General features: G+C 37.9%; 381 protein-coding genes, 1 tRNA gene and 7 pseudogenes. 168 read left to right on the forward strand and 221 right to left on the reverse strand.

The features are described from left to right. Window positions 1–780 precede the first annotated feature (780 nt). The 6 genes from KTI79_RS08040 to KTI79_RS08065 all read left to right on the forward strand — a co-directional run bounded on the left by KTI79_RS08040 (window position 781) and on the right by KTI79_RS08065 (window position 7634). A complete protein-coding gene (locus KTI79_RS08040) occupies window positions 781–1071 on the forward strand; it encodes a hypothetical protein (RefSeq protein WP_032055810.1) in 291 nt (96 codons plus the stop codon). 479 nt (window positions 1072–1550) lie between these two features. After that, on the forward strand, window positions 1551–2084 hold the full coding sequence (locus tag KTI79_RS08045) for a fimbrial protein (protein WP_000731819.1): 534 nt from the start codon (window positions 1551–1553) through the stop codon (window positions 2082–2084). A gap of 87 nt (window positions 2085–2171) precedes the next feature. Beyond that, a complete protein-coding gene (locus KTI79_RS08050; RefSeq protein ID WP_017725750.1) occupies window positions 2172–2906 on the forward strand; it encodes a molecular chaperone in 735 nt (244 codons plus the stop codon). Between the two features lie 55 nt (window positions 2907–2961). Next, a complete protein-coding gene (locus KTI79_RS08055) occupies window positions 2962–5523 on the forward strand; it encodes a fimbria/pilus outer membrane usher protein (protein WP_086375796.1) in 2562 nt (853 codons plus the stop codon). Beyond that, window positions 5520–6551, forward strand: coding sequence for a fimbrial protein (locus KTI79_RS08060; RefSeq protein ID WP_017725695.1), 1032 nt, complete (start codon window positions 5520–5522; stop codon window positions 6549–6551). The genes KTI79_RS08055 and KTI79_RS08060 overlap by 4 nt, the downstream gene beginning before the upstream one ends. A gap of 162 nt (window positions 6552–6713) precedes the next feature. Next, window positions 6714–7634: a DUF4882 family protein gene (locus tag KTI79_RS08065; protein WP_050679145.1), complete on the forward strand. Its 921-nt coding sequence runs from the start codon at window positions 6714–6716 to the stop codon at window positions 7632–7634. Window positions 7635–7690: 56 nt separating this feature from the next. On the opposite strand, the gene KTI79_RS08070 is transcribed toward KTI79_RS08065, so the two are convergent. Both KTI79_RS08070 and KTI79_RS08075 read right to left on the reverse strand, forming a co-directional pair. Then, window positions 7691–8800: an S-(hydroxymethyl)glutathione dehydrogenase/class III alcohol dehydrogenase gene (locus KTI79_RS08070; protein ID WP_004792384.1), complete on the reverse strand. Its 1110-nt coding sequence runs from the start codon at window positions 8798–8800 to the stop codon at window positions 7691–7693. Between the two features lie 228 nt (window positions 8801–9028). Continuing rightward, complete coding sequence (locus tag KTI79_RS08075; RefSeq protein WP_032056360.1) at window positions 9029–10900, reverse strand: hypothetical protein; 1872 nt, start codon at window positions 10898–10900, stop codon at window positions 9029–9031. 183 nt (window positions 10901–11083) lie between these two features. On the opposite strand from KTI79_RS08075, the gene KTI79_RS08080 reads away from it, so the two are divergent. Beyond that, window positions 11084–12241, forward strand: a complete 1158-nt coding sequence (locus tag KTI79_RS08080; protein WP_086375795.1) for a catalase family protein — start codon at window positions 11084–11086, stop codon at window positions 12239–12241. Window positions 12242–12246: 5 nt separating this feature from the next. Here the strand turns inward: KTI79_RS08080 and KTI79_RS08085 are convergent, their stop codons facing one another. The 3 genes from KTI79_RS08085 to KTI79_RS08095 all read right to left on the reverse strand — a co-directional run bounded on the left by KTI79_RS08085 (window position 12247) and on the right by KTI79_RS08095 (window position 14472). Next, on the reverse strand, window positions 12247–12555 hold the full coding sequence (locus KTI79_RS08085; RefSeq protein WP_032056364.1) for a hypothetical protein: 309 nt from the start codon (window positions 12553–12555) through the stop codon (window positions 12247–12249). Between the two features lie 827 nt (window positions 12556–13382). Beyond that, on the reverse strand, window positions 13383–13844 hold the full coding sequence (locus KTI79_RS08090) for a hypothetical protein (RefSeq protein ID WP_032056366.1): 462 nt from the start codon (window positions 13842–13844) through the stop codon (window positions 13383–13385). 193 nt (window positions 13845–14037) lie between these two features. Then, window positions 14038–14472: a GFA family protein gene (locus KTI79_RS08095; protein ID WP_079284443.1), complete on the reverse strand. Its 435-nt coding sequence runs from the start codon at window positions 14470–14472 to the stop codon at window positions 14038–14040. Between the two features lie 202 nt (window positions 14473–14674). Between KTI79_RS08095 and KTI79_RS08100 the strand changes: the two genes are divergently transcribed. After that, complete coding sequence (locus tag KTI79_RS08100; RefSeq protein WP_079284444.1) at window positions 14675–16264, forward strand: phospholipase D family protein; 1590 nt, start codon at window positions 14675–14677, stop codon at window positions 16262–16264. 17 nt (window positions 16265–16281) lie between these two features. Here KTI79_RS08100 and KTI79_RS08105 read toward each other — a convergent pair whose 3' ends face one another. From KTI79_RS08105 to pqqA, 9 genes are all read right to left on the reverse strand, one after another. After that, window positions 16282–16869: a uracil-DNA glycosylase family protein gene (locus KTI79_RS08105; RefSeq protein WP_032056371.1), complete on the reverse strand. Its 588-nt coding sequence runs from the start codon at window positions 16867–16869 to the stop codon at window positions 16282–16284. Between the two features lie 241 nt (window positions 16870–17110). After that, a complete protein-coding gene (locus KTI79_RS08110; protein WP_032056373.1) occupies window positions 17111–17347 on the reverse strand; it encodes a hypothetical protein in 237 nt (78 codons plus the stop codon). A 251-nt stretch (window positions 17348–17598) separates the two neighbouring features. Next, window positions 17599–17775, reverse strand: a complete 177-nt coding sequence (locus tag KTI79_RS08115) for a hypothetical protein (protein ID WP_032056374.1) — start codon at window positions 17773–17775, stop codon at window positions 17599–17601. Window positions 17776–18353: 578 nt separating this feature from the next. Then, the gene (locus tag KTI79_RS08120) at window positions 18354–19406 is read right to left on the reverse strand and encodes a dipeptidase (protein WP_032056376.1); all 1053 of its coding nucleotides are present in this window, start codon (window positions 19404–19406) and stop codon (window positions 18354–18356) included. A gap of 18 nt (window positions 19407–19424) precedes the next feature. Continuing rightward, a complete protein-coding gene (pqqE, locus tag KTI79_RS08125) occupies window positions 19425–20579 on the reverse strand; it encodes a pyrroloquinoline quinone biosynthesis protein PqqE (protein WP_032056378.1) in 1155 nt (384 codons plus the stop codon). Next, window positions 20576–20860 (reverse strand): pyrroloquinoline quinone biosynthesis peptide chaperone PqqD, encoded by a 285-nt coding sequence (pqqD, locus tag KTI79_RS08130; protein ID WP_032056379.1) that lies wholly within the window; start codon window positions 20858–20860, stop codon window positions 20576–20578. Before pqqD ends, pqqE begins: the two co-directional genes overlap by 4 nt. After that, window positions 20857–21615, reverse strand: a complete 759-nt coding sequence (gene pqqC, locus KTI79_RS08135) for a pyrroloquinoline-quinone synthase PqqC (RefSeq protein ID WP_032056381.1) — start codon at window positions 21613–21615, stop codon at window positions 20857–20859. Before pqqC ends, pqqD begins: the two co-directional genes overlap by 4 nt. Window positions 21616–21623: 8 nt before the next feature. Then, window positions 21624–22535, reverse strand: a complete 912-nt coding sequence (gene pqqB / locus KTI79_RS08140; RefSeq protein WP_032056383.1) for a pyrroloquinoline quinone biosynthesis protein PqqB — start codon at window positions 22533–22535, stop codon at window positions 21624–21626. 75 nt (window positions 22536–22610) lie between these two features. Further along, complete coding sequence (pqqA, locus tag KTI79_RS08145; protein WP_001982218.1) at window positions 22611–22685, reverse strand: pyrroloquinoline quinone precursor peptide PqqA; 75 nt, start codon at window positions 22683–22685, stop codon at window positions 22611–22613. Between the two features lie 249 nt (window positions 22686–22934). On the opposite strand from pqqA, the gene KTI79_RS08150 reads away from it, so the two are divergent. Further along, complete coding sequence (locus KTI79_RS08150) at window positions 22935–24722, forward strand: bifunctional metallophosphatase/5'-nucleotidase (protein WP_032056385.1); 1788 nt, start codon at window positions 22935–22937, stop codon at window positions 24720–24722. 54 nt (window positions 24723–24776) lie between these two features. On the opposite strand, the gene KTI79_RS08155 is transcribed toward KTI79_RS08150, so the two are convergent. Beyond that, window positions 24777–25178: a transcriptional repressor gene (locus KTI79_RS08155; RefSeq protein WP_032056386.1), complete on the reverse strand. Its 402-nt coding sequence runs from the start codon at window positions 25176–25178 to the stop codon at window positions 24777–24779. A gap of 141 nt (window positions 25179–25319) precedes the next feature. Further along, the gene (locus KTI79_RS08160) at window positions 25320–27281 is read right to left on the reverse strand and encodes a TonB-dependent receptor plug domain-containing protein (RefSeq protein WP_086375794.1); all 1962 of its coding nucleotides are present in this window, start codon (window positions 27279–27281) and stop codon (window positions 25320–25322) included. A gap of 217 nt (window positions 27282–27498) precedes the next feature. Between KTI79_RS08160 and KTI79_RS08165 the strand changes: the two genes are divergently transcribed. Further along, the gene (locus tag KTI79_RS08165; RefSeq protein WP_032054922.1) at window positions 27499–30660 is read left to right on the forward strand and encodes a multidrug efflux RND transporter permease subunit; all 3162 of its coding nucleotides are present in this window, start codon (window positions 27499–27501) and stop codon (window positions 30658–30660) included. Window positions 30661–30712: 52 nt separating this feature from the next. Here KTI79_RS08165 and KTI79_RS08170 read toward each other — a convergent pair whose 3' ends face one another. The 5 genes and pseudogenes from KTI79_RS08170 to KTI79_RS08190 all read right to left on the reverse strand — a co-directional run bounded on the left by KTI79_RS08170 (window position 30713) and on the right by KTI79_RS08190 (window position 35318). Continuing rightward, a complete protein-coding gene (locus KTI79_RS08170; protein ID WP_400198623.1) occupies window positions 30713–30901 on the reverse strand; it encodes a phosphopantetheine-binding protein in 189 nt (62 codons plus the stop codon). Between the two features lie 30 nt (window positions 30902–30931). Beyond that, a pseudogene (locus KTI79_RS08175) lies at window positions 30932–31582 on the reverse strand (isochorismatase family protein); the annotation flags it as partial. A 21-nt stretch (window positions 31583–31603) separates the two neighbouring features. Further along, entirely contained in the window at window positions 31604–33268 is a 1665-nt protein-coding gene (locus KTI79_RS08180; protein ID WP_032054924.1) for a (2,3-dihydroxybenzoyl)adenylate synthase, read from the reverse strand. After that, window positions 33265–34503, reverse strand: coding sequence for an isochorismate synthase MenF (locus KTI79_RS08185; RefSeq protein ID WP_032054925.1), 1239 nt, complete (start codon window positions 34501–34503; stop codon window positions 33265–33267). The genes KTI79_RS08180 and KTI79_RS08185 overlap by 4 nt, the downstream gene beginning before the upstream one ends. Before the next feature lie 44 nt (window positions 34504–34547). Next, window positions 34548–35318, reverse strand: a complete 771-nt coding sequence (locus tag KTI79_RS08190; protein ID WP_086375793.1) for an SDR family oxidoreductase — start codon at window positions 35316–35318, stop codon at window positions 34548–34550. Window positions 35319–35584: 266 nt separating this feature from the next. On the opposite strand from KTI79_RS08190, the gene fes reads away from it, so the two are divergent. From fes to entS, 4 genes are read left to right on the forward strand one after another with little or no spacing between them, the layout of a single operon-like run. Then, window positions 35585–36784, forward strand: a complete 1200-nt coding sequence (gene fes, locus KTI79_RS08195) for an enterochelin esterase (protein ID WP_032054927.1) — start codon at window positions 35585–35587, stop codon at window positions 36782–36784. Between the two features lie 29 nt (window positions 36785–36813). Beyond that, window positions 36814–37029, forward strand: coding sequence for an MbtH family protein (locus KTI79_RS08200; protein WP_003651732.1), 216 nt, complete (start codon window positions 36814–36816; stop codon window positions 37027–37029). 12 nt (window positions 37030–37041) lie between these two features. After that, the gene (locus KTI79_RS08205) at window positions 37042–44193 is read left to right on the forward strand and encodes a non-ribosomal peptide synthetase (RefSeq protein WP_086375792.1); all 7152 of its coding nucleotides are present in this window, start codon (window positions 37042–37044) and stop codon (window positions 44191–44193) included. Next, entirely contained in the window at window positions 44190–45440 is a 1251-nt protein-coding gene (gene entS, locus KTI79_RS08210) for an enterobactin transporter EntS (protein WP_032054929.1), read from the forward strand. The genes KTI79_RS08205 and entS overlap by 4 nt, the downstream gene beginning before the upstream one ends. Window positions 45441–45480: 40 nt before the next feature. Here the strand turns inward: entS and KTI79_RS08215 are convergent, their stop codons facing one another. Continuing rightward, complete coding sequence (locus KTI79_RS08215; RefSeq protein WP_032054930.1) at window positions 45481–46212, reverse strand: 4'-phosphopantetheinyl transferase; 732 nt, start codon at window positions 46210–46212, stop codon at window positions 45481–45483. 412 nt (window positions 46213–46624) lie between these two features. Between KTI79_RS08215 and KTI79_RS08220 the strand changes: the two genes are divergently transcribed. Next, window positions 46625–46915, forward strand: coding sequence for a hypothetical protein (locus tag KTI79_RS08220; RefSeq protein WP_032054932.1), 291 nt, complete (start codon window positions 46625–46627; stop codon window positions 46913–46915). Window positions 46916–46917: 2 nt separating this feature from the next. Beyond that, window positions 46918–48522 (forward strand): PepSY-associated TM helix domain-containing protein, encoded by a 1605-nt coding sequence (locus KTI79_RS08225; RefSeq protein WP_086375790.1) that lies wholly within the window; start codon window positions 46918–46920, stop codon window positions 48520–48522. A gap of 46 nt (window positions 48523–48568) precedes the next feature. On the opposite strand, the gene KTI79_RS08230 is transcribed toward KTI79_RS08225, so the two are convergent. The 4 genes from KTI79_RS08230 to KTI79_RS08245 form a co-directional block, all read right to left on the reverse strand. Continuing rightward, window positions 48569–49189, reverse strand: a complete 621-nt coding sequence (locus KTI79_RS08230) for an ATP-binding cassette domain-containing protein (RefSeq protein ID WP_032054934.1) — start codon at window positions 49187–49189, stop codon at window positions 48569–48571. Between the two features lie 4 nt (window positions 49190–49193). Further along, the gene (gene modB, locus KTI79_RS08235; RefSeq protein WP_032054935.1) at window positions 49194–49886 is read right to left on the reverse strand and encodes a molybdate ABC transporter permease subunit; all 693 of its coding nucleotides are present in this window, start codon (window positions 49884–49886) and stop codon (window positions 49194–49196) included. After that, the gene (modA, locus tag KTI79_RS08240; RefSeq protein WP_032054937.1) at window positions 49883–50668 is read right to left on the reverse strand and encodes a molybdate ABC transporter substrate-binding protein; all 786 of its coding nucleotides are present in this window, start codon (window positions 50666–50668) and stop codon (window positions 49883–49885) included. Before modA ends, modB begins: the two co-directional genes overlap by 4 nt. Before the next feature lie 471 nt (window positions 50669–51139). Then, window positions 51140–51490 carry a winged helix-turn-helix domain-containing protein gene (locus tag KTI79_RS08245; protein WP_032054938.1) on the reverse strand — a complete coding sequence of 117 codons (351 nt, stop codon included), beginning with the start codon at window positions 51488–51490 and terminating at the stop codon, window positions 51140–51142. Between the two features lie 222 nt (window positions 51491–51712). Here KTI79_RS08245 and antA point away from each other — a divergent pair, with 222 nt between their 5' ends. The 4 genes from antA (at window position 51713) to KTI79_RS08265 (ending at window position 56170) form a co-directional block, all read left to right on the forward strand. Next, window positions 51713–53128, forward strand: coding sequence for an anthranilate 1,2-dioxygenase large subunit (gene antA, locus KTI79_RS08250; RefSeq protein ID WP_017481160.1), 1416 nt, complete (start codon window positions 51713–51715; stop codon window positions 53126–53128). Between the two features lie 2 nt (window positions 53129–53130). Next, the gene (gene antB / locus KTI79_RS08255; RefSeq protein ID WP_032054939.1) at window positions 53131–53622 is read left to right on the forward strand and encodes an anthranilate 1,2-dioxygenase small subunit; all 492 of its coding nucleotides are present in this window, start codon (window positions 53131–53133) and stop codon (window positions 53620–53622) included. 5 nt (window positions 53623–53627) lie between these two features. Continuing rightward, window positions 53628–54662 (forward strand): anthranilate 1,2-dioxygenase electron transfer component AntC, encoded by a 1035-nt coding sequence (antC, locus tag KTI79_RS08260; RefSeq protein WP_079284323.1) that lies wholly within the window; start codon window positions 53628–53630, stop codon window positions 54660–54662. A gap of 449 nt (window positions 54663–55111) precedes the next feature. Beyond that, window positions 55112–56170 carry an AraC family transcriptional regulator gene (locus KTI79_RS08265; protein ID WP_032054941.1) on the forward strand — a complete coding sequence of 353 codons (1059 nt, stop codon included), beginning with the start codon at window positions 55112–55114 and terminating at the stop codon, window positions 56168–56170. 55 nt (window positions 56171–56225) lie between these two features. Here KTI79_RS08265 and KTI79_RS08270 read toward each other — a convergent pair whose 3' ends face one another. From KTI79_RS08270 to KTI79_RS08290, 5 genes are read right to left on the reverse strand one after another with little or no spacing between them, the layout of a single operon-like run. Next, window positions 56226–57173 (reverse strand): transporter, encoded by a 948-nt coding sequence (locus KTI79_RS08270; RefSeq protein WP_032054942.1) that lies wholly within the window; start codon window positions 57171–57173, stop codon window positions 56226–56228. A gap of 53 nt (window positions 57174–57226) precedes the next feature. After that, complete coding sequence (locus KTI79_RS08275) at window positions 57227–57757, reverse strand: flavin reductase family protein (protein WP_016141070.1); 531 nt, start codon at window positions 57755–57757, stop codon at window positions 57227–57229. A gap of 28 nt (window positions 57758–57785) precedes the next feature. Further along, a complete protein-coding gene (locus tag KTI79_RS08280) occupies window positions 57786–59024 on the reverse strand; it encodes a styrene monooxygenase/indole monooxygenase family protein (protein WP_032054943.1) in 1239 nt (412 codons plus the stop codon). 43 nt (window positions 59025–59067) lie between these two features. Further along, window positions 59068–59853 carry an SDR family oxidoreductase gene (locus KTI79_RS08285; RefSeq protein WP_032054944.1) on the reverse strand — a complete coding sequence of 262 codons (786 nt, stop codon included), beginning with the start codon at window positions 59851–59853 and terminating at the stop codon, window positions 59068–59070. A gap of 12 nt (window positions 59854–59865) precedes the next feature. Next, complete coding sequence (locus KTI79_RS08290; RefSeq protein WP_032054945.1) at window positions 59866–61116, reverse strand: dienelactone hydrolase family protein; 1251 nt, start codon at window positions 61114–61116, stop codon at window positions 59866–59868. 328 nt (window positions 61117–61444) lie between these two features. Between KTI79_RS08290 and KTI79_RS08295 the strand changes: the two genes are divergently transcribed. Then, window positions 61445–62788, forward strand: a complete 1344-nt coding sequence (locus KTI79_RS08295; RefSeq protein WP_032054946.1) for an MFS transporter — start codon at window positions 61445–61447, stop codon at window positions 62786–62788. A gap of 67 nt (window positions 62789–62855) precedes the next feature. On the opposite strand, the gene KTI79_RS08300 is transcribed toward KTI79_RS08295, so the two are convergent. From KTI79_RS08300 to KTI79_RS08315, 4 genes are all read right to left on the reverse strand, one after another. Next, window positions 62856–63842, reverse strand: a complete 987-nt coding sequence (locus tag KTI79_RS08300; RefSeq protein ID WP_017481170.1) for an AraC family transcriptional regulator — start codon at window positions 63840–63842, stop codon at window positions 62856–62858. Window positions 63843–64168: 326 nt separating this feature from the next. Beyond that, window positions 64169–64954 carry a 3-hydroxybutyrate dehydrogenase gene (locus tag KTI79_RS08305; protein WP_032054947.1) on the reverse strand — a complete coding sequence of 262 codons (786 nt, stop codon included), beginning with the start codon at window positions 64952–64954 and terminating at the stop codon, window positions 64169–64171. Between the two features lie 33 nt (window positions 64955–64987). Continuing rightward, entirely contained in the window at window positions 64988–66409 is a 1422-nt protein-coding gene (locus tag KTI79_RS08310) for a GntP family permease (RefSeq protein WP_032054948.1), read from the reverse strand. 465 nt (window positions 66410–66874) lie between these two features. Further along, the gene (locus tag KTI79_RS08315) at window positions 66875–67291 is read right to left on the reverse strand and encodes a hypothetical protein (protein WP_032054949.1); all 417 of its coding nucleotides are present in this window, start codon (window positions 67289–67291) and stop codon (window positions 66875–66877) included. A 150-nt stretch (window positions 67292–67441) separates the two neighbouring features. Between KTI79_RS08315 and KTI79_RS08320 the strand changes: the two genes are divergently transcribed. Then, window positions 67442–67831 (forward strand): hypothetical protein, encoded by a 390-nt coding sequence (locus KTI79_RS08320; protein WP_032054950.1) that lies wholly within the window; start codon window positions 67442–67444, stop codon window positions 67829–67831. Between the two features lie 153 nt (window positions 67832–67984). On the opposite strand, the gene KTI79_RS08325 is transcribed toward KTI79_RS08320, so the two are convergent. After that, on the reverse strand, window positions 67985–68323 hold the full coding sequence (locus KTI79_RS08325; protein ID WP_032054951.1) for a hypothetical protein: 339 nt from the start codon (window positions 68321–68323) through the stop codon (window positions 67985–67987). Window positions 68324–68761: 438 nt separating this feature from the next. Further along, a complete protein-coding gene (locus KTI79_RS08330) occupies window positions 68762–69019 on the reverse strand; it encodes a hypothetical protein (RefSeq protein WP_228132456.1) in 258 nt (85 codons plus the stop codon). 108 nt (window positions 69020–69127) lie between these two features. On the opposite strand from KTI79_RS08330, the gene KTI79_RS08335 reads away from it, so the two are divergent. From KTI79_RS08335 to KTI79_RS08355, 5 genes are all read left to right on the forward strand, one after another. Continuing rightward, on the forward strand, window positions 69128–70009 hold the full coding sequence (locus tag KTI79_RS08335) for a LysR family transcriptional regulator (RefSeq protein ID WP_032054953.1): 882 nt from the start codon (window positions 69128–69130) through the stop codon (window positions 70007–70009). Window positions 70010–70254: 245 nt separating this feature from the next. Continuing rightward, the gene (locus KTI79_RS08340) at window positions 70255–70959 is read left to right on the forward strand and encodes a CoA transferase subunit A (RefSeq protein WP_002113873.1); all 705 of its coding nucleotides are present in this window, start codon (window positions 70255–70257) and stop codon (window positions 70957–70959) included. 1 nt (window position 70960) lies between these two features. Then, complete coding sequence (locus KTI79_RS08345) at window positions 70961–71602, forward strand: 3-oxoacid CoA-transferase subunit B (RefSeq protein ID WP_032054954.1); 642 nt, start codon at window positions 70961–70963, stop codon at window positions 71600–71602. A gap of 115 nt (window positions 71603–71717) precedes the next feature. Then, window positions 71718–73127 (forward strand): short-chain fatty acid transporter, encoded by a 1410-nt coding sequence (locus KTI79_RS08350; RefSeq protein WP_032054955.1) that lies wholly within the window; start codon window positions 71718–71720, stop codon window positions 73125–73127. A gap of 65 nt (window positions 73128–73192) precedes the next feature. Next, window positions 73193–74365 carry a thiolase family protein gene (locus KTI79_RS08355; RefSeq protein WP_032054956.1) on the forward strand — a complete coding sequence of 391 codons (1173 nt, stop codon included), beginning with the start codon at window positions 73193–73195 and terminating at the stop codon, window positions 74363–74365. A 48-nt stretch (window positions 74366–74413) separates the two neighbouring features. Here the strand turns inward: KTI79_RS08355 and KTI79_RS08360 are convergent, their stop codons facing one another. The 4 genes from KTI79_RS08360 to KTI79_RS08375 form a co-directional block, all read right to left on the reverse strand. Next, window positions 74414–75307, reverse strand: a complete 894-nt coding sequence (locus KTI79_RS08360; protein ID WP_003651675.1) for a LysR family transcriptional regulator — start codon at window positions 75305–75307, stop codon at window positions 74414–74416. Window positions 75308–75540: 233 nt separating this feature from the next. Then, complete coding sequence (locus KTI79_RS08365; protein ID WP_032054957.1) at window positions 75541–76434, reverse strand: LysR substrate-binding domain-containing protein; 894 nt, start codon at window positions 76432–76434, stop codon at window positions 75541–75543. 545 nt (window positions 76435–76979) lie between these two features. Further along, window positions 76980–77201 (reverse strand): hypothetical protein, encoded by a 222-nt coding sequence (locus tag KTI79_RS08370; protein WP_079284332.1) that lies wholly within the window; start codon window positions 77199–77201, stop codon window positions 76980–76982. 109 nt (window positions 77202–77310) lie between these two features. Next, the gene (locus tag KTI79_RS08375; RefSeq protein ID WP_032054959.1) at window positions 77311–77493 is read right to left on the reverse strand and encodes a hypothetical protein; all 183 of its coding nucleotides are present in this window, start codon (window positions 77491–77493) and stop codon (window positions 77311–77313) included. A gap of 416 nt (window positions 77494–77909) precedes the next feature. Between KTI79_RS08375 and KTI79_RS08380 the strand changes: the two genes are divergently transcribed. Next, a complete protein-coding gene (locus KTI79_RS08380) occupies window positions 77910–79328 on the forward strand; it encodes an aspartate ammonia-lyase (protein ID WP_032054960.1) in 1419 nt (472 codons plus the stop codon). 54 nt (window positions 79329–79382) lie between these two features. Here the strand turns inward: KTI79_RS08380 and KTI79_RS08385 are convergent, their stop codons facing one another. Continuing rightward, on the reverse strand, window positions 79383–81599 hold the full coding sequence (locus tag KTI79_RS08385) for a TonB-dependent siderophore receptor (protein ID WP_032054961.1): 2217 nt from the start codon (window positions 81597–81599) through the stop codon (window positions 79383–79385). A gap of 517 nt (window positions 81600–82116) precedes the next feature. Here KTI79_RS08385 and KTI79_RS08390 point away from each other — a divergent pair. After that, on the forward strand, window positions 82117–83403 hold the full coding sequence (locus KTI79_RS08390) for an MFS transporter (protein WP_032054962.1): 1287 nt from the start codon (window positions 82117–82119) through the stop codon (window positions 83401–83403). A gap of 39 nt (window positions 83404–83442) precedes the next feature. On the opposite strand, the gene KTI79_RS08395 is transcribed toward KTI79_RS08390, so the two are convergent. The 8 genes from KTI79_RS08395 to KTI79_RS08430 are packed head-to-tail and all read right to left on the reverse strand — an operon-like array spanning window position 83443 to window position 90654. Next, complete coding sequence (locus KTI79_RS08395; protein WP_032054963.1) at window positions 83443–83724, reverse strand: DUF971 domain-containing protein; 282 nt, start codon at window positions 83722–83724, stop codon at window positions 83443–83445. Further along, on the reverse strand, window positions 83708–84706 hold the full coding sequence (locus KTI79_RS08400; protein ID WP_032054964.1) for a HEAT repeat domain-containing protein: 999 nt from the start codon (window positions 84704–84706) through the stop codon (window positions 83708–83710). The genes KTI79_RS08395 and KTI79_RS08400 overlap by 17 nt, the downstream gene beginning before the upstream one ends. Beyond that, window positions 84703–85542 (reverse strand): ABC transporter ATP-binding protein, encoded by an 840-nt coding sequence (locus KTI79_RS08405; RefSeq protein ID WP_032054965.1) that lies wholly within the window; start codon window positions 85540–85542, stop codon window positions 84703–84705. The genes KTI79_RS08400 and KTI79_RS08405 overlap by 4 nt, the downstream gene beginning before the upstream one ends. A gap of 1 nt (window position 85543) precedes the next feature. Then, the gene (locus tag KTI79_RS08410) at window positions 85544–86398 is read right to left on the reverse strand and encodes an ABC transporter permease (RefSeq protein ID WP_000096300.1); all 855 of its coding nucleotides are present in this window, start codon (window positions 86396–86398) and stop codon (window positions 85544–85546) included. 34 nt (window positions 86399–86432) lie between these two features. After that, entirely contained in the window at window positions 86433–87863 is a 1431-nt protein-coding gene (locus KTI79_RS08415) for an ABC transporter substrate-binding protein (RefSeq protein ID WP_032054966.1), read from the reverse strand. Between the two features lie 19 nt (window positions 87864–87882). Continuing rightward, window positions 87883–88128, reverse strand: coding sequence for a ferredoxin family protein (locus tag KTI79_RS08420; RefSeq protein ID WP_000864074.1), 246 nt, complete (start codon window positions 88126–88128; stop codon window positions 87883–87885). A 20-nt stretch (window positions 88129–88148) separates the two neighbouring features. Beyond that, window positions 88149–89882, reverse strand: a complete 1734-nt coding sequence (locus tag KTI79_RS08425) for a fumarate reductase/succinate dehydrogenase flavoprotein subunit (protein WP_032054967.1) — start codon at window positions 89880–89882, stop codon at window positions 88149–88151. A 28-nt stretch (window positions 89883–89910) separates the two neighbouring features. Continuing rightward, window positions 89911–90654 carry a GntR family transcriptional regulator gene (locus KTI79_RS08430; protein WP_000080816.1) on the reverse strand — a complete coding sequence of 248 codons (744 nt, stop codon included), beginning with the start codon at window positions 90652–90654 and terminating at the stop codon, window positions 89911–89913. A 241-nt stretch (window positions 90655–90895) separates the two neighbouring features. Between KTI79_RS08430 and chrA the strand changes: the two genes are divergently transcribed. Further along, on the forward strand, window positions 90896–92245 hold the full coding sequence (gene chrA / locus KTI79_RS08435; protein WP_032054968.1) for a chromate efflux transporter: 1350 nt from the start codon (window positions 90896–90898) through the stop codon (window positions 92243–92245). Between the two features lie 83 nt (window positions 92246–92328). Here chrA and KTI79_RS08440 read toward each other — a convergent pair whose 3' ends face one another. Continuing rightward, a complete protein-coding gene (locus KTI79_RS08440; RefSeq protein WP_014206680.1) occupies window positions 92329–92937 on the reverse strand; it encodes an FMN-dependent NADH-azoreductase in 609 nt (202 codons plus the stop codon). A gap of 95 nt (window positions 92938–93032) precedes the next feature. On the opposite strand from KTI79_RS08440, the gene KTI79_RS08445 reads away from it, so the two are divergent. Further along, window positions 93033–93428 carry a winged helix-turn-helix transcriptional regulator gene (locus tag KTI79_RS08445; protein WP_079284325.1) on the forward strand — a complete coding sequence of 132 codons (396 nt, stop codon included), beginning with the start codon at window positions 93033–93035 and terminating at the stop codon, window positions 93426–93428. Here the strand turns inward: KTI79_RS08445 and KTI79_RS08450 are convergent. Beyond that, window positions 93425–94279, reverse strand: coding sequence for a helix-turn-helix domain-containing protein (locus KTI79_RS08450; RefSeq protein WP_032054969.1), 855 nt, complete (start codon window positions 94277–94279; stop codon window positions 93425–93427). The two genes, KTI79_RS08445 and KTI79_RS08450, sit on opposite strands and share 4 nt — an antisense overlap. 166 nt (window positions 94280–94445) lie before the next feature. Here KTI79_RS08450 and KTI79_RS08455 point away from each other — a divergent pair, with 166 nt between their 5' ends. Continuing rightward, the gene (locus tag KTI79_RS08455) at window positions 94446–95363 is read left to right on the forward strand and encodes a DMT family transporter (RefSeq protein ID WP_032054970.1); all 918 of its coding nucleotides are present in this window, start codon (window positions 94446–94448) and stop codon (window positions 95361–95363) included. Window positions 95364–95395: 32 nt separating this feature from the next. Here KTI79_RS08455 and KTI79_RS08460 read toward each other — a convergent pair whose 3' ends face one another. The 4 genes from KTI79_RS08460 to KTI79_RS08480 form a co-directional block, all read right to left on the reverse strand. Further along, window positions 95396–96400 carry a homoserine dehydrogenase gene (locus KTI79_RS08460; RefSeq protein WP_032054971.1) on the reverse strand — a complete coding sequence of 335 codons (1005 nt, stop codon included), beginning with the start codon at window positions 96398–96400 and terminating at the stop codon, window positions 95396–95398. A 109-nt stretch (window positions 96401–96509) separates the two neighbouring features. Then, window positions 96510–97301: a sulfite exporter TauE/SafE family protein gene (locus tag KTI79_RS08465; RefSeq protein ID WP_000925653.1), complete on the reverse strand. Its 792-nt coding sequence runs from the start codon at window positions 97299–97301 to the stop codon at window positions 96510–96512. Window positions 97302–97417: 116 nt separating this feature from the next. Continuing rightward, window positions 97418–99073: a bifunctional protein tyrosine phosphatase family protein/NAD(P)/FAD-dependent oxidoreductase gene (locus KTI79_RS08470; RefSeq protein ID WP_032054972.1), complete on the reverse strand. Its 1656-nt coding sequence runs from the start codon at window positions 99071–99073 to the stop codon at window positions 97418–97420. Window positions 99074–99082: 9 nt separating this feature from the next. After that, window positions 99083–99778, reverse strand: a complete 696-nt coding sequence (locus KTI79_RS08480; RefSeq protein WP_032054973.1) for an MBL fold metallo-hydrolase — start codon at window positions 99776–99778, stop codon at window positions 99083–99085. 191 nt (window positions 99779–99969) lie between these two features. Between KTI79_RS08480 and KTI79_RS08485 the strand changes: the two genes are divergently transcribed. Both KTI79_RS08485 and KTI79_RS08490 read left to right on the forward strand, forming a co-directional pair. Beyond that, entirely contained in the window at window positions 99970–101241 is a 1272-nt protein-coding gene (locus KTI79_RS08485) for a sigma-54 interaction domain-containing protein (RefSeq protein ID WP_032054974.1), read from the forward strand. Between the two features lie 69 nt (window positions 101242–101310). After that, window positions 101311–102222, forward strand: a complete 912-nt coding sequence (locus KTI79_RS08490) for a bestrophin family protein (protein ID WP_032054975.1) — start codon at window positions 101311–101313, stop codon at window positions 102220–102222. 47 nt (window positions 102223–102269) lie between these two features. Here the strand turns inward: KTI79_RS08490 and KTI79_RS08495 are convergent, their stop codons facing one another. Genes KTI79_RS08495 through KTI79_RS08520 form a run of 6 tightly spaced genes read right to left on the reverse strand, consistent with a single transcriptional unit; the run spans window position 102270 to window position 109116 of the window. Beyond that, a complete protein-coding gene (locus KTI79_RS08495; RefSeq protein ID WP_032054976.1) occupies window positions 102270–103328 on the reverse strand; it encodes a 2,3-butanediol dehydrogenase in 1059 nt (352 codons plus the stop codon). Window positions 103329–103357: 29 nt separating this feature from the next. Continuing rightward, on the reverse strand, window positions 103358–104143 hold the full coding sequence (locus tag KTI79_RS08500) for an acetoin reductase (RefSeq protein WP_000238436.1): 786 nt from the start codon (window positions 104141–104143) through the stop codon (window positions 103358–103360). A 26-nt stretch (window positions 104144–104169) separates the two neighbouring features. After that, a complete protein-coding gene (gene lpdA, locus KTI79_RS08505) occupies window positions 104170–105573 on the reverse strand; it encodes a dihydrolipoyl dehydrogenase (protein ID WP_032054977.1) in 1404 nt (467 codons plus the stop codon). 10 nt (window positions 105574–105583) lie between these two features. Then, a complete protein-coding gene (locus tag KTI79_RS08510; RefSeq protein WP_050679122.1) occupies window positions 105584–107119 on the reverse strand; it encodes a 2-oxo acid dehydrogenase subunit E2 in 1536 nt (511 codons plus the stop codon). 1 nt (window position 107120) lies between these two features. Further along, window positions 107121–108140 carry an alpha-ketoacid dehydrogenase subunit beta gene (locus tag KTI79_RS08515; protein ID WP_032054979.1) on the reverse strand — a complete coding sequence of 340 codons (1020 nt, stop codon included), beginning with the start codon at window positions 108138–108140 and terminating at the stop codon, window positions 107121–107123. 13 nt (window positions 108141–108153) lie between these two features. Further along, the gene (locus KTI79_RS08520; RefSeq protein ID WP_031948248.1) at window positions 108154–109116 is read right to left on the reverse strand and encodes a thiamine pyrophosphate-dependent dehydrogenase E1 component subunit alpha; all 963 of its coding nucleotides are present in this window, start codon (window positions 109114–109116) and stop codon (window positions 108154–108156) included. A 364-nt stretch (window positions 109117–109480) separates the two neighbouring features. Between KTI79_RS08520 and lipA the strand changes: the two genes are divergently transcribed. Further along, complete coding sequence (gene lipA, locus KTI79_RS08525; protein ID WP_032054980.1) at window positions 109481–110467, forward strand: lipoyl synthase; 987 nt, start codon at window positions 109481–109483, stop codon at window positions 110465–110467. 156 nt (window positions 110468–110623) lie between these two features. Beyond that, window positions 110624–111763 carry a hypothetical protein gene (locus KTI79_RS08530; RefSeq protein WP_032054981.1) on the forward strand — a complete coding sequence of 380 codons (1140 nt, stop codon included), beginning with the start codon at window positions 110624–110626 and terminating at the stop codon, window positions 111761–111763. Between the two features lie 46 nt (window positions 111764–111809). Here the strand turns inward: KTI79_RS08530 and KTI79_RS08535 are convergent, their stop codons facing one another. After that, on the reverse strand, window positions 111810–112562 hold the full coding sequence (locus KTI79_RS08535; protein WP_032054982.1) for a TenA family transcriptional regulator: 753 nt from the start codon (window positions 112560–112562) through the stop codon (window positions 111810–111812). A gap of 320 nt (window positions 112563–112882) precedes the next feature. On the opposite strand from KTI79_RS08535, the gene KTI79_RS08540 reads away from it, so the two are divergent. Continuing rightward, window positions 112883–114112, forward strand: coding sequence for a GGDEF domain-containing protein (locus KTI79_RS08540; RefSeq protein WP_032054983.1), 1230 nt, complete (start codon window positions 112883–112885; stop codon window positions 114110–114112). A gap of 242 nt (window positions 114113–114354) precedes the next feature. Here the strand turns inward: KTI79_RS08540 and KTI79_RS08545 are convergent, their stop codons facing one another. From KTI79_RS08545 to KTI79_RS08580, 8 genes are all read right to left on the reverse strand, one after another. Next, the gene (locus KTI79_RS08545) at window positions 114355–115071 is read right to left on the reverse strand and encodes a hypothetical protein (protein WP_017401713.1); all 717 of its coding nucleotides are present in this window, start codon (window positions 115069–115071) and stop codon (window positions 114355–114357) included. Window positions 115072–115402: 331 nt separating this feature from the next. Beyond that, complete coding sequence (gene aroC / locus KTI79_RS08550; protein ID WP_032006143.1) at window positions 115403–116494, reverse strand: chorismate synthase; 1092 nt, start codon at window positions 116492–116494, stop codon at window positions 115403–115405. Window positions 116495–116506: 12 nt separating this feature from the next. Continuing rightward, a complete protein-coding gene (gene prmB, locus KTI79_RS08555; RefSeq protein ID WP_016141110.1) occupies window positions 116507–117514 on the reverse strand; it encodes a 50S ribosomal protein L3 N(5)-glutamine methyltransferase in 1008 nt (335 codons plus the stop codon). A gap of 237 nt (window positions 117515–117751) precedes the next feature. Next, window positions 117752–118957, reverse strand: coding sequence for a tryptophan synthase subunit beta (trpB, locus tag KTI79_RS08560; protein WP_032054984.1), 1206 nt, complete (start codon window positions 118955–118957; stop codon window positions 117752–117754). Window positions 118958–118993: 36 nt separating this feature from the next. Next, window positions 118994–120181 (reverse strand): vWA domain-containing protein, encoded by a 1188-nt coding sequence (locus tag KTI79_RS08565; RefSeq protein ID WP_000498060.1) that lies wholly within the window; start codon window positions 120179–120181, stop codon window positions 118994–118996. A 15-nt stretch (window positions 120182–120196) separates the two neighbouring features. Then, entirely contained in the window at window positions 120197–121048 is an 852-nt protein-coding gene (locus KTI79_RS08570) for an AAA family ATPase (RefSeq protein ID WP_005069362.1), read from the reverse strand. A gap of 29 nt (window positions 121049–121077) precedes the next feature. Further along, window positions 121078–121464 carry a hypothetical protein gene (locus KTI79_RS08575; protein WP_025470605.1) on the reverse strand — a complete coding sequence of 129 codons (387 nt, stop codon included), beginning with the start codon at window positions 121462–121464 and terminating at the stop codon, window positions 121078–121080. Continuing rightward, on the reverse strand, window positions 121457–121762 hold the full coding sequence (locus KTI79_RS08580; RefSeq protein WP_016141114.1) for a YcgL domain-containing protein: 306 nt from the start codon (window positions 121760–121762) through the stop codon (window positions 121457–121459). Before KTI79_RS08580 ends, KTI79_RS08575 begins: the two co-directional genes overlap by 8 nt. A 466-nt stretch (window positions 121763–122228) precedes the next feature. On the opposite strand from KTI79_RS08580, the gene KTI79_RS08585 reads away from it, so the two are divergent. After that, window positions 122229–122393 carry a hypothetical protein gene (locus KTI79_RS08585; RefSeq protein WP_032054985.1) on the forward strand — a complete coding sequence of 55 codons (165 nt, stop codon included), beginning with the start codon at window positions 122229–122231 and terminating at the stop codon, window positions 122391–122393. Window positions 122394–122461: 68 nt separating this feature from the next. On the opposite strand, the gene KTI79_RS08590 is transcribed toward KTI79_RS08585, so the two are convergent. The 3 genes and pseudogenes from KTI79_RS08590 to KTI79_RS08600 all read right to left on the reverse strand — a co-directional run bounded on the left by KTI79_RS08590 (window position 122462) and on the right by KTI79_RS08600 (window position 124190). Further along, complete coding sequence (locus tag KTI79_RS08590) at window positions 122462–122797, reverse strand: hypothetical protein (protein ID WP_032054986.1); 336 nt, start codon at window positions 122795–122797, stop codon at window positions 122462–122464. Window positions 122798–122976: 179 nt separating this feature from the next. After that, window positions 122977–123243 (reverse strand): hypothetical protein, encoded by a 267-nt coding sequence (locus KTI79_RS08595; RefSeq protein ID WP_016141117.1) that lies wholly within the window; start codon window positions 123241–123243, stop codon window positions 122977–122979. A 96-nt stretch (window positions 123244–123339) separates the two neighbouring features. After that, window positions 123340–124190: pseudogene (locus KTI79_RS08600) on the reverse strand (LysR family transcriptional regulator). A 121-nt stretch (window positions 124191–124311) separates the two neighbouring features. Between KTI79_RS08600 and KTI79_RS08605 the strand changes: the two are divergent. Next, the gene (locus KTI79_RS08605) at window positions 124312–124983 is read left to right on the forward strand and encodes an FMN-dependent NADH-azoreductase (RefSeq protein ID WP_032054987.1); all 672 of its coding nucleotides are present in this window, start codon (window positions 124312–124314) and stop codon (window positions 124981–124983) included. Window positions 124984–125439: 456 nt separating this feature from the next. Here KTI79_RS08605 and KTI79_RS08610 read toward each other — a convergent pair whose 3' ends face one another. From KTI79_RS08610 to KTI79_RS08630, 5 genes are all read right to left on the reverse strand, one after another. Further along, entirely contained in the window at window positions 125440–126564 is a 1125-nt protein-coding gene (locus KTI79_RS08610; protein WP_032054988.1) for a ribonuclease D, read from the reverse strand. 331 nt (window positions 126565–126895) lie between these two features. Then, window positions 126896–127492: a recombination mediator RecR gene (recR, locus tag KTI79_RS08615; RefSeq protein WP_032054989.1), complete on the reverse strand. Its 597-nt coding sequence runs from the start codon at window positions 127490–127492 to the stop codon at window positions 126896–126898. 9 nt (window positions 127493–127501) lie between these two features. Then, entirely contained in the window at window positions 127502–127831 is a 330-nt protein-coding gene (locus KTI79_RS08620; RefSeq protein WP_032054990.1) for a YbaB/EbfC family nucleoid-associated protein, read from the reverse strand. A gap of 259 nt (window positions 127832–128090) precedes the next feature. Next, on the reverse strand, window positions 128091–128327 hold the full coding sequence (locus KTI79_RS08625) for a hypothetical protein (protein ID WP_032054991.1): 237 nt from the start codon (window positions 128325–128327) through the stop codon (window positions 128091–128093). Between the two features lie 189 nt (window positions 128328–128516). Further along, window positions 128517–129704, reverse strand: a complete 1188-nt coding sequence (locus KTI79_RS08630) for an O-succinylhomoserine sulfhydrylase (protein ID WP_032054992.1) — start codon at window positions 129702–129704, stop codon at window positions 128517–128519. Between the two features lie 136 nt (window positions 129705–129840). On the opposite strand from KTI79_RS08630, the gene KTI79_RS08635 reads away from it, so the two are divergent. From KTI79_RS08635 to KTI79_RS08650, 4 genes are all read left to right on the forward strand, one after another. Next, a complete protein-coding gene (locus tag KTI79_RS08635; protein WP_032054993.1) occupies window positions 129841–130926 on the forward strand; it encodes an alpha/beta fold hydrolase in 1086 nt (361 codons plus the stop codon). Window positions 130927–131225: 299 nt separating this feature from the next. Further along, the gene (locus tag KTI79_RS08640; protein ID WP_032054994.1) at window positions 131226–131495 is read left to right on the forward strand and encodes a YARHG domain-containing protein; all 270 of its coding nucleotides are present in this window, start codon (window positions 131226–131228) and stop codon (window positions 131493–131495) included. 17 nt (window positions 131496–131512) lie between these two features. Continuing rightward, window positions 131513–131926 carry an HIT family protein gene (locus KTI79_RS08645; RefSeq protein ID WP_016145166.1) on the forward strand — a complete coding sequence of 138 codons (414 nt, stop codon included), beginning with the start codon at window positions 131513–131515 and terminating at the stop codon, window positions 131924–131926. Window positions 131927–132182: 256 nt separating this feature from the next. Then, complete coding sequence (locus KTI79_RS08650; protein ID WP_032054996.1) at window positions 132183–133289, forward strand: porin; 1107 nt, start codon at window positions 132183–132185, stop codon at window positions 133287–133289. Between the two features lie 108 nt (window positions 133290–133397). Here the strand turns inward: KTI79_RS08650 and KTI79_RS08655 are convergent, their stop codons facing one another. Both KTI79_RS08655 and KTI79_RS08660 read right to left on the reverse strand, forming a co-directional pair. After that, window positions 133398–133988, reverse strand: coding sequence for a YidB family protein (locus KTI79_RS08655; RefSeq protein WP_032054997.1), 591 nt, complete (start codon window positions 133986–133988; stop codon window positions 133398–133400). A gap of 99 nt (window positions 133989–134087) precedes the next feature. Beyond that, a complete protein-coding gene (locus tag KTI79_RS08660; protein ID WP_032054998.1) occupies window positions 134088–134549 on the reverse strand; it encodes a DUF6231 family protein in 462 nt (153 codons plus the stop codon). Between the two features lie 39 nt (window positions 134550–134588). Here KTI79_RS08660 and KTI79_RS08665 point away from each other — a divergent pair, with 39 nt between their 5' ends. Further along, window positions 134589–135458: a DUF2797 domain-containing protein gene (locus tag KTI79_RS08665; protein WP_032054999.1), complete on the forward strand. Its 870-nt coding sequence runs from the start codon at window positions 134589–134591 to the stop codon at window positions 135456–135458. 31 nt (window positions 135459–135489) lie between these two features. Here KTI79_RS08665 and lpxB read toward each other — a convergent pair whose 3' ends face one another. After that, window positions 135490–136665: a lipid-A-disaccharide synthase gene (gene lpxB / locus KTI79_RS08670; protein WP_032055000.1), complete on the reverse strand. Its 1176-nt coding sequence runs from the start codon at window positions 136663–136665 to the stop codon at window positions 135490–135492. 220 nt (window positions 136666–136885) lie between these two features. Between lpxB and KTI79_RS08675 the strand changes: the two genes are divergently transcribed. The 4 genes from KTI79_RS08675 (at window position 136886) to KTI79_RS08690 (ending at window position 141178) form a co-directional block, all read left to right on the forward strand. Next, complete coding sequence (locus KTI79_RS08675) at window positions 136886–138985, forward strand: TonB-dependent siderophore receptor (protein ID WP_032055001.1); 2100 nt, start codon at window positions 136886–136888, stop codon at window positions 138983–138985. Between the two features lie 66 nt (window positions 138986–139051). Further along, window positions 139052–139351: a hypothetical protein gene (locus KTI79_RS08680; RefSeq protein WP_032055002.1), complete on the forward strand. Its 300-nt coding sequence runs from the start codon at window positions 139052–139054 to the stop codon at window positions 139349–139351. Next, on the forward strand, window positions 139344–140900 hold the full coding sequence (locus tag KTI79_RS08685) for a PepSY-associated TM helix domain-containing protein (protein WP_032055003.1): 1557 nt from the start codon (window positions 139344–139346) through the stop codon (window positions 140898–140900). The genes KTI79_RS08680 and KTI79_RS08685 overlap by 8 nt, the downstream gene beginning before the upstream one ends. Then, entirely contained in the window at window positions 140897–141178 is a 282-nt protein-coding gene (locus tag KTI79_RS08690) for a hypothetical protein (RefSeq protein ID WP_032055004.1), read from the forward strand. The genes KTI79_RS08685 and KTI79_RS08690 overlap by 4 nt, the downstream gene beginning before the upstream one ends. On the opposite strand, the pseudogene KTI79_RS08695 reads toward KTI79_RS08690, so the two are convergent. Then, a pseudogene (locus KTI79_RS08695) lies at window positions 141153–141268 on the reverse strand (hypothetical protein). The gene KTI79_RS08690 and the pseudogene KTI79_RS08695 overlap by 26 nt on opposite strands. 61 nt (window positions 141269–141329) lie before the next feature. Here KTI79_RS08695 and KTI79_RS08700 point away from each other — a divergent pair. Together KTI79_RS08700 and KTI79_RS08705 are read left to right on the forward strand one after the other, a co-directional pair. Then, a complete protein-coding gene (locus KTI79_RS08700; RefSeq protein WP_032055005.1) occupies window positions 141330–142217 on the forward strand; it encodes a sulfite exporter TauE/SafE family protein in 888 nt (295 codons plus the stop codon). Window positions 142218–142313: 96 nt separating this feature from the next. Beyond that, window positions 142314–143423, forward strand: a complete 1110-nt coding sequence (locus KTI79_RS08705; RefSeq protein ID WP_079284326.1) for a 3-deoxy-7-phosphoheptulonate synthase — start codon at window positions 142314–142316, stop codon at window positions 143421–143423. A gap of 71 nt (window positions 143424–143494) precedes the next feature. On the opposite strand, the gene KTI79_RS08710 is transcribed toward KTI79_RS08705, so the two are convergent. The 9 genes from KTI79_RS08710 to ybaK form a co-directional block, all read right to left on the reverse strand. Next, window positions 143495–144238 carry an adenosylcobinamide-GDP ribazoletransferase gene (locus tag KTI79_RS08710; RefSeq protein ID WP_032055007.1) on the reverse strand — a complete coding sequence of 248 codons (744 nt, stop codon included), beginning with the start codon at window positions 144236–144238 and terminating at the stop codon, window positions 143495–143497. A gap of 106 nt (window positions 144239–144344) precedes the next feature. Further along, on the reverse strand, window positions 144345–145913 hold the full coding sequence (locus KTI79_RS08715; protein ID WP_086375789.1) for a histidine-type phosphatase: 1569 nt from the start codon (window positions 145911–145913) through the stop codon (window positions 144345–144347). Window positions 145914–146037: 124 nt separating this feature from the next. Then, window positions 146038–146637: a histidine phosphatase family protein gene (locus KTI79_RS08720; RefSeq protein ID WP_032055010.1), complete on the reverse strand. Its 600-nt coding sequence runs from the start codon at window positions 146635–146637 to the stop codon at window positions 146038–146040. Then, a complete protein-coding gene (gene cobT / locus KTI79_RS08725) occupies window positions 146630–147685 on the reverse strand; it encodes a nicotinate-nucleotide--dimethylbenzimidazole phosphoribosyltransferase (protein WP_032055011.1) in 1056 nt (351 codons plus the stop codon). Before cobT ends, KTI79_RS08720 begins: the two co-directional genes overlap by 8 nt. Window position 147686: 1 nt before the next feature. Then, the gene (gene cobU, locus KTI79_RS08730; protein ID WP_032055012.1) at window positions 147687–148205 is read right to left on the reverse strand and encodes a bifunctional adenosylcobinamide kinase/adenosylcobinamide-phosphate guanylyltransferase; all 519 of its coding nucleotides are present in this window, start codon (window positions 148203–148205) and stop codon (window positions 147687–147689) included. After that, window positions 148193–148819, reverse strand: a complete 627-nt coding sequence (locus KTI79_RS08735; RefSeq protein ID WP_032055013.1) for a 2'-5' RNA ligase family protein — start codon at window positions 148817–148819, stop codon at window positions 148193–148195. Before KTI79_RS08735 ends, cobU begins: the two co-directional genes overlap by 13 nt. Before the next feature lie 100 nt (window positions 148820–148919). Then, window positions 148920–151067, reverse strand: coding sequence for a bifunctional mannitol-1-phosphate dehydrogenase/phosphatase (gene mtlD / locus KTI79_RS08740; protein WP_032055014.1), 2148 nt, complete (start codon window positions 151065–151067; stop codon window positions 148920–148922). Between the two features lie 564 nt (window positions 151068–151631). After that, window positions 151632–153863 carry a TonB-dependent receptor gene (locus tag KTI79_RS08745; RefSeq protein WP_086375788.1) on the reverse strand — a complete coding sequence of 744 codons (2232 nt, stop codon included), beginning with the start codon at window positions 153861–153863 and terminating at the stop codon, window positions 151632–151634. Window positions 153864–154022: 159 nt separating this feature from the next. Beyond that, complete coding sequence (gene ybaK / locus KTI79_RS08750; protein WP_032055016.1) at window positions 154023–154490, reverse strand: Cys-tRNA(Pro) deacylase; 468 nt, start codon at window positions 154488–154490, stop codon at window positions 154023–154025. Window positions 154491–154680: 190 nt separating this feature from the next. Here ybaK and KTI79_RS08755 point away from each other — a divergent pair, with 190 nt between their 5' ends. The 4 genes from KTI79_RS08755 (at window position 154681) to KTI79_RS08770 (ending at window position 159331) form a co-directional block, all read left to right on the forward strand. Further along, window positions 154681–154983, forward strand: a complete 303-nt coding sequence (locus tag KTI79_RS08755) for a hypothetical protein (protein WP_032055017.1) — start codon at window positions 154681–154683, stop codon at window positions 154981–154983. 232 nt (window positions 154984–155215) lie between these two features. Then, window positions 155216–156589, forward strand: coding sequence for an ABC1 kinase family protein (locus tag KTI79_RS08760; RefSeq protein WP_086375787.1), 1374 nt, complete (start codon window positions 155216–155218; stop codon window positions 156587–156589). A gap of 229 nt (window positions 156590–156818) precedes the next feature. After that, window positions 156819–158102 carry an acyl-CoA dehydrogenase family protein gene (locus KTI79_RS08765; RefSeq protein WP_086375798.1) on the forward strand — a complete coding sequence of 428 codons (1284 nt, stop codon included), beginning with the start codon at window positions 156819–156821 and terminating at the stop codon, window positions 158100–158102. Window positions 158103–158125: 23 nt separating this feature from the next. Beyond that, window positions 158126–159331, forward strand: coding sequence for an acyl-CoA dehydrogenase family protein (locus KTI79_RS08770; protein WP_032055020.1), 1206 nt, complete (start codon window positions 158126–158128; stop codon window positions 159329–159331). 125 nt (window positions 159332–159456) lie between these two features. Here the strand turns inward: KTI79_RS08770 and KTI79_RS08775 are convergent, their stop codons facing one another. Next, window positions 159457–160668 (reverse strand): alkane 1-monooxygenase, encoded by a 1212-nt coding sequence (locus tag KTI79_RS08775; RefSeq protein WP_086375786.1) that lies wholly within the window; start codon window positions 160666–160668, stop codon window positions 159457–159459. Between the two features lie 171 nt (window positions 160669–160839). On the opposite strand from KTI79_RS08775, the gene KTI79_RS08780 reads away from it, so the two are divergent. Continuing rightward, window positions 160840–161802 (forward strand): AraC family transcriptional regulator, encoded by a 963-nt coding sequence (locus KTI79_RS08780; protein WP_079284329.1) that lies wholly within the window; start codon window positions 160840–160842, stop codon window positions 161800–161802. A 47-nt stretch (window positions 161803–161849) separates the two neighbouring features. Here KTI79_RS08780 and KTI79_RS08785 read toward each other — a convergent pair whose 3' ends face one another. The 3 genes from KTI79_RS08785 to KTI79_RS08795 all read right to left on the reverse strand — a co-directional run bounded on the left by KTI79_RS08785 (window position 161850) and on the right by KTI79_RS08795 (window position 164744). After that, window positions 161850–163715: a SurA N-terminal domain-containing protein gene (locus KTI79_RS08785; protein WP_032055022.1), complete on the reverse strand. Its 1866-nt coding sequence runs from the start codon at window positions 163713–163715 to the stop codon at window positions 161850–161852. Window positions 163716–163846: 131 nt separating this feature from the next. Beyond that, window positions 163847–164119, reverse strand: coding sequence for an HU family DNA-binding protein (locus tag KTI79_RS08790; RefSeq protein ID WP_001043034.1), 273 nt, complete (start codon window positions 164117–164119; stop codon window positions 163847–163849). A 169-nt stretch (window positions 164120–164288) separates the two neighbouring features. Further along, entirely contained in the window at window positions 164289–164744 is a 456-nt protein-coding gene (locus KTI79_RS08795; RefSeq protein WP_032055023.1) for a phasin family protein, read from the reverse strand. 208 nt (window positions 164745–164952) lie between these two features. On the opposite strand from KTI79_RS08795, the gene KTI79_RS08800 reads away from it, so the two are divergent. The 8 genes from KTI79_RS08800 (at window position 164953) to fdx (ending at window position 171067) form a co-directional block, all read left to right on the forward strand. Next, the gene (locus KTI79_RS08800; protein ID WP_032055024.1) at window positions 164953–165600 is read left to right on the forward strand and encodes a hypothetical protein; all 648 of its coding nucleotides are present in this window, start codon (window positions 164953–164955) and stop codon (window positions 165598–165600) included. A gap of 109 nt (window positions 165601–165709) precedes the next feature. After that, a complete protein-coding gene (locus KTI79_RS08805) occupies window positions 165710–166183 on the forward strand; it encodes an Rrf2 family transcriptional regulator (protein WP_002117915.1) in 474 nt (157 codons plus the stop codon). Between the two features lies 1 nt (window position 166184). Further along, on the forward strand, window positions 166185–167402 hold the full coding sequence (locus KTI79_RS08810) for an IscS subfamily cysteine desulfurase (protein ID WP_016141155.1): 1218 nt from the start codon (window positions 166185–166187) through the stop codon (window positions 167400–167402). A 67-nt stretch (window positions 167403–167469) separates the two neighbouring features. Then, window positions 167470–167856 carry a Fe-S cluster assembly scaffold IscU gene (iscU, locus tag KTI79_RS08815; protein ID WP_002117907.1) on the forward strand — a complete coding sequence of 129 codons (387 nt, stop codon included), beginning with the start codon at window positions 167470–167472 and terminating at the stop codon, window positions 167854–167856. Window positions 167857–167886: 30 nt separating this feature from the next. Then, the gene (gene iscA / locus KTI79_RS08820) at window positions 167887–168207 is read left to right on the forward strand and encodes an iron-sulfur cluster assembly protein IscA (protein WP_016141156.1); all 321 of its coding nucleotides are present in this window, start codon (window positions 167887–167889) and stop codon (window positions 168205–168207) included. Between the two features lie 88 nt (window positions 168208–168295). Then, window positions 168296–168814, forward strand: coding sequence for a Fe-S protein assembly co-chaperone HscB (gene hscB, locus KTI79_RS08825; protein WP_005076214.1), 519 nt, complete (start codon window positions 168296–168298; stop codon window positions 168812–168814). 37 nt (window positions 168815–168851) lie between these two features. Further along, entirely contained in the window at window positions 168852–170711 is a 1860-nt protein-coding gene (gene hscA, locus KTI79_RS08830) for a Fe-S protein assembly chaperone HscA (protein ID WP_032055025.1), read from the forward strand. 17 nt (window positions 170712–170728) lie between these two features. Beyond that, window positions 170729–171067: an ISC system 2Fe-2S type ferredoxin gene (fdx, locus tag KTI79_RS08835; RefSeq protein WP_009387062.1), complete on the forward strand. Its 339-nt coding sequence runs from the start codon at window positions 170729–170731 to the stop codon at window positions 171065–171067. Window positions 171068–171120: 53 nt separating this feature from the next. Here fdx and KTI79_RS08840 read toward each other — a convergent pair whose 3' ends face one another. From KTI79_RS08840 to KTI79_RS08875, 8 genes are all read right to left on the reverse strand, one after another. Beyond that, on the reverse strand, window positions 171121–172587 hold the full coding sequence (locus tag KTI79_RS08840) for an adenylate/guanylate cyclase domain-containing protein (RefSeq protein ID WP_086375785.1): 1467 nt from the start codon (window positions 172585–172587) through the stop codon (window positions 171121–171123). A 56-nt stretch (window positions 172588–172643) separates the two neighbouring features. Further along, window positions 172644–173078, reverse strand: coding sequence for an HIT domain-containing protein (locus KTI79_RS08845; protein ID WP_002117900.1), 435 nt, complete (start codon window positions 173076–173078; stop codon window positions 172644–172646). A gap of 201 nt (window positions 173079–173279) precedes the next feature. After that, window positions 173280–176741 carry a transcription-repair coupling factor gene (gene mfd / locus KTI79_RS08850; RefSeq protein ID WP_032053834.1) on the reverse strand — a complete coding sequence of 1154 codons (3462 nt, stop codon included), beginning with the start codon at window positions 176739–176741 and terminating at the stop codon, window positions 173280–173282. A 134-nt stretch (window positions 176742–176875) separates the two neighbouring features. Next, window positions 176876–177232, reverse strand: a complete 357-nt coding sequence (locus KTI79_RS08855; RefSeq protein WP_032003546.1) for a hypothetical protein — start codon at window positions 177230–177232, stop codon at window positions 176876–176878. An 81-nt stretch (window positions 177233–177313) separates the two neighbouring features. Further along, window positions 177314–178246, reverse strand: a complete 933-nt coding sequence (locus tag KTI79_RS08860) for a Dyp-type peroxidase (protein WP_025466564.1) — start codon at window positions 178244–178246, stop codon at window positions 177314–177316. A gap of 143 nt (window positions 178247–178389) precedes the next feature. After that, on the reverse strand, window positions 178390–179172 hold the full coding sequence (locus tag KTI79_RS08865) for a glutathione S-transferase N-terminal domain-containing protein (protein ID WP_079284166.1): 783 nt from the start codon (window positions 179170–179172) through the stop codon (window positions 178390–178392). A 21-nt stretch (window positions 179173–179193) separates the two neighbouring features. Beyond that, window positions 179194–179700 (reverse strand): ribonuclease E activity regulator RraA, encoded by a 507-nt coding sequence (rraA, locus tag KTI79_RS08870; RefSeq protein ID WP_032053832.1) that lies wholly within the window; start codon window positions 179698–179700, stop codon window positions 179194–179196. Between the two features lie 12 nt (window positions 179701–179712). Continuing rightward, window positions 179713–180378, reverse strand: coding sequence for an NAD(P)H-binding protein (locus KTI79_RS08875; protein WP_032053831.1), 666 nt, complete (start codon window positions 180376–180378; stop codon window positions 179713–179715). 212 nt (window positions 180379–180590) lie between these two features. Between KTI79_RS08875 and rpsT the strand changes: the two genes are divergently transcribed. Next, window positions 180591–180857 (forward strand): 30S ribosomal protein S20, encoded by a 267-nt coding sequence (gene rpsT, locus KTI79_RS08880; protein ID WP_002117906.1) that lies wholly within the window; start codon window positions 180591–180593, stop codon window positions 180855–180857. A 57-nt stretch (window positions 180858–180914) separates the two neighbouring features. On the opposite strand, the gene KTI79_RS08885 is transcribed toward rpsT, so the two are convergent. Continuing rightward, window positions 180915–181649 (reverse strand): histidine phosphatase family protein, encoded by a 735-nt coding sequence (locus KTI79_RS08885; protein WP_002117975.1) that lies wholly within the window; start codon window positions 181647–181649, stop codon window positions 180915–180917. 57 nt (window positions 181650–181706) lie between these two features. Next, a complete protein-coding gene (locus KTI79_RS08890) occupies window positions 181707–182564 on the reverse strand; it encodes a 3'(2'),5'-bisphosphate nucleotidase CysQ (protein WP_086375784.1) in 858 nt (285 codons plus the stop codon). Between the two features lie 294 nt (window positions 182565–182858). Between KTI79_RS08890 and KTI79_RS08895 the strand changes: the two genes are divergently transcribed. Further along, entirely contained in the window at window positions 182859–183227 is a 369-nt protein-coding gene (locus KTI79_RS08895; RefSeq protein WP_032053828.1) for a hypothetical protein, read from the forward strand. Between the two features lie 59 nt (window positions 183228–183286). Here the strand turns inward: KTI79_RS08895 and KTI79_RS08900 are convergent, their stop codons facing one another. The 7 genes from KTI79_RS08900 to KTI79_RS08930 all read right to left on the reverse strand — a co-directional run bounded on the left by KTI79_RS08900 (window position 183287) and on the right by KTI79_RS08930 (window position 193570). Beyond that, window positions 183287–183946: an SOS response-associated peptidase family protein gene (locus KTI79_RS08900; protein WP_032053827.1), complete on the reverse strand. Its 660-nt coding sequence runs from the start codon at window positions 183944–183946 to the stop codon at window positions 183287–183289. 107 nt (window positions 183947–184053) lie between these two features. Next, window positions 184054–185787 (reverse strand): ABC transporter ATP-binding protein, encoded by a 1734-nt coding sequence (locus KTI79_RS08905; protein ID WP_032053826.1) that lies wholly within the window; start codon window positions 185785–185787, stop codon window positions 184054–184056. 12 nt (window positions 185788–185799) lie between these two features. Continuing rightward, window positions 185800–186942, reverse strand: a complete 1143-nt coding sequence (locus KTI79_RS08910; protein WP_032053825.1) for an ABC transporter permease — start codon at window positions 186940–186942, stop codon at window positions 185800–185802. 7 nt (window positions 186943–186949) lie between these two features. Further along, the gene (locus KTI79_RS08915; protein ID WP_086375783.1) at window positions 186950–187888 is read right to left on the reverse strand and encodes an ABC transporter permease; all 939 of its coding nucleotides are present in this window, start codon (window positions 187886–187888) and stop codon (window positions 186950–186952) included. A 12-nt stretch (window positions 187889–187900) separates the two neighbouring features. Then, a complete protein-coding gene (locus KTI79_RS08920; RefSeq protein ID WP_079284164.1) occupies window positions 187901–189940 on the reverse strand; it encodes a M3 family metallopeptidase in 2040 nt (679 codons plus the stop codon). Then, window positions 189941–191764: an ABC transporter substrate-binding protein gene (locus KTI79_RS08925; RefSeq protein ID WP_079284163.1), complete on the reverse strand. Its 1824-nt coding sequence runs from the start codon at window positions 191762–191764 to the stop codon at window positions 189941–189943. It abuts the gene before it with no gap. Window positions 191765–191779: 15 nt separating this feature from the next. Then, window positions 191780–193570: an ABC transporter substrate-binding protein gene (locus KTI79_RS08930; protein WP_079284162.1), complete on the reverse strand. Its 1791-nt coding sequence runs from the start codon at window positions 193568–193570 to the stop codon at window positions 191780–191782. A gap of 159 nt (window positions 193571–193729) precedes the next feature. Between KTI79_RS08930 and KTI79_RS08935 the strand changes: the two are divergent. The 6 genes and pseudogenes from KTI79_RS08935 to KTI79_RS08960 all read left to right on the forward strand — a co-directional run. Further along, window positions 193730–193825: pseudogene (locus KTI79_RS08935) on the forward strand (hypothetical protein); the annotation flags it as partial. A 520-nt stretch (window positions 193826–194345) separates the two neighbouring features. Then, the gene (locus tag KTI79_RS08940) at window positions 194346–197033 is read left to right on the forward strand and encodes a TonB-dependent receptor (RefSeq protein WP_199937068.1); all 2688 of its coding nucleotides are present in this window, start codon (window positions 194346–194348) and stop codon (window positions 197031–197033) included. A gap of 109 nt (window positions 197034–197142) precedes the next feature. Then, the gene (locus KTI79_RS08945; protein ID WP_032053819.1) at window positions 197143–197853 is read left to right on the forward strand and encodes an energy transducer TonB; all 711 of its coding nucleotides are present in this window, start codon (window positions 197143–197145) and stop codon (window positions 197851–197853) included. 41 nt (window positions 197854–197894) lie between these two features. Beyond that, window positions 197895–198776: a MotA/TolQ/ExbB proton channel family protein gene (locus KTI79_RS08950; RefSeq protein WP_086375782.1), complete on the forward strand. Its 882-nt coding sequence runs from the start codon at window positions 197895–197897 to the stop codon at window positions 198774–198776. A gap of 15 nt (window positions 198777–198791) precedes the next feature. Continuing rightward, window positions 198792–199214: an ExbD/TolR family protein gene (locus KTI79_RS08955; protein ID WP_032053817.1), complete on the forward strand. Its 423-nt coding sequence runs from the start codon at window positions 198792–198794 to the stop codon at window positions 199212–199214. A gap of 19 nt (window positions 199215–199233) precedes the next feature. Further along, complete coding sequence (locus tag KTI79_RS08960) at window positions 199234–199647, forward strand: ExbD/TolR family protein (protein ID WP_086375781.1); 414 nt, start codon at window positions 199234–199236, stop codon at window positions 199645–199647. 67 nt (window positions 199648–199714) lie between these two features. Here the strand turns inward: KTI79_RS08960 and KTI79_RS08965 are convergent, their stop codons facing one another. The 4 genes from KTI79_RS08965 to KTI79_RS08980 all read right to left on the reverse strand — a co-directional run bounded on the left by KTI79_RS08965 (window position 199715) and on the right by KTI79_RS08980 (window position 205042). Next, a complete protein-coding gene (locus tag KTI79_RS08965) occupies window positions 199715–200164 on the reverse strand; it encodes a GNAT family N-acetyltransferase (RefSeq protein WP_032053815.1) in 450 nt (149 codons plus the stop codon). Between the two features lie 101 nt (window positions 200165–200265). Continuing rightward, the gene (locus KTI79_RS08970) at window positions 200266–202431 is read right to left on the reverse strand and encodes a malate synthase G (protein WP_032053814.1); all 2166 of its coding nucleotides are present in this window, start codon (window positions 202429–202431) and stop codon (window positions 200266–200268) included. Window positions 202432–202799: 368 nt separating this feature from the next. Beyond that, on the reverse strand, window positions 202800–203942 hold the full coding sequence (gene zapE, locus KTI79_RS08975) for a cell division protein ZapE (RefSeq protein WP_032053813.1): 1143 nt from the start codon (window positions 203940–203942) through the stop codon (window positions 202800–202802). Between the two features lie 77 nt (window positions 203943–204019). Next, window positions 204020–205042 carry an AraC family transcriptional regulator gene (locus KTI79_RS08980; RefSeq protein ID WP_032053812.1) on the reverse strand — a complete coding sequence of 341 codons (1023 nt, stop codon included), beginning with the start codon at window positions 205040–205042 and terminating at the stop codon, window positions 204020–204022. A gap of 121 nt (window positions 205043–205163) precedes the next feature. Here KTI79_RS08980 and KTI79_RS08985 point away from each other — a divergent pair, with 121 nt between their 5' ends. Further along, the gene (locus KTI79_RS08985; protein ID WP_079284160.1) at window positions 205164–206711 is read left to right on the forward strand and encodes a flavin-containing monooxygenase; all 1548 of its coding nucleotides are present in this window, start codon (window positions 205164–205166) and stop codon (window positions 206709–206711) included. 46 nt (window positions 206712–206757) lie between these two features. Beyond that, window positions 206758–207669, forward strand: a complete 912-nt coding sequence (locus KTI79_RS08990) for a lysine exporter LysO family protein (protein ID WP_032053810.1) — start codon at window positions 206758–206760, stop codon at window positions 207667–207669. Here the strand turns inward: KTI79_RS08990 and pyrF are convergent. The 28 genes from pyrF to KTI79_RS09130 form a co-directional block, all read right to left on the reverse strand. After that, window positions 207666–208364: an orotidine-5'-phosphate decarboxylase gene (gene pyrF / locus KTI79_RS08995; protein WP_086375780.1), complete on the reverse strand. Its 699-nt coding sequence runs from the start codon at window positions 208362–208364 to the stop codon at window positions 207666–207668. The genes KTI79_RS08990 and pyrF overlap by 4 nt on opposite strands. 180 nt (window positions 208365–208544) lie before the next feature. Further along, complete coding sequence (locus KTI79_RS09000) at window positions 208545–208910, reverse strand: lipopolysaccharide assembly protein LapA domain-containing protein (protein WP_016141186.1); 366 nt, start codon at window positions 208908–208910, stop codon at window positions 208545–208547. A gap of 25 nt (window positions 208911–208935) precedes the next feature. Then, entirely contained in the window at window positions 208936–209238 is a 303-nt protein-coding gene (locus tag KTI79_RS09005; RefSeq protein WP_002121337.1) for an integration host factor subunit beta, read from the reverse strand. Window positions 209239–209394: 156 nt separating this feature from the next. After that, window positions 209395–211068: a 30S ribosomal protein S1 gene (rpsA, locus tag KTI79_RS09010; RefSeq protein WP_002121348.1), complete on the reverse strand. Its 1674-nt coding sequence runs from the start codon at window positions 211066–211068 to the stop codon at window positions 209395–209397. A 111-nt stretch (window positions 211069–211179) separates the two neighbouring features. Then, a complete protein-coding gene (gene cmk, locus KTI79_RS09015) occupies window positions 211180–211860 on the reverse strand; it encodes a (d)CMP kinase (RefSeq protein WP_032053808.1) in 681 nt (226 codons plus the stop codon). Between the two features lie 10 nt (window positions 211861–211870). After that, window positions 211871–212311: an SRPBCC family protein gene (locus tag KTI79_RS09020; RefSeq protein WP_032053807.1), complete on the reverse strand. Its 441-nt coding sequence runs from the start codon at window positions 212309–212311 to the stop codon at window positions 211871–211873. Between the two features lie 69 nt (window positions 212312–212380). Beyond that, window positions 212381–212884, reverse strand: a complete 504-nt coding sequence (gene tadA, locus KTI79_RS09025) for a tRNA adenosine(34) deaminase TadA (RefSeq protein WP_032053805.1) — start codon at window positions 212882–212884, stop codon at window positions 212381–212383. A gap of 5 nt (window positions 212885–212889) precedes the next feature. After that, window positions 212890–214014 (reverse strand): enoyl-CoA hydratase/isomerase family protein, encoded by a 1125-nt coding sequence (locus KTI79_RS09030; protein WP_262468433.1) that lies wholly within the window; start codon window positions 214012–214014, stop codon window positions 212890–212892. Next, window positions 214011–214724 carry a uracil-DNA glycosylase gene (ung, locus tag KTI79_RS09035; protein WP_032053803.1) on the reverse strand — a complete coding sequence of 238 codons (714 nt, stop codon included), beginning with the start codon at window positions 214722–214724 and terminating at the stop codon, window positions 214011–214013. The genes KTI79_RS09030 and ung overlap by 4 nt, the downstream gene beginning before the upstream one ends. A gap of 53 nt (window positions 214725–214777) precedes the next feature. Beyond that, window positions 214778–215374: a 6-pyruvoyl trahydropterin synthase family protein gene (locus tag KTI79_RS09040; protein WP_032053802.1), complete on the reverse strand. Its 597-nt coding sequence runs from the start codon at window positions 215372–215374 to the stop codon at window positions 214778–214780. A gap of 229 nt (window positions 215375–215603) precedes the next feature. Then, the gene (gene gspK / locus KTI79_RS09045; protein ID WP_032053800.1) at window positions 215604–216563 is read right to left on the reverse strand and encodes a type II secretion system minor pseudopilin GspK; all 960 of its coding nucleotides are present in this window, start codon (window positions 216561–216563) and stop codon (window positions 215604–215606) included. Further along, the gene (gspJ, locus tag KTI79_RS09050) at window positions 216564–217319 is read right to left on the reverse strand and encodes a type II secretion system minor pseudopilin GspJ (protein WP_032053799.1); all 756 of its coding nucleotides are present in this window, start codon (window positions 217317–217319) and stop codon (window positions 216564–216566) included. Continuing rightward, entirely contained in the window at window positions 217319–217699 is a 381-nt protein-coding gene (gene gspI / locus KTI79_RS09055; RefSeq protein WP_032053798.1) for a type II secretion system minor pseudopilin GspI, read from the reverse strand. Before gspI ends, gspJ begins: the two co-directional genes overlap by 1 nt. Continuing rightward, on the reverse strand, window positions 217689–218240 hold the full coding sequence (locus KTI79_RS09060) for a type II secretion system protein (protein WP_032053797.1): 552 nt from the start codon (window positions 218238–218240) through the stop codon (window positions 217689–217691). Before KTI79_RS09060 ends, gspI begins: the two co-directional genes overlap by 11 nt. A 6-nt stretch (window positions 218241–218246) precedes the next feature. Then, window positions 218247–218855: a TetR/AcrR family transcriptional regulator gene (locus tag KTI79_RS09065; RefSeq protein ID WP_016141197.1), complete on the reverse strand. Its 609-nt coding sequence runs from the start codon at window positions 218853–218855 to the stop codon at window positions 218247–218249. Between the two features lie 36 nt (window positions 218856–218891). Further along, a complete protein-coding gene (locus tag KTI79_RS09070; protein WP_032053796.1) occupies window positions 218892–219665 on the reverse strand; it encodes a TatD family hydrolase in 774 nt (257 codons plus the stop codon). 17 nt (window positions 219666–219682) lie between these two features. Beyond that, window positions 219683–220024: a PilZ domain-containing protein gene (locus KTI79_RS09075; protein ID WP_025470317.1), complete on the reverse strand. Its 342-nt coding sequence runs from the start codon at window positions 220022–220024 to the stop codon at window positions 219683–219685. A gap of 10 nt (window positions 220025–220034) precedes the next feature. Next, complete coding sequence (locus KTI79_RS09080) at window positions 220035–221015, reverse strand: DNA polymerase III subunit delta' (RefSeq protein WP_086375779.1); 981 nt, start codon at window positions 221013–221015, stop codon at window positions 220035–220037. 13 nt (window positions 221016–221028) lie between these two features. Further along, window positions 221029–221790 carry a 3-deoxy-manno-octulosonate cytidylyltransferase gene (gene kdsB / locus KTI79_RS09085; protein WP_032053794.1) on the reverse strand — a complete coding sequence of 254 codons (762 nt, stop codon included), beginning with the start codon at window positions 221788–221790 and terminating at the stop codon, window positions 221029–221031. 9 nt (window positions 221791–221799) lie between these two features. Beyond that, window positions 221800–222810 (reverse strand): tetraacyldisaccharide 4'-kinase, encoded by a 1011-nt coding sequence (lpxK, locus tag KTI79_RS09090; RefSeq protein ID WP_032053793.1) that lies wholly within the window; start codon window positions 222808–222810, stop codon window positions 221800–221802. 2 nt (window positions 222811–222812) lie between these two features. Beyond that, window positions 222813–224540: a lipid A export permease/ATP-binding protein MsbA gene (gene msbA / locus KTI79_RS09095; protein WP_032053792.1), complete on the reverse strand. Its 1728-nt coding sequence runs from the start codon at window positions 224538–224540 to the stop codon at window positions 222813–222815. Then, window positions 224537–224965, reverse strand: coding sequence for an ExbD/TolR family protein (locus KTI79_RS09100; protein WP_005069548.1), 429 nt, complete (start codon window positions 224963–224965; stop codon window positions 224537–224539). The genes msbA and KTI79_RS09100 overlap by 4 nt, the downstream gene beginning before the upstream one ends. A 15-nt stretch (window positions 224966–224980) precedes the next feature. Then, window positions 224981–225616, reverse strand: a complete 636-nt coding sequence (locus tag KTI79_RS09105; RefSeq protein ID WP_032053791.1) for a MotA/TolQ/ExbB proton channel family protein — start codon at window positions 225614–225616, stop codon at window positions 224981–224983. A 50-nt stretch (window positions 225617–225666) separates the two neighbouring features. Beyond that, complete coding sequence (locus KTI79_RS09110) at window positions 225667–226554, reverse strand: ParB/RepB/Spo0J family partition protein (protein ID WP_017399496.1); 888 nt, start codon at window positions 226552–226554, stop codon at window positions 225667–225669. Then, complete coding sequence (locus tag KTI79_RS09115) at window positions 226551–227333, reverse strand: ParA family protein (protein WP_002121458.1); 783 nt, start codon at window positions 227331–227333, stop codon at window positions 226551–226553. Before KTI79_RS09115 ends, KTI79_RS09110 begins: the two co-directional genes overlap by 4 nt. A 21-nt stretch (window positions 227334–227354) precedes the next feature. Continuing rightward, window positions 227355–227987: a 16S rRNA (guanine(527)-N(7))-methyltransferase RsmG gene (gene rsmG, locus KTI79_RS09120; protein WP_032053790.1), complete on the reverse strand. Its 633-nt coding sequence runs from the start codon at window positions 227985–227987 to the stop codon at window positions 227355–227357. Between the two features lie 87 nt (window positions 227988–228074). Then, entirely contained in the window at window positions 228075–228764 is a 690-nt protein-coding gene (murU, locus tag KTI79_RS09125) for an N-acetylmuramate alpha-1-phosphate uridylyltransferase MurU (RefSeq protein WP_032053789.1), read from the reverse strand. Next, window positions 228764–229777: an aminoglycoside phosphotransferase family protein gene (locus KTI79_RS09130; protein WP_086375778.1), complete on the reverse strand. Its 1014-nt coding sequence runs from the start codon at window positions 229775–229777 to the stop codon at window positions 228764–228766. The genes murU and KTI79_RS09130 overlap by 1 nt, the downstream gene beginning before the upstream one ends. 120 nt (window positions 229778–229897) lie before the next feature. Between KTI79_RS09130 and KTI79_RS09135 the strand changes: the two genes are divergently transcribed. Next, a complete protein-coding gene (locus KTI79_RS09135; protein ID WP_032053787.1) occupies window positions 229898–232336 on the forward strand; it encodes an LPS-assembly protein LptD in 2439 nt (812 codons plus the stop codon). After that, window positions 232336–233646, forward strand: a complete 1311-nt coding sequence (locus tag KTI79_RS09140) for a peptidylprolyl isomerase (RefSeq protein ID WP_086375777.1) — start codon at window positions 232336–232338, stop codon at window positions 233644–233646. The genes KTI79_RS09135 and KTI79_RS09140 overlap by 1 nt, the downstream gene beginning before the upstream one ends. Window positions 233647–233765: 119 nt before the next feature. Here the strand turns inward: KTI79_RS09140 and fba are convergent, their stop codons facing one another. The 3 genes from fba to KTI79_RS09155 form a co-directional block, all read right to left on the reverse strand. Continuing rightward, entirely contained in the window at window positions 233766–234803 is a 1038-nt protein-coding gene (gene fba, locus KTI79_RS09145) for a class II fructose-bisphosphate aldolase (protein ID WP_002121428.1), read from the reverse strand. 121 nt (window positions 234804–234924) lie between these two features. Further along, on the reverse strand, window positions 234925–235170 hold the full coding sequence (locus KTI79_RS09150; protein ID WP_032053784.1) for a hypothetical protein: 246 nt from the start codon (window positions 235168–235170) through the stop codon (window positions 234925–234927). 123 nt (window positions 235171–235293) lie between these two features. Further along, the gene (locus tag KTI79_RS09155) at window positions 235294–236481 is read right to left on the reverse strand and encodes a phosphoglycerate kinase (protein WP_032007254.1); all 1188 of its coding nucleotides are present in this window, start codon (window positions 236479–236481) and stop codon (window positions 235294–235296) included. Window positions 236482–236619: 138 nt separating this feature from the next. Here KTI79_RS09155 and KTI79_RS09160 point away from each other — a divergent pair, with 138 nt between their 5' ends. The 14 genes from KTI79_RS09160 (at window position 236620) to putP (ending at window position 250207) form a co-directional block, all read left to right on the forward strand. After that, window positions 236620–237003, forward strand: a complete 384-nt coding sequence (locus KTI79_RS09160; RefSeq protein ID WP_002121396.1) for a DUF2237 family protein — start codon at window positions 236620–236622, stop codon at window positions 237001–237003. After that, complete coding sequence (locus KTI79_RS09165) at window positions 237003–237596, forward strand: Maf family protein (protein WP_032053783.1); 594 nt, start codon at window positions 237003–237005, stop codon at window positions 237594–237596. Before KTI79_RS09160 ends, KTI79_RS09165 begins: the two co-directional genes overlap by 1 nt. A gap of 30 nt (window positions 237597–237626) precedes the next feature. Then, entirely contained in the window at window positions 237627–238790 is a 1164-nt protein-coding gene (locus KTI79_RS09170) for a cupin domain-containing protein (protein WP_032053781.1), read from the forward strand. Window positions 238791–239133: 343 nt separating this feature from the next. Beyond that, a complete protein-coding gene (locus KTI79_RS09175; RefSeq protein WP_032053780.1) occupies window positions 239134–239697 on the forward strand; it encodes a TetR/AcrR family transcriptional regulator in 564 nt (187 codons plus the stop codon). Window positions 239698–240165: 468 nt separating this feature from the next. Continuing rightward, window positions 240166–240477 (forward strand): ArsR/SmtB family transcription factor, encoded by a 312-nt coding sequence (locus tag KTI79_RS09180; protein WP_002121379.1) that lies wholly within the window; start codon window positions 240166–240168, stop codon window positions 240475–240477. 409 nt (window positions 240478–240886) lie between these two features. Further along, the gene (sstT, locus tag KTI79_RS09185; protein ID WP_086375776.1) at window positions 240887–242089 is read left to right on the forward strand and encodes a serine/threonine transporter SstT; all 1203 of its coding nucleotides are present in this window, start codon (window positions 240887–240889) and stop codon (window positions 242087–242089) included. Window positions 242090–242094: 5 nt separating this feature from the next. After that, on the forward strand, window positions 242095–242775 hold the full coding sequence (locus KTI79_RS09190) for a YoaK family protein (RefSeq protein WP_032053778.1): 681 nt from the start codon (window positions 242095–242097) through the stop codon (window positions 242773–242775). Window positions 242776–242778: 3 nt separating this feature from the next. After that, a complete protein-coding gene (locus KTI79_RS09195; RefSeq protein ID WP_016141220.1) occupies window positions 242779–243315 on the forward strand; it encodes a DUF2058 domain-containing protein in 537 nt (178 codons plus the stop codon). Window positions 243316–243674: 359 nt separating this feature from the next. Then, window positions 243675–245522, forward strand: coding sequence for an ABC transporter ATP-binding protein (locus tag KTI79_RS09200; RefSeq protein ID WP_032053777.1), 1848 nt, complete (start codon window positions 243675–243677; stop codon window positions 245520–245522). After that, window positions 245522–245962, forward strand: coding sequence for a MaoC family dehydratase (locus tag KTI79_RS09205; protein ID WP_002121358.1), 441 nt, complete (start codon window positions 245522–245524; stop codon window positions 245960–245962). Before KTI79_RS09200 ends, KTI79_RS09205 begins: the two co-directional genes overlap by 1 nt. Window positions 245963–246070: 108 nt before the next feature. Then, on the forward strand, window positions 246071–247096 hold the full coding sequence (locus KTI79_RS09210; RefSeq protein WP_016141223.1) for an AraC family transcriptional regulator: 1026 nt from the start codon (window positions 246071–246073) through the stop codon (window positions 247094–247096). Between the two features lie 37 nt (window positions 247097–247133). Then, the gene (gene gcvH / locus KTI79_RS09215; protein ID WP_016145072.1) at window positions 247134–247508 is read left to right on the forward strand and encodes a glycine cleavage system protein GcvH; all 375 of its coding nucleotides are present in this window, start codon (window positions 247134–247136) and stop codon (window positions 247506–247508) included. Between the two features lie 90 nt (window positions 247509–247598). Continuing rightward, window positions 247599–248306, forward strand: a complete 708-nt coding sequence (locus tag KTI79_RS09220; RefSeq protein ID WP_079284158.1) for an SIR2 family NAD-dependent protein deacylase — start codon at window positions 247599–247601, stop codon at window positions 248304–248306. Between the two features lie 410 nt (window positions 248307–248716). Next, window positions 248717–250207, forward strand: coding sequence for a sodium/proline symporter PutP (gene putP / locus KTI79_RS09225; RefSeq protein WP_032003506.1), 1491 nt, complete (start codon window positions 248717–248719; stop codon window positions 250205–250207). A 33-nt stretch (window positions 250208–250240) separates the two neighbouring features. Here the strand turns inward: putP and KTI79_RS09230 are convergent, their stop codons facing one another. After that, entirely contained in the window at window positions 250241–250729 is a 489-nt protein-coding gene (locus KTI79_RS09230) for an Lrp/AsnC ligand binding domain-containing protein (RefSeq protein ID WP_004792785.1), read from the reverse strand. 124 nt (window positions 250730–250853) lie between these two features. On the opposite strand from KTI79_RS09230, the gene putA reads away from it, so the two are divergent. The 4 genes from putA (at window position 250854) to KTI79_RS09250 (ending at window position 256857) form a co-directional block, all read left to right on the forward strand. Next, a complete protein-coding gene (gene putA / locus KTI79_RS09235; protein WP_032053772.1) occupies window positions 250854–254606 on the forward strand; it encodes a trifunctional transcriptional regulator/proline dehydrogenase/L-glutamate gamma-semialdehyde dehydrogenase in 3753 nt (1250 codons plus the stop codon). A 105-nt stretch (window positions 254607–254711) separates the two neighbouring features. Then, the gene (locus KTI79_RS09240; RefSeq protein ID WP_086375775.1) at window positions 254712–255185 is read left to right on the forward strand and encodes a GrpB family protein; all 474 of its coding nucleotides are present in this window, start codon (window positions 254712–254714) and stop codon (window positions 255183–255185) included. Between the two features lie 107 nt (window positions 255186–255292). Continuing rightward, window positions 255293–256378: a tRNA (uridine(54)-C5)-methyltransferase TrmA gene (gene trmA, locus KTI79_RS09245; protein ID WP_086375774.1), complete on the forward strand. Its 1086-nt coding sequence runs from the start codon at window positions 255293–255295 to the stop codon at window positions 256376–256378. Window positions 256379–256626: 248 nt separating this feature from the next. Next, window positions 256627–256857, forward strand: a complete 231-nt coding sequence (locus KTI79_RS09250) for a hypothetical protein (protein ID WP_000011679.1) — start codon at window positions 256627–256629, stop codon at window positions 256855–256857. Between the two features lie 35 nt (window positions 256858–256892). On the opposite strand, the gene KTI79_RS09255 is transcribed toward KTI79_RS09250, so the two are convergent. Continuing rightward, window positions 256893–257639 (reverse strand): phosphodiester glycosidase family protein, encoded by a 747-nt coding sequence (locus tag KTI79_RS09255; RefSeq protein ID WP_032053769.1) that lies wholly within the window; start codon window positions 257637–257639, stop codon window positions 256893–256895. Between the two features lie 193 nt (window positions 257640–257832). Here KTI79_RS09255 and KTI79_RS09260 point away from each other — a divergent pair, with 193 nt between their 5' ends. After that, the gene (locus KTI79_RS09260) at window positions 257833–258423 is read left to right on the forward strand and encodes a lecithin retinol acyltransferase family protein (protein WP_032053768.1); all 591 of its coding nucleotides are present in this window, start codon (window positions 257833–257835) and stop codon (window positions 258421–258423) included. Between the two features lie 45 nt (window positions 258424–258468). Here the strand turns inward: KTI79_RS09260 and KTI79_RS09265 are convergent, their stop codons facing one another. Beyond that, on the reverse strand, window positions 258469–259059 hold the full coding sequence (locus KTI79_RS09265) for a YceI family protein (RefSeq protein WP_002121395.1): 591 nt from the start codon (window positions 259057–259059) through the stop codon (window positions 258469–258471). Window positions 259060–259274: 215 nt separating this feature from the next. On the opposite strand from KTI79_RS09265, the gene KTI79_RS09270 reads away from it, so the two are divergent. Then, entirely contained in the window at window positions 259275–259682 is a 408-nt protein-coding gene (locus KTI79_RS09270) for an OsmC family protein (protein ID WP_032053767.1), read from the forward strand. 56 nt (window positions 259683–259738) lie between these two features. Here KTI79_RS09270 and tkt read toward each other — a convergent pair whose 3' ends face one another. Continuing rightward, window positions 259739–261727 (reverse strand): transketolase, encoded by a 1989-nt coding sequence (gene tkt, locus KTI79_RS09275; protein WP_031948143.1) that lies wholly within the window; start codon window positions 261725–261727, stop codon window positions 259739–259741. Between the two features lie 535 nt (window positions 261728–262262). Between tkt and metK the strand changes: the two genes are divergently transcribed. Beyond that, entirely contained in the window at window positions 262263–263429 is a 1167-nt protein-coding gene (gene metK, locus KTI79_RS09280) for a methionine adenosyltransferase (RefSeq protein ID WP_032053766.1), read from the forward strand. A gap of 123 nt (window positions 263430–263552) precedes the next feature. Here the strand turns inward: metK and KTI79_RS09285 are convergent, their stop codons facing one another. Next, window positions 263553–263801, reverse strand: a complete 249-nt coding sequence (locus tag KTI79_RS09285) for a hypothetical protein (RefSeq protein ID WP_002121448.1) — start codon at window positions 263799–263801, stop codon at window positions 263553–263555. Between the two features lie 259 nt (window positions 263802–264060). On the opposite strand from KTI79_RS09285, the gene KTI79_RS09290 reads away from it, so the two are divergent. Further along, the gene (locus KTI79_RS09290; protein WP_032053765.1) at window positions 264061–264255 is read left to right on the forward strand and encodes a hypothetical protein; all 195 of its coding nucleotides are present in this window, start codon (window positions 264061–264063) and stop codon (window positions 264253–264255) included. Between the two features lie 66 nt (window positions 264256–264321). Here KTI79_RS09290 and KTI79_RS09295 read toward each other — a convergent pair whose 3' ends face one another. Continuing rightward, window positions 264322–264888 (reverse strand): FxsA family protein, encoded by a 567-nt coding sequence (locus KTI79_RS09295; protein ID WP_032053764.1) that lies wholly within the window; start codon window positions 264886–264888, stop codon window positions 264322–264324. 393 nt (window positions 264889–265281) lie between these two features. Here KTI79_RS09295 and KTI79_RS09300 point away from each other — a divergent pair, with 393 nt between their 5' ends. Next, window positions 265282–266103, forward strand: coding sequence for an OXA-213 family carbapenem-hydrolyzing class D beta-lactamase OXA-819 (locus KTI79_RS09300; RefSeq protein WP_032053762.1), 822 nt, complete (start codon window positions 265282–265284; stop codon window positions 266101–266103). A 79-nt stretch (window positions 266104–266182) separates the two neighbouring features. On the opposite strand, the gene KTI79_RS09305 is transcribed toward KTI79_RS09300, so the two are convergent. Continuing rightward, window positions 266183–266728 carry a GNAT family N-acetyltransferase gene (locus tag KTI79_RS09305; RefSeq protein WP_032053761.1) on the reverse strand — a complete coding sequence of 182 codons (546 nt, stop codon included), beginning with the start codon at window positions 266726–266728 and terminating at the stop codon, window positions 266183–266185. Then, window positions 266725–267318, reverse strand: coding sequence for a helix-turn-helix domain-containing protein (locus KTI79_RS09310; RefSeq protein WP_032053759.1), 594 nt, complete (start codon window positions 267316–267318; stop codon window positions 266725–266727). The genes KTI79_RS09305 and KTI79_RS09310 overlap by 4 nt, the downstream gene beginning before the upstream one ends. 197 nt (window positions 267319–267515) lie before the next feature. Between KTI79_RS09310 and ruvC the strand changes: the two genes are divergently transcribed. Further along, a complete protein-coding gene (gene ruvC / locus KTI79_RS09315; RefSeq protein ID WP_002121356.1) occupies window positions 267516–268061 on the forward strand; it encodes a crossover junction endodeoxyribonuclease RuvC in 546 nt (181 codons plus the stop codon). A gap of 4 nt (window positions 268062–268065) precedes the next feature. On the opposite strand, the gene KTI79_RS09320 is transcribed toward ruvC, so the two are convergent. After that, on the reverse strand, window positions 268066–269526 hold the full coding sequence (locus KTI79_RS09320; protein ID WP_086375773.1) for an NAD(P)H-hydrate dehydratase: 1461 nt from the start codon (window positions 269524–269526) through the stop codon (window positions 268066–268068). A 26-nt stretch (window positions 269527–269552) separates the two neighbouring features. On the opposite strand from KTI79_RS09320, the gene queG reads away from it, so the two are divergent. Both queG and bioB read left to right on the forward strand, forming a co-directional pair. Beyond that, the gene (gene queG / locus KTI79_RS09325) at window positions 269553–270653 is read left to right on the forward strand and encodes a tRNA epoxyqueuosine(34) reductase QueG (RefSeq protein WP_032053756.1); all 1101 of its coding nucleotides are present in this window, start codon (window positions 269553–269555) and stop codon (window positions 270651–270653) included. An 87-nt stretch (window positions 270654–270740) separates the two neighbouring features. Next, window positions 270741–271730, forward strand: a complete 990-nt coding sequence (gene bioB, locus KTI79_RS09330; RefSeq protein ID WP_086375772.1) for a biotin synthase BioB — start codon at window positions 270741–270743, stop codon at window positions 271728–271730. 49 nt (window positions 271731–271779) lie between these two features. Here bioB and KTI79_RS09335 read toward each other — a convergent pair whose 3' ends face one another. Beyond that, on the reverse strand, window positions 271780–271992 hold the full coding sequence (locus KTI79_RS09335; RefSeq protein ID WP_032053755.1) for a hypothetical protein: 213 nt from the start codon (window positions 271990–271992) through the stop codon (window positions 271780–271782). A gap of 63 nt (window positions 271993–272055) precedes the next feature. Further along, the gene (locus KTI79_RS09340; protein WP_032053754.1) at window positions 272056–272406 is read right to left on the reverse strand and encodes a hypothetical protein; all 351 of its coding nucleotides are present in this window, start codon (window positions 272404–272406) and stop codon (window positions 272056–272058) included. 409 nt (window positions 272407–272815) lie between these two features. On the opposite strand from KTI79_RS09340, the gene KTI79_RS09345 reads away from it, so the two are divergent. The 5 genes from KTI79_RS09345 to KTI79_RS09365 all read left to right on the forward strand — a co-directional run bounded on the left by KTI79_RS09345 (window position 272816) and on the right by KTI79_RS09365 (window position 278558). After that, window positions 272816–273388 (forward strand): fimbrial protein, encoded by a 573-nt coding sequence (locus tag KTI79_RS09345; protein ID WP_032053753.1) that lies wholly within the window; start codon window positions 272816–272818, stop codon window positions 273386–273388. Between the two features lie 73 nt (window positions 273389–273461). Then, window positions 273462–274208: a molecular chaperone gene (locus KTI79_RS09350; protein WP_032053751.1), complete on the forward strand. Its 747-nt coding sequence runs from the start codon at window positions 273462–273464 to the stop codon at window positions 274206–274208. 140 nt (window positions 274209–274348) lie between these two features. Next, complete coding sequence (locus tag KTI79_RS09355; protein ID WP_079284178.1) at window positions 274349–276805, forward strand: fimbria/pilus outer membrane usher protein; 2457 nt, start codon at window positions 274349–274351, stop codon at window positions 276803–276805. Continuing rightward, window positions 276802–277821: a fimbrial protein gene (locus KTI79_RS09360; protein WP_032053749.1), complete on the forward strand. Its 1020-nt coding sequence runs from the start codon at window positions 276802–276804 to the stop codon at window positions 277819–277821. Before KTI79_RS09355 ends, KTI79_RS09360 begins: the two co-directional genes overlap by 4 nt. A gap of 557 nt (window positions 277822–278378) precedes the next feature. Beyond that, window positions 278379–278558, forward strand: coding sequence for a hypothetical protein (locus tag KTI79_RS09365; RefSeq protein WP_032053748.1), 180 nt, complete (start codon window positions 278379–278381; stop codon window positions 278556–278558). Between the two features lie 53 nt (window positions 278559–278611). Here the strand turns inward: KTI79_RS09365 and KTI79_RS09370 are convergent, their stop codons facing one another. After that, complete coding sequence (locus tag KTI79_RS09370; protein WP_032053747.1) at window positions 278612–279463, reverse strand: LysR family transcriptional regulator; 852 nt, start codon at window positions 279461–279463, stop codon at window positions 278612–278614. Window positions 279464–279557: 94 nt separating this feature from the next. Here KTI79_RS09370 and KTI79_RS09375 point away from each other — a divergent pair, with 94 nt between their 5' ends. From KTI79_RS09375 to KTI79_RS09385, 3 genes are all read left to right on the forward strand, one after another. Then, window positions 279558–280487, forward strand: a complete 930-nt coding sequence (locus KTI79_RS09375) for a DMT family transporter (RefSeq protein WP_032053746.1) — start codon at window positions 279558–279560, stop codon at window positions 280485–280487. A gap of 237 nt (window positions 280488–280724) precedes the next feature. Next, on the forward strand, window positions 280725–281189 hold the full coding sequence (locus KTI79_RS09380) for a hypothetical protein (RefSeq protein ID WP_014206549.1): 465 nt from the start codon (window positions 280725–280727) through the stop codon (window positions 281187–281189). A gap of 240 nt (window positions 281190–281429) precedes the next feature. Next, on the forward strand, window positions 281430–282845 hold the full coding sequence (locus tag KTI79_RS09385; RefSeq protein WP_086375771.1) for a purine-cytosine permease family protein: 1416 nt from the start codon (window positions 281430–281432) through the stop codon (window positions 282843–282845). Window positions 282846–282905: 60 nt separating this feature from the next. Here the strand turns inward: KTI79_RS09385 and KTI79_RS09390 are convergent, their stop codons facing one another. Further along, window positions 282906–283343, reverse strand: coding sequence for a PACE efflux transporter (locus tag KTI79_RS09390; RefSeq protein WP_032053744.1), 438 nt, complete (start codon window positions 283341–283343; stop codon window positions 282906–282908). 89 nt (window positions 283344–283432) lie between these two features. On the opposite strand from KTI79_RS09390, the gene KTI79_RS09395 reads away from it, so the two are divergent. Then, window positions 283433–284317, forward strand: coding sequence for a LysR family transcriptional regulator (locus tag KTI79_RS09395; protein ID WP_032053743.1), 885 nt, complete (start codon window positions 283433–283435; stop codon window positions 284315–284317). A 1138-nt stretch (window positions 284318–285455) separates the two neighbouring features. Next, a tRNA-Ile gene (locus tag KTI79_RS09400) sits at window positions 285456–285532 on the forward strand. A 182-nt stretch (window positions 285533–285714) separates the two neighbouring features. Here KTI79_RS09400 and KTI79_RS09405 read toward each other — a convergent pair. Further along, a complete protein-coding gene (locus KTI79_RS09405) occupies window positions 285715–286578 on the reverse strand; it encodes an iron-containing redox enzyme family protein (protein WP_032053742.1) in 864 nt (287 codons plus the stop codon). Window positions 286579–286856: 278 nt separating this feature from the next. Between KTI79_RS09405 and KTI79_RS09410 the strand changes: the two genes are divergently transcribed. The 3 genes from KTI79_RS09410 (at window position 286857) to KTI79_RS09420 (ending at window position 289070) form a co-directional block, all read left to right on the forward strand. Continuing rightward, window positions 286857–287429, forward strand: coding sequence for a TetR/AcrR family transcriptional regulator (locus tag KTI79_RS09410; RefSeq protein WP_032053740.1), 573 nt, complete (start codon window positions 286857–286859; stop codon window positions 287427–287429). Between the two features lie 185 nt (window positions 287430–287614). Beyond that, a complete protein-coding gene (locus KTI79_RS09415) occupies window positions 287615–288160 on the forward strand; it encodes a 1-acyl-sn-glycerol-3-phosphate acyltransferase (RefSeq protein ID WP_262468448.1) in 546 nt (181 codons plus the stop codon). Between the two features lie 160 nt (window positions 288161–288320). After that, window positions 288321–289070 carry a YebC/PmpR family DNA-binding transcriptional regulator gene (locus tag KTI79_RS09420; protein WP_086375770.1) on the forward strand — a complete coding sequence of 250 codons (750 nt, stop codon included), beginning with the start codon at window positions 288321–288323 and terminating at the stop codon, window positions 289068–289070. Between the two features lie 45 nt (window positions 289071–289115). On the opposite strand, the gene KTI79_RS09425 is transcribed toward KTI79_RS09420, so the two are convergent. Next, window positions 289116–289586, reverse strand: coding sequence for an Lrp/AsnC family transcriptional regulator (locus KTI79_RS09425; protein WP_002050132.1), 471 nt, complete (start codon window positions 289584–289586; stop codon window positions 289116–289118). Window positions 289587–289930: 344 nt separating this feature from the next. Between KTI79_RS09425 and KTI79_RS09430 the strand changes: the two genes are divergently transcribed. Continuing rightward, on the forward strand, window positions 289931–291244 hold the full coding sequence (locus KTI79_RS09430; protein WP_199937176.1) for a DcaP family trimeric outer membrane transporter: 1314 nt from the start codon (window positions 289931–289933) through the stop codon (window positions 291242–291244). A gap of 52 nt (window positions 291245–291296) precedes the next feature. On the opposite strand, the gene KTI79_RS09435 is transcribed toward KTI79_RS09430, so the two are convergent. The 5 genes from KTI79_RS09435 to KTI79_RS09455 form a co-directional block, all read right to left on the reverse strand. Beyond that, window positions 291297–292040 (reverse strand): amino acid ABC transporter ATP-binding protein, encoded by a 744-nt coding sequence (locus KTI79_RS09435; RefSeq protein WP_002114298.1) that lies wholly within the window; start codon window positions 292038–292040, stop codon window positions 291297–291299. 13 nt (window positions 292041–292053) lie between these two features. After that, the gene (locus KTI79_RS09440; RefSeq protein ID WP_016145033.1) at window positions 292054–292731 is read right to left on the reverse strand and encodes an amino acid ABC transporter permease; all 678 of its coding nucleotides are present in this window, start codon (window positions 292729–292731) and stop codon (window positions 292054–292056) included. A 2-nt stretch (window positions 292732–292733) separates the two neighbouring features. After that, a complete protein-coding gene (locus KTI79_RS09445; protein ID WP_002114400.1) occupies window positions 292734–293576 on the reverse strand; it encodes an amino acid ABC transporter permease in 843 nt (280 codons plus the stop codon). Between the two features lie 94 nt (window positions 293577–293670). Further along, window positions 293671–294564, reverse strand: coding sequence for an amino acid ABC transporter substrate-binding protein (locus tag KTI79_RS09450; RefSeq protein WP_014206541.1), 894 nt, complete (start codon window positions 294562–294564; stop codon window positions 293671–293673). A 533-nt stretch (window positions 294565–295097) separates the two neighbouring features. Next, complete coding sequence (locus KTI79_RS09455) at window positions 295098–295862, reverse strand: glutathione S-transferase family protein (protein ID WP_032053734.1); 765 nt, start codon at window positions 295860–295862, stop codon at window positions 295098–295100. A 345-nt stretch (window positions 295863–296207) separates the two neighbouring features. Between KTI79_RS09455 and KTI79_RS09460 the strand changes: the two genes are divergently transcribed. The 8 genes from KTI79_RS09460 to ychF all read left to right on the forward strand — a co-directional run bounded on the left by KTI79_RS09460 (window position 296208) and on the right by ychF (window position 304690). Beyond that, on the forward strand, window positions 296208–297443 hold the full coding sequence (locus KTI79_RS09460; protein ID WP_079284155.1) for an SfnB family sulfur acquisition oxidoreductase: 1236 nt from the start codon (window positions 296208–296210) through the stop codon (window positions 297441–297443). Between the two features lie 12 nt (window positions 297444–297455). After that, a complete protein-coding gene (locus KTI79_RS09465; RefSeq protein WP_086375769.1) occupies window positions 297456–298679 on the forward strand; it encodes an SfnB family sulfur acquisition oxidoreductase in 1224 nt (407 codons plus the stop codon). Further along, a complete protein-coding gene (locus KTI79_RS09470) occupies window positions 298679–300091 on the forward strand; it encodes an LLM class flavin-dependent oxidoreductase (protein WP_086375768.1) in 1413 nt (470 codons plus the stop codon). The genes KTI79_RS09465 and KTI79_RS09470 overlap by 1 nt, the downstream gene beginning before the upstream one ends. Window positions 300092–300105: 14 nt before the next feature. After that, the gene (locus tag KTI79_RS09475; protein WP_032053730.1) at window positions 300106–300936 is read left to right on the forward strand and encodes a MetQ/NlpA family ABC transporter substrate-binding protein; all 831 of its coding nucleotides are present in this window, start codon (window positions 300106–300108) and stop codon (window positions 300934–300936) included. Window positions 300937–300949: 13 nt separating this feature from the next. Continuing rightward, a complete protein-coding gene (locus KTI79_RS09480) occupies window positions 300950–301783 on the forward strand; it encodes a MetQ/NlpA family ABC transporter substrate-binding protein (RefSeq protein WP_032053729.1) in 834 nt (277 codons plus the stop codon). Between the two features lie 5 nt (window positions 301784–301788). Next, a complete protein-coding gene (locus KTI79_RS09485; protein ID WP_079284154.1) occupies window positions 301789–302865 on the forward strand; it encodes a methionine ABC transporter ATP-binding protein in 1077 nt (358 codons plus the stop codon). Then, window positions 302846–303505: a methionine ABC transporter permease gene (locus tag KTI79_RS09490; protein ID WP_004792864.1), complete on the forward strand. Its 660-nt coding sequence runs from the start codon at window positions 302846–302848 to the stop codon at window positions 303503–303505. The genes KTI79_RS09485 and KTI79_RS09490 overlap by 20 nt, the downstream gene beginning before the upstream one ends. A 93-nt stretch (window positions 303506–303598) precedes the next feature. Then, entirely contained in the window at window positions 303599–304690 is a 1092-nt protein-coding gene (ychF, locus tag KTI79_RS09495; protein ID WP_004642544.1) for a redox-regulated ATPase YchF, read from the forward strand. A gap of 46 nt (window positions 304691–304736) precedes the next feature. On the opposite strand, the gene KTI79_RS09500 is transcribed toward ychF, so the two are convergent. Continuing rightward, window positions 304737–305258, reverse strand: coding sequence for a DUF962 domain-containing protein (locus KTI79_RS09500; protein ID WP_032053727.1), 522 nt, complete (start codon window positions 305256–305258; stop codon window positions 304737–304739). A gap of 92 nt (window positions 305259–305350) precedes the next feature. Between KTI79_RS09500 and KTI79_RS09505 the strand changes: the two genes are divergently transcribed. Both KTI79_RS09505 and KTI79_RS09510 read left to right on the forward strand, forming a co-directional pair. Beyond that, window positions 305351–306058 (forward strand): Crp/Fnr family transcriptional regulator, encoded by a 708-nt coding sequence (locus tag KTI79_RS09505; RefSeq protein WP_032053725.1) that lies wholly within the window; start codon window positions 305351–305353, stop codon window positions 306056–306058. 172 nt (window positions 306059–306230) lie between these two features. Then, on the forward strand, window positions 306231–306566 hold the full coding sequence (locus KTI79_RS09510; protein WP_046811555.1) for a hypothetical protein: 336 nt from the start codon (window positions 306231–306233) through the stop codon (window positions 306564–306566). A 73-nt stretch (window positions 306567–306639) separates the two neighbouring features. On the opposite strand, the gene KTI79_RS09515 is transcribed toward KTI79_RS09510, so the two are convergent. After that, complete coding sequence (locus KTI79_RS09515) at window positions 306640–307110, reverse strand: hypothetical protein (RefSeq protein WP_199937174.1); 471 nt, start codon at window positions 307108–307110, stop codon at window positions 306640–306642. Between the two features lie 121 nt (window positions 307111–307231). Between KTI79_RS09515 and KTI79_RS09520 the strand changes: the two genes are divergently transcribed. The 6 genes from KTI79_RS09520 (at window position 307232) to dapC (ending at window position 314023) form a co-directional block, all read left to right on the forward strand. After that, window positions 307232–307954, forward strand: a complete 723-nt coding sequence (locus tag KTI79_RS09520) for an AzlC family ABC transporter permease (RefSeq protein WP_063098679.1) — start codon at window positions 307232–307234, stop codon at window positions 307952–307954. A gap of 1 nt (window position 307955) precedes the next feature. Next, window positions 307956–308297, forward strand: coding sequence for an L-valine transporter subunit YgaH (gene ygaH, locus KTI79_RS09525; protein ID WP_032053721.1), 342 nt, complete (start codon window positions 307956–307958; stop codon window positions 308295–308297). A 131-nt stretch (window positions 308298–308428) separates the two neighbouring features. After that, window positions 308429–308818, forward strand: coding sequence for a tautomerase family protein (locus tag KTI79_RS09530; protein ID WP_032053719.1), 390 nt, complete (start codon window positions 308429–308431; stop codon window positions 308816–308818). 101 nt (window positions 308819–308919) lie between these two features. Further along, window positions 308920–310137 carry a formate-dependent phosphoribosylglycinamide formyltransferase gene (gene purT / locus KTI79_RS09535; protein WP_079284153.1) on the forward strand — a complete coding sequence of 406 codons (1218 nt, stop codon included), beginning with the start codon at window positions 308920–308922 and terminating at the stop codon, window positions 310135–310137. A gap of 27 nt (window positions 310138–310164) precedes the next feature. Further along, on the forward strand, window positions 310165–312828 hold the full coding sequence (gene glnD / locus KTI79_RS09540; RefSeq protein ID WP_000608324.1) for a [protein-PII] uridylyltransferase: 2664 nt from the start codon (window positions 310165–310167) through the stop codon (window positions 312826–312828). Between the two features lie 25 nt (window positions 312829–312853). Continuing rightward, on the forward strand, window positions 312854–314023 hold the full coding sequence (gene dapC / locus KTI79_RS09545; RefSeq protein WP_032053716.1) for a succinyldiaminopimelate transaminase: 1170 nt from the start codon (window positions 312854–312856) through the stop codon (window positions 314021–314023). 57 nt (window positions 314024–314080) lie between these two features. Here the strand turns inward: dapC and KTI79_RS09550 are convergent, their stop codons facing one another. The 4 genes from KTI79_RS09550 to msrB all read right to left on the reverse strand — a co-directional run bounded on the left by KTI79_RS09550 (window position 314081) and on the right by msrB (window position 316524). After that, the gene (locus KTI79_RS09550) at window positions 314081–314713 is read right to left on the reverse strand and encodes a LysE family translocator (protein WP_086375767.1); all 633 of its coding nucleotides are present in this window, start codon (window positions 314711–314713) and stop codon (window positions 314081–314083) included. 64 nt (window positions 314714–314777) lie between these two features. After that, window positions 314778–315614 carry an AraC family transcriptional regulator gene (locus KTI79_RS09555; protein WP_032053713.1) on the reverse strand — a complete coding sequence of 279 codons (837 nt, stop codon included), beginning with the start codon at window positions 315612–315614 and terminating at the stop codon, window positions 314778–314780. Window positions 315615–315622: 8 nt separating this feature from the next. Continuing rightward, the gene (locus tag KTI79_RS09560) at window positions 315623–316108 is read right to left on the reverse strand and encodes a glutathione peroxidase (RefSeq protein ID WP_016141283.1); all 486 of its coding nucleotides are present in this window, start codon (window positions 316106–316108) and stop codon (window positions 315623–315625) included. Next, the gene (msrB, locus tag KTI79_RS09565; RefSeq protein WP_016141284.1) at window positions 316105–316524 is read right to left on the reverse strand and encodes a peptide-methionine (R)-S-oxide reductase MsrB; all 420 of its coding nucleotides are present in this window, start codon (window positions 316522–316524) and stop codon (window positions 316105–316107) included. Before msrB ends, KTI79_RS09560 begins: the two co-directional genes overlap by 4 nt. Before the next feature lie 240 nt (window positions 316525–316764). Here msrB and KTI79_RS09570 point away from each other — a divergent pair, with 240 nt between their 5' ends. The 8 genes from KTI79_RS09570 to KTI79_RS09605 all read left to right on the forward strand — a co-directional run bounded on the left by KTI79_RS09570 (window position 316765) and on the right by KTI79_RS09605 (window position 330305). Then, window positions 316765–318195, forward strand: coding sequence for a pyridoxal phosphate-dependent aminotransferase (locus KTI79_RS09570; protein WP_032053712.1), 1431 nt, complete (start codon window positions 316765–316767; stop codon window positions 318193–318195). 473 nt (window positions 318196–318668) lie between these two features. Beyond that, the gene (locus tag KTI79_RS09575; protein ID WP_016141286.1) at window positions 318669–319976 is read left to right on the forward strand and encodes a dicarboxylate/amino acid:cation symporter; all 1308 of its coding nucleotides are present in this window, start codon (window positions 318669–318671) and stop codon (window positions 319974–319976) included. A 671-nt stretch (window positions 319977–320647) separates the two neighbouring features. After that, complete coding sequence (locus KTI79_RS09580) at window positions 320648–321715, forward strand: type II asparaginase (protein ID WP_014206524.1); 1068 nt, start codon at window positions 320648–320650, stop codon at window positions 321713–321715. A 198-nt stretch (window positions 321716–321913) separates the two neighbouring features. After that, on the forward strand, window positions 321914–325477 hold the full coding sequence (gene dnaE, locus KTI79_RS09585; RefSeq protein WP_032053711.1) for a DNA polymerase III subunit alpha: 3564 nt from the start codon (window positions 321914–321916) through the stop codon (window positions 325475–325477). Between the two features lie 14 nt (window positions 325478–325491). Further along, window positions 325492–326331, forward strand: coding sequence for an RNA methyltransferase (locus KTI79_RS09590; RefSeq protein ID WP_016145007.1), 840 nt, complete (start codon window positions 325492–325494; stop codon window positions 326329–326331). After that, the gene (cysE, locus tag KTI79_RS09595) at window positions 326324–327136 is read left to right on the forward strand and encodes a serine O-acetyltransferase (RefSeq protein WP_017399897.1); all 813 of its coding nucleotides are present in this window, start codon (window positions 326324–326326) and stop codon (window positions 327134–327136) included. The genes KTI79_RS09590 and cysE overlap by 8 nt, the downstream gene beginning before the upstream one ends. Window positions 327137–327241: 105 nt before the next feature. After that, window positions 327242–328183: an ABUW_2363 family tetratricopeptide repeat lipoprotein gene (locus KTI79_RS09600; protein WP_032053709.1), complete on the forward strand. Its 942-nt coding sequence runs from the start codon at window positions 327242–327244 to the stop codon at window positions 328181–328183. Window positions 328184–328298: 115 nt separating this feature from the next. Further along, window positions 328299–330305, forward strand: a complete 2007-nt coding sequence (locus KTI79_RS09605) for an esterase/lipase family protein (RefSeq protein ID WP_086376336.1) — start codon at window positions 328299–328301, stop codon at window positions 330303–330305. A gap of 54 nt (window positions 330306–330359) precedes the next feature. On the opposite strand, the gene ahpF is transcribed toward KTI79_RS09605, so the two are convergent. The 3 genes from ahpF to KTI79_RS09620 form a co-directional block, all read right to left on the reverse strand. Further along, complete coding sequence (gene ahpF / locus KTI79_RS09610; protein WP_032053707.1) at window positions 330360–331925, reverse strand: alkyl hydroperoxide reductase subunit F; 1566 nt, start codon at window positions 331923–331925, stop codon at window positions 330360–330362. Window positions 331926–332101: 176 nt separating this feature from the next. After that, window positions 332102–332623: a chromate transporter gene (locus KTI79_RS09615; protein WP_002114296.1), complete on the reverse strand. Its 522-nt coding sequence runs from the start codon at window positions 332621–332623 to the stop codon at window positions 332102–332104. After that, the gene (locus tag KTI79_RS09620) at window positions 332623–333183 is read right to left on the reverse strand and encodes a chromate transporter (RefSeq protein WP_032053706.1); all 561 of its coding nucleotides are present in this window, start codon (window positions 333181–333183) and stop codon (window positions 332623–332625) included. Before KTI79_RS09620 ends, KTI79_RS09615 begins: the two co-directional genes overlap by 1 nt. A 101-nt stretch (window positions 333184–333284) precedes the next feature. On the opposite strand from KTI79_RS09620, the gene KTI79_RS09625 reads away from it, so the two are divergent. Beyond that, on the forward strand, window positions 333285–334187 hold the full coding sequence (locus KTI79_RS09625) for a LysR family transcriptional regulator (protein ID WP_032053705.1): 903 nt from the start codon (window positions 333285–333287) through the stop codon (window positions 334185–334187). Between the two features lie 90 nt (window positions 334188–334277). On the opposite strand, the gene arsB is transcribed toward KTI79_RS09625, so the two are convergent. Beyond that, entirely contained in the window at window positions 334278–335312 is a 1035-nt protein-coding gene (arsB, locus tag KTI79_RS09630; protein ID WP_032053704.1) for an ACR3 family arsenite efflux transporter, read from the reverse strand. A 104-nt stretch (window positions 335313–335416) separates the two neighbouring features. Further along, entirely contained in the window at window positions 335417–335746 is a 330-nt protein-coding gene (locus KTI79_RS09635; protein WP_000610145.1) for an ArsR/SmtB family transcription factor, read from the reverse strand. Window positions 335747–335830: 84 nt separating this feature from the next. Between KTI79_RS09635 and arsC the strand changes: the two genes are divergently transcribed. Further along, the gene (gene arsC, locus KTI79_RS09640) at window positions 335831–336259 is read left to right on the forward strand and encodes an arsenate reductase (glutaredoxin) (RefSeq protein ID WP_032053703.1); all 429 of its coding nucleotides are present in this window, start codon (window positions 335831–335833) and stop codon (window positions 336257–336259) included. A 69-nt stretch (window positions 336260–336328) separates the two neighbouring features. Here the strand turns inward: arsC and KTI79_RS09645 are convergent, their stop codons facing one another. From KTI79_RS09645 to KTI79_RS09655, 3 genes are all read right to left on the reverse strand, one after another. Continuing rightward, the gene (locus KTI79_RS09645; RefSeq protein WP_000784879.1) at window positions 336329–336490 is read right to left on the reverse strand and encodes a DUF1427 family protein; all 162 of its coding nucleotides are present in this window, start codon (window positions 336488–336490) and stop codon (window positions 336329–336331) included. A 57-nt stretch (window positions 336491–336547) separates the two neighbouring features. Further along, window positions 336548–338422, reverse strand: a complete 1875-nt coding sequence (locus tag KTI79_RS09650) for an amidohydrolase (protein WP_032053701.1) — start codon at window positions 338420–338422, stop codon at window positions 336548–336550. 310 nt (window positions 338423–338732) lie between these two features. Continuing rightward, window positions 338733–339419 (reverse strand): hydrolase, encoded by a 687-nt coding sequence (locus KTI79_RS09655; protein WP_001043290.1) that lies wholly within the window; start codon window positions 339417–339419, stop codon window positions 338733–338735. Window positions 339420–339616: 197 nt separating this feature from the next. On the opposite strand from KTI79_RS09655, the gene KTI79_RS09660 reads away from it, so the two are divergent. Beyond that, window positions 339617–340507 (forward strand): LysR family transcriptional regulator, encoded by an 891-nt coding sequence (locus KTI79_RS09660; protein ID WP_005304435.1) that lies wholly within the window; start codon window positions 339617–339619, stop codon window positions 340505–340507. 40 nt (window positions 340508–340547) lie between these two features. Here the strand turns inward: KTI79_RS09660 and KTI79_RS09665 are convergent, their stop codons facing one another. Then, the gene (locus KTI79_RS09665) at window positions 340548–341297 is read right to left on the reverse strand and encodes a GntR family transcriptional regulator (RefSeq protein WP_079284152.1); all 750 of its coding nucleotides are present in this window, start codon (window positions 341295–341297) and stop codon (window positions 340548–340550) included. A gap of 400 nt (window positions 341298–341697) precedes the next feature. On the opposite strand from KTI79_RS09665, the gene KTI79_RS09670 reads away from it, so the two are divergent. Beyond that, the gene (locus KTI79_RS09670) at window positions 341698–343167 is read left to right on the forward strand and encodes an NCS1 family nucleobase:cation symporter-1 (protein WP_032053698.1); all 1470 of its coding nucleotides are present in this window, start codon (window positions 341698–341700) and stop codon (window positions 343165–343167) included. Further along, complete coding sequence (locus tag KTI79_RS09675) at window positions 343164–343898, forward strand: aspartate/glutamate racemase family protein (protein ID WP_032053697.1); 735 nt, start codon at window positions 343164–343166, stop codon at window positions 343896–343898. Before KTI79_RS09670 ends, KTI79_RS09675 begins: the two co-directional genes overlap by 4 nt. A 66-nt stretch (window positions 343899–343964) precedes the next feature. Here KTI79_RS09675 and tauD read toward each other — a convergent pair whose 3' ends face one another. The 4 genes from tauD to tauA are packed head-to-tail and all read right to left on the reverse strand — an operon-like array spanning window position 343965 to window position 347565. Then, window positions 343965–344846: a taurine dioxygenase gene (gene tauD, locus KTI79_RS09680; protein ID WP_032053695.1), complete on the reverse strand. Its 882-nt coding sequence runs from the start codon at window positions 344844–344846 to the stop codon at window positions 343965–343967. Window positions 344847–344854: 8 nt separating this feature from the next. Continuing rightward, a complete protein-coding gene (gene tauC / locus KTI79_RS09685; RefSeq protein ID WP_001092656.1) occupies window positions 344855–345724 on the reverse strand; it encodes a taurine ABC transporter permease TauC in 870 nt (289 codons plus the stop codon). Further along, entirely contained in the window at window positions 345721–346515 is a 795-nt protein-coding gene (locus KTI79_RS09690; protein WP_032053694.1) for a taurine ABC transporter ATP-binding protein, read from the reverse strand. Before KTI79_RS09690 ends, tauC begins: the two co-directional genes overlap by 4 nt. Before the next feature lie 9 nt (window positions 346516–346524). Beyond that, window positions 346525–347565 (reverse strand): taurine ABC transporter substrate-binding protein, encoded by a 1041-nt coding sequence (gene tauA / locus KTI79_RS09695; protein WP_079284151.1) that lies wholly within the window; start codon window positions 347563–347565, stop codon window positions 346525–346527. Between the two features lie 440 nt (window positions 347566–348005). Here tauA and KTI79_RS09700 point away from each other — a divergent pair, with 440 nt between their 5' ends. Further along, complete coding sequence (locus KTI79_RS09700) at window positions 348006–349190, forward strand: hypothetical protein (RefSeq protein WP_032053692.1); 1185 nt, start codon at window positions 348006–348008, stop codon at window positions 349188–349190. Window positions 349191–349251: 61 nt separating this feature from the next. Here the strand turns inward: KTI79_RS09700 and KTI79_RS09705 are convergent, their stop codons facing one another. The 4 genes from KTI79_RS09705 to KTI79_RS09720 all read right to left on the reverse strand — a co-directional run bounded on the left by KTI79_RS09705 (window position 349252) and on the right by KTI79_RS09720 (window position 354729). After that, complete coding sequence (locus KTI79_RS09705) at window positions 349252–350718, reverse strand: MFS transporter (protein WP_086376095.1); 1467 nt, start codon at window positions 350716–350718, stop codon at window positions 349252–349254. 195 nt (window positions 350719–350913) lie between these two features. Then, the gene (locus tag KTI79_RS09710; protein ID WP_032053690.1) at window positions 350914–352305 is read right to left on the reverse strand and encodes an LLM class flavin-dependent oxidoreductase; all 1392 of its coding nucleotides are present in this window, start codon (window positions 352303–352305) and stop codon (window positions 350914–350916) included. A 175-nt stretch (window positions 352306–352480) separates the two neighbouring features. Next, window positions 352481–353776: an acyl-CoA dehydrogenase family protein gene (locus KTI79_RS09715; RefSeq protein ID WP_032053689.1), complete on the reverse strand. Its 1296-nt coding sequence runs from the start codon at window positions 353774–353776 to the stop codon at window positions 352481–352483. Between the two features lie 134 nt (window positions 353777–353910). Beyond that, window positions 353911–354729 carry a hypothetical protein gene (locus KTI79_RS09720; RefSeq protein ID WP_032053688.1) on the reverse strand — a complete coding sequence of 273 codons (819 nt, stop codon included), beginning with the start codon at window positions 354727–354729 and terminating at the stop codon, window positions 353911–353913. A gap of 643 nt (window positions 354730–355372) precedes the next feature. Here KTI79_RS09720 and KTI79_RS09725 point away from each other — a divergent pair. From KTI79_RS09725 to KTI79_RS09745, 5 genes are all read left to right on the forward strand, one after another. After that, window positions 355373–356818 carry a cytochrome ubiquinol oxidase subunit I gene (locus KTI79_RS09725; protein WP_032053686.1) on the forward strand — a complete coding sequence of 482 codons (1446 nt, stop codon included), beginning with the start codon at window positions 355373–355375 and terminating at the stop codon, window positions 356816–356818. Beyond that, complete coding sequence (gene cydB, locus KTI79_RS09730; RefSeq protein ID WP_032053685.1) at window positions 356811–357818, forward strand: cytochrome d ubiquinol oxidase subunit II; 1008 nt, start codon at window positions 356811–356813, stop codon at window positions 357816–357818. The genes KTI79_RS09725 and cydB overlap by 8 nt, the downstream gene beginning before the upstream one ends. A gap of 14 nt (window positions 357819–357832) precedes the next feature. Next, window positions 357833–357967, forward strand: a complete 135-nt coding sequence (locus KTI79_RS09735; RefSeq protein ID WP_005076466.1) for a hypothetical protein — start codon at window positions 357833–357835, stop codon at window positions 357965–357967. Between the two features lie 98 nt (window positions 357968–358065). Continuing rightward, entirely contained in the window at window positions 358066–359484 is a 1419-nt protein-coding gene (locus KTI79_RS09740; protein ID WP_032053684.1) for a PLP-dependent aminotransferase family protein, read from the forward strand. A 100-nt stretch (window positions 359485–359584) separates the two neighbouring features. Beyond that, window positions 359585–360502 carry a LysR family transcriptional regulator gene (locus KTI79_RS09745; protein ID WP_032053683.1) on the forward strand — a complete coding sequence of 306 codons (918 nt, stop codon included), beginning with the start codon at window positions 359585–359587 and terminating at the stop codon, window positions 360500–360502. A gap of 54 nt (window positions 360503–360556) precedes the next feature. Here KTI79_RS09745 and madM read toward each other — a convergent pair whose 3' ends face one another. From madM to gcvA, 10 genes are all read right to left on the reverse strand, one after another. Beyond that, entirely contained in the window at window positions 360557–361318 is a 762-nt protein-coding gene (madM, locus tag KTI79_RS09750) for a malonate transporter subunit MadM (RefSeq protein WP_032053681.1), read from the reverse strand. 44 nt (window positions 361319–361362) lie between these two features. Further along, window positions 361363–361764: a malonate transporter subunit MadL gene (gene madL, locus KTI79_RS09755; protein WP_005069782.1), complete on the reverse strand. Its 402-nt coding sequence runs from the start codon at window positions 361762–361764 to the stop codon at window positions 361363–361365. A 53-nt stretch (window positions 361765–361817) separates the two neighbouring features. Beyond that, window positions 361818–362750: a malonate decarboxylase subunit epsilon gene (gene mdcH / locus KTI79_RS09760; protein ID WP_032053680.1), complete on the reverse strand. Its 933-nt coding sequence runs from the start codon at window positions 362748–362750 to the stop codon at window positions 361818–361820. 12 nt (window positions 362751–362762) lie between these two features. Next, complete coding sequence (locus KTI79_RS09765; protein ID WP_079284150.1) at window positions 362763–363371, reverse strand: malonate decarboxylase holo-ACP synthase; 609 nt, start codon at window positions 363369–363371, stop codon at window positions 362763–362765. Next, window positions 363362–364189 (reverse strand): biotin-independent malonate decarboxylase subunit gamma, encoded by an 828-nt coding sequence (gene mdcE, locus KTI79_RS09770; RefSeq protein WP_032053678.1) that lies wholly within the window; start codon window positions 364187–364189, stop codon window positions 363362–363364. Before mdcE ends, KTI79_RS09765 begins: the two co-directional genes overlap by 10 nt. Further along, entirely contained in the window at window positions 364186–365037 is an 852-nt protein-coding gene (locus tag KTI79_RS09775; protein WP_086376096.1) for a biotin-independent malonate decarboxylase subunit beta, read from the reverse strand. Before KTI79_RS09775 ends, mdcE begins: the two co-directional genes overlap by 4 nt. Next, window positions 365030–365329 (reverse strand): malonate decarboxylase subunit delta, encoded by a 300-nt coding sequence (locus tag KTI79_RS09780; protein WP_000448956.1) that lies wholly within the window; start codon window positions 365327–365329, stop codon window positions 365030–365032. The genes KTI79_RS09775 and KTI79_RS09780 overlap by 8 nt, the downstream gene beginning before the upstream one ends. A 2-nt stretch (window positions 365330–365331) precedes the next feature. Next, a complete protein-coding gene (locus KTI79_RS09785; RefSeq protein WP_032053675.1) occupies window positions 365332–366216 on the reverse strand; it encodes a triphosphoribosyl-dephospho-CoA synthase in 885 nt (294 codons plus the stop codon). Beyond that, window positions 366216–367895 carry a malonate decarboxylase subunit alpha gene (gene mdcA, locus KTI79_RS09790; RefSeq protein WP_032053674.1) on the reverse strand — a complete coding sequence of 560 codons (1680 nt, stop codon included), beginning with the start codon at window positions 367893–367895 and terminating at the stop codon, window positions 366216–366218. The genes KTI79_RS09785 and mdcA overlap by 1 nt, the downstream gene beginning before the upstream one ends. 109 nt (window positions 367896–368004) lie before the next feature. Continuing rightward, complete coding sequence (gene gcvA, locus KTI79_RS09795) at window positions 368005–368919, reverse strand: transcriptional regulator GcvA (protein WP_086376097.1); 915 nt, start codon at window positions 368917–368919, stop codon at window positions 368005–368007. Window positions 368920–369103: 184 nt separating this feature from the next. Here gcvA and KTI79_RS09800 point away from each other — a divergent pair, with 184 nt between their 5' ends. Continuing rightward, window positions 369104–369778, forward strand: a complete 675-nt coding sequence (locus KTI79_RS09800; protein ID WP_032053672.1) for a cupin domain-containing protein — start codon at window positions 369104–369106, stop codon at window positions 369776–369778. Window positions 369779–369787: 9 nt separating this feature from the next. After that, window positions 369788–370975: an MFS transporter gene (locus KTI79_RS09805; RefSeq protein ID WP_086376098.1), complete on the forward strand. Its 1188-nt coding sequence runs from the start codon at window positions 369788–369790 to the stop codon at window positions 370973–370975. A 7-nt stretch (window positions 370976–370982) separates the two neighbouring features. On the opposite strand, the gene KTI79_RS09810 is transcribed toward KTI79_RS09805, so the two are convergent. Both KTI79_RS09810 and KTI79_RS09815 read right to left on the reverse strand, forming a co-directional pair. Further along, entirely contained in the window at window positions 370983–371576 is a 594-nt protein-coding gene (locus KTI79_RS09810) for a GNAT family N-acetyltransferase (RefSeq protein ID WP_032053670.1), read from the reverse strand. 42 nt (window positions 371577–371618) lie between these two features. Then, window positions 371619–372254, reverse strand: a complete 636-nt coding sequence (locus KTI79_RS09815) for an FMN-binding negative transcriptional regulator (RefSeq protein ID WP_032053669.1) — start codon at window positions 372252–372254, stop codon at window positions 371619–371621. 115 nt (window positions 372255–372369) lie between these two features. Here KTI79_RS09815 and KTI79_RS09820 point away from each other — a divergent pair, with 115 nt between their 5' ends. After that, on the forward strand, window positions 372370–373860 hold the full coding sequence (locus tag KTI79_RS09820; protein WP_086376099.1) for a PLP-dependent aminotransferase family protein: 1491 nt from the start codon (window positions 372370–372372) through the stop codon (window positions 373858–373860). Window positions 373861–373867: 7 nt separating this feature from the next. Here KTI79_RS09820 and KTI79_RS09825 read toward each other — a convergent pair whose 3' ends face one another. Together KTI79_RS09825 and KTI79_RS09830 are read right to left on the reverse strand one after the other, a co-directional pair. Further along, a complete protein-coding gene (locus KTI79_RS09825; protein ID WP_001028712.1) occupies window positions 373868–374557 on the reverse strand; it encodes an LrgB family protein in 690 nt (229 codons plus the stop codon). Window positions 374558–374569: 12 nt separating this feature from the next. Further along, window positions 374570–375001 carry a CidA/LrgA family protein gene (locus tag KTI79_RS09830; RefSeq protein ID WP_032053667.1) on the reverse strand — a complete coding sequence of 144 codons (432 nt, stop codon included), beginning with the start codon at window positions 374999–375001 and terminating at the stop codon, window positions 374570–374572. Window positions 375002–375111: 110 nt separating this feature from the next. Here KTI79_RS09830 and KTI79_RS09835 point away from each other — a divergent pair, with 110 nt between their 5' ends. The 3 genes from KTI79_RS09835 to yghU all read left to right on the forward strand — a co-directional run bounded on the left by KTI79_RS09835 (window position 375112) and on the right by yghU (window position 377646). Then, window positions 375112–376017, forward strand: coding sequence for a LysR family transcriptional regulator (locus KTI79_RS09835; protein WP_032003421.1), 906 nt, complete (start codon window positions 375112–375114; stop codon window positions 376015–376017). Window positions 376018–376137: 120 nt separating this feature from the next. Beyond that, window positions 376138–376764 (forward strand): glutathione transferase, encoded by a 627-nt coding sequence (gene yfcF / locus KTI79_RS09840; protein WP_032053664.1) that lies wholly within the window; start codon window positions 376138–376140, stop codon window positions 376762–376764. A gap of 33 nt (window positions 376765–376797) precedes the next feature. After that, a complete protein-coding gene (yghU, locus tag KTI79_RS09845; protein WP_032053663.1) occupies window positions 376798–377646 on the forward strand; it encodes a glutathione-dependent disulfide-bond oxidoreductase in 849 nt (282 codons plus the stop codon). 67 nt (window positions 377647–377713) lie between these two features. On the opposite strand, the gene KTI79_RS09850 is transcribed toward yghU, so the two are convergent. Next, window positions 377714–378121 carry a DUF2000 domain-containing protein gene (locus KTI79_RS09850; RefSeq protein WP_032053662.1) on the reverse strand — a complete coding sequence of 136 codons (408 nt, stop codon included), beginning with the start codon at window positions 378119–378121 and terminating at the stop codon, window positions 377714–377716. 156 nt (window positions 378122–378277) lie between these two features. Between KTI79_RS09850 and KTI79_RS09855 the strand changes: the two genes are divergently transcribed. Beyond that, entirely contained in the window at window positions 378278–378880 is a 603-nt protein-coding gene (locus tag KTI79_RS09855) for a LysE family translocator (protein WP_032053661.1), read from the forward strand. Between the two features lie 39 nt (window positions 378881–378919). On the opposite strand, the gene KTI79_RS09860 is transcribed toward KTI79_RS09855, so the two are convergent. Next, entirely contained in the window at window positions 378920–379744 is an 825-nt protein-coding gene (locus KTI79_RS09860) for an AraC family transcriptional regulator (protein WP_086376100.1), read from the reverse strand. A 59-nt stretch (window positions 379745–379803) separates the two neighbouring features. Next, a complete protein-coding gene (locus tag KTI79_RS09865) occupies window positions 379804–380706 on the reverse strand; it encodes a LysR family transcriptional regulator (protein ID WP_032053659.1) in 903 nt (300 codons plus the stop codon). 125 nt (window positions 380707–380831) lie between these two features. On the opposite strand from KTI79_RS09865, the gene KTI79_RS09870 reads away from it, so the two are divergent. From KTI79_RS09870 to KTI79_RS09890, 5 genes are all read left to right on the forward strand, one after another. Then, entirely contained in the window at window positions 380832–381569 is a 738-nt protein-coding gene (locus tag KTI79_RS09870; protein WP_032053658.1) for an SDR family oxidoreductase, read from the forward strand. A 238-nt stretch (window positions 381570–381807) separates the two neighbouring features. Then, window positions 381808–382317 carry a rhodanese-like domain-containing protein gene (locus KTI79_RS09875; RefSeq protein WP_032053657.1) on the forward strand — a complete coding sequence of 170 codons (510 nt, stop codon included), beginning with the start codon at window positions 381808–381810 and terminating at the stop codon, window positions 382315–382317. Window positions 382318–382335: 18 nt separating this feature from the next. Continuing rightward, window positions 382336–383277, forward strand: coding sequence for a serine O-acetyltransferase EpsC (epsC, locus tag KTI79_RS09880; RefSeq protein ID WP_079284149.1), 942 nt, complete (start codon window positions 382336–382338; stop codon window positions 383275–383277). 240 nt (window positions 383278–383517) lie between these two features. Next, a complete protein-coding gene (locus KTI79_RS09885) occupies window positions 383518–384450 on the forward strand; it encodes a family 2A encapsulin nanocompartment shell protein (RefSeq protein ID WP_001107602.1) in 933 nt (310 codons plus the stop codon). Then, window positions 384425–386386 (forward strand): family 2A encapsulin nanocompartment cargo protein cysteine desulfurase, encoded by a 1962-nt coding sequence (locus KTI79_RS09890; protein WP_086376101.1) that lies wholly within the window; start codon window positions 384425–384427, stop codon window positions 386384–386386. The genes KTI79_RS09885 and KTI79_RS09890 overlap by 26 nt, the downstream gene beginning before the upstream one ends. 396 nt (window positions 386387–386782) lie before the next feature. Here KTI79_RS09890 and KTI79_RS09895 read toward each other — a convergent pair. Both KTI79_RS09895 and KTI79_RS09900 read right to left on the reverse strand, forming a co-directional pair. Further along, window positions 386783–386903: pseudogene (locus tag KTI79_RS09895) on the reverse strand (hypothetical protein). Window positions 386904–386990: 87 nt separating this feature from the next. Next, window positions 386991–387629 (reverse strand): LysE family translocator, encoded by a 639-nt coding sequence (locus KTI79_RS09900; protein ID WP_032053654.1) that lies wholly within the window; start codon window positions 387627–387629, stop codon window positions 386991–386993. A 91-nt stretch (window positions 387630–387720) separates the two neighbouring features. Between KTI79_RS09900 and KTI79_RS09905 the strand changes: the two genes are divergently transcribed. Together KTI79_RS09905 and KTI79_RS09910 are read left to right on the forward strand one after the other, a co-directional pair. Next, entirely contained in the window at window positions 387721–388656 is a 936-nt protein-coding gene (locus KTI79_RS09905; RefSeq protein WP_032053653.1) for a LysR family transcriptional regulator, read from the forward strand. A gap of 75 nt (window positions 388657–388731) precedes the next feature. Beyond that, window positions 388732–388851: a hypothetical protein gene (locus KTI79_RS09910; RefSeq protein ID WP_079284148.1), complete on the forward strand. Its 120-nt coding sequence runs from the start codon at window positions 388732–388734 to the stop codon at window positions 388849–388851. Between the two features lie 50 nt (window positions 388852–388901). On the opposite strand, the gene KTI79_RS09915 is transcribed toward KTI79_RS09910, so the two are convergent. The 5 genes from KTI79_RS09915 to KTI79_RS09935 form a co-directional block, all read right to left on the reverse strand. Next, window positions 388902–389768, reverse strand: a complete 867-nt coding sequence (locus tag KTI79_RS09915) for a cysteine ABC transporter substrate-binding protein (RefSeq protein WP_032053652.1) — start codon at window positions 389766–389768, stop codon at window positions 388902–388904. 83 nt (window positions 389769–389851) lie between these two features. Then, on the reverse strand, window positions 389852–390712 hold the full coding sequence (locus tag KTI79_RS09920; RefSeq protein ID WP_086376102.1) for a transporter substrate-binding domain-containing protein: 861 nt from the start codon (window positions 390710–390712) through the stop codon (window positions 389852–389854). A gap of 30 nt (window positions 390713–390742) precedes the next feature. Further along, complete coding sequence (locus KTI79_RS09925; RefSeq protein ID WP_001130360.1) at window positions 390743–391474, reverse strand: amino acid ABC transporter ATP-binding protein; 732 nt, start codon at window positions 391472–391474, stop codon at window positions 390743–390745. A 2-nt stretch (window positions 391475–391476) separates the two neighbouring features. Continuing rightward, complete coding sequence (locus tag KTI79_RS09930; RefSeq protein WP_086376103.1) at window positions 391477–392142, reverse strand: amino acid ABC transporter permease; 666 nt, start codon at window positions 392140–392142, stop codon at window positions 391477–391479. Next, window positions 392132–392791 (reverse strand): amino acid ABC transporter permease, encoded by a 660-nt coding sequence (locus tag KTI79_RS09935; RefSeq protein WP_001104469.1) that lies wholly within the window; start codon window positions 392789–392791, stop codon window positions 392132–392134. The genes KTI79_RS09930 and KTI79_RS09935 overlap by 11 nt, the downstream gene beginning before the upstream one ends. Window positions 392792–392855: 64 nt before the next feature. Between KTI79_RS09935 and KTI79_RS09940 the strand changes: the two are divergent. Beyond that, a pseudogene (locus KTI79_RS09940) lies at window positions 392856–392966 on the forward strand (hypothetical protein); the annotation flags it as partial. Between the two features lie 111 nt (window positions 392967–393077). Here KTI79_RS09940 and KTI79_RS09945 read toward each other — a convergent pair. The 3 genes from KTI79_RS09945 to KTI79_RS09955 all read right to left on the reverse strand — a co-directional run bounded on the left by KTI79_RS09945 (window position 393078) and on the right by KTI79_RS09955 (window position 397926). Beyond that, the gene (locus KTI79_RS09945; protein ID WP_086376104.1) at window positions 393078–393362 is read right to left on the reverse strand and encodes a GNAT family N-acetyltransferase; all 285 of its coding nucleotides are present in this window, start codon (window positions 393360–393362) and stop codon (window positions 393078–393080) included. Between the two features lie 143 nt (window positions 393363–393505). Continuing rightward, window positions 393506–394465, reverse strand: a complete 960-nt coding sequence (locus KTI79_RS09950) for a response regulator transcription factor (protein ID WP_032053650.1) — start codon at window positions 394463–394465, stop codon at window positions 393506–393508. After that, window positions 394462–397926: an ATP-binding protein gene (locus KTI79_RS09955; protein WP_086376105.1), complete on the reverse strand. Its 3465-nt coding sequence runs from the start codon at window positions 397924–397926 to the stop codon at window positions 394462–394464. Before KTI79_RS09955 ends, KTI79_RS09950 begins: the two co-directional genes overlap by 4 nt. 195 nt (window positions 397927–398121) lie before the next feature. On the opposite strand from KTI79_RS09955, the gene KTI79_RS09960 reads away from it, so the two are divergent. Beyond that, a complete protein-coding gene (locus tag KTI79_RS09960) occupies window positions 398122–399738 on the forward strand; it encodes a purine-cytosine permease family protein (RefSeq protein ID WP_032053647.1) in 1617 nt (538 codons plus the stop codon). A gap of 65 nt (window positions 399739–399803) precedes the next feature. On the opposite strand, the gene KTI79_RS09965 is transcribed toward KTI79_RS09960, so the two are convergent. After that, window positions 399804–400259: an Lrp/AsnC family transcriptional regulator gene (locus KTI79_RS09965; protein ID WP_000376214.1), complete on the reverse strand. Its 456-nt coding sequence runs from the start codon at window positions 400257–400259 to the stop codon at window positions 399804–399806. 156 nt (window positions 400260–400415) lie between these two features. Between KTI79_RS09965 and KTI79_RS09970 the strand changes: the two genes are divergently transcribed. Then, on the forward strand, window positions 400416–401027 hold the full coding sequence (locus KTI79_RS09970; protein WP_032053646.1) for a LysE family translocator: 612 nt from the start codon (window positions 400416–400418) through the stop codon (window positions 401025–401027). 70 nt (window positions 401028–401097) lie between these two features. On the opposite strand, the gene KTI79_RS09975 is transcribed toward KTI79_RS09970, so the two are convergent. After that, window positions 401098–401709 carry a LexA family protein gene (locus tag KTI79_RS09975; protein ID WP_032053644.1) on the reverse strand — a complete coding sequence of 204 codons (612 nt, stop codon included), beginning with the start codon at window positions 401707–401709 and terminating at the stop codon, window positions 401098–401100. 286 nt (window positions 401710–401995) lie between these two features. Here KTI79_RS09975 and KTI79_RS09980 point away from each other — a divergent pair, with 286 nt between their 5' ends. Beyond that, window positions 401996–402229, forward strand: coding sequence for a hypothetical protein (locus KTI79_RS09980; RefSeq protein ID WP_032053643.1), 234 nt, complete (start codon window positions 401996–401998; stop codon window positions 402227–402229). A 62-nt stretch (window positions 402230–402291) separates the two neighbouring features. On the opposite strand, the pseudogene KTI79_RS09985 reads toward KTI79_RS09980, so the two are convergent. Further along, a pseudogene (locus KTI79_RS09985) lies at window positions 402292–402792 on the reverse strand (stress-induced protein); the annotation flags it as partial.

Here is a 402792-nt window from a genome sequence, read left to right on the forward strand (position 1 = left end):
TCTGTAGCTCTGTAGCTCTGTAGCTCTGTAGCTCTGTAGCTCTGTAGCTCTGTAGCTCTGTAGCTCTGTAGCTCTGTTTCTGGAGATCATTTTTTCTTAAAGTAAAATTTCTTACACCAAATAGTAATTATAACAACTTAAATAAAAAATGATTTCTCTTGGTTTTGAGTATTCTATTGCTGTTCTCCAGCTTAGGCTTCGGAAGTATAATTTGATTTGAAAACATTTGGGTTGATGGAATTTTTAAAAAATAGTTGAAACTTGCTTAAATGATAAAATTTTATTTTAATATTTCTATGTACTCTACTACTTGATTTAAAAACAAAAGATATTTTATATCGTGAATTTTATATCCTATTAGATTGATAATAGTAATATATTTTATATTTATTTGGATAACGGTGATGTAAGTCGCATTTTAAGTGAATTTAGCAAATTATTTATATTTTCTTATGTTGCAACATAGTGAATTAAAAACAAGTTATAGTTTAATTAATTATTAAATAATATTATATTTTGAATATTTTTATTTCAAAATTTTTCTTAAATTTATATAAATATCAATATCTTGAATGGTGTTTTGGCTTTTTAAAAGATATTAATACTTTGTTTAAAAATATAGTTTTAAAAAATTTTAACTATTACATTATTTAAAATAATTAATGTGATTTATATCACGTGAAAATTAATAATTTCTATTAACTTTAAATTATTAATTGTTTTTAAATTAAAAATATTGTATCAAATAGATATAAACTATTTTATAAATAGGTATATAAAATGAAAAATAATATTTTTAAACTTCTTATTTTGATGGTGCTTTCCACTTCCCCATTATTTTGTTATGCAAATAACACAATAATGATAAGAGGAAATATTGTTGAGGATACATGTTCAAGAGAACATAGCGAGATAGAATGTGTTGAGGTAAATAATTTAAATATTAAACTTGATAGTGAATATTTAAATAAAGATAGTCTTTTTAAATTAGCTCAACATACTGAGAAAATGGACACAAGCATTGAGAGCATAAGTTCTAACCACAAAGTCGTGCTTATTAATTACCATTAATATCTAAACTTATTTCTGCAGTAAGTTTGATGAAAGAGTGATTTGTCCAATTGATCGCATTTTTTGATCAATTAATTGATGAGTCACTCTTCTTTCATAAAAAATGACTATTTGTATATTTTTTCTGTATACATATGCATAATTTATTCTATATAATTGTATTCTAAGAATTTAAGCTTATTTTTCACATAATTTGTTTAATTCTTTTTTATTTACATCGTGTTCTTATGTAACTTGCTTCTCTTCATAGCTTTTCTTTTTCATAAAATAAAAAAACTTTCATAAACAATGATGTAGACCATTAATGGTTGGCCTGAACTTCAAATAAAAACGTGATTTAATTAAAATTATGAAAAAATAATGTGATCTAGTTTGCATTTTGTTTAAGAAGTGTTAAGATCGCCGCATTACTTTTCAAGATGTCAAACACTGGAAAAGTAAGGAATTAAAACTTTTATCCAGACTTTTGAGAAAACACTATGAAAAAACTTGCTTTGATCGCTGCTCTTTCGGTTGTAGGGATTGCGAATGCTCAAGCTGCTGATGGTACAATTACAATTAATGGTTTAGTTACAGACAAAACTTGTGACATCGTTACCCCTGCTGGTAAAGACTTCACAGTTACTCTTCCAACTGTTTCTAAACAAACTTTAGCTGTTGCTGGGGATGTTGCTGGTCGTACTCCTTTCCAAATCAACTTAGCTAACTGTTCACAAGGTAAAGTAGCTACTTACTTCGAACCAGGTGCAACTGTTGACTTCAATACTGGTCGTTTACTTAACCAAGACGCTACTGGTGCTAAAAACGTTAACGTTCAACTTTTAGGTAGCAACAACAACTTCATCCCAGTACTTGCTGCGGGTGCAAACGGTGCTCAAGCTAACTCTCAGTGGGTTGACGTAGCTGAAGGCGCAAGTGCTGACCTTAACTACTATGCTGAATACTATGCAACTGGCGCTTCTACTGCTGGTAAAGTAACAACTTCTGTTCAATACACAATTATCTATCAATAATTAATTGATAGCAGGGTTTCTGTGTCCGCATGGAAACCCTGTTTTGTGTAACGCTTTCCTGAATCTTTCTTGGTTGAGAACTCGAAAATGAAATTGAACAGTTATAATTTTTTGTTAGGTTTGGCATTTGCTTCAGCAGTTGTCGCACCTGCTACTCAAGCAGAAATTGTAATTCATGGCACTCGTGTAATTTACCCGTCAGATGCTAGAGAAGTTACGCTACAGGTTAGCAATAACGGTTCAAAGCCAGCACTTGTCCAAGCTTGGATTGACGAAGGTGACCCAAAAAGTACACCAGACCAATCAAAAGTTCCTTTTATGATTGCTCCTCCAATTTCTCGTGTTGAAGCAACAAAAAGTCAGACTCTTCGTATTACAGCTTTACCAAATGCTTCTCAGTTAAATCAGAAGCAAGAAACGGTTTTATGGTTGAATATTTTAGATATTCCTCCAAGACCTACTTCAAAAAGTGAAGATACGACACCTGATAACTTCTTACAACTTGCAATTCGTTCACGGATTAAATTCTTCTATCGTCCTTCATCGATTAAAGAAGACGCGAATTTAGCATCAGATAAGCTTCAATGGGTTAAATCTGGTCAAAGTTTAACGGTAAAAAACCCTACTCCTTTTCATATCACTATGACTTCTGTTTACCAAAAGGCAGGTGATAAAAAAGTTGATTTATTACCTCAAGGGCTAATGATTAAGCCTTTTTCTGAAGCGTCAGTTCAACTTAAGAATGGCAATCTTCAAGATATGAGTTTTATTAATGTCAATGACTACGGTGGGCGCGTTGAGCACCCGATAAAACTCCAGTAATCAGATTTATCTTTTTAATAAATTTAAGCACCTATATGTGTAGGCGGACTTAGCTATGCCAAAAAAAAGGCAAGAATCTTATAAATTATTAAAACGCCATATTTGTTACTACTTGGCTTCTGGTGTTGTCACAATGACAATGCCTGTATTCGTGCATGCAGAAGAAACAACTACGAGTGCTCCAGTAGAGGCTGAATTTGATTCTGCTTTTTTAATTGGAGATGCTCAAAAAGTTGACATTTCTCGCTTTAAATATGGCAACCCTGTTTTACCGGGCGAATATAACGTTGATCTATATGTAAATGGTCAATGGTTTGGTAAACGTCGTATGGTCTTTAAAGCATTAGACCCTAATAAAAATGCAGAAACGTGTTTTACAGGAATGAACCTGCTTGAGTACGGCGTTAAACAAGACGTTTTGTCTAAGCACACTACCCTTCAAAAAGAAAATAATAGTTGTTATAAAATTGAAGAGTGGGTTGAAAATGCATTTTATGAATTTGATACATCTCGTTTACGTGTAGATATTTCTATTCCGCAAGTCGCTTTGCAAAAAAATGCGCAAGGCTATGTCGACCCAAGTGTATGGGATCGTGGTATTAATGCTGGTTTTCTATCTTATAGTGGTAGTGCCTATAAAACATTTAATCAGTCTAGTGACCGAAGCGAAACAACAAACGCATTTATGGGCGTTACAGCTGGTTTAAATATTGCTGGTTGGCAATTACGTCATAATGGTCAATGGCAATGGCAAGATACCCCTGCTGAAAATCAATCAAAATCGGATTATCAAGAAACAAGTACATACTTACAAAGAGCTTTCCCTAAATACCGTGGTGTTTTAACGCTTGGTGATAGTTTTACCAACGGCGAAGTATTTGACTCTATTGGTTATCGTGGTATCGATTTCTCAAGTGATGACCGAATGCTACCAAATAGTATGTTAGGTTACGCCCCGCGTATTCGTGGTAACGCAAAAACCAATGCAAAAGTTGAAGTTCGTCAACAAGGCCAACTTATCTATCAAACAACTGTTGCACCAGGTAATTTTGAGATTAATGACCTTTACCCTACTGGTTTTGGTGGTGAAATTGAAGTTTCTATTATTGAAGCAAATGGCCAAGTACAAAAATTTTCGGTTCCCTATGCTTCAGTTGTACAGATGCTCCGTCCAGGCGTAAACCGTTATTCTTTAACCGTAGGTCAGTTCCGAGATCAGGATATCGATATTACTCCTTGGGTTATTCAAGGCAAATATCAACAAGGGATTAACAACTACCTAACAGGTTACACAGGTATCCAAGCAACGGAAAACTATGCTGCTGTCTTATTAGGTGCTGCTTTTGCTACACCAATTGGTGCTGTTGCGTTAGATGTTACACACTCTGAAGCCGACTTTGAAAAACAGTCATCACAATCTGGGCAAAGTTTCCGTTTAAGCTATAGTAAGTTAATTTCTCCGACTAACACAAACTTAACTCTTGCTGCATATCGTTACTCAACAGAAAACTTCTATAAATTACGTGATGCTCTGCTTATTCGCGATTTAGAAGAAAAAGGCGTAAACACTTATGCGGCTGCGGGTCATCAGCGTAGTGAATTCCAAATTACTTTAAACCAAGGTCTTCCTGAAGGTTGGGGTAACTTCTATGTAGTGGGTTCATGGGTTGATTATTGGAATCGTAGTGAAAGTACTAAGCAGTACCAAATTGGTTATAGCAATAACTACCATGGTTTAACTTATGGTTTGTCTGCAATTAACCGTAAGGTTGAGTACGGTTCAAATGATGCATCGCATGATACTGAATATTTAATGACGCTTTCATTCCCAATTAACTTTAAGAAAAATTCAGTTAACGTTAACGTGACAGCTTCTGAAGATAGCCGTACTGTTGGCGCAAGTGGAATGGTTGGTGATCGCTTTAGTTACGGCGCTTCTGTGTCACATCAAGACTATGCGAACCCTACATTTAACGCAAATGGTCGTTATCGTACTAATTATGCAACTGTGGGTGGTTCTTATAGTGTGGCTGATTCTTATCAACAAGCTATGGTTAGCTTAAGTGGTAGTGTGGTTGCTCATTCTGACGGTATTTTATTTGGACCTGAGCAAGGCCAAACAATGGTACTTGTGCATGCTCCTGAAGCAGCTGGAGCAAAAGTTAATAATACCGTTGGTTTAAGTGTAAATAAGGCTGGTTATGCGGTTATCCCGTATGTAACACCTTATCGCCTAAACGATATTACGCTTGACCCACAAGAGATGTCGAGCCAAGTAGAGCTTGAAGAAACAAGTCAACGTATTGCACCTTTTGCTGGCGCAATTGCTAAAGTAGATTTTGCGACTAAGACAGGTTATGCGGTTTACATTAATAGTAAAACTGCTGATGGCAACAGTTTACCGTTTGCAGCTCAAGTCTTTAATCAAAAAGATGAAGCTGTAGGTATTGTTGCACAAGGTAGTATGATCTACTTACGTACCCCACTTGCTCAAGATCGTCTCTATGTGAAATGGGGCGACGAAAGCAATGAGCGTTGTTCGGTTGAGTACAACATCAGTAATCAGTTGCAAAATAAGCAACAAAGCATGGTAATGACTGAGGCTGTCTGCAAATGAAAAGAATATTATTAACGGGTTTTTTATTTACGGCTGGCCTCGGGGTGTATGGCGAAGCTAATGCTTACTGTACTTTAGGGAATAAGAATTATAGAGCCTCATTTAGCTCGGTTGATATTTCCATGGCTGTAGGTCGCGTTGTGGTCCGACCAAGTGACCCAGTTGGAAAAATTTTAAGAAAAGCAACTTTTCCAATTACTGACAATGGTTCAACAGCAATATGTACGTCATATAGTGATACTATTACTGCTGCACTTACTCAAGGCTATGCATTAAGCCCACTAGGGAATAATATCTATTCAACAAATATTCCTGGAATTGGTATTCGTTTATACCGTGAAGCGGAAAATGCAACTAACTTTTCTGGCTATTATCCGTATACCCGTAGTTTAACACCAGGTGTGCAATATAATCTTGCTTCGGGATATTTTGTTGTCGAAATTGTGAAAACTGCTGCACAGACTGGTTCGGGTGCATTAGTACCTGGTTTATATAGTCGATACTATGTAAGTGGTTATATGAACCGCCCTTTTTTAACCAGTACAGTTAATGGTGATGCAATTACGATCGCCTCTTCTTCATGTGAAATTCAAGGTAACATCAATAAAGTTGTACAGCTCCCTACTGTTACAAAGGCTGGTTTTAAAGGCGTTGGCTCAACTCAAGGCGAACAAACCTTCGATATGAACATCTTATGTAATGGGGGTATCAACCCAACGGGTTACGAAGAGAAAAATCTCATTAGCTTAACTTACGACTTTACCCAAGACGGAACAAACAATCAGGTTTTAGCGAATACTGCTCCAACATCTGAGAAAGCAAACGGCGTAGGAGTGCAGTTACTCTGGAACTATCAAAATAAAAATCAGGTCATCAAAAAAGGTGACAAATTAGCATTAGGTACATTGTCTTCTAATCAGACACTTCAATATAACGTACCGATGACTGCCCGCTACTATCAAACTGCAACAAATGTGACTGCTGGTAAAGTGCGTGCAATGGCTACTGTAACTATTGAATATGATTAATCATATTCAATAGTTTTTAAACTTAATAATTTCAAATATTTAGATATTAATAATAAATTTTACTTTAACACTACTTTCTAAAAATTTAACACTTAACTTGATAGGAATATTTATGAAAAAATAGGTATAGTTGCTGTTAGTGCAGTGACATTATGTTGGGCTATGTATGAGGTATCTTCTGACAATACGAATACAGTACCGCGTAACGAATCTAGCCAAAAAGTAGCATCTAAAAGCATTTCATCCACTACAAAGAATGAAAAGTTAGCGTCTCAAACTCTCTTGGCTCAAACTACCTCCCTTAATTCCTCTGCCCCAGTCTGTAAATATAATTTTGACGTGACTCAAGAAGATTATGATCTTTGGAATAATGAACACCCTGAATATTTTCCTAGGGATGTATTTCCATTCATAAATGGGCAAAAATTTGGTTTTAAAGTGGAGCCTAGGTCAGAAAGTGAATATGGCGATTTGAATTATGTAGCTCTAAGTAAAGTTGGTCTTAATTTGGCTAATGACATTGGAGATTTCACATTACCTCATACAGGTATTATTGCATTTGAAATGGAGCTTAAGCTTCCAACATCAGCCCTTGGGAATTCATCACTTGGTAATTCTACTTATTACTCCTCTGGCATTGGATTTAGTGGTGTAACAAATAATGGTTATACAATTAGATCAAATTATCATTTTGATATTGGTGCTCATGATTTTGAATTTGGTGAAAATCCTCCCCGTTTATATCATAGCGTATCATCTGAGATGGGAGATTATGAGTTTTTTGATAATTACTTTAAAAACAAGCAAATGACAGATAATACAAATGAATATCAACGCCTAGGTGTTTACATTAATCAGGATACGAACCAAGTGGGGTTTATTTCCAATGACGTTGATGAAGGATATCAATTTAAATTACCGGGCGCGCTACAGAAAATAGCTTTCTCAATGAATGGGAATATAAATATTCTTTCTACGGATTTATTTGGGCAAGAATTGTCAAATGAACTGATTACTAACCGTAATGCGCTACAGTTTAACTACCCTCAAGGCACAACAGACATGTGTGGTAATGCTATTTAAGATATAAAACTGTTAATCGTAAAAAAGGGCTGAATCACAGCCCTTTTTGATTTCATTTAGAAATGAATGACAGTACGAATTGATTTACCTTCGTGCATTAAATCAAAAGCGGTATTAATGTCTTGTAAAGGCATGGTATGCGTTACAAAAGGCTCAAGTTGAATTTCACCTTTCATAGCATCTTCGACCATTTTAGGAAGTTGTGAACGGCCTTTTACACCACCAAAAGCAGTACCTAACCATTTACGGCCTGTCACTAGCTGGAATGGACGAGTCGAAATTTCTTGACCTGCACCAGCAACACCGATAATGACAGATTGTCCCCAACCACGATGTGCGCACTCTAGAGCCGAGCGCATAACATTGACGTTACCGATACATTCAAATGAATGATCTACGCCCCATCCTGTCATTTCTACAATCACTTGCTGAATAGGTTGGTCATAATCTTTTGGATTTAAGAAATCTGTAGCACCAAACTGCTTAGCAAGTTCAAATTTATCTGGGTTGGTATCTACGACAATAATGCGTCCTGCTTTCGCTTGACGTGCACCTTGTACAACAGCTAAACCAATACCGCCTAGACCAAATACAGCAACTGAATCACCTTCTTGTACTTTTGCTGTGTTATGTACAGCGCCAATACCAGTAGTCACCCCACATCCCAGTAAACAAACTTGTTCGTGATTCGCTTCAGGATTGATTTTAGCCAAAGAGACTTCTGCAACTACCGTATATTCACTAAAGGTTGAACAACCCATGTAGTGGTAAATTGGTTCGCCGTTATATGAAAAACGTGTGGTGCCATCTGGCATTACACCCTTACCTTGAGTAGCACGTACCGCAACACACAGGTTAGTTTTTCCAGATTTACAGAATAAGCATTCTTTACATTCAGCTGTATAAAGTGGAATCACGTGATCACCGGGTTGAACGCTTGTTACGCCCTCACCCACTTCAACAACAACACCTGCACCTTCATGACCTAAGATGGCAGGAAAAACACCTTCTGGGTCATCGCCAGATAATGTAAAAGCATCGGTATGACAAACGCCCGTATGGGTAATTTTTATTAAAACTTCACCCGCTTGAGGTGGTGCAACATCAACTTCAACAATTTCTAAAGGTTTTCCTGGGGCAAAGGCGACAGCTGCACGAGATTTCATCTTTGGGTTTCCTTTAAATCATTCGGTATTTATAGTCGAGCAAAATAGATTATGTAACAGTAATACAAGAGCTTAATTTTGCTTAAATTAAAATTGGCTTTCATGACAATCCATCACAGCATAGCTAGTCAGATACATCTAAGCAAGCCTACATTTAAAAAAGAAGAAAACCTCTTACTTGAAGAGGTTTCTTATCAAATCATTAGCTTATAAGCAGCGTGTTTTTACTTAGAGGTAAATATCTGGTGGATATGGTGTGTTATCACTAATTGGAGAATAAAGCGTATTTTCAACAAAGAAGCCATTTGGGGCTTGAGTGGTATCAATCGTAATTGAATCGAACATGACTTGCGGATAGGCCCAGATAAATTGCTTCATTAAACCGAGAGGAACATTGTTTTTCATATCACCAAAAATTCTTTGCCAGATAGGTGTGCGATAAGGTTTGTTTTTGTCGAACCCATAGATATAAGCAATAGATTCATCAGGAACAAATCCAGATAAATAAATGACTTTATTGGCAGGATAGCCTAGCCCTTGTATAGGTATTTGGGAAACTGCCTGATGTGACAAGTCTAAGCGAGCTTCTAGCAACCAGTCATAAGCTTCTGTCATCATGTAATCAAAATTAGGATATGAATAGTGTTGGCTTGGATAGTTAATATAAGTTGCTAGTGTCTGAATTGGAGATTGAATAGAAGGAAAGAAAATAAGTGGGCTAACTTTGGCACTGGAATATTTTGCTTTGATCACGGTACGAATGTTTTGACAGGTTTGTCCTAATTTATTTCTAAGCCATGTTTTAAACTCATCATATGGCGTTCCTGTTTTATTCATTGCTTCGTAAATAGTGCCAAGATCCGGCGCATATAAACCCGTATCTGCATTAAATGCCAGTTTAGTTGGATAGTCATATACACAAGGTAGATTTGTACCCGTGTTATACCACCACCAAGGTTCACCAATCTGCATGTTTACATCACATCCCCCTGCAACCATTGCATCTGCAAACTCAATAAAGACTTTATGTAGATAGGCCAAAGCATTTTGATGGCTTAAACTAAAGAAATAGCTAGGTGGCTCATAACCTGTCCGACCTAAGTTATTATTCCAGTCACGCTGTGCCCAATATTCATTGCCCCCCAAGGAATACATTTCAAAGCTAACCCCAAAGATGGGCTGCATACTGGCGTTATGTAAAGCCTGAGCATATTTCTCATGCCACTTACGCGTACATGAGTTAACGACCGCCTCACCTGTTACCAATGTATCTGGTATTTGCCATTTATTAATATCGCTTTTCCATGTCATTTCAGGATAATGCGACATTCCACAATAGTGATTAACCAAACCTTGATATCCCAAAGCCACCATATTGTTGACTAGGCGCTGGGGGTTTAAATCATAGTGGTCATCATAACTTGTACAGATGCCATAATTGTGCTGAGGGACAACCACACGGCTCAAATTTAACTTTGCATTTGTTCCAGTCACGACTGAGTTGGTCAGACGGATGTAGCCATCTTTTGGTTGACTTAAAGGCGTGGCGGATTGGCTATTATAGTCACTGGTAAATCCAGAGAATGAAATTCGCTGAATGTTGGTTACCGGAAAGCTATCTGTAGCCGAAAAACCTGCTCTTACTGTATCCCAGTTAATACGGATGTGCGCCGTTCGCGATGAAGGATTATTTGCGTAATTAAATAGGACAATATATGCAATTTTATCTACACCATTATCTTTATAGTACACCGTTAAAGTCGGCGTTAAACTCGGATTGTTTAGCACTGGCATAGAGGCAGATAATTCAATATCGAAATCCCAAACTACCCCTGCATAGCTATATTTGGTTTCATACGCTAAAAACTTATGGTCTTTAGTATCGGAAGAATCCCAACTAATTCCTACCAAGTCATTTGCCATACGTGATCTAAAAGATGCCTCAAATCCATTCCCATAATTCGTAATAGCAAAAGACATGGTTTGTGGTCCGTCTATTCTCCAGTAAATAGGACTAAACCGATCAATAAGGGTATTTTGAGTGATTGGATGAGGTGATGAATTAGAATTATTTTGCACATTTTGTCGATTAGTTATCATGTCTACATTCTCTTAATGCATTAAGAGGTTTTATCTTAAATAATAATTTTTATTGCATTGTTCAGATAAGTAACAATGGAGTTTAATTTATTTACAGTGATTATTTTTTAGAAAGTTCAAAATGATCTTAAACAAGAAAACTTAATATTACCTAAAATATTTTTTGTACTGAGGAGATAATAAATGGCAAATTTTATACATCCTATAAACTTTAAGGTTTTGTATGTATTTACTCCTCTTGTATTTGTATTAACAGGTTGCAGTGAAACTTTACACTCTCAGACATCCTTATCAGTGAAACCTTCTTCAGAAAATATTGCTTATCCAGAGATCGATCCAGTTTTAGGAGAAAAGTTACAACCTAATGAGGAGCTCATCGCCCACAATATAGCCCAAGTGATTGAAAAGTCGATCCGTGAACAATATAGTGCTGGAAATGCTTTACGTGATGCACATCCTAAAGCGCATGGCTGTGTGCGAGCTGAATTTCATGTCTCAAAAAATATACCCACTCAATTGACTAAAGGGATATTTATTCCAGATCAAACTTATCAAGCATGGATTCGCTTTTCAAATGCTTCAAATGACGCCTCTAATGCGGACATTAATAAAGATGCACGTGGTATAGTAATAAAAATTCTAGGTGTGACTGGACAAAAAATTTTAGAAAGTGAAAAGCAAGCAACCACTCAAGATTTTATTATGATTAATCATCCGGTCTTTTTTGCCAATGATGCTAAACGATATCTTTCTTTCATGAATGATGTGAATAGCCATAATATGATCAGAAAACTCCATATTCCGATTGCCCTAGGTTTTAAAGGAACCATGAATGCACTCGGAGCACGTAATTCGCAAATCGCAAACCCATTATATGCACGGTACTGGTCTATGGTTCCCTATCAGTTAGGGCTGGATAATGATCGAAAAGCAGTTAAATATTCAGTTCGTGCCTGTTCAATGCAACCAAACAATCTACCTAAAAATCCTAGTCATAATTATTTAAGGGAAGCTTTAAAGAACACTTTACAAAGTACAGATGCTTGTATGGAATTTCTTATTCAGCCACGGACCTCAAGCAAAATGTTAGTAGAAGATTCAATGACAGAGTGGGATGAGAAAGCAGCTCCTTTCTATCAAGTGGCGACTATCCATATTCCAAAGCAGAATTTTGATACAGCTGAACAAAATAAGTTTTGTGAAAATCTATCTTTTACGCCGTGGCACGCTTTACCGGAACATAGACCATTAGGTGCAGTAAATAGAATGCGTAAAGTCATTTATGAAAATATCAGTAGAGTTCGGCATGATATGAATTCAGCACCTAGGCAAGAACCTTAAATACTTTATCCACTAATGCCCTTGCTTGTATCTATAGTGATACGATCAATGAAATCTGCCAACCATAAAATAAACTCATCTTCACTTTTATGTCTTGGAATCAAGCTCACGTCTAATCTAATGGGTAATTCATTTTTAACACTAATTACAGTGCCTTCAAAATTCACAAAGTTATATAAAAATTTTAATTCTGTACCTGCAATAGCTTTTTTGATTTCTAGAATAAGATTGTTTAAGTTCTTCAAATGATTGTTTGAATATTTATTTTTAATATTTTTATTAATTTTTTCTGCTAATAGTAAATATTTTGGCATTTCTACCTCCTTATTAATTATTTATAAGTATAAGTTTAAAGTTATAAAAATAAGTTTTTAATTTTTATTAAATTGTTTCTAGTTTTTTAATTTTAATTCACAAGTTGTGCCTAGTATAACTATTTATTGTTTTAAAATGTGATTTGGTTTGTTTTTTTATTCTGATTAAATTAGTAGGTATTTAATATTGACTAAAATGCTCGGATTTTAAATTTATATTAAATAGGCTCAATATATTTAATTTATTAAGCCTATTTAATTTTTAATATTTACTTAAGGCTAAAAATTACTCTTTTTGAACCTTAAGTAAGTTTCTGGAAAATTTTCATTTTATGAATTTTTCCACATTTCCTGCATTCTTTAATTTCATTATGAGTCATATCAAAGTCATATTCCCATACATGAATACAGAAAATTTGTCTAAAATTTTGGAGCATAGACACCTCCTTATAAAAAACCGACTCAGTGGCAAGTTCTTTATCAATGTACTTAGCTTATTTTGATGAGTTTTCCTCTTTAGCTTTATCCTCCTTGTGTTTACAGCAGTATCCGAAAACAGCACCAGCACCAAAGAAAAACATAGCTTTAAACATACTTATCTCCAAAAGATAGTTAAGTAAATTTAAAACTAACATTGAAGGATGTATCTGTTTTTAGGCCAATGAGCCTGTTTCTGTGCGTTATGCAAACTTTTGTGAAAAGATATAACAATATATTTTTTAGGAATAAGAAACTCTACATTAAAAAACCGCCCCAGTAGGCGGTTGCTGAATTTACAGCGACATATAGAAGTGTAGTGGACGATCACTTCTATATTTCTTATGTACTTATTTTTCTTCTTTTATAATTTTAGTAAAAGCATCTGATTTGAAGTAATTGATAATCATCTCTCCATCATCTCGAGTCGAAGTGGAAGTCGATACTTTGGATAGATCGTCATAATTAAATTTAAAATCTGGAGGTATAAATTTTGAGATTGGTGGAAGCTTCGTCTCTCCTCCTATCGTAATTCTTTCAATGAAACCTGCGAGCCAAAGTATATATTCATCCTTATTTTTATATTTCGGCATAAGGCTCATGTCTAACTTTATGGCACATTCCTCTAAAGGCTTAGTTAGGCATTCTTCAAAATCTATAAAATTGTATTTAAGTTTAAACTTGGTGCCTTTAATTTCATTACGAATTGCACCCACGAGTTGATTTAAGTTTTCTGCCGAGCTTTCTGAAAATAAATTTTTGTCCTCAATTTTTTTATACACGTTCTCAGCGATGATTAAATATTGTGGCATCTCTATTTTCTCCCTTTTATTGTTAAGCTACTCACTCAGCCTTTTAAGGAAGTATGATAGATATCATGTTTTCTAATGTAATTGTTGTGCTGCCAATTGTAATTAATGTGTTTTTGTGAAACTTGCAAGCATAACCATCCGAAAAAATTAAATTTAATGCAAAATAAGTCTCATTTTTTAATAAGAATTTACTTTAATCAAAAAGTATTTTTAGTTCATTTAAAGTGGGAAGTTGGTTATAGGACTCATCAGCCGCTATTGTGTTTGCCCAATTGGTTTTTGAAACCATACAAAAATTAAGTTTCTTTAGCACAGTAATATCTTGATCTAATAGCCCTAGTGGAATCCACATAAAGTCGGTACTGCCCACTAAGTTAGGTACTGGTGATCCGCATTTGCTACAAAATGAAGAAGTGAAGCCGGTTTCTTTTTTATAGGTGCGGACAAGTTCTAAACCTGATAACCATTCAAATCTATTCTTATTCACTAACGTTGCTGCGTTTGATCCCGTTCCGGTTTGTTTACGGCAGAGACTACAGTGGCAATGATAAACCGTGTTTATTTCATTGCGAATAGAAAATTTGATCTCATTACATAGACAAGAACCTACATGGCTCATCTCGAGTATCCTTTGAAAAATAATGTTGAATATAGCATTAGGCTTAAAAAGGGATAAATTTATCTTTATATTTTTAAATAGATATGTTTTCTTAGAATTACCTATAAATATAAGAAATTGCTAGAGTTGAGACTTGGCAGAATATATTTATAGCGTTTAATATGAATTTTGACATAAAAATTGAATATAAAAATGCTGTGATGTGCTTATCTTGGATGCGACTTTAAAAGCTTACATGATTAATCAACTGTATCAGCAGTATAGTAATATGGCATTAAATGCTTGGGGCTTTACAAATACACCTTCGTATAACGGTACATACGACCCTGATGAGAATGATACAGTGACGAATAGCTTTAATTGGTTAAATGATGAGCATGCAGCAGAAAAAACTAAACAAGGATTAACTGCTTTTGTCGCACTAGATGATGCCTTTATCAGTATCGCTTCTCGTATGTACCTCATTAGAAATGCAAAAGAAAAGATCGATTTACAATACTATATCTGGACCAATGATTTTGTTGGAAACTTAATGCTGCATGAGTTGCTAACGGCGGCAGATCGTGGCGTAAAAATCCGTTTACTCATCGATGATCAAAACGGAATAAAGCTTGATGGCGTTCTCAGGAGTCTTCTGCACCACCCTAATTTTGAAATTCGATTATTTAATCCATATAAATTTAGATATTTAAGAATCTTGGACTATATTTTTCGATTCAAAAAAGTAAACCATCGCATGCATAATAAATTAATTATTGCAGATGGCATGATTGCTGTAACAGGCGGTAGAAATATCAGCAGTGAATATTTTGATGCAAGTAGTAAGTTTCAGTTTACAGATTTAGATATTTTATTTTATGGACATACAGTACAGCATGCTCAAGTCGTATTTAATGATTTTTGGCAAAGTGATTTAAGTCAAAATGCTACCGAGCTCATAGGAACATGTGCTGTCCACCACTTACAATCACTCAGGCAGCATTATCATGATCTACTTCATGAAAGTGAAAATCATATTCAAACTGAAGATAAACTTTCTGATGCACAAACTTATTTAAAAGAGCTCTTACAAAATTATCCAATTCAATGGTCAAAAGCATATTTCGTTGCAGATTCACCTAAAAAAATCTTAGGGTCAGCCTCTAAAGAAGAGATGCTTTATGGGCAAGTTATGGCCATTATGGGTGAACCTGAGCAGCATATCGAATTAGCCTCGGCTTATTTTGTGCCGACTCAGCAAGGAACTTATTATTTAAAACAGTTAAAAGTACAGGGGGTTAAAGTCAGGGTTTTAACTAACTCTTTTGCTGCAAACGATGTAGCAATTGTGCATGCTTTTTATAGTCAATATCGAGTCGAGATGCTCAAAAGTGGTGTAGAGCTATTTGAGTTTAAGCCATTTTTAGAACGTAGACGCCGAACATGGTATGAAGTAGTTACAGGAAGTGTAATCCCTGCAAAAGGTAAAAATAAATCGAGCTTACATGCCAAATTTTTTGACGTAGACGGTAAAGTATTCATTGGTTCATTTAACTTTGATCCACGTTCAACCTATTTAAATACTGAGGTTGGCCTTGTTATTGAGTCGAGTCAATTACAAGCTCAAGTTTCAGTCATGCTTGATCAGCATTTACCACAAGTTGCCTACCAGCTTAAGTTAAATAATGAAGGAAAGATCATTTGGTTAGATTATCAGGCGGATGGAAAAGTTATTGAATACAACAAAGACCCAGATACGAGCCTTTTTCAACGTTCCATGGTTAAAGCAGTTTCATATTTGCCAATTGAATGGATGATGTAAAAGCGTTTTAGCTTTACTTATAAAATCCCAATTTCTTTAAAAAATTTTCGATAAGCATCTGCTTTTTTTTCTAGGGCCAATGGATAGGCTCTAGAAGACGATGGTAGACGGTATAAATTGATGTTACGTCCCGCAAAGTAAGTCGAAGTAGACATTCCAATAAGCGGTTTTTCGGTGTGTTCTGGTAAAACTGAAATTAAGGTGTCAGTTGCTTTATCGCCAGTGGTCATAATAGTCTGACATAGAGGAATCTGCTGAAGCAAAACAGCAAGATCTGTCGGCGTTACGATTTCAAGAAATTTATCAGCAGCATTCCCCTTCAACCTTTTAATTTGGTAAGCCGTATCAAAGATTGCAATACCGGTTTCAATCAAGAAATTTCGAATACGTTCTTCATTAAAATTTTTTTGGCTTTCACTTAAAAAGTAAGTTTTATCTTGGAAAAAGATCAAACCAAAAATACGCCACATGTCATTTTGGAAATTTGGATAATAAAAATCCATCTTCCATTTATTACGTGGTGGTGGAAAACTGCCTAACATGAGTAAACGAGCATTTTCAGGTAAAAAAGGTTCAAGTGGATGTGTTTCTATCTCAATTATCATAAAAAATCAGTAGTTACTTAAAAATCTTATTAACAAATTAACCTATTTTTTAGTTAATCACGAGTCATGAAATGCAATTTCTCTTCATTAAAGCGTTAAAGGATGTCACAAAAGTGAGCATTGGGGAAGAATGCTTATTTTAAAAATATTTTTTGTTCTTAAGTAAGTCTATTAAGGCGAGATATATTTATACTTCGCCTCAATCACTTAGAAATATTAAAAAGATACTCACACAAAACTATTAAGAATTAAGGACTTTAAAAACTTTACCCGTTCTTGGATGAGCAAAAGTATTATCCTGATCTAAATTAATGACTTTATCCGAAATCACAATTTTAGAAAGTGGTAACCAATTCTGCTCTTGTTCAGCTTGGACAAAATTTTTTTCATAAATATTTTCATAAATTTGTTCAACAACGATTTCCATACCACACATACTTTTGGCACTTACTTCTTTTAAAATATGGCGCTTTGACATTCTAGTCTCCATTTTTTTATTATCCGCATCGATAATAATAAGGACTTCACTGATACAATATGTAAATTTTAATAATGAAAGTGTTTTTTTTGTTTTAATCATATTTTTGTAATAATTAAATGAATAGTTGAGTAATTATTTAATTTAAAGTTTATTTTTAAGTTAAACTATTAAAATTAAATATTGCTGATAAATTTTTACTTTTAATAAAAATTAAAGGGTTCATTAACTGAACCCTTTTTTATTTAATTCTAAACTTGTACTGCATTATCAAGCGAACTATCGTTTTTATTTTTAGCAGTGTCTTTACTCATCAATGTGTCAGTATCACTATCTGTGTTAAAGCTCTTACTGTTCTTTTGCTTTTTCTTGTACATACACATGCCAATCGCAATACCGGTTCCCAACACTATAATTGATTTTAACATTTTGCACCTCTTTGATTAACGGAGTAACTTTTGAGCAATTAGCTTAAATTAATAGCATAAAATTTGTTATTTAAAGGCTTTCATTTGCTCCGCTTTTGTAAGGTGTTTATTTTTTATGTTAATTGAAGAGTAGAATATTCTGAAAAAATAAATTTTGATACAAAGCAAAAAGCCTATTCTAAAAAAAGAACAGGCTTTTTACTGTATTTCAGGATTAAGCAGTATTATGAATTGCTCTAAGCAATCTTATTATCTTTAAATACAATACAAATGTATTTAATGCTGAACTTTTAGTCAAGATGGGATTGAGGGGTTTTACCAATAATTAGTGATTATTGTGATGACTATCACGTTTATTTGATTGGGATAAGAAAAAACCCATTTCTACTTCTCATAAAGAAATGGGCGATGTGAAAACCACAAAAGACCTGAAATACCAAATGTTCTTACATTCAGTAAGGTTGAGTGTAGTGAATATACCGAATGGTTGACAATTAAACTATTTGTATTTTTTTTAGTCATTTCGGCCAATAAAAAAATAGTTATGATTCTGTAGATTAACTCTGTTTAGTCATTCATTATTGACCCAAAACTCTATAAAGCACCCTCACCCAATTATTAAGACATATATTTTCAATCAGTGTTTTAGAATAACCACGCTGTTGCATACGTTCAATTAAGCGATGTAGGCCTGTCACATCTTCAAGTTCAGTACCAATCAGTGCACCGTCAAAATCCGAACCAAAGCCCACATGCTCTTCGCCCAAATGATCCATTAAATATTCTAAATGTTCCAAAATTACATCAATGGATGTATCCGCATTTCGTTGTCCATCCGATCGTAAAAAAGCGACATCGAAATTTACCCCTACCATTCCTTTACTTTCTCGGATTGCTTTGAGTTGTGGGTCAGTTAAATTGCGTGCTTGGGGACATAAGGCATGTACATTAGAATGGGTTGCTACAATTGGCTGCTGCAATATATCTACAGTATTCCAAAAAGCTTTCTCATTCATATGTGAAACATCAATCACTATCTTTTTATCAGCACAGCGTCTTATAAAATCTTTGCCATCACTCGTGAGACCTGCTCCTGTGTCAGGTGAGTGAGGAAACTTAGCATTTAAACCATGTCCAAAGCGGCTAGGTCTATTCCAAAGTGGGCCAATACTACGCAAGCCTCTTTCATAAAATACATCGAGTAAATCAGGATTTTGCTGTAAAGCTTCAGCACCTTCCATATGCAATACAATTGCTAGCTTTTTCTCTGCCCGGCAATCCTGAATATTTTGAACCGATGTGCAGATTTTAATATTTTTAGAATACTGAGCAAGTTGGTGAGCTAAATCGAGTTGTTCTAAACAAATTTGTTCAATTTGCTGTTGGGTAAAATCAGAAGCATTTGGATCAAATAATTTATTGGGATGATGTTGTTGCACATAGCCATATGGAGGTAAAAAAATCGCAAACATTCCTCCAGTAAAACCAGCTTCTTGACAGCGTTTTAAATCAAGATGGCCAGCTAAACGGTCATGAATAAAAGCATGTACAGGATCTGGATGGTCACTTAGCCATAAACGTGTTAATGCATCATTATGTCCATCAAAAACTGGAATATGGCTAGGCTTCATGAGCATTCCTATTACTTGCTATATGTCTGTAATCGTGTGGACTGGAATATTTTGTGTAGCGCTTAAAGATTTGGAGTTTCTACTATTACGGAAGACTAAATTTTGCAAAGGTGCAGCCAACTGACTTTCTGACCGCGCTTGTTCAATCATTTGATGATACGGAGATTTCCCACATACAGGATCGGCATTAGCCGCATCTCCAGTCAACATATAGGCCTGACACCGACATCCACCAAAGTCTCGGTCTTTATCTGGACAGCTACGGCACCCTTCTGGCATCCATGCATCGCCACGGAAATGATTGAATCCGGTTGATTTATACCATATATCTGACAATTTATGTTCGCGGATATTTGGAAACGAAATGGGCAATTGTCGTGCTGCATGGCAAGGCAACGCCATACCATCTGGAGCAACTGTAAAGAAAATTTTACCCCAGCCATTCATACAAGCTTTTGGCCGTTCTTCATAATAATCAGGCACTACAAAAATGAGTTTGCAAGGATGATTTTGCGCTTTTAATTTTTCGCGATATTCATTGGTAATCTGTTCCGCACGTGTCAGTTGCTCTTGTGTGGGTAATAAACCTTGGCGGTTTAAAAAAGCCCAACCGTAAAACTGACAAATTGCCAACTCAACTGTATCTGCATTGAGCTCAAGGCAAAGTTCAATGATTTGTTCAATTTGGTCAATGTTATGTCGATGAATAACAAAGTTAAGCACCATTGGATAATCGTATTTCTTAACCAATCGGCACATTTCATACTTTTGTTCAAAAGCATGTTTTGAACCTGCTAAGGCATCATTCACCACAGGATCGCTAGCTTGAAAGCTCACTTGAATGTGGTCTAGGCCCGCTTGTTTTAGATCGGCAATACGTTGTTCGGTAAGGCCCATACCAGAGGTAATGAGGTTGGTATAAAACCCTTGTTGATGAGCATGTGCAACGAGTTGTTCTAAATCCTGACGTACCAGCGGTTCACCGCCAGAGAAACCAAGTTGAACAGCACCCATTTGACGTGCTTGATCAAAAACATCAAACCACTCTTGAGTGGTCAGCTCATTTTTATGCTGAGCATAGTCCAAGGGGTTTGAGCAATATGGGCATTGTAGCGGACAACGATAAGTTAACTCCGCTAATAACCATAAAGGCAGGCCAACACCTTCTGTCATACTAAATCAATCCAGTGTTGCTGTTTTGCAACCAGCATGTAATCCACTACATCCTGATCAATCTCAGCAATATCACCAAATTTTTGCTTTAACTGGGCAATAATTGTAGAAACATTTTGCTGCCCATCAATATATTGTCCAATTGCCCCTGCACTTTCATTTAATTTGATCATGCCTTCAGGATATAAAATCACAAAACCATTTTGAGCTGGCTCGAACTGAAAACGGTAACCTTGTCTCCAAGTTGGCACAAGGTTTAAATTAAACTGCTCTTTATTCATTTAAATAGTCCTTTGTGCCAAACTCGTTTGCTTGTCACGCTGTGATACGGTGCTTCATTGTGAACATATGCCAAAGTTAAAGCATCTAAAATGCTCCATAAAATATCCAGCTTAAACTGCAATATTTCAAGCATTCGTTCTTGTTGTTCATGAGTTGTAAATGAATCAAGCGTAATCGTTAAACCATGTTCAACGTCACGGCGTGCCTGACTTAAACGAGAACGGAAATATTCATAGCCTTTATCATCAATCCATGGATAGTGTTGTGGCCATGAATCAAGTCGTGACTGATGAATTTGTGGAGCAAAAAGTTCAGTTAAAGAACTGCTTGCTGCTTCACGCCATGAAGCACGGCGTGCAAAGTTCACATAGGCATCTACTGCAAAGCGAACACCCGGTAATACCAGTTCTTCAGAAATAACTTGTTCACGACTCAAGCCCACAGCTTCGGCTAAGCGTAACCATGCTTCTCGACCACCGCCATCTGGATATTCACCATCTTGATCGATCATACGTTGAATCCATTCTTGACGGACTCGCTGGTCGGGGCAATTTGCCATAATTGCCGCATCTTTAAGCGGAATATTAATTTGATAGTAATATCGGTTTGCAACCCAAGCCTGAATTTGTTGCTGGGAGGCTTTACCTTCATACATCATCACGTGAAATGGGTGATAAATATGATAGTACTGACCTTTATCGATAATAGCTTGTTTGAATTGTTCAGTCGTTAAAGCTTCAGGTGTTTGAGTCATGTTTCACCTTAGAGTTCAATCTGCATGCCATCATAGGCAACTTCTACACCATTTGCTTTAAGCTCAGCAAACTGGCTAGAGTTTTCATTTAAAATTGGATTGGTGTTGTTAATATGAATCAGCACTTTTTTAGGTGTACTCAGCTGGTTTAAATAAGACAGTGAACCACCTTCGCCACTAATATATAAATGCCCCATTTCACGGCCAGTTTTAGTTCCAACCCCTGTTTGTTGCATTTCATCGTCTGTCCAAAGCGTACCATCAATCATGACACAGTCTGAACTCTGCATAATCTGCATGATTTGATCGTCAATTTTTCCAAGACCTGGTGCATAGAATAACTGCTTCTGTGTTTTATGATCTTTAATAATTAAAGCAATATTGTCGCCGTCATGTGGGTCATTTCGATGCGGTGAATATGGTGGCGCAGCGCTTTTAATAATTAAGGGCAAAAATTCTAAATTTTCGAAACCATCAATTTTAAAGGCTTGTTTAGGATTAATTTCATGGTATTGAAGACCACCAGTCCAGTGTTTGAGCATATTAAATACTGGAAAGCCGCTCGTTAAATCTTGGTGGACCATTTCTGTACACCATACATTCATTGGGCAACCTTCACGTAAGGTTAAAAGCCCAGTCGTATGGTCTAACTGACTGTCCATTAAAATAACGCTTGTTATTCCTGTATCACGCAATTTACGTGCTGGTTGAGCTGCTTTAAATTCGAAAAGTTGCTGACGGATATCTGGTGATGCGTTTAATAAAACCCAGTCTATTCCATTTTCAGAAACAGCAATTGATGATTGAGTACGAGCTTTGGCTTGGATTGACCCTGTGCGTACACCATGACAATTCGGGCAATTACAATTCCACTGCGGGAACCCGCCTCCGGCAGCTGAACCTAAAACATAAATATACATAAAATTAATATCTTATTAGAAAGAGATAAGCCCTAGAACAAGACTAGGGCTTATGACATATTTGGATGAAACTGATTAACGCGCTTCGAAGTACATGGTAACTTCAAAACCAATTCGTAAATCAGTAAAAGCTGGTTTAGTCCATTGCATAAATTATCTCCGGTTCATATTAATCTTATGAAATGAATCACTTGATTAAGATTTATAAGGCAATTAAAAATTTATTCTAAATAAAAAAATTGGGTTTGTAGACCACCCCTAGCTAAGATATTGTTCGATAATTGTATTTTTTGTCCAAATTTTAATATTTCGAACATATTTGCTTATTGGATGTTTCATCAAACATTCATACTAAAAGCGTATTTTTTTATCCGTCTTAATTGATCAAATGATAAAAAAATGAAAAATTTAACAATACTTTTTAAAGTAACAACACTTTCTCTGGCAGTAGCGTTATTGGCGGGATGTAATGATGATGATAATGACACCGCACCACCTGTCCAAAGAAGCAATCAAACCGTAAATATTTTAGCTTTTAATGACTTTCATGGAAATCTTGAGCCACCTAAGCGTTATGTCGAGGCACCAAATCCAAATGATGCTGCTCAATCTGTTCGTATTCCTGTGGGTGGAGTGAGTTACTTTGCCGATGCGATTAAAAAACTTAAAGCAGAAAATCCAAATAATGCTGTGGTTTCGGCAGGCGATTTAATTAGTGCCTCTCCGCTCACTTCTTCTTTATTTTTAGATGAACCAACCATTGAAGTCATGAATGATATTCAAATTGACTTTAATGCTGTCGGTAACCATGAATTTGACCGTGGTACAGATGAATTACGCCGTTTAAAGAACGGTGGATGTCAGCAATATACCAGCACTGCGCCTTGTCAAATTAATAAAAACTTTAGTGGTGCAAAATTTGATTTCCTTGCTGCTAACGTAGCAATGAAAAATGATGCGAGCAAAACGATCTTTCCTGCCTATAAAGTCAAAACCTATGGTGGTATTCCAGTTGCATTTATTGGTTTAACTCTGAAAGCAACGCCAAGTATTGTTTCTGCTGCCGGCATTAAAGACGTTGAGTTTCGTGATGAAGCCGATACCGTAAATGCCTTGATTCCTGAGTTACAAAAACAAGGAATTGAAGCGATTGTAGTGGTGGTACATGAAGGTGCAGCGCCAAGTACGAAGTTTAATGAAAAAACATGTGATGGCTTAAGCGGCCCGATTTTAGGAATTTTGGATAAGCTTAATCCAGCAGTTGATATTGTTGTTTCAGGCCATACACACCAATCTTATATTTGTGACTATGCTACAAAAAATCCTGCAAAACCGTTCTTACTTACCTCAGCTGGACAATATGGCACGCTCATTACTGACATCAAGGTTGAACTTGATGGTAAAACTGGTGATGTGATTAAAAAGGATGCTAAACAAGTTCCTGTACAAAGTGAGGCCTATACATCTGGCACAACCACCGTAAGCCTTACCGATCTCTATCAAAAATTTAGTAAAACACCAAGCATTGAAGCGATTTTAGATAAATATCGCCAAGCGGTGACTACCATTTCAAGCCGTGTGGTTGGAACTGCAACAGCAGTAGTAAGTCGTACTCAAGTTGAAAGTGGTGAAAGTCCGCTGGGTATTATGATTGCAGATGCTCAGCAAGCGGCTGCGTTAAAGGCAAGTAACCAAGGCTCTGACTTTACTTTAATGAACCCAGGTGGTGTACGTGCCGATCTACTTATTAACAGTAGTAACCAGATTACATTTGGCGATGTTTTTGCGGTGCAACCTTTTGGTAACTCTATTGTGACTTTGAGCTTAACGGGTAAGCAGATTAGAGATGTACTTGAGCAGCAATGGTCTGGTGCAAATGCAAACTCACCTAGAATTTTACAGCCGTCTAAAGAATTAACTTATCAATATGCGGCAAATACGTCTGTTTCACCACGAGCAAGTAACATCATGGTTGCTAGTTCACCATTGGTTGACACTAAGGTATACCGAGTAACAGTCAATAGCTTCTTAGCAGATGGTGGTGACAACTTTACAGTATTAAAAGAAGGTCAAAACCGTGTAGGTGGTGGTCAAGATATTGATGCCCTTGAAAGCTATATTGCGGAAAATTCAAAGAATTCACCTTTAATTATTCCAGCGACTACTCGAATTAAAGTCATCAAATAGCAAATTTAATAAAAAAAGGACAGTTTAGGCTGTCCTTTTTTCTCTCTAAACTTTTTATTCTGTATAGAGATTAAGCTCAATACTACTGATATTAGTTCCTGTATTCGCAAAAATAACATCTATGACTTCATGAAGTAGTTCTTTCACTTTTTCATGTTCATAACTGGTTGCTTCTGCCGTTTTTAGACAAATCAAGTTACAGCTCATCTTATCTTTTCTAAGCTTATAAATACTCTTGCTTTTTCCTAGAAATACTCTTTTGATGAGTTTACGGTTTTCAAATTCCGACAAGATTCGATAAACCGTTCCTAGCGTTATTTTATGTTCATTTTTAATTTGCGCATAAATACTCACAGCACTTAAGCCTTGTGGATTTTGATTTAAAATTTCAAAAACCTGTATTCTCGATTTTTTTATTGGTAGTCCATTTAATAATGATTTTGAAGTTGCTGTCATGATTAATTAACCTTAATGTTGAAAAAATATAGAAATTTTTTAAAATTATTTTGTCTATACTTAATTGAAAATTATGGATATTTGTATGTTAAAAAAGCAAAGCCTATTCCCCTATGAATAGGCTTTGCCCTTCGTTTTACCTTAGAAACTATAAGTCGCTTTTACAAAATAATTACGGCCATAAAGTTTGGTATTAAAGGTTTTATTTTTATCTTCAAGATCAACATCGGTCAGGTTTTTTACACCATAGTCCAATGTTAAGCGTGGTGAAAGTGGTGAAGTAAATGTCACGTCATAAGTGGTATAGGCTGGTAACTCTTTCGTTGCAGAGTACATTTGCTTACCAACGTAGCTTACCCCTGCATTTACACGGAAGTCTTCAACGGGTGCCCAAGAAATTGAACCATTAGCCAGCCATTCTGGTCGTTCAGTTAAGTCTTTACCTGTGGTTTTATTTTTTGCATCTAAGTAAGTAGCGTTTGCCTTAACACCTAAATTATCCGTGAAGTCATAACCACCTGTAAGCTCAACTCCTTTGAGTTCTGCACGGCTTACATTGGTCCAGATTTTTCTAAAATCACCCACTAAACGCGGGTCTCCATCACTTAAAGTAATAGCTTCAATCAGATTCTTCACATCATTTTGGAAAACGGTAACACCAGCATTCCAGTTTGGACGAGTCACAATTAAGGATGCTTCATAGTTGGTGCTTTCTTCTGGTTCTAAGTCAGGATTACCTCGAATATGACAACTACCACCACATGAAATCATTGAGTAATTGATATCTAACTGTGCTGGAGCTGGAACTTTATAAGCTTGACCAACACCACCTTTTAAGACCACACCTTCAGCGAGTTCATAGGACAAATAAGCTTTACCAGTCGATTTACCATCAAAGTCATCAAAGTCGTCGTAACGGCCGCCTAAAGTTAAAGTCAGTGCATCATTAATATGGGTATCGTTTTGAACAAATACACCGTAACTCTTCTGCTGGTTTTTTCCAGTGCCGATATAGCTCACAACGTCTGTAATTTTTTGGTCTTTATAATCAAAACCTGCTGTGGTGTTATTCATGAGCCAGTCAAAGTTCGCGAAAGCACGACCAATTAAATTTTCTTGCTTATATTGACGATTTTGTGGCGCATCATATTCGCTGTCATAGTCATAAATTTTAGCTGTTTCTTTACCAATGTAAGCTTCTGTTTTACCCCAACCCCATTTTCCGCGGTGTGCAATTCCCACATTGGTTCGTTTCATTTCTGATTCTTGAATTGAAGTTGCCGCATCTTGGGTCAATGGGCGTTTATCATTGTTATAACCCAAATCTAGGTCTAAAGTTTGTTGGTCATTAATGTTCCAACTTAATGTACCATTTACGTTTTTAGTATCTTTTTCTACAAAGTAAGCGCCATCTGGATCTGGTTTCCCATTTCGGTACCATGCATCACGGTTATAGGCATCTCCGGCCAAAGTAAAACTTAGATTGTCGGTTAAACCACCGTATAAGTTAAATCCGTAACGGAATTGATCTTTACCATTTCCGCGGTCTGCTCGGTTATATTGCCCAAAGACCGAACCATGAAGTTGTCCGTCTTCAGCTTTCTTGGTAATAATATTGATGACTCCACCCATAGCATCTGCTCCATAGAGAGATGACATCGGTCCGCGAATAACTTCAACACGTTCAATACTATTTAAAGGAATTGCACTCCAGTCAAAGTCATTACCACGCCACATGGCACCATTAGATGACATGCGCTTACCATTTAAAAGAATTAAGGTGTAGTTACCTGATGTATTTAGCATTCCCCGTATAACGATTTTATCTTGACCGCTGTTATAGTTATAAACCCCAGCTTGTTTTTGTAAAACATCAGCAAGACTGAGCGCCGCACTACGTTCAATCTCTTCACTCGTGATCACACTAATGGATGCAGGTGCTTTATCTACATCTTGTTCTTTTAATGCAGCGGAAACTACAATAGTTTTAAGTTTTTGAACTGATTCATTATTACTCGGCTGTTCACTATCTGTATTTGCTTGAACTGCAAACGGAAGCAGTGTTGAGATGGCGACCACCAGCGCCTTTTTAGTTAACGTCATTTCTCGGCCCTTATTCTGGATAATGATTACCACATGATAATTATTATCATTTATGATGTGCCGAGCATCATATACTCATGACTTTTACTGTTCAAGATAAAAATAATTATTATTTGTATAATGATAATCATTATTGTTTGTGGCTTAAAAAAGCGTTAACATTAAACTTTCGTGTGCCTAAAAACCTATTTAAAACAATCTTAAAGTAGACATAACAATGCTCTCTCGTTTTTTTATCTACCACCCTATCTTTGTTTGTGTCATTGCAATCACTATTCTTATTTTTGGTTTTTTTGCCACTTTAGCCATGCCTGTCGAACGCTATCCAAACCTTGCACCGCCCGGTGTTACGGTTGTTGCAAACTATCGTGGTGCAGCTGCTGACACCGTAGAAGAAAGTGTGACCCAAATTTTAGAACAACAAATAAAGGGGCTGGATAATTTGCTGTACTTTACGTCACATAGTGAATCGTCCGGAACGAGCAGCATTGATATTCATTTTAAAATTGGCACAGATATCGATAAAGCGCAGCTCCAAGTACAAAACCGAATTAATGGTGCTTTAAACCGTTTACCTGAGGAAGTTCAAAGACAAGGCGTAAACATATGGAAAACCACTGGCGATATGCTGCTGATTGTGGGGCTATATGATGAAACAGGAAAAACCAGCAATATTGATTTGTCTGATTATATGGTGAATCACTTTGAACAACCTTTAAGTCAATTACAAGGAATTGGTGAAGTTGATGTTTTTGGTTCAAGTTATGCCATGCGCATTTGGTTAAACCCAAATCAGCTTAGAAATTACCAACTTGTGCCGAGTGATATTGAAAAGGCCCTCGAAGATTATAATACCCAAATTGCTGCTGGTTCGATTGGTGCAATGCCCTCTGCTTCTGATCAAAATATTTATGCAAAAGTAAAAGCAGGTTCGCGCTTAAAAACAATTGATGACTTTAAATCGGTAGTCGTTAAAGCAAATGTTGACGGTAGCCTTGTTTATTTAAAAGATGTCGCGAGAGTCGAGTTAGGAGCAGAAAATTACGAAAGCATTAATACACTTAATGGCTACCCATCGGCAGGTTTAGGTATTTCTCTAAGCCCTGATGCGAATGCAATCGAGACTTCTGCTCTTATTAAAGAAAAAATGGCTCAGCTTAGCCAGCATTTACCAGCAGGATATAAAGTCGTTTATCCACGAGACAATACACCATTTATTGAAGAGTCAATTAAGCAGGTCATGATCACGTTGCTTGAAGCAATCGTGCTCGTTGTTATTGTGATGTATCTCTTTTTACAAAATTGGCGTGCAACTCTTATTCCAACCATTACTGTTCCGATCGTCATTAGTGGCACATTTGTAGTGTTATATCTATTTGGGATGAGTATTAACACGCTTACGCTATTTGCACTGGTTTTAGCGATTGGATTATTGGTTGATGACACGATTGTAGTCGTAGAAAATGTTGAACGTCTCATGCACGAACAACAACTGAGTGTACGTGAAGCTTGTTTGATGTCGATGCAAGAGATTAGCGGTGCATTGGTGGGTATTACGCTGGTCTTAACCGCGGTATTTATTCCAATGGCTTTTTTTAGTGGTTCGACGGGTATGATTTACCGTCAGTTTCCTATTACATTAGCAGCAGCCATGTTGTTATCGCTATTTGTAGCTATAACCATCACGCCAGCAATGTGCGCAGTTTTATTAAAAAAACATCATAAAAAACCAAAATGGGGACAAATGCTTGAGCTTGCTCTTCAAAAATTCAGATCAGCTTTTAGTTTTTTATCTGTTCGTTTAATCCAGTTTAAAGTATTTTCCAGTCTGTTGGTTGTGGGCATCGCGGTTATTCTATTGATGATTTACCGCAGTTTGCCTACAAGCTTTATTCCAAATGAAGATCAAGGATTACTTGCTGTTCCCTATAGTTTGCATAACAGTGCTTCAATGAGCCAAACCGAAGAAATTGGAAGACTCGTCAATAATTATTTCTTTGAACATGAAGGTAAAAATATAAATACCGTACTGGTCGTAAATGGACAAAACTTTTCAGGGAGCGGTCCAAATTTAGGTATGGCCTTTGTTTCGCTTAAACATTGGAATGAGCGTAAAGGAGAAGCTAATACGGCGAGTGCTATTCGTGAACGTGCCCAAGCATATTTACAAAAAAACTTGCCGGCTAAAGTCATGGTAGGAATGCCACCAAGTGTATCTGGTTTAGGTCAATCTGACGCTTTAGAACTTTGGCTTAGAGATGTAAATGGTCAAGGGCGCGATGAATTAATTAAACAATATAAAGCCTTAGAAAAAGAATCTCGAAATTATTCAGCCTTTGAAAATCTAAGTCCTCTTGTGAGTGAAGATAAAGCCGAAGTATTTATTCAACTCGATCAAAATAAAGCCAAAATGTTAGGAATTGACCAACAAGCAATTCGTTCAACACTATCGACTGCCTGGGGTGGAAACTATGTTGGCGATTTTGTTGAACGAGGTCGAATTAAGAGAATCATTATGCAAGGCGATGCAGAGTTTCGTTCTAAACCCGAGGATTTAGCGTATTGGCATGTACGCAACAACTCAGGTGGAATGCTTTCCCTTGCTCATTTTGCGCAAAGTCAGTGGACAGGTGGCCCAGAAGCTCTTACCCGATTTATGGGACTAACTGCCATTCAACTTGAAGCCAATGTAAGTCCAGGCTTTAGCTCAGGTCAGGCAATGCAACAGTTAAGTGATATGGTCAGTAAACAGTCTGGTATAGATGTCGCATGGAGCGGTCTTTCTTTACAAGAGCAACAATCAAGCCGTCAAGCGATCTATTTATATCTCATTTCTATTTTGTTTATTTTCTTATGTTTGGCTGCCTTGTATGAAAGCTGGAAAGTTCCTTTTATTATTTTATTAGGGCTTCCCTTAGGTATTACAGGCACTATTATTTTTGCTTGGATTTTTAAGTTACCTAACGATGTTTACTTTCAAATTGCCCTATTAACAGGTATTGGCTTATCTTGTAAAAATGCCATTCTCATTGTTGAGTTTGCGACTCAAGCACTCAAACAAGGAAAAAGTAAAATCGATGCGGCTAGTGAGGCTTTAAAACTACGTTTACGTCCGATTTTAATGACTTCTCTCGCCTTTGGTGCGGGTGTGGTTCCTCTAATTTTTGCAACTGGGGCAGGTGCTGCGAGCAGATATGAAATTGGAATGAGCGTATTTGGCAGTGTCGTGTTTGGTACATTACTGGTACCGCTATTTACTGTGTTCTTCTTTGTTGTGGTTCATAGTTTACCGAGTTTTCAGTGGTCAATAAGCAAACCATGGTTGAGTAGAACTTTGAGATTTAACAGCCGTATTAAAAAAGACAATACATCCTTTTAAAACTTAGAATAAAAAAAGCAGATTTAATATCTGCTTTTTTTATTCTTTCAAATTAAGCGACTAGCTTCTCAATCCAAACTTCTAGGGTTGGTTGTTCAGCTAAATCTTCAAAGCTTACCTGTGCGCCGTAAGCTTGCCATTTACCCACTAATGTCATGAGTCGTACTGAATCAAGTCCAAGCATGAGTAAATCATCATTTAACTGAATGTCTGATGCAGGAATCTGAAGCTGTTCACTCACTGCCAAAACAATACCTTCTTGAGTAAGTGGTGATGCAGCTTGTTCAAGCGCCCAAGCTCGTGTGACTTGCTGAGTTGCCATCACTTGCCCACAACGTGTACTTGCGTATTTTAAAGCCATATCGTGTTCTTCACGGCTAAAATCAGCGAGCGCGTCTCCGCATAAAAATGGCTGGATATTTAGCATAAAGGCTTCCGCTGCACTCATAAGACAGCCAATATGAGTATAAACACCACAAATGATGAGCTGGTCGCGGTTTGACTCACGCATGAGTTGTTCAAGTGGAGAAAACTTAAATGCGCTATAACGCCACTTTGTTAAAACAGTATCATTTTTTTGAGGGGAAATTTCCGGCAAAATTTGAGTGATTTTCGGATCATCTTTTAGGCCAGTTCCCCAAAAGTCAGTTAATAACTGGCGATGTTCAGGTGTCTGGTTACCGGGCTGTGCCGTATAGACCACAGGAATATTAAACTTACGCGCAGTTTCAATCAGTTCTTTGGTATTTTTAATAAGCTCTGGAATAGGCGCTTGAGTTTGATCATAAAAATCTAAAAAATATTGCTGCATATCATGTACTAATAAAACAGCACGATTGGTATGCAACTGCCAATGTGTTTTATTCGCTGTAAACTCGTGCGCTTGTGGCATGCTGTAACTAGCAATTTTAGGAATACTCATCAAATTTTTCCTTTTTCATCTTTAAGCAAGAACATTGGTGTTAGTTTCAAGTTGTTGACGTAATTTTTTTTTGTCGATTTTTCCAAAGGCTGTATATGGAAATTGCTCGATAAATTCGACTCGATCGGGAATTTTGTAGGTAGCCAGTCCATAATCCTTAAGATGTTGACGAACTGACATTGCAAGACGAATGGGGCTTGGGTCATCACTTTGTGCTTGCCATGCAATAAATGCACAGCTTTTTTCCCCCATAATCTCATCAGGCATAGCAACTAGTGCTGCCAAACGGATTTGTGGGTGAGTTAATAAAGCTTGTTCAACCTCTTCGGTCGCAATTTTTTCACCAGCGCGATTGATTTGTTCTTTTGAACGGCCTTCTACCACAATGCAGCCATCTTCGCGAATACGCACTAAATCGCCTGTTCGATAAAAACCATCTGGTGTAAAAGAACGAGCATTGTGCTCTGGTGCTTGATAATAGCCACGAATGGTATAAGGCCCACGAGTTAGCAAATGCCCTACTTCCCCAGCGTCTACTGGCTGATCGTTATCATCCAGCACCAAGATTTCATCATCTTGCGAGATTTTTAGACCTTGGGTATGGATAATTTGCTCTTTCGTCATGTCAAAACGGGTGTAGTTCACCAGTCCTTCTGCCATGCCAAAAACTTGTTGTAGATTGACTTGGAACTCATCAATTAGGCGTGAGGCAACGGCATCGGGTAAACGTGCTCCTCCGACTTGCAAGCAACGAAGAATCGACAATATTGGATCTTGATCTTTCGCTGCTTTATCCATCCATGGTCGAACCAAAGCAGGAACCAAACAAGCATCAGTCACACCGTGTTTTTTGATTAATGAAAAAGCAGTTTCAGGGCTTGGATCAGTTCCTAAAACCACAGCCCCACCTGAATAAAAAATACCTAAAGAACCGGCCGAGCTCATTGAAAAGTTATGCGCCGAGGGTAAAACCATGAGTAAACGTGATGACTGATTAAGACGGCAGATTTTTGCGCTCTCACGTACGCTATATAGATAGTCGTCATGGGTACGTGGAATCAGTTTAGGAACACCGGTACTTCCACCTGAAAGTTGTAAGAAAGCAACCTGATCCGCCGTAGTTGGCGAAATCGCCTCATCTAAAATATTGGTTTCTTTTAATAGATCTTGAATAGCTACATATTTGTCGGCATTTCCGAGGACAAATATATGTTGTAAGCAAGGAGCAGTTTGCTGAAGCTTTTCGGCGAGCTCTCGGTAGTCAAATTTTTGTGCACCAAAATCAGCGCAGAAATAAGCTTTTGCTTCAGTTTGTTTAAAAAAACTACTGAGTTCTGCAAAGCGATGTGCAGGTAAAGACATCACAGGTAAAGCACCAAGCCGAATCAGTGCAAAAAATAAAACATAGAACTGATAGTGATTCGGCATTTGTACAACTGCTTTATCGCCCGCTCTTAGTCCATGTTGATATAAGTGGCTTGTACAGTAATCAACTAAATGATCAAACTCAGTGTAACTAACGGCTTTATCACCATCATATACTGCTATGTTTTGCGGGTATTTTTGAGCATTTTCACGCAAGAAATCACTCAAGTTTTGTCCAAGCCAGTAACCTTTTTTACGGTAAATCTCTGCAAATTCTGCTGGATATGGCACGGCACCATCCAGATAAACCTGTGTTGTCATGTGTTTGGTCCTTGTATTGGCAATTGATTGGGTGAAATCTGGAAACCGTCCAGCACAGTTCGAAATTTAGCGGCAGTTTCAGCGTGTTCAGCTTGTGGTCGAGAAGCTTCAACAATGCCCGCACCAGCAAATAAACGGGCAATGTTCTGATAAATTCGGGCACAGCGAACAGTCACCGACCATTCACCATTACCTTGTTCATCTGCCCAGCCCATAGTTCCTGCAAATAATTCACGGTTAAATGGTTCAAGTTGCTGAATTAGTTCTTTCGCAATTGGACTAGGCTCCCCACAAATTGCAGGGGTTGGGTGCAAGCGTTCAATTAAGTCAAAAACATGTGTATCGGCTTGCTTAAGTTCGCCAGTAATGTGTGATGCCAAGTGCCAAAGGCGTTTGGTACGAATGAGTGATGGTTGCTTAGGTACTTTTAACTGCTTACAAAAAGGTGTGAGCTCATCGGCAATCATTTCGATGACGAGTGCATGCTCATGTTGATCTTTTTGTGAAGCAAGTAATGCTCTGGCGTTGTTTTGGTCTAGAGTTGGATCGTCATCACGAGCCAATGTGCCAGCAACCGGTTTACTCCAGATTCTTGTATTTTGCTTTGCAATTAAAAGTTCGGGGCTTGCACCGACAAACCATCCTTCACTTTGAGGATGCCTCGCGACGGCATAGTTATAGCCTTCGGGATTATGCTTAGCTAAGTTATAAAGTAAGTCCGAGACGGGAATATTTTGTTCAAACTCAAGTTGTAAAATACGAGCAAGTACGGCTTTATCGAGTTTTTTTGCTTGCATTTGTTGAACTAAATACTCAACCTGCTGTTGGTAATGTTCACCTAAAGGGAAATAATCCGCCTTTTCTAAAGATAAAGAATCAAAATCAATATCAGACTGTGCATAGAGTACTTTCTGATAGATTTTTGCATTTTGCATCAGCATTAAATTGACATCCGCTGCCGAGCAAAATGGTAGTCCACCCATAATCTTGACGTCTTTATAACCGTCATTTATTGCAAGTTCTAATTGAGCTCGTGCTTCATCTAACCAATCTTTTAAAAGGCTATTTTTAGCAACTTGAATATCACGTAATTTTTGATGACTATTGATGGTGTATTCTGGCGTGGTAAAAATAAAACCTGCGTCATTTCCACAATTTAAAATTTCTTGGGCTAATGCAACGCGGCTTTCAGTAAAATTTTCTCGTTGGATAAAATACGGATGCTGTGCCGACATCTCGCAACTCCTTATACAGTTATTTTGTTGTAATGAATGGATGTTTAAACGCCTAAAGTGGCTCCTCCATCAACCACAATTTCTTGCATGGTAATTTGTGCAGCCTGATCCGAAAGTAAAAAACTCACCGTATTGGCAATATCTTCAGGTTGGGCTAATTTTCTTAAGGGAATGCCTGTACGGTATTGGCTTAAATCTCCATCGATTACCGCAGGCGGAGGCGAATTATCTGTCCAAAGCTGCTGCTGCATTTGGGTTAACGTAGAGCCTGGTGAAACAATATTAAGCCTTACTTGGTGAGGTGCGATTTCAAGCGCAAGATTACGGCAGTAATGGCTCAATGCAGCTTTTGTCGTTGCATACATGCCAAGTTGTATACGTGGCATACGTGAACTGTTCGAGCTAATCGTGACAATACTTCCCTGCTTTTTTTCACAAAAATGCTTGGCCAGTTGTTGACTAATCGCAATAGGTGCCATGACATTTACTGCGAAAAGTGTTTGCCAGTCTTCTGTGTTTGCTTCAAGCATAGAACGCATAATCAAAACGCCTGCCGCATTCACTAAACCTGTCACGCTATATTTGTTTAAAATATTGTTAATGAGCTTTGCTGTTGTTTCTTGATCAGTAATATCTTGCTGAAAGCCTTGCCAACGCGATATTTCACGTTCTTCTAGCTTTTGAGTGATTTCCCATTGTTCTGGGTTTTCCTGTCGGTCGATGCCGATCACTTGATACCCTTGCTGCAATAATTTTTTTGCAATAGCAGCTCCAATACCTCTTGCAGCACCTGTGACTACGATGGTAGAGCTCATGTTTTACTCCAATTTGACTCGAATATTAAATTGCGCCACATAATTGCAAATAATTATCATTATTATCAAGTGCGATAAATATCAAACATAAGATTACAATCTAAATCAAGTTATTTATTAACCATAAACCTAATTTAAATTATTGTTTTTAAATAATATTAATAAAACCCATCTTTTTTTATTGATTATAATGATAATTGTTTTCATTTACTAATGAGAATCATTCTGATAATTTGACCGCGCTTTCTTGTCGAGATGGACTCAAAATGAAGCCATTTTCTCAACCCTTACATCCCCTATTTCAACAAATCAATGTTGGGAGTGAAGTCTGGTGGAATACCGTAAAAAAACTAGGTAGCCCGCTGGTCAACCTACAAAAAAATAAAGCGCTATGTACCTTTATTTGGCGTAGTTCTGAACTCAAAGAAAGCCTTTTTGTTTATATCGATATCTATTCACAAAGCCCTTCTATCTATCAAAAGTGGAATCGTTTTAGCCGTATAGCTGGGACAGATGTGTACTTTTTTGAAATAGAGTTGCCTCTAGCTTGGGCTGGTAGTTATGTTGTAGTTACTGCTAGTGAGGAAGCCCCAGAAACAGATTGTGCAGCAACGCGACGCGCATGGTGGCAAACCCAGCTTAAACAGAGTGCTCAAATTGATCCATTCAATCAACATCGGTTTTACACGGGACATCTGGCTCGATACATCAATCAAATTCAACTCGAAAGCACAAAATTTTTAATAGGCGATTACCCAATTACAAAGACATTTCAATGGTCAAGTCGCTTATGCCAGCAGGACTATTTAGTCGACGTTTTTATTAGTCATCAATCGACTCAAGAAGACTTACCACTTATCATTTTGCTTGATGGCCAACTCTGGAGCCGAGAGCTTTCGATTATTCCCGAAATTCAGCATTTGACTGATTCAAATAAGATTCGTCCAGCAGTTTATGTTTTTGTTCATAGTTTAAATAGTCAACAACGCCAACAAGATTATGGTTGTCATGATGCGTTTAGTCAGGCATTGGTTTATGAACTTATTGAAACGCTTCTAAAAGAATATTCCTTTATTTCTAAAATAGACATTACGTTATGCGGTCAAAGTTTAGGTGGATTATGCGCTTTACATAGCGCTTTGTTGTTCCCGACCATTTTTACTTCTCTGATTTTACAATCTGGATCTTATTGGTGGTCAGATTTTTCGAACAGCACGTTAGGTCAAAAATATAAAGGGAATATTTTAGAACTGCTTCAAAACCGATCTCATCCATTATCAAAAACAACTCAAATTTATATCAGTGCCGGCACGTATGAAACCGATATGCGGGACGATGCCCTACAGCTTTATCAACAATTGCAATCATTCAATCAAGTGAGCTTTCACAGTTTTTCAGGCGGACATGATGCCGTGAACTGGCGTACCGACTTGCTTAAGGCATTGCAAAAAATTCTTTCACTATAACCATTTGTTTCATCAAGGATAACAATATCATGAGCAACTTACAGGAAAACTATATTAATCCTTTCGATAACGAAAGTTTGTCTTTTCAGGTTTTAAAAAATCAACAAGGTGAGTTCAGTTTATGGCCTGCTCAACATCAAGTGCCGTCGGGGTGGGATGTTCAGCATGGACCGGATACACGGGCTTCGTGTATTGCATATGTGGAAAAACACTGGGTTGCGATTAACCCCTTTCAACAAGCGTAAAGGAGTATTGTCATGAATCAGGCATTAAATAATGAATTTACTCCGGACCTTTCTCAACCCGCTCGTTTTGCATTGGCCTCTACTCAGCTCGGTATTTTTCTTGCCGATCATTTAAGTTCAATTGAAGATTTATATACCATTGCGCATTGTTTGGAACTACCAAAAACTGTCGATATCCCAACGTTTAAAAAAGCAATTCAAATCGGCTTAAATGAAGCTGATACGGTCATTGCTTCATATTCATCTGAAGCGTCTCAACCATTTATTGAACTCAATAATCAAATTCAGTTTCAAATCGAAGAATTTGATTTTTGTCATTTAACGCCTAAAAAAGCTCAACAACGCTTATGGGACTGGATGCCATCAGACCGTCAATGTGCTAAATCACTTAAAGCTGGTGAATCTCAACTGTTTCGTCAGGTGCTATTTACGACGCATGATAAAGTGTATTGGTATCAACGTTATCACCACATCATGCTTGATGGGTTTAGCATGATTAACTTAACCAAACGTATTGTTGAGCTATATCAACAATTACAAGAAGGAAAAGAACTTTCAGTTTCTCCGTTCATTGGCGTCAATGATGTTATTTCGGAACGTCAAGCATATGAAAATAGCCATCAATTTAAAGTAGACCAAGCTTTTTGGAAAACTTACTGTGAAGATTTACCAAGTCCAGTTAGTTTAAGTACTCATCATTTAGCGGCAAAAACTACAGCAACATTTGTTAAGCATCAGCTGCGTTTTTCGCAAGGAATTTTAGAGCAAATTCAAGCTTTAGCTGTGCAATCCAAGCTAGCTTTAAATGACATGATGATGTCATTGTCATTACATTATATTTACAAAATGACCGATAAAGCCGAGTTGGTTAACGGTATTCCATTTATGCGCCGTTTAGGTTCAAAAGCGATTCGCTCAACCTTACCTACGGTAAATGTTCTACCTGTGAAGTTTAAAGTTGCTGAAAAAGACAGTTGGGTGAGCTTAGCTCAACATGTACAAAAGCAATTACGAGAAATTCGTCTGCATCAGAAATACGATGCAGAACAAATTTTAAGAGATTTAAATAGTATCGATATTCATGAACGAATGTACGGTCCTATTTTAAATTATAAAGCTTTTGATCAAGACTTGGTTGTAGATGGTGAAAAGGTCAAAACACACCATATTTCTACAGGACCAATTGATGATTTTGAGTTTTCCTTTATTGTTCAAGATCATGAACTCATTATCGAACTACGTGCAGATTCGCAGCGTTATACACAAGATGAGCTATTTAACCACGGTCAACGCCTAACATTATTGCTCGAACAAGCCTTGATTCGTCCAGAACAGCCATGTAGCAATTTTAATATTACAACACCACAAGAGCTTGCTGCCCTAACCCAAAGTGGTATTGGTCCGCGTGTTAGTCACCCTAAACAATATAATAATGTTTTAGATATTTTTTATGAGCAAGTGAAAAAATATCCTGAACGTACCGCCATCGTGAGTGGTGAACGTCCAAACCTTCAGCATCTTAGTTTTGCTGAGCTTGCGGTACAAGTGAATCAACTGACTCGTTTTTTACAAGAAAATGGAGCCAAAAAGCAAACGGTCATTGCTGGAGCTATTCCTCGTTCAATTGACTCAGTTGTGGTGATGTTATCTGTACTCAATTCTGGTGCGAGTTTCTTACCTCTCGATTTAGATTATCCAATCGATCGTATGCAAATGATGTGTGAAGATGCAAATCCATTATTTGTATTAACGACACAAGCTCTTGCACAGCAACTACCACAAAATATTCAGCAGTTATATCTTGATCATGAAGATGTTCAAACGCAAATTCGAAAACAAGATGCGAGTGATATTCCTGCCGAAAATCGTAAATTTGATTTCCAAGATGTTGCTTATGTCATTTTTACCTCAGGTAGTACTGGCCGCCCTAAGGGGGTAATGAACACACATGGTTCTTTACTCAACCTCATTTTGTCACATAAACCAACCATTTACTGGCCCGTATTAGAAGCGGTAAATGAGCGTTTTCCTGACCGTCCGTTACGTGCAGCGCATACCCACTCTTTCTCATTTGACTCATCTTGGTTGCAAGTTTTCTGGATGTTATGGGGCCAAGAGCTACATATTTTTGATGAAAACATGCGTCGTGATGCATTTGGTTTAGTGCAAGAAATTCAGCAACGACAAATCGACACACTTGATTTACCACCATCTTTTTGTGCGCAAATGATGACGAATGGTTTATTTGCTGAAAATCAGCATCATCCAAGTCTTATTTTGATTGGTGGTGAAGCTGCACCATTGGCTTTATGGCAACAACTCAATGCTCAGCCAGCGCTTTTTGCTCATAACTTATATGGCCCAACCGAATATACGGTTGATACTTTCCGAGCAGAATTAAAACAGACAGCTCGCCCTGTCATTGGTAACCCTATTGGTAATACACAGGCCTATGTACTAGATCGTCATTTACAACGATGCCCAACTGGCGTCATTGGTGAGCTTTATATTTCTGGCTTTGGTATTGCCAATGGTTATTTAGGCCGAGCTGACTTAAGTGCTACCCGCTTTGTAGCGAATCCATTTGAACATGGACAGCGTATGTACCGTACGGGTGATTTAGTCCGCTGGAATAGTGCGGGTAAACTGGAGTTTATGGGCCGCTGTGATGACCAGATTAAAATTCGTGGTTATCGAGTTGAGATTGGTGAAGTTGAAAATGCGCTTTCGATTTTAGCCAATGTTGAAAGCGCAGTAGTCATTGCAGAACCGATTAATAACAGTCATCGTTTACTCGGTTATTGTGTGGTCAAAGACATTGAACTTGATGAAAAAACCAGTGAGCAATTAAGTCAGCAATATCTAAGTCAGTTACGTCAAAACTTACCTGAATATATGGTGCCTTCTGCCCTAACGGTTATGTCCGAATTTCCACGAAATGTAAGTGGCAAAGTCGATAAAAAAGCACTGCCAAAGCCTCAAATTCGTACCCATAGCCGAATGGCCGAAACGCCTGAACAACAGCTTTTATGTCAAATTACTGCATCTGTTCTTAAGCTTGACGCCATTGGGATTGATGATGACTTCTTTATGACAGGTGGCGATAGTATTTCGGCCATTATGCTTTGTACTCAACTACGCCAACGTGGTTACGGCTTAAGACCAAGTGATGTATTCCAATTTAAAACAGTGGCCGCTATAGCGCCGCAACTCACCCGTTTAGATGAACAACAAGCCGCAGTTTCAAAACCTTTATTTTCAGCAGAGCTAGAACAAAAGGTACAAGAAAAATATGGAAAAAACAGTACGATTTTACCTTTACTTCCTTTGCAAAAAGGCATGCTGTTCTTATCTCAAATAGAAAATCAATCGAACTATAATGCCTTTACTCGTCTTAGTTTAAATGGAGACATTGATCCGGTACGTTTACAGCAAGCGTTGATTACCGTATTAAAACGACACCCTCAATTAGGTGGGCATTTTGATAGTGAATTAGCTGAAGAACCTGTTTTTATCTATTCATTACATCCTACTCAAGCTTGGCCAGTTCAGTTTTGCTCAGTCACTCCCGATCTACTTGAGCAAACCATTCAAGAAGCATTGCAGCAACCGATTCACCTCGACCAACCCTATGGCTTAATTCGGGCAACCTTAATTCAATATGCTCCAGAACAGTCAGAATTATTGATTATGGTGCATCATCTGTTAACAGATGGTTGGTCAACTCCGCTGTTTTTACAAGATTTTATTAAAGCCTATCAGCAAACTAATCAACAATTGCCAGTGCTTGAATATAGTTATGAAACAGTGATTAAAGCTTTATCTGGACGTGACCATGAAACATCAAAAGTAATATGGCAACGTGATTTAGCAGATTTACAGCCACTTATTTTATTTAATCAAGCACAACAAGCCGTGCAGGAAACTTCATATCGTTTAAGTGCTGAGTTGGGCGCGAAACTTCAACACAAATTACGCCAGCAAGGCATCACGCTCAATGTCTTTATGCAAATGATTTGGGCAATGACTTTAAATATTTATGCTCACCGTGAAGATATTGTGTTTGGTACACCTGTTTCTGGGCGTTCGGCACCTATCAATGGTTTAGAGCAACAGATTGGATTGTTTTTAAATACGATTCCGGTGCGTGTAAAGCTCAACATACAGCAAACACTTTGGGAACAATTGACTCAGTTACAGCAATTGCATGTTGAACATTTAGAGCATGATGGTTTGGGTCTGGGTGCAATTCAGCAATTAGTGGGACAAGGCAATCTTTTCGATAGTTTGTTAGTCGTAGAAAACTACCCTGATAACCAGTATTTACAGCAAAAACTTGGTGATGCTGCGATTTCAAAACTCACAAATCGTGGTTATAGCCATTACCCGCTTGCTTTGTTAGTTATTCCTGATCATCAAATTGAGCTATTACTTGAGCAGCGTGGTGTAATTGATCAGCCTGAACACTTCCTTGAGCGAATGGTTCAATTGATTGAAATTGCATTAAATGAACCAGAGACTTCTCTAGCTCACTATCGCTTACAGCTGGCTGAAGAGCGCGATTTAATCCAGAAAACAAATCAAACCCAATACTATGTTCGTCAGAGCACGTTACAGCAATTACTCAGAGAACAAGCTCGAATTACGCCTGAACAAACGGCATTATCAGATGAAAATCATCAGCTCAGTTTCAGTGAAGTGCGTTTGCAAGTTTGTGCTTTAGCACAGCAATTGCAAAGAGCGGGCGTACAGGCTGGAGATATTGTTGCTGTTGCCTTGCCAAGATCAGTCAAACTGAGTATTGCGATTTTAGCAGTAATTGAAGTAGGTGCAGCTTATTTACCTATTGATTTACAACATCCGTCTGAACGCATCAAATTTATGTTGCAGGATGCCAAATCTAAACTTGTGATTGGTGAACAAAAAGATCTAGCTGCTATTGCCCATCCATCAATAGCTACCTTTGCTTTTAATGAATTGTTTGATGAAACAAAGGTGGATTTAAGTAGCTATAAAACGACAGTTATTACCCCACAGCATCCGGCCTATTTAATCTATACATCAGGTACAACAGGCCAGCCAAAAGGTGTCATGGTTTCTCAACAAGCCATTGTGAACCGTATTTTATGGATGCAATCAGAATATCCACTCTCAGCCAACGATACGATTTTGCAAAAAACACCATGTACTTTCGATGTTTCAGTATGGGAGTTTTTCTGGTCATATTTAGTAGGTGCACGATTAGTTATGGCACCTGTAGATGCACACCGTGATCCATTGGCATTATTAAGCCTCATTCAAAAATATCAGGTAACAACATTACATTTTGTACCTTCAATGTTGGCTGTTTTTGAAAATGCTGCTACCGAAATTTTGTCATCTGCTCAGCGTCAAAGTTTACCAATCCGCCGAGTGTTCTGTAGTGGTGAGGCATTACCAACAGCTTTAGCAAAATCATTTACCGAGCACTTTAGTTGTGAGCTACATAACTTATATGGCCCAACAGAAGCGGCAGTAGATGTGAGTTATATGGATGCAACACTGGGATTACATCCTGAAGAAAGTAGCGTCGCAATTGGTTATCCAGTCTGGAATACCCAGCTTTATATTTTAGATCAATACTTACGCCCTGTTCCTTTTGGAGTGGACGGTGAGCTTTATTTAGCAGGTCATCAATTGGCAATAGGTTATTTGCATCGACCGGACTTAACAGCATCACGTTTTGTGGCAAATCCATTCGCAGCAGGTCAACGCATGTATCGCACTGGTGATATTGCTCGATGGCATGCAGACGGCAGTATTCAATATGTGGGCCGTGCTGATGATCAGCTAAAAATACGTGGGCAACGTATTGAACTGGGTGAAATTGAACAGCAATTACGCTTAATCAGCGGTCTTGATGTGGTTGTACATCCTATTTCTTCTGAACAAAATAAAGCTGATGTTCAGTTGGTTGCTTACTTGCAAACAACAGCGCCTGTAAACGTCGACCAGTTAAAGAAACAATTGGCAAAACAGCTTCCTGCATATATGGTGCCGACCCACTATGTATTAATTGAGAAATTCCCATTAAGTCATAATGGTAAGCTGGACCGTAAAGCACTGCCGCAACCACAACTTACTTCTTCAAATATAGAAAAACAGTACGCCACCACTGCTTTTGAACATGAACTGACACGCATTTTCCAGCAAGTTTTAAACACCAATCAAAATATTGGTGTTAACGAAGATTTCTTTGCGATTGGTGGACATTCCATTTTGGTGATGAAGCTTGCAATTGAAATCCGAAAGGTATTCAAGCGGACCATTCCAATTGGCCAGTTGATGAGTCATGTCACGATTCAACGTTTAGCAGCTTTACTTCTTACACAAGAACGTTTGGCAGAAGTTGAACAAACTGGCATGCAACCTATTTTGCCAATCCGCTCCGGCTCTGGGCATCCATTGTTCTGTTTCTACCCAGGTTCTGGTTCAGCATGGCAATATACGGTGCTGAATCGTTATTTACATTCTGACTTACCAATTATTGGATTACAGTCATCTCGACCAGATGGCTTATTGGCAAATAGTACTGATATGGACGAATTGGTTGAAAAACAACTTGAGATTATTCGCAAGCAACAACCAACAGGACCTTATACGTTACTAGGTTATTCACTTGGCGGCACTGTGGCCTATGCAGTTGCAGCGAAGCTCACTGAACAAGGTGAAAAAGTTGATTATCTCGGCTTATTAGACACTTACCCTGCTGAAATTCATCAGTGGTTAGATTTGTCGGTAGAGGAAATGAATGCTGAAGCTGAACAAGAGCAACTTCAATTCTTCAATGATATTTTAGCCGATGCAGATACGGCATTAAATGAAGAAACCCGTCGTTTACAAGAGGATATTTTTGCAAACTATCGCGATGCCATCCGTTTATTAAAACCATATAAGATGCCGCACTTTGATGGTGAACTACACTTAGTTGTCGCTGAAAAAGACTTGCTGCCGTATATCCAACCAGAACAACAATGGTCACCTTTAGTTAAAAAACTCAATATTGTTCGACTAAGCGAAGCTGACCATACCGATATATTGTCTCCAGAGCAGCTTGAAATACTTGGCCCGATTTTAAACCGCATGATTTGTCAAGCGCGCGGTTTAGAGGAGCACACGCCATGAGTTTCAAATCTTTATTGACCGATTTTAGTCTTTTAAAACGTAATGCCCATTTCAGACATGTATTTATTGCCCGCACATTGTCATTGTTAACGATTGGCATGTTGGTCGTGGCTATTCCAAAACAAGTCTATGACATTACGGGGAACTCGCTTAACGTTGCTGTCGCAATGGCTTTTGAAGGCATTGCGATGTTTATTGGCTTGCTACTGGGTGGTTTGTTGTCAGATCGCAAAGATCGAAAATGGCTAATTTTATTGGCACGTGGTGTATGTGGCTTAGGCTTTGCTGGCCTCGCGATTAATGCCATGTTTGAGCATCCTTCGCTTTATGCCATTTACTTTCTTTCAGCATGGGATGGTTTCTTTGGTGCACTCGGTGTAACGGCAATGATGGCGATCATGCCTGTAATTGTAGGGCGGGAAAATATTGTACAAGCCCGTGCAATCAGTATGGTATCCGTACGTCTTGCAACCGTTATTTCACCTGCAATCGGCGGTATATTAATTGCTGCTAGTGGTGTTGCGACCGTGTATTGGGTCTCAACGGTGGGTACTTTACTGACTGTATTTTTATTGATGGGACTACCTGCGCTTAAACCGCAACATGTATCAAATGGCGAAAGTCCTCTTCATCAATTAGTCCAAGGCTTTAAATTCGTCTTTAAAAATAAAGTGGTCGGCAGCACGATTTTAATAGGCACATTGCTTAGTTTTAGCAGTGCTATTCGAATCATTTTTCCGCAAATGGCAGATGAAATTTTTCACGGTGGTGCATTCGAACTCGGGCTTATGTATACGGCAGTACCTTTAGGCTCGACTTTAGGTGCTTTACTCAGTGGCTGGACAACACGTTTACTCAGACCCGGCTTGGTCATGCTCTATACGTGTTTAGGGGTTTTTAGTTGCATGATTATGATTGGGCTTTCACCTTGGCTCATTGTGACTTTACCCATTTTATGTGTTTTCGGATATTTGATGTCGATTGCCAACTTGCTTCAATACAGCATTGTGCAAGGACATACACCTGACGAATATCTAGGGCGTATTAACGCAATTTGGCTCGCACAAGATGCGTTAGGCGACTCGATTGCCACTACAACTTTGGGTCTCTTAACTCGGTTTTTACCAATATCAGGAAGTATCCTCTTCTTTGGCATACTAAGTTTTGCAGTAGGATTTATGTTCCTATTCAACTCTCAAGATATGCGTGAAACAGGATTCCAAGATCCTAAGTTACAAGAAAATTAAACCCTAAATAAAAGAAGGCAATTCGTTGCCTTCTTTTATTTTAAGCAAAATTTCGTGACTGAAAAACCCAAGTCATAATATGGTCTTGCTCTATGGTCCAGCCACCGTCATAGCGTTCTAAGAGTTGATAGCGCTGTTGAATTTCCAGCAAAAAATTTAGCGTTAATGTTTGATTTTCAAAATTAATATCGACTATAGATGCTTCCAAGAAATCAATATATTGCTTTGCAGTGGGATAAACCGCTTTATATAGGCTTTCTTTTACAGAGAAAATTAAACTCACATAACGGGCAAAATCAAAAAATTCTGCCGCTTTACTTTTCCATAAATCAAACTCAGATGGCGTTAAAATAAGATGTGCACTCTCTTGAGCAAATTCTGAGGTCACCCAGTGCTCAATATCAATTCCCAAATAAACCGCATTGTTAGATAGCGCAACAATTAACTTATTTTGTGAATGACTAATGCTCCCCAAAACATGAGTTGGCCAGATGGGCAAATGTTCGTGCATAGAGGTTATGGGCTGATCTAAACCGAAATGATGATTTAAAACTGCCTGAGCTAAGACCCTGCCACATAAGTACTCATTTTTACGTTCGACACGCGCTTGAGCAATTTTTAGCGGATGCTCTAATCGTTGGTCTATATACAAATACATTGTTTGCGATAAATCTAGCCCATAACAAAATAGCTCTGATGTAAAAAAAATAGGGTTCGAAATTTCATAAATTGATTTGCTGAGTTGTTCAGGAATGTAGAGATAATTGCTCACGTATTCGACTTCAAAATAAATATTTTTAATGAGTTATCTCCTATCTTAACTTACTTACTGCAAATCTATAAATAATTATATTTATCATTTGATAATAATTATTATTTACTTATACTGTTGGGTAAATTTTGACTTTAATTTACTTATAAACATCGATTATGAAACTTATAGGACTTTTTTTGACCCTGTTGGGAGCGGTCAGTATTTATTGTAGTCATAGCAACCAAAATCTGTTGTCTCAACATCTTCCTACTTTCTTTAGGTATTTGGGTCTAGTGCTATTAGGTATTGGATTCATTGCACTTTTTGCAAGCTTACCAAAAGTGGTTGCCACTTTTTGCTGGTTCATGCTCATCATTTTTGCGTGGTCGTTTCTTCCTTTTATGGCGCTTTTTAAACGGAAACTGGTTTCATGAAAGCTAAAATTCAGTCTCCGATCCAGCCAGACTGGTGGAGTAAAACTTTTGCTGGTGGTGTTTTAGGTCTAAGTCTTTCTATAGCTATTGGTAATTTGATTGTTTTATTAGGCCAACCTTATGTTGCCATGGATTTATTGGTGCAAGTGGGAATGTGGTGTGTTCCTTGGGTTTGGATGCCTATTATGTTTGGCAGTTATTTTTTTACGACTGGACGAAAAGCGCTTATCTATTTATTCATTGCTAATGCCCTAGCGTATAGCTGTATTTTTGTCTTACGGGGTTAAACATGAAAGTACGTTCAGACATCATGAAATTAGCAAAAAGCATGCATACTTGGGTGGGTGTATGTGCAGGGATTTTGCTTTTTATCTGTTTCTTTGCTGGTGGGCTCAGCATGTTTCAGCACCATATTAGTAAGTGGGCTACACCAACACAGCAAGTTTTACCGAAAGTCTCACCCGATCAATATAATGAGCTTATTCAAAAAGTTCAGGCTGCCTATCCTGCTGCACAAAAGAACTTCACACTAAATTTATCGTCGAATGAGTTTCACTATGCACCCATTACTTGGAGTGAACATGAACGTGGAGATGGCTTTAATGCTGCTCAGTCTACGTGGATGGCAAGCTTAGATAACAACGGCGAGTTAATTGTTGCTCAAGAAAACTTATCTAAAGCTGGCTGGCTAATCGAACAGTTACATGAAACAGCAGGCATACCGGGCATGGCAGGCCATCACGGACTAGGCCTGTATGTGATGGGTGTAGTTTCTATTTTATATTTTCTTGCTCTGCTTTCAGGGGTAATCATTCTGTTACCAACCTTAGTAAAGGATTACTTTGTCATTCGCCCTGGCAAAAATAAAAAGCGATTTTGGCTAGATGCACATAATGTAATTGGGATTACCAGCTTACCGTTCCACATCATTATTAGTATTAGCGTTATTGTCTTTGCTTTTCATGACTTTTTTTATGATGCGATTGGACAATTTGCACTCAAAGGACAACCTGTTTTTCAGCGTTCCCCCCCAGTCCTTATTCAGCCTAAACAAACACAAATCGATATGCAGCAAATATTAACCCAAGCTAAAAAAGTAGCGCCTGAATATTCAGTTGACTATATCCAGTTCAGTGGCCTAGATAAACCTGAAAAAGCCAATGCACGGATTGCTCTCTATAGTTCAGATCAGATGTTGCGCGGTGCGAATCATGACTTTATGCGTATGAACCCATATGCAGTTGAGCACTTTAATCATAAAGGTATTAACACACAGACTGATGCTGGGAATAAGTTAATCAACGCCATGTTTAGTCTACATTTTGGAAGTTTTGGTGGTACGGGCGTACGCTGGATTTATTTTGTTTTAGGTGTTGGTGGTGCTTTCTTATTTTATACAGGTAACATCCTTTGGGTTGAAACTCGTGCACGTAAACAAAAGCGTGCTGAAGACCCTGTTCCTGTTCAACGTAAAGATGTGGTGTTCCTTGCGAACTTAACGATAGGTGCATGTTTAGGGTGTGTTTTAGCTGTCGTAGGTACAATGTTGGCCAGTCGTTGGCTTTTCGCTGCACTCAACATTGAAAGCATGAACCATCTCTTTATGTATGGTTATTATGCGATTTTCCTACTGACTTTGATTTACACCTTTGTAATTGGCTATGCAAAAGCTTTACCAAAACTGCTGTTAACCTTGGTTTTGGTGTTATTTGCAATTCCACTTACATCCCTTTTAGCTTACTTCATTCCTCAAAGTGGCTTATGGATACATGGCGGAGAAATCTTAGTGGTTGATTTCTTAGCTATCATTTTTGCTTTCGCTTTCTGGCGTTTTTATCAACAAGCCCAAGATCGCCGAAAATCTGCCCCAACGGGTAGTTTATGGGCTAACTAACAACCATAAATCGACAAGACTGAAATAATGTGTGAAAAATGAAAAATTATAAAACCCACATTGTTTCGGTCAGTTGTTTAATCTCTTGAATATCATGACTTACATAAATCATCGGAATTTTTATTACCTCTTTTACTTTCTGAAAAAAAGGAATAATTTCAGCTTTATGATTTGCATCCAGTGCTGATAACGGCTCATCAAGCAGTAACAGTTTAGGTGAATATAACAATGCTCGACCCAGTGCCACGCGCTGTTTTTCCCCTCCTGATAGTTTGATGGGCATACGTTCTAATAAGTGCCCTAACTTTAATAATTCAATAATGTAATCTGCTTCAAAGTGACGTTCTTGTTGGGAAAGATGCTTAAGACCAAATAATAAGTTTTGCTTTACCGTTTTATGCGGAAAAAGCTGAGCATCTTGAAAGACTAATCCAACATGCCGCTTTTGCGTGCTCAAGTTAATGTTTTGATCTGAATCAAACCACGTTTGATCCTGTATTTTAATGAGTCCACTATGCGGAGTGTTCAGCCCTGCAATGGCATGTAAAATTGATGTTTTACCTGACCCAGAGGCACCAAATAGCCCAATAACAGAAGCATCTGACTGGAAATTAGGTTCAATATGAAATTGACCCATTTGTAGCTGAAAACGGCAATCAATCAACATAATTTTATCGCCCTAAACGCTTCTTTTGATAACGATGAAACCACTGGGCAAACCATAATGCCAGAAAAGCTACACTTAACGATAAAACAATAAGCCTTTGAATAGCGGCCTCGGTGTCGGGTTGTTGCATTAGGCTATACATGGCCAAAGGTAAAGTACGTGTTTCATTTGAAATATTCCCCACAAAGGTAATGGTCGCACCAAACTCACCTAAACTACGGCAAAAGCACAAAATAGCACCAATTAAAATACCACTGCTGGCAAGTGGCAACGTGACATGAAAAAAGGCCCCTAAAGATGAGGCACCCAATGTCTTTGCTGCCATTTCTAAACGCTGATCTACCAGTTCAATCGCTAGACGAATAGACTGAACCAATAGCGGAAAACCCATTACTGCTGATGCCAGAACGGCACCTTTCCAGTTAAATGCAAAATCAATTCCGAGCGGTGCCAAATATTGCCCAATAATGCCGCGACTGCCAAAAACTTGTAAAAGCAAATAGCCAGGAACAACTGGTGGTAATACCAAAGGTAAAAACACTAATGTTTCAATGAATGACTTACCCCAGAACTCTTTACGAGCCAAAAACCATCCCACACAAATTGCAGGAATAATGCTGACCACAAGACAACTTGCTGCAACCTTACAAGAAAGTTGCAGAACGTTGAGTTCTTCTGGGGTTAAAGAGAACATCATGGTTTTGCTGGAGCCAATACGCTAAAGCCATATTTTTTAAAGACAGCTTTGGCTTGATTGCTTTGTAAAAATTGATAGAACTTTGTTGAGCTCGGATTCTTTTTAACTATCCCTACAGGATAAATAATTGGTGAATGTGTATTTTCTGAAAATACCCCCACTACTGTTACATCTTTACTAATCGCTGCATCAGTTGCATAGACAATCCCAACCTGACATTCGCCACGTGCAACAAAATTTAATGCAGCTCGAACATCTTCTGTTTCAACTAACTTTGGCTCAATACGACTCCACCAACTTAAATTAGTAAAAGCTTGTTTAGCATATTTACCTACAGGCACACTTTTGGTATCGCCTGTACAAATCTTGCCTGTAAATACTTTATTGGGATCGGTCGTTTTATCTAATTTGATGTTTAATAACTGACCTTTTGGAATAATTAGAACCAAATGGTTAGCTAATAAATTTATACGGTCATTTGCTGCAACTCGTTTTTTATTTTGCAGATAATCCATCCACTGGGTATCTGCTGAAATAAAAATATCTGCCGGCGCACCTGCTTCAATTTGTTTCGCTAATGTCGATGAGCCTGCATATGAGGTTTTAACTTCTACTTTATTTTGTTTTTCATAAATTTTTTCTAAATCGTTAATCGCATTGGTTAAGCTCGCTGCTGCATAAATGGTAACCGATTCAGCCGTGGCTGGAACATTAAAGACCAATCCTATGCTGAGGACTGAACAGGCTAAAGCCAACTTTTTTATCTTCGTATCACTTACCATTATGTTTACCTTTTTGTCGTTTTCTGCAGCGATATATACCCAAGAATATAGCGCTACACAAACATTATGAAAAGTATAATTCGTCAAATATAGAGGATCGGAATGAAGGTAAATAGTGCAATTTGTATTTAGAACTTCATTTTGGTGCACTCATTAGTGAGTGCTAACCATTTAAGAACACTATATAAAACTTATTTTCTTTTAAACTTTAGTGAATAATTTAATTGGTTTTATGGTTATCCCTATGCCAAAAAACATATAGAGATAACCATAAAGATCAGTCGTTTATGCCAGCTACTTTTTTAGATACGCAATAAAAAACGCCTATCCCAAACCATCTTTTACGATAGTGCAGAATAGACGCCATTGTCTGTGTAACTGAAAATTGCAGCAGTGCTTTTTCAGCGTGCAATTTATATTAAGCAAAAGCTATACCATATTAAAAAATTCAGTCGCTATGAAGGTTTTTATTTAGCGTTTTAAATAGCTACTCATGATTTGATAATCATGCTCTAAGGTTTGTCGAGCATTGATTTCCATTTGGCGGTAATGCTGTAAGACTTTCTGGCCCAAAGCTGTAACGGCCGCCCCACCACCATGTGTTCCGCCCGTTTGTGTTTCCACTAAAGCTGTTTCAAAGCACTGATTCATTGTATCGACTAACTGCCATGCACGGCGGTAGCTCATATTCATAGATTTTGCAGCTTGTGAGATCGACCCCGTTCTTTCAATTGCTTCAAGTAAGTCTGCCTTACCCGGACCAAATGCAATATTTTGCTCTAAAAGAATTCTAATTTGTAATTTTAAGTTTTGTTCTTTCATAGACTTAGTTCACAAAATCTCATTTTTATGCTGCTTAACATTATAGGAAACTTTAATAGCTTAAAACATATACAAATTTAAATCTCTACTCTTTCTTCAAAAGAGTTCGATTAAAAAATCAAATCTGCACAAAGTGGATAAAGATCTGGAAAAAACGGATAGAGGCTAAGGCTTAATCGCGGTTCAATCAGTTAAAAGCTGAATGAATGGAGGATTGAGCAAATGACCTCATCTAATTTAAAACAATGGAATGATTTTATAGATGGATGTATTGACTTCCGTCCTAACGATGGCGTGTTTCGTATTGCACGTAATATGTTTACCGAGCCTGAACTATTTGACTTGGAAATGGAACTTATTTTTGAAAAGGTTTGGATTTATGCATGCCACGAAAGTGAAATTCCAAACAATCATGATTTCCTAACCGTTCAAATTGGTCGTCAACCGATTATCGTAAGCCGTGATGGAAAAGGTGAACTACATGCCATGGTCAATGCTTGTGAACACCGCGGAGCGACTTTAACACGTGTTGCTAAAGGCAACCAATCTACATTTACTTGTCCATTCCATGCTTGGTGCTATAAGTCAGATGGTCGTTTGGTGAAAGTCAAAGCACCTGGTGAATATTGTGAAGATTTTGATAAATCAAGCCGTGGTTTAAAACAAGGCCGTATTGCCAGCTATCGTGGATTTGTATTTGTAAGCCTTGATACTCAAGCAACAGATTCACTAGAAGACTTTTTAGGCGATGCAAAACTATTCCTTGATTTAATGGTTAACCAGTCGCCAACAGGTGAACTCGAAGTATTACAAGGCAAGTCATCTTATACTTTTGCAGGCAACTGGAAGCTACAAAATGAAAATGGCTTAGATGGTTACCATGTAAGTACTGTTCACTATAACTATGTCTCTACAGTTCAACACCGTCAGCAAGTTAATGCATCAAAAGGTGAAGAACTCGACACGCTCGACTATAGCAAGTTAGGTGCCGGTGACTCAGAAACTGACGATGGCTGGTTTAGTTTTAAAAATGGACATAGCGTATTGTTTAGTGACATGCCGAACCCAACAGTTCGTCCGGGTTATAGCACGGTTATGCCATATATGGTCGAAAAATATGGCGACAAATATGCTGAGTGGGCAATGCATCGTTTAAGAAATTTGAACTTGTACCCTAGCCTATTCTTTATGGACCAGATTAGTTCACAGCTCCGTATTGTTCGTCCTGTGGCATGGAATAAAACCGAAGTCATCAGCCAATGTATTGGGGTTAAAGGTGAATCTGCGGAAGCACGCCGTAACCGTATTCGCCAGTTCGAAGATTTCTTTAATGTGTCGGGTCTTGGTACGCCGGATGATCTAGTTGAATTCCGTGAGCAACAAAAAGGTTTTCAGGCACGGCTTGAACGTTGGAGCGATATTTCTCGCGGTTGTCAGTCTTGGGAATATGGCGCGACCAAAAACTCACAAGATTTAGGCATTCAACCCGTCATTACTGGCCGTGAATTTACCCATGAAGGACTCTATGTAAACCAGCATGGACATTGGCAACGTCTAATGCTCGATGGCTTAAACAAGAAAGCATTAAAAATGCAGGATATTACTTTTGAAAACAATGCTGTAATGGATGAGGTGTAACCATGTCACAAGAACTACATTTTGCTGTATCGCAGTTTTTGTACAAAAAGGCAGAGCTTTGTGATGCTTATGACTGGGATGCCTATCTAGAGCTTTACGATGAAGATAGTGAATATCATATTCCCCAGTGGATTGATGATCATAACTATGTTCAAGATCCAAACCAGGGCTTGTCTTATATCTATTATGCAGACCGTACTGGACTCGAAGACCGTGTATTCCGTATTCGTACCGGAAAAGCAGCATCTGCAACTCCATTACCCCGTACGTTACACAGCATAAATAACATTCGAGTTAAAACATTGGATGATGGATTAATTGAAGCAAAAGTTGCATGGCAAACGCTTTATAACCGTCAAGGATTAGAAGGTTGTTTTTACGGACACGCTACTTATTTTTTACGCCAAACAGCAGATGGTTTCCGCATTCGTCGTCAGCACAGCATTTTGCTGAATGACAAAATTGATTCCGTTTTAGACTTCTATCACGTTTAAGGGGAATGAAAATGGGACATTCAGTTGCACTTAACTTTGCCGATGGCAAAACCTTTTTCATTTCGGTAAATAACGACGAATTGCTGCTTGATGCAGCAGTTCGCCAAGGAATTAACCTGCCGCTAGACTGCCGTGAAGGTGTTTGTGGTACCTGTCAGGGTCAGTGTGAAACCGGGATTTATGAACAAGAATATGTTGATGAAGATGCATTAAGTGAACGTGATTTGGCCGAGCGCAAAATGTTAGCTTGCCAGACGCGTGTGAAATCAGATGCAGCTTTTTATTTCGATCATGATTCTGCTATCTGTAACGCTGGTGATACCTTAAAAATTGAAACCAAAGTCACTGCGGTTGAGCTGGTTTCTGAAACGACAGCAATCTTACATCTTGATGCAAGCAATCATGCTGAACAACTTCAGTTTTTACCGGGTCAATATGCTCGTTTGCAAATACCGGATACTGAAGACTGGCGTTCTTATTCTTTTGCAAATAGACCAAACGCAACCAATCAATTACAGTTTTTAATTCGTCTTTTGCCAGACGGTGTGATGAGCAATTACTTGCGTGATCGTTGTCAGGTCGGACAAACCCTACTCATTGAAGCACCGCTTGGTAGTTTCTATTTACGTGAAGTACAACGACCACTGGTTTTTGTAGCAGGTGGAACAGGTTTATCAGCTTTCTTGGGAATGCTAGATAACTTGGTTGATCAGCCTAACTCACCTGCTGTTCAGTTGTATTACGGCGTAAATAATGAGACTGACTTGTGTGAACAACAGCGTTTACAGGCCTATGCAGAACAGCTTCCAAACTTTAGTTATCACCCGATTGTGACTAAAGCAACTGAAGCTTGGCAAGGTAAAGCAGGTTATATTCATGAGCATTTAAATAAAGATCAACTGGCCGAGCAGGCTTTTGATATGTATTTATGTGGCCCACCACCGATGATTGAAGCGGTGAAAAATTGGTTAGATGAGCAAGCTTTGCAAAACTATCGTATTTACAGCGAGAAGTTTTTACAAAGTAATACCTCACGTTAAAAGTATAAATAATTTAAAAACTACTAAACCTGAAATGATTCAATATACTCTGCAAGGGGTATATTGAATTTTTGCACTTATATTAAAATCTATTATATATCAATAATATAAAATAATTAATTCCGACAAAATAAATTGACCAGCTTACTCGGATTTGCTATAAATTTTGATAGATCTTAAGGAATAAGATCATGATGAGATTAACTTATAGCACCTTTTATATCCCCCTATTCTATTTCTCGAATGTATTAAATTGATGGACAAAATCCGATGTAAAAGTTTGAGAAAATTATATTAATTAGCGGTTAAATTGGTCTGTATTTTGCTTATATCTCATTGTAATTTGCGAGTAACTTAAATTTTTAAGTGCCGTATTTACTTGCTGTGCAGCGAAGTTTTAAGGCTTTTGCAATACAAGTAAATACAGGAGTGAGCCAAAAGGGATATATATGAACCAAGCCAACTCCCCTGAACTCAATGGACGTCATTTTCAAAATGAGTCTATCTTTACTGATCATAATTTGGTGTTTGATCATCACGATTTAAGTGAAACTTGCCGAAATGTAGGGCAAATTTTTAAACCGCATGATCTTAAAATCTCTCATCAGAAGCGAGATTTCAGTGCAACTATGCACCATGTTAAAACAGGCGCATTGTCTATTAGCCGCTTGGAATATGGCGCAGATGTCATTATTGAACCAGATCATCTGGATAACTTTTACTTAATTCAGATTCCAACTCAGGGCTATGCAGAAATCGAGTTTGGTTCACAAAAGTTTATTTCTTATTCTCAAGTTGCATCTCTTATTTCACCTCAGCAATCTTTACGTATGCGCTGGCATGCAAACTCACCACAGCTCATTCTAAAAGTGTCAAAGGATGATTTTACGTATCATTGCCGTCAGCACATTGCCGACTCAGAAAACAACTTACTAGTTTTCGACCCCAAATTAGACTTTTCTAGACAAAGTGGAGCCTATTTTTTACAGCTCGTTAGAATCTTGATAGATGCTTTGGCATGCGAGCAACACCCGCTTCATCATCCTTTAGCCTTTAAACAATTTGAGTCAAATCTATTTAATGCACTTATTTATGGTCAACCCAATAATGCGTTACATAAAATAGATCAGCATAAAGAAAAAACAGTCTCTCCTTATTTTGTGAAGCGTACTGAAGCCTATATTAAAGAACATTTACATGAGCCACTTAATGTAGAAATTTTGGCTGAACATGCTGGCGTGAGTGTGAGAACGTTATTTACTGGCTTTAAAAATTATTTGGGGACTACCCCAATGTCTTATTTAAAAGAGTTACGTTTTGAACAGGCTCATTTAGAGCTGATGCACAATGAAAATCTATCTGTCACTGACGTTGCATTTAAATGGGGATTTACTCACTTAGGCCGTTTTTCACAAGAATATAAACGCCGTTATGGTGAATTACCTTCTTCTACCCGCCGTTCTGGTCAAAGTGAAGGTTCAGGCTTAATTACTTCAATTTTTTCTTAAAACAAATAGAGAAAAGCCTTTTATATTGATTGATATAAAAGGCTTTTTTTATGACTTAGAAATGATGAACATAGCGAACTTGTAGTCGTGTTCCCTCTGGTCGGTTTTCAGCATCTTGCTCAAAATAAGCATTTGCAACCAAGTGATCATTTTTAGAAAAACTATACATGGCACCCGGACCAATTGCCCAGACTTGTTCACGTCGACCTTTGACTTTTTCACCATCCACTTCTGTATCTGTCACTTGTTTTAGCCAATAGCCATTCAGTCCTAAGCGAAACTGTTCAGTAATAGCATAGTCCGTTGCAAAGTTTGTATGAATTGCTTGCCCTGCCTGCATATCATTTGCTCCAACAAAAGCATAGCTTGGGTCATTATTCTTAAAGTTATAGAGATAATGGATACGCGTTGAAGCTGTCCACTTTGGATTAAACCAATACGTTGCAGCCCAATAAGGGTCAAATGAAACCGCGTTATTACTTGGGTTAATATCTTTTTGCTGGTCGTATTCACCAGTAGGTAAATTCACCTGAAACTCAAAACGATGTACAAACTTCGGTCCTTGTGCACCCATGACTGGATCGAACTGAATAAAAGGTCCAATCATAATGTCCCCAAAGCCACTTTGGGCCTTAATAGCAGCATTATTCAAGCCATCATCTATGTCCATTTTGCTAACAAAAGGAATTAAAAAATTTATACCTAAACTGGCTTTATCTTTTACTCGGACATTCGATAAATAACTAATCTGTTCAACCAGTACTTGATAATTTAAATCTGTTTTAGGTAAACCTAATTTTTGTCCATTGGCATCGACCAGTTTATTACTATCGTAATTTTGAAAATAGGTTTGAGCATACCAGCCGGGCCCTGCAGGTAATCCACCATCGAGAAAGCTGGTCATACCTAAGTTTACAGTCGGTAAATCATAGGCATGTGTTAGCAATGGCAAACCCAACAATGTCCCTGCTAAAAATCCATGTTTAATTAAAGTGCTTTTCATTTTCTTATTTCCTATAAAAAAATCACGACCGGATTGATCGTGACTATGGTGAATTAATGTGCTAATTCTGGATGTTCTGCGGCAATCCGATACTTTCCTGCGTGGAATACCAAGGGTTCACCTTGGCGTTGTTGATACTGTTCAATTTGACCAATAAAAATCAGGTGATCTCCCCCTTCATATTGATTTACATTGCGGCAAACCAAGGTTGCGAGTGCATCAGTCAAAATTGGAACGCCAGCATTGCATTGTTGATGGGCAATGCCTGCAAATTTGTCTTCAGCACCTCGAGCAAAATGTCCCGAAAGCTGATGATGCTCTTGTGCCAACATGTGAATGGCAAAATATTCTGCTTCTACAAAATCAGACAAACTTGGTGCTGTTTTTGAAAGGCTCCACAAAATTAACGGTGGGTCTAAAGACAGCGACGAAAATGAATTGGCTGTCATACCTATTTTCCGACCATCTTTACCACGAGTTGTAATCACGGTAACCCCAGTTGCAAATTGACCAAGTAAATTACGGATTTCTCTAGGATTTTCAGCATTAATCGCTTGTAAAGCTAAAGTTTCAATTGTGTCCATTTTTAATTCTCCCTTTGATATTTTGACCTTAAGCAACTTTTGCTGCGGTTTTTGAAGCCAAGAATGCTTGAGCCTGATTTGCATCAAACCACCAAGGGGCAAAAGAGCGCGGGTCATCAAAGTTATTGGCCATAATGGAAGCAATGCTTTGGTTCTGGCTTGCGGCTGCTAATAGCTCAATAACATGTGGCTGCGGTGGTACTAACAGGCTATTGGTCCAAGCCACGACTTTTTCTGCATAAGCCCAATAACGTTCAAAAGTTTGAACCATCCATTGTTCGCTAAAGCTTTGATTATCATTGGCTAAAATGGCATCGAAATAGATTTTGCTACACTTAGCAGCGTTGTTTGAGCCTTGACCAGTAATCGGGTCATTCACCACTAAGGCATCTGCCATACCAAAAATTTGCTTGCCAGACGGTAAGGTTAAAACGGGTTTGCGTACTGTCGGCGGGAAACGCCCTGCTAAATATCCACCAGCATCGGTTAACTCAACATTTGCGCAGCGCTCATATTCCCAAGGCACAAATTTCTTGAGTAAGTCCAGACTACATTGCAGATGCTGTTCAGGTGTTTTCACATCTTGCCAGCAGTCCATTGGACCGTTTGGAGTTCCTTCAAACACCATAATGTCGCAAGGACCATTCACGGTAAGTGCTGGAAATGAAAAGTACTCACCGACTTCAGGAATAATGTTAAAAGTCACACGAGAGTATGGGGAAATTGGCTTCATGTTTTTGACATAAGTCAAAGCCAAAGCGCGCTGCGGTTTATCAAAGACACTGCGTGCATCATCACGCTCAAACTGTTTAACGACTTCACCTTTACCAGCCGCGAGTAATACAAGTTCGTAGTCGTTTGCGAGTTGTTCTAACTCTTCTATACCCACATCCTGAATCACTAATCGACCGCCACGGCGTTCAAACTCTTCCATCCAATATGGCATTTTGACGCGTTGATCGACTGATTGAGCGTAGCGCTCAAGACGAGCACTCCATTCAAATGCTTTACCACCATTTTCAGGATTGACTAAAGCTAGCCCAATTCCTTCTACCGCTGGACATTGTTCTTCCCAAAAATTTAAACCTAAGTCACGTTCAGTTTGTAAAGCGGTATGAAACATACACTGGCTTGACATCACTTTACCTTGACGGATTTCATCGGCAGTACGGTTGGTAATCATGGTCACGTCATAGCCTGTATCTAATAAACCCAAACCAAGCTGTAAACCAGACTGTCCTGCTCCAACAATTGCAATACGGCGCATAATATTCTCCATAATTTTCTAAATGTGCTTTTAAAACGCTGTGCTATTCGGCTAAACGTGGAATAGCGGGCTGTGATCCTTCAGGGCCCATCACTGAATATCCGCCATCGACCGCATAATCTGCTCCGGTCACAAAACTCGCAGCGGATGACAATAAAAACAAAACAACATTGGCGACTTCTTCGGGATGACCCAACCGACCTAGTAAGTGATAATCAGCTGCCACGCTATCGGCTTTTTCACGGTTATTGCCACTGACTTCTGCAATGACACGAGACCATGTCCAACCCGGAGAAACCGAATTGACGCGAATACCATCGGCAGCAAAATCCATTGCCATGCTTTGTGTGAGTTGACGTATCGCGGCTTTAGACACTGGATATAACCAGCGTCCTGTTTGTGCCACTTTGGCTGAAATGGAAGTAAAGTTAACAATTGAACCTTGCTGCTTTTTTAGGTCATTGTATAAAGCACGGCTCAGCTCAACTGTAGAGACCAAATTAAGATCGAGTGCTGGTAACCAGTCCTGACGTGAAGATTTAAAACCGTCATCTAAGTAGGTACATGCCAGATTGACCAAGTAACTCACTTCACCTAAATGTTGGTGAATATCCGTCACGGCTTGTTGAATAGCCGCATCACTGGTTAAATCGGTTTGAATAAACATCACATCATGGTTAAAGCTTTCCGCAATTGCCTTGCCTTTGGCATCAATATCTAAGATAGCGACATGGGCTCCTGCACTGACTAAGGCTTGTACAACAGCTTTACCAATCAGTGTTGCACCGCCGCTCACCACAGCGACTTTTCCTTTTAAATCTATATTCATTGCAGATCCTCCTTAATTGACTGGTTTGCCTTCACTACTTGACCAAGATGGCATCAAAGTATTGGAAGGAAGACCTTCATCAAGAAGTTTTCGCGCGGTCTCTACACCTGCAACTGGTAAGCCTGTTGGGTCTAATAAACCAATTTGAACGAGTACAGACGCTTGGTCCCAGTAAATATGCTCATGGCATAGCTTTGACCCTCTAAACTGGATCACACCTAACATTGGAATTTCGACGTATTTACCGGTTGGTTTTACACCCGGTAATAACCAGTCAATTTCAGCGTCATGTGTAAAGCTCATAATGAACTCGTCTACCACTTGCGTTGAGCCAACCGTACGAGAGATCGAAGTGATCTTCATATCTTTCGGGTTTTGATGAACAAAGTGATACTGATAAAAACGAGCAAGCTGGCTTTGGCCTACCCCACCAGTTAACGTTGGAATATGGTTGACATAAGGTTCTGCGACCATTGTTGCCATAGTTGCGGGGACGTCACGCGTATCGAACTCATGACGGATATGCTCCTCCCATAAGGCAACTAAGTCATATTTCGGCCCAATCGTTTCATGTAGAGCTGTTACTGTACGTTCGTGAGCAAAGCGTGCTGAAGGTTTGTGGTAATGGTTGCTTTTTGGTCGTGCAAAGGCATGATCAACACCTTCGTAAACATAAGCTTGTACATTTGAATATTGGTTAACTGCATCGACAATCGCTTGTCTCGCATCTGGCGGTGTAAATTGGTCCAGTTCTGCAATATGTAAAACCAAACGTCCTTTTACGTTGGCTAACTCATCTAACGCTTTTTCAATGCCTACACCGTAATAACCTACGGCACATGCCACTTCCGAAAGTCGACAGCCTGCCAAATAAGCTAGCTTTCCACCTAAACAATAGCCAACCACGCCGAGACCTGTAGAGGTATCACATTCTGGTCGTGTCTTTAAAAAAGCTAAGCTGTCTTGAATATCTTCAACACCGAGGTTTTCGTCATATTGCTGATAAAGTTCAAAAGCTTTTTGAAAATCTTCTGGTGTGTAACTCAGTTCAATATTAGGTGCTACACGCCAAAATAAATCAGGAACCAAAACGGTGTAGCCTTCTTCTGCAAGAAAATCTGCTTTTTCCCGCATTGCTGCATTCACCCCAAAGATTTCCTGACAAAGCACCACTCCAGGTCCTTTTCCTGTTTCTGGCGTCGCTAGATATGCACTGAACTGCTTTCCAGATGCAGTTTTAATTTGAATGGTTTGACCAGCCATAGTGTCAACTCCTGACATTGTTATGGCTTTATCTTCTATCCAAATTTTTTTTTAGACTGTCCAAAAGCTGCAAGCATTATCCAATCTCTGCGCAATTATTAAAATTCATCCCACTGGAAAAAAATTAAAAACAAGAAATACCTATATTTCAAAATTTTAATTTAAAAAATGAAGTGTGTGTTTTTTATCTAATTTGGAAAATATGGATGAAGATTAGGACTTATTGGATAGTGAGGATTGGCTAAAAATAGTTCAATCAAAGACACATGTTATGTAACGAATGCATTGAATTACTCAGGGAATTAAATAATTTTAAAAAGGAATACATATGAAAACGATAGATGCAAACACGATTATCAACCGCGAAAAACTGTCTCCATTACAATGGATGGTTTTTATCCTAGGCTTTTTTGTCTTCTTCTGTGATGGCCTAGACACGGGAATTATTGGTTTTATTGCTCCAGCCTTACTGGATGATTGGGGTATTACTAAGCCTCAACTCGCTCCTGTTTTAAGTGCTGCCTTAGTCGGCATGTCGATCGGTGCAATCATTTCTGGGCCTCTGTCCGATAAATTTGGACGTAAAGGTGTCATTGTTTTTACAAGTCTTTTATTTTCCATATTTACGATTTTGTGTGGCTTTGCTAATTCAACCCAAGATTTAATGATTTATCGTTTTATTACAGGTGTTGGCTTAGGTGCAGCCATGCCAAACATTAGTACGATTGTCTCAGAATATATGCCTGTAAAACGTAAAGCATTCCTAACAGGTCTTGCTGGCTGTGGTTTTATGCTGGGTATTTCTTGTGGCGGAGTGCTGTCAGCTTATCTATTAGAAAGCTATGGCTGGGCTAAAGTGATTATTATTGGCGGAAGCATTCCCCTAATTTTAGTGGTTGCTTTATTGCTTAAATTACCTGAATCAACTCAATACTTAATTACACGTCATCAACAAGACAAAGCTCAGCGTATTTTAGAAGATATTCAAGGTCATTCTTTTCAAGAGCCTGTAAAACTTGTTTTAACTCAAGCAGAAAATGCTTCAGATGAAAATCCAGTTAAAATCGTTTTAGGTAAATACCTTTGGGGTTCAAGCATGCTTTGGCTCTGCTGCTTTACCAGTCTATTGGTGTTTTATCTTTTAACAAGCTGGATGCCAACGATTTTAAAAACAGCAGGTTTTAGTACTCAACAGTTTAGTTTAATTGCCGCGATTTTCCCTTTTGGTGGTGTGATTGGTGCAACTATTATGGGATGGTACATGGATAAACTGAATCCAACTACAGTGATTAAATATTCATACCTGATTGCTTTCGCCCTATTCATTGTCGCAGGTCTAGTAAGCTCAAATATTTTCTTGTTAGGTCTTACTATCTTCTTAATTGGTGCATTACTGGCTGGTGCTCAATCTTCATTACTGCCACTTGCAGCTATGTTCTACCCAGCTGTATGCCGCGCGGTTGGTGTTTCATGGATGCATGGCATCGGTCGTATCGGTGCAATTTTAGGTGCTTTCTTTGGATCGCTCATTTTCACTTTTAACCTAAGCTTAAGTGGTATTTTCTTTATTCTAGCAATACCAACCTTCATCTCATTTATTGCACTTAGCCTGAAAGTGATTTATGAGAAATCTAAAAACAAACAAGTGTTAAAGCTTGAAGAAAGTCTATAAATATTAGGCAATAAATAAAAAACTGATTTAGTTGCCTAAATCAGTTTTTATTGCGAAAAATTAAATATCAGAAAATTTTGCCTTTGGTCTCACTTGGGTTTTCTCCAAATTCTTCACGATATTCTTGAGAAAAACGGCTTAAATGGTTAAACCCCCAGTCATAGGCAAGCTTTGAAATAGAAACCTTTCTATCTGCACCTGTAGTGCTCAGGATTTTGTAAATTTGTTGGAGGCGATATTTTTTTAAATACGACATTGGGCTGGTGCCATAGTACTGTTGAAATTCATCATACAATTTTGATTTTGAAACCCCTGCAAGACGCTGCAAGTCTTCTGCACAGATTTCTTCATGCGCATGTTCAATAATAAAATTACGAACCTTACGGATATAAGCTGGCTCATCTTGATGTGAGAGTGACTTTAAGGCTTCAGAGTAGTTGTTTTCTTGAGATAATAGTAAGGCTTTAATTACAAAATTTTCATAGTCTTCAGATAGCATCTGCAAACCATAAAAATTGCTATATTGCGATTTTAGCTGTAAAAAATTTTGAATGTTCTTCCACCATGCACCAATAAGTTGCTCCGAGTCTAGATGCATTTCTGGATTAAAAATAATAGGCGTCTCTATGGGTTTATTCAGTAGATCCGCAAGGACAATCTGCATACTTCGTTCAGGAATAACCACCTGAAATTTTCTGCAATCTTTATCAATAATCAGATCTTGTTGATCATTATTTGAAACAATAAGGCCTCTGTTTTCATCAGATTGATAATGTGCACCACGAATATTGAGAGCTTGTCGCCCTTGTATAGGTAAGCTAATGCTATAGGCTTTTAAATTTGAGATGTTAATGGCAACGTTTGCACCATAACTGATTGTACCGATTGCCATTTTTTTATTAGGCAAACGCATTCCGTCATAGTGAAAATCGAGAGTGTCTTTGTAAATTGTATCTAGACGATGTTCCCCACAAATCGTGGACATCAAATTCTGCGCAAATTCTGCTTTGCGTGAATAATGATTGAGTTCCGTCTGTTGGCTGAGTGATATCATATCCTTTTCACCTAGCTAAATAACTTATTGCTTAAAAAGCAACTTGTATGCCAATTAATATCCTTTAATTGACGAATTTTCCTGAAAAATATCGAATCAAGAAAGAGAGTAAAGATTACTTTCTCATACTCTATTAAATTTTAAAAATAGAAATAAGTTAAATACCTTTAAAGTATAATTTCATACCTTAACAAACTTATTTTATTAGATTTTTTATAAACAAATAGAGTAGAGATAAATCATTATTTTGAACACTAGACTATCGTAAATTTTAACGAATAAAAAACCGCCCATTTAAAATAAGCGGCTTTTATAAAACACTTAAATTATTGGGCGGTGTAACCACCATCCATAACGACAGCTTGGCCTGTTACCCCACTAGCTTTACCACTCGCAAGGAAAATTGCATAGTCAGCAATTTCTTCAACAGAGAGCAAACGCTTTTGAGGAACCATTGCCAAAATCACATCTTCAAGTGCGCTGTCTAAACTTACATTACGGGTTTTAGCTAAATCTGCAATTTGCCCACGAACCAATGGTGTATCTACATAACCCGGGCATAGAGCATTTACCGTAATACCATCGCGTGCACATTCTAATGCCGCAACTTTTGTTAGGCCAATCACGCCATGTTTAGCACTGTTATAACCAGCCTTTCCAGCGAAACCAATCAAGCCATTAATAGAGGCCATATTAATGATACGGCCATATTTTTGAGCTTTCATAATTGGAAAAACATGTTTAATACCAATAAACGCCCCAGTTAACATGACCTGAACTAACTTTTGAAAAACTGTCGTTGGAAACTCTTCAATAGACGCAACATGTTGAAAACCAGCATTATTAATTAAGATATCAACCGTACCAAAGGTCTTTTGAGTGAGCTCAATGGCTTGTTTATAAGCATCTTCATCAGTCACATCACATGGTGCAGATAAGGCATCAAAACCTTGCTCTTTAAGTGAGCTCGCCGTTTCTTGGCACTTTTCGGCATTCATATCAGAAATAACAACTTTGGCACCTTCTTGAGCAAATTTCTTAGCAATCTCTAGACCGATACCACTTGCAGAACCTGTAATAAAAGCAACTTTACCGTCTAAAAGTTTAGTCATTTATTTACTCCTTAATACTTATAATGTGCTGATTTAAACAATACCTGTTACGGTAAAGACCGTAATCACCACAAATACCGCTAATGTTTTAATTACGGTAACTGCAAAAATATCTTTATACGATTGTTTATGGGTTAACCCAGTAACAGCGAGTAAAGTAATAACAGCACCATTATGCGGAAGTGTATCCATACCGCCTGACGCCATCGCAACCACACGGTGCATGACTTCTGGTGGAATACCCGCAGCTAAAATCGCGGCGTTATAGTGTTCAGCCATCGCACTTAAAGCGATACTCATACCACCCGAAGCTGAACCGGTAATACCTGCTAAAACGGTTGTGGTCACAGCCCCATTCACTAAAGGATTTGTGAAGGTACTGCTCATTGCATGGCTAATCAGAGCAAAGCCCGGTAATGACGCAATAATTGCACCGAAACCATACTCAGAAGCTGTATTCATCACCGCTAAAAGTGAACCACCAATACTGGCATTAATACCCTCTTTGAAGTTCGTCACTACACGCTGATAATCAAATAAAATTGCGGAAATAATCCCGACAATAAGCGCAAGGCCCACCGCCCAGATCGCACCAGTTTTCGCAACATCTACGGTGTAATCCGCCAGACCGACAGTGGCAAAATCAAAACCATTTGGATACCACTCTTTGATTGCTTTAGACAAATATTTGTTCATTACAGCAACAAGAATAAGAGGTACAAAAGCTAAAAATTGACGCGCCGTACTTCCGTTATTTTGCAAGTTCATATCGGCTTCAATTTCTTGAGGCTGTGTGTTGTCTGCGCCAAAGCCAGAGTACCCTTCACCTGCTTTTGCAGCAGCGCGGCGACGCCATTCTAAGTAAGCCAAACCCATGCATAAAACAAAAATTGCACCGATAATTCCTAGAAATGGTGCGGCATAAATATTGGTGCCAAAGAATGTAGTTGGAATTACGTTTTGAATTTGTGGCGTACCTGGCAATGCATCCATGGTAAATGTAAATGCACCGAGTGCGATGGTTCCCGGAATTAAACGTTTTGGAATATTCGCTTGTCTAAAAAGCTGGTTTGCAAAGGGATAAATTGCAAATACAGCAACAAATAAACTTACACCGCTATAGGTTAAAATTGCACCTAGTAATACAACCGTTAAAATTGCTTTTTTTGCCCCAATCCACCTTACAATAGTTCGCGCAATAGACTCGGCAATTCCTGACATTTCAACAACTTTACCGAAAATTGCCCCGAGCAAAAATACAAGAAAATAATCTTTAATAAAGTTCACCATTTTGGGCATAAATACACCCGAATAAAACGGTAAGACATTGGCTGGGTTAATGAGTAGAACAGCAAGTAAGGCACAAATTGGTGCCATGAGAATGACTGAAAAGCCCTTGTAAGCTGTATACATTAACAGCCCAAGCGAAAGTAGAATTACAAATAATTCCCACATATATTCTTTCTCCCTAAAGAATAGATATTAGGTTCAATAAAATTACCAAAAGATATTTAGGTTATCCCAAACCTATAATGATAAAAATCACAATATCCATGTGTGGTAATAGGTAAATGAGCTTAAAAATAAAATATCACTAAAATATTTAAAAACAATGTAATTTATTTAAATTTTAAAATAATCATAAAATACAAATAGTTGCGTTATTTAATTGGTAAAATTTAATTATTTAAAAACTACTATTATTTTATAAAACTTATTAATTATTGAGTAAATCAAATTAATATGGCTATATTATTTAATAAAGACAATTAAATAATATATTTTTTAAAATAATTTAATGAATATTTTCTTAAGTGAGTTGGTAATCTATTAGTAGTTAAGAAAAACCCACTTAATAACGAGTGGGTTCAATTGAAATTTAATATTATTCAACTGCCTTAGACACAGGCTCTTACGCTTTTATTTCATTCGAGTTAGTCTTAAATTAAAGTCAGATGGAAGTAGGATTCGATATTCTATCTCAGCCCCTGGTTTAACTTCTGTTTCTTGAGAAGTTGCAATATTCGGGCACATTCCACCACCTGTTTCTAATCTAAAGATATAATATTTAGGCTCAAGATAAATAGTAGCGATTTCGTTTGAGCGAATTGAGAATACTTTCTCGTTGTTCACATACATATCATGACTACAGCCGGATCCTAAAAAACCTTTATCTCTTAAAAAAGTAACTTTTGCTTGTTCAGGAGTGTGTTTCTTTAAATAGTTCTGATTATATACTCTCTCATTAGGTACTGGCTTGGCTGTATTTGAAGCAACTGGAGCTGTTGAACATCCCATCAAGCTGAGAACTAGCCCTAAAAAAATAATCTTTTTCATGAAATTATCCATTTTAATAATGAGTAAAATTTAACAGTTCAGAAAGTTAAAAACCACCTGCCAGTACTTTAAATTTTTGAAAAATAGCATTTATTTAATTTAGATTATTCAATAGAATAACAATGTAAAATCTTGATAAGAAAACAAAATATGATATGGATTAAATTTATAATATACTCTTTAGGGATGTTTGTACTGTGGCAAATTATTTTCATAATTACGCAACTCTCTTTAACATATCTAAATATGCCACAAATCCTTGTAGCTATACTTTCATTGATCATAAATTGCGGTATGCAAATTTTGATTGGTTATAAAATTCCTCAATTAGCACCAAAATATAAATTTGTAGCGAGTATTACATACATCACCCTCTTTACCTTTTTGTTAACAATCTATTCAACAACTACTTTATTAGAAGGCTTAAAAGTTGCTCCTCAAACAATTTGGCTAGGTTATTTGTTTTTCCATATAATTGGAATGGCTCTATACTTTGCTAACAACACAGATGAGTTTTGTTGGGAAAATTTACTGAAGTAATTGCTGAGTTAACTAATATAAGGAAAAAATAGTGCTTAAATAACTAAAAGCTTTGAGCAGCTATATATACGCAAGTTTCGCGCAGCTTCAACCTTTATTCTAGGTAATAAGAAACCCACTTGATGAGTGGGGTAAATCAATCAAAATTTGAGTTTAAATAGCTTCTATAACAATGTATTTTCCTTCATAGAAAAGGCCTTCGGTGCTTGTTTCTTTTAATTTGCAATAAATGGCCACTGAATGTATTAGTTTTTGATTCTCCTCGTTAGGAATATGAGTAAACCCAGATAGAAAATTTGAATTATTATTTTCTAATTTCCAAGAAGTACCTTTGTTGTCATGCCACTTACTATTTGGATATTTAGAATCTAACCATTCAATGCATTGCTTCATTGTTGAAAAATTTTTTGTTTCCTCTTTTTCAATTTTCGATGCGGCACTTACCGAGGCTCCAAACGTTAAGAATAAAGCTCCAATTAATGTTGTTCTCATGAAATTACCCTTTATTATTAATAAATAAAATTTAAAGGTTCAAGATATAAAAAACCACCCTTAGATGGATTAGTTTTTAGGAAGAGTTTTGTTAATTTTAGCACTTGTGTTTTGATCAAATTTTAATAATTTGAAACTTTCACAGTTAGCAAAAATACAAAAAAGAAGAGCAACTATCAAAATTCCGGCTATCTTATTCATTCAATTTTACCTTAGAGATTTTAATTATTTTTTAATCAGGTAATGGTATACGAAAATATTATCAAAAGCTTAATTATTAAAAATCTACCACAATTCATTACAAAAGTTGTTTGTAATTCTTAACTCCCTTTTCTATATCTCTTAATAATAATACAGCTTATGAATTAAAATACTAAGATACAAAAAAGCACCCAAAGGTGCTTTTTAATTTAAATAAGTATCAGATACTTAATAAATTTACTGACTTTGCTCAGAAAGCTCGATAATCAATTTCTTTTCATAGTCATTGAGCACATTGTCAATATTCTCAACCCACTTTGACTCGTTCGCTACTTGAGCTGATCTAGTTACCTTACTATAGATTTTAAATGGCGGACGATTAGGGTGTTTAGCATCTAAAATCTCGGTATCAATTTCAGAGTGAATTTTTATTGAAGCAAATCCAGGTTGGAACCATGACCAAAATTTAATAATTTTAATATTGAGTATAAACACATTATTCTCTACTTCTTTTTCTTAATTTTTTGTCAAAAAAACATCATATTAGATAAATTTTCGTATAAATTACCCTTCTAGGTGAGCTGAGCAATCTAAAGGAATGAAATGACGCTTAAACAATTAAAAGCTTTTTTAGCTCTTGCACGTACCCTCAACTATGCCAATGCATCACTAGAGCTACATCTAAGCCAGTCTGCTTTAAGCCTCACCATTAAAAGCTTAGAAGAAGAGTTAGGCGGAAAATTGTTTAATCGTAATACACGTCGTGTTGAGCTTACCCAAGAAGGTAAATCCCTAATTCCCTATGCTAAAAAATTACTCGCCAATTGGGATGAAATGGAAAACGATGTTAAACAGCGTTTTAAGCTTAATCGTGGAACCTTAAGTATCGCTTCAATGCCCTTCGTGACTCATGCAATTCTACCTGAAGTAATTCACCAGTTTTTAGAACTTCATCCCAATCTTAACTTTTCAATTCATGATATCCCCAACGAGACCATTATAGAAAAAGTACAAGATGGTATTTTCGAGCTTGGCATCTGCTTCGAACCTGATCTTACCGAAGGCTTAGAATTTAAACCGTTATTTGAAGAAGACTTCTTGGCTCTATTACCTAAGACTCACCCTCTTGCTCAATCGTCTTCTATTACATGGCATGAGCTTTGTTCAAACCCATTCGTAACCTTACAAAAACCTTCAATTGTTAGATATTTAGTTGAGCAAAATTGTTTGCGGAATAATATAACGCTCGATTTAAAAGTTGAATGTCATCAAATTTCATCACTTTCAAGTTTCGTTGCTTATGGAATTGGGGTAAGTGCAATTCCAAGACACTTCGCCAAACACATTGATAAAGAACATAACGTACTCATTGAGTTAAAGAATGAATCTATTCATAAGACCGTAGGAATTGTTTATAAAAAGAACTTTGAAATTTCAAATATTTCGACTCAATTTATTGAGGCTTTGGTTCAATATAAATTTTAAAAAATTAAAGACTGTATTTTAGGGTGAGCTAAGCTAAAGGCTAATTTAATTTTTTTAATTGTTTTAATTTTCAATATCTTAATAAAAATTTTTAAAAGTTTAAACGTTATATGTGTCTGATCTTTTGTAGGCGATTTGAAACCATTCATTGATTATACTTATTAATCATTTAAAAAAATTAACTTCTATAACACAAAATGTGATGCTAAAACTAAGATTACTAAGGGATATAGGATAACAATAGAATGAATAAAGTTTATGCCAATGCAGAGGCAGCACTGAAAGATGTTATTGCAGATAATCAAACACTTGCCGTGGGCGGTTTTGGTTTATGTGGAATTCCGGAAAAACTGATTGTTGCAGTTAAGCAAAGTGGTGTGACTGGTCTCACATGTATTTCAAATAACGCTGGTGTAGATGATTTCGGCTTAGGGATTTTACTTCAGACCAAACAGATCAAAAAAATGATCTCTTCTTATGTTGGTGAAAACAAAGAATTTGAGCGCCAATATTTAAATGGTGAACTTGATGTAGAGCTTACTCCGCAAGGTACTTTAGCTGAAAAGTTACGTGCTGGCGGTGCAGGAATTCCAGCATTTTATACTCAAACTGGCGTTGGTACACTCATTGCCGAAGGTAAAGAAGAGCGTACCTTTAATGGCAAAAACTACATTTTAGAAGAATCTTTAACAGCAGATGTTGCTCTTGTTAAAGCATATAAGGCAGATAAAGCGGGTAACTTAGTATTCCGTAAAACTGCTCAGAATTTTAACCCTGAATGTGCGATGGCTGGAAAAATTACAATCGCCGAAGTTGAACAGGTTGTTGAAATTGGTGAGTTAGATCCGGATGAGATCCATTTAGCGGGTATTTATGTAAACCGCATTGTACTGAATGCATCACCTGAAAAACGTATTGAGCATAAAACTTTAAGCACGGAGGCAGTATAAAATGGCTTGGTCACGTAATGAAATGGCACAACGTGCTGCACAAGAACTTGAAGATGGTTTTTATGTCAATTTAGGTATTGGCTTACCTACCCTTGTTGCCAATTATATTCCTGAAAATATTAATGTTTGGCTTCAATCTGAAAATGGCCTATTAGGCATTGGTGAGTTCCCAACTGAAGAAACTGTTGATGCTGATTTAATTAACGCTGGTAAACAAACAGTTACTGCTCGTCCTGGTGCAGCATTTTTCTCAAGCTCAGAATCTTTTGCCATGATTCGTGGTGGCCATGTAAACATTGCCATTTTAGGTGCAATGGAAGTTTCTGAAAATGGTGACTTAGCGAACTGGATGATTCCGGGTAAAAAAGTCAAAGGTATGGGTGGTGCAATGGACTTGGTTGTTGGTGTCCAAAAAGTTGTTGTGCTTATGGAACACTGCGCAAAAGATGGTACGCCAAAAATCGTGAAAGACTGTAGCTTACCTTTAACAGGTAAAGGCGTGGTTCATCGCGTCATTACTGACTTAGGTGTAATGGACATTACACCACAAGGCTTAGAGCTGATTGAACTTGCTAAAGATGTCACGCTTAAACAGATTCAAGCTGCTACAGGTGTTGAGTTTTATAAAACCTTAGTTGCGTAAATTTTAATTTTTGATTAGCCATATAAGACTTAAGTTAGAAAGTGAGCTTAAGTCTTAGCCCTTTTAAGCACCGGATGTGCTGTCTATAAATAAGAACGAGAAGGATTTTTCAGCTATGGAAAAACAGCAAGGAATTTTTGAAAGATTTGCTCTTCGGATTAGTGACTGGTCTGAAAAATGGTTTCCTGATTCATATATTTTTGCTCTACTTGGTGTCATTATTGTCTCTGTTGCCGCTTTAGGTATTGGTGCGCCAATTCACGATGTCGCGACTTCTTTTGGGAATGGTTTCTGGAGTCTTATTCCCTTTACTCTGCAAATGACGATGCTCATTATTGTAGGTTATGTCGTTTCTGTTTCTAAGCCCGTAAAATTTCTGATTCAAAAAATGGCACGTATTCCAAATTCTGGACGTGGTGCTATTGTTTTGGTTGCAACGGTTAGTTTGTTAATTTCACTGGTCAATTGGGCAGTAAGTACGATTCTTACTGCACTTTTAGTGATCGCATTAGCGAAACGTAAAGAGCTGAACATGGATTACCGCGCAGCAGCTGCGGCAGCAATCATTGGTATGGGTGCAACTTGGGCACTAGGGATTAGCTCTTCGGCAGCACAGCTTCAGGCAAATAAAACCAGTTTACCTGAGTCAATTTACAACCTAACTGGCGTTATTCCATTTACTGAAACGATTTTCCTTTGGCAATCAATTGCGATGACCATTATTTTGGTGATTGTTTCAATTGCAATCGCCTATTGGTCAGCTCCAAAAGGTAATAATGTTAAAACGATTGATAGTTTTGATATTCAATTTGAAGAAGACAAACCCCATGATGAGAAATCTAATCGTCCAGGTGACTGGTTAGAAAACTCGCCTATTTTAACGATTATTGTGGTCGCATTAGGCTTAATCTGGATGTTTTTTGAATTTTCAAAAAGTAATCCAATCATTGCCATTTCAAGTTTAAACACATACAACTTTGTGTTTTTAATGCTTGGTCTAGCATTGCATGGCACACCACGAAACTTTTTAAATGCTGTTTCAAAGGCAGTTCCTGCTGTATCTGGAATCTTAATTCAGTTTCCACTTTACGGAAGCATCGCTTTTATTATGACGCAAGCTTTAAACAGTCAAGATTTATCGCTGTCGCATTATATAGCTGAGTTTTTCGTTTCAATTGCTTCAAAAGAAACCTTTGCAATTGTGATGGGAATTTATTCTGCCATCCTTGGGTTCTTCGTGCCATCTGGCGGTGGAAAATGGATTATTGAAGCCCCATATGTCATGCAAGCAGCAAATGATTTGAAAGTTCATTTAGGCTGGTCTGTACAAATTTATAATGCAGCCGAAGCTTTACCGAACTTGATCAATCCCTTCTTTATGCTTCCAATGTTAGGCATCCTAAAACTAAAAGCAAAAGATGTGATTGGTTTTACAGTCACTCAGCTCGCTGTACATTTTCCATTAGTTTTATTTTTATTGTGGTTCTTTGGAAGAACGCTTAGCTATACCCCACCCACTTTTTAATTTATTGGCGCCTTTAGTTTCGACTAAAGGCAAATTTAGTAAATACATCAATAAGAGATATTAAGATGAGTTCAATTGTTATAGTTTCAGGTAGCCGTACTGCAATGGGCGGTTTTCAAGGCAGCTTATCGGCTTTAACTGCACCAGATCTTGGCGCTGCTGTCATTCGTGAATCTATTCAACGTGCAGGTATTGCTCCTGAACAAGTAGATGAAGTTATTTTTGGTTGTGTACTCAGTGCAGGTATTGGCCAAGGTCCTGCTCGTCAAGCGATGCGTAAAGCTGGTGTACCTGATCATGTTGGCGCTGTCACCATTAATAAACTTTGTGGCTCTGCCATGAAAGCGGTGTTAATGGCTTCAGACACTTTAAAAGCATGCAGTGCCAATATTATTGTTGCAGGTGGTATGGAATCTATGACCAATGCTCCTTATATTTTACCCAAAGCTCGCGGTGGTTACCGTATGGGACACGGTGAAATTAAGGACCATATGTTTTTAGATGGTCTTGAAGATGCTGAAACAGGCCGTTTAATGGGTTCGTTTGCGCAAGACATGGCAAACACTAAAGGCTTTACACGTGAGCAAATGGATAACTTTGCAATTTCTTCACTTAAAAAAGCGCAAACTGCGATTACAGAAGGTTATTTCAAAGAAGAGATTGTTCCTGTTGAAGTCAAAACACGTAAAGGTGTTGAAGTTATCGATCAAGATGAACAGCCATTAAAAGCCAATCTTGAGAAGATCCCAACATTACGCCCAGCTTTTAGTAAAGATGGAACAATTACTGCTGCAAACTCAAGCTCAATTTCTGATGGTGCTGCTGCGTTAGTACTCACCACTGAAGAATATGCTCAAAGCCATGGTTTAAATACTTTGGCGAAAATTGTTGCAACTTCGACTCACTCACAGCATCCAAGTGAATTTACCATTGCTCCGATTAGTGCAATTCAAAAAGTGCTAGAGCGCGCTGGTTGGTCAGTTGACGAGGTAGATGCTTGGGAAATTAATGAAGCTTTTGCAATGGTGGCAATGGCGCCAATTCATGAACTCGGCATTGATGAAGCAAAAGTAAATGTACATGGCGGTGCTTGTGCTTTAGGCCATCCTATTGGCGCAACTGGCTCAAGAATTATTCTTTCTCTTATCTATGCTTTAAAACGCCTTGGTAAAAAGAAAGGTGTTGCTGCATTATGTATCGGTGGTGGTGAAGCTACAGCTGTCGCAATTGAAATCTAAAAATCAAACCACGCAGAAGGTGTAAGAATTTTTCTTACCCCTTCTTTTTTAAACTTTAAAAAGTTCATAACAGGTTTGACGGAACCATTTATGGCTACTTTTATGATGGCAAGACATATGCCAATGTTGTTTAACATCATAAGTTGGAAAGTCTAGAGGTGCCGGTAAAATCTGTAAATTTTCTCTCACCAATAAGACTTGGCTTAAATAATACGGCACCGTTGCGATCGCATCTGTTTCTTGTACAACTAATCCCACCCCAAGATAGCTCGGTAATCGAATTAAAATATTTCGATCCAATCCTTTGTTCTGCAATTCATTTTTAATATGGTAGTGCCCGATTCCCGCATCAATGTCGATATGATACTCGCGCATATAATCATCTAAAGTAAAATTATTTGGGTCTAAACGAGGATGGCTTTTAGAGCTAATCACCACATAATGCTGTTTAAAAAACTTCTGCTGATAAAAGCCCTCTTCTAATTGGGGTAAAAAACCAATTGCAAGATCAATCTCACCATTTGCCATTTGATAGCTGGTTTCTGGCGTAATCGGTCTAATATTCAAACGAATTAAAGGCGCTTTCTCTTTCAAATAGTTTGTTAATTGCGGTAATAAAACCAGATGAGAGACATCTGTCATCGCAATTGTAAAAAGCTGATCTGAAGTTAGCGGATCAAAATTCACACTAAAGTTATTAATGCTTTCTACTTTATCAATCACTTCACTAATGAGTGGAAAAATCTCCTTTGCTAATTCAGTTGGGATCATCTCATTCCCAACACGAATAAAAAGCGGGTCATTAAAATGCTGACGGATTTTGTTCAGTCCATTACTAACGCTCGGTTGTGTAAGGCCAATCGCATCAGCAGCCATTGAAACACTTTTAAACCGATAAATATGATAAAAAATATTTAGTAATCTACTATCTAGATCAAACAAAATTGTCTCCGTCTGGATCAAATAATCCATTCAAAAGGAATAAAATCAGGCACAGCATGTATAAAAATGCTCACTAGATTTATGAATTATTGATATATGGTCTAAATTAACAAAGAATCTAGACCATGAGCAATGCTTTATAAAGCCTTTCATCACAAACACAAAGGTATGAGCTACTTAATTGATTACTTTGTATGTAAATATGTTAAATACATCACATATCATTATAAATTTTAATCATGCTGAGTTTGAAAGCCCTTCCAGATTTGCTGAACAGATTTGTTATCACTCAAGTTATTTTTAAAAATATAAATATCTTGTGCCAAGCAATATTCGTTATGGTCCAACATGACCAATTTTCCGGTAGCGAGATCTTCCTCTACATTAATTTTTGGAATCCATGCTACACCTAAACCTTGTAATACAAGCTCTTTCAAGTTGGTGGCATTGTCAGTTTCATATAAGGTTTTATAGATCAGTTTACCTTCAATCAATTGATCGACCAATTTACGCAAATAAGCATGTTTACTATAAGCAAGTAATGAAAAATTACTCTGAATTGTATGCTTAGGCGTATGATCTGCTTCGGTAGCTGACACTGGAACAATCTCTGTTTCAGCGATCTTGATGCCACTTAAAATATCATCGCCAACTCGATTGATATTAGATCGATCTGCATAACAAATCATAAAATCGCAGGCACCTTCTTTTAAAAGAGATAAGCCTTCACCACTATTCGTCGCGACAATTTCGATTTTTAAATCACGCATAAACGTTGGAAATTTTTTTAAAAAAGTCGTTAAAAAACCCGATGCTAATGAGTGAACCACACAAAAACGAATAGTAGATTCGGTTTCATTTTTGATGTTTTTAATCAGCTTTGCTGTTTCTTCTACCTGCTTCTCAATATTTTTAGACATGACCAGCATAATTCGCCCGATGTCTGTAAATTCAATATTATTTTTATTATTTCTAATAATGACTTCAGCTCCAATCATCTCTTCTATTTGCTGAATTCTACGCGTAAACGCAGATTGACTAATAAATCGTTTTTCGGCTGCTTTTGAAATAGAACGCTCTCGTTCAAGTGTCAAAAGGTCTTCTACCCAACGTACTTCTAAGTTCATTTTTGCATTCCCTTTTTATAGTTATGTCCTTAATTTGTCTGGTTGGGAAGCTGAATAAATAGCTGAATAGATGAATAAAAACTATAAAACATGGGAGTACCTGCAAAAATGCGATGGAGGATTGGCAAAGCCAAACAATAAAAATAGGTATTGAATAATTCTGACATAGAAACGAGTGTAAGAGAATAAAAGACTTTGATTTAACTCAACAACTCATAAAAAGATAAAGTTATTACTCTAAAAATTATTTTAAATCAAAAAGTAAGGAGCATATAACGCAAGTAAATAATAAATTTTAAGTTAATAAAAAATAGAAATAATCCTAAGATTTACTCAAGTTTTATTTTTAATAAAAAAAGTCCGCACCTTGGGGAAGAATACGGACTGTAAAACTGAAAAATTAATATCTTGCCTATTTCAGGATTTAAGCTCTTTGATTTAATAAATTCATTTAAATCAGAAGATATGCTTGTAGTATAGCTCAACCAAAAAAACCTGACTATTCTACTAAAGTATTTAATCTAAGACTGAATAAAAATAAATTTCTAATATTCACCAATGAGGTAATATAGCTTCCTTGAAATTTCAACCATCATATTAGAAGTATATTGTGTAATTTCAAAAACTTGCTTTTTCTGGGGATTGAACACCATATTGTCTTTTTCATCGCTAAAAAAGATATATGTGGTGTATTTATCCATATGGTGGATATGCTCTTTTAAGCTTAATTTTTCCCCAGAATTGGGATCATAGGCGATAAACTTCATTCTCATGAATTTTGTCTCTATACATACAGTCTTTTACCCAAATTTTAAGAAAATCTAGATAAAACAATATTTTGATGGATGATATAAAAGGTTAACCTAAGAACTGCGGCTATTTATAAGATATGGGTACAATACTATTGGCCTTGTTTACAGAGGTTTCAGCAGAAGCAATAGATTGCTCTGCTTCTTTAAGCAGACGAGAAGTTTTAGACTCACTTTTCTCTTCACCATGGAAAAGCACATAGTATGTAAAACTTCCCAAAATAATTAATGCAGCTGTGATTTTTAACATAAACTTAAAACTAAAATTTTTTCGTATTATAGTGTTTTTTATGTGAAATGCATCACATTTTTATATAAATTTGTTAGATAAGCTTCATTTTAAAAGAAAATAATATAGATAATTAAGTTGATATTTCACTTAAATTAATCAATCCTATATTTTTTAAAAAGTTATTTTTAAAAAATTAGATAATTATCTACTTCATAAAACAAATTTTGAAATTAAATTTATCTTAATATTAAGTTATTAATTTAAATAGCAAAATTCCATTCGAATTGATAGTTAAAAACGGAATCTCCTAGTGCGTTCATTGTAAATTTAAAAATTTGATATGCAAAAAATGCATAATCAACTTGATAAATGCATTAGAAGTGAAGCATTTCGAAATCTAATATGAATTATCTTCTTTACTAATTCGAAGTTTAATGATGAACGCTGAAATTACCACCCGTATTGAGAAGGATCTTATTGGTTATAGAGAGATCAATAATAACGACTACTACGGGGTACAAACATTACGTGCTCTAGAAAACTTTAATTTAACTCAAAGCAAGGTCGGAAATTTCCCTCACCTTATTAAAGCTTTAGCAATGGTAAAGCTTGCTTGTGCTGAAGCGAACTATAATCTTAAAAGCTTAGATCAGACTAAATTTGAAGCGATTGAATATAGCTGTAATCAACTTATTCGTGGTAATTTTCACGACCAGTTCCCGATTGATATGATGCAAGGCGGTGCTGGTACTTCAACCAATATGAATGCAAATGAAGTATTAGCAAACGTCGCTTTAGAATATATGGGACATGCAAAAGGCCAATATCAATATTTGCATCCTAATAACGACATTAACATGTCACAGTCAACAAATGACGTATACCCTACTGCAATTCGCTTAGGTTTGTTATTAAGCTTAGATGAACTAAATCTTCCTTTTAACAATTTAATCTTAAGTTTCCGCAATAAATCTCAAGAATTTGCTCACATCTTAAAAATGGGCCGTACACAGTTACAAGACGCTGTGCCAATGACATTAGGTCAAGAGTTTGGTGCTTTTGCAGTAACTTTACAAAAAGACCTTGAGCAAATTAATACGCTTATTCCAAATGTTTTAGCCTATATGAACCTTGGTGGTACGGCGATTGGTACGGGAATTACTACTGAATATAGTTACCGTGAACTTGCGATTCAAGCACTTGCAAAAATTTCTGGTAAGAAAATTAAATCTGCTCCTGATCTAATCGAAGCAACTTCAGATATGGGTGACTTTGTTCTTTTATCTGGTTTATTAAAGCGTACCGCAACTAAACTTTCAAAAATTGCCAATGACTTACGTTTACTTTCAAGTGGTCCACGTACTGGCATTAATGAAATTAATTTAGAAGCTCGCCAACCGGGTAGCTCGATCATGCCGGGTAAGGTAAACCCAGTTATACCTGAAGCAATGAACCTTGCTTGTTTCCAAATTATTGCAAATGACTTGGCTGTAACTTTAGCTGCTGAGGCTGGTCAATTACAGTTAAATGCAATGGAACCACTTATTGCATTCAAACTATTTGAATCGATGGACTTGCTCGGTAAAGCAATGGCAATGTTCCAAACTAAGTGTATTGATACAATTACGGCGAACCCTGAACACTGTAAAGCTTTGGTTGAAAACTCAATTGGTATCGTGACTGCACTTAACCCATATCTAGGTTATGAAACTACAACTCGTATTGCTAAAACCGCAAACGAAACTGGACAAAGCGTATTGGCTTTAGTTCAAAATGAAGGTTTATTATCGGCACAAGTGCTTAATGATATCTTGTCGATTAATAATATGGTTAAACCAAAAATGTCGGCTTAATTCTTGAAATAAAAAAGGAGCTTTTCGAAGCTCCTTTTTTATTTGTTTTATATTTTAAAAACTAAAAGTTGTAGAGAACTGAGCTGTACGAGGATTACCTAAAAATAAGTAGTCATCACCCATAAATGCGCCTACATCACGCCAATATTTCTTATTAAATAGGTTATCAATATTGAATCTAAAAGTTGTGTCATGCCCAGCAAAATTTGTTTTATAAGCGGCACCAACATTAAAGACACTGTACCCGCCTACTTTTGCCGTTCCCTCTTTGTTTGCATATTTACTGCTACTGTATTGCATACCACTCAGTAATCTTAATCCTTCAACTGAAGGTACTTTATAAGATAACTGTGCAGTTGCGCGTACTTTTGGTACATTTTGAGTTTGATGGCCTTTGTAGCTGTCACTATCAATATCAACAAGGCGAGATTTGGTATAGGTAACCCCTGAACTTACATCGAGTGTATCGGTTAAGGCTCCTGTTAAACCTAATTCAATACCTTGATTGTGTTGTTCACCTTGTTCAACAAAATCGAAAGTTCCATCTGCATTTACTTTACTGTATTGATTATCTTGTTTTAAATCAAAAATAGCAGCTGTTACCAAGAAGTTGCGTATTTGTTGCTTAATCCCAACTTCATATTGTTCAGAATTTCTAGGTGATAATATCTGGGGACCAGTGCTATACATGACATTGTTTGTATACCAAGGTGCCTCACCACCATCCGATAAACCTTTGGCATATGAAGCATACAGATTAGTCGTAGCAGTTGGGCTATACATGAGTGCTAATTGTGGCAAGAATTTGTTTAAATCCGTATCACGGCTTTGCTGGCCATTTGGATCATAAGCTTGCTCATCAAGGTGAATAAGTTTACCACCGAGTAAAGTTGACCATTGATCGTTAAATTGAACTCGGTCAGATACAGTAAATGCAGTCTGATCACTTTCTAAGGCTTTAAAGCGATTACCTAATTTTTCAGTTGGCATTTGAAAGTCTGATGAATCAGTATAAATATTGCCAATTTCATTCTCAATAAGTTGATTACTCGGATCATAACGCTTCAGGTTTTTACGTGTATTTTGCAATTCAAAAGCTACCTGATGCTCAATATTGCCAGTATTGAATTGACCCTCTAACCCAGCAGAAAAGTGATTAGTTATACGTGTGTCATCTGGGCTATGATAGTCATAAAGATCATAGTTTCCATCTTTGTCAAATACTGCAAGTGGATTACCCGATGAATAATAACTTCCATAAGGAAACACAATATAATCATCAATCACAACACGGCTTTGCGATGCACTTAAGCTAGCATTCCATTGATCATTAAATGCATATTGATATTTCAAACTTGCATTTACACTGTTATTTACAACAGGTTTACTCCAAGACTGATAACCCAATAAACGGTCTTGATCTACATTTGTTGGTACTTCTTGCCCATCAAGCAGTTGATAACCTGGTACTGAACGTTGACTTTGATGCTGAGCTTCAATATCAAACAATAATTTAGAACGATCATTAATTTTCCAGTCTAAAGCAACTGAACCAAACTCTCGCTTACCATTTGCGTGATCAACATTTGGATGGATGCTTTCATGGGCTAAATTGATTCGATAACCAAAACTATTATTAACAAAGCCGCCAACATCTGTTGCCAGTGTATAGCCGCCTTCTGAATTTGCATCTACAGTAATGTTTTTAACATCGGCAGGCCTTTTGGTGACATAGTTAACAACACCACCTGGTGTCGACATTCCACTTTGAATTGCAGAAATGCCTTTTAAGATTTCAACTTGTTCTTTATTTTCTAAAGCCACGTTTTGTTCGCCACGTATATTATGGCCATTAATGAGATAACTTGAGCCTAAATCAAGCGCAAAACCACGTGCTACAAAATTTGGATAGTAGCCAATTGCTGCGTAGCCATCCCCTAACGAAGAATCGTTTTTAATAACATCAGTTAAAGTTTTTGCGTGTTGGTCTGCTATACGCTCAGATGTAATGGTTGTAATAGATGCAGGAACTTTCTTTAAATCATCAGTTTGAAAACCAGATAAATTAACTTTCTTTGATGTGTATAGTGCATCATTATTTTGTGTAGCGTTCACAGTAATGGTTGGGAGCTGCGAAAACTCCGCTTCATTTGCATAGACGACAGATGTTATGAGCGCAATAGATGAAGCCAATGCTGTTTTAGAGCATGTCATGAAGTGAAGATTTATCGAACGTCTTTCCATTGAATAACTACCTGCCATACCGTGCATAATTCTAAAGCGCTAGAAATGAGTGCGGAGTCTATTTTTAGCCACGCAAGAATACAGCTACATATATTGAGAAACAATACATTCTGTATTTTTTCGATTAAGTGAAAGTGATACAACTTTTATGAACTTATCATTATATAAATTTCATTTATTTTCTTAGAAATTGACGCTATAACTTTTTAAGTATTACCAAATATTCAAAATAAACTTAAGCTCGAAATGAAACTTAAAAGGAGAAATAAAATAGAAAAGTACCATTGTAAATTAGTTCACTGATTTTAAATACAATTAATTATTAAGTTAAATGAAAGGAAGTGTTCGATCATCGGTAAAAATATCATTGAATCGAACAAAAGGACGTAATCTCACTAGAATCGAATTTTAAAATTAGAAAAAATGAATGGTTAGGAATTTAAGGACATGCTCAGGATTGAGTGATATTTAAAGTTTCATTCTATTTTCTATCCAGCATATCTAAAAAATTCCTCGTTTTTGTCTGCAAAATGATGGAAGAAATATGACATACACTCAGGAAGAAAAACGTAGCAGAATACGTGGGATTGTAGGCGCAGCCTCTGGTAATTTAGTTGAATGGTTCGACTTTTATATCTATGCAGTATTTGCTGCCTACTTTACTCAAGCTCTAACAGCACCAGATATGGATAGTACGACTAAATCTATCTATGTGTGGGGCGTATTCGCTGCAAGCTTTTTTATGCGTCCTATTGGTAGTTGGGTATTTGGACGAATTGCAGACCGGCATGGTCGAAAAAAATCGATGGTCATTTCAATTTGTCTCATGGCTTTGAGTTCTTTTTTATTTGCAGCCCTGCCCACTTATGACCAAGTTGGCTTATTTGCCCCGTTTCTTTTATTGGTAGTGCGTTTACTTCAAGGCTTATCGGTTGGTGGTGAATATGGTGCAGTAGCAACATATATGAGTGAATTAGGCTTAAAAGGTCAACGTGGTTTTTACTCGTCTTTCCAATATGTCACTCTTTCTGGTGGTCAATTACTTGCAAGTTTACTGGGCGTTATTTTATTGACGTTCTTAAGTGAACAACAATTACATGATGGCGGTTGGCGTATTCCATTTGTTATTGGTGGTATCGCAGCAATCTTATCTTTGCTTGCACGTAGTCGTTTAGAAGAAACGCTTTCTCATCAAGATAGTGAACGAAAAGAGTCTGGTAGCTTAAGAGAGCTCTTTAAAAAGCACTGGAAAACCTTTTTATTGGTGGTTGGATACACTTCTGCTGGTTCATTAACGTTTTATGTAGAGACTGTTTATTCAAAAACCTATTTAACCAACTTAGGGATGGATGGAAAAACCGTTGGTTATATCATGACCTTCGCACTATTTGTTTATATGTGTGCTCAACCTGTATTTGGCTCAATTTCGGATCGTATTGGGCGACGTTCTTCAATGCTAGCATTTAGCTTATTGTCTGCGATTTTTATCTATCCAGTCATGGCCATTGGGATGCCTAATTATATAGATTCGCCGATTATCATTGCCTTACTACTCATTTTTATGATGATGATTCTGAGTTTCTATACCTCTATTAGTGGCTTGGTAAAAGCAGAAATGTTCCCACCTCATGTACGAGCTTTAGGTGTAGGTTTTTCATATGCTGTAGGTAATGCGCTGTTTGGTGGTTCTGCACCTTCGGTTGCCTTGCAGTTCAAAGCCGCTGGAATTGAAAACACCTTCTTTATTTATGTGATTGTCATGCTGATTATCTGTTTCTTATGTAGCCTTGCGCTTCCAAAAAAACCAGATTATTTAGAACATGATCATTAATTAAATAAGATGCCTTCTGTCCCAAGCAGAAGGCATCTTTTAGCTCTTAGCAAATTCTTTTAAAAAAGCCCACGGAAAAATCCCTTTATCATGCCCATCGCTAAAGCAAATTTGGGCACCATAACCTTGATCAAACATAGCTGTCACTTCAACATCTTGATGCTCTATTTTAATTTGTTTAATCCGCTTCGCTCGGCAAAAGCCACATGGGCAAATTTCTCTTAAACTTTGATGACTCAGACATGCACTTGAGCCATCGGACCATGTAAAGTGAATCTGTTTGGTTATCGTATCGACACGAATATCAGGTCTGGTTTGCATATTTCGCCTCCCCAATTTGATTTAATCCAATACGAATCGCTTTTCGTACTTCAGGATCTGGATCATTTTGATGTTGTTCCAATAGCTTCTGAGCTTCTGGTGTACCAATTTCACCGAGTGCTAAAGCGACCTCTTTACGTAAATTGCTAATTTCATGATTAAAGTTATCAAATAGATGACTAACTGCCAGACGCGATTTGAATAGTCCTAAGCTACGTACAGCTGCAATACGTACTTGCCAATATAAGTCGGTTAAAGCATGAATTAAGGGAGCCTCGAGCTGAACAATACGTAATTTACCAATCGTAAGTGCGGCTTCCACTCTTAGTTGCCAACTTTCCGAAGTTAAAGAATGTTGAAGTGCTTGGATAACTTCAGCTGATATGCTCTGACTATAAGCCAAACCACCTGTTGCAATGCGGCGGACCTCATCATCTACATCTGTTTCGGCAATTTTTGCCAATATCGTAATTGCTTGGTCTTGTTGTAACCAACTTAATGCACTGACTGCCTCACGGCGTACAAATGCATCTTCGTGGTGTACCAAAGCAGATATCTCTTCAAATAATTGCTGTGGTCGTAAAGGTTTTAAAGCACGCAGAATTGCACTAAGAGCAAAAGTATCCGTATGCTTTAAATACGGTGCCAGTATCTGGGCCGACGCCGTATTTTTGACTTCACTTAAACTTTGACTGGCAGCTTGTCTCACATTCAGATCAACATCAAATAAGGCTTGCACCAATACTTGCAAACTGGTTGGGTCTTCCCAGCTTTCTAGTTTTTTTGCCGCTTCTTCACGGACTAAAGCTGAAGAGTCGTGTTGTAGCGCAGCATGCAACCAAGGAAGTAAATCCGGATTTTCTTCATCACCAATATTCATTAAAGCGACAAAGCGTATCTTTTCATCTGCATGATTGAGCTGCGCAAGAAATTCCTGATTATATTCATCGATATCATCTAAAGCTTGATAATAAAAACTCATTCGTATTCCTTAATTTGTGATTTCTTTCCAAGCCCTAATGGATTTAAACGGCTTAACTCTTCTTGTTGAGTGGCTTCTTTTAACGTTTGGATGCAACGTTTTTTAATGGCTGTAAATTCACTACTCGTTACAAGCTCAACATCCCGTGGATGTTCAAACTTAAGCGGAATTTCTTCAATAATCCGTCCTGGTCGATGGCTCATAATCAACACTCGATCGGCTAAAAAAAGTGCCTCATCAATATCGTGGGTAATAAATAAAACCGACGTTTGGATTTCTTGCCAAATCTCGAGTAATAGCATTTGCATTTTTAAACGAGTTTGAGCATCTAACGCACCAAAAGGCTCATCCATTAATAAAATGCGAGGTTGATTAATCAGTACTCTTGCAAGTTCAACCCGTTGCTGCATGCCACCGGAAAGTTCAGCTGGAAATTTATGTTCAAAACCTTTAAGCCCGACCAGATCAATCATTTTCTGAGCTTGTTCAATACGCTTTTGTTTAGCGATGCCTTTCATTTTTAAACCAAAGGCAATATTTTCGAGCACGCTTTTCCACGGGAATAAGGTATGTTGCTGAAACACCAAACCTCTGTCTGGGTGCGGTTCAAATATCGATTCATCATCGACCGTTAAAGACCCAGAACTAATTGGTAAGTGCCCTGCCAAAGCACCTAATAATGTGGATTTACCGCAACCCGACGGGCCAAGTAGACATATAAACTCGCCCGGTTGTATTTCGAAATTAACCCGATCTAATGCCTGAAAACAATTTTTAGCTTGCCCTAAATGTAGCGATAGGTTTTGAATACGCACATGGCCTTGTGTAATTGACATTTTATGATTTCCTCAGTTGATACCATGGGGTAAATCGGTTTCCAATCACACGTACCAATGTACTGCTAAACATACCTAACGCTCCGATCAGCACCATACCAACCACGATATTGCTATAGTTTTGCAAAGTGAACGATTCCCATGTGAAGTATCCAATTCCGTGTTGGCCCGAAATCATTTCGGCAGTCACTAAACAGAACCAACAAGTGCCCATTCCAATAGATAAACCGGTAATAATGTTAGGTAATGCCCCTGGAATAATGACTTCATAAATGATAGCCAGATCAGAAGCACCCAGACTTTTCGCTGATGCAACGAGCCTTGGGTCAACTGCACCAACGCCATGTACCGTGTTTAATAAAATTGGAAATAAAGCCCCGATAAAAGTGATAAAAATCATAGACGCTTCTGAGGATGGAAAAATCAGAATTGCTAAAGGAATCCATGCAACTGCTGGTATTGGACGTAATACTTCTAATGGTGGCATTAGAAAGGCAGCCAGTTTTTGATAACGTCCTGCCAACAAACCAATGCCTACACCAATTAGAGCCGCAAGCACAAAACCAACCACTACACGAAATACACTAGATTCGACATGTTCAAACGCAGTGCTGAGTTGAAAAAAAGCCCAAAGCGCATGGATGACGTCTAAAGGTGTCGGGACATTGCTAAAGTTCACAAAGCCTAAATTTACTTTAAACTGAGCAAGTCCTTGCCAAATGACTATCCAAAAAGCTATAGATGTAAAAGCTATCGCATAGCTTTTTAAATGCGCCCGATATAATGTCAATTGTTGGAAAAATTTAATCAAAAATGTACTTTGGTTTTTAGGTTTTGTCTGGGCTAAACTACTCATTTGTCACCTCCTGATCATTAGGTAAGACAACACATCAGCTCTTTGTTACAAGCTGAATAGCTTCAAAGTCATATACTTTTCCGCCCTGTTGTTTAGCCCATTTTTCAGCATCATCTTTTAATAAAAAGGCTTGAATTTGTCCTGCTTTGTCTGTGGCATACCATGCCAAATTAGCAAGTAACTTAATGTCGGACTGATGATCTTGGCTATAAACCACACGCACCGTTTTTCCATTGGCTTGTATTTTCTTTAAATCAGAAAAAGCATGCTCAGGCGTTTCGTAGCTACGAACTTTTTCTTCACCCTTTACCCAAATTTGAGTCACCCGATCAAATGTCTTGATGGGTTGGCCTGTTGAAGCATCATTGGCAACCAAAGGTGATTTTGCATAGTCGGCCAGTTGCTGGCTGTAATTAAGTCCAGATGCCTGAAATGCATCCTTAATATATTGATCATCAATAAATTTATTTACATCAAGCGTACCGTCGTTTTTGCCTAAAACTTTTAAGGTGTCTATCGCAATTTGAGTCGCTTTTCGATATTCAGGTTTCCACGTTAAGTCACGAGTTTGTAGACCTAATGGACCATGGAAGAGATAGACAACTTCGGCAGGAATACCAGTTTTTTCAGCAATAAATTCACTATATTTTTCAGGTTGTTCGCGAATCAGACGATTTGCTTCAATGGTTGCTTGTAAATAAGCTTTTATGACTTCCGGATGTTGCTGTGCATAATCCTTGCTGGCAAGTGAACCATGAAATGTTGGTGATTTTGCTTGTGAACCATCATAGATTTTTTTGGCAAAACCTTGGTAAGCAAATAACTCTCCAAATGGTACGAAGTCAGCATGTGCAGCAATTTTATGACTTTTTAATGCAGGCCCTGCCACTTCTGGCGCCTGAGCAATCACTTTAATATCTTTATCAAGTTGCCAGCCTTCAGCTTGAATTGCTCGTAGCAACAGTCCATGAGCAGTTGAGGCAAAAGGTACGGAAATGGTTTGTCCTTTTAGTTCTTTGAGTGATGTTACTTTTGAGTCAATTGGAACAACAATCGCATTACCGCTACCATTAATACTGCCTGACAATGGCGCTAAAAATATGCTTTCTTTTCCAGCCTTTTTAAATGCCGCTAAATTATTAACCGCAGGAAAATCGGCCATTGCTCCCAAGTCTAAACGCCCAGCCACCATTTCACTGGTAAGTGGTGCACCAGAGGTAAAGTTTTTCCATTGAATGTCATATTTAACGTGTTTGTATTTACCATCTTTAGGCAAATATTTTGGTAATAAATTCAATTCACGAATGAGCAGCCCACCTGTTGCACAGTTAATAGTCGTATCTTGCGTGCCAATCGCTACACGAACAGTTTCTGTTTTACTGCCGCACCCCAAAGTGCCAAGTACCATGGCACCAATTAAGCTACTGAGTAGTAGTTTTTTATTGATCAATTTATTTTGTCTCATATTGAGTATTCCAAATTAATTATTTGAGTAGGTATGGGATATTTACTTTGACTGCATCTGTTGGGCAGTCCTTTTCACAAGGCATGCAGTACCAACATTCATCAAATTGCATATAAGCTTTTTGGGTTGTTGGATCGATCGCCAATAAATCCATTGGACAAACATCTACACAGACAGTGCATCCTTTATCAGCAATACATTTATCTTCATCGATAATGACGGGTGCGACAGTACGGTGCTGTACTTCTTTAAAAATAAAAGCCATGATTTAAATTCCTGATTTATTTAGTCTGCTAGAGCAACGTCTTTTTTAATGCGTAAACGGTCATAAGACACAGCTTCATCTTGATTAATCGGAACCACATAAGGTTCGATTGGCTTTTTGAAACTGACCATGTTGCCGTATTCATCTTTTTTCAAATGAGCGTGACAGAACCAATCCGAGTTATTTTTTTGAGGGAAATCTGCTCTATAGTGGTACAGTCCCCAGCGGCTTTCTTCTCTAAACAGTGAAGCTCTAGCTGCCATTTCAGCACAGTCTCGAATAAAAGAAACTTCAGCGGCACGCATCAGCTCATGTGGGTTTCTGGCAGAAATTCGCTTAATATCTTGTTTAATTTCTTCAAAGCGCTTGAGCCCAATTTCCATTTTTTGGCGAGTTTTAGGGGGCTGCAAATAGTCATTTACAAAACGGCGCAGCTTATATTCCACTTGTTCTGGAGGTAAACCTTCTGAGCAATTCAGTGGCGCAAATATTCGAGCTTTTTCTGCTTCTATTTCGCTTTGGTTTAATTCACTATCTTCAACTGCATTCACGTATTGGGCGGCATTTACACCTGCAAACCATCCGTAGGTAAATGCACCAAGCATATAGTTATGAGGTACAGCAGCCATATCGCCAGCACTGTATAATCCCTTAACTGAAGTCTCAGCTTTTTCATTGACCCATACGCCAGAAGCACTGTGTCCACTACAGAAACCAATTTCTGAAATATGCATTTCCACCATATCTTGACGGTAATTGGTTCCTCGACCCTCATGGAAACGACCACGGCTTGGGCGCTCATTGGTATGCAAGATTTCTTCGATGGTTTGAATGGTTTCTTCGGCCAGATGATCTACTTTTAAATAAACAGGACCATTACCACTTTCCAGTTCTTGGTAAAACTCCCACATCATTTGACCACTCCAGTAGTCACATTCAATGAAACGTTCACCTTTACTATTAGCGGTATAACCTCCTAAAGGACCAGTCACATAGGCACAAGCTGGGCCGTTATAGTCTTTAATCAATGGATTAATCTGGAAGCATTCTAAGTTAGCAAGCTCAGCACCTGCATGGTATGCCATTGCATAGCCGTCACCTGCATTGGTTGGGTTTTCATAAGTGCCCATTAAATAGCCGGAAGCTGGCAAACCTAAACGCCCTGCGGCACCACAACATAAAATGGCAGCTTTCGTTTTAATGACATAGAAATCGCCACTACGACAGTCAAAACCAAGTACACCATTGATTGCACCTTGCTCATTTTTTAGAAGCTTCGTAGTGACAATCCGATTATTAATTTTGACTTGAGCACGCTTTAACTGACGATATAAAACTTTTTTAACGTCATGGCCTTCGGGCATTGGTAAAACATATGCCCCCATGTGATGTACTTTTTTTACTGCAAATTCGCCTGTCTCATCTTTTTCGAACTTAATGCCCCATTGATCGAGTTGTTGAATAGTTTTGAAACTATGCTTTGCATATGCATATACAGTGGTTTGGTTAACTACCCCATCGTTGGCAATCGTAATTTCTTTGGTGTATTGCTCAGGTGTTGCATAGCCCGGAATGACAGCATTATTCAGCCCGTCCATTCCCATTGAAATCGCCCCACTGCGCTTTACATTCGCTTTTTCAATGAGCAAGACTTTTAAATTGGGGTTTTCTTGTTTTGCTTTAATCGCAGCCATTGGGCCAGCAGTTCCACCACCAATCACCACAATATCGAACTCAAGATATTTAGTTTCCATTCAATATTCCTTATTTTTATTTGAGTTATTAACGATGAATACGTAAACGGTACTGGAAGGTATCGCCCGAGAAATAGAGATATTCATAGTCAATCGGTTGACCATTTGCATCATGAGTCAAACGTTCGACCCGTAATACCGGAGTTCCGATTTCGACTTGTAACAAAGCCGCTAATTCTTCATCCGCCACCGTGGCATCAATACTTAAATCCGCATGTCCTAAAGGGATGTCGCACTCTTGTTCTAATGCCTTGAAAATATCGGTTGTACGTAAATCAATCGCTTTTTCTTTAAGTTTCAAACCAATATGTTCTGGCAAATAAGTCAACTCATAAGACACTGGCTGACGGTTGAGCAAACGAACACGTTGAATTTCATACACATTGGCTTTAACGGGTAACTTTAATTTGGGCACAACGTGCATCGGGATCTGTTTAAGCTCGGCCGAGATGACACGGTTTAAAATTTCGTGACCAGCAGATGACATTGCTTCTGCAAAACCCTGCAAACTTGAGATGTTCTGGAACGTTTTTGGCTTACTTACAAAGGTCCCTTTACCCGGCACCTTAAAAATATAGCCTTCTAACTGTAATTGGTTGAGTGCTTGGCGAACTGTGATTCGGCTTACACCGAACTGTTCAGCAAACTCATTTTCAGATGGAATTTGGCTCAGTACGGCATATTCACCATTTACAATTTTGTTCAGGATGAGTTCCCTTAACTGATCGTAAAGAGGCTTATGATTTTTTGGATCTTGGGGTAGCTGGCTCACGGCTCACAACCTGTTATAACAACTTGAGCAAATAATGTTTAAAATGTTTCAGCTTTGGAAATAATTTAAAGCGATAACTTTAGTTAAAAAAATAATTTCATTGAATATCAATAAACTAATAAATAGTTATCTATAAAAGTTAAATGGTTATCATAAAAAATACATTTGTGTTTGTTATGCTATAAAACATACTCCGTTATGACATAAACGTAAAAATTAATATTATTTTTTAGGGGATAATATGCAACAAAAACAATTAAATACCCCTGATGACTCAGTGGAACAAGTCACCTTCTGGCAAGCCTTTTTATTTTGGCTCAAGCTTGGTTTTATTAGCTTTGGGGGGCCAGCTGGACAAATCGCTGTGATGCATCAGGAACTCGTTGAACAAAAGCGCTGGATATCAGAAAAAAGATTTTTACATGCACTGAACTACTGCATGTTATTACCCGGACCTGAAGCACAGCAACTAGCAACCTACATTGGGTGGCTTATGCATAGAACTGCTGGAGGATTAGTTGCAGGTATTCTATTTGTATTGCCCTCATTATTTATTTTAATTGGACTGTCTTGGGTTTATATAAAATTTGGAGATATTCCTGTTATTGCAGGTATCTTTTACGGAATCAAGCCTGCCGTCACTGCAATTGTCTTTCATGCAACTTACCGCATAGGCAGTCGTTCGCTTAAAAATAAGTTTTTATGGGTCGTCGCAATTGCAGCGTTTTTTGCCATTTTTGTCTTAAAGCTTCCTTTCCCGCTTATCGTTTTATCAGCAGGTATTGCTGGCTATTTAGCGAGTAAAAAGTACCCAGAACTATTTTCCTCCGCGGGTGGGCATAAAGCTAGTCAAAAAGACTATGGTCCAGCATATATTGATGATGATACTCCGACACCAGAGCACGCTAAATTCCATTGGTCACGGTTAGCCAGACTAATTTTTGTGGCAATCGCTTTATGGCTATTGCCAATTTTAGCTTTAGGCGCATATTTTGGATGGCATCATTCCTATACCCAAATGGCTTGGTTTTTCACTAAAGCTGCGCTGCTTACGTTTGGGGGCGCTTACGCGGTTTTACCTTATGTCTATCAAGGGGCTGTCAATCATTTTGGATGGCTTTCACCTACACAAATGATTGATGGATTGGCACTTGGTGAAACTACACCCGGTCCACTAATTATGGTCGTTGCCTTTGTTGGTTTTTTAGGAGGCTTTAATCATTCATTACTTGGCTCTGAGCATTTATTTTTTGCTGGAGCACTCGGTGCTGTTATTGTGACTTGGTTTACCTTTCTATTTTCATTTGTCTTTATTTTTGCGGGTGCGCCCATTATTGAGTCTACACATAACGAAATTAAATTTACTGCACCCCTTACTGCCATTACTGCAGCTGTGGTCGGTGTCATTTTAAATTTAGCACTATTTTTTAGTTATCACGTGTTATGGCCACAGGGTTTTTCAGGCCATTTTGATATTGTCGCGGCCCTCATTACTGTAGCTGCATTTATTGCTTTATTCCGATTTAACATTAACGTGCTGTATGTTATTTTTGCTTCGGCACTGGTTGGACTCGCTGTCACTTTCTTCTAGTTATTTACTGATTGAATTGATTTTTCAAAATCATAATCTCAATAAGGCCGAACAGTTCCTTTACTGTTCGGCTATTTATATTTTTAACCCGCTAACTGGGCAATTTGCGCTGCTGCATTATCTAAGGCAGCTTGACGTGCTTCTGGTCCGAAAGCGATCCCTTCGGCGCGCACAAAAGTGATATCAGTCACCCCAATAAAATTGAAAAACGCTTTGATATAAGTTTCTTGATAGTCTAAAGCTTCGGCTGGTGAACCTTCTGAATACACACCACCACGCGAAGAAGCAATAATGACACGTTTCCCCTCTACTAAACCTTGAGGACCGTTTTCCGTGTAACGGAATGTTTTACCAGCAACAGATAGACGGTCAAGCCACGCTTTTAACTGTGATGGGAAGCTAAAGTTATACATAGGTGCGCCAATTACAACGATATCTGACGATAAGAACTCATCCAAATATTGGGTGTTTCGTGCAACACGTTGTTGCGCTGTTTCATTATTAGGTTCAACACCTTGCCATGCCAAAAACTCAGCATCAGACAAATGAGGAATTGGTTCTAAAGCAAAATCGTGATGAATAATTTCTGCATCAGGATAAGCTGCGCTGAGCTTTCCAATAACAGATGAGGTGAGTTGGCGGCTAACAGACTGCTCACCTAAAATACTTGTGTCAATTTGAAGTAGTTTCATCGTTTATACCTACAGTATAAAATTGTTACTTGAACTAATTATGTTACTACTATTATTCTGATGCACAAGAAGGCACATTTAGGGAACCAAGTAATATGACTGTAACCATACCTCACGATATCCAAAGTTCAGATTGCCAAAGAGTCAGTCAAGTATTGGCTAGAGTTGGCGAAAAATGGAGCATTCTTATTGTAATGACACTTGCATCACGCCCTCATCGATTTTCTGAAATAAAGAGAAATATCAATGGAATATCACAACGTATGCTCACCTTATGTTTACGCGGTTTAGAGAGAGATGGATTGGTTAAACGTACGGTCTATCCTGTAGTGCCACCGCATGTTGAATATGAACTAACTCCGCTGGGCCATTCACTTACAGAACCTGTAATTGCTTTAGGCCAATGGGCTCAGCAGCATATTGCGGATATTGATGCGGCAAGAGCTGCGTTTGATGCAGCTCAAGATAAACCAATTACATTAGACACTTAACGTAACTGCGAAGGACTCATGCCATAAAATTGTTTAAAGCGATGACTTAAATGACTTGCTGAACTAAACCCACATACTAGGGCAATATCTTGCAAAGAAAGCTGAGATGACTGAATTAACCCTTTGGCCTTGGTTAAGCGTCTTTGCATGACATATTGGTGAGGTGCCATATTCATGGACTGTTTAAACATATGAGCAAAATGGTATTCGCTTAAATTCACAACATTCGCCAAATCAGACAAAGTGAGTGCCTGATCTAGATGATCTTCAATCCAGTCTTGAATATATTTGAGTTTATGAGGAGCGAGGCCTCCTTTAATGACAGGCTGCTGCCACTTAACATTGCTATATCTTCGAATTAAATGATTTAACAATAAACTAGCAGTGGTACTCATTTGTAAATGGTTTGCTGAATCTTTCCAATCACAATCTAGCAAGAAGAACTGATAAAGAGCCCGAATCTTTTCGTCATCGTTAAAAACAACTTCGTTTAGTTCAATTTGATTGGGTTCTTTGTCCCATATTTTTTCGGCAACATCACGCAAATGTTGGTCTGTATAATATAAGTGAACGAATTTAAGCCCACCACGTATATCCCAAGTCGACTCCTGATGCTCAGGCAATAAGCAAAAACGCCCCGGCCCACCGCCGTTTTTCCAGCCTGCAGGGGTTTTTTGATAGCTTTCATAGCCATCTTGAATATAGAGACTTAAAGTGTGGTGATCGCTACAGACACTTACACGATCTTGCTGATTAGACCAAAATGCAAGTTGCATATTCTCATCAAGCACCACAGTTTCGTGAAGCTTGGCTTTAGATTGCTGTAGCTGTTCTAAAGTTTGATAGGCCATGCAAAATTAAAACGAATATCATTGAGCTTAAGTTAACCATATTCCACAAAATTCAGCTAGTTTATATCTATAAAAAACGCAAGATCTTGCATGTACAACACAAGAATATATACGTGAAAAATGAAGCATTCCTAGATACTTAAGCTTGGTAATCGAGGATGAAGTTATGAATATTTTACTCTATGTTGCGGTGGTGTTAATTTGGGGAACAACATGGATTGGAATTGCCGTTCAGAGCCATTATGCAACACCTGTCGTCGCAATTTTATGGCGTTTTGCCATTTCAGCCTTATTACTTTGGGTGGTTTTACTATTTTCAGGAAAATTACAGAGAATTGCTTTAAAAGATCACTTGTTTTGTATGCTGCAAGGACTCTGTGTTTTCGGCCTAAACTTTATTTGTTTTTATACTGCGGTTAAATATGTAAATAGCGGTTTAGAGTCTGTCATTTTTTCGATGGCTGTTTTCTTTAATGCCATTAATGCGCTTATCTTTTTTAAGCAGAAACCTTCCCCAAACTTTGCGCCAGCTGCACTTTTGGGCCTAAGTGGTATTGTTTTACTATTTTGGCATGACCTGATTAATAGCCAGTTTAATGCGCAGCTATTAATGGGTATTGGGCTATGTGCAATAGGCACTTACGGTTTTTCTTTAGGGAACATGATTAGTGTTAGACACCAAAAACGTGGTCTAAATATCTTTTCAACAAACTGTTATGCCATGACGTATGGCGCATTGGTGATGTTAATTCTGGCTTTATTTACAGGACAAGATTTAATGCCGCCGATGAATTTCCCATTTTTAAGCTCGGTACTATACTTAGCTGTATTTGGTACAGTTATTGGATTCTCTGCTTATTTTTCTCTAGTCGGACGAATTGGCGCAGCCAAAGCAGCCTATAGCACGTTGCTCTTTCCTTTAGTTGCTTTAACAGTTTCTACTTTCTTTGAAGGATATGAGTGGACTTTAAATGCTGTATTTGGAATTTTACTTATCTTATTTGGTAACTACTTAATGTTTAGTAAGTTTGAAATTGGAAAGAAGTTATTTAGCAGTCAAAAAAATTGTGAGAAGCAGGCATAAAAGCCTGTTTTTTTTATAAATCATAATTAATTTTAGCAGCCCGTTTTTAGCATCAACTCAAAATCTTTTAAAGCCGCGGCTGCTGTGGCTAATGGCGCAGATGCCCCTCCACTGACAACAAATTCCCCCATTTCTTGTGTTAACACTCGAATGCATTTATTGGAACCTTGCAAATGAGCAAACGGATGATTTATCGGAACTAAACGTAACTCAACACCTGTTTGAATTTGCTGATTTTTCAGATGAATAAAACCGACCAGACGAGGAATTACATTTTCTTTTTTCCAATCACGAATATGTTCAGTCGTAACATGACTAATTCCTTGTCTTGGAATATCCTGAATTTTTACATCAGCTCCCAAAACAGTATTGGCTAGTATCGTAATTTTGGCAGCAGTATCCCATCCATCTACATCGAAAGAGCTGTCAGGTTCTGCAATACCTTTTGCTTGAGCTTTTTCAAGAGATTCTGCGAATGCACATTCATGTTGCAACATATCATTCAAAATAAAATTCGTGGTGCCTGTAAACACACCTTCTATTTCTAAAATTTGGCAGCCAGCCAAGTTATATTCAAACAAATCAACAGTTGGTAAGGCCGCAGCCGTTGCACCGCTAAAAAATAATTTTTTCTTGTGTTGATGTGCCAAGTTAATTAATTTTTTGCCTTCTACGACTAACGCACCTTTAGATACCGCAATCGCATTCATACTATGTGTTAAAGCATAATTTAAATAAAATAGGCCTTTCCCACCGGTAACATAATCACTTGGTCCAGTTTCAATAATGACATCTGGTTGAACCTGTTCTAAAAACTTTTGCTCAGTTAAGCCTGCTTGATATTGTGTTTTATCTAGCCACTTGGCAGCTTGTAAACCTTCTTGGTCAATTAAGCCTGATGATGAGTTACAAACACCCACTAAACGGGCATCAATTTGATATTTTTGTTTATAGTATGTCGATCGATTTAAAAGAAGCTCTGCAATTTGTTGCCCAATCCGTCCAAACCCACAAATTGCCACGTTAATTCGCTTCATTTCACTTTCTCAAAAATTTAAATGGTTTAAATCAATTTTCCAAAGATAATTTTAATATCTCATCTTGGAAAAATTGCTACTTATAGAGAAGGTTAAAATACTATATCGCTCAGATATTTGTTAGATTAACAATCTTAATAACCATATAAATTGCGACAGCAAAAACCATTAAAGCAAAGACCTTTTGTACAATTGCAGACGGAATAAACCGAATAGCTCGGCGTCCTAATAACATACCGAATGCACATGCGAGTGCAAACGCACTAGTGATTGCTACTGGATAGTGAAAGCCCTCTGCAATATGCATCACAATACTCATACCACTAATAAGGAAAATAATCATAAGTGAGGTTGCAACAATGCTATGCATATCCAAATTTGTGACTTTTCTAAGCGCTGGCACAATTACAAAGCCGCCACCCACACCAAGCATCCCAGTTAAAAGCCCCGCAATAATCCCGATGCTTGCAAGCACACCACCAGTTTTAAAATTCCAGATAAAGCGTCCCGTACTTGGGTTGACCTGACACGGCGGGTTATGAAAATCCGATACTCGGTTACTGATAAGTCGATAGCCCACTGTAAACATGACCAAGCTAAACATTAACATGAGCCAAATAGGTGAAATCGTGTTAGCTATTAAAATGCCGATATGTGCCATAGGAGCACCAATTAAGGCAATCCAGATCGCAGCACGATAACGAACAATCTTTTTAAATAAGCCTTCAATGGTTCCTATGAGAGTAGATAGCGCAACCGCCAATAACCCAATTGGCGCAGCTTGCGCCACGCTCCAGCCTTGACTGGTCATAAGCGCGGGTACAGCAAGAATGCCACCACCCGCACCAGTAAGACCAAGTAAAAAGCCAATCACAATGCCTTCAACGACAAGTAATAACATATTAAAAGCCTAAAATTGCATATACATCGTTTGCAGTAGACTGCTGGTTAATGAGTGAGTTGATCTCGTCTTCTTGCGAAGCTTTAGTCGCTTCTCAGGGTAAAGCGTTGCTTTGTTTATCCTCGCTCAGGTTTGACCATCCACTCGCGGCCCTTGAGCATGCCTTGCCAGTAAATCGGCGGTAAAATTTGCTCTTTAAGTAGCCATGCCAAACGAGATGGTTTTTGTCCATCAATCACCCATTTTGGAAAACTTGGAAGTAATTTGCCGCCGTAGCCAAACTCAGCCAGAATGATTTTTCCTCGTTCTACCGTAAGTGGACATGAGCCATAGCCGTTGTACTCGCAGAAGTTTTGCTCACCTTTGAGCTGGGCTATAACATTAACCGCAACGATCGGAGCTTGTGCCCGTGCCGCAGCAGCAGTTTTGGCATTAGGCGCATTCATCACATCACCTAAAGCAAAAATATTGGCGTGCTGTGTGTGTTGTAGGGTCTGAGGATTCACACTCACCCAGCCGGCTTCATCAGTAAGAGTACTTGCACGAATAAAATCAGGCGCTTGTTGCGGTGGAACAACATGCAACATATCGAAATCTGTTTCGACCAATGCTGCATTTTCATCATTCACCACTTTGAACCATGCTTTCTTTGCAGGCCCGTCTACTTTGACAAGTTGATGGTTAAAATGAAGTTCAGTGCCATATTTTTCAACGTATTGCATTAGTGCAGGTACATATTCCTTTACCCCAAATAAAACACCGCCGGTGTTATAAAAATGGATAGAGATATTTTTAAGTTTGCCTTGCTTTAACCAATAGTCGGCTGAAAGGTACATTGCTTTTTGAGGAGCACCGGCACACTTAATCGGCATAGGTGGCTGGGTAAAGATTGCCTTTCCACCGTTTAGCCGTTGCACCAATTCCCATGTATACGGCGCTAAATCATAACGATAGTTAGACGTCACCCCATTTTTCCCTAAGGTTTCGACTAAACCTTCAATGCCATGCCAATTTAGTTTTAAACCAGGACAGACGACTAAGGCTTTATATTGAATGGGTTGGCATCCTTCCAAAATGACCTGATTATGCTCAGGGTCAAATCCAGCAACGGCGGCTTTCATCCATTTTACTTTTGAAGGAATCACACTTGCCATTGAGCGTGCGGTTACTTGTGGTTTAAAAATACCACCACCGACCATAGTCCAACCCGGTTGATAATAATGTGTATCTGCCGGATCAATAATGACAATATCTAAATGAGGTTCACGACATAAAAGACTCGACGCTACAGAAATTCCTGCTGCCCCAGCGCCAACAATCACAACGCTATAACAAGGAATTGTGGCTGGTTCATGATCACGTTTTAAAATACGTGGCACCAAGCCTTTTAAGTTAAACCCAAGCTTATTACCCGACTCAACTAACAGCGCTGCATCTTGTGGAGCAACTTCAGCCAAAGCCCACAAACTGATTGCACGCATACCAGAACGGCAATACGCTAAAACAGGTTTCTGAGCATTCTGATAAAGCTGCTTAAACCCGGTAACTTGTTGGTCGGTAATTTTGCCGCTGGTCACAGGCTGATAAATTACGTTTAGACCATATTGTTGAGCTGCTTCTTCAATTTCAATCACATTGGGTTGGTCTGCACCTTCTCCATCTGGACGGTTACATATCAAAGTTTTTATTCCTTGGTCTGCAATTTTTAAGACATCCTCGGCAGTAATCTGGTCAGCAACATAAAATTCTTGATTAACTCGTTTAAGTTCCATATCGCCACCTTATGATTGTGAAGTTGAACCACAGGCCTGATTGGCAGGTAGTGCTTTATCGATTTGTTTTGGATATGGCAGATTTAAATTATTCATCAATTTGATAAAATCTTCTCGTGAGCGATTCTGACCTAAACGTGAATTTTTTAAACGCTCATAACCAATTGTTGAAGACAAACGACCCTTATAGTCGTGTCCCGGATACACAATAGTCTCATCAGGTAAGCTGAAAAGCTGTCTATGAATACTGTCAAAAAGTGTCCCTGCATTACCTTGCTGGAAGTCAGTTCGACCGCATCCATCAATTAATAATGCATCACCAGTGAAAACCATGTTTTCAACCAAATAACTCGTACAAGCATTGGTATGACCTGGTGTATAACGTGCTTCAATACTGAGGTTGCCGACTTTAAGCATGCAACCATCTGTAATTAAAATATCTCCGCAATTTACATCTGAATTACGGTGTAAAACCGATTTGCAATGGAAACGTTCACGAAGCAAATTCGCAGCCGTAATATGATCTGCATGAACATGCGTATCTAAGGTATAGATGAGCGTAAATTGATGCTGCTCTAATTCTTTTGTATAAATCTCTATATCTGATGCGACTGGGTCAATTAAAACAGCCTCTCGTGTTTCTTCACACCCAAGCATATATGTATAAGTCGAACTTTCCTGCTCAAAAAACTGCTTAAAGAACATGATTTATACCCCAATAATTTATTTCTTTCCTATATTTTGCAAATAAGATGCCAATTATTTAAAATTAAATAATAAATATAAAAATCAAATGCTTAAAATAATAAGTAAAATTAAAGTTAGAAAACAAACTCAGCTTGATGTTCCTTTGAAACTCAAGTATGTTTCAATGAAACGATTGTGAAACGTATAAAATGGCAAAGCTAAATTTTGAGTCAGAACAAGATTTTTTTATTTTATTTGAGCAATTAAAAGCTTTATTCCCAAATGCGAGTCTGTTTTTAGCAGACACAACGACTCAAGCAATTCACTATAAATTTAATACAGATGATATTTCTGTAGAGAGCATGGCAGCACTTACTCAAGACCATCATAATCAGTATCTTGAAATCAATACTCCTAAAATGAGAAAGCGATTCATCTATCAGGAAAATGATATTTACATCGCAGAGCATCGCATTATCGGGAAATTGCATATTCTACAGCCCGTTAGCATAGAGAATGATATTGCCGATCAAGTAGAGCTAACAGAACAATTGCAAGACTTGGCTAAAGTTTTCAATAGTTGTTCACCAGAAATGACTCGCATGTTTTCAATTATTCAAAGAGTGGCAATTACTGAGTTTCCAGTGCTCGTCCGCGGCGAATCTGGTAGTGGTAAAGAACTGGTGGCACAAGCAATTCATGATTATAGCCAGCGTAAAAATAAGATTTTTGTGGCAATTAACTGTGCCGCTCTTAATGCCAATATTTTAGAAAGTGAACTCTTTGGGCATGTGAAAGGTGCTTTTACAGGAGCAATTCGCGACCATAAAGGTGTGTTTGAACGTGCCGCAGGCGGAACGCTGTTTCTAGATGAAATTGCCGAGATTCCTTTAGAGCTTCAGGCTAAATTATTACGGGTGTTAGAAACAGGTGAATTTACCCCTGTGGGTGGTGAAAAACCGATTCAGGCCAATGTCCGAATTATTACAGCAACACATAAAGCTTTACGCGAAGAGGCTAAGGCTGGGCGTTTCCGCCATGATCTACTCTACCGTCTACGCGTAATTCCAATTTTTATACCACCACTCAGAGAGAGAAAAGTCGATATTCCTCTTATTGTCGATCAGATTTTAAAAGAGAGCTCCACTCAACTCGACACGATGCCTCGCCATGTTAATCAAAAAGCCATGCAAGTTTTATTAAACTATGACTGGCCAGGAAATGTTCGTGAGTTAAAAAACACCCTGCTTTATGCGTTAACTATGGCGAATGGTAAAGATGAAATTGAAGTCGAAGACTTACCAAATGAACTATTAAATGCAGAGGATTACGTTAAATTACCCGAGACAAATACAGAGCTTAGTCCAGAAAATGTACAAGCAGCTTTAGAAAAATATAACCATAACTTGAATATGGTCGCGAATATTTTTGGAATTAGCCGCACCACACTTTGGCGATACAGACAAAAGCATAAGCTTTAGTTAGGTATTTGGCTCGTCTAAGGCGTATCATATTGCACTTGATTAGGTTCGTTAGTTCAAAGGCTTTATATGATTGTCCGTGATAAAAGCAATGTATTTAAATTATTATTTGCTTGGAAAGGAACAATTTTACCGAAGGTCTTGCCAGCACTGAGTTTTGTTGTCCTTATTTCAGCCTGTGTAGTCTGGTTCTCTTATTATCATTGGATTCAAATCCCTACCGTACCCGCGATCGGATTTACCATCTTTGGCGTGATTCTTTCGATTTGTACGGGTTTTCGAAATAATGCGTGTTATGACCGATGGTGGGAAGGCCGCAAACTGTGGGGTGCTTTAATTGCCAATGCCAGACATATTGTTAGAGACAGCCATGTTTTATCTAATGAACAACGTGAACATTTAATTCATCAGGTCTTAATTTTTAGTAATTTATTGCGTGATCGACTGCGTCAACAAACAGTCGAACCCACAAAATTTCTTGAACATGCCTATTTAAATAATTCTTCACTTAATTATTTAAATGAGCATATTAATGCACCGCAATTTGTACTCGAAAATATTCAAAAAGATTTAGTTAAAATACTAAAAGACGGCGAAATTAGTGACATTATCTATAGCACCTTAAATCGACATATTGTTGAGCTAGGCAATATCCAAGCAGGTTGTGACCGTATTGCTGGTACACCTTTACCCTATTCATATTCAGTACTTTTACACCGCGCCGTTTACTGTTTCTGTTTTATATTACCGTTTAGCCTTGAAGCAGCTTTAGGTATTTGGACACCGCTGATTGTGGGTTTAATCGCTTATATGTTTTTAGGTTTAGATGCCTTAAGCGCTCAAATTGAAGAACCTTTCGGTTTGCAAGAAAATGATTTACCGCTCGACTCTATTGTGCGTTTGATTGAGCGAGAATCTCTAAGCTCTTTAGGACAGCCATTACCACCCATTATTGAAGCCCAAGACAACAATTTACTTTAATAAAAAAGAGCGAATCATCGCTCTTTTTTATAGGCTTAAGTGTCTATTTATGGATGTACAATAATCTTAACGGCTGATTCATTGTTATGAATTAAGGTTTCAAAACCTTGTGAAATCAAATCATCAAGTTGAATGCGCTGGGTAATAAAAGGTTCCAGATTTATTTTACCTTCTTCGACCAGTTTAATGGTTTCTTGATGGTCATTTACGTAGGCAATTGTACCTCTTACATCGAGCTCTTTCATTACAACACTGTGCACATTAATTGATGCTGGGTGGCTCCAAATCGAAACAATAACTATAACGCCTGTTGGTTTCACTGCCGCGACCAAAGTATCTAACACCTTGTTAACGCTACTACATTCAAACGCAACATCAACACCATCGTCATTAGTAATTTTCATGACCTCAGAAACAACATCAACTTCTGACGGGTCTAAAATATAATCTGCAACACCCGACTCTTTGGCTTTTTCTTTACGTTTGGCACTTAACTCGGTAATTATGACCTTAAGCCCTTTCGCTTTTAAAATTGCCGAAAGCAACAAACCAATTGGCCCCGCACCGCCAACCAGTGCAATATCACCAGCCTTTGCACCACTACGTACGAAAGCATGATGACCCACCGATAACGGTTCAATTAAGGCTGCCTGATCCAGTGGAATTTTATTAGAAATTGGATGCACCCAACGGCGTTTAACCGCAATTTTTTCCGATAAACCACCACCACGACCACCTAAACCAATAAAGTTCATATTTTTGGAAAGATGATAATTATCGCCCGGTCCAGTCGGTACATCATCTGCCACAATATAAGGCTCTACGACTACATGCTGGCCAATTTCAATATCATCAACACCTTCACCTACGGCATAGACTACACCTGAAAATTCATGTCCCATGGTAATCGGTGCAGATTCACCTGAAATAGGATGCGGATGTCCACAAGGTGGAATAAAAATTGGTCCTTCCATAAATTCGTGCAAATCTGTACCACAGATTCCACACCAAGCTACCTTAATGCCTACAGTGCCGGGAGTGACTTCTGGTTCAGGGATATCTTCAATACGAATATCGCCTCTGTCGTAAAAACGTGCTGCTTTCATTATTATCTCCCTCAAATCAGGATGTTGTTTTAGCGATAGACAATGCCGCCGTCCGTTAAAATGGATTGACCCGTAATATAGTCCGAATCTTCACTTGCCAGAAAAGCAACTAATGCGGCTACATCGTCTGGTGTTTGGGCTCTACCTAAAGCAATACCTTCCACATACTTTTTATAAGTTTCACCAATTGCAGCACCGGTAATTTCAGCAAAACGTTTATCAATTTCAACCCACATGTCAGTTCCGACAATTCCGGGGCAATATCCATTTACCGTAATACCGTGACTGGCATATTCTTTTGCCGCAGCTTGGGTAAGTGCTCGTACCGCAAATTTGGTTGCCGAGTAAATACCGAGTAAAGCAAATCCATCATGGCCTGCAATTGAGCAAGCATTAATGATTTTACCTTTATGTTCGCGTTGTTTAAATTTTGCAGCAGCAGCCTGTATTCCCCACAGTACTCCACCAATATTAATATCAACAATTTTTTGGAATTCATCAGGTGTGATATCAGCAATCGCTTGAACTTGTGCAATTCCAGCATTATTAATCATGACATCAAACCCACCAAGTGTCTGCTCAGCATGATTTATAGCAGCATACACTTGCTCGCGGTCACTGACATCAGCAATAAATGTGCTCGCATTTACACCTAGAGCTTGAATTTCCTGCTGCACATCGTTCAGTCGATCTTGTTTCATATCAACTAATGCAATATGTGCCCCTTCTTGTGCCAAGCGCAGGGCAATCCCACGGCCAATGCCTTGGGCTGCCCCAGTCACTAAAGCGACTTTATTTTTTAATCCCTTAACCATGTTCAACTCCTGTAAATGTAGAATTTCTACATATGAATCGCTCGTTGCATTGAAGCCAAAATGGATTCATGCATGGCTTCTGATAATGTTGGATGCGGGAAAATCACTTGAGCTAAACTTTCATCAGTTGCTTCTAGATATTTCGCAATGGCAAATCCTTGGATATGTTCGGTCACTTCATGACCCACCATATGTGCACCAAGTAACTCACCCGTTTCTGCATGTACCACCGTTTTAACGAAACCTGACGCATCTCCAATTGCTAAAGCTTTACCATTTGCAGTTAAAGAAAACTTACCAATACGTATAGGTAGATTCTTAGCTTTTGCTGCATTTTCCGTTAAACCAATACTTGCCACTTGTGGATGTGTAAAAATACAACCGGGTATCTGGCTACGGTCGAGTGAATGGACGTTTGCCACACCAGCGATTTTCTCGACACATATCATGGCTTCATGGCTTGCTTTATGAGCGAGACAAGGCGCTCCAGCAACATCACCAATGGCATAAAGCCCTGCTACGTTGGTTTTACAATAGTCATCAATTGCCACAAAACCTTGTGGATTGAGTTCTACACCTAAACGTTCTAGTCCTAGCCCTGTGGTATTCGGCTGTACACCAATTGCCGAAAGCACGCGGTCAAAAACAAGCGTTTGAACATCATTTGCCGTTTCAACCACACAGTGGACTTGCTCATTTTCAATTTGAATACTTTGAACGACAGCATCGGTTATGACTTTCATACCTTTTTGTTCAAATTGTTTTCTAACAAATTGAGCAACTTCCGCATCTTCAGTTGGTAAAATCTGCTTGGCTAAATCAATTAATGTCACCTGACAACCCAAGTCTTGATAAAGGCTAGCAAACTCGCTACCAATTGCACCAGAACCTACAACCAGCAAACTTTTTGGTAACTGCTCTGGAACAAGCGCTTCTTTATAGCTCCAGACATATGTTCCATCGACAGGAAGTTGAGGAACATGTCGAGCTTTAGCTCCAGTTGCCAAAATGATATGTGGTGCACTCAAAGCCTGACTATTACCTTGAGCATCTGTCACTTCAAGTTTTTCTTTTGCCGTAAGCTGAGCACGACCATTAAAAACCGTCACCTGATTCTTTTTCAGTAAGTAATCGATGCCTTGTACTAATTGAGCTGACACTTGTCGGCTATGTTGCACAAGCTTTTGAATATCAAAATCGAGTTGCGATACCTGAAAACCAAACTGTCCGGCATGTTTAAACTGGGTTGCGAGCTCTGCCCCTGCAAGCAAAGCTTTGGTTGGAATACAGCCCCAATTTAGACAAATTCCGCCTAAATGTCGCTCTTCTACAATTGCGGTTTTTAACCCGAGCTGGGCTGCACGAATTGCAGCCACATACCCACCCGGTCCCGCGCCAATCACAATTAAATCAAATTGAGCTTCTGACATGCGGGTTCTCCTACACCAAAATTAAAGCAGGGTTTTCAACAAACTGCTTAAAGCTGGCCAAGAATTTTGCCCCAACTGCGCCATCAATAACTCGGTGATCGCATGACAACGTCGCTGTGACAATCTCACGAACCACTACATTGCCATTTTCGACAACAGCGCGAGATTCCGAAGCACCTAATGCCATAATTGCACCTTGCGGCGGGTTAATAATGGCATCGAACTGTTTAATGCCTAACATTCCTAAATTTGAAATGCTAAAGCTGCCTCCCTGAAACTCGTCAGGTTGTAACTTGCCAGTCTTAGCACGCGTTGCCAAATCACGCATGTCATCGGAAATTTGTGCTAAAGACTTCTGATTTGCTGCTTTTACAATGGGTGTAATTAAACCGTTTGGAATCGCTACGGCCACCGAAATATCCGCTTGAGAGAACTGTAAAATTGATTGAGTCGCCTCATCAAATTGAACATTCACCTCAGGTACTTTAATCAGCGCGGCGGCAGCTGCCTTAATTAGCATGTCATTAATAGAAAGTTTGACTTGTGGAACAGTCTCATTAATCTGCTTACGTAGTTTTTGCAAAGCTTCTACATTGAGATCGACCACTAAACGGAAATGCGGTGCGTTACGTTTTGCAGTCTGTAAGCGTGAAGCAATCGCTTTACGCATCCCATTCATCGCCACCGTCGTAATGGTTGATTGTGGTTGAGCTGCACATTGCACAGGTTGTTCATTTACCGACACTGGGTTATTACGATAGTAAACTGCCTCAACATCTTCTTTACAGACACGGCCACGAGTACCTGAAACACGGCAGTCATTTAGGTTAATACCCCACTGCTTTGCTAAACGACGTGCCACAGGTGTCGCTAAAACTTGGCTATCATCGGCTGTAGATTTAACCACTTTAGCTTGAGTTTGCTGCTTAATATCAGACCATTGACCACCAGCAGCTTGCACAGCTTTTTGGATGTCCTGAACACTAATGCGGCCTTCACGACCAGAACCTGTGACTTTTGCCAAGTTTACATTGTGTTTTTCTGCAAGCTTCAAGGCATGCGGCGTTGCAAACAACTCATTAGATGTTTGATAGCCTTGTAATGACTCTGGTACAGCGTAGTCATCTTTCGCTACCTTTGCAGGAGCTGAAGCACTAGCTGCTGCAGTCTGTGGTTGTGCTGTTTTTTCAGCAACAGGTGCAGATGTTTCCGCTTTACTTTGCTCCGAAGGTGCTTCGGGTGCTTGAGCTGCTGAACCACCTAGTGATGCGATAAACTTTTCAATTTCTGCATCAGAAACTTCACTATCAGCACATACGGCAATAAGACCACCAACAGGTAAAGTATCACTATCTTTCGCTAAAATTTTACGGAGCGTTCCAGCAAAAGGCGCTTCTAACACATTGACGATTTTTGTGGTTTCAATTTCACAAATTTCATCGCCCTTATTAAAGCTATCACCCTCTTTAATCAACCATTGGGCGATCGTGCCTTCTTCCATGGATAATCCCCATTTCGGGATCTCCAGCGTTTTAATTTCGCTCATCCTAAGCCTCCAATGTTTTTCGCACAGCTTGCTCAATACGCTCTACACTTGGAATCCATTCTTTTTCTAAAACTGGAGAGAATGGAACAGGCGTATGTGGTGGCGTTACGAGTTCAACAGGTGCTTTCAAATAGTGGAAACCTTTTTGCGCGATCAGGGCAGCAACATCATGACCAAAGCCACAGCGTGCCGCTGATTCATCCACAATAACCACACGCCCAGTTGATGCAACAGACTCTAAAATTCCTTCTTCATCCAGAGGTGAAATTGTTCGAGGGTCGACCACTTCAACTGAAATACCATCTTTTGCTAGTTTATCTGCTACTTCATTGGCACGGTGTACCATCAAACCTAAAGCAATAATGGTCACGTCTGTCCCTTCACGGGTGTAATTTGCTACACCAAAAGGAATGGTATAGGCATCATCTGGAACTTCACCTTTAATGTCATAAAGCATTTTATGTTCACAGAACACTACAGGGTCGTCATCTCGAATAGCCTGAATTAATAGCCCTTTCACATCATATGGGCTAGATGGAACCACAACTTTTAAGCCCGGAACCGCGGCAAATACGTTATATGGTGACTGAGAATGCTGAGCTGCCGCAGAAAAACCTGCGCCAATCATGCCACGTACAACCATTGGCGCTTTTGCTTTCCCTCCGAACATATAACGGAATTTAGCGGCTTGGTTATAGAGCATGTCATGACACACGCCATAGAAATCCATAAACATTAAATCGGCAACAGGACGTAAACCTGTTGCAGCAGCCCCAGCAGCCATACCGATAATTGCAGACTCGGTAATTGGGGTATCAATAACACGTTCCGAACCAAATTCTGTCCATAAGCCTTTGGTTACACCAAGTACCCCACCGAAACCTTCAAGCTCGTTATCTTCGGTATTTTTACCGCCGTGCCCACCACGAACATCTTCACCAACAACAAATACGGTTGGATCACGGCGCATTTCTGATTCAATGGCTTCTTTAATTGCATTACGAAAACTTTTATTTGGCATCTTTACTATTCCTTTAGTAAGAGACATAGACGTCAGTAAGGAGTTGTTCTGGTTGTGGGTATGCCGCAGCACGAGCTTTAGCAACGGCATCATCAACATTTGCCTTAGAAGCTGCATCAATCTCGTCTAGTTTGGCTTCATCAATTTTGCCTTTGACTTTCTCACGGAAAATTTTCAAAGGATCTTTATTTTCTTTGATGAACTCGACTTCTTCTTTAGAACGAATCAAGCCAGGGTCACCTTCGAAGTGGCCATAAAAACGGTTTGTAATGGTTTCAATCACGCTCGGACCTTCACCACGGCGTGCACGTTCAATGGCAGTTTGAGCGGCTTCATAGACCGCAAAGAAATCGGTACCATCAACTTTAACCGCAGGTAAACCAAAACCTGCTGCACGACCAGCAATGTCTTTGCTTCCTACTGCGTAATCATGACCAGTACCTTCACCAAAACCGTTATTTTCGAATACGAAAATGACTGGAAGTTTAAGAACAACCGCCATGTTCATTGCTTCAAAAGTAAGACCTTGGTTTGAACCGCCGTCACCTGTAAAAGACAGTCCGACACCACCAGTCTTTAAGGTTTTCGCTGTCAACGCCGCACCAATAGCTAAAGGAGGTCCACCACCCACAATTCCGTTGGCACCGAGCATACCTTTATCTAAATCGGCAATATGCATAGAACCGCCTTTTCCACGGCATAGCCCGTCATCTTTACCGAAAATTTCCAGCATCATGGCGTGAATATCACAGCCTTTTGCAATACAGTGTCCATGTCCACGGTGTGTTGAAGTGATATAGTCTTTGTCGGTTAAGTTTTCGCAAATCCCGACTGCTACAGCTTCTTCTCCGCTATATAAGTGAATAAAGCCTGGAATATCACCATTGGTATTTTCTTCATGAAGTCGATCCTCAAATTCACGAATATCACGCATGCGTTTATATGCTGCGAGTAATTGCTCTTCCGTTAATTGCATATCCTTTTCCTTTATTATCTTGATTATTAAAAATCAACCAAGTTTCAGCGAGTGTTATATATTTCGCTATAAATAATAAAGCTCAATTTAATTTAATATGCTATTAGACTAAAAAGTTTTAAATAAGTTTTTTAGCTATTAATTTTTATTTATCACAAGCTTACACCGCAAAAATAAAATTAAAAAATTTTAATTCATTTCACACACTTGCAAAACAAACCTTTAACCAACCTTTATTAATTTATAATATTTGCTGTGCACTATACGCATTAATAAATTCTTTATTTCTTATTTATAGAAATAAGGTTTTTTATTATAACTAGTCTAGTTGCAAATTTATTTAATATAAAATGGAATTTTATATATGGACTTAAAAAGGCAAATAGAGACAGGTATTAAATTAAGAGGAGCGGATAAAGTTGCTCGCATTCCGATTAAAATTTTACCTACAGAAAAGTTACCGACTAAACCTGACTGGATTCGAGCAAAAATAAATGATTTCGAAGAAATTCAACGTATCAAAAATTTATTACGCCAACAAAAGCTACATAGTGTTTGCGAAGAGGCCGCATGTCCAAATCTACCTGAATGTTTTGGTGGTGGTACGGCAACATTTATGATTATGGGAGATATTTGTACAAGACGTTGCCCTTTTTGTGATGTCGCTCATGGTCGTCCAAAACCGCTAGATGAAGATGAACCTAAGCATTTGGCAGAAACAGTCGCAAATCTAAACTTAAAGTATGTCGTGATTACCTCAGTAGACCGCGACGATCTACATGATGGCGGCGCTGCACATTTTGTAAAGTGTATTGAAGAAATTAGGAAACGTTGTCCAGAAACATTGATTGAGATTTTAGTACCAGATTTTCGCGGTCGTTTAGAGACAGCTCTTTCGACTTTGAGCTTATCTCCTCCAGATGTGTTTAATCATAATATTGAGACGGTTCCTCGTTTATATAAAGCGATGCGCCCCGGTTCAGATTATCAACATTCACTAGAGTTACTTAAACGCTTTAAAGCATATTGTCCCGATATCAAAACCAAGTCTGGCCTGATGGTTGGATTAGGAGAAATTGAAGCCGAAGTACTTGCCCTACTCAATGATTTAAAAGACTATCAAGTCGATCTTATCACGATTGGTCAATATCTTCAGCCTTCAAAATCACATGCGCCTATTCATCGGTTTGTAAATTTACAAGAATTTGAACGATATACCCGACACGGTAAGCGATTAGGTTTTAAAAATATTTGGAGTGCACCTATGGTTCGTTCTAGCTATTTTGCTGATCGACAATATTTCGGAGAAGAAGTGCCAAAGCCTTTCAGCCGACAAGATGTCTTATCTTAATGGGTAAACAATTAACAAAACTTATCCAATAGGATAATGGTCAAGACTTATAAAATTATTTAAGGTAAGGAGATAATTAGGAAATAGTCACAATAAGAAAGTTATAACTGTTGAGCGGCTACGGATACGCCATTTCAATGATAAAGGAATTTCGATATGGATATGTCAGAACAATTATCATCGCCTTTAATAGACACTACTCCGTCCTTATTTCGGCCGGAAACCTCATCTCATTCTAAACAATTAGGAAAAAAACCATCACTTGACCTTGAAGCAGCGCCTTTATTTGATCTGGGTGAGGAATGGGAACATTCATTATTTGGTCGTTCAATCCAAGAGTGTCATAGAAATTTGATGCACATTGCTGAAGATGCAGATATGGCCATTGGGGTGACTGACCCTCATGGCACACTACTGTGGACATGGAGTAGTACACCTATGCGTTCATCTGCCGAACAAGTCCATTTTGTTGAAGGTGGACAATGGTCAACCCAAGCGGTTGGTCAAAATGCAATTGGTCTTGCCCTAAATACACATTCTGCAAGCTGTGTTTATTCACATGAAAACCAGATGAATAGTGTTAGAGACTGGGTATGTTATGCAGCCCCGATCACCGATGCAAATACAGGCCAGTTTTATGGTATTATGAACTTATCAACCAAATATCAAAAACATAATTCTCTGGGGCTTTTAGCTGTTGAAAGATGCGCTGATATTGTGAAGCAAGCAATTCAGCTTCATCAAAAAAATATTTTATATATTAAGGCCTTTGGTACTCCTAAAGTTCAATATAACCAACACAGCCTTACATTGACTCAACGTCAAATTGAGATTCTGTGCATTCTAACCCTTTGTCCCGAAGGGATTAATCTTGAAGAACTTCACTATGCTTTATATGGCGATCGACCAGTAAGTACCACCACCTTAAAAGCAGAACTTTCTCAACTCAGAAACTTAATACCCGACGTTATCGAGTCACGACCATATAGACTTAACTGCGAAATTCAATGTGATTTTTTAATGGCCGAACAAGCCTTAAACCTTGGTTTTACATCAACTACGCTTACACTCTATAGAGGGAGTTTCTTAGCTAAATCAGAAAGTCCTTTTTTATGCGCATGGAGAGATTGTTTTGATGCTCGTTTGAGTCATGTGATTTATCAAATTGAAGATATTGATCAATTATTGCGAGTAGTCAGTCGTGTACCAGACCGTGTAGATGCTGTTGAACGTTTACTTGAATTATTACCCGAAGAAACACCTTATCGAACTAAACTCTTAAAGTTGCTCGAATAAAATAAAAGGGAGAATATCCATGATATTCTCCCTTTTTAAGGCTAGATCAAGCAGAGGCTTGAAGCTGTACCCTATAGCAGTCGTCCAAAGCTAATTCATAATACCGCAGCCCTTCTTCTGCAGCATGAAATGCTTTTTGCTGCCAGTCAGGACGCTCATTACATAAGCGCTTAATCAACTCCATAGCTTCATATGGATGAAGATCATCGTAATGTGCATGCGCGCGTAACCAAGCTAAAGAACGTTTATCAATCGTAACTTCAGGATGATCTGTATAAGTATGAATCCCTTTATACACCTGAATTGACCAATCTCCGGTTGCCCATTCAATCGCCAAATTTGTTGCCGCCAGACATTCTGCTAAATTGCCTCGATGACTCATATTCCATAGAAAATGGTTTACAGCATTCATAGCAGCTGGTGGTCGTACATGATCAAGTTCTTCAACTGTTAAGCCAAAACCTCCAGCCCAATCGCGATACCATTTTAAGTGTCGCTCTTCTACCTTAATATTTTGAATTAACCAATCTCGCGCTTCAGTAACTCCCGGTTCAGAAAATCCAGTCGCTTTCCCCAGTGCTCCAGCCATATAGGACGGGAAATGGGCGACTAATGGATAAAAATTAAGTAGAGCATAACGGAAACTATCTAGGCTCAATCCCCCATTGGCCATTTCCGTAAAGAACGGATGTTTACTCACCCGTTCTTTGGCTGGTAACAGGTCGTCCCAGAACCGTTGTGACCATTCATTATGCGGTGTAATTTCTAAATTCATTCCATATTGATTTAGAGCAGTCATTGCTAATTTTCCTATTTATATGACAGCAATCATCTGTATTTCACGCTATAAGTCTATCCGAAAATGATAAAGATACAATCGTTAATCGACCATTTGTAACTTTTTTCGATGGATTGGAGAACTTTAGATAATTATTAGGCTAATCATTGAAATGTCGTGATTTTTATCACATTTAACATAGATAAAAATCATTACTTTTTTAAAAAATCTGTATTATTATTTTCAATAAACCACACATTATATAATCAATATTTTTAGATGGAACTTTACTTAAAATAAGTCTCATTTTATGACAACTTCCAATATAGAGAGCATTAATTATGAAGTTGCAGGGTTCCAATATATTGGGACAGGAACAAATAGATTTATTAACCACGCGAGGTTTAAATTTCGTATGGTTTCCAAAGCAGCTTGAAACGATTTATCGTTTTCAATACCAAAACGGTGCTGCCTATGAGTTCCGCTATAGAGCGCCTATTATTCTAATATTATATATATTTTTAAGCTTTGGTATATATCAAGTTTTACCAACTGAACAAGTTTTACCCTGGTTTAGTTATTATTCTTGGGTCGGTGTAATTATTTTTATTGCTTGGATTTTATCGTTTATTAAAAAATTAAATCAGTATTTTGATTATTATGTAGGAATTGGCTCAGCTTTAGCGGTAGCAATTACTTTTATTTTAATTAACGTTATTGAAAATGGACAAGAAAATGTTCTTTTTCATGCAGCGATGATGTATGCGATCGTCATTATTTATGGTGCTGTTGGTATGCGTTTCTATACCGCCATATTTGCTGGTTGGATAGGAGGGCTAGCTGGAATTTTAGTAAGTAACTACTTAAATGGAGTAATCGACTGGACTTTTCTGAACCGTACTTACACCTTCAGTAGTTTTTTAGGAATGACTCTCGCCTATGCAACTGACCGTCAGCACCGTGAAAACTATTTACAAAACTGTATGATCGAGCTGAACCGTATTGAGCTTATGCAACAAGCACAACAACTCTCTTTACTTTCGCAGCAAGATGCACTTACAGGTTTAGCCAATCGACGTTATCTGGATGAGACTCTTGATAATGAATGGCGACGTGCATTACGCCATGAAACACCACTCACCATTATGATGGTCGATATCGACTATTTTAAAGCATACAATGACACACTAGGGCATATAAAAGGTGATGAATGTTTAAAAGAAATCGCAGTTGCTATTTCTTCTATTGCTGCTCGTAGTGGTGACTTAGTTGCTCGTTATGGTGGCGAAGAGTTCTTACTATTATTCCCAATGACAAATGCCCAGCAAGCTTTAATACAGGTCGAGCGTTTGATGAATGCAATTAGCAAGATTGCGATTAAGCATCCATGTAGTGATGTTTCACCCTATGTCACCATTAGCGTAGGTGTCGCAACCACAATTCCGCGACTAAACGACTCAATTTCTGCTTTTGTTGCACGAGCTGACCATGCATTATACAAAGCAAAAACGAATGGACGTAATCAATATAAGATTGCTGTAAATGAAGAACAAATTGTAGATTTAACTTAAAGAGTTAGAATAATATTGAGAATATTTTTTGATTAATAAATATATAATTTACTGTTTTGCACTTCTTGATTCGATTCAAAATGATAAGAAATCAATATTAGCTTTTCCATCCGTGGCAAAAGCTAAAATTTAATCTAGATTTAATATGTACTAAATATTGTTGTTTAATTCTTAATATTAAATTAAGAATAGTTTAGTTAAGATTAATACATACCTACTCTAACCTAAAAAACTTCAGTTCATCAGAATTCTCCTTTTAACTTCTTCCAAAGTTTATTTATAAAATAGAGCAATAAGTTTTGCTCCATCCTTGGAGGTGTTGTCTGAACAACTTCATTTGAAAACGGCAATATCGAGACAATATTCTCATGTATCGTTTCATAGTTCGGATAAGCCTCTTTTTTAATAATCTCTATAATTTTTTGTATTTCATCTACAGATAAGTTCAAGAATTTTTTAATTTCTTGGACTGTCTTTGATTCAATAGATAATAAAGCACAAACTCTAGTGACATTAACAATCTGCTCTGCATGAATATTTTTAAAGTTTGGATAACAAACAAGTTTATATAGAATTTTTGTCTCAAACGGATCTGTAGCAGTTATATTTTCTATTCGTTCTCGATAAGATTTTTTAAAATATTCATTATTTTCAATTTCTAATAAAATTTTTAAAAGCTCCTGATACCTTAAAGGCCTCTTTAATCCATATTGATAACCTTTTAAAAGCTCAGGGTTATTACTTAATACAATTTTAATTTTTTTAGGAATAAGAATATTTGTATAGCCACTGTCTAAATCAATAATATATATATCTGGATTATCATCACTATATATCCAGTTTTCAGATAGCTGAGAGGATAAAGATAAGTCATGAATAACTTTTATCATTGCCTCTAAGTTTTTAGGCAATAGTTTATCCTTTGACATACAGCCAATTCTATATGTACATTGATTCATTGATATTTCCCCAATTTCAATGATGACTTTGAAAATTATTTGTTTAAAGTAATAAAATTTAAATATGTAATAAACTTATATAAAAACCAATTTAAATGAAATTATTTTTAAGATATACATATCTTGCGCAAGTATAAAAATTAATAAGATTTTAATTTTTTACTTAAGCAGATAAATATATTCAGAAATAAATCGCGGGTATTATATTTATATAGAGATTATAAGACAAGGAAATAATTTAAAATTTAATAGAGCCGAATGTGATAAAAAATTAAAGCCCCCAAGTTTAAGTTAAATATGGGGGCTTAATTTACTACAGTCAAAATTATGACTATGGTTCAATTGGTGCAAACGGTGGAACAACATCTGCATTTTGTGCACGATGGCGTAGGAAGTGATCCATTAGGACAATAGCCAACATTGCTTCTGCAATTGGAGTTGCTCGTACACCTACACATGGGTCATGGCGACCTTTAGTCAATACATCAGTATCTTCACGGCTTAAATTAATCGTTTTACCTGGTGTTGTAATACTTGCAGTAGGTTTTAATGCAATGGCAACTCGAATCGTCTGACCACTCGAAATACCGCCTAAAATACCGCCTGCATGGTTTGCTAAGAAGCCATTACTCGTCAACTCATCACGTGTTTCATGACCAAATTGCCCAGCAACTGCGAAACCATCCCCGATTTCAACACCTTTAACTGCATTAATGCTCATCATGGCATGAGCAATGTCAGCATCTAGCCGGTCAAAAACAGGTTCACCCCAGCCTACAGGAACTTTTTCAGCTAAAATTTCTAGCTTAGCCCCGCAGCTTGTACCTTGTTCACGTAAAGATGTAACCAATGCTTCAAAACGAGGAACAGCATCTACATCGCCACAGAAAAATGGGTTATTTGGAACTTCATTCCAATCCAGTTTTTCAGCAACTTCATTACCAATTTGTGTGACATGGCCACGAATCAAAACACCGAACTTTTCTGCTAAATATTTTTTAGCAATAGCACCCGCTGCAACACGCATAGCAGTTTCACGAGCACTAGATCGTCCACCACCGCGGTAATCACGGAAACCATACTTTTGTGTATAGGTGTAGTCCGCATGACCGGGTCTAAAGGTTTGCGCAATATTTCCATAATCTTTCGATTTTTGGTCAGTATTACGAATGAGTAAACCAATTGGCGTACCAGTAGTTTTGCCCTCAAACACACCAGAAATAATTTCAACCTGATCAGGTTCTTTACGCTGAGTCGCAAATTTTGATGTACCCGGCTTACGGCGGTCCAGATCTTTTTGTAGATCGTCTTCGGTTAACTCAAGACCAGGTGGCACACCATCAACAATTGCCATTAAGCCAACGCCATGAGACTCGCCACATGTCGTTACACGAAAGAGTTGTCCAATACTGTTCCCTGCCATATGTACAACTCCTTATGCTTGTTGCTGTTCAAATAGTTTTCTATAACGACGACATTGTTCTGCAGTTAAAGCAAAAATGCCAGAACCACCTTTTTGGAAAGTAAGCCAGTTGAAATCGATGGTATTGAAGTTCTGACGCATAGCCCATTCAGAGTTACCCACTTCAATGACAATTAAACCATCTTCAGTTAAATAATCTGCCGCTTGAGCAAGCATTTTACGCACGAGGTCTAAACCATCTTGACCTGCTGCCAATGCAAGCTCAGGTTCGTGTAAAAACTCTTCCGGTAAGTCAGCCATATCTTCGGCATCAACGTACGGAGGATTACTTACAATTAAATCGTACTGGTTTTCAGCTGGAATTTTGGCAAATAAATCAGATTCAAGTAATGCAACTTGATATTGCTTATTGTGATGTTCAACATTAATCGAAGCTACTTCTAAGGCTTCTTTAGAAATGTCTGTTGCATCCACTTCAGCATCTGGATAAGCATAAGCCAAAGCTACAGCAATACAACCAGAACCTGTACACATATCTAAAATACGCTGTGGAGTTTTAGGTTTAGCATTTTCTGGCAGGTTGTTAAGTGCTTCACGCATTTGACCATTTTCATCTAAGCAATATGGTGCAAAACGTTGCTCAATTAACTCTGCAATTGGTGAACGTGGAATAAGTACACGCTCATCCACATAAAATGGCTTATTAAAGAAGTAAGCTAAATTTAATAAATAGGAAGTCGGAATACGGTCATTAATACGACGCTCTAACAAACTTAAGAATTCTGCTTTTTCACTTGGTAATAACTTGGCATCTAAAATCTCTGCATCTGCTGACCATTCAAGAGATAAGGTTTGTAAAACTAATGCAGAACTTTCTGCAAAATAATCTTCAGTACCTTGTCCTAAATGTGCATCATGTTGACGTAATGCTGATACCCCAAAACGAATGAAATCTCGAATTGTTGATAAATTTTCAGCCGCTTCCTGTAAATGTTCAGGGCTAATCGTCGGTCGCTCCACTTAGGCGTCTCCAAAGGCAAATTTTGCAAAGTGACTATTCTACTGAGTGAGACAAAGCAACGCAACGCTTTGCCTTGTGAACCAGTGTTTTACACACCCATCTCTAACAATCACAGCTTAAAATTAGAATACTTTGTTTTAATTAAGAAATAATGAACTTTATAAGTAGCTTTAGATGTAGTCTTTGAAACAAAAAAGCGGCCCTTAAATACTGACCGCTTTTGGAGATTAGTCGGCTTAAAGCTTAAGCTTTTCGGCAACATAATCAGAGTCTTTATCTCCACGACCAGAAAGATTAACCACAATCATGGTTTCTTTCGACAGCTTTGGCGCTTCTCGTATTGCCCATGCGACAGCGTGTGAGCTTTCAAGCGCAGGAACAATTCCTTCTACACGAGATAAGGTCATAAAAGCATCCAAACACTCTTGGTCAGTTGCAGTGCTATATTCCACACGGCCTAAATCTTTTAAGAAACTATGCTGTGGACCAACACCAGGATAGTCCAATCCTGAAGCAATAGAATGCACGGGTAACGGTTCACCAGCTTCATTTTCAAGCACGTAACATGCCATACCATGAATTTGACTTGGTTTCCCTAAGGTTAAAGTTGCCGAATGCATGTGAGTTTCTAAACCATGTCCTGCTGGTTCAACTCCAACCAATTTCACATCCGAATCATTTAGAAATGCTGTAAAGGCACCGATTGCATTTGAACCACCACCAACACATGCGACAACATAATCTGGGTTTTTACCAAAACGATGATGCGTCTGCTCTTTAATTTCATTGCCAATAATCGATTGAAAATCTCGAACCATTTTTGGAAATGGATGTGGTCCAACTACAGAACCAATTGCATAAATAAAGTTTTTAGGGTCTTTTAAATATTCTTCAAACGCGCTATCTACAGCATCTTTTAAGGTTGCTGTACCACGTGTAACTGCCACCAAATGAGCACCCAAAATTTTCATTTTGACCACATTTGGATGTTCTTTTTCGATATCGACTTGACCCATGTGAATTTCACATGGAATACCAACTAAAGCACAAGCGGTTGCCAAAGCGACCCCATGCTGACCAGCACCTGTTTCAGCAATAACTTTCTTTTTGCCCATATATTTAGCAAGTAAAGCTTCACCTAAGCAGTGATTAATTTTGTGGGCACCCGTGTGGTTCAAATCTTCACGTTTTAAGTAAATTTGTGCGCCACCTAACTGTTCAGATAGACGCTTCGCATGAAATAACGGACTTGGACGGCCTACATAATTTGCAAAGAGGTCTGATAGTTCATTTTGAAATTCAGCTGTATGGCGAATTTCTTCATAAGCAACATTAATTTCATCCATTGCTTCTTTTAAATGCGGAGGAATAAATTGGCCTCCATATTCACCAAAAAATCCTTGTTCATTTGGCAAAGCAATACCATTAATTTGATGTTGCATATCATCCCTCTTTTTAAATTATTAAAGTTATCAAGTTTATCGAGAAAGGTAGCGTGTTAAGTCCTCAATGCCTTTTAGGGTCATTGGATACATATGGTTTTCAAAAATCTCTTTAATCCAACCAATGGTTTGAGTGTAATGCCAATACCCTTCAGTTTCAGGGTTTAACCATGCTGTTTTATCAAAATGTTGACGTAGGCGACGTAACCAAACCTCACCTGTTTCATCATTCATATATTCAACCGAGCCACCTACCGATTTCAGCTCATACGGTGCCATACTGGCATCACCCACCACAATTACACGATAGTCGCGTCCGTAAGTATGGAACAGATCCCACGTATTCATGCGGGTTGCTGTTCTTCGGTAGTTATCTTTCCAAACATAGTCATAAAGACAGTTATGGAAATAAAAGTACTCAAGCGTTTTGAATTCGGTTTTAGCTGCGCTGAAAAGCTTTTCACATTGGGCAATGTGCGCATCCATCGAACCACCCACATCAAACAACATGAGTACTTTGATTCGATTGCGACGCTCTGGCACCATCTGAACATCAAGAATACCTTGTTTGGCTGTTTCTCGAATAGTTCCGTCAACGTCTAACTCTTCAGCTGCACCTTGGCGAGCAAATTTGCGTAAGCGTCGTAAAGCAATTTGCATTTGGCGAGTTCCAAGAACTTGGTCGTCATCTAGATTTTGGTATTTCCGCTGTTCCCAAACTTTGACCGCCGAACGTTTACGCCCTGGCCCACCAATTCTGACGCCTTCTGGATGGTCACCAAAAGCTCCAAAAGGTGAAGTTCCACCTGTGCCAACCATACGGTTACCACCTTGGTGTTTCTTATGCTGTTCGCGTAATCGCTCTTCCAGCATTTTCATCAGTTCTTCTAAAGACCCCGCTTTTTGAAGTTCAGCTCTTTGCTCTGGTGTTAAATGCTTTTCGAGAAGCTCTAAGTCGAACCAGTCTTTTGGTAATTTATGAACTTGCTTAAGCAACTCATCGATATCAAAAGTTTCAATGCCATCAAAGTAATCTTTCATGGCACGGTCAAACTTATCAAAAAAGCGCTCATCTTTAACTAAAATAGTTTTAGCAAGCTGATAGAACTCTTCTTGATCGGCAAAAACCAAACCTTCACTTACCGCACGGTTTAGATCAATGAGTTCACGAGTGGTAACTGGAACACCATATTTACGTAAGGTGTAAAATAACCGCACAAACATGGGTTACTCCCTCCCTTAACGTCGAGACATGAAAGCCAAGCGTTCGAGAAGTTGTACATCTTGCTCGTTTTTGATGAGAGCACCATATAAAGGTGGAATAGCTTTAGATGTATCTCGATTACGTAATACATCTTCTGGCATATCATCTGCCATGAGTAAACTTAACCAATCAATTAACTCAGAGGTTGATGGTGGTTTCTTCAAATTAGGAATTTCACGTAGTTTAAAGAAAACCTGTAAAGCTTCGTTCACCAATGTTGCAGAGATATTTGGGAAATGAACCGCAATAATTTCTCGCATGGTCGCTTCATCTGGAAACTCAATATAGTGGAAGAAGCAACGACGCAAGAAAGCATCTGGTAATTCTTTTTCATTATTTGAAGTAATAATTACAATTGGGCGTTGTGTTGCCGTAATTGTTTCATTCGTTTCATAAACATAAAAAGACATTTTATCGAGTTCATGCAACAAGTCATTTGGAAACTCGATATCGGCTTTATCAATTTCATCAATTAATAATACGCAGCGCTCTTCACTCGTGAAAGCTTCCCACAATTTACCCGGCTTAATATAGTTCTTAATATCGTAAACTCGATCATCACCTAACTGGCTGTCTCGCAAGCGAGAAACTGCATCATATTCATACAACCCTTGCTGCGCTTTAGTTGTAGATTTGATATGCCAAGTAATCAGTTTTAAACCTAAGCTTTCTGCTACTTGTTCAGCAAGTAAAGTTTTACCCGTACCTGGTTCACCCTTAATTAGTAAAGGCTTTTGTAAAGCACGAGCTGCTTTTACAGCAAGCTTAAGACTATCAGTCGCGATATATTGATCTGTACCGGTAAAATGTTGGGTATCAGCAGACATGTAAAGACCTTATTTTTCTATTTCAATGGTTAGATGGAACGCATGTTTTTGTTTGTTGAATATTTTGACCAACAATATCCAATCACCAAACCTAGACCAACTACAAACAGAATTAAAGATAAATTTGACCAAATTAACGGACTATCTTTAGTTAAAACACCAAAAAGAAGTCCAAAAATAGCAGGTGCTACAGATGCATTCGGCCCTTCAGACACTGTTGGTGTGACTAAAATAGCAAATACGACAAGCCAGCTAATTGCACCCAGAGTTGTAGGAAGTCGACGCATTAATCGCCACCAACACCACAAAGCAATAATAGCGCCTATTCCATAAGCTGTTAAAGCAATAACACCTTCAGGAATAACATCCAAAAAAGAAAATAATTGATTCATTATTCCAGTTTGATCTTCACGCACCACGTAAGCCCTCTGGTTCAACTGCATTTGGGTTAATTAACCCTTCTGGCGGCATCTGAATAAAGAAACCTTTTGTTTGTAATGAGTCTAAAACATGTAAAACATTAACACGCGCTAATTTACGTGTTGGAGCCAACTCTAAATGCATGACAAACGTTGCACGACCAAACGCTTGTAAAACCGCTTCAGGAACATTTTCAAACGGATCAGCTTGCTCCGCATCGTCAGGATAGTTTGGACGAGCAATATACATGTACATTTCATCTTTTTTGCTCGATCTATAAATATCACAGTGCATTTCAAATCAACTCTTGAACTAAGGACAGCATACATGAAAAAAAACGACACACACACGCAGGTTTGTTTACGCATCAGTCGTTTTTTTAATTCTTGAGAAATATTAACCTACAACATTGATTAAGGTCGATAATAACTTTGTTGTAAACAAGAATGGTTTTATGCTAAATTTATTTAAGTATTTGATTTTATAAAATAAATTAAAAATCTATTTTACTAAAATAAAATCAGGTTTAGGACCGACAAAAAAAGTATTCATTATCGAATACTTTTTGATAGTATTCTTATAAGATTAACACTTAAGCTATTAAAAAATAATAAATTTCTTTTTCACTTATTTAATAATATACACTTGAGTAAAACTTTTAACTACTTCACTACACATCACCAGACATTATTTAACTCGTTTAATAGCGAGATATGTTTCAATAATAAGTATCTTATTTATAGATATGGAGGACAAAATTATGCCTCGTGGTGATAAAACTGCTTATACAGCCAAGCAAAAACGTCAGGCCAAACATATTGTTGAGACTGAAGTAGATAGAGGTCATTCTGAAGAAGAAGCCGAACGAATTGCATGGTCTACCGTCAATAAACAAGATGGTGGTGGTAAGAAAAAGTCCCATTAATATATAAATAAATACTTCTTTAGCCCAAACTAAAGAAGTATTTTTATTTAAAGATGTGTTAATTTTTCCTAAAAGACACGAGTGCTTTTTATATAGTCATCGCTTACTTGATTTAAGGCACTCAAAATAGCGCTATCGTCTTGACTTAATAAAGCCTCATTAAGACTTTCCATATAGGCAATAAGCTTAGTTTTAGAGGTATGGGCAAATTCGGTCGTTACCGCTTCATCTTCATATAAGATTACATAACTACGTGCGAAACCGTAGATTAGGTAAACTGCTGCTTTTTCTTTTGTATCTTGAGATTCTTTAAGAGACTGCTCACACGCATTTTTTAAGTCTTTAAATGCATCTGTACCAGTAGATTGATTTTTGAAAGAGAAAAGTATTGTTTGGAAGTTCATATCCATATTCCACTCAAAAAGTAAAGCTACAGAAGAAGATGGAATCTGTCAAGTAAAAACCTGATTAATATAAGTTTAATTGTAAATAATTTTATATATACTTCTTTTAGATCACGAGAAATCAGGCAATAAAAAACCACTCTTGCTTTAAGAATGGTTTAGTTAAAACCTATCAATGATTAGAAGCTTATTTCAATTGTGATCGTGGTACCGGAGTGCTCAATATCAGTTGAGACATTAAAACCTCTACTTTTAAGTTCCTCTTCAACCAATGTAAGATGATCAGGACTTATGGCATCAACAGGAAACCAAAAATTTGCTTTTCGCTTTCCCTCCTTAGATTCTGACTCAGTACCAGTTAAAATTTTTTCCAATATGACATCTTGATTTATTTTAAAATTTTTAGCATTTTGTCGAGCTTGTTCAGCATTAAAGTTATTAAGCATATTTATCTCTCTAATTATTAATTTATCTAATTTTATAACATAAAAAAGCGATATAAGTTTTAGTATTATGTAGTTAAACTCATTTAAAGATAAACTTTATTGATTGAATAAATTTTCTACCCACTCAATAAATTTTCTCGCATTTCTATTTTTAAAATCTTCCTTATTTGGTATGTAGTAACATAGCTTTGATTGAATTGGTTTAGTTTTAAACTCTTGTAAAAGATTCGCTTTAACAAACCTATGAGCCAGTGTGGCAGAGCAAAATACTAATCCATTGGCAGATAAAGCCTCGTGTATTCCAAAAATTTCCTGATCAAATTTCTTAATTATAACCCTATTTTGGCTCCATTCATTTTCCTCAAGCCATGCCTCTAGTGGTGGGTTTGGTAACGCCTTATTTTTCCATTCTGTCGTAAATAAAGTTATTGGCTCACTAGGGCATTTAAGTGAATCAAATTTGGATGAACCAAATACATTAAAAGAATCATATTTAACAATATCTTGAGACTTGACTAAAGATATCTCGCCATATCGGATAGTAAGGTATATAAATGATTGTCTAAAGCTTCACCTGTAGAAAATTCAACTGAGATATCGGGATGCAATTGATAAAATTCATTTATTGAAGGAATTAATACCATTGCAGCTAGTGAAGAGGTACTTGCCACTCTCACTACGTTTCCATCTACCGTTATTTCATCTAATGCATCTTCAATTTTACGAAACCCTTCAGAAATTGCTCCAGCCAGCCTTTCCCCTGTCGTTGTAAGCGTTATTTTTCTTACTTGTCGGTGAAATAAGTCAACATTTAATCTGCTTTCTAGATTCGTAACATGATGCGAAATTGCAGTTGGTGTAAGCGAAAGTTCTTCAGCGGCTAACTTAAAACTACCTAATCGAGCTGCTGCTTCAAATGCTTTAAGCGCTTGCAAAGAAACTTGCATGCTTTCTCCTAATAATATTTATAGATGAATTAAACTCATCTATAAATGTAATTTTCTCGTTTGTCTACTTGTCTTTTAAAACTCAAAATAAATTAAATCTTAATCTTTTATGGAACTAACGATGAGTAAAATATTACATATAGACGCTAGTGTAAGAGCTGCGATTAACCCTAATCCAAATCATAATTCGATTTCTAAAAATATTGCTACTCGATTGATTAATTCATGGAGAAAACAGCTACCTATAGATGAGTATATTTATCGTGATGTGGGAATGAATCCTCCACCCTTTATTACTCAAGAATGGATCGCTGCTGTATTTACTCCTGAAACTAAAAGAACACAAGCTCAACACGATGTTTTATCTATATCAGATCAATTAATAGCAGAAGTTTCAAATTCAGATATCCTTGTAATTTCTTCACCTATGTACAATTACGGTATGCCTGCTCAGCTTAAAGCATGGTTCGATCAAATTATTCGGATTAATAAAACTTTTGATTTTGACCTTGCTCGAGGAGACTTTCCTTTACAACCTCTTTTGTCTAGTAAATTATTAATTATTATCACTTCGAGCGGTGAATTTGGGTTTGAGAAAGATGGGATTCGGCACAACATGAATCATCTTTTACCTCACATTCGTACACTCAGTAAATATTTAGGGGTAGAAAAAATTTATGAAATTACCTCTGAATATCAGGAGTTTGGCGATCACCGGCATATAACATCATTAGAAAATGCTTATCACAAAGCTGAAGAAGTTGTGTCCGAAATTGCTTATTCATTTATGTAGAATTTAGAGGATATTAATACTTAAAATTTTAAAATTAAGTTAGATTAATATTAGACCAATAAAAATAAATAAGCCTACCCTATTGGGTAGGCTTTTCATTTCTGCACCGAAACAAACTTATAGTTATATATTATATATATTGAAATTGTTTTTCTTAAAACCAAGAATATACAGACCTGTATGTTTAAGCAATTGAATTTTTCTCACTATATAAGTTAATTTAATTCATTATTGGAATTTTAAATTGTTTTCCCTTTATTATATTGTTTTATGAATTTTATAAGGCATTCTAATTATTTAGATAAACTACAGAAAAACTCGTTTTTATAATTTTAATATTTAATTAAGCTATTTTTAAATAAGATCTCATTAATTAAAATTTTAATGTTTTGGCCATTTATTGAATAAAAAAGCCCATCACATGATGAGCCTTTTAAATTTAAATAGGATAAGTTATTAAATCGATAGACTTTGTTTTTCTTCTTGAAATAACTGAATTAACGGTTGGGTTAACAACTCATAACGCCAACCCAAAAGATAATCAGGTAAATCCTGTTCATCACCTTGCGAAAGAACATGTTGATGAATAGCATTTAACCATTTTTTTCTCAGCAATACTTCTTTAGGAATAGAAGTTTCATTTATTGCATGAGCAAGAACCATATCCATTTTATGTAAAGTCTCTTTAGACGTTACTTTAAAGGGTTTTGCAATTTTCGATGGCCATTTACTTTCAATCGGCAAATCTTTAAGTAATTCTAAAATAGTTTTGCCATATTCACGAACCACATTTGGGCGAATATCTTTAACTTGCGAAAGTTGAAAACTATTACGTGGATTCTTTTCAACCATATCAATCATGGTTGAGTTCCTAAGAATAAAACTACGTGGCTGGTTTGTTGCTTTTACAATGTATTCGCGCCATTCGCTTAAATTTTGTAGCTGCATTAGCTGACGACGTGAGTGACGATAATTGCCGACATCGGTATAGAGTAATTCTGTCGGGGTTTCACTAATAATTTCTTTAGTTAGGCTACTACAGTCTTCAAGAACATAGTTATAAAGCCCTTTCTGCTTAAGCTGTTCTTGAATATGACTAGCTAACTTCATTAGATACAAAACATCATTAGCAGCATAACAAAGTTGTTGAGGCGATAAAGGTCTAGCTAACCAATCAGATCTTGTTTGATCTTTTTCAATATCAATATCAAGACAAAGTTTTAAAGCACCTTGGTAACTCACTTGCAGGCCATGACCTAAAAAAGAAAGTCCCACTTGAGTATCAAACACATTAAGCAAATCTTCTTGATCAGCATAATGATAGATTAAATCAATATCTTCTCCACATGCATGAAAAATGTTTTGCTGTGCGAGAAAGATCTTTTTCCAAAACTGACTTAGATCTAATGAAACACCATCCAACAGATAGACATTGCCATTTACATTGACTTGGCATACTCCAAGTTTAGGCCAGAGTGTGTCAACCTTAATAAATTCTGTATCAAGTCCATATATTGAACATTGATCCATTTTTTGAAGAACATCAACCAATTCGGTTTGCTGTTGGATAAACTGAAACATGCTTTCTCAAGTAAATGCAAAGAGTGCTTTAAACTCTGGTATATATAACATAGAAGCAGAAAAATGCTACTTAAACCTTTATGAATACTCTATTTTTGAACAATTTTTCGAAAATAGATAATTTTTTGAACTTTTAATTGTACTTTTTTAAATTTATCTCCAAATGTTCTTTATTTAAAATTTATAAGACCTTTTTCATGCTTATATTCATATTTTATTTAAAATTTCTACTATTATAAAACCAAAATAATATTTATGTTTAATAGTTGAATTCAATTTAGAAGTTTTCAATTAAATTGATATTGTATTAATGAAATAAGCATCGCAATGCTTATTTCATTCTCATACGGTTATGCACTGCCTGACTTAAGGTATGGCTATCGACATACTCGAGTTCACCACCTTGAGGTACGCCCTGAGCAATACGTGTCATTTGTATTGGTAAGTGCTTAGTTGCCTCTACCAAATAATGAGCCGTTGCCTGTCCTTCTACAGTTGCATTCGTTGCCAAAATCACTTCTTCAATCTTACCTTGGCTTAAACGCTGAATCAGATAAGGAATACCAATTTCTTCAGGCCCAATACCATCTAATGGAGAAAGATGCCCACCTAAAACATGGTATTTGCCACGAAAGCTACCGCTTTGTTCAATCGCCATCACATCTGCTGGTGATTCAACCACACACAATAATTGATCATCTCTGTCCGTTGAGGCACAAATATCACAAATTTCATGTTCAGTCAGAGAATGACAAACACTACATTCATGTATATAACTTGAAGCTTCATGTAGAGCATGAGCTAATGCAAATGCACCTTCTCGATTTTTCATCAAAAGATGTAAAGCCATACGTTGAGCCGATTTCGGACCAACGCTAGGCAATATACGTAAAGCTTGAACAAGTTGTTCAAATCTATCACTAAACACTGAATTTCCTTAGAACATGCCCGCTAAGCCAGGTGGCAAGCCCATACCAGAATTTGCTTTTTTCATTTTTTCTTCAGAAATCACCTCTGCTTGACGCACAGCGTCATTAACCGCAGCAGCGATTAAATCTTCAATCATGTCTGGTTCATCTTGAAGTAATTCTGGATTAATTTCGATACGTTTTACGATATAACGGCCCGTCATTGTTACTTTAACCAAACCACCGCCAGCTTCTGCTTGAACTTCAGTTTGAGCAAGCTCTTCTTTAGCCTTTTTTATATTTGTTTCCATATCTTTTTGCATGCGCTGCGCTTGCTGCATGAGCATATTGATATTCATAACCTTACTCCGTATCTCTATCAAATCTTTAAAGTATTATTCATTTCTGCCAATACTTTATAAAAACTTAATCTCGTTGAGCTAGCCTTATTGATCAAAATCTATGTAGGCTAGTACATTGAACTTAAATTAATCCGTAATTCTGACACAATAAAGTAATGTTTTCTATCAGTATCTCTAGCTCTATTTTGACGCAGCCATATAGATAGCAAAAGTAAAATTAACTGCCATTTCTTTAGGATTTAAGTGCTTTAGAGGATTATTGAGACGCCTGTAAACCTTCTTTGATTGTTTTATATTCGCTTAAAGGAACTTTTTTGAAAGAGTTATTCGCTTTTTCAATAGATTCGTCTGCTTCTTGTACTGATTTCTCCGCATTGCTGATTAACAATGTTGTTTCATTTGATGCGGGGCTTAGGGTAGGTTTAGTTAATAATTTGTATCCAAAGACACCAACTACCCCCACCACAACAATAATAGCAATAGGCTTAAGCATTTTAAAACTCACATTTATTTTAATTAGATTTAAATTCTTTATAACCTTTGCTCGGCATTACGATTTAAATAAAATGTAGTTTTTTTATTGCAATTGTAAAAATTAAGTAACTTTAGATAAAAAACCACCTCAACTCATGAGATGGCTTTTAAGCAACTAAAATAGTTTCGACAAAAAATTTTAAAAGAATTAGATAAGATCTAACCCACGTGAAATATCACCAATGATGTCATTAATATCTTCTAGACCTACAGATACGCGAATTAAGCCTTCTTGAATACCTGCGGCTTCTTTTGCTTCAACAGAAAGTTTACCATGTGTCGTAGTCGCCGGATGTGTAATTGTTGACTTCACATCACCCAAGTTGCCGGTAATTGAAATAAACTTAGTATTATCAATAACTTTCCAAGCACCTTCACGCTCACCTTTAACAACGAAGGATACAATACCGCCAAAGCCATTTTGCTGTTGAGCAGCAAGTTCATGACCTTCATGAGCAGGTAAACCAGCGTAGTAAACTTTCTCTACCTTTTCATGAGTAGATAACCATTCTGCAAGAATTTGAGCACTCTCACAGTGTGCTTTCATACGCAAGCGTAAAGTTTCTAAGCCTTTTAGGAAAACCCATGCATTAAACGGACTCATTGATGGTCCAAGCGTACGAACAACACCAAAAACTTCTTCTAACAACTGATGATTGCCAACAACAGCACCGCCTAATGCACGGCCTTGGCCATCTAAGTATTTAGTCGCAGAGTAAATCACAAGATCTGCACCAAACTTGAGTGGTTGCTGCAAAACAGGTGTACAGAAACTGTTATCAACTGCAAGTAATGCGCCATTTGCATGGGCAATATCTGCAAGCGCCTGAATATCTGCGATCTCCGCTAGAGGGTTAGACGGCGACTCAACAAAAAAAAGTTTAGTTTCGGGACGTACAGCGTTTTTCCATGCGTCCAAATCACATAAATCAACAAATGTAATATCTACACCAAACTTGGCAATATATTTTTCAAATAAGGCAACAACTGAACCAAAAACTGCTCTTGAGCAAATAACATGATCACCAGCTTTTAAATATGCCATAGCAACAGACAAAATCGCGCCCATTCCCGAGCTTGTTGCAACAGCTCGCTCTGCGCCGTCTAAAGCTGCTAAGCGTTTTTCGAACATCGATACAGTCGGATTAGTAAAACGAGAATAGATATTTCCTTGAACCTGACCAGAAAATTTTGCTGCAGCTTCAGCTGCATTTTCATATACAAATGATGAAGTCAAAAAAATCGGTTCGCCATGTTCACCTTCAAAACTACGAGTATGTCCGGTACGAATGGCTAAAGTATCAAGTTGGTATTCTAAATCATCAGACTGGTTCATTAAATGTTCGCCTTTACTGGTCAAGTACTAAAAAACTATCATCATTTTGAGTGTCTAGGGTATTTAAGGTCAAGGTAAACCTTAAAATTATCGCTTAGACTTTATTCAACTTTAGTAAATAGTTGGTAAAAGCAAGATGAAACGCTTAAAGTCCCTTGTCTCTGAACAAAGTAAAATCAAGCACCTCTCTACCCGACTATTTCGCCCTCAAACATTAGTATTGTCACAAAGCACCCCATTTGAAGTGATTGGTGAGTTCAATCAAACCCGTATTCGTTACTACGCAGCTACTCAAAAACAATTTAAAGAACCTTTAGTATTTGTGGCTCCTTTAGCTATTAATATGGCGATCTATGATTTATACCCTTATCGTTCTCTTATCAAATACTTCCAAAATGCTGGTTTCGATGTCTATTTGGTAGATTGGGGCCGTTTAAAGTTTAAAGATAGACACCTTAACTTCTTATCATTTATTAAAGATTTTATTCCTAAAGCAATAGAACTTGTTCGAGCACATTCAGGAAGTGAACAAATCTCGCTACATGGATGGAGCATGGCTGGTATATTCGTTACTTTATATACCGCTCTCAATCAACCTAATCATGTTAAAAATCTTATAGTACTTGGTAGCCCAATAGACAGTTATGCCTCTGGCTATATTGGCAAGCTCTATCGAACCATGAATCATGTTATTGGTCGCAATAAAAAAATTCAGAACCGTATTTATGGTGGATTACCAAAACGTTTGATTCATACCCCGGGAATTTTAAATTCACTAGGTTTCAAAATTCTTGATCCTAAAGGTTGGTTTGATGGACATGTTCAACTACTAAAAAATCTTGACGACCTGCAATTTGTACAAGAGCATGCCACCCTCAGTAACTTTTTAAATAATATGATTGATTACCCTGGTGGAATTAATCAGGACATGTTGTTCAATGTGTGGCTACAGAACCCGTTAAAACATGGCTTTATTCAGCTAAAAGATCAGAAAATTGAATTAAAAAATATAGATTGCTCTCTCTTGGTTGGTGCTGGCCGTAATGATCAGTTGGTAACTGCTGACGCTGCTTCTCCATTAAGTGAGTTGACAAGTAGCCAAGATGTTACGTTTACGCTTATACCTGGCGGACATTTAGGCTTAATGTCGAGTCAGGCAAGTGCGCTAGAGTTCTGGCCCCAATTAGCGAAATGGCTGACCGAACGCTCAACAAAAATTTAAGGATAAGATCAGGATTCAATCTATGGGATTTGTTAGAAGATCTATTTAATTATTCTTTTTTGCTCATCACTAGCGATTATAAGATGTTCAACAACCATTAGCTTATGGAAAAACATATAATTTTTAGTTAAGTTTATGTTTTTATTTAATATTTTTAAGTTATTGATATCTAATAATTTTATTTATTCTTTGAACAAATTATAAACCAAAATGACACTTGAGTAATTAATAGTCATTGAAATCTTGGCAATAAACCTTATATTGAGTACAGGTTCATACCTTTAACTGAGGAAAAGCTCATGAATAAATTTATGGTTGCAGTCTTTACGGGCATGGTGAGCATTGCTAGTTTAGGCATACAAGCTGCAACACCTGAGCAAGAATGTCAAAAATTGCAAGACGATTACAATTTGATTTATGCATCAAAAGGCTTTTGTTTTAAAGATCCTGATGCAAAAGAAAAATATGGTAATGAAAACTGTCATACGACAAAACCTAAGTTTTCTGACAAAGAGCAACAACGTCTTGACGCTATTAAAGAACGTCAGAAAGAATTGAAATGTAAATAATTTTAAAGGAATAATACATGGCATATGATGATCAAAATATCTTCGCAAAAATTTTACGTGGAGAACTTCCTGCGATAAAAGTCTATGAAGATGATCAAGTTCTAGCTTTTATGGATATTATGCCTCAAGCCGATGGCCATACATTAGTTATTCCAAAAACACCAGCTGTAACACTCTTAGATTTACCTCCTGAAGCAGCGGCATATACTATACAAATTGTCCAAAAAATTGCCAAGGCAATGGAAAAAGCACTCAATTTGGAAGGTATTGTATTAATGCAACTTTCTGGAGCAGCAGCAGGACAAACTGTTCCACATGTTCATTTTCACTTAATTCCAACAAATGTGCATCATCTTGGACGCCATGCTGTTGAGTTAGGGGATCAAGAAAAAATTAAAGAATTAGCTGAAAAAATTAAAGCAGCTCTTTGATTTTTAGATAGTTAAAGCGGAGTTTAGGCTCCGCTTTTTTTCGTCTAAAAACTATAAAAAAATGAAAACAACTAATTTATTTCTAAATTTTAAACGTCATAAAACTGTCATTTATTCTTCACTTCTCTGTCACAAAATTTGCCGATACTGCTTAGCAAGTTGGTGAGCTTTTGTAACTTTTTGTACATAAGTCAACTACAAAATAAATAGTTAGCTAGGCATACGCCCTTTTTAAATACCTTTTGGAGAAATCTCAATGAAGAAATTGCTACTCGCTGCCGCAGTTGCAACTTTGAGCATAAACGCGGTGCAAGCAGCGCCAACTTTGTATGGCAAACTAAATGTTTCTGTTAACCAAGTTGATAATAAAAATTTCGATGGAAAAAGTGACGTTACCGAAATTAACTCAAACTCTTCTCGTATTGGGGTTAAAGGCGAAGAGAAATTAACTGACAAATTATCTGCTGTTTATTTAGCTGAGTGGGCAATTTCTACTGATGGTTCGGGTTCTGATACTGACCTTAGCGCGCGTAACCGTTTTATTGGTTTAAAAACTGAAGGTGTTGGTACTTTAAAAGTCGGTAAGTATGATTCTTACTTCAAAACTGCTGCTGGTGGTAACCAAGACATCTTTAATGACGATACACGTTTAGATATTACTAATATCATGTACGGTGAAAACCGTTTAGACAATGTGATCGGTTTTGAATTAGACCCTAAATTATTAGCTGGTTTAACATTCAATATCATGGCTCAAACTGGCGAAAGCACCTCTGATAGCAAACAAGGTGAAACTGGTAAAGACAGCAAAAATGATAGCTTTGACTCTGTATCAACTTCGCTTGGTTACGAAAACAAAGATATCGGTTTAGCAATTGCTGCTGCTGGTGACTTTGGTATTAAAGGTAAATATGCAGCTTACGGTCTAAAAGATGTCTATACAGATGCTTACCGTGTAACTGGTTCTTATGACATTGCTAAATCTGGTTTTGTAGTAGGTGCTTTATGGCAACACGCTGAACCTACTGATGACTTGACTGCATATGGTCAATCATATAAATCGGATGGTTCAATCGATAAAGCTGGTAAAGCTTACCGTGGTTTAGAAGAAGAAGCATATGCAGTAACAGCTGCTTATAAAATTCCTAACACTAAACTTAAAGTGAAAGCAGAATATGCTTCAGCTGAAACACAAGTAAGTGGTCAATCAGATCGTAAAATCGACTTGTACGGTTTAGGTCTTGATTACCAAATCAACAAACAAGCTCGCTTCTACGGTATCGTTGCTCAACAAAAACGTGACTGGTTGAACGACGACGACAAACAAACTGTTGTAGGTACGGGTATCGAATATAACTTCTAATTAGTTATGTTTGCTCCAGATCTAAAATAAAAGGGCTTATGCCCTTTTATTTTGTTGGCACAATAAAATAGCCGATATAAAAATATCGGCTTTTAAAAAATTTATATCTTATTTTAAGAAACCACTTACAAGATTCATAACGTTTTGAATATCTTGGTTTGCTTCTTGATGATCAGTACTGTCACCTTGAGGTGTTAATGAATCAATGACCTGAGGTAAGACTGAAGCAATTGCACCGTAAACTTGCTCTTTTGGCGCTTGGGCTTGCTCAGCAACTTGTTCAATGTCGGCTGGATTAAATAAACTCTGTAATTGCTGAGTCGGAACTTCGCTATTACTTTGATTTGGATCAACCCAGCTTTGAACCTGGCTTCCTAAACCCGCACCTTTCAACTTTTCTAATGCAGCCTGTAAACCACCTTGTTGCTGCACCCAACCTAAGATTAAAGGCACAACTGCAATTAATAAACTTTGTACACCACCACTTGTTTGTGGTGTATTGTTATTGCCAGTCACTTGTCCTAATACAGAACCTAGTACGCCCCCAAGACCACCTTGGGTACCAGATGAAGTATTACCACCCATTTGTCCGAGTACTGAACCTAAAATTCCACCTAAACCACCTTGACCTGACGCTTGTTGATTCCCACCTAAAGCTTGCTTAGCCAAAACTTCTACAATGTTGCTTAAATTTGTCATGAGTAACTCTTATGTATGGTTTATATATGAGCATACGCGTTTTTTTGTTAAGACAGCAAAAATCAAATTGTTAAATTTTGAAAGAGATTGAAAGGTCTTTTACCAACGGAATTTATTCCAGTTTTCCGGATTTGCCCAAAATTTTGAATTAAACCAGTCTGGTACATGCTTATAGGTCAAAATATTAAATTGCCATAAAGCAAAATCACTATCATGTGAAGTTTTATCAATAAGTTGAGTAAAACCTAAAGAACGTAATAACTGCTCATCACTGCGTTTGCTCACGACAATAATGCGTTTTGCTAATAAATCTCTTAGCTTCACTAATAATTGTGATTTTTGCACATCGCTGATGTTCTGCATTTCATCAGTATCGAACAATACAAAACCCAAATCATAACGCTGAGTAAAAGGCAGACTTAACAGCTCAGTTACGGTAAAATAGTGCCATTGAATTGCGTTATTCTGGTCAATTTTCTGGCCAATACAAAGTGCAGTATGAATGGGCTGTTCGTTTGATAAATCGTCTAGCATAGAAGTGATGACATTTTGTTCAGCCATAACTGCAACCCTTAATTGAAAGATGTGAGTTTAAACTTTATGGAACTACAAGGCATTTGCCATAAAATGCATGCAGGCCTAAAAGATGCTAGTGTAACTGATCAACAGACAACCAAGGCAAATGTTGAATACAAATTTATATTAGACCGTTCAGAAATTGATCTTCCTTTTAATTTAGGACAAGAACTAGAAATCGAATGGACAGGTAATATTTATTGCACTTCATGTGGCACTAAAACACCGAAATCTTATTCTCAAGGTCATTGCTTTAAATGTTTTAAAACTAAAGCAGAATGTGACTTGTGTATTATGAAACCTGAAACATGTCACTATCATTTAGGTACATGTCGTGAAGATGACTTTGCCCATAATGTTTGTTTCCAGCCTCATATCGTATATTTGGCAAACTCTAGTGCTTTAAAAGTGGGGATTACCCGCGTTAGCCATATGCCAGGTCGTTGGTTAGATCAAGGTGCAACTCAAGCCTTACCTATTTTAAAAGTTGGATCACGCCGTTTATCTGGTCAGCTTGAAACCATGTTTGGTTCTTTAATTGCGGATAAAACAGATTGGCGTAAACTCCTCAAGGGTGAAGCTGAACCTTTAAATATGGTTGAACAACGTGATCAGTTAATTGAAGAGTTCGCCCCTAAAATTCAAACTATTCGTGAGGAGTTCAGTCAAAACCTTGAATTTAACGAAACGGTTGAACTACTAGAAAATGAATTGCCACGTGAGTTTGTATACCCAGTTGAACAATATCCTGAAAAAATTAAGTCTCTAAACTTGGATAAAACACCAAAAATTCGCGGTATATTACAAGGTATTAAAGGCCAATATTTAATTTTTGATATTGGTGTCATCAACATTCGTAAATATACGGGCTACGAGCTCATCGTACGTGCATAAATAGAAAAGGCATTCATAAGAATGCCTTTTTTTATTTTTCAAGCACATTTAGGATGACTTGAACCGGATCTTCTGTATTTCCAGAAATAAGCTGTTTATGCATAGTTAAATGTTGCATTACTTGAATTTGAGCAGTTTCCACATTCATCAATTTTTCTATTTCAGCTGCTAAATTTTCAGGTGTTGCATCAGCTTGAATCAGCTCCTCAATAACTTTCTTACCCGCAATAATATTAGGCAAAGAGTAATAAGGAATTTTTACCAAGAATTTAGCAATTAAGTAAGTTAACCAATGCAATTTATAGAAAGTGACCATTGGTCGATGCATGAGCATTGCTTCTAATGTCGCCGTTCCAGATGCTAAAGCGATAATGTCACTCGCATTCATGACCATACGGCCAACTTTAGATTCACTATCAGTATTTTCTAAAATATGAATTACAGTTTTCAAATTAGGCGCTAATTGTTCAACACCCTGCTCAATCTGTTGTTTACGAGCATCATTAATTGCTGGAATTAAAAATTGAATGTCAGGATGTTTGCCATGCAAAATATTAGCAGCACCCAACAACATAGGAAGGAGTCGCTCTACTTCACCTTTGCGGCTACCCGGCAACAAAGCAATATGTTTTTGATTTTCATCAACGCCTAATTGTTGTTTGGCAATTTGAAGTGGGTTCTCAAGTGGCAATTGTTTAGCTAATGGATGGCCTACAAATGCTGCTGGAACTTCATATCGTTCATAAAAAACTTTTTCAAATGGAAATAAGCAAAGTACTAAATCTATGCTCTGCTTAATTCCATGAACACGCCCTTGGCGCCACGCCCAAACTGAAGGACTCACATATTGAACAGTTTTTATTGGAAGATTCTTTTCTTTGATACTTTTCGAAAGTCTGAGGTTAAAGTCTGGCGCATCAATACCAATAAAAATATCAACTGGATTTTGAGTCCATTGGTTAATTAGACCATCCCGCACGGCGAATAATTTTTTTAAGTCTTTTAAGACCTCAACAATCCCCATCACAGACAGAGTTTCCATCGGGTAATAACTATTAAAACCTTCAGCAATCATTTGAGGTCCACCGATTCCCTCAAATTCGGCATCGATCCCCTGTTCTCGAAAACTACGTATAAGTTTCACACCAAGCGTATCTCCAGAAACTTCCCCAACTACAATGCCTATTTTAAGTTTTCGGTTTGCCAAGGTGATTTACCCAAGAATTTGAAATAATGCATTCTAGCATAGAGGTTTATTAATCTTGAACTTGATCTATATGTACTTACCAAGAGCAGCTACAGCACAAGCTATCTAAAATTACACTCATTCACCATCTTTTAATCTAAATTAACAATGCAATTTGAATTGTAGCCTACATTTACAAACAATAAAATAAATGAGAATTATTTACATTATCTTTAATCTTATGAATATCCCACCTCGACCATTTAAGCTTACCGTAATCGCCTGCGCGATTTGTTATGCGAACCTCTCTTATGCTCAAGACTCAGAGGTACAAGCTTTACAGACGATTCAAGTTAAAGCATCAAATGCTGAGCAGTCTTCTGAACAAACTAAAGCATATAATGTTAAAAACTCGAGTAGCGCAACCAAGCTTAATATTGAGGCTAAAGAAACTCCTCAAACCATTAACGTCGTTACTCGTCAGCAAATTGAAGATTTTGGACTTACTAGTACCCGAGATATTTTAAGTAATACACCAGGTGTAACTGTAACCGGATTAGAAACCAACCGAACAACTTATACGGCTCGTGGTTTTGATATTTCAAATATTTTGGTTGATGGAATCGGTATCCCTCAAGTTGACAGCTATAACTACAATAATAGTGATGCAGACAGTTATTTCTATGATCGTGTTGAAATTGTCAAAGGTGCTGATGCCTTAACAAATGCTCTAGGAGATCCTGGTGCTACAATTAACTATATCCGTAAACGTCCTACCAAAGAATTTCAAGCAAATGCTGGGGTGAGCTATGGTTCATGGGATACACAACGTTATGAAGCGGATATCTCTGGTTCTCTTACACAAGATGGACGAGTACGAGGACGTCTTGTAGGTTATGAGAAAGTAGGAGATTCTTATCTAGACCGCTATTCAGAAGAAAAAAATGGATTTCAAGGAATTTTAGAAGCTGACGTTACAGACACTACAAATGTTTCAGCAGGATATTCGAAAACTCGTCAATACGCTAATGGTTCTCAATGGGGTGCTCTACCCTTGGTTAACTCCAAAGGTGAACCACTAAGTTATTCTCGTAACTATAATTATGCACCATCATGGACATACTACGATTGGGAAATAGATAATTATTTCGCCAATATTGAACAAAAATTATGGGGAGACTGGAAGTTAAGATTAGGCTATAACCTTAAGAAATCAGATGTTAAAGATAAAATGCTTTATCTCAATGGATTTCCTTCTGCTACTGACAATACATCTGGTATTTCACTACTACCAGAGATTTATAATCAAAAATTTAAAGAAACTACTGCGAATGCAGACATTCAAGGTACTTTTAATTTATTAGGGCAACAACACGAAGCAAATATTGGTTATAACTGGTCAAAATATAGTGCTCAAAGTGTTTATTCGTATGGCAGTAGTTTAGGTGTTATTACCACAGACGTACCAAGCTGGACACCTGATGAACCGACTTGGGGAGACTTTACCTATGCTGACCCAGAAGAAAGAATCATGAAGTCCGTTTACGGTGCGACTCGTCTTCATTTAGGTGAGGATCTGAAATTCATCTTAGGTGCCAACTACACCGAAATCGACACTTTAGAATATAAAAAGAATAAAGTTTCTCCATATGCAGGTATTACATATAACTTTACTCCTGAATACACAGGTTATATGAGTTACACCTCTATTTTTAGACCACAAACTGTTATCGATCTTTCTACTAAACAAACGGCTGTACCAGTAGAGGGCGAAAGTTATGAAGTTGGTGTAAAAAGCGCTTGGTTAGATGGCGCTTTAACAGGAAATATCGCCATCTTTAGAACAGATGAAGATAATTTTGCACTAAACCCATTATGGGATCCGCTTTATAACAAATACTCCTCTCCAATCGGAACGATTAGATCGCAAGGTGTTGAGGTCGGATTAACTGGAAAATTAACTGATAACTTAGATTTAGTTTTTGGTTTTTCAACATTTAGTCTAAAAAATATGGAAACGGGTGCAAGAGGCAGACCTAATATTCCAACTCAAACGCTTAACGTTTTGGCATCTTATACTGTTCCACAGATTCCAAAGTTAAAAGTTGGTGCAAGCATTAAGTGGCAAGATGATATACATGACACCTCTTACTCAACTGTAAAACAAGATGCATATACATTGCTTAACGTTATGGCCAGTTATGATTTAAATGAACATGTACTGTTCCAAGTGAATGGAAACAATCTAACAAATGAAAAATATTTGACAGGCTTATCTGGTGGCCAAGGTTACTATGGCGCTCCAGCCAACTATACAGTTGCTGTAAAGTTTAAATATTAATATCGTAGCCAATCCCAATTTAGGGATTGGCTTTACTTATTACTCTTTGTGTATGTGTCAGTCAAGATGTCCAAAACTGTAAATCTCCCTATGTCATATCGTATAAAAGTTTTCTATCGATTTTTGCTAGTTTTCGGTATGGGCTTTGCCTGTATGGCGTATTTAAGTCTTGGACTCACTGGAATTTTCCTTTTGAATCTGGACAAAGCTGAGGCTATCTATCTTTCAGCATTTATAGCGATTTTATTTTACGTCGTCTTTGTAATTGTTGGTTTCTGCATTCAATCATTATTGCGACTGACCATTTTATCAATCGCTCTATTTGCCCTTTTCTTTATTGTGACACGGACGGTGGGTTATGCATAAAGGTATACGTCAATCTATGGCATGGCTACACTCATGGACTGGCTTAATTTTTGGATGGCTCGTGTTTGCCATTTTCTTAATGGGAAGTTTGTCCTACTATCGCCACGAAATTAATTTATGGATGCAGCCTGCACTTGCCCAATATGAAGTAAAGCAAGATATTGCTATTAAAACAGCATATCAATATTTACAAGAAAACGCTCTAGATGCCAAATCTTGGTATTTAACTGTGGCTACACCAGAAAGTCCCGTCAACACCATGTATTGGGAAAAAGCTGACGGCGGTTATGGCAATGCCACACTTGATGCTAACACGGGAAAAGAGCTTCAACTTTCGGCGACCTTAGGCGGCGATTTTTTTTACCGCTTCCATTATCAACTTTTTGGAATTCCAATAATAGTTGGGCGATTAGTCGTATGCCTTGCCGCATTTATTATGCTGATTGCTTTGATTTCAGGCATTATTACCCATAAAAAAATATTCACCGACTTTTTTACTTTACGTACATTTAAGTCTCAGCGTTCATGGTTAGACTTTCATAATATTTCTTCAGTGGTTGCACTACCCTTCTTTTTAACCATTACGTTTACAGGCTTAGCTATCTTCTTTTATTTATATCTGCCTTGGGGAATGCAAAAGATTTACCCCCAAAACCCTTATCAGTATTTTACTGAGATTCGCACAAAGACTGGACTTGAGAATCAATCGATTCAGCCTGCTCAAAACTTAGCTATTGATAAGTTATTAAACCAAGTTCAACAAAGTTGGGGTAACCAACCTTTATCAATAATGAGTGTAAAAAATCCAAATACCAATCAAGCTCAAATTACATTTATTCAAAAAGAAGACCGCACCATTACTCGAAATCAGCCTCAAATTACATTAAATGCTTCAACTGGCAAAGTCTTGGCAGATACACGTAATAATAGTCCTATTGCAACGTTAAATGCGGGTGTCTATGGGCTACATATGGCGACATTTGCTCAGCCTTTACTTCGTTTAGGATTCTTTTTCTCAGGCATTTTAGGCTGTGTAATGATTGCCTCTGGTTTGTTACTTTGGAGTCTTAAACGTCAAATTCAAAATAAGAATAGTAAGTTTCATTTCGGGCACTATTTAGTTGACCGTTTAAATGTTGCGGTATTTGTTGGATTACCTTGTGCAACTGTCGCCTATTTAAGCGCCAATCGATTGTTTACAGTCACTTCAACCACGATCAATTATGAAATTTATAGCTTTTTCTTAGTTTGGTTAATCAGCTTAATCATTGCATTGATCACTAAAAAGCAGCATTTGTGGCGGACTCAACTTAGCGTTTTTATTATGCTGTGTCTTGCACTTCCAATCTTAAATCTAAGTTATTTACTTAAACATGATTATGTCCAAAGCCTCAGTGATTATTGGACCTTTGCACGTGTAGATGTATTTTTGTGGATCTTTGCCGTATTAGCAATTTTTATATTCTGCAAAATTCAACCTATTCAGCATAAAGCTGTCGCAAAAATTCAAAAAAAACTGAACAAACTAAATACTGAGGTGAGCTCATGATTCTTATAGCTTTCATCTTGATTTTATTAGGAATGTATTTGCTATTTATGGCGAGCGAGAAATATCGATTGCCGAAATCAACAGGTCGTTTCAAATCGTTAGCTCAAAAATATTACCGGCACTTTAAAATAGCTGCATTCATGCTATTTGGTTTATGTGCATTTATTCTTATTCACCACTATAAATTTTCAATTGGTTTTGTCAGTTGGTGGATCTTTGCAACGCCATTAACTTTTCTTCTTATACTTTTAGTTAATCCATTAAAGTCATCAAAATAATCATTTTCTTTAAAAATGATGAAAAATAGTACAAGCTAAGCAAAATTTTCGTTGCTTAGCTTTTTTTTGCATAAGTAAATCATTATTCATGACAACTGTTTATCTCTAAAAGGAATAAGATATCTGCGTTTCGTGATATGTGGCGATAAAGATGTCTGGTGCTTTTGAATTTATCTTAGCGGGTATGTTAGTTGGTTTCTGTGTAGGGATTACAGGAGTTGGTGGTGGATCATTAATGACACCAATTTTAATTAGTCTTTTTAGAATTGAACCACATATCGCGATTGGTACCGATTTACTTTATGCCGCAATCTCAAAATTTTGTGGATCAATGGTTCACGCTAGAAAGCTCAATATTGTCTGGCCAATTGTTTTATGGTTGGCTGTAGGTAGTATTCCTGCATCTTTCGGTACTTCATGGGTACTTGAGCATTATTTAAGCCAGTCAACACACTATAAAGCTGTACTCACCATGGTGTTAGGTTTTATGCTGACCTTAACTGGTGTTTCCATCATTTTCCGTACGCGTATTGAGAAATTCTTTAATAAATTCAGATCTAAAGAAGTTACCCAAACTGAAAATGAGCAGTTAGCAATCCATAAAAAACGTAGCTTTATCGTGATTATGGGCATCATTTTAGGTGTATTCGTAACACTTTCATCAGTTGGTGCGGGTGCATTTGGCATCATGGCACTCGTCATCATGTTCCCGAACTTGCCAATGATCCGAATTATTGGATCGGATGTCGTACATGCGGTATTACTTACCTTAGTGGCTGGCCTGGGACACATGAGTGCTGGTAACGTCGACTTTACTCTTCTTATGTGGTTATTGGTAGGTTCAATTCCGGCAATTATTATTGGCACATTAATTAGCTCTCGTATGCCTGAACGTTTAATCCGAAAAATTTTAGGGATTACCCTATTTGCCCTCGGCGTTAACTTTATGGTTCATCCAGTCAAAGCAAAACCGAAAGCACCTGTGATACAACAACAAACAGTAGTTGCCGAAAAAACAGGCAACTCGACTGAAAGATAGTAAAATCAATAGGATTTTTCCAAACTGAAATACCATGCGATGTAGTATTTTCATAATTATTTCATGGTATATTCAGTACACAAAACAACCTTTAGTATGATCGAACCAGTGACAGCAATGACTACACATTTAAATTCCGTTTCAAAGCCAGATATCGACGACGTTAATATTAAAAGCATTCAAACTCTTGTAACTCCAAATGAGCTTAAGTCAGAACTTCCTTTATCTGATGTTGCTTCACAAACTGTTCTAAAAGGCCGCGAAACTATTCGTAATATTTTAGATGGTTCAGATAAGCGTCTGTTTGTCGTTATCGGTCCTTGCTCTATTCATGATCCAAAAGCTGCTCACGAATATGCTGATCGTTTAAAAGCGCTAAGCGAAAAGGTTAAAGATACTCTATATCTAGTTATGCGTGTTTATTTTGAAAAACCACGTACGACAATTGGTTGGAAAGGTCTAATCAATGACCCGGATATGAATGACTCATTTAACATCGAAAAAGGTTTACGTATTGGTCGTAAGCTGTTGCTTGAATTAAATGAAAAAGGTTTACCATGCGCAACTGAAGCACTTGACCCTAACTCACCACAGTACTATCAAGACTTAATTTCATGGTCTGCGATTGGTGCACGTACAACCGAAAGTCAAACTCACCGTGAAATGTCTTCTGGTCTATCTTCACCAGTCGGTTTTAAAAATGGTACAGATGGTGGTTTAACTGTTGCAACCAATGCGATGCAGTCTGTTAAATATGGCCATAGTTTCTTAGGCTTGAACGAAGATGGTCAAGTTTCAATTATCAATACCAGTGGTAACCCTTATGCACACGTTGTATTACGTGGCGGTAACGGCAAACCAAACTATGACGCAGGCTCCGTTGCTGAAGCAGAAAATGCTTTAGCAAAAGCTAAAGTTAGCAACAAAATTATGATCGATGCGAGCCATGCTAACTCAAATAAAGACCCGTACTTACAGCCGCTTGTTCTTAAAAATATTACTGAACAAATTTCAGATGGTAATAAGTCAATCGTCGGTATTATGGTTGAAAGTCACTTAAAAGGTGGTCGCCAAGATATTCCTGAAAATCTTTGTGATTTAGAATATGGTAAATCAGTAACTGATGGCTGTATTGACTGGGAAACTACCGAGAAGACATTGCTTGAAATGCATGAAGCTTTAAAAGAAGTTTTACCAAACCGCTAATTCATCTTTTTAAGATTGAAAATTAAGCTCTCATTCTTGAGGGCTTTTTTATTTTTGGGTGAAATTCAAAATCAAACTAAATAAAAATAACTCACAACAAAAGCAAAAAGCAGCACGGTTTCACTTAGCTCAATCGCTGCACCGACAGTATCCCCTGTAATACCACCAATTCTTTTTATAAACACATGTCTTAAGTAAACAAGACTGATTAAAAAACTAATGATGGCAATAAGTCCTTGCCATTCCCAATATAAAGCCAATAGCAGAACTAACCCAGCTATTATCCATGAGGCTGTTTTGGGTAAATGATCAGTCAACGAACGGCCTAAACCTTTTTCACGGACATATGGTGTGGTTAAAAACAAAATAGACGGCACAACACGTCCAAGTACAGGGACAAAGACTAAAAATAACGTTTGATGCTGTTCAATCAACACATAAATCAGTACAAACTTGAGCAAACAAATAATAACTAAACTTAGCACTCCCATTGGACCACAACTTGGATCCTTCATAATTTGCAAAGTGCGTAGTTTGTCTCCAAAACCACCTACCCATGCATCCGCGGTATCTGCTACTCCATCTAAATGCAGCCCACCTGTTAGCCAAATCCATAAAGTGAGTATGATAGCTGCAAGCAAAAGAACGGGTAATTTAACTAAAAGACACGAGATAAGAAAAAGAATGCCGCCAATAATCAGCCCAACCAGCGGATAGAACAAAATAGCTCGACCATTTTGTTGCGCCGTCGGCATTGTCTTTAGCTCAATAGGCAAAACAGTTAAAAATTGCAATGCAATCCAAAAAGGTGTCATATCCAAGTCTCTAACTGACCTATATTTAAAAGCAAATTGGATTATGAATAAATAAAAATGGGAATAGCAATCCCTATTCCCATTAAAGACTCCAAAAACTGAAAATCTATTGCATTTGATAGCACTGTTTCAATTTGATGTAGTCGTAGTAAAAACTGGTTGGTGTATAACGTGCATAGTTACATGCAGATTTGAACAAAGTTTCTTTTTCGTTATAAAACATTTTTACCAAAGTATTGCCTTGGCTATTTTGGTAAATATCCCATTGGACATTTGCCGCCATAGGTGAAACTACTTCACCACGCCATGTGCTTGTTGAATAATTATAAGTCTGACGTAGTGGTAAAGGCTGCATCATATTATGTAAATCTAGGCTGGTTGCCAAAGGAATAATAATTTCAGCATGGGCAAAACGTAAAACTGCTTTGTATGGTTGGGTTTTATTTACAACCGCATCAACTTGTTGGAACAAGTCCTGTTTGAGTCCTTGGGCAATTTCACTTGTGACTTGATTTGACTCTGTGAAACTTGGACCTTTTTCATAAAAATCATTCGCATCATTAAATTCAGCATAAAATTTTGCAGCATCTAACGGCATATATTTATCAAAATTAATACCTTTCAACTCATCTTTCATGCCGCCCGAAATTGAATAGAGCTCATAAATATAAGCTGCTGCATCTACTGCACTAGCAATCGTATTTTTGCCCTTACCTTTTTCTGTAATTTGCTCACCTTTAGGTGAAGTGACCGTAAAAGATCCAGTGTTGCTAAAAATATAACCTGTTGTACCAAGTTTTTTAATAAAGTCTGCTTTAAAAATCGGGCTGAGCACTGTTTGAGCTGTTTTTTCAGCCTCGGTATTTTTCGATAACTCATCTAACTTTTGTGCTAAATCTTTATTATTTTCTTCAAAATCTTGATAGGCCTGACTAGCATCATAAATTTTTTGTTGGCTAGCACTCAGGGGTTGAGCTAAGTCTTCGTCTGCATTCAAACTATGAAAATAGAGTTTGAAACGATCAACGCCGCCATCTTCAACTCTCGGCACGCTTTCACTTGATAAATTGGTATAAGACAATGGAACAATTTTATCTTTCAGTTGCGGTTGTTGTTTAATGAGTTCAGCAGTGAAGAATTTTGCACTATCTACCGCACGATCCACTCCAGAACTTTGTACCAATATAGATGCTTGCGAGTTTAAAAGAGTTGGTAAGCGCTGTAATAAGCGATCGGCAATGCCGCGGTGTTCTAAAATACCAGTCATGGTTTCGTTTCCATAACCATACTGGCGGATCCCTTCCACGCCATAACCTAATAAGATATTTGCCTTCATCATGGCTTCTAAATCAGCACCTAATTGCTCACCTAAAGGTGTTAAGGCATTTTCTGATTTTGCCTGTTTCCATAAATTATAAAGTGCCAAATCATATTTCAGACTTGATAAACCTCTCGAACCGTGACGCGCCACTAGCTCTGTAAAAACTGGCTGGAATCCATTCGGTGCTTGTTCATAGTTTTTTATTTCTTGTTGAGGTTGATAAGGTGTTTTCGTTTGATAATATTTTGATGAGTTTGTGGATGGTGCAGTTTGAGCTCCTTGATCATCATTATCGTTACACGCAACGAGTAATAATGATGCTGCGAGCACAGTCGTTTTAAATAAAATATTCATAAGCTAGATGTGTGATTAATAAGAAATGCCAATAGCTTAGATAGTAGCAATGACAGTTCTATTACACAGGCTAAAATAACATTTTAAAAATAATAACTTACAAGTGTATAAAAATATAAAACTACTATCTCAATATAAAAGTTAATTGACCATCTGTTTCAGAAAATTCAAGAGAATATAATTTCCCAAGTTCTGCCGGCATTTTAAGTAAATCGTCTAAAGACTGTTGTCTGGCTAAGCAAGCCAATAGCTTGATTACACCGCCATGAGTAACAACTAAAGCATGCTGTAGGTTTTGCTTTTGCATATGCTTCAGCAAATCTTGAAAGCCTTTAAGAACCCTTATTTGAAACTGGTTTAATGTTTCTGCGCGAGGTGGACAATATTGGCTCGGTTTTTGCCAAAAATTTGCAAGTAATTCGGGTGAGGTTTCATAAATTTGCTGAGTCGAGACGCCTTCCCAATCACCAAAATACATTTCTTTTAAGTCATGATTTAGAAGTAAAGGCAGCTGAGTTGTCTTCGCAAGTTCCTCAGCAAAACAAGCACAACGCTTTAATGATGAACTTATAATGACATCCCATGGCTGATTAGCCACTTGCTCAATGGTTGACTGCATTTGCTGCCAACCTTTTGCTGTTAACTCATCATCTAAATGACCACGCAAAGTATGGCTATATTGACTTTCGCCATGTCTGAGTAAATCAATTCTAAATTTACCCAATTTTATCCCCGCTTACAGCAGCTTGGGCAAATGTAGCCATTTGGTTGTGTAATACACATGCCATTTTAACTAATGCCAAAGCAGCGCCAGCTCCACTACCTTCACCTAAACGTAAATTCATTTTTAAAATTGGCTCAGCATTGAGTTCTTGTAAAATACGTTGGTGGCCATATTCTGCCGATTGATGCCCAAAAAGCATCCAATCACGTACTTTAGGGTTCATCCGCACTGCGCATAAAGCAGCGACCGAACTAATAAAACCATCCACAATGATAGGTAAGCCCACCTGCGCACAGCGGATATAAGCCCCTGTAATTGCCGCAATTTCCAATCCACCAACTGCACACAGTGTTTTGAACGCATCGCCAGTAACATGTTTATGATGAAGTTCAATTGCCTTTTCAATTACTTCAATTTTATGTCTTAACTGATCGGCACCAATTCCTGTACCAACTCCAGTTAATTGCTCGGCAGTATCATTTAATAAAAGACATGCTAAGGCAGAAGCAGAACAGGTATTTCCAATTCCCATTTCACCCGCAATATAAATATCTGCACCTTTAGATTTGGCCGTGTCTACACTGTTTTTACCTAACTCTAAAGCAGCACGACATTCATCTGCATTCATTGCGGCTTGTTTGGCAAAATTTGCTGTGCCGGCACGAATACAATGACGTTCAACCCCTGCATATTCATATGCTTCACCAACTGTACCGCAATCAATGACCTGCAAATGAGCTTGATGATATTTGGCAATGACACTAATTGCTGCACCACCAGTCGTGAAGTTTTGTAGCATTTGACGGGTAACGGCTTGTGGATATGCAGAGATATTTTCTTCAACTACGCCATGGTCGCCAGCAAAAACTGTAATCCATGGATAGTTAACTTGTGGATGCGCATTTGATTGCAAACTAGCAAGTTTAACTGCTATCAGTTCTAAATCACCTAAGGCACCAGTAGGTTTGGTGAGTTGGAGTTGATGTTGCTCTGCTTGTTGTTTTGCATTCAAATTCGGCTGCTGTACAGACTCTAACCACCAGTTCATTTTATTTCTCACCTTTTAAAATCATTGGAAAACCAGCTACACAAAACACAACCTTATCTGCAATTTGCCCTAGAGCTTGATGTAGTCTGCCCGCTTCATCGACAAACTGTCGACTTATCTCACCGAGTGGCACAACGCCTAAACCCGTTTCATTACTTACTAAAATAATTTCTGACTCAAGCGTAGGTAAAACTTTTAATAGTTGCTCACACTCGAGTTGTTGAACACTTTGATCATCTAACAGTAACAAATTGGTTAGCCAAAGCGTTAAACAATCCACCAAAATAATTTGGTTAGGGCGATCAATTTTTTGTAGAGCATTTGCTAAATATAATGGTTCTTCAACCAAAGACCAGTGAGCAGGACGCTGATTTTGATGGTGTTCAATTCGACTTTGCATTTCTGGGTCAAGCGCTTGTGCCGTTGCAACATAAGTGACAGCTAATTGCCTATCTATTGCCGTTTGTTCAGCCAATCGGCTTTTCCCGGAACGGGCTCCCCCCAAAATCAGTTGCAACATGGATCACCTAAAAACAAATGCTGATGCGGATATAACTGACCTTGTAAAATTTGAGCTTGATAATAACCAAACGTTAAATGCTCAACTTTAAGGTCAAATTCAGCCTGTTTATATTGTACAGGTAATTGAGAAATTTTTCGTAAAATCAAATCACTACTATAGTCTTTTTTATACAATCCCAAGGTGATGTGTGGGCAATAATCTAAAGCCGCAATTTCATTAGAAACTAAACCTAACTTTTGGCGTATCTGAAATAAGATATTTTCGGTGTCTCCTATTTCTACAAATAGAGCACTACTAAAGCTATCGATTGAACCAATTTTTAAATAAAACGGAGCAAAATCTTCTTTTTTTAAGATTTCTCTTTGCTGCTCAAATTCACTCAAACTGAAGTCATCACTATAGACTCTGGTTTCGTGGTCTAAAAATCCACATATAAACAGCGTGATATGATATTGACGACTATTAGGTTCTAATAAGAATTCTGAAAAATGCGCGCGCAAGGCATCTAAATAATCAACTATTTTTTGATCATTAATTTCTAAATACCACAATGCATAATTTTGCCGTCCAAGATGCCATTCGGGATAATCCCGTATAGATGTTGGCATCATGAACGTCGAGGGTTTTAGCAACACAGCTTTAATTCAAAATCATTCAATTTTTGTATTAAAGCATGTTTGCCTTTCAGTTGTAGAGCATAATTAAAAGAATTTAGGCATATTGAGTAGGCGCTTTCTTTGAGTTGACAATACTCATGTTTAAAGGCTGTTTACCTTGTTCAGAAAATAAATATTCAACTAATTGCGTTAACTCAACTTCAAGTTGTCTTTTTTGGGCAATACTCATTTCCAATTTCTGAATTTGCTGTTGTAAATGTTTAATTGCATCAGCTTCTTCAATTTCTAAAAATTGAATCGCATAGGCATAACCTAAAGCAGCGCCTTTTAATAGGTTTTTATAAGGCAAATTATGACCTATATTCACCTCAATTGATGCAATTACTCTTTCATTATGAGTTAATTTTCGTAGTGGATCTCTCGCCACTCGTTGACAAGGGTCTTTAAATGCATATTCACATGAGTCTAGAAAGCTTTGTGCCATGCGATCCAAATCTTTTGCATAGTTAGGTAATACAATTGCAAGCCCTTGCTTTACTTCCCTAATTAAATTCTCTGCAAATGCTTTAACTGAATGATCTCCCATTGCGACGCCAATAGAATCATAACCCAGCAAAGATGCATACCAAGCAAGCATGGCATGTACCCCGTTCCATAGACGGTTTTTGATTAATTGAATATCTGTAATCTGATTAACCAAGACAACTTGACGTAACTTTTCGAGTAGAGGGCTGCCTTTTTCAATATAAATTGGCATATCCGTTTCGCTATGAAACAGAATTAGATCCATACTTTGTAATATATGACCTGGCTGGAAATTACGGCGCATGTTATCAACATATAAAGATGCCTGATTTTGCTGATCTTGGGACAGTTTATTGCAATCTTCAATTTCGACTTGCTCTTCATACTCCACATCTTCTAAATGCTGCTCAAGAAAATTATGCTTAATACGAAGTTGGCGATATAAATTTTGATTAGATAGCTTTGAAACCATACGGTTTACAACGGTGTCGCAAAAGTAATGTTCTTTTAAAATATGCTCAGTTACGTCTTCATCATTGGTTAACTCTAGTAGAGCTTCTCTAAGATGCTTCATAACCAAATATTTCGCACCGACTTTATTTAAAATAATTAGAAAAGTTAGTGGTTCAATACATGCTTCAAGTGGTGAGTTAAAACGTGCATATAGCCCTTTTGCAATTATTTTTGCTTCAACTTCGATGGCCTGTTCGGGTAAACAAAGTGCGATCAAACTTGAATGGGTATACATCTCCAACATTTGTTGTTCATTTTCAGAATCAACAATACTCATATTCTCAATACGTTCATCATAAGAAAATTGCCCATAGCGAATACTATAAGTTCCAAATGCATTCACTGCTTCGCGGAAAAGACTATTTCTTGTAGAAGCAATAATACGTTTTGGTTTTGTGTAGCCATCCCAATGTGACAAGATCTGTGCTATATAACCACCGCCAATAGCACCGAAACCATGTATCCCCACTGTCAGTTGATTTAGGCTTTGTGGAAAAGGTTCTTGTATCTCTGGCATATCCATAACAGGGATAAATTGATCGAGATCTGTTAAAAAGTCATACATCTGATCATAATAAAAAAGCGCTTTGTCCAGCATTTCATCATTTGGTTCTTTAATATCTTTTAATAAAATCGTTAAACCTTTTGAAGTGTGAGCTGAAGTTAAACCATTTTCAGAATCTTCAAACATAAGACACTGGTTAGCATCCAAGTGAAGTTGACTAGCAGCTTTTAAAAAGATTTCTGGGTGTGGCTTTCCTTGTTCTACTTCATCCCCACAGGTAATCACATCAAAAAATTTATAAACATTCGCATTAATTAAATATTCTTCAGCAATTGCTCTACGGCTTGACGTGGCAACAGCCATTCTTAAACCCGATTTTCGTAAACGCTCTAAAACTTGAACCAAACCTTTTTTAATCGGTACACCATGTTTTCGAATATATTCGAGCTCCATCTCATCAGCTTTTTTTCTAATTTCTTTATAGGGAACATTTACCCCATATAACCGTTGAGCTAATTGCTCAGCAGTAGTTGCACTTAAACCTAAACATTGCATTAAATATTCGTGAGAAAACTCCTGCCCAATGAGTTCTTGAGATGCCTGTTGCAATGTTTGAAACCGTAATCGCTCAGTGTCAAACATTGTCCCATCCATATCGAAGATAGCTCCATGAACAGGTTTTCCATGAAAAATAAGCACGTTTTTACCTCTTTTTTGATCATGTTTTATTCAGGGTATACAAAAAAATGCCTAAAAAGGCAGGATGTTAATAAATGAAACATTAGTGGTTATTTTTTAATCAAAAATATAATCCGTCTGTTACTCAGTAGAGTTAAAAGACGAAAAGAGTTGAAATAGATAAATAATTATGAAATTGAGTTTAGATACAAAAGCAGCAAGCCATCCTCGCCTGCTGCTTTTGATTAGTTCTTTTTGTTGCGCTGATAATGTTTATTTTTATTAGTTCCATTTACCGCTAATTGAACCTGCCTGTTTTTATAATATCTCGCAGGCGCTCACATACCAGAAATCAACTCATCTTTCAGCGTTATTGTTATTGGAGTCGCTGGTATAACTTTAAATCGACTAAAAACTTAACGTTAGAGTGGTACGCACTATAATTAATTTTTTTGAACCCTCCTTAACTCCTCAACAAGGATAATGATAATCATTTTCATTTATTAGTGCAAGTTTATTTTGCTTTTTTTTTATATTTATTAAGGAATACCTATAATTTATAGATATTCCCTCTATTGCCTCATATTAATAATTAAATGTATAACTGAGGCCGTAAGTACGTCCTTCAGCTGGTATACTTTCTACAAGACCATATACTTTTTCTGCTTGTTGACTATAGACAGTTCGATAGTCTCTATTCCAAACATTATATACACCAAAATCTATACGTCCTTTCCAAGCTGGAAAATGAGCCAAAACATCCATCGTGCTATAGCCTTTAATTTTTACAGCTGAAAGTGAGCCATCTTTTACTGCTTCATTTGTACCTTTTACAGCAAGCATTTGCACACGAGCGCCATATCCCTCATCACTGTTCCATTCAGCAAAAACAGTACCTTTTATTGGTGAAACCTGAAAAGCATTTAACTCTTTCCATTTACCATCCGTATCTTTATATTGACCTCGCGTATAACCAAGCGTCCCCCCAACTTTAAACTCTTCCATAAATGGATAGGTCGCCGTTAATTCAGCACCATATACACGCTGGTCTTTGTCCATAACTTCAGCAACAGTTTCTTTATTACTGTTCTTGTAGAATTGAACCACTTTGTCTGAGGTATTATAGAAACCTGTTATACCTAGATTTAGGCTCTGCTCCCCTTGTAAACGCCAGCCCAGTTCATAGCTGTTTACACTAATAGGTTGGATATTAGCTGTTGAAATATTAAATGCATCACGCATCATCCGTTGTACATCTGGAAAACTAAAACCTTGAGAGAAATTAGCAAATATTTGCTGCTCATCTGTTAATTTATATATCGCTCCCAAATTGAATAAAACAGCATCGTCATTTACCGATCCGCTTGGCTGTATTCCATTTTTAGTCGAATATTGTTCTGTTTCGGCTTTAATATATTGATAACGAGTACCAGCCTGGACATTCATACGGTCTGTTAAAGCGTAATCACCTTGTATAAAAACGCCAGCACTTTGAATTGTTGTATTTGGACCGGCATCGGAAGTTTTACCTGTAGGTTTATAGGTCAAACCTGTATTAAATGCTGTGAAATGCTCGTAGTGTTGATGATCTTTTTCATGTTCATAATCTAAACCATAAGTTAGATTAAGATCATGATTCATAATATTCAAATCACTTTGTAGTGTTGAACGCAGACCAGCCACTTCGATTTCAGATTGAGATTGTTTTGCTTCTGTACCTTCCCCTCCTAAAAAGACTGGAAAGAAACGAGCATCTTCTTTACGGTAATATCCTTCTAAATTTAAGACCTGACCTAAAATATCTTTATTTTGGTATTGAGTGTTGAATGCATAGCGCTCTGTAAAAGGCTGATTAGATATTTCTAAACCCTTTTTCCCAATATATGAGTTAGGTGCTCCTCCATAAATATAATTTTTCCCATAATCAGGACCATAATTCGTATCTTGTTCATCTTTATAGTACTGTGCACCCAAACTTATTGATTGGTTATCAGTTAAATCTATATTTAGACGACTGTTAATATCAATTGTATCAGTATCAGGACGGCTACCTTGCATAGGTGCTATAGCAATACGATCACCATGGCTATCGAACTGAGATCCGCGACTAGTGAAATTAGCTCCCAAGAAACCATTTATATTATCTTTATTAAATGAAATAGATTGGCCAATTTCGTAAGCTAGACTATCACTCCGAAATGTATCGGAAGATGTAATACCAAGTTTAGTTTCAAAACTTACTGGTTTAGTCGAATCAGCACGTTTCGTAATAATATTAATAATCCCGCCGGTAGAACCTGATCCATAAATACTTGTAGCTCCTGAAAGAACTTCAATACGTTCAATCATGCCTGGACTAATACTATTTAGCTGCCGAGCAACATCGCGTGATCCATTTTGTGATACGCCGTCAATCATAATCATGACATCACGACCACGCATTGTTTGCCCATAGTTGGTAGTCGTTCCGCTACTCACCCCGAGTGATGGAACCAACTGAGCCAGAATATCGGCAATTTTTCGTCCAGCAGTTGCCTGTTGTTCAATTTGCCGCTTTTCAATCGTTTGAACTGTGCCTGCAATTTCAGCAATATTTTTTGGCGTCCTTGTCGCCGTGACTATAATTTTTTGCAATTGAGCTACAGGCTTTTGTGTCGGTTGATTATTAAGAGCTACCTTTTCAATATTTGTATTTGCATAAACCTGCTGTGCAAATATTGCTGCTAGAGCAAGACAGCAAGGTGTTAATTTAAAATACCTTGATTCAGCACACATCAGATGATTTGAGTTAACCCTAACCTTTTTGTATTGATGCATTTTCCCTTTCTCCAAACCCAAAAGTTATTAGATAGTTATAAGGCTCGGAATAATACTAAATATAAATAATAATGAGAATTATTTTTATTAAAAATAACTTGGTTTAATACTACCTATCTTAAAATTAGTTAATTTAATGAGATAAGAAAAAGATTTATTTTACTCATCAAGTACATCAACAAATTGAGCATTTAAAAGTTGTGCTAGATCTTTAGGGTTTAAGCCAATATCTAGTCCCCGCTTCCCTCCACTCACATAGATTTTGCTGAACTCTTGTGCAGATGCATCAATAACGGTTTTTAAGCGCTTCTTTTGACCTAACGGACTAATCCCTCCGACTAAATATCCCGTTAAACGTTCAGCATCTTTAGGGTTCGCCATTTGCAATTTTTTACAGCCAAACGCTGTAGCGACTTTTTTTAAATTTAATTGGTGATTAACGGGCAATACAGCAACAAAATAATTCTTATCGTCGCTAACCATCAATGTTTTGAATACTTCCCTTACATCTAAATTTAGTTTTTCTGCGGCTTCTAATCCAAAACTTTTAGCATTTGAATCATGTTCATATTCATGAATTGAAAATTCAATTTTATTACTTTTTAACAGTCTACATGCAGGAGTCATAATAAGTAGTGTTAGAGATGAAGTTATTTGGATTATAGTTTTTTTAGAAAAATTTTTAAATTTACTTAGGCTATTTACAAGAATTACATAAAAAATCAAACAGCAACTGAATAAAAAATAATCTCAACTTGATATTCAGGGCTCGACTCCATATATTTTATTTAGAGTTGAAGTCTGAGCTGACAATTTTATGAGTTATAAACACAACAATCTGATGGCTATGCGTCACCGCTTTTGGGATGAATCTTCAGATTATGTATTAAATGAAAAGCAGTTTTTGCAGCAGACGTTAGTTGAACAAGGCGTTTTTAATGACGCAACACTTGACGATGTTAAGTATTTTTTCTATACCCTGCCTAGCATTATTATTGTAAAAGCTCATGCACTTGGTTTTATGCATGATACTGTCAAACAAATGTTATTACAGCATATTCAGACTAATCGATTTCACTTGATGCAAAAATCTGAATTTAAGATTCAATTTAAAATGTAATCTAAGTGGTTATAAAAGATCCGTTTACCCTATTTTTACTCATCTGAACGCTGTAAGTTTCTTCAATTTTAAAATTGCTTAGGCTATTTTAAAATTATTGAAATAAAGATAGCCATTTCGACTGATCATTCAGTCTGAGAGAACTATTTTAATACGCTCAAAACATGTAATATTCGTTACAATTTTAGATCACCAGCGTTTGGCTGCATGATGCGCATAGGATTCTATTTTCATGTCAAATCAGAAAGATAAGCTTAAGAGTTTAAAAACTTCTTCCATGGATCGACGCTTATCAATCGCGAAAGCTTCTTTACTTGCAGGAACACGTTGGGCAACTGCAAGTGCCTCTTCTATATTTTCTAATGAGGAGGAAAAAGAAAAGAAACGCAAAAAAGCGATGAGCGAACAAGCTAATTATCTGGTTTCTGAAATAGGTAAACTTAAGGGTTCTATTGTTAAAATTGGCCAAATGATGGCCCTTTATGGTGAACATTTTTTACCTGAAGAAATTACACAAGCGTTAAATACCTTAAATAACCAGACAGTTGCATTAGATTGGCCTGCAATTAAGCCACATCTTCAAGAGCAACTGGGCGCTAAATTAAATGATTTAACCATTGATCATGAGCCAATCGGTACTGCCTCTCTCGCACAAGTACACCGTGCAACGCGTAAATCAGATGGCTTAGAGTTGGTTTTAAAGATTCAATATCCTGGCGTTGCAAATGCAATTGACTCCGATATGAGCTTGTTTAAAAACATGCTTAAACTGACGCGTATGGTTCCACAAACCCGTGAATTTGATCAGTGGTTTGATGAAGTGCGTGAAATGATGCATCGCGAAGTTGACTATGGTGTTGAAGCTGCTACTACCCGTCGCTTTGGTGAACGTTTAAAAGATGATGAGCGATATATTGTTCCAACAATTGTAGATGAATATTGCACTAATCAAGTGCTCTGCATGACTTTTGAACGTGGTGTGCCAATTAATAGTCCTGTGATGTTGTCATTACCTCAGGAACGTCGTAATCAACTCGGGGAAGCGTCATTAGAGATTGCGGTTCGTGAAATTTTTGAATGGGGTGAAATGCAAACTGACCCTAACTTTGGTAATTACCTTGTTCGTTTAGGTAATGGCCAAGACATTCAAGACAAAATTGTATTATTAGATTTTGGTGCTATTCGCCAGTTTGATGAACACTTGCTAACAGTTGCCCGTCAACTCATTCAAGCAGGTTATCAGCATAATAAAGATGCAATGGTGAAAGCCATGACTGGTTACGAGTTCTTTGATGCAATGCCTGAGAGTATTAAACCGGGTATGGCTGATGTCTTTTTACTTGCAACAGAAGCATTCAGCACTCCTGCAAATAACCCAAATATGCCTGCTGGCCTTATGGATGAACACGAACGTTATGACTGGAAGAAAAGTCAGCTCCATAGTCGTGTTATGCAGCAGGCGAGTAAATCAATGGCATCACGTTATTTTTCGGTTCCGCCAAAAGAGTTTATGTTTATTAGCCGTAAATTTATTGGAGCCTATACATTTATGACAGTGATTGACGCAAAAACCAATGTACGACGTATGATCCGTAATTATGCCTGATTTACTGAAAGACTAGAATGATTCCATGTCATTCTAGTCAATACCTCTCACCTCATCAAATTTTAAAATTAATTTAAACAAATAAAATCAGTATCTTATAAATTAATTAATTTTTATTTACCTTTTATCTACTCATTTTTCGAATGTCAGTAACGACATAGTTTTTTATTATGAGGCGTGTCAGCATAAAACAATAACAATGTGTTAGGACACCATAATCATGACAAGTATGATCAATAAAGCTCAGGGTTTGGGTTTATCGCTGATCACCAGATTGGCTGGAAGCGATGTACTTGATCAACTCAAATTGCGTAAATTTGTTGAAAAATCTCTTTATCAAGGTTCAAAAGCTGGCTTTAGAGCATTAACGCAGACTCAAAAAGCATTTAAACCCAAGCAAATCTCTCAACAACGTTTGCCTCGTCAACAAAAAAATCTATTTGATTTAAGTCTAACCGAAGAACAACAAATGACTTCTGAAGCAATGTCTCAATTTGCTCAAGAAGTCTTATTGGGATTGGCTCATGATGCTGATCAGACAGCTCAGTTTCCTGAAAGTCTTTGGCAATATGTGGAAGATTTAGGACTCAATTACTATGCACTTCCAGAAGCATTAGGTGGTGTAGCAACTGAACAAAATATTGTTAGTAATCTATTAATAGCTGAAAAATTAGCTGAAGGTGATTTTAGCCTTACAGCAGGATTACTCAGTACCTTTAGTGTTATTAATGCAATTACACGTTGGGGTTCTACCGAAGTTCAGTCGATGTACTTACCATGTTTTGCAGAAGACTCAGACATTACCGCAACTTTTGCTGTTCAAGAAGCAACTCCAGCATTTAATCCTTATGCTTTAAAAACAAAAGCATCACTTGAAAATGATCAATATTTTATAAATGGTGAAAAAACCTTAGTCATTTTAGGTGATTTGGCTGATGTGTTCTTGGTGAGTGCAGACTTTAATGGCAAGCCGGATGTATTTGTAGTACAAGCGGGCGATACCATTTCCATTAAAAGTACCCCTGCTATGGGTCTCAAAGCAACAGAGACAGCTACTTTAAAATTCAGCCATACACCTGCTATACGATTAGGTACAACAGATTTTGATTACACCGCCTTTTTAGATTTAGGCAACTTAATGTGGTGTGCAATGGCTGTAGGTACATGTGAAGCTGTAAAAGCTTACTGTATTAAATATGCCAATGAACGTACTGCATTCGGCGAGCCAATTTCTCATCGCCAAAGTGTCGCTTTCATGATTGCAGATATGGCTATTGAAATTGATGCAATGCGTATGTTGATTTTAAATGCTGCAAGCCTTGCAGAGTCAGGCAAACCATTTCACCGCGAAGCTTACTTAGCCCATCTCCTTTGTGCTGAAAAGTCCATGAAAATCGGTACAGATGGAGTGCAAATTCTTGGTGGACATGGTTTCACAAAAGAACATCCAGTTGAACGTTGGTACCGCGATTTACGGGCTACTGCAATTTTACAATCTGGCTTACATGCTTAAATGATCAATCAGAGGATACTTTAATGAATTTACAAAATCCTAAAAAATTCAAAATGATGATTGATCAAGCACGTGATGTTGCGATCAATGTTTTACGCCCTATTTCTCGTAAATATGATAAAGCTGAACATGTATATCCAAAAGAACTTGATATGCTCGCCTCTCTCATCGATGGCATGAATGAAGGTGGTGAAGGAATTAATGCTGGAGCTGCGGGTGCTGGAAAACGTGGTGATACAGACAATGAAAGTGTTCGTAACGGAACCAACATGTCGACCGCTCTTGGAATTATTGAGATGTGTTATGGCGATACAGGCTTATTACTGAGTATGCCTCGTCAGGGTCTTGGAAACTCGGCAATTGCTGCTGTCGCAAATGATGAGCAATTAGAACGGTTCAAAGGAACATGGGCAGCAATGGCCATCACCGAACCGGGTTGTGGCTCCGACTCTGCCGCTATCCGTACCACGGCAACCAAAGATGGCAATGACTATATTCTAAATGGTGAAAAGATTTTTGTGACCTCAGGTGAACGAGCAGACTCTGTCGTGGTTTGGGCTACACTTGATCGCAAACTTGGCCGTGCAGCAATAAAATCATTTGTCGTACCCAAAGGTACGCCTGGCATGAAGGTCGAACGCCTCGAACATAAATTGGGAATTAAAGCTTCAGATACAGCCGTGATTAGTTTTATTGACTGCCGGGTACCAGCCGAAAATCTTTTAGGTAATGCCGAAGTCGATGTTGCGAAAGGCTTTGCTGGAGTAATGGAAACTTTTGACAATACTCGCCCGTTAGTTGCAGCAATGGCAATCGGTTGTGCGAAAGCATCACTAGAGCGTATTAAAGAAATTTTTAAAGATCAGCTTGATCCTAACTACTCGACTCCCTATCTGCACGCTTCTAACCTTGCAGCACAAATCTACCGCATGGAAGCTGAATGGGAAGCTGCTCGTCTGCTCATGTTAAAAGCAACATGGATGGCAGATAACAAAAAGCCAAACTCTAAAGAAGCTTCTATTGCAAAAGCAAAAGCAGGTCGTGTTGGTAACGAAATCACTTTAAAATGTGTCGAATTAGCATCAAGTGTTGGCTATAACGAAGAGGAGTTGCTTGAGAAATGGGCGCGTGATTCAAAAATTCTTGATATTTTTGAAGGTACTCAGCAAATACAACAATTAATTATTGCACGTCGTGAACTTGGTAAATCTTCTAGTGAATTAAAATAAGAAAGACATAAGAGAATCTAAGTTCTCTTGCGTCATAACGCTAAGATTTATCTAAAAAATAAAACCCTCTAATCGCATGATTAGAGGGTTTGGTATTTCAGGAATATATATTATTTATTCAATTTTTATGCTTCTAATGATTTATCTACTGCACCAAATTTTTTGAAGATTTTTGCGCGACGTTTTGAAGAAATATTTGCTTTGTTTAAATCACCTTTATAGTGATCAAAAACTCGCTTATCCATTATTTTGAACCATAACGAAGGAATTAACGCAGGTAATAACATACTTGCATAACCACTTGGTAATTCTGGCGCCTCATCAAAATGACGTAATGCTTGGAATGGACGAGTCGGATAAGCATGATGATCTGAGTGACGCTGCAATTGGTACAAGAATAAATTTGTTACTACGTTATTGTTGTTCCAGCTATGCTCTGGCATTGTACGTTCATATTGACCATTTTCTTTTTTCTGACGTAGTAAGCCATAATGTTCAATATAGTTAATAATTTCAAAAAGACTAATGCCGTAAAATGCTTGTGTCGCTAAATATGGAATTGTGCTTTTACCAAAAATTTCCACCATAGAAGCATGGAAAGCAGCGCTCATTCCCCAGCCCTGTAATAATTCATTATCTGCTGACCAGAACTCTTTTCCTTTACGTTTTAAACGATTTTTCTCGATTTCAATTGCAGATTTAAAAGAACCTACAACTGTACGTGGCCAGAACTCATAAAATGTTTCGCCCATACGTGAAGAAGCAGGATCTTCAGGAGTTGCTGCACGTTTATGATGACCATAAGGATGTTCGATACGGAAATGGTTATAACCTGTAGGAACCAAAGCAAGGTGAGATAAAATATGATCAATACGATCATGCTTGTGGCTTAATTCATGGGCTGTATTAATCGCAATACCATTAATCGCACCCATCGAAACACCAAGTAAAATTTTATCAATGAATGACGTGGTCTTACGGCTTGTTAAATAACATGCATAAATATTTGCAGCATACTGCAAAGGAATAAAACTTTTCACAAGACGTGAATAATATGGATCTTTTTCTAAAAGCTTAATTTCTTCATCAGTCGGATTACGCGCATCCTTCCCAATAACAGTATCAATTGCAGGGATCACAACATGTAATAAAAGTGGACCACCTAAAGCGAAAACTTTTTTTAAGGGGCGTGGACCAAAATGGTAACCAGCTAAAATACCTAAACCAATTACAGGTAGAGCTGGACTAATCATCCATAAATAGCGCTTACGATCTATCTCACGCATAGACGCTGGCACTGGCATAAGTTCTTGCTGAACATTCACTGGTGCATTCATAGTCATATTTCCTTTTTCTATATATCTATATAGTTAAAGAAATAGTGTTTACTTAACAGTAGTAACCGTCCAAAAAACCTACGTTAAAGTCTTTGGCATTTTCTTCCACTTTTTTGTCCTAAAAACACATGTTGATCTATTCTTATAGCTCACTATAATTTTATTAAAATAATGATTGATCATTTAAAGATGGATGCACTAAGTAAATTTTTTGATGATATTCACCTTAATAAGTCTGAATACATCTATTTAAAAGCACAAGGAGAATGGGCTTTTAAAACACAAGATCAATCAGCTTTACTTGCTTATATTGTTTTAACTGGTTCAGTATATATTCAACTTAATGCTTCAGAAAAAATAATTGCCACAGCTGGTGATATTATTTTAATTCCCTCAGGAAAAGCACATAGTGCCACTGATTCAAAATCAACAGCCAGTAAATTGGTAGATTCTCTAGATATTACTTCGCTTTTTAACGGCCATAGACAAGACGCGATCGAGTTTGGTACTTCTTCCCCACATAAAACATTATTACTATGTTTACGCTGTCAGATCGATACTCATATGGCAGGTCCTTTGATTAATGCATTGCCTTCTATCATGCATATTCAACATGAAAATCAAACCAACCCACCCGAATGGCTACAAATTGGGCTTTATTTTTTAGCAATTGAAACTCAAAAAATCAGGCCGGGACATGACAAAATTATTGATCATTTAGTCAGTATTCTTCTCATTGAATGCATTCGTGATCATGTTCAACAAATGACAGATCAACAAAACTGGCTAAGTGCATTAACCCACCCTGAATTGAGTAATGCCCTATCTGCTATTCACAGCCAACCAGAAGTTGCTTGGACAGTTGAGTCTTTAGCAGAACAATGCTGCATGTCACGCTCCAAATTTGCAAATCTATTTAATAGTATTATTGGGGAACCACCTCTAACTTATTTGCAACATTACCGTTTTCGTTTAGCAAGTCAGTACTTACGCACAAGTAATTTTTCAATTCAGCAAATATCAAACAAAGTCGGCTATTCATCCGAGACTGCTTTTAGTCAGGCCTTTAAAAGAATTTTTGATTTATCACCTAAACAATATCGACAGCAATATATCGAGCATCATCTCGATTAATAGAAAATAAAAAAGCGCCGAAGCGCTTTTTTTATTTGATCAAATTATTATTTAATTTTTGCATGTGATTTTAAATATTGGCTGTAATCTTCCAATATTTGTTGACCACGTGATTGGCGATAAAGTTGTTTTAACTGTTGTAACTGATCGGCAGGAATGGCATTTACAGCTGATGAATTTACATTTGAAACTGCAACTACTACAAGCTCATTTGGTAAGTTTGCTGTTGTAACAGACCACATACCTGATTTAGGTGTAGCTAAGCTAAATGCAGCACGTTCAATTTCGCGTTTTAAACCTTGTGATCGAGTAAACACACCAGCTGACTCAAATGCGACTTTGTTTTTAGCAACCACTTGGTCTGCAGGTTGAGTTTTAAACTCAGTCAACATAGTAGCAATTTTTGCTTGAGCAGCCTTACGCGCTTTTTCATCGATAACTTTTGCTTTTGCTTCATTCATCGCTTGCGCTAATGGTTTTACACCAGCTGCGTGGTAATCACGTACTTTAACCCATACCGTATCACCATTCGCTAACTGAATATTAGAGGAAGTATTACGGTCTCCATTCTTCACATCATCATTAAATAATTTAATTTTGACACTTGGATCGCTTAAATATGGATTTTGAGTAGCTAAAGTTACACCATTTAATGATTCAACTTTTGTACCTTTTACTTCTTGAACAACAGCTTCTAAAGAATCATTGCCAACAATCGTTTCATTCAAACTATTTACGGTATCTGAATAAACGGTCGCAACTTTATTCTTTTCAACCTCAGCAGTTAAACGAGCCTTCTCAGCTTCAAATGAAGGGATTTGGTTAGCTTGAGTTTCTGCTTCAATAATATGATAACCATATTGTGTTTTTACTGGCTGTGAAACTTGTCCATTTTTCAAACTTAAAACAGTTTTATCAAATGCATCCGAGAAAACACCTGGTGCATATGCTTCAACTAAACCGCCTTTTGCTTTTGAACTAGGATCTTCAGAGAACTGCGATGCAGCTTGTGCAAATGAAAGACCACCTTGAATTTTCCCATAAACTTCTTTTGCAAGCTTTTGAGCGGCTGCATCATCACGAGCATCAGTAGTAATTAAAATATGCTTTACAGTTCGTTTAGCATCTTTTTTCTGAGTTTCAACAAACTTTGCATAGGCTTGCTGAAGTTCAGCTTCTGTTGCAGGAGCTGGTTTAGCCACCATTGAAGGAGATAACACCACATAATCCACATCAACCGAAGCTTGTTGCTTAAATTCATTTTGATGCTTGTTGTAATAATCTGTAGCTTCTTGATTAGATGCAGTTAAGCCTGTTTTATAGCTATCTAATTTAATACTAGCTAAATGTAAAGTACGTTGTTCAGTTTGCAAATTCGCAATTTGCATAAGATCAACTTTACTTACTAGAGAGTAATCAGCAAATGTAGAAGTTAACATTTTTAAAGCATGATCTTGACGTAGGCTTGAAATTAAACCTTGGCTTGTCATGCCGATAGAACGTAAATAATTTTCATAGAGTTTTTGTGAGAATTGACCATTCTCTTGCAAACTAGGCTGTTGAGCTAACATTTGCTCAATTTGAGTATCACTCAAAGAAATACCTAATTTTTCCGCTTGTTGAATTAACAAATTACGCGACACTAAAATATCAAGTGCCTTAGCCTGAATGACAGGCAAATTAAGTAAACTCTCATCACCTTTAACAGCAGCTAAATATTGTTGTTTGTAAGACTGAGTTAAAGTTTCAAGGTCTTTTTTAGATATTTCTTGGCCGTTTACTGTCTTTGCAACATCAGCCTTGTTTCCCCTATTAAAATATCCTTCAATACCTACAAGTGCTAAAGGGGTCAAAAACAAAATTAGAAGGACTTTGCCGAGCCAACCCTTAATGACTGTACGAAACGATTCCATAAGTATTCCAATATTTTATTTCGAGGAGAATTTTAACTGAAAAACCACAATCAATGAATGAGCAATATTGGTCAATTCAGATTTTTAATAAAAAACGCGCCTATATTGGCGCGTTTATTCATCTTAAAAGATTAAGCTACTGAATCTTTAAGACCTTTACCAGCTTTGAAGCTTGGTACTTTTGTTGCTTTAATTTGAAGCTCTTCACCAGTTTTAGGGTTACGACCAGTACGTGCAGCACGTTCTTTAACACTGAAAGTACCAAAACCAACTAAAGTTACTGTGTCACCTTTTTTAAGTGCTTCAGTAATTGACGCAATTGTCGCATCGAGTGCCTTGCCTGCATCAGTCTTAGATACTCCCCCTTTTTCAGCAATTGCATCGATTAATTCTGATTTATTCATGAATAAAACATCCTCTTAATATCGTTTGTTTAAGGTCCAAGGCTATAGTTTAAAAGGCCATGACGCCTTTATAGCAATGCTTTAGGGGAAAACGCAATACTAGAGCAGGGCTTTTAGCAAAAATAAATGCTAAAAAACTGTTATATATTTGCTAAATCCCAACATTTTTTTACTTTTTATTCAATTTTGCTTTCAACTGCTGGTTTTCTTCTATTAAAGCATCCACCTTAATATGCAGTTGTACAAGCAGCTGTTCAATGTGTTGTAAATCCTTCGGAGTGACTAATCCTATTCGGTTTAAAGAATGATTAACACTCGTATCAAGAATCTTCTCTACCTTATCTTTTGTTTCAGATACAGATTCTTTAGCTTTTTCTGTAACTTTACCTACAGTATTATCGGCTAAGTCCCCAGTTTTTGACTCTAACTCTTCACCAACTTTGACTAAGGAATCAAAGAGTTTGTTGCCCTCTTCTTCGGCACGTGAAAATGCCCCTAGTCCCGCCAACCAAATTTGCTTAGTATACTTTCTAAAATCTAAAGCGGATTTTCTTGAACCTCTTGATTTTAATTTATTTTTTTCTTCTGACTCTTCTGTCTGGTTATCTATATTTGCATTATCCATTAATCTAAACTCCTAATCAGATGAGAGAAATGATGACTGATTTGACCACAAAATATTTCTATAATATCAAAGTAAAGACTTGATCCATTTACAAAACTGTTCTACAAAGCAATTAAGTCATGTAAATATATTTAACACGACATTGTGTTAAGTTTGGGATAGGATGTCCCATTCTTCAATTAATTGCTATTTGTAAGGATAAACTTTTATGAGTGAAACGCAACAAAGACAAAAACATCCGAGTCTGTTGCTGAATATTGTTCTAATTATTTTAGAAACTTTCTTTTCATTTATTCTCACCCACGATGGTGCTCTTCGCTTGCAAGCGAAAAAGTTTATCTTAAACAAAACAACAATTCGCATTAACAGCTATCTGCCTTTTTTTGACTTCTATGTTCAATTTACAGAGAAAGGCTTGTTATTCGACATCCACTCTTTTGACAGACGTATTGATCTTGAAATCAATAGTACTCTCGTTGACCTCGTTAAAATTTTCGGCTTTTCAAATCAGCGTAGTCTTAACAATATGCGTATTGATGGAGATGAGGAAACTAAAAAGGAACTTCTAGATTTAATTTCTCACTTAACACTACCTAAGTTACTTGCAGACTGGAAACAATGGTTCAACGCAGTTGATGATGAAGCTGAAACACTTGCTTCGCATAAAAAAATTGCACCTTTACTTGAAAAAATTGATCAACAACGATCAGAAATCAATTCACTTCATGTGGAAATTAAACAATATCAAAATCGAATTACCCGTTTACAGCGACGCCAACGAAACATTAACCTCTCCTTTGGTATAATTAGCCTAATATTTATTGCTTATTTAATATATAATTTGTGGGTTGTTTAATTTATTTTTCCATTTTGTTCCTATACTTGAATTAAAAATAAAAAAACTTGACTATTTTAGTCGGGATTCATAAAATCCTATTATCTAGTCTTAACATGTGTATCGAATCATGCGCCTTACAACTCGCGGTCGCTACGCAGTGACTGCTCTACTTGATTTAGCTTTGCAGCCAACTGAACAAACGATCACGCTCGCCGAAATTGCCGCACGCCAATCCATTTCAGTTGCATATTTAGAACAGTTATTCGCAAAACTTAAGCGTCATGGGTTAGTTTCTAGTGTTCGTGGTGCAAATGGTGGTTATCATTTGGCTCGAAATGCTGATGAAATTACTGTGTTAGAAATTATTGAAGCCGTAAATGAAACCGTTGATGCAACACGTTGTGACCATAAAGGCAACTGCCAGAATGGTGCAATGTGTCTCACTCACGATTTATGGCAAGAACTCTCTCATCATATTGCCGACTATTTAGCAAAAATCTCTCTTGCCGATCTCATTAGCCGAGACAACGTTCAAACTGTTGCATTACGCCAAAATGTGACTGGCACAGATTCAGCTCTTTTATCGGGTACAGGTATTTGATATGAAACGTCCAATTTATCTTGATTACGCAGCAACCACTCCAGTAGATCCGCAAGTTGCAGAACGTATGATGGAGTGTTTAACTTTCGACGGTACCTTTGGTAATGCTGCGTCTCGTTCCCACGCTTATGGCTGGCAGGCAGAAGAAAAAGTTGAATATGCACGTGAGCAAGTAGCAAATTTAATTAAAGCTGATCCACGTGAAATCGTTTGGACTTCTGGTGCAACTGAGTCAGACAACCTTGCCCTTAAAGGTGTAGCTCAATTCTATGCATCTAAAGGCAAACATATCATTACAAGTAAAATTGAACATAAAGCTGTTCTAGATCCTTGTCGTGAATTAGAAGAACAAGGTTTTGAAATTACTTATTTAGAGCCAGAGCCACAAACAGGTTTAATTACTCCTGAAATGGTTAAGGCTGCCCTTCGCCCAGATACTATTCTTGTTTCACTAATGATGGTAAACAATGAAATTGGTACAGTTACAGACGTAGCAGCGATTGGTGAATTAACACGTGCCAATAAAACATTCTTCCATGTAGATGCAGCACAAGCGGCTGGTAAAGTCGAAATTGATTTATCTACTATGAAAATTGACCTTATGAGTTTCTCTGCTCATAAAATTTATGGTCCAAAAGGTATCGGTGCATTATATGTACGTCGTAGTCCACGTGTGCGCTTAAAAGCACAAATTCATGGCGGTGGTCATGAGCGTGGTATGCGTTCTGGTACTTTAGCGACTCACCAAATTGTAGGTATGGGTGAAGCTTTTGAAATTGCTGGCAAAACAATGCAAGCAGAACAAGAGCGCATCCGTAAGCTTCGCGACAAGCTTTGGAATGGTTTACAAGATCTTGAACAAGTTTTCTTGAATGGCCACCCAACTCAAAACGTTGCTAACTATTTAAATGTCAGCTTTAACTTTGTTGAAGGTGAATCTTTAATGATGTCTCTTAAAGATGCTGCGGTATCAAGTGGTTCTGCTTGTACTTCTGCAACCTTAGAGCCTTCATATGTTCTTCGCGCATTAGGTTTATCTGATGAGCTAGCACACAGTTCAATCCGCTTTAGTTTTGGTAAATACACAACTGAAGAAGATATTGATCACGTGCTTACAATTACCAAAGCCGCTGTTGAGAAATTACGTGAACTTTCTCCGCTTTGGGATATGTATAAAGAAGGTATTGATCTTTCTACAGTTGAATGGGCTGAACACTAATTCATTGAAATTAGTGTTTTTACCCTCATATTAATATTAGGCTGACCCCGAGGTTTGGAGAAGCGAAATGGCTTATAGCGAAAAGGTAATTGATCATTACGAAAATCCACGTAATGTTGGTGTTTTAGATAAAAACTCTGAAAATGTAGGTACAGGCATGGTGGGTGCACCTGCATGTGGCGACGTGATGCGTTTACAAATTCAAGTAAACGATAGCGGTGTGATTGAAGAAGCACGCTTTAAAACTTATGGCTGTGGTTCTGCAATTGCATCAAGTTCCCTTGTAACTGAGTGGTTAAAAGGTAAAACTCTTGATGAAGCTCAAGCGATCAAAAATATTGATATCGCAACTGAGCTTGCACTTCCACCAGTAAAAGTTCACTGCTCTGTACTAGCTGAAGATGCAATTAAAGCTGCGATTGATGACTACCGCAGTAAAAAATCTAAAGCTTAATTTGTTACCATTGTAAACGTTGGAGTTTTCATGATTCATTTAACTGAAAATGCTGCGACTCATATTAGCAATTACCTTAAAAACCGAGGTAAGGGTGAAGGCATTCGCGTGGGTGTGAAAACTTCTGGTTGTTCTGGATTGGCTTATGTTCTCGAATTTGTTGATTCTATCGATGAACATGACCAAGTTTTCGAACAATTTGGCGTTAAGGTTGTTGTAGATCCAAAAAGCTTAGTCTATTTAGAAGGCTTAGAAATGGACTACGTTAAGAACGGCCTTAATGAAGGGTTCGAATTTAACAATCCTAATAAGAAAGGTGAATGTGGTTGCGGTGAGTCTTTCACTGTATAACCCACTTCTCCTTCCATCCTTTTCATTAAAACAGTGTCTTTTTATAGCACTGTTTTAATGTATTTAATTAACGTGGACCTCCTTTCTAATGAATCATTTTGAGTTGTTCAATTTACCCGTAGAACTCGATATCGATTTGGCGAGCTTAAAATCTAGCTTCTTAAGCTTGCAGCAGCAATATCATCCAGATAAAGCAGAAGATAAAGATCAGGCGTTGATCAAATCAAGTGAAATCAATCAAGCTTTTAAAGTTCTGTCGCAAGTAGATAGCCGCGCTGCTTATCTTCTAGCATTAAAAAAGCAAGACCATCACCTCGATCAATCTATTAGTGATTTTGAGTTTCTGCAATCAGCTCTAGAACTTCGTGAACAACTTGATGAAGCAACTTCACAAGAGCATTTAAGCACTCTTAAACAAGAAGTGTTTCAGTGGATTGAGGGTTTAGTTCGCGAATTTAAAATTGATTACTCAGATGAAGACTGGGGTGAAGCTCGAGATACTGTACGTAAATTACGTTTCTTTCAGCGCGTTCTTAACGATATTGAAAAAGCAGAAGATCAATTGTTGGATGATGAAGACAACTTTGATTTAGATGACGATTTTTAATTTGCTTTTTTCAATTTATATTCAAAGGATTTAACTCATGGCACTTTTGCAAATTGCTGAACCGGGTCAATCCAGTGCCCCACATCAACACCGCATTGCGATTGGTATCGACCTAGGAACAACACATTCTCTAGTTGCGACAGTGTTATCAGGCAAACCAAAAGTCCTCAACGACGAAAAAGAAAGAAGACTTCTTCCCTCTATTGTGCACTATGGAAGTGATATCACTCACTATGGTGAAGAAGCAAAGCCTTTCATTATTGCTGACCCAAAAAATACAATCGTTTCTGTAAAACGTTTTATGGGACGTTCAAAAGCAGATATCAAATTTCAACACCCTTATGATTTAGTGGGTTCTGAAAATGAGATGCCAGCTTTCGAGACACGTTCTGGTCGCAAAACACCTGTTGAAATTTCAGCTGAAATTTTAAAACAACTAAAAGAACGTGCTGAATCTAGCTTACAAAATCCAGTAAATGGAGCTGTAATTACTGTTCCAGCTTACTTTGATGAAGCTCAGCGCCAAGCGACACGTGATGCTGCGCAGCTTGCTGGTTTAAATGTATTACGTCTTCTAAATGAACCAACGGCAGCTGCTGTGGCTTATGGTTTAGACCAAGAAACGAATTTAGCTACAGATCACAACTATGTGATTTATGACTTAGGGGGCGGTACTTTCGACGTATCAATCCTACGTTTCTCACAAGGTGTCTTTGAAGTATTAGCTACTGGTGGCCATACTGCTTTAGGTGGTGATGACTTAGACCGTCTTATTGTTAAATGGGCTAAAAAACAGCTAAACATTGATACGCTAAGCGATGAAAACTATGCCGTATTTATTGTGGCTGCTCGTCAAGCAAAAGAACAATTGTCTACACAAGAATCGGTTCAGTTAAGACTACTTGAAAACGAACTAACACTTGATCGTTCAACCTTTGAGAGTATTATTCAAGTTGCTTTAGATAAAACAATCAGTGTTTGCAAACGTGTTTTACGTGATGCAAAACTTGAGTTATCAGATATTCAAAACGTTGTTTTAGTAGGTGGCTCTACCCGCTCTTATGCTGTTCAACAAGCAGTTCGCAATGTATTTAACCAAGAACCACTTTGCACGATTAATCCAGATGAAGTAGTAGCGATTGGTGCTTCTATTACAGCTAATCAATTAATTGGAAACAGTCAAGACGGCTCACTACTTTTAGATGTTACTCCTCTTTCTCTTGGCTTAGAAACCATGGGTGGATTAGTAGAGCGTCTTATTTCTCGTAACACAGCTATTCCTGTCGCTCGCCGTCAAGAGTTTACTACTTATCAAGATGGCCAAACAGCCATGCTTATTCATGTAGTTCAAGGTGAGCGAGATTTAGTCGAGCATTGTCGATCATTAGGAAGATTTGTTCTTCATGGCATCCCTCCAATGACTGCTGGTCAAGCACGTATTGAGGTTACCTTTCAAGTAGATGCAGATGGCTTACTCACAGTTTCGGCTCGTGAAACAACTTCAGGTGTACAAGCCCAAATTGATATTAAACCATCTTATGGTTTATCAGAGTCTGACACTGAACGCTTATTAATTGAAGGTTTCCAGCACGCGGAAGAAGATAAAAATCTGCGTCATTTAAAAGAAACCAAAGTTGAGGCCCAACGTGAGCTTGAAGCATTAGAACAAGCTTTGAAAGTAGATGCTGATTTACTCAATAATGAGCAACTCGAAGCACTTAAAGCCGCTGAAAATTCGCTTAAAGTACAACTTGAAAGTAATGATATTCAAGCAATTGAAAAAGCTGTAGAACAACTTAAAGTACATAGTGACGCTTTTGCTGCACTACGTATGAATCGACATATTGACCACGCCTTAAAAGGTACAAAACTTGAAGATTGGTCAAATTCAAACTAAAGGTATAGGTGATCAATATGCCCCGTATTAAAGTACTTCCTCACGCTCAATTTTGTCCTGAAGGTGCAGAATTTGAAGTTGAACAAAATGCAAATCTTTGCCAAAGTTTGCTTGATCGAGGAATTAAAATCGAACACGCATGTGACATGTCATGTGCTTGCACTACCTGTCACGTAGTAGTTCGTAAAGGTTTTGATAGCTTGGAAGAAATGGATGATGTTGAAGCAGATCTTTTAGATCGCGCTTGGGGTCTTGAACCAGATTCTCGCCTCTCATGCCAAGTAAAAATTGTTGATGAAGATTTAGAAATTGAGATTCCTAAATATACAATCAACCACGCTTCAGAAAATCATTAATCGAGTTATTAAAAAAGCTGCTTTTAAAGCAGCTTTTTTATGTTTTATAAACTTTAAACTTGGTCTTGTGAATCTATCTCTAAAGGTTTAACTTCATCTTCAATTCTTAACTGTGCAATACCTTGAGTATTTACTAAAGTTTGTTGAACTTTAATTCGTTGAATCATCTTCTCAAGTACTTCTACCAATTCAGGATATTCATAGTTTTGTACTTCTTCTAAGTTAAGTACCAAGTGGAAGCCTTTATACTCATAGTCAAACCATTGCTGATGATCTGACTTATTCCCTGTATATTTCTCCATTACTTGCCATGTTTTTACTGCACCTTGAATACCTTTTAGGTAAATTGGTGTTTTAGGGGCACAAAGGAAATCACTCTTAATTAATTGATAAGTATCATCTGAAATTAAAATTTCATCTATTTCCGCAGCATATTGTAAACGAGCCGCTAAATTCACATCACGACCAACAATCGTATAAGCCATGCGATGTGTTGCCCCATAATTCCCTACGTGACAATAACCTGTACTAATCCCCATTCGGATATGTAAGGCTGAGTAACCCATTTTTTTCCAGCGCTCACGTAGCAATTTCATTTGCTGACGCATAGCTATTGCCATTTCTACACATGCTTTGGCATCTTGCTCCACACCTTGTGAATTCGGATCACCAAAAAATATGAGGATGGCATCCCCCATAAATTTATCGACAGTAGCCTCATACTGTTTAGCAATTTCAGTCATATGGCTTAAATAATCATTAAGCAAAAATGCCAAATCATCTGGAATCAAAGTTTCTGATAACTCTGTAAAACCCTGAATATCAGAAAAAAACACCGTCATTTTTTTTCGCTTATATTCAATCTTTGCTTCAGCCTCGCCACGCATAATAGACTGCCACAACTGTAGTGGCGCATAACGGCTTAGCTGATTAGCAAAAGCAATATAGCGGGTCATTTGGTCATAGTAATGTTGACGCTGCTGACTGATTTTTTTAACCCAGCGATGTTGGTAATAATTTCCAATGGTAATAAACATAACCAAACCAAGAAGAGTTATTACTGTCAACTCTTGGCTAGTAGGCTCAAAATATGTATAAAAACCAAATAGGAAGAAAGTACTTAAATAAAAAATAATCGCGCCTAACAAACTCGTCAAACAAATGACTGCGAAAGAAATACGACTATTAATTGCTGAATAAAACAAGGCAAAAAGTGCAATAAATGTAGGCACTAAATTAAGATGCAGACCAGCCAATGTAACTGCTACAACAATTGCATCGATTGCAAAGAAAACACTTTTTTGAGTTTTTTTATCGAATTGGTACTGAAGCCAATGTTCTAACTTCGAACTAATAAAAAGCAGAAATAGGAAAAATGGTGGAACATAGATCTGATAATTTGTATTCGGTGAGGTAAAAGCATAGATCACTAAAATTAATGACAGAATTGAATATCCCATCAAACGATGAAAATATGCAAACTGCTTAGGCTCTCTATCGATAAACCTCTCTAATTGCACCCTATCCTCCACACCTCAATGTAGCCACATTCATATAAATGTGGCATTGCATTGATTTAGTCCATGCGCCAATCAAAAGGCATATCGCCTTGACCACGTAGCGCAAGCATAAGGGTTTGACGCATATGAGCCAGCACATCATTTGTATATGGAACTGCTGGTGTACCCCAAACTGGTTTAGGCCATGCAACATCATTCTGATAACGTACAACATGATGAAAATGCAATTGAGGCACCATATTCCCCAAAGCTGCAACATTCATTTTATCAGCACGGAATACACGAGATAGCTGGCTAGATAACCAACTTGATTCGCGCAAAAACTGTTCTTGGTCAGCTTGGCTCAACTCATATAATTCTGTGATTCCCGGCACACGAGGGATTAAAATCAGCCAAGGGAATTGCATATCATTCATTAAACGACATGTTGAAAGCGGAAAATCGCCTACAAAAAAAGTATCTTGAGCAAGTTGTGGATGCAAACTAAACATATCTTTTATAAATGACAATAAACAATAATGGCTAATACTATCACATCAGTTTTAATGTGAGTATTGCTAGTGTCTGGTTTGATTACAAATAACAATGATTTTATGCACTTATTCCCCGAACAGACCAAGAAATCGTGCATAAAATTCTGTTATCAACATACAAAAGATTCTTGTTGAGTTGAAATCAATTTAAAACACGATTTAAGCATGTAATTCATTCAATAATTTCGCTAACAAATCATTAATAAATTGAATTCGTTTTTCCTGTTCTTCAAGCTGAACCATCACTTTTAAGCGCTGACCACCTTCCATACGATAATAGGTTGGATGCTTTTGCATGAGTTGAATAATACTAATGGCCTGAACAGGCGTATCAGGCGAGAATTCAATATTGCCACCTTGGGTATTAATATCGATTTTAGTAATACCTAACTGTTCAGCTTTCAGTCTAATTTGATGAACACTAAATAAGTGTTTAACTGATTGCGGTGGAACTCCAAAACGGTCAATCAGTTCCATACGGATATTGTCGAGTTTTTCTTGGGTATCTGTATTACTAATACGCTTATAGAATAATAAACGCTGATGTACGTCACCTAAATACTCATCTGGAATCAGTGCAGGAATGTGTAAATTAATTTCTGCTGTTAATGATAAAGGTGCATCAAAATTCGGTGTTTTCCCTTGTTGAATCGCCTTAGTAGCTTTTTCCAGCATTTCCATATATAGGCTATATCCAATTGCTTGCATTGAACCACTTTGCTGCTCACCTAAAAGCTCACCTGCGCCTCGAATTTCTAAATCTTCTGTAGCCAGCATGAAACCAGCACCAAGAGTTGAAGCACGTTGGATTGCATCAAGGCGTTTTTCAGCATCACCTTTTAGATGCTTTATCGAAGGAACTAATAAATAAGCATAAGCTTGGTGATGTGAACGCCCCACACGGCCACGCAGTTGATGTAATTGAGCTAGACCAAGTTTGTCGGCCCTTTCGATCAAAATGGTGTTGGCATTTGGAACATCAATTCCGGTTTCAATAATGGTTGAGCATACCAATACATTGTATTCTTTGTGATAGAACTGTTGCATGACTTGCTCAAGTTCTCTTTCCCTCATTTGTCCGTGAGCTACTGCTACACGAGCTTCAGGTACAAGCACACGAATATTTTCAGCAGCTCTTTCAATCGTATCAACTTCATTGTGTAAGAAATACACTTGGCCACCGCGTAGTAATTCACGCAAGATCGCTTCTTTAATAGAAGCTTCGGTATGTTCTTGTACAAAGGTTTTAACAGCTAAACGACGGGCTGGAGGTGTAGCAATGATAGATAAATCACGCATTCCCGAAAAAGCCATATTTAAAGTTCGTGGAATTGGTGTAGCTGTAAGCGTTAACATATCAACATCTGCGCGTAATGCTTTAATACGCTCTTTATCCCGCACACCAAAACGATGTTCTTCGTCGACTACCATTAACCCTAGATCTTTAAACTGTACATTTTCTTGTAAAAGTTTATGGGTACCCACCACAATATCGACTTTACCTTCAGCAAGATCTTCAATATTTTTCGTATGCGTTTTATTTGAACCAAAGCGTGATAGTACTTCGATACGAACAGGCCAGTCGGCAAAGCGGTCTTTAAAAGATTCATAATGCTGTTGAGCAAGTAATGTCGTCGGTACTAATACAGCGACCTGCTTACCATTTTGCACCGCAACAAATGCTGCTCGCATTGCAACTTCTGTTTTACCAAAACCAACGTCCCCACAAACAAGTCGATCCATCGGTTTAGCTTGTTGCATATCATAAAGCGTCGCTTCAATAGCATTGGCTTGATCAAGTGTTTCTTCATACGCAAATCCGCTTGCAAATTGCATATAAAGCGACTGATCTATTTCAAAACCAAAACCAGGTTTTGACTGACGACGTGCTTGTATATGTAATAACTCTGCTGCAACATCATGAATTTGTTCTAAAGCTTTACGTTTCGCCTTACTCCACGCATCAGTTCCTATTTTATGTAATGGTGCTAAGTCTGGATCTCCGCCACTATAGCGGCTAATAAGATGCAAATTCGTCACAGGTACATAAACTTTTGCCTCTTCAGCATAGTCTAATTGCAAGAACTCGTAATCTTGCCCTTCAATTGCTAAAGTAATTAACCCAGCATAACGCCCTACACCATGGTCAATATGAACAACAGGAGCACCAATGCTTAATTCGGTCAAACTACGAATTAGGAACTCTTCTGAAACTTCTTGCTGACGTTTACGACGACGTTGAACCACCCGATGCTCATATAACTGATTTTCTGAAATAACAGACAATTGATCAGTTAAAAGCAACCCACGGTCTAATGGCGCATTCGTAATTGCAATCGCAAACTGACTTTTCTGGAATTGCTCAAAACTATCTACACTAGGAATATCTCCCAGACTAGCACGCAAACCATCTCTTAAACTTTCTCGTCGACCAGCGCTTTCCGCAACCAATAAAACAGGATGATTTGCTTCATCAATATATTTTTTAACCACGGCAAATGGTTTGTCTTTTTTCGGATCAACTGGCAACTTAGGTGGTTGCTCAACCTTAAGATTTAGAGCCCCAGCTTTTTCTTCAACTGCTTCAGCGCTCACAAGCATACGTGGGAACTGATTTAAAGCACTTAGTAAGTTATTTGGTGCAATAAATAACTCATCAGGAGGCAGAATTGGTTGGTCTGCGTTATGGCGTCTATCTTCATAACGACGAAAAACTTCTTTCCAAAAACTGGTTAAATCAGTCTCCACATCATTATTTGTAATTACAATGCAATCCTTTGGAAAGTACGTTGTGAGTGTACTTTGAGATTGCATGTAAGTTTTATCAAAAAATAACGGTAAATAAAACTCAATTCCCGGAGATGCGATTCCATCAAGAACATCTTGGTAAATTGGGTTTTTCTTAGGATTTGCGGTCGGAAAAAGTTCAGAATAACGATCTCTGAAAATGGAACGAGCTTCTTTTAATGGGAACTCTTTCGCGGGAAGAACTGTAAAACTTTTTAAAGTTGTGGTAGTTCTTTGTGTTTCTGGATCAAAGAATTTTAAAGTATCAATTTCATCATCAAATAGGTCAATACGGATAGGTGCATCCTGACCAGATGCAAAAATGTCCATAATGCTGCCACGTACAGCAAACTCACCATGGTCGTAAACTGTATCTACTAAATGATACCCAGCTTGTACTAAACGTAGCTTCTGTTGTTCTAAATCAAATTTTTGCCCCACACGTATATCAAAATGCTCACCTAAAACCCAAGAATATGGTGCAACTCTTTGAGCTAAAGTGCTTGCTGAAATGAGCAATACACCTTTTTGCGGCATATTAGATAAAATAGCGAGTCGTTCTGAAACAATATCTTGATGAGGTGACAAGCGGTCATACGGCAAAATTTCCCAATCAGGGAAAATTGTCGGTTTTATGCCATAAAATTCAAGTTCACTTTCTAACTGAGCAACATGTTGGTTATTTCGAGCCACCACCACGAGCAAAGATGAATGCTGAACAGCAATTTCTTTGAATAATAATGCAGCAGATGAACCTAATAACGACCCTACCCAACGCTTTTCACCGGCTTTGAGCTGTTGTAAATTCAATTGAGAGATTTCTTGTTGAAACATGTATATGGCTTTTATCAGCTAAGAAGATATGAGCTCAATAGTAGCATGATGTTTTTAGTGAAATGAGTTATTTTTTTGAAAATCAAACTACTAGTTGGTCCTACTTTTTATATTTTTTAATCAATCAACTATGATTATTTATCACGCAAAAACAAAACGTAATATTGATTTAATATTTGTATAATCGCTTTGAGTTGAAGTAGCTTTTCTTGAGTATTTTCCAATCTTGCAACATAGCGCTGTGTTGCGATTTCTAAATCAATCTTTTCATTAATTTGTGGCGTAATTTGAAACAACTTTTGAAGATTATCAAAATTCTGTAATTTACGGTTTGAGAAATATTCAAGATGCTCTGACCACTTTTGATTAATCACTACATCATTAATGATAGGCCCACGTTCAGAATCAAATTTTAATTGATTCTCTTGCAAGTAAATTTGTTCAGGTGTCTCTTTCGAACCTTGAAAAAGCTGCGTTATCTTTTTAAACATTTCATCACATCATATTTATTTCAATTTAAATAATGGAAGTAATCTAGTCACTCCCATCATTTCAGTCTTCTAAATTAACGACTATTCATCGCCTAAATCATCAAGAAAATCTACAGTCGGTACAAAAAATAAAGTACCCGTTTGAGCAGTACTAAAGTCAAGTAACCGATCTAGGTTACCATGCTCATTGCCTAAAAACATGTTCTCAAGCATTTGTCGGGTTGTACTAAATTTACGCGAGTAGCCAATAAAGAATGTGCCATATTCATTTCTAGAAGGATTTGAAAAAGGCATATTAGCTCGCATAATTTTAAGTTCATTACCTTCTGCATCATGAGCTTTACTAACGACATTATGAGCCGTTAAAGGTTTTTCATCATCGCCGAGCTCAACATCATTGAACTTTTTTCGGCCGATCACTTTTTCTTGCTCTTCGTCAGTTAATGAACGCCATTTGTCCATATCATGTGTATATTTTTGGATAAAAGCATAACTTCCCCCGATAAAGTCAGGGTCTTCATCGCCTACTAATGCCCACTGCGCTGCAATAACAGGTTCAGGATTCTCTGTTCCATCTACAAAGCCAATAATTGCTCGTCCGTCAAAATAACGAAAACCATGAACTTCATCAATTGGATACGTTACTTTACCAAGCTGTTGATTAATTATATTACCCAGCTCATAGCATAAAGTCTGACGATCAGCACGTATATGAAAAAATAAATCACCCGGAGTTGAAACAGCCGTATATTTCGGACCTCTAATTTCTTGAAATGGTTGTAACTCTTGAGGCTTGGATTGCTCTGGAAATAATATATCCCATGCATTTGAGCTAAAACCTAAAGTAGCATTAAATTTACTATCTGGATAACGATTGAAGAGACTTCTGGTTAGTGCTGAAAAATTAGCAGCAAAATCTTTTACTTTTTCTATTACAGAATCACCTTGAGCTAGCCCCAACACAATAAATAATGCATTTTCACCAGGAGCACTCGTTACAGGTTGAATTCTCATACATTCCATAAAATATGCCTTTTTAGGTATTTAACCTTATTAATTTAGCATACTCATATTTTTTTCATACAACCTGTTAAGAAATCTGATGTTGATAAGAGCTTAAGTAAAATGCCTTAAACTCTTACTCAAGTTAACCTTAATCAACGTCCGTACTGCTTTTTTAAATATTTTACGATTTGAGCAGATTCAAACATCTTTACTCCAGTATTTGGGTCTACCAAGTATGGTACTTGCATTTTATCCTGCATAATCGGCAATAGCTTTTCTCTTTTCCCACCTTTTAAAGGTATATATTTCCCTGGTTTTAAGCGAAGAATAGCAGGTCCCATATCTTGCCATCTTTCTTTTGCCACATTATGCAAAATATATGGAAGCTCAAGTTCAGAGAGTAGACTTCTTACAATTCGTGAATACGGACTTGCTTCAAAACTCCATAACTCAAGTTTTTGTTCAGGCGCAGCTCTATCAACAATTTTTTTATTTATCCAAACTCCACGGGCACCATTTAATATAGTTCCTGCAAATGCAACATAAGGCATGTTTGGGTAACTCGAAAATTTCTGAGGTGTTTTCCCTGTTTTGCCATAGTGTTTAAATAAATGATGAATAATATCTTGTGATTCGTATAACTGATCGCCAGTATTTTCATCAATTAAAAAAGGAAATTGTAATTTGCCACCTTTTTCTTTTACAACTGAACGATACTTTATTCCACCTTTAGGACATGGATAAATTTCAACGTCCAGATTCAAAAGTGTAATCACTTCACGAACACGACGGCAAAATGGTGAACCTTCAAATTCATATAGTTTCAAAGCTTTTACAGGTTGTTGTGGAAATGCTGTTCCTGTAACACCTCTACCACCTTCAGCAATTGCAGATACAACTGCTTGAAGTACTTTAATTTGATGAATCACCATCATGCGTTCCTTTGTATGAGTGAATTAGACTAGTTTTTCTTTTGCAATCACAATTCCATTATTATCAGCATAGATAAAATCACCAGATTGAATTGTGACTCCACCAAAATACAAAGGAATATCTACTTCACCAATGCCTTTACGATTACTTTTTTGTGGAATTGCAGCCAATGCATGTACACCTAAATCCAAAGTTGCAAGTGCATCAACATCGCGTACACAACCGTAAATCACCACACCATTCCAATTATTTTTAACCGCTGATTCAGCAATCATGTCACCCATAAGCGCACAACGCATAGAGGCGCCACCATCTACCACTAATACTTTGTCTGTACCATCTGTTGCCAATAACTCTTTTACTCGTGAGTTATCTTCAAAGCACTTTACGGTTACAACCTGCCCCCCAAATGTTTTACGTGCCCCATAACTTTGAAAGAACTTTCCATCCATTGATGGAATTACGACCTGCAAGTCTTTTTCAGGGTTATCATCTAATAAATCACAAGTTACAAATGGTACTGTCGACACTTTCATACTCCCTTATCGAGTTTGTTGTATGCTCAGATTATCATATCGTTTAAAAGCTTCAATTTGCGTTAGCGCCGCTACGACCATCGTATGAGCCAATTGCTCGGCAGTTACTGGCTTATATTTGAATGGCTTTTGAAATTTATTCTCAATAAGTTTAAATAGACTCTGCCCTAAGTCTTCAATAAACCGTACATCGCTGCGTTTACCAATCAGTAAAGACGGTCTAAAAATAGATAATTTTTCGAGCTCTAGACTCTCGATATAAACCTCTAACTGTCCTTTCACTTTATTATAGAAAATTGGAGAATTTGCATTTGCTCCAAGGGCACTCACTAGCAGTAAATGAATGTGCTTATCTTGCACTAGATCTGCTAAATGGGCATTGATTTCATAATCCACGGCATAAAAAGCCTGTTTTGAACCAGCTACTTTTAATGTTGTTCCAAGACAGCTAAATGCATGGGTATAGCCATTCACATCTTCATCATTGAGTAATAAAAAATCATCTATAACAAGTTGAGTAACTTTTTTATATGTATTAAGTAGTTGTGATTCTTTTCTTACTACAACAGTAACCGCTTTAAATTCGGGCGTTTGCTCAAGCTGTTCAATAAGAGCTAAACCCACAAGTCCTGTAGCACCTATCACAATTGCTTTTTTAGCACTTATAGTCATTTTTTATCCAACCCTCTTTAAGTTTGTATCAAATTTAACCTTTTCTTACCGTTTTAGCAGCCCCTAAAACCGCTTAAAATGCTCGCAAGGCTTGACTTCACGGTGTTGATTCATCACAATATGGCACTTGTTTACGGGCTGGTGATGGTTACATCAGTTTACTGAATTGACCACAGCCCGCCCAGACCAACTTATTTTCAAGGAGTGCAAGAGTGGCAAACTCTGCTCAAGCTAAAAAACGTGCGCGTCAAAACGTTACAGCGCGTAAACACAACGCAAGCTTGCGTTCTATGGTTCGTACCTACATCAAACGTACTTTAAGTGCAATCGCTGGTGGTGATTATGCTGTTGCTACAGAAGCTTACAAAAAAGCTGTTCCTGTAATCGACCGCATGGCTGATAAAGGCATCATCCACAAAAATAAAGCTGCTCGTCATAAGAGCCGTTTAAATGCTCAAGTTAAAGCGTTAGCTAACTAATTTGAACATGTAAAAAAAGCCCAATAGGGCTTTTTTTATTATCTATCGTTTTTGAGCTTATAGCACTTTATGAAATTTAGCCACATTCAGTTCGTAGGCCTTTCCTCTCCAAATCCACTTTAATTTACAATTTGGAAACTCTTCACCTTCAAACCATACAAATAACCCTTCCATCATTTCCGGCCAATCTTCTTTCTTAATTTTATTTTCACCTGAAATTACAGCAACAATGGCTGCAATAATCGTGTCATGACTCACGGCTAAACTAAGTCCGCCTTTAGTTTTTGGATGAGTTCGGTAAATAAGCTCTAGTACATCTAAAACCCCAGTAATGGGATGTTTCATACCAGGTAATGCATTATTTACAAAACTATTAATAAAACCCAACGCACCTTGCTTTTTGAAATAAGGAGCAGCTTGTTGTATATCCAACACAAAGCTACCTGGTTCAACAAGCAGCCCTTGCTCAATAATTTCAATCGTATGAGTATTTGATTGAGGGCTTACGTCATCAGCCCCTTCAATCATGAGCGCAGCCGTATCGACACAGCGTTGTATTGGACTTGAAATACAATGCTGAATAACACGATCTGTATTTTTGATTAAATAATTACCCCATGCCTGCGCAAGCTCACGTCCTTGAGGAGTAAGTTGGAGATCATAACCAGCCAAGCCCTGCCCATCTACAAGTTCTCTTAAAGAATGGCGCGTAAATAAGGTTACAGGAGTTGAAGCATCGGGCAATAAATCAATTGCTTCAAACATACTTTTAGGCAATAAATCGAGTGCCATCTTTATCTTGTCATCTTTTTTCAATACTTTGCCACTATAACATGTCTGGCATAACTCTCAATCGATAACACCTGATTGGGCTAATGCTTCAAATGCTATTTTTTTGCTTTCCTGATCACGAAAAGCGATAAAGCCCTTATTTAAAACCGTGCTTCTTTGGTTATATTCAAAAGGTTTTCCATCCAGAGTAAGTAAACCACCGCCTATACTTTCTAAAAGACCTTGACCAGAACTTGTATCCCATTCAGAAGTAGGATGAAAGCGTGGGTAAATATCTATTTCACCTTCTAACATCATGCAAAACTTATAGGCACTCCCGGCTTCTCGTCGAATAATGCGATGTTCTTTTTCTATAGATTGAATAAATTTTTGATATTTTGGATTTTTACTACCGTGACTCAGTCCTATTTGTATAGGCGCATCTAGCGGAGTTGAACTAACCTGATATTGATACCATTGTTGTTGGCTAAAGCTATATTTAAAAGGTAAATCTTGCAGATATCCTAAGTACACAACTTGTTCACATGGCACGGCAATAACTGAGAAAACTGTTTCTTTGCCGTTGATCAAGCTTAGATTGATCGTAAATTCATCACGTTCATGGATAAATTCTTTGGTTCCATCGAGTGGATCTAACATCCAACAAGTAGACCAGTCATGACGGGCACTATAATCACTTTCTTCAGACAATACAGGCAACTCTGGAGTAATCTCTGCAAGATGCTTTAATAAAAATCTATTTACCTTTAGATCTGCTTGGGTTACAGGTGAGTCATCTTGCTTTTCATGAATAGTAAACTCATAACCCGCAGAATAGTTTTGATATTCTTCTAGTAAAATCTGACTCGCCTGTTCCAGAATAGGCAGAAGTTGATTAATTAAATTATCTTGTGGGCGTGTAGTTGTTATAAACATAAATATGCTCTACATAGTTTCACTTCTATTATAGGTGAATTATGAACAATTCTATATTCGCCAACAGTTTGATTTACTAAAATAGTAATTTATCTTAATCATTAGGCCGTTGCTTTCCGCCTATGCTATTTAGGTAATATGAATAATTTTAATATTTATAAAAGTCTTTATTCCGTACAAAAAACAATCTATAAGTTATGAAAAATAAACAACTTAAATCAGATTTATCCATTTCCTTTTCATATATTTCTTGGTATGTTCAAGAACACAATAACAAGATGGAAGAAAGTGCACATGATGCTATATGGATATCATTTCTCAACAATAGAACATAACTGGGAAGACCTTAAGCCCTTAACTGAGTTTCTACAAACCTTTGCAGATGATGACGGTGATGTTTCAACACGAGATAAAGAATCTCTCAAAGAAATCATAGCGAAATCTGATACAGCTTTAGCTCTCGCTAGAGAAATGGGTTGGGATGGTAACTATACAGGCTGTCCTTATCTATTCTGGTTGCCAAGTAAAAATAGCCAATCTTTTGAATATGGTTTTGTATTTAAACAGACCTCAGATAATACAACTTTTGTGATTTCACCGATTGAATTGAGCTATTTAGCTGAAGATCCCGAGGTACAAACATTAAGTAAAGATATTGAATAAGTGATATAGGTTATTGATTCAAATTTGAGATCAATAACCTCATCTTAATCTTAGATAGATTAGTCAAACATACTTAACTGAGGTGTAGGTTTTATAATTTTTTCTTTTGGGACATGAGAACATTCAAACTCTTCAACTGGAAAACCTTCGATAAAGCTTGAAATATCAGGTGATTCTAAACTTAACCATTCATCTAGTCGGTCATGTGGAATCACAATAACTGATCGTTTGACATCGCCTGGCTCGTGAAAGTCTTTCATCATTGGATGGTCTATAGCATCCATGGTCAACATGCTTGCAGAACGAATAATCGTTTCATTTATTTTGCAAATTTCATAGATTGCTGCGATGAAAAAAGCCTGCCCATCTTTACGGCGAACACCCCACCGCTCAGGCTTATCATTTATATATTTACTTTCATAAAACTCGGTCACTGGAATCACACCGAATTTACATTTAAGTGCGGCTTCTTGAAAGCTAGGTTTTTGGAAAATAGTCTCATGACGGGCATTGTAGGTATGTTTTGCTATATTTGTATCTTCAGCCCATTTAGGAACCAATCCAAACATCACTTCGCGCCATTCAAACCCTTGTGGTGATTTAAATAATAATGGCATTGTTCCTGTAGGATAAACCTCTTCGGCATAGCTAAAGCCGACCACAGGCAACTGAAGTTGCTGTAATTGGGCAAGCGTTAAAGGTTTAAAGTTAGCGCACATAGCAAGAATAAAATACTCCACATTTACTTCTTTTATTTTATAAGCATTTACCGCATAAACCAAATAAAAAGGCACTCGAAAGTGCCCTTAACGACATAACTTTACGTTCATGAAACGTGTTGAATCCCTTGAGGAATCGCCTGCAATAATCGTTTAGTGTAGTCATGTTGAGGATGTGCATAGAGTTCATCTGAATTGGCTATTTCTACAACCTCGCCATGATTCATGACCATGACCTGATCAGAGATATATTTCACAACCGATAAGTCATGTGAAATAAAGATATAACTCAGCCCAAACTCATCTTGTAAGTCTTGTAATAAATTAAGTACTTGTGCCTGAACTGAAACATCAAGTGCAGAAACTGATTCATCACAAATCAAAATTTCAGGCTTTAGCGTTAAACAGCGTGCAATGGCAATACGCTGACGTTGTCCACCTGAAAACTCATGTGGATATCGGTAGTAAGCTTGTTCAGGCAGATTCACTCGCTCAAGCAGTCCAAGGGCAATTTGTTTACGCTCTGCATCATCTTTACCAATGTTATGAATTTGCATAGGCTCTAATAAAATCTGTCCAATGGTAAAGCGTGGATTAAGAGACGCATAGGGATTTTGAAAGATGATCTGGATTTTCCGTTGATATTTGGCAAACTCTTTTTCAGTTAAAGAAAGAATATCTTTACCTTCGATGAAAGCTTGCCCACCAGATGCCTGATGTAAGCGCATGAGTAATAGCCCAACGGTCGTTTTACCTGAACCTGACTCACCGACTAAACCCAAGGTTTTTCCCTTAGCCAGCTTAAAAGAAACTCCTTTTACGGCCTGAAACTCTTCTCTGCCAAATAGACCTTTACGGCTATAAAAGCTTTTTTTCAGGTCTTTGACGTCTAAAATGATTTGTTCATCACCATTTAAGCCACGTTTGCGCTGGGGAATTTCTGAAACGTCAAAACTTTGTTCGACCAATACACCGTCTTCTTGACGCATAAAATCGCTCGTTACAGGCAAACGATAAGGTCGTTGTGACATTTGCGGACGGCAATATAACAAAGCTCTCGTATATACATCTTTAGGCTGATCAAGAACCTGTTCAGCAGTACCTTGCTCTCTAATCTCGCCATGACGCATTACAATGACTTTATCTGCAACTTCACCGACTAATGCTAAATCGTGGGTAATAAAAAGCATCGACATTTGACGGCGCTTACGCAATGACTCGAGTAAATCAATAATTTGCTTTTGGATCGTGACATCAAGTGCAGTGGTCGGCTCATCGGCAATAAGTAGTTTAGGCTCACACGCAATCGCCATAGCAATCATGACACGTTGCTGTTGACCACCCGAAAGTTGGTTTGGATAGGCATCAATTTTAATTTCAGGTGAAGGAATACCTACTTCTTTAAGCAATTCTAAAACGCGTTGTCGAGCCTGTTTACGGCTCAACCCCATATGCAAACACAACACTTCTGCAATTTGGTTGCCAACCGTAAAAACAGGATTTAATGATGACATCGGCTCCTGAAAAATCATCGCAATATCTTTACCACAGATTTTGCGCATATCTTTACGAGATAAGCTCAGTAAATCTTTGCCTTCAAATATAATTTTACTTTGCTCATCAATTTTACTCTGACCTACAGGCAACAATCCCATAGTTGCCAAAGAAGTAACCGATTTACCACTACCCGACTCACCTACTAAAGCAACCGTAGTATTTGCAGGAATATCAAAAGTAATTCCTTTTACGGTTTCAATATATTGCTTATCTTCACCTTTAAAACTTACTCGTAAATTTTTAACATGCAGCAACGGCGCATTCTTATTTTCTTGTTCTAACATTTGACCTTCCTCTTATTTTAGCTTTGGATCTAACGCATCACGAAGTGCGTCAGTAAACATTGAAAATGCCGTTACCAAAACAGCCATCGCGACAGAGGCTGCGACAAGCTGCCACCACTTACCTAAAAGAAGTTCACTTTGTGCTTCATTTAACATGCTCCCCCAAGACACTACACCCACTGGTACACCAAAGCCCAAGAAACTCAAAATAACCTCAGATTTAATAAAAGAAACCACTAAAATTGACATCTGGACTAAAGCAATATGGCTGACATTTGGAAAAATATGAATGAACATACGGCGGAAGTGACCAACGCCAATTGCTTTAGCAGCAAGAACGTACTCACGTGCAGTATGTTTCATATATTCGGCACGAATTAAACGATAAACACCCGTCCAGCCCGTTAAGCCTAAAATCAGAACAATGGACAATATGCCTTTTTGTTGAAGTACGGCAGCAATAGCGAGAACTAATAATAAATATGGAATTGAGGTAAAAATGTTATAAAACCAGTTGAGAATATCATCCACCCAACCACCAAAATATCCAGAAATTGCACCTAAAAGTGTACCGATACCTACCGCAAGTAAAGCAGATATCACCCCAACAATAATTGAAGTTTCAGCACCTTTAATGGTCTTTTTAAGAACATCTTGTCCCCATTTATCAGCTCCAAACACAAGGGTACTTTTCAGTTCTGCTTGCTGATCTAGTAAATGTCCGCCCAGTTGCTGATCGATCGCTTTCATATCATCGGCTAATGGGTCAACTACACCATAATAATCAATTGCGCTTCCAGAGCTCTTTTCTTGTTTAATTTCAGCCTTAAGCTTGTTAATTACATCTTTTAAAGGATCAACTGGATTTTCTGGTAACTCTTCCTCAATTGCTGATGCATTTTGTTCAGCTTCTGTTGTCTTGTCTGCCCCTATAAATGTGGGTGGCGCATAACTCACAGCAACTTCTTTATTCCAGTCAGATGCAATCACGCCCGTCATTGATAGAATCAAGATAATAAAATAAAGCAATACAATCACTAGCGATGACATTGCGATCTTGTCGGCCCGAAGACGACGCATGGCAAGTTTCCACAGGCCAGATGAATGAGCTTCGGCTTTTGTTTGTTGTTTTCTTTTTGATAGAACGCTCAGCATAGCCCACCTATTTCAACTGTACACGTGGATCAACCACTTTGTAGACCAAATCGGCAATCAGGTTAAAAATCATGGTTGCAGCTGCGATGTAAACTGTAATTGCTTTAATGACAGGAAAATCACTTCGCTCAACTGCAATAATGACCTCTCGACCAATCCCAGGAATACCAAAAAAACGTTCAATTAAAAATGCGCCTATGAGCAATGCAGGTAAAGTTGACATCACATCGGTAATAATCGGAATTGAAGCATTACGCAGTACATGTACACCTAAGATTCGGCTTTCACCCACACCTTTAGCACGTGCTGTTCGAACATAGTCCTGATTAATTTCATCAAGCACAAAACTACGATATAACCGTAAAGTCGGGGCAATACTCACCACCAGCATGATTAGAATTGGTAGTAAGGCAAACTTAAATAAGTTATCAGTAAAGGTGTCGCTCCAGCCTTGTACAGGAAACCAACTTAGTTGATAAGCTAAAACATATTGAAAAACGATAATGTAAACTAAGATGCTGATCGACATGCCAATAGTACATAACATCATGACCATACGGTCGGTTAAAGAACCACGTACCGCGGCAACAGCCAATGCCAAAATAATTGAAATAACCGTCTGTAAAATAGTGAGTGGAATTAAAAGTGTGAGCGATGGCCCTAATCGGGTCAAAATAATTTGGGAAACAGGTTCCCCCGTACTCCAACTTGCGCCATAGTCAAAAGTGAGAATCTGCTTAATGAACATCCAGAGCTGTACGTAATAAGGCTGATCGACTCCTAGCTGTTTACGAATATTTTCGATCTGCTCAGGATTAGACATCTTGCCCGCTAAAATATAAGCAGGATCGCCACCTACCCAGTTAAAAAGAATAAAAATAAGTAAGACTACCCCCAACATAGTTGGAATCATCTGCCATAACCGCCGAATAACATATGCCAGCATAGTGATAATTCCTTATTTAACCCGTTGTCCGGTAATTTCGTTAAAGAATGCTTTATTGTCAGGATCACGACCGAGGAAATCTTTAACTAATTCAGCTGCTGGTTTTTGGCTACCTTGCGATAAGATCGTTTGACGGTAACGTTGCCCTACTTGTGGGTTATTAAGGTTGTCCCCATAAGCAGAAAGCATGTCTAAAGCTAGAATCTCAGACCACATATAGCCGTAATAACCTGCTTGATAACCGCCCATCAAATGCCCAAACTGCCCCGGAAATTCGGTTGTTGGTACATAACCTAAAGCTGTAGCAGCTTCCATTTTTTGCCAATTTTCTAAAGGTTTTACTTTTAATGCATCAGCAGTATGCAATGACATATCGTACTGTGCATAAAGGGTCTGACGCGCATAACGCAAGCCACGACCATAGTTATGTACAGCTTTTAAACGGGCAATTAACTCATCGTCAACACGTGGGCAGGCTGGATCGCAATAATCGGCCACTTTAGATAAGGTTTCTTTACGGCGTGCCCACTCTTCATACATTTGAGATGGTGCCTCTACGAAATCACGCTCTACAGATGTTCCTGACTGACTGGCATAACGTGTATTTGATAAAATGCCATGTAAAGCGTGACCAAACTCATGAACAAAAGTTTCAAGCTCATCACTATTTAACCCTTTACGATTAAAGTTCGTGACTAGGGCTGAAACTGGTAAGCGGTTTGTTAATGTACTTCCACCATATACTCCCCAAACGGCGGCATGGCCATACTTCCCTTCACGAGGGAATTTATCCATATATAAGCCACCAAGAAGCTTTCCTGTTTTTTTGTCAACCACATCGTAATATTCAACTTCATCCTGCCATGCTTTAACTTTGACAGGTTTAAAATCAATACCATAAAGATCAGATGAAATAGCAAACAACCATTTTTGAGCAGCTAAAGTGGGGAAATAATCACGAAGTTTTTCCTGATCAATCTGATATTTATTCTTACGAAGCTTTTCACTCCAGTAAGCTTCACTCCAACGTGTGATCTCGGTTTTTTCCAATGGGGTTTTTAAGGTTTGTGCTTTAAATTCACGGAGTTCTTCTACTTCTTTACGTTCAAGTGGCGCTACTGTTTTTTGGACTTCTGCTAAAAATTGATTTACAGCCTCAGGCGTTTTAGCCATACGGTCTTTTAAAACCCAATCTGCATAACTTGCTTTTCCAAATAACTGAGCAAGCTCATAACGCAAATCAATTGCCTGTTTAAGTAGTTTTAAATTTTGTTCAGTACCCCGTCGCGTAAAGGCAATTTGGTATCTTTTTCGAGCATCATCATTATCTGCCAACTCCATAAAAGGACGATACTCTGGATATTCAAAACCTAATAAATAATTGCCTTTAGCATTTTTCTTTAATGCTGAAATATAACTTTGAGGCAGACCCTTCATCTCTTCAGGAGTAAACTCAAGTTTCTCCGGATTATCACGGACATTACGGGCATATTCTTGTTCTAGTTTGGTCAACTCATCCAGAATAGCTTTCATTCGTGCACGCTTTACTGGCTCAAGTTGAACACCTGTGTCTTCAAACTGATCTAGAATATCTTGACGATATTTTTGGTCTATCGGATCAGTAGCTTTTGTATTCTTAATGACGTTATATAATTTTGAATTTTGAAATATATCAGTATGAAACTGATTAATTTTGATTTCACAGTCTTCTGCTGCTTTACGTAACTTTGCATCTGGGTCTACGTTACTATATAGACTTATAGGACCTGAGAAATCTTCAAAATGCGCAAAAATTTTATCCCACTTTGCCAATATAGGTGCCGGTGCCGCTGCTGCATTATCTTTAACAGGCGTTTTTTCAAAATTTGATATCTCTTTCTGAATCTTTTTTAAATTCGCATCACACCATGCTGGAAGTTGTTGTGCTTTAAGTAATGGCAAAGTAGGACGTGTTGTCTCTGCCGTTGCAAATTGACTTACACCCATGGTCAACACACATAAGGTTGTAATTTTCAGTGCATTATTTTTCATCGTATCTCCAATTTTTTTCATTTAATGATTAGATTTAGTATTTGTATCAATATCGAAATACATCCACTCTGCATGTAAAATTGGATGCTTCTTATATCCAATGATTTTTGGTTGAGCCAGCATATTCCGGTAGCGTGCATAAGAGATTTGGACAGGCATATACACTTCTAACAACCGTGTCATTTTTCGATAAAGTGCATCTCTCTCAGCACCTGTTTGCACTTGTTGCGTTTGGCGATACAACTGATCAAACTCTGGAATAGAGCCACAAGACCAGTTCGTCATATGTGTATTAGGTCCATAAAAATTCTGCATAAAATTATCCCCATCTGGATAATCGGCTATCCAAGCAGAAGACCCAAACATCCCTTCACATTGTTTTTGTGCACGGATAAGATCTGCAAAAAGCATAGGTTTAAAGACCATACGGATATTCAAACTATCAAAATTTTTCTTCCAGAGTTCAGCGCTTTGCTGCCCAATACTGTCACTACGCGCCATATATTCAATGACAAGTGGTTTTCCGTCTGGTTGCGTACGCCAACCTGAGGCATCTTTTTTATAGTGATATCGATCTAATAGTAAATTTGCTGCTTTCACTGAATATGGGGTACTGGTTCTGTATTGAGGATCATTACCCACTACCCCTGGTGGAATTGGAAAATGTAGACGCTGTGCATCATCATTTCTTACTAGTTTAATTTCTTGATCTATCGAACGAGACATCGCAATCGCACGGCGTAAAGCAATTTTTTCTTTACTCATTCCGCCAACGACTGGATTTTTAAGATTCCAATAAATATAGCTAATTTCGGGGTCAACAATGCGAGATAACTGCACACCTTCTTTAGCAAGTTCAGGTCTTAATTTACCGTCTTTAACCGCTTTTGCGACCAGTTGGCCTTCAAGCTGAAATATATCAACCTCACCACGCTGAAATGCTAGCCACCGCGATTGGTTTTCTTCCATCACCTGAATATCAATTGTGCCGATTTGAGGCATTTTTTTACCTTTAAGTCGCTTCACAATTGCCTGATCTTCAGGGCTGCTGGCAGTAAAGTTCCAAGTAAAGCCGCGATAATCAGGATTCGCTTTTAAAACAATACGCGATGCTGGTACCCACTTGCTCAGCACATAAGGGCCTGTACCTACAGGGTGGCCCATTACATAACCAGCTTTGTCTTTATACTTTTCGATGACTTCACGTGCCACCGCACCTGTCGGGTCATGGGCCAGTAATAAAGGAAAGTTATAGTCTGGTTTAACTAAACGAATCATCAAAGTGTATTTATCAGGTGTTTGTAAACCACTTACCTTTTGATCATAGTTAAATTTTCCGGACTTATTGGCTGCTTTGACTAACGCATCCATACCTTCAATTTTGTTTTCTAATAGCCAGCTATTTGGAGAGCGCAGATTCGGGTCCAATAAACGCTTAAAAGAATACGCATAATCATTGGCTATTAATTCTCTAGGTTTGCCTTTAAAAACAGGGTCTGGCGTAAAATAAATTCCCTTTTTAATGCGAATGGTATAGGTCAAACCATCAGCACTGACTTCTGGCATAGCAGTTGCTATTTGCGGAATAAGTTTTGCCGGCCTTGCTAAATAATCATAGGTATATAGAGTTTCAAATATCGATGTGGTTACATGTGCAGAATATAAATCATGGATATAAGCCGGGTCGAAACCTGTCTCAGCTGTTGGGAATACATAACGTAAAACTTTATTCGGATCAGCTGGGCTTTTCGCAAAAATACTTGTAGATCCCGTTAAGGCCATACTAGCGAATAGCAAGTTGATACTACAGTGCTTGAGCTTTTGTTTTAAATTTTCAGTCATCATGATCTTTATCTAAAATTATTTTTTAATAGGAGTAATATCAAGATATTGCCAGTTTGTATTCATCATAGGATGGGGTTTAAAACCCTGAACTTGTGGCCGTACTAACCAGTTACGAATACGGGTTACATGAACAATCCATGGGTTATCAGCTTCAATCTGGCGATTGAGCTTTTCATAATATGGTAGACGTTGTTGTGGTGGTAAATGAATGGTCTGAGTATAAAGAGCATCATATGTTTTAGACTGATAACAAGCATGGTTTCCCTGTCCAGCATTTGGTCCATAAAGCAACTGTGCAAAATTATCTCCTTCAGGATAGTCAGCAATCCATGCCCCACTCCAAATCATATATTTACATTGAGTTGCGGCTTTTAAGTTATCTGCAAAATTACTCACCTTAAAGTCAGCTCGAATGCCAATCGCATCTAAATTCTTTTTCCAAAGTTCAGAGTGGATAACTGATGCTGAGCTATTTTCTGTATTGATTTTTAAAATTAAAGGTTTCCCGTTTGGCTGAGTTCTATAACCATCAGCACCTTTTTTATAACCATAATAATCAAGTAGTTTATTTGCTAGCAGCGGGTTGTACGCTAGGCTACTTTTATATTTCGGGTTATAGCCATTTACACCATCAGGTATAAACATTTCAGCCCGAACAGCTTGCCCTTTATAAGCCTGTTTTATACTTTCTTTTTGGTTATACGACAAAGTAATTGCTCTACGAAGAGCTATCTTTTCTGGACTAAAACCACCAATGACCGGATCACGCATGTTCATCATGGTATAGGTAATCTCGGGATCTTTATTTGGATAGTGTTTAATTCCCCTTTTCTTGAAAGAGGCTTTGAGTTGATTTCCGTCTAAGGCTTGAGGAACGGCATCTGCTGTAAGTTTGTCAAAATCTAATTGTCCCGACTGAAAAGCTAACCATCTTGACTGTTGTTCTTCAATAATACTGACCACCACCTTTCCAATTTGTGGCATTTTCTTTCCAGACATTTGCTTAACAAGCTGATTATCCCAAGGTGTTCCTGTTGATTTAAAATTCCAAACGAAACCACGATAATCAGGATTGGCAACTAACTCGACCTTACTTCTTGGTACATATTTACTTAACATGTAAGGGCCTGTACCTACGGGATGCATACCAATACGGTCGCCGTAATAATCAACAACCTCTTTAGCAACTCCACCAAAAGTAATATAGGCAAGAATATAAGGAAAATTATAATCTTGGCGAGTTAAGGTAAATTGTAGAGTATATCGATCAAGTGCTTTGACCCCAGCAATGGGCGCAGCATAATCAAATTTTCCAGTTTTCTTTGCTTGGACTACAACCGTATCGGCACCTAGTAACTTACCATCAATGAATGAAACAGACGGTGCTCTATTTTTCGGGTCTAAAATACGTTTAATTGTATAAACATAGTCTTCAGCTACTAGCTCACGGCGTTTACCTTTAAAAGCGGGATCATTGGTAAAATAGATACTTGGCTTAATTTTAAAAGTATAAACTTTACCGTCTTGTTCCACTTTAGGCAGACTCTCTACTGTATAGGGAGCTAACTGTAATGGACGTGCCAGATAGTCATATTTGAGTAAAGGCTCAAAAATTGCCTCAGCAATATTAGCACTATAGAAATTGGTAGTTTTAACCATATCGAAGCCATCATCTGGAGCTTCATAGGCAACATGCAAAATTTTATTTGGTTGCGCTGGCGTAATTGCGTAAGCACAAGGAATTGATGTAATAGCCAGACTTAAAATGGCGAGCTTAAAAAATTTTAATTTCAAGTTCATACCCACGTAATTAGTTTTTTTAAAAGATATTATCCTTTTGAGTAACATCTAAATCTGCATAAGAAAAGTTCTTTTTCAACAGATAGGCCTATTTAGGTTTTAAAATTCACTTTCCTTTATCATCTTTTTATTTGATCAAATGGAAAAATAAACTCAAATACCTAGAGTTTTATAACTATTGAATATAAAGCGAATTTCATGCCATTTATTAATATCCATCTTAAAATATTTAAAAATATTAAAAATTCATATTTTTATTAGATACTTAAAAACGTTTGAACTATATAAATAAAAGTAACTTTTTGCCAAATATTATAATCATATAAGTTAATCATCTTACACCTTAAATGCACAAATAAAATACATTAAAAATTAATTATGATCCACATTAGAACCAGCTTACTTTACACATGATTTTTAAATAATTTATTGATTAATAATTAAATTATAACTAAACCACTTAACTATAAATATTATATCATTACCTATTGAAAAGCTCTAAAACGATACATTTTTATTTAATAAGCATGTGAAGAGTCCAGTAATGTATATTTTTTATACAAATAAATTTGAAACTTTTCGCCACCATCAAAAATTTTTCCAAATGGAAAATTTATTTTTATCTCAAAAATGCTAAAGCATCCTACCCAAACATAATAAAATCAATATATATCAATATTTTGCATAAACTAAAAAAAGAAAAATATATAGTTGGCACTTGCTTTGCTTAAAAACTTTCCAGCAATATCGCTAACGACAACAAAAAGGGATCAAATCCACGATGAAAAAAAAATACAATGTTCGATCTCAGGCAACCCCCAAGATTGGCAAAACAATTCTTAAATTAAGCACCCTTAGTTTAAGTATGATGTGTCTTACCCTGGCACAGGCAGCAGAAACTGAACAATCAAGTACTGATGAAAAACCAACAAAAGTCGTAAAAGTTGCCGTTACAGGTTCTTCAATCAAAGGAGTTGCAGCACAAAGTGCTTCCCCCATTACCATCGTAAAAGTTGATGAAATCTTAAAACAAGGGGTAACAACAACAGAGGAGGCATTAGCAAAGATCAGTGCAAACCAATCAAACTTTGTGACTGCAAGTAATGTAGGCGCAAGTAAGACGGTGGGTTCAGCAGCGAACCTTAGAGCCTTAGGTGCCAATAAGACACTTGTTTTACTTAATGGCCGTCGATTGGCTGCAAACGCCTATGACAGTGGCGTTACCAACTTAAATATTATTCCACTCGCAATGTTAGACCGTATTGAGGTTTTACGAGATGGTGCCTCTTCCATTTATGGCACTGATGCAATTGGCGGGGTAATTAACTTCATTACCAAAAAACAGTTTACAGGACTTAATCTGACTGCTGGCTATCAAAAACCAGAACAAAAAGGCGGTGAGCAACAAGACTACAGTATCTTTGGCGGCTTCGGTGATTTAGACGAAAATGGCTATAACGTTTTTGGTGTCATAGACTATCGCAAAGGCGATGATGTCATGGCCAAAGACCGTAAAGTTAGTCGACGTGGAGGCATATTACCTGAATTAGGAATACATAAAACTAGTAGTGGTTCATTCCCTGCCAATGTACCTGGATTAGGTAATCCCTATGCATCTACAGGTTGTGGTAATAACCCTCTAGTAGAGACTGATGGTCAAATTTGTAAATATAACAGCCAAGCAGTAATTGGTATTGTTCCAAAGACAGAAGACATCTCAGCTATGGGCCGAGCTACATTTAAACTGAACGATAACTTTAATGCGATTGCAGAATATTTATATGCAAGAAATGAAGTTACAACGTCAGTCGCACCAGATGTATTTTTTGATCTGACGCTTGATCCTAGTAGTAAATATTATCCAGGTAAAGGTATTACTCCAGCTTTAGCAGGCGCTACTGGAACTATCCCTCTATATCTGCGTTCACAATCAGGTAATCGTATAAGTAATAGTATTAATCAATCACATAGAATATTTGCTGGTATTGAGGGTGAAACTCATGGTTGGGACATTAACTCCGGCGTTACCTATGCTCATAGTAGTGCATCGGATGCAGTAGTAAGTGGCTATTTAAACTTTGACAAAACACAAGAAGCTTTAAACAATGGTATTTTAAATCCATTCGGACCGCAAAGTCCTGAAGATGCCAATGTATGGAACCAGTTAGGTGTTGAAGGTAAATATTTAAAAGCCAATCTAGATACAACTACAGTCGATTTCACTGCAAGTAGACCTATATTTAAATTACCCGCAGGAGATGTGGCTTTTGCAGTTGGAGCAAGCTATCGTTATGAAGATTGGACTTCAAAAGTCGTTACTGATGTTGCCCGAGTTGCACCTAGTACAGGTGTCGATCCTGATGAGCCAGTAAATACTGGCGATCGTAATATTAAATCGGTATTTACCGAATTTCATATCCCCCTTCATAAAACTTTAGAAGCTCAAATCGCTGCTCGTTATGATGACTACAACGATTTTGGCGATACGTTTAATCCAAAATTTGCACTTCGTTGGGAACCTATTAAACAGTTAATGTTCCGTACGACTTATAGTACGGGCTTCAGAGCTCCAACACTTTGGGAAGTGAATGGACCAAACTCCGTAACCAATACGGGTGGATACTATTATGATCCCGTACTCTGCCCAGGGAATGTCTTAAAACCAGGTGGTGTAAGAGAACGTGATTGTAATATGCAATTTGATAGACAAAATGGGGGAAATAAAAGTCTTGATCCGGAAGAGTCAAAGTCTTTTACTGCTGGTTTAGTATTTGAACCAATTAAAAATTTAGCCTTCACTCTCGATTACTTCAATATCGAAGTCGACAAGCAAATTGCTACGCTTTCAGAAACTGCTATTTTTGATGACCCTGTGAAATATGCAGACAAATTTGTACGTAATCCAGATGGCTCATTAGATTATATTATTACAACACAACAAAATTTAGGTGGAATTAAAACATCTGGTTTCGATGTGGGCTTAAGTTGGGTTTCTCCAATGACTGCTACAGGTCGTTTTGGTTTCAATATTGATGGAACATATATTACGGATTACAAATATCAAGCCGAGCAAAATGGTGAATGGAAAAGTGTTGCAGGCACTTATAGCGGTCTAGACTACCAAGCTATTATTCTTCGCTGGAAACATACTGCAAACCTAAATTGGAATTATGAGAATTGGGCTTTAAACCTACAACAAAATTTTTCACGCGGTTATGAGGATCAAAATTCAAGTTCTTCTGTTAAGGCAGGCTATCGAAATCACAAAGTGAGCGACTATACAACCTATAATATTTCAGGCACATACAAAGGCTTTAAAAATCTAGAAGTTACAGCGGGCATTAAGAATATCTTTGATGAAGACCCTCCTGCTTCAAATGTTGGTGACAACTTCCAAATGGGATATGACCCACGTTACGCGGATCCTTTAGGACGTACTTACTTTGTACGAGGTACATATAAGTTCTAAATGGTTGTTCTGCAAACATGCCTTTAAACATTGTGTTTGCAGAACAAATACTCATTCTTAGCCAAACAGTCATTTTAAAAATTGTTTGTCTACAGTTTCAGGAGTAACTATGGGCATGACTTTTACAGACATAGAAAATAAATCTGCCAAACGCCTAATTGGTATTGCTGCAGTCATTTTCCTGCATCTTCTTGTTGCCTATATTCTGATGTCAGGTTTAGCAAAAAATATTCAAAAACCAGCAGAAAAACCTGTGGAATTACAAATTATTCAGGATATTAAGCCGCCTCCTCCACCAAAACCAGAGGAGCCAAAACCTAAGGAAAAACCGCCTGAGCCACCTAAAATGGTAGAAAAAGTTGCCAAGGTTCCTGAGCCAGTGAAACAGGTCGAAAAAGTGACGCCTGTACAAAAAACGACACCGGTGGCTCAACCAACTAAAGTGGCTACCCCAGCTCCTGCTACACCTAGTACCCCATCACCAAGCCCTGTTGCCGCACCTGCTCCAGTGGCTGCTGCGCCAGCACCCAAACCAGCTGGTGTAAGTCGTGGTGTCTCAGAGGGTTCTGCTGGTTGTGAAAAACCAGAATATCCACGCGAAGCACTTATGAATGAAGAACAAGGGACAGTGCGTATACGTGTTCTGGTTGATACATCCGGCAAAGTTATTGATGCCAAAGTAAAAAAATCGAGTGGCAGCAAAATTTTAGATAAGGCTGCAACTAAAGCTTACAGCTTATGTACGTTCAAACCAGCAATGAAAGATGGTGTACCTCAACAAGATTGGTATGAAATTGAATATCCATTTGTAATTGAATAAACATTTGAATTAGCAAGAAATTAAAAAATATTGGAGATAAAATGATGAAAAAATCAACTCAACCTTTAGTTCGTTTCGCTTCTGCAAGTCTAATCGCAGCTTGCTCGTTACTTCCATTAAGCTCAGTTTTCGCAGAAGAAGCAAGCAATACTCCTGTGGCCACAGCAACTACTGAAGCTACTTCAAATACAAGTACTCCAACTCCGCCACCAAAGCCTGCAACAAGTGAAACTGTTAAAAACCCTTATGGCCTAGAAGCCCTTTGGCGCGAAGGTGATTTAGTTGCTAAGTCTACCTTATTTATATTAGTACTCATGTCGATTGGAACTTGGTACATCATCATCTCTAAACTATTGCAGCAAGGTAAAGTCAAACGCCAAGGCAAAGAAGCTGAAAAACACTTCTGGGAAGCTACCTCCCTTGATAATGCTGCAGAAGGTTTAGAACAAAGTAGCGCTTATCGCTTTATTGCAGAAAAAGGCATTAATTCAACTAAATCACATGGCGGTTCTTTACTTGAACGAATCGATTTTAATACATGGGTGAGCATTTCAATTCAACGCGCAATTGAGAAAATACAAAATCATTTAGGCGGTGGTTTAGCCTTTTTAGCAACGGTAGGTTCTACTGCACCATTTGTCGGTCTTTTTGGTACTGTATGGGGAATTTATCACGCATTAACAGCCATCGGTATCTCAGGTCAAGCGTCTATCGATAAAGTTGCAGGCCCCGTTGGTGAAGCTCTGATTATGACAGCGATTGGTCTTGCAGTCGCAGTACCTGCTGTACTTGGTTACAACTGGCTTACTCGCCGCAATAAAGCAGTTATGGAAAATGTCCGTTCATTTGGTTCAGATTTACACGCGGTTTTATTAAGTGGAGAAATTAATACCAATAATTCAGTTAATCGCAGTATTAAATAATCAGGAGCAAACATTATGGGTATGAGTGTTGGTTCTGAAGATGATGATGAAATGATTGGCACAATTAACACGACACCTCTGGTTGATGTCATGTTGGTTTTACTTATTATTTTTCTTATTACTATTCCGGTAGTCACACATACGGTTCCAGTGAAACTACCAGAAGAAAAAAATACGCCGTACGCAACCACGCCTGAAAATATTCAACTGTCAGTAAATAAAAAAGGCGATATTTTCTGGAACGAAAGTTATGTGCCTAGTAAAGAGATATTACTGGCAAAACTTCAAGTAGTTGCACAAAAACGACCTCAGCCAGAAGTTCATATTCGGGGTGATCAGCTTACCCATTTTGAAGCGATAGATCAGGTCATTAGTACGACCAAAGAAGCTGGTATTGGCAAAATTGCTTTTGTTACTACCCCTCCAGCCTCCCCGTAATTAACTTAAGGAGAATTTTATGGGTATGAATGTCGGTTCAAATAATGATGATGATGTGATGTTAGAAGTCAACATGACACCTCTTATTGATGTCATGTTGGTACTCATTATTATGTTTATTATTACTATACCTGCACCAAACAACGCGATTAATATTAATTTGCCAAATGGCACACCGCCACCAACAAATGAAAAGCCACCTGAAGTGATTGATGTAAGAATTGATACGGTAGGCAAAGTATTTTGGAATAACCAAGAGGTTTCTGACCGAAAGGCGCTAGAGACTTTATTTCAAGGTGTTGTTGCTAAAAAAGATCAAGACCAGATCAAACTCAAACCAGACCAGATGGCTGAATATAAGAATGTAGCGATGGTCATGGCCACTGCACAACGTTTAGGTGTCACTAAAATTGGAATTGTGAGCAGTAACTAATATTGCTTTTCAATATATTTAACTCTATTAACTCCTGCGCTAACTTGAATCTTCAGTTAGCGTTTTTTTAATTAGAAATATTCAACTCTAAAATAATATCTCCACACTCATCATATTCTCCAGTTTCTCGGAAACCCATTTTTTTATAAAGTTTTCCAGCCACATAGTTGAATGATTTATACATCGTTCTAATTCGTTTAGCTCCTTTTGCAGCCATTTCATCAATTGCTATTTGCAATGCCTTAGTACCATAACCTTTGACTTGATTATCTTTGCCAATCATCAAACGAAATAACCAAAATAATGTCTTATCAGGTGGATCAATTTCGACGCAATACATTAGGAACCCAACAACTTCATCATTAAAACAGATCACTCTTGGACAGTAATGTTCTTCCACTTTAGACTCAGCAATAGAATATACATTTGATGCAACATAGTCCTTTTGAGATTCATCCAACGACAACTTTGCACATTGAATCCAATTCTCACGATTAAGATTTTTTAAGTTAATCAATCTCAAAACCTTTTAACTATAAGTCTGCATTTTATAATGCACAAAATATACCGAAAATAAAAAAAGCCTCCGAAGAGGCTTTTTTTCAAAACAGGATGAAATTAATCACCTGTATAACCTTTTAACTTCAAACGAGCAGCATGAAGTAACGGCTCAGTGTAACCAGAAGGCTGTTCACAACCTTTGAAGATAAGATCAGAAGCTGCTTGGAAAGCAATATTTGTTTCAAAGTTAGCTGCCATTGGTTTATACAATGGGTCATTCGCATTTTGCTCATCAACAATTTTGGCCATGCGTTTAAGCACTTCTTCAACTTGTTCACGAGTCACAATACCGTGACGTAACCAGTTAGCAACATGTTGAGAAGAAATACGTAATGTTGCACGGTCTTCCATTAAGCCCACGTTGTTAATATCAGGAACTTTCGAACAACCTACACCTAAGTCAACCCAACGAACAACATAACCTAAGATACCTTGGCAGTTGTTTTCAAGTTCATTGTTAATCTCTTCTGCTGACCAGTTTGTATCAGGTGCAAATGGAGGGGTTAACAAGTCATCTAATGACAACATTTCTTCAGCTTTTAACTGATCTTGACGTGCTTTTACATTCACTTGATGGTAATGCATCGCGTGAAGTACAGCGCCAGTTGGAGATGGAACCCAAGCACATGAAGCACCAGCATTTGGATGTGCAGCTTTAGTCGCTAACATATCTTTCATGCTATCTGGTTTTGGCCACATGCCTTTACCAATCTGTGCTTTACCTTGTAAACCACATTTCAAGCCAATTGCGACGTTACGGTTTTCGTAAGCAGCAATCCATTTTTGTGTTTTAACAGCTTCTTTACGAACTACTGGCGCAGCTTCCATAGAAGTATGGATTTCGTCACCCGTACGGTCCATAAAGCCAGTATTAATAAAGATCGTACGGTCTTTAGCAGCAGCGATACAGTTTTTCAAGTTTACAGATGTACGGCGCTCTTCATCCATAATACCGATTTTTAACGATTTAGGTGGTAATCCAATCGCCTGTTCAGCACGTTCAAATAACTCTACGGCAAATGCAACTTCTTCTGGACCATGCATTTTTGGCTTAACAATATACATAGACCCTTTACGAGAGTTCTTATTTTCGTTTGTACTACGGATATCAGCAATTGATAACAATGGAGTTACCAATGCATCCATAATACCTTCAAAAATTTCTTCGCCGTCTACCAAAATAGCTGGGTTAGTCATTAAGTGACCTACGTTACGAAGTAACATAAGTGAACGACCATGAAGTTTTGTTGTACCACCAATTAAGTTTTTAATTTCGCGATCTTTATTGAGATCACGAATAATCGTTTTACCGTTCTTTTCGATAGATTCTTGAAGTGTACCCTTCATTAAACCTAACCAGTTACGGTAACCTTCAACTTTTTCTTCTGCATCCACAGCCGCAACAGAGTCTTCCAAATCTTGAATTGTGGTTACTGCCGCTTCAAATGTTAAATCTTTAACACCCGCTGGATCAGTTTGTCCAATTGGGCTATTTGCATCAATTTCGATAATGACATGAAGACCATTACTTAAAAGTACAACTTCTGAAGGATTTGCTTCTTCACCATTGAAACCAACAAACTGAGCTTCATGAGCTAAACCTGTTTTTGAACCATCTTTCAAAGTTACAACGAGTTTATTTTGCTCAATTGCATATTTTGTTGCATCTGCATGTGAACCTTGAGCAAGCGGGAAAACTCCATTTAAGAAATTCTTAGCGAACTCAATAACTTTTGCACCGCGAACAGGGTTATATCCTTTACCCTTTTCAGCTCCACCTTCTTCAGAAATTACATCGAAGCCGTAAAGTGCATCATACAAAGAACCCCAACGGGCATTTGCTGCATTTAAGCAATAACGTGCATTACGTACAGGTACAACTAACTGTGGTCCTGCCAATAACGCAATTTCTTCATCTACATTTTCAGTAGTAATTTGAAAATCTTCAACCTCTGGTAATAAATAACCAATTTCAGTTAAGAACGCTTTATAAGCACCTAATTCAAATTTATTGTTACGGTGCCATTCATCAATTTTTGCTTGTAATTCATTACGCTTAGCCAATAACGCTTTATTTTTTGGGCTAAGATCGACAACAACTTGCTCAAAGTTCTTCCAGTAAGTTTCACTATCTAAACCAGAACCTGGTAAAGCTTCATTTTCGATAAAATCGTAAAGTTCTTTAGCAATCGCTAACTTGCCTTTTTGAATACGTGCAGTCATTGTCTTTCCTGAAGTTGCTACTTTTTATACCAAGAGAATCCTAGTATACCGATTTAAATTAAGCTGAATACTAATATCACATTCCTAAATAGTAAGCATTTTCCCTTGCAAAACTATTGACAAAGATAAATTTTTCTATATAGGAAATATTAAAATTCTAACTAGGATTCCCATCAATTTATTCAATATTTAAAGATACTGAAACTAGACTTTTTGTTAACATACAAAAAGTTTCACTATCTTGTTTTTCTAAAGCGTATTTAGTTATATCAAACTTTGCTCCGTGAAAAAGCACTATTTAACTAAATTTATCTATTTTTGTTGTAAAAAAAGCGCTCTATCTAGAGCGCTTTTCATATCTACTTTACTTAAGAGGTTTTAGTAGCATCAATATGTCGGTGTTCAGAATGTAAATATTCATCAGACTGCATTTCTAACAAACGTGAACGCGTACGTTCAATTTCAAATGCTAATTTTTCACCTTGATAAATATCAATAATACTATCTTGAGACGTTAAAAGTAATTTCACACCTCGATCATAGAATTCATCAACTAGATAAATAAAACGTCGAGTACCTTCTGATAAGAAATCTGTCAAATGAGGAACATTACTCACTAGAACCGTATTATAAATATTCGCAATTTCAATAAAATCTGCTGGGCTACGTGGTTTAAAACAGAGTTCAGAGAATTCACACCACAACACATCTTCTGTATGTCCCAGCGTCTCAACCACACGATTATTAATCACAATCGGCTCTTTAGAATGAGCTTGGGTGTGAGTTAATGCATTAAAGCGCTCTGACATCCAATTTTGTGCTTCATTACTTAATGGTGATTTAAATAATTGAGCCTGTTTTAGTACACGCAAACGATAGTCCACACCCGCATCTACATTTAAAACAGCACAGTTCTTTTTAACCATTTCAATTGTTGGTAAGAAGCGATCACGATGAATACCGTTTTTATATAAGCCATCTGGTGCAATGTTTGATGTTGCAATTAACGTCACACCGCGGACAAATAATTTTTGGAATAAATCACTCAAGATCATTGCATCTGTTACGTTTGAGACAAAGAATTCATCAAAACAGATAACAACAGCATCTTTATAAATTTGGTCAGCTACAATTTCAAGCGGATTACGTTGGCCTGAAAGCTTATTTAGCTCTTTATGAACATGTTGCATGAAATGATGAAAATGCATACGTGTTTTACGGCGAAATGGTACAGACTCGTAAAATTGATCCATCAGCCAAGTTTTTCCACGACCTACTCCGCCCCACATATATACACCCTTAGGTGAAGTTTGGCGACGAAAACGACGGAAAGCTTTTTTAGAGGCTTTATAACGGTTTAAAAGCTCCTTCCATACGCGATCTAATTCTTGCACTGCCTGTGCTTGCGCTTCATCTGCCATAAATTGGCCTGAAGCTAAAGCCTCAGCATAGCGTTCTGCTGGGGAAGAAGGAGTGAATGCAGTACTATGAGAAGATTTTAAATTTAACATATCGTTTTATTTCAATTTTAACTGATGAGAGTATAGCGAACATTTTGTTCAACCACATTAGCTTTTAGCATCAAGAGTTACGACGATGACTCTTTTGCATATTGTCGAGGACTCTGCCCAAACCATCGTTTAAAAGCATGATTAAATGCCGCTGGTTCAGAATAGCCGAGTAATTCGGCAACAACCTCTATTGAGTATTCCCTATATTCCATAAGCTTCAATGCCTTATTCTTGATAATTTGTTCACGAATTTGCTTATAACTCGTATTTAGCTGTTGCAGTTGATGCCTTAATGTCCTTTCAGGCATTTTCAATGCAAAAGCCGTTTCTGCCATGCTCGGGATAATTCCTTGTTGCAACTCAAGATAATCTTGCACACATTGTATGATATGTGGAGTTTGATGATCTTGTTGATTTAATCTTGTTATTTCTGCAATACATTTTGATTCATAAATACGATGTGTAATGATATCGGCAGAAGGAATCTTGATTTCAAGTACATCCTTACTTAGGCTAAACGCCGCATATTTACCATTAAAATGCACATCTTCGCCATAATATGCAAAATAGCGTGACAAAGTATCTAAATCAGTAGGTTTTTCGAATGGAAGTTCTATACGCATCGTAGGCATTTGTAATCCCATCATCGTATAAATATCTTGAATAAACTTATAAGTCCCCGAGACTTCGCATTGTGCCCGTAACTGACCAATTTCAGTTTTCAAATCAACAGGCAAATAATTTAGAATGGTGCGCTCATCAGTTTCGTATAAAGCTAAGCTACCAAATAAGTGCGTAAGCTTTTGATATTTTATACCTTTATTTAAAGCAGTATGAATATCATGACTTGTGACAAGCAGCATAAGCAATGGGCCGTAACCCGCTAAAGCATAATGCTGTCCAATAAATAAACCCTTTTCAGGCTCTACATTTTTACTAATTATTTGTTGAATGTCCCATTCAAGGCGATCATGAATTGTGGAACTCGGGTCTAAAGCATCGACTTTAATACCTATATCGGCCAAACGTGAGTCGACATCAATGCCAGCATTGCGCATTCCTTGAATTAAATAGATTAAACCAAGTATCGACCGTTTCATTCTTCTATCAATTTCCCTAGACTGAAATGTTTTACTATAAAGAAGCAAGAAAATTAATTGCCTAATCTATCAATTTTCACGTCGATACAATCATGTTTAAACTGATTAAAAAACGTTAGTCTTGCGTGCAATCCTCTTTTCAGCTTATGCAGGGTTTCCAATGCTAAACACAAAGCAAGATGCTATTCAAAAAACTAAAATCGCTATTATTGGTGCTGGCTTTGGTGGCCTAGCTATGGCAATCCGTTTACTACAAAATCAACAGCACGACTTTGTTGTTTTAGAAAAATCAAACGATGTCGGTGGAACTTGGCGAGAAAATCGTTATCCAGGTGCAGCATGTGATGTTCAATCTCATATGTATTCATTATCTTTTGCACCAAAAACAGATTGGACAAAACGCTATGCTGAAGGGCCAGAAATTTTTGAATATATTCAGAGTATTACAGAAAAATATAAAATTAAAAATTACTGTAAATTTAAGCACGACGTAACTCATGTCCAATATGATGAAACACGTCATGTCTGGACTCTAGATTTTAAGGACCAACCTTCTATAGAAGCTCAATTTGTAGTTTTTGCCTCAGGCCCCCTACACATCCCACAAATTCCTCCTATCAAAGGGATTGAAAAATTCAAAGGAAAAGTATTTCATTCCTCAAAATGGGAACATGACTATGACTTAAACGGAAAGTCAGTCGCATCTATTGGTACGGGCGGCAGTGCAATCCAATATATTCCTGAAATAGCTAAAGATGTTAAACAGCTCTATGTATTTCAAAGAACGGCCGCATGGGTCATACCACGAGATGAGCGCAAATATTCAAGTTTAAGTAAAGCATTATTCAAATCTTCAAATATTTATCGCCAAATTCATCGTAGTCGCCTTTACTGGAGTAATGAATCTCGCGTTGTACCCATTGTCCAACCTCAAATCATGAAGTATGGCCAAAAATTGGCAGAAGCATTCATCCGTTTTCAAGTTAAAGATAAAGAGTTAGCAAAAAAACTCACACCTGACTTCGTTATGGGCTGTAAACGTATTCTTATCTCAAATAAATACTTTCCTACCTTTAATCGAAAAAATGTTGAGTTAGTCACTGATGGCATTCAAGAGATTAAAGAAAACAGTATTATCACTAAAGATGGTAAAGAACGTCCTATTGATTGTTTAATTTACGGTACAGGTTTTATTACTGACCCACGTATTTATTTAAAACATTTTACCTGTATTGGACGCAATCAAATCGAGCTAAAACAAGCTTGGAAAGATGGTGCAGAAAGTTATTATGGAATAATGACCAAGAATTTTCCTAACCTATTCCAACTCGTCGGGCCAAATACTGTTTTAGGACATAATTCGATTATTTTTATGATTGAATCTCAAGTAAATTATATTTTACAGCTTACTCAACTTGTAGAAAAATCTGGTCAAAAAGCAATCGAGATCAAACCGGAAGTTCAAGATGCTTTTAATAAACGTGTTCAAAAGCAGCTTCAAGGAACTGTATGGCAAGCTGGTGGCTGTAGTAGCTGGTATCAATCTGCCGATGGAAAGAACTTTTCTCTATGGCCAACTTACACATGGAAGTATTGGTTAGAAACACGTAAAGTTAAGTCCAAAGATTACTTACTTTTAAATAAAAGCTCACAGAGCTATGCAGCTTAAAATGTTCAAGACATAATAGGTAGGTTGATAACAATCTATCTATTATATGCAATCTCTTTATCTCATTATTCAAATATTTTTAGCACTTGCTTCCGGTTATTTTTTAGCTCCAAAACTATCTCTAAATATCCGACACTTTATATTTAAAATACTTCCCTATTTTTCTTATATTCTCTTAGCGAGTGTAGCTTTAGAATTAACATTGGCCCTTGATCAAATCGAGAATCCTTCTGCCATACTCCCACCAGCGATTATCATTGCTCTTACCACGTCTTTTGGTTCGTTCTTTACGTGTTTATTTGCTTATACAATTTTTGATAAACAAAGCGTCAAAGGAAAAATCTCCCTACAACTTTTTGTAAATGCTTTAAAGAACATTGCGAAGGCTTTTTTTGCACTAGGTGTCGGTGTTTTATTCGGCGCTATCATTACTCAATTCACCTCACATATCGCATTTAATAGCTGGTATTTATTATTACTTTTTATTTTCTTAATTGGTATTGAACTTGCCTTTACCCACTTTAACCGCACTTGGTTAAGCTGGAAGATTTTAATTGTACCGTTAGCTGCTTTTATAGGGTCATGTATAGCGGGCTTTTTGAATTACTACTTACTTCACAAACATTTTACACTTAATGAAACTTTAGCTTTAGCACAAGGTTATGGCTGGTATTCAATGTCAGGGATTTTATTTACGCAATTACATTCGGCAGAACTAGGTGGAATTGCCTTATTAACTGACTTATTTAGGGAAATCGTTGCTATTTTTCTAATGTATACGATGGGATGGCGTTTTCCACGCCCTGCTATCTCAAGTGCTGGAGCAACCTCAATGGACGTTACCTTAGCCATGGTAAAACAGTCATGTGGTACACATTATGTACCACATGCCATGATGAGTGGCTTATTATTAAGCCTACTCGCGCCGTTATTAATTAGCTTATTTCTAAATTTTTAGGCAATTGAAGCCAGAATAGATTTCAACATTTCTGTTGGGTTTTCTGCTTTAGTAATCGGTCGACCAATAACCAGATGTGTAGAACCATCAAGCATAGCTTGCTTTGGAGTCACAATACGTTTTTGGTCGTCTGCATTAGAACCCTCTGGGCGAATTCCTGGTGTTACCAGAGAGAAGTCTTGCCCGATCAATTCACGAAGAATCTTAGCTTCTTGAGCAGAACAAACCACCCCATCCAAGCCACTTTCTTTAGTTAATTTAGCTAGACGCTTCACATGCTCTACAGGTTCAATATCTAAACCAATATCTTTTAAATCTTCACGGCCCATTGATGTGAGTACTGTCACAGCAATAAGTTGAGTTTGATAGTTACCTGCTTTTAAACGTTCAACACAGGTTTCCATCATTTTACGACCACCTGAAGCGTGAACATTTACCATCCATACGCCTAAATCAGCTGCCGCACAAACAGCTTGAGCTGTAGTATTAGGAATATCGTGAAATTTAAGGTCAAGGAAAACTTCAAAATTTTGTTCTTGCAGTTTTTTTACAATAGATGGGCCTTCATGAGTAAAAAGCTCTTTACCTACTTTTACACGGCATAAAGCAGGGTCAAGCTGTTCAACAATTTTTAAAGCGTCATATTGGCTTTTTGCATCTAACGCAACAATGATACTCAAGAGACTTTCTTCCATCATATAAAATCAGCGTTATTATAATAGACAAATCATGAAGGAATAAAGGAATGTAGAGGCTCGCTTTTCAAATTTAAAAGCGATAAGACTAAAAGAGTTTATATTTAGAAGAATAAAAGAAGAACAGATTAAATTAGGGAGATACTACTCTTTACTCATCAATAAAGAGTAGTACGGGGATTATAGCGGAGTAGAATTTTTATCTTGAGGATAAATATCTACAACGGTTTTTTCATGTCTTACATTTGCAGCTGCTTCTGCTGCTGCTAATTGAGCACTTTGGATTTGTTCTTTTCTTAAATGTTCAATATCTTTACGCAGGCGTTTAATTTCCCAACCTTTTTGGAATACTCTGAAAACCTGTACACCTAGTAAAAGACCGACCACTGTTCCTAGTACTAATGTGAGTAGCAATAATAAGCCTAAACGCATAGCAGGAACTTGAGTAAATAACAAATCAACAGAAAGCTCTGTTGGATTTTGCAAAACAAGTGCTAAAGAATAGCCAAATACAACAATAAGCAATGCAATTAAAATATAACGCATAGGCCCCCCGACTTATAAATTTTATTTATTTCCCAGATTCGTTTACAGCATCACGAAGGGCTTTTCCGGGTTTGAAATGTGGAACAGCTTTAGCTGCAACTTCAACTGATTTTCCTGTTTTAGGATTGCGACCAACTCTTGGATCACGGTGGTGTAAAGCAAAGCTACCAAAACCACGGATTTCAATTCGATTATCAGTTGATAGTGCTTCTATCATTTGATCAATCATAATTTTAACCGCCTCTTCCACCAAAGGTTCAGCTAAGTGTGGGTTTTTTAGCGCAATGCGTTCAATCAAATCAGACTTATTAAGAGCTTCAGTAGTCATCTACGACCTCGTTATTTATTGCTACTCTATGTCGTTCGATAATAACCTGTTTAAATACAAAACGGTAGCGCAGTATGTTGAATACTAGGCTACCGTTTACAGTAATTTGTATAAAAAGTACAATTCCGTTACATGAAACTGTACTTTGTTAACTTATTACTTCATTTGTGCTTTGATCAAGTCACCAATAGTCTTAGGACCATTGTCTTGACTTGTAGTCGCTGTACGCAAGCTAGCAACTGCTTCTTTCTCTTCAGCTTCGTCTTTCGCTTTGATAGACAAGTTGATAGAGCGAGATTTACGATCAACGTTGATGATCTTCGCTTCAACTTCTTGACCAACTTCTAAGAATTTAGTCGCATCTTCTACGCGGTCACGGTTGATTTCAGAAGCTTTAAGAGTTGCTTCAACTTCGTCAGCCAACTTAACAGTTGCACCACGAGCATCAACTGCAGTTACAGTACCTTTAACTAAAGCACCACGTTCGTTAGCAGCTAAGAAGTCATTGAACGGATCGCTGTTCAATTGCTTGATACCAAGGCTGATACGGTTACCTTCAGCGTCTACAGACAAGATAACAGCTTCAACAGTGTCACCTTTCTTGTAACGACGAATAGCTTCTTCACCTTGCTCGTTCCAAGAAATATCAGACAAGTGTACTAAACCATCGATACCGCCGTTCAAGCCAATGAAGATACCAAAGTCAGTGATAGACTTGATAGTACCAGATACTTTTTCGCCTTTCTCATGAGCTTTAGCAAACTCTTCCCATGGGTTAGCACGAGTTTGTTTGATACCAAGGCTGATACGACGACGTTCTTCATCAACTTCAAGAACCATAACATCAACTTCATCACCAATCTGAACAACTTTAGATGGGTGGATGTTTTTGTTAGTGTGGTCCATTTCAGAAACGTGAACTAAACCTTCAACGCCTTCAGCGATTTCAGCGAAACAACCGTAGTCAGTTAAGTTAGTTACGCGAGCTTTAACGATAGAACCTTTAGGGTAACGGCTCATGATCGCTAACCATGGATCTTCGCCTAATTGTTTAAGGCCTAAAGATACGCGGTTACGTTCACGGTCAAATTTAAGTACTTTAACAGTAACTTCTTGACCAACTTCAACAACTTCTGAAGGGTGCTTGATACGCTTCCAAGCCATATCTGTGATATGTAGAAGACCATCAATACCGCCAAGATCAACGAATGCACCGTAATCAGTAAGGTTTTTGATTGTACCTGTAACTGTTTGACCCTCTTCAAGTTGAGCAAGTAATGCTTCACGGTCAGCAGAAGATTCAGCTTCCATAACAGCACGACGAGATACAACAACGTTATTACGTTTAGCATCAAGTTTAATTACTTTGAACTCTAACTCTTTACCTTCAAGGTGAGTAGTGTCACGGATAGGACGAGTGTCAACTAATGAACCTGGTAAGAATGCACGAACAGGACCGATGTCAACAGTGAAACCGCCTTTAACTTTACCAGAGATAACACCAGTAACGATTTCGCCATCTTCAAAGATTTTTTCAAGTTTAGTCCAAGTTTCAGCACGCTTAGCTTTTTCACGTGATAAAACTGTTTGACCCATACCGTTGTCAAGAGCTTCAACAACTACGTCAACAGTATCACCAACCTGAACTTCAAGTTCACGTTGTTCATTTAAAAATTCAGCACGGTCAACAATGCCTTCAGACTTTAGGCCAGTGTCAACAGTTACCCAGTCGCTATCGATGTTTACAACAACACCTTGGATGACTGCACCCTTTTCAACGTTGAGGTTTAATTCACTTTCTTCAAAGAGGGCTGCAAAAGATTCGGTCATGATATACCTGATAAATTCAGCGGTCTTGGATCAGACAAGGCCGGTTTAGTTAAGTATCAACATAGTCTTTATAGACTGATCAAGCTATGCTTCAACTGATAATTCTATTTACTAAATAGTACGGCTATCGACATAATCAACCATTAACTTAAATACCTGATCGATCGTTAATTCCGAACTATCAATGATATAAGCATCTTTGGCTGGCTTGAGCGGAGCAACTTCTCGCTCCATATCTCTTTTGTCACGCGCCTGTATATTAGCTAAAATGTCGTTTATTTTAGCATCTAGCCCCATACCCTGCAACTGTTTTACTCTACGCTCAGCGCGCGACTCGGCCGAAGCTGTCAGATAAATTTTGGCATTAGCTTCTGGAAAGATAGATGTTGCCATATCACGGCCATCTGCAACTAAACCAGGACTTTGCGCAAAAGCTCTTTGTCTTTCAAATAGTGCCTGTCTAAGCTCTGGAACTACTGCAACTTTTGAAGCGTACTCACCAACTCGCTCTGTACGGATTGTTTGAGACACATCTTCACCATCCAAAAAAACCAAAATCCCTGATGCAGAAGTCTCAAATTTAATATCCAGTTGACGTGCATATTGAATACATTCATCAAGCTGACTATCTAATTTCTCTAATAAATCATGTTTATGTAATGACAACCCTAACAAACGATATAAGGCACCCGAATCAAGTAAATGATATTGATAATGTGCTGCAAGTTTTGCAGCCAATGTTCCTTTACCCGAACCACTCGGACCATCAATAGTAATAATTTGAACTGTCATTGAACTCTCACTAAGAAGCAACTGCTTTAGCTAATCTCGAAAAGCCTAGTGTAATGGCTAGTTTTAGCTGTGCAAGGATTAATTTACTTACCACTGGCGCCTTTGCCGTTAACTCGATGCGGTATGTAACTAAAGTAATGTATGGGGTAATCTCAGAAAACTCGATTCTACCCAAATGGTGTTTAATCAAAGGATTGTCTATCAATTTGTACTCAATACTTTTATTTTCTTCCAACAATGTAATTTCTTCTTTAAGTGGCTTGATTGGACCAAATCCCATACGTCGAACCGAGCCCAAACCATCAGGTCTTTTAGAATCTGCGGAGTCTTTAATACGCACAACTTGTAAAGGTGCAAAGGCAGTATTGTAAGTTGAGTGCTTAGAGAGCAAGTTAAATACATCGGTAAGAGGAGCATTAAATTCTTTTTTTACAGTAATTACATTACGCATTAGATCGTCCTATTAAATAGAATCATGGCATTAAAACCGCGTTAGTTTGCCATAAGAGCATGTTAATTTTTAATCATTTAAGGACGTTTTTTGTTGTTTCTCTTGTTTCTTTTGCTCACGTCTTTGTTTAAAAAAATGGCTAAGCTGTTGAGCACATTTTTCTTGTAGACAACCATTTTGAAATGTAAACCTATGATTATAATAACCTTGCTGTAATAACTGACGTGCACTCACCAAAGAACCTGCTTTAGGTTCTGGCGTACCAAAAACCACATGTTTAATTCTTGCATGTACGAGCGCACCTACACACATAGTACATGGCTCAAGAGTGACATATAAAGTTGTATCTTCGGGTAATCGATAATTTTCTAAAGAGGAACACGCTGAACGGATAGCTTGAATTTCTGCATGTGCAGTCGGATCTAATAAAGTAATTGGAGCATTATATCCCGATCCAATTACTCGATTTTGGCTCACCAGAACCGCTCCAACGGGGATCTCACCCTGCTGAGCAGCTAATTCAGCTTGCTCGTAAGCAAGCTGCATCCAGTATTCATCACTATATTCAGTCATTTATTTTAGGTGATCACACCGTGTTGTCTAAGTAAGGCATTCCAGCTATCAATTGAAGTTACTGGTGGACAATCAGCCAAAATACCTCTTAAGCTGAGATCATCACATTGCTTCCATTCTGGTGATAAGTCTTTATCTACCAAGCGTGCGCGTACACCTTCAACAAAGTCAGGATGACGGATTTTCCACTCAGAAATCTGAGCCTCTAGATCAAACACCTCATCCCATGAGTGAATTTGTTTGCCCCATTGCCACAGTAACCAAGTAATTGCCGCGGTACTAGGAGATCCTTTTTGCAAATTTTCACTCGCTTGACGTAACCAATCACTGCTCGCATCACGCAAACTAACAATCGCTTGATAGTCTTGTTCAAAATTGAAACCACGGCAAACGCTATGAATTACATCAAGTGAGTTTTGCAATGGACCTGCCGCAACAGGACGGTGCAAACTATTTAAAGTATCATCAATTGCTCTAAAATCCCCTGCAGGATAATGAGCCCAATTAATATTTAAAACTTTTTGCAAAACATTATCACGCTGTGCTTCACAAATATGTGTTGCCCAACCGATGCTATATGCTCCAGCAGCAGTCATGATTGAACCGGTTAAACCCGTAAACAAACCTATTGGACCACGATCTGCCAAGAAACGGCTCGCACCAACGTCAGGATATAAACCAATATTAATTTCAGGCATTGCTAAACGTGAATATGGCGTCACTAGACGAAATGGTGCAGCCATAAACAAGCCTAAACCACCGCCCATTACATAACCTTCTCCCCAAACCACAACCGGTTTAGCATAATTATGTAAAAGTAGATCTAAAGCATATTCCTGCTGGAAGAACTTATTTGCGGTATTGACTTCTTGATTTATAACAAGTTGGCGTAATTTTCTAACATCACCACCTGCACAAAAAGCTTTTGGTGTAGTTGAGTCTAACCAAATTGCTTTAACCTGTTCATCGTCACGGAAATCTTCAAATACACGCAATAATGCCGTTACGATTGATTCGTCTAAAGCATGCAACGATTTAGGACGATTCAAACGTACTATACGCCAGCCGTTTTTTGCTTCTTCAACCACCAAGTCCGGGTGATAGTTATTTACATTGGGAGAGTTCATCATGCGTCCAATTGCCAGTCTATGGGCTCAATGCCATGTTGTTTCAAATATTGATTTGTTTTTGAAAACACTTTGCATCCAAAAAATCCCCCTCTATTTGCAGCAAGAGGTGATGGATGTGCGGCTGTTAAAACCAAGTGTTTATCTCTATTTATACGTTGTCCTTTGCGCTGTGCATAAGCACCCCACAAAATAAATACTATATGTTGTCTCTGTTCATTTAGAACATCAATAACTTCATCAGTAAAGGCTTCCCAACCCTGCTTTTGATGTGAAGTCGGCTGTCCAGCCTCAACCGTAAGCACACTATTGAGTAAAAGCACGCCTTGTTTAGCCCACTTTGTTAAGTCACCATGGCGAGGAGCTGGAATACCTAAATCTGTATGTAATTCATGAAAAATATTGCGTAAAGATGGTGGTAATGCAACACCTTTTTGAACAGAGAAACTTAAGCCATTAGCTTGATTTGGGCCATGGTATGGATCTTGCCCTAAAATCACAACTTTCACATCAGCCAATGGTGTGGTATTTAAAGCATTAAAGATTTGCTTACTTGGTGGATATATTATTTTTTGAGCTTGTTTCTGTTGAAATAAGAAATCGCGCAAGTTATCCATCTGAGGACTTAATAGAAAAGGTGCTAAAGATCTTTTCCAACTTTCTTCTAATTGAACTTTACTGAGTTTATCTTGCTGTTGCTCAGTTAATTGCATTAATGTCATCCTAGATCAATTTTCAATTCTACAAATAAAATAAGTAATTCGACTTATACTTCGACTTGCAAATCAACTTGAGGATTATTAAATTTAATCCCTTTTTTCAAGTCTTCATACATGTGTGGATTTGCCCACTCTATCTGAATTTGTTCTGAAAAGACAATTCCATCAAGACTTAAAATACCCATTTGTTCGTTTTGAATATCTTCAATAAAGCTTTGAGCATATCCAGTATCAGTCTCGTGAACAATAACAGAATATACTTCAACATCACCTTCCCCATTTTGAGTGACTGTTGATTGTAAAACTTGCTGAGCTAGATAAAAGAAAATACGTGAAAACTGTTCAGCCGACGGTGAAACAGGTAAAGAAATCCAACGAGCACTAAAAGTCTGACATGCATCAATATACTGAGGATCATCTTTTTCCCAAAAACAGATTGCATGGTCAAAGCTATCGAAAAGATCTTTTATTACTCCCTTTAGGAGTCCAAAATCATAAACCATTTGCCCATGATCTAATTTCGAAGCTTTAAGCAATAACTCAACTTTATAGCTATGTCCATGAATTGATCGCTTACAACGATCCGATGTACAGTTACGTACGACATGTGCATTTTCAAACTTAAATAACTTACGAATTAACATGTGCCAAATCGATCATTCCTTCTAAGAACATTATTATAAAGCAAAAGACGAAAATTTCGCACCACTTTTCAATTAGAAACAATTAGCAAAAAGTATGATAAGACTTATGAAGAAACATTGGAGATACATATATAGAAAAATTATATTTATTTAAATATGTACTCGATAAAAAATTTATAATTACAAACCTCGACAGTCTACCAAAAATAAATAAATCATAAATTTTCAATTAGTTAAAAGGCGCTATATTTCTAGAATATACATAAACCTGCTTATCACTGCGCATTAAAGCACTTGTAAACTGTCTTTTTCTATTATTCAACACAACCTCAATTTGTGCTTGAAAAAAGTTCGACTTTACATCTAAAAGGCTACTAACTTCAGTTTTCTTTTGTGGATCAACTGTTGAAAAAGCATTCAATTGCCATAATTCATCAATATTTTGAAAGAACTTTAAATTCTGTTGGCGTAATTGAAGTTCTTTTTCTATAGTCCCTAAATCCAATTTTTGATCAATACTCGCTAATACTAATGGCGATGCGGTGTTAATATTCACTTTTGTATTTTCAGATAATGCAGAAATGTATGGTGCGATTAAATCATATTTCTTGCCTTCAAAACCTCTTACCAACTTCAACTCCTCTATACGATGAAATTTAGCATTTGAAGCTAAATAACCAGGATCAAGGCCTTCATAATAATTACTTTCTGCCCCCATAGGTCCAGATGGTTCGTCATCTGGATCTTGCCAATCAATAACTGCTTGACTTAACTCTGCTGGCAACCCTACACGCACAAGCAATCGCTCAAACCAATTTTTAGCAGCTTCGTTTACCTTACCTTCATTGGTCGTTAAATTGTTTAGGTTAAATTTTCCTGACTCATCTAGTAAGCGCCCCGATACGACTCCATCTTCTATTGGAAAAGGTGGCATTGGCTGAGCCCAGCTTTCCTTTAAGTGATCGATGCCACCAGCATTATTTGCATCTTGAATTAATAATTCAGAAAAAAAAGCTTCTGTACTTTTTGCATAGAGTAATGACTGATTTTGACGCATCAAATAACCTGTATTTTCCATTGTATTAGTTTGATGCTTTGCGATAGAAGCAGCTAAAATTGTAGCTAAAGCAACCATTATCAAAATTGTGAGTAATGCTACACCTTGCTGATTTTTTTTATAGAGTAACATTTATTGACCTCCCTGTTTGGAGAGCGATAAGTCACCTTGGTTTAAGCTATAAATCCACTCATAACTTACACCTGCAACCGTGAGTTGCATTTTTATTCCTTTTGGCAACTTCCTAAATTCATCAGGTTTTGTAGGGTCAATATTAACTTCAGGCCACTTTGTTACTTCTTGAGGTGTCAAAACCATAATTTGAAATTGTTCAACTTGGCTCAACAGCGTACTTGATAAAGGTTGCTCTCTATTTGAAGTATTTAAGTTACTATATTTAAGGCGATAAAGCTTTTTTTGATCAGGATCATATCGATATTCGATACGCTCAAAAGGTGATAATCCTTGCTTTAATGGATCAGTAACACCCGCCTTACTAAAGCGGAGAACTTGATTATCAATCTCTAAAGCTGGACGTAATTGCCCGCCTTGATTGGCTGATAAAGGTATAATTTGCAATGTATCACGCAAAACTTGTTGATAAGCATCTTGTAATTCAAATAGCTGCACTTCATGTTGAGTATTACGATCACGAACTTTTAATAAATAGTCAAAAACCTTCCACCCCAATAAAGATAAAATAGCAAAAATTGCAATTGAAACTAAAAGCTCAACTAAAGTAAATCCTGAGCGAGGATTAACAAAGCGAAGCTTTGTCTGAGCGCAAGACGAAGAGCTTTGCTCAGAGTAACCCCTCATCATCTGCTCTGATCGTACCGCAAGACGAGAAGCTGAGTTTGGTGAGCGAAAACATTTATTCTTTATCATTATTTTGCTTTCATTGGATAATTAAAAAACACCAAGTGAGTAATACCATTTTGAACTTTGCCCTTATCAGAATCATATAAGCTAATTTGTAAATCTACTTTCTGAACATTCGGGCTAATTGTAGATTGTGCAGATTTGTCAATCTGCCAAGTTTCGCCTTGAGAAGTAATTTGCTTACTTTGAGTACCTTCAAGCCATTCCTGATTTATCTCCATTAAAGCAATTTCATTCATTGCTACAAACTGAGCTTTGGTTCTAAGAATTACATTTGAGGTAGATTGAGTATATTGCATGGCTACTTTAGTTAACGCGACAGCCGCTACTGCAAAAATTGCTAAAGCAACCATTACTTCTAATAGAGTAAAGCCTTTAGATTTCATTTATTTTACCCAAATGATCAATTTGTATTTCTGAACCAATTGGTTTTTGTTCAAAGTAAAACTGTATTTTCACAGTTTTAGCTTCACCGTTACCGAACCAGATTAACTGGGGAGCCTGCCCTCCAATTAAATCGGTATTCGTAGCTTTTGAATAGTTTTGCTCATCTAAAGTTTGTACTGTAAACGATACGTGTTTAGGCAGTTGCCGCGTAGTAAATTCTGAATATTTTTGCCAGCGATTTTTTATATCCTGAACCTGTAATTTACTCTGGTCGTGATATTCATATAATTCATAAGAAAATGGTGAAACGTCGGTTTCACTAAGAGTAGATAAAGCTAGAACACGAGATTGATCAAGCGACTCTTTACCAATTTTATGTATATCAAGCAAAAATAGCTCTCTTGCTTGCATTGCTTTCTTTTGGTCAACCCCACCAATGTTAAGTACGACGAGTGAAGTCATAATCGTCATAATAACAATCACCACCATCACTTCAATAAGTGTAAAACCTTTTTGGGATTTAGGTGATTGAGATTTCATATCGACCTAAGCATATTGCTCAACAGCTTGTTTAGGTAAGGCTAATGCCTGATCAATATAAGCCACTCTCAAAGTGTCTCTTGAACCTAAATACCGTTGGTAAAAACTTGAATTGAGAATAGCTGCTGCACCATGTGTTAATGACCAAATAGAAGCCAAATAATCACGAGTCGTCATATTACTTTGAATAGATTCTAAATAATGATCTGTCATGCGAATGATAATTCGCAATCGCTGTTTACGAACCTGATAAAGCTCATGAAAAAGATGATGTACACCTTGAGCAGTTATTGAGAGTTTTTCTTCAATTTGGTGAAATAAAACTGTTCGCTCAGGATGATGTAAATGATGCAACATGAAAAAAGCTAAATGTTCTGGAAAAGCCTTTTCAGTATCTTGAACCATTTCAAGTAACATACGCTCATTACGAATGATCAACAGCATGTACAACTCATCTTTACTTTGAAAGTGTTTGTACAAAGTTCCTTTTGCTAGATCAAGCTCAGCAGCCAAGACATCAAGTGTCATTCCGGCTTCGCCATTTTCTAGCAATAATTGTTCCGCAACCTGAAATATTAATACTTCTCTTGCTCGGAACTGAGCCTGACGATCCATCTTCACGCAATTACTCTCTTCTATAGTTTCAATGACCTAAATCGCTTTTAGCAAGTTCTCAAAATTTTGTGAGGTGATCATTGCAATTTCCTCAACCGATTTATCATATACATCACTGAGCGCTTTGGCTACATAAGGCACATATTTTGGTTCATTTGTTTTACCACGATATGGGACAGGTGCTAAATATGGGCTATCTGTTTCAATTAAAAGGCGATCTAGTGGGACCTGTTTAGCTACATCGCGCAAATCCTGTGCATTCTTAAATGACACAATTCCTGAAAAGGAAATATAGTAACCACAATCCAATACAGCTTTTGCTGTTTCCCAATCTTCAGTAAAACAATGCAGAATCCCATGGGTTGATTGTTCAGCACGGATAATATCTACCGTATCATGCTTTGCTGATCGGGTATGAACCACAACTGGTTTTTTTACAATTTTTGAAGCTTGGATATGTCTTGCAAAACATGTCTTTTGCTCTTCAATAAAATCTGTACTGTGATAATAGTCCAGTCCAGTTTCACCTAAAGCCCATACTTTTTCTGATTGAGCCAATTCAACCAAATATTCAGTTGTTGCACGTGCCATTGTGTCCACATCCTCACAAGGGTGCACACCTACCGTATAACCAACATCTGCATGTTTCTTTGCAATCTCAGATAGTGCAATATGGTCATCGAGATCAACGGAAATTGCCATAAACTTAGACACTCCTTCTGCTCGCGCTGCTGCAAGCGCAAGGTCCAGATCACCGTTATAAGGCGTTAAATCTAACATCGTTAAATGGCAATGCGTATCAACAAACACTTTTCTTTCCTATTTAATTACATGGTATAACTTGGGCGGTCTAGAGACATACTACCAGCCAAAACTCGTTCTGCCTCGTTTTTATAGTAAATTCCCTTATCTCCACTTAACTGAATAGCAAAACCTTGAGGTTTAAATCCACTTTGCTTATGGGAGATCCAGATTACTTTACCTGTTAGAGGAATTTTTTGGGACTGCTCAGGTAAAGTTGCCAAAATGAAAATTTCTTGCCCCATCTTTACCTTTTGTTTTGATGGTACGAATAGACCCCCACCTTGCACATATCCCATATAGCTTGCTTGTAAAGTAGCTTTATCAGGAATATTTACCTGAATAATCCCCCCCATTTGCGGCTGCATCATCTTCCCCTTAAATATTCATTAATGTTATAAACAACTGATCTATAATTAGTTGACTTTGTACATTTTGCTCAACAAGCTTTTTTGCTTGTTGTAATTCATTATAAATATTAAATAAGCTTTCTAAATCATAATATGAGCTTAACTGATCAAAATCTAAATCAGTATTTTTTTGTGGTTGATTTAGCTTGACACAAATTAAATCACCCAACAAGTATTCAAAAAGCATTATAAAATCACTAAAACTTAATTCTTTTTGCCATTTGCCTGAGAAAAATAAAGGCATATTTTTTTGAGCAACGATTTTAAGCCAATCATTTAAGAAAATTTGCCTTTTCGCAAACCAGTCACTTTGAGCAATTTCTATTGCTTGCAAAGGCATATCATTAGATAAGCCAAGCAGTAAATCAGGCTGCACTTCTGCAAGTTCAGATAAATGCTCATTCAAATAGGAAGTGGCTTGCTCGTAGGAGATACGATCCAAAGCAAAGTGCTGTAAACGGCTACGAATAGTGGCTGGTAATTTAAGGTAGTGATCAGCCAGCAAAATTAAAACAACACGCTCGCCTGGTTCTTCTAAAGTCTTTAGTAAAGCATTTGAAGATGCCAAATTAAGCGCCTCAGCAGGTTCAATCACAATAACGCGCCAACCTTCTCCCGTTTGTTGTACGAAAGGTAGTAAGTCACGTATCTTTTCTATTTTAATTTTCGCATTCTGCTTTTTATTTTCTTCATCCGTTGTGATATGAACATAATTGGGATGAGTGTCTGATTTTAACCATTGGCAACTACTACATTCACCACAAGGGCCCTGCAGCTGCTTATTTAAACAAAGCACCCATGCTAAAAAATGCTTAGCAAAAGCATGTTTCCCACACCCTTGCTTGCCGTAAAATAAGAGACCATGTCCAATATTAGGAAACCTTGTAGTCAAGGTATCCCATGTTGTTTGCTGCCAAGGATAAACCTTTGAAGTTACATTCGGATTCATTAAAAATTAACGCTTATTCAAAAGATTCAACAGGCATATTATTTAAGCGATCAAGATCAGCTTGAGTGTCCACACCGGGTGGTAAATTTGCTTCGGCTACAGCGATTGCAATTCGATGACCATTTTCTAAAACACGTAATTGTTCAAGGCTCTCAAGCTTTTCAAGCTTACCCATATCCCATGTTACATATTCTTGTAATAAGTTCACTCGATAAGCATACAAACCTAAATGACGAAATGCTTGTGTATGTAAAGTCGGTTCAGCGTGCTTAGCCCCATCTCGATCATAAGGAATAGTTGCACGGCTAAAATATAATGCTTCATTTTGTTTAGACATGACTACTTTTACAATACTGTCCCGCTGAAACTCATCTAAGGTATGAATCGGCTCACACAAAGTAGACATTGAACAATTTGGTTTATCTACCAAAAGTTTCGCAACTTGTTGGACAAGTTGAGCTGGCAACAAAGGTTCATCACCTTGAACATTTACAATAATATCGTCTGCATCCCAACCTTTAATACGAGCAACTTCACTTAAACGGTCTGTACCTGAGGGATGATCCAAACTCGTAAGAACTACATCAACTCCATCTGCACGGCAAATCTCAGCAATACGCTCGTCATCTGTTGCCACACACAGATCATCAAAACCTTCGACTTTTTTTGCCTGATCAACTACCCGTAAAATCATAGGACGTTTATGAATAAGCAACAATGGTTTACCTGGCAAACGCGAACTTGAGAAGCGTGCTGGAATGACGATGTGTTTCATTTTTTTTACCTAAGATAATTGAATATCAAGTTCTTGCAATTGCTGTTTTAAAACCTGATAACACTGTGGAGACAGGACGGCTTTAACAGGAACCACCCAAATAGACTGTTTAAATTCAGGATGCTTTTCAAGTAATGGCAATAGCTTAACTGCATCTTTTTCAGTTGTAATAAGTGGCAGCTCGTCATTAAAAATTAAATCATTGATTGTGTAATCATGATGATCACGAAATGCATGCTCTTGAAATTGTTTTAAACCCAGATCTTTAAGTGTTTGATAAAAGCGCTGAGGAAAGCCAATCCCGATTACAGCATGATAATTATTCTCAAGATTAAAGCTTGGTTTAGAATTAGATAAAGGGTTAAGTAAATATGGCTGTCCTGTCTCGAGATGCATGTTTAATTCTGTAGCAGGTTTATGAGTATGCTCAATCACTGTTCCAGTTTCTAAACGTTCAATAGGCTCTCGCAGATAGCCTTCAGGTAATAATTTTTTATTCCCTAAACCTCGATTTTGATCCAGTACAATCCACTCGATCTGTCGACCTAATGCCCAATGCTGCAACCCATCATCACTAATAATCAAATCTATTTCTGATGACTCAAGCAATAACTCTATTGCAGCCTGTCTATTAGGACCTACCGCCATTGGTACACTTGTAGCCTGAACAATTAATGCTGGCTCATCCCCAGCCTGAGCTACTTGGCCGCCCGAGGTAACCAGCATTGGAAAAGGACCATCCCCCCCATATCCCCGACTAATTACCCCTACTTTTATATTATGCTGCTGTAGATAATTCACCAGTTGTATTAGTAAGGGAGTTTTTCCACTTCCACCTACTGTGATATTCCCTATAACCATCACAGGCACGGGTGCTTTATAAACTTGCTTAAAACCCGAATTATAAAGATTACGATTGAATAGAAACCCAGCGCGATATAAGCACGATAATGGACGTAAAGCAATCAACCAACTCGATTGCTTATTCCATGCATTTTGGATCAGCTGGGCTAATGACATGCTTAGTTATCCTCGAAATTACGCTGATGTAATTGATAATAAGCACCATGTTTTGCAAGAAGTTCTTGGTGGGTACCTTGTTCAACAATTTGCCCTTGATCCATTACTACAATACGATCAGCATTTTCAATTGTTGATAAACGATGAGCAATAACAATAGTTGTACGATCTTGCATCGCTTCATCAAATGCTTGCTGAATAAAATGTTCAGATTCATTATCTAGAGCACTTGTAGCTTCATCTAAAATTAAAATTGGAGCATTTTTTAAAATTGCTCGAGCAATAGCAATTCGCTGACGTTGTCCACCTGATAAGTTTAGACCTTGTGCACCTAAGACAGTATCATAACCATTTGGTAAATTCATAATAAAGTCATGTGCATATGCAGCTTTTGCAGCCGCATGAATTTCCTCATCTGAGGCACCCTGCAACTGACCATAAGCAATATTTTCGCGAACAGTACGGTTAAACAATACAACTTGTTGATTTACCATTGCGATTTGTGTACGCAGACAAGAAAGATCAATATCATTAATTGGCACATCATCTAGATAAATTTGCCCACTTGATACTTCTTGGAAACGTACCAACATATTAACTAATGAGCTTTTACCAGCACCTGAACGTCCAACTAATGCTACAGTTTGACCTGGAAGAATATCTAGAGAGAAGTCTTTAATCGCTTGTACACCATCAGCATAATTTAATACTACATGATCAAAACGAATCGCACCATTTAATTTAGGTTTCAAATGGCCATTATTTTGCTCTTCAGGCAAATCTAATAATTCAAAAACAGAGTGAGCTGCCGCTAAACCGCGTTGTAGCTTTTCATTAACATCAGTCAAGTTTTTAACTGGCTTTGCTAACAAACCAGCGGCTGTAATATAAGCTACAAACTCGCCAGCACTCGTACTACCCAAAATTTGTGGACGTAAAGCTAACCATACAATAAGGGCCATAGCACAAGCCATCACCACCTGAACCACGGGGCTATTCAGGTTTTGCACAATTACCATTTTCAGACCACGTTTTAAGTTTTCTTCTGAGGACTTATAGAATCGTGCTTGTTCAGACTCCTCACCCGCAAAACTTTTTACTACCGCATTACCATTAATACTTTCTTGAACAACATGATTCACGTCACCCATCGTATCTTGGACTTGTAAAGAAAGCTTTCGCATTCTTTTTGAAGCTTTACGTACCAATACGCCAATGACTGGTAAAAATACAAATATACATAGAGTCAGGCGCCAATTGGTATAAAACAGATAACCCAATAATCCCAATGTAATCATCCCATCCCTAACGATGGTTCTTAATGACTCCGAAGAAGCTGCCGTTAACTGCTCAACATTATACATAATCTTGGCAGTAATATGGCCAGATGAATTATCAAGGTAATATTGTGCTGGTAGTCTTAAAAGTTTGGCATAAACTTCTTGGCGAATACTAAAAACTAAACTACGTGAAATCACCGCAGTATAGTAACCGCCCATAAATAGGCCTAAACCACGGAAAAAAACCAATAAAATGATTAATAATGGGAACCAATCCAAATCACCTCTACTGCTATTTTGGATTGCATCAATAATAAATTTAATCAATTTAGCAACGGAGACTTCTGTTGCTGAGTTAATACCGAACCCGATAAGTACTAATAAGGCCACGCCCCAATAAGGTTTTAAATAGGCTATGAGACGCAAATAAACCTTAAAATCTTGATTCACTCAGAAAAACCTCTAGAAGGAACTTTGGTACTAATATTGATGTTAACAAAACCGAGTTGTCCTGCTACATCCATAACGCGAATTACATCCTGATGAGACGCTTTGGCATCCGCAGCAATGATGAACATAAAATCACGGCGCTCTTGAGCAACTTGCTTAATCGCAGTACTCAGATCAGCAACCTCTTTAGACGAAAGTGCCTGACCATTTACAGCATAATGACCAGAAGAGTCTACCACGACTTCAATTTTGTGATCGTACTGTTTTGGTGGAACACCTTGTGCATCTGGTAACGTTAAATTGAGGCGACTTGGCTGATTAAAAGTAGTCGATAGTAATAAAAAAACCAAAATGAACAACAAACAGTCAATCATAGGCGTTAAATTGATATGGATGTCTTCAACCTGAGAACGTTTAAATTTCATCTGGCTATTCACCCATCACCCAACACGACGATGTTCTGCTATAGACGAGGAATGTTTATAGAACAATGAGGCATGAAATAAAGTCGATTGCTGCTCTAGTTCAGCAATATAATCTTGTACTAATCTTTGAAAATAGCGATAAGCAACTAAAGCAGGAATCGCAATTAACATTCCCACAGCTGTAGTAATAAGCGCTTTAGAAACACCCGGAATCATTAAACTTGGACTACCTGCCGATCCAAAATCAATCACAAGGAATGACTCAATAATCCCGACTACTGTACCAAGCAGCCCTAATAAAGGCGCCACAGCACTCAAAGTCCCCAAGAAATTAATATTTTTTTCTAAATAAGAAATTTCTTGAGAAGCGGCTACTTCCATTTGTGCACGTGCAAATTGCTCACCATGCTCACGATGATCAAAACCTGCTTTTAAAATGTGAGCCAATGCGCTGTTTTGCACTTCTACATTTTGTTCCAAATTTTCCACAATATCTTCAGTTCTTAACGAACTATCATCAATTAATGCTTTGGGTAGAACTTGTGAACGTCTTAACCGAACAAAACGTTCAATGCTGATCGCAACAGTTAAAATTGAGCATAGAATTAAAGGCAGCATCAACCATCCACCCGCTCTCACAAGTTCCCACATATCTTCTTCCCCAAGAATATAAAATTAGAAATATATGACCCAAATGTAAATTAATCAGGCAAACAAATATTTAAAATGCCATCTAACTCATCTAAGGTATGGTAATGAATAACAAGCTTACCCTTACCTTTTTGATTATGATCAATTTTCACATTAGCGCCAAAACGCTCTGATAATTTTTGTGTCAATTGTTCAATATCTGGTGCTACAGGTGCTTTTTCCTTCTCCTGCTTAGGCTCACTTCTATCACGCACCAATTGCTCTGTTTGACGAACAGATAATCCTTTTTCAATTACAATTTTAGCAACGTCTAATTGATCTTTACCCTTTAACGTCAAGATAGCTCGAGCATGCCCCATATCAAGCTGGCCTTGTTGCATGAAATCTTTAATTTCATCCGCCAAACTCAACAAACGAAGTAAATTACTTACTGTAGTACGTGCTTTTCCTACTGTGTCAGCAATTTCTTGATGGCTTAAACCGAATTCATCATGAAAACGCTGTAAAGCTATTGCTTGATCAATCGGATTTAAATCTTGGCGTTGAATATTCTCAATGAGTGCTAAAGCGATAGCAACCTGATCATTTAAATCACGAACAATTGCAGGAATTTCAGTTAAACCCGCAAGTTGTGCTGCACGCCAGCGACGCTCACCCGCAATGATTTCATATGGGTGCGCTTCATCATCAACTGGACGAATTACAATAGGTTGCATTACCCCATGTTTTTCAATAGAAGAAGCTAACTCTTGTAAATCATGCTCATGAATAAAACGACGTGGCTGATATTCACCACGTTTTAATAAATTTACATCAATTTGTTTCAACTGTCCGTGGTCAAGCGCCTGTGCTTCAAGTTGTAATTTTTCTTTTTGAATTGAACCAAGTAATGCATCTAAACCACGTCCTTTAGCCAATCCGCGTTTTTTGATGCTCATACTTTACTTCCTTTCTTCACTTTACTTTTCTTTAACATCTCAGCTGCAAGATTTAAGTATGCAACTGCACCTTTAGAACTTTTCTCAAAATAGATCACAGGTAAACCATGTGCTGGCGCTTCTGCTAAGCGGACATTACGTGGAACAACGGTATCATAAAGTTTTTTACCGAAATACTGCTCTAGCTCCGCAGATACATCACGTGTTAAAGCATTTCGTGCATCGTACATTGTACGTAATACACCAATAATTTCTAAATCAGGATTTAATGCTTTTTGAATACGATCAATAGTCTGCGTTAAATCAGCCAAACCCTCTAGCGCATAGTACTCGCACTGCATTGGAATGATTACACTATCAACCGCTGCTAAGGCATTTACAGTAATCAAACTCAAGCTTGGGGCACAATCCACAATAATAAAATCAAAAGAGTTTCTAATTTCATTCAAAGCATTTTTTAGAATGAATTCACGACCCTCTTGCTCTGCAATAGCAAGTTCAACACCAGAAAGTTCACGATTAGAACCTAAAACTTTATATCCGACTTCTGCTTTTTGAATAGCTGTTTCAATTGGTACTTCGCCAAGTAGCACATCCGTAATGGAGTACAAAAGATCGTTCTTTTGAATACCGGACCCCATCGTAGCATTACCTTGTGAATCCATATCTACAAGTAATACACGTTTCTTTAATACAGCTAGAGACGCTGCAAGATTTACTGCAGTCGTTGTTTTACCAACACCACCCTTTTGGTTTGCAATCGCAATAATTTGAGCCATGGTAACCCTAATACTTTTTATTTAAATACGTTGAAGTAAAAGTAAATGACGTTGTTCATCAAGTCTTGGTACGCGCAGCTCAATCACTTTACATGAAAAGTCCTGCTTAAGTTGCTCAATTTCCTCAACTGGCACAACCCCTTTCATTGCTGCAATTATACTGCTCTGATGTAAATATGGCTGAGCTGCATCTACAAAATCCGTTAAAGAAGCAAAAGCGCGACTTGTAATCACATCAAATTGACCAAGCTCATCAATTGTATCTTGATTTTCAACACGCGTTTGCACAGCTATTACGTTTTTAAGCTTAAGGTCAGCAATAAACTGTTTCAAAAAACGAATTTTTTTACCATTTGAATCAAGCAATACACAAGAGCGTTCCGGCTGACATAAAGCAATGATCATGCCCGGCATACCACCACCTGTACCTACATCGAGCAAACGACCTGCTGGCAAATCTTTCAAAATACTTAGGCTATCCAACAAATGCTTCACTAACATTTCTTTTGGATCACGAATCGCTGTTAGATTATAAGCTTTGTTCCAAAGTACCAAAGCATCTTGATACTTCAACAATAATGTCAAAGCTTCATCGCTAAGCGATAAACCTAATTTTTGACTACCCTGTTGTAACTCTTGAAAAAACGGATGCATAAACAGATAACATCTAAGTAAAATTTAAAACAAAGTATACCGATTTATGCATCGTGGAACACTAGTTAACGATTAGGGATTACACACTTAATCGTAGAAGCCTTCACGAATTTGCAAATCTAGCTCCATTAAACGCTCAGGCGTTCCCACATCTACCCATGCACCTTTAAGCTTTTCACCAGATATTTTTTGATTGTGCATCGCTTGCTTCAACAGTGGGGCTAAAGGACGTTTACCCGCTTCCAATCCATCAAAAAGCTTAGGATGGATAACAGATACACCACTAAAAGTGAGGTTCTCGCCCGTCACATCTTGATCAAATGTAAAAGCGCGACCATCCAATAATGTAAAGTCGCCTTCAGGATGCTGTTTAGGGTTATCAACTAATACAAGATGGGCTAAATCATCATTTAACTTAATATGGCGGAGAGCTTCAAAATCCATTGTGGTCCATACATCTCCATTCACCAGAATAAACGGATCTGTTCCAAGCAGTGGCAAAGCATTAATAATTCCACCAGCTGTTTCTAGTCCTTCATCCTCTCGTGTCCAACGGATATCAACACCGAATTGAGAACCATCGCCTAAGCTACTGATGAGTTTATCTGCCAACCATGCAGAATTGATGACTATTTCATTCACACCAATTTTCTTAAGTTTTTCAATATGCCATACAATTAGCGGCTTACCACCCACCTCGAGCAAAGGCTTTGGTGTATATAACGTAAGTGGACGCATACGATTGCCCAAGCCAGCAGCAAGAATCATTGCTTTCATTATGCTGCTACCTCATAGCTACCATATTTCTCGATAAATTTAGGCATCACAATGTTATTTATAAACACCATAAACTCTTCAAGCTCAGCGTAACCACTACTTTCTTCGAGCAAATACCACATGACACGTGGTAAATCCTTCAAATACCCCGACTTACCATCACGTTCAAACAAGCGAACAAAAATACCTAAAATTTTAATATGGCGTTGGATCGCCATTAAATCTGCATCACGTTTGAATTGTTCAAAACTGCGGTTTTGTTTATCCGACTCTGGCAATAAGTCATAAAAAACTTTAAACCATTGATAAACACGATCAGCGTTCCATTGAACATATGCATCACGAGTAATGGAAATTAGGTCATATGTATCAGCGCCAATAACAGCATCTTGGAAGTCAATTACCCCTAACTCTTGCTCATCGGTAATTTTCATCAAATTTCGACTATGAAAATCTCGATGTACAATAACTTGCGGTTGGGCTAATGCAGCACGAGCCAAGAAGTCAAATGCATCATCAATCGTTTTTTTCTGTTCAGCAGTCGGCTGAATAGAAAGCGATGGCAACATCCAGTCTGTGAGTAGCTGCATTTCCGACATTAATTTTTCGTAAGAATAAGCTGGGAACTGATTGGTCCCGTCAATAGACTGCAAGTGAATAAGCTGCTTAAAACTTTGCTCGTAGTATTTATCAACTGTCTCATCAGTTAATAATGTCGATAAAAGTACATCACCAAAGTCTTCCAATAACAGAAAACCTTGAGTCAGATCTTTTGCGACGATCTGAGGCACACGTACGCCATGGCTCGCAAAAAACTCGTCAATGGTCACAAACGGAACACAGTCTTCTTTTTCTGGAGGGGCATCCATGAGCATATACGTTTTATTTTGTAACTGGATACGCGCATAACGGCGGAAGCTTGCATCACCTGCTAAAAAAGCGATCTTAAATTGATCATTTTCCAGAACAGATGTAAGCCATGTATATATCAATTGTTCACGTTGTGTATTCATTTGCAATAAAATCTAAAACAAGCTGAGATTTTTGAAGGGTTAAGTGTAGCCACTTATAAACTTTTTCTCTATGATGCGACAATAATTAATTGTGAATTAGCATACTTGGTTAATGAGACAATGAAGCATCAGTTTAAATTTAATCCTTTAGCGACAGCTATTTTTACGCTCTTATGTGGCTCCATACAATCAAGTTATGCTGAGTCAACTGATGTTGTCTCCAATATAGACAATAATCAACTTAAAGCGAGCATCAAGGAAGCTTACCCAGGCCAAGAATTTTTTCAGCAATACTATGTTGATAAATCTGCACCTGAAGCTCAGCTTCGTGACAATAAATATTTAAGCTCGGCATTTTGCCAAGGTACATGGGTTACACCGATTAACCCTGAGACAAAAGCTTTAGATGCCGATAAAGCGACTTCTGTCGTTACGGCTAACTACGGACATTACAACCCAGCGGGTGATTCTGTTTTAGAAGGTGACGTCGTTATTGATCAGGAAGGACGCACAGTTCGCGCTGACAAAGTAACGATTGATAAAACCCAAACCTTTGCACATGCACAAGGTCGAGTACAGTTAGCTCAAGGCGGGTTACTTTCACAGAGTGATGAAATTAATTACAACCTAAAAACCCAAACCGGGAATTTAGACAATAGTTTTTATATTTCTGAACAACAACATGCCCATGGTCACGCAGGAAAAATAGAAAGAACCTCACCAAATGTTATGGTTCTTAATGATGCAACCTATACGACTTGCCCACCAGGCCAAAAACCGGGTTGGAAAATTCAAGCTAATAAAATTGAGTTAAATCAGGAAACTGGACGCGGCGTAACTCGTGGAACAAAACTATATGTTAAGGACGTCCCTGTTCTAGCTGTTCCCTACTTTAACTTCCCAATTGACGACCGCCGTACTACCGGTATTCTCAATCCACAGTTTGGTTTCTCAAACGATGGTGGTGTTGAACTTTCTGTTCCGGTCTATTTAAACCTTGCACCTAACTATGATCTGACACTTACTCCACGTTATTTAGCAGATCGTGGTGCAATGTTAAAAGGTGACTTCCGTTATTTAACTGATGGCTTTGGCGCTGGTGAAATGTGGGGTGGCATCTTGCCATCTGACAAAGGTTATGACGATAAAGATCGTAAAGATTTCCATTTTTTACATAATTGGGAAATTAACGATCAGTGGTCTACCAACCTTGAATATAACTATGCATCAGATAAAGATTATTTCTCTGACTTAGATAGTAGCCCTAACTCTAAAACCGATCTTAACTTACGTAGAGCATGGGAACTTAACTATCAACATGGTATTCCGGGTTTAAAAGCACAGCTTAAAGTCGAAGATTTCCAGACACTTGACCCAGAGGTTCTAGACGTAGATAAGCCATATGCTCGTTTACCACAATTTTTATTAAATTATGTCACTGGTAATCCATTAGGCTTACAATACGAATTTAATAACGATACCGCTTACTTTAAAAAATCGATTAATGATGACTCTGCTCAGGAAAGTAGCGGCACACGTATTTATAATCAGTTCGCAACACGTTATAACTACCGTACGCCGGCAGCTTTTGTAATTCCTGAAGTTTCAGTACGTTCTATTCAAACGTTTTATGATAAGGACAGTATTGCATCTCAAGGTTTAGATGGTGGTTCTGAAAATAAATCAGTCATTGTGCCACAATTCACTTTGGATACCGGACTGAACTTTGAGCGTGATGGTAAGTACTTACAAACACTTACGCCACGTGCTTTCTACGCATATGCTCCCTACAAAAATCAAGATGGCTACCCTAACTTTGACTCAACCACTGCGTCAATTAGTTATGATCAGTTATTTAATCCATACCGTTTTTATGGACATGACCGTCTTGAAGACAACAACTTCTTATCATTAGGTGTAAGTTACAGCCTCTTCGATACTGTAGGTTTAGAGCGTTTACGTGCAAGTGTTGGTCAAAGTTATTATTTTGAAGACCGTCGTGTCACATTAAAACAGCAAGATGAGTTTGACACCGAGCGTAACACTGGCCCTGTTGTTAGCTTATCTAGCCAACTTAATCAAAACTTCACTATTGCTGCTAACTCAGCATGGATGTCGAATGGCGACAATGCTCAACGTGATTTCCAACTTTACTACACGGGTGACAAAGGAAATCTATATAACTTAGGCTATTTCTATCGTAAAGATATTCCTGGCCGTCAAGACACTTACGACCAAGTTGTTGCATCCTTTATACAACCAATTAAAGACAATTGGCGTATTATGGGGCACGTACAATATGACATGGACAATGATGTTGCCCGCGAACTCTTACTAGGAGTTAACTATGAGTCATGTTGCTGGGGTATTTCTGTCTACGGCCGCTCGTATTATAACGATCTAGACGATCCAAAATCTCCAGATGTTAGTGAAAAGCGTGCGATCATGGCTGAAGTTACACTAAAAGGTTTAGGTGGTTTAAACAATAAACTCGCGTCTTTACTTGAAAATCGCGTTTTAGGTTTTAACAAAATTAATCAATCTTGGACACAACGTTAATGAAGACAAAGCATCTTAAACAGTTTTTTAAAGCAACTACACTTGCTGCCCTAATCTCTTCATCAATGCATAGTTTTGCCCAACCCGCTGATGAAGTTGTGGCAATTGTGGACAATAGCGTAATTTTAAAAAGCGATCTTCAACAAGGTATGGCTGAAGCAGCTCATGAACTGCAAGCACAAAAAAAAGATGTTCCACCTCAGCAATATTTACAGTTTCAGGTATTGGATCAATTAATCTTGCGTCAAGCACAGCTTGAGCAAGTTAAAAAATATGGCATCAAACCTGATGAAAAGAGCTTAAATGAAGCTGTACTTAAAGTAGCTAGTCAATCTGGGTCTAAAAGTTTAGAAGCTTTCCAGCAAAAATTGGATGCTATGGCACCAGGCACTTATGAAAGTTTACGTAGTCGAATCGCTGAAGATCTAGCGATTAGCCGTTTACGTCAACAACAAGTCATGTCTCGTATTAAAATCAGTGATCAAGATGTAGAAAACTTCTTAAAATCACCTCAGGGACAAGCTGCGCTAGGTAATCAAGCACATGTAATTCATATGCGCATTTCTGGTGACAATGCACAGGAAGTTCAATCTGTAGCTCAAGAAGTGCGTTCAAAGCTTGCGCAAAGTAACGATATAAATGCATTGAAAAAACTTTCAACTGCAAATGTAAAAGTTGAAGGTGCTGACATGGGTTTCCGCCCACTGTCTGATATTCCTGCCGAACTCGCTGCTCGCATTACTCCTTTACAAGATGGACAAACAACTGACTTAGTATCGGTACGTGATGGTGTACATGTTTTAAAGCTTATTGAACGCAAACAAAATGAGCAAAAAGCTTTAGTACCTCAATTTCAAACCCGCCACATTCTCATTCAACCATCTGAAGTGGTGACTCTTGAGAATGCCAAGCAAATTATTGATAACATCTACAAACGCTTAAAAGCTGGTGAGGATTTTGCAACATTAGCAGCAACCTATTCAAATGATACAGGTTCCGCTCGTGATGGCGGAAGTTTAGGCTGGGTAACACCTGGAATGATGGTGCCTGAATTTGATAAAAAAATGCAGGAGATTCCTGTAGGTCAGATTAGTGAACCATTCCAAACTCAATTTGGTTGGCATATCTTACAAGTGACAGACAAACGCGAAAAAGATATGACTCATGAATATCAAGAGCGTATGGCACGTCAGATTTTAGGTGAACGTCAATTTAATACCGAAATTGATAGTTGGTTACGTGAAGTACGTGCAAATGCATATGTAGAAATCAAAGATCCAAGTCTAGACAAAAAGAACTTACAAAAGTAAGTTCTTCTATTGTCATCAAAACCTGTGTCTATCACAGGTTTTTTTATGAATGGAATTTACCTAATAAAAAAACCGGTTATATAAATAACCGGTTTCTATAAATTAGACCCTAACGGGAATTATTTATAACGATCAACCATTTTCTCTAAAGAAATTGGACGAATCTTGTCAGCATTTCCAGCTGTACCAAATGCTTCATAGCGATCAATACAAATTTGCTTCATTGAATCTACAGTTTTAGCAAAGTATTTACGTGGATCGAACTCAGCAGGGTTTTCAGCCATAAACTGACGAATTGCACCAGTAGACGCTAAACGTAAGTCTGTATCGATATTGATCTTACGAACACCATGTTTAATTGCTTCTACAAGCTGTTCAACAGGTACACCATAAGTCTCTTTAATATCGCCACCGAACTCATTGATTACTTTCAACCATTCTTGCGGTACAGAACTTGAACCATGCATAACAAGATGAGTATTTGGTAATGCCGCATGAATTTCTTTAATACGGTCAATCGCCAAGATATCGCCTGTAGGTGGACGAGTGAATTTGTAAGCACCATGTGAAGTACCTACAGCAATCGCTAATGCATCTACATTAGTATCGGCAACAAACTGAGTCGCTTCTTCAACAGAAGTAAGAAGTTGTGAGTGATCAAGTACACCTTCTGCACCAACACCATCTTCTTCGCCAGCCATACCAGTTTCAAGGCTACCTAAACAGCCAATCTCACCTTCGACAGAAACACCACATGCATGTGCTAAAGCAACAACATTACGAGTTACATCAACGTTGTATTCGTACGATGTAGGTGTTTTACCATCTGTACCTAATGAACCGTCCATCATCACTGAGCTAAAGCCAAGCTGAATTGAACGCTGACAGATATCAGGGCTTGTTCCATGGTCTTGATGCATTACCACTGGAATATGTGGCCATTCTTCAATTGCAGCCAAAATAAGATGGCGTAAGAATGGAGCGCCTGCATATTTGCGAGCTCCAGCTGATGCTTGAACAATTACAGGTGAATTGGTTGCATCCGCGGCAAGCATAATTGCACGCATTTGTTCTAAGTTATTTACGTTAAATGCTGGTACGCCGTAGTTATGTTCAGCAGCGTGATCCAAGAGCTGGCGCATTGAAATGAGTGCCATAATATCCTCCCAGGTAGTGCGGCTTATTCTACCCTGTCATTTATTTCAATTCAGCAACAAATCACAGTATTTCAAAAAAAATCCCCGCATTTGCAGGGATTTTTTAACAAAAAACAACAAATTAATGTGTTTCTGAAGCAGCAGCCTCACTTGGCGCACTACCTTCAACCACATCTGTATTCTTTTCATCTAGAACTGGCTTATCAATCGCATCAATTGCTGCTTGTTGCTCAGGCGTTACTTTTTCTGAAACAGCAGCAGAAGCTGCCGATTCTTGTCCAGCTTGAGATGCTTCATCTTTCTTCGCACAAGCAGTCAACATCATCGGTACAATTAACACAGCAGCAAATGTAAGCTTTAAATTCATCACTATTGTCCACAGTTGGTGATTTAATGCTCGACATTTTATTGCAGATATATGACAGTTTAATGACTTATCAATGAAAAAGGGATTGGCTACCCAATCCCTTCTTATTTCTATATAACAGTATTAAGCACGTTCAAGTAAAACAGCCACTGCAGGCAATGTCTTTCCTTCAACAAACTCAAGGAACGCACCACCACCTGTAGAAATATAACCAATTTGATCAGCTACATTATATTTATCAATCGCAGCTAATGTATCTCCACCACCAGCAATAGAGAACCCTTCAGATTGAGCAACAGCAAGAGAAAGCGCTTTAGTACCTTCACCAAATTGATCTACTTCAAATACACCCACTGGGCCATTCCAAAGAATCGTTTTTGATGTTGTTAAAATATTAGCAAATGCTTTAGCAGTTTCAGGACCAACATCTAAAATCATGTCATTCGCAGTCACATCTTCTACTTTCTTCACAACAGCTTGAGCTGCTGCTAAAGAACCTAAGAAATCTTCAAAATTAATTTGCGATGCATCAGCAACCACAACATCTGTAGGAAGTGGAACACTTACTTTAGCGGCAATTTGTTTAGCAGTTTCAACCAAGTCAGCTTCATATAATGATTTACCAACATTGAAACCAGCAGCCGCTAAGAATGTATTTGCAATACCGCCACCAACGATCAGTTGATCACAGATACTAGAAAGTGAGTTTAAAACATCGAGTTTAGTTGAAACTTTAGAACCAGCAACAATTGCAACCATTGGTTTTTCTGGAGTTTGCATTGCACGGCCTAGAGCATCCAACTCAGCAGCCAACAAAGGACCAGCAGCAGCAACTGGAGCAAAACGAGCTACACCTTCAGTAGATGCTTCTGCACGATGAGCAGTACCAAATGCATCCATAACAAATACGTCACATAATGCAGCATATTTTTGAGCGAGCTCTGGATTATTTTTCTTTTCGCCATGGTTAAAGCGTACATTTTCAAGCAATACAACTTGACCAGCTTCAACTTCAACGCCTTCTAGATAATCTGTTAATAATTTAACTTCTTGGCCCAATACTTCTGTTAAATAAGCAGCGACTGGTGCAAGTGATTGTTCTGGCTTTGGTTCACCTTCAACAGGACGACCTAGATGTGAACATACCATCACTGCTGCGCCTTTATCTAAAGCAGCTTTAATAGTTGGTAATGCTGCACGTAAGCGAGCATCGCTAGTAATCACACCATTTTTGACAGGAACGTTTAAATCTTCACGAATAAGGACACGTTTGCCTGTTAAGTTAAGGTCAGTCATACGCTGAAAATTCATGTAAAGCTCTCTTTATGATTTTAAAAACGCGCCAATTTTAAATGATTACATCAAAAAAGGTTAGTTTTTTTGCATAAAAGCTGTAGAAAGCCCCAGTTTTGATTATGATAGAGGTAGTTATTTGATATTTCACCCATTATGTCTATTCATCCAGATCCACAAATCAATCGCTTAAATGTTTTAGGGGAACCTTTAGCAAGTTGTTGCTTTGACCCTATTACAGGCTATTTTAGAAATGGTTTCTGCCACACAGCAGTAACAGACCTTGGTCAGCATACCGTATGTGCACAAATGACCTCTGATTTCTTAAATTTCTCTCAGAAAATTGGTAATGATCTTATTACTCCTTTGCCAGAAGTGGGTTTCCCTGGTCTGAAACCGGGCGATTTCTGGTGTATCTGCGTAACTCGCTGGGTAGAGGCTTATCAAGCGGGTGAAGCCCCTCCTATTAAAATACATGCATGTCATCAAGCTGTATTAAGCTATGTACCTTTAGATGTATTAATGGAATTTGCAGTGTAATGGTTCAGCCACAAATTATTTTGGCATCCAGTAGTCAAACTCGCAAAGACTTAATGGACCGTCTTGGAATTAATTATATTTGTATTAGTCCTGATATTGATGAGAGCCCTCGCAATGAAACCCATGCCGATGAACTTGCGAAAAGACTCGCCTTCACAAAAGCCCAAGTGATTGCTAAACAGAATCCATCAGCAATCGTTATTGGTTCAGATCAAGTCGCGTGGCGAGAACATGCCCCGCATGACTTTATTGGCAAACCGATGACTATTGAAAATGCTAAATCACAACTAGCAGATAATTCTGGTCGAACTGTTTTTTTTAGTACAGCTCTTAGCGTGCAATGGCTCGATAGAAACTTTGAACAAACACTCGTTGAACATTATCAAGTTAAATTTCGAAACCTGAATCAAGCTGAAATTGAACGATACGTTTTATTAGATCAGCCACTACATTGCGCTGGTAGCTTTAAGTGTGAAAGTTTAGGGATCAGCTTGTTTGAAAAAATGATAGGCCAAGACCAAACAACACTTATGGGTCTTCCTATGATTCAACTTTGCCATATTTTAAGGCAGCTTGAGCTACAAATTCCTTAATTTTAAATGTTTTACAAATAGGTTATTTCCATGACAGAACCTTTAACAGTTTTAGGCGGTATTACTGCCGAACAATTCTTAGCAGAATATTGGCAGAAAAAACCTTTGTTGGTACGTAACGGATTGCCAGAGATTGTAGGTCTTTTAGAACCCCAAGATGTGCAAGAACTTGCTTTAGAAGAACATGCAAGTGCCCGACTCATTCGCCAAAAAGATAGAAATCCAAATGAATGGCATGTAAAGTCTTCACCCTTAACCAAAGGTGACTTTCAAAAGCTACCAAAATTATGGACTCTTTTAGTACAAGCAGTAGATCACTACTCTTTTGATCTTTCTGAACTGTGGAAAAAATTTCCTTTTATTCCTCAATGGCGCCGCGACGATATTATGGTGTCTTATGCACCTAAGGGTGGTTCAGTTGGAAAACATTTCGATTTCTATGATGTGTTTTTAGTTCAAGGTCATGGACACCGTCGCTGGCAGCTAGGACAAATGTGCGATGTAAATACTGCATTTGTACCCAATCAACCATTAAAACTTTTGCCAGAAATAGATGTGCAATTTGATGAAGTTTTAGCACCAGGTGATTTACTCTATGTTCCACCTGGAATGGCACATTACGGGGTTGCTGAAGATGATTGTTTAACGTTCTCATTTGGCTTTCGCATGCCAAACGTTGCAGGAATGATGGAACGTATTAGTGATCAATTTTCAGCTAATACTTTATTGCAAAACCCTGTTATAGATATCGCACGCAAACAAATAAGCCAAATTGGCGAAATGAATGCAACTGAACTGAGCTACCTCAAAGATTTAGTTTTAGCTCAGTTACAAGATTCTTCGGCACTTGATGCAGCAATCATATCGTACATGAGTGAACCTAAATATCCTGATAATATTCCAGAACCTGATGAGATTGAAGCTGATGATCTTAAGGAGATTTTACACGAGGGTTATGAAGTTCTATTAGAGCCAGCCTCTCGCTTACTCTACACAGAAAATAATGGAGTTCTAAGCTTCTGGGGAAATGGCGAAGCTTTATGTATAGCTGAAACTTTCGCACCAAAATTAAGAGCTATCGCTAATGGGGAAAGTCTAGCTTTCGATAGCGAATTTAATGAGCTTGAAATCCTTGAGAATGTTGCTTACTTACTCAATGAATCTATTTTGATGCTTTTACCTCCATCAGAATAGAAAGCTTTACCGAAAATGGGCTTTTTATGGAAATGAAAAGTCCATTTTTCTAAATAGATTATTGGTCAATATTGCTTTAAGATTCTAAATAAACTTATGGTAAAAATAATTAACTTCAAGAAGTTTGAAATATAATTTAGAAAATTTAAAAGCTAAATTATTTAAAAATATATTCTAGAAATTATTTCCTCTTTCCTTAAAAAGTAAAACTTCAGCGTTTAAAAAAATAATATCTTTTTTCTATCAATAACAAACAATACCTTGTAAAATTAAGTCATCTAGATTCTCATTGATAAAGATCACCATTCAAGCTAATAGCAATTCATTTGTGAGAGGCTAAAATATGTCGAAAAAAGATGACATTATTAACACCGCATTAAGACTTTTTAACTCGTATAGCTATAATTCTATAGGTGTAGATCGCATCATTAATGAATCTGGCGTTGCAAAAATGACTTTTTATAAGCATTTCCCGTCAAAAGAAAAATTAATTGAAGAGTGTCTACTTCTACGTAATACGCTTTTACAAAACTCTCTTACCGCAGCCTTATCAAAACATGATGAGTTAGACCCTCTTGCAAGAATTAAAGCAGTTTTTTTATGGTATTCCGACTGGTTTAATAGCGAAGATTTTAATGGCTGTATGTTTCAAAAGGCTTTGGAAGAGGTTTTAAAACAATATCCTTCAACACATCAACCAGCAACACTATATAAAGCCTGGTTAACTCAACTCATGCAAAATTTGCTTAATCAGTATGATGTAAAAGAACCAGTTCCCCTATCCTTGTTATTAGTTAATATTTTGGAAGGCATGACCATACAAGCTCAAGTTGAACATGGTTCAATAAAGATTAATGATTACTGGACTCGAGTAGAAAAGTTAATCGACTTTGAAAGAGCTGCATAAAAATAAAGCGTGATATTCTTCTTCTTATATTTAATGATTCTTCTTGTGTATCACGCTGCGTCTGAAAGTCATTTTGGTTCAAATTTAGACGTTTTTTTCGACCTTACTAAACCAAAATATACAGACCTGTCTGTACAAAACAGATTATATATTTAAAAAATAAAAACTCAATCATTTTTTATGATTTGCTTAAAGATAAATTAGATTTAACTATTTATTGGAACTAAATTTGAATTATTTTAGGTTGACTTCGGTTCACTTATACTTAACAATTACACTTATAACACAAAGCAACACTTTAGACACAAAATAACTACAAATAGTTGTTTTTAATTAGAAAGACTACTTATTTATCAATTCCTCTTATATTGCTTTTCAACAAAAACAATTGGATTGATTAGTTTTGCTACATTCATTTTCGTAAGATCAATCTATACTATGCCCGCTATATTGATATAGGTATAAAGTATGAAAGATGGACTCCAAATTGAAGAAATGAAAAATGCGGCTGATTCAGTCGTTGGAATTCTTAAATCTTTGGCTAATACAGATCGTTTATTAATTTTATGTCACTTAGCTTATGAGGAGTTAAATGTTTCTCAAATTGAAGAGAAGACCCAAATTACCCAGCCCACTCTTTCACAACAACTTATGATGCTACGCAAAAGTGATGTTGTATCAACCCGTCGTGATGGTAAGCAAATTTTTTATTCAATTAAGGATGACAATATGCATTCAATTTTAAATACGCTTCATCAGCTGTACTGTGCAAGTAAATAATATTTTTTAAATTATAAATTTATAATAATAGTAGTAACTTCCTGAAATATGCGATTTTTCAGCTTGAAAGCTTAGAGTCCAATCCAAGCACAAAGTTTTGAAAATTCGCGTAGCTTTTCTAAAAAGCTCAACCATATTTAACTTTTTGCCACTCTATTTTCTTTAGCCTATTCCATGCTTTCACAGCTTTTTGATATACCTAGTTTTTTTAATGAGCAATTAACAAGCAAAACCACTAACTACAAAATTAAAATTATTAAATTAAGGCCAATAAAAACAAATATTTAATATTACCATTAATTATAAATACTTATAGGTGCTATAAAAAAGCTTAAGATTCACATCACTTAAGTATAAAATACTCCGCTTGTTCAACCTTTAGCCATGATTAGGTTAATAAGGCCTTTATATGCTTGCATTCTTTTCTCGATTAAGCTTAGTCACTAAGATTATTATCGCCATTATTCTAGGGATAGGCGTTGCATTACTATTTCCGAACGTTACGCCTTACTTAAGTTTATTTGGTGAGCTTTTCATTAAAGCCTTAAAGTCGGTTGCCCCTATTTTAGTTTTTGTATTGGTGCTTTCTTCTATTGCCAACTTCCAAGTGGGTCATAGCGCCAATTTACGCCCAATTATGATTCTATATGTGGCAGGTATGTTGCTTGCAGCTTTCACAGCTGTGATTGTCAGTCTTTCTTTTCCAAGCACATTATTCCTCAATACAGTTTCACATAATGATTTACAAGCGCCTGGTAGTCTCGCAGATATATTAAAAAACTTGCTCTTAAGCTTTATTGCGAACCCTGTTCAAGCAATTGGTGAAGCTAACTTTATTGGTATTTTAGCTTGGGCAATTGGCCTAGGTTTAGCTATGCGCCATAGCTCAGATACCACAAAACAAGTGATGCAGGATGTATCACATGCTGTAAGCGCTATTATTCATAAAGTAATTGCTTTTGCACCAGTCGGTATTTTCGGATTAGTTGCTGTGACTTTTGCCGATGCCGGTCTTGCAACACTTGAAAGCTATGCACAATTATTAGTGGTATTGTTAGGTACCATGTTCTTTGTTGCTTTAGTTATCAACCCTATTCTTGTTGCCCTTACTATACGTGGAAATCCATACCCTCTCGTATTTAAGTGTCTAAAAGAAAGTGGTATTACAGCTTTCTTTACTCGAAGCTCAGCAGCAAACATTCCAGTTAACTTAGATTTGGCAGAGCGTTTAGGTGTTAACCCATCTACAGCTAGTGTGTCTATTCCTTTAGGTGCAACAGTAAATATGGCAGGTGCAGCAGTCACGATTACTGTACTTACATTAGCTACTGTACATACGCTTGGCATTCATGTTGATTTTGCGACAATGGTTATTTTATCAGTTGTTGCTACTGTTTCAGCTTGTGGTGCTTCTGGTGTTGCAGGTGGTTCTTTACTTCTGATTCCAGTAGCTTGTAGTCTATTTGGTATTTCAACAGAAATTGCTATGCAAGTTGTAGCTGTTGGTATGATTATCAGTGTATTGCAAGACTCTACAGAAACAGCTCTTAACTCTTCTACAGATGTTTTATTTACTGCAGCTGTAGATATCCGCTCTAAGCAAGCTTCATAAACGAAATGCCACTTCAGCGCCTACCAAACTGGTTCCAACTTGGAGCCTTTTTACTGGCATTTAATGCTGGAATGATTAATGTATTAGGGTTAATTACCCTTTTACATCAATCGATTTCACATATGACTGGCAACGTTAGTATGCTAGCGATGAGTTTGGTAGAGTGGCAACCAGAACATATTATTTTTTTGCTTCTGGTGATTATTTGTTATGTTTCCGGTTCATTTTATAGTGGTTTTATTTTAGGCAGCAGTCATTTTCGACTAGATCGTCGTTACGGTTTACCTTTGAGCCTTGTAGCCTTCTTTATTTTTCTTTGCTGGCTATTACTTCCTTATTTTCCACGCTATGGATTATTATGGGCATGTACAGCAATGGGTTTACAAAATGCGATGGTAAGCCACTATAAAGGAACGATCATCCGCACTACCCATCTATCTGGTGTATTGACAGATATTGGTTTAGCGCTTGGATATAAAGCCAGAGGCTTAATTGTAGAAAAACGTCGTATTGTTTTACATTTACTTATTTTTGCTGGCTTTCTATTGGGTGGAATTCTTTCCGCTGTAGTACATCCATATTTGAAACTACAATCATTTTTATTGCCGGCAATTTTAAGCTTAGCCTTAAGTATCTCTTACTGGGTAGTTTATCTTTATAGCACTTCAACTTCACATAAGGATTAAGACATGGTTAAAAATGCCTTACAAGCACAGCTACTCAAAGCTGGTTTAGTTGATAATAAAAAAGCAAAAAAATTAACTAAACAAGCTCATCACGAACAACGCCTTGGACTCAGTGATGAGGCTGAAATCAAAGCGAATATTGAAAAAGCTCAACAAGAAAAATTAGCTAAAGATCAGGCTTTAAATTTAGAAAAACAGAAACAGCTTGAAGAAAAAGCACTTAAAGCATCAATCATTCAGATGATTAAACAACATAAAATTACTGATTTTGCTGGTGATGTGGCTTATCAGTTTATTGATGAAAATAAAATCAAAAAAGTTTATTTATCTCAGCAAGTTTATAACGCACTTGTTGCTGGTAGTTTAGTCATTGCTAAAGATCAAGATCAGTACGCCTATCTTCCAAAAGCGTTAGCTGAAAAAATTGATCAAAAAATGCAAGGTTTCATTTTAATTAATAATGCTGAGAAAAATGAACAGGCCACCGATGAAGAAGATCCATATGCAGCATATGTTATTCCAGATGACTTAATGTGGTAATACCATAATTTGGCCTTTATGATACAAATCTAAAGGCCTTTCTAATATGTATAGCTGTAATAATTTAATAAATGTTCAAAATACGAAGAAAAAAATACTTAAAGAATAAATTCGTTCACCATTTATCTATTAATCTCGATATAATGAATAATATTTTAGTCCTCGCGACGTTCTGAAGATTTCTTCAGGTCTCCAATTTTTGCGTCATCTATTAATTAAAGACGTACAACATAATCAGTTCATGTGTATTTGCACATACTCACAAGATCGAAACCCTAAGTGATATTGATCTAACTGACTTTTTGCAAATTAAATTGCAAGATTTAATTAAGTGGCTTTTGTCTCAAAGGTAGTAATTCATGCTGAAGTGGTTTGAAAAACTTGTAGATCCCTACCCAACTAAAGGTTTGGATGAACCTTTACCGACTCGTTTTTTCCCATTTGTTTGGCAAGCTACGGAAGGCGTACGCCCTTATTTATTTTTACTTATTCTTTTTACAGCAGGTGCTGCAAGCTTTGAAGCCTTACTTTTTTCAAAGATTGGACAACTCGTAGATTGGTTAAGTAAAAGTCATCCTGAAAGCTTTTTAAGTCAGCATACTAATGATTTACTAATTTTGATTGGTGTTTTATTTACTAATATCTTTTTTGTAAATATACAATCTATTATCAAACATCAGATTTTATATAGTACCTTCCCAATGCGTTTGCGCTGGCGCTTCCATAATCTTTTATTGAAGCAAAGCTTAGACTTTTTCCATAACGACTTTGCAGGACGACTTTCTGCCAAAGTTATGCAAACAGCATTAGCAATCCGTGAGTTCTGGATTATTTTGGGTGACATGTTGGCCTACGTCAGCATTTACTTTATTACGGTCAGTATTGTTCTTGGGGCAATTTCGCCAATCCTGCTTATTCCTCTTTTAGTTTGGTTAAGTTTATTTTTATTGAGCGCATGGTTCTTTATCCCCCGCTTAAGTAAAGTTTCTCAGCAACAAGCCGATGCTAGAGCGATCATGACTGGCCGCGTAACAGATGCGTACACTAACATTCAAACTGTAAAATTATTTGCTCACGCTGGTCGTGAAAGCCAATACGCAAAAGCGTCAATGAAAGAGTTTATGACAACAGTCTATGCTCAAATGCGTTTAGGCACCCTCTTTGAAGTCAGCATTAATATGTTGTCTGCTGTTTTGTTTGTAGGTGTAATTGGTACCTCTGTTTGGTTATGGACTCAAGGTTTAGCGGCATTAGGTGTAATCGCAGCAACGACTGCAATGATTTTAAAACTTAATAGTATGGCTGAATTCATGATGTGGCATATGTCAGCCTTATTTGAAAATGTTGGAACCATTCAAGATGGTATGCAAACATTAGGTAAAAAAATCAATATTCAAGACAAACCAGATGCAAAATCACTGAACGTCACCAAAGGCGAGATTGTATTTAAGGATGTAAGCTTTGCTTATAATAATAAAAATGTAATTGATCACTTCAACTTACATATTAAAGCAGGCGAAAAAATAGGAATTGTTGGACGTTCTGGCGCAGGAAAGTCGACGCTTATTCAGTTGCTTTTACATTTTTACCATCTTAAGCAAGGTGCTATTTTAATTGATGGCCAAAACATCGAAGATGTAACTCAAGATAGTCTAAGAGCCAATATTGCTTTAGTTACTCAAGATACGTCTTTATTACATCGCTCAGTTGCAGAAAATATTAAATATGGCCGCCCAGATGCGTCTGATGCGGACATGGAAAATGCTGTAAATAAAGCCAAAGCTGCTGAATTTATTCCACAATTAGTTGATTTAAAAGGACGTAGTGGTTATAACGCTCAGGTAGGTGAACGTGGTGTCAAACTTTCTGGTGGGCAAAGACAGCGTATTGCTATTGCACGTGTATTCTTAAAAGATGCTCCTATTCTTATTTTAGATGAAGCAACAAGTGCATTAGATTCGGAAGTTGAAGCAGCGATCCAGGCAAGTTTAAATGACCTAATGGTTGATAAAACCGTTATTGCAATTGCTCACCGTTTATCTACTATTGCACAAATGGACCGTTTAATCGTTCTTGATGAAGGTCGAATTGCTGAACAAGGAACTCATGAAGAGTTAATTGCGCAAGATGGTATATACGCACAATTATGGAAACGTCAAACAGGTGGTTTCTTAATTGAGCAAAAAGTATTACAGGGTCAAGATTAATGCTTTATTTAGAAGATTTGAAAATTGGTGATCGTTTCATTAGCCGTGAATATGAAATTACCTTAGATGAAATCAAAAAATTCGCAAGCTCGTATGACCCTCAACCCTTCCATATAGATGAAGAACAAGCTAAGCACGATCCAATTTTTCAGGGGATCGCTGCTAGTGGTTGGCATACTTCTGCAATTACTATGCGATTATGGACAGAATGTATGCCGATTCACGGTGGCTTAATCGGTTCGGAATCAAGTTTACGGTGGCCACGCCCTACTCGACCGGGTGATAAAATTCATGTTGAAGCTGAAATTTCAGCAATCACACCATCCAAAACAAAATTAGATCGTGGTATTGTAAGTTACGTTACGCAAGCCTTAAATCAAAATGGTGACGTATTACTTATTTCAACAACAAAAATTGTTGTCTTTAAAAAGAATGTTTAAAACATGGTTGATATGATTGTCTAACAGTTTTTATAAACTCAGATTATATTTCATGACAAGATGCGTAAGAAATGCATATGACAAATTGATGAGAGCAATGGAACGCATATGAAAATTACCTCAGCTCGTCAAGATCAAGGTATTCCAGGAGTCTATGGCCTATTGCTATTAGATGTTGTTTCGCGTTGGGGATACAACGATGAAACATTATTCGCTCCATTTAATCTTACTAGTGAGCAACTGGCCGATCCTGATTATCGTATTTCTACACCTGTAGCAAATGAACTGGTTAAACACGCGCTTAATTTAACTGGTGAAACTACGTTGGGTTACCATCTAGGTACTCAAATGCGTATTTCGATTCATGGCTTCATTGGCTATGCAATTATGACAGCCAAGGATATTACAGAAGCAATTGCTCTTGCAGCACGCTTTATTCAATTACGTTTACCCTTTTTACAATTATATTTTTCAACGTTTGGCCCCAAAGCGACTTTACAATTACAATGTGATATCGAACTTGAGCCTTTACGTACAGAAATCGTTTTAGGTTTGACCATTGGTATTATGAGTATGGCCAAAGCAATTACGGGGATTGAAGACTTAGCTGGCGATGTAGATTTAGATTTTCCTGAACCAGAAGGTTTTGAAAAATATAGAAATAAATTAAGCAGTACAATTCGGTTTAATCAACCACATTTGATCTCAAGTTTTGATAAAAAATACTTAGGACTTAAGTTAATCAATTCAGATCCAATCGCCAGTCAAGTTGCCATTAATCAATGTGAAGCTGAACTTTCTGCTTTAGGTGAACGCCGTCGTTTAGCAATGCGTGTTCGTGATATTTTAAGTAATTCTGAACAACATTATTTAAGCATCGAAAATGTAGCTGAATGTCTACATATGTCTGATCGAACACTCAAACGTCAATTAGCAGCGGAAGGAACATCATTTTCAACGTTAGTTGATGAAGTTCGCTATCGACATGCAACATCTTTACTTTCACGTACAGATTATAGTCTTGAACAAATTGCAGATGAACTTGGCTATTCGGACGTTGCAAATTTTAGCCGTGCTTTTAAACGCTGGAGTGGTCGCAGTCCGAGCAACTGGCGTAAAGACCCATACTTATAATGTTAAAAACTATTGGACACAAGCTTAAGGAGTTACCATGAATCATCCTTCGGAACTGAAGTATGCACGTACACATGAATGGGTAAAGATTGAGGGTGATCTTGTTATTACAGGGATTACCGATCATGCACAAGATGAACTTGGCGATTTAGTATACGTTGAAACTCCGGAAGTTGGGAGTCAAGTTACCGCTGGTGAACAAGCTGGTGTAGTAGAGTCAGTAAAAACAGCATCTGATATTCACGCCCCTGTATCAGGTACAGTAGTAGAGGTGAATACTGATCTTGAAGATGATCCAGACTTTGTAAATGAAGATCCATATGGTAAAGGCTGGATTTATAAAATTAAACCAGACAACATTGCTGATGTTGAAAAACTTTTAACAAATTCAGAATATGAAGCTGGCTTATAAAAGTTAGGCATTGCTTTCAATATTTGATAAAAACCAGTTTAGTCTTAAACTGGTTTTTCTTTATCTATTTAAAATTAGTGGTATGAATAGGTGACTTCTATGGCAAAACTTGTTGTATTTTCAGGCGCAGGTATGAGTGCTGAAAGTGGAATTAGCACTTTTCGTGACAGTAATGGTCTATGGGAAAATTACGACATCCAACAAGTTGCCACACCTGAAGCATGGCAAAAGAACCCTGCTCTAGTTCAACGCTTTTATAATGAGCGACGTAAAAATATTTTAGAGGCTGAACCTAACGAAGCTCATCAATATATTGCCAAACTGCAAGACTACTTTGACGTACAAGTGATTACTCAAAATATTGATGATTTACATGAGCGGGCTGGAAGTTCCAAAGTTTTACATTTGCATGGAAATATTCGTTTAGCGAAAAGCTCTGGCCCGAATGCACAATTTACAACACAGTTTTACGATATTAACGGCTGGAAGCTAGATTTAGAACAAGACTTTTGCCCAGATGGCTATCCGTTGCGTCCACATGCTGTCTGGTTCGGTGAAGCTGTACCTGCCTATGAAGAAGCAATTCAATTAGTACAGAGTGCAGATATTTTTATTGTGATCGGCTCGACATTAAGCGTATATCCAGTTGCAGCTTTAGTTCATGAAATTTCAAATCAATGTAAAGCCTACTATATAGACCCGAATGCAGATTATTTACGTGTTCCCAAGCAATATGAATTATTAAAGATGTCAGCGACTCAAGGAATGCGTGAACTTTTTGAAAATTTAGTCAAATAAGTGTCATTTTTAATACTTAAAAAATTTAGTTTGAATAAAAATTATTATTAATTGATTAATTTTTTGCCAATTTCACGCACTTTATTTTGAGTTTCTATAGAAAAATTTCGATCAATTGCTTATTTATAATTCAATATAAGTTCAATTAATTTCTAAAATATCACTTTTTCTCAAAAAAAATTTTTAAAACAAATATTATAAGTTTATAATTTATTGATTATTATCATAATTTTTAATTCATAGAATCTATATTTATCACTTACACAAATACACAAAACTATAATAAAAAAATAACAGAGCAAAAAAAATCTTTTGTGGTTGAATCTCAACCTCTTGAATGCCGTACAAGAAAACAGCGACCTGGATTAGGTTACAATCACGGATTATGGATATAAGGACACACATCCATTATGAGCTATTTTGATCCCACCCTCATCATGTTTATGGTGTACATCGTAGCAATGGTACTCATTGGCTTATTTGCCTACCGTGCTACAAGCGACTTCTCAGATTATATTCTCGGTGGTCGTAGTTTAGGCAGTTTCGTAACTGCATTATCCGCAGGCGCATCAGACATGAGTGGCTGGCTACTCATGGGCTTACCAGGCGCGATTTATCTTTCTGGTTTATCTGAAGCTTGGATTGCAATTGGTCTTATTATCGGTGCTTGGCTTAACTGGCTACTGGTTGCTGGTCGATTACGCGTTCATACTGAAGTTCAAAATAATGCACTGACTTTGCCAGATTATTTTACAAGCCGTTTTGATGATCAGAAAAAAGTACTTCGTATTTTCTCTGCCGTTATCATCTTGGTTTTCTTTGCAATTTACTGTGCTTCAGGCATGGTAGCAGGCGCCCGTCTATTTGAAAATTTATTCGGGATGTCTTACAACACAGCTATTTGGCTCAGTGCTATCGCGACTATCAGTTATGTTTGTATTGGTGGATTCTTAGCAATTAGCTGGACCGATACGTTCCAAGCTGGCTTAATGATTTTTGCTCTGTTGTTAACACCAATTGTGACTTACCTTGCAATTGGCGATACGACTCATTTCGTTACGCTCATTGAAACTGCTCGTCCGCATGCGTTTAACATCATCTCAGATTTAAGTGTTGTGGCGGTTCTCTCCTCCATGGCATGGGGCTTAGGTTACTTTGGCCAGCCACATATTCTTGTGCGTTTCATGGCTGCTGACTCTGTAAAATCAATTCCTGCTGCTCGTCGTATCGGCATGACTTGGATGATCTTGTGTTTAGTTGGTGCTGTCGGCGCTGGTTTCTTCGGTATTGCATACTTCCAGCAACATCCTGAATTAGCAGCAGTTGTAAGCAAAAACCCTGAAACTGTATTTATGGAATTGACTAAAATCTTATTCAATCCATGGATTGTAGGTATCATTCTGGCTGCGATTTTAGCTGCTGTGATGAGTACATTAAGCTGCCAGCTATTGGTATGTTCGAGTGCATTAACAGAAGATTTATACAAAGGCTTCATTCGTAAGAACGCTTCTCAGAAAGAACTTGTATGGGTTGGGCGTGTTATGGTTCTTGCCATTGCTCTTCTCGCAATTTTTCTTGCAGGCAACCCTGATAGCAAGGTTCTTGGTCTTGTTGCTTATGCATGGGCTGGTTTTGGTGCTGCATTTGGTCCGCTTATCATCTTGTCGCTATTCTGGAAGCGTATGAATTTACAAGGTGCTTTAGCGGGTATGATCGTTGGTGCAGTTGTGGTCATTGGCTGGAAAAACCTTTTCGCAGACACAGGTGTTTACGAGATTATTCCAGGCTTTATCCTTGCATTTATCAGTATCATTGTAGTGAGTCTTTTAACTAAAGCGCCAAATACAACAGTAACTGGACGCTTCGAAAAAGCAGATGAACTCTACAAAGAAAGCGTATAATTCAATGAAATAGATCAAGGGGCTTCGGCCCCTTTATTTATTTTTGGTTTTAATTTTAATTTTTGAAGTATCTTTTACAACTTGCATGACTGGATAACTACGAGTCTCTTTTACCCCCGGCAATTGCCACAGCACCTGCCCTGCAATACGTCTAAATTCTTCCATACTGCCACTTCGTAATTTAATTAAAAAATCAAAGCCACCGCTCACCATATGACATTCAACAATTTCTGGATAGTGAACCACAGCATCAATAAACTCATCTAAAACATTAGGTGTGGTTTTATCTAGTAATACTTCAACAAACACCAAAAAATTTGCGTTTAACTTAACCGGATTTAATTTAGCTTCATATCCTAAGATGAATTCATCTTTCGTTAATTTTTGAACTCGGGCCATCACTGCTGTTGGTGACAAGTTAACAAGTTCCGCCAATTTACTATTAGAAATTCGCCCATCTGTTTGAAGAATATCCAAAATTTTTAAATCAGTGCGGTCAAGGCTTAAAATTGGGCCATTCATCTGAATTTTCCTCTAAAAAATGGGCTAAATATAGTGAGTTATTCGGTGTTTCTTCTGTAATGATAAATTATCTAAACCTCTCTACTCAAGATGAGTTTACGAGAGCTGGTTGGCGGAAACAGATATGAACACAATGGATACTTTTCATCAAATGGATAAATCTCACCAAGGCTATATCACCGAATTCAACGATAAAAGTGAGTTTGAACAACGCATCAATACAGCTTGGCGACGTGCTGAACCAGAAGCTGTAGAAGAGCTATTACAAGCTGCCGCGGTATCTGATGATTTAGATCATAAAATTTATGATCTTGCTTTTAATCTTGCCAATAATTTACGTGAACGTAAGACCTCTTCGGGTAAAGCAGGTATTGTTCAAGGGTTATTACAAGAATTCTCTCTTTCTTCACAAGAAGGCGTGGCGCTTATGTGTCTTGCCGAAGCTTTACTTCGTATTCCAGACTCAGCAACACGTGATTTGCTTATTCGAGATAAAATCAATCAAGGTAACTGGAAAGAACACGTTGGCCAAAGCAGCTTAATGTTTGTAAATGCTGCAGCATGGGGTCTCATGTTAACTGGTAAGCTGATGGAAACCCCTAAGCAAACTAGTCTTTCAAGTGTACTTACTGGCCTTTTAGCACGTAGTGGTCGTGGTATTATTCGTAAAGCCGTTGACGTCGCAATGCGTATGATGGGTGAACAGTTTGTGACTGGTGAAACCATTGAAGAAGCTGTAGACCACGCCAAAGTACTCGAAGACAAAGGGTTCCGCTATTCTTATGACATGTTGGGTGAAGCAGCTTTAACCGAGCATGATGCTGAACGCTACTTTAACGATTACACACAAGCCATTCATGCAATTGGTAAAGCATCTAATGGTAAAGGCGTTTATGATGGCCCAGGTATTTCAATTAAGCTTTCTGCTTTACATCCTCGCTATCAACGTGCGCAAATTGAACGTGTTCACAAAGAACTCTACGGTAAAGTATTTGAACTCGCTCTTTTGGCTAAAAAATACAATATTGGTTTAAATATTGATGCAGAGGAATCAGAGCGTTTAGAAATTTCTCTTGAGTTACTTGAACGTCTTTGCTTCGAGCCGGAACTTGCGAACTGGAAAGGCATTGGTTTCGTAATTCAAGCTTATCAAAAACGCTGTTTCTTCGTGGTTGATTATATTATTGACCTTGCTAAACGCAGCCAAAAGCGTCTCATGATCCGTCTTGTAAAAGGCGCATATTGGGACAGCGAAATTAAAAAAGCGCAAATCGAAGGTATGGATGACTACCCTGTCTTCACTCGTAAAGTACATACCGATTTATCTTATATCGCTTGTGCTAAAAAATTACTTGCAGCACCTGAGTTCATCTATCCGCAATTTGCCACTCATAATGCCCAAACATTGGCAACGATCTATCATTTAGCTGATCCAAGCAAATATTATGCTGGTCAATATGAGTTCCAATGCTTACATGGCATGGGCGAACCGCTTTATGAACAAGTTGTTGGTCCACGTGAGCAAAATAAATTAGGCGTACCATGCCGTATTTATGCTCCCGTTGGTAACCATGAAACGTTGTTAGCTTATTTAGTTCGTCGTTTACTTGAAAATGGCGCGAATACTTCATTCGTTAACCGTATTGCCGATAAAACGCTTAAAGTTGAAGACCTTATCCAGTCTCCAATTTACGATATTCGTCATGCAGCTAAGCTTGAAGGTTCAGTTGGCTTAAAACACCCATCTATTCCTCTACCTTTAGATATGTACGGAACGCTTCGTAAAAATTCTAAAGGTTATGACTTAGCAAATGACACCCCACTTGCAGCGTTAGATAGCACAGCTCAAGAATTACGTAATCGTATTTGGCAAAGTCATCCATTATTGGCAAATAACGAGTCGTTAGAGCAAGGTCATTCTGTTGCAATTACAAACCCAGCACAAAATGATGAAATTGTTGGTTATGTGCAAGAAGCTGATCTTAAGCATGTTGAAATTGCGCTTAATGCAGCTGAACAAGCTCAATCAGAATGGTCAAATACGCCTAAAGAACAGCGTGCTCAATACTTAAAACGTGCAGCTGACCTAATGGAAAGTCGCATTCAAGAATTGATGGTTTTGCTTTGCCGTGAAAGCGGTAAAACTTATGCCAATGCGATTGCAGAAGTTCGCGAAGCTGTAGACTTCTTACGTTACTACGCAACTCAAGTTGAGAATCTTCCTGCAAATACAGCTATTCAGCCTTTAGGTACTGTACTTTGTATTAGCCCGTGGAACTTCCCTCTTGCAATTTTCTCAGGTCAAATTGCTGCAGCATTAGTCAGTGGTAACTGTGTTATTGCTAAACCAGCTGAACAAACTCCATTAATCGCAGCCCAAGCTGTCCAGATTCTATGGGAAGCTGGTATTCCACATGGTGCTGTACAGTTACTTCCTGGCCGCGGTGAAACAGTAGGTGCTCAGCTTAGCCAAGATAGCCGTATTGATGGCATCATGTTTACTGGCTCGACTGAAGTTGCAAAAATTTTACAGAAAACTGTTGCGAAACGTTTATCTGAAAATGGTCAATCTATTCCTCTCATTGCAGAGACTGGCGGTCAAAACGCAATGATTGTGGACTCATCAGCATTAACTGAACAAGTCGTACTTGATGTTGTAAGTTCTGCTTTTGATAGCGCGGGTCAGCGTTGCTCTGCTTTACGTATTTTATGTGTACAAGAAGACAGTGCTGCAACCGTGATTAAAATGCTTAAAGGTGCAATGCAACAGTTAATTGTAGGTAACCCTGCAATTTTAAAAACTGACATTGGTCCTGTTATTGATGACGAAGCAAAACAAACGATTGATCAACATATCCAAAAAATGGAGTCGAAAGGCTATCCAGTACATCAATTGATGTTTGGTGCAACAAGCCAAACAGAATTAGATAAAGGAACTTTTGTTGTGCCAACAGCAATTGAACTTCCTAACCTTGATGACTTACAACGTGAAGTTTTTGGTCCGGTTTTACACATCATTACCTATAAGTATGGTGAGCTTGAGCAGTTGATCTCACGTATTAATGCCAAAGGTTATGGTTTAACCATGGGTCTACATACCCGTATTGATGAAACCATTCAAACGGTCATTCAGCATGCTGAAGTGGGTAACCTTTATATCAACCGTAATATTGTTGGTGCTGTCGTTGGTGTGCAACCATTCGGTGGTGAAGGTTTATCGGGCACAGGTCCAAAAGCTGGCGGTCCGCTTTACATGTATCGCTTAATGCAACATTGTTCAAACAAAGTATTGGCAACACCATTTGCCATGAAGACTGAGCAAACTGCTTTTGAAGGCTTTAACCGTGAGGTTTATCTGAGCTTACAAAATTGGGCGAAACAGCATTTACCGCAAGCAAATCGTGATATCGAACCATTTGGTGTTGGTAAATTCTATGAGTTACAAGGCCCTACTGGGGAAAGTAATCAATATATTATTTTGCCGCGTCATCGTGTTCTTTCTATCGCTGATACAGAACAGAATCAATTGCATCAGTTGCTCGCAATTTTTGCAGTGGGTAGCCAAGCGGCCGTAATGCCAAATAGTCCATTCATGGCTAAATACAAACAAACATTACCAAAAGATGTACTTGCTGCAATTACTACAGTTAAAAACATCTCATCAGATGATTTTGATGCAGTTTTACATCATGGTAACCGTGAAGAGATCTTCTCATTACAGCAAGAGATTGCTACTCGTTCTGGTGCAATTGTTGGTATTACCCATGTTGAGCCGAATGAAACTATTCCACTTGAGCGTTTAGTGATTGAACGTGCAATTAGTGTGAATACAGCTGCGGCTGGTGGTAACGCAAGCTTAATGACAATGACTGATTAATCGATAATTTTCAAAAAAAGCCCAAATCTCAGTATTTGGGCTTTTTTATTTAATCGAGTAATCTATTCTTAAATATATAAACTTTATCAATTCGAGATTCGAATAATGGTCTTTTTAGAACCAGAACAATATCAACAAAGATGCGCTCAGCTTTTTAATTCATATCAAAAAGATATTTCCACACTTCTACCATTTGCCAAAATTGAGCATATTGGTTCATCTGCAATACCGAATGCAATTTCAAAAGGTGATTTAGATATTTATATTGAAGTTATGTCTGAGCAATTTGAATTCGCAATTGAACGCCTAAAAACACTCAACTTTATCGAAAAGCCAAATACACTAAGAACACATGAGCTTTGCATGCTCGAGTCACTCAGCGACGATGATGTTGCTTTGCAAATTGTAGTATCGGGTTCAATATTCACTTTTTTCTTAGCCTTTAAAAACAAGCTTATAGATTCACCCACATTAGTTAATGAATATAATCAATTAAAATTACAGTGTAGCCATTTAGACCTCGATCAATATAGAGCAATAAAAGCAGATTTTATTAATCGCGTTTTAAATCATCTCTAGTTTAGGTACCTCTTTTCTCTTATGCATATCTGGTTAAAATTGGCTCCTGTAAGTTCAATTTTTTTGATACCATTCACTATTTGATTCTGTCTAAATTTTCTTTGTCTATGACCTCTTCTTATCGTCAACAACTTCAAGCTAAAATTGAACGCATTACTACTCAATTTTCTGAATTTACACCACCTACATTAGAAGTGTTTGAATCACCTGAACAACATTTCCGTATGCGTGCTGAATTTCGTATCTGGCATACAGAAAATGATATGTTCTATGCCATGTTTGAGCGTAACGATGACGACAAGCAAAAAACCGTTGTACGCATTGATGAGTTTCCAATTGCAGATCAAAGCATCAATGATTTAATGCCAAAACTTTTGGAAGAACTTAAGGCTGAGCCTAAGCTTTCTAATCGTTTATTTGAAGCTGATTTCCTCGCAACACTTAGCGGAGAAATATTGGTTACCCTAATTTATCACCGTAAATTGGATCAAGAATGGGAACAAGCCGCTAAAGCGCTTGCCGATAAATTAGATATTAAGATTATGGGCCGTAGTCGTGGCCAGAAAATTGTTATTGGTGATGATTTCGTTGTTGAAGAATTCGAACTTTTAAATCGTTCATTTAAATACAAGCAAATCGAAAGTAGCTTTACCCAGCCTAATGCACAAGTTTGCAAAAAAATGCTGCAATGGGCATGCGATGCAGCTGAGGGATCAAAGAAACACTTGTTAGAACTCTATTGTGGTAATGGTAATTTTACACTTCCGCTCTCTTTAAAGTTCGAACGAGTATTGGCTACCGAACTTGCAAAATCCTCTGTTTATGCAGCTCAATGGAACATAGAACAAAACCAAATTGATAATATTCAAGTAGCACGTCTATCTGCTGAAGAGTTTACTCAGGCTTATCAAGGTGAACGAGAATTCCGTCGTCTACAAGAAGCAAATATTGATATTCAGAGTTATGACTTTGACACCGTATTTGTAGATCCACCGCGTGCAGGAATTGATGATGAGACTTTAAAACTTCTACAAGGTTTTGAACGTATTATCTACATTTCATGTAATCCCGATACGTTGTATGAAAATTTAAAAACGCTCAGTCAAACTCATCGAGTGACTAAATTTGCCTTATTTGATCAGTTCCCTTATACACATCATGTAGAGTCTGGTGTTTTACTTGAGAAGATTTAAACAAAATCTTTCATTGTAAATTTTTAAATAAGGAGGTTATATACCTCCTTATTTTTTAAAGTTTTATTATTTAAGTATTTAAATTTTCAAAAAATATCAAGTCATCCGTGTGTCATAATTTCGTTTAACTCAAGCATTCCCATCGAAAATTCTCGAGTTCAAGTGGTGGATTTATCACTTATAGAGTCTTGTATTTTATTTTAAATTGGCTATATTTCGAGCTATGTTAGGTTGTATATGAAGGCTCTATGAGTTTTTGGCAAAAGCTGTTCTTGGCAGATCAACAGCATAACGAGCATAAAAACCAAACTGCTTGTGTTGAAAATGACTGCTCATGTAAAACTAATGAACAACTTCTAAGTGCACTTGCACAAGCAACAGATGAAGATGTCATTAAGGGAATTAAAAAAGTTCTTATTTCCCGTGGTTATAGCCGAAAAGAGTTAAATGAACTCACTCAAAAACCCTCTATTCATTAATTAAAAAGCCAGTCTTGTACTGGCTTTTTAATATTTCACTTTAATGCACAATTAGACTCATCCACCCAACCGACCATTGGTCCCATTTGAAATTGCTGATCATTCCGATTGTTCTTTTGCATATATAAACTAGAAATAGAACCATCGAGATATAAGGCCTGCTCTACTTTAAGGTTTCTTTGAAAAAACTCGGCAAAATTATAGAAATTCACCCTATTTTTCGATATTACAAAGTAGAGTTTATTATCTCGAATACCAACTCCATTACGAATTTTCTTTGATTGAGAGTCTGGTAAAAAAAGGGAATTTATCTTTCCTTCAATAACTAACATTGGCCCAGATTGGGTTGCATAATCAACTTTCAAGTTTTTTTGGCTATATTGTTGTGTAGTTAAAACAAAGGCCTTTTTTTTATTCCAAGCTACTACCCCATTCGGCTGTAAAAAGAAATTTCCAAATCCTTTATTCTTATTTAGGGGCTGAATCACCTTAGCCTGTTCAACATACAACCCTACTGGAGAAAACCCTAAATGAAACATGCCTGCATTCATTGCAAAGCTAAGTTGCTCACATTGTTTTAATTGTTCCTGAATAGTGTTAAAGCTTTTATAGTATTGTTGATTATAAGGATTCTTTAAAAATAAGCGCAATGCTTTAAAATCGCTGATCGAAACCACCTCGTATTGATCATCTTCTACCGTTTGAATTTGCTGGTAATCTATAGCATATGCGGGCTGAAACAAAAGCCCATACAAAGCTAAGCACCCGACGACCCATTTCATTTAACATCACCTGACATGACATTTTTCCTTCATATTAAGTAACTAAATTATATACAAGAAATATAAATAGATTGGATATGCATCAAACTCATTTATTCGACGTAATCAATACACTCCAAATTGCTGATATTGGTTATAATGTTTAGCAGCTTTTCAATAAAAGCCATTTACACTTTATTGGATCAGCGTAAGCATGCAACAACCGAATAAACGCTACCCTTTAGGGGCTCACCTCATCGTAAAGCATCTCGGCTATAGCCATCATGGTATATATGCAGGGAGAGGTCGAGTTATCCATTATTCCGGATTAGCTCATTTCATCAAAAAACGTCCAATTGAAATCACCTCAATAGATGCATTCTCGCACGGCAAAATAATACATGTCCGTTCATATGACAAACCTCGTTATAAAGGAAAGATTGTCGTTCGACGCATGCGTTCGCGTATGCATGAAAACCACTATCATTTGATTATTAATAACTGTGAACATCTATGTAGTTGGGCAATTACCGGCATTGAAAGTAGCACCCAAGTTGAGCGGATGATGCATCGTTTAACAACCATTGGTTATGTAAGCTCAATTATGAGCTATATGAATGGTATGATGCTAACCGTTGCAACTACATGTTTTGCTCTGGTTCTTTATATTAAAAAGAAACTGCGCGATCAGGCAAAAAGAAAAGTTCCTACTTACCAGTTCTTAAGAGAAAAATCTCAGAAAAGAAATATCGATCCTTCAGCGCCTTTAGTATTTATAGATCCAGATAAAAAAGAGCCAGTCTAAATAAAAAAGCCCTCATATTTGAGGGCTTTTTAGAAAACTTATAACTTATTTTTTAGCTGCATTAGCGGCAGTTGCTTCTGTCGTAATGTTTACAGTGATCTTATCACCAACATTTGGCACATAACTTCCTAAACCAAAGTCAGAACGCTTGAATGAAGTTGTAGCGTTAAAACCAATCGCTGGAACTTTAGCCATTGGGTGCTCGCCCTGCTTATTTAAAACAGCATCAAGTACAACTGGCTTAGTTACACCTTTAACAGTTAAGTCACCAGTAATTTTAAAGTGCTTTTTGTCTTTGGTTTCAACTTTAGTACTTTTAAAGGTAATATTTGGGTATTTAGCCGCATTAAACCAAGCTTCTTCTTGGAACTCTTTATCTAAAGCAGGCACGTTTGTATTTACGCTGCTTAAAGGAATAGTCACGTTTACAGATGAATTTGCTGGTTTAGCATTATCAACTTTAATTACGCCTTGGATATCCGAGAAGTTAGCGCTTGGAGTAGAGAAACCAAAGTGATTCCATGAGAAAACAGTAGCTGTATGTGTTGGGTCAATTTTGTAGTCTACTGGTGCAGCTAAAGTAACTGAACTAGCTAATGCTACTGCCAAACCGAAGCTTAATGTTTTAAGATGCATTTTTCGTATCCTTTATTGATATAGTCGTTAGTGTATACATCAAGTAATTTAATTCACTATTCTTTATAAAACGATATGTTTCATCCATGCAACAATAAAAGCGTTACAGTTGTTATTCAAAAACCATATTATAAAGTAGCGGTACTGTCATACCGTGTTCGAATTCTAGAATTTCATTTTTACTTCAAATTTATTGATTCATAATAAGGTAAAACATGGCTAATACTGCTCAAGCACAAAGTACTTCTACTCCATATCGGGTAACTCTCACCGATCCTTCAGGACATCAATGGTTTGCAGATGAACCAACTGATAAAGGTGGCCTAGATACTGCTCCAAACCCCGTTCAGATTTTATTATCTGCTTTAGGAGCTTGTACTACCATTACTTTAGAAATGTATGCGAATCTTAAAGGAATTAAGCTAGATCATGTTCAAGTGGATTTAGCATTAAACCCAAATGGCGAACCTGAGAAAGGCCAAAATAATATTGAACGGAAAATCACACTCAAAGGCGAGTTTACTGAAGACCAACACAAGCGTTTATTAAAAGTTGCCGAGAACTGCCCTATTCATAAGTTATTAACCTCTCAGATTAGTATCCAAACAGAACTTAGCATTTAAAATTTTAAATAAAAAAAGCGCTCCAATAGGAGCGCTTTTTTACACTACTTTAATATTTAAGCAGTTAATTCTTTTACTGCTGCAACAACAGCTTCAGTCGTAATACCAAAGAATTGGAACAAATCTTTTGCTGGTGCAGACTCACCATAAGTTGTCATACCAATTACTTTGCCATCAAGACCAACAAACTTCCACCAGTAGTCAACATGAGCTGCTTCAACTGCCACACGTGCACGAATATGAGCTGGTAAAACTGCTTCTCTATATGCAGCGTCTTGCTTCATAAATTCTTCTGCACATGGCATAGAAACTACACGTACACCTTCAAGTTGTGCATAAGCTTCCATTGCTAAAGAAATTTCAGAACCAGTTGCAATAATAATTGCTTTTAATTCGCCTTTTTCTTGAGCAAGAACATAACCACCTTTTGCAGCGTTTTGAATTTGCTCTTCAGAACGTGTTTGGAATGGTAAGTTTTGACGAGAGAAAATAAGAGCTGTAGGACCGTCTTTGCGTTCTAAAGCAGATTTCCAAGCAATTGCAGTTTCTACAGTATCTGCAGGACGCCATGTATTTAAGTTAGGTGTACCACGTAATGAAGCAATTTGTTCAATCGGTTGGTGAGTTGGACCATCTTCACCTAGACCAATTGAGTCATGTGTATAAACATGAATTACACGTTGTTTCATTAATGCAGACATACGTACTGCATTACGTGCATATTCCATAAACATTAAGAATGTTGCAACGTAAGGAACGAAACCGCCATGCAATGCAACGCCATTAGCGATTGCAGTCATACCAAATTCACGTACGCCATAGTATACATAGTTACCCGCTGGGTTTTCTTGAATACCTTGGCAACCTTTCCAAAGTGTTAGGTTAGAACCCGCTAAGTCAGCAGAACCACCTAACAATTCAGGTAATAAAGGACCAAATGCTTGTAATGTATTTTGGCTTGCTTTACGTGTTGCAATTGTCTCGCCTTTCGCATTTGTTTCACGAATGAAAGCATCTGCTTGTGCTGCAAATTCTGCTGGTAAATCACCACTAATACGACGAAGTAACTCAGCTGCTTCAGTTGGATATTTTGCTTGATATTGTGCAAATACCGCATTCCAAGCTGCTTCAGACTCACTACCTTTTGCTTTTGCATCCCATGCAGCATATACATCAGCAGGAATAACAAATGCTTCTTCGTTCCAGCCTAATGCTTCACGAGTTAAAGTAATCTCATCTTTACCTAATGGCGCACCATGACAGTCTTCTTTACCCTGCTTATTTGGTGAACCTAAACCAATAATCGTTTTACACATAATGATTGTTGGTTTTTGAGTTTCAGCTTTTGCTTCGATTGTCGCTTGACGAATCGCATCAGCATCATGACCATCTACACGAAGAACTTGCCAACCATAGGCTTTGAAACGCTCTTCTGTATCATCACTGAACCAGCCTTCTACTTCACCATCAATTGAAATACCATTATCATCATAATAAGCAATCAATTTACCAAGTTGTAATGTGCCAGCTAAAGAACATACTTCATGAGAAATACCTTCCATTAAACAGCCATCACCTAAGAAACAGTAAGTGAAATGGTCAACAACTTTTAAATCATCTTTATTAAATTGAGCAGCTAATGTTTTTTCTGCTAAAGCAAAACCAACAGCATTAGCAATACCTTGACCTAAAGGACCAGTTGTCGTCTCTACACCCGGTGCATAGCCATATTCAGGGTGACCAGGAGTTCTAGAATGCAATTGACGGAACTGTTTTAAATCTTCAATTGAAAGATCATAACCTGTTAAATGAAGCAAAGCGTATTGCAACATTGATCCATGGCCATTTGATAAAACGAAACGGTCACGGTTTGCCCATTGTGGATTTGTTGGGTTGTGATTTAAAAACTCACGCCAGACGACGTCAGCAATATCTGCCATCCCCATTGGAGCACCTGGATGCCCTGAGTTTGCCTGTTGCACAGCATCCATTGCCAATACACGAATTGCATTTGCAATACGACGTTCGTTTAAAGGGGTCGTCATAGATCAGAATCCAATTTTAATAGATTGATGAAAAGAAGAAGATGAATAACCATTCAATGCCGCTATATTGTCTTAAAAAAAAGGCTGAGGGTAAACCCCAACACGGTATATTTCTTTATTTTTAACCATTTCTTGGTTACACAAAAAACATTTGAATCTTTAAGTTATATAAAACAATGCTTATTTCTCTGCAGACTGCTCAAATTTCAAAGTATTTCCCCTGTTAGTTTTTGATATATAGTTAAAATATTCCCCTCATCTTGCATAAGCTGATCGTATTAGTTTTCTTTAAAGTCCAAATTTTTAGATAAAATCTTTTATTGGTTTATATGTCTAAAAAACACACGAGCAACAAGTTGTTAAAATATAAATACTTTAAATTATAACTCTCTATATCAATTTTACTAATACACTTATCAATTAAAACACACTATAAATGCAATAAATTCATGCTTTTTAGTCAGTATGAACTGGTCCTCAAGCTCAAGTCGATGTAACATATTATGTCTTTTGAAATAACCAAGATAGGACTTTCATGCGCGAGTACGCTGTTTTTACCTCGGAATCTGTAAGCGAAGGTCATCCCGATAAAATGGCCGACCAAATTAGCGACGCTATTTTGGATGCAATCTTAAAAGAAGACCCATACGCACGTGTTGCTTGTGAAACACTGGTAAAAACAGGCGCTGTTGTACTTGCAGGTGAAGTAACAACGACTGCTAATATTGATGTTGAAGCTGTTGTTCGTAATACTGTTAACGGTATTGGTTACCACCACTCTGATCTTGGCTTTGATGGATCAACGTGTGCTGTAATTAATATGATCGGTAAACAATCACCTGAAATTGCTCAAGGTGTAGACCGTCAAAAACCAGAAGATCAAGGTGCTGGTGACCAAGGCCTAATGTTCGGTTATGCAAGTCGTGAAACAGACGTGCTTATGCCTGCGCCGATTTCTTATGCTCATCGCTTAATGGAGCGTCAAGCTGAACTTCGTCGTTCAGGTGCCCTTCCATGGTTACGCCCAGATGCAAAGAGCCAAGTTACTTTTGCCTATGAAAATGGCAAGCCTGTACGTTTAGATGCTGTTGTTTTATCTACTCAGCACGATCCTGAAATTACTCAAAGCCAGCTTAAAGAAGCGGTTATTGAAGAAATTATAAAACCGATCATCCCTGCTGAAATGTTCCATGCAGCTACTAAATTCCATATTAACCCAACAGGTATGTTCGTAATTGGCGGACCTGTAGGTGACTGTGGTTTAACAGGTCGTAAAATTATTGTTGATACATACGGCGGTATGGCTCGTCACGGCGGTGGTGCTTTCTCTGGTAAAGACCCATCTAAAGTTGACCGTTCTGCTGCTTATGCAGGTCGTTATGTTGCAAAAAATATTGTAGCTGCCGGTCTTGCTGACAAATGTGAGATTCAAGTGAGTTATGCCATTGGTGTAGCAGAACCTACTTCAATTTCAATTAATACCTTTGGTACAGCAAAAGTTTCTGATGAGTTGATTATTCAACTCGTACGTGACCACTTCGATTTAAGACCGTTTGGTATTACTCGTATGTTGGACCTTATTCAACCAATGTACAAACAAACTGCGGCTTATGGCCACTTTGGTCGTGAAGGTTCAGACTCTGCATTTACTTGGGAAAAAACTGATAAAGTTGATGCCCTTAAAGATGCTGCTGGCCTCTAATATCCGTCATAAAAAAGCCCGCGTTTGAGCGGGCTTTTTTATACTTAAAACTCTATGGTATGTAGGGTTTGGTCTTCTAGCAATCATCCTTGACGCCATATCATTTATAGCTGTAATCAAAGTCTATTGTCTTGTCGTTTTATCATCCTGATTTAATACATCAAGTAATGTTGACTGCGTAGGAGTATCTTGATGGTTCTGGATATAGATATGGACAACTTTAAATACAACGACAACCGCTAGACAAGCCATCACACAAAACATCCATAAGCCATAAGGACTTCGAATATGTTGTGAGCCACAGTATGGGCATGATTTATCTGTTGATGCCACAACTTTGTCGCAACACGCACAATGGTATTGATATAGCATAGGTAACCCTCCTTCCCTCATTTCAACCGTTGTTGTTTTAATAGGTTTGCTACATTTTTTAATTTATACATCCTTTATATTTATCCTATGTGAAATGAAAAGATAATTCAATCTAGATGAACAATTGAGTCAATTAAAAAATATTCTATAAAAACAAAAACATAAATTAAATATTATTTTTATAGGACTATTTTTCTTATTTTGATATTTTGCCTAATTTGTTAAAATAAGCGAATAATCTCACATTTGAGGCAAATGCATGTCACATACAAAGCTCATTAATAAAGGTGGCTTTCGCGAAAGAGCCAACAGAAGCCGAGGTTATCAACAATCTGAAAATAAGCAAACTGCCTTAGCTTCCAACAAATATCAACCTCAAACAAAACCACAAGAAGACCAAACTGAATTGGCTCAAAAAGATCTTAGCGGGACTGAAGAATCTCTAAATAAATAATATATATCTACTTAAAATAAAAAAGGCCTAAACTCTGGAGGATTAGGCCTTTAAATAAGGTTATGATTAATCCTTATTTTTATGTTCAATTTTCTTATGATCTGGAGTAACTTCTCTAGCTTCACCATCAATAATGCTTGAATCACGGTATTGACCTTGACTATTGCCACCTTGTTGATTCTGCATATCTTGCATTTGGCGCATTAAATCAGCAAATGGGTTTTGTCCGCCCATATTACCGCCCATACCACCCATCATTTTTTCCATCATAGCTTGTTGGCGCTTTGCAAGAGTTTTCATTGCTATATTACGGAAAGCAGTTTGAACACCAGGGATCAGAATTAAAACAGCTAACACATCAGAAACAAGACCTGGCAACATTAATAAGAAACCTGCAAAAGCGTAAGCAAGTTTTTTAGTTACTGCCGGATCATTACCAAGCTGGCCTGTCATCTGCATTTGTTGTAATTGAGGCATAATACCAGCAGTACTTTTGCGAATAAGCCCCAAACCAATAAAGAAAGCAAAAATGAACCAAAAGAACACATACCATCCACTGATGAACTGTGCTACGCCAATCCATACGGCAATTTCAACAATCGCGCCCAGAACTACAATAAGAAGTAAATTCATGTAAAACTTTATCTATCTCAAAAAGAAAATTCATTGCAGTTTTATTTGCCCCAACCCTATCGAATCAGTCAGAGTCTGCAATACTAGAGTACATTTGATTTTAACTCGATAAAAACAAACATGCTTTATTATTAATGAGTGCTCTATCTGGTTTATCAAGTGCGACTTTTATCAGATTTTAATTTTTTTACTCTATTTAGACAGTATAGCTCTCTCACCAGCAGTTTTTAGTCAAATAAAAAGTCTTAACTTTTTTGAATATGTATAGTTTTTAAAGGATTAAAAAATGATATTTAAGTGACGGCTCACACAAATAGCTTACATTTTCTCTATCTAAAAGCACCGCTATTCAAGTTAAATTAAAGAATAATATTTTTAAACCTACATAGCCTTATGACTAAAAAAGCTCTTTTCTTTGCTATTAGTACCATATTTTTGTCAGCATGTTCTTTCAATACAGTACAACAGCACCAAATACACGCTATTTCTACTCATAAAAATTCAGAAGAAATTAAATCACTGTTTGATCAGGCACAGACCACGGGAGTTTTAGTGATTAAGCGTGGGCAAACCGAAGAAATTTATGGCAATAATCTTAAAAGAGCATCAACCGAATATGTTCCCGCCTCTACATTTAAAATGCTAAATGCTTTAATTGGACTTGAACATCATAAAGCAACGACAACTGAAATGTTCAAATGGGATGGACAAAAGCGTTTATTTCCTGATTGGGAAAAGGATATGACTCTGGGTGAGGCCATGAAAGCTTCTGCTATTCCTGTCTATCAAGAACTAGCGCGAAGAATTGGCCTTGATCTTATGTCCAAAGAGGTCAAGCGTATTGGTTTCGGTAATGCTGATATTGGTTCAAAAGTAGATAATTTTTGGCTTGTCGGTCCCCTTAAAATTACACCTCAGCAAGAAACCCAGTTTGCTTATGAATTAGCCCATAAAACTCTTCCCTTTAGCAAAAATGTACAAGAACAAGTTCAATCTATGGTGTTCGTAGAAGAAAAAAACGGACGTAAAATTTACGCTAAAAGCGGTTGGGGATGGGATGTTGAACCACAAGTTGGCTGGTTAACAGGCTGGGTCGTTCAACCACAAGGAGAAATTGTAGCGTTCTCACTCAATTTAGAAATGAAAAAAGGAACACCTAGTTCTATTCGAAAAGAAATTGCTTATAAAGGATTAGAGCAGCTAGGTATTTTATAATTTGAACTTTATAGCCCAGCTTATATTCATCCTTATAAACTGGGTTATTTTAAAACTTGAAATTTGAAAACCTTATTATTTATCCGTCCACTGGCGTATGTGGTGTATTTAAATTTAACTGATAGAAAGCAGCATCTAACCATTGCCCAAACTTAAAACCGACTTGCTTAAAAGTACCTGCATGGATAAAGCCCATTTTTTCATGCAAACCAATACTTGCTTGGTTGGTTGCATCAATACAGCCTATCAATACATGTAAGTCTGCCTCTTGAGCACGCTTAATCAATTCTTGCATTAGAATTTTGCTTAATCCGCTGCCACGATGTTCATGATGAATATAAACACTATGTTCAACAGTATATTTATAAGCAGGAAAAGCCCTGAAGGTCCCCCAGCTCGCAAAACCCAATAATTTGTTTGTCTCATCCACGATACCAATCACTGGAAAACCATGTTCTCTTTTAACTGAAAACCATGTTTTCATTGAATCAATTGAGCGCGGTACATAATCATACAGTGCTGTAGAATTAATAATTGCCTCATTCAGTATCTCTAATATAGCCGCTGCATGTTCTGCTTCATTACAATCAATTAAGCGAAAATTAGAATTGAGGGAATAGATCATAACGATTCCTTAACGGCAGATACGAGTTGACTAGAGACGACTAAGATATAGCGAGCGACTTGAGCTGAATTATTAGTGTATATAACAGGTTGGTTGAGTTGCATTGCTAAGCAATCTCCTTTGCTTAAAGCATAACAAGCTTCACCTAATTGAATATCAATTTGCCCTTCAACTACCCAAAGTTGTTGCTGTACAACATTAGAGGTTTCATTAATTTCATAAGTAATTCGGGCATGAGCCGGAAATTCAATTTCAACAATTTGAAATGGAGACTTCCAATTTGGAGGAGAGACTTGACGGCGAATATATCCTGTTTCAGGGTCTTTCCATTCGGATTGTTGAATACGTCGAACTATAGGTTGTGGTGATTGATTATTTTGTGAAGTGGCGAATAGTTGAGTTAAAGGAACCCCTAAACCATTTGCCAGCTTTTCAAGGACAACCGCCGTTGGACTTGCCTCACCTCTTTCAATGAGTGAAATTGCAGAACGGCTTACCTGACATCGACTAGCAAGAACATCTAGAGTATATCCACGTGATAGACGTAGTTTACGTACTTGCTGCGCAATGCGTATATTAATATCTTCCATCTATCACAGACATAAATTCCAAAATTATAGATAAGTATTCCATTAAAATAGAATTACATCAAATGATTTTAAACAATATCGATGGGTAAGATAAAAACCGAAAAATAACCATTCATCACGGCTTTCTTTAAATTACTCATGCATAACCGTTTTGGCTATGTAACAATACTCTCTAAATTACTTATATAAGTCTTCACATGGCATTGATTATTGGAATTGACCCGGGTTCACGCTTAACAGGTTATGGAATCATTGAAAAAGATGGTAGCAAACTGCGTTTTGTTGATGCCGGTACAATCCGAACTGAAACTCAGGAAATGCCAGAGCGCTTAAAACGTATTTTTGCTGGCGTTGAGCGCATAGTGAAATTTCATGGCCCTACTGAAGCTGCAGTTGAGCAAGTCTTTATGGCTCAAAACCCAGACTCTGCCTTAAAACTGGGGCAAGCCCGTGGTGCTGCCATAGCCGCATTAGTTAATTTAGATTTACAAGTTGCAGAATATACTGCCCGTCAAATTAAACAGTCTGTGGTTGGTTATGGCGCTGCCGATAAAGAACAAGTTCAAATGATGGTCATGCGATTACTTAATTTGACGATTAAGCCTCAATCCGATGCAGCCGATGCTCTTGCTGCTGCCATTTGCCATGCTCATGCATCGGGAAGTATGAGCAAACTGTCTGTTTTAAATGCTTTAGGTGGTATGGCACGTGGTCGAAGTCGCTCTAGCAGTCGCAGACGTTAAAAATTTATTGATTTACGACTTGAGTAATTGCCTGATTCATCTCAAAAGCCTGCAAGCCACGCATACCATTTTTAGCTAAAAGGTCTCCTGCTTGTGCATGAAGGGTAACAATCTCATGTAATGCAATATCTTTGTGGAATTGGGCTTTCAAGCTTGCAATCATTCCTGCTAACACATCACCCATTCCACCCGTCCCCATACCAGCATTACCTTGCGTACAAATATACAAGTTATTCTCTAAAATTAAGCTACCCGCTCCTTTAAGTACCCATTGGCCTGCATATTTTTGTTGTAACGCATAAATTGCAGCTATTCGGTCATTTTCAATTTGCGCTGTAGAAGAACCAAGTAAGGTAGCAGCTTCTCCCGGATGAGGCGTCGCATAAACATGTGCACCCAATTTTTCAGGTTGCTTTGCTAGAAACCATAAAGCATCTGCATCTAAAACAGTTTCTAGGTGTGTACTCTGATTTAACAAATTATACCATTGTTGATAGATTTGTTTAGCCCACTCATCTCGCCCTAGCCCCATTCCAAAACATACTGCATCAACTTGAGATAAAATCTCTCTAATATTTTCTTCATCTAAAGCATTAATATCACGGAGCATAATATTAGGTGCCCGCGACAAAATAGCTTGATGATGATTACGATGACAAACCACCGTCACTTTACCTGCACCTGCATGAAAAGCAGCTTCAGCAGCCATAATGACTGCTCCACCCATTTGTTCATGCCCACCCACCACTAAAACATGCCCGTAACTTCCCTTATGCCCAAATGCCATACGCTGAGGAAGTTTAATATTTATGGGGGCCAAATAAGCCAGAGGTTTCAGCTCGTGATCTATAGGAATTAGACTAACTAAATGAACTTGTCCCGCATATTCTTTTCCTTGTCCTGTAAATAATCCAGCTTTAAGTCCTAAAACAGTAAAGGTATGATCAGCTCGTATTGCACAAGGTAAAACACAGCCTGTATTTGCATGCAAGCCACTCGGTATATCAATCGAAATTTTTAGACCAGATTGTTCATTAAATTGTTGAATAGCCTGTTGCCAATTAGTATTTAATTCACGATTTAAGCCTATACCAAATAAAGCATCAATATGACAATCAAATGTTCTTTCCACATTAAAATTTGGATGAATTTGGACTTTCATTTCTTTAGCGAATTGCGCTGCACAATGTAAATCATTTGACTCACCCAATTGAGCCGCAAATATTTCAATCTGAAATCCAGCCTGTTTCAAATAACTCGCTATAAAATAGCCATCACCTGCGTTATTCCCCTGTCCACACCAGACCGCAATATTCTTAGTGGCATGGTTTTCAAAAAGTACGATGAGCTGTTGAGTGATTAACCAAGCTGCTTGTTGCATTAAGCCTAATGATGAGTTTTGCGCAGCAAACCAGCGCTGCTCCCATGCTCGAATATCATCGCTATGGTAAACTACCGCCTGCATATTATTATCCTCTTGCATTTTGGTTTATGACATCTTCTGACACATCACGCATTGCAGTGCAACAAATTGATCCACATGAATTAAAAGCATGGATCAAAGCTCAAGCATTAGACTTGGGTTTTGCTGATTGTGTCATTGCAAAACCAGATGCTCAAGAGCAAATGCCACGTTTTTTAGAGTATCTAGAACGTGGTTATCATGCGGACATGACCTATTTAGAAGAAAATCTAGAAAAGCGAGCTAATCCAACATTATTAGTTCCTGGCACCAAAAGTATTATTTGTGTCCGTATGAATTATCTTGTGGAATCTCCAAAACCCAGATATGTACCTTTCGAACCAAACTCTGCCATTATCGCCCGTTATGCACGTGGCCGTGACTACCATAAAGTCATGCGTGGTAGATTGAAAACCTTAGCAACACGAATTCGTGAAAAAGTTGGTGACTTTGAATCTCGTCCTTTTGCAGATTCGGCACCTATTTTTGAAAAATCATTAGCAGAAAGTGCTGGAATGGGTTGGACAGGCAAACATACTTTGCTCATTCATAAAAAATCAGGTTCTTTTTTTGTTTTAGGTGAGCTATTTACATCACTCGACCTACCTTTCGACGAGCCTGCAACAGCACATTGTGGTTCTTGTAGCGCTTGTATTGATATTTGTCCGACGCAAGCAATTGTCGAGCCTTACATGTTAGATGCAAGACGTTGTATTGCTTATTTAACTATCGAATATAAAGGAATTATTGCTGAAGAATTACGTGCAGGTATTGGTAACCGAATATTTGGTTGTGATGACTGTCAGTTAATCTGTCCATGGAACAGCTTTGCAAAAAAAGCTTCTATTACCGATTTCAACCCTAGGCATGGATTAGATAATATTAGTCTGCTTGATATCTGGCAGTGGGATGAAGCCACTTTTTTAGCCAATACGGAAGGTAGCCCTATCCGCCGGACAGGTTATCAATCATTTAAACGTAATATTGCAATCGGATTAGGAAATGCTCCTTATTCAAAAGAAATTGTAGATCAACTACAAAATGGCAAAAATTTACATGACGAAATCGTCAATGTGCATATTGATTGGGCAATTGAGCAACAACTTAATCAACTTCAGCTATCAAATTAAAAAAATGATGTTTTTTGCCCTATAGCTTTAATGCGAATTCTGTATGATTATGTGTAGTGAATTAATGCCATCATCATGGATATGACAATGACTCTACGTAATGATTGGAATCGTGAAGAAATCCAAGCTTTATATGAACAACCTTTTTTGGATTTAGTTTTCAAGGCTCAACAAGTACATCGTGAGCACTTCACTGCCAATTCGATTCAGGTCAGTACCCTTTTATCTATTAAAACGGGTAAATGTCCTGAAGATTGCAAATACTGCTCACAATCGGCACATTACGAATCAAAATTAGAAGCAGAAAAACGTATTGCTGTTGAAAAAGTAATTAGTGAAGCGAAAGCTGCCAAAGATTCAGGTTCTTCACGTTTTTGTATGGGTGCTGCTTGGCGTAACCCACATGAGCGCGATATGCCTTATGTTTTAGAAATGGTACGCGAAGTTAAAGCATTAGGTATGGAAACCTGTATGACTTTAGGTATGCTTAACCAATCTCAAGCAGAACGCCTAAAAGTTGCTGGTTTAGATTATTACAACCACAATCTAGATACATCTCGCGAGTATTATTCTCACATCATTAGTACCCGCACTTTTGATGATCGTTTAAATACGCTTGATTATGTTCGTCAAGCTGGTATGAAAGTTTGTAGTGGTGGTATTGTAGGTTTAGGCGAAAGTCATGAAGACCGAATTGGTTTATTACATGAACTCGCTACCCTACCAATTCATCCTGAATCTGTGCCAATCAACATGCTTGTTCCTATTGAAGGAACGCCTTTAGCCGATGTTGAAAAGCTTGATGTCATTGAATGGATCCGTACTATTGCTGTGGCGCGTATTATCATGCCGCATAGCTATATCCGTCTCTCTGCGGGCCGCGAATCATTAAGTGATTCAGACCAAGCCTTAGCATTTATGGCTGGTGCAAACTCATTATTCTCTGGCGATAAATTACTGACCACACCAAATGCTGGTGAAGGTAAAGACCAAGCTTTATTTAATAAACTAGGTTTAACAGCTGAAAAACCAAAACCAACGGTTGCCGATTTATCAGTAGATGCAATGAGTGCTTAACTTAACTCTTAAAAATTTAAAAGCCCTGATCATTCAGGGCTTTTTTCATTTATATAGAAGTTACTAATATTCCGTAAGTGGCATTTAGAAAGGTTCCGACTCGAATAATATCCTTGCCGGCTGCATGCGTTACTGTAAATTCTTGGCTCAACACATCAAAATTAAAAGAATCAAAAACATCTTGGTGGTGTAAAAGCCAAGTCACTGTATCTGCTACATTCTCATCCACAATATAAGTTAAGGCCTTAAAGTCTTTACTCATAAATAACTCTTAAAAATAAATTTTATGAATTTTATATGAGTTCACTCTACCTTAAAAGAAAATCTAAGCTGCTTTAGGATTTACCAACGAACGACCTGACAACAGACTTGCCAAGGCTTGAGGTGTAAATTCTAAAGAAAGTACATGATTTTTGAGATTGACTGAATGCTTACTAATTAATGGAAGTAAGCCATCTTCTGTTTCAAAGACATATTCATCTGCAATATTTAAGATACCTTCAAGATTTGTCGTACTCGAAGCAAGATCATGGCTAAAGATGTCATAAATAGTTTGCAAGTTAAAGGTTGTTTGCTGTTCCGTCGGATGCTTAATGAGATAATCCTTTAAAAATAAAACTAATTTATGAGCAAAGAAAAAGTAATTAGGTTTATAGCTATACTTCATACTATTCATGGAACTGAACTCCAGATTATCTTTTATTAAATTACAACTAAAACAGTAGGAATTGAATCTTAAAAAATTCTTAAAAAAATAAATTATTTCACAAGTTAAATGAAAAACACATTTAATATTATAAAACAACAACTTAACGCCATATTCAACAATTTTATAATAAAAAATATTTTAAATTTAAATTAATTTAATAAAATACAAACACTTAAATATTTTAAGTTTTTAATTTTATTTTAATGATATAATAGTTAATTATTTTACCAAATGATAAAAAATATCTTGCCCACTCATTCTTAATAAAAATAAATTGATCAAAATATATATAAATATAATGTTTTTCTTGTTTTTTGTTTGAAAAGTGATATATTTCCATCGCCTTACTTAATCAGAATAAACTTACTGAAAAGTAATGGATTTTATTTTAAAAGGCTATTCTGGGGATTTTATGAAAAAATTTATTTTTATGGCGGCTGTTTCTCTCTTAAATATAGCAAATGCACAAGCTGCAGATGGCACAATTACTATTAATGGTCTTGTCACGGATAATACTTGTACTATTGATACTGGAGATAAAAATTTAACAATCAATTTACCTACAGTTTCATCTCAAACCTTAAAGAATGCAGGTGATGTGGCTGGTCGTACGCCTTTTCAAATTAACTTAACGAACTGTGCCGCTGCTGGTAAAGTTGCAACTTATTTTGAACCAGGTGCTACCGTTGACTTTAATACGGGCCGATTATTAAACCAAGCCACTTCTGGTGCAGCAACAAATGTGAATATTCAATTACTTGGCAGCAATAACGCTGTAATTCCTGTACTTGCTACAAGCACCAATGAAACTCAAACGAATTCACAATGGGTAAATGTTTCAGCAGGTGGTAGTGCTGACCTTAACTATTATGCTGAATATTATGCTACAGGCGCTTCTACTGCCGGTACGGTAACATCGCAAGTAAAATACACGATTATTTATCAATAAAATTAAAATTGAAGCTTCTATTCATGAATAGAAGCTATCTCCTACCTATTATTTATTATTGAGAATATGACTCATGCTTTTTCGTGGTCGTAAATTTTTTTGGGGATTAGTTTGCCTACAGGCAGTACTAACTACTACGGGTCATGCTGAAATTGTTCTACACGGTACACGTGTCATTTATCCTTCAAATGCACGTGAAATCACATTACAACTGAGTAATAACGGTACTGCCCCATCTCTTGTGCAAGCATGGCTTGATGATGGAAATGCCAAGTCAACACCAGATGAAGCAAATGTCCCCTTCATTATTACACCACCGATTTCGCGGGTAGAGGCGACTAAGGGACAAACCTTAAGAATTACAGCTTTACCAACCTCATCTCAACTTAGCCAGCAACAAGAATCGATTTTTTGGCTTAATGTTTTAGATATACCTCCTAAACCGGAAGAAAAAACTCAACAAAAAAACCAAGCCACTTCTACCTCTAATAATTTTTTGCAACTTGCTGTTCGCTCAAGAATTAAATTCTTTTATCGCCCTACAGGCCTAAAAGAAAATGTTGATCAACTCAGTGACAAAGTCGAATGGAAAATAAATGATCAATATATAGCGATAAAAAATCCTACGCCGTTTTTCCTCACTATTACTTCAATTTTTCAAACAAGTGAAGGTCATAAAACAGACTTATTACAGCAAGGTCTAATGATTGCCCCTTTTTCAGAGGATAAAATAAAACTAAAAAATAAAAACTTAGCAGATATGAGCTTTGTATATATCAATGATTACGGTGGACGAGTTGAGCATCTAATAAAGTTCTAACCTCACTGTATTACTTAAGAAAATTTAACTACCTATCATGAATAGGCTCTAAAACTATGTCTAAATGGTTTATACCTTATATATGTTTAAAAAGCCCTTTTACTTGTTACGTCGTATCAAGTATTACGCTATTCATGTCTGTGGCTGCATATGCTGAAAATAATACTGATGTTTCACATTTCTCAAGAGCCGAATTTGATAGTAATTTCTTAGTCGGTAACGCACAAAAAATTGATATAGCTCGATTCAAATATGGAAACCCGATCTTACCTGGTGAATACAGCTTAGATGTCTATGTGAATGGTCAATGGCTAGGTAAGCGGCGCATGCAATTTAATGCCCTAATTCCCAACACAAATGCTGAAACATGTTTTACAGAAGCTATGTTGCTTGAATATGGTGTAAAAGCTGATGTTCTAAGTCAACATGACTCTACTTCATCTCTTTCATGTAAAGATCTCGCTTCATGGATAGATAATGCTTTTTATGTATTTGATAGTTCCCGTTTAAGAATTGATATTTCAATTCCACAAGTCGTCTTAGAAAAAAATGCGCAGGGCTATATCGATCCACATTTGTGGGATCGCGGTATTAATGCGGCTTTTTTAACCTATAACGCAACAGCATATCGAATAGTGAATGAACAGCATGAAAATACATATGCTTTTATGGGAACCAATCTCGGAGCGAATTTAGCAAGTTGGCAGTTTCGCCATAATGGGCAATGGAAATGGCAAAGTCAGCCTGGCTATCAATCCAATAATTCTTCTTATACCTCAACAAATACATATTTACAAAAGGCCTTTCCCCAGATTCATGGTGTTGTGACCTTAGGAGATTATTTTACTAATAGCGATTTTATCGATTCTTTACCCTATCGCGGCATAAATATTTCAAGTGATGACCGAATGCTTCCAAATAGTATGGTGGGTTATGCTCCAAGAGTCCGAGGTTACGCCAAAACCAATGCAAAAGTCGAGGTGAGACAACAAGATAATTTAATCTATCAGACCACCGTACCACTTGGAAACTTTGAAATTAATGACCTCTATCCAACGGGATTTGGAGGTGAATTACAAGTTTCAGTAATTGAATCTAATGGAGCAATTCAAAAATTCTCTATTCCCTATGCTTCTGTCATTGAAATGCTGCGCCCACAAATGAGTCGATATTCACTCACTTTAGGACAATTCCGCGATTCAAACGTTAAATTAACTCCATGGTTAATCCAAGGTAAATATCAACGAGGAATTAATAATTACCTCACGGCTTATAGTGCAGCTCAAGGGACGCAACAATATTTCTCTGTATTATTAGGTACAGCTTTTTCAACACCAATTGGAGCTATTTCTTTTGATGTCACTCACTCAAATGCCGAATTTGCTCAACAGCCTAAAATGGCAGGGCAAAGTTATCGTTTAAGTTACAGTAAGCTATTTTCTCCAACGCATACTAATTTAACATTAGCAACTTATCGTTATTCAACAGAAAACTATCTCAAATTGCGTGATGCAATTTTAATTCGAGACTTACAACAACAAAATATTGATAGTTTTTCAGTAGGCAAACAAAAAAGTGAATTCCAACTTACTTTAAATCAAGCCCTCCCAAACCAGTGGGGAAATTTCTATTTAGTAGGCTCGTGGACAAACTATTGGAATCAAACTACTCCTAATAAGCAGTTCCAATTAGGTTATAGCAATCAATTTAAAGATTTAACTTATAGTTTATCTGCAATTAATAGTGAAATTACCCAAGCTGATGGGCGGGCTGGCCAAGATACTCAATACCTAGCCTCCCTATCCTTTCCATTAGATTTTAAGAAAACTTCTTTAAGTTTGAATAGTGTTCTAAGTAAAGATAGCCAAATTTTAAGCTTAAGCGGGTTTACAGGAAGTCGTTTGAACTACGGCGCATCAATTTCTAGTCAAGGTCAGGGTCAAACTAACCTCAATATTAATAGTAACTATAAAACAAACTACACAACCATTGGCGCTTCAATAAGTTATGCCGATTCCTATCAACAAGAAATGCTTAACTTAAGTGGCAATATCGTTGCACACTCCCAAGGACTTCTATTTGGTCCAGACCAAGCTCAAACAATGGTATTAGTTTACGCGCCAGATGCGACAGGAGCACAAGTCGGGAATACGCCAGGGCTAAGCATTAACAAAAAGGGGTATGCCGTGATTCCGTATGTTACACCCTACCGTATGAATGATATTAGCCTTGACCCGCAAAATATGTCTACGCAAGTTGAGCTAGCTGAAAGTAGCTTACGTATCGCACCCTATGCAGGTTCAATCACTAAAGTTCAATTCACAACAAAAAAAGGTTATGCACTTTTTATTAATACAACCAGTTTATATGGCTCACATTTACCTTTTGCAGCGCAAGTGTACAACCTAAATAACGAGGTCATAGGTATTGTTGCGCAAGGCAGTCGTATTTATTTAAGAACACCCTTAAGCCATGACCGTTTATATGTGAAATGGGGAGATAAGAGTACAGAAAAATGCGAACTAGAATACGATATAACCGATCAAATAAAGCATAACAACCAACCAATTATTATGACAAAGGCAGTCTGTAAATGAATAATATTTTTAAAAAAATTGGATTTTTAGGTGTAAGTTTATTTGCTTATAACCATACAAATGCAAATTGTACTTTAAGTAAAGGATTTACCACTGTCGATATTCCAATGAATATTGGTAAAATCGTTGTAAAACCGACAGATCCTATAGGAACCATATTACAAAGGAATACTTTTTCGATCTCTCCAAATAACTCAAGTGCAACATGTAGCCGTGCGAGTGATCAAATTATTGCAGCTCTTCCCTTAAACTATCCAATTAGTCCAATAGGTAATAATGTCTATGCAACCAATATTCCCGGTATTGGTATTCGTCTTTATCGTGAAGCTGCAGATGCTTCAGATTTTTCTGGATATTATCCCTATAGACGTACATTAACGCCCAATACAGCCTATACGCTTTCTCCAGGGTATTTTGTTATGGAAGTGATTAAAACCGCGATGACAACAGGTTCAGGTGCCTTAGTAGCAGGACGTTATAGTACTTATTATGTATCGGGACAACAGAATCGCCCATTTCTAACCACTACCGTATTAAGTAATGCCCCTATTCTAATCGCGTCCTCATCATGTGAAATTCAAAATGGAATAGATACCCCTGTGCAACTTCCTAATGTTATGAAGTCAGGTTTTAAAGCGATTGGTTCAACACAAGGTGAACAGAGTTTTAACCTATCGATTGTATGTAATGGCGGCGAGAATAACTCTGGTATAGCTACGAGCAACACGATCAGCTTAAGTTTTGATTATAACTCTGACCCCACCAATAATCAGGTCATTAATAATAGTGCTGCAAATTCAAACAAAGCCAATGGTGTGGGTGTAGAACTGCTATGGAATATGAATGGCGCTAACAACCCCATTCAAAAAACAGCCAAACAAAATATAGGTACAGTCAATTCCAACCAAACTATAGAATATGATATTCCATTAACTGCCCGTTACTATCAAACTGCACCTAATGTAACCGCAGGTGTAGTTACCGCAACTGCAACTGTGACTATTCAATATGATTAATTCATCCCCATACCCTTTCTTAAAAATAAAAAACTAAAAGATGCTAAGAATCTTAAATTTTGAACTTTGTAGTTATATTAAAAAATTCCATAAAAAAATGCTCATAAGCAAAAATAGCAAATGAGCATTAGTGATAACCACTTAACCTGAAATACAAATTGTGGGAAATAGATCACAATTTGCCTGACTATAATTCCAAAATCTAGCTCGAAAATCAAGTCTTTTTTTTATTAAAAAGTTAAAAAATTAAAGTAAGTCATTGTTTTAAATAAATTTTAAAAGTATATTTAATTTCAAAACAACTATTCTATAGCGTTTCTAAAGAATTATCATTCTATTAATTAATAAAAACTTAATTTTAAGAAAATCTAAAAGGACCGCTTTTAAGTGGATTAAAAATATTTAATATAATTTCAATAACTTAAATCTAAATATTAAGAATTAATGATTATAACAATTATAAAGAATTACATAATTTATAAGAAAAAAAACATAAATAAATTTAGAAATCCCCTTCAATTACAAACAAGATCTTAGGCTTTTCACTAGAACGTAACATGCTCATTTTTTGGAAAATATTATGTATTATTTTATTAAGTCTAGGAGCTTTCAGCATAGGGTGCGCAATTAGTAAAATTGATTTTTTTCTATTTTTAATAGGTCTACTTTTATTGCTATCTTTTATATTAGCTTTAAAACAAGCACGGGAAGATGCAGGCTTTTTTTCTGAGAACTAGATAAAACCACTTTGCTGTTACTATCTATATCTACCTTGTTTATTAAAGAAAATTTATATTTTGAAAGGTTCGAAGCAGCTTACAAGAAAGTCCACCACCACTCGTATAACAGGACTATGTCGTAAATCTTCGTGTGTAACTAACCAGATTTCAGCACTCATTGGATAGTCATCTTCTAATCTAACCAAATTGCTAAATGCACCTAAAAAATCTGGTAAGACCGCTAAACCAATTTCTCCGCATGCAGCTCTCCACTGCAGCTCAGGATGATTAGTAACCATTATTGGATCTTTATAGTTTAATCTTTCCTTTAGCTTCTGCTGTTTTTGACCATGTACTCCTCCTACTTCTACACTAATCCATTCATAATTTTCAGGCTTTGTTGAAGCCAAATAATTTGGACCCGTATATATTCCAAAAGGTATTTCACCTACTTTGCGAGCAACTAAATTTTCATCTTTAGGACGTCCAAACCTTACCGCTATATCAGCCTCACTATGCTGTAAAGAAACATAATGAACATCACCGAGCACCCGTAATTTTAACTGCGGATAATGGCGATAAAATTTACCCAAATGAGGCATGATGAGATGTGCAGCAGTTAAGGGAGGCATACTAATAGAGACACTTCCCATTACTTCTTGCTGACCTGCTTGAGTTAAACGCTCGATCGAAAAAGTTTCTTCCATCATACGAGCAACTACTTGTGCAAGACGTTCACCATCAGGAGTTAGGATGTAGGTGCGTGGTCTACGATCAACTAATTTAAGTTTTAAGTTTTGTTCTAGCTGAGCAATTCTTCTAGATACTGTTGCATGGTCTACACCCAATTTTCTGGCAGCAGCGGAAAGTGACTTTTCTTCGGTAAAAACTGAAAAGTAATGCAAATTTTCCCAATCAATCATTGTGCAAATTTTCACATAAGAAGTGTATTAATACGGAATTGTACACCTTTATAGATTTGTCGAGAATAAAACCTTTCTTAATGGGAGCCTGTCCATGAACAGAACGGTGGTTTATGCCTATGCTGGTGTTGTCTTAACAATGTTTTTTTGGGGATCAGCATTTAATGCAATGTCTTATATTATTCAACATATGCCTCCGTTATCTGCTGCATCTGAACGGTTTTCAATTGCAAGCCTAGGCTTACTCTTAATCTTTTCAATAACAGGTCAACTTAGATGGACAGCCTTAAAACAAAATCTAGTGATCTATCTGATTATAGGGGTCATCGGAATTGCGGGATTTAACATTGGCTGTTTTTATGGGCTTCAAACCACCTCAGCTGTTAACGGCGCTTTGATTATGGCAACCACACCATTAATGACTCTATTAATGACAATCCTTTTAGATGGTGAAAAACTTACTACTAATAAATTCTTAGGCGTTTTATTCGGCTTAAGTGGCGTATTACTGGTGATTAGTCAGGGACATATAACGACTTTACTACACCTTAAAATAGACATTGGCGATTTATTTATATTATTGGGCGCATTTGGATTTTGCCTAGCAAATGTACTGTCTCGCCGTTATGTAAAAAATGCTACTCCGTTAGAGACAACAACTTTCTCTATGATGTTCGGGGCAATAACACTTGGTTTGTTGAGTGTGATATTTGAAGATCCTCTTACAGCAATTGCATCTGCCCCTATAAATGCGCACTTAGCCATGGGATATGTTGTTATCTGCTCTACCATGATTGCTTATCTATTCTGGTTTAATGGTATACAAAAGTTAGGTGCTGGTCGTGCTTCTGTCTTTTTTAACTTTGTGCCAGTGTTTAGTATGATAATTGCTCTACTTACTGGACAAACCCTCAATATCTGGCAGTTAGTAGGAACAGTTTTAGTGATGCTTGGTGTAATGAGTAGCGGAGGATTTTTTAAAATTAAAAGCACTCCACTTATGGCAAAACATTGTACAAAATAAGAAATATGCTGCTACATTAAAAATCTATGCTTAATATGTAGCAGCATTTCAAGTATATAAATTATTTCTCAACAATTTCTTTAAATTCTTATATTTTCAAAATATTTTTTTACATTTGTGATGGTTTATACAAAAGCTCATCTTAATTATTCCGTTGTAACAAATACTGTATGTTTCTTTAAAACTTAATAAATGATTGCCATATATAGTTTTAAAACAACCAAAGGAGATATTAAAATGAAGCTGGATTTTACAACAATTGAAAAGCAAGCCAAATTGCTACAAGAAGAGCAAGAAAAGATCGAGCAACGAGATCATGAATTTCAAGTTGCTTTAGATAAACACAGAGAATCTCTTAAGAATTTATTTAAAGATCTTTTCTCTGATAGAGAAATTAAGACAGAAAATGGAGGCCACTTCTGTGTAACCTTCGGTGATTTCAAAATTTCCTTATTGATTGAAACTGCTAAATTTGAAAATGGCGTTCCTGTAAAATTAAACTCCGTAAATCCTGTTATTATTAAATGCAAGAAAGATAAGCCGATTGCAAAAGCACAGTTTACAGATGCAACCCAATATCTAGATAACCATTTAGACACTCCAAATTATCAGTACTATTTTAAGCAAGAGGATAAGACTCAACTGGTACAATTTTCTGAACTTCCCACTTATTTCCAACTTGTTTTAGACGCAAATGCATAAAATCGAGCCCTCTGCTGAGGGCTTTTTCATATATTATTTTTTTATCATTTAACTTTTAAAAAATAAAATCAGTCAAATACTTTTTCTTTTATTTATTAATTATTTAATTAAATTTTAATATCCCACAATTCAAAAATATTTGATTCTTCTTAAAATTGCTTGTATATACATGCTTATATTTGCTTATACAAATATGAATGAATAAGAATAGAGTGGCTCTTAAAGGATAAGGAGAGTGAAATGGACTCATCGGCTGGGAAACCTAATAGTAGTTTTATAGAAAACCGAAGCATTGATTTTATTCCTGAAAATGAAAGACATGGCGGAGTGTTTGCCCAATTCACCCTATGGTTTGGTGCTAACTTACAAATCACAGCCATTGTGACAGGCGCGCTAGCCGTTGTGTTAGGTGGAGATGTTTTTTGGTCTATTATCGGCTTATTAGTAGGACAATGTTTTGGTGCTGCCGTCATGGCACTACATGCTGCCCAAGGTCCTAAACTTGGCCTCCCTCAAATGATTTCAAGCCGTGTACAATTTGGGGTTTATGGCGCGTGTATTCCAATCATACTCGTTTGCCTTATGTATATTGGCTTTACCGCAACTGGAGAGGTATTAGCTGGTAAAGCAATTGCACATTTAGCACATGTCAGCAATACAACTGGTATCTTAATTTATGCAAGTTTAATCATTTTATTCGCAACGATTGGATACCGTTTAATCCATTTGGTAGGCAAAGTAGCCAGTATTATTGGTTTGATTGCTTTTGTGATTATTTTGACTCAGATCTTCGCACTTTCTGATTTTTCTGAACTCTTAGCAGTACGTCATTTCAGCTGGTCTTCATTCTTGTTAGCAGTTTCCCTTTCTGCATCTTGGCAAATCTCTTTTGGTCCCTATGTTGCAGATTATTCTCGATATCTTCCAACTAAAACATCTTCATCTCGTGTTTTTTGGGCTGTCGGCTTAGGTTCTTTAATTGGCTCACAAATTTCTATGAGCTTAGGCGTTTTAATCGCTCAGGTTGCAAACGGCAATTTTGTCGGAAATGAAGTTCAATATGTTGTGGGTATGAACCCAATTGCCCTTGTCGTAACCTTTCTATATTTTAGTATCGCTTTTGGGAAAGTTACTCTAACGACCTTAAACGCCTATGGTAGTTTTATGTGTATTGCTACGATTTGGAATAGTTTCAAATCGACAAATCAAATCTCAAAAATAACAAGATTACTGATTGTCCTTGCAATGGTTGTAGTCTCAACCTTTATTGCAATTATAGGTGAGCATACTTTTTTAACTGCCTTTAAAGCATTTATTTTGTTTTTGCTTACCTTTTTTATTCCGTGGAGCGCCATTAATCTTGTTGATTATTACTTTATCTCTAAAGAAGAATGTGATGTAGATGCGCTCTATGATCCAAATGGTAAGTATGGCCGTTGGAATCGGATTGGTATTACCTGCTACTTTCTAGGTATTTTGATTCAATTACCATTTATTGATAGTAAATTCTATACGGGTCAAATTGCAGCAATGTTAGGAGGAATCGATTTATCATGGCTTGTAGGACTTATCTCTACTGCATTGATTTACTACATTTTCGCCAAGAAAGCTCAACTCAAATTTTCAAAACAATTAGTGATTGATCAAATCAAATAATTGAACTTAATAAGCTATCAAAGTTAATCACCTTGATAGCTTATTAATATGATTTGGTGACTATTCTTGTAGAGCTTTAGCCTGTGCCGAAATAGGCAATCCAAATAACTTATCAAAGCTCCAATTAAATATAAAAGTATAGATAGGAATAATGATAATAAAGGCCACATCTAACCAAAAAGCAGCAACCAGAGAAATATCCATCCACCACGAAATAAGAGGAATCAAAAACAAGACTAAGGTAAGTTGGAAACCAATAGCATGCCCCACTCTACGCTTAACTGTACGGACATTACTGCTTTGTTTAGCTTCCCATTTCTCATATAAAATATTGTAGATAAAATTCCAAGTCACAGCGATGGTTGTAATCATGACAGAGAGTGGCCCTGTATGTTCAACACTATCACCTGCCAAAATCGCTAACCCTACTGATGAAATAATCATTCCGATTACTTCGTAAGAAGATACATATACAATTCGACGCTTTATACCTTGCATAATCAACAAACTCTGCTTAATTCTTTATATTTTAATTTCAGTCAAAATCATATATAAAGTTAATAGCTTTCAGTTCAATTGATATCAAAATGAATTTTAACAGTGAAAATATTGAACTTTTCATCACCGTACTCGATACAGGTTCTTTCTCTGCAGCTGCCCGTAAACTAAACCGGGTACCCTCAGCAGTAAGTATGGCCGTAGCCAATTTAGAAGCAGAGTTGGGCTACACTTTATTTGAGCGTACCCCTCGCAAAGTCATTCCAACCGCCACAGCATTAGCTTTGGAACCTCAAGCACGGATTATTTCTGAACAACTTAGGCTATTTAGTACTCATGCTCATGAACTTTCTTTAGGACTTGAAAGTAAATTGCGGATTGGTGTGGTCTCAGATGTAAATACAAAATTATTATTCCATTCAATAAAGAAATTAGCCGATAAATTCCCCTTACTGAACATAGAAGTTATTACTGCTCCCCAAGACGACATTGTTAATTTACTTTATACAGAGCAAATTAGTCTTTGCTTAGCAGGTTCAGACCTCAATATAAAAATGCGTGAGAATCTACAATTGGTAATGACTGAAACAGTAGTGGCTACTATTTCGTCTAGCCATACTCTTCTACAAGAAAAATCAAAGCAGTTTTCTATTGAAGAGTTAATCAATATTAGACAAATTGTTGTGGCGAGTAGTGAGCATGAAATGACAGATCCACGTTCAATTATTGGTGCAATGTATTGGAAAACGAATAGTCTACAAACAGCAATTAATATGGTTGAAGCAGGACTTGGCTGGGGAAATTTTCCTTTATCTTTAGTACAAGAAAAAATTGATCAAGGTCATTTAGTACTTTTAGATTTCAAAAATACAAAAAATCATTTACCCCTATCAATCTATTTAATTTGGCTTCAAGATCGCCCTTTACCTAAAGCAGCTCGCGAGCTAATTCAAATTATTCAAGAAAATTTATAAATTTTTATATATTAATCATAAAAACTTATAGATATTTTTATGATATCAATTCTTGCTAAATCTATTTTCTTTAAAGTTTGAATTTATTGCTGTGTACTATTTTTACCACTATTGTTAAAAGCAAAAAGCCTACTCAAAAAGTAGGCTTCTTACTGTATTTCAGGATTAAGCAATAATATTTTATTTTGTAAAAAATACACTTATACTTTATTAAACCCAAGTGTTTTAGTCAAGAATAAAATTGATAAGATACAAAGAATTACATTGGTGTCATGACAACCGTTCTTGAAGTCTGTTATGGAAAATATTTTAGAAAAAGAAGGTTATTTCAATGATAAAAACTTCCATTCTCTTCTCTTAAAAGCTTATCCGTTTTTAGTAAAAAACGATCGACAAATAAAGAATAAATATTATATTTTTAAATTAACTAAATCCTTATATCTAAAATATTGTAAATACGTTTACTCATTACTTCTATATTTCAAAGTAATTGTCTTACTACCTCGATTAAACTTTTTAACAATATAATTTGACATGAATTTATTCTAAAGTACTAATTTTATATTTTCTCTAAAAATTAGTACTAAAACCTCATTTAAGTTATTTTAACCGAATAATTTTTTAATATTATTCATTTGCAACTACTTCATTAGATTTCTATAAATTAAAGTTATAGGCAATACTTTTCAATAAATATGAATCTTAAAATAATACTTTTTATATTTTAGAATTTAATTTTAATACACATAAAATTTATATTTTTTATATTTAGCTATTTTAACTAAGTTTATCTAAAATATCATTCTTTACTACAAACAAATAAATTACAAAAATGATCACATTTCAAACAAAGACATTCTATATAAGTTAATCATACAAATTGAAAGAATATTTATATCACTAACATGACAAACTGCTGAAATAAGTTCTAATTGATCGATAAATAACTAAGTTCACTTTACTCATGAAGTAAACATACGCTAGAATCGCTAACGCTTGTAATATTTAACCAATAAATCACAATATTTTTTGAGTTTAGTTTGCGTCTACTTCAGAAAATGACTTGTGTTTAATTAAAAAATTGATTAGTATTGCACGCACTGAAAAGCCTTGAGATTAAAAGCTTTTCTGACTTATAGGGCCTATAGCTCAGTTGGTTAGAGCAGCGGACTCATAATCCGTTGGTCCACAGTTCAAGTCTGTGTGGGCCCACCAAATTCGAACCTCATAAACTAAAAAGTTTATGGGGTTTTTTAATAATTATCTAAATAGAATGGTTTTTGCCGTTATAAACAATATTCAAAACTTAATTATCAAATTGTAAAATTTATTTTATCTTAAAATTTTAACTGCTTTTAAATACCTTTCGTCTAAACTGAATATTCCTATTTCTTCTATTAAGCTAAAATTTGCTTCCGCATAAGCTCTGTATGTTCTAATTGAGCATCCCAAAACTTTTCCCACAAATCACAATACTCCAAGCATAACTTTTCAATATAGTTATAATCTTCTTCTGTACAAGCTTGCATCAAGACATACCATAAGTCTTCTTCATGGTCATCATCTGCAGCTTCTGCACTTTCATCCTCAGATATCCCATGTACATGGTAATAGCCCCCACCTTCCACGTCCAGGCCTACTGCTTTAGTCGCTTTACGTAACGGAGGGCTATAAAGAATAACTTCTTCCTCTGCAACTGCTAATAACGCTGAAACAGCCTTATAGTCATCATAAGCACTTTCTAAAAATACTCTAACTTGCTTTGCGATTTCAGTAGGTTGATACGTTAGACGATCTTGTTCTGTAATACCAAAATCATTCAATATATCTTCAAATAGCGGATAGTGAGCATATTCAGGATTACCCTGATAGTAACCGTCTTTATCTAAACCTGGACGAAATCCAAACTCATCAAAAATATTTAAACTCAAAAGAAAGCGTGGATACATTTTTGCACCTGCATGTAATCTTGGCTCTAATTGTTTTGTTTGAAATTGTGCCATGAGCAAAGCATCGGTGAAAGTTTGAACAATTGCGTGACGGTACTCTAAATGAATTTTTTTTAAATCTTCTTTATTAATTTTTCCATTATTTAAAATATCAATTGCAGAATGATGAGATACAGGATGCTCAGCAATTTTTGCTCTTAATCGGGTCAAAAAGTTTGAATTTTTTTCCCATAGTTCAGCTGAAATGCTTTGTTTCATCCCTGCGAGTGCTTTCTTTCTAGGATTATTAAAATTCTCAAATTTCTTAGGCATATCCGCTCTCATTAAACTTATTGAAGCATGATCGATTTTTACATATTTTATTATAAAAACAATGACTTAAATTAATATTTAAATATGTTCCTTCATCGATTAATATTAGAATTAAAATCGTACGAAATCAAATAGAAAATTTAAAAAAATCTAATTAAATGATAATCATTATCACAATATAAACTTGAATCAATTTCTGTTTTTTATTATCATAATTTGTATTAAAAATTTAATATTTTAGATTAAGTTATAATTAGTTTTAACTATATGGAATAGTAATGTCAAAAAAAGAAGATATTATAAATACTGCTTTAAATCTATTTAATCAGATCGGATACAACGCTACTGGTGTTGACCGTATTATTGCTGAATCAAATGTTGCAAAAATGACTTTTTATAAATATTTTCCTTCAAAGGAAAATTTAATTATGGAGTGTTTGCAACATCGGAATATAAATATTCAAAACTCAATCAATGAGCAATTAAGTTTACATCAAGATGCTAGTCCGCTTGAAAAAATTCATATTATTTTCAATTGGTATATTGAATGGATCAACAGCGAAACATTTAATGGATGTTTGTTTAAAAAAGCATTCATTGAAGTATCTAAACAGTACACTTCAATTCGTGAACCATTTTATGAATATACTAAATGGCTAACTAACTTATTGCATGAAAAGCTTTCTCAATTAGGTATCAAAAACCCGACTCCCCTCGTTCAGATCATTATCTCGATTATTGATGGGATGATTATTGATGGTACAACAGATAAAACTCTTATTAATCCTGAAAAAATCTGGAAATATATTGAATATTTAATTAATGAGGAGATTCCTCAGCATGCCTCATAGTTTTAATATTCCTTAGGTTTATTATTTTCATAAAAAGTTTGAGAAAAATAAAAAATAAATTTTCAAACAATTTATAGCTTACTTAATCCTTAATTTTAGTGCCGTACTTTAGCTTTCATAATTTCTCTAGGCTTTTCTACAAACTCATATTAGAATCCTGAAAATTTATCACCTTGCACTGATCTATGAAAAAATTTCTAGGTAATTCTATCTTTAAAGCTGTTGGTTGGACTTACAATGTAGACCCTCAAATTCTTGAGAAAAAACAAGTTATTATTGGCTTTGAACATACCTCAAATCTAGATGCAGTGTTATCGATTGCCCTCTTCCAAATTTTAGATATTAAAATTCATACTTTAATAAAAAAGGAACTGTTTAAAGGCCCGCTTAAACCACTTTTAGAAAAGCTAGGTGGTATTCCAGTTGATCGAAAAGCGAGTAAAGATATTGTTTCTCAGATGGTTGAACAATTTCAAACGCATGAAATTTTTAACTTGGTGATTGCTCCTGAAGCTACTCGTGCTAAAGATGGTTCGGAACGCCAACCAATCCGTACCGGTTTTTGGCATATTGCTAAAGCAGCCAATGTTCCAATCGTTTTAATGTATGCCAATGCTCGAAGTAAACAAGGTGGGATTTTAGGTAAAATTTACCCGACTGATTTACAAAAAGATTTGGAAACAATTAAAGAACTATATGCACAATTTGACATAGATGTGAAAATTAACTAAATCAAATTGGACTTATTTTGACCTAAACTCATTCATTAGGTTTTAAGCTTATTGTTCTTATTCAATTGGCTAACAAAACGCAGGGCAACAGTTTTCAACAAAACCATGCCTATGCTAATATTCTAGCACTTTTGCATTTTCTTTTTTGGAGTTCACGTCCATGGCGGGTCATTCTAAATGGGCCAATATTAAGCATCGTAAAGCGAAACAAGATGCAAGTCGCGGTAAAGTTTTTACTAAATATATTCGTGAAATTGTGACTGCTGCCAAACTTGGTGGTGGAGATGCTGCTAGCAACCCTCGTCTGCGTGCAGTAGTTGAAAAAGCACTCTCAGTTAATATGACACGTGACACCATTAACCGTGCGATCCAACGTGGTGCTGGTGGTGAAGATAATGATGATTTAAAAGAAGTAACTTACGAAGGTTATGGTGTTGGCGGGGTTGCTGTTCTTGTTGAAACAATGACAGATAACTTAAACCGTACAGTACCAGACGTACGTCACTGTTTTAGTAAAACAAATGGTAACTTAGGAACTGCGGGTTCTGTATCTTATCTATTTACTAAACGTGGTGAGATTACTTTTGAAGATGTTTCTTTAGAAGATAAAATCATGGAAGTTGCTTTAGAAGCTGGCGCTGAAGATATTGAAGTTTCAGAAGATGAAATTTTGGTAATCACTTCACCAGAAACTTTCGGTGAAGTACAAGATGCTCTTACTGCCGCTGGTTTAAAATCTGATAACGCAGAAGTTGTGATGAGTCCATCTACAAAAGCTGAAATTACAGATGTTGACCAAGCAAAACAAATTCTTAAAATGATTGATATGTTTGAAGATCTTGACGATGTACAAAACGTTTATACTAACGTTGAGTTCTCAGATGAAGTTTTAGCTCAACTTGATGCTTAAATCAAACATTTGAATCAAAGAAAACGCACCAAATGGTGCGTTTTTTTATAGTTTATTGAGCAAGTTATAGCAATTAAACACATTATATTCTTTAATGACAAAGCTAGAATGCAAAGCAACTACATTGTCGATTTTTCCAATACGTCTTAATAAAATTTCACTATAGTCATCCATGTTGCGTGCTACCAGCTCTAAAATAAAATCAGCACTCTGCCCCGTTACCAAGAATGCATTAGTTACTTCTGGAATTGCTTCTATTTCAGACAGAAACTTATCAAATGTTTCACTATCATGTTTGCTTAATGAAACTTGCAATAAAATATGTAAAGTAAAACCAAGCTTACTAAAATTAATTTCCCTTTTGAGCTGCCCCATGATGTTGGCTTCAATCAGGTGCTTAATACGGCGATGCACAGAACTGACTGACAGATTGATCCGTTCTGAAAGTTCATTCAAATTTAAGTCTTCATGGGACAAAATTTCTAGAATTTGTTTATCAAAACGATCTAACTCCACTCTTATCTCCAGCCAGAATTTCACAATGAAGACAGTATAACCCTATACCACTACCTCTGCATTGAAAATGCAAAGGTTTATAGACAGCAAAACTCTTTTTCTTTTATAGAGCTTAATTCTTTTATGCCTTTTAAACGTGCAAGTAGTGTCAGGGGCGGTTCATTTTAGAGAGTCAGTTTATGCTTAAATCTGATTAATCTATTCAGAAGCCTTATTCTCACTACCATTTGAGGCTAAAAAGGAAGTAATCATCAAAATTTGACTATTTTTCAAGTTTCTTAAAGTTGGCATCATTTTTGTTATGTATTTGCAGGAAAATTTTTATCCATGTCGGGGGAGTTCCTGTGAATAAGATCAAAACACTAGTATTAGCAATGAGTTCTTTAAGTGCGATGAGCGTGACGATGCCTGTGCATGCCGCTACAGATGCTGAAGTTAACGCCTTACGTGATGAGGTAAAGGAATTAAAACAACTCGTCCAGAAACTATCTGATCAACAAAAAACAGCTTTAACTGTCACTGCTCCAGCAACAATTCCCGCGGCTCCTGCCATCCCTACACCTCCTGCATCAAAACCAGGTTGGATGGCTATGGCCGATGGGCAAACTCAAGTCAAGCTTTATGGTAGTGTTCGCGCAGATGCAACCTATGACTTTAAAGGTTCAAATGGCAGTATTTCAAATGGTGCCAATTATCCACTGAATAAAAATGATCCAAAACAAGACTCACTAAATGTATCTGCAGCAACTTCACGAATTGGCTTAGATATTACTCGTCCAACTCAATATGGAGATTTAACAGGTAAAATTGAAGCCGATTTCATGGGTGGCAATGGAGATAATGGCAATGGTACTTTCCGTGTTCGTCATGCTTATATGTCTTTAGGAAAATGGTTAGCTGGTCAAACAACCTCACCGTTTGTAAACACAGATACATCACCAGAAACAGTAGATTTTAATGGCGCTATTGGTACAGGTACTACACGTACAGTACAGGTTCGTTACACCCAGCCAATTAATGCACAACAAAAAATATTAGTTGCCTTAGAGGGTGGCGATGTTGAAAAAGCTGGTAATGCTGCCGGTGGAAGCCGTTTTCCTGCTTTAACAGCACGATATGATTTCAAAACTACGGATAACAAAGGCCTATTACAGTTACATGCTCTTGCCCATGAAAACCGTGTAGCTCCAAAAGATAGCACTTCTGAAGAGAAATTTGGCTGGGGTGTAGGCGTTGGTGGTAAATATGATATAACGCCTCAAGATAGTGTGGTTGCTAACTACTATCATGTTAAAGGCGATGGCCGTTATTTACTTTATAGCAATTCGGCTTATAACTATGACACAACAACACAAGATATTAATTTAGGAGAATTCGATAGCGCAGTAATTGGGTATCAACGTAAATGGAGCCCTATTCTGCGTTCTACTTTTGCTGTAGGTGGTATTCAATACAAAGACGATAATGTCTATGCAAATAGCAATTTAACCAATACCAGCTATAACAAAGAAATTTATAACGCTTTAGTCAATTTAATCTGGAACCCAGTTAAAAATATTGATTTAGGAGCAGAATATACTTACGGTCAACGTGAAACTTTTGCAGGTGACAAGGGTGATTATTCACGTATCAACCTGCTAGCAAAGTATATTTTCTAAAAATTAGATATAAAAAAAGAGCCTTTAATGGCTCTTTTTTTTATTAGGGTTATTAGTGCATCGCCTGAATTTTTTCTAAGAAAAGTTTAGCACGCTCATGACGAGCTTCTAAATTATCAAAGAATTCATGGGTTGGGCAGTCTTCTAAAATTTTACCTTCATCCATAAAAATTAAACGGTTAGATACTCTTTTAGCAAAGCCCATTTCATGCGTAACACACATCATGGTCATGCCTTCATGTGCGAGCTGTACCATAACTTCAAGAACCTCACCGACCATTTCAGGATCAAGTGCAGAAGTTGGCTCATCAAACAACATACAGATTGGGTCCATAGACAAGCCACGTGCAATCGCGACACGTTGTTGCTGACCACCCGACAACTGCCCCGGAAATTTATCTTTATGAGCAAGTAAGCCTACACGCTCTAAATATTTCAAACCTTTTGCACGAGCATCTGCAACTGAACGCTTTAACACTTTAACTTGAGCAATCGTCAAATTTTCCAAAACAGTCATGTGTGGAAAAAGTTCAAAGTGTTGAAAGACCATTCCCACTCGTGAACGGAATTTAGCAAGATCTGTTTTTGGATCTTTAAGCGAAATTCCATCAACAATAATGTCACCTTGTTGAAATGGTTCCAAAGCATTTACTGTTTTGATGAGTGTTGATTTTCCTGAACCAGATGGTCCACACACAACAACGACATCACCTTTTTCAATACTCGTCGTGCAATCTGTTAAAACCTGAAAATCACCATACCATTTAGAGATATGTTGGATGTCTATCATTGGCATTTAAAATCTCCAATTAGCGAATGATGGCAATTTTTTGCTGTAAGCGTTTGACTAAATGCGACAGCACAAACGAGCTACAGAAATACACTACAGCGACGATTAAATAGAATGTTGCTTTTGTTTCAGGCCCATAAGTATTAGCCAATGTATCTGCACGACCTAAAAAGTCTGGTGCACTAATCACATAAACTAATGAGATGTCCTGAAATAGAATGATTGTTTGAGTTAACAATACTGGGAGCATATTACGGAAGGCTTGAGGTAATACCACGTAGCGCATTGATTGACCGTAGGTAAAACCTAGTGCATAGCCTGCATGGACCTGTCCTTTTGAAATAGACTGAATTCCAGAACGTACAATTTCCGAGAAAAAAGCTGCTTCAAAAATGGCAAAGGTTACAACGCTCGAAAACAACGGTCCCCAATAAGTATCAGATTGAAACTCAAATATTTTCGGCAACAAAAAATAGAAAATAAAGATTACCTGAATCAGTGGAATACCACGAAACAGGTCAACATAAAATTTTGCAAAATTACTTGCGATGGCATTGCTAGATAAACGCATCATTGCCAATGGGGTTCCAATTAAGATACCGCCCATCATTGCTAATACCGTTACGGTAAGCGTAAAAATAAAACCTTCTTTGAGTGCCGCGATCACATCAGGGTTTTGTAATAAAGAAAAATCCATGATTACTTCCCTCCTGAACCTAAGCCAGGTACAGCCATTCGTTTCTCAATCCATGCCATCACAAACTTAATGCTATAAGTGATAATCAAATAAACAGGTGTAGAGAGAATAAGAATGATAATGTCCTGAGAAGTTTCTTCACGCATAGTTTTCGTGTAAGCAAAGAAATTCAACACACTCAACGCATATAAAACAGCTGAGTTTTTAAAAACGTTCATTGCTTCAGATGTAATCGTTGGCCATACGGTACGATATGCAACTGGTAAAATGACATAACGATAGCTTTGTGCAGTAGTAAAACCCATAGCGGAAGCAGCGAACTTCTGTCCACGAGAAACGGTATTAATTCCGGCACGTATGTGCTCAGATACACGGGCAGCCGTGTAGAGACCTAATGCAAAAACACCAATAACCGCAGGTTGCTGATTTAAAATATTTTTCCACCAACCACCAGCAACTACGTCCCCACTACCTGCACTTAAGCTGTCCGGTAAAAACTCGGGAAAAACAAAAGCCCAGAAGAATAGTTGCACAATAAGTGGAATATTACGGAAAATTTCAACGTAACAATTGCCGATAAATGCGAGAGGTTTGTTAGGTAATGTACGAATTACCCCTAGGAGAGAACCTAATAAAAATGCGATAAGAAAGGCTATAATAGCTGTCCAAACCATAGTGAACACGCCTGAACCTAACATTTGTAACCATGTGGGTGCCTCAGCATAAGCATTGTAGCTTGAGCTACCAATAGCTTTACAAACTGATTCTGCCCATGCGGCTTTATCGACACCATATTCATTAGACTCCGCACAGAATATAGTCCAGTTTAGCGAGCCGACTGACATGTTTGCCCCTTAAATTAATATCTTTAGAAAATAGACCACTTGTGCAAATGAATCTTTACACTTACACAAGTAAATTTAGGACAAAAAGATCCAGTTAGATTCCTGCATCTGTTGGGTTAGCTTTTAATTTCTTATAAGATGAACTTTGTTGCATGTTCAAATTCGTGTTTTTTGGTGGAATTGGAGATAAGAACCACTTCTTATATAAAGCGTCCATTTTACCAGTTTTCCACAAGTTATTTACAGTACGGTCTGCAATCGCTTTAAATTTTGGATCATCTTTAGCAAGCATAATTCCATAAGGTTCAGATGAAAGTACCGGACCTACAATTGCGAAAGCTTTAGGTGTAGAAGACTTGGCAATTAAGCCTGCTAAAATATTATCATCCATTACAAATGCAGCAGCACGGCCAGATGCCATCATGGCAAAAGAGTCAGCATGATCTTTACCATAAATATTTTGAACATTAACAGCCTGACCTTTTTCATTCATCTTGATGTATTTGTCAGATGTAGTGCCTTGAGTAGTAACAACTGCTTTACCATTTAAGTCCGCCAAACTCTTAATGCCAGAGTTTGCTTTAACAGCCATGCGCACTTCTGTTGCATAGTAGTTAGTTGAGAAACCGACTTGTTGCTGACGTTGTTTAGAGTTTGTAGTGGTACCACATTCCATATCGATATTGCCTGCCAAAAGCTCAGGAATACGTGTTGATGAAGTTACTGCCTTGTACTCAACTTTTAAGCCAGGCATTTTCAATTCTTTTTTAATGTCATTTGCAAACTGGTTACAGATATCGACTGCATAACCTACTGGTTTACCTGCAACAACATATGAAATTGGATCTGAGGATTCTCGATGACCAATTACGATTTTTCCGGTACTTTTAATTTTAGCTAATGTATCTGCTGCTTGAATTTGAGAAGTAGCGCCAACCGTACAAAGCATAACTGTTGAAATAATGAGAGAGGTTGCAGAACGTTTCATAAGAACTCCTTGATGATCATTCTCTCTATTTATCTATAGAATCATTCATATAGAGCAATAGAGTGATTTTTTATTAAAATGCAATTATCGAGCCAACTTTTCCAAGTCGGACCCATCCATTTGCTTCACTTATTCTATTCAATCTGTTTTGCAGAATTAATACCTTTAAAACTGCTCACATGTTTCTACTTTAATCTATGTTTTAATCTTCTGTCTATTATTAAGCTCATCTATTTACACTTAAATGTGGCAATTATTGATTACATTGTAAACACATGCACAATAAAGTGGCTTAACTTTGGCTAAAAATAGTATTTAGAAAAATTGTATTTTCCAAAAAATTATAAAAATTAAAGTTATTAGTCATTTAGATAAAATTGAATTTATATTGTAAAAAGTAATTTTGGCAGCAGAATAATATAAACAAATGGTTTAATAAAAATCATTTAGAAAATTGATAGTAATGTTTACATTAATAAAATAACTAGTAAAGATAAAAATAAGCCCCGATTTTCTCAGGGCATTTTATAATTTTAAATTCCGCGCCAATCTACTCGCGCATTACGCTCAGTTTGATATATTCTTAAAACATACTGACCTAGAGGTAAATCGAGTAAATTTTGTTGATAGTTATTCCATTCTTCCGAAACACCTTCAGCCTCTTCCCGCTCCCACGGCGTACCCTTTATTTCTAATAAAGGAGCAAGCATAGAACATACAGAAATATCAGCAAGACTTAAGCGATCGCCTACCATATAACGTGCCTGATTTTCTATTAAGCAGTTATTTAGTTCATTTATGAGTTCATCCATACGCTCTTTTGACTGGTTCACTATCTCTTCTTCAAGTTTATAGTTCTTCTTTACCAATGTTTTAAGAAAGGGTTTCGATATTTTTTCAAACTGACGTAAATAGCCTTGTTCACCCATCATAATTTCTAAAGCATGGTCTCCTTGCGCCAACGTGTGAGCTAGAGCCCAACGACGGACATGAATACCCAGCTCATCAGCCAAGCTATCTATTTTTAATGTTTGCTGCCTTAATTGTTCATCACGACGTAACAGTGAATGCTCCGGATAAGTATCATCCAGATAAAGTGCAATTTTAGTCGATTCAGCGATCCATTGATGATCATCTTTCAAAATAGGCAGTAAATTTTGGCCTGTTTTGAGTTGTGCAAAAGCACGATGAAATCCTGGAATTAAGTTATGAGCCACATAATCAAGTTCTTTATGGTCTAACAACCAGCGAGCTTTTTCACAATAATGGGACAAAGGAAACTGATACAAAACCCGCATAAAATCTCCACGTTTATTTTTATTTGACTATTTGTACAAAAATGGTCGTCGGTAAGTAGATACTTTAGAAGCTATTTTTAGTTAAAACAATGGATATTGTGCTCATTTTTCACTGACACTTAAGTCTATTTTTTTTATATCTTTTTTTACCGTACTTATTGCTCTTTTTCATATTAAAACCAATTCTATTATTATTTTTCCGCACAACAAACTTAAGCTATTGTTTTTTATAATCTTTCAATATCTATATTTTTTCATTAAAAAGCAAAAAAAATGCTTTGCACTTTATTTCATAAGCTGAGCATAAGTCCTCGTTTAGTGGAAAAATATTTCTTTTGTAAGGTAATGACAGCAATACAAGGTGTCATTATGTCTAATTCTCTATCAAAAACGACTGCATACGTCCAAATCATTCAAAATGATCAACAAGCGATTAATGCTGCTTATCAAGTGGCGGATTATGCTTTAGAGGGTCGTAATACACGTGATCAACAACGCTTATTACCGCATGAGCAAATCGAAAACTTTAGCCAAAAAGGCCTAGGTGGAATTCGCATTGCAAAAAAATATGGCGGCGCTTTTGTTTCCAATAAAACTTTGGCTCAAGTTTTCCGTATTTTGAGTAAAGGTGATGCGAATGTTGGTCAGATTCCACAAAATCAGATTAGCCTGTTAAACCTAATTGAAATCATGGGCACAGAACAACAAAAACAATTTATTTTTTCAGAAATATTAGCAGGTAAACGTCTTGCCAACGGTGGACCAGAACGTAATACCCATGATTCAAAAACCTTAAAAACCACCCTTACTGTTGAAAACGGCAAATATATTTTAAACGGCGAAAAGTTTTATTCGACGGGAACAAGTTTTGCGCATTGGCTCGCGATTAAAGCAATTCATCCTGATGGTCATGTGGTTTTAGTCATTGTTAACCGAGATGCTCAAGGCATTGAAGTCATTAATGATTGGAATGGCTTTGGGCAACGTACTACCGCGAGTGGTACAGTTAAATTAAATCAAGTTGAAGTTAATCCTGAACTTATTTTTGATGAGCGCTTATTAACACAGGTTCCTACTTATCGCGGTGCTTATTCTCAGTTATTACAAGTTGCCATTGATGTGGGGATTGCAGAAGCTGCATTTGACGATACTTTATCGACCATACACAAAGCGCGCCCAATTATTGATGCAAATGTTGAAAAAGCCAGCTTTGAACATTACACCCTGCAAGAAGTGGGTAAGTTAAATATTTTACTCGATGCTGCAATTTTACTGCTTGATGACGCTGCTGAATATTTAGATGAACTTGACCAACTTGAAACTGTGACTGATGAACAAATAGCTAAAGCTTCAATTTTGGTCGCAGAAGCAAAAGTCTACGCCAATGATGCAGCTCTACAAATCTCTGAAAAATTGCTGGAACTAGGCGGTAGCCGTTCAAGCTTAAGCCAACACAATTTAGATCAACATTGGCGAAATGCCCGTGTACATACCTTACACGATCCCGTTCGTTGGAAATTACATGCCATTGGCAATTATTACCTTAATGGTCATTTCCCTGCCCGCCATGCCTGGATTTAAGGAGAAATTGTCATGACTTCATATCAATCGGTTCAAACTAAACAAACATCGGCATCTGGCCAAGCGCACATTATTCAAAATGATGCTGAAGCATTAGAAATTGCCGAACAATTTGCCGAACAATTTAAAAAAACCGCAGTTGAGCGAGACGCTAAGCGAATTTTACCGTATACCGAAATCGATGCTTTGAGCCAATCTGGTCTTTGGGCAATTACAGTACCAAAGCAATATGGCGGTGCCGAAGTTTCAAGCCATACAGTTGCCAAAGTAATTGCGCTTTTAAGCGGTGCAGATGGTTCAATCGGGCAAATTCCACAAAACCACTTCTATGCATTAGAAGTGTTACGCAATACAGGTACAGAAACTCAGAAACAACGTTTATACGGCGAAGTGTTAACTGGCACCCGCTTTGGTAATGCACTTGCCGAGTTTAAAACTAAAACTTCAACCCATAAACAAACTAACATTCGTCCGCATGAAAATGGATATCTCATTCAGGGTGAAAAGTTTTACTGCACAGGAAGTTTATTTGCTCACCGTATTCCAACCTTAGTTTTAGATGATGCCGGCCGAGAGTATTTAGCCTTTGTAAAAAGTGGTTCACAAGGTTTAAAACTTGTTGATGACTGGTCTGGCTTTGGGCAGAAAACCACAGGTAGCGGCACTGTTAAATTTGATCAGGTTTTTGTCGATGCAGATGATGTTATTCCTTTTGATACTGCATTTTTACAACCAACCTTAGTGGGCCCTTTTGCGCAAATTATGCATGCATCAATTGAGGTAGGCATTGCACGTGGAGCCTTTGAAGAAAGCTTGCAAAGAGTGCATCAAGCGCGCCCATGGATTGATTCAAATGTAGAAACGGCTAACCAAGATCCTTTAACGATTTATGAATTAGGACGCATTGCCGTAGATGTACGGGCAAGTGAAGTGTTATTAAAACAGGCAGCTCAATCAATTGATGCCGCAAAAATTGAAACCACACCTGAAAGTATTGCAAAAGCTTCAATTGATGTGGCCAAAGTACGTGCTCATAGTAGCGATACAGCACTCAAAGCATCTTCTAAGCTGATCGAACTTGCAGGAAGCCGTGGTAGTCAGTCACAAGATGGTCTAGATCGCTTCTGGCGTAATGCGCGCGTTCATACATTGCATGATGCTGCGCGATGGAAATATTACTTTATTGGGAACTATGTTCTTAACGGTGTTCTACCACCTCGTCGGGGGACATTGTAATGGCAGATTTTAAAGCGAAAGAAATTTTATTAAACGCCTTTGATATGAACTGCGTTGGTCATATTAATCATGGCTTATGGACACATCCACGTGATGAATCACATCGTTTTAACGAATTGAGCTATTGGACAGAACAAGCCAAAACTTTAGAAAATGGTTTATTTGATGGTTTATTTATTGCGGACATTACAGGTGTGTATGACGTCTATCAAAACGGTATTGATCTGACTTTAAAAGAGTCCATTCAGCTTCCGAGCCATGACCCGTCTACACTTATTTCAGCAATGGCGGCAGTCACTCAAAACTTAAGTTTTGGGGTCACTGTGAACTTAAGCTATGAGCATCCGTATCAATTTGCCCGCCGCTTTGCGAGTCTCGACCATTTAACTCAAGGCCGTATTGGTTGGAATATCGTGACAGGTTATCTAGATAGTGCCGAACGCTTAATTGGTCAAAAAGGTTTAAAAGACCACGATGCCCGCTATGAACAAGCCGAAGAATTTTTAGAGCTTTGCTATAAATACTGGGAAGGTTCATGGGAAAACGACGCCGTTAAAAAAGATAAAGTACAGCGTGTTTTTACAGATCCATCTAAAGTTCACACCATTCACCACTATGGAAAGTATTACCAGAGTGAAGGTGTGTTTCAGGTATCTCCTTCTGTGCAACGCACTCCAACCCTATTTCAAGCAGGTGCTTCACCCAAAGGTATGCAGTTTGCAACACGTCATGCTGAATGTGTATTTATTGGCGGTGATAAACCCGAAAAAATTCGCGAACAAGTGAAAAAGATTCGTGCTCTTGCAGAACAGCAAGGCCGTTCAGCGGATGACATTAAAGTCTTTGTCGGTATAACCGTTGTTGTTGCCGAAACACATGATCTCGCTGTACAAAAACTTAATGAATATCGTCAGTATGCAAGCCCTGAAGCTGGCTTAGCGCATTATGCGAGTTCAACTGGTATCGACTTAAGTAAATTTGCCGACGATGAAGCGATTCCTTACCAAAAAAGTAACAGTATTGTTTCGATTACCGAAAAATTTAAAGAGCAACAAATCACAAAAAATGACTTAAAAGCTCAGCATGTTTTAGGTGGTCGTTATCCCCTCATCGTAGGTAGTGGCGAAGAAGTTGCTGAATACTTAATTCATCTTTTAGATGAGACTGATATTGATGGCTTTAATTTGACACGTACAGTTGCACCAGAGTCTCACCACGACTTTATTCGCTTGGTCATTCCTCAGCTACAACAACGTGGTCGCTATAAAACTGCATATAAAAGGGGTTCACTACGTAACAAATTTTTTAATCGGGGTGACCAATTACCAAAACAACACCCTGTTCAAGCGTTCCGATGTAGTCCCTATAACAACAGCAAAAACTTAACAACAATTGAAGAAATAACCGCTTAAATTTGGAGATAGACATGGCTCAAACAGCCTCAAAAAAATGGCTAGGCATCGGCTTAGTCGTTGTAGTCCTCATTGTTGCTTTATTCTTTTGGAATAAACATCGCCAAAGTGGCTCAAATGAACTTGTGATTGGCATTAGTCCACCATTTGCAAAAACTTTACAAGCTGCTGCCGATGAAGCAAAGAAACAGGGTTTAAATGTAAAACTAGTCGAATTTTCTGACTGGAATACACCAAACATTACTTTAAATCATGGGGATATTGATGCGAACTTTTTCCAGCATCAACCCTTCTTAGACAATGCAATTAAAGAAACTGGCTTTAAGTTAAAGGCATTTGCAGTGGGTGCAGCCTCACATGTGGGACTTTATTCAAAGAAATATAAAAGTCTTGATGAATTGCCACAAAACGCACGTGTAGTCATTCCAAATGATCCAGTGAATCAAGGTCGTGCCCTACTACTTTTACAACAAGCTAAATTAATTACGCTTAAAGATTCAAACAACCATTTATCTGCACTTAAAGATGTTGTTTCAAACCCTAAAAACTTGCAATTCATTGAGGTTGAAGGACCACAAACTGCTCGTGCAATTGATGATGTTGACTTGGCTTTTGGCTATCCGCATTACCTACGCTTAGCAAAAACAGCTGACCCTGAAAGTGCACTTTTACTTGATGACAATACCAATAAACGTTATGCAATTTTGTTTGTAGTGCGTGATGACTATCAGGATAAGGGCGACAAATTAAAGAAATTTGTTGAGATCTATCAAAACTCGCCAAAAGTTAAAGCTGTGTTAGATGCTGAGATTGGGCCAACACTTTGGTTCCCTGGCTGGAAGTAATAACGGAAAGATTATGGCGATTCAGTTCAAACAGCATAAGCCTTGGTTGCTCGGAATTACGATTATTATCGTAGTTCTGGGCCTCGTCGGTTACCGTTATATTAAAAATAAACAAACTGACGATGTTTTAACGATTGGGATTAGCCCACCTTATGCTGAGCTATTACAAAGCGTAGCTAATGAAGTAGAAAAGCAAGGCGTTCATGTCAAACTCGTTGAATTTTCTGATTGGCGAGCACCCAATGTTGCCGTACAAAACGGTGATATTGATGCAAACTTTTTCCAGCAAAGCGTATTTCTACGTAATGCTGTAAAAGAAACGGGTTATGACTTACATGCATTTGGTGTGGGTTCAGGAAGTCATGTAGGTTTATATTCGAAAAAATATAAATCACTTGAAGACTTACCTTCAAATGCACGTGTTGCTATTCCAAACGATCCGGTTAATTTAGCCCGTGCTTTAATTTTATTGCACCGCGCAGGTTTAATTCAGCTTAAAGACATTAATAATGAACTTTCAACCACTCAAGACATTATTGCTAATCCTAAACAGCTGAGCTTCGTTGAAGTTGAAGGACCACAGACAGAACATGCATATAACGATGTCGATTTAATTTTCGGCTTCCCTCACTACTTAAAAATGGCAAAGGTAACCGACCCACATAGCGCATTATTTTTAGATCCAATCGATAAAAAATATGCAATTTTGTTTGTGACCCGTCGCGATTACCAAGATAAAAACCAAAAACTTGCAACCTTTGTTAAAGCATTCCAGAACTCAAAACAAGCACAAGACATTCTGGATAAAGACTTTGGTAAAGGTATGTGGTTTCAAGGCTGGAAATAAGGAGAATGGCAATGGTGAGTTTTGGATCACAAGTTGATTTTTCTCTACCTCATATCAAAATTCGTGGTTTAAATAAGTTTTACCAATCGCAGGGTCAAAAACTGCATGCTTTAAAAGAGATTAACCTTGATATTCCTCAAGATAAGATTTTAGGCATTATTGGTAAAAGTGGTGCTGGAAAATCTTCCTTACTCCGCACTTTAAATGGCTTAGAACAAGTAAATACTGGCAGCATTCATATCCATCAACAAAACATTGCTGAATTGAGCCATTCCGAGCTTATTCAAACCCGTCAAAGAATTGGAATGATTTTTCAACATTTCAATTTAATGTCTGCAAAAACGGTCTGGGAAAATGTGGCATTGCCTTTAAAAGTTTCCAATTACAACAAAGCAGATATCAACCAACGTGTAAATGAGGTTCTAGCTCTCGTAGGTCTTGCAGATAAATCTAACTATTATCCATCACAACTTTCTGGCGGACAAAAGCAACGTGTTGGTATTGCACGTGCACTTGTTCACCACCCAGAAATTTTACTGTGTGACGAGGCAACCTCGGCACTTGATCCAGAAAGTACCGCCACTATTTTGGCTTTACTTAAAAAGATTAATCAGGAGCTGGGTCTTACCATCGTATTAATTACTCATGAAATGCAAGTGATTCGAGAAATTTGTGATCAAGTCGTGGTGATTGACCAAGGTGAGATTGTAGAGGCTGGGCAAGTTTGGTCTGTATTTTCACGACCAGAACAACAAATTACTCAAGAATTGTTAAACCTTGAGCAAATTACCCTGCCTTTTAAAATCAGTCCTCTACCCGATGAAGATTCGACTCATATTATTGTAAAACTGAAATATGAGGCTGAAGCACATCAGGTTCCGGATATTCAAGCACTACTAGCTAGATTTAAAGCACCTGTCAATTTATATCAAAGTCAGGTCGATACCATTCAAGGGCATATTATTGGTTCACTTTTAGTCGGTATTCCTAACGTAGAAATTGATCTTTCATCTATACGACAAGACGCATTAACTGCAATTGCACAATTTGAGGTACTTGGCTATGCACGACCAGCTCATTGATTTATTAATTACTGGAACTGTAGATACCTTACTCATGGTAGGTGCATCTGCGTTTATTGCTTTTTTAATTGGCTTACCGATTGCTGTTGTTTTAGTCAGTACTTCTGAGCACGGCATTCATCCGTCACAAAAGATTAATCAAGCTTTGGGTTGGGTCATCAATATCACTCGCTCTGTACCCTTTCTTATTTTAATGGTTGCGCTTATTCCGCTTACTCGCTGGATTGTGGGTACAAGTTATGGGGTTTGGGCGGCGGTTGTTCCGCTGACTATTGCTGCAATTCCTTTCTTTGCGCGTATTGCAGAAGTCAGCTTACGCGAAGTCGATCAAGGTTTAATTGAAGCTGCACAAGCCATGGGTTGTAACCGTAAACAAATTATTTGGCATGTACTTTTACCCGAAGCTTTACCAGGTATTGTGGCAGGCTTTACCGTGACTATTGTGACAATGATTAATTCCTCTGCGATTGCTGGTGCTATTGGTGCAGGTGGTCTAGGAGATATTGCTTATCGTTATGGCTATCAACGTTTTGATATGCAAATTATGTTGGCTGTAATTTTTGTGCTCATTGTTTTAGTCATGTTAGTACAAGCGACTGGCGATGCATTAGCCCAGCAACTTGATAAACGTAAAGTTTAAAAGCAATACAACCCCGCTCTAGCCATGACTTTGTCATGGCTTTCATGTAAAATCAGCGACAATTTTTAATTTACACATTTGTGAGTGGTTTTCATGGGTTTTAATTGCGGTATTGTTGGTCTGCCAAACGTAGGGAAATCTACCCTTTTCAATGCATTAACGAAAGCAGCGATTGCAGCGGAAAACTTCCCTTTCTGTACCATTGAACCAAACACAGGTATTGTTCCTGTACCAGATCCACGTTTAGACAAACTTGCTGCAATTGTTAAGCCGCAACGTATTTTGCCAACTACAATGGAATTTGTGGACATTGCAGGTCTTGTTGCTGGTGCATCAAAAGGTGAAGGCTTAGGTAATCAGTTCCTTGCTAACATCCGTGAAACTGATGCTATTGCACATGTTGTACGTTGTTTCGAAGATGAAAATGTCATTCACGTAAATGGTAAAATTGATCCGTTAGACGACATCGCAACTATCAATACTGAACTTGCACTTGCCGATCTTGAAACTGTTGCTAAAGCAATTTTACGTTTAACTAAAGTTGCTAAAGGCGGTGACAAAGAAGCTGTAGCAACTAAAGCAGTTTTAGAAAAAATCCAACCGTTACTTGACGAAGGTAAACCAGCTCGTGCAGCTGATTTGTCTGATGACGAACGTAAATTAGTTCGTGGTTTTGGTTTAATGACTTTAAAACCAACCATGTATATTGCAAACGTTGCAGAAGATGGTTTTGAAAATAACCCGCATTTAGATGCAGTAAAAAAACTTGCGGCTGAAGAAAACGCAATTGTTGTTCCCCTTTGCAATCAAATCGAAGCTGAAATTTCATTATTAGAAGATGAAGATCGTGCTGAGTTCCTAGAAGCAATGGGCATGGAAGAACCAGGTTTAAATGTGGTTATTCGTGCAGGTTATGCGCTTTTAGGTTTACAGACTTATTTCACTGCTGGTGTACAAGAAGTTCGTGCATGGACAGTAAAAGTTGGCGCAACTGCTCCTCAAGCCGCTGGTGTGATTCATACCGACTTTGAAAAAGGCTTCATCCGTGCTGAAGTTGTTGCATATGATGACTTCGTACAATACAACGGCGAAAACGGCGCTAAAGAAGCTGGTAAATGGCGTTTAGAAGGTAAAACTTACGTTGTTCAAGACGGCGATGTAATGCACTTCCGTTTTAACGTTTAAGTTAAAGCTCAAAAAAAGCCCCATCATATTGGGGCTTTTTTTATTGTTAATGACTTAAATCCATCGTCTCTCGTTTAATGCGTGCCTCTTGTAAAATACGCGCATGCAAAGGCTTTCTAAAACCTAGCATAAATATAAATTCTGCCAATACAAATAACGGTCCTATCGCAAGTCCAATTACGTCATCAACAAAAGCTGGTTTTTTCTTTTCAAAATAATGCCCAACAAACTGAAAGACCCAACCCACCACAAAAAAACCAATACTTGTCGCTAACCATTGTCCCAACGATAACTGGGCAATTTGGCTCGCCAGTGGATACACAGCAACTAAGATAACGAGCATGAGTAAGCCAAAAATTTTATCTAGCAACAAATAATAAATCGTACTAGCTGCAATCAGCACAATGGCTAAAGTAAGCTTAAAACTACCAATATCAATGCCTGCTCTTGCGGTTAAACACAAAATTGAAAACACGATCAGCGGAATACCAATAAAATGCGTCAATATATTTTTATGATTTAAATGATAAGCCGCATATTTGCTAAGCTGTTGCTCCAGATTTGACATGAGTTATTCCCTATTCACTTACATATAGTCATACTGTACAAATAAGGAAAACTTAAAGTTGTCAGCTATTTGACAAAGTAAAGAATTTTTTCATGGATGACCGAATTTTGGATCTAATTTATATTAACCGACTAAAAGAAAACACATGGTTTAGTGTGCTTCCGGAGGCATTCCAAAATTTTATTTTAGAACATGGCAAACAAATCACCTTTGAAAAAAATAGCTATGTTTTCCATGCTCAAGATATATTTGATGGCATTTATACTGTACTTGAAGGCTCAATTAGTTTGGGTTATGTGGACGTAAATGGTAATGAAGCACTTTCTGCAATTGCTGAGCCGATTATGTGGTTTGGTGAAATATCTTTAATTGATCATGAACCACGTTCACACGATGCTATTGCTTTGAAAAAAAGTACAGTTCTACATATTCCTGCAAAACCATTAAATGATCTACTCAAGGACAATCCATATTATTGGTATTATTTTGCACGTTTAACGAGCCAAAAAATCAGGTATATTTTCTTAGAACAGATTGCAATACAAACACGCAGTATTTCTCAAAGGCTGGCTCAGCGTCTTCTATTCATTTTAGAAGGTTATGGGAATCATATTCTTATTCAAGATCATCACATCCATATTTCTCAAGAACAGTTGGCAAATATGCTGACCACATCTAGGCAGACGATCAATCATGAACTCAGCCTGCTCGAAAAACAGAAAATCATTAAAATTGCTTTTAGAAAAATTGAGGTTTTAGATATTGAGAAATTGAAAGTAGTTGCTCAAGCACAATCCTAATCTTTACACAGGAGGCTAAATAATAAAAACTTAAAATTAAATTAAAAAATTAGATAACACTGCAAATCAAAACATTGTTCAAACTCTATTTCCACAAAATAAATGTGTTAAAGCAGATATTTTCATCCTACACTCAAGCTGAGCAATAATACTCAACAAGGCGCTGATTAACATGAAAAAATTATCAACAATTCTTACAGCAGGCGTATTGGCTATGTTAAGTGTTTCGGCATTTGCATGTCCTAAAGGAACTCAACTACAAGGCGGTACAGGACCAAATCACAAAGGTGGAAAATGTGTAGCTGTACATGGAAAAACTACCGCTCAAAAAGCCAAGAAAGAGGTAACTAAAACTAAACAAGATGTTAAAAAAGACTTAAGCACTCAAAAACATGATGCAATGACCAGCGCGACACATGCTCAACATGAATCACAGCAAATGACTCATCAAATGAAACAAGATGCTGTGAAAACTGCAAACACCGCTAAAGCTGCCACAAAACCGTAATTCACATTCACTCATTATCGTTTAAAAGCAAAAAAGCGAGATTGATCATCTCGCTTTTTTATATGTATAGGCTTTATTTAGGAGATGTGTTTCCTAAATTCGGGTTTTCAATCGCTTCCTTACACTGTTGTTTATCACGCTCATAATCTGCCTGTTTCTGAGCAACCGAACTATTATTTTCAAGCGTTTCGCGCGCCCATACATCTAGACTCGTTAAAGCTTTACGGCAAAGCGCATATTTACCTTCAGTGACCGAATCTGTCATTTTCACATTGATACGCCAGTCTGTACTCAATTGGCGTAAAGGTTTACGAACTTTGTCATCAATTTGGCTGAGTTGTTTTTCATAAACTAAATGCTCAACCGTGTTAATCAATGTCCATGCTTTTTTAGCATAAACAGTTGCATCATTGGTTAGTTTCGGTGCTGGCTTAATTTCTACTTTTTTTTCTGCACTCTGATTACCATTATCACAGCCCTGCAATGTAAAAATACCTGCACTTATCATGGCGATATAAACTAAACGAATCTTTGCCTTGAACATATCAAACTGCCGATTAAACATTTCGGCACTATGCTATTAAATTCGGCTACAATACTCAATCTTTCAAGTATTTTTATCATTTGGTTTATTGCCAAGGTGTATTGTGTCCAAACAACAATTGATGCCTGCCCAAACAGCAACTTTTTGGCAAGGCGCCAAAGATAGCCAAGCTATCGTACTCACCTATTTACCCGTTTCTTTTGCCTTTGGCGTTTCTGCATCCCAGTTTGGTTTTACACCATGGGAAGCTTTTTTTCTATCTTGTTCAATGTATGCTGGCGCTAGCCAATTTTTGGTTGTCGCTCTTTTGGCTAGCGGTTCATCCATCTGGCTAACAGCATTAACAGTTATTGCACTAGATATTCGCCATGTCCTTTATGGACCTGCTCTATACAACCTGATTCCAAACAAATTAAATCTTAAGAAAACTGCAGTATGGGCTTGGGGCTTAACGGATGAAGTTTTTGCCAGTGGAATGATCCAACTTTCACAGCGCAGACAACAATGGTCCGAGTCTTGGATGCTTGGCCTAAGTCTATTTAGTTGGATGGCTTGGGCAAGTGGCTCTTTGTTAGGTGGATTATTTGCCGATCAAGTTGCTCATTTACCAAAGTTTTTACAAGCAGCTTTAGACTTCTTATTACCTGCTTTATTTTTAAGTTTTTTATTAGCTGCATTTGAACGAAAGCATAGCCTTGTCGTTGCTGTATCTTTAGTAGTTTCAGCTTTGGCATGTTATTGGATTAACTTATCAGCCGCTATTTTTATAGGTATTTTTTCAGGCATTTTAGCTGGTCTATTTAAACATTATGTGCTGAAACAACATGATGAGGTTGAGGCTTAATATGAACCTAGAAATTATTCTGGTCGGCATTATTGTGGGTATAGCCAATTTTGCTTCACGCTTTGGACCTTTTTTCGTAATACAAAAACTACAGGGCAACCAACAAAGACGCGGCTCAATCTGGATCAAAATTGCCTTAGGAAGTATTGGAATATCTGCAATTAGTGCCATGCTTGTAGTTGCTACTCTTCCACCTCTCCTTGAAACCCCAAATAAGATTTTAGCAATGGTTATCGGTTTTATAGTTCTAGCTGGTCTTTATTTTAAATTTAAGAAAATCGTACCAGCAACTTTAACTGCCGCAATTGTTTATGGTCTGATCTATACTTATTTACCTTTATAAATAGATAAACTTATTTTCCTTATATAAAATAAAATCTGGCCAGAGGCGTTTAAGACTGAAACTTCTGGCTTGGAAAATTTAATTTTTGAATTGATTAAAAAGATAACCTTAGCTACTTAATAGAGATAAAAATGTCACAAGTTAAAATTTATGCAAATGAACAAACCATTACGCAGTACCGAGAATTACTTTCTCATGCAATCCATCAGGCGCTTATTGAAGAATTGAAATATCCTGTTGAGAAAAGATTTCAACGTTTTATCAGCCTTAAACTAGGAAATTTCATTTACCCTTCTGACAGAAGCCAGCATTACATTATTATTGAACTTTCAATGTTTGCAGGCCGCAGTGCAGCCACTAAAAAGCAGCTGATTCAAACCTTATTTCGTAATATTCAAGAACAATGTAGAATTTCTCCACAAGACATTGAAATTACTATTTTTGAAACACCTAAAGAAAATTGGGGCATCCGTGGTAAAAATGCGGATGAATTGCTTTTAAACTATCAGGTTAATATCTAAAAACCACTTTTTTAATTGTCCGACAAAATTACTTTTTTATGCATGATAAGGCTTAACTCCACCATAAGTTCTGCTATGCTTAAAAAAATAATTTTGTCAGGATGATTCGCATGAGCGTGACACTCGGTACCCCACTTCAATCTTCTGCATTTAAAGTTTTATTGTTAGGTTCAGGAGAGCTTGGCAAAGAAGTTGTGATTTCCTTACAACGCCTTGGTGTAGAAGTACATGCAGCCGACCGTTATGATCATGCACCAGCAATGCAAGTTGCACATTTTTCTTATGTATTAAACATGGCAGATCCTAATCAATTAAAACAACTCATCGAGAAAATTAAACCAAATTTAATTGTTCCAGAAATTGAAGCAATTGCGACAGAGGTTTTACTTGAAATTGAAGCGAGCAAAGTAGCAACTGTCATCCCTTCTGCTAAAGCTGTAAACCTCACAATGAACCGTGAAGGCATCCGCCGTCTTGCGGCTGAAGAACTTGGCCTACCTACTTCTGCTTATCGTTTTGCTGATACGCTCGAAAGCTTTCGCGCCGCTTGCGATGACATTGGTTATCCAAACTTTGTAAAACCGGTCATGTCTTCGTCTGGTAAAGGACAGTCTCGTGTAAAAAGTTTCGATGAAGTCGATGCTGCATGGGAATATGCAATGCAAGGTGGCCGTGTTAACCAAGGCACTGTTATTATCGAGTCTCAAATTGATTTTGACTTTGAAATTACACTCCTTACCGTTCGCGCTAAAAACCCTGAAACTGGTGAAATCGAAACTCATTACTGTGACCCAATTGGTCACCGCCAAGATGCCGGTGATTATGTAGAAAGCTGGCAACCTCAACCAATGACTGTGGCGGCACTCGAAGAAGCAAAACGTATTGCGAATAAAGTGACAACTGCACTTGGTGGCTGTGGTATTTTTGGTGTAGAACTGTTTATTAAAGGCGACAAGGTTTGGTTCAGTGAAGTCTCACCTCGCCCACACGATACAGGACTCGTAACTTTAGCATCTCAATTTCAAAGTGAATTTGAACTGCATGCACGTGCAATTTTAGGTTTACCTGTAAATACAGCACGTCACAGTGTTGCAGCAAGTGCAGTAATTTATGCTGGAGTTGATGCCAGCAATTTAAGTTATAGCAATCTCAATGTGGCTTTAACACACCCAGACACCGATTTACGCCTGTTTGGCAAACCAGAAGGTTTCAAACGTCGTCGTATGGGTGTAGCAACCGCTCGTGCTGAAAATACTGATCTTGCTCGTACCTTAGCGAAAGAAACCGCTGATCAAGTAAGCGTTCAAACAAACTCTTAATTTTTACTTATTGGTAGACCCATTTTCATGATCAATATATCGCCATTGTTGAACTATGTCTCAAGTCATCATGATATTAAAGCCATTAATCAATGGCGAACGGATGTAGAAAAGCAGTTGCAAGATTCATATGAAAATGGGCAATCTATTCGTGAAATCATTAAAGCCCGTTCAGATTTAGTAGATGAAGCACTGATCTTTTTATGGAAACATGCTGAACTCGATCAGACAGAACTGGGCCTTTTTGCTGTAGGTGGTTATGGGCGCCGTGAAATGTTGCCCTATTCCGACGTCGATATCATGATCCTATCGGAGCATGAAATTAACGAAGAAAACGAAAAACGTATCTCTACATTTATTTCTTCTTTATGGGACGTTGGCAATTTCAAACCCGGCATTAGTGTTCGCACGATTCAAAGCTGTGTTGAACAGGCCGCTACCGATTTAACCGTTGCAACAACTTTAATTGAGGCGCGGTTAATTACTGGCAATAGTCAGCTTGCGAAATGGCCTCGCCGTATTGTTTCACAGACATGGACTGACAAAACATTCTATGACGCAAAAATGGCCGAACAAGCCAAGCGTTACCATCAACACAACAATACTGAAAGTAATTTAGAACCCGACATTAAAAATGCACCGGGCGGTATTCGTGACATTAACCAAATTGGCTGGATTGCTAAACGTCACTTTCGCGTAAACCGTATTTATGACTTAGTGCATTTAGGTTTCATTTCAGAGTTCGAACTTGCAGTTTTAGAAGAAGCTGAAAGTTTTCTTTGGGAAATTCGACATCATTTACACCGTTTAGCTAAACGTGATGAAAACCGTTTACTCTTTGATCACCAAAGGGAAATTGCCGCGAAATTTGGATATGTGCGTCAAGAAGGTCAACCTGTAAATTATGGTGTTGAGCAATTCATGAAACGCTACTACCGTACGGCGCAACAGGTTTCAACACTCAATGAAATGTTGCTGGCGTATTTTAGCGAGTCAGTGATTACTCCTCGACTCCCCAACTATGAACGCAAAATTGAAGTTGTTAACGATCACTTTAAAATTGTCGATAATAAACTTGCCGTACAACATCACAAAATATTCGCAGAGCATCCAAGCGCGATTTTAGAGTTGTTCTATATTCTAGCCAATCGACCAGATATTGAAGGTATTCGCGCTCGGACTTTACGCTTACTTATTCTTGCTGCGAAACGAATCAACCAAAGTTATCGCGATAATCCAGAGCATCAAGCACTGTTTATGTCGATTATTCGTTCACCATATCGTTTATACGATACCTTGGTTGCGATGAAACGTTATGGGGTTTTAGGAAACTATATTCCTGCTTTTGGCCAAATTATGGGCCTTATGCAATATGACCTATTCCATATCTATACGGTCGATGCTCATACATTATTATTGCTGCGTAATTTAAATCGTTTTAGAGAACCTGAATTTGCCAAAGAATTTCCTGTAGTAAGTTCAGTTTTCCAACGTCTTGCTCGTCAAGATATTGTCTTTATTGCTGCTTTATTCCATGACATTGCAAAAGGTCGCGGTGGTGACCATAGTGAACTTGGTGCAGAAGATGCAATTGAGTTTGGACGTGCACACGGTTTTACAGAACGTGAATGCAAATTAATTGCATGGCTCATTCAAAACCATTTACTCATGTCTTTGACTGCTCAGAAAAAAGATATTTCTGATCCTGATGTCGTGAAAGATTTTGCAGAAAAACTTGGCGACATGGAGCATCTTGATTATCTATATACCTTAACAGTTGCAGATATTAACGCCACAAATCCAAAACTTTGGAACACATGGCGCGCATCGCTTATGCGTCAGCTTTATACGCATGCCCGTGATGTAATCCGTACAGGTTTAGGTCGTCCTGTTGACTACCAAATGTTAATTGAAGACACCAAATTTGCAGCAAGTGAATTACTGGTAAATAACTTCGCATTGGCAGATGTCGAAAAAGTATGGCAAGAACTTGGTGATGAATACTTCATCAAAGAGTCAGCAGACGAAATTGCATGGCACACACAAGCAATTTTAAAACACGGCGATAATCCGGAGCCATTAGTGCTCTTGCGTGCTCACCGTAAAGCAGCTCAAGATGCAGTACAAATCTTTATTTATACACGCGATCAACCTAACCTGTTTGCCACGACTGTTGCCGTTTTAGACCGAATGAACTTAGACGTTCAGGACGCAAAAATTATCACGGCAAGTACAGCATTTAGCTTAGACACCTATGTTGTACTTGACCGTTTCGGTACGTTGCTTACCGACCCAGAGCGTGAAGAAACCGTTAAAAATGCATTAGTGAAGGCGCTTAGTCAACCAGACCAATATCCGGGACTCATGCAACGCCGTATTCCGCGTCAATTACGTCACTTCGATATCGAAAATACAGTCGACGTAACATTGAATGAAGCCTTACAGCAAAATATGGTCGAAATTTCAACACTCGATCATCCTGGCTTACTTGCACGCGTGGGTGGTTTATTTATGATGCAAGGTTTAGACATCCATTCAGCCCGAATTGCAACTTTAGGTGAACGTGCCGAAGATATTTTCTTTGTCACCAAAAAAGATGGAAAACCGCTGAATAACGAAGAGGTTAAACTCTTCTCGGAAAAACTGAAAGCTGCATTAGATGAAGCATCTAATCAAATTTGTCAGCACTGAAACTCAACTACTTGGTAACTGTTTAATGAACTCTAGCTTGTCGTTATTACATCCGTATCCATTTGAAAAGTTAAACCAACTTTTTAAGGATATTACCCCAGCTAACCTTCCCTTGATTCCTCTATCAATTGGCGAACCGAAGCACCCAGCACCAGAGTTTGTTAAACAAGCTATTATTGATAACTTTAACCATCTATCAACTTATCCAAACAGCAAAGGCTTACCTGAGCTTCGCCAAAGTATTGCAGATTGGTTAACTAAGCGCTTTAAACTCAACAGCATTAGTGCTGAAAACCACATTTTACCTGTGTCTGGTACACGTGAAGGTATTTTCTCTTTTGTACAGGCATTAATTAATCGTGAAGATGCACCTTATGTGGTAATGCCAAACCCGTTTTATCAAATTTATGAAGGTGCTGCTTTACTTGCAGGTGCAAAGCCATACTTTATTAATTGCACAGAAGAAAATGGCTATTTAGGTGACTTTGATGCTGTGCCAGCAGAAGTTTGGGAAAAGACAGCCCTTCTTTTTGTATGTACACCGGGTAACCCAACAGGTACTGTGCTTTCTAAAGAACAATTTAAAAAGCTAATTGCCTTATCTGATCAATATAATTTCGTTATTGCTTCTGATGAATGCTATTCAGAGCTTTGGTTTGAACAAGCACCTACTGGACTATTAGAAGTTTGTGCTGAGCTTGGCCGTGATGACTACAAAAACTGTATCGTTTTTCATTCACTTTCAAAACGTTCAAACTTACCGGGTCTGCGCTCAGGTTTTGTAGCGGGTGATGCCGATCTGTTAAAACCATATTTGCAATATCGCACCTATCACGGCGCAGCAATGCCTGTTCAACATCAACTTGCATCAATTGCAGCGTGGAACGATGAAGTTCATGTTGAAGAAAACCGTAAGCAATATCGTGCAAAGTTTGATTTATTCCAGTCTGAGCTAGGTCATTTGCTTCCATTACAAAAACCTGATGCTGGTTTTTATTACTGGTTAAAAGTAGATAATGATGAAACTTTTGCCAAGATGCTGATGGAAAAAGCCCACATTAAAGTTTTACCGGGCCGTTATTTATCTCGTGATACCGAACAAGGTAACCCAGGCGCCAACCATGTACGTATGGCGTTAGTAGCAGATTTAGCACAATGTGAAGAAGTGGTTAAACGCTTAAAAGCGATTCTGTAAGCCTCTTCTTAGCAGTTGTACAGCCTTTTACTCAGGTTGTACAACTGGGCTATAACACTATTTATATGTAATCAAAAGCACAGCAAAAAGAATAAAAGCGATAGCAGAACAATAGTATAAACCTGTCGCAGAGCGCTTAATTTTGTCTAAAACTCGCCCCTGAGCAAGTAGTTTAACCAATAAGATATTCCAGATTAAAACCACTCCGACCATCCATCCACTCATCAGTAATTTTTGAAATAAGCTAAAATCATTTTGAATAAGCAGCATCAAACTACTGTAGAACATAATATTTTTAGGATTTAGAAGACTGGACTGCAAACCCAAAGCTAAACTTTTAATCTTATTTTTATAACTGGACTCTTGCTTAACCAAGATATTTTCTTCAACCGCCATATTTACGGTAGCACCTTGGGCTGCTTTAAAACAAAGAAAACTTAAATAAGCTAAATATCCAGCCCCCAGCCATTTAAGTACTAAAAGAATGGTTGTACTTAAATTACCAAGCACCATAAATCCAAATAGACACACCATTAAGATCAAGGCATTACCCAACGTAATTCCTGCAATGATGCCATATGTATACCGTGAACCTTTTTGCAAAAGACTAGTGAGTATAAGAAAAAAATCTGGACCTGGAGATAACAATGCTAAAAAGTGGGTAAAAGCAATAACCAAAAAAACATCCATAACGATTTCATCTTTAAAACTGTATGGAATAGCTTAAAAATAGCGAAAAATAATTTCTTGTAAATTATTGCGCGGCTGCAAGTTGAAACTGTCGAGGAGTAATTCCCGTATGTGCTTTAAAAGCTTTATGAAAATGGCTTTGATCACTAAAGCCTAAATTGACAGCTAGCTCTGCGAGTGAAATCCCTTGCTTTAATTGAGCTCTGGCTTGATTAATTTTTAAATTAATTTGAAATGCATGTGGAGTTAAACCAACATTTGCCTTGAATAAACGAATGATTGCATATCGACTAAGACCAACCTGCTCTGCAAGCGCTTCTAAAGAAATAAATTGTTCTGACGATTTAATAATATGAATTAAGTCCAAAAAATCTTTATATAAATATTCAGTTTTTTGTATTTCTTCTAATACGAAATGAGAGAGTAACAACTGAGTAAGGCAATAAATCAGTGATTGTTCTTTTTCAATAATTAATTTTTGAGGGTTGAATAAAGTTTCATTCATATCAGAAAAAGCCTGATATAAAGACTCATCTTTTATAATAAGAGGTCTATGCTGAGGTAAATTTAAATCAAAGCCCTCTTTTTGAAACTCTGTAAACCATTGCTTAAGCCATGAGATATCCAAATGTAGCATCTGGTAACTCCAAGCTTGATCTGGCAAAGGATTACATGAATGCTCAATATGTGCCGGTACAATAACCAAATTACCAGCACTAATCTTTTGTGGCGTACCAAATGAGCTTTGAAAAACGCTATTCCCCTCGTCGATAGCTCCTATAGAAAAGGTAGGATGGCTATGTGACTTATAACATGTTCGGCTAAAACAAGACCTTCGAGTTTCAACATAAGGCATTCGCCCATCTTGCCAAAACTCAAAGGCTGAAGGAATAGCATTCATTTAAACAATTAACTCGCCAATGCTTTTTCAATGTCAGCTTCTAAAGCTTCTGGTTTGGTCGTTGGTGCATAACGATTTAGAACAGCACCATCTTTACCTACCAAAAATTTGGTGAAGTTCCATTTGATGCTACTACTGCCTAAAATACCTTTAGCTTCACGTGTTAAATATCTAAAAATCACGTGGGCTTCCGGACCTTTTACATCAACTTTAGCAAACATGGGAAATTTCACCCCATAGTTACGCTGACAAAAACTGCCGATTTCTTTATTAGTTCCCGGATCTTGCCCGCCAAACTGATTGCAGGGAAAACCTAAAATTTCTAATCCTTGATCTTTATATTTTTCATAAAGCTTTTCAAGACCAGCAAATTGTGGTGTAAAACCACATTTACTTGCAGTATTTACAATTAGTAAAACTTTACCTTTGTAATCAGCCAATTGCTTAACTTCACCCTCTAATAGCTCAGCTTCAAACTGATAAATATTACTCATGGATAGGTTTCCTCATCATTTTTTTCTTGTGTTTTCAGTTGTAATGATGCCGAGTTTACACAATAGCGCAAACCAGTCGGCTGTGGTCCATCTTCAAATACATGCCCTAAATGAGCCTCGCAATCATGACAAACTATTTCCGTTCTGACCATACCATGCGTTAAATCTTCATGTTCATCAATGACAGCACCATTGATAGGACGGAAGAAACTCGGCCAGCCGCAACCACTGTCATATTTTGTATCTGATGAGAACAATTCTGCACCGCAGCAACGGCAAACATAGGTACCATGTTGCTTCGTATTCCAGTATTGCCCCGTAAATGCTGGTTCAGTGCCCTTTTGTCGCGTTATCCGATATTCTTCAGGTGATAACTCTCTTTGCCATTCTCGGTCTGTTTTATTAACTTTTCCCATGACCTGCACCTTTTATTCTGATGTAAACATAAATTGATAAACGTATTTTATATTTACGCCATTCATCAAAAAAACACTAGTCTCTGAACGTAAAAATTGTTGGAATTTAAACATCTAAGCCATAGAAAGCAAAAGGTAAGCAAAATACAAAAACAAAAGTAAGCAAATTTACATTTTATTTTCTTTCAAGGAAGCAAAGATGGTGCTATTCTTGTTTGGCACGGTTGTATAGGACAAAACATGTCTCAGAAAAAAAGTGTGCTTTTCCAGCAACTACTACCAGTTATTAAACAATATCAACAATCGGGTTTTACCCATGAAAAAATTGTTGAACTATTGAAAGATCAACATGATCTGAATTTGGTAACAGTTAAAACATTTAAAAGTTATTTATACCGATATGCAAAAGTGAATCCAGCTATGTCTAAAAATACTGCTACTCTCCAACCCATGCCAACTTCTCGAGAAATTAAAAAATCATCGAAGCTTGAGCATGTTTGCTATGACATTCGCGGACCAGTATTGCGAGCCGCCAATGAAATGGAAGAGCAAGGACATAAAATTATTAAGCTGAATATCGGCAACCCTGCTCCATTTGGTTTTGAAGCACCACAAGAAATTATTAACGACGTTGCTTTAAACCTGCCAAATGCGATTGGTTATGTGGATTCAAAAGGTATCTTTCCGGCACGTAAAGCGATCTGCCAGTACTACCAGCAAAAAGGCATCTTAAATATGCACGTTAATGACGTGTATGTGGGTAACGGTGTATCTGAACTCATCGTAATGGCCATGCAAGGTCTATTAGATGATGGAGATGAAATGCTTATTCCAATGCCGGATTACCCGCTTTGGACAGCAGCCGTTAATCTTTCAGGCGGTACAGCAATTCACTATAAATGTGATGAAGAAAATAGCTGGTATCCAGATATTGCTGATATTGAAAGTAAAATTACTCCGAATACTCGCGGTATTGTCATCATTAACCCGAATAACCCAACTGGTTCGGTTTACCCACGTCATATTCTTGAACAGATTGTAGCAATTGCGAAAAAATACGATCTAATTTTATTTGCCGATGAAATTTACGACAAAATTATTTATGACGGTATTGAACATGTTTCAGTAGCCTCATTAGCGGGCGACCAGCTTTGTGTATCTTTTAACGGCTTATCAAAAGCTTATCGTATTGCAGGTTTCCGCTCAGGTTGGATGGCAATCACTGGAGATAAAAGCCGTGCTGCCGACTATATCGAAGGTTTAGACATGTTGGCGTCAATGCGCCTATGTGCAAACGTTCAAGCTCAATATGCGATCCAAACTGCTTTAGGCGGTTATCAATCTATTAATGACTTGATTCGTCCCGGTGGTCGTTTATACGAGCAACGTAATATCGCCTGGGAAATGCTTAATGAGATTCCTGGGGTGAGCTGTGTAAAACCAGATGGAGCAATGTACTGTTTCCCACGCCTCGATCCAAACATATATCCAATCGAAGATGATGAAAAATTAATGCTTGATTTGCTGCGCGCAGAAAAAGTTTTATTGGTTCAAGGTACGGGCTTTAATTGGCCAACACCCGATCATTTCCGTGTGGTTTTCCTACCTGCCGAAAATGAATTACGTGAAGCAATTACACGACTAGGCCGTTTCTTAGCCAATCGTCGTTAAAAAATGTATAATAAAAAAGGCATCTTAAACTAGGTGCCTTTTTTTATAATTCTGGTTTATTCATTTTTGCAAAAGAAGAATCATAGATCTTCACCACACCGTACCCACCAAAAATAAGATATTGAAGTTAAAATATTTTTATAAAACTATTCACTCTTTTAGTTGTAAAAATTAGTTCATGTTTTTATTCATATATTTTTTACCATACGTTCAAAATCACTTATATTCTGTTAACTTAGCCAATTTTTATTATGCAAAAAATGCATGGTTCAATATATTTTTGCATTTCACACTGCTTCAAAATCGAGCAACAATCCCTCTCCATAACAACATCGCCATATTCGATTCGGTTAAAACAGATACAGATCTAGGAAGATAAAATCGTTAAAACGACCGGACTGAACTAACAAGGAAAGCTTTCAATCATTCAAATCCCATCAAAGGATGATTGAATCAAATGGATAGAGGTTCATATGAAGCAAAAGAAATTGCTCAAGTATATTGTTATTGCTATTTTACTTGGCGTACTAACAGGTTGGATTTGTCACCACTTCTTCAATGAAGGTGAACAACTCAAACAGATCGCTTCTTATTTCAACATTGGTACAGACATCTTTTTACGTCTTATCAAAATGATTATTGCCCCATTGGTATTTGCCACAATTGTTTCGGGCATTGTCTCAATGGGAAAATCAACATCAATCGGCAGTATTACAGTTAAGTCGATGACTTGGTTCATTACCGCTTCGTTTGTATCGCTTGCGATCGGCATGGGCTTAGCAAACTTTTTCCAACCAGGTGCGGCTTTAGATTTAGCACTACCAACAGCTCAGCAATTGAGTGGCGCTTCTCTTCCAACAACGAGTGGTTTTACCCTGCAATCATTCATCAGCCACGTGTTCCCTCGCAGCATTGCAGAAGCAATGGCAAACAATGATATTTTACAAGTTCTTGTTTTCTCTATTTTCTTTGGTTCAGCTCTCGCTTTTGTAAATCAAGGCAAAGAAAAAGATTCAGTGATTATTCGTTTGACTGATGAACTCAGCAAAATCATGTTCCGCATTACCGATTACGTCATGATGTTTGCACCTGTAGCAGTATTTGCAGCAATCGCTTCAGCAATTACCGTACAAGGTTTAGGCTTGATTGTTGATTATGGCATCTTAATCGCAGAATTCTACTTCGGTCTTTTATTACTGTGGATCATCTTATTCTCTGTAGGTGCAATCGTACTTAAAAAAGATATCTTTCGCTTAGGAAAATTAATTCGTGAACCTGTAACGCTCGCTTTTGCTACAGCTTCAAGTGAATCAGCCTACCCTAAAGTAATGGATGCACTCAATAAATTTGGTGTGCCTAAGAAAGTGACGAGCTTCGTATTACCTTTAGGCTATTCATTTAACCTAGATGGTTCAATGATGTACACCACGTTTGCAGTACTCTTTATTGCTCAAGCGTACAACATTGATCTTAGCTTTACTCAACAAATCTTAATTTTGTTAACTCTCATGGTGACAAGTAAAGGTATTGCAGGTGTTTCTCGAGCTTCAATTGTCGTTATTTCAGCAACACTCACCATGTTCCATTTGCCTGAAGCTGGCATCCTTTTATTACTCGGTATCGATCAGTTCCTTGATATGGGCCGTACCGCAACAAACGTAGTAGGTAACAGTATTGCTACCGCAGTTGTTGCCAAGCTTGAAGGCGACAAAGTGACCGACACTGAAGAATTACCAGAACCTGTATTAATTAAATCAACTCAAGAACAAACGATCGCTTAAGTTTCTCTTTTCTCCCACTCTCCCAACTTAAGAGCAATTTTATATGACCTTATAAAATTGCTCTTTTTTTATTCTAAAGTTAAATATTAAAAATACGCACATATTTTTATATTAAATAATGATTTTAAAGTACTATTAAATTTTCTTGAATTAAACCTTAAAAAGAGAATAAAAATTACCCAAACAAAATTTATATTATTGAAAATAAATATCAAATGATTAATTTTTAATTCACTTTATTCGCGCTTAATTATATTAATTTAATAAAATTAATATTTAGTTGATTTCTAAAAATTATAAAAAATAGTAAAATTAAATTATGATAATAAAAATCAATAATATAAAAACACCAAATGGTAAATTTAAGTTCCACTACTCCTATTATTTTTTAATTTTATAAAGATAAAAAAATCATTTGCTTTACTTATATTAAAAAACAAACAAATCAAGATAAATTAGAAAAACTTAATAGATTTTTTATTTTATTCATGTTATTTATTAACGCTAAATAAAAGCAATGACTAAGCTATTGTTGATGAAACAAAATGCTATTCAGGGATGCTTCTTATTCAAACAAGTTATGAATATGTTTTACATGGTATGTATTTTGCTTAGGAAAAGCAGTCATATTCAACAAACTTTTACTTCGTCACTTCATAAGGATATTTTCGATGTTGACTAAAACTGTTAAATCTTTAGGTTTAGCGATGGGCTTATTAGCCTGCTCTCTCCCACTTTATGCAAAAAATAATGTTGTTGTTGTTGCAACTGGCGGTACTATCGCTGGTGCTGGCGCAAGCTCGGCAAACAGTGCAACTTATACTGCTGCAAAGGTGCCTGTTGATACGCTAATCAACGCAGTTCCACAAATCAAAGATTTAGCAAATGTAACTGGTATTCAGGCATTACAAATCGCTTCTGAGAGTATTACTGATAAGGAATTATTAGAAATTGCTCGTCAAGTGAATGAACTTGTTAAAAAGCCATCTGTTAATGGTGTCGTGATTACACACGGTACAGATACTTTAGAAGAGACAGCATTTTTCTTAAATTTGGTTGTTCATACTGATAAACCAATTGTACTTGTTGGTTCAATGCGTCCTTCAACTGCTCTTTCAGCAGATGGTCCACTTAACCTTTATAGTGCAGTTGCTTTGGCAGCTTCTGATGATGCAAAAAATAAAGGCGTTATGGTTCTCATGAATGACTCTATTTTTGCTGCACGTGATGTGACTAAAGGAATTAACATCCATACAAATGCTTTTGTTAGCCAATGGGGTGCTTTAGGTACATTAGTTGAAGGCAAGCCGTATTGGTTCAGACAATCTGTAAAACGTCATACCAATGCTTCAGAATTTAATATTGAAAATATTAAAGGCGACGCACTTCCAACCGTACAGATCGTTTATGGTTCAGACTCTATGCTTCCAGATGCATATGAAGCATATGCAAAAGCTGGTGCTAAAGCGATTATTAATGCTGGTACGGGTAACGGCTCTGTACCAAAATATATCGTACCAACCTTACAAAATCTTCACGACAAAAACGGTATCCAAATTATCCGTTCATCACGTGTTGCACAAGGTTTTGTACTACGTGATGCAGAACAACCTGACTCTAAATATGGTTGGGTAGCAGCACATGATTTAAACCCACAAAAAGCGCGTCTTCTTGCAGCCTTAGCTCTTACTAAGACGAATGATACGAAAGAAATTCAGCGCATGTTCTGGCAGTACTAAGTTTTTCAACCAGCCCAAACACAAAGTTTGGGTTGGTCCTATTTCTTAAAAATAAGCTCTTTTATCTTAAATCTGTACAATAGATATTCAAATCATTCTTCTTAAATAATAAAATCCTTAACAGTTTGCCAAAATATTAAGCATTTCGTTTTAACTTTGCGTGCTAAACTATGCTGCAGTCGTATTAAGGATTGGTTTATGCAGTTTGTTCATCTCGGTATTTATACAGAATTTTCGATTACAGAGTCGATAGTTCGCATACCTGACTTGGTCAACGCTGCGGTTAAAGGCCAAATGCCTGCGCTGGCATTAACCGATCTATCAAACCTCCATGCAGCAGTAAAATTTTATAATTCTTGTTTAAAAAAAGGAATTAAACCGCTTTTAGGTAGCACAATTCGCCTTGATGATGCACAACATCGTGCAACTTTACTTGCAATGAGTAATGTAGGCTGGAAAAGTCTAACCGAAATCGTTTCACGCGGTTTTATTGAAGGTCAACAACTTAGTATTCCATGTGTAAAAAAAGAATGGGTACTTGAACAGCATCAAGATATTATCGTTTTACTTGGCCAGCATAGTGATGTGGGTCAGATGCTTTGCTCATCTAACCCTCAAAAAGCAGCTCCTCTTTTAGAAGCATGGATCGAAAAATTTGGTAACCGTGTTTATCTTGCTTTAACACGTACTGACCGTCCTGGTGAAGAAGATTTTATTCAAGAAGCCGCTAAACTTGCTGCTCAATATAATGTCGGTGTAGTTGCGCATAATGATGTGCACTTTGTAGAAAAAGAAGATTTTGAAGCACACGAAGCCCGTGTTTGTATTGCTGATGGCTATGTATTAGCAGATGACCGTCGTCCACGCTTATATAGTCCTGAGCAACACTTTAAAACCTCCGATGAAATGATCGATTTGTTTTCAGATATCCCAAGTGCTATCGAAAACACCTATAACATTGCAAAACGCTGTAATGTTAGCCTACAACTAGGCACCTACTTTTTACCTGACTATCCAATTCCAGATGGCTTTACCATCGACACTTACTTTGAGCATTTGTCAAAAGTAGGTCTAGAAGAACGTTTAAATTATCTCTACCCTGTCGAAAAACGTGGCGAAGACTGGCCTGAGATTCGTAAACCTTACGATGAACGAATTGATTACGAAGTCGGCATTATCCTCAAAATGGGATTCCCGGGTTACTTCCTTATCGTCATGGACTTCATCCAGTGGGCAAAAAATAATGGCGTTCCTGTCGGACCTGGTCGTGGTTCAGGTGCGGGTTCACTCGTTGCATATAGCTTAAAAATTACCGATCTTGATCCTCTTCGTTACGATCTACTTTTCGAACGTTTCTTAAACCCAGAACGTGTTTCGATGCCCGACTTTGATGTCGACTTCTGTATTGCCGGACGTGACCGTGTCATTGATTATGTTTCCCGTACTTATGGCCGTGAAGCCGTGTCGCAAATTGCAACTTTCGGTACGATGGCGGCAAAAGGTGCAATTCGTGACGTTGCCCGTGTATTAGGTAAATCTTACGGTTTAGCTGACCGTATCTCAAAAATGGTGCCTACTAAACCGCTCGGTGTGGACTTAGCCACTGCTATTGAGATGGAACCTCAGCTTAAAGATATTGTTACCAATCCATCTAATCCAGATAATGATGATGCCAGTGAAATCTGGGAAATGGCATTAAAATTAGAAGGTATTACTCGAAATACCGGTAAACATGCTGGTGGTGTTGTCATTGCACCAGGTAAGATTACCGATTTCTCGGCTGTACTTTGTGATGAAGACGGAACCAGCCGTGTTGCTCAATACGATAAAGACGATGTAGAAGCAGCTGGTCTCGTCAAATTCGACTTTTTAGGTTTACGTAACTTAACCGTTATTGAAGACGCAATTCAAAATATTAATAAAAACCGCGATAGTAATGATCCACTCATTATTTCGCATGTTCCACTTGATGATGCTAAAGCATATTCTGTCTTTGCCGATGCAAATACAACCGCGGTATTCCAGTTTGAATCCGTCGGCATGAAACGAATGCTTAAAGAAGCACGTCCAAGTAAATTTGAAGAGATTATTGCGTTCGTATCATTGTACCGTCCTGGTCCAATGGATCTTATTCCTGACTTTATTCACCGTATGCATGGTGGGGATTTTGAATATCTTCACCCCCTTCTTGAAGGTGTATTAGAACCAACTTACGGGATTATGGTTTACCAAGAACAGGTAATGCAGACAGCACAAATCTGTGCGGGTTATACGCTCGGTGGCGCTGACTTACTACGTCGTGCAATGGGTAAAAAGAAACCTGAGGAGATGGTTAAGCAGCGTCAAATTTTCTTAGCAGGTGCTGCTGAAAAAGGGATTGACGAAAGTACAGCCAACCATATCTTTGACTATATGGAAAAGTTCGCAGGCTATGGTTTCAACAAATCTCACGCCGCTGCTTATGCCCTCGTTGCCTACCATACTGCATGGTTAAAAGCTCATTATCCTGCTGAGTTTATGGCAGCAGTAATGTCATCAGAAATGCAGAACACCGACAGTGTTGTATTTTTGATTGATGACTGCCGAAATAATGGCCTAGAAGTTTTACCACCATCTGTCAATATGTCGACCTATCATTTCCATGCGAGCGATGATAAAACGATTGTTTATGGTTTAGGTGCGATTAAAGGGGTTGGCGAGCAAGCGATGCAGTCAGTGATTGACTCTCGTCGACAGTTTGGCCCTTATACAGATCTATTCGATTTTTGCCATCGTATTGATTTGAAGAAAATCAATAAGCGTACTCTTGAAGCTTTAATTCGTGCAGGTGCACTCGATTGCTTAGGAATTGAACGCGCAAGCTTAATGGCGCAATTGCCTGAAGCTGTTCAAGCTGCCGAACAAGCGCGCAGTAACCGTGAAAGCGGTATTATGGATTTATTTGGTGAGGTTGAAGAAGTTCAGCGTAAGCCAGCTAAACCCGTTAAACCGTGGAGCGATGAAGTTCGTCTAAAAGGCGAAAAAGATACGCTTGGGTTATATTTAACGGGCCATCCAATTGATGTTTACCGACAAGAACTTAAAGCTTTTATTCCTGTAAAACTTAATGAAATTACGGCTACACGTCGTGGCGTTACAACGGTGTATGCAGGTTTAGTGATTGACGTGGCAAACTTCCCAAATCGCGTAGTTATCGTACTAGATGACGGTACAGCTCGTATTGAAGTCAGTTGCAACCACGAACGTTTCCAACGTTTTAAAGATATTATCCAAGTTGAACGTGTTGTCGTCTTTGAAGGCGAAATTTATGAAAGAGAAGGCTTTGAACGTCCAATGGGCCGTTTAACCAAGGCTTTTACTTTAAATGAAATACGACAAAAACGTGCTAACAGTATTCAGATCAAATTAACAGAAGAGTTTATGCAAGCTACTTTGGCAAAAGATCTACAAAATATCATCTTGCCATTTTGCAATGTAGATATGCATCAACATATCACCTTACAACTCCTGATTGATCAACCTTATGCTCAAGCAGAGCTTCAACTTGGTCCGCAATGGAAAGTCGCTCCTCTAGATGAATTACTTGCTAAACTCAGAGATTATTTTGGAAAAGATAATATTTACATTGAATATCAAGTAAAGTCGAAAGCAGCTAAAGCAGCAGAACCTGTCCGTCCGCAAACTGTTGCCTCTCCTCCTTCAGGCATGTCCATGGACGATGCATTGGATTTATACCAAAGCGAAGTTTCTCAATATTCGTAATTTCTGGAAATCTTATGAGTTCGTTTGATCACACCACTGTGTCAAAACAGTTAGCACAAGTGCGTATTGTCATGGTAAATACCACTTTGCCTGCTAATATTGGCAGCGCTTTACGTGCAATGAAAACAATGGGACTAATTAAATTAGTTCTGGTTGCTCCAAAAACATATCCGCATCCAGATATACAAGCGCTCGCTGCTGGTGCTCAAGATTTATTTGAACATCTTGAGATTGTAGATACTTTAGAAGATGCCATTAAAGATTGCCATTTAGTGTTTGGAACAAGTGCACGTAGCCGCACCATTCCTTGGCCTCTACTTGATGTACGACCTGCAGCTAAAGAAGCCATTAAAGCCACCACTCAAGGACAACAAATTGCGATTGTTTTTGGCCGTGAAGATCGTGGTTTAACAAACGAAGAATTAGCACTGGCCAATTATCATTTAACAATTCCTGTAAATCCGGACTATGGCGTATTAAATGTTGCGCAAGCAATTCAAGTCGTATGTTACGAACTTCGCATGTCTGCTCTAGAGCAACAAAACGTGGACCAAGATGCAGAAGAAATGCCATTAGTCCAAGGTCAAAGCATGCAGTGGGATGAGCCTTTGGTTACTCAGCAACAAATGGAAGAGTTTTATCCTCATCTAGAAAAAATGCTGACTGAAATTGAATTTTTAGATCCAGACAATCCACGTTTATTACCTTTACGCTTGCGTCGTTTATTTGGTCGTATACAATTAGATCGTATGGAATATCATTTACTTCGGGGTATTTTTAGTCGTGTACAAGCCCTAACAAGTGGTAAATGGAAAAAAGCATTATCTGACAAGGAGGATCAACCCAATGCTTAAACAGCTTAAAGAAGATATAAAGGCTGTATTTGCGCGAGATCCTGCTGCACGCAATACACTTGAAGTTCTTACCACCTACCCTGGCATCCATGCAATTATGATGCATCGTGTCGCACATGAATTATGGCAAAAAGATTGTAAAGGGGCTGCTCGTCTTCTTTCTTCATTTAGCCGTTTTGCAACAGGCATCGAAATTCATCCTGGCGCCAAAATCGGTAAACGTTTTTTTATTGATCACGGTATGGGTGTTGTGATTGGTGAAACTGCTGAAATTGGTGATGATGTTACACTTTATCATGGTGTTACCCTAGGTGGCACAACATGGAATAAAGGTAAGCGACATCCAACTTTAGAAGATGGCGTTGTTGTTGGTGCGGGTGCAAAAATTTTAGGACCATTTACCATAGGCAAAGGCGCTAAAGTCGGTTCAAATGCTGTGGTGACTAAAGCTGTTCCTGCTGGCGTGACCGCTGTAGGAAACCCTGCTCGCTATATTTATAAAGATACCCCCGACAAGAATAAAGATGAAGAACGTCGCCGTGATTATGCACAAAGTATTGGTTTCGCTCCCTACGCGACAACTGCTGATCAGTCAGACCCAATTTTAGAAGGTATGCGCGTTTTACTTGATCGTATTCAGCATAATGAAACTCGTATGAATAATTTATGCCAACGTTTATCAGAGCTAGATCCAAGTTTCAAAAAAGAAAGTCAGGATGAACAGCCTTTTAGTGATGAAGAATTGAAAATTATTGAAGAAGTTCGTCGTGAATGCGGTGCGCAAGATAAGACATCAAAAACGTAATATTCTTGATTCATAATGTAACACGCTTACCCTTGCATGTCTGTTTAGCTTTTCCTAGACTTACCTGTACCAAATCTGACTTTACTAAAATGAACGGAAGATCCTATGAATTTTAAGCCTTTGGCATATATTATCCTTGCGACCTCAAGTTTAACCGCTTGTACAATGGCCCCAGTAAAAGAACAAAAAATTGAGCCTTTTGTTTTCAAGGAACCAGAGCTTACTCCTCCTTTTTATGCACTTAATCCTTTTAACTATGATCAGCCACCGGCATTTGAAGTTGCATTAAAAGATGCTGCTGCACAGCCTGTAACGAAAATGGTGGTAAATCGTCAAGATGATCCGACCAAACAGCTTACACTCGACGTCAACAAACTCATTGTTCCGACTGTAAATAATTCACAACGTTCAATGAAATACGCAGTTTTAGCGGGTGAGAATGAAATTGACGTAACATCTATTGATGACTTCTTACAGTTAGTAGAAGGTAAAGCACGTCACTACCCGCCTCGCTTTACTGACCGCCAAGAACGTAAAGGCTTTGAAAGTAAACTGAAAGAAGTAACACAGCAACTCGATACACTTGCTGCAAATGAAAATGCATCATTTGATATTCTACTTCGTGCTTTTAAAGCAAGTGTTCTTGCACGTAACCTTGATTTAGGTACTGTTCATACCACTAAATCTTTAGAATATGCTCAAAGACTTTTAAAAATTAATCCAGATGATGCGGAAACAAATTTCTGGTTTGGTTTTGGTTTATCTGAAGGTGGCGGCCAACGTGAAGCCATTCCATATTTAGACAAAGCCATTAAAGGTAATGTTCAAGAAGCATATCTAGCTGCAGCAAATAACTATATTGCGATGGAGCAAAAGAAAAATGCGATTCAGACGCTGAAGAATTATAAAGTTAAATATCCAGATGAAGCGGAAGTTGCTGATCGTTTAATTCAAGAAATTGAAAAACAAGGTCGTTGGAATGTATGGCAAGTTTTGACTAACCCAGCTATGTCTCCTGCTACTCCTACTGAAACATCTAAAAAGTAAGTTTAATGATTTAAAAAGGGCTGTTTTGACAGCCCTTTTTTATATTTGATCATTTGAAAATTACTTTAAAATTTGTATGATCTACCTACCATTGAGCCACTATATTTTGACCCTAATGTTTTCAATAAAAATAAGCAAAACACTGGTGACGGTCATGCTACTCGGTTCAATTCTGAGTGGTTGTCAGGTCGTAAATGTTAAGCAGCAAGCTTTGAATGTAACGATTGCAAATGAACGTAATAGTATTCTCACGCAAGATAAACTCAGCGAAGCAAGCCTGAATGTTCTATCTATGTCTGGTCAGGAAGCTAAAGTTTGTACAGACACCCCTGAGACCTGTGTAAATCAACTCAAAAACCTTCCTCAAATTTTAGATGAACAGTTCTTATCAGCAGCAAGCGAGATGTATCTCGCAAAAGCGATGGCTTTATCAGATACGTCTGACTGTAAAGTAAGTAGATTTACTAAACATAAATCTGAAGAAGAACAAAAGAATATTCTGAATAGATATGATGATTGCTTAGACCAGCAATTGAGTCTATTAGATAAAAGTATTCGTTATAGCTATGCGTATCTATTTTCAACGAAACGTCAGCCTAATGACCGTATTTTTGATAATAGACAGGTTCAAATTCGCGATTTCTATAATCAAGCGATCGCCAAAATGGTCAGTGTTTATGATTTAAGACACCCCAAGAAAAATGTGGTTGAACCACAAATTCACATTGGTAAAAGTGTTTACTCAATTGACTTTGAATTTCATAGACAGTTATCAGGTCAAAAATTAGAAAAACTAATTTCAAGTTATAACTTAAATTTTTCTGGCTTAAGAACCATTAACCGCCGCGATGGTTTTGGCTCAGAATTTGTGGCTGTTTTTCCGAGTTCAGGAAATGAAGATATTAATGAATATATTTTAGATCCACTTAAGTACAATTATAAAAATGGTGTGAACCCAAATATTCATCATGCACGCTACTTAGCTGCAACTATTGTAGCTGAACCCAAACACGCAAGTACTGTTGAAGAAATTATTAATAATCCTGAATTCATAATCCGAGTTTATGATCCATATCGAACAGATAATATTAATGTAGCGGGTAAGCAATATCCTCTAGCAGCTAACTTTTCAGCACCTTATGGCCTATGGTTAGCCGAAAACAATTTGGGGGTTGCAGCCTATTTAACTCTGATTGATCGCGATCAGCATTTAACTATGCCACATCTCTACATGCTTGAACCGTACAATCCAAATAAGAAAATTATTGTGTTAGTCCATGGCTTGGCAAGCAGCCCCGAGGCATGGATTGCACTGACCAATGATGTTATGGGCGATACGGTTTTAAGAGACAATTACCAAGTTTGGCAAGTTTTCTATTCGACCAACATGCCAATTTTGGAAAGTCGTTTTCAGATTTATGCACTCTTGAAACAAGCTTTTGGTTCATTAAACCCAAGTGACCCTGCCGCGCATGATGCGGTCCTTGTTGGACATAGTATGGGAGGTATTATCAGCCGTTTACTGGTCAGTGATGGAGATATTACTAAACCTGCCTTAGAGTTGATGACGATTCGTCAGCAGAACCGCTTTAAAAAACATCCAATGGTTACTGAACGATTGCAAATGCATTCAATCAATAATTTTGATCGTGCAATTTTCTTGGCTTCTCCTCATCGAGGTACAGATTATGCAGATCGTTGGTTTACCTTGGCAGCACGTAAAATTATTCGTTTACCCGGTGCATTTTTGTCGGCTGTAGCGACTTCACTGACAACTGAAAATTTAGATGTTAAAGATTTCTTGAGTAATATTGATAATGGTTTGATTCAAAATGGACCGAGCGATCTAAGTCATCAATCTAAATTTATGGAACTCACAAAAGATATTAATCCACATCAAGGATTAGTTTTCCACTCTATTATGGGTAACATCACCAAGAGTGATGATCCTAATGTGATTACCGATGGCATCGTTCCGTATAAGAGTGCTCACTTAGACGGAGCAAAGTCTGAGAAAGTTCTTCCAGGTGGTCATTCCATCCAGCTTACACCACAAGCTGTATTAGAGTTACGTCGTATTTTACGTGAACATTTAGTCGAACACGGTTTATATAAACCATAAAAAGAAAAAAGAACCAAAGGATATCCTTTGGCTCTTTCGTTTTGGGATTAAATTTTATTGCCCAGAACGGATGATGTAATCAAACGCAGAGAGTGATGCTTTAGCGCCTTCACCTGTAGCAATAATGATTTGCTTGTAAGGTACAGTCGTACAGTCACCCGCAGCAAACACACCTTGAACATTGGTTTCGTTGCGGTCATTGACAATGATCTCGCCACGGTTGGTTAACTCAACTTCACTGTCTTTCAGGAAGTCAGTGTTTGGCAGTAAACCAATCTGTACAAAGATCCCTGCAAGCTCTACCACATGCTCTTCATCAGTCGCACGGTCTTTATATTTAAGACCGGTCACTTGTGAACCATCGCCTAACACTTCTGTACTTAAGGCATTCATAATCACAGTGGTGTTTGGCAAGCTATGCAATTTGTTTTGCAAGACTTGGTCAGCACGAAGTTTGGTATCGAATTCAACCAGAGTTACATGTTCAACAATACCTGCAAGGTCAATCGCAGCTTCAACACCTGAGTTACCGCCGCCAATCACCGCAACACGTTTGCCTTTGAACAATGGACCATCACAGTGTGGGCAGTATGCGACACCACGAGTACGGTATTCTTGCTCACCCGGTACATTCATTTCTCTCCAACGTGCACCTGTTGAAAGGATCACAGTTTTCGATTCAAGTTTCGCACCGTTTTCAAGTTCAACTTCAACCAAGCCATTTTCAGTTTGGTTGGCACCTGTGATTTTGCTGACACGTTGCAGGTTCATGATATCGACATCATATTCACGAACATGTGCTTCCATCTCGGCAGCAAACTTAGGACCTTGAGTCTTTTGTACAGACGTGAAGTTTTCAATGTCCATGGTATCCATGACCTGACCACCAAAGCGTTCCGCCACGATACCTGTGTTAATGCCTTTACGTGCCGCATAGATCGCAGCCGTTGCACCTGCAGGACCACCACCAATCACCAATACATCAAATGCATCTTTGGCATTGAGTGCTGCTGCATCTTTTTCAGCCGAGTTGGTATCAAGTTTCGCTACAATCTCTTCAAGGGTCATACGACCTTGGCCAATGTGTTCGTTGTCTTGGAATACCATTGGCACAGCCATGATTTTGCGTTGTTCCACTTCATCTTGGAAGAATGAACCATCAATCATGGTTGCCGTGGTGTTCGGGTTATAAATCGCAATCAGGTTAAGCGCCTGTACCACGTCCGGACAGTTATGACAGCTTAGCGATACGAATACATCAAAGTTTGCTTTGAGGTTTAAGCCTTTAATCTGGTTAAGTACTTCATCCGACACTTTAGGTGCATAACCAGAGACCTGTAACAGTGCCAAGATCAAAGACGTAAACTCATGGCCCATTGGTAAGCCTGCAAAGAACACACGAGGCTGTTCACCTGCTTTAGCCACACCAAAGCTTGGACGGCGTGTATTGTTGCCATCAAAACGGGCAGTTACCTTGTCAGAAAGCTCGGCGATTTCACTTACCAGCTCTTTAATTTGAGCTGCTTTATCTGATTCATCTAAAGCAGCAACTAATTCGATTGGACCTTCTAGACGTTCTAAGTAAGCTTTTAATTGAGTTTTAATGTTTTGATCTAACATCTGTTTTTTACTCCAATACATCCAAATTCTTTCAATAGATGCATAGTACGTGAAAACACAGAATAGGTAAAACAGTATGTTTTTATAAATTTGATCGGTTTTTTAGATTTTATTATTTCCGCAATTAAAAAAAGCCGACCTGAACTCATCCAGCGCAGGTCGGCAAACTGGTTAAACTAGAGTAAGACCACACCAAATACAGCCCCAGCAATCAAAACATGCAAGGGATGAACTTTTTTAATTAAAGATAATAAAGTTGCAATGACTACCATAATAATGAGTAAAGTATTTATTGCCGCTGCCTCAGAGATAATCCAAGCACTGGCAAGCACCGTTCCAACAGTGACAGGTTGTAAAGCAAGCTGTAAAACACGGCGCCATTTTTTATCTTTAAATTTTGACCAGCCTCTCATTACAAACACAGTAATAATCGACGAAGGTAAAAATTTAGCTGTAGAGGTCACGAGTAGACCTGACAACCCTGCTACATGCCATCCCACCAAAGGTACAATCATCATGTTCGGACCAGGTGCAGCTTGAGCCATAGCAAACAGAGCACTAAATTCTTGTGCTGTCATCCAATGGTGAATATCAACCACTTGGCGTTGCATTTCAGGCAAAATCGTATTTCCGCCACCAAATGCGATAAGAGACAACTGAGTAAAAATGATCGCTAAAGTAAGTAGAACTGCGCCCATTACACACGTCTCCAAATAATAGTTGAATAAAGAGCCAACAAAATTAGCATGGTCAAAAGCAAGGAGATTTTTAGAAAAGCAATACTGACAATTGCCGCCACTACAACACACATTGCTAATGGATTACGTAATAAGGGCTTAAGCATTTTCAAACCTGTTGCAACCAGAAGCCCTGCTGCTGCTGCTGCTAAACCTTCGAAAAGGTGCTTAACCATCAAGTTATCTTGGAACTGCTCATAGACATAATGTAAAAGTACAACAATGACTGTTGGAGCAAAGATTAAACCAATCAGAGAGCTTACTGCACCACGGACACCGCGAAACTCCATGCCAATCGCAACCGATAAATTAATGATATTGCCGCCCGGTAAAAATTGACACAGACCCAGTAACTCAGTGAATTTTTCAGGACTTAGCCACTGTCTTTGCTCTACAACAACTTTACGGGCCAAAGGCAACACACCACCAAATCCAATTAAACCTAATGTTAAAAAACCTAAAAATAACTCTGTGCAGGTCGGTACACTCTCCTTCTGCACGGCAATCTCAACATGGTTCATTTTCATTACTTTTCACTTTATCTGACCAGCATAGAATGCTACTTTTATGATATATCTACAAATGCTTTTATTTTCACTAACCATACCCTAAAGGTATTCCTATGCTAGATTTACATAAGCTTCATGCCTTTGTGGTAGTAGTAGAAGAACGGAATATCACACATGCGGCAAACCGATTATTTATTCAGCAGCCGCCTTTAACGCGTTTACTCAAAAAACTAGAACAAGAACTCGGTACACAGTTGATTGTGAGGCAACCGCGTGGCATTGAACCTACTGAAGCGGGCTTAGCCTTATTTAAAGAAGCACAAATTTTATTAGAGCATGCTCGACATATTCCTAAATTAGTCCAAGACGTTAGCCAAGGTAAAACTGGACAGCTCAATATTGGTTTTACAAGTTCAGCAGGCTTACACCCCCTCATTTCACTCGTATTACGTTCATATCGTGAAATATATCCTGCAGTACAAACCAAACTTGAAGAAGCAGGCAGTCAAAAACAACTGGACTGGTTAATTTCGGAAAAGTTAGATATTGCTTTTCTAAGAGCACCGATCAGCCGTGATATTGGGTTAAAACATCTTCATATATTAGATGAGTCAATGGTAGTGGCATTACCTATAGGACATCCACTTACACAAAAAGACAAAATTAGTTTAAGTGATTTGTCAGAGGAGAATTTTGTTTTATACCGTCGTTCTTCAGGACAAGGTTTATATGACAATATTTTATATAGCTGCTATCAGGCAGGTTTTAGTCCACGCATTATTCAAGAAGCACCTCGACCTACTGCAACATTAAATTTAGTCGCTGCTGGAATTGGTATAACAATTGTGCCCGCTTCAATGCATAACTTTTGGGACCATGAAATCGTCTATCGCGAGTTTGATGATTCAATAAAACTAAATGCGCCTATTTACTTGATTACAAGAGAAAATGAAAACTCAGCTAAAGTGTCAAACTTCATTGAACTCATGCAAAAACTATTACCTACAATGACCTAAGTGTAAAAGCTATGCAATAAAAAGTGCCTATATAAAGACACTTTTTTAAAGTCATTTTTAGCAAAAAATAGTTCAAATTTTGCTACGTTTTCAAGAGTAATACTTTTTCTTTAACCAAAGCGAAACCGAAACCAGTGAGATCAACACTGGTACTTCAACCAATGGCCCGATCACTGTAGTAAAAGCAACCGGTGATGCCAAACCAAAAGTTGCAATAGCTACGGCTAAAGCTAACTCAAAGTTGTTTCCAGCTGCGGTAAATGAAATTGCTGCTGTTTGAGGATAATTATTCCCCATCCGTTTACTCATAAAGAAACTGATAAAAAACATTACGACAAAGTAAATTGTCAGAGGAATCGCAATACGCAATACATCTAAAGGTAAACTCACCACATCGCCACCTTTTAAGCTAAACATAGCGACAATGGTAAAAAGTAAAGCAATTAAACTAATCGGGCTGATTTTTGGTAAAAACTTGGTTTGATACCACTCTAAGCCTTTTGATTTAACTAAAACTACACGAGTCAAGAAACCCATTAAAAATGGAATACCCAAATACACCAAAACAGCATGTGTGATGGTCCAAAAATTGACATCAATCACTTGCCCTGCCACACCAAAATATGGCGGCAAGAAAGTTAAGAAAAGCCAGGCATAGGTGCTAAAAAATAAAATCTGAAAAATACTATTAAAGGCGACCAAAGCTGCAACATATTGGTTGTCACCACAAGCTAAGCCATTCCAAACCAAAACCATTGCAATACAACGTGCTAAGCCAATTAAAATAAGGCCCGTCATATACTCAGGATAGTTATGCAAAAAAACAATCGCAAGAATGAACATTAAAACTGGAGCAATAATCCAGTTTTGTACCAGCGATAAAGTTAAAGTTTTCTTATCTTTAAATACTTCTGGTAAGGCAGCATAATCAACCTTTGCTAAAGGCGGATACATCATCAAAATTAAGCCGATTGCGATTGGAATATTAACGTTATCTACACTTAATTCATTTAAAGACATAGATGCCTGAGGAAAGAAAACTCCAATCGCTAAACCTAAAGCCATTGCTATAAAAATCCATAGCGTCAGGTTCCGATCTAAAAAGGAAAGCCCTTGTTTGGTCATGTTCTACTCGAAGAAAGAATTGATTAATTTTGCTCAATACACACAAATGACTTATGCACTTATGCTAAGAAAATCTGAATTTTAAAGACGGAAAGCTAGGAAGATTAATCACAGCACGTTGTCGTAATGAAAGGCTGATCCTGTTGTTTTACTCTTGTCCCAGTCTCATCATTTCCGATCACTTTTAAAATATCTAAAGCCCAGATAGGTAAATCAGGATTTAAGCTGTAATAGACCCATTGGCCTTTTCTTTCATCCAGTAATACGCCATGAGTTCTTAATAAGGCTAAGTGCCTGGAGATTTTCGGTTGGCTCAACTCAAGCTGTTCTGTTAGCTCACAAACACAAATATTTTGTTTATTTAGAACTAATTTAAGAATATTTAACCGAGTTTGGTCAGATAGACATTTAAAGAAATCGACTTGATTGATCATATCTTCAACAGAGTATATTCGTTATTGCAAATATACGGATATCCATATATAAATGCAATATCTTAATTTATCGATAAATTTGTCATGACTGAATTAGTGAAGATCTACCATAACCCTGCATGTGGCACGTCACGCAATACTTTGGCACTCATTCGTCATGCCAGGCTTGAACCTCTCGTTATTGAATATTTAAAAACACCACCAAGTAAAGATGAACTAATCCAACTCATTAAGGATTCAAACTTAACTGTACGTGAGGCAATCCGTAAAAATGTTGATCCATATAAAGATTTAGAGTTGGAACAAGCCCATTGGGCCGACGAACAGTTAATTGATTTTATGGTGCAATATCCAATTTTAATTAATCGCCCATTTGTGGTTACACCAAAAGGCACACGACTTTGCCGCCCTTCTGAAGTGGTGCTCGACATTTTAGATTCACAAAACTTAGGCTATTTTGCAAAAGAAGATGGCGAAGTAATCATTGATGAACAAGGCAGTCGTATAAAGTAATTAAAGATACTTATTAATATAAAAAGCTAAATGGCATGGAACCATTTAGCTTTTTCTGAATGAAACAGATTAAAAATAGGATTTGATAAAAGGAAGAAGTTGCTCTCCTATTACCATGCCTAATAATCCGACTAACGCAACAAGAGGTGGAGCTGGTGACTTAACATTTAAGACGTAATATAAGACACCAACGAGCAACCCTACAGCCAAAGATAACAAGTACATTTTCATCGTACATACCTTAGGGAAGCAAGCCATTTAACCAGACAGGTTCCCAAACTGTTTTATTTAAAATGCAAAACAAGAACACCCGAGTGCACCCCAGAAAGATTTTTTATCTTTATCATTTACAGGAACATCAAGCATCCAAGAGTGGCTATGTCCATGCATGCCACAACTGCTAGCACATTCACACAATGCACTTTGTGACTGTAATGATTGATTCGAAGGTGCATTACGATTTTCGGATAAACGCCACTGACCACCAAAGCGTTTTACTGGCGACCATGTTGGAGATGCTGGTGGTAACGGCGGATCATCTTGCTTAAACTCTGCACCTGCATAGACCACTTTTCCGCCTAAAACAGTGAGTACGGACTCAATCCACTGGATATCTTCTGCTTCAACCTTGAAGTAGTCATCAGACAATACGACTAGATCAGCAAGTTCCCCTGCTGTGAGTGAACCTTTAACGTCTTTTTCACCTGAGAACCAAGCCGAACCTTTAGTCCAGAGTTTGAGTGCTGTCTGACGGTCTAATAGATTTTTTTCATCATAGAGTGGCAAACCACCAACTGTTTTACCAGTACTTAACCAATACAAACACACCCAAGGGTTATAGGATGCAACACGAGTCGCATCTGTCCCCGCACCCACAGGAACACCTAGTTCTAACATTTTCTTAACTGGTGGCGTCGCCTGAGCAGCTTCGGCACCATAGCGTTTTACGAAAATTTCACCTTGATATGCCATACGATGTTGAATGGCGATACCGCCACCCAACGCACCTATACGTTCGATATTACGCTCAGATACAGTTTCGGCATGGTCAATAATAAATCGAGTTGCAAATGGCTGTTTTGAATTGACGCGCTCAAATACATTGAGCAAACGATTAATACTTTCATCATAGGTTGCATGAATACGGAATGGCCATTTCTTTTCAGCCAAGTGTTCTACAATGGCTTCGAGTTCACCTTCCATTTTTTCTGGTAAATCTGGACGTGGCTCATAGAAGTCTTCGAAGTCACCCGCAGACCAAGTCAGGTTCTCACCAGCTCCATTCATTCTAAATAGCTCATCACCATCGCCCGGAAATGTCATTTCGGTCCAGCGGCGATAATCATCAAGCTCTTGGCCTGCCTTCTGAGCAAATAGGTTATAAGCAATTCGAACCGTCATTTGATTTTGATCGTGCAATTGCTTAATCACATCATAATCTTCAGGATAGTTTTGACCGCCACCGCCAGCATCAATTGCTGAAGTAATACCTAATCGGTTCAGTTCACGCATGAAATGACGAGTTGAATTGACTTGATCTTCAACTGGCAATTTCGGCGCCTTACCTAAAGTCGAATATAAAATCATAGCGGATGGCGTAGCGAGCAATAGACCTGTTGGCTCACCCTTTTCATCTCGTACAATCTTGCCACCCGGCGGATCCGGTGTATCTTTATTAAAGCCTAATACATCAAGCGCTGCCCGGTTCAACAAAGCACTGGCATATAAATGTAAAACAAAGACAGGAGTATCTGGCGCAGCTTTATTAATTTCTTCTAAAGTCGGTAAACGCTTTTCAGCAAACTGGAACTCAGTCCAACCGCCTACTACACGGACCCATTGTGGAGCTGGAGTATTATCTGCTTGCTCTTTAAGTAAGCGTAGTGCATCTGCAACGGATGGTACACCTTCCCAGCGCAATTCCATATTGTAATTTAGGCCACCACGAATAATATGCAGATGACTGTCATTTAGACCTGGTATAACGCGACGGCCATTTAAGTCTACGACTTTGCTTGTTGGTATTGCGAGTTTCATAACCTCCTCATTTGTACCCGTGCGTACGACTTTACCGTCTGCAATCGCAATTGCTTGTACTTCGGGATTCTGAGGATCTAGTGTTGTGATTTTACCGTTTATGAGTATGAGGTTTATTTCGGTCATTCTGAACTCCATTCTTGTGAATTATCGTTCTAAAAAATAAAGGTATAGCAACATATATATTTCATTATTCTTTTTGATTTTACACGACGGAGTCTGACCGTTTTACATCCAATAAGAGGAGTTAATTCTGTTACTTTTCTTTCGGGAAAAGTAACCAAAACCATTGCCATCTGCAAAACTCGTTCAATTACAATCTTTTCAGATTTTGTCCTGCCTCGAACAGTTGCAGATGGCTTTTCCACTTATCCAATATAGTCAAAAATCGAATAAATCAACTTAAATATCGAAATACCCTTAACTCAACTATTTCTTATTTTGCAGGAACTGGTGCAAGTACTTCGTGTTTTGATGTTGTACGTTCAGGCGCCTTATGTACCATCGTATAGGCATAGTCCACACCCATACCGTAAGCACCAGAATGTTCGCGTACAATTGCCATAACTGCATCATACGTATCACGGTGTGCCCAATCACGTTGCCATTCGAGTAAGACTTGTTGCCAAGTTACTGGAACAACACCCGCTTGAATCATGCGCTGCATGGCATAATCATGTGCTTCTTTTGATGTACCACCAGAAGCATCTGCAACCATATAAATTTCATAATCGCCTTCAAGCATGGCACCAAAAGCAAAGGTGTTATTACACACTTCAGTCCACAAACCTGAAACAATCACTTTTTTACGATTATTTTTTGCAAGCGAATCACGTACTTTTTGGTCATCCCATGAATTCATTGAAGTACGTTCTAGTAATGGAGCATCTGGAAATACATCTAAAAGTTCTGGATAGGTATGGCCAGAAAAGCTTTCAGTTTCAACCGTGGTAATGGTGACAGGAATATTGAATGTTTTAGCTGCTTTTGCTAAGCCTACAGTATTATTCTTTAATACTTGGCGGTCTATTGACTGTACCCCAAAAGCCATTTGTGGCTGATGATCAATAAAAATAACCTGACAATTTGTTGGTGAAAGTTGTTCTAAAAGTGACTTATTCATGGGTAAACTCCATTATTCCTTATGAGTAATGCATTAAAATTGCTTACTGGTCATTATCAAAACAGATAAAAATGTAAAAGCATAGACAGCAAATCAGCACGAATCTGTATGCTGTATGAATACAATAAAATCAATGATTGCTTTTTAATTTTTATAGTTTAATCATTGATATATATTTTTTTAACTTTTGCTTATCCATGGATCGATTAGACTGTATTTCCACTTTTGTAAGTGTCGTAGAACATGGGAATTTTAGTAGCGCAGCCAGAGCACTCGACATCTCACGTGACTTGGTTGCCAAACGTGTTTGCTACCTCGAAAATGACCTGAAAACCACACTGTTAACCCGAACCACAAGACAGATGAACCTCACCTCGTGTGGAGAAAAGTTTTATCAGCATAGCAAAGTCATTTTAAGTGAGTTTGAATGGGCTGCCTACGAAATTAGCTATAATCAGCAGTACCCAGAAGGCGAACTCAAGCTCAATACACCAATGTCTTTTAGCAATATTTTTCTTCAAAATATCATTTCAGACTTTATTGAGAAATATCCCAGCATCAAAATTGATTTATTCATGACTGATCAACTACTAGATATGAATAATAATAAATTTGATTTAACCATTCGCGTAGATGGCTCTCCTCCAAACTTAGCAAATAGTAAAATATTAAATACCTATCAGCGCTATCTATATGCGACACCTGAGTATTTTAATCAGCACGGATTACCAGACTCATTAGAAGAACTTAAAGAACATAAATTTCTGATTTATTATCAGGATAGTCGTCATAAGAAATTGATTTTCCAAAAAGATCAAAAAGAAGTGTCCTTTAATTGCTTCCCAGTCATGACCTGTAATAATGGTGAATTATTATTAGATATGTGTTTAAAAGATCACGGTATCGTCTTTCTTCCAGAGTTTATTGCAGAGCCTTACTACAAAGAAGGTAAATTACAGAAATGTTTGGAGGACTACACCAGTCAGCCACTTCACTTATATGTTACATGGCCAAACCGTAAGATTTTATCGAAGAAAGTAAAACTATTTATTGATTTTTTAACGCATCAAATCATTCCTATAAAATAACCGATCTGGGCCTTTTCCATAGGAAATGGCCCATTATTTTTTAGTTAGTTTGAATGGTTTCAATTTTCTTATTTTTAAATAAATTTAATAAATTTTGCTCTGCTGTTGCTGTGCTGTCTTCTTCAACAAATGTCGTCGCGTAGTGTTCTAAGTGCTCTTCCATCAATTGAGTTGCTCGCTTTTCATCGCCTTGCTCAATGGCATTTAAAATTGCACGATGTTCATCTGCCGAACAATTATTATGTTTGGGAATTTCATATAACCCAATTAATAACGAAGTCCTTGCAATAAGCGTCTGCAAATAACTGGTCATTATCGTATTTTGATTTGCTTCAATCAGCTTTAAATGAAATTGCCCTGATAGCTTAATCCACTCGGCCCAATTGCCAGCTAAACGCTCATGAGACTCTTGATCGACTAAACCTCGAAGCTCACTAAAATCTAAGCTATGTGACTTCTGAGCTAGCTTTTTTACAGTAGCGATTTCAAGCATGCTACGTGCTTCAAAGACCTCTTTTGTTTCATGAGCACTATGTTTTGCTATGAGTGCTCCACGATTGGGCTGAATTTCGATGACCTTATCATGTGCAAGTTTGACAAAAACACGTCTTAACACTCCTCGCGTTACACCGAATGCTTCACACAAAGGTGCTTCAACTAAACGTGCGCCAGGGGAAAGTTGTCGATTTAAAATAGCATCTACAATAGCGTTATATATATGGTCATCAATTTCATCATTGCTCATTTCTACGGCTTTTTTTGGTGCATTCGATGGCATTGATTTCTCCATTTTTATTGATGCCCCCTCTTTTTAAAACTTTATCTAATGACAATAGTGTAAGTTTAACTTAAGCGTTTGGAAATATTTCTCTCATTTTCACAACAAATATACTGAACCAAATAATTCAATATTAAATCTCTAAAGATCCACTTATACAGCTAAATTTATTTACTTTTTATAAAAAATTAAGCACTTCCCATTTTATAAATTTGTCTCTGCATATCCAAAATCCATACCAGTTTAAATAACTCATAAGCGCTACTTCGTAAATTTGGCATAACTTTTGCTCAATTAAGATTGTGCACAATTTAAATATCACATTGTACACAATCTTAATTTCATTCTTTTAGACAGTATTTCAAGCTGCTGAAGAACGTGCCCGCCCAACATAGGGAAGTGAGTGTTCAAGATGAATAATACCGAAGCAATAATTAAACCTTCTTATGATGCAAAACTGACAAATCAAGACTTAGCTCCTTTAAAAAAGCAAACATGGGGCGCTTATAATATTTTTGCTTTCTGGATGTCTGATGTTCATAGTGTCGGCGGTTATGTCATGGCTGGAAGTCTTTTTGCACTTGGGCTCAATAGCTGGCAGGTACTTCTCTCTTTACTCATCGGCATTGCCATAGTTCAGTTTTTTACAAACCTGATTGCCAAGTCTAGCCAACAAACTGGTACGCCCTATCCTGTTATTTGCCGCGCAACCTTTGGTGTGCTTGGTGCAAATATTCCTGCTGTTATTCGGGGTCTTATCGCCGTCGCATGGTATGGCATTCAAACTTATTTGGCCTCAAGTGCATTCTTATTGGTCATTTTAAAGTTCTTTCCAGAATGGTCAGCCTATGCTGATGTTTCAACTTACGGCTTTCTTGGGCTTTCCTATTTAGGATGGGTTGGCTTTATGCTGCTTTGGTTACTGCAAGCAATTGTTTTTTGGTCTGGCATGGACAGCATACGTAAATTTATTGACTGGGCAGGTCCGGCTGTCTACGTTGTAATGTTTGCGATGGCAGTATGGCTCATCTGGAAAGCTGGCTGGCAAAATATTGATTTAAACTTGAGCGGTGTTCAATACGACGGCTTTGCGGTTGTACCTGTCATGATTGGTGCTATTGCGCTTGTTGTCTCATATTTTTCAGGGCCGATGCTGAACTTTGGTGACTTCTCTCGTTATGGTAAAAGCTTTAACGCGATTAAAATGGGCAACTTTCTTGGCCTACCGATCAATTTCTTAGGCTTTTCTTTACTTACTGTGGTGTGTATTGCTGCAACGCTTCCAGTGTACGGCAAGCTCATTACAGACCCTGTCGAGATGGTCGGTAAACTGGATAACACATTTGTAGTCATTTTAGGTAGTTTGACCTTAATGATTGCCACCATCGGGATTAATATTGTCGCTAACTTTGTTTCACCTGCCTTTGATTTTTCCAACGTTTCACCGAGCAAAATTAGCTGGCGCATGGGTGGAATGATTGCAGCAGTAGGTTCAATTTTCATTACCCCATGGAATTTGTTTAATAACCCTCAAGTGATCCATTACACCATTGATATTTTAGGCGCATTTATCGGCCCACTTTTTGGTGTATTGCTCGCCGATTTTTACCTCGTTAAAAAACAAAAAATCGTGGTAGATGATTTATATACCTTAGATACCAAAGGCTTGTATTGGTACAAAAATGGTTATAACCACTCTGCTTTTTATGCCTTAATTCCAGCTTCATTAATTCCTATTCTCTGCGTACTTTTACCACAACTGTCTGGGCTGGCTAATTTCACATGGTTTATCGGTATGGGATTTGGTTTTGTAATCTACCGATTTCTTAATCAACCGCTTGCCCATGCTAAATCGGCACTGACTAAGGCAAAAGTACAATGAAAATTAAAATTATTAATCCCAATACTACTCAAAGTATGACAGACAAAATTGCTGCATCAGCAAAGGTAGTCGCGAGTTCTGGTACTCAAATTATTGCAGTGAGTCCTCAAATGGGCCCTGCAACGATTGAAAGTTATTATGATGAAGCCCTAAGTGCCGTAGGGGTGCTGGAGGAAATCCGCCAAGGTGAACTTCTAGGTGTAGATGCTTATGTTATTGCCTGTTTTGGTGATCCTGCGCTTTACGCTGCCCGTGAAATGACCTCAGCACCTGTGATTGGGATTGCCGAAGCAGCTATGCGAACTGCAAGTTATGTAAGTACTGGTTTTAGTGTAGTCACGACATTACAACGCACAGTGAATATGAGCTGGCATTTGACTCATCGCTATGGCGCTACGCCATTTTGCAAAAATGTTCGGGCATGTGATATCGCAGTTAAAGAGTTGGAGCTTCCTGACTCAGATGCTTATCGAACCATACGAGATGAGTGCAAAAAAGCACTCGCTGAAGATAAAAGCGATGCGATTGTTTTAGGCTGTGCAGGTATGAGTGATTTATGTCTAAAGCTACAAAACGAGTTGGGTTTAATTGTTATTGACGGCGTTACAGCAGCCGTTAAACAAGCTGAAATGTTAGTTCAATTAAATTTAAAAACCAGCAAAGTTGGTGATTGGGCCCCACCTCCTGTAAAGAGTTACACAGGCATATTGTCAGGATTGGGAATGCGCTAAAGAGCTATTGTTTCAATTCCAACTCAAAACGCTGCGTTGGAATTGAAACGGCTGAAAACCAAAGAATTAAACTTCGGCTAACTCTGGCTGTTGTTCATTTTTATAAAATGGCACATCGCCATTAATAGTTGCACGGTGCATGATGCGATGAGCATCACCATAATCAAATAATGCTTTATGTTGTGTGCAACGGTTATCCCAAATCGCGATATCACCATCTTGCCACTTCCAACGCAAATGAAATTGCTCTTGGGTCGCATGTTCAAACAAGAAATCAAGTAATTGCTCACTTTCTTGTTCAGGTAACTCATTAATGCGAGTGGTAAAGCCCTCACTTACAAATAACAAAGGCTCACCTGTAACCGGATGGGTACGCACCACTGGGTGAACCACTGGTGGGTTACGCTTAAATGTTTGCAAAAGCTTTTCACGTTCTTCTTCATTATGGGCAAAACGTTCAAGCGGAAAAGACTTACGTATATCGTGCGTTGCAGTTAAGCCACGCAATTTTTGCTGCAACTCAAGCGGAAGCCCTTTAAAAGCTGCTGTGTTGCTCGACCACAACGTGTCACCACCTACAGTTGGAATTTTAATAGCTTGCAACACACAACCTAAAGGTGGAGTTTTACTAAAAGTCACGTCTGTGTGCCAAAGTTCATTGTCACGCAAATCTTGTTTCCAACTGTCGAGCACCATCACCTCCGGTACATCTTCAATTGAAGGATAAATCGGGTGCACATGTAAGGTGCCAAAACTACGGGCCAAGTCTGCTTGCGCTTGTGGCGCTAATTGTTGCTTTCGAAAAAAAATGACCTGATGATCAAGCAAAGCCTGCTGGATTTGTTGCGTTGTCTGTTCATTTAACGCATTCAAATCAATATTGTGAATAATTGCGCCAATGGTAGGCTTGATCACTTCTATATTTAAGTTTGCTACTACTGTATTCATCTTCTTTACTACAACTGCTGACCATACCAAGGAGAAAACTGTTTTTGTAACCACCGTAAAAACAGCTCAAAACTAACTGCGACAATCGCAATCACAATAATGCCCAGAATCACCGTATCGGTAATTAAGAACTGTGCTGCCGATTGCACCATAAAACCAATACCACGGTCCGCTGCAACCAACTCTGCTGCAACTAATGTTGACCAGCCCACCCCAAGACCAATACGAATACCGGTAATAATATGAGGTAAGGCGGTTGGTAAAATGACATGCCAAAAGACTTGTGACTGACTTGCCCCTAGCGACAATGCCGCACGTTCACGATTAAGTTGATGGCTTAACACGCCATGCGCACTACTAATAATGACAGGCGCCAAAATCGAGAAGAAAATCAAAAGTACTTTTGTCGTTTCGCCAATACCAAACCAAATTACAAGTAACGGCAAATAAGCTAACGGTGGAATTGGGCGTAATAATTCAACCAAAGGATCTAGAACAGCACGAACCCATTTGTTCAACCCCATCCACAAGCCCAGCGGAACACCAATCACTACGGCAGCAATCAAAGCTAAAAATACACGTGAGATACTGGCTGCCAAGTGTTGCCACAAAGTTGCTTTCATAAAGCCTTCTTGGCTAACCGATATAAATTTTTGCCAGACTGCCTGTGGACTCGGTAAAAACAGTTCAGGTACAACATGCAAAGCAGTAATGAGGAACCAGAGTGCAACTACACTTCCCACACTGATTATGCTGACCGCCAAAGTTCGATGCTTCTCAAAAAATGACGATAGAAATGAAGCATTTTCTGTTTGCACATTTAACTCAGGTTTAAGCTCTGCTTTGTCATATTCGTAGACGTTATCTTTAGTGTTCATGTAGGTAACGCCTCCTTACCGCTTTGTTTTTGTGCTCTTAAACTTTCAAATAACTGCTCTCTGAGCTGAATAAATTGAGGGTCCGATTTAATCGAACGAATAGATTCGCCTTGACGATATCGATTAGCAAAATCGAGATATAGAGTTTCTACAATTTTGCCTGGATGCGCCGTCATCAGAACTAACTGATTGCTGAGCAATAACGCTTCTTCAATATCATGAGTAATCAAAAAGAAGCTTTTATTTTGTTGAATCCATAAATCGAGCACTAACTGCTGCATGTTTTCACGAGTAAAAGCATCCAATGCAGCAAAAGGTTCATCTAATAAAATAAACGGCGCGTGGCTGATCAAAGCTCTGGCAATACCAACACGTTGTTTCATACCACCGGAAAGTTCCCAGATATTGGCTTTTTCAACGTGGCTTAAACCCACAATTTTTAAAATTGCACTCACTTGCGCTTCAATCTCTGCACGCTTTAAACCCTTTAACTGCAAAGCGAAGCCAACATTATCTGCAACATTCAACCAAGGAAGTAAGGCGTGATCCTGAAACACGACAGCGCGGGTTACATCGGGTCCATTTACCATTTCATGATTTACAAGCACATCACCTGAACTCGGCTTTTGAAACCCTGCCAAGATATTAAGCAAAGTTGTTTTGCCACAACCTGACTCGCCCAAAATCACGGTTAAAGAACCTTCTTCAATCGTTAGGTTAATGTCTTGTAAAACTGGCTTTTGCTGTTTAGGAAAAGTCAGATGAATATGTTTGGCTTCTAGTACACTCATGACAACTCCTTAAGGCTGCAAAAATGAAGAATTCACATTGCCTTTATAATCGGCTTTAAGTTGATCGACCTTGCCCTGACCTTTTAAGAATTTCGCTGTATCAAAAATATTTTGCGCAAATTCACCATCTAATGTTTGTTTTTGCTGAGCATGGTCAAGGTAGATGTTTCCACTTAATAAAAGTGGGATATCTTTTGGATCAGAACCTGTGAGCTGCGCAATTTTTTGCACGTTATCGGCATCTTTAACGTAAGCGGCTGGATCTTGATTATATTTTTCAAGCTGCTCAAGCGTAGTTTTAACAAAAGCTTTTAAGAAATCAGGGTTTTTCTCTGCAAAATCTTTACGTACAACCCATAAGTCATAAGTTGGAGCACCCCATTCACCGACTTGTTTTGAGTCGGTTAAAACCGTACCAGATGCTTTGGCTTTACTTAAAGCAGGTTCCCACACATATGCTGCATCAATATCACCACGTTCCCAAGCAGCTGAAATTTCAGGTGGACGCAAGTTAATAATTTTTACTTTGTCTTCTGGAATGTTCCAATGTTTCAGTGCAGACAAAAGGCTGTAATGGGTTGTTGAAACAAACGGTACAGCAATGGTTTTGCCAATTAAATCTTGAGGAGTTTTAATGCCTGATTTATTACTTATTACTAATGCTTCAGATGCGCCAAGTTTTGATGTAATTAAGAATACTTCAATCGGTAAATCACGGCTTGCCGCAGCAGCAAGTGGGCTTGAACCAATATTGCCAAGTACGACATCACCTGAAGCAAGTGCGTTTACAACATCTGAACCCGCATCAAATTTTTTCCATTGAATGGTTCGTTGACTATGTTTTTCATATTCCCCATTCGCCTGCGCCACTTTGCTTGGGTCAACCCCAGTTTGATAAGCAATCACAACAGGTTTGTTGTCACGAACTGAAGCACTTGTATTATTGTCTTTTTTATTTTGCCATACGATAAATGCAACAATTGCGACTACTACAATTGCCGTGATAATCAACGGTTTGGTCTTCGTGCTCATAATTTCATGATCTTTCAATAATATAAGCTCATGGTATTCAGCCGGCTTTATAATGAAAAATAAAAAAATATGAGTTGCTTATCTAATTTTTATAAATAACTTTTACTTATAAGTTTTTATCTTTTGGTAAAAAGCAAATTTTAAGCAATCATATAGATTAGCGGTAAAATTAAAATACTTATATATCAATAATTAAAAACGATATTCACAAAAGATAAGATGTGAAAAGGCTGACACACATCTTCTAAGTATTTTATCCTACTCATTTCAACATTTTTATTTTTGCTTATCGCACCCAGAGTTTTGCATCTCATTAATTTTCATTCTTTTATATAAAGTACAGATTTTATTATCTTTTTATCTTAAATCTTCTGCAAATATTAAGATTTGGACAAATCTTTTTCTGGTTTATACATGAGGCAAATTTAATTTTTATTTTTAAGAGGAGAAAAATTCTTTTGTTTAAACATTCTCAAATTTTGACAAAAACATTAATTACAACGTCTTTGCTTACATTCAGCCTCTCAAGTCATGCAGCCCTTACCTTTGGCAATGCTGAAGAAGGTCAACTTAAAGTAAGCGGTACTGTTCGAGCTAAATATGTTTATGATTTTGACTCAGATCCCACTACAAGTAAATTCTCTTTTAATGACGCGGTCTTATGGCTGGACTACAACTCCCCGAAATGGATTGGTCGCCTAGATTATCGGGTTTATGAATATTATGGACGTTTAGGCGATGCCTATTGGCTCACCGATGCATGGTTGGGTTATAAAATTAATGAAAACAGTAAAATTATTGCTGGCTTAAACCCCGTTCCTTTTGGCTTGGGTCGCTTTTGGGGAAATACTTATTATTTAGGCATTGCCAATAGTGCAGGTTGGGAAGATGTACATAATCTTGGCGTAAAATATGATTTCAATGATGGAACCAATGAAGCACAACTCGCCTTTTATCCTACCGATGGTGGCACTTATAGAGGTAAAAGCAAAGACTCGAGTCGATTTAGTATCAACCCTGTCAATGCAGATGACTCTGTACCGCAAGGCACTAATACCAAAGAAAAGAACTCCATTGTTGTTCGCGGTGCTCATACCTTTAAAAATGTCTTAGGACAAGAAAATTTATCTACCCAACTTGGCGCCTCCGCATGGTATTCCACCATTGAAAACAAACGTTCAGGACAAGATGGCGATCGCCAAGTTTATTCAGTTTTTAGCAATACCAATTACAACCAATGGAATTTACAGCTTTTGGCTGGTTATCAAGACATTGATAATGCCGACACTGAATATAAAGATCACCTGACTTTGGGCGGTTTCGATTATTCATTTAACTCTGCAACCAAAGGTCAGATTTATTCAGCCGAACTCAGCTATTTATTTCCTCAGCAGTTTGGCCCAATTACCTCTGTTCGCCCGTATTTAAACTATAGTTCTTATAGAAAAGAGCAAGATGGCTTTAAAGACTCCACCCGTTTTATTCCCGGCATTGCGTTTAACTATCAAAAATTGACAGTACAAGCCGAGTTGCTGATGGGTAAACACGATCCATATCTAGGAGACAGTGAAGGCCTTGCGGCTGGTGGAAGCAATGATAAATGGAATAAAAAAGCATTTGTGATTTTTGCTTATTACTTCTAATTCTAAAAATAAAGGCCAACATCTGTTGGCCTTTATTTTTATCTAGATATTTATTTTTACTCTAGTCGATTACTGGTGAATTATTGAGAGGAAGTTCTGTTTTATCTTCATCAATAACATCAACATCTTGGGCGGTAGGCTCAAACTTAATCAGTAGTCCAATCACAATTAAAGGAATAAACGCAAAGATAGAAATAATCAGGTAAACATCGGTTTTATATCCCACCATCCAGATCGGTAAAACAAACAAAGCAATGGCTTGAGCAACACCCGTTACTGCACGGTTAAAGCCAACCCCAACACCACGAATCGAAGCTGGATAAGCCATAGTTGGATAAACCATCATTTGTGCCCCAGGCCCAAAGCCTTCGGCAAAAAGCCACAAACCGAGCATGCCAATTGCGTTATAGAGTAAAAAGCTATTACCAGGTTCACCAATTAATGCTAAGGCAATGAGGGCTATAAACTGGAGTAAAAAGCCTGTAATCAACACATGACGAGATTTAAATCTGCTAGCAACAAATACACCTAACAGCCCGCCCGTAAATGCAAATAATAAATTAAGCCCAAGTGTGGTGGTAATGGTCGTCAAGACATCAGTATGAAAAAACCGCGTTAAAATAGAAGGTAAAAAGAAGGCAATGGTCGTGTACTGAAATGCCACCGAAATATGAATCACAATGGCCACAATAGTTCTTGGCAAATAGGTTTTATTAAATAAAACTGCAAAACCCTCGCGCTTTTTCTTTTCAGCAGTTCTTTCTACTTTTTCAACTGTAGCGACTGCATGAATTGCATAGGATTCTTGTAGAACTTGAGCTGCACCTTTTAAATCGCCTTGGTTTGCAAGCCAGATTGGTGACTCAGTCAAATATTTACCGCGAATAAAAATAATGAGTAATGCTGGCACTGCTCCGAAAATTAAAGATGCTCGCCATAACCAATTGCTATGCTCAAGGGGTAAAAGAAAATAAAGCGCCAGAACTAGGCCAAAACACACCGAAGAAGCGGCATACCACATTGGGCACCATGCGGCTAAACGCGCTGCCTTGTTGCTACTACCGTTAAATTTGGAAAACTCAGATAAGTATGACATTGCGACAGGCAAATCAATACCAACACTAATTCCCATAATGAATCTTGCTAAAATCAAAACCCAAACATTTGGTGCAAAGCCCGCGACAATTGCAGCAATAACAAACAGCACCATGTCCGCCATGAAGACCCGATAACGGCCGATTTTATCTGTCAGCCAACCACCAATCAGGTTACCCACAATGGTTCCGCAGACAATTGCTGAAGCCACCACACCAGTCATGACAGGGCTTAAAGAAAACTCTGAGATGACTTGCTCAATACCGAAAGAGAGCGTTGTTAGATCATAGGCATCAATAAATACTCCAATCAGTGCCAACCAAATAACTTTATTCGATTTACCCTTCCCTGCAAATTTGGAAATTAATTGTGAAACATCATCGGGAGATTTAATTTCATAACGGTGGTTATGATCGAGTTCTTGTGTGCTCACTTAATAATTCCTGTATTTTAATCACAGAAACAAAATAATGATTATTCACACCATACAAAAACAAATTAATCTGATGTTTTAATCTAAATTATAGAATTATCTTTTCATTATTAACTCAGCAATAAAATCGATATAAAAAGACAAAATAAAAGCTGGCATTTAACCAGCTATTTATTTAAAGACTTTCCAAAATATTTAACTCGCCTCAGCAAGTTTTAACTCTTTTAGATTACGATATTTTGCACCTCGGTGATTTTCAGGCAAATATGGCCCAGCACCAAATAGTTTTTCTCTTAATGTTCCTTGTGCATATGAGGTTTGATATACCCCACGTTTTTGCAACTCTGGCACAATAAACTCAACTACATCGGCAAAGGTTTGATGCGCCAAAATATAGGCAAGGTTAAAACCATCGACATCGGTATCTTCAACCCATTGCTGTAGAGCATCCGAAACGGTTTCTGCCGAACCTACAAGTACAGGTCCATTACCACCTAAGCTGTTCCAGTTTGCAATTTCTTCAATGGTCCAGACTCGTTCCGGATCTGCATTTACATAAGAATCTAATAAAGATTGAATCGCGTTGGTTTGAATATATTCAACTTTATCGGTCGGTTGATATTGTGAAAAATCCACACCCGACCAGCCTGACAATAATGTTAAAGCCCCATCATAGCTTCCATAGCTTTGATATTCTTTAAACTTAGCCTGTGCTTTTGCATCGGTTTCATCAGTGACAATCGACAAAAGCGCATAAATTTTAACTGAGTACGGGTCGCGGTCTTCTTGAGCCAATTTTTGGCGAATGCCCTGTACCACTTTTTTAGTGGCGATTTTAGACGGCGCTGCAATAAATACACACTCGGCATTTTGACTAGCAAACTTCTGTCCGCGTGAAGACGCGCCTGCTTGGTAAAGTACTGGTGTTCGCTGCGGTGATGGCTCACAAATATGGATGCCCGGTACAGTAAAGTATTTACCCTCATGCTGAATTGGATGCACTTTTTTATGGTCAGCAAAGATACCATTTTCACGGTCACGCAGGACCGAACCTTCTTCCCAAGAACCTTCCCAAAGTTTGTAAAGGACTTCTAAATATTCATCAGCAATATCATAACGATTGTCATGATTAACCTGAGTTTTTAGGCCCAAGTTTTTTGAACCGCTTTCCAAATAAGACGTCACGATATTCCAACCCACTCGCCCTTTGGTTAAATGGTCTAGCGTGCTGATACGTCTAGCAAAAGGATAAGGATGTTCAAAGGAAATCGAAGTTGTGACACCAAAGCCCAAATGCTTTGTAACTGCGGCCATCGCTGGTACAATCTGTAGCGGATCATTGACTGGAACTTGCACTGCACCTGTTAAGGCATGTTCAGCACTTTGATGATAAACGTCATAAATACCAAGTACATCTGCAATAAAAATACCATCAAAAAAACCACGCTCAAGAATTTGTGCTAAATCTGTCCAATATTCTAAATCTTTATATTCAACAGATCGATCTTGAGGATGTCGCCATAATCCAGGAGATTGGTGGGCAATACAATTCATTTCAAAAGCATTAAAACTAATTTTCTTAGTCATAAAATATCAACCAGCATTTTATTTAATTTTTATACTAAAGCAATTTTTATGTTTTCTTTATAATATAAACCCCAAACAAAATATGATTTTATTCTAATAGATTTTTATAATTTAATTTAAACAAATAAAATAACATTAAGCCGCAAAATAGCAGCTTAATATCTAAAACTATAATTTATTGTTTAGCAACATTCCCTATTCGCCATTGATACGGAGGTAATGTGCCGTTTACACTAAAATCACCGACAATTCGATTTTTAAATACTCTCGGGTTATGTGAAGATAAAGTTCGTACATTACGCCAGTATCGATCTAGGCCTAAATCTTTGTCTGTTGCAGAAGCACCTAAAGCGTCAAATAAAATCGTAGAAGCATTTAAAATTAGATCGGTAATGACCGTTTGAGACTGTGCACTTTCAAGCTCGGCAAGTGCATTTTGCTCTTCTTCAAGCTGCTCATTATTTTGAAATGCAGCCAAGTAAGCACGTTGTAAGCTTTGTGCAACTTTTTCAACAATCGCTCCTGCACTGTAAGCCGCGCCACGGATTTGGCCTACTACTTGTAAAATTTGTGGATCCTGTTTTACAAATTGGGCATTTGCATGCGTGTAGTTTCGGGTACGTTTAGCAACAGCTTGAGAAACGTCATAGGTTGCAGCACGCCCTAGGCCTGTAATGATTGCCAGTTGGACCAATTGATAGTAAGCCGCTGAATATTTAAAACGGTCATCGTCAGGTAAAATTTCAGTTTCATCGACCAATACATCATTGAAATATGCTGTACCACTCGCGGTGAGTTGCTGACCATAGCCATTCCAGTCATCCACAATTTCGACACCTTCATCTTCACGGCGAACAACAACGGAGCCAGACTCACCCTTTAAATCTGTTACACCAACGTCAACCCAGTCTGCATATAGACTTCCTGTGGTGTAATATTTTTTACCTTTAACGCGAATTTTTCCTTCACTGTCTCGATACAAATGAGTTTCGAACTGATCGATTGACTCTTTCCCGCCTTCAGACCATGCACTGCCTACTGTTTCCCCATTGGCAATTCGGCTAAGCCAACGCTGTTGAAACGCTTTGTCTTTACTTACCAAGACATCTTCAGTGAAACCAAAATGCACACGCAAAGCTTGCGGTAAGTTTGAATCGGCCTCTGCAAGTTCAATGAGTAATGCAAATAATTCAGGAATGGTTGCATCAAAGCCCCCATAAGCTTTGGGAAGTCTTAATCGTGTAAAACCAATATCTTTAAGCCACTGAAGTTGTTCATAGGGCAAAATATGCTGCTGCTCACGGATTAAAGCCCCTTCTTTAATACGGGCAAAAGTTGGTCTGAAATGTTGTGCCAATTCATCATAACGTTCTGAAGGCCCTTCTCCCCACACGCGAGAAATGATTGAAGCTTGACTAAGGGCAGCGTGCGTTAGTGAACCGAGATGATGCTCAAAATTTAAATTTGTCATGTAAGTAAAACCAATATTGCTTTGCTTTTACCATAAAATATTTATTTCACATGAAAACGATTATTTTTTTATAACTGTATTCATTCTTTATATAAGAACCCAAACACAAAGATAAAAAGCTCGTATCTCAAAGACTAAGACGCCTCTTTTTGCCGAACGCTCTGCTGGCTTTGCAATAAGGTTTGTATATATTCTGAATAGACAGATAATTTTTCAAAAATATGCTCTGAATAAAACATATCATCAATTAAATGTGTCATTTGACCAGCAGTAAAGGTGTCGCATAAACCAACCAGCGCTGCGTTCATTTGAGCGAATTTCGCGCATAATTTGATATAAGTCTCATCTTTATTTTTGAATAATAATTTCCGCATTTCTAAGCCATTTAGGTTTTTTAAGTCATCATCTTTTGTGGTTTTAATCCAATAAATTTTTATTTTTAAAAACTGTTCAAGTTGATTTAGAGCCTCTAAATCAATTTCTAAATGTGTTATTAAAAAAACTGTAGAGAGATCACTTCGGCATAGTGCCTTGATTAAGCTTAGATAAATAAATTCGACTTCATTAAGCTCTGCAAGTTCCAAATCTATATAAATTTTTAGACTTTCTAAAACGTCATCTACCTTAAAGAGTACTTTCTTCTCAGCTTGGTAATATTTATTAAGAATAGAAAGCACAGGCGCAGTTGCAGGCGTTGTATAAATAGCGGCCTTGTTTAAGTTAGCAAAAATAAATGGTGAAAATAGATAGGCCACACTGCTTTGCTGTGCCTCAATATGAGATTGAATTAAATATACTGTTTCAGATTTAGAAAAGTCTCTGAGTACTTTCGCTCTTAATAAAGTGGCTTCAAAATTAACGTAGGTTTGCTCTAATTGAGCCAATATAGATACAGGAATAGGCTGATTTTTAATAATTTTATGCAGGACATTGAGTTGAGAAGTAATAAACATTTTTTAACATCCAAGCTATTTTAGAAGAGCTACACTTAAATCAGGTCTTTAATAACCTACGTAACAACCAGACCTCACGCAAAACAACAAAGGAATAAAAGAGAAGAAACTATTCTGCGCTTATTACCCAAAGTCGCATTCGCTGTATTTTGGAGAGTGATTTTGGCCATTCGTAAATCTTGTTCATTTATTTTGAACTTTTGAAGAATGGATACATAGCTACAGATAATTGAAAAAAAACTATAGCACACCTCATGACTGCTCCAGACTGTTATAGTTTTATAAAAAATTTCTGTATCTACATATACAAAAATAGTAAGTGCATGATTAAGGAAACTTCTTAAGGTAGGTAGTTTTCATGAGACGATCTATTGCATATCGCCAGATATTTCATCAATGTTTCAATGCAACATGCATTTTTACAAATGCAACATCAAGCATAAACTTTGTTAACAGATTGAGAACAATCAATCAGTCTATTCTCTTGAAATATCAAGCAATTATATTGCTTAACCCTGTTGGCATTTTACTTGCTAAGAACATTTATCACAGAAGCAAGTTTAATCGTCAGAATACTTTGTTGCCTGAAAATAAGTATTTAACTCATTTAACCATCATCAGCTAGTTCACAGGGGGAAAGTTTATGAGCCTCGGTCTAACCGCTCTAGAATTAGCGCGAATACAATTTGCTTTTACAGTATCCTTCCATATTATTTTTCCGGCCACTTCCATCGGTCTTGCCTGCTTTTTAGCAGTGCTAGAGTGGAAATGGTTAAGAACCCAAAACCCAATTTATAAAGATCTATTTAAATACTGGATTAAGATCTTTGCCGTTGCCTTCGGTATGGGTGTGGTCTCGGGCGTGGTGATGAGTTACCAGTTCGGTACCAACTGGAGTGAATTTTCACGTGTTGCCGGCAGTATTACTGGTCCTTTACTTACCTATGAGGTCTTAAGTGCCTTCTTCTTAGAAGCAGGTTTCTTGGGCATTATGTTATTTGGTTGGGGACGTGTTGGTCCTCGAGCCCATTTCTTTGCAACACTTATGGTTGCCATCGGAACATGTATTTCCATGTTCTGGATTCTATCTTCTAATAGCTGGATGCAGACACCTCAAGGCTTTGCCATCGAAAATGGCATTATTGTGCCAAAAGACTGGTTTGCCATTGTCTTTAATCCATCCTTCCCTTACCGCTTTGCCCACATGGGTGCGGCTGCCTTCTTGGTTTCATCTTTATTGGTCGTCGGAACATCTGCATGGCATTTAGTAAAAGGCCGTCGTGATGAATTGGTAAAAAAATCGTTCTCGATGGGTCTCTGGATGGTGCTTGTGACTTCATGTTTACAAGTAGTAATTGGCGATAACCATGGTTTAAACACCCGTGAACATCAACCAGCCAAACTTGCGGCAATGGAAGGACACTGGGAAACCAATCACAATGACCCTATGCCATTATTGTTATTTGCCATTCCAGATATGAAAGAAGAGCGTAACCACTTTGAAGTGGGCGTTCCATATTTGGGTAGTTTAATTTTAACGCACAGTTTAGATGGTCAAGTGACTGGTTTAAAAGAGTTCGCGCCTGAGGATCGTCCAAACTCAACCATTATTTTCTGGAGCTTCCGTGTGATGGTGGGGCTTGGTGTACTTATGGTCACCCTGTCACTCATTGCGCTTTGGTTACGTAAGCGTGGAAAACTCTATGAAACTTCATGGTTCCATAAATTCGCTGTAGTGATGGGGCCTGCGGGTTATGTGGCAATGCTGGCTGGCTGGATCACCACTGAGGTCGGCCGTCAACCGTGGGTTGTATACGGCATTATGCGAACCAAAGATGGGCTTTCACATATAGTTTCTGCAGATCAGGTGGGTCTGAGTCTCTTTATTTTTGTGGTGGTATACACCATCGTTTTTGGTAGCGGTATTTACTACACCTTAAAGCTCATTAATAAAGGCCCTGTATTTATCGATACACCAACTATTGAATCTGGTGGCGTTGGACACTTTAAAACACCAATGCGTCCACTCAGTGCTGTCGATGAAAACATTGACGATAATCAAAAATCTGGGGAGAAACATCATGATTGATCTTTCTTTAATATGGGTCGGTATTATTGGTTTAGGTGTTTTAATTTATGTGGTCATGGATGGTTTTGACTTAGGAATCGGAATTATGTTCCCTTTCATTAAGAACAGCCAAGAACGTGACGTCATGATGAATACTGTGGCTCCTGTCTGGGATGGTAACGAAACGTGGATGGTTCTCGGTGGTGCTGGTCTATATGCAGCATTTCCGCTGGTTTATTCGACAGTTTTATCAGCACTCTACTTACCTATTATTTTCATGGTCATTGCCCTGATTTTCCGCGGTGTTGCGTTTGAATTCCGTTTTAAAGCTCACCGTACTAAGCATCTGTGGGACTTAGCCTTTATTTGGGGTTCAGTTTTAACCAGTTTCCTACAAGGGATTATTTTAGGTGCTTATATCCAAGGGATTAAAACCGAAAATGGTATTTTTGCTGGTGGGTCTCTGGATTGGCTTTCCCCGTTTACCATCTTTACAGGTATTGGCGTAGTTGCCATGTATGCCACTTTAGGCTGTGGATGGCTGATCTTAAAAACCGAAAAAGGTTTGCAGCAACGTATGTATGAGCTTATGCCAAAGCTGATTATCGCGCTGCTCATTATTTTTGGTGGCGTGAGTTTATATACGCCGTTGACTCATCCTGAAATTGCAGATCGCTGGTTCTCTTTACCAAATCTGTTCTATTTTAGCCCTGTACCTATTTTGGTCTTATTATTTGTTGGCCTGATTTTATCAGCATGTAAAAAGCAGGATCATGACCTCAAACCATTTGCATATACATTGGCGCTCGTTTTCCTTGCATTTACTGGTTTTGTGATTAGTTTATGGCCATATATTATTCCGCCATCAGTCACCATTTGGCAGGCTGCAGCACCGCATTCAAGCCAGATGTTTGCTTTGGTCGGTGCACTTATTTTGATTCCAATCATTATTGCTTACACCATTGTCTCTTATTGGGTATTCCGTGACAAAGTTCGTGTAGGTGATGAAGGCTATCATTAAGTATGGAGGGTTTTATGAAAAAGTCATCCGTTAAACTCAATCAAACCCAATGGTTTATTCTGCTATGGATCGGTGGTTTTTTAGCCTTAGCTGTGATTGCGGGATTGTTTAAAGTTATCTTGATTTATGCAGCCCCTTACTTAAAGTAAATCTATTGTTCTAAACAAATGCCGTTTGTAGATTCTGCAAACGGCATTTATTATTGATTAAGTGCTTCTTTCATTTTGTTATTTCGTGCAGCTCATACATGTATAAATCAGAACAACTCGCTCATAGCATTCGCCAACTCATTGAGAGCGGCACTTTAAATGCACATGAAAAATTGCCGTCATTGAGAGATCAGGTACAACGTTCTGGTTTTAGTTTAATGACTGTCATGAATGCTTATCAGGAGCTTGAATCACAAGGTCTGATCTATTCAAAAGAAAAATCTGGCTACTTCGTTGCCGAGCAAATTGCACTTAAACCTTTAGAGCAATATTCAGTTGTTTCACTAAACTCTAAAATTGAAATTAATTCATTAGTTTTTAAATATCTTAAGTCAATTCAACATGAATCTGTCGTACCTTTTGGTTCAGCTTTTCCAGACAGTCAGCTTTTAACAGCACCCAAACTTATTCAAATTATGGGGCAACTTGCGCGCCAAAGACAAAGTTATGACCAGACAACCAGTTTGCCTCCTGGTAATTTAAACTTAAGAAAACTGATTGCTCAGCGCTACTGTATGCAAGGCATACAGACCGACCCAGATGACATTGTCATTACATCTGGAGGTTTAGATGCACTGAACCTTTCGCTACAAGCTGTCGCTCAACCCGGCGATTATATTTTATTACAGCAAACTGTGTTTTATGGGGCTTGGCAAGCCGCCGAGCGTTTAGGACTTAAAGTGATTACCATTCCTGAGCATCCACAACACGGTTTTGACTTAGAGGCTTTTGAACAGGTCATTCAAACATATCCAATCAAGGTGTGCTGGCTCATGCTCAACGCCCATAACCCGATTGGTTTTACAGTTAGTGATGACATTAAATATAAAATTGCCAAACTACTTCATGAACACCAAATTTATTTGATTGAAGATGATGTGTATGAAGAGCTTTATTATGGTGGGCAAAAACCACTTTCGATGAAGTATTTTGACCAACAAAATCTGGTGCTACACTGCTCGTCTTTTTCTAAAACATTAGGTGCAGGTTTTCGGGTCGGTTGGGTTTATGCGGGTAAATTTTCGGACCATATTCAACACTTGCAACTCATGAGTACCATTTCAGTCAATGCACTCATTCAAAATGCATTGGTTGAGTTTTTGTCTCATCATCATTATGAAAAGCACTTGCGTACACTTAGACTTTCACTTGAACGTTATAAAAAGCAGTTTTACCATTATTTGAAACAACATTTACCTAGTTCTTGTGAAGTGTATTACTACCCAAGTGGCTATTTTCTATGGGTCAAACTTCCTAGTACGCTAGACAGTATGCAAGTTTATGAAGAATTGATTCAGCAAGACATTGGCGTTGCGCCAAGCCCTTTGTTTAGTGTTTTACCCGCACAACAGCATTATTTGAGAATTAACTGTTCTTTTGAATGGAACACTAAAATTCAAAGTGCATTAGATCAAGTGATTAAAACTATTCAACAAAGAGTTGAAGCAAGTCTCTAAAGATATACTTCGACCTAAGCACAATTTTATGGCCTTTATTTTGTGGTAACTTTATAGCTCAAATCTATAGTTTTAAGGGAAACAGGTTCAAAGGCTTAATATGGAAATTGATGAAGAATTCACCCTGAAAAAAATACAGATTTTTTTAGCTTTTATGCGCTGTGGAAATTTATCTAAAACAGCCACAGAAATGCAGTTGAGTAATGTCAGTGTTCATAAAGCCTTACATTCTTTAGAAAGTGCTTTACGTTGCCCTCTTTTTAAAAATGAAGGCCGTAACCTCATTCCTTTAAAAAGTGCTTATGTCTTTGAAGAACGGGCACAAAAAATCGTACAAGACATTTTTATTACCGTAAATAAAACCAGAGAAGCCGCAGGCTTTGCAGCCAAGGTTTTACATTTAGGTTCTCTTTATTCTTTGACGGTAAATACGATTCCAAATGTGATTAGCGGCCTTAAACTCAGACGCAGTGAGCTTGATATTCAACTGTTGCTGAGTTCGAATCAGGATTTGGTGAAAAAGCTTAAAGCAACTGAGCTGGATGCCATTATCGTGGCTTTAAATGAAACCACTCAAGATGATGACTTTGAAATTTTGCCGATGTTTTCAGATGACATTTTTTTGGCCGTCAATAAAGATTCAAAATATGCCGATTTTAAAGATATTGATTTAAGCCTTTTAAAAGAAGAAACTTTTTTAACTTTAACTAAGGGTTTTGCAACTCATAACGACAGCGATATTATTTTTAAAAAAGCAGGCTTTTCGCCTAAAGTTGCTTTACAGGTGAATGATATTTTCACCTTAATTAGTATGGTCAGTTCAGGCGTCGGTTTTGCTCTACTACCCGGTCGTATTTCTGCTGTTTATGAAAGTTCAGTAAAACTTATTCCGCTAAAACAGCAATATCACATGCAACAAGAAATTGGACTGGTCTTTTTAAAAAGTAAAGAACGCGACCCTAACTTACTTGCTCTGATTGCTGAATGTCGAATGTTCGCCACTAATTTTAAAAGATAAATATCGGCAACCTATTAAAGAATAATGAGTTGCCGTTGTGCGATTTTCAAAAATTTATCCAAAAATTGCATTAACCGTTAAGAAAAATAAAGAAGGTCCAAGTAAACAGCCAAGTCCTGTATAGAAGGTTGCAACCAATGCTCCATAAGGTACCAATCGAACATCAGTGCCAGCTAGGCCTGCTGCAGTGCCACTGGTTGTTCCTGCTAAACCGCCAAATACCATGGCAGAGCGTGGACTTTTTAGATACATAAATTTCGCAAGCAGTGGCGTCCCTACCATAAAGAAAACTGACTTGATTAAACCAATTGCAATAGAAAGTGCGATCACATCAGAGCTCGCACCAATTGCGGTTCCTGTAATCGGGCCAACAATATAAGTCATTGCCCCTGCACCGATCGTTGTCATCGAAATTGGATCTCGATAGCCCATGCTCCATGCAACCAAAACCCCAATTGCAAAAGGCACAACACAACCAAGCATTAATGCAATTAGACCAATTTTGCCTGCTTTCTTCACTTCTTTCACATCAACTTCAAATGCAGTTGAAGCGATAGCCAAATCACGAATCATGGCTCCGCCCAACAACGCAAAACCAGAAAAAATAGCGATGTCCGAAACACCTTTGGTTCCTTGCGTATAAACTCCTGCAAAGTAAGCAACAACCAAACCTAAAGTAATCGCGATTGCAGAACTTTGCAGTTTTCCCTTCGTCAAATATTTTGAGAGTAGATGGGAAACGAACATCATTAAACCCGTTACGGCAAGAGCAGTAACTAATGCATTTTTTGATAACACAGCAATTATAGCGTCCATCATTTAAATCCTTTTTGATTGAACTTTTTGTAGTTTATGTTTGCTTAGGCTATTTTTTCTTTGGTTTCTATTGTCCATTCATAAGTTTCATAGTCACCACTAATTCTATTTAAATAACGGATGACTAAAACCGTACCAATTAACGATGCAATAGAGACAATCAGCCCTAACATGCCACCCGATAATGCTGCAACGACATTTTGACCTGCTGACATCGCAACTACGATCGGAATATACATACCTGACCAATACAAGACGCCAAATTGTGTGACTTGAGGTAAGTAACCTTTTTTTGCCAATAATTCTTTAGATAAGATTAACAGAATCATTGAAATAGCAACGCCACCGACATTTGCTTTAACACCTAATAGCATGCCTAAGGTGTTACCAAGATAGTCGCCTAATAAATGGCAGATCGCTAATATTGCTGTTCCATAAATAATCATTGTAAATCCCTCATATCCTTGGATTATTACTCAATTTTTAATTTGTATTGTAATTACAAAGAAGCATTATTTTCGTTTTGCATTGCTAATTGAATGCTGTCTAAACGTGTTCCCTGAAATGACAATACAGTTCCTTCTTTAAACGTTCGACGTGCAAGTGTAGTAAGTACCGTTCCCGGTAAAGCTTCGATCTGTAACCTCACACCTCGCTCCCATGCAGCTTGGATAGTACTTTCCCAATCTACAGTTCGACTCATATTAAAAGCCAAATCATCACCAATCTGTTCTGGCCTGCCAAGCGTACGAGCCGTTGTACCACTTAAATAACGTATTTTAGGCTGCTTTAAAGTCACTCCCTCCATAGACGCTGCAAGTTGCTTTGCTTGCTGACTTAATAATTCACAGTGCGATGGCACCGATACATCTAATTTTTTTGCCACTACGCCTTGTTGCTTTGCCAAAACAGCAACTTGGTTCATGGCTTCAAAGCCTCCTGAAATAACGATCTGGTTATGTGCATTAATATTCGCGACAAAAACATCTGGCGTTATTTCATAAATCTGTTTGACCCATGCTTCAACTGCTGCACGATCTGTACCAATCAGAGCAGTCATACCATAGCCAGTTGGATAGGCGTTTTGCATGAGTTCACCTCGATAGGCAACCAAACGAACGGCATCCTCAAAGGCTAAAACTCCTGCTACAACCGCAGCCGACCATGCGCCAATTGATAGACCCGCTACATAATCAGGTGTTAAGTTTTCCGCTGTTAATAAAGCTGAACTCACCACACCTGAAATCAGTAAACAAAGCTGTACTGCACGTGTCGATTGCAATTCAGCCGGACTATCTAACATCAAGACATCTTCTTTGAGTGCATCCGATGCACGCTCAAGGTATTCTTTGACCAGAGCGGTTTGTGGTAGGTCATGCAACATATTGCTTCGTTGCACACCTTGACCCGGATATACCCAAATTGAAGCCATGATATCTATTCCCTAATTCCATGGGTTTTCTACTAAAACAGCACCATCAGGACGTTTCAATAGAACTTTTCCGCTATTCCCAGCCCATTCTTTTAACGCCAAACCACCTTGTGGAAGTTGTAGCTGTATATCCACATTCAGCCCTGCTTGCTGAAAATTTTCGAGTAGCTCAACTGCCTGCTTTTTGGCAAAAGGCTGTTCAGCTCGAATCAACAAATCTATGTCACTTTGCTGATTTACTGTTTTAATGCCCGTTGCTAGTTCAAAGCCGAAACTTCCCGTATATCCCCAACATCCTGAAAAGTTTTTCATAATGCTGGAAATGCTCTGTAAACGTTCTGCTAAGTGCTCAAACTGTTGCATATCTACGCGAGTCAGCGCTTCTGGCTTAAGCTGTTTGCTAATCGCTGATCGTGGCATTTGAGCTGCATATCGTTGATGACGAAATTGCCCTCTTACCCCCACAGCCACCTGATCTACAGGAGTAATTCCCCGTCGAACTACAACAGGATCACCTCGTTGCAATACCTCTCTCACCCAATGCGGAGCATCATCAGCCAAGCAATCGACCGTCATGCCCCACAGTAAATCATGGGCTTCGAGCTTAAGTTTCATGACCATTGCTCACGCAATAATTCACGGACTTTTTTAGACATTTGACGGTTTTGGCCGTGAAGTCTTTGTTCCAGTCCTCTCGATTGCTCAGCATTAATGTCTTTAAATGCTTGAGCAATTGCCTGCTTCGCTAACAGAAGATCATCGGTTGTCGGTTGTTCAGGGTTTTCAACAGATAACAGTTCAGATAACAAACCAAGCGTGGCATAACTTTCAATGTCATAGGCCATTGGAGGAATGCTTGATGCCAATTGCTCTAACTCATCAACCGATCGTAAGGTAACGCGTGCAGCAGATTCCTTACCCATTGCATGCACCATAACACCTGAATCGTTTAAGGCAATAATACGATTGGCTTGGTATCCATGCGCCAAGAAAGCACCAGACATCGACTTACCAAGCAATAAACTGACAATAGGATGGCCTGCCAATCTGGCTCTAGCATAGCTATCTACTGCACCCGCTAAAGCTTGATGAATACCTAATAATTCTTCGCGGCGCCCATAGGCCTGACTTGGAACATCAACTAAACATAAAATAGCGCGTTTAGTTTCAGCCTGTGCATCGGCTTGAATCACCTCATCGACTGCTTTTGCTAAATTCCAGCCTTCCAAGAGTCCAACTTCACCTTGTTTTGCCCGAGGGAACAGATTATTGCTGTCTTGAACAACGGCAATCACACGTACCGCTTGCTGGTCAATCTGACCATCAGACACCCAAACCGAAGCTGGAAAACCTTCAACTGTCTTAAAGCCTTGCGTGAGTGCTTTAAACCAATGTGCACCACGAATAGATGCTTTTAATGTATCAACGGCGATATTCATGCTTGCTCTCCTTGATACCAAGCTTGAACTTGTGCTGGGGTAATCTGCTCAGCAGTATCAACTTGTTGCAGCTTTTCTAAATAGAATGTGTAATTTGAACTACGATGCTGATGAGGTACGCCTTGAGTTAAATAATCGATGACTTGCTGACAAATTTTCTGGCGATCATCGTCAACATAAGCATCTGCCAAACCACTAGCGAAACGCTGATTACCACCAGTAATACTCCATATAAATGGACGATCTTTAGCGTTGTATTCTTGAACACCAGCTTCTTGTTCAATCACTTGCGGGCCATTTAAACCTAAACGTCCTTCTTGTGTCATTACAATGTAGCTACATAGACCAGCCGCAATTGACATACCGCCGAAGCACCCTACACTGCCTGCAACCACGGCAATCACGGGTTGATACTGACGTAAGTTCACAATTGCAGCTTGAATTTCAGCAATTGCAGCCAAGCCTAGATTTGCTTCTTGTAAGCGAACGCCACCCGTTTCCAACAATAAAATTGCAGCTGTTGGAATGCCTTTCATATTGTCTTCAACCGCAAGTTCTAAGGCACCCGCAATTTTGGCACCGCCCACCTCGCCTAAACTTCCACCTTGAAATAAGCCTTCAATAGAAATTAAAACCACCGGGCGTTCTTGAATAGATCCCTTTGCAACCACCACGCCATCATCGGCTTGTGGGACAATATTTTGCTGAACCAACCAAGGTGACATGACGCGTGCGAATGGGTCGAGTAACTCTCGAAAAGTCCCTTCATCTAATAATGCTTTAGCACGCTCTCTCGCACTCAGCTCAATAAAATCTTGTTTATTTAACAAACTCTGAATATCAGTCATGAGCAATCTCCTCCAATGCTTGTTCCAGACGTAAGCGAACAACACCGGGAGTTGCACCAAAATCATGAATATCAATATTGACCGCTGGCGGTATTTGCGCAGTAAAAATCCGTTCAAAAAGATTGTGCCAACGTGCTGCACTGCCATCTACCGAAGTCACCACTTGAATAGAAGCTTTTCCAGTTTCACCAGGTTCCATCAAAATTTCTAAATCGCCAGAACCTACACATCCTACTAGTGCTTTTTTTACAGGTGGCTCTGTGGCCACAAATTCAAAATGAAGTGTTTCCATAATCAGAATTCCTTTTTATTTTTCGCAGATGACTGCTCAACACGATCTATAAACAATGTGGCTGCCAATAAATCTGCGACACCACCAGCGGAAGCTTTCATCCGAAGCAAATCAATCTCTAAAAGATGCAAAGCACGTCGACCTTCCAAGCTTGAGCTGCCGCCCAAATCAAGTACTTGCTGTGCACCTTGTTGCATACACTTTAAGCCAGATGTTCCCGAGCGATAAAGCACACAGGTATCGGTCAAATCAGTCATCATCGCAAGTAAGGCATCTAAGCGAGCAAACTCTTCTTTCATGGGTTTACTACGACTTTGATAAAGTTGCTTTAACCCAGAATTCACAATAGTTGGAAAGCCTTGTTGTGCCTGTTCTTTGGCACCTAAGATGCCTAATTTCTTTTGTACTTGCTGACCATGACTCAAAGCCTGCTTTGGAATAAAGCGATCTTCAAGCTGAGCAATCTGGCCTGCTAACTGGCATAGCTCAACAGCCGATAAATATTGCTGATTACTGCGCGCTAATGCTGCTGCGGTAACCATTAAACCCAAGGCCCAAATTGCACCGCGGTGTGTGTTGACACCATCTGTTGCCCACATCATGGTCTTTTCACCTTGGCGACCGATTTCTCCAATGTCTTCACGCAAAGCTAAACAGACTTTTCCATGATGCTTTGCAGCTTGCGCCATCGCATCAAACATAGGCCCTAAACTTTTCGCAGAGCGCTCCATTAACTCCAAAGTCAGGTCATCATGCGCACCACTGCCACGGCGATCGACCAAAGCTGGTTTCGGTGTCAGATTAACTTCATCAATTAACGCTTTGACTGCCATATCTGCTAAAAGCTGACTATCGCTGAGCGTTTGATATTGAACTTGTGCCATCATTACCAACTCCTGAATTTTGCAGGTGGTTGATATAAGCCATCTGACCATGTCACCAAGTCGGCAATATTTTTCGCCGCTAAAAGTTCACGTGTGGCATCGGTGCGGCGAATACCTAAATCTTCAGGGAATACCACCAAGCCTTCGCTTCTTAAACGTGCTGTTGTTTTAGGGTCTTGAGTTAAACCAATACTGGTCACGCCTGCCACCGCAGCAATCATAGCTTGGCGCTCTTCTTGGCTGCTTGCTTTATATAGATAAGCAATGCCTTCTTCGGTCAGTAAATGGGTGACATCATCGCCATAAATCATGATCGGCGCTAAAGGTAAGCCTGCCGTTTTAGCAACATCAATCGCATCAAGACGATCTACAAAAGTTGGCTTGCCACCCTCTTGGAAGGTTTCCACCATTTGAACAACGAGTTTTTTACCACGTGCCAAATAGGTTTCAGTTTCACTGGCACCTTGTAAACGCATATCTAGCCATGCTGGCGTATCGTGACGACGACCACGCGGATCATGCCCCATGTTTGGTGCACCACCGAAACCAGCTAAACGACCTTTGGTGACAGTCGAAGAATGGCCCATGCCATCAACTTGCAAAGTTGCGCCAATAAACAAGTCAACGGCGTACTGACCTGCAAGCTGACACATCATACGGTTGGAACGTAAAGCGCCATCACGACCTGTAAAGAACACGTCGGGACGAGCTGCAACATATTTTTCCATACCGAGTTCGGTACCAAAACAATGCACGCTTTCAACCCAACCTGTTTCAATCGCTGGAATTAAGGTTGGATGTGGATTCAGAGTCCAGTTTCGGCAGATTTTTCCTTTTAAACCTAAAGATTCACCATAGGTCGGTAAAATCAATTCAATTGCCGCAGTGTTAAAACCAATACCATGGTTTAACGATTGCACATTATGCTTTTCATAAATTCCGCGAATTGCCATCATGGCCATGAGCACATGCACTGGCTTGATATGCTTCGGGTCTCGAGTAAATAACGGTTCGATATAAAATGGCTGATCTGCGACCACCACATAATCAACCCAAGAAGCAGGAATATCGACACGTGGTAAATCTGAAACGTCATCAACCAGCTCATTCACCTGAACAATCACGATACCGTCACTAAAAGCCGCGGGTTCAATAAGCGCTGGAGAATCTTCGGTACTTGGACCTGTATAGATATTGCCTTGACGGTCTGCCATAAAACCCGCTGAGAGCACCACATTTGGTATGAGGTCGACTACCAAACGTGAATATAGTTCGATATAGGTATGAATCGCACCAATCTCTAGTAAACCATCTTCAATTAACTGGCTAATACGCAAACTTTGTGGGCCAGCAAAAGAAAAATCGAGCTTACGCGCAATGCCTTTTTCAAACAGATCAAGATGTTCTGAACGCCCTACGCTTGGCATGATCATATGCAAATCATGCAAAATATCTGGATTGGTTTGAGCCAAAGAGCGCGATAAAAAATCAGCCTGCTTTTGGTTATTCCCTTCTAGTACAACTTTGTCACCCGGTGTAATTAAGGTTTCCAAAACTTTAATAATGTCTTGAGTTGGAATCACCACACCATCGGTATATTGGTTTGCCATCTCTAGTTTTAGTTGTTTGGCATGACGCCGCTTTGTCCATAATCGTTCTTTATTCTGAACTGATCCTTCCATGTACTTACCTATAGATCGCAGTTTTGTTCTGAATCTATAAAAACGCTTTATGGACTTTCGATCAATCAACCTACTTCGTTAGTTATTAACTTCAAGTTAATGATTAATTTTATATTCGATGAATTTCTTCAAAAAACCAATTTAGACAGATTTTGACTTTAGGCAAATTTGCGTATTGTGGTCGGTACACCAAATAATAAGAAAAGGGCGATGAGAAATGAATTTGAGGAAATAATCGTATCAAACGCCCGGTTTGTATATCTTTTTGCACCATAACACTACGCGCTAATGCAACACCATGTCCTTCCATTGCAGCCTGTAAAACTGCAGATGAACTGTTGATTTGCATACCACGGCTAATATTGATGTCATTCAAACCTACACTTTTTAGCCAAGATTGCCACCCCGGAAACTGTTGATGTTTTTCCATAGAAAGATCATGAATTAAAGTGATATTCTTTAGATCGTTCGGCGTTAAAAGCGATGAATGTTCATTTAAAAATGTAGGTGAACATACGGGATAAACCTCTTCATCCATAAGTTTAACGGCTTCTAAACCTTGCCATTGTCCTTGACCATATCTGACACCCACATCGACTTTTTGTTCTAAAAAATCTACGGTTTTCAAGTTAATGTCTAAACGAATATCAATATCTGGATATTGTTTTTGAAAATGATCAATTCTTGGTAATAGCCATTTTTCAGCAAAGGCAGGACTCACCGCAATATTAAGAACACCTGATAGAGAATCTTGTTTTAATTTCTCCAAAGCCAAAGTGAGCTTATCAAAACCCGCCCGAATATCCGGTAAAACCGATTCAGCCAGTTCAGTAGCGACCAGTCGTTTTTTACCGTTAGTTTGCCGATGAAACAACGGAAAGCCTAACCAATCTTCGAGTGTACGTACCAATTGCCCCACTGCGGCCGGAGTAACATTTAACTCTTTTGCTGCAGCAGAAAAACTTTTGTGTCGTGCACTGGCTTCAAAAGCACGAAGTGCATTCAAATAAACTGGTGAATTCATAGCGCTAAAGTTTTTCTTTATTGGGTAAGTAGATTATCTCATTTGTACTTATAAATCTTTATTTCTAAAATGCTCTGTAACCTATTCATAACGATTAATTTTTTATATCTTGAGTAGGCTTACTCACTCACTTTATTTATTTTGTTATTGAATAAAGAGAATTTAGTTTACGAGGAGAGTATTCATGTTGATTCATGCCGATTTTTCACGGGCTGTGATTATCAAACCTGAAGACTATCGCTGGGTGAAATCTCCCCGTGGGGAAGTTGATCGTGTCATGCTTGATCGTATTGGCGATGAAATAGCTCGTGCGACCAGTTTGGTGAAATATGCGCCCCATACAACCTTCCCTGAACATCGACATCATCATGGTGAAGAAATCCTCGTACTTTCAGGCGTATTTACTGAAAATCAAAATCTGCACTACTCCGCTGGATGGTATTTACGCAGTCCCCATCAGTCGGGACACCAACCATCGAGTGAAGAAGGTACATTGATTTTTGTCAAACTTATGCAAGTTCCTACGTCAGAAACGCAAACCTTACGGATCAATACCAACGACCCAGCACAATGGCAAGAAATAGGTTCGCGTTTAATTTGCACATTGGTTGATGCAAGTTATGAACACACTTATTTAGAAAAACTCAAGCCGCAGCAACTTTTTACTGAAAAAGCTGAGGGTGGAATCGAAATTTTGATTACCCAAGGTCAATTAGTTGATAAAGAAATAGTTTATGAAACTGGCACATGGATACGCTTACCACCGAAAACACATGCACATTTTCAAGCTGGTTTATCTGGCGCTTCTCTTTATGTAAAAACCGGACACCTAGCCTCAGCCATTGCTGAATATAATTAAAGGCTCTTTATGCTTCAAAATACCATGCACCGCCAAGTATTAATTTTGGCGAGTTCCCAATCCCTTTTCCAAACCGTTTCTGTCATGGTCATGACCATTGGTGGCTTGGCTGGGGCAAATATTGCAAATACCCCAACACTTGCAACGCTGCCCATCGCATCTATGTTTTTGGGTACGGCTTTAATGATGTTCCCTGCATCAATGCTCATGGCACGTGTAGGACGACGTAACGGTTTTCTATTTGGCGCTTTCTTAGGTGTGCTCGGCGGCATTATTGCATCAATTGGTATTTTTTATAGCTCACTCATGCTTCTGGCTCTGGGTACGCTATGTGTCGGGGCCTATCAATCCTTTGCTCAGTTTTACCGTTTTGCTGCCAGTGAAGTGGCAAATGATGCGTTCCGCTCACGCGCTATTTCTTGGGTGATGGCAGGTGGAATTGTTGCAGCACTGATTGGTCCGACTTTAGCCCGTTTTGGTGGACCCTTATTCCAGCATTTAGAATATATCGGTTCATTTTTAATTATTAGTATCATCTCACTTGTGGCAATGGGCATTTTATCTAGCTTACATATAGCTGATACAGTTGAGCAAAAGTCTGACTTTACTGCTGGTCGTCCGTGGCAACAGATTTTCTTTCAGCCTACCTATCTAGTTGCTCTGTTTGGTGCAGTCACAGGTTATGGCATTATGATTTTAGGTATGACCGCAACACCCATTGCCATGCGACATTCACACCATGAACTTGGATCAATTACGACAGTCATTCAGCTACATGTGCTTGGTATGTTTCTGCCTTCATTTTTTACTGGAAACTTAATTGCTCGCTTTGGTGTGCTTAAAATCATGTTTGCAGGTATTTTATTATTTGTCTGCTATATCGGATTTGCTCTCTCAGGTATTCAGTTCGCATCTTTTGCTATCTCGCTCATTTTATTAGGTGTGGGATGGAACTTTTTATTTATTGGCAGTACTTCTTTACTCACAGGAACCTATTCCTTGGCTGAAAAAGCCAAGGCCCAAGCCATTAACGATATGACCGTTTTTGTTGTCGGTTTGATTTGTTCGTTTAGTGCAGGTGCTTTACTGGATTTATTCGGCTGGAAAGCAATGAATATGGCTTTAATACCATGGTTGGTGATTGCCGCAGCTTCTCTCTTCTGGCTAAGCCAAAAAAGAGAAAAGCAGGTTGTTTAAATTCTTTTTAACGCGGTTTGCTCAATAGCCATTCTAGATTTTGACGGACCGCAGGCCACTCATGTTTTAAAATACTGTAAACGTGAGTGTCCCGCAAAATATCATCTTTCACAATTTGATGGCTTCTTAGCACACCGTCTAGCTTTGCACCCAAGCGTACAATCGCGGCTTGACTTTGAACATTTAAAGAAGATGTGCGTAACTCAACCGCAATACAGTTTAAAGTCTCAAATGCATGAGCCAACAATAGCTTTTTACATTCAGTATTTACAGGCGTACGTTGTGCAGACTTTCGATACCATGTTGAGCCAATTTCTACACGGCGATGGGCTTCTTCAATATGCATTAAAGTTGTCATGCCCAGCGCTCGCCCCGTTTTTCGGTCTTCAATATAAAATGGCAACATAGAGCCGGATTTTTGCAAATCAAGACGTCTTTCAATTTCAGCAGTCATCTGTTCAGGTCTTGGCACACGGGTATACCAAAGATTATAGAGTTCCCCATCGCAAACGGCCTCTTTGAGCGCTTCAGCTTGAGTTACATCTAGCGGCTTTAAAATAACGTGTTCACCCAATAACTCAACAGGTGTAGTCCAAGACATCTTTATCTCCTCAATTGATATTAAGCTTTTATATTTTCAAAATTATTTATTTAACTCAGCCACACTGTACATGGCATTCGCTATAGTTTGATGACCAGATTTCGATAGGCCATCTGCCGCGCCTAAAATGTCCTGGCGTTCTTTGTTTTGCCCAAGTTTTGATTTTCCTTGCAGCTTAGTAATTTCAATTTCTATGCCCACAATGGCTTTTAACATCGGTTCAAGATAGTCTTTTGGTGCATCGGACATTTTCCATGGTTCAGGTTGAGATGCTTCATGAGTACGGGTTAAACGAGCCACTACACCACGAACATAGCGTTCATCATCTCGAATCGTCACTTTTCCATAAGCATGCACAACCCTATAGTTCCATGTGGGTACTTGTCTGTGCTGTTCATGTTTAGATGGATACCAGTTTGGTGAAATATAAGCATCGCCTGCTTGAAAAACGACCAACACCTCATCTCCATTTTTAATGTCCTGCCAGACTGGATTAACTCTAGACACATGCGCACGTAGTACACCCAATTCCCCTTCGCTTGCCTGTAATTCGAATGGAAGATGGTTTACATCTAAGCCATTACTACCATGCGTAAAAAGCACCCCAAATGGATAGTCTGCAATAAGAGAATGCAATACATCCAAACAGTTTTCTGCAAAATCATCAGGGATATACATGGCTAAAAACCTCGCTGTAAATATCAGGGCTATTTATATTTTGTGTTGTAAATTTTCTGGTTTATGTGGTTTATTAAAAAGAACCACTATGTATTTTTTTAAGTAGACCAGAATTATGGCAAGAATGGCAAAAGTTGTAGAACTTCCGTCGATTGCAAAGATTGATAAAAGCCAAGGAAAGATAAGTGCTCAACTGACTCAAGCTTTACGCGAAGCTGTACAAAGTGGTGATTTACAGCCAGGCGATCCATTGCCTTCTTCTCGTGAACTGGCTCAAACACTTGAGGTCGCACGAGGAACCATTATTGAAGCTTATGATCAGCTTTTAGCTGAAGGTGTGTTTGACTCTCAACCACGAACTGGCACTTATGTGTCTCATGCTTTGGTTAAAACATCTGTAATACAACACTCATCAAAAGAAAATAAACCTAACTCGATATCGTTGACCAAATCGGCACGTTCTTATGCCAAAGTGCTTGATGAATTTAAGCCACTTCCTCATGTTCCTTTTGCGGTATCTGTCCCCGTCGGTCGTACTCAACCAAGTGATATCTGGCGTAAATTTGGTAATAAATTTAGATCTCGGGGTGCAAGTGCTCCATCAGGTTATGGTGAACCTCAAGGGGTGTTATCACTAAGAATTGCTATAGCAGACTATGTACGACGCTCACGTTCTGTCCACTGCGAACCTGAACAAATTGTGATTACACCTGGCATTCAACAGTCACTTTATATTTGTAGCCAGATTTTATTTGAAGCAAAAGATGAAGTTTGGATTGAAGAACCAGCTTATCGCGGTACAACAGCCATTTTTGAACATGCTGTACAAAACATTCGGATGGTGCGTGTTCCTGTTGATGAAGAAGGTATTCAAGTTGAAACCGGAATTAAACTTTCTAAACATGCACGTGCTGCTTTTGTGACACCGTCTCACCAATATCCACTTGGTATGCCAATGAGTCTAGCAAGGCGTACAGCTTTATTAGCTTGGGCAAAACAGCAAAATGCATGGATCATTGAAGATGACTATGACAGTGAACTCCGTTATAACGGTCAGCCCTTCCCATCCTTACAAGGCATGGCACCCGACCAAGTCATTTATCTTGGGACTTTCAGTAAAGTCTTATTTCCGTCACTTAGACTTGGCTATGCAGTGTTACCTAAAGAATTGGTGGCGCCATTTTGTGGGCTTAGAGTCTTAATTGATCGGCACCCGCCTGCTGCCGACCAGTATGTTTTGGCTGCTTTTATTCAAGAAGGCTATTTAGAGCGACATATTCGCCGTACTCGAAATGTTTACGCAGAAGTCCGTGAATACATTATTGGCTTGATTGAAAAATACATACCTCAAGAACTGGCTTGGTTACAGCCGGGCGATCAAGGCATGCATATGGTGTTATGGCTTGCTCATCATATTAATGACATTGAAGTTGCAAGCTCAGCAGTCGATGCAGGCATTGCCATTAAAGCAATTTCACCGACATTTTCAATAGAGCAACAACGTTCGGGGTTAATTGTTGGCTTAGGCGATTTTGAACCTGAACTGATGCAACAAGCTATCAAAAAACTATCAAAGATTATTCAACAACATGACAAGCCGACTTAGACAAAGCCTACAACAGCAACCATAGATGAATCGCAAATGGTCCAATCAGTACCATTAAAATACCAGCAATAACCATGGTCAAACTGGCAATTACACCTTCTTCACTATTGCGCTGCTGTGCTCTGACTGTACCAAAACCATGCGCTGCATTGCCGAAGGCTGCCCCATTTGCCACATTAGAACGGATTTTAGTAATCGCTAAAATTGCATCACCACAAATCATACCGACCAAACCCGTAATGACGGTAAATAAAGAAACCAATGCTGCCGAACCGTGAATATCTTCCGCTAAAATCATGGCAAATGGTGTTGAAATAGAACGGGCCATCAAACTATTGGTGACTTCAGGGCTAAAGTGGAACCACTGTGCCATTTCATAGGCTGACATCACACCAACACTCATCCCCACAATAATTGCAATCGAAAGGACCCCAAGGTTTTTACGAATCGTTTCCCGATAGCGATAAATCGGTATAGCGAAAGCTACCGTTGCAGGACCTAATAAATTAACAATCCACTGGGTATCTTCTGAATAAGTTTGGTATGAAATTCCAAAAATCGTCATCAAAATGATGGTAAGTACAGGCACACTAATTGCGGGTGATAACCAAAGTTTTGGATGTTTTTGATAGATTCGCTTTGCCACAACATAAGCGACCAAAGTCCAGATGAGACAAAGAATTGACCAGATATTCATGTCGTTTGCTCTTTAGATATGCTTATGTTGAAGACGTTTTCGAGCCTGTAAATAAGCTTTCAAACGATTGTAATAGTGAATCGTCAGACATGTACTTAGCATGACCGAAATGGTCCCAACCGCAATGCTCAGAACAATTTGCCAACCTTCGGTCATAAACAAGGTTTTATACTGCACTACAGCGACCACAACGGGCACGAAAAACAGTAATAGCTCACCCAAAACCACGGTTGCTCCCATTGCCACCTGATCCATTTTGATAATTTTAAAGAACAGGCATAAAAGCAATAAAAACATACCTAAAATGCCTGCTGAGACAGGTACACCAAGTTTTTGATGTAATAGATATCCGACCCACCAAAATCCAGCCAAAATCAAAATTTGTTTAACTAAAACTAAAAGTGAAGGTTGTGTGGTTGTTCCAGAAGCAGATTCAGTACTCATTTTGCGAAATTAGATGGTTAACTACACCATTATGCTATCTTGGTTAAAGCTGCTAAATATGAATTATTCATGTTAATATTATTCTAAAATGGAATAATTTATTCTTTACTATGCTTTCTTTAAAATCACTACAGTGCTTCGTTACGCTGGTAAAAACTAAAAGCTTTACACGTACTGCTGAAGAGTTGTATCTGACTCAACCCACTATTAGTAAAATATTACAGCAGCTTGAAGAGCAACTTCAGGTACAGCTTTTGGTTAAACCCGATCATGGCCGTAAAAGACAAATCGAGTTAACTGAAATTGGAGAGCGCATTTATCAACATGCGATTGAGCTTCTTCAGGCAGAACAGAACATCTTTCTTGAAATTGAAAACTACCAACAATTAAAAACTGGGACTTTAAAACTTGGCGTTCCGCCTTTAGGCTCGCAGCTCTTAACGACTGCCCTGTTTGATTATCATCAGCAATTACCAGATATTGAATTGGCTTTTATGGAGGTTGGTTCACGCGGTATTGAGCAAGCTTTGCTTAACAATGAGTTGGACGTTGGCGTTTTATTGCAGCCTTTTGATGAGCAAATCTTTAATAGCATTGAGCTATGTAACTACCCTTTAATGGTACTTTTACGTCGTGATGCGACTTGGGCAACCCGTAAAAAAATAAATCTAGAAGAGTTACAACACCAATCATTTTTAATGTTTCCTGAAAATTTCTCTTTAAACAGTATTATTCTCGATGCCTGTAAGCAGCATGGTTTTTACCCAACTATTGCTTGCCGGACCAGCCAATGGCACCTTTTGGCAGACATGGTGTTACAACGTATGGGGATTGCGCTTCTCCCGCAATATTATACAGACATGCTTGACCCTACTTTATTTGCAGCAGTACCGCTCGAAAAACCAAATATTCAGTGGCACTTAGTGATGGCTTGGAAAAAAAATCTTCCTGTCTCACCAGCGGTACAGGCATGGCTTAGTATTGTTCGTCAGCATTTTCAACACATTAAGCCCTAACGTTGAACACTGAAATGACTTAATTCAAAAACCGATAAAGCTTTTCCACAAAAAAGCTACCCAATCTTGGATCAGCTCACTTAGACTAGATCCGATTGTTTTATGACATGGACAATAACAATGAATAATGAACATTTTAAGCTGTACACAGATTCACAATTTCTAAGCCCCTATGCGTTTACAGTTTTTGTAGGACTACACGAAAAACAAATTCCATTTGAAATAGCAACTATCAACTTAGGCCAGCAAGGCCAGTTTGAAAAATCTTATGTAGAAAAGTCATTAACTGCCAAAGTGCCTGTACTCGAACATAACGATTTTGCCTTATCAGAATCCTCCACCATTTTGGAATATCTTGAAGAGCTTCATCCAGACACAGCTATTTATCCAAAAGATATTCAAGCGCGTGCAAGAGCACGACAAATTCAAGCATGGCTCAGATCAGACTTGGTGGCATTAAGAACTGAACGACCAACCGATGTTATTTTTATTCAGCCCAAGTCCACTCCACTTTCAGAAGAAGGCAAAAAAGCAGCCGATAAACTTTTCTTTGTTGCAGAAAAACTTCTTGCGTCTGATGCCGAATTTCTTTTTGGCTCATGGAGCATTGTGGATGCTGAACTTGCCCTAATGTTGCAACGCCTTATTCAAAATGGTGATGCTGTACCACAGCGTTTAAAAAACTATGCATTACAGCAATGGCAACGACCGACCGTACAAAAATGGCTTGCCTTGCGGCATAAATAATCCCTTATATTTACACCAAACATGAGATAAAAAATGAGTGATTCAAACTATATTCCTCCACAAGTTTGGCAATGGACTGGAGAGAAAACCGATTTAAACCAACCTACCTCAGGTGCGCGTTACGAGCATACACTTCCAGTAGGAAAACATCCGCTTCAGCTCTATTCTTTAGCAACACCTAATGGTCAAAAAGTCACTATTTTGCTAGAAGAGCTTTTAGCATTAGGTCATCAAGATGCTGAATATGATGCATGGCTGATTAAAATCGGTGAAGGACAGCAATTTGGTAGTGGCTTTGTAGAAATTAATCCAAACTCTAAAATTCCAGCGTTAGTTGACCATAGCCAAAACCCACCATTAAGAGTGTTTGAATCTGGCTCAATTTTGCTTTATTTGGCTGAAAAGTTTAAAGCTTTCATTCCAACTGATATTGCTGCACGTACTGAATGTCTCAATTGGTTATTCTGGCAAATGGGCAGCGCGCCCTACTTAGGTGGTGGTTTTGGGCATTTTTATGCTTATGCACCCGTTAAAATTGAATATGCAATTAACCGCTTTGCCTTGGAAACGAAACGTTTACTTGATGTGTTAGATAAGCATCTAGCAAAAAACGAATATTTGGCTGGTTCTGAATATAGCATCGCTGATATTGCAGCATTCCCTTGGTATGGCGGTCTTGTTAAAAACTGGGTATATAACGGCGCGGAGTTTTTAGGTGTCGATCAATATAAAAATATTCAACGTTGGGCAGATGCGATTTTAGAGCGTCCTGCGGTACAACGTGGCCGTATGGTCAACCGTACTTTTGGTGACTTAGCTACACAGTTGCATGAACGCCATGATGCCAGCGATTTTGAGACCAAGACTCAAGATAAAGTTTAATTATTATTTTTAAATAAAACCCACTTTTGCTCAAAAAGTGGGTTTTATCATTCTTCCAATAAAAATCTTATTGATGCAAAGAAAGTCCCTTAATTGCCTTATCAACTGCCTTTTTAGGTCCTCTTAACGCTACTCCGACCAAATTTAATTGATTCGCATCTTCGGTCAAAAATACAGCTCGATTATCCTCATCATTGCCTGTAGAAAACATGGCATGTACATAGGGAATTATCGTTAAATCTTGCTCTATTCCTTTGCGATGTGTTTTTTGTAGACCAGATAAATCCCCCTCAAATACCAACATCGGTTGCCCTAGCATGTTGCCATACTCATAGCCATTTGCATCGATATAAGGTTTCCCCAACATTTCAGGTGCAGCAGAGGCAATCCCCGTTGCCAAAAAAGCCACCACATTTAATCTCTGCCACGTCGCAAGATCATTACGGACAATCAGCGCAATTTTTGTATCAAACATAAATCTCTTTCCTGAATCATTTATTTTAGGCCGCTCATCATGACTCATTCAGATTTTTCTCGTCTTGTACGTTTGTGCAGGAGCCATCACAAACGTACAAGACCCTAAATTTACGAGTCACTATGCTGGGTTGTTTTTTGTTTCAGTAGATACGTTATGGAAATCTTTTTTTATACCTTGAGTGTGATGTATAGCCCCGGTCCAGTAAATTTTATGGGACTAAACGCTGGGCTAACCGGGCAATTCAAAAGAACAATTTATTTTTTTATGGGTGTCGGTTGTGCAATGCTGATGTTATTCATGATTTTTGGATATATCGGGACCGCGATCATTCCACAAAATGCCTTGCACTATATTGCGTTGTTTGGTGCACTTTATACGTTTTATCTTTCATATCAAATGTTAAAGTCAGATATCGATATTCGTGATGAAACCACTGGAGTACAGACTTTATCTTTCTGGAACGGTTTTTGGATACAAGTCTTAAATCCCAAAGGGATTTTAGTGATTTTGCCTGTTACAACCATTATGTACCCCACCGCACATATCATTGGTATTCAAATCTTCTTAGTGTCATTGCTCATTTCAATTGGAGCAGCTAGCGCGCCCTGCCTTTACTCTTGGGCAGGTGCAGTGTTAGGTAAAAAAATTAAAAATAAAAATTGGTTTAATCGTATAAACCAAGCCATGGGATTGATGCTAATCATCTCTGGCATATTTATGCTTTATGATTTTTTGAAAGGCATGAACCTAATTTAAGATAAAGTCTATGTCAGCCTAAACAGGCTGGCTTTTAAATCACTTGTTTAAGAAGAGCTTATTGATCATCCGCCATCTGGCTGGAGTCAATACAAATGCTTTTAGAAAATGTCGTGTCATATGGCTTTGTTCAAAAAATCCTGCAATCAATGAAGCTTGAGTTAAGGACTCTCCATACATCAAACAGGACTTCACAACTTCCAGTCTGCGCATAGTCATATATCGATGTGGACTTGTACCAAACAGTAGTCGAAAATCGCGCGAAAGACTCCAGCGGTCTCGTCCCACATTTTTTTCAATATCAGCTAAAGAAATATTTTCATATAAAGAGGCATGTATAAATTCTCTAGCACGCTCCGCTGCAATATAGTCATAAGAATGTGAGGTTCGCTGATTATTACCAGAAATTTCGTAAAGTGTGGTTGCCAGATCATATAAAGCATCTTGTTTTTCTAAAGGATCAATACGCTGGTCCATCCCCTGTAATAAAACATCAGTTGCCTTAAATAACCGAGGATCCTGACTCAAGCCATTTTCAAAAAATGGTAAAGGCTTACCCTTCATTATTTCCTGTAGGGTTGCAGGTTCTACATACACCATCCGATATCTAAAACCATCTCGCGTACCTGACTCTCCATCATGTTTTTCATCAGGATGTAAAACCATCGTAATACCCGGCAAGCTATGTTTCATCTCTCCGCGGTAATGAAAACTTTGAACACCTATTAATGTTCGACCAATTGCAAAAGTATCATGGCGATGTGACTCATAAGCATGATCGGTAAAAAAGGCTTCAATTCGTTCTAGGCTATTCGGGTCAGAATTCCTAACAATCCAATCATTTGCATTGGGTAATTCAATCACATATTCACCAAAATTTTATATGTGCTAGAGAGCATTCTACCTATACGTTTACGCTATCGTTATTTTGAAAAATAGCCTGTATATAACTCACTCAGCCAAGCGACAAAAACCCGTACGCGTGGCGAGAGCTGCCGATGCTGCGGATATAAAGCAGAAACTGACATCTTCGGGATTTCCCATTCAGATAAAACCTCAACCAGTTGCCCGTCTTTTAACTCATTCGCCACATGATAGCGCGGGACCTGAATTAAACCTGCCCCACGTAAAGCAGATAATACATAGTTTTCAGCATCATTTACCGCGATCCAGCTTTTTAAAAAATAATCTTGTTTTTTACCGTTCACCATCAATTCAAATGGATAATTTCGCCCGCCTGTTGTCGAGAAGAAATTAACACAATAGTGTGATAACAAATCTTCTGGTTGCTTTGGCGTTCCATGTTTATTTAAATAGTTAGGACTTGCACAAATGACTTGTGGCATATCGACCAAATGCCTAGCAATTAAAGTGGAATCATCTAAACGCCCCGCTCTCACTACACAGTCTATCCCTTCTCTAATCAGATCAACCAAGCGATCTCCCGTACTAATTACCAGTTCAATGTCGGGATACAACTCGTGAAATTGGTCGATATTGGGTAAAACAATTTTAGTTGCATGTGCGCCTGATAAATCGACACGTAATAAACCACGGGGCTGTGCAATTACATTGCGTAAAGACGATTCGGCATCATCGAGTTCCGATAATATTTGTGTACAACGCTCATAAAATGCTTGTCCATCTAGTGATGGCCTTACATGCCGAGTCGTCCTCTCTAGCAAACGGCACTGTAAGTTATTCTCTAACTCCTTAATGGCATTACTTGCAGTAGCACGTGGGATATTTAGCTGATCGGCTGCCTGACTAAAACTACCCAGTTCTACAATGCGGGTAAAAAGTTGCAAGGTATCAAATTTATCCATAGTGTTCGCTTTTAACCCTACCCATTATTAATTTATATGGAATTATCATATCCAATTCTGATGATTTATCCCATATTTCTATATTATTAAAATAAGCCATACCTACTCAAATAGGCAATCTAAAAATGAATATTTCAAGAAAAACAGCTCTGGTTACTGGTGCATCACGTGGTATTGGCCGTGCTATCGCAGAACGTTTAGCCCAAAATGGTTTTTATGTGGTTGTTAACTATGCTGACAATAAAGTGCATGCCCAAGCCACTGTAGAACATATTATTGAGCAAGGTGGTCAAGCCTCAGCTATTCAAGCGGACGTTGCAAATGAACATGAGGTGAGCCGTTTGTTTCAAGAAGCAAAGGCCATTAACGGTCGAATAGATGTTGTAGTTCATAGTGCTGGTATTATGCCTATGGCAAAAATTACACCTGAAAGCCTGCCAGATTTCGACAAAGTGATTCATACCAATTTACGTGGTGCGTTTTTAATATTGGCGCATGCGGCCGAAACTGTGCCAGATGGTGGTCGGATTATTGCGCTTTCAACCAGTGTAATTGCCAAATCTTTTCCGGCATATGGTCCTTATATTGCTTCAAAAGCAGGTGTCGAAGGTTTGGTACATGTGTTAGCAAATGAGTTACGTGGACGCAATATCACTGTAAATGCTGTTGCGCCTGGCCCGACAGGCACTGACCTTTTTTACAATGGAAAAACTGAAGAGCAAGTGGCAGCTATTGCAAAACTTGCTCCATTGGAACGAATCGGGACACCTGACGAAATTGCTGGCGTAGTTGCCATGCTGGCTGGTCCAGATGGGCGCTGGGTAAACTCTCAAGTCATTCGTGTAAATGGTGGATTTGCTTAATTTTAAAAACCGTGCGAATTATTTTAATTTGTACGGTTTTTTACTAAATAATAAAATTTCTTAAATCTATTTTATTTTAATAACTTTATAAAATTAACTAATACTAATTTATATAAAATATTCATCGCTCTTATTTATCAAAATAATATATATAAATAGATATTCCTTATTTTTGCTTATATTTAAAACCGCGTAAATTGAACCTTAACAATCTGAATCAAAGATAAGGATATATTCAATGAACGCTAAATTAAATACTGATACTCCGCAAAGTTTTATCTCAAATGGTTCAAATACGTCCTTTTCAGCCGAAGATATTCTTGCTAAAGCACAGCAATATGCACAAGAACACGAACTAAATTTTAGTGGCAGTTTATCACCTGTTGAAGCATGGCAACTCGTACAACAAGGAGAAGCTGTTTTAGTTGATGTGCGCACCCATGAAGAACGCAAATTTGTGGGTTATGTCCCTGAAAGTGTTCATGTTGCTTGGGCAACAGGCACGTCATTTAACCGTAATCCACGCTTTTTAAAAGAACTTGAATCAAAAGCTGGCAAAGACAAAACCATTCTTTTGCTATGCCGTAGTGGCAACCGTTCAGCACAAGCTGCCGAAGCCGCATTTAATGCAGGGTTTGAGCACATTTATAACGTTCTTGAAGGCTTCGAAGGCGATCTAAATGATCAGCAACAGCGTAATCAGAAAAATGGCTGGCGCATCCATCAACTTCCTTGGCAACAAGACTAATACTTCAATCAATTATCAGTGAATCAAGGAAAGCTTGTGACTCAATGGAACATTAATGCGGTTGTACAAGGTTTACAACAAGCAAGGCATGACTGGCGTCAGCAACAGCACAGAACAAAAGAATTTGGGGGCCGTGAACTTCCATCTAAAGAAGCTTTAAAAGCCATTTTAGATGACCTGTGCGGGATTTTATTTCCAATGCGTTTAGGCCCTGCTGACTTACGTCAAGAAACTGAAGATTCTTATATTGCCTATACTTTAAATCGGGTACTCACAGCCTTACATGCTCAAGTACAACTGGCTTTAAATTATGAAGCAAAACGTCATTTGAGTCATTCGAACACAGTCCAACAGCCAGACGAACTTGCTCAAACTATTGTGCAGGATTTTGCCAACACTTTGCCATCTATACGACGTCTTTTAGACGGCGATGTGCGAGCGGCTTATGAAGGTGATCCGGCAGCACATAGTGTAGATGAAGTATTACTCTGCTATCCGGGCATATTTGCGATTATTTATCACCGAATTGCGCATCAGCTCTATGCTCAAGTGCCTTTATTGTCACGCATTATTTCGGAATTGGCCCATTCTGCTACGGGTATTGATATTCATCCGGGTGCGCAAATTGGTAAAGGATTTTTCATTGATCATGGTACGGGTGTGGTGATTGGTGAGACTTGCGTGATTGGGGAACGCGTTCGTATTTATCAGGCCGTGACTCTTGGAGCAAAACGCTTTGAAACCAATGATGATGGTGCTTTGAAAAAAGACTATACACGCCATCCGATTGTTGAAGATGATGTCGTGATTTATGCAGGCGCCACTATTTTAGGTCGTATTACCATTGGCCGAGGGTCAATTATTGGGGGAAATGTTTGGCTAACCCATAGTGTTACTGCAGGTAGTCAGATTTTACAGTCACCGAATGAGTCTTATCAAAAAAATCATATTGCCAGTTAAAAACTATAGATGTGAAATAAATAGATAAGGAGATGAATAAACAAAAGACTTATGTATTAATAAAATGCTTATTTCTAGTTTAAATATATTTTTATTTAGAAAATAGATAACGCATTAATAAGCTCAGCATTTAAAAAATTTATAACGCGATTTTAATTTTAAAACCAGAACTAATTCTAGTTTATATACATCCTAGAATTTTTATTTTCAAAAAGCCAATGTAATAAGGAAAAATGATTCATGGCGAAAAATACAGACAAAGCCCAACTTGCACTTGGGGACCACGCAGCGCGTCAACTGGCTAATGCGACCAAGACAGCTCCCCAACTTTCCACGATTACTCCCAGATGGCTGACTCACTTACTGCAATGGCTTCCTGTTGAAGCAGGTATTTATCGCCTAAACCGTGTAAATAATACCGATGATATTCAGGTGGCTTGTACACAACGTGATGAAGCAACTTTGCCACAAACTTTTGTTGATTATGACCCAGAGCCACGTGAATACTTTTTAAATGGTGTATCTACTGTTTTAGATGTGCATACACGTGTTGCCGACCTTTACAGCAGCCCACATGACCAAATTAAAGAACAGCTTCGCTTAACCATTGAAACCATTAAAGAACGTCAAGAAAGTGAGCTTATCAATAACCCTGAATACGGTTTACTAGCAAGTGTGACAGATGACCAACGTATTTCGACTTTAAATGGCCCACCTACTCCTGATGATCTTGATGATTTGCTACGTAAAGTCTGGAAAGAACCGGGATTTTTCCTAGCACACCCTGATGCGATTGCAGCATTTGGACGTGAATGTACACGCCGTGGTGTGCCACCTCCAACGGTTAGCTTATTTGGTTCGCAATTCATTACATGGCGCGGAATTCCACTCATTCCATCAAATAAAATTCCTGTAGAAGATGGCAAAACTAAAATCTTGTTGCTTCGTGTAGGTGAAAAGCGTCAAGGGATTGTTGGTTTATTCCAACCAGGTCTTGCTGGTGAACAGTCACCAGGGCTTTCAGTACGCTTTATGGGAATCAACCGTAACGCGATTGCGTCGTATCTAATCTCGTTATATTGCTCACTTGCAGTACTCACTGATGATGCGTTGGCAGTATTAGATGATGTGGAGGTGGACAAATATCATGACTACCCAGTTAACTACAAGTAATCTGCAAGGTAGTCCAACGGGGCCTGAAGTGACTGGTGTTAACCCACCAGCCAACTTCCCTGATGAGTCCACCATTGCTCGACTTGCTAATGAGTTTTTTTCAGCATTACCAAGCTCAGGCAGTTCAGCTTCTCCATCGGGCCTTAACTTGGACTTACCTGTCGGAGCGCCACCGCACCCACCACAACCAGGTGAACCATTCTCTGCTCTCAGTGGTCGTGCGCCCAATATCGCCTTTCAGAAAAGTCTCAATCCGGAATTTCCTGAGCATATTCCAAATTTGCCAGACTACCCTGAACGCCGAATTGTAGCGTCTGCGCCTGTGGTTGGTGGAGCTAATTTGCCACGCCCACCATTTGAACCACATTTGCCACAAGGTGCTCATAGTGAACCTAATGTGCCACGCATTGAACCAAACTTACCCACTGGTACAGGTGAGTCACCTTATTATTTTTTAAATGATTTTTCTGCTCCCAATGCAGCCGAACCGTCTGTTAAAGGTGTTGAAGATAATTATTCGGTTGCGCAGTCTTTTCAGTTGCCACATGGTGACCAGCTAAAGTCCTTACTGACGGAAGATCGTTTTGCAACGAACACGCCTCCCCAAAGTTCAGCAAGCTCTGCATTTTACTTTTTAGACTTGCCTCAAAGTGGACAAAGTTATAGTCACTATCAACCGTCGCAACCTACTTTTGTAGCAAGTAGTGCTCAACCACTCGATGTGCATGCCATACGTCGCGATTTTCCAATTTTACAGGAACGCGTCAACGGTCGACCTTTGGTCTGGTTTGATAATGCAGCCACTACACAAAAACCGCAGCGCGTGATTGATCGAATTGCTTATTTTTATCAGCATGAAAACTCAAATATTCACCGTGCTGCCCATGAGTTAGCGGCTCGTGCAACAGATGCCTATGAGCATGCAAGAAATGTAGTTGCCCGATTTATTGGTGCACCCTCTTCTAAAGAAATTATCTTTGTTCGAGGAACAACCGAAGGCATTAACCTGATTGCAAACACATGGGGTGAGCAAAATATTGGCGAAGGTGATGAAATTATTGTTTCTCACTTAGAACACCATGCCAATATTGTGCCTTGGTATCAACTCACTAAAAAAACTGGAGCAAAATTAAGAGTCATTCCTGTTGATGACACGGGCCAGATTATTTTAGAAGAGTTACCAAAACTGATTAATGAACGTACTAAACTGCTGTCAATTACTCAAGTTTCGAATGCTTTAGGCACAGTCACACCTGTTGCTGAAGTCATTAAAATTGCCCATGCCAAAGGTGTACGCGTTTTAGTTGACGGTGCTCAATCTGTTTCGCACATCCCTACCAATGTACAAGCTCTCGATGCAGACTTTTTTGTGTTTTCTGGACATAAAGTGTTTGGGCCGACGGGCATTGGTGCGGTATATGCCAAACCAGAGTTGCTAGAAAGCATGCCTGTATGGGAAGGCGGCGGTAACATGATTCAGGATGTGGCCTTCGAACAGGTAGTTTACCAACCTGCACCAAACAAGTTTGAAGCTGGAACTGGAAACATTGCCGATGCTGTTGGTTTAGGTGCTGCACTTGAATATGTTGAAAGTCTAGGCATTCATAACATTGCTCGCTATGAACATGATTTACTCGAATATGGTCAAAATGCGCTGAGTAGTGTGTCAGGTTTACGTTTGATCGGAACCGCACATCACAAAGCCAGTGTGATGTCCTTTACCTTACAAGGCTATTCAACTGAACAAGTGGGCAAAGCTTTAAATCAACATGGTATTGCCGTACGTTCTGGCCATCACTGTGCACAGCCAATTTTACGTCGTTTTGGTGTAGAACAGACCGTGCGTCTGTCTTTGGCTTTTTATAACACAACTGAAGAAATTGATTTATTGGTTTCGGTGTTACATCAACTGACGCGTAATAGGCGTAGCAATTAAATCTATTTCTAGACTAGAAAAGACTGCTTTTGAGCGGTCTTTTTTATAAATTATTTACTGAAATTGCTTGAGCTAAACTTTATATACCGTATGAAAAGGTCAAAGTGACTATCACAGCGAAGTCTTATTATTTTAAATTCGATTTCTGAATTAGCCTTCGGCTAGACTTACTTTGGTTTCGCCCAAAGTAAGCAAAAGCATTTTCATCTACAAAACCTGTCCTATTCTTATATCTAATCAATATCTCGCAGAAACATAAACTATTTAATACCACACAGGTTGCAGATGGTTTTAGCTCGAATTAAAAGTCATCAATAGTTCGGACAACTCAAAGTGGTTATCACGGCGGAGTCTTATTATTTTAAATTAGATTTCTAGGTTAGCCTTCGGCTCGAGCTAAGAGTCATCTACAGCCTGCCCATAATTTATAAAGATAATGTTTTTGCAATATTTTTTGATAGATGGAAACAGTGAACAGGTTCTGTAGATGACAAAGTTTTTTGGTTACTTTTTCCAAAAAAGTAACAGAATTAGCTACTTTCTTCCGATGAATAAACGATAAGACTCCGTCGCGACAGTCCATCCACTTATAAATAAAACCAACTTAATTAAGCAATCCCCAAATCAATCTCAATGCAATTCCAATTAATAACACTCCCATCACCCGCTCAAAATAAACTCCAAATTCTAAAAACCGTTTACGTACAATAGGCTGAGCAAACAGTACACTCACCACCATAAACCAAATGGCATTGACCATACACATCCACACACCATAAAAAACCTGAACTTTCATTGGTGTGGTCGTACTTACAATCGTCGTAAAAATTGCCAGAAAAAAGATAGTGGCTTTTGGGTTTAACGCATTGGTAAGAAAACCCATTGTAAACGCTTTAAGTAAACTCGGAGTGTCACTGTCTGCTTGGCCATTAATCTCAATATTGGTATTCGGCTGGCTACGTAAGCACTGCCATCCTAAATACACTAAGTAAGCCGCCCCCGCTGTTCTGATCAGTGACATAAGCCATTCACTTTGCTGAATCAAAAAGCCAATACCAACCAGTGTATAAAACACATGGACTGAAATTCCGACACCAATACCAATTGCAGTCAGACATCCAATCAAATAACCATAACGTACACTTTGTCTTACCGTAATCACAAAATCTGGTCCCGGTAAAATCACCGCCATAAAGTGAATAAGAGCTAGCGTTAAAAACTCATGTCCATACAACTGCCACATAACAATTTAGTTTCCTGAAAAACAACTAAAAGATTGTATTGCGATTTTTTAGACGCGATAATCCAGTCAAAATCCAAATAACTTTTGCCTCATGAGCACAAATCAAAGTCTGATTCTGTTAAATGAAATGGCGACTTTCGTTAAGGTTGTCGAGTCAGAAAGTTTTTCTGAAACTGCCCGCCAGCTTGGTACAACACCTTCTGCTGTGAGCCGCGCGATTGCCCGTTTAGAACGTGCTTTAGGCACCCGCTTGCTCTATCGGACTACACGGAAACTTCGTTTAAGTGAAAGTGGACAACATGTCTATCAACGCTGTTTAGATATGGTGAATGCGGCACAAGCAGTCATGGAAAGTTCGGGGCAATTTCATGTTGAACCCGAAGGTATTATTCGCATGAGTGTTCCTAAAGCCGTGGGGCATTTTATGATTCACCCACATTTACCCGAGTTTTTAGAACGCTACCCGAAAATTGATATTCAAATGCTTTTAGAAGATCGCTATGTAGATCTCATTGATGATGGAGTTGATCTAGCACTTCGAATTACAGAGCAACCACCGGGTGGCCTTATGGGTCGAAAGCTGATTGATATTGATCACTTGGTTTGTGCTACGCCTGAATATTTGGCCAAGCATGGCACACCAAACCATCCGCATGATTTAAAGCAGCATGAATGTATTTACTTAGGTGAACAAGCCAGTGACTCAAAATGGAAATTTCAACAAGGAAATAAATCCATCAGTGTGGCTGTGCGTGGGCGTTATGCTGCAAACCATACCGGTGTGCGTTTGAGTGCTGCATTACAGCATTTAGGTATTGCGAGCTTGCCGTACTTCGTTGCACGCCATGCACTACAACAAGGTACCTTAGTTCAGGTTTTACCAGATTGGTATTTTAAAACCTATTATAGTGGCGGGCTGTGGTTACTCTACCCACCGACACGGCATGTCCCGCCTAAATTGAGTGTGTTGATTCAATATTTGGCAGATAAACTAGCAGTAGAGCCGACTTTATTTAAATTAAAGTAATATAAAGTCAAAGAATTAGCACGATGGACTCCTACCTTTTAACCTCTAAAGCACTCAGCTAATTCTGTTACTTTTTTGGAAAAAGTAACCAAAAAACTTTCTCATCTACAGAACCTGACCACTGTTTCCATCTATAAAAAATATTGCAAAAACATTATCTTTATAAATTATGGACAGGCTGTAGATGAATCTTAGCTCGAGTACGTACTATCTAGAGTTCTAATCTTTAGAAGTTATGAGTATGATTACTCAACTAATAGATCTTTTGGATTAATCGTATCGCCATAGACTGGTTTTAAGGTTTTTTCATAAGCCTGATGAATCACGCCTTCTTTCGCCAGTTTCTCTAAATCTTGATTCAACCAGTCCAGCAACTCTTTATTACCTTTTTTCACTGCTGGTGCAATTAAGTCCTGCTCACCTAAATTGGTAATGCCAACGGTGTAATTTGGATTTTCTTTAGCCCAAGCTAAAACCAGCAAGTTATCATGGGCAAGCGCAGCACCACGTCCATCTTTTAAAGCATCAAAAGTTTCAGTGTTTTGCTCATATTTTTGTAATTTAATCTCAGGATGAGTCTTGGTGAAGAATGAATCAGCCGTTGTACCTTTGTTTACCAATAAAGTTTTATCTTTAAGTTGAGCCACATCAGTAATCGGATGACTTTTTGGAGAAACCACACCTAATGCCACTTTTAAATAAGGCTTAGCAAAATCGACCACTTCTTTACGTTCTGGTGTAATGGTAAAGTTGGCAAAAATAATATCTACTTTATTGGCTTTTAAATATTCGACACGGTTCGCAGCTTCAGTTAAAACAAACTCAACTTTGTTTTCATCACCCAGCAGATCTTTAGCGACATGCTTGGCAATCTCTACATCAAAGCCTTTGTTTTTACCTTGAGCATCTAAATATCCAAACGGCGGTTTATCACTAAATACACCAATTCGTACCACGCCATTCTTTTTGATCTGTTCAATACTCGACACAGTTTGTGTGGTATCTGCTGTTTTTTCAGTAGACTGAGTTCCTTTGTCACATGCAACTAAACCTAAACTCAGCAAAGAGGCAGCTAAAATATGTTTCACGTTTTGAAATGTTAATGTTGTCATTATTTCACCCTATCGTTCTTGTAAAAGTCTTATTTAAAAATAGCAGCGCCTACTGCTAGACACTGCCTCAGCCATATCAAAAATTATTGGTCTACATCTAAAAACACATTTGGATTGACCGAGACACCATAAATTGGCTTCAAGGTTTCATCATAAATTTTCTTAATTTCACCGCTTGTTCTGAGCTGCTTAATTTCAGTATTGAGCCAATTCAATAATTGGGTATTGCCCTTTTTAACTGCTGGTGCAATAAACTCTTGATCACCAATAGATTGAATACCTGCAACATAACTTGGGTTCTTCGCGGCCCATGCCAAAGCATAGGTACTATCTTGTGAAATTGCGTCACCACGACCGTCGGTTAAAGCTTTGAAGGCATCCGAGTTTCTTTCAAACTTGAGTAAATTCACTTTTGGATAATGCTTGGTAAAATAGGTATCCGAACTTGTGCCTTTATTTACAATTAAAGTTTTACCTTCTAATTGAGCAATGTCAGTAATTGGCTTGGCTTTAGGCGAGACAATCCCAAAAACCCCTTTTAAATAAGGCTCGGCAAAATCGACAACTTCCTTACGTTCAGGGGTTACCGTAAATGTCGCGAACACCACATCGGCACGATTTGATTTTAAAAACTCCACCCGATTTGAAGCTTCAGTCACAATAAACTCAACTTTCTTTTCATCACCGAGCAAATCTTTAGTCACCCGTTTTGCTAAAGCCACATCAAAGCCCTGATTATTACCTGCACTATCTACATAACCAAACGGCGGATCATCGGCAAAAACGGCAACTCGTAGAACTCCATTTTTTTTGACTTGCTCTAAAGAATGGTCTGCTTGAGCATTATTTGCCTGTTCAGTTGATGGCGTTTTACTACATGCAGTTAATAACACCCCAGCAACGGCAAGACTGCTTAATATTTTTATTGAATTACGTTTAAACATTCACTTCCTCATGATTCAAATAATAAAAATTTAGTACGACAAAATATTTAGAAAGGCTTTCGCTCGTTCTGTTTTTGGCTGTTCAAAAAATTCTTCTGGTGAAGCCTGTTCAATAATCTTGCCCTTATCCATAAAAATAATGCGGTCGGCAACCTTGCGTGCAAAGGACATCTCATGTGTCACAATCAGCATCGTCATTCCTTCATTCGCTAACTTGAGTACCACATCAAGCACTTCCCTGACCATTTCCGGATCAAGCGCAGCGGTAATTTCATCAAGTAAAATGACTTTAGGTTGCATGACCAGTGAACGCACAATAGCGATACGCTGCTTTTGTCCACCTGAAAGCTGTCGTGGATAATCGAGTTTTCGCTCAAACAGTCCAACTCGCTTTAATAGCTCATCTGCGACTTGTTCAGCTTCATCACGGTGGCGTTTTTGTACTTTGAGTGGTCCGAGCAAAATATTGTCAATGACGTTCATATGCCCAAATAGCTCATAGTTCTGAAAAACCATGCCAATTTTTTGACGAGCATTAGTCCAGTCCACGTCTTTACCAAGCACACCTGAGCCAGTTAAACGAATTTCGCCACCCTGAATTGGTTCTAAGCCGTTAATACAGCGCAATAAGGTACTTTTACCGCAGCCCGATGGGCCTAAAATAACAACCACCTCTCCTTGTTCTACATCCAGATCAATGCCCTGTAAAATATGACTTTGTGCAAATGATTTCTGTAATTGTTGTATCGATAACAAAGGCATAATTACTCCCAGACCTTTTCTAAATGTGCCGCCAAACGAGATAAGGGATAGCAAATCAGAAAATACAAAATAAAAATAAAGCCATAAATCCAAAGAGAAGCGCTCGGCACTGTCAACAGCGAGTTTTCAATAATTTGCTGGCCAACTTTAATGACCTCAACCACACCAATCAGGACTGCCAAAGAGCTGGTTTTCACCATTCGAGTAAATAAATTAATCGCGCCTGGCGTTACTCGTTTTAGACTTTGCGGGAAAATGACATAGATCAAAGCTTGAACATGCGTAAGTCCGAGCGCATAGGCCGAATCGCGTTGATGCTGATCAATTGAAGTAATAGCTGCACGAACCAAATCGCCCATTTCTACCGTACCCCACAAAACAAATACAACAATACACACCCACATTGCGGAAAATTGCCAGTTAAACCATGTCGCAAAACCGAAATAAAACACAAACAGCAAAACTAAAATTGGAATGATTCGAATGGCTTCTAAATACAGGCGGCACAGCGCTTTAACGACTATATTTTTAGAAGTCATAATGACGCCGAAAACTGTGCCGAAAATTGCAGAGAAAAACACCGAAATAAAAGCAATTTTTGCCGTTGCCCAAAGTCCCCACATTAAACGTTCGAGGTGACTCACTTGAAATAGATAATCAAGTTCCATGGCTCACCTTCCGACTTCTGTGCTCCAGATAACTGGTTAAAATAGACACAGGCAATAAAATAATCAGATAAGCCATGATGAGTAAAAACAAAGCTTCCGTAGTTTTATAGTCCATGCCAATTAAGTCTTTAGTGACAAAAAGCAGTTCAACGACAGCAATGGCACTCACCACAGAACTTTCTTTAATTAGAAATAGGCAATTTGCGCCTATTGCCGGAATTGAAATGGCAAGCGCTTGAGGGAAAATGACATATCTAAAAATTTGAATCGGTTGTAGACCAATACTTTTTGCAGAGTCAATCTGCCCTTTGGCCACAGATTGCAAACCTGCTCGGAAAGCTTCGGCCATATAGCTTCCACCTAAAAAAGTCAGTCCGATCACACCGCAAGTGAAACCATCGATTTTGATACCGAGTTTTGGCAAACCGTAATACAAAAAGAACAGTTGAATTAATAAAGGGGTATTTCGAGATAACTCAATATAGAACTGGGCAATTCTATTTAGCACCCGCACGCGATATGTGATTAAAATGCTGCAAATCAGCCCTACAATAATCGCCAAAATAATGCTGATAATTGAGATTTTCAGCGTGGTCAAAGTTGCAGAGAAAAATTGCGGCAACACACTATGGATATACTGCCAGTTCAAGGAAAATTCCAACAAATAATATTAAAACGTTATAAATATTTAGCTTTCATCAGCCATTAAATATTTGTGTAACGAGTTTATTTTTTTCCCAATTGGTCTAAAACTATTTTTATTAGATAAGCTTTTCTATAAGTTTGATAAATTCGATCTGGCAATCGAAAACCTTCAAATCAGTTGGATACAACTGCTTAAAACATGTTCACTAAAGCAAAGATGAGTAATAAAACCAATAAAAAAAATCGGACACCAACACCCGATTTTTATTAAATGATTTTCAATTTATTGCTTATTTTCTAAGTACGTCACCAATGCTTGGGTCTTTATCAAAAACCGATTTAGCATATGGGCAAAGCGGAATTACTTTTACGTCTTTTTCACGAACAAAAGCTACCAAAGCATCAAGTAATTGGCGACCTACACCTTGTCCAAGATAATTTTCGTTTACATCTGTGGCATCAATAATTAGCATGCTTTCGCCTGCCCATGTATAAGTCATTTCACCTGCAACGGTTTCACCATCAAGTAAGCTAAAGCTGCCGTGTTTTGTATCATCTTTTTGTTGAATATTCACAATGAATTCCTCATATTACAAATCGTATTTATTTAAAAATGACTTTGTATAATCTTTATCTATAAGAACAAATTTAACTGTAAAAAAATAGCCTATTTTTAGCAGTGAGTCTGTATGCTTTTTAAATACAATCTTCATTTAAATTAGTGAAACTCTTGTACCAGACTATTAATGTGTGCCACAGCAGCAGTTCGGTTTTCAACACAAAGTTTTTCAAAAATATGCTCTAAATGCTTGTTTACCGTCCGTGGACTCAGCTCCAAGATTTCTGCAATATCTTTATTGGTTTTGCCCAACAACAACCAGTGCATGACTTCTGCCTCACGTTGAGTCAACTGCGGGCAATATTTCAAAATATCAGTCATTTCCAAAGCCGGCGTAGAAGTCTTGATCTGTATCAGATAATTTTTTGCTACGCTTGTTTCAGATTGCCACGGCGTAAGCAATAAAAGCTGTAATTGCTGAGATGGTGTTGAATAAGAACAGCTGGTTAATTTTTTGGAGTCTTTTTCATTTTCTAAGTCTGAAAACCAGGCTTTTAAGCCTGCTTCAAAACCGTCTAATTCAGGTAAATATTGATTCAGTAAATCACTGGCTTTTTGAGTTTTCCAAACAATTTTACCGTGAACATCTAGTGCGAGAATGGCTGTTTCCGTTGCATCAATCACCTGTTTCTGTTGTTGCAATAGTTTGGCATGTGCTAAATGTGTTTTTACCCTTGCTAATACTTCTTCAATATTCAGTGGTTTGGTTACATAGTCCACCCCACCAACCTGAAAACCACGCACAATATGCTCTGTCTCAGATAAACCTGTCATAAAAATAACGGGAATAAACTGCGTAATTGGACTCGCTTTAAGCTGTATGCAACTTTCAAAACCATCCATATGTGGCATATTGCCATCGAGTAAAATCATATCTGGTAAGCATCGATGTGCAATTTCAATGGCACTTAACCCATCGGTTGTGACAAGCACGCGATAACCGGCCTGATCCAGACTTTCATGTAACAAGCCTAGATTTTCCGGCACATCATCCACAATCAGAATAATAGCCTGCTCGTTTAGCGAAGCTTGCTGAAAAGAAACATGTTGCGTACTCATTGCTTATCCTGAATTAATCGTTGCGCGTGTTTTAAATCAAACTTTTGAACAGCCTGTTCAAGCTGTTCCCATAACTCATCATGCTCCGGAAAATTTTGACGGCATTGCGTTAAAGTCTGTTGAATTCCGCGAATATAACCCTGCCCAATTAAATCATTTAATTGCTGCAAGCTTTGCGGTAAATCGAGCAGATCATTATTTTCAGGTTGTGTAATTGATGTATGAACAGTGGCTTGCTCTTGCTTAAACACTTTTACATCCAATGCTTGAACTTCATTATTTTCAAGGTTTGCATCTGATTTGGAATCAATCCACACCAAGCCCAACTTATCTCCAATTTTACTCAGCAACAAATTAAGATCGATTGGTTTTAGCATAAAGTCTTCACTTAAGACTGCATCTTGTGGATTGACTTCGCGCTCGCCTGCATTGGCTGAAATAATTAAGATCGGCACATTGGTAATATTATTCTGACGCAATAATCGTGCTGTTTCCCACCCACCCATCAAAGGCATATTTAAATCCATCAAAATCAAATTAGGTTGGAAAATAGGTACACGTCTTAAACAGTCAATGCCCGACTCGGCTTCTTCAATCATAAATCCTAACGGTTTTAGAAAATTAGCGACTAGGCCTCGGTCCACAGCTTCATTATCGACAACCAAAATTCGTTTTCGTTCGCCTTGATAACCCGTAATTTGGTTGGAGTAGATATTAGAAATTGGATGAACCACTTCTTTTGAAGGTAAATAAAACTTAATCTTAAACTGTGAACCCTGATTGAGCTGACTGGTCACAGATAGCTGGCCACCGAGTAAATCGACCAACAATTTTACAATGGGTAGTCCGAGTCCTGTTCCGGTAAATCCGCCTTGAACCACATTACTGCCCCGTTCAAACGGGTTAAAGATTCGCTCTAAATCTGCCTCGGCAATACCACAGCCCGTATCTCTAATTTCAAAATAAGCCGTTTGAAAACGGTATTCGACTTTTAAAGTAATTGTGCCGCTTGTCGTAAACTTTAAAGCATTGCCCAGTAAATTGATGAGCACTTGCTCTAAGCGTTTTTTGTCGGTACGAACGTAGTGCGGTAAGTTCTCTCCAATTTCATAAACAAACTGTAAATTCTTCTGTTCAAACTGTGGCTGAAACATTTGAATAATCTGTTCAATAAAATTGGGGAAATGAACGTCCACTACATTTAAAGAAATCTTGCCTGTTTCAATGCGTGCTAAATCTAGTAAACCGTCAATGAGTGAAGTCAAATGCTGGCCACTACGGCTAATCACCCCGAGCGCCATTTTGCCTTGTTCCGAAAGCTGCTCTTGTTTTTGAAGCAATTGGCTATAGCCCAAAATACTATTTAGAGGCGTTCGTAATTCGTGGCTAATGCCAATGACATAACGGCTTTTTGCGTCATTTGCCCGCTCCGCTGCTATTCTGGCGTCTTGTAAGTCTTTTGAAGTGACTTCATGGGCAGCAATTTCATCAATCAATAATGTTGTTTGCTGATGCGTTTCGATTTCGGCATTACGTCGGCTTTCATCGTTTAACACTAACCACCATGCTGCAACACTCATCAATAAAAATAAGATGGTGTAAATTTTTACAAACAGCGTGAATAACTGCGGAACGGCTGCGGCATTAATGGTTTCTAAATAGGTTTTTTCTTGGATATAAACCAGACTTAAACTCACTGCCAAAACGATCGACAGCCCTAGAGTCAACAATAGATACAAACTGACCCTGCTATTTAAACGGCTAGCCCAACGTTCTGGTAAATAGTGCCAAATGGCTTTTTTGAGCTGAACTGACCAACGTGCATCGGGTTTACATAAATCGTGACAGCGGGCTTCAAGTGAACAGCATAGAGAGCAAATCGTACCGTTATAGGCTGGGCAGCCCGCCATATCGGCAAGCTCATAGTCCCGTTCACATACCACACAGTTAGCAACCGACGTCGCCTGAATTTTTTCAGGCTGGCGTGCAATGTAATATTTGCCTTTGGTTAAGTAAGCAATAATAGGAACGCATAAAACCGCACTCCCCAAAGCAATGAAACTTGCTAAACCTTTCGCCATGAGACCGAAAAAGCCCAAATAGCTCAGCATCGATAACACTGAAGCGATGAGTAACGCGCCTACACCTACGGGGTTGATGTCATATAAATAAGCACGACGAAATTCAATTCCTTTCGGGCTTAGACCTAAAGGCTTACAAATAATTAAATCGGCAACAACGGCGCCAATCCATGCCAAAGCGATATTGCTATATAGTCCCAAAATGCGTTCAACCGCATGGCTAATTCCCATTTCCATCAAAACAATGGCAATAAACACGTTAAAAAGAAGCCAGACAATTCGCCCCGGATGGCTATGAGTTAAGCGTGCAAAAAAGTTAGACCATGCCAATGAGCCAGCGTAGGCATTGGTCATATTAATTTTAATTTGCGCCAAGCAAACCAGTGCTAGAGTCAATATTAAAGCAAGCTGAGGGTTTGGAATAAATTGTTGATAAGCAACCCAATACAAATAAGTCGGATTATCTAGTTCAGAGACAGGAATAAACAACTGAAAAGCCAACACCATCAGCAGCATGCCCATCAAAACTTTTAAAAATCCGAAAATAATCCATGACGGACCGCCTAAAAAAACGGCAAAACGCCATGCAGTTCTGTTCTTTTCTTTTTGCGGTAAGAAACGTAAATAGTCGGCTTGCTCACCAATTTGGATCACAAATGAAAAAATAAGAGTGCACGCCGCACCAAAGTAATACAGGTTAAAATCGGTCGAGTTTGAAACTGCCCCAACAAAATGCAGGCTACTACTTAAAATTTGTGGTTGTTTCCAAAGTACAAAAAACCACGGTAATAACAGCAATAAAAGCCAGATTGGCTGAGTGATTGCCTGAACTTTATTAATAAAACCAATGCCTTTGACCACTAAAGGCAAAATCACTAAGGCAGAAATTAAGTAACCAATAACTTGCGGAATGCCTAAAGCAAGCTCAAGTGCCATTGCCATAATTGCGGCTTCAAAGGCAAGCAAAATAAAGGTAAAGCTGGCATAAATTAGAGATGTAATGGTCGAGCCAATGTAGCCAAAACCTGCACCACGAGTAAGCAGATCAACATCTACATTATATTTTGCGGCGTAGTAACTAATCGGCCAACTGGTCAAAAATATGATGGTACATACGACAATTGCTGCCCATAACGCATTGCTAAAGCCATACTGCCAAAGCATGGTTGCCCCAATGGCTTCCATCGCCAAAAAGCTAACTGTAGAAATTGCAGTGTTGGTCACCGTCCAAGGCGACCACTTACGTACCGAGGTGGGTGCATAGCGGAGCGCATAATCTTCAATACTTTCATCTGCCACCCAAATATTATATTCACGGCGTGTTTTGATCACACGTTGTGGCGCTTGTTGGGGGCGTGAAGAATCTGGCATAACACTCATGTTTGGCTTGTAGCTGCATTAAACCCAGCAATCCTTATGCCAAAAGTCATTTATCATGGCGATTTTCTCGAATACGCACATATACGCAAAATAACGTATTTTCAATTTTTTCCAAAAATCACACACTCAAAAACATCAAAAAACAATGATCAATATTTGTGTTGATTGACCGAAAATGATTGGGAGATTGATGTTATGAGTGTATCTGAACATCCAAATCTGGACACTGTGCAAGGTGCAGATTCACAAAAAGCAGTGAATGAAACCTTAGAAGATTATACTTTACGTTATGCTCCACACAGCTTTCGGCGCTGGAGTCCCAAAGTTGTTGCTATTACTGCACTTGGTGGTATTGCCTATCTTGCTGACTTTTCTATTGGCGCCAGTATTGGTATGTCTTACGGAACAACCAATGCTGTTTTCTCCATTTTATTTGCAGCGATTATTATCTTCTTAACCGGCATTCCTTTAGCCTACTACGCAGCACGCTATAACATCGACCTTGACTTGATTACCCGCGGTGCAGGTTTTGGTTATATCGGCTCGGTTCTCACCAGTATCATTTTCGCCAGTTTCACATTTATTTTCTTTGCCCTTGAAGGTTCAATCATGGCGCAAGGGTTATTGCTCGGTTTAGGCATTCCGCTTTGGGCAGGTTACCTCATCTCAACCGTTATGGTCATTCCACTCGTCATTTACGGCATGAAAGCCTTAAGTAAATTACAAGTTTGGACCACGCCCCTTTGGCTCATTCTGATGATTGGTCCTGTGGCCTATCTGATTTATCAAGAACCTACCTTAGTCAGCCAATTTGCAACTTTTACAGGTAACGAAGGTTTCGCAACTGTAGACATGGCCGCGATCATGCTGGGTGCTGGTATTTGTTTATCTTTAATCATGCAAATCGGTGAGCAAATTGATTACTTGCGCTTTATGCCTGCAAAAACAAAAGAAAATAGCAAAGCATGGTGGGCTGCAGTTATTTCAGCAGGTCCGGGTTGGGTGATTTTAGGCGCAATCAAACAAATTATCGGGGCATTTTTAGGGTTCTATTTACTTACTAAAATACCGGGTGTAAACAGCACTGAACCTGTTCAACAGTTTAATGCGGCGTTTCATGACATGCTTCCGGGTTGGGCTGCTTTAACACTTGCAGTAATTTTGGTGGTTATTTCTCAAATTAAAATTAATGTGACAAATGCTTACTCTGGTTCCCTTGCATGGACAAGTGCCTACACTCGTATTAGCAAACATTATCCAGGTCGTATTGTGTTTGTGATGGTGAACTTGGCAATTGCACTTGCTTTAATGGAAGGCAACATGTTTGCGGTATTGGGTAAAATCTTAGGGTTCTATTCAAACTTTGCGATTGCATGGGTTGTGGTTGTTGCAACAGACATTTCAATCAACAAATATGTTTTAAAACTTTCACCGAAAGAACCGGAATATCGTCGTGATATGCTCTACAACGTAAACCCTGTCGGTATGGTTGCTTTCCTTGTATCAGCAGGTTTATCGATTGCAGCATTCTTCGGATTATTGGGTAGTTTCCTAGCGCCTTACTCTCCAATTATTGCACTTGTACTTGCCTTTGTATTAACACCAATCATGGGCCTATTAACCAAAGGAAAATACTACATCAAGTCACACGATGACGGCGTTAAAGAACCACGTTACGATGCTGAAGGTACACCAGTAGCAACTGTTTATCACTGCCGCGTATGTGAGCAAGGCTATGAGCGTCCAGATATTATGTTCTCTCACAAACATAACGGTACAATTTGTTCTTTGTGTAAAACACTCGATGCCTAGATGCCTACCCCCTTTTACCAATTAAAAAAAGAAGCTTTAAAGCTTCTTTTTTTATATCTGATGATTTAGCTAATTGGAAATAAACGCTCAGGCACCACATCTTTCATCACAATGGTTGAGATGAGCCGTTGCACACTTGGAATAGCCGATAATTTTTCGTCATATAAACGCTGAAAAGCTGGTAAATCTTTAGCAACAACATGGAGTAAATAGTCAGGTTCACCAAACAAACGCTGCGCCTGAATAATTTGCGGAATCTCAATCACGGCATTTTCAAACTTCTCAACCGCCTGTTTATCGCCTTCTTTAAGCGTAATAAAAACAATCGCTGAAAACTCAAAACCGACTAAGTTTGGGTCGAGTTCTGCCCGATAGCCTTTGATAGCTCCCGACTCTTCTAAAGCCTTCACTCGTCTATGACAAGGTGAAATGCTCAAGCCGACTTTTTCTGCCAATTCAGTAATAGATAATCGGCCATTTAATTGCAATTCAGCAAGAATCTTTTTATCTGTGCGATCCATTTAGAAAAATTTACCCCAAATGAGTGTGATATGAGCAAACATTTAAAAGCACATTCTAAATACATGAGCATATTATTTTCAACAAGCTCGCATAAATAGGGATTTTTTCTAAACCACGAGCGAAACCTTTGGAAAATAGTTTGCCGAGATAAGCTTATGGCTTTTAACATTTTTATTGCATTTTGGAGTGTCTCCATTCTTTTTATTATTACGCCAGGGGCAGACTGGGCCTATGCCATTTCGGCAGGAATTAAGGGCAAAGTCGTTGTACCCGCTGTTGCAGGTATGCTATTTGGACACTTTATTACGATTTTATTAGTAGCGGCTGGTGTTGGCCTGCTTGTAGCAAATAATCCAACTGCACTCATGATCCTAACAATTGCAGGTTCTGCTTATTTGTTATGGATGGGAATAAACTTATTACTTACCCCTCCAACTCCGAACGAGTCTGATTCTGAAAAGGCTCAGTCATGGTTGAGCTGGGCAACCAAAGGCGTTTACGTGAGTGGATTAAACCCGAAAGTTTTTTTGCTCTTCTTAGCCCTGCTTCCTCAATTTATTGACACGACTGCTTCATGGTCCGTAACGACACAGATTCTTGCCTTCGGTGTTGTGCACATGATTAGCTGCGCCATCATTTACTTAATGGTGGGTTATGGTTCAGAAGCTATTTTAAAAACCAGACCACAAGCAGCACAGTTAGTGGGCCGTTTTTCGGGCGGTTTGATGGTTGCTATCGCTACATGTTTATTGATTGGGCAAATTTAAAAGTCATTTAGGAAAAAGTTACTGACTCACTTTTCGGGTCAGTAACTTAAATAATAAATATAAGAAAAATTTATCTCATTCGTTTGAGGTTATACGTCACGACTCCCCAAATCACCAGTTCTTGCCCCTCTTCAATATAAATATTCTGATAATCAGGGTTCTCTGCTTTTAGCCAAACTTTAGGTGGCTGAAATTGTGTATCAATCATTAAGCGCTTAACAGTGAAATCATTGTCGATAAGTGCAATGACAATATCACCCGATTTAGCAGGAATACTACGATCCACAATAAGCGGATCATTAATATCAATTCCAGCATCTAGCATGGATAAAGAGTTGGCTTTGACAATAAACGTGGCATTTTCATTTCTAATTAAATATTCATTTAAATCGAGTGCTTGCTCAATATCATCTTGTGCAGGTGAAGGAAAACCCGCTGCAACACGTTCAGTTGCCAAAGGAATGTGGTAAATTTTATCGTTATTCGGATGCACTGCTTGAACATTAAGTTTTGAGTTAAAGTCGGTCAAGTTATTGGTTTTGACATTATTCAGTAACCAATTTTTGATAAAGTTAACTTGGGACTCAGGAACACGAATGACTTTGGTGGGTTCATTGAACTGTGCTTTACGGCCGGCATTTTCTCGTGCACCACCATGCTCGAACTCTTTTTTCTTGGGCATATCGCCTCCCTTATCACCATTCAAATCCTACACAAACAATGTAACTTGAAAAAGTTACATTTTCAAGTTGACGAAATATTTTTTTTGCATAACAATAAATCTCATGATCAGATTTTAATCCATTTTGTTTTTAACAGGGATGTTTTGAGCGAAATGGCAATTTGAAGAAAATCAAAACCTATTTTGAGATAGTCTTTATCGCTGACTGTTTTTGATTTTTGTCAAATGAGATTCTGAACACTTAACATTCTGGTTAAATTCAGTTTTTGGTATGGAGACATGCGAAATGAAAAATCAACGTGATGCGGTTTTAGGTTATGCAAATGAGCAACATGCTTACTATATCCGTCTCATTGAAAATGAGACGGTTTTAGGTGAAAGCTACGGATTGTTTTGTGAAAATCCAGATAGCGAAGCAGCCGAAAGTATTATGACAACACTTTTTTTGAAAAAATCTTTTTGGTTAAACGGGTCTGAATATCTTGATATTGTAAAAGGCCTACAACCTCTCCCTCAGTAAATACAGTAAGTAAGCTAAAAACAAAGGAGGCAAAAGCCTCCTTTGTTTTTAAAACATTCTGCTTAAGACGTAAAACGTCCGTAGGCATCACGTTTTTGATTACGCGAGTTTTGACCGCGGCCATCATAATCATCGTCGTCATCACGGCTGCGACCACGACCTCGTCCGCTTGAACGGCCACCGCGATCGTCATCATCGTCGTCATCACGGCTGCGGCCACGGCCTCGACCACCTGAGCGGCCACCACGATCATCATCGTCGTCATCACGGCTGCGACCACGACCTCGACCACCTGAGCGGCCACCACGATCGTCATCATCGTCGTCATCACGGCTGCGGCCACGACCTCGACCACCTGAGCGGCCACCGCGATCATCATCGTCGTCGTCATCACGGCTACGACCTCGGCCTCGGCCACCTGAGCGGCCACCGCGATCATCATCATCATCGTCATCACGGCTGCGACCACGACCTCGACCACCTGATCGGCCACCACGATCGTCATCATCGTCGTCATCACGGCTGCGGCCACGACCTCGACCACCTGAGCGGCCACCGCGATC

Source organism: Acinetobacter sp. WU_MDCI_Abxd143 (assembly GCF_025514195.1).
GTDB lineage: Bacteria > Pseudomonadota > Gammaproteobacteria > Pseudomonadales > Moraxellaceae > Acinetobacter > Acinetobacter pittii_H.

Coding starts and splice junctions, on each gene's coding strand:
- glnD (WP_000608324.1), top strand. CDS start 310,165: ATGATCAATATATCGCCATTGTTGAACTATGTCTCAAGTCATCATGAT.
- KTI79_RS08120 (WP_032056376.1), bottom strand. CDS start 19,406: ATGAAGCCTAGCCATATTCCAGTTTTTGATGGACATAATGATGCATTA.
- KTI79_RS09915 (WP_032053652.1), bottom strand. CDS start 389,768: ATGACAACATTAACATTTCAAAACGTGAAACATATTTTAGCTGCCTCT.
- KTI79_RS09305 (WP_032053761.1), bottom strand. CDS start 266,728: ATGATCTATTCCCTCAATTCTAATTTTCGCTTAATTGATTGTAATGAA.
- bioB (WP_086375772.1), top strand. CDS start 270,741: ATGACTCTACGTAATGATTGGAATCGTGAAGAAATCCAAGCTTTATAT.
- KTI79_RS09105 (WP_032053791.1), bottom strand. CDS start 225,616: ATGTGGGAACTTGTGAGAGCGGGTGGATGGTTGATGCTGCCTTTAATT.
- KTI79_RS09580 (WP_014206524.1), top strand. CDS start 320,648: ATGTTGACTAAAACTGTTAAATCTTTAGGTTTAGCGATGGGCTTATTA.
- KTI79_RS08310 (WP_032054948.1), bottom strand. CDS start 66,409: ATGTGGGAATTATTTGTAATTCTACTTTCGCTTGGGCTGTTAATGTAT.
- KTI79_RS09385 (WP_086375771.1), top strand. CDS start 281,430: ATGGACTCATCGGCTGGGAAACCTAATAGTAGTTTTATAGAAAACCGA.
- KTI79_RS09365 (WP_032053748.1), top strand. CDS start 278,379: ATGCTCATTTTTTGGAAAATATTATGTATTATTTTATTAAGTCTAGGA.
- KTI79_RS09960 (WP_032053647.1), top strand. CDS start 398,122: ATGAGTGTATCTGAACATCCAAATCTGGACACTGTGCAAGGTGCAGAT.
- KTI79_RS08715 (WP_086375789.1), bottom strand. CDS start 145,913: ATGAATATTTTATTTAAAACGACTGTGCTCGCAGCATCATTATTACTC.
- KTI79_RS08460 (WP_032054971.1), bottom strand. CDS start 96,400: ATGAAGCGAATTAACGTGGCAATTTGTGGGTTTGGACGGATTGGGCAA.
- dnaE (WP_032053711.1), top strand. CDS start 321,914: ATGCAGTTTGTTCATCTCGGTATTTATACAGAATTTTCGATTACAGAG.
- KTI79_RS09800 (WP_032053672.1), top strand. CDS start 369,104: ATGTTGATTCATGCCGATTTTTCACGGGCTGTGATTATCAAACCTGAA.
- KTI79_RS09650 (WP_032053701.1), bottom strand. CDS start 338,422: ATGACCGAAATAAACCTCATACTCATAAACGGTAAAATCACAACACTA.
- KTI79_RS08790 (WP_001043034.1), bottom strand. CDS start 164,119: ATGAATAAATCAGAATTAATCGATGCAATTGCTGAAAAAGGGGGAGTA.
- KTI79_RS09655 (WP_001043290.1), bottom strand. CDS start 339,419: ATGAATAAGTCACTTTTAGAACAACTTTCACCAACAAATTGTCAGGTT.
- ygaH (WP_032053721.1), top strand. CDS start 307,956: ATGAACCTAGAAATTATTCTGGTCGGCATTATTGTGGGTATAGCCAAT.
- KTI79_RS08200 (WP_003651732.1), top strand. CDS start 36,814: ATGAGCAACTTACAGGAAAACTATATTAATCCTTTCGATAACGAAAGT.
- KTI79_RS08795 (WP_032055023.1), bottom strand. CDS start 164,744: ATGGATAATGCAAATATAGATAACCAGACAGAAGAGTCAGAAGAAAAA.
- antC (WP_079284323.1), top strand. CDS start 53,628: ATGAAAATGGGACATTCAGTTGCACTTAACTTTGCCGATGGCAAAACC.
- KTI79_RS08325 (WP_032054951.1), bottom strand. CDS start 68,323: ATGAGAACAACATTAATTGGAGCTTTATTCTTAACGTTTGGAGCCTCG.
- KTI79_RS09485 (WP_079284154.1), top strand. CDS start 301,789: ATGGCAATGGTGAGTTTTGGATCACAAGTTGATTTTTCTCTACCTCAT.
- ruvC (WP_002121356.1), top strand. CDS start 267,516: ATGGCATTGATTATTGGAATTGACCCGGGTTCACGCTTAACAGGTTAT.
- KTI79_RS09200 (WP_032053777.1), top strand. CDS start 243,675: ATGCTGAAGTGGTTTGAAAAACTTGTAGATCCCTACCCAACTAAAGGT.
- KTI79_RS09665 (WP_079284152.1), bottom strand. CDS start 341,297: ATGGAGAAATCAATGCCATCGAATGCACCAAAAAAAGCCGTAGAAATG.
- KTI79_RS08185 (WP_032054925.1), bottom strand. CDS start 34,503: ATGTCGGCACAGCATCCGTATTTTATCCAACGAGAAAATTTTACTGAA.
- KTI79_RS08690 (WP_032055004.1), top strand. CDS start 140,897: ATGATTCTTATAGCTTTCATCTTGATTTTATTAGGAATGTATTTGCTA.
- KTI79_RS09805 (WP_086376098.1), top strand. CDS start 369,788: ATGCTTCAAAATACCATGCACCGCCAAGTATTAATTTTGGCGAGTTCC.
- KTI79_RS08420 (WP_000864074.1), bottom strand. CDS start 88,128: ATGGCTTTTATTTTTAAAGAAGTACAGCACCGTACTGTCGCACCCGTC.
- KTI79_RS09775 (WP_086376096.1), bottom strand. CDS start 365,037: ATGACTGATATTCAGAGTTTGTTAAATAAACAAGATTTTATTGAGCTG.
- KTI79_RS09230 (WP_004792785.1), bottom strand. CDS start 250,729: ATGAATGGCCCAATTTTAAGCCTTGACCGCACTGATTTAAAAATTTTG.
- KTI79_RS09165 (WP_032053783.1), top strand. CDS start 237,003: ATGGTTCAGCCACAAATTATTTTGGCATCCAGTAGTCAAACTCGCAAA.
- KTI79_RS09170 (WP_032053781.1), top strand. CDS start 237,627: ATGACAGAACCTTTAACAGTTTTAGGCGGTATTACTGCCGAACAATTC.
- KTI79_RS09180 (WP_002121379.1), top strand. CDS start 240,166: ATGAAAGATGGACTCCAAATTGAAGAAATGAAAAATGCGGCTGATTCA.
- KTI79_RS08270 (WP_032054942.1), bottom strand. CDS start 57,173: ATGAAAAGCACTTTAATTAAACATGGATTTTTAGCAGGGACATTGTTG.
- modA (WP_032054937.1), bottom strand. CDS start 50,668: ATGGTAAGTGATACGAAGATAAAAAAGTTGGCTTTAGCCTGTTCAGTC.
- ung (WP_032053803.1), bottom strand. CDS start 214,724: ATGCAATTAACTGAGCAACAGCAAGATAAACTCAGTAAAGTTCAATTA.
- KTI79_RS08190 (WP_086375793.1), bottom strand. CDS start 35,318: ATGAGCTCTACCATCGTAGTCACAGGTGCTGCAAGAGGTATTGGAGCT.
- KTI79_RS08570 (WP_005069362.1), bottom strand. CDS start 121,048: ATGTCTGCTGATACCCAACATTTTACCGGTACAGATCAATATATCGCG.
- KTI79_RS08510 (WP_050679122.1), bottom strand. CDS start 107,119: ATGAGCGAAATTAAAACGCTGGAGATCCCGAAATGGGGATTATCCATG.
- KTI79_RS08455 (WP_032054970.1), top strand. CDS start 94,446: ATGAATATTTTACTCTATGTTGCGGTGGTGTTAATTTGGGGAACAACA.
- KTI79_RS09740 (WP_032053684.1), top strand. CDS start 358,066: ATGTATAAATCAGAACAACTCGCTCATAGCATTCGCCAACTCATTGAG.
- KTI79_RS08910 (WP_032053825.1), bottom strand. CDS start 186,942: ATGCTGAGCGTTCTATCAAAAAGAAAACAACAAACAAAAGCCGAAGCT.
- KTI79_RS08925 (WP_079284163.1), bottom strand. CDS start 191,764: ATGATGACTGAAAATTTAAAACAAAAGCTCAAGCACTGTAGTATCAAC.
- KTI79_RS09420 (WP_086375770.1), top strand. CDS start 288,321: ATGGCGGGTCATTCTAAATGGGCCAATATTAAGCATCGTAAAGCGAAA.
- KTI79_RS09260 (WP_032053768.1), top strand. CDS start 257,833: ATGCAACAACCGAATAAACGCTACCCTTTAGGGGCTCACCTCATCGTA.
- KTI79_RS08340 (WP_002113873.1), top strand. CDS start 70,255: ATGAATAAAGTTTATGCCAATGCAGAGGCAGCACTGAAAGATGTTATT.
- KTI79_RS09575 (WP_016141286.1), top strand. CDS start 318,669: ATGAAGCAAAAGAAATTGCTCAAGTATATTGTTATTGCTATTTTACTT.
- KTI79_RS08810 (WP_016141155.1), top strand. CDS start 166,185: ATGAAACGTCCAATTTATCTTGATTACGCAGCAACCACTCCAGTAGAT.
- KTI79_RS09345 (WP_032053753.1), top strand. CDS start 272,816: ATGGATTTTATTTTAAAAGGCTATTCTGGGGATTTTATGAAAAAATTT.
- KTI79_RS08675 (WP_032055001.1), top strand. CDS start 136,886: ATGAATATCCCACCTCGACCATTTAAGCTTACCGTAATCGCCTGCGCG.
- KTI79_RS08160 (WP_086375794.1), bottom strand. CDS start 27,281: ATGACGTTAACTAAAAAGGCGCTGGTGGTCGCCATCTCAACACTGCTT.
- metK (WP_032053766.1), top strand. CDS start 262,263: ATGCGCGAGTACGCTGTTTTTACCTCGGAATCTGTAAGCGAAGGTCAT.
- KTI79_RS09675 (WP_032053697.1), top strand. CDS start 343,164: ATGAAAATTAAAATTATTAATCCCAATACTACTCAAAGTATGACAGAC.
- KTI79_RS08650 (WP_032054996.1), top strand. CDS start 132,183: ATGAAGAAATTGCTACTCGCTGCCGCAGTTGCAACTTTGAGCATAAAC.
- KTI79_RS09480 (WP_032053729.1), top strand. CDS start 300,950: ATGGCGATTCAGTTCAAACAGCATAAGCCTTGGTTGCTCGGAATTACG.
- KTI79_RS09410 (WP_032053740.1), top strand. CDS start 286,857: ATGTCAAAAAAAGAAGATATTATAAATACTGCTTTAAATCTATTTAAT.
- KTI79_RS08585 (WP_032054985.1), top strand. CDS start 122,229: ATGCCTCGTGGTGATAAAACTGCTTATACAGCCAAGCAAAAACGTCAG.
- KTI79_RS09080 (WP_086375779.1), bottom strand. CDS start 221,015: ATGAATCCGAATGTAACTTCAAAGGTTTATCCTTGGCAGCAAACAACA.
- KTI79_RS08080 (WP_086375795.1), top strand. CDS start 11,084: ATGGCAAATTTTATACATCCTATAAACTTTAAGGTTTTGTATGTATTT.
- KTI79_RS08470 (WP_032054972.1), bottom strand. CDS start 99,073: ATGGAACTTAAACGAGTTAATCAAGAATTTTATGTTGCTGACCAGATT.
- KTI79_RS09625 (WP_032053705.1), top strand. CDS start 333,285: ATGCTAGATTTACATAAGCTTCATGCCTTTGTGGTAGTAGTAGAAGAA.
- kdsB (WP_032053794.1), bottom strand. CDS start 221,790: ATGAAACACATCGTCATTCCAGCACGCTTCTCAAGTTCGCGTTTGCCA.
- KTI79_RS08530 (WP_032054981.1), top strand. CDS start 110,624: ATGGATATGTCAGAACAATTATCATCGCCTTTAATAGACACTACTCCG.
- pyrF (WP_086375780.1), bottom strand. CDS start 208,364: ATGGAAGAAAGTCTCTTGAGTATCATTGTTGCGTTAGATGCAAAAAGC.
- KTI79_RS09140 (WP_086375777.1), top strand. CDS start 232,336: ATGAAGACAAAGCATCTTAAACAGTTTTTTAAAGCAACTACACTTGCT.
- KTI79_RS08760 (WP_086375787.1), top strand. CDS start 155,216: ATGTCAAATCAGAAAGATAAGCTTAAGAGTTTAAAAACTTCTTCCATG.
- KTI79_RS09490 (WP_004792864.1), top strand. CDS start 302,846: ATGCACGACCAGCTCATTGATTTATTAATTACTGGAACTGTAGATACC.
- KTI79_RS08665 (WP_032054999.1), top strand. CDS start 134,589: ATGGAACTACAAGGCATTTGCCATAAAATGCATGCAGGCCTAAAAGAT.
- KTI79_RS08345 (WP_032054954.1), top strand. CDS start 70,961: ATGGCTTGGTCACGTAATGAAATGGCACAACGTGCTGCACAAGAACTT.
- KTI79_RS09360 (WP_032053749.1), top strand. CDS start 276,802: ATGAATAATATTTTTAAAAAAATTGGATTTTTAGGTGTAAGTTTATTT.
- KTI79_RS09780 (WP_000448956.1), bottom strand. CDS start 365,329: ATGGAAACACTTCATTTTGAATTTGTGGCCACAGAGCCACCTGTAAAA.
- KTI79_RS09835 (WP_032003421.1), top strand. CDS start 375,112: ATGCTTTCTTTAAAATCACTACAGTGCTTCGTTACGCTGGTAAAAACT.
- KTI79_RS08275 (WP_016141070.1), bottom strand. CDS start 57,757: ATGGACACAATTGAAACTTTAGCTTTACAAGCGATTAATGCTGAAAAT.
- KTI79_RS09335 (WP_032053755.1), bottom strand. CDS start 271,992: ATGAGTAAAGACTTTAAGGCCTTAACTTATATTGTGGATGAGAATGTA.
- KTI79_RS08220 (WP_032054932.1), top strand. CDS start 46,625: ATGAAAGCTAAAATTCAGTCTCCGATCCAGCCAGACTGGTGGAGTAAA.
- KTI79_RS08115 (WP_032056374.1), bottom strand. CDS start 17,775: ATGTTAAAATCAATTATAGTGTTGGGAACCGGTATTGCGATTGGCATG.
- KTI79_RS09555 (WP_032053713.1), bottom strand. CDS start 315,614: ATGAATGCTATTCCTTCAGCCTTTGAGTTTTGGCAAGATGGGCGAATG.
- KTI79_RS08290 (WP_032054945.1), bottom strand. CDS start 61,116: ATGGCTGGTCAAACCATTCAAATTAAAACTGCATCTGGAAAGCAGTTC.
- KTI79_RS08485 (WP_032054974.1), top strand. CDS start 99,970: ATGGCAAAGCTAAATTTTGAGTCAGAACAAGATTTTTTTATTTTATTT.
- KTI79_RS08385 (WP_032054961.1), bottom strand. CDS start 81,599: ATGCACGGTATGGCAGGTAGTTATTCAATGGAAAGACGTTCGATAAAT.
- KTI79_RS08915 (WP_086375783.1), bottom strand. CDS start 187,888: ATGCTGGCATATGTTATTCGGCGGTTATGGCAGATGATTCCAACTATG.
- KTI79_RS09195 (WP_016141220.1), top strand. CDS start 242,779: ATGGTTAAAAATGCCTTACAAGCACAGCTACTCAAAGCTGGTTTAGTT.
- hscA (WP_032055025.1), top strand. CDS start 168,852: ATGGCACTTTTGCAAATTGCTGAACCGGGTCAATCCAGTGCCCCACAT.
- KTI79_RS09350 (WP_032053751.1), top strand. CDS start 273,462: ATGCTTTTTCGTGGTCGTAAATTTTTTTGGGGATTAGTTTGCCTACAG.
- pqqD (WP_032056379.1), bottom strand. CDS start 20,860: ATGAATAAAGAGCAGTTTAATTTAAACCTTGTGCCAACTTGGAGACAA.
- KTI79_RS09155 (WP_032007254.1), bottom strand. CDS start 236,481: ATGAATTTTCAGCGTATGACTGACCTTAACTTAACAGGCAAACGTGTC.
- dapC (WP_032053716.1), top strand. CDS start 312,854: ATGAACTCTAGCTTGTCGTTATTACATCCGTATCCATTTGAAAAGTTA.
- KTI79_RS09115 (WP_002121458.1), bottom strand. CDS start 227,333: ATGGCTCAAATTATTGCGATTGCAAACCAAAAGGGTGGTGTTGGTAAA.
- KTI79_RS08055 (WP_086375796.1), top strand. CDS start 2,962: ATGCCAAAAAAAAGGCAAGAATCTTATAAATTATTAAAACGCCATATT.
- mdcH (WP_032053680.1), bottom strand. CDS start 362,750: ATGGCTTCAATTTGGGTATATCCGGGTCAAGGTGTGCAACGAAGCAAT.
- KTI79_RS09970 (WP_032053646.1), top strand. CDS start 400,416: ATGGCTTTTAACATTTTTATTGCATTTTGGAGTGTCTCCATTCTTTTT.
- KTI79_RS09110 (WP_017399496.1), bottom strand. CDS start 226,554: ATGAGCATCAAAAAACGCGGATTGGCTAAAGGACGTGGTTTAGATGCA.
- KTI79_RS08075 (WP_032056360.1), bottom strand. CDS start 10,900: ATGATAACTAATCGACAAAATGTGCAAAATAATTCTAATTCATCACCT.
- KTI79_RS09660 (WP_005304435.1), top strand. CDS start 339,617: ATGGATCGATTAGACTGTATTTCCACTTTTGTAAGTGTCGTAGAACAT.
- KTI79_RS08920 (WP_079284164.1), bottom strand. CDS start 189,940: ATGAAAAAAATTGGAGATACGATGAAAAATAATGCACTGAAAATTACA.
- KTI79_RS08630 (WP_032054992.1), bottom strand. CDS start 129,704: ATGAACCAGTCTGATGATTTAGAATACCAACTTGATACTTTAGCCATT.
- KTI79_RS08735 (WP_032055013.1), bottom strand. CDS start 148,819: ATGATGCCAACATCTATACGGGATTATCCCGAATGGCATCTTGGACGG.
- KTI79_RS09810 (WP_032053670.1), bottom strand. CDS start 371,576: ATGTCTTGGACTACACCTGTTGAGTTATTGGGTGAACACGTTATTTTA.
- KTI79_RS09765 (WP_079284150.1), bottom strand. CDS start 363,371: ATGGTCATGAAACTTAAGCTCGAAGCCCATGATTTACTGTGGGGCATG.
- KTI79_RS09460 (WP_079284155.1), top strand. CDS start 296,208: ATGACAGCAATACAAGGTGTCATTATGTCTAATTCTCTATCAAAAACG.
- KTI79_RS08580 (WP_016141114.1), bottom strand. CDS start 121,762: ATGCACTGTGATATTTATAGATCGAGCAAAAAAGATGAAATGTACATG.
- fba (WP_002121428.1), bottom strand. CDS start 234,803: ATGGCACTCATTTCAATGCGCCAGCTCTTGGATCACGCTGCTGAACAT.
- cobU (WP_032055012.1), bottom strand. CDS start 148,205: ATGTTGCAACTGATTTTGGGGGGAGCCCGTTCCGGGAAAAGCCGATTG.
- KTI79_RS09715 (WP_032053689.1), bottom strand. CDS start 353,776: ATGACAAATTTAAATTTTGAGCATCATCTCGGTTCACTAACGCACGCT.
- KTI79_RS09515 (WP_199937174.1), bottom strand. CDS start 307,110: ATGTTCAAGGCAAAGATTCGTTTAGTTTATATCGCCATGATAAGTGCA.
- KTI79_RS08350 (WP_032054955.1), top strand. CDS start 71,718: ATGGAAAAACAGCAAGGAATTTTTGAAAGATTTGCTCTTCGGATTAGT.
- KTI79_RS09560 (WP_016141283.1), bottom strand. CDS start 316,108: ATGAGTAATATTTATCAGTTTGAAGCTGAGCTATTAGAGGGTGAAGTT.
- KTI79_RS08050 (WP_017725750.1), top strand. CDS start 2,172: ATGAAATTGAACAGTTATAATTTTTTGTTAGGTTTGGCATTTGCTTCA.
- KTI79_RS09470 (WP_086375768.1), top strand. CDS start 298,679: ATGGCAGATTTTAAAGCGAAAGAAATTTTATTAAACGCCTTTGATATG.
- KTI79_RS09930 (WP_086376103.1), bottom strand. CDS start 392,142: ATGGAACTTGATTATCTATTTCAAGTGAGTCACCTCGAACGTTTAATG.
- KTI79_RS08940 (WP_199937068.1), top strand. CDS start 194,346: ATGAAAAAAAAATACAATGTTCGATCTCAGGCAACCCCCAAGATTGGC.
- KTI79_RS08625 (WP_032054991.1), bottom strand. CDS start 128,327: ATGCTTAAGCCTATTGCTATTATTGTTGTGGTGGGGGTAGTTGGTGTC.
- KTI79_RS09380 (WP_014206549.1), top strand. CDS start 280,725: ATGAAGCTGGATTTTACAACAATTGAAAAGCAAGCCAAATTGCTACAA.
- KTI79_RS08660 (WP_032054998.1), bottom strand. CDS start 134,549: ATGGCTGAACAAAATGTCATCACTTCTATGCTAGACGATTTATCAAAC.
- KTI79_RS08595 (WP_016141117.1), bottom strand. CDS start 123,243: ATGCTTAATAACTTTAATGCTGAACAAGCTCGACAAAATGCTAAAAAT.
- KTI79_RS09100 (WP_005069548.1), bottom strand. CDS start 224,965: ATGAAATTTAAACGTTCTCAGGTTGAAGACATCCATATCAATTTAACG.
- queG (WP_032053756.1), top strand. CDS start 269,553: ATGACATCTTCTGACACATCACGCATTGCAGTGCAACAAATTGATCCA.
- KTI79_RS08300 (WP_017481170.1), bottom strand. CDS start 63,842: ATGATATCACTCAGCCAACAGACGGAACTCAATCATTATTCACGCAAA.
- KTI79_RS09920 (WP_086376102.1), bottom strand. CDS start 390,712: ATGTTTAAACGTAATTCAATAAAAATATTAAGCAGTCTTGCCGTTGCT.
- KTI79_RS08490 (WP_032054975.1), top strand. CDS start 101,311: ATGATTGTCCGTGATAAAAGCAATGTATTTAAATTATTATTTGCTTGG.
- KTI79_RS08780 (WP_079284329.1), top strand. CDS start 160,840: ATGATTGATCATTTAAAGATGGATGCACTAAGTAAATTTTTTGATGAT.
- KTI79_RS09520 (WP_063098679.1), top strand. CDS start 307,232: ATGCCTGCCCAAACAGCAACTTTTTGGCAAGGCGCCAAAGATAGCCAA.
- KTI79_RS09645 (WP_000784879.1), bottom strand. CDS start 336,490: ATGAAAATGTACTTGTTATCTTTGGCTGTAGGGTTGCTCGTTGGTGTC.
- KTI79_RS08970 (WP_032053814.1), bottom strand. CDS start 202,431: ATGACTGCACGTATTCAAAAAGGCAAGTTAGCGATTGCTAAAGAACTT.
- tauC (WP_001092656.1), bottom strand. CDS start 345,724: ATGAACACTAAAGATAACGTCTACGAATATGACAAAGCAGAGCTTAAA.
- entS (WP_032054929.1), top strand. CDS start 44,190: ATGAGTTTCAAATCTTTATTGACCGATTTTAGTCTTTTAAAACGTAAT.
- modB (WP_032054935.1), bottom strand. CDS start 49,886: ATGATGTTCTCTTTAACCCCAGAAGAACTCAACGTTCTGCAACTTTCT.
- hscB (WP_005076214.1), top strand. CDS start 168,296: ATGAATCATTTTGAGTTGTTCAATTTACCCGTAGAACTCGATATCGAT.
- yfcF (WP_032053664.1), top strand. CDS start 376,138: ATGAATAATGAACATTTTAAGCTGTACACAGATTCACAATTTCTAAGC.
- KTI79_RS08085 (WP_032056364.1), bottom strand. CDS start 12,555: ATGCCAAAATATTTACTATTAGCAGAAAAAATTAATAAAAATATTAAA.
- trpB (WP_032054984.1), bottom strand. CDS start 118,957: ATGCAACATCAAATTAATGGTATTGCTTTGCCAAATGAACAAGGATTT.
- KTI79_RS08950 (WP_086375782.1), top strand. CDS start 197,895: ATGATGAAAAAATCAACTCAACCTTTAGTTCGTTTCGCTTCTGCAAGT.
- KTI79_RS09600 (WP_032053709.1), top strand. CDS start 327,242: ATGAATTTTAAGCCTTTGGCATATATTATCCTTGCGACCTCAAGTTTA.
- mfd (WP_032053834.1), bottom strand. CDS start 176,741: ATGTTTCAACAAGAAATCTCTCAATTGAATTTACAACAGCTCAAAGCC.
- gcvH (WP_016145072.1), top strand. CDS start 247,134: ATGAATCATCCTTCGGAACTGAAGTATGCACGTACACATGAATGGGTA.
- KTI79_RS09510 (WP_046811555.1), top strand. CDS start 306,231: ATGAAAAAATTATCAACAATTCTTACAGCAGGCGTATTGGCTATGTTA.
- KTI79_RS08380 (WP_032054960.1), top strand. CDS start 77,910: ATGATGAACGCTGAAATTACCACCCGTATTGAGAAGGATCTTATTGGT.
- KTI79_RS08610 (WP_032054988.1), bottom strand. CDS start 126,564: ATGTTTCAGTTTATCCAACAGCAAACCGAATTGGTTGATGTTCTTCAA.
- KTI79_RS09190 (WP_032053778.1), top strand. CDS start 242,095: ATGCCACTTCAGCGCCTACCAAACTGGTTCCAACTTGGAGCCTTTTTA.
- KTI79_RS09620 (WP_032053706.1), bottom strand. CDS start 333,183: ATGAACCATGTTGAGATTGCCGTGCAGAAGGAGAGTGTACCGACCTGC.
- KTI79_RS09255 (WP_032053769.1), bottom strand. CDS start 257,639: ATGAAATGGGTCGTCGGGTGCTTAGCTTTGTATGGGCTTTTGTTTCAG.
- KTI79_RS08225 (WP_086375790.1), top strand. CDS start 46,918: ATGAAAGTACGTTCAGACATCATGAAATTAGCAAAAAGCATGCATACT.
- mdcE (WP_032053678.1), bottom strand. CDS start 364,189: ATGAATATCGCCGTTGATACATTAAAAGCATCTATTCGTGGTGCACAT.
- KTI79_RS08365 (WP_032054957.1), bottom strand. CDS start 76,434: ATGAACTTAGAAGTACGTTGGGTAGAAGACCTTTTGACACTTGAACGA.
- KTI79_RS08045 (WP_000731819.1), top strand. CDS start 1,551: ATGAAAAAACTTGCTTTGATCGCTGCTCTTTCGGTTGTAGGGATTGCG.
- KTI79_RS08685 (WP_032055003.1), top strand. CDS start 139,344: ATGCATAAAGGTATACGTCAATCTATGGCATGGCTACACTCATGGACT.
- cydB (WP_032053685.1), top strand. CDS start 356,811: ATGATTGATCTTTCTTTAATATGGGTCGGTATTATTGGTTTAGGTGTT.
- KTI79_RS08990 (WP_032053810.1), top strand. CDS start 206,758: ATGCAATCTCTTTATCTCATTATTCAAATATTTTTAGCACTTGCTTCC.
- KTI79_RS08860 (WP_025466564.1), bottom strand. CDS start 178,246: ATGAGAATTCAACCTGTAACGAGTGCTCCTGGTGAAAATGCATTATTT.
- KTI79_RS09210 (WP_016141223.1), top strand. CDS start 246,071: ATGAAAATTACCTCAGCTCGTCAAGATCAAGGTATTCCAGGAGTCTAT.
- KTI79_RS09440 (WP_016145033.1), bottom strand. CDS start 292,731: ATGGATTTTTCTTTATTACAAAACCCTGATGTGATCGCGGCACTCAAA.
- KTI79_RS08800 (WP_032055024.1), top strand. CDS start 164,953: ATGAGTGAAACGCAACAAAGACAAAAACATCCGAGTCTGTTGCTGAAT.
- KTI79_RS09270 (WP_032053767.1), top strand. CDS start 259,275: ATGGCTAATACTGCTCAAGCACAAAGTACTTCTACTCCATATCGGGTA.
- tauD (WP_032053695.1), bottom strand. CDS start 344,846: ATGAATACAGTAGTAGCAAACTTAAATATAGAAGTGATCAAGCCTACC.
- putP (WP_032003506.1), top strand. CDS start 248,717: ATGAGCTATTTTGATCCCACCCTCATCATGTTTATGGTGTACATCGTA.
- KTI79_RS09300 (WP_032053762.1), top strand. CDS start 265,282: ATGACTAAAAAAGCTCTTTTCTTTGCTATTAGTACCATATTTTTGTCA.
- KTI79_RS08450 (WP_032054969.1), bottom strand. CDS start 94,279: ATGGCCTATCAAACTTTAGAACAGCTACAGCAATCTAAAGCCAAGCTT.
- KTI79_RS09725 (WP_032053686.1), top strand. CDS start 355,373: ATGAGCCTCGGTCTAACCGCTCTAGAATTAGCGCGAATACAATTTGCT.
- chrA (WP_032054968.1), top strand. CDS start 90,896: ATGCAACAAAAACAATTAAATACCCCTGATGACTCAGTGGAACAAGTC.
- KTI79_RS08445 (WP_079284325.1), top strand. CDS start 93,033: ATGACTGTAACCATACCTCACGATATCCAAAGTTCAGATTGCCAAAGA.
- KTI79_RS08495 (WP_032054976.1), bottom strand. CDS start 103,328: ATGAAAGCAGCACGTTTTTACGACAGAGGCGATATTCGTATTGAAGAT.
- iscA (WP_016141156.1), top strand. CDS start 167,887: ATGATTCATTTAACTGAAAATGCTGCGACTCATATTAGCAATTACCTT.
- KTI79_RS08960 (WP_086375781.1), top strand. CDS start 199,234: ATGGGTATGAATGTCGGTTCAAATAATGATGATGATGTGATGTTAGAA.
- KTI79_RS09175 (WP_032053780.1), top strand. CDS start 239,134: ATGTCGAAAAAAGATGACATTATTAACACCGCATTAAGACTTTTTAAC.
- KTI79_RS08230 (WP_032054934.1), bottom strand. CDS start 49,189: ATGTTGATTGATTGCCGTTTTCAGCTACAAATGGGTCAATTTCATATT.
- lipA (WP_032054980.1), top strand. CDS start 109,481: ATGGACTTAAAAAGGCAAATAGAGACAGGTATTAAATTAAGAGGAGCG.
- KTI79_RS08295 (WP_032054946.1), top strand. CDS start 61,445: ATGAAAACGATAGATGCAAACACGATTATCAACCGCGAAAAACTGTCT.
- KTI79_RS08890 (WP_086375784.1), bottom strand. CDS start 182,564: ATGTTTATAACAACTACACGCCCACAAGATAATTTAATTAATCAACTT.
- KTI79_RS08805 (WP_002117915.1), top strand. CDS start 165,710: ATGCGCCTTACAACTCGCGGTCGCTACGCAGTGACTGCTCTACTTGAT.
- KTI79_RS08370 (WP_079284332.1), bottom strand. CDS start 77,201: ATGAAGTTTATCGCCTATGATCCCAATTCTGGGGAAAAATTAAGCTTA.
- KTI79_RS09855 (WP_032053661.1), top strand. CDS start 378,278: ATGGAAATCTTTTTTTATACCTTGAGTGTGATGTATAGCCCCGGTCCA.
- KTI79_RS08775 (WP_086375786.1), bottom strand. CDS start 160,668: ATGAATGCACCAGTGAATGTTCAGCAAGAACTTATGCCAGTGCCAGCG.
- KTI79_RS09975 (WP_032053644.1), bottom strand. CDS start 401,709: ATGCCCAAGAAAAAAGAGTTCGAGCATGGTGGTGCACGAGAAAATGCC.
- KTI79_RS09320 (WP_086375773.1), bottom strand. CDS start 269,526: ATGCAGGCGGTAGTTTACCATAGCGATGATATTCGAGCATGGGAGCAG.
- KTI79_RS09905 (WP_032053653.1), top strand. CDS start 387,721: ATGAGCACAAATCAAAGTCTGATTCTGTTAAATGAAATGGCGACTTTC.
- KTI79_RS08855 (WP_032003546.1), bottom strand. CDS start 177,232: ATGTTTAAAAAGATAACGCAGCTTTTTCAAGGTTCGAAAGAGACACCT.
- KTI79_RS09020 (WP_032053807.1), bottom strand. CDS start 212,311: ATGCGTAATGTAATTACTGTAAAAAAAGAATTTAATGCTCCTCTTACC.
- KTI79_RS09865 (WP_032053659.1), bottom strand. CDS start 380,706: ATGGATAAATTTGATACCTTGCAACTTTTTACCCGCATTGTAGAACTG.
- aroC (WP_032006143.1), bottom strand. CDS start 116,494: ATGGCAGGGAACAGTATTGGACAACTCTTTCGTGTAACGACATGTGGC.
- KTI79_RS09875 (WP_032053657.1), top strand. CDS start 381,808: ATGAACGCTAAATTAAATACTGATACTCCGCAAAGTTTTATCTCAAAT.
- KTI79_RS09450 (WP_014206541.1), bottom strand. CDS start 294,564: ATGAAACGTTCTGCAACCTCTCTCATTATTTCAACAGTTATGCTTTGT.
- KTI79_RS09590 (WP_016145007.1), top strand. CDS start 325,492: ATGAGTTCGTTTGATCACACCACTGTGTCAAAACAGTTAGCACAAGTG.
- KTI79_RS09370 (WP_032053747.1), bottom strand. CDS start 279,463: ATGATTGATTGGGAAAATTTGCATTACTTTTCAGTTTTTACCGAAGAA.
- KTI79_RS09205 (WP_002121358.1), top strand. CDS start 245,522: ATGCTTTATTTAGAAGATTTGAAAATTGGTGATCGTTTCATTAGCCGT.
- KTI79_RS08710 (WP_032055007.1), bottom strand. CDS start 144,238: ATGACACCTTTTTGGATTGCATTGCAATTTTTAACTGTTTTGCCTATT.
- KTI79_RS09285 (WP_002121448.1), bottom strand. CDS start 263,801: ATGCTATATCAATACCATTGTGCGTGTTGCGACAAAGTTGTGGCATCA.
- KTI79_RS08545 (WP_017401713.1), bottom strand. CDS start 115,071: ATGAATCAATGTACATATAGAATTGGCTGTATGTCAAAGGATAAACTA.
- KTI79_RS08900 (WP_032053827.1), bottom strand. CDS start 183,946: ATGTGCGCTAACTTTAAACCTTTAACGCTTGCCCAATTACAGCAACTT.
- cobT (WP_032055011.1), bottom strand. CDS start 147,685: ATGAACTGGTGGTTAGAGTCTGTACAGCAGCCGAATTTGAATGCAAAA.
- sstT (WP_086375776.1), top strand. CDS start 240,887: ATGCTTGCATTCTTTTCTCGATTAAGCTTAGTCACTAAGATTATTATC.
- murU (WP_032053789.1), bottom strand. CDS start 228,764: ATGAAAGCAATGATTCTTGCTGCTGGCTTGGGCAATCGTATGCGTCCA.
- lpxK (WP_032053793.1), bottom strand. CDS start 222,810: ATGTCATTAGCCCAGCTGATCCAAAATGCATGGAATAAGCAATCGAGT.
- KTI79_RS09950 (WP_032053650.1), bottom strand. CDS start 394,465: ATGAGTACGCAACATGTTTCTTTTCAGCAAGCTTCGCTAAACGAGCAG.
- KTI79_RS08110 (WP_032056373.1), bottom strand. CDS start 17,347: ATGTCAAAGCGCCATATTTTAAAAGAAGTAAGTGCCAAAAGTATGTGT.
- KTI79_RS09030 (WP_262468433.1), bottom strand. CDS start 214,014: ATGATGAACTCTCCCAATGTAAATAACTATCACCCGGACTTGGTGGTT.
- KTI79_RS08335 (WP_032054953.1), top strand. CDS start 69,128: ATGACGCTTAAACAATTAAAAGCTTTTTTAGCTCTTGCACGTACCCTC.
- KTI79_RS08655 (WP_032054997.1), bottom strand. CDS start 133,988: ATGACAAATTTAAGCAACATTGTAGAAGTTTTGGCTAAGCAAGCTTTA.
- KTI79_RS08040 (WP_032055810.1), top strand. CDS start 781: ATGAAAAATAATATTTTTAAACTTCTTATTTTGATGGTGCTTTCCACT.
- gspI (WP_032053798.1), bottom strand. CDS start 217,699: ATGAAATCTAAAGGCTTTACTCTATTAGAAGTAATGGTTGCTTTAGCA.
- KTI79_RS09135 (WP_032053787.1), top strand. CDS start 229,898: ATGAAGCATCAGTTTAAATTTAATCCTTTAGCGACAGCTATTTTTACG.
- arsC (WP_032053703.1), top strand. CDS start 335,831: ATGACTGAATTAGTGAAGATCTACCATAACCCTGCATGTGGCACGTCA.
- KTI79_RS09925 (WP_001130360.1), bottom strand. CDS start 391,474: ATGCCTTTGTTATCGATACAACAATTACAGAAATCATTTGCACAAAGT.
- KTI79_RS09160 (WP_002121396.1), top strand. CDS start 236,620: ATGTCTATTCATCCAGATCCACAAATCAATCGCTTAAATGTTTTAGGG.
- KTI79_RS09310 (WP_032053759.1), bottom strand. CDS start 267,318: ATGGAAGATATTAATATACGCATTGCGCAGCAAGTACGTAAACTACGT.
- KTI79_RS09130 (WP_086375778.1), bottom strand. CDS start 229,777: ATGAATACACAACGTGAACAATTGATATATACATGGCTTACATCTGTT.
- cmk (WP_032053808.1), bottom strand. CDS start 211,860: ATGACAGTTCAAATTATTACTATTGATGGTCCGAGTGGTTCGGGTAAA.
- KTI79_RS08065 (WP_050679145.1), top strand. CDS start 6,714: ATGTATGAGGTATCTTCTGACAATACGAATACAGTACCGCGTAACGAA.
- KTI79_RS08155 (WP_032056386.1), bottom strand. CDS start 25,178: ATGACAGCAACTTCAAAATCATTATTAAATGGACTACCAATAAAAAAA.
- KTI79_RS09890 (WP_086376101.1), top strand. CDS start 384,425: ATGACTACCCAGTTAACTACAAGTAATCTGCAAGGTAGTCCAACGGGG.
- ybaK (WP_032055016.1), bottom strand. CDS start 154,490: ATGACTCCTGCATGTAGACTGTTAAAAAGTAATAAAATTGAATTTTCA.
- arsB (WP_032053704.1), bottom strand. CDS start 335,312: ATGACCAAACAAGGGCTTTCCTTTTTAGATCGGAACCTGACGCTATGG.
- putA (WP_032053772.1), top strand. CDS start 250,854: ATGAACACAATGGATACTTTTCATCAAATGGATAAATCTCACCAAGGC.
- gcvA (WP_086376097.1), bottom strand. CDS start 368,919: ATGAATTCACCAGTTTATTTGAATGCACTTCGTGCTTTTGAAGCCAGT.
- KTI79_RS09735 (WP_005076466.1), top strand. CDS start 357,833: ATGAAAAAGTCATCCGTTAAACTCAATCAAACCCAATGGTTTATTCTG.
- KTI79_RS09005 (WP_002121337.1), bottom strand. CDS start 209,238: ATGACTACTGAAGCTCTTAATAAGTCTGATTTGATTGAACGCATTGCG.
- KTI79_RS09240 (WP_086375775.1), top strand. CDS start 254,712: ATGGTCTTTTTAGAACCAGAACAATATCAACAAAGATGCGCTCAGCTT.
- KTI79_RS08515 (WP_032054979.1), bottom strand. CDS start 108,140: ATGCCAAATAAAAGTTTTCGTAATGCAATTAAAGAAGCCATTGAATCA.
- KTI79_RS08320 (WP_032054950.1), top strand. CDS start 67,442: ATGATATGGATTAAATTTATAATATACTCTTTAGGGATGTTTGTACTG.
- KTI79_RS08770 (WP_032055020.1), top strand. CDS start 158,126: ATGAATTTACAAAATCCTAAAAAATTCAAAATGATGATTGATCAAGCA.
- KTI79_RS08405 (WP_032054965.1), bottom strand. CDS start 85,542: ATGTCAATTACACAAGGCCATGTGCGTATTCAAAACCTATCGCTACAT.
- KTI79_RS08425 (WP_032054967.1), bottom strand. CDS start 89,882: ATGGAAACTAAATATCTTGAGTTCGATATTGTGGTGATTGGTGGTGGA.
- KTI79_RS08700 (WP_032055005.1), top strand. CDS start 141,330: ATGTCTGGTGCTTTTGAATTTATCTTAGCGGGTATGTTAGTTGGTTTC.
- KTI79_RS09850 (WP_032053662.1), bottom strand. CDS start 378,121: ATGTTTGATACAAAAATTGCGCTGATTGTCCGTAATGATCTTGCGACG.
- KTI79_RS08895 (WP_032053828.1), top strand. CDS start 182,859: ATGATGCTATATGGATATCATTTCTCAACAATAGAACATAACTGGGAA.
- KTI79_RS09390 (WP_032053744.1), bottom strand. CDS start 283,343: ATGCAAGGTATAAAGCGTCGAATTGTATATGTATCTTCTTACGAAGTA.
- KTI79_RS08280 (WP_032054943.1), bottom strand. CDS start 59,024: ATGCGCCGTATTGCAATTGTTGGAGCAGGACAGTCTGGTTTACAGCTT.
- KTI79_RS09710 (WP_032053690.1), bottom strand. CDS start 352,305: ATGACTAAGAAAATTAGTTTTAATGCTTTTGAAATGAATTGTATTGCC.
- antA (WP_017481160.1), top strand. CDS start 51,713: ATGACCTCATCTAATTTAAAACAATGGAATGATTTTATAGATGGATGT.
- KTI79_RS08205 (WP_086375792.1), top strand. CDS start 37,042: ATGAATCAGGCATTAAATAATGAATTTACTCCGGACCTTTCTCAACCC.
- cysE (WP_017399897.1), top strand. CDS start 326,324: ATGCTTAAACAGCTTAAAGAAGATATAAAGGCTGTATTTGCGCGAGAT.
- KTI79_RS08755 (WP_032055017.1), top strand. CDS start 154,681: ATGAGTTATAAACACAACAATCTGATGGCTATGCGTCACCGCTTTTGG.
- KTI79_RS08355 (WP_032054956.1), top strand. CDS start 73,193: ATGAGTTCAATTGTTATAGTTTCAGGTAGCCGTACTGCAATGGGCGGT.
- KTI79_RS08180 (WP_032054924.1), bottom strand. CDS start 33,268: ATGACAACACAGGTTTATCTGGATGGTGCCGTGCCATATCCAGCAGAA.
- msrB (WP_016141284.1), bottom strand. CDS start 316,524: ATGGGAAAAGTTAATAAAACAGACCGAGAATGGCAAAGAGAGTTATCA.
- tadA (WP_032053805.1), bottom strand. CDS start 212,884: ATGACTGAATATAGTGATGAATACTGGATGCAGCTTGCTTACGAGCAA.
- KTI79_RS08785 (WP_032055022.1), bottom strand. CDS start 163,715: ATGGAATCGTTTCGTACAGTCATTAAGGGTTGGCTCGGCAAAGTCCTT.
- rsmG (WP_032053790.1), bottom strand. CDS start 227,987: ATGCATCCGTTTTTTCAAGAGTTACAACAGGGTAGTCAAAAATTAGGT.
- mdcA (WP_032053674.1), bottom strand. CDS start 367,895: ATGGAAGGATCAGTTCAGAATAAAGAACGATTATGGACAAAGCGGCGT.
- gspJ (WP_032053799.1), bottom strand. CDS start 217,319: ATGATAAAGAATAAATGTTTTCGCTCACCAAACTCAGCTTCTCGTCTT.
- KTI79_RS09060 (WP_032053797.1), bottom strand. CDS start 218,240: ATGAAATCTCAATCACCTAAATCCCAAAAAGGTTTTACACTTATTGAA.
- KTI79_RS08705 (WP_079284326.1), top strand. CDS start 142,314: ATGATCGAACCAGTGACAGCAATGACTACACATTTAAATTCCGTTTCA.
- KTI79_RS08105 (WP_032056371.1), bottom strand. CDS start 16,869: ATGATAATTGAGATAGAAACACATCCACTTGAACCTTTTTTACCTGAA.
- KTI79_RS08535 (WP_032054982.1), bottom strand. CDS start 112,562: ATGACTGCTCTAAATCAATATGGAATGAATTTAGAAATTACACCGCAT.
- lpdA (WP_032054977.1), bottom strand. CDS start 105,573: ATGTCAGAAGCTCAATTTGATTTAATTGTGATTGGCGCGGGACCGGGT.
- KTI79_RS08745 (WP_086375788.1), bottom strand. CDS start 153,863: ATGCATCAATACAAAAAGGTTAGGGTTAACTCAAATCATCTGATGTGT.
- KTI79_RS08885 (WP_002117975.1), bottom strand. CDS start 181,649: ATGGCACTCGATTTATTGCCTAAAAGTATGTTTGAAGCAATTGATTTA.
- KTI79_RS09065 (WP_016141197.1), bottom strand. CDS start 218,855: ATGGATCGTCAGGCTCAGTTCCGAGCAAGAGAAGTATTAATATTTCAG.
- KTI79_RS08640 (WP_032054994.1), top strand. CDS start 131,226: ATGAATAAATTTATGGTTGCAGTCTTTACGGGCATGGTGAGCATTGCT.
- KTI79_RS09615 (WP_002114296.1), bottom strand. CDS start 332,623: ATGGGCGCAGTTCTACTTACTTTAGCGATCATTTTTACTCAGTTGTCT.
- KTI79_RS09250 (WP_000011679.1), top strand. CDS start 256,627: ATGAGTTTTTGGCAAAAGCTGTTCTTGGCAGATCAACAGCATAACGAG.
- KTI79_RS08500 (WP_000238436.1), bottom strand. CDS start 104,143: ATGGTTAAGGGATTAAAAAATAAAGTCGCTTTAGTGACTGGGGCAGCC.
- fes (WP_032054927.1), top strand. CDS start 35,585: ATGAAGCCATTTTCTCAACCCTTACATCCCCTATTTCAACAAATCAAT.
- KTI79_RS08285 (WP_032054944.1), bottom strand. CDS start 59,853: ATGAATATAGATTTAAAAGGAAAAGTCGCTGTGGTGAGCGGCGGTGCA.
- KTI79_RS09475 (WP_032053730.1), top strand. CDS start 300,106: ATGGCTCAAACAGCCTCAAAAAAATGGCTAGGCATCGGCTTAGTCGTT.
- fdx (WP_009387062.1), top strand. CDS start 170,729: ATGCCCCGTATTAAAGTACTTCCTCACGCTCAATTTTGTCCTGAAGGT.
- madM (WP_032053681.1), bottom strand. CDS start 361,318: ATGGACGCTATAATTGCTGTGTTATCAAAAAATGCATTAGTTACTGCT.
- KTI79_RS09690 (WP_032053694.1), bottom strand. CDS start 346,515: ATGAGTGTACTAGAAGCCAAACATATTCATCTGACTTTTCCTAAACAG.
- madL (WP_005069782.1), bottom strand. CDS start 361,764: ATGATTATTTATGGAACAGCAATATTAGCGATCTGCCATTTATTAGGC.
- KTI79_RS08480 (WP_032054973.1), bottom strand. CDS start 99,778: ATGTTCTTTAAGCAGTTTTTTGAGCAGGAAAGTTCGACTTATACATAT.
- KTI79_RS08955 (WP_032053817.1), top strand. CDS start 198,792: ATGGGTATGAGTGTTGGTTCTGAAGATGATGATGAAATGATTGGCACA.
- KTI79_RS09980 (WP_032053643.1), top strand. CDS start 401,996: ATGAAAAATCAACGTGATGCGGTTTTAGGTTATGCAAATGAGCAACAT.
- KTI79_RS09785 (WP_032053675.1), bottom strand. CDS start 366,216: ATGATGGCACAAGTTCAATATCAAACGCTCAGCGATAGTCAGCTTTTA.
- KTI79_RS09720 (WP_032053688.1), bottom strand. CDS start 354,729: ATGTTTATTACTTCTCAACTCAATGTCCTGCATAAAATTATTAAAAAT.
- KTI79_RS08565 (WP_000498060.1), bottom strand. CDS start 120,181: ATGTTTGTGCGGTTATTTTACACCTTACGTAAATATGGTGTTCCAGTT.
- KTI79_RS08605 (WP_032054987.1), top strand. CDS start 124,312: ATGAGTAAAATATTACATATAGACGCTAGTGTAAGAGCTGCGATTAAC.
- KTI79_RS09815 (WP_032053669.1), bottom strand. CDS start 372,254: ATGTATATCCCTGATGATTTTGCAGAAAACTGTTTGGATGTATTGCAT.
- KTI79_RS09745 (WP_032053683.1), top strand. CDS start 359,585: ATGGAAATTGATGAAGAATTCACCCTGAAAAAAATACAGATTTTTTTA.
- KTI79_RS08305 (WP_032054947.1), bottom strand. CDS start 64,954: ATGACTAAACTTTTAGACGGTAAAGTTGCTTTTATTACAGGTTCTGCA.
- KTI79_RS09955 (WP_086376105.1), bottom strand. CDS start 397,926: ATGAGTGTTATGCCAGATTCTTCACGCCCCCAACAAGCGCCACAACGT.
- tkt (WP_031948143.1), bottom strand. CDS start 261,727: ATGACGACCCCTTTAAACGAACGTCGTATTGCAAATGCAATTCGTGTA.
- KTI79_RS08265 (WP_032054941.1), top strand. CDS start 55,112: ATGAACCAAGCCAACTCCCCTGAACTCAATGGACGTCATTTTCAAAAT.
- KTI79_RS08060 (WP_017725695.1), top strand. CDS start 5,520: ATGAAAAGAATATTATTAACGGGTTTTTTATTTACGGCTGGCCTCGGG.
- KTI79_RS09405 (WP_032053742.1), bottom strand. CDS start 286,578: ATGCCTAAGAAATTTGAGAATTTTAATAATCCTAGAAAGAAAGCACTC.
- KTI79_RS09530 (WP_032053719.1), top strand. CDS start 308,429: ATGTCACAAGTTAAAATTTATGCAAATGAACAAACCATTACGCAGTAC.
- KTI79_RS09395 (WP_032053743.1), top strand. CDS start 283,433: ATGAATTTTAACAGTGAAAATATTGAACTTTTCATCACCGTACTCGAT.
- KTI79_RS08875 (WP_032053831.1), bottom strand. CDS start 180,378: ATGACTATAAGTGCTAAAAAAGCAATTGTGATAGGTGCTACAGGACTT.
- KTI79_RS09570 (WP_032053712.1), top strand. CDS start 316,765: ATGTCTCAGAAAAAAAGTGTGCTTTTCCAGCAACTACTACCAGTTATT.
- KTI79_RS08410 (WP_000096300.1), bottom strand. CDS start 86,398: ATGAGTAGTTTAGCCCAGACAAAACCTAAAAACCAAAGTACATTTTTG.
- KTI79_RS09075 (WP_025470317.1), bottom strand. CDS start 220,024: ATGCAGCCGCAAATGGGGGGGATTATTCAGGTAAATATTCCTGATAAA.
- iscU (WP_002117907.1), top strand. CDS start 167,470: ATGGCTTATAGCGAAAAGGTAATTGATCATTACGAAAATCCACGTAAT.
- KTI79_RS08540 (WP_032054983.1), top strand. CDS start 112,883: ATGAAGTTGCAGGGTTCCAATATATTGGGACAGGAACAAATAGATTTA.
- KTI79_RS09670 (WP_032053698.1), top strand. CDS start 341,698: ATGAATAATACCGAAGCAATAATTAAACCTTCTTATGATGCAAAACTG.
- KTI79_RS09605 (WP_086376336.1), top strand. CDS start 328,299: ATGTTTTCAATAAAAATAAGCAAAACACTGGTGACGGTCATGCTACTC.
- KTI79_RS09965 (WP_000376214.1), bottom strand. CDS start 400,259: ATGGATCGCACAGATAAAAAGATTCTTGCTGAATTGCAATTAAATGGC.
- KTI79_RS09000 (WP_016141186.1), bottom strand. CDS start 208,910: ATGCGTTATATTTTAATTGCATTGCTTATTGTTGTATTTGGCTATTCT.
- KTI79_RS08400 (WP_032054964.1), bottom strand. CDS start 84,706: ATGAGTTTTTATTATCAAGCTTTAGATGATATCGATGAATATAATCAG.
- KTI79_RS09505 (WP_032053725.1), top strand. CDS start 305,351: ATGGATGACCGAATTTTGGATCTAATTTATATTAACCGACTAAAAGAA.
- KTI79_RS09265 (WP_002121395.1), bottom strand. CDS start 259,059: ATGCATCTTAAAACATTAAGCTTCGGTTTGGCAGTAGCATTAGCTAGT.
- antB (WP_032054939.1), top strand. CDS start 53,131: ATGTCACAAGAACTACATTTTGCTGTATCGCAGTTTTTGTACAAAAAG.
- KTI79_RS08165 (WP_032054922.1), top strand. CDS start 27,499: ATGCTCTCTCGTTTTTTTATCTACCACCCTATCTTTGTTTGTGTCATT.
- KTI79_RS09445 (WP_002114400.1), bottom strand. CDS start 293,576: ATGTCAGTCGGCTCGCTAAACTGGACTATATTCTGTGCGGAGTCTAAT.
- KTI79_RS08980 (WP_032053812.1), bottom strand. CDS start 205,042: ATGAAACGGTCGATACTTGGTTTAATCTATTTAATTCAAGGAATGCGC.
- KTI79_RS09820 (WP_086376099.1), top strand. CDS start 372,370: ATGGCAAGAATGGCAAAAGTTGTAGAACTTCCGTCGATTGCAAAGATT.
- KTI79_RS09040 (WP_032053802.1), bottom strand. CDS start 215,374: ATGTTAATTCGTAAGTTATTTAAGTTTGAAAATGCACATGTCGTACGT.
- KTI79_RS09635 (WP_000610145.1), bottom strand. CDS start 335,746: ATGATCAATCAAGTCGATTTCTTTAAATGTCTATCTGACCAAACTCGG.
- KTI79_RS08520 (WP_031948248.1), bottom strand. CDS start 109,116: ATGCAATTAACGGAAGAGCAATTACTCGCAGCATATAAACGCATGCGT.
- KTI79_RS08465 (WP_000925653.1), bottom strand. CDS start 97,301: ATGTTATTACTTGTCGTTGAAGGCATTGTGATTGGCTTTTTACTTGGT.
- KTI79_RS09465 (WP_086375769.1), top strand. CDS start 297,456: ATGACTTCATATCAATCGGTTCAAACTAAACAAACATCGGCATCTGGC.
- KTI79_RS08865 (WP_079284166.1), bottom strand. CDS start 179,172: ATGATGGTGATTCATCAAATTAAAGTACTTCAAGCAGTTGTATCTGCA.
- KTI79_RS08150 (WP_032056385.1), top strand. CDS start 22,935: ATGAAAAATTTAACAATACTTTTTAAAGTAACAACACTTTCTCTGGCA.
- KTI79_RS08315 (WP_032054949.1), bottom strand. CDS start 67,291: ATGAAAAAGATTATTTTTTTAGGGCTAGTTCTCAGCTTGATGGGATGT.
- KTI79_RS09870 (WP_032053658.1), top strand. CDS start 380,832: ATGAATATTTCAAGAAAAACAGCTCTGGTTACTGGTGCATCACGTGGT.
- KTI79_RS09900 (WP_032053654.1), bottom strand. CDS start 387,629: ATGTGGCAGTTGTATGGACATGAGTTTTTAACGCTAGCTCTTATTCAC.
- KTI79_RS09435 (WP_002114298.1), bottom strand. CDS start 292,040: ATGCCAATGATAGACATCCAACATATCTCTAAATGGTATGGTGATTTT.
- KTI79_RS09550 (WP_086375767.1), bottom strand. CDS start 314,713: ATGGATGTTTTTTTGGTTATTGCTTTTACCCACTTTTTAGCATTGTTA.
- KTI79_RS08635 (WP_032054993.1), top strand. CDS start 129,841: ATGAAACGCTTAAAGTCCCTTGTCTCTGAACAAAGTAAAATCAAGCAC.
- KTI79_RS08415 (WP_032054966.1), bottom strand. CDS start 87,863: ATGAGACAAAATAAATTGATCAATAAAAAACTACTACTCAGTAGCTTA.
- pqqC (WP_032056381.1), bottom strand. CDS start 21,615: ATGACTCAAACACCTGAAGCTTTAACGACTGAACAATTCAAACAAGCT.
- KTI79_RS09340 (WP_032053754.1), bottom strand. CDS start 272,406: ATGAATAGTATGAAGTATAGCTATAAACCTAATTACTTTTTCTTTGCT.
- KTI79_RS09455 (WP_032053734.1), bottom strand. CDS start 295,862: ATGCGGGTTTTGTATCAGTTTCCTTTGTCCCATTATTGTGAAAAAGCT.
- KTI79_RS08390 (WP_032054962.1), top strand. CDS start 82,117: ATGACATACACTCAGGAAGAAAAACGTAGCAGAATACGTGGGATTGTA.
- pqqE (WP_032056378.1), bottom strand. CDS start 20,579: ATGACAGAAGGTGTTGGCCTGCCTTTATGGTTATTAGCGGAGTTAACT.
- KTI79_RS08245 (WP_032054938.1), bottom strand. CDS start 51,490: ATGAAAGAACAAAACTTAAAATTACAAATTAGAATTCTTTTAGAGCAA.
- KTI79_RS09885 (WP_001107602.1), top strand. CDS start 383,518: ATGGCGAAAAATACAGACAAAGCCCAACTTGCACTTGGGGACCACGCA.
- KTI79_RS08765 (WP_086375798.1), top strand. CDS start 156,819: ATGATCAATAAAGCTCAGGGTTTGGGTTTATCGCTGATCACCAGATTG.
- KTI79_RS08945 (WP_032053819.1), top strand. CDS start 197,143: ATGGGCATGACTTTTACAGACATAGAAAATAAATCTGCCAAACGCCTA.
- KTI79_RS09500 (WP_032053727.1), bottom strand. CDS start 305,258: ATGTCAAATCTGGAGCAACAGCTTAGCAAATATGCGGCTTATCATTTA.
- pqqB (WP_032056383.1), bottom strand. CDS start 22,535: ATGTATATTTATGTTTTAGGTTCAGCTGCCGGAGGCGGGTTCCCGCAG.
- KTI79_RS08620 (WP_032054990.1), bottom strand. CDS start 127,831: ATGAATATCAATATGCTCATGCAGCAAGCGCAGCGCATGCAAAAAGAT.
- KTI79_RS08680 (WP_032055002.1), top strand. CDS start 139,052: ATGTCCAAAACTGTAAATCTCCCTATGTCATATCGTATAAAAGTTTTC.
- KTI79_RS08070 (WP_004792384.1), bottom strand. CDS start 8,800: ATGAAATCTCGTGCAGCTGTCGCCTTTGCCCCAGGAAAACCTTTAGAA.
- KTI79_RS08395 (WP_032054963.1), bottom strand. CDS start 83,724: ATGCAAACCAGACCTGATATTCGTGTCGATACGATAACCAAACAGATT.
- purT (WP_079284153.1), top strand. CDS start 308,920: ATGATTCGCATGAGCGTGACACTCGGTACCCCACTTCAATCTTCTGCA.
- KTI79_RS09295 (WP_032053764.1), bottom strand. CDS start 264,888: ATGAATTTACTTCTTATTGTAGTTCTGGGCGCGATTGTTGAAATTGCC.
- KTI79_RS08645 (WP_016145166.1), top strand. CDS start 131,513: ATGGCATATGATGATCAAAATATCTTCGCAAAAATTTTACGTGGAGAA.
- KTI79_RS08845 (WP_002117900.1), bottom strand. CDS start 173,078: ATGTTTAGTTTGCATCCACAACTTGCTCAAGATACTTTTTTTGTAGGC.
- KTI79_RS08440 (WP_014206680.1), bottom strand. CDS start 92,937: ATGAAACTACTTCAAATTGACACAAGTATTTTAGGTGAGCAGTCTGTT.
- KTI79_RS09150 (WP_032053784.1), bottom strand. CDS start 235,170: ATGAATTTAAAGCTTACATTTGCTGCTGTGTTAATTGTACCGATGATG.
- KTI79_RS09290 (WP_032053765.1), top strand. CDS start 264,061: ATGTCACATACAAAGCTCATTAATAAAGGTGGCTTTCGCGAAAGAGCC.
- KTI79_RS09415 (WP_262468448.1), top strand. CDS start 287,615: ATGAAAAAATTTCTAGGTAATTCTATCTTTAAAGCTGTTGGTTGGACT.
- ychF (WP_004642544.1), top strand. CDS start 303,599: ATGGGTTTTAATTGCGGTATTGTTGGTCTGCCAAACGTAGGGAAATCT.
- zapE (WP_032053813.1), bottom strand. CDS start 203,942: ATGTTAAATTTAAAATCTTCTCATAGTACTGCATTCACTCCTTCTTCC.
- KTI79_RS09830 (WP_032053667.1), bottom strand. CDS start 375,001: ATGAGTACTGAATCTGCTTCTGGAACAACCACACAACCTTCACTTTTA.
- yghU (WP_032053663.1), top strand. CDS start 376,798: ATGAGTGATTCAAACTATATTCCTCCACAAGTTTGGCAATGGACTGGA.
- ahpF (WP_032053707.1), bottom strand. CDS start 331,925: ATGTTAGATCAAAACATTAAAACTCAATTAAAAGCTTACTTAGAACGT.
- trmA (WP_086375774.1), top strand. CDS start 255,293: ATGACCTCTTCTTATCGTCAACAACTTCAAGCTAAAATTGAACGCATT.
- KTI79_RS09825 (WP_001028712.1), bottom strand. CDS start 374,557: ATGAATATCTGGTCAATTCTTTGTCTCATCTGGACTTTGGTCGCTTAT.
- KTI79_RS08905 (WP_032053826.1), bottom strand. CDS start 185,787: ATGTTAGAACAAGAAAATAAGAATGCGCCGTTGCTGCATGTTAAAAAT.
- KTI79_RS08090 (WP_032056366.1), bottom strand. CDS start 13,844: ATGCCACAATATTTAATCATCGCTGAGAACGTGTATAAAAAAATTGAG.
- rpsA (WP_002121348.1), bottom strand. CDS start 211,068: ATGACCGAATCTTTTGCAGCCCTCTTTGAAGAAAGTGAATTAAACCTC.
- KTI79_RS09375 (WP_032053746.1), top strand. CDS start 279,558: ATGAACAGAACGGTGGTTTATGCCTATGCTGGTGTTGTCTTAACAATG.
- KTI79_RS08590 (WP_032054986.1), bottom strand. CDS start 122,797: ATGAACTTCCAAACAATACTTTTCTCTTTCAAAAATCAATCTACTGGT.
- KTI79_RS08375 (WP_032054959.1), bottom strand. CDS start 77,493: ATGTTAAAAATCACAGCTGCATTAATTATTTTGGGAAGTTTTACATAC.
- gspK (WP_032053800.1), bottom strand. CDS start 216,563: ATGTTACTCTATAAAAAAAATCAGCAAGGTGTAGCATTACTCACAATT.